We start from the raw sequence: 461,373 nt of genomic DNA on the forward strand, positions 1-461,373 counted from the left end.
AATTAAATTATATAATGTATAAGTTTAGTAAAAAGTTACTAGAATATAAAAGGTATATAAGTACTTTAGATATGAAAATGAATATTTTTTACATTAACTTATATATATATTGATTAACAAATGATAAAATATTTTATATAATTTAATTATAATAAATTATCAAAATAGGATATATTATAAATATAGTATTTTGAATTGAAGGAGGATTGTATATGAGTTTAGTTCCTATGGTAATTGAACAAACAAACAGAGGAGAAAGAAGTTACGATATATTCTCAAGACTTCTAAAAGATAGGATTATTATGCTGAATGGAGAGGTAAATGATGCTTCAGCTAGCTTAATTGTAGCCCAATTATTATTCCTTGAAAGTGAAGATCCTGATAAAGATATATATTTATACATAAATAGTCCAGGAGGATCAATTACATCCGGAATGGCTATATATGATACTATGCAGTATATAAAGTCTGATGTAGCAACTATATGTATTGGAATGGCAGCTTCAATGGGATCATTTCTTCTTTCATCAGGTGCAAAGGGTAAGAGATTTGCTCTACCTAACAGTGAAATAATGATTCATCAACCACTTGGTGGATTCCAAGGTCAAGCAACAGATATAGATATACATGCGAGAAGAATACTTAGGATTAAAGATGATCTAAATAGAATCCTAAGCGAGAATACAGGGAAACCATTAGAAAAGATTAAAGCTGATGTTGAAAGAGATTACTTTATGAGTGCTGATGAAGCAGCAGAATATGGATTAGTAGATAAAGTTATAAGAAAAAATGAAGAGGTGAAAAATAAAGAATAGTTTCTTTGTTTGACCTTAGTGAGGTGTAGTTAATGGCTAAATACGAAGATAAAAAGCAGTTAAGATGCTCCTTCTGTGGTAAGAATCAAGATCAGGTTAAAAGGCTGATTGCTGGACCAGGTGTATATATATGTGATGAATGTATCGAATTATGTTCTGAAATAATTGCAGATGAATTTGAGGAAAGCATCCAATTTGATTCAACTAGTTTACCAAAGCCAGTTGAAATAAAAGGCTATTTAGACCAATACGTTATTGGTCAAGAAGCTGCTAAAAAAGCACTATCAGTAGCAGTATATAACCATTACAAGAGGATAAATTCAAACGAAGCAGATGATGACATTGAATTGCAAAAAAGTAATATATTACTTTTAGGACCTACAGGATCAGGTAAAACATTGCTTGCTCAAACACTTGCAAAGTTTTTAAATGTTCCATTTGCTATAGCAGATGCAACTACATTAACTGAGGCAGGATATGTTGGAGAAGATGTAGAAAATATACTTTTAAAGCTTATTCAAAATGCTGATTATGATGTTGAAAGAGCCGAAAAAGGTATCATATACATCGATGAAGTTGATAAGATAGCAAGAAAGTCAGAGAATCCATCAATTACAAGAGATGTATCAGGTGAAGGTGTTCAACAGGCATTATTAAAGATACTTGAAGGGACAGTTGCTTCAGTTCCTCCACAAGGTGGAAGAAAACATCCTCATCAAGAATTCATTCAGATAAACACTAGTAATATTTTGTTTATTTGCGGTGGAGCATTTGATGGAATTGATAAGATTATAGAAAAAAGAACTAGCAAGAGTGCTATTGGATTTGGAGCTAATGTTCAATCTAAGGAACAAAAAGATATTGGTAAACTATTGAGAGATATAATGCCTGGAGATCTTTTGAAATTTGGTTTGATCCCAGAGTTTGTTGGTAGATTACCAATTGTGGTAACTTTAGAGTCATTGGATAGAAGTGCGTTAGTTAATATACTAACAACTCCAAAGAATGCGCTTGTAAAACAATATAAGAAGTTATTTGAACTTGATAACGTAGATTTAGAGTTCAATGATCAGGCCTTACAGGCAATAGCTGAAGAGGCTATAAAGAGAAATACAGGTGCTAGAGGACTTAGAGCTATAGTGGAAGAGATGATGACTAATATAATGTTTGATATCCCTTCACAAGATAATATAGTAAAGGTTACTGTAACAGAAGATTCTGTTAAAGATAAGAAGGAACCTCAGGTTACTCTTCTTGCAGAGGGAGAAACAAGACCTGTTTTAAAGACAAAAAAAGCTAAACCTAAAAAAGGTATAGAATCTGCATAAAAAGCTGACGACTTGTTCGTCAGCTTTTTTATCCTTAATGAATTTATATCTCAATCATATCTGTGGATAATTATGCGAACAGACTTAAGACATAGTATAAGTTAAAGAATAAAAAAAAGAATATGTCGCCTGCCAGAATTTCTTCACATACGTTCAGAAAAGGCAGATGCGTTAAAAAAGCTCGCTGAAGAAAATCGCTTCAACGAGCTTTTTTATATGATTATTCTATTTAAGTGCCAATGATAAAATAGCAAATATTAATAAATTATACACCTTATTACCATTATATGGGTTATATTCTATGTTTTATATGTACATAATACAAAAGAGAAAAAACTAGAAAGTATTAAGGTGGTGCATATAATGACAAATATACTTATTTTACTTCAAGTAGTGATGCTTGTGTTACTCTTCATATTTATGATAAACAATACTGGTAATCAAAGAAACAATAAAGTGGTCATAGATAAAGAAAATCATAAAGAATTAGATAAGTTAAATAAATTAAGAGAAATAAAACTTACTCAGCCATTAACAGAGAAGAGTAGACCGAAAAGTTTTGATGAGATAATAGGGCAGGAAAAGGGTATAAAAGCTTTAAAGGCAGCATTATGTGGTGCAAATCCACAGCACGTTATAATATATGGACCTCCTGGAGTTGGAAAGACAGCAGCGGCTAGATTGGTTTTAGAAGAAGCTAAGAAAAGTAAAAATTCACCTTTTAGAAATCTAGCTAAATTCGTAGAAATTGATGCAACTACTCTAAGATTTGATGAAAGAGGAATAGCTGATCCTTTAATTGGATCTGTTCATGATCCGATTTATCAAGGCGCTGGGACTTTAGGTATAGCAGGAATACCTCAACCCAAACCAGGTGCAGTTACAAAAGCACATGGAGGAGTTTTATTTATCGATGAAATTGGAGAGCTACATCCTATTCAATTAAATAAACTTTTAAAGGTGCTTGAGGATAGGAAAGTATTTTTAGATAGTGCTTACTATAGTTCAGAAGATCCTAATATGCCAACTTATATAAAGGAAGTTTTTGAAAAAGGTTTGCCAGCAGACTTTAGATTGATTGGGGCTACCACAAGAAATCCTGATGAGATAGTTCCAGCAATTAGATCAAGATGTGTTGAAATATTTTTTAGAGCTCTATTGCCCGATGAGATAAAACAAATAGCTGACAACGCTGTTAAAAAAGTAGGATTAAATATATGCGACAATGGGTTAGATATAGTTAGTAGGTATTGTTCTAATGGAAGAGAAGTGGTGAATTTAATTCAACTTTGCTCAGGGCTAGCCATTAATGATGGAAGAGAAGAAATTACTGAAGAGGATATAGAATGGGTAGTTGAGAATGGTCAGTACTCATTAAGGCCTGAGAAGATGATAGGGGCTAAGCCTAAGGTTGGGGTAGTTAACGGGTTGGCTGTTTATGGCGCAAATATGGGTACTATTATAGAAATAGAGGCAAGTGCTAAAAAAGTAATTGGAAGAAAAGGTTCCCTAAAAATTACTGGGATTATTGAAGAAGAAGAAATAACATCTTCTAATAGAAAAGTAAAAAGAAAAAGTACTGCATATTGTTCTGTTGAAAATGTTTTAACAGTTCTAAATAACAACTTTGATATAGAATGCGATAATTATGATATTCATATAAACTTCTTAGGTGGAGTACCAATTGACGGGCCATCAGCAGGTATAAGTATAGCAACAGCTGTATATAGTGCTATTAAAAATATTCCTGTAAATAATCATGTGGCTATGACAGGAGAGATTTCATTACAAGGCTTAGTAAAACCTATAGGTGGTGTCAATGCAAAGATTTCAGCAGCTCATAAGGCAGGGGCAAAGATAGCTGTTATACCAAGTGAAAATTATAGTCAGTCTTTTGATTCCCTGGAAGGAATAAAGGTAAAGCCTGTTGATAATATTGTGGAAGTAATAAACTTGGCATTGACTAATATATGTGATAAAATAAGTAATAATACCCCTACGGAGCAATCAGTAGAGGTCTTATCTGCAAGATCACTGAACAATTAATATAAGTGCTGCTGATATCAGCAGCACTTATTGTGTTAAAACTAATACTAATATTTATTGAAAAGTAACCATATTATGTGTATACTAAATAGGTCTAATTGATAAAATTAATTATGGAGGGGAGAAGCATGAATAGAGAAAAGAAAGTTCTTCCTTTAATTCCTCTTAGAGGAATAACCATTTTTCCGAATATGGTTATTCATTTTGATGTAGGTAGAGAGAAATCCATTGCTGCTTTAGAAGAAGCGATGTTAAATAATCAGCAAGTTTTCCTTGCGACTCAAAAGGATGCTAAGATTGAAGAACCAGTAAAAGAGGATATTTACGAAGTAGGAACACTTAGTACAATTAAACAACTTCTAAAATTACCAGGAGATACAATCAGGGTTTTAGTAGAAGGGACTAATAGAGGAAAGATACTTTCACTTACTAATGGTGAAGAGTTCTTTACTGTTGAAGCAGAAATATATATTGAAGACGAAGAACAAGAATTAAGCGAGAAAGTATCTTTAGAGCTTGAGGCTCTTACAAGATCGTTAAAAGATGATTTTTCTGATTACTTAAATTTATCTGGAAATACATCTGCAGATATAATACTTTCATTGGATGAAATTGAAAATTCATCAAGATTAGCTGACGTGGTTGCTTCATATTTATTATTGAAACAAGAAGTAAGACAAGAATTGCTAGAATCCTTTGATGTTAAAAAGAGATTAGAAAAGCTACTTGTAATAGTGAAAAATGAGATAGAAGTTTTGAAGATAGAAAAGAAAATTGGCTATAAAGTAAAGAAAAAGATGGATAAACTTCAAAAGGAATACTATCTTCGTGAGCAGATGAAGATTATACAAGAAGAGCTAGGGGAAGACGACGAAGATAGAAAAGAAATAGAGGCATATGAAAGCAAGATTAAAAAGCTGAAACTTCCTAAGGAAGCAAAGGAAAGAGCTCTTTATGAGTTGTCAAGATTAAAGTCTTCTGGTAGCTATTCATCTGAAGGAAATGTTATAAGAACTTATTTAGACTTGATACTAGAATTGCCTTGGAATAAGCAAACTAAAGATGCAGTTGATATAAAAAAAGCAAGAGAAATTCTACAGGAAGATCACTATGGGTTAGAAGATGTAAAAGAAAGAATAATAGAGTATCTTTCAGTTCGAAAGGTAAGTAATACATTAAAAGGACCTATAATTTGCTTAGTTGGACCTCCTGGAGTTGGTAAAACATCTATAGCAAGAAGTGTAGCAAGAGCACTTAACAGAAACTTTGTTAGAATGTCTTTAGGTGGAGTGAGAGATGAAGCTGAGATAAGAGGTCATAGAAGGACATATGTAGGAGCTATTCCTGGAAGAATAGTCAATGGCATGAAACAAGCTAAATCTATGAATCCGCTATTCTTGTTAGATGAAATTGATAAAATGGCAAATGATTATAAGGGTGATCCTGCAGATGCACTTTTAGAAGTTTTAGATGCTGAACAAAATTCTACATTCCGAGATAATTATTTAGAAATTGAGATGGATTTGTCAAATGTTATGTTTTTGACAACAGCCAACTCACTTGATACTATCCCTAGACCTCTACTTGATAGAATGGAAGTAATTGAAGTATCTGGTTATACTTATGAAGAAAAGTATCATATTGTAAAGAAATATTTGATACCTAAGCAATTAGAAGAGCATGGAATAAGGAATAATGAGATTAAAATATCAGATAACTCTATAAAGTGTATTATCGAAGGATATACAAGAGAATCTGGGGTTAGAAGTCTTGAGAGAAAAATAGGAAGTATTATAAGAAAAGCTATCAAAGAAATGATGGAGAAGGAAAAGGCTAGTGTTCTTGTTACTCCAGCAATAGTAGAAAAATACTTGGGACCAAAAGTATTCAACTATGACAAGGTTGATAAAGAAGATAAAGTTGGAGTTGTTACCGGAATGGCATGGACTGCATACGGTGGCGATACATTACCTGTAGAAGTTATGGTTATGGATGGCACTGGTAAATTAGAACTTACAGGACAGCTTGGAGATGTTATGAAGGAATCTGCAAGAGCTGGCTACACATATGTAAGGGCTAATGCTAAAAAGTTAAATATTAATGGAGATTTTTATAAATCTAAAGATATTCACATACACGTACCTGAAGGAGCAGTGCCTAAAGATGGTCCGTCTGCCGGTGTTACAATGATAACTGCTTTAGTTTCTGCACTTTCTGAAAAGAAGGTAAAGAGCAATGTTGCTATGACTGGTGAAATTACTCTTACAGGAAGAGTACTGCCTATTGGTGGGCTGAAAGAAAAGAGTTTAGCTGCATATAGAGCTGGTATAGATACGGTTATAGTACCTAAAGAAAATGAAAAAGACATTTCAAAGATACCTCAAAGTATAAAAGGAAAGTTAAATTTTATACTTGCGGAAAAAATTGATACAGTACTGGAAAATGCATTAGTTGGAGCTGATAATAATGAAGATTAAAACATCAGAATTTATTACGTCCGCAGTTAGAAGAGAACAATATCCTACAGATGAGAGAATAGAAGTTGCATTTGTTGGAAGATCTAACGTAGGTAAATCATCTATAATAAATTCAATTACAAACAGAAGAGGGCTAGCGAAAGTTAGTCAAACACCAGGAAAAACTAGATTAATAAATTTCTTTTTAATTAACAATGATTTTTATTTAGTAGACTTACCTGGTTATGGTTATGCAAAAGTATCAAAAAAGGAAAAAGCTTCTTGGGGTCAGATTATAGAAACTTACCTTAATTCAAGATTACAACTAAAGAGAGTGGTACTTTTAGTAGACTGTAGACATAAGCCTACTGGCGATGATATCATGATGTATGATTGGATTAAGCATTATGGTTATGATGTAGTAGTTATTGCTACAAAAAGTGATAAGTTATCTAATAATGATTTAAAGAAAAGTGAAAAAGTGATAAGAGACACTCTTAAATTGAAAGCTGATGAAAAGTTATACTACTTCTCATCACTAAATAAAAAAGGTAGAGATGAGCTTGTAGATTCAATTTTTGACGATATCGTACTAAGTGAAGTTAGTGAAGAAAAATAATTTAATATAATGTAAAAAACATCAAGTCTTACAGGACTTGGTGTTTTTTTATTCTACTTTATTTTAAGTTGCTATTCCATAGAAGATATAGGCATATTAAATAATTTAGATAATATATTCCTTTCCCCTTAATTTTATTCCACAAAGTAGTGTCAAATTCATCTTGAGAGAATAGTATATACTATAAACCAAATAAATCCATTTTAACAAAAAGGAGGAAGAGTTATGGAGTTGAATGAAATCCTAAATGGATTAACTGGCGGCAATGATTGTGATAATGATCGTGATGACTGCGGAATTGGAAACAGAGGTTTTGGAGGATCATGGATCTGGATAATATTCTTACTACTAATTTTCTGTGGCTGTGGTAATGGCTTCGGTGGATGTGGTGGAGGATATGGTGCTGGCGCTATAAACCCATGCTGCTGTGATGTAAAGAAGACTAAACATGGTTGCTGTAAGCAAACATGCTATTACCCACAATATAACCCATGTAACGTAGGTTACGGCGGTGGATATGGTGGATTCGGCGGTGGCGGATGTGGCTTTGGTGGCTACGGAAGCAACTGGCTATGGTTTATATTAATAATTCTATTCTTCGTATGCGGAGGATTTGGAAGAAGAAATAACTGCAGATGTAATGACAACAATGTATGTGTAAATGAATAAAAACTCAAGAAACAAAAGTATAAAAAAAGTATGATAGGAGGATTTAATTATGTCAAAGAGAAAAGAATGCTGCTGCAACGGAATGATGAACCCTTATGGCGGATATGGACCTGGAATGGGTGGATATGGTTCACAAGGAATAGGTGGATGTAGCCCATGTACAATAGCTATATTGCTTCTAATATTCCAATTTTCTGGACTATTATGCAGTAATAAAGGATTTTTATTAATACTATTGTTCTTATTGTGTGGATGCGGCGGTTTTGCTGGTAATAGAGGCGGAGCTGGATTCTTCCAACCAAGATGCTGCTAGAATTTTAAAGTAAATTTACAATGCTAGGGAAAGGAGAATTAAGATATGTGCAATAGTTGTTGCAACTATGGATATCCTATGATAAGTCCCCAGTATGGTTATTATCCTTATGGAAGAAGTGGAAGTTATGATAGATGTGGTTGGCTAATAGCTTTCATTATCTTATGGATTTCCGGAGTATTATGTAATAAAAATGGGTTTATACTATTCTTATTATTCTGGCTATGCAGCGGATTTGGTAAAGGCTGCAATACACCATACGGTGGCTATGGATATGGCTATCGCTAGAATATAGATTGGAGGGCTACATGCCCTCCAAAAAAATATATAAAACTTTTAATACATACCAGTAATTAAATGGAGGGAGTATAATGCCAAAGCATAGACATAGAGGCAGAAATGATGGTCCTGGCGGCATGAATAATATGGGGCCAATGGGTAATATGGGATCTATGGATAATATGGGGCCGATGGGCGCTATGGGCAATATGGGCAATATGGGACCATTAGGAAACATGGGACCTTTGGGAAGTATATTAGGTAGTATGATGGGTGGAAATATGGGTCAAATGGGTGGAAATATGAATCCATTAAGTTTTTTAACTGGTGGAGGATTACCATTTCCGTTCAATATGAATTCTCAGTCTTCTGATATGTTTAATAATTTTGATATTAATTCAATATCTTCACTATTTTCATCTATGGCTCCAGAGGGAGGATTTGATTTAAATAATCTTGGTGCTATGTTTAATTCTTTTACTGGAGCTAATAATAGTAATAATAATTCCAATAGCAATAATAATAGTGGTAATGATAGAAGGTCAGGAAAACATCATAATCACGGAGGAAATTATTCTGGAGGAGAAGATGGTAACATATCAATGTTGATGGCTATAAGGAGTTTTGTTGATCCAACTAGAGCAAGATTTATAGATAGAGTCATTGAAATGTATCAAGCAGGTGAAATAGATTATTAATATAATTATATATGTATAAAAATGTATAATGCGGTTAATAATAATAATGTAGTTAGGAGAAATCTCCTATAGCTAAATGAAGTTAGACTTCATTAAAGCTAAAACCCCCCATCCCCCTTTTGGGTCGCGAAAGCGACCCTTTTAATTTTTCTGTACTTTTATAGAATTTATGTTGAACTTAGGTCCTTCCTTCATTAAGTTTATTTTTATCTTTATTTGAGATGGATCTCCTATACCTTGTGCAATAACTTTTTTAAAATTTAAAGTCCACTGTAATTCAGTTGGTAAGCCTTGCTCGTCCCACTTTGAATCAGTAAAAAAAGCATCTTGAAATTCATATATATAGTTTTTCTTATCAAGCTTCCAAATTAGAGACATACTATCTTTATCAATGTCTGCAGTAAAAATATCGTAAGTGCTATCAAGTTCGCCAGAACTTTCTATGGTATCAATAAATAGCAATACATTTTGAAGACCTGGTATGTTTAAAGTTTCTGAACTTACTTTCTTAAAGGTATCTCTTATTAGAATATATTGAGATACGTTCATATCCTGACTTTTTAAATTCATTGAAATCAGTTTTGGAGTTTTATTATTTTTGGAGTCTAAAATTCCAAGCACATTGTTTGATCCAAAATAAACGTCTTTATATTCTCCGTTAACATATGAAAAAACATGTTGTATAGGCACTTTATCTTGAGAAGATTGCACTAAAATTTCAGGGATTTTATCTCTTGATAAATCTACAAGAGCAATATTCATAGGCCAAAAACTTGAGTACATTCCAACCGTACCAATCTTTTTATCAGGGTCTAAGAAAAGAGTCTTTCCAGATGAATGAACTTCTATATAGTATTTATTGTTTTTGGTAGATATATATAAAATATCATCTTTGCCATCACCATTTAAATCTTTCTTTATAGCTTTTTCGTTTGATACTAATGAATTAGTGGCGACAGCTTGTTCACTAATATCCTTCTTATTCTGACTTCTTAGCATATAAAATATTGAAATAAGTAGACCTATTAAAGTAATTAATAAGCATGAAACTAAACAATAATAAAATTTTTTGTTTATACGTGGTATTTTAGCATTCATTTTTATCACCTCGTTAAAATTATATGAAAGAATCATAGAATAAATTAATTTACACAAAATAATATTAAGTTATTTTAGGAGGTGTATTATGAAAAAAACAAAAAATCTAGTTTTTATAGTATTGTTAATCATACTAAATTGTAATTTGGTGTTTGGATGCTCAAAAGGAAAAGAGGAGCCAAAAGGAAAGTTAAGTATACTAATACAAAACAATGCTTCTCAAGATGTAGATGTGATAAATACTCTAATAGCCAATTATAAAAAGGCTCACTCTCAGATAGAAATAAAAATTGAAAATATGACAGAAAATGAGAAAATAGAGAAGGTGACAGTGGATAAACCTGATTATGATGTTTTAATATGTGAAAGAAATATGATGATTAGTATGGCGCGACAAGGATATTTATCTGATATATCAAGCAATGTAAGTAATAATAAGATGATTGATAAGTTTTATAGTATTGTATCCACATATGGAAGAATTGATGATAAATACTATGGAATTGGAGTAATGCCATAGTATTTGAACTTTATATATAACAGGCAACAGGCTGCCGGATATATTAAAAATTTAGATGAAATAGATTTGATATCTTTACTTAGGATGTCAAAGGAGAAGAATGTTAAAATTCCAATAGCATTACCTAAAGAGATGGATATATCACTAGCTGTTGCTTCAATAATTGCTGATAACATGATTAATGAAGCTGATTTAGAAAAAAACTTTGATATAGGTCAGGAGAAGTACAAAAAACTTAGCCAAATGCAAGAAGTATTTAAATTCATGAATACTTTGAATAGAGATTATGGTGTGAATGCTGATAAATTTTTATTAAGTGATAGCAGTATAGTTAAAAAGGTAGAGAGTGGAGAAGTTCCATTTGCACTAGTTACAACACTAAGTTCAAAGGAAATAGATGAAAGCAAAAACATTGCTATAGTTAATAATAATATAATTGATAATTCAAAAGTTAATCCACCAGTGATAATAGATCACTTAGTTTGTCAGTTACAGAATGCGAAAAATAAAGATGAAGTTGTTAGGTTTTTAGATTATTTATCAGATGATGAATCTTATAAAGCTTTAGGAAAAGAAGGTATTATTACAGGTAATAGAAGTGCTAATTCTGAGCTAAAAGGACTTCAATCCCAAATGATATGGCCTATATCGGTAGCTAATGAAAATAATATTGTATTTTATCATAATCTACCTTATAAAATGAAACCTCATATAGTAGAACAAACTAAGAATCTAATAAATGGAGCTTATAGTGGAAGCGAATGGCAAACCATAGTTGATAAGACTTATACAGAAAAAAAATAAAGCTACATACGTAGCTTTATTTTTCTTGACATTCCTGACAAATACCATAGAAATAAACTTTATTAGAAAGAACCTTGTATTTACTATGATTTTCAGCTTCCTTATTAAGGCCACCTAAATCTAATTGATCTAAATCATCAACCCTACCGCAATTTACACATTGGATATGTGGATGAGGGCTTGAAAAGGCATCGTATCTAAAGTTTCCTTCACCTACGTTAATTTCTTGAACCAATCCAACTTCAACTAGAGTCTTTAATGCCTTATATACTGTAGCTAAACTCATAGTAGGATAGTCCTCTTGTAAAGCCTTGTAAATAACTTCTGCAGAAGGATGTTCCTTAGTTCCTTTTAAATATTTATAGACAGCAATTCTCTGTGGTGTTAACTTTAATTTTTTTTCTCTGAAGATACTTGTTATATTATCCATCTTCACCATCCTCATAATTGTGATATTTATATTATATAATAATTATTATTACTCGTCAAATAATACTATATAATAAGCGCCTAAATACCAAAAAAAATTTTTGAAAAAGCTATTGTAATAATAAATAGTATCTGTTAAAATATAAACGAAGTTGTTAATTAATTAACAAATTTCAAAGTCCATGTTCATTTTCTATTTATCCTTAAGAACAGTTTTGCTGTTCTTTTATTTTTTGAAAAATTATAAGGTTTATATAAAAAATTCACTAAAGCAATCTCCTTTAGTGAATTTTTTGCGCATTGATATATTTAAAGTTTTTTATTAAACCTTCTAATGTAATAGGAAATTCCTACGGTTAAAGCATAGTCATATACTATAAATACAGCTTCAGATCCTAATATAAGTTGCCAAAGTGGAAACTTATTACTAATGTTAGTTAGTAATAAAACATTATAAAACGTATATATTACAAAGAAACATAAACTAAAGAATAAGATTTTTAGAATATACTCTACAACAATAATATTGATTCGTTCTACGAAGTATTTAATAAATCCGTAAGAACCAAAAAATATTATGTATGCAAATGCAATTGCTTTATTTACTAATAATAATGCTAAAATAGAAGATGCAATATACACAAGCACTGAGGAAGATATGGAAGTTGCCGTAATAGATATTGGAATTATTATTGAAGCTAGGGTAATAAAAGCTAATTTATTTGTAGGTAAAATTCCGGACAAATATAGAAAAATTATCGATAGGGCTACAAATAACCCTCCCTTTGCAATATGGCTTGCTTTCATATAAACTCCTTTTTATTAGCAGCAACCAATAAGGTCTCCGCCAAAACATTCACAAATTGAATCTAAGCACCATAACTGCAAGCAGCAATCAAGGGTATCTGTGTTTCTGGTTGTTCTATAGTAAGATTGTCTATAGGCGCTATTTCTTGACGATATTCTATTTAATGTATCTCTATATTCACCATTAGTAGGATCGAGGTTACAAGCTTGTTGAAGATAATTATAAGCTGAATCCATATGGCCTTTTTGAAGCATAACTATGCCGTAGAGATAATTCCATTCCGCATCACGCATTCTAATGTTATTTAGCTTATACTCTGCATCAGATATTCTTCCGGAAGCCAAGTCTCTGCGTATTTCAGCATAGTTGGTAGAACCACTATAAGAATTGTTGCTTCCAGAATAGCTGTTATTGTTATAGTTAGTATTTTTAGCATTCTTAATAAGATAATCATAAGCTTCATTTAATTCTCTCATTTTATCTTCTGCTAAATCTCTTAATGGATTATTTCCGTATTGATCTGGATGATATTTTTTAGCGAGCTCCCTATAGGCTTTTTTTATCTCGTCCTCTGAAGCCCCCTCTTTTATACCAAGTATTTCATAAGGATTATTCATAAAGTGTCCTCCTGCCAGTAGTATTATTAATTTCATACTTTTTAATTACTGAGTCATATTTTTCCATTAAACCTAATCCAAGAATGTTATCCAAGATTTCTTTATTCTTGGTTAAATCTAACTCCATAAGTGAATTATAGCATCGTGATGCATAGCTTAAAAGAGAAAACTCTGCTCTAGGCAATATACTTTCATAAAATTCATGAAAATTTAAGTTTTCATCATTAAGACAGCTGTTGAATACATTAAATTTTTTCTTTTTCATATCATCTTCAAGATCATCTAAAGCATCTATTAAATAAATCCATTTTCCAAGATTATAGCCTAATTCATATAAGGTATCTCTTAAATATGTAGAATCATTAATAAATCTTGAAGGAAATTTACGCATTAGTTCTCCAGTGAGATTGCCGAATGGATGAGCAATTTCATCCAATGTATACTTTGAGTAATTCTTTTCTTTTTCTGCTAAATTATTTAATTCTGAATTTATCAATTCATTGATAACCGAGTATTTTTTTGAAAATAGATTTTTACTGTTAACAAAGATTAGTGACATAATTTTAGCTTTTGTACTTTTATCATCATTAATATCATCTACTAATTTATAATAGAATAAAGCTACATTTATATGCGCAGCATAATCTAAGGCTGAAGTATTCTTTGCAATTATTTTTTTCTGGGTAGGATGAAGAGCACAGGTTATTCTCTTATAGTCAATTTCTTCTTCGATTAAAGAATTAAGTAATATAGAAAGAAAGGTCATGTCGTAATTAAGTGATAATCTAGGTATGTTGCCATAAATAGATTTTATAGAATGACATAAACCACAATAGTAGGATTTGAATCTTTCATAATCTTTTACCTTAAGCTCCAGCCTACATGGCACTACATATCCAAACAAATAAATACACTCCTTAGTTTTGAAATCAATATAGATAATTATAACAAAAAATAGTTAAGTTAATAGCTTTTTAAGGTAAATTTTATATAGATAAGGTAATTGTTATGTTTTTTTATTCTTTAGGAATTCATATCACAATCATATCTGTGGATAATTATGCGAACAGACTTAAGACACAATATAAGTTGAAGAATAAAAAATAAAACTTATTCGCCTGCCAGATTTTCCTCATATACATTCGGAAAGGCAGATGCGTTAAAAAGCTCACTGAAGAAGGTCGCTTCAGCGACTTTTTTGTTTGATAAATATTAAACAATTTACAGCATATTTGCCATAAAAATAAAAGCTCTAGGAAAACATCGGAAACTGTTATTGTAATTGATTTGTGGTAAATATATCAGGTTGTATAGAAGAATAAAAAGTAGAGCAAAATTATTCTTAGAAATTAATTATATATTAATAATAACTAAAATAACGAAGTTTTGGTAATATATTTAATTTATACTTGGTACAAAGTATAATTGTTTTTGATAAGTTACTTTTAACATATAATTAAATAAAGAATATCGTCAATTTCCTTTACTACAGTATATGAAAGTGGTAAACTTAACCTTAGTAGCGGAAGTCATATATTTTATTTTAAGGAGGTACTAAAATATGGCAAAGTATAAAATCGGTGATGAGTTACTTATCATTAATGATCCAAACGAAGAAAAAGATAAGCTTAAAGAACTAACTAAATTAAGTATAGATGGTGACTATGCTCAAATTTCTTGGGGATTAAGGGTTGTTAAGGTGGAATACGAAAAACCTTATACTACATTAACATATAGAAATGCAAATGGCGAATTAAACAAAGTATTTGCTGAGTGTCGTGATGTTGAAAACTTCGATCAAGAAAAAGTACTTGAAAAAGCATTACTTAAAGCATTCCAAAACGAAATCATAAACATAAGTGTTTCTAAAAATACTGTGCATCCAGAGTGCAGATATAATAGATAATATTCGCCTAAACAATAAACAGCGTAATTAATATAAATAAAGGGAAGATGTTATATTACATCTTCCCTTTATGATATTAATTATTCTAAAGAATTTGCAAATTAATGCGAAATAAGTAATAATTGTATATAGATAGCCAGTAAGTATGCTTTTTTAACTGGATATGAATAAGACAATTGTGTGGATATATAAAAGGGTAAAGGATATAACACCTTTACCTCGTAATTTTTAGTATATTTAATATAGAAGTATTCTTTAACAGTCCTTTGAAAATTATGTATCCTGCAATAGAAACTACTACAAACTCTCCAATTGCTACTGAACCGGAAGTAAGTATAAGTGGGTGAATCCATAACTTTGTTTCAGGAATAAATCCTAAATAAAATAGCTCTCCACCTACTAAAAGTCCATTTATAATTGTAGGCCATAAAGTGGCAACAAATAAGTTTTTTGTTCTGCTGATACAAAATACAGATAAAAATGTAGCGGTAGTTCCTATTATCCAGTCAATTGGGCCTAAGGGACTGGAGATGTTAGCTAAAAAGCATCCTAAAACTAAACCGGGTATGTATTTTTTGTCTATAAATGCCAGAAGAACCAAAACTTCTGAAAATCTAAATTGGAAAGGTCCATAACTTATATATGAAAGAGTAACTGTCATTACCACGTATATAGCAGTAATTACAGCGGTATAAGTTAAAAATTTAATATTGGATTTTGTACTCATTGAAATTCCTCCTTTTTTTTAGTGGGTACAAGGATAAAACACTAAAATCTAATGTATTATATCATAAATTTACAGTGAATAAAATAAATTTTCAAATTGACATAATTTTAACTACATAGAGAAATTAGAGGAGATTATATGGAAATATTTATAGCTAGACAACCGATATTTACTAGAAGCAAAAAAGTTTTTGGGTATGAACTACTCTATAGAAATAGTTACACTAATAAGTTTGAAAATATAGACGGTGATTTGGCGACTAGAGAACTTTTATCGAATACAGCTATAATCGAATTGAGTAGACTTACTGAAGGAAAAAAAGCTTTTATAAACTTTACTAAGAATACTTTACTTGATGAACTACCAAAACTTCTTCCAAAAGAAATAGTTATTGTAGAAATACTTGAGGATGTAGAATTCACAGAAGAAGTTATTAATGCATGTAAGAATTTGAAAGCTAAGGGGTATAAGATTGCAATAGATGATTTTAGCAATGAACAAGATATAAGTTCTTTAGTTGAAATTATAGATATTGTGAAAGTGGATTTTTTATTAACTACAGAAGAAGAACAAAGAGAAATATGTAAAAACTTAAAGAGATTAAATATTAAAGCATTGGCTGAAAAAGTGGAAACAATAGAGGATTTTGAGAAAGCTTTAAAGGTAGGATATGAACTTTTTCAAGGATATTTTTTTAGTAGACCAAAGATAATTACAGGTAAGCACAGTCCAATAGCTAAATCTAGTTTTATAGTGTTTATTAAAGAACTGAAAGAGAGTAATTCGGATTTTGAGAGTTTAGAAAGATTTATTAGAAGAGATCCCTCATTATGCTATAAATTAATCAAATATATTAATTCAGCACATTTCGGTATGCCTAACAAGATTAATTCTGTTAAACAAGCAATTACGTTACTCGGACCAAGAGAATTAGAAAAATGGGCTATACTAGTAAGTTTCAATATATTTACTAACCAAGATTATGAGGAATTATCTAAAAATGCAATGGTGAGAGCTCATTTTTGTGAAACTTTATGTAATGAAATTAATAGTAAAATGGGAGCATCAGCCTTTCTGGTAGGACTTTTCTCTTACTTAGATGTTATTTTTTCAACCGACATGAAAAATTTGATGGAAGAATTGCCTGTAGAAGAAGAAATAAAAAGAGCTCTTATAAAAAAAGATAATTTTCTTTATGAAATACTTAATGTGTGAATTAACTACGAAGCAATGAACGCAGATGAAATTATTAATTTTAATAAAAAACATAACATTGGGATTGAAACTTTGTCTAATATATATTTAGAATGCTTAGAATGGTTAAACATAATTACATAAAAAAGTTAACTAAGTGAAATTGTTAACAAATTGTTTCTTTATTTTTTTCTCAAATTAAAATATAATTACTCTATAGAAAAATGGCAAAGATTATCTTAAATGTTAAAGGGGGGATAATTATGGGTCAATGTCCTTTTTGGTCAAATTATAACCATTCAGTAGAGTGTGATCAAGAATGTCCTATGAAGAGTTCATCACAGGATAAAGATGAATGTGTTTTTAATACACATTTAACAGGAGCTTCGCTAAAAGAAGTGACGAGGATTACAGACTTTACAGAAGAAATTGAAGAGGATTACTTCATTAAAAAATTCAAAGCTTCTTCAAGCTACTAATACTTTTAAATATCAATTAAGGTTGAACATATTCAATTACACGATATATAATTGAAATTTAATTAAAGATGTGACCGTTTAACCAGTAAGTTATACTAAAAAACTTATTTATTGAAATGATTTTTTTAAAATTTAAGCTTTATAGTTAAGAGGAACATCTACACATGTTTAACATATATAAAAGGGCATTACTTAAGCTGGTGATAATTCTAAAAGTCTTCATAAGTTTTGGGGAAAGATTTGAGGAATTTAAAATTCAGTATGAAGTAATGCGTTTTTAATGTAAAGGAAGTAAAGAGTTTTAGGAAATTATAATAAAGTGAAATTTGGTAGTAACTAAATTTTTGTAGAAACAAAAAACAGTCTAGATTGAGTTAGACTGTTTTTTGGGGTAAGGTATTATTTATATTGATCAGTATATTTATGTAATAAGCTTTGTTTCAAGCTCCATAAATTACTTGATAAATCTACATAATAGGTATGTGGATTTTCAAATCTTAAAACCTCAGGCCAAAGTTTTTCTGTTTCTTCACTTGCAAAATCTTTTATTTCTAGAACAGAAGGGCTTTCATAAACTTGCTTTCCTTTGTCAAATACTTGAACCATCAAATCTTTAACATAGAAATTTGTAAGCTTCTTTCTCTTCCAGGTGTACACAGGATCAAATATTTCTAAACTACTGTCAGTATTTATTACTTCATTATTTAAAGCAATTAAGTCTGCAATGGCCATATCATTATCTTTATCAAAGATTCTATATATCTTTTTAAAACCAGGATTAGTTATCTTTTCTTCATTTTCACTTATCTTAATTTTTGGAATTATTTCATTATCATCTTCAATAGCTACAAGTTTATATACGCCACCGAAAACAGGTTCTGATTTAGCTGTTATAAGTCTCTCACCAACGCCAAAAGAATCTACTTTTGCTCCTTGTGAAATTACATCATTTATTATGTGCTCATCAAGTGAGTTGGATATTACAATCTTACAATCACTATAGCCAGCATTATCAAGCATTTTTCTACATTTTTTAGTAAGATAAGTTATATCTCCACTATCAATTCTTATTCCCTTAGGTCTAAGACCTTTTGGTTTTAGAACTTCATCAAAAACCTTAATAGCGTTAGGGATACCTGACTTTAATACATTGTAGGTATCTACTAAGAAAGTACAATTTTCTGGATAAACTTCTGCCCAAGCTTTAAAAGCTTCATATTCACTTGGATAAAGTTGAACCCAAGAATGTGCCATAGTTCCTGATGCTGGTATATCAAACATTTCCTCAGCTATAGTACAAGCGGTTGAAGCACAGCCTCCTATTACAGCTGCTCTTGCACCATAAATTGCACCATCATATCCTTGTGCTCTTCTAGATCCAAATTCCATAACTGTTCTACCTTGAGCAGCTCTACAAATTCTGTTTGCTTTTGTAGCAATTAGAGTCTGATGATTTATAGTAAGAAGTATCATAGTTTCAATAAACTGAGCTTGGATAACTGGACCACGTACAGTTACAAGAGGCTCATTAGGAAATACAGGGTTACCTTCTGGAACAGCCCATACATCACAACAAAACTCGAAGTTTTCAAGATAATCCAAAAACTCTTCTGCAAATATTTGTTTGCTTCTTAAGTAATCGATATCTTCCTTTGTGAATTTTAAATTGCTAAGATACTCTATAAGCTGTTCTACTCCAGCCATTATACAGTAGCCACCACCGTCCGGTACTCTTCTGAAAAACATATCGAAATAAGCGATTTTATCTTTTAATCCATCTCTTAGATATCCATTTCCCATAGTAAGTTCATAAAAATCTACAAGCATTGTTAAGTTTCTAGAACTTCTTACATCGAAGTTAATTTCTTTTGTCATAGCAAATCTCCTTTACATGAAATACCATAAGGATATTGTAACCTTATAAATAAATTATTACAATATACTTAGTAATTTTTAGACTTCATATGGGGAAATAGCCTAAGTTTTAATTAATATTGTCAATAATATAGATAAAAGAACCGAAACTTGTATAAGAAATTTTTAGCTACGGTAAGATTTTCAAAAGAATAAAGTGTTTCAATAATGGAAAACATATGTCGGTTTATCAAATTTAAAATAAATGTTATACTTTACTTATTTATGTGGATGAACCACTTCATAAATTAAGTTTATATTTTCAAATTCTGCTCTCAAAACCCAGAGGAGTTTTGAAAATAGATTTTGGATTGAAGTGTTTCATCTTGATATAGTTCTAGAAAGTAGGAAATAAGTTGGCTAATTTAGATGAATTTCAAGAGAAAGCAGTAAGATGTAATAGTAGAAATACCTTAGTTATTGCAGCGCCTGGCAGTGGCAAAACTATGGTTATAATAAATAGAATTAAGTACTTAATAGAAGAAAAAAAGGTAGATCCTAATAACATAGTAGTAATAACCTTTACTAGAGCTGCTGCTCTTAATATGAAAGAAAGATTCATGAAGCTATGTAATTTAAGGAATTATCCTTTCTTTGGTACCTTTCATGGATTATTCTATAAAATACTAAAAAGACATGAAAAAAATGTGGATCTAATCAATCCAGGTGATGGATATAGACTTATAAATAAAGTCTTGCTTGGTAAGCTTGATGAAGTTGGAGAAGAAAAAGTTAAAGAGGTACTAAATAATATATCAATTTTTAAAACCTCTAACACTTCGATGATGGAATTTGAGTCTTCCATAAGTAAGGATGTATTTATTGAATGTTATGAAGCATATGAAGAGTATAAAAAGCAGAGGAATCTTATGGATTTCGATGATCTGCAGCTAAGATGTATAGGGCTTTTTATGAGAGAGCCAAGGATCTTAAATGGATATAGAAATCTATTTAAATACATTTTGGTTGATGAATTTCAAGATTGTGATGAACTTCAGATAAGTCTTCTTAAACTTCTTAATGGACAAAATTCAGTGTTTGCGGTTGGAGATGAAGATCAATGCATTTATACGTTCAGAGGCTCTAGACCAGAATATATGGTGGAGTTTGATAAAAACTTTGAACAAGGTGAGAAATTTTACTTGAATTATAACTATAGAAGTACTAGCAATATTGTTGACTTATCTAAGAGTATTATAGCAAACAACAAAAATAGAAATAATAAAAAGATTCAATACTTTAGGAAAGAAAGCGGAAGACTTGAGGTTGTTATCCCATTTAATGAAAGTGAGCAAATAGAAGATATAATAAGCAAAGTAGAAGCTTCTAAGAATAAAGGGGATAGGTATAAGGATAATGCTGTTCTCTATAGAACTAATATGGAATCAAGAAGCATAATAGATGGATTAATAAGGCATAAGATTCCTTTTAAGCTTCTTGATAAAGAATATAACTTTTTCCACCACTTTATTTGTAAGGATATTTTGGCATATTTAAAGTTATCAATTGATCCTTGGGATATGGAAAGCTTCACAAGAGTGATAAATAAACCTTTTAGATATATATCTAAAGGAAGCTTGGAAAAGGTGAGTAGGTCTATAGTTAAGGAAAGTAATTTTAAAAAACTAATGGAACTGGAAGATATACATCCCTTCCAATTAAAGAAGTTGGACGAACTTCAAAGAGATATATCTAATCTAAATAAAATGACCTTAAGCAGTGCTATAGATTTTATATTATTTGAATTAGAATACTATAGTCATCTTAGAGAGTATAGTGATAAATTTAAGCAAAGTATAAGTGAGTTAGATGAAATAGTAGAGGAATTCAAAGAAATAAGCAGAGAATTTAAATCTATAATAACTCTCTTAGCGCATGTAGAGACTGTAGAAGAAAATATTAAAAATAGTATAAGAAAAAGTGAAGAGGATGCTGTAATACTAAGTACTATCCACGGCGTAAAAGGTATGGAGTTTAAAAACGTATATGTTATAGACGTTAATGAAGAAATAATTCCCCATAAGAACGCAGAAGAGGACGGCGAAGAGGAAAGAAGACTATTCTATGTAGGAGTTACAAGAGCTAAAGATAACCTATTTATTTACTCTCCAAAGATGCTAAGAGGAAAGTTCAAAGGTAGATCAAGATTCTTAGAGGAGATAGCTATTGATAAATATATTGTGAGAGAAGATTATGGATTTAAACCTGGAGATAGAGTGTTCCATAAGAGCTTTGGAAGTGGTACGGTTAAAGGAACTACCGAAGACAACATCGAGATTACCTTTGATGATGGAATGGTAAGAGGGTTCTCTATAAAGATATTGGTGGAAAATATGCTTATAAGTAAGATTGATAAGCAGTAAGTAATAAAATAATGCAAAATTTTATTGTATTTTGAAAGGTACTTCTAAAGAGAGGTGCCTTTTAACTTTTTTATGATGTGTTTGAGAACATTATTAAAATTAAGTGATTATTTAGGCGAACTTTTATTTCTTTAAAATCGTATACAATATTAGTAAATCTATACATAATCACTAGATTTATAACTTAAATAAATCAAATTTTTGAGGTGATTTTATTGAGTAAGAAGCAAATAGTTATTGTAAGTCTATTTACATTTTTAATTACATATCTTGCCTTATACCTTCAGTGGGCAGAATTTTACAAAGGCTATAGCTATGGTGGCTTCAATCTTTTTATTTCAATAATATTTTTAGTAGCGTGGTTACTGTTTAGTTTCTACTTTGGAAAAAGTAGACTAAAGAAATATATAAAATTTATAGTAGTATATTGGGGGATAAATATAGTTTCTGCCATAGCTATTTGGGCTTTTTATAATAATCAATTAATTCAGTCAGTGTTATTTCCTTTCTATATATGGTATGGAGGTCCACTATATGGACTTAGATACATTTTTCTTGCATCAGTTAGATTAAGTATAGATATACCTATTTTAATGGTGATAACATCGCCGTTAGGTTTATTATCATGTTTTACGGGGTATTGGTATGGTAATAAGAAAGCTAAGCTGAAAGAACATAAATCTCTTTAGTAATACTATACAATCAATGTTATCGCCGAATTTAGAGTAACTAAAGCACTTTTTACTATATATTTTTAATATGTATAGCTTTAAAAACTTAAGTCAGAATTAGATAATTTAAATTTGAGGGGAGAGATGTCTGTGAGGAAGGTAATAATTCCCGTAAGTATATTTGCAGTTGCAGTGCTCTTACTGATAGGTTTTACAGAAAAGCCTATATCAAACAATTCAGCTGATAAAGGTTCAATTGAAAAAAATACAATAGTAGAACTTAAGGCTGAAAGCTGCAAGGAATTTATTGAATACTTAAATAAAGCCGGGATTAAGATCAAAGCTATAACAAAAAGTAGCAGTATGCTTTTAAAGGGTGAAGAGACAGCAATAAATATTAATGGTGAATTTATTAATGTATATGAGTATAAAAATAGTGATCAGATGGCAGCGGATATAAAGACAATAAGAAGTGATGGGGCTATTGTAGGAAGTGCATTTGTTGATTGGGTGTCTATCCCTCATATCTATAAGAATGGAAACATAATTGTGATTTATGTAGGAGAGAATAAAGAAATTAAGGATACGATACAAAAATCAGTAGGAAATCAATTCGCTGGAGGATAGAATATAGCGCTAATCTATTTTCTATAAAATGTATGTGCTTATGAGTATTGTTGAAATTTGGTGGTTATGTAGACGGTGTTATAAAAATCATATTAATTTTTTGTGAAGGCTCATTAAAGCATGGGGTGACTATCCACTTAATTTAAACACGGTGCTTTAATAGAGTCCATAAAATAAATAATTAGTAAAATATACTTTAAAAATGCCACTTTCAACAAACTTTGCTATAAGTAAGCAAAAGTAAGCGTTGTTCACTTGACAAATTTATAATATAATTTTAATTAAGTATAGGCTCATGTTCAGTAGAATATGAGCCTTTAGATTTTAACGTAAGAGGGGTCAATATGATTATAGATAATATTGTTGAGCAGGATGTCATATTTTCTTTAGATATTGGGACAAGAACTATTAAAGCAACTGTGGGAATAGTTAAAGATAAAAAGTTTCATGTTGTATGTGAAAGATTTTTAGAACATGATGAAAGAGCCATGATAGATGGACAGATTCACGATATAAATTTAGTAGCAGCAGGGGTTAGTCAAGTAAAAAGAGAGCTAGAAGAAGAGCTAGGTTTTAAACTAAAAGAAGTTGCTATTGCTGCTGCTGGTAGATTCCTCAGAACTGTAGAGAGCAAAGGGGAAATGGACTTAAATGATGAAGAGATAACAAAAGACACCTTAAGAAGTCTTGAGATGACGGCAGTATTAAAGGCTGAAGAAGAAATAAATAAGACGACAGATGGTAAGTTATACTGCGTTGGATATAGCGTGAAAAATTATTATTTAAATGGCTATGTTATTTCGAATCTTTTAGGCCATAAGGGAGAGAATGTAGCTGTAGAGGTAATTTCAACTTTCTTACCTAGATCTGTAGTGGACAGTCTTTATTCTGTTATGAATAAGGTAAACTTAAATGTTGTAAATCTAACACTAGAGCCTATTGCAGCCATGGAAGCGGTAGTTCCTAAAAACTTAAGACTTCTAAACATAGCACTAGTGGATGTAGGAGCTGGGACATCAGATATAGCTATCTGTAATAAAGAAAGTGTAACTGCTTATGGCATGGTTCCTCAAGCAGGAGACGAAGTTACTGAAGCTATTGCCCAAGCATATCTTGTGGATTTTAATACAGCAGAAAGAATGAAGAAAGAATCTACAGAAAAAGAACAAGTAGCTTATACAGATATCATTGGCTTTGAAAATACTGTAAGTAGTGAAGAAATTTATAAATTAGCTGAGCCTATTGTTCAAAAAATAGCAGAAGAAGTTTCAAGAAAAATAATTGATTTAAATGGATCTAAGGCACCGAGTGCTGTATTTTTAGTTGGTGGTGGGGCTCATACTCCATATTTAAAGGAATTAATTAGTGAAAAGTTAAATATACCTATACAAAGGATTGGTATAAAGGGACGGGATGCTGTAACTGATTGTGTTTGTACCGATTTAACGCCAGGAAGTTCTGGAGTCACAGTACTTGGTATAGCGTTATTATCAATTAAAAGTCTAGGTCATAATTTCATTGATGTTACTTTAAATGACACGTTGATAAGTTTGTTTAACTCCCATAAGCATAACGTAATGGATGTTTTACTTCATGCTGATATAAATCCTAAGATTTTGATGGGGAAAAACGGGAAAAATATTAGGTTCACAATCAATGGGTCTAAAAGAATGGCCTTTGGACAGCTGGGAACTAATGCAAAGATAAGGTTAAATGGCGAAGATGCAACCTTAGAAGATTTAGTTATAGATGGAGATAAGATAACAATTGAGTATGCACAAGAAGGCAAGGACGCAGTACCTAAAGTTATAGATTATTTAACTGATTTGGAAGATATAACATGTTATTTTAATGATAAGCTTGTTACTGTAGAGCCTGTGATAGAAATAAATGGAGAGAAGGCAAGTATTGATGCTATCATAAAGAATAATGATGAAGTGAAGATTACATATCCAAGAACTTTAAAAGGAATTAAAAAATACATATTAAGCTTAGATGATGAAATAAATTTAAATGTAAACGGTGAATTGCAAAACGAGGCATATGAAATAAAAAATGGTGACAGAATATGTATAGTAGAAGAAAAAACTAATACTAATTCTGCTACTGAACAGTATAATAAACCAAAGGATTTAGGAATAACCATTAAGGTATTTGCAAATGGTGAATCTAAGGAACTTAAAGGCAAGAAAGAATATGTTTTTGTAGATATATTCAATTATATTGAGTTTGATTTGACAGCTGTAAAAGGCAGGCTTAATCTTCTATTAAATGGAGAAAGTGCAGCTTATACTGATAAGTTAAACGAAGGTGATAAAATAGAAGTATTTTGGGACTAAGGGGGCTAATGTATGAAGGTGGACTTTTTTAAGGAAGCTTTATCAATAAATGACGAGTTAGTAGCACTAAGAAGAGATTTTCATGAAAATCCTGAATTAGACTTTGAGGTTTTTAGGACTTCAAATAAAGTGAAGGAATTTTTAGATAAGGAAGGGATACCTTATAAATCTTATGCAGGTACAGGTGTATGCGGAATAATAGAAGGTACTGCAATTGAGGCAGAGGAAGGTGAAACTATAGCACTAAGAGGTGATATGGATGCACTTCCTATTCAAGATAAAAAGAGTTGCGAATATAGTTCTAAGGTTCCAGGTAAAATGCATGCTTGTGGGCATGATGCGCATACTACAATATTACTAGGAGCAGCTAAACTTTTAAATAAAAATAAGCATCTTTTAAAAGGAAAGGTAAAGCTTCTATTTGAACCAGCAGAAGAAACTACTGGCGGTTCAAGAGTTATGATAGCAGAAGGAGTTTTAGAAGAGCCTAAGGTGGATGCTGTACTTGGACTTCATGTAACAGAAGATCTAGAAGCTGGAAAGATAATGATTAAGAATGGAGTAGTTAACGCAGCATCAAATCCTTTTACCATAAAGATAAAAGGAAAAGGTGGTCATGGAGCGGCTCCAAACAATGCAGTTGATCCTATAGTTATTGCGGCACAAGTTGTATTAGCGCTTCAGACTATAGTGAGCAGAGAAATAACTCCTTTTAACCCAGCAGTACTTACTATAGGTAGTATCCAGGGCGGAACAGCACAAAATATTATTCCGGATGAGGTAGAGTTAAAAGGTATAATAAGAACTATGTCCTCTGAAGATAGAGAAAATACTAAGGTTAGATTAGAGGAGATAGTAAAGGGCATCTGCGCTGCCATGAGGGGAAGCTATGAAATAGATATTGAAGAGAGCTACCCATGTCTATATAATGATGACAACATGGTAGAGCTTGTAAGAAGTTCTGCAAAAGAAGCTATAGGTGAAGAAAATGTTGAGTTGCAACAGCTTCCAAGAATGTGGGTGGAAAGCTTTGCTTACTTTGCAAATGAGAGACCTGCAGCATTCTTTATGCTTGGAGCAGGAAATATTGAAAAAGGAATTACAGCACCTATTCATAATGCTAAATTTGATATAGATGAACAGTGCTTATCTATTGGAGTAGCTGTTCAATGTCAGTCAGTATTTAATTATTTGACAAGAGAATGAATTAATATTAAGCTAAACAATGGAAGAAACTTAATTAGGAGTTGATTATGTGAGAATAGAAATAGGAACAAATGAAGCAGGTCAAAGATTGGATAAATTTCTTAGAAAGCTTTTAAAGGATGTTCCACTAAGTGCTATATTTAGAGCACTAAGAAAAGGCGATGTTAAAGTCAATGGAAAAAAGGAGAAAGAGAAGTATTCACTTCAAGTTGGAGATTTAATAGAGATAAAATATATAGATTCCAAGAAGGATAAGACTGAAAAGTTCCAGTTAGTAGATCCGAAGTCTTTAAAGATAACTTATGAAGATGAAAATATGCTTTTGGTAGAAAAATGGCCAGGAGTGTTGGTGCATTCTGATAAAAAGGATGGAGAGCCAACTCTTAATGATTATGTTTTATCATATCTTCATAAAAAGGGAGATTATACTCCAGAAAAGGAACTTACCTTTACACCAGCTCCATGCAATAGACTAGACAGAAATACTTCTGGAATAGTGTTTTTTGGAAAGAACTTCGAATCTTTAAAGCTTCTTAATGAAATGATAAGAGAAAGAAAAATACAAAAGTACTATACTGCTCTAGTTAGAGGTAGAATCAAAGACGGTAAATATGAAGCATATATATCTAAGGATGATGAAAATAACACTGCAACAGTATATGATAAATATGTTCCAGATACTAAGGAAATAGCTATGGATGTTAAGACTATCCAAAGTAATGGTGCATATTCACTTATAGAATTAGAACTAATTACAGGTAGAAGTCATCAACTAAGAGCTCATTTAGCACATTTGAATAATCCTATTATAGGCGATCCTAAATACGGTGACAAAAAGCTAAATAATTTCTTTGAAAACAAATTTGGACTTAATTATCAATTTTTATATGCATATAAGGTTATATTTAGGGATGTACCAGAAAAGTTCAGCTATTTAAATAATAAAACTATAGCTGAAGGTCTTCCTCCTATGTTTAAAAAGGTGAAAAAGGACGTATTTAAATTTGTTATTTAGTTAGGGGTATATTATGAAAGAGCAATCAACCAGTAAAGGATTTGCCATACTTTCATTAGCAGGCATATTAGCAAAGCTTTTGTCTTTGCTATATGTACCTTTGCTTCAAGGGATAATTGGAACTGGAGGTTATGGTATATATCAAAAGACCTATGAGGTCTTTACCTTTCTTTATGCTGTATTAAATCTCGGAATGCAGACAGCAATAGCAAAATATATATCTGAGCTTTCAGCAGTTGAAAATCATAGAGATGCTCAGAGAACCTTTAGATTAGCAAGAACATTGTTACTTCTGTTTGGAACTGGAATTACACTTGTACTTATAGCCAGTGCTAAGTTTATAGCTCAAAAAAGTGGTAATCCAGACATATTTATAGGACTTATAACTTTAGCACCTGCTATAGCGTTAACATCTGTTTTATGTGCCTACAGAGGTTATTTTCAAGGAAGAAGGCTTATGGGGCCATTAGCTGTATCTCAAGTAGTCGAGCAGTTTATGAATGTGGCAGTAAGTTTGTTATTCGCATTTATTTTCGTAAAGTACGGAGTTGAAAAAGGAAGTGCAGGAGGAACCGTCGGAACTTCTTTAGGAGCTTTTATAGCAATAGTTTATCTAATTTACATAGCAGCAGTTGAGAGAATTGATAAGCAAGTAATTAATAAAGATAAGGATATCAAGAGAATAAGAACCAAAACAATAATAAAGAAGCTTGTGACCTATGGATTTCCGATAGCATTAAGCGCAGGTCTTCAAAATTTTGGAGCTTTGGTTGATATGTTTAATGTTACTGCGAGACTATCCTATGCGGGATTTACAAAAGATCAAGGGAATGTTCTATATGGAATCCTAGGATACTATAAAACCCTTTTATATGTTCCATTAACGATTATAACCGCATTAGCTACAGCAGTAATGCCAGCTATAGTTAGAGCATTAGTAGCTAAAGATAAGAAGAGCATGAAGGAAAGTATATTGTTTGCAATAAGAATAAGCTATGATATAGCAATTCCAGCGGCGTTTGGACTAGCTATTTTGAGTGCAGAGATATATAAAGTGCTTTTTGGTAAGACTACTGGATATGAGCTTATGGTATATGGATCAGTGGTGGTTATTTTTATGGCTATAGTTCAAATACAAAATACAATTCTACAAGCAGTAAATAAGTTTTATTTTGTAGTTGGTTCTTTGTGTGTAGGTATAGTATTAAAAATAGCATCTAACTATATTTTAATAGGATACAGAGACATTAATGTAAAAGGTGCAGTTGTTGGCGGAATTCTATGTTTCTTTGTACCGATGGTGTTGAATCATAGAAAGATGTGTAAAACTCTTAAGTTTAAATTTTCTTTACTTAAGGTAGCATCTAAGCCTATATTAAGTTCTCTAGCTATGACTGCAGTTATATTTGTTTTAAAAATATCTGTATTCGGAATAATGAACACTTATTTAGGTGAAGGAAGAATAGTTAATTCAATAATTTTATTTATTGCCATAGTATGTGGTGGAATTGTATATTTATATACAATGATATCCATAGGAGGAATAACAAAAGCCGAGATCGATTCTATGTCACCAAAAGTATCTAGATTACTACCAAGATTTTTAAAAAGACGTCTTAGATAGATTGATAAATAAGTAAAGGGATGAGGTTTTCCTCATCCCTTTACTTATCGTAATTTTTTATGAATTCTTTAATGTTTTTTTGAATATTATTTAAGATTTTCCTGATATTATCTTGGAAGTTTTTCCTTTATTAAATAACATATATACATACAGTTAATCGGAGCCAATTAAAACACGTAAATATTAAATCACTCTAACTTTAATTTTAAGGAAACAAATATAAAAAATGAGAAACATGAAACAATAAGCACTATATTTCTTATTATTAGATTTATACCTGATAAGAAAGGCATTAAAACTGTTAGAAGATAGAAAGTTAAAATACCAATTAATATATATATAATTACTTCTCCAAAAGATATATTTATATCAATAACTTTATTAACTTCGTATAGATTTAATATCAAACTTAAGGTTGAAACTATGAAAGCTGTTATTGCATAGCCATAAACATTAATAGATGGAATACCAGTGAGTACATATAAACATATAAGTTCTATTATCTCAGTGATTATAGAATTTCTTAATATGGCATTTTGTTTACTTAGTCCATTTAATATACCAAACATGGTAGCAGCTGTAAAAGAGATAGGCGTACAAAATCCTGCTATTTTTATATAGGAACCTAGATCATTTCTTTGAAAAAACATTTGACCTAAAGAGGTTGGTATTAAGGTACATACGATTGTTGTGCATATACCAAGTAGAAATACTAATCGTACAACTTGTCTTATTCTACGGGTGGCAGAATAATAGTCCTTTTTGTTCATAGATTGAGATAAATCAGGTATAATTAGCGTGTTTAATGATTGTATTATAATGAGAGGAAAAGTTACTATGGTTAAAGCCATTCCACCATATTTTCCTATCATAGACAGTGCAGTGCTATATTCAAAGCCTGCTTGCACAAGTCTTCTTGGTACAATTAGCGCTGACATTGTATAGAATATACTTGTTAAAAATCCAGTAATACAAAGAGGAACAGATACTACTAAAACATCAAATAATAATTGGGCTCGTCCTTCTTTTTTTGCTGGTATTACAGGTATTTTTCTAGTTATAGCTTTGTAATATATAAATAATAAAGCTAAGCTTTGGAACTCACCTATACATAAAGATATATAAGCAACTGTAACTAAAGAAGAAAGAGAGTTTACTCTAAAAAAATAAATCAAAAGAGCTATAACAAAAATCCTTATTCCCTTTTCTAATATGTCTATAAAGGCAGGCATAACTATTTTTGAACTGCCATAAAAATATCCTTTTAATATGTTAGATAATGCAATAAAAATCATTGCAGGACAAGTTACCTGTATTGCATTTATAGTTCTAGCATCCTTTACCCAATATCCACCTATAGCAGGTGCAGCTAAAAAAACTAATATTCCTATTATGCTTGCCCAGATTAAATTGAACATTGCAACTGTTCGTATAGTCTTGAATAGATTGCCGTAATCATTTTTAGATGAATATACTGCAGAAACCTTCGAAATAGCAGCAACAACCCCTGCAGTCATTAAGCAGATGAATAAATTGTAAATAGGCATAACTAAACCGTAAAGTCCCATCCCCTCTGGTCCTAATACCTTCGAAAGATAAATTGAAAATATAAATCCTAACATTCCAGTTGTTAGGTTGGCTGCAGTTAAAAGAATAGAATTCTTATAAAAACTATTTTGCTCCAATATAATCACTCCTCTAAGCCTCAATAATAAAAATTATTCAAAAAAGTGGACAAATATTCATTGCTTATCATTATTTGTACTAAGTAAAAATATATTTAGCATAGGAGCTTGGATAATGGAGGAATATATGAAGAAAATAATACTAATTGCTTTTAGTATAATTTTATCCCTTATAGGAGCAGCTCTTATCTTTAATAATGTAATGAAATCAGATATTACATGTTTAGATAGAGAGATAGGCATATCCATAAAGTTTAAGGGGATGAAAGATGCTAACTGTTTTACCTATGATAGTTTAAATAATATTTACTTAGGAACTGATAATGGAATAGAACTAATTAAGACAGATGGGAAAAGTGAAGATATAATAAAAGATAAAGATTTGAAGATTTCATCAATAATTTATGAAGATAAGAAGTTATATTATATAAGTGATAATAAGCTTATTGGTTATGATCTTGAAAGTAAGAAAAAAGATATATTAATAAGTAATCTTCCAAGAAATAATGATATAGGCAAATATAGTATTATAGCACGAGATAATACTATATTTATTTCAATAAGTGCGGCTACTAATTCAGGGGTAGTTAGTGATAAGAAGTCTATCCCGGATATTTCACCTATAGAACTTACTTTGAGAGGGATAAACTACGGACAAGATAATACAGGAAGTTTCTCTAGTTATGGAATTAAAACTAAAAATGGACAAGTGATAAAAGAAAGTGTTATTGGGAATGCATGCGTTATAAGCTATGATATAAAAAATAAAAAAATTCAATTGTTCTCATCCGGTATTAGAAATATTGAAGGATGGGACTATAATTCCGCTGGATCTCTAATGGCTATAGTTGGAGGAATTAAAAATAATGGACTAAGAGCAGTACTAGGGGATACTGATTATATTTATGAATTAAAAAAAGATATATGGTATGGATGGCCAGATTATAGCGGAGGTGACCCGTTAAATTCTCCTAAATTTACTGATGAAAATGGTAAATCAGTAAAGATGATTTTAAGCAAGTTGCCTATGCTAAACCCTCCAGCTCCGTTTTATGTTCATAGTAATGCTGGTTCAATATATGGTTTAGCAGTGGATCGTGCGGGAGCCATAAAAGAAAAAGATTCTATGTTTTTTTATGATAAACATGAAACTAGCCTTTATAATTTAGATAACAATGGATTAAACAAAAAAATATTGAAGTTTAATGATAATATTGAATTAAAAGATATAAAACTGGTTAAACAATCAATATATATATTGGATAAAAGAAATGGAATAATGTATGAGTTAAAAAAACAAGAGAAAAATTTAATAGGTGGATATAGAAATATAATGTTTTTTTCTCTTTGTGTAATAATATTAATAATGGTTCTAACTCTAACGAAAATTAAGAAATAACAGAAATAGCTTAAAATTAATTAGATTTTTTTACGTATAAAAGCGAGGAGAAAGTTATGGGGAAACGTATGGAAAAAACTTATGGAAAAATGGCCCGTAGAGTAATGGTAGCTGTAAATCCTATTAAGAAAGTAGCAATAAAAACCCACTGTGTGGTTCATAAATATATAAATATACAGGCAATAGAAATATTAAAAAATGATGGTTATGAAGATGCACATATGTTTTATAAGAAACATTTAAAACAGTTAAATGATGGAGTAACCTGGGCAGATCAAGATTTTAAAAGCACTAATCATTTTTTTCATTATGAACTGGAGAAAGGTTTGTATGGTTTTTCTAATGCATTGGTAGAATGTCAAAAATACTATGATGAATCAATAGATCTAATTAAAAATGGGGAAGAACATAAAGGACTGTTTTTTCTTGGAGCATCTGCACACTTAATTCAAGATATGACTGTCCCACACCATGTTAATAACAGACTTTTAAAGAGTCATAGAAAATTTGAACTTTGGATTATCGATAGGTTGTTTAAACACCATAATTTTGGAGTAAGTAGTGGTACAAAGAAATATAACAGTGTAGAAGAATTTATTAAAAATAATGCAAAATTTTCAAATGAAGTTCATAATAAATATTTAAATATTGAAGATACAGAGCAAAGATATTTTAAAGTCACTAGTGAAATACTAAAGGAAGCTCAGATCACTACAGCTGGGTATCTTTTATATTATTATGATAATATAATTGTAAGGTATGATAAGGAAAAAGATTTATAAAGATAATGTAAGTTAAAAGATAGAATTACTTAGTTGGAAAAGAATTCCGTGGTATAGAGGAATTCTTTTTTTTATGTAGAATAGTAAATAGTGTGCAAGACAATATTTACAAGGGAGTAATTTTATGGAATATATTTTGGATATGAGAGAAATAAGCCTTGACGGGGATTTATTGGATATAGGAAAAGAAAACTACGGGATAATATATAATTTGAAAAAGAATATGGAAGATGAGATTTCTGTGGATTATTTTGATGATAGAGAGATTTTAAGCGAAAAAGAAGCAATATTTTATGACGGAGCAGTACTTTTTTTTACTATGGGAAAGATATGGAGTAATAGCGGAAGACGTGAGATAATAAAACATATATGGAATCTAATTAAAGATGACGGATATCTCTATATATGGGATTATGATAAGAAGGCAAAAGAAATAGTAAACGCTAATATAAAAGTTTTACTTCCAGGGGATAAAACTAAAGAATTTAAGTATAGAGATATGAATCCAATAAATCAATTTAATGTAGAATTTATAAAAAAAGCTGCGGAAAGTTATTTTGAAATAGAAAAAGTTGATTTTTATGATAAAATTTACTTTGTAAAAGCAAAAAGAAGGGAAAGAACAAGTGATGAAAATATTATTAACAGGAGTAAATTCAAAATACATTCATAGCAATTTAGCTATAAGGTATTTGAAAGCATACACTGAGGATTTGCCATGTGAATGCAAGATTAGAGAATTTAGCATCAACGATAGGATAGAAATAATACTAGAACAAATCATATTAGAAAAAGCTGATGTAGTAGCATTTTCTTGTTATATTTGGAATATGGAGTATATAAATAAGCTTGCAAATCTTATAAAGTTAGTAGATAAAGATATAGAAATATTATATGGAGGACCTGAAGTTTCATATGATAGTGAAAATTTTCTAAAAGATTGTAACGGTGAGTATGTCATATCCGGTGAAGGTGAAGATAGCTTTAGAGAATTTGTAGAGTATAAACTGGGATTAAGAGAGATAGCTTCAATTAGAGGGCTTTATTATAAAAGAGAAGAAAAAGTAATATTTAATGGATTAAGACCTCAGATGAATATGAATGATCTAAGATTTCCATATAAAGAAGGGGATAAAGAAATACATAATAAAATAGTTTATTATGAAGCATCAAGAGGATGTCCTTTTAAATGCAAATACTGCTTATCCTCAACGGCTAATGGAGTTAGGTTTTTAGATATAGAAAGAGTAAAGAAAGAATTAAAGTTTTTCATTGATGAAAAAGTAAGATTAGTTAAATTCGTTGATAGAACCTTTAATTGTAATCATGATTTTGTTAAGGAAATATGGGAATTTTTAATAGAACAAGATACTAAAACAACCTTCCACTTCGAGATTTCAGCAGATCTTTTAAGAGATGACGAAATAAAACTTTTAAATAAAGCTCCTAAGGGAAGAATTCAATTAGAAGTTGGAGTACAAACAACTAATAATGAAGTACTAAATAATATTAATAGGTATGTTGGATTTGAAACAATAAAGGATAAAGTTGTAGGAATAGCCGAGGGCCACAATGTAAAACAGCATCTTGATTTGATTGCTGGACTTCCAGGTGAAGATTTTAATTCCTTTAAAAATTCTTTCAATGATGTACACTCCATAAGACCGGATGAAATACAACTTGGGTTCTTAAAGCTTCTTAAAGGATCTTCTATGAGAGATGAGGCGGAAAAGTGGGGGATTGTTTATGCTCCGTATGCCCCATATGAAATACTAAGTTCAAAAGATATAAGTTACGAAGAGCTTTTAGAATTAAAGAAGGTAGAAGAAATTGTTGATAAATATTATAATTCTCAAAAGTTTAATACCGTATTAAAATACTTTTTGAATAAGTTTGAAACTCCTTTTGACTTTTATTATGCAATGGGAAGTTATTTTCATGAAAGAGGATACTTTAATATAAATATAGGAAATACAGAATACTATAGAGTTTTTGTAGATTTTAATAATTATAAGTTTAATGGCGAGAATACTGAAGAATTAAAAGATATAATAAAATATGATTATTTAAAGTACAACAAAAAGAAGTGGTTACCTGAATTTTTAAATAGAGATATAACCAAGGAAGAAGAAAGAATCATAAAGGAAAAATTAAAAGATTCTTATGATTTTAAAAGATCTCATATAGAAAAATTTAATCTAGATATAATGCAATATATAGAAATGGGTAAATTGATTATGTCGCAAAATTACCTATTATTTGATTTAGATAATGAAGAGAATATAAAAGTTTTAAATAACATATTATAAAAAATAAAGTGCTGATAAAGCACTGTGCTAAAATTAATCAAAAAATAAAATTAAATATAACCGAAGTTTTGTAATTTTACATGGATATCCAATCATAAGATTAAGTTATTAATGGTTGGATATCTTTTTTTATTCTTTAGGAAATTCGCTTAAGCAAATTTTTATTTTTATAGTATTACTGGGTTAAGTAGAAGGTTGCAGCTGTATTTTAAATATTAATGAAAAATTTAAAAAATATATAACTCAAGTAGTAATGTATACAATATAAGACATAAGTAGTTAACGGTTGAAAAGTAACTGAAAAAATGGTACAATCTATATTAAAAGCGTTATTGAATACTGTATAAAGTATTAAGGTATAATTTGGTTTATGGAAAAGGGGTGATATTTTGGCTATAGAAATAGTGAATGAAATAAAAAATGCTGAAGCTAAGGCTGAAGGTATTATAAATAGTGCCAATTCTAAAAGTAAAGAAATGATTGATAATGCAATGACTTCTGGGCAGGAACAATATAATAATATAATAGAACAGAGTAAGTTAGATGCTGAGAAAATTCTAGAGAGGGCAACCGATGAGGCATTAAAAGATTCAGAACCAATTACAATAAGAGGCATTAATGAAATCCATATAATAAATAAATTAGATCAAGACAAAAGAGGAAGTGCAATAAAATTAATAATTGAGAGGATTGTGAATATTCATGGCAATAGTTAAAATGAATAAATTTACCCTACTCTCTTTTGAATCAGAGAAAGAGAAGCTTTTAAGCACACTTCAAAGCTTCCAAGGAGTTCAGTTCATTAATCTTCAAGAGGATGATGACTTTAATGAAGAGGTCGATCAAAAGAAGCTTTGGAAGGATGATGCAGGAGAAAAATATTCAACTTATGAAGATAATCTTATGAAGATTAAATTTTCTCTAGATTTTATTAATGAGTTTTCTCCTGAAAAAAAATCAATGCTTTCAATGCTAGATGATAAAAAAGAAATTTCCTTAAGAGATTTAGAAGAAAGTATAGAAAGTAACAATTGGAATGAAGTATATGAGGAGCTTAAATCAAAAGAACAAGCTTTAAATAAATTAAATAATGAAATGACAAAAATAGAGGGTGAGATTTCGGAGTTAAGTGGATGGAGAAACTTAGATGTTTCAACATCGGAACTTATGAAATTTAAATATTCCAGTGCAATTCTTGGAACATTAGCTAAACAGTATGAGAGTAGTGTGTTAACTGATTTAGAAAGAGAATTAAAATACTCATATGTAGAAATTATAAATAGGGACAATCAAGACTTGTACTTATTTATAGTTCTTCATCATAGTGAACTTAAAAATGCTGATGAAATACTAAAAAGATATGGATTCACTTCGTTTGATGTGGACATAGATAAAACCCCTCAGCATTGTATTGATGAAAGTGCTTCTAAAATATCTAAGCTTAAAGAAGAAAAGAATTCTATAAAGGCTTCCATAGAAAAGTATGGAACTGAGAGGGAAAAACTCATAGAGGCATATGAATATTTTACTAATTTAGTAACAAGACTTGAAGCTTCTAACAATTTTCTAAAAACTAAAAGTGTCATAGCAATGTGTGGATGGAATTTAGCAGAGAACAATAATGAACTTATAAGAGCAATTGAAGAAACTGTAGGTGAGAAATATTTTATAGAATTTGAAGAGGTAAAAGAAGAGGAAGGAGAAGAAGTTCCAATAAAGCTTAGAAATAATGGCTTTGCATCTTCCTTTGAAGGCGTAATAGAAATGTATAGCCTGCCTAAATATTCGGAAATAGATCCAACCCCTATATTATCTATATTTTACTTTATATTCTTTGGAATGATGCTTTCTGATGCTGGATATGGATTAGTTATAATTGCAGCAGCAGCTTTTGCTTTATATAAATCAAAAGATAAGGAAAAAAGAAAAAACTATAAGATGTTTTTGTTTGCAGGAATATCAACAGTTATATGGGGAGCAATTTACGGAGGGTGGTTTGGTGACTTACCGAGTTACTTTGGAGTGGTTCCACCAAAACTACTTGATAGCACAGGAAATATATCTCAGATATTTATTCTTTCTTTAGCTTTTGGAGTTGTCCACATATTTATTGGGCTTGGAATTAAAGGTTATATGTTTATAAAAGCAGGAAACATAAAGGATGCTATATATGATGTCCTTACTTGGTATGTTACCCTTATTGGAGCTTTCTTAGCTATATTAGGTGTAGGTGGAAAACTAGGAATAGTAATGTTGGTAGTAGGTCTAGTAGGACTGGTAGTGACTCAAGGCAGAACTGCTCCAACCATTGGGGGAAAGATAGGATGGGGCATATATGGAGTGTATGGAATAACTGGTTACTTAGGTGATATAGTTTCTTATTCTAGATTATTGGCATTAGGACTCGCCACAGGATTTATAGCTAATGCTTTAAATCTCATAATAAGTTTATTCCCTGCACCGTTTAAATATATTGCGGCACCCTTTCTTTTTATAGGATTACACACTTTTAATTTACTAATCAACGCACTTGGGTCATATGTACATGCTGCAAGACTTCAGTATCTAGAGTTTTTCAGTAAGTTTTATGAAGGCGGAGGAAAGAAGTTTACTCCATATAAGCTTTCAGATAAATATATAAAAATTACGAAATAATAGGAGGATATAAAATATGAATACATGGGTAGAGTTTTTTCAGTCAACAAATAATGGATTAATAATGGCACTATTAGGAGCTGCATTAGCAGTTGGATTATCTGGTATAGGTTCAGCTCAAGGGATAGGAACCGTTGGTCAAGCAGCTGCAGGGCTTATGACTGAAGAACCAGATAAGTTTGGTAAGACATTTATACTTGTGGCACTTCCAGGTACTCAAGGTCTTTACGGTTTTGTTATAGCTTTATTACTTTTTACAAAGATTGGAATTTTTGGCGGAAATGCACCAGATTTATCATTAGGTTTAAAATATTTTATGGCATGTCTTCCAGTTGCTATAGCAGGTTGGAGATCAGCTATATGGCAAGGTAAGGTTGCTGCTGCAGGAATTCAGATATTAGCAAAGAGACCTAATGATGTTATGAAAGGTGTTATCTATGCAGTTATGGTTGAAACTTATGCTGTATTAGGTTTCGTTGCATCACTATTCATGGTATTGTTCGTGAAATAATTCTGAATCAATATATAGTTTGGAGTGAAACGTAATGGCAAAGATTGATGGTTTGATAAATAAGATTATAGAAGATGCGGAGACTGAGAGCGAAAGTATTTTGAAAAAAGCTGAAGCTGAAAGTAATGCCATTATCAAGAAAAAAATTGATGAGGCAAAAGAAGTTGGAAGTAGTATTATAAAAAAAGCCAATATAGAAGCAAAACTTAAGAGAGAGAGAATTATTTCAAATACCACTTTAAAGGTTAGGAATGAGAAGCTTGCTGCTAAGCAAAAAGCTATGAGTGAGGTATTTAATGAAGCTTTCGATGAACTTTGCTCCATGAGTGAAAAAGATTTTTTGAATTACTTAAAAGCAACTATAATATCTCTAAAAATTGATGGAGATGAAGAAATTATACTTAATACCAAATATAGAGAGTTTGTTGATAGTACATTTATAAGTGAGATAAATAATGAACTAATATCTATGAACAAGCCAGGGAATTTAAGAATTAGTAGCAGAATAGGTGATTTTAAAGGTGGCTTTATATTAGAGAAGAATGGAATAGAGATAAATAATACTTTTGAAGCTTTAATAAATTCTTATAGAGATGAATTGGAATTTGAAGTAGCTGATATTTTATTTAACTAAGGAGGGTTTAATTATGGATGCTATGGATTTTACCCAGGTGATTCCAAGGCTCAGAGTTTTAGAGAACAGACTCCTTGATAAATCGAAATTTGATAGGATGATTGATTCATCTTCAGCAGAGGATGCTTTAAGGATTCTTCAAGAAACCGAATATATTAATGTTTCAAAGGAGATAAGCCATCCTAAAGAATATGAAGTTATATTAAGTAACGAGCTTAAGAGAGTATTTAATATGATCTACGATGCAGCACCTCATAAAGAAGTTGTTGATATTATGAGTATTAAATATGATTTTCATAATTTAAAAGTTCTTATAAAAGCTAAACTTTTAGAGAAGAACTTTGATGATATACTCATACCAGTTGGTACAATAGAACTAAAAAAACTAAAAAATGCAATTGAAGATAGTAATTATAGAGATCTTCCTAGTATATTTGGAAGAACCATAGAAACAGTATTGGAGGATTTTTCTAAGGAGAAAGATCCACAAAGGATTGATTTAATCTCTGATAAATATCAGTATAGGCATATGAACGAAATATCAGTAAATCTGGATAATTATTTTATTAAGAATTATGTCGATAAGCTAATAGATTTAAGTAATATGAGAACCTTGCTGAGAGTGAAAAAACAGAAAAAACAAAGAGAGTTTCTGAGCTGCACACTGTTGGATGGTGGGAAAATAGATAAAGACAAAATATTAGCATTATTAAATGATTCAATTGAAAATGTCTATGGAAAATTATCTTATACAGATTATGCGGGTGTATTAAAAATTGGTATAGAACAGTATGGAAAAACAGGGTCTTCAAGTGAGTTAGAAAAACTAAGTGACAACTTTATAATGAGATTCATGAAAGATGCAAAATATATTAGTTTTGGACCAGAGCCTATTATAGCTTATATATATGCTAAAGAAAATGAGATAAAAAATATTAGAATTATAATGGTTGGTAAATTAAATAATATGCCTTCGGAAGTTATAAGGGAAAGGCTGCGTGAAGGATATGTATAAAAAGATTGCAGTTGTAGGAGATAAGGATTCTGTACTTGCTTTTAAGGCTTTAGGCTTAGAAGTTTTTCCTGTATTTGAGCCAGAAGAAGCAAGGAAAACAATTGATAGATTAGCAATGAAGGAATATGGTGTAATATTCGTCACAGAGCATGTGGCTAAAGATATTCAAGAAACTATTGAAAGGTATAATAGACAGACGCTTCCTGCAGTAATACTAATTCCAAGCAACCAAGGTACTTTAAATATTGGAACTAAAAGAATAAGTGATAATGTAGAAAAAGCAGTAGGTGTTAACATTTTATAGGAAGGTAGGTTAGGATATTGAAGACCGGAAGAATAATAAAGGTTTCTGGACCTTTGGTAGTTGCTGATAGCATGGATGAAGCCAATCTTTACGATGTTGTTAAGGTTGGAGACAAGGGTCTAATTGGTGAGATTATTGAAATGAGAGGCGATAGAGCTTCTATACAGGTATATGAGGAAACAGCAGGAATAGGACCTGGAGATCCAGTATTGTCCACAGGAGAGCCACTTTCCGTAGAACTTGGACCAGGACTTATAGAGTCAATGTTCGATGGAATACAAAGACCCTTAGAAGCTTTTATGAAAGCTGCCAATAGCTCCTTTCTTGTAAAAGGAGTGGCTGTAAAATCTTTAGATAGAGAAAAATTGTGGGAATTCAAACCAGTTGCTAAAATAGGAGACAGAGTGGCAGTAGGAGATGTACTTGGCTTAGTTCAAGAAACTGCTGTAGTAGAGCAAAAAATATTAGTTCCTTATGGTGTTGAAGGGGTTATAAAAGATATTAAAACAGGTAGCTTTACGGTAGAAGATGTGGTGTGTACTGTAGAAACAAGTTTTGGTTTGAAAGATGTAGTTATGATGCAAAAGTGGCCTGTAAGAAAAGGTAGACCATACAGCAGAAAATTAAATCCCATAGAACCAATGGTTACAGGACAAAGAGTAATAGATACATTTTTTCCGGTGGCTAAGGGTGGCGCGGCAGCTGTTCCAGGGCCTTTTGGAGCAGGGAAGACAGTAGTGCAACATCAGATAGCGAAATGGGGAGATGCTGAAATAGTTGTATATGTTGGCTGTGGAGAGCGTGGTAATGAGATGACAGATGTTCTTAACGAGTTTCCAGAACTTAAGGATCCTAAGACTGGAGAAAGCTTGATGAAGAGAACAGTACTTATAGCAAATACATCAAACATGCCAGTTGCAGCAAGAGAAGCTTCAATTTATACAGGTATAACTATTGCAGAGTATTTTAGAGATATGGGGTACTCGGTTTCTATAATGGCGGATTCTACTTCAAGATGGGCAGAGGCCCTTAGAGAAATGTCAGGAAGACTTGAAGAAATGCCTGGTGATGAAGGATATCCGGCGTATCTAGGTTCAAGACTTGCTGATTACTATGAAAGAGCTGGTAAGGTAGTATGCCTTGGTTCTGAAGGAAGACAAGGCACAATAACTGCAATAGGAGCTGTGTCACCTCCAGGAGGAGATATATCAGAACCTGTATCTCAAGCAACTTTAAGAATAGTTAAAGTTTTTTGGGGATTAGATGCTCAGCTTGCTTATAGAAGACACTTCCCAGCTATAAACTGGTTGAATTCATATTCTTTATATGTTGATAGAATAGGTCAATGGATGGATGAAAATATTGCTAAAGATTGGTCTGACTTGAGAGTAGAAGCTATGGCTCTTCTGCAAGAGGAAGCAAATCTTGAAGAGATAGTAAGGCTTGTAGGTATTGATGCTCTTTCAGAGGGGGATAGGTTGAAACTGGAAGTTGCTAAATCCATTAGAGAAGATTACCTTCAACAAAATGCATTCCATGATGAAGATGCATATACCACACTAAGTAAGCAATATAAGATGCTGAAGCTTGTGTTAAGCTTTAGACATGAAGGGGAGAGAGCTTTAGAAAATGGTATCTATTTAGAGAAGATTTTAGAAATTCCTTCAAGAGAAAGAATAGCAAGAAGCAAATATATATCAGAAAAAGATTTAACAAGAATAGACGAGATATTTGGAGCGGTTAAAGCAGATATTGATAAGCTTATAGAAGAAGGAGGTGTATTAGATGCTTAAGGAGTACAGGACAGTAACTGAAGTTGTTGGACCTTTGATGATTGTAGATAATGTTGAGGGTGTAAAGTATGACGAACTTGTAGAGATAGAACTACATACTGGTGAAATTAGAAGAGGAAAAGTTCTTGAAGTTAATGGAAGTAAAGCTATGGTACAGCTATTTGAAGGCTCATCAGGTATAAATTTGAAAGGTACAAAGGCTAAGTTTTTAGGCAGACCTCTTGAGATTGGAGTATCTGAAGATATGTTAGGCAGAGTCTTCGATGGGATGGGAAGACCTAAGGATAATGGTCCTAAGATAATTCCAGAAAAAAGGTTAGATATAGCTGGAGAAGCTATTAACCCGGTAGCTAGAAATTATCCTTCAGAATTCATTCAAACAGGCATTTCAGCTATAGATGGTCTTAATACTTTAGTAAGAGGACAAAAACTTCCGGTTTTCTCAGGTTCAGGACTTCCACATGCAGAATTGGCGGCGCAGATAGCAAGGCAATCAAGAGTTTTAAATTCAGACTCTAAATTTGCAGTTGTTTTTGCAGCCATAGGAATAACTTTTGAAGAAGCTGAATTTTTTGTGGAGGAATTTACAAGTACTGGTGCGATAGATAGATCAGTACTATTTATGAACCTGGCATCTGACCCAGCTATAGAAAGAATAGCTACCCCAAGAATGGCCCTTACAACTGCTGAGTACCTAGCTTATGAAAAAGGAATGCATGTACTTGTAATTATGACAGATATAACAAATTACTGTGAGGCACTAAGAGAAGTTTCAGCAGCTAGAAAAGAAGTTCCGGGAAGAAGAGGGTATCCAGGATATCTTTATACAGATCTTTCAACTTTGTATGAGAGAGCAGGAAGACTTAAAGGAAAAGAAGGCTCAATCACTCAAATTCCTATACTTACAATGCCAGAGGATGATAAGACTCACCCAATTCCTGATCTTACAGGGTATATAACGGAAGGACAAATCATACTTTCAAGAGAGTTATATAAAAAAGGCGTAATGCCTCCTATAGATGTTCTTCCTTCGCTTTCAAGACTCAAGGATAAGGGAATAGGTAAAGGAAAAACAAGAGAGGATCATGCTGACACATTAAATCAGTTATTTTCTGCTTATGCACAAGGTAAACAGGCTAAAGAACTAGCAACAATATTAGGAGAATCAGCTTTGTCAGAAGCGGATAAGAAGTTTGCTAAATTTGCAGAAGCCTTTGAGAAAGAGTATGTATCGCAAGGTTTTACTACAAATAGAGTAATAGAAGAAACATTAAATCTTGGTTGGAAATTATTAAAGATACTTCCTAAATCTGAGCTTAAGAGGATAAGAGACGAGTATCTAGAAAAATATTTATCTTCAGGAGATGATGAGTAGTCAATGTCAAAACTTAATGTTAATCCAACCAGAATGGAGCTCACGAAGCTTAAGAAGAGACTTACCACAGCAACTAGAGGGCATAAGTTACTAAAGGATAAGCAAGATGAACTTATGAGACAATTTATAACTCTAGTGAAGCATAATAATGTTTTAAGGAAAGAAGTAGAAGAAGAGTTGCATGAATCTTTAAAAGATTTTGTAATGGCTAGAGCAGTTATGAGTTCAGAGTTTTTGGAAGAGGCAGTTGCATTTCCTAAGGAGAACATAACTGTAGACATCGATACTAAAAACATAATGAGTGTAAATGTCCCAGTAATGAATTTCAAAAGAAAACTAGAAGGTGATGAAGGAAGCATATTTCCATATGGATTTTCAAGCACTTCCTCTGAACTAGATGATTCTATATCTAAGTTATATAGTATACTTCCAAAGCTTCTTGAACTAGCGGAAGTTGAGAAGAGCTGCCAACTTATGGCATATGAAATTGAAAAGACTAGAAGAAGAGTCAATGCACTTGAATATATGACTATTCCTCAGCTTCAGGAAACTATAAAATATATAAGAATGAAGCTTGAGGAAAATGAGAGAAGTGCTCTAACTAGACTTATGAAGGTTAAGTCAATTATACAAGAAAGAAGTTAGAAAGGCTTCATAAGGAAATTAATATCAGTTAAGTTCATTAAATAAAGACCATGTGTATTAGGGGATGATTCTGCTATATATACATGGTTTATAATTTTGTTTTTATCATTAGACATAGTTTTAATAAATAAATAATAAAATATAGTATTTTAAATTGAAAATTCATCAAAAGGTATATAAATTCTTTAAGTACGGGCTTTGTGAAAATTTATTCAATTAATATAAATTTTATTTATCATTAAAATAAAAGCGATAGATATTGCGAAATTTAGTTGTTTATAATATATAATTAATATGATATAATACAAAAAAAGGTATTAGGAGAAGTGCTATGAGAGAAAAGTTTGTGGGAAGAATTTTATTGTTTATTATAGTATCAGTAATAGTTAGCACTTTTGTAGTTTTTTTGTGGACAAGTATATCTGATTATTCTTCTAGTTTGAAAAATAACGATAAGGATTTTGAGACATATATTGAAAAGACAGTTGGGTATGATATAGATATATTGACTACCATGGAACAAGATAATTATAAATACATTATGTTTACGAAAAAAGGGTCCAACGGTGCAAATATTTTTGCTTTTAAAAAATGGCATTTTAATAGATTTATTGATGCTGGCGCAATTTTTCATTCAAATGATTTAAAGCAAGACAAATCTAGCAAATCGCTATTTGGTGCTCTTAACATTATGGATGAAAAAAATAAACAAAAGTATGTAGTTTTCGGCATTAATTCCTCTGATATAGCGAAATATTATACAATAGATATAAATGAGAAGGAGTTCAAGAGAGAAATTACGGATGCCTATTTTATAGACGTTTTAGATTTCAATGAAATGAGTTCGTTAAAGCTAAGAAGTATAAAGTTTTATGGAAAACATGATGAAGATGTAACTGATAAAATGATAATTAAGGATGAAAATGGACAATAAACTGTAGAGGTGATATTAATGAAGGACAAAGTAAAGTTGAGCACTTTGGAGCAAATAAAGGCATACTCAGATCCATATAGATTAAGAATACTTACATTACTAAGAAATAATGGAGATGCAGCTACTGTTAAAGAAATTGCTGATCAATTAGGCGAAGTGCCAGCGAAGGTACACTATCATATTAAAAAACTTGAGAAAGCTGGAATTGTTGAACTTATAAGAACTAAAGAAGTCAAGGGTATAATAGCAAAATACTACTATTTAACTGCAGATAGATTTGAAATTGTTGGAGAGAATATAAGCGAACAAGCAAAACAGATTTATAAATCAGAAGTTTTAAATTTAGTTAGTGACTATTATCAAAATTCTAGAAATGATGTTATTGAAGCCTTAAACTCTAGAATAGAAGATCACAATGAAGGAAATATATCATTAACTTCAAGAACCTTATATTTAACTAAAGAGGAATTTGAGGAATTAAATAGTTTAACTAGAGAAATGTTTGCTAAATATGAGGTGAAGAAAAAAGATGCCATACCATGTCATGCTTTTTCAGTGTTATGTAAGACCAATCCGGATGATAAATAAATCATTTACATAAACTTAACAATCACTACACTAATCCAAACATATTATATAGGGATACTATATATTTTTGGAGGCAGATTCAATGAGGATTGTTATAGATATAGATATAGTAAATCATGCAGAGATATTAGAGAAACATAAAGGTGGTTTTGCAAGTCTTTTAGCTAATAGCAGCTTTGTTAAGGAGCAAGTTGAACATGAAATTAGAAAAGAAATATTAAATAAGTTGACTAAAGCTTTAAAAGATGGATTGTCAGAAAACGGTGTAAAAGCAAGGATAAGAATAAATTAAAATGGGGGGCTCTAATGAGACCCTTTAATTTTTACATATATACAATATTCTCTGTTATTCTTTTGTTATCTTTGTGTGATAAATTAATGATATATTCTAAACATAAATGTCATTTATTAATACTTTAAATACAAAAGAAAAGGACGTTATTTTCTAGAGTTTTATAGGTATCTAAGATTTTTAAAAAATTTACATTTGTTTCACAACAAAAAGATTGAAGATAACATTATTTTGATACATAATTGTAATATTATTGAAAAAGATATGTTTATATGTAATTTTTCTTTGAATGTCCTTGAGAATATTATATAATATATGCTGTGCCCTAGGATAAAAGGAGAGATTTTAATGTTTAATTATATTTTAGGTATTGTAGTATCATCATTAGTGGCAATACTAATAACTCCATCACTAATGAAAATAGCTGAAAAAATAGAGTTTACTGATAAACCTACGGAGAGAAAAAAACATGATAAACCTATACCTATAATTGGTGGGATAGTTATGTTTATTGGTTTTTTTATAGGTTATTTCTTATTAGTGAGAAATGATAGAACTCAAAGTCTATATTTATTTGCTTCATCTATAATGATTTTATTAATAGGATTATTAGATGATTATTTTAAAACAAAAGGCAAAGAGTTTATGATATTTCCAAGAGTATTAGTACAAATATTAGCAGCAAGTTTAATCTATAAATCAGGTATTGTATTTAATGGAATTACAGATCCATTCAACGGCAGTTATATAGAGTTGCCTGTTGTATTAAAATACTTACTTACTATTACTTGGATATTTGGGGTTACTACAGTTATTAATTGGTCTGATGGAATGGATGGCTTAGCAGGTGGAATATCAACCATTTCAGCTACAACTCTGTTTGTAGTAGCGCTTGCAAAAGGGCAAACTGATTCAGCACTTATGTCAATAATCCTTGTAGGTGCAGTATTAGGATTCCTTAAGTACAATCGACACCCTGCGAGAATATTTATGGGAGATTCAGGTGCGAATTTTTTAGGATTTACATTAGCTATAATAGCTTTAGATGGAGCCTTTAAACAAGCTACAGTTATGTCTATATTCATCCCGTTTTTAGCGTTAGGTGTACCTATATTTGATAACTTATTTGTGATATTTAAGAGATTTAGTGAAGGTAAACCTGTATATCAAGCAGATAGAAGTCAAATACATTATAGGCTTGAGCAAAAAGGAATGAATACAAGGCAGGTAGTCTCCTATATATGTTTAATAAGTACCTGTTTAAGCCTTATTTCTATATTAATACTATTACTTAGATTATAAAAACTTAGTTTATAGTTAAGTTTTAAAATAGATTTAGGAGTAGAGCGCTATAAAGTTAACTAAAATAATATACTATATTATTAGTTAAAATAATAATTTGAAAATAATAATTAAAATTTAATTGATAATTATTAATAATATAGTATATAATATGATATTATATACATATAATGCTAAATAAATTGCAATTTAAATAATTGAATAAAACATCTTATCAAGAGTGGTGGAGGGACTGGCCCTGTGAAACCCGGCAACCTTATACAGGTTATATATAACTTAACTTATAGCGATTATGTAGTGCGATAAGTGATATAAGTTGAATTTTATTATTAACCGAGCATATAAAGGTGCTAAATCCTGCAGTTTTTACTGGAAGATAGGATATGCTTTGTGGTTTAGACCTAGAGGTATATCCTCTAGGTTTTTTTATTGTATAGGAAAGTATAAAAAAGAAGAATTTGTTTTTAAATTAAAGGAGGACTTACTATGCTAATTAAGGATTTATTTAAACAGAAGAGGATGGTTTTTTCTTTCGAAATATTTCCTCCAAAGCTTACTTCACCAATAGAGACGGTTTATAATACAATAGAAGAATTAGCCGTTTTAAACCCAGACTATATAAGTGTTACTTATGGTGCTGGTGGAAGTGTAAATAACAACAGAACTTGTGAATTAAGTTCTTTAGTAAAAAATAAATATGGAATAGAAGCATTAGCTCATCTTACATGTATTAACTCAAGCGAAGATAAAATAAATAGGATTGTTGACAATTTAAATAAAAATAACATCAAGAATATCTTAGCTTTAAGAGGAGATGTGAATGGAGAAGAAAATGGAAGTGATAGATATAACTATGCTTTTGAACTTATCAAGCATTTAAGAGAAAAAGGTAATTTATGTCTAGGAGCAGCTTGCTACCCTGAAGGACATGTACAAAGTGATAATTTAGATAATGATATATTGTATCTGAAAAACAAGGTAGATGCAGGAGCTGATTTTTTAGTATCGCAACTGTTTTTTGATAATAATTTGTATTATAACTTTCTTGATAAGGTAGCTAGCCAAAATATAAACGTACCAATTCAGGCAGGTATAATGCCTGTGACAAATAAGAAACAAATTGAGAGGATAGCATCACTTTCAGGTGCACATCTTCCACAAAAGTTTGTGAAGATAATGGATAAATACGAACATAATAAAGAAGCGCTTAGAGATGCAGGTATAGCTTATGCAGTGGAGCAGATTGTTGACTTGGTATCTTCTGGAGTAAGTGGAATACACCTCTATACGATGAATAATCCATACGTTGCAAAAAAGATAACAACTAGCATTGAATCACTAATTAATCACATAAATGAAGAAGCTATTTAAAGGAAACGGACTGTAAAAGCACTGAATTTTGCATAAGGTATTAACCATCTGATGATCTACTTCATAATCACTTAATTTAAACAATATTTTTAAACATAACCAAAGTAAATAATGTTTAGAAAGAATTTCAATGAATATGAATACTTAATGATCAACACACTATAGTTGTATCCTTAAAAATATTTATATATAAAATAATGGCTGTGTTTAGCACTGACTTGAAATTAAGGTGTTCTTAAAAAGTATCCTTTTTAAGAACCTTATTTCAAACGATGATAAATAAAGCCTTAATAATAAGGAGGTAGCTATGGGAATAAGTGAAAAAGACCATGCATATGAAGTTGCTAAAAAAATGATTATAGATGGAGAATCATGGGATAAGATAATGGAAGAAACAAAACTGAGATTAAAAGATTTAAAAAGGATCCAAAAGGAAGAAATAACTCCACATTTCTAAATTATCAAGTAGTTAAGTTTAGCTCTAAGCTGAATTTAACTACTTTTTAATTTAGGTAGCTGTTAAAGTGCCCTGTTGGAATTAAGTGCTTATCCGTCCGAAAACTTTTAAATTTATGAATCAATTATTAAATGAACTAGTAAAAGATAACCTATGTAAAATATTGGTTAAAATGTATGATTATGTTACGATGTAAAGATAAATCAATTTAGTATGCGATTAAAATTTTTGGTTTTAAAGACTTTAAGAAAAAGTTAAGAATTTATTAACTATAATCTTAAGTTTTAGCATTTATTATTATGATATAAGATTTACAGGGAGGATTAATATTATGAAAAGTAAAATTAAAGCATTTTTTCTTTCTTTTATACCTGGACTTGGGCACATATACTTAGGAGAAAATAATAGAGGATTGATATTCTTAGGAGGTTTCTTATCCTATATATTCACAGTAGGTTTCTTAAATCATTCATATGATATTATAGGGGGATATTCAAGAGTATTTGAAGCAGCAATACCTGCATTATGGATATTTAATGTGCTGGATTGTGTAATCAATGCAGAAAAAATAAACAAAGGAATGATAAACTTAGCGGATGATAAAAGTACTGAAGATGAAAGAAAGTTAATTTCATTCATGCTTTCTGTTATACCAGGATTAGGTCAGCTTTACTTAGGCGAGAAAGAAAAAGGACAAAAATTATTATCGCTCTTTTTGATTGTATATATAGTATCTTCATTAGTAAATATAGATATTCTAAGGCTAGGAGTGCCAGCAATAATAATCTATTCTATATTAGATTTAATGAATGTAAAAGGAATAAGAGATACAACAGAAATAAACTTTTCAGGAAAGTGGTTTGATAACTGGGTTAAACTCCTTGGCGTAGTGTTTATAGCAGCAGGTGTTATAGCATTAGCAAACAGATTTTTAGGTGAATTTGTAGATAATAGAGTTTTCTATATGATTAAAGATTATACAAAGGTTATATTATCTTCAGTGATTCTAATTGGATTTGGTATCAAAATGCTTTTTATGGGAAAGCCCAAGGAAATTAATGGGGAGGACTAGTAATGAAACAATGGAAGATAGGTAGACTATCTGCAGGGGTTGGTCTAATATTACTTGGTACATTGCTCATAATTGCAAGAATACAGAACTTATACTATTTTGAAATTATAGAAAAGTGGTGGCCAGTTTTAATAATATGCTTAGGAATTGAGCTTGTAGTAGGAGCATTCTTAGCAGGAAATCCTAAACTTAGTGTGACGGTAGATGGTAAAAGTGTCTTTATTGCTATAATTATAGTTGTTTTTGTTTTTATAAGCAGTGGGATAAGCTTTGCTGCAAAAAATGGAATTTCAATCTTTAACGGAAATGGCATATCTATAAATGCTTTTAGCAATGAAAAGATAGTATCAAATAAGATGGAATTCCAATCGAAAAAATCTTTGACATTAGAAAACAAGCAAGGAAAGATTTCTATTGATAAGAGTGATAATGATAAGATCGAAATTGAAGCAAATATTTCTATTGGCTACAATAATGAAGCTGTTATAAGTGATTTACAAAAACAAGCGATAGAATTTACAGATGGAGAAAATCTTGTAGTAAAAACAAACTACAACCAAAACAAACAAGATGGTGCAGTCAAGAAAATAGATTATATAATAAAATTACCTAGCTCTGTAAAGTATGATATCAAAAGTTCTTATGGAGATGTTGTAGTTTCCAATATTTCTAGTGATGGAAAGGTTGACCAGTCAAGTGGAAGCACTAATATCAGTAATATTAAAGGCAACATCGAAGTAAATAATAAGTATGGATCGGTGAAGATTGATACTTTAGAGGGTAATTTAATTGTAAGTTGTAATAATGGAGAACTTAATGTACTTAATGTAAAAGGAAAGGTTATAAGCTCAAATGCTTATGGATCAACAAGTATAGAAAATATAAGTGAAGATTTAGAATTTAAAGGTTCAAATGGAGCGTTTACTGAAAAAAATATTAGTGGATTCTCAAAAATATCAAGTAAGTATGGAGATGTAAATATAATTAATCCATTAAAAGGTGCAAATGTAGAGGCTAATAATGGTACTATAAAACTAGAAAGCAATAAACCTATAGAAGGTGATGTTACTATATATAATGCCTTCGGAAATATAAATAGTAGAATTATAAAGGAACAATCAGCTAAAATTAAGTGTACTACAAAGAGTGGATCTATAACTAATAATTTTGGATTATCTAGTGATAATAAAAATATTTTAGAAGGCGAAGTAAATGGCGGTAAGTTTCTTTTCATGATGGAAACAAAAAATGGTTCTATAAATATAAACTAGCAAATAAAAAACTTGGTGATTTCTTGGAATCTATAAATTTTAGTTGAAGTAATTAGGCTTAGTATGTAATAATGTTTTTAGATAGATTTTGAAAGGAGTTACCTTAATGCCAGTAAGAAAGATAGTTCAGTTAGGTGATGAGCATTTAAAGAAAATATCAGCACCTATTAAAGAAATAAATGCAGAAACATTAGCAATAGTAAAAGATTTAAAGGATACATTATATTCTGTAGATGGTGTTGGACTTGCTGCACCTCAAATTGCAGTCAATAAAAGAATTGTATTTATTGACCTACGAGATGGCTCAGAACCAATAGTATTAATTAATCCGGAGATAACATTTAAAGAAGGCAAAGAAGAAGGATACGAAGGATGTCTAAGTTATGTTGGATATGAAGGATTAGTTGAAAGACCTAAAAAAGTTAAGGTTAAAGCACTTAATGAAAAAGGTCTAGCTGTAGAGTACGAAGCTACAGGGCTTTTAGCAAGATGTTTTTGCCATGAGATAGACCACTTGGATGGAATTATGTACGTTGATCAAGCCATTGAAATGTACGAGTTGGTTGACGAAGAAGAATAAAGTAAAAATAAATTTTATTTGCATGCTGGATTTTACTCATATAAATTCGTGAATGCAGATACGCAAAAAAAAGTCGCTGAAGATCGTTTCAGCGACTTTTTTATACCTAAAATTTATTTTCTGATGTTTTATTCAAAAATAGTTGAGCTAGATTTTTATTGTCTTCAACTATAGTTTCTATTATTCTTTTGCTAGCAGGATCAAGATTATGATTATCTTCAATAAATCTATCACCCATAGTAAACCCAGTTTTACAGGCTTTATAAGCTTCTGAAATCACTTCTTCATCAGAATTTACAGTAAGATTCTTTAATTTTTCATATATTTCGCTCAATTTACCAGTAATGCCCAGACCCTCTTTTGGGACGCCTCCAAGTTGTTCTATTCTTTCTCTTAAAATATTACTATGGCTTAAATAGGTTGCTTGAACTTGTAAAAAGCATTGTTTTAGGCTATTGTCATTGGCTTTATGTTGTAAATTTTCAAAGGCTTCTATTCCCATTTGAATACCTTTTAGAAAACGGTTTAATTCTAATACTATTTCTTTTGATGGAGCTTCAACTGACACAGAAATCACCTCCTATAAAGTAAAATATTTAGAATTTGTTTATATTTTAGTTTTAGCAAAAAAAATGTATTTATGCCTTTGATTTAAGGAATACTCTAGTTAATAATATAAGTTTAAAAGATATTATGAGAAAGTTTGTTTAGAAATAAACAAACTATTTACTAGTGTAACTTATTATTGTATACTAGTGTATATACATTGAAAAGGGGAGACTTATAATGAATAAAACAAAAAATTTAACTTATATTTCAGTACTTATAGCTTTAGCAATCATAATACCAATTACTTTTGGATTTGCAACGGTTAACATACCGCCTTTTACAGCTACTATAGCATCTCATGTTCCTATGTTTTTAAGTATGTTTGTATCACCTTTTGCTGCTGTAGCAGTTGGGTTAGGTAATGCAATAGGATTTTTTATAGCAGGAAAACCTATATGGGTAGTATTAAGAGCATTGATGCATGTATTTGTAGGACTTGCAGGTGCATATATGATTAAGAAAGGTGTTTCGTATGGCAAGACAGTAGTATTCACATCTCCTATACATGGAATACTAGAGGCCTTAGTAATTATGCCTTTTCCACAATTCAAATTTCAATATTTGGTGGTAACTGTACTTGTTGGAACAATAATTCATCACTTTATAGATGGTACAATAACATATGTCTTAGTAGAAGCTATATCTAAGGCTACTAGAAGAGATTTCAGAAAGGTTTTGTCTTCAACTTCTAGATAAAAAAATATGAAGTTATTTTTAAGTTTGAAGTGTTTTATTTTTGAGACAGATATTATATTTAATATAAAAGGTCGCCAATTAAGGCGGCCTTTTATATATTTAGAAGTAAATCTAGATATACTAAGAAATTATTGAGTTGAACTAACTATAGTATCTAAATAATGAGTTATACTATCTTGCCATGAAGGCATTTTTATACTAAAACAGTTATATAAAAGACAAGTATTCATTGCAGTAAATTTAGGTCTAGGAGCAATGTTTGTAATAGCTGCTGTAGATAGAGGTAGAACATTCTTCTGTATATTAAAATAATCGAAGGCATATTTTATAACCTCTTGCTTTGAGGTATATCCTTCGTTTACGCAATTATATACTCCATAAAAATCAGAAGTTATAATTTGAGACACTGAATTACACAAGTCCTCTATATATGTTGGATTTATAATAGCATCTGAAATTAAAAATATAGGAGCATTTGCTTGAGATAATGCTTTCTTTATATAGCAATCATTTCCTCCAAAACACCAAGAAGTTCTAATTATAAAATACTTGCTACATATGGTACGAATAAGTTTTTCAGCAGCAAGTTTAGATTTTCCGTATATATTTATTGGAATGCATTTATCAGTTTCAAAGTATGGAGAATGTTTTTCGCCACCATATACATAAGCAGATGAAATGTAAACAATAGGAATGGATAAATTATTACATGCATAGGCTACATTTAGTGTTCCAAGTGTATTTACAGTATAGGATTCAGTTTCATGGCTTTCGCAGAAATCTATATCAGACAATCCGGCAGCTTGTATAACTATATCTGGTGAAGATGACTTGATAGTTTGCAAAACTGAATTTTTATCAGTTATGTCCAAATCATTTTTGTCTAAAGGTATGATTTCATGTTGGTTTTTTAGATAGTTGGATAGGTAATTCCCGATATTACCGTTTGAACCTAAGACCATTATTTTCATAAACTCACCTCATTACATTGGTTTAATTATTGTAATAGTAAATATATTTATTTTGTAGGATAATTAAATTGCTTAGTTAGATCCTATTTGGAACTGGTCTATCTATAGATGAACCACTTCATAATTAAACTTATATTTTCAAATTCTCCTCTCAGAACCCAAAGGAGTTTTGGAAATAGTTTTCGGATTGAAGTGCTTTATCTTTATAGTTACTTAAATCATACTTGTACAAAATATGAATTTACATTAAATTATATGAAATATAATATAAGTTTATTGACAACAATTGTATAAAATTAATATAATTTTTATTTAAAGATATAGGAACATTTAATAAAGGTTAAACATATTGATTTAATACTATTTACTGGTAAAATTATAGTTGCTGTTTATGTATACTAAAGGCGGTGGGATTATGATAAAAGAAGAACAATTAAGTTATGAAAAGGAACACTTAAAAGAGACTAAGCAGTGGCTTGAAGATGCTGCTTATACACAAGGTAATGAAGAACAAAAGCTTTTAGATAAAATAGGGAAATTAAAAAAAGCATCCAAAGGAAAGTACAACGAGGAACTAGAGACTGAAGAAAAAATATATAATATTGTTCACAAGAATCTTGAAAGATACAGAGAATCTATTGAGCAACCATACTTTGCTAGGATTGATTTTAGAGAGTATAGGAAGAAGGAAGAAGTTTTTTATATAGGAAAATTTGGGCTAGGAGATATGACTAAGGGAGAAGAGTTAGTCATTGATTGGAGAGCTCCCATAGCAGATTTATATTATAGTGGGACACAAGGAGATGCATATTATAGAGCGCCTATTGGGGTAGTTCAAGGGGAACTTTCATTAAAACGAAAATTTCTCTTTGATCAAGGAGATATAAAAGATATTTTCGATGAGGGAATAAATGAAATAATATTAAAAAGTGCAATAGATGATAGCGGTGAAAATGCATTAATTGATGAATTCTTAAAAATAAATCTAGAACAAAGCACTGGACGAAAGCTAAAAGAAGTAGTTGCAACAATACAAAAAGAACAAAATGAAATTATAAGGGCTGAAAAGAATGCACCAATAATAGTGCAAGGATCAGCAGGGTCGGGTAAGACTACTGTGGCGCTCCATAGGCTTGCTTATTTACTTTACAGATATAAGGAAAAGTTAGATGGTCAAGACATTTTAGTGATAGCTCCTAATAAGCTTTTTTTAGATTATATATCTGAAGTTTTACCGACTCTTGGAGTTGGTGAAGTAAAGCAAAAGACTTTTGAGGAATTTGCTATAGATTACTTAAAATTAAAAGGGAAATTATATTCAAAGGATAAAAAGCTTCAGAATGTGTTAGAAAATGAAGACTCTGAAGAGGTTAAATATATAACTAATTCTAGTAAAATAAAGGGATCTATGGTATTTAAGTCTATTATGGATAGATTTCTTCTTATATTAGAAAGAGAGTCTTCAAATATGGAAAATATAACGATTCAAGGTTTTACAATCTTTGAAAAAACAGAAATAAAGAGGCTATATGTACAGGATATGAAACATATGCCTATTAATAAAAGAAAAGATGAGATAAAGAGATATTTTTCCTTAAAGTTGAATGAAAAACTAATGAAGGTTATTGAAAAAATAGACTTTCAGTATGAATACCAAATTTCAAGAATAAAAAAGCAAATGGATGATTGTCCTGAGAGAAGGCAAAAGCTAATAGAGATATATGATGAAAGAGATTCCTTTAAAAATAAGATAAGAACAGAAGGTAAAAATGAGTTTGATGCTTATTTTGATAACTGGAAAGGTATTGATACTAAGAATTTATACAAGAGGTTATTTAAAGAAGAAGAACTCTTTGATGAATTAACAGATGGAGTCATACCTAAAAAACTTTGGAGCTATATAGTTGAAACATTAGAAAATGATGATGTACAAGGAGTTATTGATAGTGATGATATCGCTCCACTACTATACTTAAAGCTTATGGTGGAGGGCGTTCCTGACGACAAGAAATATAAACATATAGTTATAGATGAAGCTCAAGATTATTCGCCGTTGCAGATGTGCGTAGCATCTATGTTAGCTTTAGGTAACTCTATGACAATAGTAGGAGATTTAGGACAGGGAATATACTATTATAAAGGAATTGATCAGTGGGAGAAGCTTATTGATGATGTATTTAGAGGTGAATGTACCTACATACCTTTAACTCAAAGCTATAGATCAACCATAGAAATAATAGAATTTGCAAATAAGGTATTAAAGAAACAAAAAAATAATCTTAAGCCTGCAACCCCTGTGCTAAGGCATGGAGAAGAACCTAAAATTATAAAATATGAAAATAACAATGATTTTGCAAAGGAAACAGATGCAATTGTAGATAAAGTTATAGGTAGTGGCAAGAATAGCGTGGCTATAATAGGAAGGACCTTTGATGAATGCAAGAAAATAAGAGATATAATGAAGAAGAATTCTATTTATGATTGGACACTCATAAAAGAAGCAGATAAAAATATAAAATTAGATAAAATAATAATACCTTCCTATTTAACTAAAGGATTGGAATTTGACTGTTCTATAGTGTTTAATTGTAATGATCAAATATATAGTGATAACGAGCTTGATAAGAAGCTATTATATGTTGTTTTGACAAGAGCCCTTCACTATCAGTACGTTTTTTATAATGGCAGTATTAGTAACCTACTTAGTTAGGATTTATATATTTTTTGTTAAAGTCTATTGAAAAAGAAAAGCAAATGTAAATGTAAGTTTATAATTAGCTTTAATAAATTAAATATAAAAAAAACTCCCCTAGGCCTTATATGTCCAACATGTATTAAAATGATTTGGAATTGGTGCATTTTTAATAGGGGAGTTTTAATAGTGTAATTATAAAGTATATAACTAAATGTGGTAATATAATACGAGTTTTTAGTAACAAGAATATAGCTGTATATCATTTGGATAAGTGTGGATGAGATTGTAAAATACAAGCTTCTATGGTACAATTTATGTGGTTTTTATTTTATTACAGTTATGGAGGTAGTACAATGAGCGTAGAAAATATTAGAGATAATATATATTGGATCGGTGTTAAAGACGCGGCATTAAGAGTATTCGATATTATAATGGAAACAAAAAAAGGTACAACCTATAACTCATATCTTATAAATGATGATAAGATAGCTGTAGTTGATAGTGTTAAGAACGGATTTTATGATGAATTTAAAGAAAATATAACTAATATAATAGGTGGGAAAGCTGTAGATTATATAATAGTTCAGCATACAGAATTAGATCATAGCGGATCAATCATAAGACTTATGGAAGATTATCCAAATGCTAAAATAGTTGGTTCAAGAGCTGCAATAAATTATCTTAAAAATATTGTTAATAAGCCTTTTGAAGCTATTGAAGCTAAGGAAGATTTAAATTTGGGTAACACTACTTTAAAATTTATATCAGCTCCTAATCTTCACTGGCCAGATACGATATTTACTTATGTAGAGGAAAAAGCTCTTTTATTCACCTGTGATTTCACTGGATGTCATTATTGCCCTGAAGGAGCATTAACTGATAATTTTTCAGATGATTACTTTGAAGAAATGAAATACTATTTTGAAGTAATAATGGGACCATTTAAAAAATTCGTAAAACAAGCACTAACAAAAATAGATGGTCTTAACATAGAGATAATTGCTCCTAGTCATGGACCGTTACACGTAGCAGATGCAAAAAAATACTTGGATCTTTACGATAAATGGGCTACAGTGGAGACTGTTGAAAAGAATATTCAAGTGTTTTACATATCAGCTTATGGAAACACAGAAGCTATAGCTAAGTATGTTTCAGAAAAGATAGGAGAAAAGGGTATAAAGGTTGAGGTTCATGAAATAACTTCAATGCCTATAGAAAAAGCTGCTGAACTTATAGATAATAGCTCTGCTTTTCTTATAGGATCTCCTACAATAAATCAAGATGCTGTTAAGCCATCATGGGATTTGTTATCATTGGTTAACCCAATAATAAACAGATCAAAACCAGCTGCGGCTTTTGGTTCTTTTGGATGGAGTGGAGAAGGTGTGCCAATGCTGACTGAAAGGCTTAAAAGCTTAAAATTAAAGACTATAGACGGACTTAAGGTGAATTTTGTACCTTCTGAAGCAGACTTTAAGAATGCAGATGAGTTTGTTGAAAACTTCATGAGCTTAGTTTAAAAAATAAAAGAACACTATCAAATCTATAGTGTTCTTTTACTGTCTTAAAAAAAGTCTATTTTTAGAATAGATGTATTAATTTATGGAATTATAATACATATAAACACTTAGAAGAAAACTTTATTTAAAATTTATAATATATGAGGAGATTTTTTTATGAGTAATTTAGAAGATAAGGAAATAATGTCTTTTAGAGATGAGGATGGAAATAAGGTAGATTTTGAAGCTGTTGCTAGGATATATTTAGAGGAACAGGAGTACTTGATACTTTCACCGCTTGAAGAAGATGCAGATGAGGAAGATGCATTTATATTTAGAGTAGATGAAGTAGAGGGTAAAGAAGAATATAACCTTGTAGAGGATGATAAAGAATTTGAAGCTGTAAAAAAAGAATATAAGAAATTATTGTATTAATTAATGGAGGGGAAATAATGAAAAAATCAGAAATTATTAAGTTTTTAAGCGAAAATGAATTAGTGGATATTCAAGAAATCGAGTATAAGGAAGGTCTTGTATTAAGATTCTTCTATGATTTCGATAGTGATGAATTGAGCGCGGCTAAGGCTTACTCTAATGAAGAGAGTGATCATGAGGAAGAAAGTGAAGAGTGGTATTCAGAATTCTTTTTACCTTATTTGAGTGATATAGCTCTAGATAACGTAAGTGATGTAATTGATGAAGCGAATGAAGAATTTGAGGTTCAAGCTCAGTTTGTTTCTTATGATATTGATCCTTCCAATTACAATTACAATGAATTTATAGCTGTATTCTTCGAAGAAGATAAAGATTTGGATATAGATGATGTTATGGATGAATTAGGTCTATAGAAATTCGATTTTAAAGTTTATATGTAAGAAATAAAGTTCATACCCTATAAAGCCTCTTTAGTTAATTTCTAAAGAGGCTTTTTAGTGTCCTAAAAATTTATAGTACATATTTTAAACCCCGACAATATTAAGCTATATTTTTATAAAGTCCTCTCAGCCTCTTCTTTCCTAAGCGGCTCTTCCCTAGATACTTTTTTAGTAGATATTTTTGTTGTTTAACTATTAGCTTGTCCAAATTTTCGCTTAGTTTTATTACCAAAATATTAGTAGGTGATAAAAAATTAAGAATAAAGTTTAGTAAGATTTTTCTCCTGATAATTTTTTTTTCCAATCTGTAAGAATACATAAGCTTATCCTCCAATCCAATCAAAATTATTAACTTATTAGTAGCGTAATATTATTATAACAAATTTTGTATTTTTGTAAAAAAGATTTATAAGTCAAATTGTTACAATTAACGCTATAAAATCTTAACAAAATACTGCAAAACGCATAAAGCAACAAGTGGCAATTTATGTAAAAGTCTGCAAATGTAGAATTTTACATAAATGTAATAAAATGAGATTGTAGAATTTCGTCTAAAGATTTGTTGTTGATAAATGGTTTATAGAAAGGTAAAATAAAAACTAGACACATAATTAATTTTTTATCATGGTTAATCGAACCCTTATCGTGTTAAATACCTGTTAAATTTTTTGATTATGAATTATTGAACTTAAGAAGGAGAATTTTAATGAACATTGAGGAACTAATTGAAAGAATTAATTTTTTATATAAGAAGAGTAAAGAAGAGGGGTTAAATGAACAAGAAAAAGAAGAGCAGCAAGAATTAAGAAGAGATTATATAGAAAGAGTAAAAAGTAATTTTAGAGCACAATTAAATACAATTGAACCTAAAAATTTAAAGAAATAATGAAGGATGATATTTTATGGGTATTGTAACCGTTGAAAAATTAGTTAAAGATTTTGATTTTGAAGTACTAGTAGAAGGTGAAAAGAATATTCCTATAACAGTAAGTGACATAAATAGACCTGGTTTACAACTTGCAGGATTTTATAATTATTTCGCTCCAGAAAGAATACAAGTTATTGGGAAAGCCGAATGGAGCTTTTTAGATGATATGGGAGTTGACCTTAGAAAAAAAAGAGTTAATAAGTTTTTTAGTTTCGATGTAAGTTGTCTTGTAATTACAAGAAGTTTAGATCCTCATGAAGAGCTTATAAAGGCTGCTCAAAAGAACAAAACATGGGTTTTGAGAACTGAAATGATGACAACAAAGTTTATGAGTAAGACTACTATATATTTAGCAGATAAAATGGCTCCTGAAACTAGACTTCATGGAGTGTTAGTTGATGTATATGGTATAGGAATTTTAATTACAGGTGAAAGTGGAATTGGTAAGAGTGAAACTGCTCTTGAACTTATAAAAAGGGGACATAGACTTGTCACTGATGATGCAGTTGATATAAAGGAAATAGATGAAGATTTAATAGGAACATCACCTCATATTACTTTCGGAATGTTAGAGGTTAGAGGTATGGGAATAATTGATGTGTCTGCGCTTTATGGATTAAGTTCTGTACTAGCATCGAAGGAGATAAAGCTTGCTATCCATTTAGAACATTGGAGAGATGACGGAGATTACGACAGACTAGGAATTAATGCTGAATTTGTTGATATCTTAGGAGTTAACATAAGAAGAATGAGAGTACCTATAAGACCAGGTAGAAATATTGCTGTAATAATTGAGGCAGCAGCAGCAAATTATAGATATAATCTTATGTCAGACACAACTCCAGTTGACATAATTGAAAACAGAATGAATAAAACAGAAGAGTAGTTCACATAAGTTTTTTATTTCATGTACATAATAAATAGAGCATTAAAAAAAGGTGATATTTATGATTGTATATGATATTTGTGATAATTTAGCTGTAGTGGACCAATGGGAACTAGAAAGATCTTATTATTGGATCTGTTGTGATCAAAAGGAAATTCATAAACTTGAAGTTATATTCTCTGCAGAAACTATTGAAGAGTGCCAAAATTTTAGACAATATCCTAGGATAGATTATTATAAAAACTATTCTTTTATGGTTTTTAATGCACTTGACAATGAGGAGTTAGAGATAATTCCTAGAGAGATTGATATATACCTAGGTAAAAGTTTTATTGTTACTGTTTACAAAAATGAAGTGAAACTTATATCTAACCTAATGGAAGATATTGAGAAGGATAAAAATTGTTTTATATTAAAAGAAAATTGTAAACCTTACATAATCTTATATTATATTCTAGATAGACTTATAATTAATAATTATAATATTATTGCAGATTTAGAGACAGAAGCTGATAGAATAGAACTAGATATATTAAAATCTCCTAAATCAAAACATATAAATAAACTTGTATCGTTAAGAAGAGAGAGTTATAAATTAAGAAAGCTTCTTAACCCTCTTAGATATATAGGGGATGCTTTGTTACTTAATGAGAATAATGTAATAGAGCATGATCATATGTATTTATTTAAGAATTTAAACGATAAGATAGAAAAGTTATTAGCTTCCATGGAGAGTCTAGCTCAAGATCTTGCTATGGTAAGAGAAGCGTATGAAGCTGAGATAGGTATCAGGACAAATGAACTTATGAAAGCTTTTACTATAATAACTGCTGTGTTTCTTCCTTTACAGCTTATAACTGCCATTTTTGGAATGAGTTTTGAACATATTCCTTTTAAAAATGATAGATTTGCCTTTGAGGGATTGATTGGTACCATGGCATTTTTAGTGGTAATTTTAATGGCTATATTCAAGGGGAAAAAAATACTTTAGTGTTTTATATTTTAAGATGAGTTTATAATATTATTATTTAACAATATTATGTAACTATTATTGGTATATAAGGAGGGCAAATATGACTAAGAAGGCATTGACTAGGGAAATCCCTAATGCTTGGGATAAATATTCTGATGAGGATATTAAAAAAGTATTTGAAGTAAGCGATAGATATAAACAATTTATGTCAGCTTGCAAGACTGAAAGAGAGTGCGTAGATGAATTTGTAAGAATGGCTGAGGAAAAAGGCTATAAGGATTTAAAGGAAATTATAAGAAATGGAGAGACTCTAAAGGCTGGAGATAAAGTTTATGCAAATAATATGGGCAAAACTTTAGCTATGTTTGTTATAGGAAAACAATCGTTTGAAAAAGGTCTTACGATTCTAGGAGCACATGTAGATTCACCGAGATTGGACATAAAACAAAATCCACTATATGAGGACTCTGAATTAGCTCTTTTAGAAACCCATTATTATGGTGGAGTAAAGAAATATCAGTGGGTAGCTATTCCTCTTGCTATACACGGTGTGGTTGTGAAAAAAGATGGTACTGTTGTAAATGTAGTAATAGGGGAAGATGATAACGATCCTGTAGTTGGAGTTTCTGATTTACTTATACACTTGTCAGCTGACCAGTTAGGTAAGAAGGGGGACAAGGTTGTAGAAGGAGAAGATTTAAATCTTTTAGTTGGAAGTAGACCTATAAAAGATAAAGATGCAAAAGAAAAAGTAAAGGAAAATATACTTGTTATATTGAATGAAAAGTATGATATAACAGAAGAAGATTTTGTTTCAGCAGAGTTAGAAATAGTACCTGCAGGTAAGGCAAGGGATTATGGACTTGATAGAAGTATGGTAATGGCATATGGACATGATGATAGGATATGTGCATTTACTTCTTTTGAAGCAATAGCAAAGATAGATGAAACAGAGAAAACTTGTGTTGCATTGTTTGTTGATAAAGAAGAAATAGGTAGTGTAGGTGCTACTGGCATGCATTCAAAGTTTTTTGAAAATATAGTTGCTGAAGTTATGGATAGAACAGGAGAATATAGTGAGCTTAAGCTTAGAAGATGTTTAACTAATTCAAAGATGCTTTCTTCTGATGTTAGTGCAGCTTTTGATCCGAACTATCCATCTGTAATGGAAAAGAAAAATGCTGCTTTCTTTGGAAAGGGAATAGTATTTAATAAGTACACAGGCTCAAGAGGTAAGGGTGGTTGTAACGATGCCAACCCAGAATTTATAGCAGAGATAAGATCTATAATGGATAAGCATAATGTTGCTTGGCAAACTGCTGAATTAGGAAAGGTGGACCAAGGTGGTGGTGGTACCATTGCGTATATACTTGCAGAGTACAATATGGAAGTAATCGACTGTGGTATTGCACTTCAAAATATGCATGCTCCATGGGAAGTTGCATCCAAGGCTGATATATATGAAGCAGTTAGAGGTTATGAAGCTTTCTTAATAGAAGCGTAGTTAATAAATTTGAGATTATTATAAAAATAGAGGGTTAGGCTGAGGCTTGATCCTCTATTTTAGTTTCTTAAGTATTAGATTTATTGGAAAATCATAGAGTTCCTAATTCATCTATTAAGTTATGCATGCATCATAATCTCCAGAAGCCGCGATTATCAAACATGTATAACTTAAGTTTTCGTAATGAAATCCTTTATATATGAATCAGCCCAAAGTAAGATTTAACTAAGTAATTTAGTGGTTAATAAAATTAGTAAATAAATTTTGTAGATTATAACTAGGTATCTATAGTAATACAATTAGAGTATAAGAAATTTTATTTATCCTAAGAAGTAAAGTAAGTAGTTAATATGGTTAAAATAGCATATTTATGAACAAAAAAGTTTTTTGAGAATATAATAAAATAAACTAATGAGGGAGGAATAATTATGGACAAGTCAAGATTTAGAAATTACGGACTATGGGTTTCAATAGCAGCATTAATTCCTATGGTTTTGCAGGGTTTTGGATTAGATATACTTCCTTCAAATTATAAGGATATTATAAATGCACTCCTAACAATACTTGTAATGGCCGGAATATTAAACGACCCAACTACAACTGCAAAATGGTTTTTGGATGATAAAGGGAAGACTGAAGGATCTACAACAGAAGAAAAATATGATAAAATTACTGAGGCAACTATATCCAGAGAAAACAATGAAATTAAGTAAAGTACTATTAGAGTAAATAAAAAGAGATTCTTTGAAAAAAGAATCTCTTTCTAAAGGGATAAGTAAACCTAAGATTTTTTGTTGAATAGAGAAGTATAAAGTTTTTAAGCTACTATAGCTTATATATTTCATTTAGTTTGAAAAGTTTCTATAAACAGCCATGAACTTATTAAAATCATCTTCGTCTATAGACATATCACCTATATCACCATGCTTAGTATCTCCTTCGGCTATTCCATGAAAATCAGAGCCACAGGTGAAAATAAGGTTGTTATTTCTACAAAGACTTACCAAGTAATCTTGATCTTTTTTAAAGTTCATAAAATATACTGCTTCCAAACCATCAAATCCAAGTTTCAATAAGTCCTCAGGAGAATTTTTCTTAAGAAGTATTGGGTGAGCAAGTATCACTACTGCATTATATTTTTTTAATAATGCAATTCCTTCTTCCACAGTAATGATTTTATTTGGTACATATGCAGGACAATTATTTCCAATAATGTTATCAAATATATATTCCCAACTATAATTATATCCAGCTTCAATTATGCTTTGGGCAATATGAGGTCGCGCTACTACACCTTCCCCTTTTTCTAATACCTTTTCATAATCAAGTTCTATATTAAAATGGAGTTTTAATTTATCCACTATACTTTTAGCCCTAGCTACTCTGGAGGTTTTAAGATCTTTTAGAAAGTTTTGTAAGCTTTCAGCTTTATAAGAGTCATCTCTAAAATAACCTAATACATGAACACTTTCTTTATTATTACATGATAGCTCAATGCCAGGAATCAGCTTAATGCCACAAAGCTTAGCTGCCTCTAGAGCTTCATCTATTCCTTCGGTATTATCATGGTCAGTTATGGCCAAATATTCAATTCCTTTTGATTTTGCTCTCATTACTACTTCAGTTGGTGACATCTTGCCATCAGAAGAAGTTGTATGACAATGAAATTCTGCTTTTATATTCAAAAGAGTATCATTCCTTTCAATACTATATATTTTTCGGTGTTTTTTGATATAATGATTTTAACATACATTACTATAGAGTTCCTAGATTAACTTTTAATTTATTCATGTCTCATAATTATCAGATATAATGATTATCTAAAAGGTATAAGTTAGGGTCTAATAAAATTTATTATATAAAACGCAAATAGGTATATAATTATAGATGTACCAGTTTGAACCGAAATCTATTTTCAAAACTCTTCTGTGTTCTGAGAAGAGAATTTGAAGATATAAATTTAAGTATGAAGTAGTTCATCTATAAATAAACCAGTTCCAAACAAAACATATAGTTGATAATCTTATTAACATTATTAGTTAATATAAGTATCCTAGTTTTGTTATATAGAACTGGATTATCTATACATATAAGCATATAGACTTATGAAATATAATACATAGGTGTAGAATACAGGAGGCAATACATGGTAGATGGTGATAAAATAAGGAAAGCAGCAAAACTAATAATTGAAGCTATAGGTGAAGATGTAAATAGAGAAGGTTTAATAGAAACTCCTGATAGGATAGCTAGGATGTATGAGGAAATATTTTCAGGTATAGGAGAAGATGCAGAAAAATATCTTTCTAAGCAATTTACTATAGAAAGAAATGATTTAGTGCTAGAAAAAGATATAAGCTTTTATTCTATGTGTGAACATCATTTTTTACCTTTTTACGGGAAAGTGCATATAGCATACATACCAGATGGTAAAGTTACTGGGCTATCTAAATTGGCTAGAACGGTTGATGTATACTCTAAGAAGCCTCAATTACAGGAGAGACTTACGGAAGAAATTGCAGATGCTATTATGAAATACTTAAATGCTAAAGGAGTAATGGTTATTATAGAGGCTGAACATATGTGTATGGCTATGAGGGGAATAAAAAAGCTAGGTAGTATTACTGTTACTACAACCTGTAGAGGTGAATTCATTAATAGTAATCTTAAAAATGAAGTACTTAGTCTTATAAAATTGTAGGTTGGTTAAATATAGTTGTATATTATTAAGAAATTATGGTGATTAGATGGAGAGAGTTAATTATATATTAAACAGTCCTAAGTATAAAGCATATCTCTCGCAAATTGAAGCTTGTGAGGCTGATAGAATATACTGTAAACATGATTTAAAGCATTTTCTAGATGTTGCAAGGATAGCTTATATCATGGTGCTAGAAGAGCATATACAAATCTCAAAGGAAGTAGTATATGCTACAGCTATATTACATGACATAGGGAGATTTAAGCAATATGAGGATGGGACACCTCATAATGAGGCATCTTATGACATTGCTAAAGCTTTATTGAAGGAAGCAAACTTTGATGAAGTAGAAAGTGATAAGGTACTTAATGCTATTTTAAATCATAGAAATGATAAACAGAGTGGTTTTGATTATATATTATACAAAAGCGATAAAATTTCAAGGGATTGCTATGCATGCAAGGCAACGCTTACTTGTAATTGGAATGAAGAAAAAAGAAATTATAATATAAAATATTAATTTTTTACTTAGAGGTGGTAATGATGTACATAGGAAATAAGGAATTTATTATTGGCGATAGAACCTATATAATGGGGATTCTTAATTTGACACCAGATTCATTTTCAGATGGGGGGAAATTCAACTGTTCTCAAAATGCAATCAATCATGCTGAAGTTATGATAGCTGAAGGAGTAGATATAATTGATATAGGTGGAGAGTCAACAAGGCCTAATCACGAAGCTGTTGATGAAAAGGAAGAATTACAGAGAGTTATTCCAATTATTAAAGCTATTAGAGAAAAGTTTGAGATACCTATATCCATAGATACATATAAAGGAAAAGTTGCGGAAGAAGCTATAAAGGCTGGCGCTAATTTAATAAATGATGTTTGGGGATTTAAAAAGGATAAATATATTGCAGAAGTAGCCGCAAAATATGATGTGCCTTGCTGCCTTATGCACAACAGAGAAAATACTGACTACGGTGATATAATAGAGGATATGATAGAGGATTTTAGAGAATCTATTGATATAGCGCTATCTGCTGGTGTAAAAAAAGAAAATATAATACTAGATCCAGGCATAGGTTTTGCTAAAAACCATGAGCAAAATTTATATGTAATGAATAACTTAGAAAAGTTTAATTGTTTGGGATATCCTTTGCTTTTAGGTACTTCTAGAAAATCACTTATAGGAAATACCTTAAACTTACCGGTGGATGAAAGGGTTGAAGGTACTGTGGCTACGACTGTAATAGGTGTAATGAAAGGATATGATTTTGTAAGAGTTCATGATGTAAAAGAAAATAAAAGAGCAGCGATGATGACTGATGCAATCGTGAGAAATAGATAAACTTAGGAGGATAAATAGATTGGATAAGCTTTATATAGAAAACCTGGAGTTGTTTGCACATCATGGTGTATTTGGTGAGGAAAAATCCTTAGGTCAAAAATTTATAATATCACTAGAACTTTTCTTCAATTCAAGAGAAGCCGCAATTACGGGAGATTTAACTAAATCAGTACACTATGGAGAACTGTGTCATAAGCTTGAAAAGGAGTTTCAAAGGGAAAGCTATGATTTAATAGAAACAGCTGCAGAAAAAACTGCAGAATTTATCTTGAGAGAATATACGGTATTGGAAGCTGTTAAAGTTACAATAAAGAAGCCATGGGCACCTATAGGCAAACACCTAGACTATGCAGCTATTGAAATATATAGAAAATGGAACAAGGCGTTTATAGCATTAGGTTCTAATAAGGGTGATAAAAACTCTAACCTATTAACTGCTATAGACATTATAAGCAAATCAGGACATACTAAAGTAAATAAGGTGTCTAATTTTATTACAACGGAACCTTGGGGATATGAAAATCAGGAAAAATTCTTAAATGGTGCTGCTGAAATATCAACTATACTGTCACCAAGAGAATTAATTGATTATTTGTTACAAGTAGAAAGTGAGCTAAAGAGGGAAAGAATTATAAAATGGGGACCTAGGACCATTGATTTGGATGTTTTAATTTATGACGATGTAATCTCTTCAGATGAGCATATAGTAATTCCCCACCCAAGAATGCATGAAAGGTTATTTGTAATAGAACCGCTAGCGGAAATTGCACCTTACGAATTTCACCCAATACTTAGAAAAAGAATATATGAGATAAAAGAGCAATTACTTAGCAATTTGAAATAAGAAATTTCTATTCTTAATTTCAAGTTATTAAACAAATATATAGATTTTCTAATCATAGATAGTGTATCCAAAAGCTAATTGTTTTGGATACACTTATTTATTTTAAATTAATACTGAAATTACTTGTTAAAAACATATTTGCAGAAAGAATCTAACCTGTATGCCAATGGAATGTTATCCATACTAAGATAATCTTCTTCAAAAACACCATCCCAAGGAAAAACGGAAACCACATTTTCATCATATACATTAATAACGTACTTATCATCTGATATCTTTATAAAAAGCTTGTATTTTGGTTTTTCTGGAAGATTAGCAGGCTTCTTTATGAAGTTATCATTCTTTAATGATTTTATGAAATCTATTAAAACTTTATCATCTTCCTCTTTTGCCGGTAGTTCCTTATAGACATCTGTGTCAAAGGCAGAAATCTCAAACTTATTGTTACTTATAAGCTTGTACAATTCTTCTGTATAGTAATGGTTGGATGGTTTCTTTTTTAAGTTTATGTACTGAGAGTCAGAACATCCTATAAAGGTTAATGAAATAATTAATATAAGAGTTAAGGAAAGAAGTTTTTTCATGAGACCTCCATAAACATATTATTACTTTAAAATAATATGTAACTAGACACGTTCATAGAACATTTAATTGAAATTTGAATAATATATATAGATACAAATTTTTAGTAAGGTCTTTTACATAGTGCTAGATAAGGAGGAAAGCATATTGAAGTATGGGCTTGATATAGAAAACAAAGTTGTTTCTTCATATGTGAATGAAAGGTTGATAAAAAATAGACATTCAGTTGTAAATTTTCAGGAAGATAGTAATAAGTTATTTGGAGAAATTTTATTTAGAAAAGCTTTATTGGCAAATCAAACTAGAGTAGATTTGTATATAAATATTGAAAACAAACAGACTGAAGTTGATTTAGTAGATATATATGTGAGCAAAAGTGAGGGGATATTAAATTCTTTAGTACAGCTTAGAGATAAAATGAAAAGTATTGGTTTTGATGAAGTTAATATTAGGGATGGGTCAAGTTTATATCTATGCAAAAAAATAAAAGCACCCTCAGTAATCATTAGAATTAAATCACATACTATAGATATTGGTACTGAAGAATATGCTAAAGAATTGTCAGATTGGCTAATTAACATATTTAGTGAAAAGTTATAAATCCAAAAATGGCTCAGATTACTTACAGAATAGTTTAAGTGTATTTTGTAATTTCCAAAAGCATTGAAAGTTTATCAAGTGCATCAGTAAATTACTACTTAAATTTAAACTAAAGGAATCTGAGCTAGTGTTTTATATGTTAATTAATAATAAATTGTTACTTAAATATTAGACATAAATATATCTTTTTTTTAATATTATAGATTGAATTAATTTAATCTAGAAGGGGTAATATGCTTACTATTGCAACAGTTGGACCTAAAGTCAAAACTCAGCAAGAGATAAAAAGGTTGATTGAGGAAGGGGCAAATGGGATAAGAATCAATTTTTCGCATTGTGATTACGAAAATGTTAAAGATATCATTAGATACATAAAAGATAATTTTCAAACAATAAATATTATAGGAGATATACAGGGACATAAAATAAGAGTAGGTAGATGTTTTAGAGAAGTAAGAAAAACTGCAAAAGGTGAAATAGTATACTTTTGTTCAGAAGATAGATATGAAGAAATTCTTAAGGCTTGGAATGGACGAAAAGAAGTTTTGATTCCTTTAACTATAAAAGAACAGGATTTATTAGATTCTCAAATGAAAACTGTATTTATGAAAGATGGAAGTATGGAATATACAGTGATAGGTAGAAAAGATTCAATGCTACAGTGCAGAGTTGTTTGTGGTGGTATAGTTAGAGCAGAAAAAGGATGCAACCTTCCAGGACTCAATAGACAAACTAGAGATATTAGTGACAAGGATTTGAAGGATATTAAATTTTGCATAGAGAATAAAGTTGATACTATATTATATTCATATATTTACGATGAAAAGGATATAGTAAAATTCAAAAGTGCTATAAGTAAGATAAATATGGAAAAAGGTTATGAACCTAGGTTATGGGCAAAGATTGAAACTGAAAAAGCTGTAAACAATATAAAAGCTATATCAGAAAAGGTGGATGGAGTGGTACTTGGGAGGGGGGATTTGCTCCCAGAAACCAATATATATAAGATGGCATTATACCAGCATAATTTTATAAGAGCTATGAAAAACAGTGATAAAGATGTTATAATTGCAACTCATGTATTAGATTCATTGAAAGAAAATTATAAACCAACAGTAAATGAAATGAATGATATATTCTATTGCATAGGAGGGGGAGTAAGTGGTTTCATGCTTACAGGCGAAACTTCAGTGGGGAGAAATCCTGTGAATGCAGTTATAGTCTTAAAAAAGGCAATAGATTTTTATACAAAAATATTCAAAAAAAGTTAAGTGAGTATTCTTGGGTTCAGTTTGTAGACTGATAATTTTATAATGGAATTCATATTTTTAAGGTTAACTACATTTAATTATAGAAATTGCATGGAAGTTTAATCATAATGTAAGAGAAAACAAGATGAGGAGTATTAATTCATCTTGTTTTTTTCTTATATATAGTACAAAAAACTAAGTTGATAATTCTGCTATTTATCAATGATAATTTTAGTTATTAATTTAGAGTTTATTTTGAAGTAGCGTGGTTTTAAAGGGTTCCATTACGAAAACTTAAGTTATACATGTTTGATAATTGCGGCTTCTGGGGATTATCAGGCATGTATAACTTAATAGTTGAAGTTGGAACCCTATAGCAAGTTTTTTGTACAATAAGAATGGTAGTAGTATAATATAGTAAATTGAATGATAAGTTTATCAGTAGTTAAAAATAAAATTATAATGAATTTATCGCCTGCCAGATTTTTTGCGTATTTTCGGAAAGGCAAAGGCGAAAAAAATGTATTGGCGATTTTTTTGGAAAGGATAAAAATGAAGGTAAGAACAGGTGAAAAGGCCTTAGCATCATTAGTTATTATGCTTATAGGTTTTATAATTACACTATTTTCAAGTAATAGCTCCATAATGATATTGTTGCAAAATGGATTTGAAGCAGGATTAGTTGGAGGCCTGGCAGATTGGTTTGCTGTATCAGCACTTTTCCGTCATCCTCTTAGAATACCAATTCCACATACAGCTCTTTTACCAAGAAATAGAGAAAGAATAACCACTTCTCTAGTTTCAATAGTTGAAAATGATTTGTTGAATAAAGAAAGTGTGATCAATAGAATCAGCAAAATCGGTTTTACAAAAAAAATATTAGAAATGTGTAGTGATTACGTATATTCAAGTCAAGTGAAATTAGCAATAGTGGATGTTGCTAATAGGATTAAGAATTCAATATCTATAACTGAAATGGCAATATATTTTAATACCACAATAAGTGAATACATAAATTCCATAGATACAAAAAATGTGTTAGAAGAGCTGATAAACCAAGTTATCAAGAATAATTATGATGATAAGATTTTAGATGTTTTAATTGATAATGTTGAAGAGGTAATTAAGAGAGATGATGTAAAGAAAGAAATTGCAACTACCTCTGTCAGTGCAGCAAAGAAAATCTCTAAAAAGGGTATGCTTCAATTTACGCTTAATACAGTTACTGGCATTATTGGTGAGGATAAAATCGGCGATAAAGTCCAAGAGTTTATACTGCTCATGTTAAAGGAGTTAAAATTAAAAGATAACCCAAGCAGAATAATGGTGATAAATTCTATCCGTGATAATATTATAAAGATTAGTGAAGATAATAGTGTTATTGAAAAGTTAAATGAATATAAAAATGATATAAGCAAAAACGATAAAATTAATGATTTTTCTTTAAAGATATTACAAAGCTTAGAAGCTAAAATATTAAATTTTATAAATGATGATGTAGTTGTGGAGGAAAAAATATTACCAGTCATAGATAAGTTAATTAAGGATATGTCAAAAGAAGATGAGCTTGTGGAGAAAATTGATCAATATATACGTTCACAAATATCTGGATATATTAATAAAAATCATGAAAAGATAGGCGTTTTAGTTAAAGAGAATATAGAAAAGCTTGACACTGAAACTCTTATAGATTTGATTGAAGACAAGGTAGGCGACGATCTACAATGGATAAGAATAAATGGAGCTGTTTGTGGATTTTTAATTGGGTTAGTATTAGGTGGTATTAAATTGATAGTTAGGTGAAGACTCTGTTAAAGCATCTCCTGTATAACCAATTAATTTCAACAATATTCTTAAACATAGAGTAATATATAAGTATAAAGAATTACAGGATACTACCGATAAAAAATACAATGAGATATGATAAATACTATACTTAAATATAGCCTAAAATTTAAAGTTGAGTTACAAATGAAAGGGGAGCTACAGTGAGTAATAATTTACCGATTATTGGAGTTGTATTGAAAGATGGGCATGTAGAAAGTTATGACTATATGACAGCTGTAAAAAACGATTTTCATCATACTTTTATAATGTCTTCGAAAGATAAAAATGAACTTGATTATGATAGTGCTCTGAGGTTCGTTAAGCTGGATGGTGAAGGGTTTTATACTTTAGAAGGTGAGCCGGCCCTTGATCCTCACACTGTTGGAAAGAAGCAGATTAGTATATTTGCAGCTCATTGTATAGAGAATGGTGTTGATCCAAAAACAAGAGTGAAAATAAAAGATCACAAGTTGGAAACTTATTATGAGGGTAAATTTATTGGTGCTTTAAAAGATTTTTTAAAGGAAATATAAGTTTAAGAAACTATCCAAGATAAATTAGAAATTATTTTGGATAGTTATTTTTTTATTCTTTAGGAATTTATAACTCAATTATATCTGCGGATAAATATGAGTAACGACTTAAAAAATAATGTAATTTAAAGAATCTAATATATTTTACATAGAGTTAACTTAAACAGCAATATTATTAATAATACTGTGCTATATTTTAACTAAATTCATACGGTTTTCCATATAGGATTAGTTAATAAACATAAGAGGAGATTAAAATATGATAAATGGATTAGTTGATATTTCAAATTATAGTGAGGTGGCTGAATTGAAAAGTATACTTGATAGTAAAAATATTTCTACAGTTTATCAACCTATCGTTTCACTTTTAGATGCTACAATTATAGGCTATGAAGCTTTGAGTAGGGGGCCTATAAGCTCGCCACTACAAAATCCAGATAAACTATTTAAGTCTGCTCAAACTTACAACAAAACCTGGGAATTAGAGCAACTATGTAGGATAAAGGCTATAGAAAGAGCGACAAATCTTGATAAAGATAAATATCTGTTTATAAACGTAGACCCTCATATTTTTAAGGATGAAAAGTTTAAAAGAGGCTTTACAAAGGAATTTTTAGCAGAGCATAATATGTCGCCTGATTGTATAGTTTTTGAAATAACCGAGAAGACCTGTATTGAAGATTATAAGGGATTTAGGCAAGCACTTGATAATTATGTGGATCAAGGATATAAAATTGCAATTGATGATACGGGTTCAGGCTACTCAGGACTTAAGATGCTAAATGAAACCAAGCCTCATTATATTAAAATAGATATGGATTTAATAAGAGATATAAATAAAGACTCTTTTAAGCAATCTTTATTAGAATGTTTTGTAAAACTTTCAGAGTCTACTAATATGAAACTTATAGCCGAAGGAATAGAAACAGAAGAGGAATTAAAGACTCTAATAAGCTTAGGGGTATATGCAGGACAAGGATACTTTATTAGTAGGCCAGCAGGTACATTTTTAGATATACCTGGTTCAGTAAAAGAATTAATTATAAGATTCAATAAATTAAAAGAAAATATGTATAATAATTATACTTCTAATAATGTTGGTGAAATTGTAGTCAATGATAAAACCTTTAGTGCTACAACTCAATGTAAAGAAATCAAAGAGTATTTTGATTTTAACGATATTGCAGGAGCATGCATAGTAGAGAATGAAAAGCCTATTGGACTCATAATGAAACATACTTTGGACTCTGCTCTTGCTACTCAATTTGGCGTAGCAGTTTTTACAAAACGACCTATATCCCTAGTGATGGATGAAAACCCACTAATAATAGATTATCATACACCAGTTAATGAAGTTTCAAGAATGGCTATGTCTAGAAAGACAAAAAATATCTATGATTATATCATTGTAACGAATAATGATAAATATTGTGGGGTAGTCTCTATAAAAAACTTACTTAATTATAATACGATGCTGGAATGTAATTATGCTAGACAGCTTAATCCACTAACAGAGCTTCCTGGTAATATGGTTATACAAAACACTATAAACAATATCCTTAAAACAGAGCGTACATATTGTATCCTTTATTTTGATTTAGACAATTTTAAAGTTTACAATGATACATACGGATTTGAAAATGGAGATAGAATTATCAAATATACTGCGCAGCTAATAAACACTGAAATAAAATCGCTTTTTCCTTATAACGGATTCGTGGGACATATAGGAGGAGATGATTTTGTTAGTATATTGGAGAATCCAATTGAAGAATGCAGGAATCTATGCAGCAAGGTAATAGAGAAGTTTAACCAAGGTATCTTAAATTTTTTTAATGAAAATGATAGAAATAATAAATTTATTGAAGCTGTAGATAGAAGGGGTAACAAAGAAAAACTTCCGATAACCTCTCTTTCCATAGCAGGTGTATATGGTAAATTCGTTAGTTATTCTAATCCTGAGGATGTTGCGCTATGTGTTGCTGCGATAAAGAAGGAAGCTAAAAAAATTCATGGTAGCTGCTATCTAATAGATGATGTTAAGTGATAATATTGAAACAGCGATTTTTTCATAAATAAAAAAACACACTTAGGTAAAGTGTGTTTTTTTGGTGCCGATGGAGGGATTCGAACCCTCATGGTTTCCCGCTCGATTTTGAGTCGAGTGCGTCTGCCGTTCCGCCACATCGGCAAGCAACATGATTATATTATCATAAAAAAAAGTATAATGCAATACTTTTTTTTGTACTATGAATAAAAATTGGAAGCTATAAATCATTTAATTCTAATAGCTCGCTCATATAGCATCTCCCGCATAACCAATTAATTTAAAGAATATTTAAAAATATATTTAAGATTAATTTGGTATATTATTCAAATAAAAACCTTAGATTTACTATTTTAAAACTTAATGGATATGGTTATTGATAAAAGTAGGATAGTGATATATTTATAAATCAAAGATAAGATGGTTGTAAATACTTAGTTTGCTTAGGGGAAAGAGACTAATAATCGAAATTTGTGGAAAAAATTTTAGAAATATATTGTTACTGAGGAGGAGTTTTGCTAGAATATATGTGGGTAGCAAAATTTATCCCAGTGGGATTGATTTTAACCCGCTGGTGAAATGCCTTGGTCTTTTTTATTAATGCCCAGTTTTAAAAGGCCATTACATGAGGCTTAAATTTTGAGGTAGCTTATTAATTATTTTTTATATGTGGACGAGCTATGGAGTTAGGTATTACTAAGAGTTAATTTGATTTCTAAGTCAATATGAAGTTAGATTAATTTTAAAATGGTGTCTTAATATCCGTACGTTTATCTAGATACAGGCTACAACAAGCGTTTGAAAATCTTTATTAATATTAAGGAGGAGAAAACAAAATGATGTATTCAAAAGAAGTTGAAGAAATGTGTGTAGTTGCAAAAGGCCCTAATCATGGAGCAGCTCCAATTCCTGTAGAAGGAAGATGGGTACAAGCAAAAGAAGTTACTGATATATCAGCATTAACTCACGGAGTAGGCTGGTGTGCACCTCAACAAGGAGCTTGTAAATTAACTTTAAATGTTAAGGATGGTATAATCCAAGAAGCTTTAGTTGAAACAATAGGATGTTCAGGTATGACTCACTCAGCTGCTATGGCATCTGAAATATTACCTGGAAAGACTATATTAGAAGCATTAAACACAGATTTAGTTTGTGATGCTATAAATACAGCTATGAGAGAATTATTCCTTCAAATAGTTTACGGAAGATCACAAAGTGCTTTCTCAGAAGGCGGACTTCCAATAGGTGCAGGTCTTGAAGACCTAGGAAAAGGACTTAGAAGCCAAGTTGGTACTATGTACGGAACATTAGCTAAGGGTCCAAGATACCTTGAAATGGCTGAAGGTTATGTTACTAATGTAGCTTTAGATGAAGCTGGAGAAATAATCGGATACAAGTTTGTTAACCTAGGAAAAATGATGGAAGCTATAGCTAAGGGTAAAGATGCTCAAGAAGCTTTAGAAGGTGCAACAGGACAATACGGAAGATTCGATGACGCTGCTAAAGTAATTGACCCAAGACATGCATAATTAAGTGGATGAAGGAGGATAAAGAAATGGCATTATTTGAAAGTTATGAAAGAAGAATAGGACAAATAACACCTGTATTAGAAAAGTACGGTATAAAATCATTGGAAGAAGCTAGACAACTTTGTGTTGATTTAGGATTCGATCCATATACTATAGTAAGAGAAACTCAACCAATAGCATTTGAAAACGCTGGATGGGCATATGTATTAGGTGCTGCTATAGCTGTTAAATCAAACTGCACAAAAGCTGCTGATGCTTCAAAAGCAATCGGTGAAGGTTTACAAGCATTCTGTATCCCAGGATCAGTTGCTGATGACAGAAAAGTTGGTCTAGGACATGGTAACCTAGGATCAATGCTTTTAAGCGAAGAAACTAAATGTTTTGCTTTCCTTGCAGGACATGAATCATTTGCTGCTGCAGAAGGTGCTATAAAGATAGCTGAAAAAGCTAACAAAGTAAGAAAAGAGCCATTAAGAGTTATACTTAACGGTCTTGGAAAAGATGCAGCTCAAATAATATCAAGAATCAATGGATTCACATATGTTCAAACTAAGTTTGACTACTACACTGGAGAATTAGCAATAGTTAAAGAAGTTGCTTATTCAAAGGGACCAAGAGCTAAGGTTAGATGCTACGGTGCAGATGACGTTAGAGAAGGTGTTGCAATAATGCACAAAGAAGGCGTTGACGTATCAATAACTGGTAACTCAACTAACCCTACAAGATTCCAACATCCAGTTGCTGGAACATACAAGAAAGAAATGATTGATCTAGGAAAGAAATACTTCTCAGTTGCATCAGGTGGTGGTACTGGAAGAACTCTTCACCCAGACAACATGGCAGCAGGTCCAGCTTCATACGGTATGACAGATACTATGGGAAGAATGCACTCAGATGCACAATTCGCAGGATCATCATCAGTTCCAGCTCACGTTGAAATGATGGGTCTTATCGGAATGGGTAATAACCCAATGGTTGGAGCAACAGTTGCAGTAGCAGTTGCTATTGAAGAAGCTTTAACAAAGTAATCAATTTAAATTAGTATATAAGGTCTCACGGCTTACGTAAGGGGTTTGTCGTGGGGCTTTTTTTACTATCCGATACCTAATAGAGAACAACCAAAGGTCAAATTCATCTTATCTATCATTGATCAAGAGCTTCATATTGGTATATTATTTGCGTTGGTAAATATTTAAATGTTATCTGTTAGATTCAAAACAAACCGCACTTTTTTATTAAGTACGGTTTTCTTATAATGCATAACTAAATTTAACTAGTCAATTTTCGCTTGTTGATAATACTTAATATATTTGGGTTATTTGTCAGAACTCTTGGTACTTTAATTTGATTTTTTGATATCCCTTTATTAAATAGAACTTCCTTTATTGAATTAAAAGTGTTAGAAGATACAAGAACTACTTTTATCATACCTAACTTATGAGAGGCTCTAGCTCTATCATAGGCTAAGTTTGCTTTTCTGAGTTGTGAGTCTAAGGTTTGTTCTATCACTTTGATATTATGTTCAGATAAATTGTTTTTAAATTCAAAATAAAAGATATATCTTCCAGGAGTAATTGAATTGTCAGGGAAGGTTGTATAGTCAACTACATTCAACTGTAGTTCTTTTACTGTAGCATTTATAGCACTGGTTAAATGCTCTTCATTGGTCTTTTCAGCTACCATGTTGAGAACTTGATTTTTTCTATACAAAAATTCTATCTCAGGACAGTTGTTATAAAAGCCTACTACCTTAATTACATCACCAATTCTATATCTATAAAGCCCTTGGTAATTAGTGACTATCACTTCATACTTTTTACCTATTAGTATCTCATCGATACAAAGTGTGTTGGTATCATTTTCTTTGTATTCTTTAATGGGGATAAACTCGTAAAATACAGTATCAGGGATAATTACATATCTAACTTTACCTACATACGGATTAATACCAATCATAGCTTCTGTAGCAGCATAGGCCGGAGTGTAAATTGGAAGTGAATCGGTATAATGATTTACCTTGTCATCATATATGGAGAAGTTTGCGCCAGTTACTGTAATAATATAGATTAAGCTAGGCCATATCCTTCTAACTATTCCGTTAAAACCTTTATTAAACTCTAGTTCTAGCTTATCTGCTCTTACAGAGTTCGGCTTAATTAATTTATTTAAATATGTTCTAGTATTTTCATCTGTTTTAAGATTTGCACTTATACGTCCTTTTCTTATATCGCTCACTAGGGCTTGCCAGTTACTTTCTAAAACTCTAAATAGATCAAGCACATTGGATATAAAAACCCCGCTAATATACATAAGATTAACTTCGTATAATGCAAAAAGTAGGTGAAGATATAAGGCAGCTTCTTTATCTTTTATTTTCATTACCTCTATTGGTGAAGTATATAAGTAAGGCAATATTCGTTTTATACTATTCATACCACCGGAGGTTGCAGAACAGATTGGAATACCTGCTTCAGTATAAGTAGTCATAACAATGTCCGCTATCATTAATCCTTTACCATAACTCCAGCTGTTTTTGAAGTTATCATAACAAATTTTGTTTGTAAGTAGTGCCATGTACTTAGAAGCTGATTTTCTGCTGCTTTTAGTAGAAGGGATAAGTTTTTGCTTTCCTGTGGTTCCAGAGGTATGACCAAAGTATTCCACGTTTTCGCTAGTTAAAACATTTGATTCGCCTTTGGACATCCGGTTTATATAATTTTCGTAATAACTATATTCTGTTAGTGGAACTTGAGTTTTAAAATCTTCTATAGATTTAATTTCTTTAAATTTAAACTTTGTGCCTATTTCGCTTTTGTGATTTCTTCTTAAGATTTTAAAAAGTACTTTTTCATTTACAGCTTTACAAGTTTTAGTATCCTTATCAAACTTTCTTTTTACAACAGATCCTCCTTCTATAGTGATTTTATATAACGCGGTACTTATAATGCTCAAGATGACACGCTCCCGAAGTATTTTTCATAATTAGTATATGAAAAAGTATAGTTGTTGATATAAAGAAAGAGAAATATATTGCTTAGATTTTATAGTATCTAACAATGTATTTCTCTTTTCTAATTATTCTAGATGAAATACTTCATATTTAAATTTATATTTTAAAATTCTCCTCTAAACCCAGAGGAGTTTTGAAAATAGATCTAGGATTAAAATGTTTCATCTTTATTTATCTAAAAGCTCATCAATATGAACAGGAGTATATCCATCATTCTTAAGAGTTTTTACAATTCTTTGTAGTGGCGAGTCTGGATTGTAATTTATGTTTAGCTTATTATCATTTGTTTCAAAATTAATATAGTCTATTTCTGTAGAGGGGTGGTAATAAAAGCTTTTAAGTATATTAGGGTTGTCTTCATTAAAGTTATCTATAATGCGCTGCGTATCAATAGCAGTATCTGATATACGGCCTAATGGAGTTGGAACAAATAAATGACGATCCTCAGTTTTATATATGTTATCTTTTTTTGAATAATCATAATGTTCATATAGAAACTGAAAATATTCGCCAATTATTTTCTTTTGCTCAGTAGTGGCTCTATAATGAGGACTTTCATAATACGAAATAGGAATATTTAAAGCACTTGCTGTGTCTATTCCTTTTTCTATAACTGCTCGAGTCTCAGCTTCAGTGCTATTTACGTCCTTTGACATATCTTCGCCGGTTCCACTTGCAATGTTACCAGATTGGTGAGTATAGCCGTGTAGACCGATTTCTCCACCTTTATTAAGCATATAATCTAGTACATTCACAAAACCAGCATTTATTATATTGTCTTTTGTGAGCAAATCATTATCAAAGTTAGCTGAAGGAACTACGAATCTAGGCATCCATGAGACGTGAAACTTCATTCCATTGGAATAAAGTAAATTTGTCATGATTTTTATTTTTGTTTGATTTTTATCTACAATATTTGAATAGCCACAACCGAAATCTTCAAATCTCATTAGAGAGGTTTTGTAATTATACAGTATTGAAGATTTTTTAGGAGCTTCAACGTTATCTTGAATAAGATTAATTTTTTTATTTTCAAAATTGAATACAGCAATTAAATCAAAAAGCTCTTCTATATCTGATATTGAGATATAGAAGGTATTATTATAATTAATTAAGTTACCTCTAAGAGATCCTTTTTTAGAATTTTTTTCATAAGAGTCTTCAGTCAAAAAAATTTTATTACTTTTATTAGATATAAATAGTGAGCCTCTTGAGTTATCTACAGTATAATTCAATTTTTTTGAAACAACATTAAGTGGTATATAATATCTTTGGGATTTAAGTATCATAGGCACATCAGGTATGCTTGTCCCATCTAAGATGCTTAAACTTACACCATTAATTTCTGATATAGGTCTGTCAGAAAATTTGATTTTTGGAGTATAAGAACGCTTGAAATTGTTTTTTGTAAGTAAAATCGAATAATCAGTCTTGTTGGTATTAGTTCTAAAAAAATTAAAATAAGAAAGGATATTATATGAGATTAATAGGGTTAAGATTAACGATAAAAAAGAAAAAATCAGCGTTTTTGAATTCCATGGCATGTGTTTTTCGCTCCTTTATTATATGTATAAATCATTTATAAAGATGTACCACTTCAATCCGAAATCTATTTTTAAAACTCTCACGGGTTCTGGTGAGAGAATTTAAAAATACTAAGTTTCAAAATAATAAGTTTCAAAATGAAGTGGGACATCCATAAATATGTTAAGAGGATTGTACCATTATTTTGAATAGAATAACTTAAAGAAAAGTTAAATTTATGTTACAAATTTAATAGTAGTATAAATATAAGACACAAGTGTTATTTTAAGGTTTTATTTCAATGATTAAAAGTTTATGGTGAAGAAGTTTTGAAAAAGTAATCAATTTAAATCGGTATATAAGGTCTCACGGCTTACGTAATGGGGTTGCAGTGGGGCTTTTTTATGTTCTTTTTTGGAAGTTTTAGTATTTATAACTTTAGTATTTATAACTTTAGTACTTGTAAAATTAAACGATAATATAATTAGATATTTGTATAATTTTATAAGATAAAGCTAGAATGGAGGAAATGTAAACGCACATTTGACATAAAATCTATAATTTAGTGAAAATATTTAAACTATAGGTTCTATGGAAAAAATAATTATTTTTTAAAATAATCATAATTATGGAGGGTTAAAATGAAATTTAAAAAAGCAAGCATAAATAGCATTCGTAGTAAATTAATTGTTAGTTTAATATCAGTTTGTATAATTCCATTACTTATAACAAGCTTTTTTTCATACAATAAATCAAAATCAATCCTTAACAACAAATTAAATCTTACAAGTACTCAAACTCTTACTGAGATAAATAATGGACTAATGGATTATTTTCATGGGCTTTCTGACATAACTTCTATGACTGCAAAAAATCCGCCTATTACAAATATAGATAATGAGAATAATTTAGGACTAGTATCAGAAATATTAAAAAATGTTAAAGAGAGTGACAATGATATTCTTGACTCATATTATGGAACTGCTTCTGGAAAGTTTGTAATATATCCTAATGTAAAGATGCCAGATGGATATGACGCAACTACAAGACCTTGGTATAAGCAAGCGATAGAAGCTAAAGGAAAAGTTGTTGTAACTCCACCATACAAAGATGCAGCAACAGGGAGTATGGTTGTTGGTATTGCACAAACAGTAGAGAAGGATGGAAAAGTAGTAGGTGTACTTGGTATTGATTGTACATTATCTACACTTGCAGACAGAATAGCAACAAAGAAAATAGGAAATTCAGGATATGTATTTATTGCTGATACAGCAGGTAATATTTTAGCTCACCCAAACAGAAGTCTTATTAATACAGATGCAGCTGCAAAACAATCTTTCTGGGATAAAGCAAAATCTGAGGATAGTGGATTTGTAAATTATACATTCAATGGTGTGGATAAGTTTGGAGTATTTCAGACAAATAGACTAACTGGATGGAAATTGGTAGCTACGTTGGATCAAAGTGAACTAACTACTGACACAAAATCAATTCTGGTAAATACTTCAATAATAATAGGCATAATGTTTTTAATTACGGTAGCACTATCCCTAGTGTTAAGTAGAGGACTTTCAATGAATGTTAAAAAGTTAAAAGAAGTGTTTGCAAAGGCTTCACAAGGAGATTTATCCACTTTTGTAGAGGTTAAATCAAAAGATGAACTTGGAGAACTTGCAAGAGATTACAATGCTATGATAAAAAATATTGGTGTACTATTAGACAGTGCTAAGAAAACATCAAATAGAGTTTTAGATACAACTTCAAATCTCTCAAGTATGGCAGAGGAAACCACTGCTTCAATGTCACAAGTAGCCTTAGCTGTTTCTGAAATATCTCAAGGAGCTAATGACTTAGCAGAGAATTCACAAGAGACTGCAACTGGTGTTGGACAGCTGTCTGACAGATTGGACGATATTGCTGTAATAACTAATGACATGAATAATGTATCAAAAAATACTGAAGTTTTAAGTAAGCAAGGAATAGATACAGTAAATATACTTATCAACAAAAATAGTGAGACTATGCAAGCTTCAAAGAAGGTTTCTGAGATAGTAATTGATATGGATACGAGCGTGAAAGAGATTAGTACTATATCAGATGCTATAAATGCAATAACTGAGCAAACAAACTTACTTTCATTAAATGCTTCAATTGAAGCAGCAAGAGCAGGGGAAGCAGGAAAAGGATTTGCTGTGGTTGCAGATGAAATCAGGAAGCTTGCAGAACAATCTAAAGGTTCTACAGAACAAATTAAATCAATAATTGAAAACATAAAAGAAAAAGCTACAACAGCAGTACAAGCTATGGATGACACCAAGAAGATTAGTTCAGAGCAGAATGAGGCTGTAGCAAAAACAGAGCAAATATTTACTGATATATTACTTGCAATAAAAACTCTAACAGATAAGGTTCAAAATGTTAAGAAGTCAGTAGAGAATATGCAAGTACAAAAGCAAGTATTAGTTACTCAAGTAGAAAATACTTCGGCTGTCTCAGAGGAAACAGCGTCTTCAACAGAAGAGGTAACTGCTTCAACAGAAGAAGTTACTGCTACAATGGAAAAGTTTACTCAGCATACAACTGAGTTACAAGATTTAGCTGAAAGGCTAAAAGATGAAATAGATAAGTTTAAAATGTAATATGTAGGTTATAGTAAAAGAGCTTAACACAATAAAGTTTAAGCTCTTTTTCATATTAACGTATAAAATTAGTAACTGCTCTTTGATCTTCTTTTTCAGGGATATTTATGCCAGCGTCCTTACCAGCTTGTATGCATTTTAGAAGCCAAGCCATGTTCTTACCTAAAGTTCTCATGGTTTGCATTCCTTCTAAATCTTGTTTTACTTCTTCAGGAGTGTTACCATGAACCATGTTCCAATATTGAGAAGATACAACAGGCATATTAGCAATTGTAAAGTATTTATTTAATTGCTCAAAAGCAGCAGTTGAACCTCCACGTCTGCAGCTAACCACTGCAGCTCCTGGTTTGTATTGGAATCCGTCACCAGCATAGAAGAATCTATCTAGGAAAGCTGTTATTTGCCCAGATGCAGCTGCATAATGGACTGGAGAACCAAATATAAAGCCATCGGCATCTTTAGCTTTTTCTAGGGCGATATTTACAGTATCATCATTAAATACACATTTTCCATCAGTATTATAGCATCCACCGCATGCCATACATCCACGAATAGGTTTATTTCCTACGTGAAAAATTTCTGTTTCAATGTTTGCTTTATTTAACTCTTTGGCAACTTCGCTTAATGCAGTAAAAGTACATCCTTGGGCTTTAGGGCTTCCATTAATAAGTAATACCTTCATTTTTACACCTCTTTAATATTATAAATGACTCGTAGATATCCACGTTAGATAATAACTACTATATATAAATAGATGGATGAAATTTTTAAATCTAAAGGCTTATCTACTTTATACTACTAATAATATACAATAACAAAAGTATAAAATAAATAACTTACTTTAAAGTAAAATACTAACTTAAAGTAGAGTTAGTGTTTTTAAAAAGTGTAGTACAACTAAAAGCATTCTTAAATGTTAGTATCTTAAGGTAGCATTTTTACTGACTTCCGTGCATAAGTTAGTTTTGAGTATTAATGGTTTGGAGGAATTGTTTGATGGGAGTTAAAGATTTATTTAAGAATATTTTTAGATCAAAAGAGCGAAGTAATAATACAAGAAGCAGTTATAATAATGATAATAAGTTTAGGAGTGGTGAAATTGTTTATAGTCCTCTAGAAGGGGAGGTAAGGAAGCTAAGTGAAGTAAATGATCCTACATTCGGACAGGAACTTATGGGCAAAGGTATGGCTATAGAGCCAACAAGAGGAAGAGTTGTAGCACCGGTTGATGGTGAAATAGTGGCTATTTTCAATACTAAGCATGCACTGGCTTTAAAAAGTAAAGATGGAGTTGAAGTTTTGATACATGTTGGTATTGATACAGTAAATCTTGAAGGGAGATACTTTAAAGCTCACGTAGATCAAGGCTTTGATGTAAAAGCAGGAGAGTTATTAGTTGAATTTGATATAGAAAAAATTAGGAATGAAGGCTATGATGTGATAACGTCTGTAGTAATCACGAATACAGATGATTATAAAGAAATTAGAGGAACAGAGGCTGAAAAAGTAAAGGAGACAGAGCCATTTATTCAGGTTATAAGATAAGAATAGTTATAGATGAACCACTTCGTAATAAAGTTTATATTTTTAAATTCTCTCACCAGAACCCGTGAGAGTTTTAAAATAGATTTCTAATCGAAGTGTTTCATCTTTAAAGCTATATACTAAAATATTATTTCATATAGTTTAAACCATTTTAAATCAGGAATATTAAGTCCAAGATCAACAGTACCGACGTATTTGAAATCGCTTTTTTCATATAACGCTATTGCAGGAGCATTTTTTATAGAAACATCAAGGCGGATAGTCTTAAATCCATTCTTTATACAAAATTCTTTAGAAAAATCTATTAGCTTTTGTCCTATTCCATTTTTCATATATTTTGGATTAACCACAAAAGTATGTATTACAACAACTTCCTCATCTTTTGCGTCAATTCCCCAATTAACTCCTCTATATGCATCTTCTTGCAAGTGATTAAGTATAATAGAACCTGCTATTTTATTATCTATTTTTAATACAAATAAATTATTCTTTCTAATTCCATTTACTGCTGTTTCTCTAACAGGATATATGCCCTTCTTCCAACCGGGATAATTGGTTGTGGTTTCCAAATAATCATTAAGATTATCGTACAATTCTTCTAATTCATTGATATCTTTTATTGTTGCTTTCGATATCAAGTAACCATTAGAACGTATACTATTAAATATGTTATTGTCATTACTATTAAAATTCATTAAGTTCACTCCTTCGACAATATTTCCTAGGAAATTATGTACATATTATACCATATATGATAAATTGAGGATGTGTTAAACGTTTCAGCGATTGCTATTTTTTCTTTTTGATCAGTGAGTGATTATAACTAAATAAAAGTACAAAAGAACAAATTAGGTATACTCCAGCGAATATTGTTTCTAGGTTTGTACTTATCTTATTAGTCAAAGGTGTTTGAAATAGTATCGCAGGTACTATAAAAGCAACCACTAGATAGTTGTACGGTTTTTTTATGGAAATATAGTTTTTTAGAACTAAAAGTGCTATTAGTAAAAATGCTGAAGCTGTGATTATTTGCTTAATGTTCATATTTAATAACCTCGAAATGTTATTGTATTTGCTTATTTATTCATACAATTATACATAATTTATATATTGGTTTCAAATGTTTTCATAATTCATAATAAATTAAGGAACAAAAGTATTAAAATTGAGATAATATATAACAAGATATTGTGTATTGAGGAGAATAGAACTTATGATTAAAGCTGATTCTAAGGTTATTAACATTAATAAAAAATTTAATGATATTTGTAAAATAAGCTTTAGAGAAAGTGACATAATTCTAGATTGTAGAGCGAAGTCATCTAACATATTTATAAAGGTATTATCAGAAAAAGAAATAGGTGTATTTGGAGATTATTATGTATATATTTTTTATGTGCAGAATTTAGATATAAATAAAAAAATATATAAGATTAAAAAAATAGAGAGAACTTTTTCTGAGGTGATTGAAGGTAAATTTAATGGAACTATTGATTCAGAATCATTAAGCTGTACATTATATTTTCAGTGTGAGGCTCTAAAAAACATGAGAGAAGAAAATGGGTCAATTTATGAAATAACTATTTCAGGAAAACTTGATATCTCATATTCATTAAGTAAAGAAAATGAAGTATATAAAAAAAGAACAAATGAAAGTGTATTTTCAACATTAAAATCAACGAAATCTGAAGTTTGGCATCGTAAATTAGATAAGAAATTTTCTGTGCTTGAGATAATGGAAATGGATGAAAAGACTTTAAAAGAAAGATTTAATAGAAATAATATATGAATGCTATTCCAGAACTTATGAGACTTTTATTTTAAATTTATATATCTAATAATTATAAAAGTGCAATTGGATGAAATCCAACTGCACTTTCTATTATTAACGTATTTTATTAAAAATTTAGTATGGTTTACATTCTTTTTTGTGTTCTTCTATAGTTACAGGTACATGCTCCATTCTTGTAACCTTAAGATCTATTCTAACAATAAGCTTTTCAAGAAGTCTGTTATAGGTTACTGCCCAATCAGGAGCTCCTACTGCTACTGGATTAGGGTCTAATAACTCTTCCTTTGAACCTTCTACAAATGCCTTTAATATTTCAACATTATCTGTTTCTTTTATAGGTTCTTTTGCTTCAACTTCTACAAAAGTAGCAAATGGGAATCTTGTTGTAAACTGATATACTGGACCATTAACAGTTTCGCAAGTAAAATCTTCAATAGTTTTATAAAGAACATTTTTATCTATAAAACCATCTATGATTACCTTTGCCCACCATTTTCCATCACATTTTTGTTCTTGGTGCATTATTCTTGGTACTAATTCGGTATTTGTTATAACTACTTCTGTATCAACTTTTACTATACGGAAAACTGGAGGACTTGGTGGAGATATAATGCTTTCTTTAACAACTAATTCTTGAGTATCACCAAAGCCAACGATTACTGGGACCTGAAGAATTTTTTTGTACTCCATTGGATAGTAAGATTCTTTCTTTTCACATTGCTGATAAGGTGCTTTGCCGTAGGTTGGCATTTGTTTATATGCTAAAAATCTATTGTTCATAGTTTAATACTCCTTTAATATATTATTAATTAACGACATGTAAAGAAAATATAAATTTTTTATTGGTATGTCGTTAATCTTTTTCATTTGTTTTATAATATATTATATTGTCGTTATGATGAAAATGTTACTTGTTTTTTTGATTAACAATGAGTAGCTCAGATAAATTTACAGTACATAGTTTTATTAATGTTGTGAGTTTTAGAAATAGATATTTGAGTAGGAAATACTTCTAAATTTGAAAGGTGAGAAGATAGTATGGAGTTTATTGTTAATTTGTTAATTAGATCTTTGGTTGAAACTTTATATCTAACAGGGATGATAATATTTTTTGGATTGATTTTGGGTTTGCTTAGAAATAATTCCATTAAGAATATTTATAAGAGCTTAGGATTTAATGCTGTCATGGTTACTGGATTTATAGGAGTACCTATACATGAGCTGAGTCATGCCATTTTAGCTCTAATATTTGGACATAATATAAGGGATATAAAGTTATTTCAAAAGCCAGACAATAATGGTGTAATGGGGTATGTCGATCATAGTTATAATCCTAATAGTATATATCAGCAAGTTGGTAACTTCTTTATAGGAGTTGCACCAATATTTGGTGGAGTTATAACTATAATTACGGTTATGTATTTTGCAATACCAAATACGTATAATAAATTTATAGATATATTATTTAACTCACTTCATATAACTAGGATTGGAAAGATTACTATAGAAGGATTACTAACATCATATGGTCATTTAGTGAAGAGTATTTTTTCAGGAGAAAATTTTAGAAACCCATATTTTTATATATTCCTATTTGTTGCTATATGCATATCTTCACATATATCTTTAAGTATTGCGGATATTAAAGGGGCATCAAGAGGTTTAATTGTTCTTTTTCTTTTCCTGGTGATATTAAATGCTTTTGGCTTATCTATAGAATTTATGGATAAGGCTATACTAAAATATAATATCTTAATAACAGGGATGCTTATTGTAGCATTAATACTTTCCGCAATAACCTATATTATAAGTTTAGGTTTACTTGTAGTAAAAAAATTATAGTGCAGATTTGAAGCAAGGAATGATTTAAATCTATGCTGTTGAAGGGATGAATACAATAAAAATATTTACATATTCAATAATAAAAATTATATGTTTTGGTGTGAGATGCACATTATGGAGAAACTTAAGGGTTGCTCCATAATGTGTTTTTTGCTTTTTCATTAGCTATAATTTTAACTCAGTGCTTAAATATAGCTTAATTTTTAGTTTTAGTAGAAACAACAAAAAGTCTTGTAATAATAATTAAGTATATGAGGAGTTGTATCAGTACATATCAACAGGGTAAGAATATAAATGTTTAGTCACTGGAAGAGTATCCCAAATCTTAATAAAAGCTTAAGATTTAATGAATAAAACTTAATATTACACAAAAGACAAAAAATGTATGGTAGTATATGGCGGTAGGTATTTTTTGAATGGAGGTAAAACATGAAGATATTTTTAAAGTATGTTGTAAAAAGCATGATAGAAAAGAAAGCAAGGTTTTTACTATTACTCTTAGCAATAATTTTAAGTACTGCGCTTTTTGTAGGGAGCATGGGAGCAGTGGAATCTGCAATTGAAAGTTTTGTAAAGCCTCAGCTTGAACAACTAGAAAATAAAGACTTATATATATCTTCTAAAACTGGAGAAAGCACTTTTTCTCTAGAGAATATAAATGAAAAAGGTGTTAAGAATTTAGTGCCAGAACTGAACGTAACTGTGGTGTATGATAGCGATGATTTACAAGCACTTAATCTTAGTGGAAGAGAAGAAAAGTATATTGATAAAAGTATATTGCTTACGAATAAGGAACTTAATGATTTTGATGGAGAAAAGTGCATAATCTCAAAAAGAATTAGTGATAAATTTAAACTTAATGTTGGAGATAATCTAAAGATAATTTTAAATGGTGAAAAGATTTCCTTGAAAGTATATGCAATAGCAACTAATGAAGGTGCTTTCTACGTGGATAGTAAGGATTCGTTCCAAATTATTGTTCCATATAAATTCATATCTAAAAAGCTTGATGTAGAAGGGAAATATAATTCCATAATAGCCAATAAATCAAAAGATTCAATAAAAGATTCTGTGAAAGAGTTTAATGATTCTAATACAAAGTTTTCTGCAAAAGAACTTTTTGATGAAGAGCAAGTAAAATCTCAGTTGTCTCAAATTACTAGTATGTTTTATATGATGCTGGCAATAGTGGTTTTCATGAGTGCCATTATAATATATAGTTCATTTAAGCTCACAGTAACTGAAAGAATGCCTATAATAGGTACATTCTTAAGCCAAGGTGCTACGAGAGGAACCATAAGAAGAATTCTTTATCTTGAAAGTTTGGTATATGGTATTCTTGGCGGAATTATAGGAAACGCTGCAGGTGTAGGTATCTTATATATTATAAATTATTTTATTTCTCCACTTAGAGAGTATGGAATAATTGATAAGCCTAATATTAATGTTAAATATTTAGCGTTTGGTATGATATTTTCAGTACTGTTGTCAGTACTATCAGCTGCATTACCGGTAATTAAAACGAGAAAATTAGAAGTTAAGAATGTTATTTTGAATAATCCAAGTACTGTAAATGACATTGGGTATGGTAAGTTTATATTTGGGCTTGTGATTCTTATTGTAGTTATAATATTAAATTCAATTAATAGCAAATTTGTTGTAAATATTAGTCCTATTTTAATGATTACAGCAGTTGCAGCGGCAATGCTTGTATTTCCGAAGCTTATAGATTTTCTATCTAGGGTCATATATATAGTACTAAGAAAAATTAATGGTTCTATGGCACTTTCTTTTAATAACATGAGAACTTCAAAGGTTCTGCTTGGAAATGTTAATCTTATGATATTAGCTATTGTATCTATAATTACTATAAACTCATTAAGTGTAAATGTTAAAGTCTTAGTGAGTGGAATATATGAAAAATTGAATTATAGTATAGAAATAAATGGTTCAGGTACTGGGGTTGCCGGTAATTTAGATAAAATAAAAGAAGTAGCACTTAAAACTGATGGGGTTAATAAGGAATCAATCCAATTTATGTACTATGCTAATGGAAATATAAATGACAATGTGTTTTCAGTAATGGCTGTTGAACCTGACAAATATACTGATTACGATCATTATATAAATTGGGAAGAAAAGAATAACAAATATATTTATGATAAATTTAAATCTGGAGCTAGCGATGAAGTAATACTAACAAGAAAAGTTTCGGAAAAAACTAAATTATCTGTAGGGGATTCCTTTGATATGAAGCTTAGAAACACAACTAAAGCTTATAAAGTTGTAGGAATTGTTGATGGAAAAATGCTGAATAACGGTGTATTCATATTAATGAACTACAAAGGACTTCCAAAGGAATATTATGATTCAGCCTCATACTCAGTTTATTTTAATACTTCAAAGAACTCCAAAGATATAAAGGAAAGTATAAATAGAGAAGTCAAGGGCCTAGGTGGGCAAGTAAGGACTTTCGAAGAAACTAGAGATAGAAATATAGAACAAAATGATCAGGTTATGACTATATTAAGTATATTCTCCTATATGGCAGTTGTTATAGGTTGCTTTGGAATACTTAACAACATAGGAATTAGTTTTATTCAAAGAAAGAAGGATATGGCGGTTTTAAGCTCTGTTGGTATGACTAAGGGTCAAAGAGGTGTGATGATCTTAGTGGAATCAATACTTTCGGTTATATGGGCGGTGGTAATAGTAACTCCGCTTGCGTATCTTACTTCATCACTAATGTCAAAGATAACTGATAAAATAGGACTACCACTAGATATTAAGTTTAATATTTCTTATATACCTATAGTACTTAGCGTTTCTTTAATTTTAGTGTTTTTAGCAACATTACCAGTGCTGTTTAAAAGCAGAAAACTGTCTATTATAGATGAATTAAAATATGAGTAAAATATTATTAGGAGGAATTATATGAGATCGATTGAGGTTTTTGATTTAAATAAAAGTTTTAAAGTTGGAAAAGATGAGATTGAAGTACTGAAGGATATTAACTTCTCCGTAGAAAAAGGTGAGTTTTTATCTATAATGGGACCATCAGGATGTGGAAAATCCACTTTATTATACTTACTTGGTGGATTAGATAAGCCTACCAGTGGAGTGGTAAACATAAATGGAAGAGACTTAAGCTCATTAAGTGAAAAGCAAAAGAGCATTATGAAAAGAAGAGAGGTAGGTTTTGTGTTCCAGTTTTATAATCTTGTTCCTAACCTAACTGTAGAAGACAATATATTATTGCCTATAATACTTGATGGAAAACCGTTAAAGAAGTATGAGGAAAAACTTAAAAGAATTCTAGATACAATAGAGATGAGCCATAAAAGAAAGGTTACCCCAAGAGAACTCTCAGGCGGGCAGCAGCAAAGAGTAGCTATAGCTAGAGCTTTGGTGTTTGAACCAGATATAATTTTAGCAGATGAACCTATTGGTAACTTAGATTCGAAGACTGGAACAGACATAATGAAGCTGTTCCAAAATATTAATAAAAACCTAAGTAAAACTATAATACAAGTCACTCATTCAGAAGAGGCAGCCTACTATGGAACCTCAATACTAAGGCTAAAAGATGGAGAGATTCAGGCAAAGGAAGGAGTTGCTTCTTAGAATGATAACTTATTGGTATTTGTAAACAAAACTTAAAAGTGTAGTTGAATTCATACCTTTCTCTACGTAATGGGTATCACTAAAATAAGAACTACAAAAATAATTACTATGTATGAACAAATAGATAACTTGAAAATACAATAAAATGTAAGTACTTTTATTGAGGTAGATTGAATGTTTTTTGGATTACTTAATATGATGAATAACATAAATGAAAATAAGGTTGAGCTAAAGATGTTAGATCTAGATGATAAATATGTAGTAGTTGGCAAAATTTTAGGGGTTCAGAGGAATAATATAAACTTAAACTATGAAAATGATTATTTAACTATAACGGTAAGAGTTAATAAAGTTAATAGCAGAAGGGGATACGGCAGCTTTTATATGGTTCAAACTGTAAATGATATTCGAAAGAATTTTTATGTGCCAAATGTGGATTCCAAAAGTATAACTGGTAAGTTTGAAAATGGAAATCTGATCATTAGTTTACCTAAAAATATCCTCAGTATTAAAAATAAAGTTATAGTTGAGGTGGAAGAATACCATGAGCAAGAAAAACTTGAATAACTTTTAAGCTTCAGCACAATTCATTTTTCGAAATTAGTGGAAATAGGTCTATTTATCTTATTATCTTATATATTCGTAATATGCAACTGGAGTAGCAAGAGAAGAGCGACCGAAAGACAAGTTAGAAAAGAACAAAATATTAGACCTAAAATAGAGTATTGCTATTATTGTGGAATTGAGTTAGAGGATAATAATACTACTTGTAGTCGCTGTAAAAACAAGTTGGATTTGTAAATTGAATCCAATTTGTTTTTTTATGAGAACTGTAAGATTGAAGTGCGATAAAAATTTTTCATATGGTCTGCTGTTTGTTATAATTAAAGAGTTACTTATAATATCAAGTAAACCTTGAATTAGATTTACTTAGGAGCATTCAAGGAGGAGACAGTATGCTTAAATTAATACCTTTCTTAAAAAACTATAAGAAAAATGTATTCTTAGGACAATTTTTTAAACTTTTAGAAGCTATATTTGAATTGATGATTCCAACGATAATGGCATTGGTAATCGATAATGGTGTGAAGAATAGAGATGTAAACTATATTCTTAAGATGGGAGCACTTATGTTTTTAATAGCTACATTGGGAGTAATGTTTGCTTTTACTTGTCAGTATTTCGCTTCCATTGCATCTCAAGGCTTTGGAACTGTAGTAAGAAATGCCATCTTTAAACATATAGGGACATTCTCACATTCGGAGATTGATAGTTTTGGAACAGCCTCATTAATAAATAGGACAACCAATGATGTAAACCAATTACAGGTAGCAGTAGCTATGTGGATTCGTTTGGTTGTTAGGGCACCCTTTCTATGCATTGGAGGCATAGTGATGGCTATGCTATTAGATTTAAAATTATCAATAGTAATACTTATCATACTTCCTGTATTTGTATTAGTTTTATTTTTGGTAATGAGGAAATCTATTCCACTATATAAAAAGGTACAAGGAAAACTTGATAGACTGGCAGTGATACTGAGAGAGAATCTTTCAGGTGTTAGAGTTGTTAGAGCCTTTGATAAGGTTGAGTATGAAAAAGACAGATTTAAAACTTCTAATAGAGATTTGTCTGATACTGCTGTGAGAGTAGGTAGTATTGCAGCCTTAATGAATCCAGCAACTTCGATAATAATGAATTTTGCTATTATAGCTATAATATGGTTTGGAGGATTTCGTGTAAATATAGGTGGAATGACCCAAGGGCAGGTTATTGCTTATATAAATTATGTTATACAGATATTTTCTGCCTTAGTAGTAGTGGCTAATCTAGTAGTTACCTTCACAAAAGCGGCAGCTTCAGCTGCACGTGTTAATGAAATCTTTGATACTAAAGGTTCGATAATAGATCCAGAAATTTCTTTAGGTTCAAAAGAAATGGACGAAAGCAATCTAAGCAGTGATGCAATAGAATTTGAAAATGTGTCATTTACCTATAAAGGATCAAAGGAATATGCACTAAAAGATATCTCCTTTAAGTTAAGTAGAGGGCAAACATTTGGGATAATAGGGGCTACTGGATCAGGAAAAAGTACACTTATAAACCTTATACCTAGATTTTATGATGCGGATGATGGTTGTATAAAAGTAAATGGTATTAAAGTGGAAAATTATAACCAAGTAAAGCTTAGAGAGAAAATAGGTGTAGTTCCACAGAAGGCTGTAGTATTTTCAGGAAGCATAAAGGAAAATCTAAAATGGGGTCTTGAGACTGCCTCTGATGAGGAAATAAAAAAAGCAGCAAAGATAGCACAAGCTGCAGAATTCATCGAAAAACTTGAGTTTAAGTATGATACTAAAATTTCTCAAGGTGGAACTAATCTTTCTGGAGGGCAGAAGCAAAGGCTTACAATTGCAAGAGCTTTAGTAAAGAAACCGCAGATTCTTATTTTAGATGATAGTTCAAGTGCATTGGATTATGCAACTGATGCTCAACTTAGAAAAGAACTTAAAGATAATACCGAAAGCATGACTTTAGTTATGGTTTCTCAAAGAGTCAATGCAGTAAAAGATGCTGATTTAATTTTGGTTTTAGATGATGGTGAACAAGTTGGATTGGGCACACATAAAGAACTTATAGAAACCTGTGAAGTTTATAAAGAAATTTGCCTCTCTCAGGTTGAGAAGTAGGAGGTCATGTCAATGAAAAATGGAACAATAATAAGAATACTCAGATATGTAAAGAAATATAGAATTCAATTAATTCTTGTTATAGTTTTTGCGCTAACAAGTAATATCCTTTCGATTGTGGCACCTTTTTTCACTGGTAAAGCTATAGACTATATGGTTAAGAAAGGACAGGTAAATTTTTCTGCTATATTAAAGATAGTAGCGTTTCTTTCAATAATATATGGCTTAAGTGCAGTGCTTCAGTGGTTTTTATCTATTTTTACTAATGTAATATCAAATAGAACTGTTAAAGATATAAGAGACGAGTTGTTTGAAAAACTAAATACCATGCCACTTAAGTACTATGATAGTAAAGCTAATGGAGATATAATAAGCAGATTTACTAATGATATAGATGCAATTTCTGAGGGGCTACTACAAGGTATAACTCAGCTGTTTTCTGGAATCATAACCTTTGTTGGTTCATTAATATTTATGCTTGATTTAAGTCCAGTTATAACTTTAGTGGTAGTTGTGATTACGCCGTTATGTTTCTTATTGTCTTCATTTATTGCAAAAAACTCTAAAAAGATGTTTAAAGAACAGTCAAAGACTCTTGGAGAGTTAAATGGATATATAGAAGAGATAATTGGTAATCAAAAAATAGTTAAAGCTTTTAATTATGAAGAAAGATCAGAGGAAGCTTTTAAAGAAATCAATGGAAGATTATACGAATGTGGTAGAAGAGCTCAGTTTTTTTCTTCTTTAACTAATCCAGGTACAAGATATATAAACAATATTACTTATATTCTTTCAGGAATAATAGGAGCGATTGTTTCTGTAGCTGGAGGACTTTCAATAGGTAAGATTTCAAGTTTCTTAATTTATTCAAATCAATTTGCAAAACCTATTAATGATATAACAAGTATAGCAACCCAGCTACAGTCTGCTATAGCTTCAGCAGAGAGGGTATTTGCTATATTAGATGAACAGGGTGAGCCGTCAGAACAAAATAAACAGTCTAGAAACGAAGCGGTAGAAGGAAAAGTAGAATTTGAAAATGTAAGCTTTTCTTATAAAAAGGATAGACCCTTGATTGAAGGGTTGACCATGAATATAAATCCTGGCAGTACAGTAGCTATAGTTGGACCAACCGGTGCTGGCAAAACTACCTTAGTGAATTTACTTATGAGATTTTATGAAATTGATAAAGGTAAAATATTAATAGATGGACACGATATTAAGGAGGTAACAAAGGAAAGTGTAAGAAGTTCCTTCGGTATGGTACTTCAAGAAAGTTGGCTTTTTGCTGGAACTATAAGAGAAAATATAGCCTATGGAAAAGCTGATGCAACAGATGAAGCAATAGTAAATGCCTCAAAAGCTGCTTATGCACATAGCTTTATAAAGAGACTTCCAGAGGGATATGATACATTGATAACCGAAGATGGAGCTAATCTTTCTCAAGGGCAAAGGCAGTTATTAACTATAGCTAGAGTAATGCTTATGAATCCGTCTATGCTTATTCTAGATGAAGCAACAAGTAGTATTGATACCTTGACAGAGGCTAGAATACAAAAAGCTTTCCTATCACTTATGAAGGGAAGAACAAGTTTTGTTATAGCACATAGACTTTCTACCATAAGAGAAGCAGATTTAATACTGGTGATGAACAATGGAAAGATAATAGAACAAGGAAATCATGATGAGCTTCTTATGAAAAATGGTTTCTATGCAAAGCTATATAATAGTCAGTATGCAGTGGCTAATTAGAATGTGATTTATAATTTATGGTATTAAAGAAACTTCTCAAACTTGAAAAAAATCAAGGAAGAGAAGTTTTTATTCTTTAGGAAATTATATCTCAATTATATCTGTGGATAATTATGAGAACAGAATTAAGACATAATATAAGTTAAAGAATGAAAAAAGAATAATATGTCGCCTGCCAGATTTTCCTCATATACATTCGGAAAGGCAGATGCGCAAAAAAATGTGTAAGATTTTTTTAGCCTAAACCTGGATGTTTCAATGTTTTTTATAAGTTTAGATAACGTTGATATTAAACTTTTTAATAGCCTCATAGATTTTAGAGGATGGTTTTTCTTCAGTAATGATATAATCAATATCGTCTAAATCAGCAAATTTATAGGTGCCATCTATATTGAATTTTTCATTTTCAATTAGTATATAAACAGTTCTAGCAGAAGACATTATTGCTTTTTTTGTATTGCCTTCCTCTAGGTCAAAATTGCTTATGGTTCTATCAGAAAGATTTATGCCGCAACTACCCATGAAAGCTTTATTTACTCTATATCTTCTTATGCTTTCTATAGCTTCAGAACCAATTATACCACCAAGACTCTTATTATAAGTCCCACCTATACAAATTATATTGACATTAGAGGAATCATTGAAAACAGAGGTTATCTCTACCATGTTAGTTATAACTGTAAACTTTTTTGTACTACTTGCAATAAGCTCAGCAAGCACAAAATTAATGCTTGATACATCTAAAAATATAGTGTCATTTTCCTCAATTAAGTCAAAAGCTTTTTCTGCGATAATTCTTTTAGATTCCAAGTTCTTAATCAATCTATTTGAGATACTGGTGCTTTCAGCAATGTTTCTTTTAAGAATAGCACCACCATAAGTTCTTTTAATAGCTCCATCTTTTTCTAATTTTTGAAGATCCTTTCTTATCATACCTTCAGTAACATTAAATCTAATACTTAGATCTTTAACTAATACCTTACCATCTTTTGATAGCAAGTCTAATATTTCATTTAAACGTTCTTCTGCAAACATAAGTTTTACTCCTCTATATAAATAATCAATTTTATTGTTTGTTATCATTTATTATCTTAAGCACTAGTTATATTATAGCCTAAAATTATTAATAAGTAAGCCTGTTTTAAAATCATGGGCTAAGGTAATGTAGTATTAATACAACAAAGGCATATTTTCTAGACAATTTAGTGTTTGATTGAAATGATAAGAAGTGATAAAGTTTGAAGGCTCTATTGATAAATTTGAGATTTTATCAATAAAGCCTTATAGGAAGGATTACTATAGATGGTGTAAATCATTTATTGAAACCATTCTAGGTTCAAGTTTATCATTAAAAGTAATTTCGTTTATAGATGTATTCCCTAGATTAAACTTGTGATACATATTCATCTTCCATTCAAAAAGTCCTATAAGAGCGGCTTTTATTATGCCTCCATGAGCAACTATTACAATTCTTGAACCTTTATGTTCCTCAACAATTTTTAATATAGCCTTTTGGGCTCTATCACTTGCTGCTTTGATAGATTGTTCACCACCACAAATAGGACCTATAAGCTCATCTTGTCGCCATCTTAAGAATTCTTCAGAGTAGGTTTCTTTTATTTCAGAGATAGTTAGTCCTTCCCAATCTCCAAAGTTTATTTCTCTTAAATTAAATTCTTCAACTGGTTTTATAGTTGTATCTTCACAAATTGTGTCAGCAGTTTTTTTTGCTCTGCTAAGTGGACTAGTATATACATAATCAAAAGACTCTTTTAATCTATCTTTTAACTTTCTTGCTTGATTAAATCCATTATCTGAAAGCTCTATATCGATGCAACCCTGAAACCTTCCTTCAGTGTTCCACTTTGTTTCTCCATGTCTTACTAAATACAAAGTAGTTTTCATTTTTACCCCCGAAATTATTGTTATAAAAATTATTCTCCTGCTCAAATTTCCTCTAGCATTAAATATAAATTTATATTATACGTAGACAATTTATAAGTCAATATTGTTATTACACTGCTACAATACAAATAATGAATAGAAGACCATAAATTCAAAAACATAAAAATATAAAAATATTTAATTAAATAATTATATGGATATATAGGAAATATGCGCTTTCGCTGTATAAAGCACTGGGAAAATGATATATAAGGCAAGAGTTTATTGACCTTAAAGCATTTACGATACAAGTTTTTATAATTGATGCGTAAATACTTGAACAAAAAGACTGACAATACTTACTGAAAGCCAAACAATAAGGCCTAGCAAGATAGGTTTAAATCCACTGCTTATCATTTTCTTAAAGTCAGATTTAAGTCCTACAGCAGATAGGGCCATTACTATCAAAAATTTTCCAATACTATTTATATGTTGTATAGTGTACTCAGAAAAAAAACCTAAAGTATTGAGTAGTGAGGCAGCTAAGAACCATAATATAAACCACGGAAATATTTTTGACATATTTAAATTTACTGAATTACCAACACTGGTGGTTTTCTTTTTCTGTACAGACATTATAATAGAAAATATTATTGATATAGGGATTATAATTGTAGTTCTTGTAAGTTTAACTATGGTAGCATATTCTCCAGCTATGTTACTGAAGACATATCCTGCAGCAACAACTGATGAAGTATCATTAATTGCGGTACCTGCCCATAGTCCAAAGGCTCTATTTGAAAGCTTAAGTATATGACCTAAAGTTGGAAATATAAGTACTGCTAGTATATTAAACAAAAATATTGTGGAGATCGAGTAGGAGATTTCACTATCATCTGCATCAATAATTGGGGAGATTGAAGCAATGGCTGAACCTCCGCAGATGGCAGTACCAACAGCTATAAGAGATTTTAATTTCCAAGGTATATTTAAAAGATTGCCAAAAATAAAAGCTGTAACAAAAGCGGTTAGTAAAGTGAAAAACATAACATAAACAGATTCTTTCCCTGTATACCAAACCTGCTTTAAACTCAGTCCAGCCCCTAGAATTACAATGGACCACTGTAATATTATCTTTGATGTAAAATCTATTCCTTCCGAGTATTTTATAGGTGTCTTAAAAACATTGTTTATAATTATACCTATGACAATTCCAAATACAGCACCGCCTATTACAGGGAATTTATAACCTAAAATATTAGCAACTAAAGCTATGATAAAGGAAAAAACAATTCCTTGTAAGTTCTTCTTTAACCAACTCATAATGTGATACTCCTTTTTTATATTAGTATAAGTGAAGATTATTTTAGTAAATATATGCATATATTAGCGTCAACTTTATTGACACATCTTTAATATAGTATCATCGTAAAGAAAAATCCAATTAGAAGTTTTTATATTACTATAAGTAAAACTTATGTGATATTATTTTGTATAAGCAAGTATTATATTTGGAGGTAGATATGATTGATGTAAGATTAAAAACCTTTATGACTGTTGCAGAACTCAAAAACTTTACAAGGGCCTCTGAAGCTTTAAATATAACGCAGCCTGCTGTATCTCAGCATATAAGGTTTTTAGAAGAGGAATATGATGTAAAGCTATTTACCAGAGATGGAAAAGAAGTTAGATTGACTGAAGAAGGAGAGATATTATATAAGCATTCGAAAGAAATACAGCTTCACTATAAGGCTCTTGAAGTGGAACTTAAAAATAAAAACGCTATCAATAGGACTTATAATATAGGTGCCAGTATGACAATTGGAGGATATATACTTCCTGCCATTCTAGGAAAATATAAAAAAGTACATACCAATACTAAGCTATTTCTTCAGGTTAGTAATACAAATAACATACTGGAAAGGTTATATAAAGGAGACATTGATCTTGCAATTGTTGAAGGCGATTTTGATAGAAATAAATTTATACATAAAAAGCTTAAGGATGACGAACTTGTATTAGCTGTTTCAATAGAACATCAATTTGCCAAAAGAAAAGAAGTTGATATAAAAGAAGTGCTAGAAGGAGAGTTGATACTGAGGGAAAAGGGCTCGGGAACTAGGAATATATTTGAAAAAAGGTTGATTGAATTAAATATTATAAATAGTGAATTATCAGGCTATATGGAGATAGGAAGCATCAGTGCGATAAAATCTTTAATCAATGCAAATCTGGGATATTCAGTAATATCTAAAGAAACTATTTTAAACGAAATAAAATCAGGTGATATAAAGGTAGTGCCCATTAAAGGGTTTAAGATTTATAGAGAGTTTAACTTTGTTTATATAAAAGACCATCTAGAAGATTTTATTGAAGAATTTTTTGGATTTTACAAAAGTGTAAAATAGAAGCATATAGGTAATCTTTAATTGAGACTTAAGTAATGCTGCTGATGAATTTATATTTTTAGTTTTTAGAAATATATGAATGGATATTTAAGTTGGTAATCACATAATAAAAGGAGAGGGAAAATGAGAATAACTAAAAAAGAGGCTGCGCGGTTTATTTTAAATCATCAAAAGCTGCTTCCATCAAGAGAGCTCAAAGGAAAGAATGGAATAATGGAGTTTATAAATCTAGTCGGAGCCATTCAGTTTGATCCACTAGATGTGGCTGGATACAATTCTAATCTTGTGTTGCAGTCAAGAATAAAGAACTTTAAAGCTAGCATGCTCTATGAACTGCTGTACGAAGATAGAAAGCTTATTGATGGTTGGGATAAAAATATGTGCATTTTTAGCACTGAAGATTGGCCGTATTTTAAAAGGTATAGAGAAGAATGGTTCGAAAGATTTTCTAATAGGGATGTTGAAATAGATAAAATTTTAGAGTTTATAAGAAGGGATATTAGAGAAAAGGGACCACTTTCATCAAAAGATTTAGAATTTGATACAAAAGTAGATTGGGCATGGGCACCAACAAGGGCATCAAGAGCTGCGCTTGAGAGTATGTATTTCTGGGGAGAACTTATAGTTCATCATAAGTTACGCACAAGAAGATTCTATGATTTTGCAGATAAATATATTGAGAAAGAAATACTTGAAAAAGTTGATCCTAATAAAAACTTAACAGAATATTTTAAATGGGCAATTAAAAGAAGAATAGGTGCAATAGGGCTTTTATGGAATAAGCCTAGCGATGCATGGCTTGGTATACATTGGATGAAGAGTGACGATAGAAAGACAGCCTTTCAAGAATTAATAGATGGTGGGGAGGTGCTGCCAATTGAAGTCGAAGATATTGAACATATACTCTATATAAGAAAAGATGACATTAAAGCTCTTTACAAGACATTAAGTAGTTCAAAAGTACCGAGTAAAGCTTCATTTATAGCTCCGCTGGATAATCTGATGTGGGATAGAAAATTAATAAAAGAAATATTTGAGTTTCAATATACATGGGAGGTATATAAACCTAAAGAAATAAGAGAGTATGGGTATTATGTGCTGCCAGTATTATATAAAGATAAGTTTATAGCAAGGTTTGAACCTAAATATAATAAAAAAAGTAAAACTTTAGAGATAATAAATTGGTGGTGGGAAGAGAATATAACTTTAACTAAAGCTATGGAAAATGCTTTAGTGAAATGTTTTAGTGACTTTATGGAATATCTTGGTGCAGAATATATCGAGGTAAATGGAATAGATGTGCTTGAGAAACTAGTGTTTAACACAAATCTAGTAAACAAGAAGCTGCCTTAAATAGGGCAGCTCTTTTTAATTAACGTTTATTTTATAGTTTTTTAGGTTTCAACAAAAATATCAAAAACACGAAAAACGGTATTATAACGTAATTAGCTAAGTTTATATAAACATAATAGTCTAACAGTTTAAAAAGATTAAATAGATTCCTGCTGCATAAGTAGGCTGTAATATATAAAGCTATGCTTATTGCTATAAGTACAGAAGTTCTATTTAGTTTATAGTGTTCAAAAATTTTCATTAGTACTTGAAGAGTTACTACTAATTTGATAAACCAGCCTCCAACTATCTGAAGCATGACAAACAATTCGCCTGCTTCTAAAAAGCCAAAGTGACGTATAAGTTGAGTTTGAACAAGTTTTGGATAGGACATAGAATTAAATACGTCTATTTCAAAAGTTGATAGATTTCCAAGCATTGAAAAGATTTGCATCTGAATTACGAAAATTATTCCTAGTGTTCCCCAAAGGCGTATATTTTTCGTATCTTTAATATCATAAAATAGGGGGAAGATTATTGCTACACTGGCATATGCGCCTACAAGTTTAATGGTTGAAATTAAAAGCTTTAAATTGAAACCATATTCAAGTATAGGAAGTAATCTTATGTATTCTTTATATTTTGCAGTCATAATAGCTAATATTACACCTGAAATGCTTATAAAAAAGATACCTATAAGCACAGAAATGAGTACTGCGTTGTATCCTCTCTTAACTACATATGCTGCGGCAGGAATAGTAAGGAGTAACAGCTGCCAGGTTCTTGTATAAATTAAGAAGTTAACATTCATTGCACTAGCTTCTACACTTGCACATTCCGTAAGCGTTAAGAACAAATTTAATACAAAAAGTCCTATGAAAATAGACCCTAAAAATTTTCCTAAGGAACTTGTGTAAATCTCAATGAAATTGTAACAACATTTTCTTTTATAGACGAAGAGAATAAATGAAAAATATAGCAATATAAAAGCTGAAGCTAATATTAAGCAAATCCAAGTATCGCGTCCACTTAGTTTAGTAAATATAGTTGGATAAGTCTTTATTGAAACAACAGTGAGTGATGCAATTAGAAAAAATAAGTGTTTTGACGATATTTTACCCATGATATCTCCTTTAAATGATATTTGTACATTATGCTTAATGACTATAATAAAGCTAAAAATATTCAGTTTTGTTAAATCGTTATATATACAGGTAATAACGATGATGTTGTAGATAAAGGTTACGATAAGTAACAAAAGATACTTGTCTGCATATATATTCAATTATTGACACAATCTATATTATAAAATCATTAATAGAGAAAAAGGTGTTGATAATGTATAAGGAAAACTTAAAATATATAAAAGATAAGCTAAAAGATAACTTTGATATACAATACAGAGAGGTATTTTGTAAGAATGGATTAGTAACAATAATTTTCTCTGAAAATATCTCAGATAATATGTTCATAAGTGAATATATAATAAAGCCAGTAATGAGCACAAATATTGAGTGTTCGGATATAAATACTGTTAAGACAAAGATCTTACAAACAAATAATGTTTCTGATACAAATAGCTTGGATGATGCATTGATTCACATATTGTCTGGAGATGTAATTATATTATTTGAGTGTCTAGAGGGAATGATATATTGTGATGCTAAGAAAACTGTTCAAAGAGCGGTGGATAAACCTTTAAATGACCCTGTTATTAAAGGGTCTCAAGAAGGTTTCAACGAGTCTTTAAATATGAATATTGGACTAATAAGAAAGAGGATTCGCAATACAAAGCTTAAAATATTATATTTTGAGGTTGGAAAGGAATCAAATACTTCTGTAGCAATGGCATATATAGAGGGGAAAGCAGAAGGTTCTCTGGTAAATACGATTAAAGAAAAAATAAGTAATTTAAATGTACAGTTTATATTAGATACAAATTATATTGAAGAGGAATTAAAGAATAAAGGTACTGAATTAGATACAATTGGTTACACAGAAAAGCCAGATATTGTTGTTTCAAGACTTTTTGAAGGAAGAGTGGCAGTCTTAGTGGATGGGTGTCCAACTGCATTAACTGCTCCTTGCTTCTTTATTGAGTATTTTCAGGCTCCAGATGATTATTATTTAAATAAAAATGTAGTAGATGTTTTAAGGATATTTAGAATTATGTCTTTTTTAATTACAATAACATTGCCAGCATTTTATGTAGCGCTTTTTACTCATCATTTTTCACTTATACCTCCAACATTTGTATTTAAGATATCTGAGGCAAGAGCAGGAGTTCCTTTTCCAACTATTGTGGAGGTCATTATAATATTATTTTTCTTTGAACTAGCAAGAGAGGCTGGAAAAAGATTGCCTTCTAATATTGGTCAACCACTTAGTATAGTATCTGCTTTAATCTTAGGTGATGCAGCAATTGGTGCAGGGCTAGCATCTCAAGGAACTATAATAATTATGGGGGTATATGCTATAACTTCATATATTAATCCTAAAATTCTTACTGTAACGCCGATTTGGAGTATGATCAATGTAATAATGTGTGGGCTGTTTGGATTACATGGCTTTTATATATTTTTTATTGTTGTTATTGCGCATATTGGATCTCTAGATAGTTGTGGATATAAATATTTTTGGCCATTTGGAACTGTTCACAGCTATAGCTTTAAGCATAAGGACTATTTGACAAGAGGAAGACTTAGCAATATATCAGATAGTATATTTAGGAGAAAAGAAAAATGAAAAAATTTATTTTAGTACTTATAGTAATATTTTGTTTCCTTGTAGGAGTTCCTACAAACTATAAGGATTTAGATAAAATGCTTCTTGTAACTTCAATAATAATTGATGTTGATGATGAAGGTACATATAATATATTTGTTGAAGGGTTCGCTCCAACAACAAGTACGTCAGGGATAAAGCAAGAAGGACAAAGAACAATAATAAACGTAAAAGAAAAAGATACTTCTGAAATCATTAACAGAATAAGTTCCCAGAGTAATCTAACAATAAATTATACTCACAATAGAGTTATTTTGTTTACTAAGAAGGCCGCTGCCGAGGGAATAGATGATATTATGGATTTGTTTGTAAGCGCTGAAGAATTTGTTATAAGAAATTATGTTGGGATTTGGGATTCAAATCCAGAAACAATAGATGATATAAAATTGAATGGTGAAAAGTTTTTTGGCCTTTATTTAGTAGCTCAATTAAACAATGCTCACACTATGGCCAGTAATAATTTTAATACTACCATAAGAAGATTATACAATGATAGTTCAATAGGCAGTAAGATTACTGTATTGCCTGTTATAAGAACTAAAAGAACAAATGCTGGTGATAGCCTAGAAATAAAATGTAATTCTATACTTAAGGATTTTAAGTATGTGGGAGAAATAGCAAGTAAGGATGTTGTAACTACCAATATGATGATGAATGAAGCAAAATCAGCAGCAATCAGTGCGAGAAATCCTGATAGTACTAATAACACTGTAGGACTTAGAATGACTAAATGTAAAGCTAAAACATATTATGATTATAAAGATGGTGTATTTATAATAAAAAAACATTTGAAGGTTCATGCAATTTATAGAGGTACTCAAGGAAAAATAAAGCTTACTGATGAGAATATACAACAAATACAAAAAGATGCCGAAGCAAATATAAACTTTAGTTGTTATAAGATTTTTAATGAATATAAGGAGAAAAATGTAGATTTGATAAAAGCCCAAGAAAATTTTTATAGAAGATTTCCTGCAGAGAGTAAGAAAAACAATAATATCTTAAAGAATACTATGCTACAAGTAGAAACAAATGTGATAATTGATTTTGCCAGTGATCCTAAAAATATAACTTTTTAAAAATAGATATGGAAATCGAAGGGCATTTAACTTTTATATAATGAATAAATTAATAAAATGATAAAAAATATATAAAACTATTGAAAGTTAGTTATTTTACTTGTATAATTAATAAAAATTGCATCGCTAAAGATATTGATAAGAAAGAGTACATTAAGTAATTTCTTAAAGAGAGCTATGGATGGTGGAAGCATAGCAGAAAAACTTTATGGAAGCAGTCTTTGAATCTCTTGCTGAGAAATAAGATTATTTTTAGTCTTAAGTAGGCAAAGACGTGACCTCACGTTATAGAGGAGAGGAATTAAAGATTTCTAGGATTAAGTTTGATTAGTCATTAAAGGATTATTGTTTAAAATAGTCTGTGCAGTATGGTAATTAACCTTTAACTAAGAATATTATGTTCCTACTAAGAGAGTGCTTAGGCACTAATTAGGGTGGTACCGCGAATATACTCCTTCGTCCCTTTCCAGGGATTGAGGAGTTTTTTTATTTACCCAAATTGTACACAAGAGTTAAAGTTGATTTGGGAGTAAGAAAACAATATTTAATTAAATTATATTTTGGGGAGGTTTTATATATGGATGAAATATTAGAAATCTTAGAAAAAAACAGTAAATACACTGAAGAGGAAATAGCGGTGATGACGGGAAGACCACTGGAAGAAGTTAAGCAAACAATAAAGAAATATGAAGATGACAGTGTAATTGTTGGATATACAACTTTAATAAATTGGGAAAAGACTAATAAAGATAGTGTTACAGCTCTAATTGAAGTAAGAGTTACACCTCAAAGAGGAGAAGGCTTTGATAAGGTTGCTGAAAGGATATATAAGTTTCCAGAAGTAAAGGCTTGCTATCTTATGTCAGGTGGATTTGATTTAACTGTTATAGTAGAAGGTAAGAGTCTTAAAGAAGTTTCGCTTTTTGTATCTGAAAAGCTTGCTGTTCAAGAAAATGTATTAAGTACAGCTACTCATTTTGTATTAAAAAAATATAAGGATAATGGAACCATATTTGAAGAAAAGACTAGGGATGATAGGGAGGATATATTTATATGATGCTTGAAGATATGATTAAATCAAATGTAAGAAATATGCCTCCTTCTGGTATAAGAAAGTATTTCGATCTAATAAATGAAATGGATGATGTTATATCCTTAGGTGTTGGAGAACCAGATTTTGTGACACCTTGGAATATAAGAGAAGCAGGTATATATTCACTAGAAAAAGGTCATACACATTACTCATCAAATGCAGGTTTTTTAGAACTTAGAGAAGAAATATCAGCTTACCTAGATAGAAAGTATTGCTTAAAATATGATCCTAAAGATCAAATAATTGTAACAGTAGGTGGAAGTGAAGGCATCGATATAGCGCTTAGAGCTTTAGTTGGACCAGGAGATGAAGTTATTATTCCTGAACCAAGCTTTGTAGCATATAAAGGATGTACTACTTTTACAGGGGCGACTCCAGTAGTTATAAATTTAAGAGCAGAAGATCAATTCAAGCTTACTGTTGAACTTTTAGAAGAAGCAATTACTGAAAAGACTAAGGTTCTAATAGTTCCTTTTCCAAACAATCCAACGGGCGCTATTATGACAAGAGAAGAGCTTGAACCTATAGTGAAGTTCCTAGAAGATAAAGACATAATAATATTATCTGATGAGATATATTCAGAATTATCTTATGGGGAAAAACATGTTTCAATAGCAAGCTTTCCTGAAATAAAAGATAAAACTTTAGTTATAAATGGATTTTCTAAGGCTTTTGCGATGACTGGTTGGAGACTTGGATATGTTTGTGGTCATCCAGTTTTAATAGAAGCGATGAAGAAGATACATCAATATGCAATAATGAGTTCGCCTACAACAGCTCAATATGGGGCAATCGAAGGACTCAGAAATTGTGACGATGATGTTCAAGAAATGGTAAGAGAGTACAATAGAAGAAGAAGAGTTATGCTAAATGCATTCAATGAAATGGGGCTTGAATGTTTTGAACCACTAGGTGCTTTTTATGTATTTCCATGTATCAAATCTACTGGACTTTCATCAGATGAATTCTGTGAAAAACTACTTTTAGAAGAAAAGATTCTCGTGGTGCCGGGAAATGCCTTTGGCGATTGTGGTGCAGGCTTTATAAGAGCATGTTATGCAACTTCAATGGATGAGATAATGGAAGCTATGAAGAGAATAAAGAGATTTGTTTCTAGGATTAAAGAAACGAAATAAAAATAAAACCATATGTCTTAAGTTAACTTAAGACATATGGTTTTTATCTTTATTGGTATATAAAAGCTAATAATTTAGCAGATGGTACAAGAAGAAGTTGACCGAGTAAAGTGCCAAGAAGCTTTGTTCCTATTAGCATTATAACTAGAGCCTTTACATCACCATATTCTCTTTTTCCCCTATAAGCTTCGTCAGTAATTATAGCTGATTTTGGATCAATAAATAATGTTAGAAGTATGGAGGCAATACCATTTATAAGACCTGAAGATTGAACAATAGCATTGGCTTTACCTGGTACCATAAAAGAAGCATAATTAGCAGCAAGTACACCTACTGTATATACTCCAGTTATTAAAGCATTTAGTAGGAGGAGTCTCTTAGGTATATTTTTATATCTGAGATTTTTGATCATGGACTTCTTAGGCTTAATGGTGTTTTTAGCTATCCTTTTTATATTGCTGATACTGAGCGATTGAATAACTAAACTTGGTACAGAACCAGTAACTTCGAGTTTTTTCATACCAATCTCAAATAGCTTTAAGAAGGTAGGGATTAATATAATAGCAAGAATAGTACCGCCCGAAGCTGCTAGTATTACTCCTCTGATATTATTAATTGGATCATATTTACTTCTTACACTATCATCAATGATATGTCCGATTAGCGGACCTTGAAAGGTGTTAGCTGTTCGGGAAATTAATACAATTAAGTTAAATAAAGAAGTTGATAGAGCGAAGTTTCCACTCTTCACTGAATTTAGTCTTACTGAATATGATAACGTATCAATAAAGTGAATTATTAATGTTGCAACTATTAAGATGATGTATTTATTGAGCATAAAAAGCTACTCCTTAAACTATTCTAATATGTTAAATCAAAGAAAAATCAGTTGTTGCATGGAGTTGTTTAGTGTTTTTTAGCTTACACTATTTACAAATTATATCATAGTGTAAAAAGATGTATTCAAGCGCTTAGTATTATTTACAATATATTAACTGTTTGGTAAGATTTGATTATTTTTATTTTCTTTATTTACAAAAAATTCATTTGGATTTAATCGAAGATAATATGGAAAGTTTTTATATAATAGTATCAAATTACATATTAAAAAATAAAATATACTACAAAGCTTTTTATAAGGAGTTATGAAAGTATGATTAAGCTTGGTAGCACTGGAGAAGAGGTAACTATACTACAAGAAAATCTTATAGCTTTGGGCTATAATCTAGGTACTTCAGGTGCAGATGGCGATTTTGGAAAGGCTACTTATAATGCTGTCTTGCAGTTTCAAAAGGATTATGAACTGATAGTAGACGGAGTTGTAGGAGTTAATACAGAATATGCAATAGATAAAGCTATATTAAATCATAACACTAAATACAGTGATAAATCACAGTTTGGTGATTTGCAAATATACGTAACTGGCCAACAGTTAAGAGAGATAGGATGGAAGAACGTTACAGATTCCATGGTAGAGGACTTAAATAGATGTTTAGGCAGATATGAGATTACTACGTTACAAAGAATAAGGCACTTTATAACTCAATGTAGTTATGAGTCTGGTTTGGGGTTATATACCAAAGAGATAGGAAGTGGATTAGCCTATGAGTATAGAGCAAGTCTAGGTAATCGATATGCTGGTGATGGGCCAAAGTACAAAGGCGCAGGTTATATTCAGCTTACTGGTTTTGATAACTATAAGAGATTTTCAGAGGATATTAATGACCCTAGAGTTATGGAAGGCGTAGACTATGTAGCTCAAAATTATCCATGGACAAGTGCAGGATTCTGGTGGTATTCAAATTATATGAATGAACTTTGCGATAAAGGAGCTACAGTAGAAGAGATAACTGTAAGAGTAAACGGAGGCTATAACGGAATAGAACAAAGAAAGTTATATTATAAGCTTTGTTCTGCAGTTATTAAATAAAGCAGATTAAATAAACAGCTGACTAAGACTACTTTTTATCTTAGATCTTAGTCAGTTGACTTTTACTAAAATAAGATGGTTGATAAAAGTTAAAAGAAAACTTTAAGACATTTACTAATATTGCTAAGGAGACAATTATTGGTATAATTATGATTACCGAGGTTGTATTTTTGGGTTAAACAAATAATAATTATAAGGAGAATATTCAAAAGATGAAATTGAAAAATGAAATCTTTTGATATGGAGGATATGAGCGAATTTAAATTTATAAGTGGTGGAGTAGAATTACTAGATTTAGTAAGACCTTTATGGCAGATGCTGAATGAATATCATAAGGAAAAGTCCAAGGATTTTGAAGAACAATACATAAGTTTTACATTTGAGGAAAGAAAGAAAAAACTAATGGTTTCGAAACTTATGCATATAGATATTATTGCTGATTCCAGTAATAAACATATTGCATATTGCATAAGTACGATAGACAGTGAATTAGTAGGAGAAATTGATTCTTTGTTTATAAAACAAGAGGCTAGAAAATTAGGCTTAGGTGATGAACTTTTAAAGAAATCTTTAAGTTGGATGGAAAGCAATAAGGTAAGGAAGAAGATTATTACTGTTGCGGCAGGAAATGAAGATGTAATTAACTTTTATAATAAATACGGATTTAAGAAAAGAAGAATTATTTTAGAATATGTTAAGGAATAAAAAACAAGGTGAATTTTAGAATAAGTTTAGTTCTGATTCACCTTGTTTTTTTTATTACAAAATTTCTAGAAACTTATTTTATTATCCTTGGAAGTTACGTTAAAACTTTATTTACATATGTTAAAGTATTAATAATTGAGTACAATATCATATGTTTGTAAATTTAAAAGTTATCTCTTAGTTTAAAAAGTCACATTTATCTTAAATGTAATAAACTCATTATAGAGAAGAAGTGGAATACACTTCCAGCTATCACAAAAAGGTGCCATATAGCATGATTGTACTTTATCGAGTCCTTTATGAAGAAGAACGCTCCCACGGTATATGATACCCCGCCTAAAACTAAAAATAGAAAACCGTAAAATGGCATAGACATGTAAAGTGGTTTTATAGCAAACATGATAAGCCATCCCATAACAACGTACAGAACAGTAGAAAGCACCTCACGTTTTCCGGTATAAAATGCCTTAAGGGTTATTCCTAACACAGTACAGCCCCATACAATACCGAAAATTGTCCAGCCTACAACCCCTCTTAATGCAGTAAGACAGAATGGGGTATAGCTTCCTGCTATTAGAATGAATATTGACATATGGTCAAACTTTCTAAATAGTCTCTTTACATTTTTTCCTGGTAAGCTATGATATAAGGTTGACTCTAGATATAATATGACTAAGGTTGAACCATAAATTGAATAGCTAACTACATGCCATACAGTTCCGTATATTGCTGCAAAAACAACAGCAATTACTAAAGCAGCTATTGCTAAAGCTGTTCCAATTCCGTGAGTTACAGAATTCATTATTTCTTCTTTTTTGGTGTAAAAGTTATCTTCCATAATTACTCCTTTATTTGAGATGATTGATAAAGATGAAACACTTCAATCCGAAATCAATTTTCAAAACTCCTCTGGGTTCTGAGAGGCGAATTTGAAAATATAAGTTTAATTATGAAGTGGTTCATCTAAAGATGAAACACTTCAATCCGAAATCAATTTTCAAAACTCCGCTGGGTTCTGAGAGGCGAATTTGAAAATATAAGTTTAATTATGAAGTGGTTCATCTAAAGATGAAACACTTCAATCCGAAATCAATTTTCAAAACTCCGCTGGGTTCTAAGAGGAGAATTTGAAAATATAAGTTTAATTATGAAGTGGTTCATCTAAAGATGAAACACTTCAATCCGAAATCAATTTTCAAAACTCCGCTGGGTTCTAAGAGGAGAATTTGAAAATATAAATTTAATTATGAAATGGTTCATCTATATGTTAAAAACTTTATAAGCTATAATATTCACTAAATAAATAAATTGATAATAATATAAATTAAAGATAAATCACTTAAATGAATAGTTGTTACAGGATACATATTATATCAATAATACAATTTTACCCCAATTCTATAATTTATATTTCAAAATTTTAATTATTTTTTATCATATTTCATATTAAAGCAATATATTTATTGAAACTTATATATTAAAATTATATCACAAAATATATATAAATATTAATTTTGAAATGGGAATAATAATTTTATAGTAATTTTTTAATAACTTTATTTGATTTAATATACCATTATAATGTATTATAGAGGTGGTAAAAATTTTATATTATAAGTGAAATAGTAGAATCTTATCCTATTTAAATATTTTTTACTGGTAATATACTAATAAAATCCGGTATATAAAATCTATATAGGTTTAAAATAAGAATATCTCACTAAAGAGGGGTGCTAGAATGAAAACATTTCAATCGCTAATTAATGAAACTTTAGAAGCTGAAGATTTAGAAGAATTGGAAGCAGCTGCAGATTTGTTCCAGTTTGGTATAGAGAAAGGTTACTATAATAGAAGACAGGTTGACGAATTTAATAATGCTTACTGGAGTGTAAAAAATAGATATTTAGCATATGAAATTGCTCAAAAGGTTAAAGCAAATAAGCTAGATATAATAACAATAGTTTCTAATGCTCCTGCTGAAATAAAGGAAAACAAGAATGAACTTCTTAATTACGTAAATGGACGTATGAAAGCATTAAAAGGAAAAATAAGCGGAATAAAATAATTTATAGATGTACCAACTTTATTATTTTTTATAATAATTAGAGTCTATTGATATAAAACAATAGTTTTAGTTATTATAAACGAACTAAGTGGTACATCTATTTTTATTTTATAGAACATTGCAAAGTTTTAGTACTAGCTAAAACTAGTAATTACGAAATCATAAAGCTCCTCATTGACAATGACCCTAATTCTATCCCTTCATACAAAAAGCTTACTTTCTCATCATCTTCTTTGAGAGCTGCTATATATAGCAGTGGAAGATAATGTTCATCAGTTGGTAGCGATAACTTTTCTATAAGACCCTGATTTTTATAATTTATAAGAGCATCATGATCATTATCAGTTAATGCTTTTGCTATATAGCCATCAAATTCTATAGCCCAATCAAAAGGGTTAGCATCAGAATCAAATTTAATTTTTCTTAAATTGTGAACTATGTTTCCACTTCCTAAAATTAAGAAACCTTGATCCCTAAGTTTTTTTAGCTTTAATCCCAATTTATAATGCTCTTCTGGAGTGAAGTTGTGATTTAAACTTAATTGAAAGGCTGGAATATCCGCGTTAGGATATAAATGCTTTAAAATAGCCCAAGCGCCATGGTCTAATCCCCACTGATTAGTAGACTTAACTCCGAAATTTTTTAAGCTTTCATAGGCAATTTGCGCGTAATCCTTCACCCCAGTAGGTTTGTATTCTAATTGATAAAGTTCGTCTGGAAACCCATAAAAATCATATATTTGTCTAGGTTCATCCTGTACATCTATATAACTTCCATCAGTAAGCCAATGTGCTGATATTACTAATATAGCTTTTGGTTTTTCAATTGTTTCACCAAGTTTTTTTAGCATTTCAGTATAATCGTTATTTTCTATAGCATTCATAGGACTTCCATGTCCTATAAAAAGAGCTGGTAATCTTTTATTCATAAATATATCTCCAATCTAATTGTTATTTTAAATTAGTTAGTTACTTTTTTATATATAATATAATTATCTGATGAAAATTGCAACACTTTTAAAAAAAATAATTTGTTAACAAGTGAAGTTTATGTATATCGTTATAATTATAATTATATTTATAGATAAAAGAAATTATTAGGTAGGGTTAGAATGGTAGTAACATTTAATTTTCTGAGTTTAGAGATACATATGGCAAAAAACAAAACTTATTCTAAGAGGAAAATGTGAAAAAACTCGTTGAACAAGATTCATATGTCCTCTATATAGACAGTTTTATTATTTTAACTGTCTATTATAAAGGGAGCATATCCTTGTTTCAGCGAGTTTTTTATTATGAAAATAAACTATATGGACTATCTATCGTTTTTAACCTTTTGCTCATATCTCCAATACATAACTATTGCTACTATTGTAAAGAAAACTGGTCCGCCAATCATCCAAAGAGTAGATGACCAATCACCGTTTGTAGCAGGTTCTATTATTGTAAAGAAGTTAGCAAATCCAACTGTGAAAGTAACTAATATTGTGGCTATTAATGCAGTTGTATTGCTTTTGAAAACTTCAAAAGGCTTATTAATTTCAGTTTTCTTCTTAAATGAGGCGAAAGCCCCTGATATAAATAAGTATGGTAGAGTCATAGCTACATTTGTCATTAGTACAAGCTTAGTAAAGAATTTTGCTGCGCCTTCTCCTCCGAAAGATACTAATAAAACGAAGACAATAACTATAACACATTGAACCCACATTGCATTTTTAGGTATACCATTTTCAACCTTACTCATTTTTCCAGGCCATAATTTTGCTGGGGTTCCTTCAATGATTTGTTTTAGTGGAGCATATGATAATGTGAAGAATGCACCAGTTAAAGCAAGGAACATAGAGAATCCAACAAATCTAGCAACCCAAGCACCTAATTGTAGTGAAGCTGCTTCGCTTAAATGGAAGCCAAGACCTAACTGATAACCTAAGTTTTTCATAACAACATAAGCTACATTTCCCATATGAACGCCTTTTACTGAAAGAACATCTTGCCAATTTGTAAAGATTCCACATAAGAATATTCCTAAAGAATAACCAATAGCGATGATTATAGCTGCAATTGTTATACCTTTAGGGAAAGTAACCTCAGCATTTTCAGTTTCATCAACTAATCCTCCAACTACCTCAATACCACCATATGCAAATATTGCAAATACTAAGAATGATAATATAGATATAGATGATTGATATGAAGGATTTGGAGATGCGAAGAATGCAGAACCAGATTTAACAGATTCAGCTACATGTCCTCCGTTAACAATTAGAACTATAACAGCTCCTATAAGTAATACTATATTTAATAGAGCTACCGCAGTTCCTCCAATTGAAGTTATCTTAGTTATTTTTTCTAGTCCTTTTGAAGCTGTAAAGGTAACTACTAAAATCCATGCTACTCCCATTAATCCTAGGGTTTGAGTAGAGTTAAGTCCAAGTATTGACCAAGTGGCTGTAGTATCTTTACCGAAAATCATGTTTGAAAGTGGAATCCAAATTACCGAACAGATGTTAACCATCCAAACAACGTAAGAAGCATACCACATGAAGGTTCCTATAAAAGCGTATCTTGGACCAACTGATTTCTCCATCCAAGAATATATTCCACCTTTTTCACTTTTGAATGCAGCGCCATACTCTGCCATCATAAAAGCGAATGGTATAAAGAAAGCTATTGCAGATACTATGTACCAAGGAATTGCACTATACCCCATAAGATAAAAAGATCTTGGCATATTTGCAAAGCCAAAAACTGATGTGAAAATCATTAATACTAATGATACCAATGTTAATTTTTTCTTTTTATTAGTTTCCATTTTTCTCCCTCCGTGAAACATTTAAAATAAGTATTATTTTTGAATAAACTGATTTTAAAGATAATGATTCATATTTTTATATATTGCACATAACATTATATATCGTCATGTAACAAAATCAATAACTAGAACAACTGATTAAATGCTTATTAAGTTACAATAAAATTACTAAAGATTTAACAAGGAAATAATAAAAGTAATATTGTATTAAATAATTACATTATTTTTAGCAAAAGACATAAATTTTATTAAATAAATAGAAAAAACTTAAAAAAAACTATTTACAAAATAAGGGTGCTTCACTATAATAAATTCATAAAGTATTAAATCGATGAGTAAGAGTAGTAAGCGTATAGAAAGAATTACAGAGAGCTGCGGTGGTGAAATGCAGTATTTGGATATAAGCTGAATGGACTTACGAGAGGGAACCGAAAATTATAGTAGGTGACACGTGTTCTCACGTTACAGGGATAGGATATTATTATGTATCTGATTAAGAGATTACTTTTAATTAAGTAAATTGAGGTGGCACCGCGATTATATCGTCCTCTATATGCATTTATTTGCATGTAGAGGACTTTTTGTTTTCTTAATACTTGTTAAATCAGTCGTTCTGCACATCTATATAGCAGTTGTCCAGTCAATATATGGATGTACCACTTCGTAATAAAATATATTATTTTTAAATTCTCTCACCAGAAGCCGTGAGAGTTTTAAAAATAGATTTCGGTTCGAAGTGGTACATCTATATTAATTCCTTGATAAAGATATCTTTAATAATTAAAAAAGTGATTTACAACTGAATATGGTTAAAGGGGTACAAGAGTTAAATTCAATTAATCTTATACCTTTAATAAGTATTACTAAAAATAGTTTTTTGAATATTCAGAAAAAAGCTGTGCTTAATTTTAAGAGTGAGGTGATTAATATTTTTAATTATACAAAAAATCAGTTCGATTATCTTAGAGAGAGAGGATATTCCATAGATCTAAATCTAAAATTTCATGGTGATGAAACTACACCAATTTCTATATTTTATTCCTTAAGAAGAGAGAAGATGTTCCTTCTGGAGAGTTCGATTTTTGATGAGGAAAAAGGAAGATATAGCTTTATAGGAATTGAGCCATATGCTGAGATTAGCAGCAAAGGATTAGAAACTAAAATTTTAGAAAAAGGGATCACTACAAGGATTAATGGTAGAATACTAGACCAAGTGCAGAGATTCATTGAGAAAGTAAATTATAAGAATGAGAGTACAATACCATTCCAGGGTGGTGCAGTAGGCTATGTAGGATACGATGTTATAAAACAATATGAGTGCATATCGAATTCGAATAATGATCCTTTAGGTCTTCCAGAAGCTTATCTAATGTTCTACAAAAAGTTCGTAGTTTATGACCACTATGATAAAACAGTTTCAATCCATCAAATAGTTTTAAATAACGAAAAAATAAATTACGATGAAGCAGAAAATAACCTGTTACAGATGAAAGAAAGAATATGTTCTTATAACAAAACTAATGCAATTGAAGCTGAAGCTTCTAACAAAGAAATAAGTTCAAACACTTCAAAAGAAGAGTTTGTAAAGATGGTAAGTGACGCAAAAAAATATATAGAAAATGGAGATGCTTTTCAGATAGTTGTTTCGCAGAGATTTAGCTGCAATTTTAATGAAGACCCATTTAAGATATATAGAAAATTACGAAGTAAGAACCCTTCGCCTTATATGTTTTTTATAGATTACGATAGCTTTCAAATAGTAGGGTCATCTCCGGAAAGTCTAGTCACAGTAAAGGGAGAGGTGGTTACCACTATGCCCATAGCTGGAACTAGGAAGAGAGGAGCTAATATACATGAGGATGAAAAAATAAGAGAAGACCTTCTTAAAGATGAAAAAGAAGTGGCAGAGCATTTGATGCTAGTGGACTTGGCAAGAAATGACATAGGTAGAATAAGCAAGATTGGAACTGTTAAAGTGGAAAGGCTTATGGATATTGAGATGTATTCAAAGATTATGCACATTGTTTCGAAGGTCACAGGAATATTGAAGGATGATAATAAAGCATTTGATGCCTTGAAGTTTTGTTTACCGGCAGGAACTTTATCAGGAGCACCTAAAATAAGGGCTATGGAGATAATAGAAGAGCTTGAAAAAGAAAAAAGAACAGTTTATGCAGGTGCAATAGGATATTTTTCTTTCAACGGAGATATGGACACCTGTATAGCAATTAGAACAGTGGTGCTAAAAGACGGAAAAGGATATGTTCAAGCTGGTGCAGGGATAGTTTATGATTCTATTCCAGAACTAGAATACGAAGAAAGCTACAATAAAGCACTTGGTGTTTTGGAGGTTATAAAATGATTATTTTAATTGATAATTATGATTCCTTTACGTATAACGTTTATCAGTATTTAAGTGAACTTGGTGAAGAGGTTGAAGTTTACAGAAACGATAAGATAACATCGGATGACATAAAGCGGCTGTCTCCAGAGGCTATTATAATTTCTCCTGGTCCAGGTTATCCAAAGGATGCAGGAAACTCTTTAGATATAATAAGTGGAAATTATAAGAATACACCTATATTAGGCATTTGCCTGGGACATCAAAGCATAGGACAGGTTTTCGGAGGAACAATTATTAAAGCAAAAAAAGTAATGCATGGAAAAAGTTCGGAAATTTATCATGAAAACAATGATTTGTTTAAAGACATACAATGTCCAACTAAGGTTATGAGGTATCATTCATTGGTTATAGATAAGGCGTCACTTAGTAAAGAATTAAAAGTTATAGCTACTTCTATTGATGATGAAGAAATAATGGCAGTAAAGCATGTTAAATATCCTGTTTATGGTATACAGTTTCATCCAGAATCCATTTTCACACCTATGGGGAAAAAACTTCTGGCAAACTTTATTGAAATAAAAAATAGTTTAAGGAGGGAAGTAGTATGAAATCAAATTTTCAAGCTGCTCTTAAGAAGGTCACTTTAAATGAACAATTGACTATGGAAGAAGCTTTTGACGCTAACAAATATATATTAAGTGGAGATGCAGAAGAAAGTGAAATCGGAGCTTTTCTTGCAGCACTAAAAACAAAGGGGGAAAAGCCACAAGAAATAGCAGGTATGGCTAAAGCAATGAGAGAACTTTCTAGCATAGATTTTGATTTTAAGGATTCCTTCGATAATTGCGGCACCGGAGGGGATTTTTCTAATAGCTTTAATATCAGTACAACTTCAGCTTTTATATTAGCTGGAGCAGGTGTAAGGGTTGCTAAACATGGAAATAGATCGATTTCTAGTAAATGTGGTAGCGCAGATCTTCTTTCAGAGCTAGGAGTAAAGATAGAACTATCAAAAGAAAATGTAAAACGACTTATGGAGGAAGTTGGTATAGCATTTTTATATGCACCGGCAATGCACCCAAGAATGAAATATGTTATGAAAGTAAGACGAGCACTTGGAATCCCAACAGTTTATAACATACTCGGACCTCTGACAAATCCTCTAAATCCAAACAATCAACTTATAGGTGTATATAAGAAAGATTTAGTTAAGGACCTTTGTGAAGCATTAAAATTGCTTGGAAAGAGTAGGGCTTTAGTGATAAATGGTGATAATAGACTGGATGAAGGAACTTTAGATGGAGACAATTATTGTGCATTTTTGGCTGATGGACATGTGAAAGAAATGGTTATTAATAGCAGTAGCTTCGGTTTGGATACAGTAAGTTTAGACAAGTTAACCGGTGGAGATGCAAAAGAAAACAGTAAGATAACCATGTCTATATTAAATGGTGAAAAAAATTATTATAGAGAGGCTGTGGTTTTTAATTCTGCTCTTGGACTAATGGCTAGTGGAGTCTGTAACGATATTGCTTTAGGAATTGAGATGGCAAAAGAAGTAATAGATTCGGGGAAAGCAAAAGAAAAGCTTGAAAAGCTTATAAAGGAGAGTAACAGAATATGAAAAATTTTTTAGAAGAAATACTTCGTGTAAAAGAGCTTGAAGTTGAAACTTTGAAGCTTCAGTACAAGGATTGTGATTTTCCTGAAAGAAAGCGAGCTTTTCATTCATTTATAGAGGAATTAAAAAATAGTGATGATTTTAAAGTCATAAGTGAGATTAAAAAAGCCTCACCCTCAAAAGGGGACTTAAATACTCTGCTTAATCCAAAGCTTAGAGCCTTAGAGTATGTAGAAGCTGGGGCAGATTGTATCTCGGTTCTGACAGAAAGACATTTTTTTAAGGGAAATGAGCAGGACATCGTTGATGTAGGGGAAGCTGTAGATATCCCTATACTTAGGAAGGATTTTATAATAGATTCAGTGCAATTACAGCAAAGCTTAAGTATTGGCGCTGACTTAGTTCTCTTAATTGCTGCTATAAATTCAAAGGAAAAACTTAAAGAATTATATCATGAGGCTGTGAAGCTTGGTCTTGAACCTTTAGTTGAAATTCATGATGAAGAAGATTTAGATAAGATTCTAGAACTAAAGCCTAAGCTCATTGGAATTAATAATAGAAATTTAAAAAGTTTTAAAGTTGATATAAATACAACTATAACATTAAAAACAAAAATGGATTTCCCTGAAAGCTATGTGATTTCAGAAAGTGGCTTTGATTGCATAGAAAAAATAAACAAGGTTAAGGCATATGGAATAAGAGGAATTCTCGTTGGAGAAGCCTTTGTTACCTCAAGTAATTTCAAGGAATTGTTAACAAGTTTTAAAGGAGGTGGAGATTAGTATGTCAACATTAATAAAAGTGTGTGGAATAAGAGACTTAAAAACTGCTAGATTTTGTAGTGAATTAGGCGCAGATGCTTTAGGATTTGTCTTTTGTAAAAGCATTAGAAAGATAACGCCTGAGGATGCAAAGGGCATAATTACTTCACTTCCTAAAAATATCTTGAAGATAGGTGTTTTTATGGATAATACCATAGAAGAGGTGCGACAAATCAGAGATTTCTGCGGCTTAGATGTGGTTCAGTTACATGGGGAAGAGGATATAGATTATTGTAAACAAATTAAATCTCCATTTATAAAAGCTTTTAAGTCAAACGAAAATGATTTTGATAGGATGAAGAAATATGATTGTTTTGGGTATCTAGTAGATTCACCAAAAGACTTTACTGGAGATATGATAGGAAAGATTTTTGATTGGAATGTAATAAATTATGTGCCTGAGGATATAAGAAAGCGAATTATACTGGCTGGTGGACTGAACCCATCAAATGTGGTTGAAGGAATCAAAGCTGTAACACCTTTTATGGTGGATGTTAGTAGCGGAGTTGAAACAAATAGAGTAAAAGATTTAGATAAGATTGAAGCGTTTATAAGGAAGGTGAGAGATTTTGAAGGAAATTAAAGATTATGTTATGCCAGATATAAGAGGACACTTTGGACCATATGGTGGGAGATTTATCCCTGAAACCCTTATGAATTCAGTAATTGAATTAGAAGAAGCTTATTTAAGATATAAAGATGATGAGGAATTCAAAAAAGAAGTTGAGTACTATTTAAAAGATTATGTAGGAAGAGAAACACCATTATATTTTGCAAAAAATCTTACAGATTACTGTGGTGGAGCAAAAATTTACTTAAAAAGAGAAGATTTAAATCATACTGGTGCACATAAGATTAACAATACTATAGGACAAGTGATACTGGCAAAAAGGATGGGAAAGAAAAAGGTTGTTGCAGAGACTGGTGCTGGACAGCATGGTGTTGCAACTGCTACTGCGGCAGCACTGTTTGGCCTTGAATGTAAAATTTTTATGGGAGAAGAAGATATCGAGAGACAAAAACTTAATGTTTTTAGAATGAAGATGCTCGGTGCGGAGGTAATACCAGCAAAAAGTGGTACTAAGACATTAAAGGATGCAGTGAACGAAGCACTCAAGTACTGGGTTAGTAATGTATTTGATACTCATTACGTAATGGGATCGGTACTTGGTCCGCATCCTTTCCCAATGATAGTTAGGGATTTTCAAAGTGTTATTGGAAATGAAACTAAAAAACAAATTATAGACATAGAGGGGAAACTACCAGATGCAGTTGTTGCGTGTGTTGGTGGAGGAAGCAACTCTATGGGAATCTTCTATCCTTTCATAAAGGATCAATCTGTAGAACTTATAGGAGTTGAGGCTGCTGGAGAAGGAGTTGAAACTGAAAGACATGCTGCCACTATAACAAAAGGGGAAGTAGGAGTACTTCACGGAAGTATGATGTATATTCTTCAAAATAGGAGTGGTCAAATACAAGAAGCATATTCAATATCTGCTGGTCTAGACTATCCTGGAGTTGGTCCAGAACATTGCTACCTTAAAGATATTGAAAGAGCAAAATATTCTTATATTGATGACAATGAGGCTTTAGAAGGCTTTAAACTTCTAACAAAGTTAGAAGGAATAATTCCTGCTATGGAAAGCGCCCATGCTATAGCTCATACCGTTAAGGTTGCCAAAGATTATGGAAAGGACAAAGTTATTGTAGTTTGCTTATCTGGTAGAGGAGATAAAGATGTTGAAAGAGTAAGTGAGATTTTGGGGGTGAACCTAGTTGATTAGAGAAGTAATAGATAAGCTTATAGAAGAAAATAAAAAAGCTTTTGTGCCCTATATAATGTGTGGAGATAAGTCTATTGATTATACTAAGAAAACCATAGTGAAGTTAGCTGAGATAGGTGCGGCTGCCATAGAGATTGGAGTTCCTTTTTCTGATGCAGTAGCTGATGGGGATAGGATACAAGAAGCTGGCAACAGGGCTATTGCAAATGGAGTGAATTTAAAAGTAATTTTTAATATGATAAAGGAGGTTAGAGAGGAGACTTCAGTTCCACTAATCATAATGACTTATCTTAATCCAATAATAAATTATGGTATTGAGAACTTCTTTAGGGATATGGAAGAAGTAAAGGTTGATGGAATTATAATTCCTGATCTTCCTTTAGAAGAATTTGATTTTGTACTTCCCAATATAGAGGGGAAAAATATAAGCTTAATACCGCTATGTGCTATAACTAGTGGTGAAGATAGAATAGAAAAGCTTTCTTCAGCAGGAAGCGGATTTTTGTACGCAGTTACTGTAGCAGGGGTAACTGGTGCTAGAAAAAGTTTTAACGATGATACTATGAGATTCCTAAAGCAAGCAAAAGAAGTATCAAAGCTTCCTGTGCTAGCTGGTTTTGGCATATCTACTCCTGAGCAAACAAAACAAATCTCTGAATTTTGTGATGGAGTTGTAATTGGAAGCAAGGTTATGGAATTAGTTAATGCTGAGGATTACAAAAGTATCGAAAAAATTGTAGCAGCCTTAGGCTGATTTATGCATATGGATGTACCACTTCGAAATAAAGTTCATATTTTCAAATTTTCCTCTCAGACCATAGAAGAGTTTTGAAAATGTATTTCAGTTCGAACTGGTACATCTTTAAATATATAGCGTATAATAAAAAATATATTAAAAATTTTCTAAAAATATAGGTTGAAAATGTTTTCTGAGGTTGACAAATAGAAAATAAAGGATTATGCTTTTATAAATTGATAGATTAAAATTCCGATGGAGGTAATTATGAATAGCAAAATTAGAGAAAGATTAGAACAAGTAAATAGCTTTTTTTACTTTTTTAGCTGGGGTTATTTTTATAACGCTGGTTACTTGTTCTGCAATCGAATAAAAGTTTCTCTAATGAGTTAGCTTAATAAATCCAATGTTGGAAATATTATAAATCGGTAAAAAATAAGGCTCATTAGGTTGAGCCTTATTTTTTTTACTCTTTATCAATTACAAATTATCAAAATTTTAGATAACTCAGATGTTTTATTAGATTTACAATTTTTAATTATAAAAGTGAAAAGTAAGTTTTAAATGTGCTAAAAGATTCTAAGTTTCTGACTTAGAGATTTTATATATAATTAATTTTGAAAGGGGCTATATATTATGATTATTATTTTAAAACACAAAACACCAAAAGAAGAGGTACAAAAATTGATGGGTGAGATTGAAAAACTTGGGGTTAATGTTCACTTATCAGAAGGATCAGAAAAGAGCATCATAGGACTTATAGGAGATACTACAAAGATTGATCCTAGAAAAATAGAAGCTAATAGAAATGTGGAGAAAGTTATGCACGTACAGGAACCTTACAAAAAAGCAAATAGACTATTCCATCCAGAAGATACAGTAATAAAGATCGGGGATGCAGAAATAGGTGGAAAAAATATATGTTTAATCGCAGGACCATGTTCTGTAGAGACAGAAGATCAAATAACTGAAATAGCTAAGAATGTGAAAGAAACTGGTGCGAAAATGCTAAGGGGCGGTGCTTTCAAACCAAGAACATCACCATACAGCTTCCAAGGACTTGGAATGGATGGATTGGATTTATTACAAGTAGCAAGAAAAAACACAGGACTTCCAATAGTAACTGAAATAATGTCAACAAGCCAGCTTGATAGATTTGCAAGAGATGTAGATGTAATACAAGTTGGAGCAAGAAATATGCAGAACTTCGACTTATTGAAAGAACTTGGAAAATTAGATAAACCGATATTATTAAAAAGAGGATTATCAGCTACTATAGAAGAGCTTCTTATGTCAGCTGAATATATAATGGCTGGAGGAAATGAAAAAGTTATATTATGCGAAAGAGGCATAAGAACTTTTGAAACCTACACAAGAAATACTTTAGATTTAAGTGCAATTCCAGCAATAAAGAAATTAAGTCATCTACCAGTAATAGTGGATCCAAGTCATGCTGCAGGAATGTGGTGGATGGTTGAACCTCTATCAAAGGCTGCTGTTGCAGTAGGTGCGGATGGTTTAATAATAGAAGTTCATAATGATCCTGCTAATGCATTATGTGACGGACAACAATCAATTAAGCCAGAAGTATTCGAAAACTTAGTAAAGGATCTTAGAAATATAGCAACTGCTGTGGGTAGAGAAATAAAATAGAAAGCTTTTAAGGGAGATCACTATGAATTTAACAGTTAATTTAACCAATAATTCATATGAAATAGTAATAGAAAAAGGTATTCTAGCTAAAGCTGGAGAACAGATTAGTAAAGTGTTCAAAGGGAGAAAAATTGTAGTTATAACCGATGAAAATGTATTTAAGTATTATGGAGAATCACTAAAGAAATCCTTAGAACACAGCAGTTTTTCAGTTGAAAATATAGTGCTTGAACCAGGTGAAAAAACAAAGGGATTTTCAAGTCTTTTAGGAATTTATAATAAGCTTTCTGATCTTAGTATAACAAGAAGTGATCTTATAATTGCATTAGGTGGAGGAGTAATAGGGGATTTGGCAGGCTTTGTAGCCTCCACCTACCTTAGAGGAATTGAATTTGTTCAAATTCCTACATCACTTTTAGCTCAAGTTGATTCTTCAGTAGGTGGTAAAGTTGCAGTTGATTTGGAAAGTGGAAAGAACTTAGTAGGAAACTTTTATCACCCGTTACAAGTACTCATAGATCCTACAGTGTTAAATACATTGTCAGATAAGTTTTTCTATGATGGTCTAGCTGAGGTTATAAAATATGGAGCAATTAGAGATGAAAATTTATTTTCAGAGCTTCTAGAATTTAAAGATAAGGCTGAGCTTTTAGAACACATAGAAGAGATAATCTATAGATGTGTTGATATAAAAAGGGATTTTGTTGAAAGAGACGAGAAGGATAAAGGGGACAGAATGCTTTTAAACTTCGGTCATACTTTAGGGCATGCTATAGAGAAATATTTTGATTTTGATGTTTATACTCATGGTGAAGCAGTGGCTATAGGGATGTATTATATATGTAAGCTCGGCGAGAATAAAGGCTTGACAAAGGTAGGTACTTCAAAAATGATAAAGGATATCTTAGTAAAGTATAATATTCCATGGAAAGTGGATAACCTAAAGATTGGTGATTTACTATCTACAATAAACCGTGATAAGAAAAATTTAAATGGTAGCTTAAATATAATTTTATTAGATGTGATTGGTAAAAGTAAGATTCATAAAACAACTTTAAATATATTTGAAGACTTAGACTTGGAGGAAAGATGATGAATAAGATACAGATAAAACCCAAGCCAATAAGTGGGAATATAAACATTCCGCCATCTAAGAGCATGGCTCATAGAGCTATAATATGTGCGGCTTTAAGTAAAGAAGAAAGTTTAATTACTAATGTTGATTTTTCAGATGACATAGTGGCAACTTTAAGTGCTATAGAAAAGCTAGGGGCTAAGTTTGAAAAAGGCGACAATTGGGTGAAAGTTAAAGGGGGAGAGCTTGAAGCCGAAACAGGTGCCATAATTGACTGTAATGAATCAGGCTCTACTTTAAGATTTATTGTACCGATATTCCTTATAAAAGAAAATAATATAACTTTTGTAGGTAAAGGTAATCTAGGAAAAAGGCCGCTTAAGCCTTATTATGAGATATTTGATGAACAAGGGATAAAGTGGAGTAATAAAGAAGGAGAACTTTGCTTATCTGTAAAAGGAGAACTGGAAAGTGGTGAGTTCTATATTAAAGGTGATATAAGCTCTCAATTTATTAGTGGATTGCTATTCACTCTCCCTCTTCTAAAAGGAACTTCAAGGATTATTATTACAACAAAATTAGAGTCAAAAGGATATATTGATTTAACTTTAGAGATGATGAAAAGATTCGGCATAGAAATTATAAATAATGATTATAAAGAATTTATAATAGAAGGAAATCAATCGTATAAAGCTACAAATTATGAAGTTGAAGGCGATTTCTCTCAAGCTGCCTTTTATCTCGTTGCTAGTTCACTCGGAAATTCAGTGGAGCTTTCTAAGTTAAATCTCCAAAGTCTTCAAGGAGATAAAGAAGTATTAGATATACTTAGCAGAATGGGAGCTAATATAAATGCTTCAGATAAAAAGGTTTCTTTGTCAGTTGAAAAGTTAGTTGGGACTACAATAGATGCAGCACAATGTCCTGATATAATTCCTGTAATAACAGTAGCTGCAGCTTTGGCTAAAGGAACTACTAGGATAATTAATGCAGGTCGATTAAGGATAAAAGAATGTGATAGATTAAGTGCTATATCTTCTGAATTAAATAAATTAGGGGCTAAAGTAGAAGAAGGTACTGATTATATGGTAATTGAAGGCGTAGAAAAGCTTACGGGAGGAGAAGTTAGTTCTTTCAAAGATCATCGAATTGCGATGAGCCTAGCAATAGCTGCAACTAGATGTGAAAAGCCAGTTATAATTGAAGATCCAGAATGCGTAAGAAAGTCATACCCAGGTTTTTGGAAGGATTATAAAGCTTTAGGGGGCGAAATAGATGAGTGGAGTATGGGGTAATAATATAAATATATCCATCTTTGGAGAATCTCATGGAGGAGCTATTGGTATTAATATCAGTGGGCTTCCTGTTGGAAAAGATATAGATGAAGAAGAAATTTATAAAGATATGAAAAGAAGAGCTCCAGGTAATAGTAATTTAACTACAGCAAGAAAAGAAGAAGATAAGGTTGAAATACTAAGTGGTATATTCAATGGAAAAACCACTGGAGCACCTCTATGTGGAATAATAAGAAATAATGATACCAGATCTAAAGACTATAGCAAGCTAAAAAGTGTAATGAGACCAAGCCATTCTGATTATCCAGCCTCAATAAAATATAAAGGTTTCAATGATTATAGAGGTGGAGGACACTTCTCAGGTAGAATAACTGCACCTTTAGTATTTGCAGGAGCTATAGCAAAATCCATTTTAAAAGAAAAAGGTATAAATATAGGAGCTCATATAAAATCAATTGCAGATATTGAGGATATAGAGTTTAATCCTTTAAATATTGAGAGCAGCATTTTAGAGTCGATTAAAGAAAAAGATCTTCCTATAATAGATGATAATAAAAAAGCACTTATGGAGCATAGGATTCTATCAGCGAAAATGGAAGGGGATTCCGTTGGAGGGATAGTACAATGCGCTATAACAGGAGTAAATGTAGGAGTTGGTGATCCGTTCTTCGATTCAGTTGAAAGTACAATTGCTCATCTTGCCTTTTCGGTACCTGCTGTTAAAGGAATTGAGTTTGGAAAAGGTTTTGATCTTACAAAACTTAAAGGTTCTGAAGCAAATGATTCATACTATTATGAAGGTGAAAAAGTTGCTACGAAGACTAATAATAACGGTGGGATTTTAGGAGGGCTAACTAATGGAATGCCTATATTATTTAATGTTGCAATAAAGCCAACCGCTTCTATAATAAAATACCAAGATACAGTAGATATTGAAAATAAAGAAGATACTAAGTTGCAGATTGAAGGAAGACATGATCCATGTATAGTGCCTAGAGCTGTAGTGGTTATAGAAGCTATTGCAGCACTAGCACTACTTGACCTTATGGAAGGAGAATTTTAATGGGTGATATTGAGCAGTATAGAAAATCCATAGATGATATAGATAAGAAGATAATAGAACTATTTCAAGAACGTATGGAAGTTGTAACTAAGGTAGCAAGATATAAGAAAGAGAATAATCTTCCTATATATAATGGAAATAGAGAAGACCAAGTAATTGAGAAAAATGTTTCTCGTATTGAAGATGATTCTTTAAAGCCTTTTGCAAGAGAGTTTATATTATCAATGATGGATATAAGTAAAAAATATCAGTCAGTTGAACTTTCTAAAGGTGAGGCAAGTAGCAGCTATATTAATGAAGAAAAACCTTTTTATAAAGAAAAAGATTTAAGACTAGGATATCAAGGGGTAAATGGATCTTACTCAGAAGAGGCTCTTTTAAGTTTCTTTGGAGATAAGCATAAGACATCAAACTATGAAAGGTTTGAAGATGTATTTGAGGCTTTGAATAAGAACGAGATTGATTTTGGAGTACTTCCAATTGAAAATTCATCTACTGGAGCAGTTAAGGAAGTATATGATCTTTTAAGAAAATATGGATTCTTTATAGTTGCTGAGAAGTGTATAAAAATAGAACACCATCTTTTAGGGATAGAAGGTGCAAAGGAAGAAGATCTAAGAGAGATATATTCACATCCTCAAGGCTTTGAGCAATGCAGTGTGTACCTAAATAATCTTAAGGATGTAAAGTCTATACCTTATTTTAATACTGCAATAAGTGCAGAACATGTAAGTAAAGAAGGTATAAAAGAAAAGGGAGCAATAGCATCTAAAAGAGCAGCAGATATCTTTAATCTTTCTGTAATTAAAGAAGGGATAAGTAATGAAGAAGATAACTTTACAAGATTTATTATTGTTGGAAAGAATATAATAAACAATTCTTCAAACAATAAAATATCAGTGGTTTTTGCAGTGGAAAATAAGGCAGGAGCGCTTTTTAATGCACTAAAATGGTTCTCAGTAAATAATCTTAATATGATTAAAATAGAATCTAGACCTATAGCAAAGGAACCGTGGAAGTATTTCTTTTATATAGATTTTGAAGGGAATATAAAAGATATAGTAGTAAAAGATTTATTAGAATCCTTTGAAAAAAGCAGTTCGTATTTCAAACTTTTAGGAGTATATAGAAGGGAATTAGACGTCTGTAATTAAGAGTCTATGGTGTGGGGAAATGAATGCATATGGTTTAATTGGGGAAAAACTATCACATAGTCTTTCTCCTCAAATTCATAGAAAAGTATTTGAAAAACTTAATTTAAACGCTAGCTTTTCCTTATATGAGATAAGGCAGAAAAATATAAGTATGACTGTAGAATCTTTAAAAGTTCTAGGTATTAACGGTGTTAATGTAACAATACCGTATAAAGAGATACTTATGGAGCAGTTAGATTATATTTCAGAAGAAGCTAGGAATATAGGGGCTATTAATACCATAAAAATAGAAGAAGATAGAACAATAGGATATAACACTGATTATTTTGGTTTTGGAGAGTTACTGCTAAGAAATGACGTGGATGTGAAGGATAAAGTTGTCGCAGTACTTGGAACTGGTGGAGCTTCTAAGGCAGTGGTTCAGTATATAACAGATCAAAAAGCGAAGAATATATATTTAGTTTCAAGGGATAAAATTTTAGCAGCTGGAAAATATCCTAATAATAATTGTATAAGCTATTCTGAGCTTGAGGAGAGAAATGATATAGATATCATAGTAAATACAACTCCAGTTGGTATGTTTCCTAAGGTTGGATATTCACCTATAAAGGATGAAGTAATTGAAAAGTGCAATACGGTTGTAGATATAGTATATAATCCTTTAGAAACGGAGTTGTTAAAAAGAGCTCAAAGCTTAGGAAAGAAAACTGTTGATGGACTATACATGCTTATAGCTCAAGGAATTAAGGCAGAAGAAATATGGCTTGATAAAAAGTTATCCTATGAAATAGGTGATGAACTTTATAAAGAGTTAAGTGAGATTCTAAATCAAGACAAGCATAAATAAATTTATTATAGAATAAATATCTTAATTTAAATTCGAACATCGGGGGATGAAGATGAATATAACTATAGTGGGGCTAGGTGTTATAGGCGGTTCTTTTGCAAAGGCTTTAAAGCCGTTTGAGGAACATGAAGTATATGGTATAGATAGTGATATATCTACATTAAATAAGGCTGAAAACCTTGGTATAATAAAAAAAGGATATTTAGAAGGGAAAGAACCTTTAGAAATATCTGATTTAGTTATTTTATGTATATATCCAATGTCTGTACTAAAATTTATCGAAAGCAATAAGCAGTATTTTAAAAAGGGAGCAATCATTACTGATGCTACTGGAGTTAAAGGAATAATGGTAGATGATATACTAGACTCTGTTGGAGAGAATGTAGATTTTGTATTTGGTCATCCCATGGCAGGGAGAGAGAAAAGGGGAATTGATTTTGCATCAGCAGAGGTGTTTAAAGGGGCTAATTATATATTAACACCTCACCATAATAATAAAGCTGAGAATCTTAAAATTGTTGAAGACTTAGTTTATTCTATAGGATTTTCTAACGTAAAGAAAGTAAATCCTTATGAACATGATAAGATAGTTGCATATACTTCTCAGCTTCCGCACGCTATGGCAGTAGCATTAGTAAACAGTGATGATGATAAATATCCAACTGGTGAACTTATTGGTGATAGTTACAGAGATCTTACTAGGATAGCTAATATAAATGAAGAATTATGGAGTGAACTTTTTTTATCAAATAGAGAGAATTTAATAAGCACCATTGAAGTTTTTCAAGTAAAACTTGAGGATATAAAAAAATCCTTGGTCAATAATGATAAAGAGAAACTTATAGAAATATTTAAAGAATCTTCAAGGAGAAGAGAAAAACTTTAGAATGGTGGTGTAATATGCGTAAGTTCCTAGTGATATTAACAATTATACTTGTTATCTTAATAGCTTTTATAGGCGGATACTATGTTGGTGGAGGAAAATTGTATTTAGATAAGTTTTTCTCGAGAAATAATCCAACTGATATAAATAATGGATCTAGTGATAATGGTTCAAATATCAATAAACCTATAGAGGAAAAAGATCCTATTAAGGAAAAATTAAAATCTTTAACCTTGGATGAAAAAATAGGTCAGCTTACAATTGTAGGTATTGAAGGTACTGAGATAAATGATAATACTAAGGAACTTATACAAAATTACCATGTTGGCGGAGTAATCTTTTTTAAAGAAAATATAAGTAGTAAAAACCAAGCATTGACTTTGGGTCAATCATTAAAAAATATAAATGGAACAGGTATACCTCTATTCTTAGGAGTAGACGAAGAAGGTGGCAGGGTTTCAAGAATGCCTGCTGAATACAAAAAGCTCCCTAGTAGTGGAACTATAGGTAAAAAGAATAATGAGGAACTGTCAAAAAAAGTTGGGGGAATTTTAGGAGAAGAAGTTAGTTCAGTAGGATTTAATCTGGATTTTGCACCAGTATTAGATATAAATAGTAACCCTAAAAACCCTATTATAGGTGATAGATCTTTTGGAAATAATTCTGAGTTAGTGTCAAAACTCGGAGTTGCTACAATGAAAGGAATTCAGTCTAAAAACATAATATCAGCAGTTAAGCACTTTCCAGGTCATGGAGACACTTCAGTGGATTCTCACAAAGGGCTACCAACAGTAAATAATGATATAAATAGATTGAGAAGTTTTGAACTTATACCTTTTAAAGAAGCAATAGATAATGGAGCTGACATGGTTATGGTTGCACATATCTTATTGCCAAACATTGATAAGACATATCCAGCATCTCTCTCAAAAGTAGTAATATCAGATTTACTTAGAAAAGAACTTGGATTTAATGGAGTTATAATAACTGATGACATGACCATGGGAGCAATAACATTAAACTATGATATAAATAAAGCTGCGGTAACCTCTCTAAAAGCCGGAAGCGACATAGTCCTTGTGTGCCATGATTACAATAAAGAAAAAACTGTTATTGAATCAATAAAGACTGCAGTTAATAATAAAGAAATAACAGAACAGCAAATTGATGAAAAGGTATATAGGATATTAAAGCTAAAGGATAAGTATAAAATAGGCGAAGAAAAGCAAGAGCAGTATAACATACAAGATATAAATAATAAGATTATATCGGTTTTGAAATAAGTATAATATGAAAAATAGCCTTTGAGGAATTCAAAGGCTATTTTTCATATATTTCTAATGGAAGATTGTCTGGATCTTCGAAGAAAGTAAAACGTTTGTTAGTGAATTCATCAATTCTTATAGGTTCTGTAACTACACCTTTCTCCTTTAATTCAAGAACTGCCTCGTCGATATTATCTACCTCGAAAGATAGATGTCTCAAGCCTCTTGCTTCAGGATAACTAGGTCTTGGTGGACAATTTGGAAAAGAAAAAAGCTCGATTTGGTATACTCCATTGACATTGAGATCAAGCTTATATGAATCTCTTTCTTTTCTATACACTTCTCTTTCTATAGTAAATCCAAGCTTATTAACATAAAAATCTTTAGATTTTTCATAGTCTGAGCAGATTATTGCTATATGATGAACAGAATTAATTTTCATAATATCTAGGACTCCTTTAATGATGTTTTTTTACCTCAATATATTATATAACAAATCAATGTAAATACAAAATAAAGGTGAAGCTCTTAATCCAAAATCTATTTTTAAAACTCCTTATGGCTCTCAGAGGGAAATCTGGAAATATAAATTTAAGTAGAAGTAGTTTATCTATTTAGATGAATAGATAATTGTAGGTGCTATAAAAAGTTAAAGCGGGTGCCTTTGTATTTATAAACATAAGGTTATAATGTTTATAAAATGATAAATTTAATTAAATTATGTTGATAAAATATGCTGAGATGCATATAATAGTATTGAGGTGATAATATGGAAAAGGATTACTTGTTTGATTATGAATTGGAAGAAATAGAGAAAGGATATTTTTATGACGATAGAAAAAAGCACTTTAAATGCTTGATTTGTGGAGATATCTTTGAAAAAGGAAGAATCTATAAGATTAATGAAGAATTCTATGAGGCAGAAAAATGCTGTGAGATGCATATTGAAGAAGCACATGGTGATATGTTTGATTTTCTTATAGAAAGAAACAAGAAGATAACAGGGTTAAGTGAGAATATGAGAGATTTTATAAAGCTTACTTATCAAGGGCTAAGTGATAAAGAAATCGGAGCAAGTATGGGGTTATCTTTATCTACAGTTAGGAGTTATAGATTTAAATTAAAAGAAAAAGAACTTCAAGCAAAGTCTCTTCTTGCAATCTTGGACCTTGTGAAGAATAATTCAAAGGAGGATGAAGAAATGGATGGTTCTAAACTTGTTAATGCACATCTTTCAGCAACTACTTTAGATGAAAGATATAATATAAGTGAACAAGAGAGAAATGATATAAGAAAAAATTATTTTGATGAAAACGGTGCTTTAAAGGTTTTTCCTTCTAAAGAGAAGAAAAAGCTAGCAATACTTTCTGAGATAATAACTAATTTTTCAAGAGATAAGAAATATACAGAAAAAGAAGTTAATAGAGTACTAATGAGAATATTTGATGATTATGCAACACTTAGAAGATACCTTATAGAATATGGTTTCTTTGATAGAACAAAGGATTGTAGCTATTACTGGATTAAAGAATAAGGTTGTATTTAAATACTGTGGTGTAACTAAGGTTTCACCACATCTGACATTTCAAAGAAAGTAACAAAGAATTAATACTAAAAAGCACTGCAATAATTTTAATTATCGCAGTGCTTTTTTACAGTAAATGAAAATATAAAATTTTTATGCTGATTAAACCTAGTTATTTCAACGCATTCAGAAGCTATTTATGGCGATACAGTAAAAAATAAAATCAATTAAAAAGCCCAGTTGCCATTCTTAAACACTTGAATTTCTTCACCTTCGTGAGTAGTTCCAACTATTTCAAGATCTTCAGTTCCGACCATAAAGTCTATATGAGTTATAGACTGATTAGCACCTTTCTTTTCTAGATCTTCTTCACTAAGGTTTTCTCCATCTTTTATGCATATAGGATATGAAGCTCCGATTGCAAGGTGGCAGGATGCATTTTCATCATATAAAGTGTTAAAGAATATTATACCTGAATTAGATATTGGTGAATCAAAAGGTACAAGAGCAACCTCTCCTAAGTAGTGAGAACCTTCATCTGTTTCAACTATATTCTTTAAAGTGTCATAACCTTTTTCGGCAGTGAAATCAACGATTCTTCCATCCTTGAAGGTAATAGAGAAGTCATCTATTAGATTTCCGCCATAGTTAAGAGGTTTTGAACTATATACTATACCATTTACTCCTGTTTTCTTTGGAAGAGTGAATACTTCCTCAGTAGGCATATTTGCTATAAATTCAACACCATCAGCAGTGTAGTCAGCGCCTCCAGCCCAGATATGACCTTCTGGAAGCTCAATTGTTAAATCAGTACCTTTTTCATTTTTATAATGTAGAGATTTAAAGTTTTTAGAGTTAAGGAAATTCATTTTTTCACTTAGGGTATTTTTATGAATATCCCAAGCTGCTACTGGATCTTCACTATCAACTCTAACTACTTTAAAGATTTCATTCCATAATAGTTCAACAGCTTCTTCAGGTGTGCTGTTTGGGAACACCTTAGTAGCCCAGCCTGTAGTTGGAATTGAAACCACAGCCCAAGAGTTTTTATTGCTCATGAGTCTTTCACTAAATTCCTTTAAAGCTAATTGAGAAGTTTTTTGAAATCTTGCAATTCTTTTAGGATCAACATCTTTTAAAAGTTCAGGATCTGCAGCTGATATACTTAAAAAAGCAGCTCCTTCTTTTGCTGATGAAAGTCTAGAATCAACCATCCACTTTGGAATCGTATCGAATACTTCTTCAGGAGCCTTTAAATATTTGATCTTTGTACAGATTTCATCATTCCATTGAACGATAACGTCCTTAGCACCAGCTTCGTAAGCAACTTCTGTAGCTAATCTAGTAAAAGGAGCACACTCAATTGGAGAAGTAATAACTAAAAGCTGTCCCTTTTGTATGTTAACACCAGTTTTTACTGCAAGCTCAGCGTATTTTCTTAAAAAATCTTCTTTCATTTTGACACCTCTCTTGTAAAAAATTCTTTATATAGAATTTTACCAAATCATAGCAATAATTAAAATGTTTTTTTATTCTTTACAAATTTATACCTCAATTATATCTGTAAATAATTATGCAAACAGACTTAAGACATAATATAAGTTAAAGAATAAAAAAGAATAATGTATCGTCTGCCAAAATTTCTTCACATACGTTCAAGAAAGGCAGATGCGCAAAAAATAACCGAAGAAAGTCGCTTCAGCGATTTTTTACCATATAAAGCAGCTAAAGATGAATTAATTTAATTTTTATGAGAAAAATCAATATATATGGTTTTATTTGACCTTATATGGATGTACCGCTTCATTATAACCACAATTTATGGGCATTTACTTTAAAATGCTTACTTATTGGTTATACATGGTTGGAAAGAAATACTGTTTATATTATAATGTATAAAGAGATAAAGAACTTACATTTTGTTAATTATTTTGTAAGAATATACTTATAGCTTTTAGTCAATAAAATTATTATAGGAATTATGAGTATTATATATACATTTAAAAATATAAGGTGAGAAAATTTCTACCATAGTTTTGTACTTTTAAAAGAAGAATTTGGAGGATTAATTTTATGAAACGTTTATTGATATTGGACGGTAATAGTTTACTTAATAGAGCATTTTATGCAATTCCTCTTTTATCTACAAATGAAGGCATATATACAAATGCAGTTTATGGATTTACAAATATGCTTATTAAGATGAGAGAAGATTTTAAACCAGACTACATAGTATCTACTTTTGATAGGAAGGCACCGACCTTTAGACATGTAGAATACCAAGATTATAAGGCTGGAAGAAAGAAAATGCCTCCAGAGCTTGCAGCACAGTTTCCGATAGTTAAAGAAATGCTTAACCTATTTAGCATAAGTATTTATGAAATGGATGGTTATGAAGCAGATGATTTAATCGGAAGTTTGGCTAAGTTTGCAGAAAAGAATGAGATAGAAGTTTATATAGTAACTGGAGATAAAGATGCTCTTCAGCTTGCGTCAGATAATATAAATGTAGTAATAACTAAAAAGGGAATTACTGAGAGAGAAATATACACAAGAACTAGAATGATAGAAGAGATGGGGGTTACTCCAACTCAGTTTATTGATGTTAAGGGCCTTATGGGAGATCAGTCAGATAATATACCAGGTGTTCCAGGTATAGGTGAAAAGACTGCATTTAAGCTTATCCAAACCTACGGTAGTGTTGAGAGTGTATTAGAAAATGTAGAAGAGATAAGTGGTAAAAAGGTTAAAGAAAACCTAATACAGTACAGTGAACAGGCAATATTCTCAAAGAGATTGGCTACTATAAATACTGAAGTTCCAATCGAATTTGATTTAGATGAGATAAGATCTAATGAAAACTATGATAAAGAAGGTCTTAGAAAGTTATTCTTTAAACTACAAATGAAAACTCTGCTTGATAAGTTGCCAGAAGCTGCAATTGAAGACGGAGATTCGGTAGATACAGATATCGAATTTGAGAGCATAACTAATAATGATCAGTTAAAGTTGGCTTTAGAAGCTTTAGAGAAAGAAGTTTACTTCACTTTTAATTTAGATGGAATAAGTAAGTATTCGTTGATTAACATAAAGAGCATATTTATATCAGATGGAAACAAAAATTATGAGATAGTTTTTGAAGGTATTAATAATGAAGAGGGAATAAGCATTATAAGAAAATTCTTTGAAGATGATAATGTTAAGAAAATAAGCCATGACGTAAAGAATTTCTTAACTGCTCTTAGAAAGCTAGATATAGAAATGAAGGGGCTTGTATTTGATACTGCCCTAGCTGCTTACTTAATTGATTCATCAAAAGGTACTTATCCACTTTTAACTTTAGTGAATGAGTATGTAGGAGAAGACCCTAAAGGTGATGATACTGTAATGAATATGAAGCTATGTTTTCATATGAAAAAGCTATATTCATATCTTAAGACTAAAATTGAAGAAGCAGGCATGGAAAAATTATTATATGAAGTTGAGCTTCCATTAACCTTAGTACTTTCTTCTATGGAAGAGTATGGTTTTAAGGTTAACTCTAAAATACTAGATGAACTATCAGTGAAGTTTAAAAATGAAATAGAAGAAAGTCAAAAGACTATATATGAACTTGCAGATGAAGAATTTAATATAAATTCACCTAAGCAATTAGGAAAGATTTTATTTGAAAAGCTTGATTTACCAGTGGTTAAAAAGACTAAGACTGGATATTCAACAAACGCAGAGGTGCTAGAAAAGTTATCCGATAAACACCCTATAATAGATAAGATAACTTACTTTAGACAGTTAACAAAGATATACTCAACATATATAGAAGGTTTAAAGGCAGTTATTGATGAGGATGGATGTATACATTCTAACTTTAATCAAACCGTAACTACAACTGGAAGACTTTCATCCACAGAACCTAATCTTCAAAATATACCTATAAAATATGAGATGGGTAGAGAGATTAGAAAAGTATTTATTCCTAGAGAAAAAGATGATGTGATACTTTCAGCCGATTATTCTCAAATTGAACTTAGAGTTTTAGCTCATATTGCAAATGATGAGAATATGATCGATGCCTTCAAACATGATATAGATATTCATACAAAAACAGCTTCGGAAGTATTTAAAACTCCGTTAGATGAAGTTACAAAACTAATGAGGAGCAGAGCTAAGGCTGTTAATTTTGGAATAGTGTACGGTATAAGTGATTTTAGTCTTTCACAAGATCTCCATATAACAAAAAAAGAAGCTAAAGAATATATGGATATATACTTTGAAAGATATCCAAAGATCAGAGAGTTTATGGATAACATAGTTAAAGAAGCAGGAAAAGATGGATATGTTACAACTATATTAAATAGAAGAAGGTTTATACCTGAGATAACTGCTTCTAACAAGATAGTAAAATCCTTAGGTGAGAGATTGGCTATGAATGCACCTATTCAAGGAAGTGCTGCAGATATAATAAAGATGGCTATGGTAAGTGTATATAATACATTAAAAGAGAAAAAGATGAAAAGTAAATTAATACTTCAGGTACACGACGAACTTATTATAAACGTAGTGCCAGAAGAGCTAGAGCAAATAAAAACAATTATTAAAGAAGAGATGGAAAGTGCAGTAAGTCTTAATGTTCCACTTGAAGTTGATATTAATATAGGTGAAAGTTGGTATGATGCTAAATAAAGGAGGAAATTATGATTAAGGTTGGGTTAACTGGGGGAATTGGTACTGGTAAGAGTACAGTTTCTAAGATACTTCTAGAATCAGGTTTTTGCATTATAGATGCTGATCAAATTGCAAAGGATGTACTTTCAAAATATCCAGAAATACTTATAAAGGTAAGAGATGACTTTGGAGATGGATTTTTTGATTGGAGAGGTGAATTTAGAAGGAAAGAGTTTGGCAATCATATATTCAGATTTCCTAAGCAAAGAATCAAATATGAAAATATAATAATGCCTTATATCATAAAAGAGATAAATGATTCATTTGATGCATACAATAAGAAAGGTGCTGGAATTGTGATTTTAGATGCTCCAACATTAATCGAAAACAACATGCATGAAGAGATGGACTTTGTTATATTAGTTTGGTCTGATAGTAACGCACAGCTTTCAAGATTAAAGCTTAGAGATAAATTGAGTCAGAGTGAAGCTTTGAATAGGATAAATGCACAATTACCTTTAGATAGAAAAAAGGAATATGCAAATTTTATAATAGATAATAGCACCAGCTTGATAAAGACTAAAGAACAAGTAGATGATATGATAGAAATATTAAACCTTTATAAGTAAAATATAAGTGAATAGAATCAATTTTTGTGGTGATATTAAGCCCTAATATGTTTAGGAGAATGTTATGAAATTAAGAAAATACATTGTATTTTTTGTTGTTATAGCCATAATACTATTGGGCTTTAGATGGTGTGTTTATAATTTAATGTATCCATATAAATATAAAGATGTTATTAAGAAGTACAGTGTAGAATATAACTTGGATCCATTATTAGTATTGTCTGTTATAAAGGCAGAAAGTAATTTTAATACAAATGCACACTCATTTAAAGATGCACATGGACTTATGCAAGTAACTGACAGTACAGCTAAGTGGGCTGCAAAAGAAATGAATATTACTTATTCTGATCCTTCACAGTTACTAGATCCTCAGTACAATATAAATATGGGGTCGTGGTATCTAAGAAATTTAAGAGATGAATTTCAGGATATGGATTTAGTAATTGCGGCTTACAATGGAGGACGTGGAAATGTAAATAAGTGGCTCAATGATAGTAGATACTCAAATGATGGAAAGTCATTGAAATATATACCCTTTAAGGAAACAGATAAATACTTAAAGAAAGTTAAAGTAAATTATAATATTTACAAATTTTTATATAATTAATATTTAAAATAGACCACTTTATCTATAAGTTAAGTTTAAGAAATTAAATAAAATTTCTTAGAGATAGCTTAAGAATAAAGTGGTATAAATTTGCGGTTATTTAACTTATCAAATGAGGAGAAAGTGATGAAAAAGAAGATACTACTAATTATTCTGATTGTTTTTATAATTATTGGAACAACCGCGGTAATCAATATTAGATACTTGGTTCCAATAAAGCTTAATAAACAATGGTCAACTCCCAAAATTACTAAAGAGGAAGAATTAACGCTAAACTTCCTTAATAATAAAATGACTGATTCTAAAAATGGTATATATACTAATTACATAGATCAACCAAGTTCCAAGGATATTACAAAAGGACACGCAGTGCTTTCTGAATCAGAAGGGCTAATTATGTTGTATGCTGTAGAGCAAGGTGATAAGGAGCTGTTTGATAAACATTGCAATATAGTGATGAAGCAAATGCTTCTTAAAAGTAATTCTGTTGCATGGAGAATAGATCAAGGAACTCTAGCAGAAACATCAGCCACTATAGATGATTTTAGAATAATAAAAGCTTTAATATATGGGTATGATCGATGGAAAGAATTTGATTATAGAAAATATGCAATAAAGATATCCGATTCAATCTTAAAGAACAATATAACCACTAATGTTCCTGTTGATTTTAAAGATAGTTATGGAAAAAGCAAATCAGTTACTATATGTTATCTTGATGTAAATACCATGGGGATACTTAAAAGTATAGATAGAAGATGGATGGATAAATATAATGAGTCTAGACAGCTTATAGGTAAAGCATATATATCAAATACTTTACCATTATATAAAAATACCTATGATGTTAACAAAAAAGGATTTGTAGAACAAAAAGATGCCGATACACTTTTATCACTTATAACTTCCTTATATCTTAAGCAAGATGGAGGAGACATAACAACCACTGTTAATTGGGTAAAAGAAAGATTAGTTACAGATGGTGCTCTATATGCTATGTATGATATAAACACAGGAAAGCCGTCTACAGACATCAGATCAACGGCTATATATTCTGTTGCGGCTATGATCGCAAAGCAGTCAGGAGACACAGAATTGTATAATCTTCTTATTAAAAAACTGTTAGAATTCCAAGTAGTAGATAAGAATAATGAGATTTATGGTGCTTTTGGTAATGCTGAAACAAAGGAAGTATACTCATTTGATAATTTAAATGCAGTTTTAGCTATGCAGAAGTAATTTGGTACATATTTAGCAACTTATAAAACAACCTGATAGATGTCTTCTTTCTCTATCAGGTTGTTCTACTTAATCAATACTTAGCATTTTTCTATTGACGAGTAAAAAAATCAGTAGTAAAATTGTACTTGTCAGCTAAAAAAGCTGAAGACCCTCTATTGTTATACAAAATATGCGAGAGTGGCGGAATGGCAGACGCGCACGTTTGAGGGGCGTGTGGGAGACCGTACGGGTTCAAGTCCCGTCTTTCGCACCAAATTTTATACGTTAAACCAAGATAAATCAAGGAAATCGTACGATTAATAACATCGCACGATTTTTTTGCGTTTTTATCGTAAACGTGTGGGGGATTATATCAAATACATAATGGTCACCTATAGATATACCAGTTCCAAATTAAATTTATTTATTAAGTGAAATACCATTAATAGTTAAAATAATTTTTGGTATGTTTTTCAATCTTGGAAATGGGATATCTATATGTTAAAAAGAACCAAATTTGCAGTGATTTCCTGTAACGTTATTTTACCAATTAAATATAATATATTAAACCTCACTTTCAAGTAAATATTAAATAATAATTAATAACTCTTATTCTATTACGTTAATAAACACTCCTCTTTAAAAGAGGAGTGTTTTAAATTTATCTATCTTTATTTACTGATAGTTATGAATTAATTATAATGTATGGGATTGGTTGGATAAGCTTCCAATGATATTTCAGTTTAATTAATAAATATTCGCAAATAATACTAATACTTAAACAAATCAATTACAAAGGAGGAATACAAAATGTCAAATAGAAGTAATAGAGTATTAGTACCTGAAGCAAAGGAAGCATTAAATAAATTTAAAATGGAATCTTCTAGAGAAGTTGGAGTTAGCTTAAAAGAAGGTTACAATGGAGATTTAACAAGCAGAGAAGCTGGATCTGTAGGCGGACAGATGGTTAAGAAAATGATAGAATCTTACGAAAAAAATCTATAGAAAACAGTAGTATATAAGAGGGGAGATATTAATATCTACCCCTTTTAATTTTTTCTAACTAGGGAAATAAGAAATGCAAAGTGGAAATTTTGTGGGATATAAAGTTTTACCAAGATTTACATGATTAATACCTTATTAAATACAGAAAATAAGTAAGAAATAAATTAAATGGGAGGTATTAACATGAGAAAACTTTCAGAAGCAGAAGTTATGTCGTTAACATCATTATTAACATTGGAAAGAGACGGATTGGCTGTATCAAGAGCTGTACAAAGCTTTATAAATGATGATGAAATAAAGAAACAAGCAGAAGCTGGAATATTGGCAGCAGAAGGCAGAATAAAAGGAATACAACAATTTATAAATGAAAACCAAATAATAAGATAAGGAGAGGTGACCTGAGATGATATCAACTATTTTAGAAGGAATAGGTAAGAAAGATACAGTTATGAATGATGAAGTTATAGTTAGTAATATGTTAGCAGGTGCAAAGGGTGCTGCTAATGCATATCTTAATGCTACATTGGCAAGTCCTACACCAGAATTAAGAGCGATGTATGCATCAAGTCTAAGCCAAGTTCTTAATGGGCATGCAGCAATTTCAGAATTAGCTGTTAAACGTGGATGGGAACAACCATATGCACCAACAACTGAACAGCTCTCTGATGCTTTTAAAAAATCAGAAGACGTTATTGATAGAGATTAGAAATAGATACTTTTATTAATGAATAGACCTATTAAGTTATAGGAGTTATATCTATGCTAAAAAGCATAAGTCTTTTCATTAAAATAAAGTGATTGACATCTCTGAAATTAGAGTTTAAAATATAATTTCGGTAGTAAAGTTACTAATAACACTGTTATTAGTGCAATAAATTAGTTCATATAAACTTGATAAATTTACTATTGAAATTTATTTTCATATAGTTTATAATTCAGTTATAGAGAACAGGATATTAAAAATATCCATAAAAATTGTATAATAATTCATATGTTCTGGGATATGCGTCAAGCTCTTATTTTGAACCTACATTACAACAAAGGGAGTTCAAGATTTAATTGTGGATATGTACCTTTCTGTGAGTCCCTTAGATGGCATTTTAGGCGATTGATATAATTGTGAGGACACCCACCTATCGAGAGATAGGTGTCAAAATTAGGGCAACGGTATTTTGGAGTAACTTTATGAATTTTAAGGAGAAGTAGTAATGCTTCTCTTTTTTATTGTCTAGAAAAGTATGAATTTTTTAGTTATCTAAACCTGGATATTTCAATAGCTTTAGAAGTTTTTTGTGGCTATATAGTAAAAAATAAATCTTGTTGACTATCAGATTTTTCTCATATACATTCGGAAAGGTAGATGCGCAAAGAGACCCACTGAAGAAGGTCATTTCAGCGACTTTTTTTATGTTTAAATGTATAAATATACCATTGCAGTGAAGACATGTGGTTAAACTTTCGATATAAAATTAGTTATAAAGTTATCTATAAATATTTAATAAACATGAGGTTTTATATTGGGGTAACGGGAAGTTGACATTGGAAAATAAATGAAATATACTTTAAATATGTAATATATTAACATATTAATCTGCAGGTGTGCTGGAATTGGCAGACAGGCGCGTCTCAGAAGCGCGTGTAATTTTACGTACGGGTTCAAGTCCCGTCATCTGCACCAGGGGAAATATAGATTAATTATAAAAAGCTAGTATTACAATTTTTATTGTATGCTGGCTTTTTTATTTATACATAAAGTAGTATTTTCTGTGCTTTTGTTTTAATTGTTATCAGTAGAAACTGTATAGAAGATAAATCATTTCATTCTTTAAACTCAAAATAAAGCATATTATGAAGTTGTTCATCTGTATATAATAAATATTTACCCGTAAACGTAATTAAAACTATCCAAAAAGGAATATTTAATGATATAGAAACGTATAAATTAGTAAAATTCATCATAGGATGTGAGTTGTTTGGCCAGAAATATTGACTATAGCGTTGAGTTTACTGATGAGATAGAAAGTGAATTTAAGAATGCAGAATTTTTAGGGGAAGGGCATAATGGGATAGTATATAGCTTGCCTGGTAACAAGATAATAAAGATATTTAGAGAAAAAAAGGTTTGCGATGAGGAGACTGATATATTATTAAAAGTAAAGGGGTCGAAGTTTTTTCCTGTTATACATAATTGTGGAGAATTATATATAGTAAGAGACTATGTTGGTGGAGAAAGGTTGGATAAGTATATCAAGGATAACGGGCTTAACAAGGAAATATGTAAGTCATTACTCAATATGACTAACGAATTTATAAAGCTTGGTTTTTCTAGGATAGATATAAGATGCAAGGATATTTATGTACAAGAAGACATGTCAGTGGTTATAATTGATCCTAAAAATAATTATACAAAAAAAGTAAACTATCCTCGCCATTTAATGAAAGGACTCTTTAATTTAGATGCATTAGAAGTTTTTTTTGAAAATATAAGTCAGTTAGATAGGGAAAAATATATATTGTGGAAATATAAGATGGGTAAGTATATAAAACTAGGTATAAAGTAAGTTATAATATATAGATAGAACAGTTCCAAATAACATATAACTAATTAATTTAGTTTTCATTTATAGTTAATAGAATTATAAATGAATTTCTTAGAGTAGAACTGGGGTATCTATAAGTAGGATAAATTATATTTAAAGTAGGTAGTTATATGGATTACATAAACTTAGCAGAGAAAGCATATAGCCAAGGGCAACTTTTGAAGGCCTTAAATCACTATATGGAAGCCAGTAGACAAGAAAATTATTCTAATATAGAAGTGTTGATTAATATCGGATTAATATATGATGAGCTAGGCTTGCGGGATCAGGCTATAGAGACATATGAAGATATAATAAAAAAGGATAAATTAGAAGAAAGAGCTTACTATGGTCTAGGTGTTATCTATGATGATAGAGAACAATATGATAAAGCTATTTCATATTATAAAAAAGCTCTAGAAATTAATCCTTTATATGGAAAAGCCTGTTTTTTCTTAGCAAATGCATATGATAGCTTGGGAGATAAGGAAAGTACAATAGAATATTATCTAAGATTTATAGAAATAAACCCATACGACTTCTGGGGATATACAAACTTAGGATCAACTTATGAGGAGTTAGGAAAATATGATTTGGCATTCAAAATGTTTAGTAAGGCTTTAGAACTAGATAGGCAGAATTATTTGGCTTTATTTAATATGGGAGTAATCTATACAAGACTCAACATAATTGATAAAGCAGAAAATTATTATAGAAGGTCTATTAAGATAAACAGAGAATACCCTTACGGATATTTAAACCTAGCCATACTTTATAAGGATAGAAATGATATTGAATTAGGTATAGATGTCTTATCAAAAGGAATTGAAAGCAATAAAGAATGCGAGTTTCTTTATTATAATAGAAGCTGTTTTTTATCACGTCTAAATAGAATAGATGAAGCTGCTAGAGATTTGATAAAAGCAGTAGAGCTTTACCCAGGGTTTATCAAATATATAAATGAAGATGATGAACTTGAAGTTACGAGGAATAGCAAATTATATAAGGATTTTTATGTCACAAGATAAAATATATATCTTGTGTCTTTTTTTGATTTGTTTTGTGTTAAAATAGAAATTATATTCCTATTTTGTCATAATTAATATAAAATAATTCTGTAGGAGGTTATATTATGAATGAAAATAAATGGCAGTTAGATTTTCTATATTTAAACCACGAAAAGATTCTAAAAACCATACTTGTATTTGGCGTACTATTTGTTCTTTTCTTTATTTCTTTTAATATAAACTCTAGCATAGTAATATATCTAATAAATATAATAATTATAATGATATGTTTTGAACTTATGATAATTTTATATACAACTACTAAATTGGCAGATTCTAGGTTTTTACTATTCTCTTACGTTATATTCTTTATAATAGGATTGTTAAACGTTATGAATATAACTTTGCAAATATCTAGTGGTAGCAATGTTCAACAATATTACAATATTGTACTGCAGAATATGGACATATGTAGCTTGGCGGAAAGTATCTATATACATCTTGCTGTTAATACGATAGATAAGAAATACAGTTATAGAAAGCTTATATGGATTCATGTATTTTCACTACTTGTAATAATATCAATCTTTTATATGTTGAGTACAATTGGAATCTTTAGAAATAGTATTGAGTACATAACTCAGGGGATAGGTATATTAATCTTGATAGAGCCTATGTTGAAGCTTAGAAAATTTAGTTATAAGAACAATAATGAATTCAACTTCTTTATTATTTATGTGTATACTATAGGCTTTTCCTTTATTTTGCATTTATTGTATTTAGTTTTGGATGTGCAGATTCTTTTCTTCTTATTTAATATAATTAGATTAGGAGCATACTTAATTATGGGGGCTGGCTTATTAGATAAGTTTTTAGAAAAGCCTTATAAAACTATATTTAATGATATTTATTGGCACAATATGCAATTAGAAGAATTTAATAAAAGAATTTATTTAAAAAATATGACTATGGCAAAGATAAGAGAAAGTATTGAAAGAAGAGAAAATGATTATAAAAAGCTTTTTGATGGAATGCCATTGCCAATGGTGATTATTAATAATTCTACTAATAGAATAATGTTTGCAAACAATCAATTTATAAAAATGTTCAATATTGTGCATTTGAAGGATATTATAAACAAAAGTATAAAATCTATTGTGTATAAAAACGAAAGCACTGTTGTCTATAAAGATGATTGTATAAATTATGATGGTATTAGTGAGATTAATGGAGAAGTGGCATATTTTGAAATAAGGCAATTTTATATAAATAATAATGAAGATGAGTCAATTTTAATATTAAGTAATGTGACAGAAAAGATAAAATTTGAAAATATGAAAGAAAGTATTAACCAAAAGAGATTGGAAGAGAAGATGAGAAGGACTTTTCTCTCAACTATCTCCCATGATTTGAAAACTCCAATAAATGTAATATATAGTGCAACACAGCTTTATAAATATTTATTAGAAAATGATGATTTTGAAATGATAAGAAAATATAATCTTATAAATAAAGATAATTGCATGACTCTTATTAGGTTGGCTAACAACATAATTGATACATCAAAGATAGATTTTGATTATTTAAAGCCTCAAATGTCAAGATATAATATTGTGGATATAATAGAAGAAACAATACAACATCTGGTAGAATATGCGCGAGATAAAAATCTTGAACTTATTTTTGATACAGAAGAAGAAGAGATTTTTGTACTTTGTGATAGAAACTTCATAGAAAGAATCATATTAAATCTAATATCAAATTCAATAAAATATTCTGACGAAGGTGAAATAAATGTATATCTAAGATGTGATGAACTTTTAGTAGCCATTGAAGTTTCGGATCAAGGGAGAGGAATTAGCAGTGAGTATATGAAGAGTGCTTTTGGAAAATTCAATTCTAAAGACCGAAGTAAAATAACTACAAATCAAAGCTCTGGACTGGGGTTATATGTAGTAAAGAATTTAGTGGAATTGCAAGGTGGACAAGTTTCTATTGAAAGTGGCAAGAGTAAAGGAACAAAAGTTGTAATAAAGTTTACGAGGGAGTTAGTTTAAGATGAATGATAATTCTATTATAAAATCTAAAAATATTGTGCTTAAACTGTTTATTCCTTTACTTTTGATTATAATACTGGTATACGAAAAGAATCGGGATTATATGTTCTTTCATCAATTTGTTGAAATACTATGTACAACTTTTGGAGCTTCACTTACTATGATGTCTATAAATAGATTTAATTTAAGAAGACATAATCTATTTACTTATATAGGTTTAGGTTTTTCTGTTATATGTATAGCGAATTTAGTACATATATTATCGTTTAATGACGGCAAAAAGTATGAGCAAGTATTAAACTTTACTTTGCCAATGTGGCTTATCACTAGTTGGTTAGAACATTTAGTTATAATTTTATCCCTATATTTTAATAAGAAAGCTATAGGTTATCTTAAAGCAGTTACAATATTTTTCGCAGGTGGTGTAGCTATTTTTGCTTCGCTTTTAATGATTTATTACTATACAAAATCGAATTCAATTGCATATCGTAGATTTATTTTTATAAATTTAAACTGGGGGATTATTATACTCATATTTATATTTGTATTTATAGCAGTACTGGGAAGTACTAGTATAAGTAATGATAGTAAAAAATATATTCTTGTATACCTCTCTCTTGTGATTATATATGAGAGTATAGCTAAGGTGACTTTTACAAGCTATGATAATATTAATTATAATATAATTTTAACAGTGCATATTTTGAAATATTTAGCCTATTACACTCTTTTTGAAGGTATAAGCAAATTCCTCATACAAGGAACCTACAGTGAAATGTACGAGGAACTTAAGCAAATGGAAAAAGATCAAAAACATTATAGTAGCATACTACAAAAGAGAATGAATTTAGAAATTGAACTTCAGAAAATGATGGAAATGAGTAAAAGCAAATATAATATACTAATTAACTCTATACCAGATTCCATATTGATTTTTGAATACGAAAAAATTAATTTTATAAATTCGTCTGCAAAAAAACTATTAGAATTTATTTGTGGCGATTACAAGAAAATCGAGAAGCTTAAGCTTGGTGAATTTATTGATTATATAGGTTCTTTAAGCAGCACATATACGGCACTTGAGAAAAACAGTATGAATTTTTCTATTGATATTGATGGTAGTATAAGGTTATACGACATATCTACTGAGTGTATTAATAATAAGATATGTGTTGTTTTAATCAGAGATGTTACTGATATAGGAAAAATTAAAAATTTGAAAAGTGAGTTGGAAGGGTATATAAAAGATGACGAAATAAAAAGACAATTTTACACAAATATATCCCACGAATTAAGAACTCCTATAAATGTTATTTTTTCTGCGTTACAGTTAAATGATCTATACCTCTTAGAAAAAAACAAAAGTGGATTGAGTAAAAATGGAGAAAATATAAAAAGAAATTGTCTTAGACTTATAAGAACTATAAATAATTTTATTGATACAAATAAGCTATCAGAAGGATATTTAACTCCAGATATGAAGATATATAACATAGTAGATTTGGTGGAAGACGTAGCACAATCTACAATAGGATATATAGAAAAGTTTAATATGAAACTTACCTTTGATGTAGATGAAGAAGAAATATATGTTAAATGTGACAAGGAATTAATTGAAAGAGTTATATTGAATCTACTTTCTAATAATGTAAAGTATGGAAAACCTGGTGGATTTATTTTCGTCTCAATAACTTGTGACAGCGATTTTGTGGATATATGTATACTTAATGATTCAGATTCAATATCTGAAGAAGAACAGGATTATATATTCGATAAATTCTCTAAAAATCAATATTCACTTAATAGTAGAAAAGAAGGCAGTGGGTTAGGTCTTTTTATATCTAAAGCATTAATAGAGCTACAAGAAGGTGAAATCAAATTAAATTCATTTAATTATGGAAATAGATTCGATATAAAATTTAAGAGAACAAAAGATTATAGAGGGGATTATATAGAATATAAAAATGCTAATATAAATGAGTTAAAAGAGAAGGTAGATATTGAGTTTTCAGATATATATATTTGATTACCTTAGACATTATAAACTCTTGATATTATGTTAAGAAAATTATCTCTATGTGTACTTTTTAGAACTAAAATTTATATTTCAAAAGCCTTCTCTTATAAGAAAGAGGAGGCTTTTAAAATAGTTTTTGAATTTTAATGTTACATTTTTACTCAACAAAAGAAGAATTGAAATTTATGGAATAGTTTGGCGATAATTTTCATAGTATAAAAAAACGAAACAAGGGGGATGTAATGAGTTTTTTAAAAGTAAATAATAAATTTAATATTGGTGATCTAATAATAAGTATTCTAATTTCACTTGGAGGAGGGGTAATGATAGGTTTTTTTACTAATGATGCGGACAAACAGTATGTAAATCTTAATAAACCAATATTTTCACCGCCAAGTTGGGTTTTTCCACTAGTGTGGGCTGTGCTGTATATTCTTATAGGAATTGCTGCGTATAGAATATACGAGCTAAGAAAGCAAGGGAAGAATACAAAAAATGCACTAGTTTATTATTATATCCAATTAATACTAAATTTTTTGTGGCCCATAATATTTTTCAAACTAAAATTGTATGGCGTAGCTTTTATTGAATTAGTAGTGTTAATAATTTTTATATTTATTACTATTATAAAGTTTTTTAAAGTAGATAAAGTTGCAGGTTTTCTTATGTTGCCTTACATACTTTGGTGTTTATATGCAAGTATACTAAATTTGTTTGTGTGGATAATGAATGAGATGTAAAAATATAATAAACATATAAGAAAAATGATAATTCAATAATATATCACCGCTTTCACATATGAAATTTATTGTAAAAAAAGCAAAAAAATAAAAAAATAATAAAAGTTTCTATAAAGATAGTTGTTTTATTTGAGAAGATATGGTATATATTATATATGAATTAAAAAATTGTTAATACTTTCTAAATAATTTAAATATTTGATGAATAATATTTGAAAATATTAATTGTACAACCTTTGATGTTGTGAAAATCTGTTTTCAGATTATATATATAAAGTAAAAGGGGGTGAATCTATTCTAGTGCGCAAAAATGTGTGCTAAGAATAGGAATTTAATGAAGAGAAAGTCGATCGCTTTATTAAGCACAATCCTAGCTGGAGCAATAGTTCTAACTGGATGTGGTACAAAGAAAGATGATACTAAGCAGGCTAATGATGCTGCTAAAACTGTTAAGGCAAACGAGGTAAAGAAAGCTACTGATACTAGTAAGCTTCCACAAGTTGCTAAAGACAGAAAGGATACACTTATAGTTGGTGGTACTGCACCAAAAGGAAAATTCAATCCTTTATATGCAGATTCAACTTATGACCAATATATTGTATCTTTAATATTTGAATCATTGATATCAAATGATGCACAAGGTAATCCAACTCCTGCATTAGCAAAAGAGTGGAAAATTTCTGATGATGGAAAGACTTACACATTTACATTAGTAGATGGAGCTAAATTCTCAGATGGTACAGAAGTTACTGCTGATGACGTTGCATTCACTTATACTTCTTTCTGTGATCCTAAGTATGATGGACCAAGAGTTGATGCTGTAGAAAAGCTTCAAGGTTACAAAGAATATAAAGAAGGCTCAGCAACTTCAGTATCAGGTATAAAGGTAATAGATAAGAAAACTATTTCCTTCACTTTAACAGAAGTAAAGGGTCCTGGAATATATGATTTCGGTTATGGTATATTACCAAAGGCTGTTTACAACTTTGAAAAAGGTAATATCCAAAAAATTAAGGATAGCTTTAATAAACCAGTAGGTGCTGGTCCATACAAATTTGTAGAATTTAAGCAAGGTGAATCTGTAAGCCTTGAAAAGAATGATGGCTTCTATAAAGGTGCTCCTAAGATTGCTAAGATAATCTACAAGGTTACAAACGATAAGACAAATGTTCAAGAATTATCTGCTGGACAGGTTGATATAAACCAAGTAACAGCTAATGCTAACACTGTAAAGATGGTTCAAGCTGCTGGATTCTTAGATCAACAGATATTCTCTGCTAACAGCTATTCATATATAGGATTAAATACAAGATTACCTATGTTTAGTGATAAGAAGGTACGTCAAGCTCTTATGTATGGTTTAAGAAGAGATGAATTCGTTAATTCTTATTATCAAGGATATGCAAGTGTTGCAAATACACACAATGCACCAACATCATGGGTTGAACCAACAGGCATAAATGATTACAAGTATGATGTAGACAAGGCTAATAAGTTATTAGACGAAGCTGGTTGGAAGATGAATGATAGTACAAAGATAAGAGAAAAAGATGGAAAGCCATTTGAAATACATTGGTTAGCTACATCTGACAATAAGATGATGGAATCACTTATTCCAATAGTTAAAGAAGACTGGAAGAAACTTGGTATTAATGTTATAACTGATATGTTAGACTTTAACACAGTTGTTGAAAAAGTTTATGACAAGCAAGATTTCCAAATGTATGCAATGAGCTGGTCACTTTCAACAGATCCAGATCCATCAGGTATATTCTCTAAATCACAAGATGCACTAGGTGGAAACAACTCAGTTGGTTGGCATCCAGACAAATCAGAAGAATTACTTAAAAAAGGTATGGGAACTACTAAGTTAGATGAAAGAAAAGCTGCTTATCAAGAATGGGCTAAACTTATAAATGATGAAGTTCCATATTTATTTATATCAAATCCTAAATGGGTTTGGGCTGTAAGTTCAAGAGTTAAAGGTATGGAAATATCAGCATTCAGAGATTGGACTTATGACATCTATAAAGTAGAATTGACAGATCCTACTGCTAAGTAATAAACGAAGAGGAGCAAATGCTCCTCTTTTTTTACTGTATATGAAATTATAAAATTTTTAAGGTATCTAAACCTAGATATTTCAATGCTTTTATAAGTTTTTTATGGCTATACAGTAAAAAATAAAACTAATTCACCTGTAAGTTTCCTCATATACATTCTGAAAAGCAGATGCGTCAAAAAAACTCACTGAAGAAGGGCGCTTCAGCGACTTTTTTACTGCTTAAAGCAAATTAATTATTTTAACGTTTAATTATTTTTAATATATGTTAAAATAATAATATAAGCTTTACAAAATTTTCTATAAGGAGTTGGTAATATGCTAATAAAAAATGGCAAGATTTTCACCATGAACGGACAAGCTTTGGAATGTGGAAGCATTCTCATAAAGGATGGAAAAATAGTAGAGGTTGCAGAAAATATAGATGTATTAGAAGAAGAAGTTATTGATGCTAAAGGTGGTTATGTAATACCAGGTATGATTGATGCGCACACTCATATTGGAGGAGAAGAAGAAAATATGGGTTTCGAAGGTCGTGACATCAACGAAATGACTGATCCGATAACTCCTCATCTAAGAGCTTTAGATGGTGTAAACCCAGTAGATGGAGCTTTTAGAAAAGCAGTTAAAGCCGGAGTAACTTCTGTTCTTACTGGACCAGGAAGCGCTAACGTAATAGGTGGACAGTTTTTAGCTATGAAAACTCATGGTAATTGTATCGATGAAATGATACTTAAAGAACCAGTAGCTATGAAGATTGCTTTTGGAGAAAACCCTAAGAGAGTGTATAACTCAAAAGGGAAAGCTCCTATGACAAGGATGGCTACAGCTGCTTTACTTAGACAGACTCTAACTGAAACCAAAAATTATATTGGAAAGAAGAAGAAGGCTGAAGAAAAAGGAGACTTTTTTGAAATAAATTTAAAATATGAGGCATTAGTACCTGTAATAGAAGGAAAGATTCCTCTTAAGGCGCATGCTCACAGAGCTGATGACATACTAACGGCTCTAAGAATCGCAAAGGAATTTAATGTTCCAATAACTTTGGACCATTGTACAGAAGGCCATTTGATAATTGATCAAATTAAGAATTCAGGGGTTTCTGCATTGGTTGGTCCAACCATGACTTTTAGTACAAAGATAGAATTGACAAATAAAAGTTTTAAGACACCTGTAGAGCTTATAAAGGCAGGTGTAAAAGTAGCTATTATAACTGATCACCCAGTTATTCAAATAGAACACTTACCTCTTTGTGCTGCATTTGCGATGAAAGCAGGTTTAACCTTTGAGGAAGCTTTAAGTACAATTACTATAAATGCTGCAGAAATAGCAGGTATAGCCGATAGAGTTGGTAGTTTAGAACCTGGTAAAGATGCAGATATAGTTATATTAGATGGAAGTCCTTTCGAAGTTGCTACAACAACTTTATATACAATAGTAGATGGTAAGGTTGTTTTTAGTAAATATGAATAAAGGTTTAATTTATAGTTAAAATAGTATATAATTAATATAGCTTCTCTTAAGTGGGAGGCTATATTTTTTGTTTTTTAAGAAGCTGTAATTTTTAAATTGGCAAATATAAATTTTTAATGTTTATATAAAATACTTAGTAGAACATTAAACTTCCTAAAAAAACATAGGTTGTTTTCTTAGAAAGGATTTTGATTATGGGAAAAGCTTTATTCGTTACAGAAAAACCATCTGTAGCAATGGAATTTATAAAATTACTCAAAGTTAATGGAAGAAAAGGTGACGGATATGTAGAAGGCCAGGAGTCTATCTTTACTTGGTGTGTTGGACATATGGTTACAATGTGTTATCCAGAAGCATATGATATTAGATTTAAAAGATGGAATCTAGGGGAACTACCATTTTTGCCAAAGGAATATAAGTATGACGTTATACCTAATGTAAAGAAGCAATTTGATACTGTATCTTCACTTCTAAATAGAGATGATGTTGATGTAGTTTATGTATGTACGGACTCTGGAAGAGAAGGGGAATACATATATAGATTGGTTGACCAAATGGCTGGTGCACCTAGAAAAATAAAAAAAAGAGTATGGATAGATTCACAAACTGAGGAAGAGATAAGAAGAGGAATTAAAGAGGCGAAACCCCTTGAAGAATATGATTCTCTAGCGGCTTCTGCATATCTTAGAGCTAAGGAAGATTTTCTCTTAGGAATAAATTTTTCAAGATTACTTACTTTAATGTATGGTAGAAAGATTTCAGAGGTTTTATCGGAAGAAAGAGTAGTAATTGCAGTAGGAAGAGTAATGAGTTGTGTTTTAGGTATAGTAGTAAATCGTGAAAGAGAAATAAGAAATTTTACTAAAACCAGTTTTTATAAAGTAAGTGTAGATCTTGCGAAAGAAGAAAAAAGTTTTGATGCAGAGTGGAAAGCAGTAGAGGGTTCCAAATATTATGAATCGCCACTTTTGTATAATGATAGCGGATTCAAAGCTAGAAATACTGCAGAAGAACTTGTAGAAATGCTAAAGCCAGCAGATTTAGCTTTGATTGATGAAGTTAAGAAGACTAAAGAGACGAAATATGCACCACTTTTATTTAACTTAGCAGAACTACAAAATGAATGTACGAAAAAATTTAAGATAAGTCCAGATGAAACTCTAGGAGTAGTTCAAAAGTTATATGAAAAGAAGATGCTTACATATCCTAGAACAGACGCAAGAGTTATATCATCAGCAGTAGCTAAAGAAATATCAAAGACAATAAATAAGCTTACTAAGTTTGCTTATAATCCTGGTATTGCAGAAAATGCTACTAAGATAATGAAGAACAATTGGACTAAAGATATAGCAAAAAGTAAATATGTCGATGATTCAAAGATAACAGATCACTACGCAATTATCCCTACAGGTGAAGGTGAAGGAGCTATTAGAACTCTAGGAAAGCTTGAGCGTGAGATATATGAACTAGTAGTTATCAGATTTTTAAGCATATTTTTTCCTCCGGCAAAATATTCTAAAGTTTCTATTACCGCGGATATATTAGGGGAAAAGTTTTTTAAGAGTATTAAGGTTTGCATAGAAAAAGGATACTTAGAAATATTGAAAAGTGATAACAAGGAAGAAGAAGAAAGTTCCTTTGTTTGGATTAATGAATTAAGGAAGGGCAGCAAGCTTAAAATTGGCCAGTTTTCTATAAAAGAAGGAGAAACAAGCCCGCCAAAGAGATATACTTCTGGTTCTATGATAATAGCCATGGAAAACGCTGGTAAGTTAATAGAAGATGATGAATTAAGAGAGCAGATAAAAGGTTCTGGTATTGGGACTTCAGCCACTAGAGCAGAGATAATAAAGAAACTCATAAATATTAATTATCTTATGGTAAATTCTAAGACTCAAATACTTACACCGACAATAAAAGGTGAGATGATATATGAAGTTATAAGCTCATCTATACCATCGTTGCTTAATCCAACACTTACTGCAAGTTGGGAAAAAGGATTGAAAATGGTATATGAAAAAGAGATTGAACCATCTAATTTTATGGGTAAGTTAGAAGATTATACAAAGAATAATATATTTAGAGTAAAGAAACAAAGCAATATAAATCTAATATATAAAAAACTGATGGATGTTAAAAATACATATGGTTTAACAGAAACTAAATAAAGTAAATAAATCCTATGATAAATTCAAAGTAATTCTATTTTAAATAGAAGCATTGAAGATATCATAGGATTTATATTTTTAAGTAAAGGAATTTAAAGTTTTGGCGATGTTAATTTCAACAATACTCTTAAAAATAGCCAAAGTTTTATATAATTAACTACTTATGAAAATGCAATATGCCGCTAAGAATATTATAGATAAATGGTGCTAGGAAAACTGTCATGAGTCCTGCAAGTCCAATGGAAAGTGAGCTCATGGCGCCTTCGGTTTCTCCGATTTCTAGTGCCTTAGAGGTTCCAACTGCATGAGAGGCAGTACCTAAGGAAACACCAACTGCAACCTTGTGCTTTATTCCAAATATCTTACATATCAATGGGCCTATCATAGCACCAATTATACCTGTAATAACAATAGCGACTACTGTGATAGGTACAATTCCATGAAGTTCATTGCTTATTTCCATGCCGATAGGTGTTGTGACAGCCTTAGGAGCTAAGGATTTTATTATCACTGGATCTAGTTTGAAAGCATAAGATAATAAAATTATGCTTATTATTCCAACAGTACTTCCTACAAATATACCTATGAATATAGGAAGACCATAAGCTTTAAGAAGCTTGATTTGTTTATAAAGAGGTACAGCTAAAATTACTGTAGCTGGTCCTAAAAACATATTTATAAATTGTCCACCTTGATTATAAGTTTTAAAATCAATCTTAAAAAGTAGTAAAAATCCAATTACTAAAGCAATAGCAATTAAAAGTGGGTTAAATAAAGGGAATTTTGTTCGTTTGTATAAAAGTAAACCTATTTCAAAAGCTATAAGAGATAAAACTATACCAAATAGAGCATTGCTAGTAAATATATTCATGATTGCACTCCTTAATTAGTTTTCATAATTTTTGTCACAAGCTGGATTACGAAACCAGTAACAGCTATCATAATTATTGTACTTAGTATACAAACAATCAATATTCTTCCCCAAGAGCTTTTTAGAACATCCATTGAAGTGAGTAAACCTACTCCAGCTGGAATGAAGAAAAAAGACAAGTGATCTAGAAAAAAGTTAGATATGGTTTCTATGTATGAAAGTTTAATGACTTTTGTTAATAGTAAAACTAATAATAAGAGCATTCCAATTATATTGCCAGGGATCGGAAGATTAAAGGTTTTAGAAATAAATTCCCCTATAAAAAATATTACTAGAATTATAAGTAGTTCTCTAAATAATTTCAAAGATTACACCTCCTTAAACACACTATTATAATTTAGCATTTTTTTTGAGGAAGGTAAACCGCGGAATGTGACTTAATAGTAGATAGTAAACAATTTCATTTGCCGTTAAAGATAACTATAGATACAATTTGGATACTTACTCTTGAATACTTTGAAAATCAAGTTAATAATGAAAAAAAGACAAGAAAGCTTGTCTTTTAATAAACTTAAGAAATTTCTTCAAGTTTTTGTTTGATTGTTTCTTTGTTTAAGTTACTTAAGAAGGATTCTTCAAGTGAAAAAGCTTTATTTAATAATTCAGTGGCTGCTTCTATATTTCCTTCTTCAGCGAGAATTAAACCGGAATAGTAATAAGGCTCTGAGAAATTAACGTAATCATCTATTAAAGGAGTAAACAATTCTTTAGCTTTTTCAAAGTTGCCAAGTTTATAATATATTTCACCTAAATTTGCTTTTACAATTGAACTGTTACTATATGTAATTAATGCCGCTTCATTAAATTCTAATGCCTTGTTCAAATCACCTTTATTGATTAGAAAGTACCCAAGAGTCTCAAAAATCGTAGAGGCTTTATGTACTTTTGATAGATCCTGAAGAGTTTTTATAGCAGAATCAACATCATTCTTTTTCCAATAAATTAACGCTTCTGCCATCTTAATATTCTGTAAATCTTTTTCTTTAAATTGTCTCTCGGAGATTATTTTTACAAAGATCCTGTCTGCTTCACTTACATCCCCATGTTTCAGTTCTAAAAAGACATAGTTAGCAATTATTTTTGCTTTTGATACCTTTGATAATGCTGCTTTCTTATACCAATCTATAGCATTTGCATATTGGTAATTACGGTAAGCTCTATTTGCCATAAAAGCAGCTAACATATCGCGGTTTGTGATGCCTTTGTATATGATATAGATCCAAAACAAAATACTTCCAATTGCAGGATTTACAAAAAACATAATTCCTAATATTAAAACTATTAAGATTAAATCCTTAGGAAAATTTTTGCTGACTTTTTCACCCATGATAATTCCCCCATAAAAATAGTAATATGATAATTATACTATTTTTATGGGGGAATATAAACAATCAATACTTAACTCTAACAATATTTTCTATTATTGAAACAATTTTATACATGATATAAGCAATGACTGAAAGTATTATTATACTCATCATGACCATATCTAATTGAGAGATTTGACCACCGTATACTATTAGGAATCCCAAACCATCCTTAGCAACCAAGAATTCTCCCATGATAACACCTACCCAAGAAAGACCTACATTTATTTTTAAAGCAGATATCATTGTTGGAATAGATGCAGGCATTATTAAATGAGTTAACATTTGGATTTTATTTGCACCAAAAGTTTTCATTAACTTTATCTTTTCTTCATCCACTTCCTGGAAGCCGGAAAAAACACTCATTATTGTTACAACTATTGAAATAAGGAGTGCTATTACTATGATAGCTGTAATTCCATTTCCTACCCAGAATATTATTATAGGGGCAAGGGCTACCTTAGGCAATGCATTAAGAACTACAAGATAAGGTTCCATTACCTTTGAAGCAAAATCACTCCACCATAACGCAATAGCTATAATGGTACCAAGAACTGTGCCTAAAACAAAACCTAAAATAGTTTCGTAGCATGTAACAAATATATGCTTTATAAGAGTACCTTCACCGTAAAATTGCATTATTGATTTTACAACTCTAGATGGGGTCGAAGTTAGGAATGGATCGATCCATTTTAAATCCCCTGCAATCTCCCATAGAGCTAAGAAGACTACTAAAACTAATGCTCGAACAAATGCAAGCTTTATTTTAGCTAATCTTATTTTTTTAAGGTATAATTCATGCTCTTGTTCTTTATTCATCATTTAGATCTAACTCCTTCCATGTAATATTGAAATACTCTCTAAATTGCGGCTCATCACGCCTTTGAAGAGGAGTAAGATTCTCGTTAAAGTCAAGAAATAGTTCTCTCTTTACCACAGAAGGTCTTTTTGATAGTATGACTATTTTTGAAGAGGTAGATATTGCTTCTGAAATATCGTGAGTAACCATTATTGCAGTTTTATTTTCTTTCTTTATTATTTGAAAAATTTCATCGCATACCTTTAATCTTGTTTGGTAATCTAATGCAGAAAATGGTTCATCCAGTAGTAAAATTTCTGGTTCTAAGGCAAGCGTTCTAATCAGCGCAGCTCTTTGTCTCATGCCGCCAGAAAGTTGACTTGGATAGCTTTTTTTGAATTTAGATAGACCATACTGGGATAACAATAAATCAACTTTTTCAATATTTTCTTTAGTAAGCAACTTTTTTATCTTTAAACCAAGAGTAACATTATCCCAAAGTGTAAGCCATTCGAATAAGTTATCTTTTTGAAACATATACCCAACCATGTCTTGATTTGAATCAGAGCTAGTACCATTGAACAATATTTCTCCAGAAGAGGGCTTTAGTAAACCAGAAATTATATTAAGAAGAGTTGATTTACCGCAGCCAGAAGGACCAATAACACTTACAAAGTCACCTTTTTCTATATCGATATTTATATTATTTAGTGCTTCTATAACTGATTCAGGAGTATGAAAATTCATATAGATATTTTTTATCTCAAGAAGTGCCATATTTTCACCACCTATTAAAAATTTGTCACGGATATACTGATGTATTCTTCATGGTTTTATATCTTTTTAACACTTCTCGTGAAGATCAGAAGTTATATAAAAGATATAAAAGTGAAGTAATATACATCTCGAAGCATAAAATATCCGTGACAATAAAAATTAAATACTATTTAGATAAATCTTTTAATGCTTTTTCTCCAAAGGAGTTGTCAATTATCTTATCGAATGCAGGTCTTGAAGGAACTAAACTAGCTTGATAAGACTGAATTATATCTAAAAGTCTAGTATAGTCTTCTTCTTTCATTGTAGGAACTTTTGCAAAAGCATCAATAGATCTGTAATTTTTAACAACGTTAGTTAGTATATCTTGATCTGTTCCAGGGAAGAAGGATATGATTGATTTTGCAACATCAGCGTCGCTATTCTTTTGTACCCATTGCTGACCTTTTACTATTGCACGGGTAAATTTTTCTATTATATCCGGATTCTTTTCTATATATGATTTAGTTGCGTAGAAGCAAGTATAAGGTAATGTTCCAGCTGATGCTCCAACAGAGGCAACTATACTACCAGCTTTTTCTTTTTCAAGCATAGAACCTGTAGGCTCGAAAAGAGCAACATAATCGCCGGTTCCACCTTTGAAAGCACCACCAGTTGCAGTGTAAGCAATATTAGTTACAACATTAACATCTTTACCAGGTTGAAGACCATGATTTCTTAAAACATACTCTAAAGCCATTTCAGGAACACCACCAGGACGACCGCCTATAATAGTTTTACCCTTCACAGATTCCCAAGTGAAGTTTTTGTCTTCAGTTCTTCCAACTAAGAAGGAACCATCTTTTTGAGTCAATTGAGCAAATACAATTGGGTAGTCCTCTCTCTTTTGATTATAGATGTATACAACTTGTTCAGGTCCACTGAAACCTATATCAACGCTTTTAGATAATACTTGCTGCATAGTCTTGTCTGCAACCTGTGCAGAAATACAAACAGCAGAAACCCAGTGATTTCAAGGGCTTCTGCCGTTTGTGAGTTAATGCTAGTATGCAATGTAAATTTTTGGTGCATATTTTGCTAGATCTTAAATTATAGCACTACATATTAGAGCAAGCCCAACCATCAAATTCAACCTAAGAGTTGGACCTACCAAGCCTGTTACATAAATAAGTGATATTGAATATTAATAAGTAATTGTTTGCGACAAAAAATGATAAATTTTTACTTCATTTTACTAGAAAAAGTAGAACTGAAAATGTTTGTAAATCATATAATATCCTGACTTGGTCAAATATGTAAGATGAAAAGGGGAGAAAAATAGAAGGATGAATACTAGAGAAGGTTATCATTACAACGATTGTTACGAGAAAAAACATCATTGTGAATGTCCTACTGGTCCTACAGGTCCACAAGGTCCTCCAGGGCCGAAAGGATGCCCAGGAGTTCCAGGCAGAAGAGGACCACAAGGATGTAGGGGACCAGCCGGACCAACAGGTGCAACAGGACCAGCTGGAGGGCCTACTGGGCCTACTGGACCAAGAGGGCCAAGAGGATTTATGGGACCAACGGGAGCAACAGGACCACAAGGACCAACAGGGCCAGCTGGAGGACCTTCAGGAGCAACAGGACCAACAGGACCAACAGGACCTTCAGGAGCAACCGGGCCTTCAGGAGCAACCGGGCCTTCAGGAGCAACCGGGCCTTCAGGAGCAACTGGACCAGCTGGAGATTGCTGTTGCAAAAACGCTGTGAAATATGCATTAGACACAATTCTTGCTGCAAATCCAGCACAAGATATATCATTAGTTTCATTTAATACAACTCAGACAGGGACAATTGCTGGATTTCAGGCAAATGGTGAGGTAGTAAATATTATTGATACTAATAGTGGTGATACAGTATACGTATCGTTGTGTAACGTAGTATTTATCACATTCCCAATAGCGCCAGTAACAACACCTCCATCCCCATATGATTGTACTACTCCAGGATGTTGCTGCAATGTGGATCTTGATACAGCAATAAGAAGTATTACAGGACCATTACCAGCTAATGTACAGTTAAATATTCATGTTGTAGATAATACAGCTAGTGCTTATCAAACTACAACCGTATATGGAATATGCAATGGTATACTTTGGGTTAAATTTAAAAATACTGTTAAAGGAAATAGTTATGGAGCTATTCCTCTATGCTCGATTTTTAGTGTATTTTAATGAGGACAAATAATTTTTTCAATGAAAGAGATTATTAAAACTGAAGGCATAAATCCTGTAGTTTCGTGGGTTTATGCCTTTATTTATAGTATATTCTTTTAATCAAAATAAGCCCAAGCATCGATTTTAACTCTTTACCCTAGATTTTTTAGAGGTTATAAAAGATATTACTATAGAAAATTGCGAGTATGAAATACCTTCTAAAATTGAATAGTAAATACCAGTAATATGAGATTCACTTGCTCCTCCAAGGACACCCACGAACACTATAGAGGATAAAAAGATAGCTGTGATTCTTCGTGCATTACTTTTATCAAGCCAAGAGTCGAATTTTAGTTTTGAGCAAATGAAGTATAATATGCATGTAAAAGTGGTAATTGAAATTAGTGAGGTAAGTGTATGATTCATATTCATCCTCCTTTAATTTGTATCTCTAATGCTATAAAGCTTTAAATAGAGTTATATTCTATCTTCTAAACAATACAAGGTTAATGTATCTGAAGATTTAGTGCTCATTAAAATAAGTAGATATGAAGCACCTTCCTCTATTAATTTATATCTTAGTGTTGTATTATCATTTACAATCAAATCCGTTATTTCATTTATGGCTTTCTTGTCATCTATTGACTTAGCTAGAGGTTTAAATTTATCAAGCGCTAAACTATCAAAAGACGAAAAGTTAAAATTCTTATTTATCTCATCTAAATGATCCTTGGTATAATTTAATTTAGTAAGCTTTACTCCATCACCATGAAATCCACCAGTTTTGTCTGACAGTACAGTTGCTTCCTTTGTATTAGGTAGACTAGCACTCCAGTTGATATTAATTAATGTTACCGGATCTAATAATTTGTTAAACCTGCTTACCATTGATTTTACGATTAGAAATGATGAAATAATCACTATAGAAATTATAGCGGTTAAAGTTATAAGTATCTTTTTTCTTTTAATATTCATATAAGCCTCCGCTGATATTTGATTGTGATATTTATAGTAAATAAAATATTATAATATTAATGGTTTTTTACATAAGTTCTTAACAAAAAAGGAGAAAGTAATAATATAAAAATGAGCCATAAAATAGCTAGAATTGAGTAAAATTGTGGACTTAATACTTTTAGTATTTGATTTCTTAGAAATAATGGAAAGCATGCGCCTAGAACGATTGTTAGACGGTAGGGTGCTATTATATAATACTCAGTTTTACATTTATCACATTTTATATTTCTAAAACCGCTCATTATTGATATAAATACTTTTAGCCAGCCAATTTTATTTCCGCATTTTTCACATTTTTTTATAAGCATAGGTAAAATCTCCTTGGTTTATAAAATAATTTAAAGGGAGTTATTTCTTTACATGGTATCTAGCAATGAAGGGAGTTGTAAGTATTAATACTAAAATATACGTTATTATAATAAGTAAAGCGTACAGTAGTGTATTAGTTGGTATGTGCTTTATCATAGGCATAATAGGGAGACCAATAAGTATTGCGATAAATATACGAGAAGTCATGTTAATGTAATGTTTTGTATTACAGTGGTCACATTTTATTGATTTGCTATAGCCTTCAATCCAAACTGATTTAAGGACACTTTTCCAACTAAACTCTTTAGAGCAGTTTTTACATTTCTGAATAAACATTAACTAAAATCTCCTTACCTATCTTATATTTTTTGGCTTTTTTAATGAGTCAATATCTCCACTTTGTATCGCAGCTATGTTAGCTTGAATCTTTTCATAGCTCCAGTCCCACCATTTTAGATTAAGAAGATCCTCTATAATTGAATGCTCAAATCGTTTTCTTATAACTTTTGCGGGCACACCTCCAACAATAGAGTAGGGAGGTACATCTTTAGTAACTAATGCTCTTGTACCAATAATAGCTCCGTCACCAATATGGACTCCAGGCATAATCACTGCTTCAAAGCCGATCCAAACATCATTTCCTATTACAATGTCGCCTTTGTTGTCCCATGCTTCCGTTACATTTAAACTATTATCCCATTCTTCAGAGAAAACAGGGAAGGTATAGGTGGATAATGAGCTTAGAGTATGGTTTGCACCATTCATAATGAATTTAGTGCCAAAAGCTATAGAGCAAAACTTACCTATGATTAATTTGTCATTATTTACTGGATAGTGATATAGGACATTTTGTTTTTCAAAATTCCGAGGATCATTGAAATCATGATAAAAAGTAAAGTCTCCAACTATAATGTTAGGATTAGAAATTACATTTTTTAGGTAACAGATAGTATCATCATAAGTTCTTGGATAAATTTTATCTGGATTAGGTAGGTTATTGACTTGAAAGTCTGAAGTATTCATTAATTCTCACCCTCAATTATAATTTTATTATCTTATAAATGGTTCTTTGATAGCAGCATTCAATAATTCAGAATAGGCTTTTACTTTACGAAAGGTATTGCCCATCATTTCATGCTTTCTGTAGTCTCTTATTTTTTCTAAATCAAATTCTGCTATAAATACATCTTCTGTTTCTGCATCCGCAAGAAGAATTGTATTATCAATAGGTATGCCATTTTTATCCCAAGTTATTGGACTAAAAGCACAGGAGCAGCCTGCATTTTTTCTTGGTGGGTTTGACATCGCAACACCAACCATATTTTCATAAGCCCTAGTGGATAATGCCTGAATTCTTGGCTTCATGGATTCGCAATCATTTGGAACTAGTATTAATTCTGCCCCTTTAAGCATAAGTATTCTTGCACTTTCAGGATATTCTCTATCGTAGCATATCATTACCCCAAGCTTGACTCCTTCGAATTCACACACCTTAAACTCATCACCCGATTCCAACATTCGTTCATCAGCAAAGTCACAGGTATGTACTTTACTGTATTTCATTATTATTTCGCCATTTCTATTTATAACGAATGCAGAGTTTTGAGGCTTTTTTACCCCTTTAGTGTAGGCGGTAATTACAATACCTATATTTAGGAGTTTAGCAGCTTTACAAAATGTTTGTATGTGGTCACTGTTTTCATCAATAGCTAAGTTATTCCATTCTTTAAACTCTGTAGTTTTCATAATTTCTTTAGTAGTAAGCTTTTTATGTACCTTAGGAAACTCATATCCAGTAATCCAGCATTCAGGAAATAAAACAAGATCAGCCCCAAGCTCCTTTGCTTTTTTTACTGCGCTTAGACCTTTATTTGTATTTAAGGTCATGTTATAAGGATCGCGAGTTTCTTGTACAATTGCAATTCTAAATATTTTAGTCATGTTTTAGCCCCCAATATAGCAAATATTTTTGTCAAATAAATCTTATATGATTTATTAGTAGCAACTATAGTGAATTATAGTAAACTACTAAATCAGATTCTAATTTTTTAATTTCACTTAACTTGTGTATAGATAGCCAAGTACATAGTAGTAAAAAGAAAAGCACAAACACCAAAAGTGAGTTTCTTTGAACTTTACTTAAATTTAATTGTTTATCATATATAACTGCAATCATAAAGGCTGTGATTATTATGAAGATAAAACCAGTAAATATAGATGTTATTTTCATACTCTTAATTAGTACAATATTCCTTTGAAAATCAAGAAGAGTTTCTTCATTGGTTTTATTCACTTGTATATTCTTTTTAGTCTCTTTTTCAGATAAAGAAATATCATAGACTGGATGTTTAATGCCTGATTCCCCAACAAAGTCGAGCTTAAAATAGTGGTTCCCAGTTTTTATTATGGTTGCATCACCTTCTCTGGTTTCAAGATGGAGCAAAGAAAAACCATAAGCAAAAAAAGCAATTGCAATAATAATAATTGATACGAATGATTTAATTTTAAATTTATTCATTTTTTCTCCTTAGCAATATTTATAATGTCATTTTTGTTATACATTTAATTAAGGCATAGTGGTTAGATATTATTTTTAAGTCGAGAAAATCATAGTTTAATGGTAAGTTTATTGATTATGAGTTGTTTGTAAGATTACTAAGTTGGTATAGTATTAAAGTATAACTGAATAATCATAATACTAATGAGATGATTAATAATAACTTAATAATTGTATTTAATTATAAAAATATCACCAATAAAATGGTTAAATAGTTGATATTTTGTTAATAAGACTATTTTAATATCGCATATGCAATAATAGCAACAATAATATTTGGAACACCAACAATAAATAAGAAATTTGTTATTTGATCTCGTATAGAATTGTTTTCTTTTGTGTCAAAGATAGGATAGTTCTTATATCTTTCACTGCTGAATGCTGTTCCGTTAGAAAATCCACTAAAAGCTCCATTTAACAAACCTGCGATTGCTAAAGAGCCCAAGCCAGTCATACCGCAGATATCTACGATTAGATACCAATCCTTCTGAAGATAACCAATAACAATCCCAACGCAGATAAACAAGAGACTCACAATTAATGACTTACGCATTTTAACGCCCCCAATAACGTAACTTATTTGTAATATTTTACCTTTGGATATAAGTACATTATATATAAAATGATGAAGATTGTACATGAAAATGTTACTTATAATATAAAAGTGATTAAAAAAACAAGAAATAATTAATATTTTTATATTTACTAGAAGCAGAATTTTAAATACATATGCTATAATTTTATATAAGATTTTTGTGAAGGAAGGGTATCTATGAATGTTATTTATTCTAAGTACAATATATAGAAGTTGTAGTAATTATAGTACCTTATAAAAATAATTGCAGAAGAAGAAGGAGAATTTAAATGGAATTTCGTAGAACAGTTGAAGCAGATATAAGCAGCATAATGAATATTATAAGACAAGCACAAGCTTACTTTAATGAAAATGGAATAGATCAATGGCAGAATGGCTATCCAAATGAAGAGGTAATAAAAAACGATATTATAAATGAACACAGCTATGTACTTTTAAAGGATAATGTTATAGTTGGTACTTCGGCTATATCTTTCGATGGAGAGAAAACCTATGATGAGATTTATGAAGGACAATGGTTAAGTAACGAGGCTTTTGCTGTGATACATAGAATAGCAGTGGATAATAAATATAAGGGACTCGGGCTTTCTTCTATCATAATTAAAAATGTGGAGGAGCTTTGCTTTAGTAGAGGAGTTAATAGTATTAAAGTAGATACACATGTAGAGAATTTATCTATGCAAAGATTACTCAAGAAGAATGGATTTCAGTATTGTGGAATAATTTATTTAGAAGATAAAAACAAAAGAGTTGCTTTTGAAAAGGTGATATAATTACTTTGTAAAGATATGGTATATATTGATAGGTGATTTAATAATACTAATGTGTATCTTATTTAAAATATTGGGACAAGATAGTTTTTTAGTTGGTTAAGAGGGGAGATATTTATGAGAAAGAGAGACATTTTTGCTGTAGCTGCTACAGCATTTTCAATGGGAGTTGTTTTTGGATTTTTAATTTCACCAGCGAAGAACGGGTTTGGCAACAATACCTGGAATACTACAAATACCACTAATAATTATGGTGGAGCTATGGTACAGAAGGTTAAAAATAAGACTAGTAAGTGATGAACGTATGAAGCTTTCAGAATTTAATGGAGGAATTGGTTTATGAAGGGTAGAGTAATTAAATGGGTATCTCTATCAATATTTTTTATTCTAATTTTAATTGTATCAATCAGGATGGGCATGACTTATTACCTGAATACTAACACAACCCTAATAAGATATGAAAAAGGAAAAAAGGCAGATGACATTTCTTATGGAGAGAATTATTCAATCATGGCAAATCTTGATGTAATAAATAAAGGTAAGAAAATAGGCTATGTAGCTGGTGAAGGGAATAAGAATATATATGATATTTATGAAATTAAAGGGCTGGATAGTAGCGAATGGGTAGCAGTAAATGATTCGGACGAACCGGGTGGAAGAGGAACTTGGGTCTGTAAGAAAGATTCAGTAAAGCTTCCTAAAATATCTGATTATGGTGTCAATGAAATAGAAATACTGCAACAAGATGGATATTATACAATAAAAACAATCAAGAATAGTGAAGATATTAATAAAATAATTGATGTAATTACAAGTAGTGGAGATGAAACAAAAATAGCTGGTCCTTTTGATGGAAGATCCTATTTATTGTATTTTAAATCACCACAATTTAAAGGAATTGCGTATAGAGGATACCTTACTATAACTAAGAATGGAAAATATTATGCTCGTTTAGCAGGATACAATTACATCGAAGTAACAAATGAATTTAAGAAATATATATAATAAAATTGATTTTTTAGTTATTTAGAATTACTGGTATACTAAGCTAATTTGTCTAAAATGGATTGTTTTGATTAGAAGCTATTATTGAAAATCGTATTACTTTAAAGAGTGATACGATTTTTTTATTTAACTTATAAAAAAATCACAGGACATGAGTAAAGTTTTTAACTTTTGTCCTGTGAATCCCAAAATTCTTAGGAGGTATTGGGATGTGTTACTAAGATTATTGGCTGTTTTTTTATTGTATATACAAAATTTATGAATTACTAGAAATAATTATGGGTGGTGGTTTGATACGAATCGAAGTAACTTGTGAAATTTGCCATACGAACAATGCTCTTTGAAAACTGGATAATGCAGTGTAGAGAATAATATTAAAAGCTACAAATAGTTATATGTACATGGAATAACTTGGTTATAAATGGTATAATTACAAGTGATTTATGGTGTAAAGGTAGGGGAAGTATAATGGAGAAAAATAAACTTATTAAATTTATTTTCATATATATACTAAGTTTAATTATAGGCAATTTGATAATCTACACAGTAGATAGGATGGGTATTAGTAGAGGACTATCAGGGTGGACCCTGTGGAATTATTTAGTCTTTAACGCAGTAATTATATTTATTAGCTACTTGTCCTATCGTTTCATACCTAATAATCAAAAAAGATAAGTTTAATTTATTAAATATTATTCTTATAAGACGACTTAACTAATAGTTCATATTTCCATAATAATTTATAAAGGAGAAATAGAAATGAAAAAAAGGACAAAGTCTATTTCAATTGTCTTTCCAATCGTACTTTTAATAATGGCATATTATATATTTTTTATGCGAATTGATAAATATACTTATAATAGGGATACAAATACAATAGAAAAGGACGGCATTGAATATGTTCGTTCTAATAGTTTACCAAGTGAATTTCTTGATAAAGAAAATAAAACAATTGGCAAAATAAAAGGTAGTGACTCCGAATCTGCTGAAAGATGGGTAATAAAAATAAAAGATATCGATGAACATGAAATGTTTCTTGTAACCGGTATAATGAATCAGGAATTATTTATTAGAGCAGATAAGGTTGCGGAATTTAACAAAACTTTACTGAAGTAATAATAAAACGTAAAATTTTTAGCGAGAAAGATTTTCTGAAATGAGGGAGATACTTGAAAAAGATAAAACTTATTTTAATAGGATTTATACTAGTAAGTATTTCGTTTGCGATTTTTGCATACGTAAAACAGAAGAATAATAATGATGTACAGATTAGGTTAGCTGATTATAAGTTTAGGGAGAGTTTATCTTTAGCTAGTAATGGTTTTGCAGTTGATTATAGCAAAATGAATGACGATACTAAGGTATATTACTACATACAGACATCTTCTAATCTCTATACAGCTATAAATATCATTGATATGACCTCATATAAAGATGTAAAAAATAGAAATGCATTAGGAGAAGCTATATATAACTTATATTTATGCATGACACACGATTATTCAAGAAAAGAGATTCTTAAAGATAATAATATGTCAAGTATCTTTAATTGTCTAGCAAAAATATCTAATGATCCTGAAGATGAAGAAGACTGTAAGAGGATTTCTAGGCTTGCAGGTGATTTATATTTTAACAATAATAAGTAGGTTAGAATATGAAAAAAAGACGACGTAACTTGCGAAATTTGAAATACGAATAATGTTCTTTGAAAATTGAATAATGAAGTGTAGAGAATAATATAAAACCTTTAAGTATCTATATAGCACATGGAACAACTTGGTTAAAACTGGTATAATTACAAGTGATTAAGTCGAGATATTAAATAAGAGTGAACTGAAAAGAATTAATATTTTATGTAGGAGGTTATAGAATGAGTTGTAAAATGTGTGAAAAGCAAAAAAATATTAAAGATGACCCATATTTTATTATGGAACTTGAAACAGGATATGTAATTTTAGGATGGTTTCAGAGGTTTAAGGGCTATACCGTTTTCAATTGTAAAGAGCATGGTCCTGAATTACACAACTTAGAACATTCTTTTAAAATAAAACATCTTGAAGAAATGTCTATAGTAGCAGAGGCTATTTCTAATATATTTAAGCCTGATAAGATGAACTATGAACTACTTGGAAATGGATGTCCTCATATTCATTGGCATCTATATCCAAGAGTAAAAGGTGATACTCCTATAGTTAGTTCGGTATATCAATTGTCAAATGAGGAGTTGTTTGATGAATCTACAAGACCTAATGAGGAGCAGAGAGAAGAATTGAAAGAAAAGATTAAAAATGAAATTGTGCGTCTACTTCTAAAATAAGCATTAAGCGAAGTAATTATGTGATGAGTAATATTCTTATTTAACGTCATGTAAATAAAAAACGAGTACTTAATTAAAAAACTGTATTATTCATAATTGAGTTTTGCAGTGTTTTTACGTCGTAATTCAAGAAAATAGACCATTAACTATAAAAATAATAAGCATAGTTTGAAAAAACTATGCCTAAATACTTAATGATTGGTTTGCCCCAACAAGATTGATGGTTAGAATTTCGTTATCCCAAGTGATACTTTCAATTACTTCTTTAATAACAGATCTCTTAATTTCTATATCATCAATATAGTCAAAGAACTGCTTTATAGTTTTAATATTGGAGGTTATATTTCCTACCTTTTCGTTTATATCTTCAGTAGACATTTGACTTAAAGTTATTTCACTTAGTTTTTTTTCAATAGATATATTTTCATTCTTAACTGTCTTTATTTCGTTCTCTATTAGCTTTAGAGTTTCCAGATCCTCTAGTAATGCAAGTTTTCTTACTAAGCCTTGTATAACTTTGTTATTAGCAGATAGAGTCTTCTTTAAGCTTGAAGCTTCATTTTGAAGCTCAAGTTTAGTGGTTTCTGAATTTTCATCATTTGAGTATAGATTAACTATACTTTTGGTGTCTATATTTTTTAAAGCTGTTATTATAGCTTCTTCAGCAGCATAGGCATTTAGCATCTTAGTGGAGCATCGATTACTAGCTCTATTCCTAAGTTCACACCTATAATATCTTTCAAGTTTATTCGTTCTCTTATTTAGGTTACTCCAGGTAGACATACTACTACCGCAGTTACCACACTTAACTAATCCAGATAGTAAAAAGTGTTTACTTGTATTGGAACGTACTGCTGGATTGCTTGCATTGTCATTTAAAATTTCCTGACATTTTATCCACTGTTTAGAGGGAATGATACCTGGATGTAATGCAGCTGATACAATCCATTCTTCAACTGATTTATCTTTCTTACCACCTTCACGTTTGTTATAAACCATAAGGCCGTATTCTCCAGTGAAATCATTACATAGAGTAGCTCCTAGGTTATTAAAATAGTTATACATATTTTCATCTGCAAAAGTGTATACAGGATTATTTAATATTTGAAGTACTGTATTTCTTGAGAAATCTCCACCATTTTTTCCTTTAACATTATTAGAGCAAAGATATCTTGAAACTGTAGATGTACTTTTCTTCTCTAAATATAAAGAAAATATGGTCTTAACTATATTAATTTCTTCTTCTACAACTTCAAGTTTATACATTTTCTTAATGTTTTCTTTTCCAACATACTCAACTGGAACTGATTTAAAACCAAGTGGGGGAGTGCCGCCAAGCCATCTTCCAGTCTTAGCAAGCTCAAGCATATTGTCTTTGATTCTTTCCGCAATAGTTTCTCTTTCAAGCTGTGCAAATACTGAAGAGATGTATACCATAGCTCTACCCATAGGGCTTGACGTATCAAATTGTTCTCTGATACTTACAAACTCAATTTTATTTTTCTGAAGCATCTCTAGAGTAGTAGAAAAATCAGCTACATTACGAGAGATTCTATCAAGTCTATAGCAAATAAGATAATCAAAACGCTTTTTCTTTGCATCGCTTAGAAGCCTTTGAAATTCAGGTCTGTTTATATTTCCACCAGAGAATCCTTCATCTTCGTATATTAGAAAATTAGTAATTCCTAGATTATTACCATACTGTTTGCATAATTCAATTTGGTTTTCGATAGATTCACCTTTTTCGGAGAGTCTACTTTTTCTACTATATATTGCAGCTATCATAAAGTCCCTCCAACTAATTGCTATCTTGTAAATAAAGCGTCTTCTGAAAATTATATCTAACTGAAATAATGAAAATTTCCTAGGTAATATTTGAATAAGCATTAAATAGCTATAAAGGAGAAATTCGTAAATATAATTGGATGTAAATATGTATATTCTATAAAAATGATGAGCTAAGTATGTAAATGTAACCTATAATTTTATGCCTCATAAAATGAAGTAGGAGGGATAAATATGGGGCGATTAAGAACAAATATTAAAGTGCAAATAAATTATCCTACAACAGAAGAAGGCATAAAACAGCTTGAAGAAGCTAAAGCAAGGGCTGTCATAAAAGCACTAAGATCTAAACATAGTGAAGAAGAGATAAGGCTTGCAATAAATGTACTTAAGAGAGAGCTAAACGGTGAAGATACACATAAATAAGATAAATAGGCAAGAGAAATAAAATGATTAATTAACATAATTTTATTTTTCTTGCCTTTCTGTACACGTTGATTCTGCTCCTTGACCTGTAGATAAATCTATATCAAGGCCTTCTTCTTTGAAGAAACCTTGATTTATTGCAGCATACATTGGTGCATAGAATACAGAACGAGCTACTTCATTTAGTTTTACCTTCACCAGTTGTTTTTCTCCTGAAGGAGTTGGTGTAGTAGATTGGGTTTTACCGCAACTAATAGCTGTTACGGATAGAGCTGCCACTAAAGCTGTTACTAAAAAGGTTCTAATTTTTTTAATTTTCATCATTTTACCTCCTAAAACTTTTTTCTAAGAACTCGGACTCAAAAAACTCTAGTATATCTGTACCAGAGCAATCATCCTTATATGTTATATAACTTTGTAAGTGAAAATAACAGTTTTATAGTTTATAATATGTAAATGATATGTTAAATGTTAATTAATATGGTATATTTTGCTAAAGGGTTTATTTTAGAAGTGAAATTATGAAATTGGTAATTTAATACTCCTTTTATGACCAATATTCAATAAGGAGTGTAAATAAAGAAAATTTACAAGTTATTTATTGAATTCATAAAAATGCAATGATATATTGATTAATGTGAATAGTAATAATATGGATTTAAAGGAGTGAATGTAATGATAACTTGGAAAGATGAGTATACGGTTGGTGTTGAGTTAATTGATAGTCAGCATAAAAGACTTCTTGAGATAGCTAACGATGTTTATGAATTGACTAAAAACAGCTTCATAACTGATAAGTACGATAGAATTGTAGAAGTTATAGAAGAATTAAAGGATTATACGATTTTTCATTTTAAATCAGAAGAAGAATATATGCTTAGTATAGGATATAAAAAGTTCCTATCACATAAGGTTGAACATGATGATTTTGTAAACAAAGTAAATGGACTAGATCTAAATAAGATTGATGAAAGTCAGCAAAAACACTTATTAGAGATATTAGAATTTATAGTTCAGTGGATCGATGAACACATATTGCAGAAGGACAAGTTAATAACTGCATAATTACATATATAATATGTTTAAAAGCCAATCAAGATGAAGATATTTTGATTAGGCTTTTATTTTTTAATGTCGCTTCACCGATTTTTTCATAGGAATAGAATAAATGTACTAATAAAAGAAAAAGATAAGCCTAGAAAATAACATTGGTTATAAAAAATAAAAGATACTTAAAATGGATAATCAGTAAAAAAGATAATTACTTTCCACCACTCCTCTAATATAATAAATCGCAAATGGCGCAAAATACTATTACGATAACCAAACAAGTAATTAACAGTTAGTAGTTAGAAGTTTTCTAATAAGCTAAAGAGTTAATTATGAAAATGGTATATCGAATAAATACTTTATTTTAAAGGAGGAATTCGTCATGGCAAGTAACAGAAATAGAGTTTTAGTTCCAGAAGCAAAGGAAGCATTAAGCAAATTCAAATTTGAAACTGCAAGAGAACTTGGAGTTGACTTAAAGCAAGGCTACAATGGAGACTTAACTTCAAGAGAAAATGGGTCAGTAGGCGGATACATGGTTAAGAAAATGATCGAAAGCTATGAAAATGGCCTAAAGTAATAAACATATAAAGGCTCTGCATTTATGCAGGGTCTTTTTTTACTGTAAAGAAAAATACAAAATTTTAGCTCACTTAAGCATTTACTCAAGTGAGCATATATATTTAGGGATGTAAGTGGTATATCTTTATATTGTTATACTAAACTTTGAATTATACTGTTTATTGTAGATACGAAAATAATCATTAAATGCTATAAGAATTTATTTGAAAGTTTTAGCATTGTTGTTGTAGTACTTGATTTGCAGAATCAATATCTTGCTTAATTTGCTCTTGTGGTGTTCCGTAAGCATTATACCAACCTTTAGTTATTAACATATCTGATAGTTTAAAGTGGCTTGCTATACAACCATTAAGTTGTGTAGTTAATAACTGTCTAACTTCTGGATTAGTTGTTTCTGGAATTACCTTTGCAAGCATTCCTATATCAGTTTTAGACATTGCTAACATATCTAAAGCTATATCTTTTTCAGATAAGTTGCTTTGATCTTGATTTGCATTTTGATTATTACTATTTGTTCCACTTTCATCTGGTCCTAATACTGAATCTATCCAAGACATTTTACTTCACCTCACACGTTTTGTATTTTACTTACAGTGGCTTGAATATCATTTACGCTAGCTTTCTTTGTGTTTAATGTTGTCTGCATGAATTGTTTTAGTTCTTCATCTTGAACCATACCAATAGTAGCATTTAGTTTTTTTACACCAAGAACTCCTGTGTTTAATAGTTCGTGAAGCTCTAGGGTTTCATGAGGAGTAAATTTAGTTACATCATTCATTATAATCACCTCCAAAGATATTATCTTATTAAACACAGTTAGGTATGCAAATAATCATTAAATTTTTGTAGTAAAATGAAGGGAAGAGTTTTAAATAAAGATGTGAATTGGCCTGATACAAACATAGTAATCTTTACATATAGACTAACCATGTTTATAATATTAATAAAAAATAGAAAAGGATATAGATAAAATATGATAAAAGCCGTACTCTTCGATCTAGATGGAACTTTACTTGATACTAATGAGCTAATAATAAGTTCTTTTAAACATGTATTTGAAAATATACTAAAGATTCAGGTAAGCGAGACTGAAATTACAAAGTACTTTGGTATGCCATTAAATAGCTCTTTTAAAGATTATACAGATAGCAGAACCGACGAATTGGTAGTTGCCTATAGAGCATATAATGAAGAACGTCATGACACTATGTGCTATGCCTTTGATGGTGTAAAAGTACTTTTGGACAAACTGAAAGATATGGGAATAAAGATAGGAATAGTTACTTCAAAGAGAAAATTATTGGCTGAAAGAGGAATGAAAATAGCAGGAATATTAGAGTATATGGATGTTATAATAACTCCAGAATGTACTGAAAATCATAAGCCACATGGCGAACCAGCTTTAAAAGCTTGTAGCGAACTAAATGTACTTCCAAGCGAAGCTATTATGGTTGGAGATTCTCATTTTGATATTATGTGTGGAAAAAGTGCTGGTTGTCAAACCTGTGCAGTAGAATATACAGCTCTTCCAATTGAAATACTAGCTAATCAACAACCAGACTATTTTATTAAGACACCTGAGCAATTAGTGGATATCGTTAAAAATATCAATGTTGCTTAAACATAAAAAAAATAGGATTTTATCCTATTTTTTTCTTTTCTTTTTTTGAACGGAGTAACCGAACTTACCTATTGGTTTGCTTGGAAGAGGGTAATATTCTCCGTGGCAATATGAAATGAGATTAGCATCTTCAAAATGGATTTTGCCTCCATCATCTAATAAATCAGAATTTACTAATGAACCAACAACCTCAGCAATAAACATATGGTGAGAGCCTAATTCTATGATGTCTTTAACCTTACATTCAATATTAACTGGACATTCTTCTATATGAGGCGTTTCTATGTTTTCACCATCACCAAGTGTAAATCCCATTTCTTTAACTTTATCTATTTGTCTCCCAGATCTGACACCGCAGAAATCAACTTTTTTGGTAAGATTTGAAGAAGGCAAATTCACTACAAATTCCATAGATTCCTTTATATATTCGTAAGACAATCTTTCAGGTCTAATTGAAATTGAAAGCATTGGTGGTCTTGTGCATACCGTAGCAGTCCAACCTACTGTAAACACATTAACTTTTCCTTCTTTATTTTTTGAAGTTATTAGTACTGCTGGTACTGGATTTAATATAGCACTACCTTTAAATTTTACTTTTTTCATCTAAATGCTCCTGATTCTAAATATTATATTTTTTACAATAAATATTTCATAAATAGTGGTTTATCTTCTATATAATTTACTTTACACTTATACCACTTTTCTTAGATATTTTCAATAATATTTGAAGTATTATATAGAAAAAAACTATCTGAAATGTAACTCGATACATTTAGATAGTCTTAATTAATTCATATTTAGTATTATTATTGAAATTTAGATGTTGTTACCGGAGAGACTTATATGAGCAAACAATTAGAATTAAATGATTTTCGGAGATGAAGTAGCGTTAAAAAACTGTATTGTCCGAACGTAGTGAGTTATACAGTTTTAGCTACGCAATTGTAGAAAATCATATTAATTCTTTGTGAAGCTCATCAAGTATCGGAGGTAGCGACATCTAAATTTCACAGTAGTAATTTAATTAAAATATATTTTTATTTCTTCTACGTTTTCTTTTTAATCTATTTACTATAGATATAACAAGACCTAATAAAATCAATACGATTATTACAGCAGCCGCTATACCAAAGTATAAACCTAAGCTAGATTTAACTAATTCAGAAGTTGATATATTTGCTTTTACTGCATAGTCTTTACTAAAGTTTCTTTCAGCAACAGTAAGTTTAACTGATGAATTATCTTTAGCTAAGCTCCAAGCATCAACATTTGAAAGCTTAACATTTTCAGTAACTTCTTTTTTGTTTATTTCATTATCATAATAAGTAACATCTTCTTGTAATACAAGAGGTACTTGAATTGTCTTAGTAGGACCAAAAAACTTAAGTGGTTTGTAGCTTACATCTACCTTTTTAATCTCACTACCGGCTTTAAGAAGTGTAGACTTCTTAGCAGCAAAGCTATAATCCATGATTTTATTCATATCATTAAATACAGTTTGATCCTGTGCATCATAATAAGATTTAAGAACAACTCCTACTATTTTACGGCCATCTCTTTCATATATAGTAGCAAGACATCTACCAGATTGTGAAGTATAGCCAGTCTTTCCTCCAACATTACCATTCTTACCTAGTTCTTTATTTCTGTTTTCTAAGTTAATAACAGTACTGTTGCTTATTTTAATTGAAGATTTATCTGTAGTCATAACTTCTTCAACCCATGGTTGTTTGTATGCTTCACGTGCTATAACTGATAAATCATAAGCAGTTGTATAGTGATCTGGATCGTGTAATCCATTCGGGTTAGCAAAGTGAGTGTTTTTTAGATTTAACTCTTTTGCTTTATCGTTCATCATATCTACAAATTTATGATAGTCACCGTTTCCTAAGAAATCTGCTATCATGTAAGCTGAATCATTAGCAGAGTACATAAGTAGAGCTTTCATAACATCTTCAGCAGTCATTGTGTCATTTACAGTCATTGGCTTAAAGTTCACGTTTAATGAATATTCAGGCTGCTTTTTTGCATCTTCATTATATGGTATTTCATCTGACTTTTTTGCTTTTTCACTAAAAAGCAAAGCAGTCATCATTTTTGTTGTACTAGCAGGGTATCTTTTTGTATCACCATTCTTATAATAGATTATCTCCCCGGTATTATAATCGATGGTTATTGCGGATTCACCTACAATAGTTGGAAGTTTTGAAGTTGTATTTTCCGCAGCTTTTGCAGTAAGTGGTGAAAACATGCTGATGGAAAATGCTAGTAAAAGTGAAGTAATTAATCCTTTGCGTTTCAAATCTCATCTCTCCTGTTTTTAGGGGTATATCAAACTGATAGTTTATATATGCGCGAAAACATTTGAAACCTTATTTAAAATTAGCTGCTCAGCAAAGTCTTTATACCTTTAAGTATTGGCCATAAGGTGCAAAGTTCTAAGTAACTATTATGTAAATTGGTGTCAATAATATTTTTGTACATGTATAAACTAAGTTAGAAAATATAACCCTTGTAATATTTTTTTATAACATTTCAAGTATAACATTAATAGTTTATAATAACAATTAAGATAAAGTTACATTTATGGCAGATAGGAGGGGGTTTTATGAGTTTTCATAACCTTAAACAACTATTTTCTACACATAAGGAAAAACCCTTAGGAACTTATAAAGAAAGCTCAGTTCTTATACCTATGTATGAGGAAAATAATGAAATGTTTTTTATATTTGAAAAAAGAGCTCTTACACTCAGAAGTCAACCTGGTGATATATGTTTTCCAGGAGGAAGGGTGGAGCCAGGAGAGGATAGAAGGGAAACCGCAATTAGAGAAACTATAGAAGAATTAAACATAAAAGAAGAGGACATAGATTACTTTGGACCGATGGACTTTTTTATTTCTCCCTATGGAGCTATTATTTATCCTTTTGTTGCACAACTTAAGGTATTTCCGAAGAATCCTAGTACTGATGAAGTTGATCATATATTTAAAGTTCCTATAAAGTTTTTTCTAGAAAATGAGCCTTTAAGGCATGAAATTGCAGTAGTGCCTAAAATAAGTGAAGACTTTCCTTATCATTTAATAAATGGAGGGAAAAACTATAATTTTGCTAAAGGAAAGATGGAACAGTATTTTTACAAATATGAGGATTATGTCATTTGGGGATTTACAGCAAGAATAATAAAAGAATTTGTAGACTTTATCAGAGCAGATAAAGCTCAAGAGTAATACCCCAGTTAGTCCATTAAAAACAATTATAAAACTCGCAAAGCTGATTAAAATTTCAGTCTTGCGAGTCTTGTATGCTTAAACAAATTTCTACCTACTAATACCTTTTCCAGAGTCTGAAATATCGATTAATTCCTCAGGATAGGGTTCTAGAAAGCTCTGGTCTAAAAGGTATTGATTACTGAATCTTATAGCGTGTGATTTCACTACATTAATAGGAACGCTTAAAGGTATTTTTCCTAATCTATATTTGTCTATGATTGAAAGCATAAATTCTTTTTCTTTAGAATTTAGATACTCGCTAAAATATCCTAATGCATGCATTAATACATTTATATTTGATGTATACCTTGGAGTTTTTGAGAGAAGTTTTAATAACCCAATATTATAGGAATCAATCAGCTCATCTATATTTAATAAATCGTGGTTTGCAACTATTCTACCAAGTTTTTTTAGTTCAGTTTGATTATAGGACATGAAAAGAAGCTTATGCCTGCTATGATATTTTACCAATGATGATAAATCTTTATGAGCTTTCACCTCTGAAAATTCTGCTAGGGTAAATATACTAGAGAGAAAGTGATTACGAATTGAGAAATTCTTTAATCTACCATCTTCTTCAATAGGGAGGTAATTAAATTTATTCTGTATAAGTCCTCCAAATATCCCCTTTCCTTTTGAACTGGATGCTCCTTTTTCGGTGCCGTTATATATTTTAACATCTCTAGTACCACATGATGGTGAACGGCTTTTTAAAAGAAAGCCATCTACTCCATTAAGGTCATTGATAAAGCTTTCAGAGAATTTTATCATATCCTCTGTATATTCCTTTTGTGTGGAATATTCAATTAGTTTAATATCACCATTACTACTAATTAATCGTATTACCTCTCTAGGGGTTGGAAGTCCTATGGCGCTTTCAGGACATACCTCTTTGAAATCTATAAATGGTTGAAGTCTTATATATAAATCAAAGGTAGATGCTTCGCCGTTATATCTACAGGGAGTGGTACCAAGACATTTGCTTACAACTATTCTAGGTTTTGACCATTTAAACATATATTTGCCTCCATTTAATTTATCTACAGTATATTTTAATCTTTAAGTATAAATATATACGAATGATTTTAGGAGAATTGTGGCGATAAACATGATTGATTATATAGGTGGTATTAAAAATAAATTAGTAACTAAATTTTGTAGAGTAGAACTTGAGTATCTATATATCAAGATAAAGTAGCAAAATTTAACTGAAATATTATATTGAATGGCGGATAAACTAATTTCAGATATAAAGAGTAGAATTTAGATATTAATTCTTATAAAGGAGGTAATAAATATGGGGAATCAGGGGTGAACATTACAAAGAAGAGTTTGATAACAGTATTACTTTTTGTTATTGTATTTTGTAAAACAGTATTGGCTGTTCCATTGAATAATAAAATAATTAATTGTGATAGTGATGAGTGTTATATGAATCACGATGATAAAAAAGTTGTTTTTTTAACCTTTGATGACGGACCAGGACGTTTAAGCAGTAAGAGAATTTTAAGTATACTTAAGCAAAAAAATGTTAAGGCAAGTTTCTTTATGGTTGGTGAAAATATAAAGAATGATACTGTTGAAGTTGTTGAAGGTTTATATGAAAATGGCATGGATATATATCCACATTGTTACGATCATCATTATAACTCTCTTTATAAAAGTGAAGATAGCTATTTTGAAGATTTCAATAAATACATAAATAGTACTAAAGGACTAATATTTAAAAATAAAAGGTTTTTTGTAAGAATGCCAGGTGGATCACTTAATACATATTGCAGCCAAGGTACATTAAAGAATATAAAAAGCAGGTTGGAAAAAAGTAATATTGATTATATAGATTGGAATGTTAGCATAGGAGATGCAGTAGGATCAAATATAAAAAAGGAGCAACTTGTTGATAATATAAAAAAGCAAGGTGACATTTATAGAGTTGCAGTGGTTCTTATGCATGATGCAGATTATAAAAGTTCAACTATCGATGCGTTACCAGAAATAATTGACTTTTATAAAGGGAAAGGTTATAGATTTAAATTGTTAAGTGAAATGACATCTCAAGAATATGAATATCTAAAGAAAGTAAGAGTTATAAATAAAAAATAATCAGTTTTCACTGATTATTTTTTATTTTGTATAAATTTATCTAGTTTATGTCTTAACTATTTTTATTTAATCTGCTTAGAATTGCATTTTTTGCATTGTATTCTAAAGAATCATCTAAGGCGTCTAAGGCAATTTCACCATATCTTATATCTAAGGCTGTTTTTATCATTCTATCGGCAAATTCAGGATTCTTCGATAATAGAGAACCATGAAAGTATGAGCCATAAGTATTTTTATAAATACAACCTTCGTTACCGTCTTCGCCGTTATTACCATAACCATGTAGGCATTTACCTAAAGGTTTGTGATTGTTTATATAAGTACGTCCAGAATGGTTTTCAAAACCAACATAGGTTTCACCAAACTCTTCATTGAAAATTGCAGTATTACCTATAAATCTTGTGTTTCCAGGTTCCGTATATATATCTAGAATTCCTAACCCTTCAAGTTTTTCGCCCTCAGGGGTAGTGTAATACTTTCCTAATAGCTGGTATCCACCACAAATAGCAATAAAAACTTTTCCACTCTCTATATACTTTTGGATAGCATCTTTTTTTGTATTAATAAGGTCATCAGATACTATAGATTGTTCATAATCTTGACCACCACCAAAAAACACAATATCATATTTATCTTCTTCGAATGGGTCATTAATAGAAACATTAATGATGTTAGTTTTAATACCTCTACTTTCTGCTCTATGCTTAAGTATAAGTATGTTTCCCATATCTCCATAGACGTTTAATAGATCAGGATATAAATGGCATATATTTAATTCCATAGTATCACCTCTTACCATAATTTTTTTATATAACCTTTAGAATGCAGATATTTTCTATAATTTATCATAGCTGTATAGGTTGCAAGAATATATATCTTTTCACCACTACAATCTTTGATATATTCAGTTATGTTTGAGAACTCAGCACTAATTTTAAATCTGTCAGTTGGAATACCAGCTGTTTTTAGTCTAACTGCCATATCATACATTCTTTCACCTGATATAAGAATATCCTTTAAATCTAATGCTGCAAGTTTTTCGAAATTTACATCCCATATCCAAGATACGTCTCTACCATCCGCATAATTATCATTTAAGAAAAATGCTACTGATAGACTATCTTTGCTAAGACAAAGGGTGTCAATAGCTTGATTGTAACCTGCTGGGTTTTTAACTAAAATTATCTTAACTTCCTTACCATCAACATTAATAACTTCTTGGCGTCCAAAACTGGATTCTTGTTTGTTTAAGGAAGTATTTATTGTTTTATCATCAATTCCAAGTTCTTTTGTTATTGCGTATGCACAAAGAGCATTGTAAATATTATACACTCCAGATTGTGTTACATTGAACTCGTGATTATTAAATTCAACTAAAGAGTTGTCTGATGTTATATCAAGTACACTTGTAAGGGTGTATTTCAATTCTGGTCTCTTATAGCCACAGCTTGGGCAATAAAAATCTCCAAGATGATTATAGGATACAAAATTGTATTCATAGTTTGTTTTACAAAACTTGCAGAATTTTGCATCTGAATTAATATCTATAACTTTTTCGTTGGTAGGGGATAAACCAAAACCAAAATAAGTTATAGGGTTTGGAACTTTTAAATCTCCGAGTAGTGACTCGTCACCATTTAATATTAGTTTTGTATTTGGAACAAGAGTGACACCTTCCATTATTTTTGAGAGTGTAGTGTACACTTCTCCATAACGATCTAGCTGATCTCTAAATAAATTAGTTATTGTTATAGACCAAGGAGTTAAATGTTTGGTTATAAATTTTAGATTAGCTTCGTCAACTTCAATTACTGCATATCGTTCCTTTGAACTGCCAAATTTATAGTTATCTATAAAACATGAAGTAATTCCAGGTAACATATTTGCACCTGTACTATTTGTTATTACGTCATATCCAGCTTCTTTTATAATGTTGTAGATCATACTAGTGGTAGTTGTCTTCCCGTTAGTTCCAGTGATCATGATGATTTTATAATTATTTGTTATAGTCTTGAGTATGGAACTATCAAATTTTAAAGCTATCTTGCCAGGAAAATTACTGCCACCTTTAAATAATTTCTTTGAAAAGAATAATGTTATTTTTGCTGCTATTATACTAATTAAAGATTTAATTTTAATTTAAGACACCACCTTTATAATTAATTATATACTTATGAAATGATTAGTAATCAATATAGTTGAATTTTTCACTAATCTTAAATGGAATGTTATAAGATCTATCATTTAAATCTTTTATTACAGAATCTTTTTTCTCGTAGTCAGTTATTATAAGTTTTATACCTATAGATACTGAATAGTTCTTATAAAATATAAAAGAAAATTGAGGGATATAGTTGATTTCTGTATTATTACAATTATTGACAAAGACAGTCTTGTTTATAAGTTTAAATTTATATTTGTCATAGCTGCTTGTTAGGACTAAGTTTGCTCCAGTTTTTGAAAGAACCTTTATATATTCATCATTCAATGGCTTTGAAGAATCAACATAAATTACAACAGGTAAATTATTTTTTTTCAAGTCTTCAACTGCATTCATCATCTTATTAAAATTATCAGTGGACTCATTGTCAACGTCGATATAGATAAAGTTAATTCTTTTACCCTGATAATTTGCTTGAAAATATGATTTAGATGAACAAAGATTAACTCCAAGCTTAGAGAAGGTATCAAACTGAGTATCCTTTGCAAAAATCAAGTTTATGTCTTTATCATTTACGAATTTTCTTAAGAAATCCATATCTACATCATCAGACTTATCTAAATATCCAAAAGTCAGATCGCTAGTTGATAAAAGCGTAGACACAAGTTGAAGGTTTTTTGTCATTGGAACCGGAGTTAAATATATTTCACTAACCTCTTCGCCATTTTTATCTTTTTTATATTCAATTTTATTAGCAGTACTATTAAACAAAATACTATTCAGTGTTAAGCTTATATTTGGTACATAGAAGTATACTATGATTCCAATAACAGCAAAAAGTAAGAATAGTAATATTAAATCAACAAATCTTTTTCTGGAAAAGTGCATTTTAATCACAACCTACCCTATAAACTAAAATATAGTATATCACAATATCAATTTTGCACCAATATATATAAGTGCTAATTGAGTTTATTCAATTTAAATAAATGATGAAAGTAGATTTTTTTTAGTGTTTTTGCTAGAATAAGAAGAGAATTTAAAATTTGGAGGAATTATGAGTAAGTTTACTGAATCCCTAAAAAATATTTTTGACAACGTTTTAGCTGGTTTAAGAAAGTTAGACTTAAGTTTTATTAAAAAGTTTTATAAAAATAAATTAGTTCCAATGTTATCAAGTATAAGAAAAATAGATTTAAAGAATTTAAATTTTAAAGATAGAAAAGTTAAGATAGCAGCAATAATAATAGCAGCTGTAGTGGTTATCGCTGTACCAACTACATATTATTTTTATAGACAAGCCCAAGATCAAACGGTAAAAATAGCTACAAATAAAGCAGAACAGTATTTTTATAAAAATGAATATGATAAAGCAATAGAAGAATATAACAAACTTAATGAAAAGGAAACTTGGCCTCTTTGGGATGTAAAGATAGCTGAGATTTATTCGGTTGAAGGAAATGTTGAAAAATCAAGAGAGTTACTTAAAAACTCGTTAGATAAAAGAACCAAGTACATAGAAAAGAATGGCGAAAAAAAGAAAGACTTTAAAGAAAAAGATGAATATCTTCTTAATTACATAGTTTTTACTGATTTTATGAACAAAGATTTTGATGAGGCTTTAAAACAAGGCGAACTAGCGTTATCAAAATATAAAGATTATAAGCCTTTAATAAAAACTATGTTTTCCACCTACATGTCGAACAATAAGGTTGATAAAGCAAATGCTTTAGTTGATACTTATCCAGTAGATGAAAAGTCTGCTTATGATATGGCTGACTATTCAAGAATGAAAATCCTTGTTGATAAATGGGATGATGGATTTAAATATCTTGAAAAGGCTTGGAATCTAGATAAAGATGAATACAAGGTGTATGATGTTCTTGCGCAGATTTCATCATATAATAGAGATGCATTACTAGAAAAGCTACTAGCATTAAAAGAAAAAAATAATGATAATGTAGCATACAATATGTGGCTAGCTAAGGTATATTCTATGACTAATGAGACCGCAGATGATTCTATAAAGTATTTAGATTCATTGAAGGACAAGGATACTGGTAAAATAGTAGTTAAACTAATAAGAGCTTCAGCTCTTCAAAATACAAATAAAACTAAGGAAGCTGATGAGCTTCTTGATAAAGTTATTGAAAGTAACAAAGAAGACTACAGAGTTTATCACACAGCTGCGTGGTACTATCTAGATAAAGGGGATTATAAAAAGGCTCTAGAATACTGTAACAACAGCATACTTAAGAATAAGGATTACCCTGATAATTATGGATTCTTAATGCCAGAAATTCTAAAGAAAATGAATAAAAATAAAGAGGCTGAACCATTCTTTAGAACTGCGTTACTAAAAGAACCATATAATTACAACATACTTTTAAATATTGCTAATTACTATTGGTATACAGAACAAGACTTAAATAAAGCATACGAGTTCTTCTATAAAGCATCATTAATCAAACCTAATGATAGTGAAATAGTTTATAATATGGCTATTATCAAGCTTAAACAAGATAAAAAGGATGATTGTGTAGAATTACTAAAAAAATCAATTGCATTAAACGAATCTGAACCAAAATATCATAGAACCCTTGGCACTATATATTTAGGAGATAATAAGAATTCAGATGCTATAAAAGAGATAAGATTTGCATATGCGGCAGATAAAAATGACATTCTTACTTTAAACAATGCTGGATGTTTCTATATTTCTATAAACGGAGATCTTGAAAGAGGTATGGTTAATTTGAAGGCTGCTTATACTGGAATATTGCAGTCAACTGATGAATATACTAAAAAAACAATTACTGAAAATTATGAGAAAGCGAAGAAAGTTTATGATGCGTATAATAAGGAAGATGGCTCTAGTATAAAGGTTCCAGACTTTACATTGTTTTATTAAGCTAATATGCAGTCGTAGCAGGACAAGGAAATCTTTGTTTCGAAACTTGTATATACAAAACTAGAACTTTGAAATATTATATTATATCATTAATTTATTAAGTACTACAAAGGAGGAATACATTATGTATCCAATTATTTTTGACAATATCTATTATGATAAGATATGGGGAGGAAGAGATTTCGAACTTTTTAGAGATAATCTTCCAGAAGGAGAAATAGGTGAAAGCTGGGATGTAGCATGTCATCCAAATGGAACAGGTGTAGTTTCCAATGGTGAATATAAAGGAACTTCGTTTAAGGAACTTATTGGAAGATTAGGAAGCGAATTAGTTGGTACTAAAATCGATAAGAATAGATTTCCTCTTTTAGTTAAACTTATAAATGCGAAGGATAAACTTTCTGTGCAAGTTCATCCAGATGATGAATATGGTTTAAGAGTAGAAGGGGATTTAGGAAAGACTGAATGCTGGTATGTACTTGAAGCTTTCGAAGGAGCCAATTTAGTTGTAGGAACTAAAAATTGTACAAAAGAACAATTTGTTAATGCAATTAACACTGGAAACTTTGATGAATATTTAAATAAGATTGAAGTTAAGAAAGGTGACTTTTTCTTTGTTAAAAGCGGATTAGTTCATGCTATTGGAGAAGGCGTAGTAATAGCTGAAATACAACAAAATAGTGATACAACTTATAGAGTTTATGATTATAATAGAGGAAGAGAAATTCATGTAGAAAAAGCTTTAGAGGTTATTGACTTCAGCTTAAAGGGTGAAAACAGTAACGGATTAAAAGTAGACTTAGATGGATTTTCTAAGACTTACTTAGCTCTTTGCGATTATTTTACTATAATAAAATATGATGTTGAGAAAGCAGTTAAAGAATTAAGCGATGCTGAAAGATTCTACATATTTACTTGTGTAGAAGGTAAAGGTACTATTAAATACTCAGCTGGTGAAGTTTCTGTTAAAAAAGGTGATAGCGTATTTATTCCAGCAAATCTTGGAGAGTATGAAATTTCGGGAAGTATTTCACTATTAAAGAGCTTTGTACCAGATGTTGCAAAAGTAGAGGCTGAAATACTAGAAATAGTTAAAAAATAAAAATACTAAGGTTTATATTTATCGATTCCAGGAGTAAAGAAGTGATAGGGCTTAAACTTCAAGTTTTGGTCTTATATCTTCATTAATCTTGGAATCTTTTATTTATAAAAGATGAGAGTTCACAATAATGTAAACTAAATTTAATTAATTTTTAATGGACAAAATAACTGCCAAATTTTATAATTAAGTGGTATGTCAAATAACAAGTGAAAGAGAGTGAGCATATGGCGTTAGATTTTATATTTATTTTAAAGGCGATAATAATTGGTATAGTAGAAGGAATAACTGAATTCATTCCAGTTTCATCTACTGGGCATATGATAATAGTTGGTGATTTAATTGGCTTTAGGGGAACAGAATTTACTAATATGTTTGAAATAGTAATACAATTAGGCGCAATACTAGCTATAGTAGTTTTATATTGGAATAAGATATGGACGATGATAAAATCCTTTTTCAAGTTTGAGAAAAAAGGAATTAAGTTCTGGTTAGTAATAATTGTTGGTACAATTCCTGCTTTAGTATTAGGTGTATTATTTAACGATATGATAGATAAATATTTATTCAGCTCTAAAACTGTTGCGATAGGCTTTATAGTTGGGGGTATTTTCTTAATAGTAGCTGAAAATAGCTTTAGAAAGAAAGCTAAAAGAGCAAGATCTGTTAAGGATATTGATGAAATTAGTTATGGTCAAGCTATACAAGTAGGTCTTTTTCAATGTTTAGCAATGTGGCCAGGAATGTCAAGAAGTGCATCTACAATAATTGGAGGATGGATTTCTGGTTTAAATACTGCAGTTGCTGCAGAATTTTCGTTCTTTTTAGCAATTCCTATAATGATGGGAGCATCTACTCTTAAGTTAGTAAAGTTTAATTATTCAACCCTTAATTCATCTGAGGTAGTTGCATTAGTGGCAGGTTTTGTAGTGGCATTTATAGTTGCATTAATTGTAGTTGATGGATTTATAGCTTTCTTAAAGAAGAAGCCAATGAGAGTTTTTGCAGTTTATAGATTATTTGCAGGACTTATATTAATAGCTTTAATATTAGCAAAAATAATAAAATAAGAACATATAACATAAAAGTTGAGTACATAAGAAAAATTGATATGTACTCAATTTTTTTTCATTCTTTCTAATTAATATTTGAATTAATAGACATAATAAAGAGAATAATAACATAAAAAGAATGGAGTGAGGATATGTCTACAGCAGCAGAAAGAATTAAAGTTATACTTGATAGGAAAAAATGGAGTAAGAATGATTTAGATGTATCATGGGTGCAGCTAAGTAAATTGCTTTTAATTAAAAATCAACTTATTGTTATAATTAAAGGAAACACTTTAGATGAACCAGTTTGGGCAAAGATTGAAAATTTTAAAGAAATGAATGATGAACTCATATTTTATTATGATGGTGAATATGAGACAGTACTAACAGAGGATGAATATGAGGAATACAAAGAATGTATAGGAAAAGAAGAGTGGGAAGCTCTATTTTCAATAGATAGTTTGAAAAAGCTTACAGATATGAATTTAATTGATGATAAAGGCTTCTATTTACAGATGCATGGAAATATGAGCAATACAGAGAATACAGAAGGTATACAAAAATATGAGGAAGTATATAAAGAATTGAGCATGAAATAAATTAAATTTTGAGAATATTTTATAAAATTTTTAATATTAAAAAAATATACTTTTCACAAAGATTTTAATGTGATATCATTAAATAGAAATTAATGTACACATTTACACAAAAATATATAAAAGAATGAACATTCGGGTAGAGGGGGATATGAGATGGCAGAAAAAGTAAAAAAAATCGCATTATTAACTGGTGGAGGAGATTGCCCAGGGCTAAACGCAGTGATAAGGGCAGTTACTAGAACTGCTATATTACAGTATGGTTATGAGGTTTATGGTTACAAGTTTGGATATAGAGGTCTTTATAACAATGATATAGTTCCTCTAACACTTGAGTCAGTATCTGGAATTCTTCACAGAGGAGGTACTATTTTATATAGTTCAAACAAAGATAATCTATTTGATTATCAAGTTGAAGAAGATGGAAAGATTGTGAAAAAAGATGTGTCTGATGTTGGAGTTGAAAACTTAAAAAAAGAAGGCATAGATACATTAGTAGTAATCGGTGGTGATGGAACTCTTACATCTGCAAGAGATTTTGCAAGAAAAGGTGTTAATGTTATAGGTGTTCCAAAAACAATTGATAATGATTTAGAAGCTACAGATGTAACTTTCGGGTTTAACACTGCAATAGAAATTGCAACTGAAGCTCTTGATAGATTGCATACTACTGCTGAATCACATCATAGAATAATGCTTTTAGAAGTAATGGGAAGAAATGCAGGTTGGATAGCTTTAGAATCAGGAATTGCTGGTTCTGCTGATGTTATATTGATACCTGAGATTCCATATGATATTAATAAAATAGTAGATAAAATAAGACAAAGAGAAGCTGAAGGTAAACCATTCTCAATAATCGTAGTAGCAGAAGGTGCTAAACCATTAAATGGTGAAGTAGTTGTTTCTAAAGTAGTTGCTGATTCACCAGATCCAATAAGACTTGGTGGAATTGCAAATAAATTAGCAATAGACTTAGAGAATTTAATAAAAAATCATGAAGTAAGAAGTACTGTTCTTGGTCATATACAAAGAGGTGGAAATACTTCTACTTACGATAGAATATTATCAACTAGATATGGTGCAGCTGCTGTTGAATTGATTAATGAAGGAAAGTTCGGAAATATGGTTTGCTTAAAAGGTGATACTATTTCTTATGAAAGCTTAGAGAATGTTATTGGAAAGACTAAGGATGTAAATCCAGACGGAGAACTAGTAACTGTTGCTAAAAAAATAGGAATTTCCTTTGGAGATTAATATCAAAAGCACTAATTCATATGAATTAGTGCTTTTATAAAGCTTAAAATAGAAATAATAAGAATATTTATAAAATACTTCTAAATATTCTGAAAATATGCTATAATTAGTATAGACATCAAACATAGAAAGCTGGAGGGTATTATGAAGGAGATAAAAAAATATTTAGAGACAAGGATCGGAACATATGGATTTTTCTTCGAGGATTTGGTGAGTGGTTATACTTATGGGTACAATGAAAACGTTAAAATGACAGCAGCAGGATGTATGAAGCTTCCAATTGCTATAGCTTTAATTAAAGAAGTTGAGCTTGAGAAACTTAACTTTTTGGATAAAATAAAGATAGAAAAGCAAGATAAAGTTTATGGTACTGGAATTATTCATGAATTTAATGATAGAGACTATACTGTGTTTGAACTTTTAGTTGCAATGTTGATACAAAGCGATAATACTGCAGCAAATAAGATAATTGATATCATTGGAATGGACAGAATAAATGAAATTTTAAAAGAGATGAACTTGAAGAATACGGAATTAAATAGAAAAACTACTGATGAGAGACACAAACATTCTGATGTTGAAAATATGACTAGTGCATATGACTTATGTCTTTTATGGAAACATCTTTACAAAGCTACTTACTTAAATAAAGAAAATAGCACAATGCTTGTAGATATCTTGAGAAGACAGCAAATAAAAAATAAATTAGCGCTTTATATTCCAGAAGATTTGAAATATGATATCTCAAGTAAAACTGGAGATAAGAGTGGTGTTGAAAATGATACTGAGCTTATAGAATTAAGCAAAGGTAGTTTTGCATTCTCAGTATTGTCTATGGATATTCCAAACAGTGTTTACGGAACAATAACTCTTGCTAAATGTGGTAAGATGATGTGGGATAATTTAATGAATAATTGGCATTGAGCCTCAAGCTCTTGATAACTCCTAGGTTTCTAGGAGTTATAATTTTGCAAAAATATAAGTATATAAAACAGAAAAATCAGTAGATCAACTTATAACTGTTGATTTACTGATTTTTTATTGTGAATAAAGATGTACCATTTCAATCTGAAAATATAAGTTTTATTATGAAGTGGTACATCTATAATATTGTAGTTGGAAATTTTAAATATGCGTAAGCTCATTAAAGCATCTGATGGATGACCACTTAATTTCAACAAGGGGCTTTAACAGCACCAAGTTTTTATGAATAGTATAAATTATTTTGAGATTTTAGTATCTTCAACACCTTCAAATGCATTTATATACATCTCTTTAATTTCACTTATTAGTGGATATCTTGGATTTGCACCAGTGCATTGATCATCGAAGGCTTGTTCACACATATCATCTAAAGTTCTGTAGAAGGATCCTTCTGATACTCCAGTCTCTTTAATTGACATTGGAATATTAATCTTTAATTTTAAATCGTCTATTGCATCAATTAATAATTGTAGTTTTTCATTTTCAGTATTTCCGCCAAGCTTTACATGATCCGCTATATTAGCATATCTGCTTTTTATATTTGGATATTTATATTGAGGGAAGCCAGCCTGTTTTTTAGGATTATCAACAGCGTTGAATTTTATTACTTCATTAATTAGTAAAGCATTTGCTATACCGTGAGGTATGTGATGTTCTGCTCCAAGTTTATGAGCCATTGAATGACAAACTCCTAAGAATGCATTAGCAAAAGCCATACCAGCCATTGTGGAAGCATGAGCCATCTTCTCTCTGGCTTTTATATTTGTTGTGCCTTCATTGTACGCAGCTGGTAGGTACTTGAATATTAATCTAATTGCTTCTAAAGCTAGTCCGTTTGTATATTCTGATGCTTGGATAGAGGTATAAGCTTCGATAGCATGAGTTAATGCATCTATTCCTGAAGCTGCAGTTAGACCTCTAGGCATATTCATCATAAGCTCTGCATCTATTATTGCCATATCAGGAGTTAGTTCATAATCAGCAAGAGGATATTTTATACCAGATTTCTCATCAGTAATAACGGCAAATGGAGTAACCTCAGAGCCTGTACCAGCTGAAGTTGCTATAGCCACCATCATTGCTTTTGTTCCTAACTTAGGGAAAGGGCATATTCTTTTTCTTATATCCATAAATCTCATAGCAACATCTTCAAATTTTATCTCAGGATGTTCGTATAAAACTCTCATTATCTTTGCGGCATCCATTGGAGAACCACCGCCAAGGGCAATTACTACATCAGGTTCATAATTTAACATTTCTTTTGAGCCCTTTATTGCGGTAGAAAGGGTAGGGTCAGGTTCTACTTCAGTAAATACCTTATAGTCTATTCCGATTTCTGAAAGAACAGAGGTAACTTTATCTGTGTATCCAAGGTCATTTAGTACTTTATCAGTAACGATAAATGCTTTTTTCTTATTCATATCCTTAAGCTCTCTTATTGCAAAAGGTAAAGAACCGTATTTAAAATATATTTTTTGAGGAACCTTAAACCAAAGCATGTTTTCTCTCCTTTCAGCTACGTTCTTTATATTAAGCAGATGCTTAGGGCCTATATTGTCTGACACAGAATTCCCACCCCAAGGACCACAACCTAAGGTTAATGATGGAGTTAATCTAAAGTTAAACACATCTCCCATAGCTCCATGAGTAGCTGGTACATTTATTAATGTTCTTACTGTCTTCATAGCGGTAGTAAATCTATCAACTTTTTCTTTCTGTGTTAAAGTATCAATATATAGTATTGAGGTATGTCCAAGGCCTCCTTGTTCAATAAGGAATTCTGCTTTTTCAACTGCTTCATCAAAAGTTTTTACTTTGTATAAGGCAAGAACAGGTGAAAGCTTCTCGTGTGCAAAAGGTTCAGAGAAATCCACTATTTCTGTTTCTGCAACTAGAACTCTTGTATTCTCAGGAACCTTGATATCTGCAAGTTCAGCTATTTTTATAGCTGATTGTCCCACTATATTAGGATTTATATTGCCATTAACTAAAAGTATTTTTCTTAACTTTTCAGCTTCTGAGGTTTTTAAGACGTAACCACCGCGATCTTCAAATTCGGTTTTTACCTTATCATATATTGAATCAAGAACTAAAACAGATTGTTCCGAAGCACATATAACACCGTTATCAAAGGATTTAGATAAAAGAATTGAACTGACTGCCATTTTTATATGAGCACTTTCATCTATAATTGCAGGAGTGTTACCGGCTCCAACACCTATAGCAGGTTTTCCTGATGAATAAGCAGCCTTTACCATAGCAGGACCACCAGTAGCTAATATCATATCTGCTTCTCTCATTATGGTTTGGGAAAGTTCGATACTAGGTTCATCTATCCAGCCGATTATACCTTCTGGAGCACCAGCTTTAATAGCTGCATCTAAAACAATTCGTGCAGCTTCAATATTGGCATTTTTTGCTCTAGGATGTGGAGAAAATATTATTCCATTTCTAGTTTTTAAAGCAATTAAAGCTTTAAAAATTGCAGTAGAAGTAGGGTTTGTAGTTGGGATGACAGCAGCTATTACTCCAATTGGTGCGGCAATTCTTTTAAAACCAGCAGCTTCATCGTACTCAATAACGCCACAAGTCTTTTCGTCTTTGTATTTGTTGTAAATATATTCAGCGGCGAAATGATTTTTCATTACTTTATCTTCAAGGATTCCCATTCCGCTTTCATTAACAGCCATTTTGGCTAATTTAATTCTTGCATTGTTTGCAGCGATAGCTGCACTTCTAAATATCTCGTCTACTTTTTCTTGGGAGTAAGTGGCAAATACTTTTTGTGCTTTTCTTACCTCGTCGAGTTTTTTTAATAGATCTTCATTGTTTACAACCTTCATTATAGATCCCCTCTTTCAAAAAAGTTTGTTAAAAGTTTAATTATTATGTTAATAATATAACAAAGTTTTTTATAAGGCAAGTAAAATTTTTAGAAAATTCAAGAAAAATATTTTATTGATATCGGAATATTTAGTGATAATCACTGAAAATATAATTAAAAAATAGAAAAAACACCAATTCAAAATAAAAGTGGATGAAATAAGTTGAGTTTACAGAAAAAACATTGTCAAACAATTAACTATATGTTGGATTATAATGTATTGGCACAGTTATTGCTTAAATTATAATATGGCATAAATTGTTCATTGCATAATTAGTTTCTTATTATTCCAAATTTATTAAACCAAGATTGAACTAAAATAATAACTAAATGTGCCGGTTTGTTGATAAAATTATATTACATATTTTTAAAATCAAAACTAGAGATGAGGTGTGATAAAATTTACTATTCTTTATATAGAAATATTGGGAGGAGTAATTTATGGATAAATTGATTGAGATCATTAAAACTGAGGATAAAAAGAATCCATATACTGATCAAGAACTTAGTGAAATGCTATCTATGCCAAGAGCAAAAATTCTTACTGAAAGAAATAAACAAAATATTCCAGATTCAAGGGATAGAAGAAAAGATATTTTATTGAAGGATTTAAAAGAAATTTTAAAAATACATCCTAATGTATCTGAGAGAAAATTAACTGAATTAATGATTGAAAGAGGGTATGAAATTTCTAGAAATATAATATCTAGAGTTATGAAAGATCATGTTGAAGAATTGGTGCAAAACGAAAAAGAGATAATAAATGCTGGTGAGTTTATTGAAAAACAAACTAATAGAAGAGATGGTTGCTTCAATAAATTAATAGGTGTTAATGGAAGTCTTAAAAACAAGATTGATTTAGCTAAGGCTGCAATACTATACCCTCCTCACGGACTTCACACACTTATTTATGGCGGCACAGGGGTAGGGAAAAGTGAACTTGCAGAATGTATGTATGAATTTGCCATACATAGCAAGGTAAAGCCTAAAGATGCACCTTTAGTGATATTTAACTGTGCAGATTATGCTGAGAATGCTAATTTACTTATATCTCAATTATTTGGTGTAGTAAAAGGAGCCTATACTGGAGCTAATGTGGATAGGGAGGGGCTAGTTGATAAAGCCAATGGCGGCATATTATTTTTAGATGAAATACACAGACTCCCGCCTGAAGGGCAAGAGATATTATTTTATCTTATAGATAAAGGTAAATATAGAAGGCTTGGAGAAACAAATACCGAAAGAAACGTAAACGTTTTGATACTAGGAGCTACTACAGAAAATCCAGAATCTAACTTGCTACTAACCTTTAGAAGAAGAATTCCAATGCTGATTGAATTGCCTAAATTAAATGATAGACCTCTTTCAGAGAGACTAGAAATAATAATTATGTTTTTAATAAGAGAGGCAAATAGAATAAATAAAAACCTTTTAGTTTCTAAAGATGTGTTAATGAGTTTAATGCTATATAACTGTCAAGGTAACATCGGGCAATTAAAAAGTGATATTCAAGTAATATGTGCAAAAAGCTATGTAAAATATATGTCACAAAATACTGATGAAGTATTAATAGATATGGAGGATTTGAGTAACTTTATTAAAAGTCCATTCCTAAAAGGAGGGGCTATTAATAAGACATTAATGAACTTAGTCACAGATGACATGTATATAGACATAAAGAATATGGAGAACTATAAGAATCAAATAAATGAATATGTAAATGAAAATGAGATATATCAATATATAGAAAATGAGTTCCAAAAACTTGAGAAGCAAGGATTGAAGGTTGAAGAAATTGATGATATTCTTCATAGAAAAGTTGAAGATAAACTTGGAAAGATTATGGATCACAAAGATATAGCCAAGTTATTGAACATCAATGAGCTTAAAACTATTGTTATGCCAGAAGTTATAGATATTACAGAAGGAATACTGGAATTAGTTAGAGGGAAATACAAGGTAATTAATAAAAGCTTCTTTATTGCATTAGCCATACACATTAATTTTACTATTGAAAGAATTCTTACTGGTAAGAAAATTATTAAATCTAATATACACAAAAATAGAGATAAACTAACTCAAGAATTTGAAATAGCTGAAAAAATAAGAAGAATGATTGAGAAGGCTACAAAACTAAAAATACCAGAAGATGAATCGGGGTATATAGCTCTTTATATAAAGAAATTCTGCTCTGATGAACTAATTTTAGAACCAAAGGTAAAAGTGATAATAATTACTCATGGTCATGTTGCAGAGGGAATGGCTGAAGTTGCAAATAAATTGCTTGGAGTAGATGATGCCATTGGAATTGAAATAGAACTAGATGAATCACCAGAAGAGGCACTGGAAAGAACTATAAGGGTTGTAAAACAGGTTGATGAAGGAAGAGGATGTCTATTACTTGTAGATATGGGGTCTTTAGGGGGATTCGCATCCGCAGTTGAAAAAGTTACTGAAATTAAAACAAAAACTATTGGAAGAGTAGATACACTTCTAGCTTTAGAAGCAGTAAGAAAAGCCTCAATAGAAGGTGCAAGTTTAGAAAATATTGTTGAAGAATTAAACCAATCTAAAATGTATAATGGAACATTTAAGGACGAAGCCTCAAATGCTAATTTTTTAAAGAGCAGGAAAAAGGCATTGGTAACTGTTTGCCTCACTGGACATGGAAATGCATTAAATATCAAAAAGTTTTTACAAAATCATTTAAAAAGAAAGGACTTAGGGGTAGAAATATTTCCTATAGGGTTTATTGACAAACATGATGTGGAAGAGGAAATAAGTAAAATTTCATTAGAATATGAAATTTTAGCTGTTTGTGGAACTATTAATCCTAAGCTAGGAAAAGTACCATTCATATCATATGAAAGTCTAATCAATGGACAAGGTATAACAAGATTAGAGAAGTTGATGGATATATTTATTGAGGTTGATAAAGAGGAAGAAGTTAAAAAAGGGAGATTAGAAGATCTTATAAAAGAAGAGTTAATATATCTTGAAATGGATGCATTATCAAAAGAAGATGTTTTAGATAAAATGTCCCAAGAACTTGAAGATAATGGTTATGTAAATGAGAAATTTGCATTAAGTGTTTACAAAAGAGAAGCAATGGGAAGTGGAATATTTAATAACAAAGTAGCAATACCACATGGATTGCCTGAGAATGTTGTAAAACCCATAATTTCCATAGCTAAACTAAAAAATCCAATACAATGGGATAATGATGTAATGGTAGATTTAGTTTTTATGTTGGCACTTAAAGAAAATAATAGAGAAGAGATTAAAAAATTATTTTCGATGATAAGAGATGAAAACCTTTTAAAAGAGCTGTGTTTAAAGAAATCGAATACAGATATAAAGAAAATGTTTTCATAAGAGCAAAATGTGCCAAAAACTTGGCATGGGGATTGCTATATAATATTGTGACTGGAATTGGAAAGGAGAATTTAAATGGAGATAAGCAATTATATTAAGAAAGAATTAATAAAACTAAATTTACCATGTAAAAGTAGAAATGAATTGTTTCAAATTATGCACCAGGAAGCTTATAAGTATGGATATGTAAAGGAAGATTTCTTGCAAGGGTTATTGTCTAGAGAAGAAGTTTTCCCAACTGGAATAAAATTATCTAATTACAGTGTAGCCATTCCTCATACTGAAGCAGAGTATGTTAATAATCAGTTTATATCAGTAGTTGTTCCAGAAAAACCAATTAGATTTAAACAAATGGATGATGAGACGATGGAGACAGAGGTAAGTTTGATTTTCATGTTGGGATTAAATAAACCACATAGTCAATTGGAAGCATTAAAAGAGTTAATGACATTAATTCAAAAGGAGGATGTGATAAGGGAAATTATATCAGCGAAGAATGAAAATGAAGTAATGGATTTGTTAGATGATATTTGTTGTTAGAAAATTTATAAAATAAAATTTTAGGAGGAAATAAATATGAAAAAACGTATATTAGTGGCTTGCGGTGCAGGTATTGCAACTTCAACGGTGGTTTGTGACAGAGTGGAAAATTTAGTTAAAGACAATGGTATAGATGCAGAAATAACTCAATGTAAGATAGCTGAAGTAGTATCGTTACAAGACCAGGCAGATTTAATAGTTTCAACTACAATCTTACCAACAACTTATAAGATACCAGCTATTAAAGCAACAGCATATATAACTGGAATTGGTACAGAAAAGCTTGATCGACAAATATTGGATCTTTTAAAGTAAAATGCTTTAAATCTGTCTTTTTATATAAAAAGTAAAAAGACAGTTTAAATAAAAATAAAATCTAATTTATGGGGGTATGTATAATGGATAAACTTATGGGAATTGTTCAGTACATCTTAGGAATTGGACCAACGGCAATATTGCCAATCGCAATCTTAATAATCGGATTAATATTTGGAACTGGTTTCAAAAAAGCATTTAAATCTGGAATAATAATTGGTATTGGTTTTGTAGGTATAAATCTAGTGGCAGGTCTTTTAACAGGTACATTAGGTCCTGTAGCACAAGCTATGGTTGCAAGATTTGGTTTGAATCTAACTGTAATAGACGCTGGATGGCCAGCAGCAGCAGCAGCAGCTTGGGCTTCACCAGTAGCAGCTATATTAATCCCAATATGTTTGATAGTTAACCTAATAATGATATTCTTCAAACTTACAAACACTCTTGATATTGATATCTGGAATTATTGGCACTTTGTTGCAGCAGGAGCTACTGGATATATAGTAACTGGCAGCTGGTGGTTTGCAATACTTTGTGCAGTATTATATGAAATCATTGTTTTAATTGTAGCAGACAAAACTGCTCCTATGGTTAAAAACTTCTACGACCTTGATGGTATATCACTTCCAACTGGATCAACCGCAGCTTTTGCACCTTTAGGATATTTAATAGGAAATGTAGTTGAGAGAATACCTGGAATTAGTAAATTACACGCAGATCCTCAATCAATTCAAAAAAGATTTGGTATATTTGGAGAACCTATGATGATGGGTTTAATACTAGGATGTGTACTTGGAGCACTTGCTGGACAAGATCCTGGAACTATATTTAAAACAGGTATATCAATGGCCGGTGTAATGCTTTTAATGCCAAGAATGGTAAAGATATTAATGGAAGGTTTAATTCCTATATCAGAAGCAGTTAAAAAGATGCTTCAAACAAAATATGCAGGAAGAGAATTATATATTGGTATAGATGCAGCTGTATCAGTTGGACATCCATCAGTTATGGCAACAGCATTAATTCTAGTTCCAATTACATTATTCTTAGCAGTAATATTACCAGGAAACAAAGTATTACCTTTCGGAGATTTAGCAACTATACCTTTCTACATGGCATTTATAGTTGGATTTAGAAAAGGAAATATCGTTCACTCTGTAATCACTGGAACTATATTAATAGCTATATCATTATTTATGGCTACAAACTTTGCTGATGTTCATACATCAATGATGGCAAATGCAAACTTCCATATGCCAAATGGTGCAACTCAAATTTCAAGCTTAGATATGGGTGGTAACTTATTTAACTGGTTAATATTAAAATTTGCTGAATTAGCTAAAGCTTTATTCTAAAAATTTAAATATATAAAATAATTAAGGTAAGAGGAGGAAATTATGAAGGCAGCAGTATTGCACTCAGTAGGAGATATAAGGTATGAAAATATCGAAATAAAGCCTTATGGAGATGATGAAGTTAAGATAAAGGTTAAGGCAGCAGGGATATGTGGATCAGATCCTCCAAGAGCACTAAAGAAATGGAAATATCCTGTACCAGCTATATTAGGACATGAATTTTCAGGTTATATAGTTGAAGTAGGTAAGAATGTTAAAGGTTTTAAAGTTGGGGACAGAGTTGTTGCAGTTCCATTAGAACCATGTCATCAATGTGAGTATTGTAAAAAAGGACAATTTTCACTTTGTGAGAGTTACGATATGTTAGGGGCCACTTCTTTTGGAGGATTTGCAGAATATGCAAATGTAAAAGCAACTAATGTGTTAAAGATAGATGATATTGATTATGAAGAAGCTGCTATGATTGAACCTTTGGCAGTAGCACTACATGGGGTGTTAAATATAAATCCTCAACTTGGAGACACAGTAGCTGTTCTAGGAGCAGGAACTATCGGACAACTTACAATTCAATGGCTTAAAGTATCTGGAGTTGAAAAAATTATTGCAGTAGATATATCAGATAAGAAAATATCTGAGGCTATGAGTTTAGGTGCAGATATTGGAATAAACGCTTTAAAAGAAAATCCAGTAGAAAAGATAATGGAATTGACTAATGGATTTGGAGTAGATATCTGTATAGAGTGCGCAGGTTCAAAAATTACTCAAGAACAATGCTTACTAGTTACTAAGAAAAAAGGAAAAATAGGTTATCAGGGCATAGGACATGCAGGAATTGAATTATCAGAAGTTGCATTTGAAGGTATATTTAGAAAAGAATTGAATATTCAAGGTTTTTGGAATTCATATTCGGCACCATTTCCAGGGCAAGAATGGTTCAAGAGCATTGAGTATGTAAAGCAAAAAAAGATTAAATTAAAACAACTTATATCACATAGATTTTCTCTAGAAGATACAGCTAAAGCTTTTGAAATGATCGGAGAAAGAAAAGAAGAATATAACAAAATAATGATAGTTCAAGACTAGAGGGGGGATTTATAAGTGAAAGCATTAACAAAGACTAAACCAGGATATGACAACATGGAGTTATTGGACATAGTTGAACCCGTAGCCGAAAAAAACTTAGTGAAAATAAAGGTTGAGTTTAGCGGAATATGTGGTTCGGATCTTCATTCCTTTAAGGGAGAGTATGCCAATATAAAAACCCCAGTGGTTTTAGGTCATGAATTTTCTGGTGTAGTAGTAGAAATAGGATCTGAAGTAAAAAAAGTTAAAGTTGGAGATAGGGTTACAAGTGAAACAACTTTTGAAACTTGTGGAGAGTGTGATTACTGTAAAAGTAAAGACTACAACTTATGTCCATCAAGAAGAGGTATAGGGACTCAAGTAAATGGTAGCTTTGCTGAGTATTTAATATCTCGAGAAGAAAGTGTTCACGTATTACCAGAAGAAGTATCCTCGCTTTCAGCAGCTTTAACAGAACCTCTTGCTTGTTGTGTACATGCTGCCTTGGAAAAGACAACAGTGGTTAAAGATGATGTAGTTCTAGTTTTTGGCCCAGGACCAATAGGATTACTAGTAAGCCAAGTGGCAAAATCTCAAGGAGCTTATGTAATTCTTGCAGGAGTAACAAAGGATAAGGAAAGAATGAATTTGGCTACTGAACTTGGAATCGACAGAGTAGTGGATATACTACAAGAAGATTTAGAAAAAGTAGTCATGGAAAAAACAAATAATTATGGAGTTAATAAGGCATTTGACTGTTCAGGTGTAATCCATGCGGTTAATCAAGGATTGAAGCTTGTAAAGAAAAAAGGTGACTTTGTTCAAATCGGTATATTTGCTAAAAGCATGAATGAAATGAATCAAGAAGTCATAGTTCAAAGAGAAATAAACTATATAGGTTGTAGATCACAAAAACCAAGCTCATGGGTAACTTCATTAGAATTACTAAAAAATAAAAAAGTTGATACAGAAAAGCTTGTAACTAAGATAGTTCCACTTGATGACTGGAGAGATGGAATCGATGCAGCAATGCAGGGAACTGAAATAAAAGTAGTTATTAGATCTTAATTTGTAGAAGGAAGTGTTGTTATGAATGCAGATTTATTGAAGGTACATTCAGAAAAAATAAGAGAAAAAATATTAGTGATGATAACAGAAGCTCAGTCAGGACATCCAGGTGGATCACTATCTATAGCTGACATACTTACAGTTTTGTATTTTGAGCAAATGAATATAAATCTTGAGGATTTAAGAGATCCAGATAGAGACAGATTTGTTTTAGCAAAAGGGCATGCAGCACCTGCACTATACGCAACTCTAATGGAAAAAGGCATAGTATCTGAGGAATGGCTTGGTAAGTTAAGACAAATACATTCAATACTACAAGGACATCCAGATATGAAAGCAATTCCTGGAATAGATATGTCAACTGGATCACTGGGTCAAGGACTATCAGCAGCAAATGGAATGGCTTTAGCTGGAAGAGTTAAGAATAAAGATTACAGAGTTTACACAATTTTAGGTGATGGAGAATGCCAAGAAGGACAAGTTTGGGAAGCAGCAATGGCGGCAGCTCATTATAAATTAGACAATTTAACTGCTTTTCTTGATTTTAATGGTCTACAAATCGATGGTAAAAATTCAGAAGTTATGAACATCAATCCAATTGATGAGAAGTTTAAAGCATTTGGATGGAATGTAATATGTATAGATGGACATGATTTTGAACAAATAAATAATGCCGTTGAAGAAGCTAAAACTGTTAAGGGAAAACCAACAATGATTATCGCTAAAACTCATAAAGGAAAAGGCGTATCATTTATGGAAGATAATGCAGGATGGCATGGAGTAGCACCAAGTAGAGAAGAACTAAATGCAGCATTGAAGGAAATCAAGGGAGGTAATTAATATGAAAATGGCTACTAGAGAAGCATACGGTCAAGCTATATCAGAACTTGGAAAAGTTAATGAAAATATAGTAGTACTAGATGCTGATTTATCTAAATCCACTAAAAGTGCAGATTTTAAAAAGGTTGCACCAGAGAGATTTTTTAATATGGGAATAGCTGAAGCGAACATGGTAGGTACTGCAGCAGGACTTTCTACTTGTGGACTTATACCATTTGCATCAACTTTTGCGATGTTTGCAGCTGGAAGAGCTTTTGAACAAATCAGAAATTCTGTTGCTTATCCTAAATTAAATGTAAAGATAGTTGCAAGCCATGCAGGTATAACTGTTGGAGAAGATGGAGCCTCTCACCAAGCTATAGAAGATTTATCTCTAATGAGAAGTATTCCTGGTATGGTAGTAATTAACCCTAGTGATGGAGAAGAAACTAAACAAGCTATAAAAGCTGCTGCAGAATATTATGGGCCAGTATATATAAGAGTAGGTAGAATGGCTGTAGAAGATATACATCCAAATGGTTGTGACTTTAAGATCGGTAAGGGAGAGTTACTTAGATCAGGAAGCAAAGCAACTATAATTGCTACTGGTATAACTGTTGAAATGGCTTTGGAAGTAAGTAAAGAATTAGCTATAGATGGTATAGATGTTTCAGTTATTAACATGGCAACATTGAAGCCAATTGATAAGGAACTAATCATATCTGAGGCTAAAAAGACAGGAAAGATAATAACTATAGAAGAACATAGCATAATAGGTGGACTTGGTTCAGCTGTATGTGAAGTTGTTAGTGAAGAAAATCTTGCTTCTGTGAAAAGATTAGGAATGAAAGACACTTTTGGACAGTCAGGAAAACCAAAAGATTTAATGGAATTCTATGGATTGACAAAAGAACACTTAAAGGAAGAAGTTGTAGCAACAATCTTAGGTTAATAAAAATAATAAATTAAAAGTGGGGGAGTAAGTTATGGAAGCAATAATTTCACCATCATTGTTGTCAGCCAATCCATGTAATTATGGAGAAGATTTTAAGATTTTTAATAATAAAGATATAAAATCAATACACATAGACATTATGGATGGTCATTATGTTCCGAATCTATCCTTTGGAATAGACCAAGTGGCAGCACTGAGAAAACTAACAGATATTGAATTTGATGTTCACTTGATGGTAACAGAACCAGATAAGTTTGTAGAAGCATTAGTGGAAGCTGGAGCAAACAGCATTACAATACATGCTGAGGTAGCACTACATCTGTATAAAAGCATACATTACTTAAAAAGCTTTGGTATAAAAGCAGGAGTAGCGATTAATCCGGCAACACCAATAGGTTGCTTAGAGCACATTTATCCAATAGCAAATAGAATATTAATAATGTCAGTAGAGCCAGGTTTCGGAGGACAATCATTTATACCATTCACCTTGGAAAAGATAAAAGCGCTTAATGAAATCAAGAAGAGAAATAATTATGACTTTACGATTCAGGTAGATGGGGGCATTACACTTGGCAATATTAAAGAGGTTATTGATTGTGGAGCTAGAGACATAGTCATAGGATCATCACTATTTAAACAAGATTTAGCTGAAAACATAGACTTGTTTAACAAGGTAATTAATGAAATTAAAAACATCCCATAGCCCCCACAGTGTTAATAAAAAAGTAGGAGAATATTGCGAGTATTCTCCTATTCTTTTATAAATTATACTACGAGACTAATGGATTTACAATAATGAAGAATTTAGCAAATATTGAAAGGTTGATATAGATATGAAAATTGCCATAGGTTGTGATCACGGAGGATTAAAACTAAAGAATAAAATAAGACAGTATTTGTTGGGAAAAAATATTGAGGTTCAAGATTTTGGGGCGTTTAGCGAAGTCAGTGTGGACTATCCTGAATACTGTATTAAGGTTTCTAAAGCTGTATTAGAAAAAGAATGTGAACTTGGTATATTGTGCTGCGGAACAGGAATTGGAATGTCAATAGCAGCAAATAAATTCAATGGGATTAGAGCTGCAGTAGTAAGTGACACTTTTTCAGCTAGAGCTACTAAGGAGCACAATAATACAAATATATTATGTCTAGGGGAAAGAGTAATAGGAGAAGGTCTAGCTCTTGACATAGTTGATACTTGGATTAACGCTGAATTTTTAGGTGGTAGACATAGCAATAGATTAGCTATGGTTGAGAATATTGAACGTGGAGAGGTATAAAGATGAAACACTTCAATCCGAAATCTATTTTCAAACCCCCTCTGGTTTCTGAGAGAAGAATTTGAAAATATGCATTTGATTATGAAGTGGTTCACCAAAATTCATACTAATAAAGTAATATTATTTGAAAAATTATATATATTTAACAAGGTATAGTGAGTTAACAAAAGTTATTCAAACATAAGATATTATCTATGTTTGAAATTAAACGCTAATATATTTAAGTAGCTAGGGGGAATTTTTATGATCGAAAAATTAAAGAAGCTTCAAAACGGCACAGATATAAGAGGAATAGCTATTGAAAATTCAGAGCATAGCGTAAATTTTACACCTAGAGTAGCAAGATTTATAGGACATGGATTCTTTAATTGGTTAAGAAATAAAAATACTGATAATAAGAAAATTAATATAGCTGTAGGAATAGATTCTAGACTATCGGGGCCTTCCATAAAGGAAGAGGTAATAGACTTGCTAATAAACGTTGGGTGTGATGTTTACGATTGTGGGATGTGTACCACTCCTGCTATGTTTATGACTACAATACATGAAAGCTATAAATGTGATGGAGCTATAATGATTACTGCAAGTCATCTACCTTACTATTATAATGGACTTAAATTTTTTACTCCACAGGGTGGATGTGAAAAAGAGGATGTAAGAGAAATCTTGAATACTGCTTGTGAAACAGAGCTTGTTTATACTGCAAAAGGAAGTTTAAATAAGATAGATTTTATAGAAGAATACTCAAATATTCTAGTAAATAAGATAAGAAATGAAGTTAATTCACAAACTAATTATAACGAACCGTTACAAGGACTAAAGATAATTGTAGATGCAGGAAATGGTGCAGGCGGTTTTTTTGCAAACAAAGTGCTTAAAAGATTAGGAGCAGACACTGAAGGAAGTCAATTTTTAAATCCTGATGGAATGTTTCCGAACCATATTCCGAATCCAGAAAATAAAGAAGCGATGAAATCAATTAGAGATGCTGTGATAAAATCAAGAGCAGATTTAGGTATAATATTTGATACTGATGTAGACAGAGCTGCAATAGTTAGCAGTGATGGGACTGAGATAAACAGAAACTCATTGATAGCACTGATTTCAGCCATAGTTCTAGAAGAACATCCGAGATCCATAATAGTTACAGATTCAGTAACTTCTAATGGACTTAGAGATTTTATTACAGACCTAGGTGGAAGGCATCATAGATTTAAAAGAGGATATAGAAATGTTATAAATGAATCCAAGAGAATAAACGAAGAAGGGTTAGACAGTCAGCTTGCTATTGAGACTTCAGGACATGCTGCTTTAAAGGAAAATTACTTTTTAGATGATGGAGCTTATCTTATAGCTAAAATATTGATTAAGATGGCAAAGCTAAAAGAACAGGGAAAGAAGATAGAGAGTTTAATAAAAAATCTAAAAAAACCTTTAGAAAGCACGGAAGTTAGAGTTAAAATAAAAACTGAAGAGTTTAGCAGCTATGGAAGTCAAGTTATTAGTGGTCTAAGAAATTATGTATCTAATATTCCAGGATGGAGTATTGAGGATAAAAACTATGAGGGAATAAAAATCAATTGTGATAAAGCTAACGGTGATGGATGGCTGTTATTAAGAATGTCGTTGCATGAACCAGTGTTACCTATAAATATAGAATCAGATTCTAAAGGCGGTACTAGCAACATATTAAAGGTATTAACATCATTCCTTAAGAAATACGAAGAGTTGGATCTATCAGAAATTGAGCGTATAATAAAAAAGGATAAGGATCTTATATTATCATAAGGCTATCAGAATTATAGATTTTCTAACTCAACTATTAATTTACACATGACATATAATCACCAGAAGCCGTGAGTATCAAGCATGTATAAATTAAGTATATACTTCCTGAATATTCTACAAAGTTATCAAGTACCCTGCAAGATAACAGAAAGTTAAATTACGGAGGTGTAGGTAATGAAATTAGCTGCGTCAATAATGTGTGGAAATCAATTGAATTTAGATAGCGAATTGAAGGCATTAGAAGAAGCAAAAGTAGACTTATTACACTGCGATGTGATGGATGGCGTTTTTGTTAATAATCTAGCCATGGGACCATATGTGTTGGAAGCTATTAAAAATGGCACTAATATTCCTTTGGACATACATCTTGCTACCCTAAATCCAGAAAAATATATAAAGATGTATTCTTACTTAAAGCCAGAATATATGTCCTTTCATATAGAGGCAAGCAGTAATGTAGAAAGAGATATATATTTATTAAGAGAACAGGGGATTAAACCAGTACTCGCAATAAGTCCAGAAACTCCTATTGAAAATATTGAAAAGTACCTGCTAGAGGTAGAAATGATTTTAGCTATGACTGTGAATCCAGGTTTTGCTGGTCAAAAATTTAGATATGAAGTAATAGAGAAAATAGTTAGAATTAATAAATCACTTAAAGATAAGCCTGGGAGACCAATGATAGAAGTTGATGGATGTATCAATAAAACTACTATGGAAGCTTTGAGGGAGCAAGAAGTGGATGTTTTTGTCTTAGGAACTTCAGCTTTGTTTAAAAACGATGGACAAACATATAAGAAAAAGATAAAGGACATAAGAGAATCTTATAGTAATTACTTTAAAGTTAATCTGAAATGATGGATGTTAAATTATAAAAGTTATCATAAAGTTAGTTTACCTACAATAGACTAAATTTTATCTTAAATATATATTTTATTGTAAAAATATATAATAAAAATCCTTTGTAATTCATTAAATACATGAATTACAAAGGATTTTTTGCTTTTTTACAGTATGCGGATGATGCTGTCCATAATGCAGGTATACTATGAGAAAAGTGATTATTTAATTTCAACGAGATGCTTAATTTTCAGTAACACATTCTTTTAATATAAATATAATGATTAAGTAAATTTAAATCATTAATTTATAAGGAGAATCTACATGAAAACTCTTAAAAGGATCAGTATTATATTTTTGACCCTCATGCTTTCAGTTGTAGCTTTAATATCTTGCGGTGGACCAAAAACAACTCCAGAAGACAGTGCGAAGATAATTTTAGATGTAGTGATAAAAGATGATAAGAGTAATATTGATAAGGTAGGTATAACTGAAAAAGAATATACAGGCATTAGAGATGCTTTTGAAAATGGATTGATGAAGGGGATTTCATCTTCAGGAGTGGATGAAAACATATTAACTAACGAAGTAAAAGATAAGTTTAAAAGCGATATACTTACAGGTCTAAAGAAAGTAAAATATGAGGTAAAGAAAATATCTGAAGATAAAGATACTGCAAAGATAGAAGTGAAATTAAATGGATTTGATATGGAAAAGATAGCAAAAACAGCTGAAGATGAGCTTAAAAAGGAGTATGTAGCTAATCCATCTATGACTGAGAAAGATATCTACCAAGAATCCTTTAAAATTGTTGGTGGAAAAATTGCTGATGGTGTTCTTGTTGAAAATCCAAAGACTATGACTTTGACCTTTACTAAAGAAAACAATGTATGGATGCCAAAGGAAAGCGAATTAGTTGACTTGATGTCAGCAATAGTAAATTAACTATAAATTTATACTAGAAGTTGACAGCGAATATAATACATGATATCCTATGTTTAACAATTAACCTTTAACTTGATCCAGAGAGATCAATAAGGAAGTTATATTAATGCTAAAATGAAGATAAACCAAGCAGAGTTATAAGTATAACCTAGTATTTTATGATACTTTATATAACATAAAACATTTAGGGTTTATCTGTGTGCTACCGTAGCGATATTATGCCTTCCTTTATAGGAAGGCTTTTTTACTGCCTAGGAAATGCTAAGATTTTCAAGATAGCTAAACCTAATTATTTAACCAATTTAGCTAGTTTTTTAAATCGGACAGTAAAAAAGATAATCGCCTGCCATAATTTCTATACTATATTTTGAAAAGGCAGATGGGCAAAATAATATTAGCGTTCTATATAGTTTTCCTTCTTTAAATTAACACCGAGATGTTAAAAAGGAGAGATGAATATGTTAAAAGGCAGAAGTCTAATAGATCCTATGGATCTATCTAAAGAAGAATTAGAAGAAATATTTAAATTAGCAAGTGATATAATGTCATGTCCAGAAGAATTTTCTAAGGTTTGCGATGGCAAACTACTGGCAACTCTTTTCTATGAACCAAGTACTAGGACAAGATTCAGTTTCGAAGCTGCAATGATGAGACTGGGTGGTAAAGTAATTGGATTTTCAGAACCTAATTCAAGTTCTGTTTCTAAAGGTGAATGTCTTGCAGACACAATAAGAACTGTGGGCTGCTATTCAGATATAATTGCAATCAGACATCCAAAGGAAGGCTCAGCAAAGGTAGCGTCTATATACTCCGAAGTTCCAGTTATCAACGCTGGAGATGGAGGTCATCAACACCCTACACAAACCTTAACTGATTTACTAACTATTAAAGAACTTAAGGGTACCTTTAACAATATGACTATAGGTATATGTGGTGATTTAAAGTTTGGTAGAACAGTACATTCCTTACTAAAAGCCATGTCAAGATATGATAATAATAGATATATCTTAATTTCTCCAAGTGAATTAAAAATTCCTGATTATATAAGAGAAGAAGTATTAAACAAAAACAATATTGAGTTTATTGAAGTTGAAACTTTAGAGAACTCAATGGAACAACTTGATATACTCTACATGACTAGGGTACAAAAAGAGAGATTCTTTAACGAAGCAGAATATCTAAGACTTAGAGATAGCTATATTTTAGATAAAGAAAAATTAAAAAAGGCGAAAAAGGATCTTATGATAATGCATCCGCTACCTAGAGTAAATGAGATTGACTATTCTATAGATGAAGATGAAAGAGCGTGTTATTTTAAACAAGCTAAATTCGGAATGTATGCAAGAATGGCGCTTATTGCCAAGCTTTTGGGGGTGAGATAATGCTTCAGGTTACTAGTATAAAAAAAGGTATTGTTATAGATCACATCACAGCTGGAATGGGAAACAGCATATATAAATATCTAAACTTAGACAGTGCAGACTACTCTGTAGCGCTTATAAAAAACGTTGAGAGTAAGAAATTAGGTAAAAAAGATATCATAAAGATAGATAATGTAATAGACATTAACTATGAGATATTAGGGCTTATATCCCCTTCAATTTCAATAAACATTGTTGAAGGTGAAAGTATAGTAAAAAAGCTTAAACCAAAACTTCCAAGTGAAGTTGAAAATTTAATAAAGTGTAAGAATCCAAGATGTATTACTACTGTAGAGGAGTATATCCCTCAAAAATTCATACTGACCAACAGAGAAAAAGGTACGTATAGATGTTGTTATTGTGATGAAGAGCATAAACTAACGATTAGACTGGAGGAATAGATCATGGATTTACTGATAAAGAACGCCAATATTATAGATGCAAGTCATAGTTTTTATGGTGACATATATATAAAGAACGGAAAAATTGAAGAAATATCTAGTAATATAAGTGATAAAAAGTGTGAGGTTGTAGATGCTGAAGGACTTACTGTTATGCCTGCGTTTGTTGATATGCATGCCCATTTTAGGGAACCAGGTTTCACTTATAAAGAAGATTTATACACTGGATCAAGAACAGCTGCAAAAGGTGGATATACCACAGTTAATTTAATGGCTAATACAAACCCTATTTGTAGCTCAAAGGAAGTTCTAGATTATGTCTATAAGAAGAATAATGAAGCTGGTTTAATAGATGTTCATCAATGTGTGTCTATAACAAAGAATTTTGATGGACAAACAATAACGCACTTAGAAGAATTCTCTGATGAAGTAAAAGCAATATCCGATGACGGTAAGGGAGTTTCGGATTCTAGAATTATGATGGAAGCTATGAAGAAAGCTAAGGAAATGGATTGGCTTGTAATATCTCATGCTGAAAGTCATGAATTTTCCGATATAGATATGAGGCTTGCAGAAAATATGATGACTTGGAGAGATGTTAGTCTTGCAAAGTATACTGGAGCTAAGCTTCATATGGCCCATGTAAGTACAAAAGAGGCTATGAAATATGTAATAGACGCAAAGTGTGATGGAACAAAGGTTACATGTGAAGTTACCCCGCATCATATAGCATTAAGTGATGATGTTTCAAATTACAGAGTTAATCCCCCAATAAGACCAATAGAAGACGTAAGTTTCCTAGTTAAGGCAATCGAACATGGAGATGTAGATGTAATAGGTACTGATCATGCACCTCATTCATATGAGGACAAAGAAAAAGGTGCACCAGGACTTATAGGACTGGAGACAGCATTCCCTATATGTTACACCAAACTTGTAAAGGAAAAATATATAAATTTAAATAAGCTTAGCGAGATGATGAGCTCAAAGCCAGCTGAGCTTTTGAAGTTAAATAAAGGAAAGATTTGCCCGGGATATGAAGGGGATTTAGTGATACTCGATTTAGAGAAGAAGTTTAAAGTTAAGGAAGAGTATATACTTTCAAAAAGTAAAAACACTCCTTTTATAGGGTGGGAACTTTGTGGGGTAGTTGAGAAGACAATAAAAGCTGGAAAGATAATTTTTGATAGGCAGGGGGAAGATATAAATGAGTAATCAAATAATTGATAAATTATATGAAAAGGTAGAAAAAAATGGGGTAGTATGTGTTGGTTTAGATACTGATATAAGTTACATCCCGCAAGAGCTGCTAAGTAAGTTTGTAAATATAGAGGATGCTATCTTTGAATATAATAGAAGAATAATTGATGCAACTTATGATGTAGTAGCGTGCTTTAAACTACAAATTGCCTATTATGAAGCTTTGGGGATGAGTGGACTTAGAGCATACAGTAAAACCTTAAAATATCTTAGAGATAGAGATTTACTTGTAATTGCAGATATAAAAAGAGGTGATATAGCTGCAACTGCAAAGATGTATGCAAAGGCACATTTTACAGGAGAATTTGAGAGTGATTTCATAACATTAAATCCATATATGGGGATGGATAGTATAGAACCGTATTTACCATATCTAGAAAAGCATAATAAGGGAATCTTTGCACTAGTTAAGACCTCAAACAGTGGATCAGGTGATATACAAGACTGCATAATAGAAGGTAAAGATGAAGTTTATGAACATGTAGGAAGTATGATAGAAAACTTAGGTAAAGATTACATAGGGGCTAGTGGTTACAGTTCTCTTGGAGTTGTAGTTGGATGTACTCATAGGGAACAAGCAAAGAAGCTTAGAAAAAGCCTTGCATCATCATACTTCTTAATACCTGGATACGGTGCTCAAGGTGGAAAAGCAGAAGATGTTGCTCTTTCACTAAGAAGTGGCAATGGTGGTGTAGTAAATTCCTCAAGAAAGATATTACTTGCATATAAAGAAGAAGAAAATTTCATCAACTTTGAGGATAGCTCAAGGAAAGAAGCTATAAGGATGAGAGACGATATAAAGAGAGCAGTGCTTGAATTGGAGGCTAAAAATGAAGGCTAACTATAAAAAAGTTAAGATAATAGATAATGTAAACTTGGTAAGTAACATTTATAAGATCTCCTTAGCTTGTGATGATGATATAGTCTCTGGTCAATTTTATATGCTAAAGCCTAAGAAATCGCTCCTAGGTAGGCCAATATCGATATGCGAAAAAAGAGATGGTGTTATATCATTCTTATATGCAGTAGTAGGAAAAGGTACTGAAGAATTTAAAGAACTTAAAAGGGATGAATTTATAGATGTAATTGGTCCATTGGGGAACGGATTCGATGAAAATAAGCAGTATGGAAGAGTTGCATTAGTTGCTGGAGGCATAGGAATAGCTCCAATGCTTCAGCTCTCAAAGGTTATAAAGGATAAAGGAGTTTCAAAAAAGTTAGACTTATATGCAGGTTTCAGGGATGAGATTTACTTAATTGAAGAATTAAATGATTTTGTAGATGAAGTGTTCATAGCTACTGATAAAGGAACATATGGACATAAAGGCTTTGTAACAGAGATTATAGATTACTCAAAGTATGATACCATATTATGCTGTGGACCAGAGGTAATGATGAAGAAGGTAATTGATGGAGCAAAAGCAAATAATGTAGAGATATATGCATCTATGGAAAAACATATGGCTTGTGGTGTGGGAGCATGTCTTGTATGTACCTGCAAAACAAAAGAAGGTAATAAAAGAACTTGTAAAGATGGCCCTGTATTTAATGGTCACGATCTAGAACTTTAGGAGGATGAAGCTATGCTAAAAGTAAATATAAATGGGATAGATTTTAAAAATCCAATTATTGCTGCTTCAGGCACATATGGTTTTGGAGAAGAATATGGAGATTTCTATGATGTAGGAATTTTAGGTGGTATAAGTTCAAAAGGCCTAACATTAAATAGCAGACAAGGTAATGATGGAATAAGAGTATTTGAAACAGAAGCTGGTATGATGAATAGTGTGGGCTTACAAAACCCAGGAGTAGATGCATTTATAACCGAAGTTTTACCTAAGATGAGACTTTTGAATACAAATATAATAGCTAATTTAGGTGGCAGTACTGTTGAAGATTATGAAATAGGCGCTGAAAAACTTGATAGAACGGATATAGACATGATTGAACTTAATATATCATGTCCAAATGTTAAATCTGGAGGTATGGCTTTTGGTATTAAAGCAGATGTGGCATACGATGTTGTATCTAAAGTAAGAAAGGTTACAAAGAAGCCACTGATGGTCAAGCTATCACCAAATGCAGAAGATATTGTTGAAATGGCTATAAGTTGTGCAAAAGCTGGAGCTGATTCTTTATCATTAATAAATACTGTAAAGGGTATGGCCATAGATATAAAGAAAAGAAAACCAGTATTTAATAATACTTTTGCAGGACTTTCAGGCCCAGCCATAAAACCAATTGCACTAAGAATGGTGTATGAAGTTTCTAAAGTGGTGGATATACCTGTAGTTGGATTAGGTGGAATAATGAATGCCAACGATGCTATAGAATTCCTAATGGCAGGAGCTAAGGCGGTGCAAATAGGAACGGTGAATTTTGTGAATCCAACAGCGGCACCAGAAATAATAGAAGGAATAGAGAAATTCTTAAGAGATCAAGGAATAAAGGACATCAATGAGATAATAGGAATCATCTAAAGTTTAATATATACTGAAATTAAGTTGTCATGTATCCGATGCTTTAATGAGCTTACGCAAAGAATTAATATGATTTTGTCATATTCCATGGCTAAAACTGTAAACTCACTACGTTCGAACAGTACAGTTTATTAACGCCATTCCATCTGAAAAAATCATTTAATTCTAATAGCTCGCTCATAGAGCATCTCCTTCATAACAACTTAATTTCAAAATACTCTTAAAAATACTCTCAAATATAATGAAAACAAATGGTTTTGAAGTTAAAATATTCAATAAAAAGGAGATAAGAAATTATGGTTTTAGAAATATTAAAAGAAGTTGAAGCATTACTAGAAGGACATTTTTTACTATCATCAGGAAAACATTCTAATAGATATTGTCAATGTGCAAAACTGCTACAACATCCTGATAAAGCAGAAAAGGTATTAAGTGTTGTTGCAGAGCAACTTTCAAATATTGATTTTGATTTAGTTGTAGGACCAGCTATGGGTGGTGTAATAGTAGCGTACGAATTAGGCAGACAAATGAAGAAACCAGCAATTTTCACAGAAAGAGAAAATGGGGAAATGACACTAAGAAGAGGATTTTCTATAAAGCCTGGACAAAAAGTTATTATAACAGAAGATGTGGTTACAACAGGTAAATCCTTTAAGGAAGCTGCAAAGGTTATAGAAAGTTTTGGCGGTGAAGTAGTAGCGGTGGTATGTATAGTTGACAGAACTACAGCAAAAGTAACTGATTATCCAATGTTTAGTGCAATAAAGTTAGATATTGAATCCTACGAAAAAGATGAATGTCCATTATGTAAGGAAAACATACCATATATAAAGCCTGGGAGCAGAAATATAAAATAATTATGAAAGTGGTTCCAACTGAGGATACGATTTTTAAAATAAAATGTATCCTCTTTCTCTTGCAATATTTGATTTAATAATTTATTATTTAAAGTGTAAATACGAACTTTATTGTTAAATTAGCGAAAAATGTTTGTGCCAAAAAAATAATTTTTACAATAATTTTGAGGTTATTATAAAATATATCGTTAAAAAATAAACAAAGCATTAAGAGTTATATGATCTGTTCAATATAAAATATGAGATATAATTTTTAAATTATCATGTATATAACTTAAAATTAAATAAAATAATAAAAAAAGCAAATGAAAATATGTTTCAAGTGAAATAATATCTTAACAAATGTATACTAATATGGTATAATATTTTTACAAAATCAAATACATATATTATGATATAAATAGAACTTTTAATGTAGCAATAAAGCTACAGCAAGGAGGATTTTCATGTATAAACAATGGGATGATTTTAAAGCAGGTACATGGCAGGAAAAGATTGACGTAAGAAACTTTATTCAAAAGAACTATACATTATATGAAGGAGATAAAAGCTTTTTAGCTGCTCCAACAGATAAAACAAAAAAGGTTTGGGAAATCTCAAGTAATCTTATAGTTGAAGAAATTAAAAAAGGTATTATAGATGTAGCAACTGATAGAGTTTCAGGCATAGATAACTATGAACCAGGATATATAGATAAAGATAACGAAGTAATCGTTGGATTACAAACAGATGAACCACTTAAGAGAATAGTAAATCCATTTGGTGGATTTAGAATGGTAGAACAATCTTTAGAGGCATATGGTTATGAGTTAGATAAAGATATAACAGAAAATTTCCCTAAGTATAGAAAGACTCACAATCAAGGCGTTTTTGATGCATATAGCGACGAAACAAGAGCTGCTAGATCTGCAGGACTTTTAACTGGACTTCCTGATGCTTACGGAAGAGGTAGAATAATTGGTGACTATAGAAGAGTTGCACTTTATGGTATTGATTATTTAATAGAAGAAAAGAAGAAGGATCTTAAAGAACTAAAAGGCGACTTCTTAGACGAGTTAATAAGAAAAAGAGAAGAAGTTTCAGAACAAATAAGAGCACTTAAGGATATTAAGTCAATGGCAGCTAGATATGGTGTTGATTTATCAGTGCCTTCAGCAAATGCAAAAGAAGCAGTTCAAGCTGTTTATTTAGGATACTTAGCAGCAATTAAAGAAAACAACGGAGCTGCAATGTCACTTGGAAGAACTAGTACTTTCTTAGATATCTATATAGAAAGAGACTTAAAAAATGGTGTAATAACTGAAGAAGAGGCTCAAGAAATTATAGATCAATTTATTATCAAACTAAGACTAGTAAGACACTTAAGAACTCCAGAATATAATGAATTATTTGCAGGAGACCCAACTTGGGTTACTGAATCAATAGGTGGTGTTGGAGTTAATGGTAAGCCATTAGTTACGAAGAACTCCTTTAGATACCTTCATACATTAATCAATCTTGGAACTTCTCCAGAACCAAACTTAACTATACTTTGGTCAGAAAAGCTTCCTGAAAACTTTAAGAAATATTGTGCTGAAATGTCAATACTTACAGATTCGATTCAATATGAAAATGATGATGTAATGAGACCTATATACGGAGATGACTATGCTATAGCTTGCTGTGTTTCTGCAATGAAGGTTGGAAAGCAAATGCAATTCTTCGGAGCTAGATGTAACTTAGCTAAGGCACTTCTATATGCAATAAATGGTGGTGTTGATGAAAAGAAGGGAACTGTAGTTATAAAGGGACTTAAGCCTATAACTGATGAAGTACTTGACTTCGAAACAGTTAAAGAAAACTACAATAAGGTTCTAGAATATGTTGCGAAATTGTATGTTGATACAATGAACGTAATTCATTATATGCATGATAAGTATGCTTATGAAGCTGGACAAATGGCTTTACATGATACTGAAGTTGGAAGACTTATGGCGTTTGGAATAGCAGGTTTATCAGTTGCTGTAGACTCATTAAGTGCTATTAAATATGCTAAGGTTAAACCTATAAGAGAAAATGGTATAGCTATTGACTTTGATATAGAAGGTGATTTCCCTAAATACGGAAATGATGATGATAAGGTAGATGATTTAGCTGTTCAACTAGTTGAAAAGTTCTCTACTGAACTTAAGAGACATCCATTATATAGAAATGCTAAACATACATTATCTGTACTTACTATAACTTCAAATGTAGTTTATGGTAAGAAGACAGGAGCTACACCTGATGGAAGAAAAGCTGGAGAAGCTTTTGCACCAGGAGCAAATCCAATGCATGGTAGAGATGCAAATGGAGCGCTAGCATCATTAAACTCAGTAGCTAAGATTCCATATACTCCATATTGTGAAGATGGTGTATCAAATACATTCTCAATAGTACCAGATGCATTAGGAAAAGAAGCTGATTTAAGAGTAGAAAACCTCGTGTCAGTAATGGATGGATATTTCTCACAAGGAGCACATCACTTAAATGTTAATGTGTTTAATAGAGAAACTCTAGTAGATGCTATGGAACACCCAGAAAAATACCCAACTCTAACAATTAGAGTATCAGGATATGCTGTTAACTTTAACAGATTAACAAGAAACCAACAATTAGAAGTTATAAGCAGAACATTCCACGAAAGTTTATAGTATAATTAAAGGAAGCTCAATAGAGCTTCCTTTATTAAAAATAATTGATAGTTTTTTGACAAGTCATTTCATGTGTGGGTTAAGTTTAAGTAATTTTAGATAAATACCCAAAGGTATCATGAAAGAGAGGAGAATGAGTATGATAAAAGGAACAATTCATTCAATAGAATCAATGGGGCTTGTAGATGGACCTGGAATAAGAGTAGTAGTCTTTTTTCAGGGGTGTAAACTAAGATGTGCTTACTGTCATAACCCAGACACATGGGCTGAAAAAGGCGGTGGAACTGAAATAAGCGCTGAAGAACTGATTAAAAAAATACTAAGGTTTAAGCCGTATTTTTCAAAATCAGGAGGCGGAGTGACTTTCTCAGGTGGTGAGCCACTATTACAACCAGAATTTTTAATAGAGTGTTTAAGGTTATGTAAGGAAAATGGAATACATACGGCGTTAGATACAGCTGGATATGGACTAGGAAATTATGAAGAAATATTAAACTATGTTGATTTGATATTATTTGATGTAAAACATATTAAGAAAGAAAAGTATAAGGAATTAACATTATCTAACATAGATGAATCCTTGAAATTTTTAGAAGTGGCACAAAGATTAGAAAAGAAAATGTGGATAAGACATGTTGTGGTGCCTGGTATAACTGATAGTGAAGAACATCTAGAGGAACTTTCTAAATATATAATGAATATTAGGAACGTAGAAAAGGTAGAATTACTTCCTTATCATGTATTAGGGGTAAACAAGTATGAAATAATGAATATTAATTATAGGCTAAAGGATGTAAAGCCTATGAATAAAGAATATACAAAAAAGTGGCAAGACAAGATAAATGAAAGTCTAAAAAAGCGTCAAGGTAGCTAAGCCTTGGCGTTTTTAGTTTGGGCTAACTTTTTAGTTACATTTAAACTATATAAAAAATGAAAAAAGTAGAATATGTCTCATGTAAGATTCTTCACTGCGCTTAAGAAAATGCAGATTCGCAAAAAAAATCACTGAAGAAAGTCACTTCAGCGATTTTTTTCTTTAGTAATTATTATTCAACTACTGAAAATTGATCCTTGCCAACTCCACATAGAGGACATAACCAGTCTTCTGGAATATCTTCAAAAGAAGTTCCAGGAGCTACTCCATTGTCTTCATCACCTATAGCTGGATCATAAACATAACCACATACATCACAAACATAACTTTTCATCTAAAATTACCTCCTAAATTTATATAAAGTGTGTTATTAACAAATAATAATTATTAATTAATTCAATATTATTATATCATATGAAAACAATAAATCAAGTATATTTTTTCATAATTAGCAGAATTTATACTATAATAATAGTAATGGAGGGAGGCTTAGTAATGAAAAAATTTTTACTCAATACTATTATAATATGCGTTTTTTTGTTTTTTATAACATGCATTTTAACCTTTGCTACTGAACTAAGTGTGAAATCACAACTTAAGGCTAGTAATAAGGTGGAATACAAGGTATCTGATAATAAAGTACAGGTTCCTAATTCTTCGGAAAGGGCAATAGCGAATTACCAGTTCTCAAAAGTTTTTTTAGTAGTAAGATTAATTATAACATTCTTAATACCAGCCTTGTTTATTTATTTAGGTGCAATAAGGCTGGCTAATGAATTTAAAGGAAATGAATTTCTTAGACTTATTAAATTAACTTCACTTTATTTGTTTTTTGATTTGTTTTTATCTATTCCGTTATCATTCTTTAGTTCATTTTATAGATTGAAACTCATAGGTATATCAAACTCAACATTTTCTTTGTGGGGAGAAAACTATATTAAAAGCTTTGCTTTAAATTTTATTATAACAGTTGTATTTGTAATAATTCCTTATATTATATTTATAAAGTTTAAACGCTGGTATATAGTCCTAGGGCTTCTTACAGTGCCTGTAGGTTTTGTAGGTAGTATTTTAGCACCTGTGTTTATAGACCCCTTATTTAACGATTTTAAGCCTATACAGAACGTCCAGGTAAAGCAGGAGATATTATCCTTGGCTAAAAAGGCTAATATTGGTGATGTCACCATATTAGAAGTGGATAAGAGCAAAGAGACTAAAGCATTAAATGCCTATATGTCTGGTATATTCAATACTAAGAGAATAGTTATATGGGATAATACATTGAATCAATTAAGTTCAGAAGAAATTCAATCAGTAGTTGCACATGAAATAGGCCATTATAAGCTTAATCATATTCCTAAATCCATAGCCCTATCAGGAATTCTCTCAATAATATTACTAGGTCTTACAGATTTAATTTCGAAAAGAATAGTGATGAAAGTAGGATTTTTCAAAAATAACATAGTAAATTATAAATCATTAGCTGCAGTACCTATTTTAATACTTATTTTCACTATATTGTCAACTTTGTCCGATCCGCTAACAAATTGGTATTCTAGAAAAATTGAAATGGATGCAGATAAGTTTGCAATTGAGTTAACTCATGATAATCTAACTAACGCAAAGTTAGAAGCTAGATTTATGGAAACTAATTTATCTATGAATGATGTGAATCCACTTTATAAGTTTTGGGTTTATGATCATCCAACGCCTAAGGAAAGAATTGAGATGAGTAATGATTATAAGCCTTGGGAGACGGGGGATTATAGATTCGATAAGATAATAAATGAAAAATAAAAAATGAAAAAAAGGTTGTCTTAAAATAAATTCTTCATGAAAGAGTTATTTTAGACAACCATTACCTATTTATTAATCATTTTACTAAAGTAGCCAGCTGGAATATGTTTTTGTTTTATACCTTCAATAACAGCAAGATAAGTGGCTGCAGTATCAAAACGTGCATCATGATAATTTCCGCTTCCTTCAAAAAGATTATCCGCAGTTTGTGCGATCTTTTCTTTTGTAATATTAAGAAACTTTATTAGCTCTTCTAATTTAGGGTTCTTGTATTCACCATTAGGTCTTAATAATTTGCATACATTTTTGTAATAATTCATAGTACAAAAAGTATTTTTTGGTTCCCAGTCTTCTCCCATTCCAAACAATTCATGCTTCAAAAACTTGATATCAAAGGATACGTTATGACCTATAACAAAATCTGCTGTTACAAAGTCTTCGTAAAATTCTTCAACTAAGTCTTCAAAATACAATCCATTACTTAAATCATATAATTTTTCCATTGAGAAGCCATGAACCTCTTCTGCTGCAGGGTCCATTTGGTCTACTGTAAAGAAAAAGTTCTTACCTACTGTTGTTTGTGGTTTCACAGAGGAGTCAACCACTATGTAACTTAATTGGCATATACTGCCTGGTCTTATACTAGTTGTTTCAGTATCAAAAAATAAGAGTTTCATTTCATTCCTCCTAATAGCATCGTATGAAAATTCAATGAGTATTTAAACATACACATTAATGATTATGTAAAAATATTAAGTGAACAATATACTCAAAAAATTAATTACTAACTCTTTACTTATAAATAACATAATAACATAATATAATAAAAAGTTTTATATGAAAAGTTTTATCAGTGAAATAGCAAAGTTAAAAATGAAAAAATCTCGGATAAGAATCCGAGATTAAAGATTTTCAGCTATAACTTGAAGCATCTTAAGGCAATTTTTTAGTGTTGTATCCTCAACATCTAGTTTTGGATTAAACTCTACAAAATCCATTGAACGAACCTTTCTAGTTAATAGCACTGATTTTGTAATTGAAGTAACTTCATCAAACGATAACCCTTCGCTTACAGGAGTACCAGTACCAGGAACTAAAGATGAGTCTAAACAATCTATATCAAAGCTTAAATGAAAATTATTTACTTTAGAAGAGTCTAAAGCATCATAGAATTCTCTTATAACCCTATCTGTTCCTTTATCTTTTATAGCTTTAGTAGTCCATACATTTAGTCCAAGTTCCTCAATAAGGTCTAACTCACCCTTATCTAAGTCTCTTGCTCCAAGTATGAATATATTTGAGGGTTTAACTTTTCTTCCTTCAAAATATATATCTACAAGATCTTTATAACCTAGTCCCATTGAAGCAGCTAGTGGCATACCATGTACATTTCCGCTTGGTGAAGTTGTGTCAGTGTTTATATCACCGTGAGCATCTATCCATATTACGCCGAAATCATCACCATGAAATTTTGCTGATCCAGCAACTGAACCAAGCCCTAGTGAGTGATCACCACCTACTGTAAAGGGAAAACAATCAGATGTTAATGAATTATATACAACGTGAGCCAAATTAGTATTCACTTCTGTTATTGGAGATAAATACTTCATTACGCTATGGTTAGTATATTTATCTTTTTCATCAACTGTCTCGACATATAAATTTCCTAAATCATAAATTTTGTGTTTACCATCTACACTAAGGACTGTTTTTAATTCGTTATCTCTTAAGGCATTTGGTCCAAATTCTACGCCTGGTCTATCACATCCATAGAAAAGAGGAACACCTATCAAATTAATGTTCATATGAAGCACCTCCAATAATCTTTTGTTAGCCAAAAAAGATTATATATTATATTCCTGCAAAATATAAGTATTTTTGAAAAAAAAATAAAAAAATTGTTATTTTAGATTTTGTTATAAAAATATATGTTAAAAAATTATCATTATATCTTGATAATTATTTTCAAATGATATAAAATATTATTATACAATAGTATATTAAATACAACAAAAAAAGATACTAATTAATATATAGTTTTAAGTATAAAAAGTATTTTATACCAGTAAGAAAAACCATAAACAGTTTATATTTCTATCATTGTAATAATAAAGAATATAGGTCAAAAAGGAGGACGAGGTAAATGTTAAAAGATAAAGCAAGTAAAATATCAATTATAGGAGCAGGCTTTGTTGGTTCCACTACAGCATATGCATTAATGCTAGAAGGGTTAGCATCAGAAATTGTTATAGTAGATATAAATAAAGATAAAGCTGAAGCAGAGGCTATGGATTTAGCACATGGAGCAGCTTTTGTAAAAGCTGTTAATGTAATGGCAGGAGAGTATTCAGATACAGAAAATTCAGATATAGTTATAATTACTGCAGGAATAGGACAAAAGCCTGGAGAAACTAGACTAGATATTATAAATAAGAACTTGGCAGTGTTTAAACAAATAGTTCCTGAAATTGTAAGGTATAGTCCTAATGCAATCTTACTAGTTGTATCAAATCCAGTGGATATATTAACTTATATAACATATAAGTTATCAGGGCTACCAGAAAATAGAGTAATTGGTTCTGGAACAGTATTAGATACATCTAGGTTTAAATCAATGCTCAGCGATCATTTTGAAATTGATGCGAGAAACATTCACACATATATTATAGGCGAACATGGGGATTCAGAAATTGCAGCTTGGAGTCTAACTAATATAGCTGGAATGAGTGCAGAGGATTATTGCCAGAAAACTTGTGAGAGATGTGATGGAAACTTTAAGTTCACTATACCAGAAAAAGTTAAGAATGCAGCATATGATATAATCAACAAAAAAGGGTATACAAATTATGCAGTAGCTCTTGCAATAAGAAGAATTGTAGAAGCTATTCTTAGAGATGAAAATTCAATTCTTACAGTTTCATCTTTATTTAGAGGCCAGTATGATATAGAGGATGTCTATTTAGCTATACCAACTATAGTAAATAGAGATGGTGCTAAGAAGATATTAGAAGTGCCATTATCTGAAGAAGAGAAAAATAAATTAACTGAATCAGCAGAAATATTAAAATCTCACTTAAAAGATGCGAAACTTCAATAAATTTAAATATAATTCATATTTAAATTGCCACTTTATCTAAATTTAAGTTCATAAACCATCCAAAATAAGATTTGGGAAGGTTTATGAACAATATTTTAGATGGAGGTGGCAATTTTTTTATTATTTTTAAAATTATGAAAAAAATAATGAAAGCAATAAGCAAGTAGAGGCTAGTTTACATATAAATATATAAATTAACCTAAATTTCATATTCTTATATTTTTTCGTATGATTTTGGATATACTAATTTGGAATCCTTTATGAAAAATAAAATATATTAACAAATATATACTTTAAAAAAGTAGGCAGCAATAAATTTGAACGATGTTTTAAACAACTTTATCTAAAATGCGAAAATAAAATAAGCTTAGGGTGATGGTGATGCAAAAAAGAGCAAGAAGTTTATTAAAGTTTGTTGCAATAATAATGTTATTATTGATTATATTTTGTTCTTTGGGATATTGGTACCTAAGAAATACTATATATTCAAATGATGAGATCAAGTTTACAGAGGAAAATATCGAGGAAAAAGTTCAAGTAAGTCAGTACTTTAATCATGCATTTCAAGGAATTAATCCCATAACAGGGAGTATTCCGAGTAGTGAAGTAAAAGAGAATGCAAATAGGGAAATATATAAAGAACAAGAGGGGGTAACCAATATACTCTTGCTAGGAACTGATGGGAGAACGTTAAATGAAAATTCAAGATCAGACTCTATAATAATTGCAACCTTAGACAACAATCACAAGAAGATAAAATACACATCCATAATGAGAGATACTTATGTACAAATAAAAGGGCATGGAGAAGATAAAATAAACAGCGCTTTTGCATATGGAGGTGTTAAATTATTAACTGATACAATTTATAGGAATTTTAATATGAAAATAGATAAATATATACTTGTGAATTTTTGGGGGTTTGAAGATATAGTAAATGAATTAGGCGGTATAGATGTTAGCATAAAAGAATATGAAATTAAAGAGATAAATAAATATATAGGTGAGGTAGATGAGGTCAAATCACCTGAAATTACTCATGCAGGAATGCAGCATCTAGATGGACAACAAGCATTAGCCTATTCCAGAATACGAAAAGTAGGAAATGGAAGTTATGAAAGAACTCAAAGACAAAGGACAGTAATGACTGAAGTTGGTAAAAAGATAATGAATATTAATCCAATACAATATCCTAATATGTTAAAAGCAATACTTCCATATATAAAAACCAACGTTGAACCAATACAACTCATGAATTATGCTTATACTGCATACTCAATGGGGAGCGTAGAATTCGAAGGGTTGCAGCTTCCTGCAAATGAATTGTGCGAAGGTAAGATCTATAGAGGGTCATGGGTACTATTAATTGATAAAGAACAAAATGCAAAGATGTTGAACGACTTTATTTTTAAAGATAAAAAATACGATCCTAAAAATTTTGACAGAAAACAGGTTCAATCGATAATGAATGATTACTCAAGCAGAGAGTAAAAAATAAGATATAGGAAGAATCCTATATCGAAATATAAAGTAAAAATAAAGTTAAGAGGGCAAATTAAATTCCGTTCAAATAATATATATTCTACATATTATTAAAAATTCCTCCTTTTATATGATAAAACATATAGCAAAATTAAATAAAATTAAATAAACTAATAATTCTTACATCTATATATTAATAAATAATAATTAATAATTATATTAAATTTGCTAAACTAAGTTGCAATTATTGAACATATACATTTATAAAGGTACATTTAAAAGTTTAAGCAGAATATTATTAATATAAACGCTTCAGATACAAATGTATTACAGTTTAATTTTAGTATAGTGACTTATCTATAAATACTTTTATGAAGCGAATCTATATAAGGGGGTTGTTAGTTTGAAAAAAACTTATGTACTTGATACCAACGTTTTATTGTACTCACCAGGGGCTGTGTTAACCTTCGAGGATAATGATGTAGTCATTCCAGAAGTTGTATTAGAAGAACTGGATAATTTGAAGAAGACAAATAATGATTTGGGATTAAATGCAAGGCATGCTGCAAGGCTATTGGATAAATTGAGGAAAGAAGGTAACTTAAGTGAAGGCATTCAATTGCCAGGTGGGGGCAGTTTAAGAGTTGAATCAAATCACTATGGAACTAAAATACCTCCAAGCTGGGATATTGTGAAGGCTGATAACAGAATAATACAAGTATGCATAGCACTTAAAGAAAGTGGAGAGGACGTTCATTTAATAACAAAAGATATATTTGAAAGAATTAAGGCAGATACAGTAGGAATTGAAGTTGATGATTTTCATGAAGAAGTTGTTCCAGAACAAGATAACCAATATACTGGTAGAATTGAAGTTTATGCTACTCAAGAAGTAATTGAGAAATTCTATAAGGAAAAGCAATTAAAGCCAAGTGAGTTATCAGTATATGATAATAGCAACCAGACATATGTAGAGCCGAAATTAGAAATAAATCAATTTTTGATTTTACACTGTGCAGACAATAACAAGCAAACTGCATTAGGTAGATTTGATGGTCAGGTGATAGTGCCACTTATCTATAAAGATTGTAAATCCTTTGGGCTCTCAGCAAGAAATGTTGGACAAAAGTTCATGATGGAATGCCTATGGACAGATGCGTCCAAAGCACCATTAGCAATAATTAAAGGACCTGCTGGAACTGCTAAAACTCTATTTTCTTTAGCAACCGGACTCCAAAAAATATTAGAAGAGCAAAATAGTCAGTTTAGAAGGATATTGGTATGTAGACCTAATGTTACAATGGATGAAGAAATAGGGTATTTACCAGGCTCTGAGCAGGAAAAAATCGCTCCTTTTATGAGGCCAATTTTTGATAATTTGGAGATTTTAATAGATTCAGATGAAAATGAAAGATATAGAAATGAAAAAGAATTAAATGATAAGATAATGGAATTGTTTGATAGAAAGATTATAACTACTGAAGCAGTTGCTTATCTGAGAGGAAGATCAATAGTTAAAAATTGGGTTATAATTGATGAAGCACAAAATCTTACCCCAAAACAGGTAAAGGCAATTATAACTAGAGTTGGTGAAGGAACAAAGTTAATATTAATCGGTGATCCGGATCAAATAGATCAACCGTTCTTAGATTCTAGATCAAATGGGTTATGTTATGCTTCAGAAAAGATGAAGGGAAGTAAACTTTGTTATCAAGTAACTTTGAAGTATGATGAATGTGAAAGAAGCGCCATTGCTTTTGAGGGAGCAAAAAGATTGTAAAAAAAATATAAACTCAATTGAATTATAATTTCATTACAGATATAATAAAGCAGGTGGACGATATTGTTTACCTGCTTTATTATATAACCATTAAAGAACTAATGACTATGGAATATATTTTTGATAAAATTAAATTAAACCATAGATAAAATTAAGAGGTGTATGGTCGAATGAATGAAAATAACGCTACAAAGAAAAAAACATCTATTATAAAAAAAATAATTTTTTTATATACCTTTATTTTTACCATGTCTGTAGCAATATCAGTATCTATAATTTCAATTAATAAGTCGCAAAAGAATACTCAAGTAATGACTAATAAAGAAAGCATACCTAGCCAGAATAGTACGAAAAACATTTCTATAAACAATGGAAGTGATACAAATGATATTAAACAAAACGAAGATTCTAGTGATGACGGAAAGGTTAAGCTAACAAATGAATTAGTGAATAAAATATCATCAGAAGATTACAGACTTCTTTTGGTAAATAAAGATTATCCTTTAGATGATACATATAAACCAGATAACTTGGTGATTCCCAAGGTGAAAATGATGGGTTCTGTTGCAAATGAAAATAGAAAGTTGAAAAAAGAAGCTGCGGAAGCTTTAGAGAATTTATTTAGTGATGCAAAGAAGGAAAAAATTAATTTAACATTTGTATCAGGTTATAGAAGCTTTGAAAGTCAAGCCAGTGTTTATGAAAGAAAAGTGAAAAGTGACGGCGCTACAGCAGCTAGTAAATATGTTGCTAAACAAGGTTCAAGTGAACATCAGACGGGGCTTGCCGTGGATATAAATTCTTCACCTTACTATGATTTAGCTGAAGATTTTGAAAAAACTAAAGAGGGAAAATGGATAGCAGAAAATGCTTTTAAATATGGATTTGTTATTAGATATCTAAAAGGTAAGAGTGACATAACTGGATATAATTATGAACCATGGCATTTGAGATATGTTGGGCAAGAGAATGCTAAATATATGTATGAAAATAATTTGTGTCTTGAAGAATATGTAGAGAAACTTGCGGCAGAAAAAAGAAATTAAGTCATTAACAGCTGGAGGAATAAATAATGAAAGAAAATAAAGAAAAGAAGAGAAATCTTTTCAATAAAATAAGTTTAAATTTATTTAATTTTATTTTTGCAAACATTATTATTGGATTAGTTATTGCTATACCAATGGTCTTTTATGGTCCATTTAAAAACATAAAGGAGTTAGTAGTAACTTCTGCAATGACTACACTTAATCATCAATATTTAGCCACCTTATTCTTAAATCAAACAGAGATACAGAGTATTATGGCAAGCAATACAATTGATGATAGTAAGAATTCAAATTTGAATGAGATTAGGGTTAATAATTCTGTAACCGATGATAATCAAGGTGACAAAGGAATAGAAGTGAAAGAGATAAAAGGAAATTCTTTTAATGGACAGTTGTTAATAGTAAATGATGCAAAGAGAATTCAGCTTGGACTTACTGATAATCTTGGACGTTTTGGAATGAAACTTGACGATATAGTGAAAAAAGAAAATGCAGTAGCTGGAATAAATGCAGGTGGATTTCAAGACGAAAATGGACAAGGTAACGGTGGAGTTCCAACTGGGTTAGTGGTTAAGGATGGAAAGATTGTTTTTGATGATAAATTAGAGGAGAAAGTATCTCTTATTGGATTCAATAAAGATGGTATTATGGTTATTGGTAAGTATAGTAGAAGTGATATAACAAGATTAAATATTAAGGATGCAGTTTCATTTAGCCCTTTTTTAGTAATTAATGGAGAGGGCGTTATTAAAAGTGGAAATGGTGGTTGGGGAATTGCTCCGAGAACAGCCATTGGACAAAGAAAAGATGGAACCGTACTAATGCTAGTTATAGATGGTAGACAAATTGGAAGTTTAGGGGCAACTCTGAAGGATGTACAAAATATAATGCTTGAGAATGGTGCTTATAATGCTGCAAACTTAGATGGAGGCTCTTCCACAACCATGGTGGTTGACGGTAAGATAATTAATAATCCTTCTAGTAAAGATGGGGTTAGATTTATTCCAACTTCATTCATCATCAAATAGGGGGAGATTTTTATGGCTAAATATATAAAGAATTTAGGTTTATATTTTATAATAGCAGTTATTCTTCAAGTTGGAGTTTTGTATTACGTTAATAATTTTTACTTAAGTGGCTTTAGTAGCAATAACGAAGATAAGTCAGCTGTAGCGGTAAATAATACAAATGCAACAAGTTCAAAATCTAATGATAAAAACGACAGTTCCGTTTCTGGAAAGGATGAAGCTGATACTACTATTAAATTTGAAGTTCCTGAAGAGTCTACTGAAATAGAACTTTCAAAGGAAAATGACAAGGTTGCATATATTAAAGATTCCGTTCTTCAGATAGCAGGAAAAACAGAAAATAATACTGTGGATCTTCAAGATCTTAAACTTGTGAAATATCAGTGGTTAGATGAAGGTAATTTGGTTATTGCAGCCTCAAAAGATAACAGTACAAAGGTATCTTTTTATAAATACAATATATCAACTAAGGAAAAAGAGCTTTTGGCTTCAATTCAGCTTAAAGACAAAAAGTCTTCAATTGATAGTATAATTAGCTCTCCACTTAAAGATTTGATATTTGTTAAAGTGGCTTTAAGTAATGGCGGTAGTGAATTATATAAATTGAATGTAAGAAATGAATTTGAAAAAATAGCGTTAAGAGAAAGTAAAATTCAAGATGTTTACTTAATTCCACATGAAGATAAATTAATATATAATTCATCTTTAAGTAGTAATGTATATGTTACATATTTGGAGCAAAAGTTATCTTTAACACAAAAAGGATTTACTAGAATACTTGGAGTAGATAAATCAGAAAATGTATATGTAGGGATAGTGAATGATGGTAATATAAGTAAGATATATTACGGTTCAATAAGCGAAAAAACTTCTACATGGAAACAAATATCTTTAAATAATATTGAGAAAACAGAAGATTTAATAGTTGTAGAAAATTCTATCTATAAGCTTAACAGTGCGGAAAATAAATTAGAAGATCTAAATGGGACAACTAGTATTAGCTTTAAAGGTAAGTTCTTAAAGATTTGTAATGGAAAAGTTTTAAGTATGGAAAATGGAAATGTATATATAAATTAACAACATGTTATAAAATACACCACCTGATAATGAGTTATTGGGTGGTGTATTCATCATTGTAATCAAAATATAGATAGACCAGTTCAAAATAAAATCTACCTAATAAATATGAAGTAGTTTATCTATAGTAGAAAAGTTTAAACATTGAAGTGACCTATACATATGTGCTATAATTGCAAAATGTAATAGTATTTTGATCCGATTGAAACTTAATATAAAAAATTGTGTACAGTAGAATTTCATATAAAAAGCAGCTGTTTTAGAAATTTTAAGAATAGGAGAAAAGTATGAGAGACAAAATATTAGAATTAATTTTAATTATTCCTGCAATACTAATAGGGTTTACTTTTCATGAATATGCTCATGCAAAGGTTGCAGACATGCTTGGAGATAAGACGCCAAGATTTCAGGGGAGACTTACTCTTAACCCTTTAGCACACATAGATCCGATAGGATTTATCATGATATTAATAATGAAGTTTGGGTGGGCTAAGCCTGTACAAATAAATAGAAGAGCTTTTAAAAATGGCTATAAAGATGATTTGAAGGTAACAATAGCTGGACCATTAGCAAATTTGTTAATAGCTATCATATTTTCAGTTATATTTGGATTAGCCTATAAGTTTTATTTTATAAATAACTATACTGATATAACAAATATAATAGTTCAAATATTAAATTTAATAATCATTATAAATGTAAACTTATTTGTATTTAACCTATTACCTTTACCTGGACTTGATGGTTTTGGAATCCTTCAAGATTTATTTCCTTCAGCTTTCGGTAGAATAGCAGATTCTTTATATAGGTATCAATTTATAATATTTGCTTTGATAGCTTTTGGCGGAGCAAGGTTCTTAGATAAACCAACTGGAATTATATTAGATCTTTGCTCGAAAATAGTTACAGGTATTATTTCATAATCATTTAGGAGGAAAATATGAGACTTAGGAAAAAATGGTGGGCAAGACCAGAATTAGAAGAGGCGAAAAATGTTGTTACGAATCCATCTGAATTTAAAGGAAGATGGAGTGAAGCATTTGGTGATAGTAATCCAGTGCATTTAGAATTAGGATGTGGTAGAGGTAAGTTTATAAGTGAAAAAGCTGCTGCAAATCCTGGTATAAATCATGTTGCTATAGATTTAAAGGATGAAGTGTTAATATACGCACTTAGAAAGGTAAATGAAGCTGAGGTTCCAAATGTAAGGCTTATACCTATGAATATATCGTTTATTGGAGATGTATTTGATAAAGACGAAATAAGTAAGATTTATATAAACTTTTGCAATCCATGGCCTAAAGAAAGGCATAAGAAGAGAAGACTTACGCATACAAGCTTTTTAAAGATATATAAAACTTTTCTTAAGCCCAATAGTGAGATTTGGTTTAAAACAGATGATGTTGGGCTTTTTGAAGAATCACAAGAATACTTTAAAGAGAGTGGTTTTACACTAGAATACCTAACCTATGATTTGCATAATGACGAGTTCAAAGAAAATATAATGACTGAATACGAAGCAAAGTTTACTTCTTTAGGGATGAAGACAATGTTTTTAATTGCAAGGCTTAATTCTTAAGATGTTGGAGACTATCATATTTAAAATATATGGTAGTCTCTATTTTTATTCTTTAGGAATTCATATCACAATCATATCTATGGATAATTATGTGAACGGACTTAAGACATAATATAAGTTAAAGAATAAAAAAGAAGAATATGTAGCCTGCCAGATTTTCCTCATATACATTCAAGTTGTTAGTAAATGTTTATATAGGTTCCGTTACGGAAACTTAGATTATACATGTTCGAAAATCATGCACCTATACCCTGTAGACATGTATAAATTAATAATTGAAGTTGGACCTCTATGTATGATACATAAAAAGTGTAAGAAAAATTAATAATATAATAAAATAAGTAAATACATTATATAAATAACAACAAATAAGATGAATTACTGATGAAGCTTGGATTATAAGTTTTTACATAATGGCAAATAAAGTTTAAAGTGTGGTTTTATAGAATGGTGAATAAATTAAGCTAAGATCAATAATAAGTTTGGTATTTATATAAGTTATATAAGTTATATAAAGGAGTGATAAATGTGAGTGAAAATTTAACAAGAACCATAGTAGGGGTTGTTAAAGATAGTAATGATGAAATAGAAGCGTATAAGCTTGATAGTGGAGAAATAGTAGAGAAAGAACAAGCAATTAGCCTAGCTAAAGAAGGAAAAATAAGTGGAGTGCAGGTCTCGACTTCTCGTAAAGGAGAAAAGTATCTTAGAAGTTATCCTGATGGCACAAAAAATAATAACTTAGATAATTTACCTGAAATTGAATAATAATGATTTAAAATGCCCACAAAGTTTATGAATGAATAAGAAAACTTTGTGGGCATTTATATAGGTCTTACAAGAACCTAAAAAGTATTTTTAAAATATTAAAACAAAACAATTACTTGTTTTGTTTTAATACAATCAATTTTCTTTTATATATTTCGTAAAATTTATTTCCGGATCTCATTGCTTGGCCAATTTCTAAGATAAGTTCAGATTCTGATTTCAAAAGTAGTGTGATGGCATCATCATTAATTGTCACATCAAAATCATTTACGGCACCTTCTAAGCTTCTATCAAGGCCCTCAGCAATTCTGAGTAGTATTCCAATACTTTCTACAGCTTCTATATCCAATCTATTGATGATACTTGTGAATTTTATAAAAGGAAGCTGATAATTATTGTTTCTGTGCATAGATGCAACTAATGAACTCATTAAAATCTCCCTATGTGAAAGACCGCTTATGGCAGAATTAAGTATAATATAAAACGAATGTATATGATGGTCGTAATACCTTATGCTAATACCACAATCATGAAGCAGGGAAGATGTCTTTATTATATTGTTGTATTCGTCACCGAGCTTGTGAATTGGTTTTAACTCTTCAAAAAGTTTTTTTGTAATGCTGTAGACCTTTTGGGCATGTTTTTTATTTATATTAAGAGTTTCAATTATGCCTTCAATACTATAGTCAAGTATGTCATTCCAAGCAGTTTTGTAGTTATTATTAAGATATTCCTGAACTATACCCTCTCTAAGACCTCGTCCACAAATTTTGATGTTTTTTATTGAAAGTAAATCTACCAATTGATTTAAAAGAATAAGCCCGCCAAATATTACATCGGCTCTGTCAACAGATAAGCCTTCTACCTTACTTCGTCCTTTTAGGTTTTTGCATTTTAAGAGATTATATATCTGACAGATATCATAATCATCAAATGAATAATTATGTAATGTTCCTATAGGATATCTTTTTGTATGCTTTTGTATTTTGGCAATATTCCTTATAGTGCCTCCAATTCCTATTATACTTTCAAACTCTGTTTCAAAAAGCCAAGGTATATTTTTAATAGTATCTTGTACAAATTTATTTGCTGCTAAAGTGTTATTATAAGTAATTACATCGGTAAGCTCATAGTCATTTGAAATGTTTATACAACCCAAAGGTATAGTTATTTTTTTTATTATCTCATTATTTCTTATCCAAGCTAAATGTGTGTGATTACCACTTATATCTACCATTAGAGCATTATTATAGTACAGACTATTTTTTATACTTAAATGATTATAATATATTTCTTCATCAAAGTTTAAAATTCTTATATCTAACGATAAATCCTTTTTTATTTTATCTCTAAGAATCTTTTTGTTAGTAGCACATCTTAATGCTTCTGTTGCAACTAAGATTATCTCAGAAGCACCTGATTCGATGCATAGAGATTTAAAAGCTTTTAATGTTGCTAAAGTCTTTTCAATCTTCTCTACTGAAATAGATGAGGTTTTAGAAATATCTTCTCCAAGTCTTATAGTTTCTTTTATTTCATCAATTATCTTAAAGTATCCTGTATCTTCAACTTGTGCAAGCATCACTCGTACTGAATTAGAGCCAAGGTCAATTACCCCAAATCTTTTCATAGACAAATCTCCTTATTGTAACATATAATAAAATAGTATATAAAAAACTAAAAGTTTTCAACTGCTTTTGAATTATTATTATGAAATATTATTTTTAAACTATTTTCAAAAATAAACGAGTTTTAAGTGGAGATTTTTGAAATAAAAATTCTATATTGACAAAAAAAAATTTTTTTGGATATAATATAAATAATTAAATAATTAAAATCTAAGAAAAGAAGAGTACTTTATTTGAGTCTTAAAGCGAACAGGGGATGGTGTAAGCCCTGTAAGATAAGATTAAAGGAAGAGAGCCTTGGAGATGCTGCTTGAAAATAAAAGTAGGGCATGCCGCAATATGCGTTAAATATATGAGTGGGTTTTTAAAAACCAATAGAAGTGGTACCGCGGATATAAGTTCGTCTCTAAAAAAAAGAGATGAGCTTTTTTTATTCTTTATGAAACTATAAAATTTTCAGATTAGTTAAAACCAGGACTTCAATGTTTTTGAAAGCTTTTAAGGGTTTACAGTAAGAAAGTTCAATTTATGATACTGAAAGTTTTATCCCCATAGGGTAGAAAAGTAGACGAGCAAATTGTGGTAGTTGAATACGAAATAAAATCAACGGCTATTGGCCTTAGGATTTTTATATAACACATACAGGAGGAGATACTATGGATTACAAAAAACTTACAGCTGAAAGATTAAAAGAGCATTTAGAAATAGATGTAAATACATTAGAAGGATTAATTGAAGTACCACCAAGACCTGAGATGGGGGATTTTGCGTTTCCATGTTTTCAGTTAGCTAAGACTTTAAAGAAAGCTCCAAATATAATTGCAGCAGAACTAAAGGATAAGATAAATGCAGAAGGATATGAGAAGATAGAGAACTTAGGACCATATGTAAACTTCTTTGTAGACAAAGGAACTTTTACAAAAAATACTGTAAGCAAGATATTGGAGGAAAAAGAGTGTTATGGTTCATCAACAATAGGTGATAGTCAAAATATAATAGTGGAATACTCATCACCAAATATTGCAAAGCCATTCCACGTTGGCCATCTTTCTACTACAGTAATAGGTAATTCTTTATACAAAATGTTTTCTTTCGAGGGATATGATGTTGAAAGAATAAACCATTTAGGCGATTGGGGAACACAATTCGGAAAACTTATATCTGCTTATAAGAAATGGGTTGATGAAGAGGCATTAGAGAAACATCCAATTGCAGAGCTATTAAGAATATATGTAAAATTCCACGATGAAGCAGAGAAGGATCCATCATTAGAAGATGAAGGAAGAATGTACTTTAAAAAGCTTGAAGATGGTGATAGTGAAGCAGTTGCTCTTTGGGAGAGATTTAGAAACCTATCGTTGAAAGAGTTTAATAAAATATATGAAATTTTAAATGTAGATTTTGACTCTTGGGCTGGAGAAAGTTTCTATAATGATAAAATGGATAGCATAGTAAAAGAACTTGAAGAAAAAGGTTTATTAGTTGAAAGCAACGGAGCTAAGGTTGTTATGTTAGATGAGTATAACATGCCTCCTTGTATTGTATTAAAGTCAGATGGAGCATCTATATACGCAACTAGAGACCTTGCGGCTGCAATGTATAGAAAGAAAACTTATGATTTCTCAAAGGCTATATATGTAGTAGGAAAGGACCAATCGCTACATTTTAATCAAGTATTTAAGGTGTTAGAACTAGCAGGTCATGATTGGGCTAAAAATTGTGTGCATGTACCATTTGGTATAGTGAGATTTGCAGAGAAAAAATTATCTACTAGAAAAGGTGATGTAATACTTTTAGATGAATTATTGTCAGAAGCTGTTTCAAAGACTTTGGAAGTAATAAATGAGAAAAACCCAACGCTAGAGGATAAAGAAGTAGTAGCTCAAAAAGTAGGTATAGGCGCAGTTGTATTTACTTATTTAAGAAATAGTAGAGAAAGAGATATAGTGTTTGATTGGAAAGAGATTCTTAACTTTGAAGGTGAAACAGGTCCTTATGTTCAATATACTTATGCAAGAGCTAAGAGTATATTAAGAAAAGTAGGAGAGGTAACTGAAGAAAGTGATTTCTCAAAGCTACAGTCAAAGGAAGAATTTGAACTTGTAAAAACTTTAGATGGATTCCAAAATAGTATATTATATGCAATTGAAAAACTTGAGCCATCAGTTGTAACTAGATATGTAATTGATGTGGCAAAAGCTTTCAATAAGTTCTATAACGCACATTCTGTTGCAAATGTGGATGATGTGAAATTAAAGAGTGCAAGAATAAAACTAGTAGAAGCAACCTGCCAGGTAATAAAAAATGGCCTAGGATTGATAGGCATAGAAACAGTTGAGAAGATGTAGAGATGGAGCTTGTAACAACTCAAAGTGTATTGAATGTTAATAGAGATTTGTATAATAAATATGATTTCAACAATATAGCTTTTATTGATATAGAGGCAACTGGCTTTGATAAAATAAATAATAAGGTTTTTGCTGTTTCAGTAGGTAAGTTTAAAGATCAAACATTTGCAAATGACATTCTATTTTGTGAGCACAATGAAGAGAAACAGTTATTAGAAAAGTTTTTGAAATTAATCAAAGGCAAAACCATATGGTGTACATTCAATGGGTTGGCATTCGATGAACCGTTTATATTTCAAAGACTTTTGATTAACGGATTTAAAACTCCGATTATAGATAAGCACATAGATTTCTATAGGGAGATATCTCCCTATAGAAATTCATTGAATTTAGATGGATATTCATTGAAAGACATGGAAAAGTATCTAGGTATTCAAAGAGAAGATAGCTTCAATGGAAAGGAATGCAGAGATGCATATTTTGAATATTTAAGTACTGGAGATGAAGCTATAAAAAATAAGATAATTCTTCATAATCAAGAAGATGTATCGAATCTACCTCTATTGTTTCTAATTCTGCAGGATATAGACGAAAGAGGCTTAAAAAGAGATGATATGCTTTCAAAGAATCAGAAGCAATATATTAAGTACTTGATCAGAAAAAAGGGAATATCTTTTGACAAGTCTGTATTGTTAAATATGCCTAAGAAAGTAGCATCAAGAATAATTTATGAGTTAATACAAAATAAAGTAAATACAAATAAGATAGAAGAGATTCTAGAAAATAGAAAAAGTGAGCATCTATGATGCTCACTTTTTTACTGTAATTGTGCTGATCTTTGACTCATATTTTGGACAATGGGTTGCTGAACAACTGCTGTTGCTGCTGCAATTACATTCTCCTTTAGCTGAACTTTTTACATTCTTAAATAATATAAAACCAGCTAATGCTACAATTATAAGAGTTATTAGTATTTCCATATAAACACCTTCTTTAAAATATTAATTTACCGATAGTAAATACTACAAATGCTCCTACCCAAGCAAGTACAAATTGATAACTTGCTGAGAAAACTGCCATTTTTGTACCATATTCTTTTTTCATAGTACCTAAAGCTGTAACACATGAAGTGTAAAGTAATACGAATACCATAAATCCTAATGCACTTACTGTAGTAAAAGTTGAAGCTATCGCTGCATCTAAGTTACCGCCGTATATAACAGTCATAGTAGAAACTACAGTCTCTTTGGCTAAAATACCAGTTAATAGTGAAACTGAAGCTTGCCAGTTTCCAAAGCCTAAAGGTGCAAAGATTGGGGCTAAGAAATTACCTATATTAAATAAGAAACTTTGGTTTATATCATTAACTTTACCTGAGAAGTTAAAGCTTTGTAAAAGCCATATTAAAACTGTCATTGCAAATATGATCGTTCCAGCCTTTGCTAAGAAGCCTTTACCTTTGTCCCAAGTGTTTTTCATAACTGTTCTAAATTCAGGGATTTTATATTCTGGTAATTCAATTATAAAAGGTTCTTCATCTTTTTTGAATAAAGTATTTTTAAACAGCATACCAACAAGGAATGCTACTACGATACCTAGGAAATATAAACCGCCTACAACTAGTCCTGCTTTTGATCCAAAGAAAAGTGGAGCAAATACTGCATATATTGGTAGTCTTGCATTACAACTCATAAGTGGTATCAATAAAGCTGTAAGTTTTCTGTCTTTTTCGCTTTCAAGTGTTCTTGCTGACATTATTGCAGGAACGTTACATCCAAATCCCATAAGCATTGGAATGAATGCTTTACCCGAAAGTCCAGCCTTTCTCATAAGGCTATCCATTATGAATGCTGATCTTGCCATATATCCGCTATCTTCTAACGCTGAAACACATAAAAATAATGCCATAATTATAGGTAAGAATGTCATTATTCCACCAACACCAGCAACTATTCCATCAACGATTAATGATTGGAACCAAGGTGCTGTTCCTGACAACAGATTTGATAAGAAAGGAATTATATTATTATTTAAAATTCCATCCAATAAATCTGCAAGGGGTTGACCTACCCAAGCGAAAGTAAATTGAAACATAAATATCATAATTGCGATAAAAATTGGATATGCTAAAAATGGATTAAGTACTATTCTATCTATTTTATCAGTAAAAGAAAGATTTCCTCTTCCGTTCTTCATTCTTGAAGAATCAATAATTCCGTCTATAAAAGTATAAGCATCTTTTTCAGAATTGAAATAATAGTCATTATCATCTATAGTTAGGGGTAATTCATTGTTGACTAACATATTTTTTACATGATCAATACCTTTTTTCTTAGAAGCAACCATTGGAATGACCTTAACCTTAAGTTTTTCTTCTAAGGCTTTATAGTCTATTTTAAAACCTTTCTTTTCAGCAACATCAACCATATTTAGTAAGACAACTATTGGTTTTTTAAATTGTTTAAGTTGAAGTGTCAAATATAGATTTCTATCTAAGTTTGAAGCGTCAACTATATTGATTATTAAATCAACATTTTCATTTTCTAAAAAAGATTTTGATACTTTTTCTTCATTTGAAAATGTGTCCATGGCATAAATTCCAGGTAAATCTACAATTTTTATGTTATTAAGCTTACCTTCTTTTTTTTCCACTGTTACACCAGGCCAGTTTCCTACGTATTGATTTGAGCCAGTAAGTGCATTGAAAAGAGTAGTTTTACCCACATTTGGGTTTCCTAATAGTGCTACTGTAGTCATCAATAATCCTCCTTTTAAACATTAATTACTTCTTTAATAGTATGTTTTTTGCATCATTTTTTCTTATTGCTATGTTAAAACCTCTTAAATTTATTATTAGTGGATCGCCTAAAGGAGCTATTCTCTTAAGAGTTACTTCAGTCCCTTCAATACAACCTAGCGCTAGTAATCTTTTAACTAATTTATCATCATCACCAGAAATCTTGTCCACAACACCAACTTGACCTGGTCTTAAATCGTAAACGCACATTCTTTCCACCTCACATTGAAAATCATTCTCAAGAAAATAATACCACCCTGTTAATAAAAAGTCAAGGTAATACATGAAATAATAATATTTTTAAAATAAAGAATATTGAGAAAATAGTTTGTTGCTACAATTAAATCGGCGAATAAGATAATAATATATGTAGTAGAAATAAAGGATAAAGAAAGCGATTGTTTATAAATAAGGATTATTGATAAAGAATGATTGTTAAAATATAAACATAACTTTACTTTGCCATAAGTTTCAATATATAATAGAATGCAAAATTATGCAAAATACTAATAATTGAACAATAATACACAGGAGGGATAATATGAAGAGGATAGCAGCGTTTTTTGATATTGACGGAACACTATATAGAGAAGGTTTAATAACAGAAATGTTCAAGAAAATGATAAAATATGAAATAATAGAGTCAGAAAAATGGTATAATGAAGTTAGGCCTGAATTTTTGAAATGGGATAAAAGACAGGGGGACTATGATGGTTACTTACTCAAGATGATTGATATATATCTTGAAGCAATAAAAGGTCTCTACAAACATCAAATAGAATTTATTGCAAAAAAGGTAATTGAGCAGAAAGGTGAAAGACTATATACATTTTCAAGAGATAGAATTAAGTGGCACAAGGAACAAGGACATATGCTTATAACTATTTCAGGTAGTCCAGAAGAATTGGTTAAAGAAATGTCTTTAAAACACGGATTTGATGATTATGAAGGTGCAAAATATTTGTTGGATAGTAAAGGAAGATATACTGGAGATGTGATGCCTATGTGGGATCATAAAAGCAAAATGGACGCTATAAACTGTTTTGTAAATAAATATGATATAGATCTAGATAATAGTTTTGCCTATGGTGACACTGCAGGAGATTTCACAATGTTGAGCCTTGTAAAAAATCCGTATTGCATAAATCCTACAAGAGAATTGCTAAATAAAATACAGAATGATAAGGAGGTTAAAGAGAAAATAAATATAATAGTTGAAAGAAAAGATCTTATATATAGTTTAAAACCTGACAGATTTGAAATTCTATAAGGAAAGAGTGATAAAGTGATAATAAAGGAGCGAGATGTACCCGTAGGGGAAATTGATGATAGTTTCATCATCAAAGTCAATGATGAAGAGTATGATTGCTCTAAATCAATTTTCTTTGATTTAGAGCACTATGTTTATAAGAAACCTAAATGTGTTGGTGTTTTTGGTGCCTGCATATATGATAAGGAAAAAGCAGAGCTTTTAGTTACTCAATATATGATTGAAAATAAGTATGAAATTAGAGATATACTTATTTTAGCTCAAAAGTATTTTATAAAGGCTTACGAAGAAGGGAAAAGATACATAGTTACTTTTTCTGGAAATAATGATTTTACTGTGATTAATTATCTATTTAATCAATATGGAGTTGAGTTTAAGTTTGATGATTATTTTGTTTCGGTAGATCTTCAAAAAGAGTATGAAAAGCTCATAAAAATGGGAATAGGTCTTAAAGCCTTAGAAAAGAAGTTTGATATAGTTAGGGAAGGAGAGCTGATGAGTGGTTCAAACCTAGCTAAAACCTTCCACAAGGTTATAAAGGACAAAGATTATATACTGAGAATGCCAAAGGAAAAGGTTGATAAAATATTACAATATAATGAGCAAGACGTGGTCAATCTCTTTCATATATGTATGAATTGGAACAAATACATAAAAGTTGATGAGGGAGATAATAACAGCACCTGTATTAATGAATAATACAGGTGCTGTTATTTTATATTATGTTTTATTTTACGTTAATGTTATTTCCATCGGAAGTAATTACTATTGTACCAGATAGATCAGTTCTATATACTTTTACTTTTGCATCCTCAAGAGTTTTTAGAGTTTCTTTGTGGGGATGACCGTAATCATTACCCTTTCCACATGATATTACAGCTACTGAAGGAGAAACCTTAGAAAGAAAATCCTTTCCAGTAGAACTACTGCTGCCATGATGACCTACCTTTAGAACATCTGCTTTAATATCATATTTCTTTTGAAGGACTTCGGTTTCTTCTAATTTTTCAGCATCTCCAGTGAAAAGAAAAGAATTCTTTCCATAAGTAACTTTGATAATTGGCGAATAGTTATTAAGATCATCGTATTTTGAGCTGTTTGGGGAGAAAACTTCTACCTTTGTATTTTCTCCTAAATCTATATCGCCTCCCATTCCAGGTTTTAGAACATTAATATTCATGTTTTTGTCTTTTAAAGCAAGCAACATATTTTGAAAAGTCTTAGTTGTATTTGTGACTTTAGGTGCATAAAACTTACCGATATCATAAGTCTTTATAATATTAGTCATACCACCAATATGATCTTCATGTGGATGAGTGGCTACAACATAATCTAATCTTTTGATATTTATTTTCTTTAAGTAAGACAATAACTTATCCTCATTTTCTTTAGGACCAGCATCTATAAGGAAATTTTTTTCCTTAGTCTGGATTAAAATTGAATCGCCTTGCCCTACATCTATATAATGAACTACAAGCTTTCCTGAGATCGAAGTATTGGGAGTATTTGAAGTTATAGTATCCTTTTTTAAATTAGAACATCCGACTATAAAAAGGGACAGTAATAGAATTAGTATAAGAGGTAATTTAAATAGTTTTTTCATGATAATCCTTTCAATTAAAAAGTTAATATAGTGTGTTGTGCATAAATATATATTATAATAAAAGCAACCACAACAAAAATAGTGTATTATCAAGTTAGCTAAATGTAAAGGTAAATTACTGAAATCTTGCTTTAAATAATTCATCCAAGTATAATAATATATGCAAGATATAACAAAAAAGTTTGAGGTGTAATATAGTGAAAATTTATTTTTTGATGATTTGGTATGGTTTGTACATGATTTTAGAATTCTTTAGAGGTGGAGTTATATTTGTTCTTAAGAAAGTTGGAGGAGAAAAAGCCGCAGATAGATATGTAAGAAATAAGTATGTAGCATGGGCGAAGTTTAGTATCAATATATTAAATCATAAAGTTGATTCGGTGGGAGTGGAAAATATCCCAGAAGGACCATGCGTATTTGTAATGAACCATCAGAGTTTATTCGACATTCCAGCTTTGGTATTAAATGCAGATAGACTAATAGGGTTTATTGCTAAGAAGGAATTACTAAAGGTTCCTATATTAGGACAATGGCTTAAGGCTGTACATAGTGTACCTATTGATAGAGAAAATGTAAGAGAAGCTATAAATGTCATAAACAAAGGTGTTGAAAATCTTCAAAATGGGTATTCAATGGCTATTTTCCCAGAGGGAACAAGAGCAAAAGATGGTAAGCTTAAGGAGTTTAAAAAAGGAAGCTTGAAGCTTGCTACAAAAGCTAATGTTCCAATTGTACCTGTAACAATAGATGGGTCATATAAAGGATTTGAGGAAAATAATAAATTTAAGAGTACTAATATCACGATAATATTTGATGAGCCAATATATCCAGATAAACTTACTAAAGAAGAGCAAAGAGAACTTGCAACAATTATACATGATAAAATAGAAGCGAATTTAAAAAAGATAAGACTAGAGGCTTAAAATACAGGCACTGAATAGATTTATGGGTTTAATTAACAATCTATTCAGTGTTTTTTTCTTATTATAAAAGCAAATATTATAATGGTGGGATTTTGATTGGAAATTGAAAGTATTTTTAATAAAAAGCTATTTGCAATTAATAAAATTTCAAAAATCAATTTAGAAACACGTTAAAATACTACTAAATAATAACATCTTAAGTGTAAAATGAATATTCTAATATGAAAGAAAATGAAAAAAGGTGTTGGTTAAATTGCATAAGTTGTGGTATAATCGAGATAAGGTTTATATATTTATTATGAATATGCAATTTATAAAAAAAAATCATGCATGAGGGGGCCGAAAATGCGTAAAGAATTTTCAATGAGCAATGATAAGGTAACAATTAATTTTACAGAGAAATATTGCAGTAATTATGAAAGCTTATTGCAAAGCTATGGATTTAAGAGAGTGCTAGATACGTTTTTAAAGAAAGCTAAGGTGAGAAACTCCCATAGTTATAAATTACTTGCACAAAAATTGGGGACTACAGACACAAGAGAAATCAGAAAAGCTCTAGTAAGAACATTTCAATTATTAACTATAATGAGTGCGGATGAAATAATATCTTACAATGAAGATGTTGAAAAAATAATTGAAGATAGAGAAGGCTTTTTTGCTATAATTGAAGACATCTATTCTTTCTGGAGAAGATTAGAGAGATATACTATTATTCATAATAATAGAATCAGGGATGGAATTGCATCAGTTAGCTTTTTAGATGCTAATTCTCAATTTTCAATGCTTATATTGAATTTTTATAGAACTATAGAAAAAAATGTAATCGGAACTATGCCAAATATATTTAGACAACTACCTGCAGGTGGAAACGCATGTATTCTTATAAATAATCCTATATGGACAGTGCCAGAGGAATATAAGGTTTTAGAAGAGGTTCCATTTATTGAAACAATAGCGTTAGAAACTCCATTTATAACATATCCTAAGAAAAATACAAGAGATGGTATGTTTGCTGAAGTTTACGAAAATCCTTTAGTTAATGGGAAGATAGATAAAGATAATTGGTTCTGTTATCCAGCAAAAATTGGAGAACTTTTAGCTTTTGTTTACTTCCACAGAGATTTCATGGAGCACGGTATAACTCTAAGTAACCTATTTGAGCTTGCAAGAGAAGATGAATATAAAGGAAGAAAACCTGATATTGTATATACTTTTGGTGTGGAAGAAGATACTGAAGAGCTTAAAACAGTTTTCTACGAAGATAAAAAGAATGATATAATGTATGGTTATGTTAACCATAATGAAAATATAGATTATTTTGGATATATGAAAAAGATGTGTTTAACTTTACACAATCTTATAATGATAAAAAGAGGATATTTGCCTATACATGGTGCAATGGTAAATATAGTTCTTAAGAATGGCAAGAACGCTAATGTTGTAATAATAGGTGATAGTGGAGCAGGTAAGTCAGAAAGCTTAGAAGCATTCAGAGCCTTAAGTGAAGATCACGTAAGTGAAATGACTGTAGTTTTTGATGATATGGGGTCATTTAAGCTAAAAGATGAAGGTATTTATGGATACGGAACTGAAGTAGGTGCTTTTGTTAGACTTGACGATTTAGATCAAGGATATGCATTTAAAGAGATTGATAGAAGTATATTTATGAATCCTGACAAGATAAATGCAAGACTTGTTATGCCGGTTTCAACTTATAAAGAGATTATAAAAGGCTATAAAGTAGATATTTTACTTTATGCCAACAATTATGAAAGAGTTGAGCAAGGCGGAAATGCAATTGAGTTATTTGAGTCTCCTGCAAAAGCTATCGATGTATTTAAGGCTGGAGCAAGAATGGCCAAAGGCACAACTACTGAAACAGGATTGGTTACATCATATTTCGCGAACCCATTTGGGCCAGCACAAAAGCAAGCTGAAACTGATATACTAATCGATCAATACTTTAACAGAAGTTTTGAAGATGGTATAAAGGTTGGACAAATAAAGACTTGTTTAGCAGTGTCAGGGCTTGAAAAAAATGGACCTAAGACTGCAGCACTTGAATTGTTTGAGCTTATAAAATCACTTTAATTTTAAAGTGCAGAAATAAAGGTATACCAGTATTAATACTGATATACCTTTATTTTATTAAATCTTTTAATGATGAAATTTTTTCTTTTAATTCCGTTATGATAGAATCAAAATAGGTTGATTTCATATTAGGGAAAGCTTTTATAAGACGTTTATGATTAAAATTAATTTTTGAGAGGTTTTTATTGTAACTGTCAATCAAATCTTTAAATCCCTCTTCCATATCTTGAGCAGTTCCAATTGCTTTTTCTTTAGTTACAGATATTATATATGAATATCTTCTTTTTAATTCTCCACTTATAAATGTTAATTTAGATAGAATTATATTAAGTTGGATTAATGAACTAATTGTTAATATCAAGTCGATTATAAAGTAGCTAATAAGAACGTAAAAAATATAAATACCTATATTTAAAGGTAAGATATTTACAAAGATAAAGAAAATAGGATGAATTATTTTTACAATTGCAACTGCAGCAACTCCCCAGGCTAATGAAAAATGAAGACAGATTCTGCCATGTAAGTTAAATGGGTCTTCGGTATAGTCCCACCATTTGGATTTAAATATCTTTTCTAATAGGTATCCGGTAACATACTCTATTATTGATGTTAATAATGTAGATAATATATATAATGCAATTAAGTTATCTTTATAATGATCAAGAAAAACAATAATTGATACAAATCCTAGTCCGTATATTGGACAGAAAGGACCATATAAAAAACCTCTGTTTACAAAGTAGCCTCTATTTGTATAAGCATAAGCAACCTCGATACACCAACCTAAAAAAGAGTAAATAGCAAAGAAAAAAACTATTTCATACACTGAAAATCCATTTAGTATTTGTATAAGCATAATTCACCTCCATTTGAAAATTTTAGACATTTACTATTTATTATATACTAAAATTATAAATATTGATTTAATAAAATGTAAATATTATATAGTACATAAGAAAGTAGGGACAATATTATAAGAATTATGCATCTTAAGAAGTATTAAAATATTTATTTAAGTACTCTATTTTGTAGTGTAAAGTACTGTGTGAAGATTAGAAGGGATATATTAGCACTGTAGAAAAGTCGATATGTTTTCCAGTTATTAGACTTACAATAATTATTTAATAACCTATTGCTATATTAAATTTGATTGTTAGTTTGGATGGTGTTTAAGGCAGGTACATTTTAGTACATATTTATGCATAATAAATCCCCTTATAAAATAAGGGGATTTATTATTAATTATTCACAGTTATTATTAGTATTATTTGTGCTAGTGTATCTATCTTTTGCAAAAAATGAAATAGCATAAAGTCCAGCAATACCAACAAGGGCATAAATAACTCTACTTATAGCTGTCATATTACCAAATAGAGCAGCTACTAAATCAAATTGGAAGAAGCCAATTAGCCCCCAGTTTATTGCACCAATTATAACTAAAACTAGCGCTATTATATCTAGAGTTTTCATTTAAATCACTCCTTTACTTACTTTTCTCTTATATTTTTTCCGAAAAAAAATAAATTATGTAGTAATAAAAAAGAAGTTTAATGGAAAATAAAAAGCTTTAATAGCGCATGCGTTTTAAGGCTGTTACGTATACTTATCCATAGATCTAATTGAATCATAATTTTCTAAACAATGAAAAAAAGAGCTAATTAGCTCTTTAAAGTTGTATGTTACGATCTATAGGTTGTGATAATGATATAAATGTGTCTGTTCTTTCAATTCCTGTAACTGTATTTATTTTATTCATTAATATATCCTGAAGGTCAGAAATACTCTTACAAATTACTTTTGCAAATACAGAATAGTTTCCTGTAATAAGGTGAAGTTCAACGACTTCTTTAATTTTAGATAATTCATCAAATACCGAAGAAAAAGATGATGTCTTATCTACATAAATACCTACATAGCAACAAACGTCATAACCCAGTTTTGGAAGATTTAAAAGAATCCTTGTCCCAGTTATTATTCCTAGGTCTTCCATCTTCTTCATTCTAACGTGAATAGTTCCACCACTAACATGACACATTCTTGCTATTTCTAAATAAGGAGTTCTACAATCTTTAATTAAAATATCTAATATTTGTAAATCTAATTCATCCAAATTAACATTTTGCATAAGCAAAAATTCACCTCTTCTATGTTTTATATCCTATTATTGTAAGTATCTATATACTCAATTTATATTTTATCAAAAAAAGTATTTTAATTCTACTAAAAAGTTAAAATAATACTGTACTATTTTTTATAATCATCATTTTCTTCATAATTAATGTAAAATAATTGCATAATCTTGATTATAGAAGAAATTGATGTAAATATTAATTTAATAATTAAGTTTTTAATAAAGAAGATTTGAATACATAATATATATGAAACATGTACAAGTTAAACTTATTCTATTGAAAATGTTTAGATTTTCGTCTAATATAGATTATAGGGTGTTAATTTTGCTAGATTAGAGGAGTGGTAGTATGGAACTTGCAAAAAGTATTGGATTTCTTTTGTTATTTGCAGTAGTAGTTTTAGCTATATTTAATTTTTTGAAGATATTTGTTTTAAGTAAAATAAATATCAATAAGTGGATAGTTTTGGGTATTGCAATTGTAGCATTTCTTTTACCTATTGTATTAAGAATACAAAGTACTATAGCAAGTACAGTGTCTTCAGGCTTATTTGTAATATTATTATTATGGTTCATGGAGATACACCAAGGTACTTCAAAGAAAAAACAAGAAAACAAAGTTACTATAAGACCTAAAGCTAAACCTAATAGGGTTAAGAATATGAATAAAGATAAAAAATAAAAAAACTCCATCAGGAGTTTTTTATTTTTATAAATATAGGAGAACTGATAGCTTCTCTATTATTTTTTTGAATTAGCTTAATTACGTACCATCTCTCTCTCTCAGAAGCAGGAAACGAAATTGAGTATTTTAAATTATGAAGAGAGATTTCTTTTAGAGTCTTAAGTATCCTACCTCCTGAGGTTATTATTTGAACTTCTTCGATAATGTTAACTCTATCTTCAGCGTGAATATAGAAGTGTAACTTGTTATTTTTTTCAGTAATAAGTTCTTCGCCCATAAAGGAACTATTGATTGTAAAGTAGAATTTTAATGTTCTAGATTCACTTGAAAAACATCTTCTATTTCTGAGGGAACTTATTATAGAAGTTTTATCTAATTTGTTCACTAATACTCCTGTAAGATTTTCAGTGTCACCAAAGTTCAATTGGTGATTATCCTGAGCATTTACTGCCCCGAGCATCCAACCTTTATCAAGCATTGAGAAATATCTTTTTGAATATCTATGATATTTATTTGGATAGGAGCCATTTCCTACTTCTATTGTATTAATAAACTTATTTAAAAAAGGGCTAAAAGGTATCTGTTCTACGATACTTCCAGGATGATTAATTGATATATAAGAATTTCCATTGGCAATCATCCAGAGCATTAAATTGTTAAAGTTTCTAATAACTCCTGAAAAGCATGATGATGAATTAACTATATTTAGGTGGCCCCAAGGGTTAGAACTTGCCTCAAAACCAACTATTCCAACGAAGTCTTCGTTTTTTTTATTAAATCTATCCAATGTTCTCTTTAATTCATCCCATTTTGAGTTATGCTCTTTATGTGAATTACTTGAGAAATAGCGATTATGATCAGTTATTATCAAAAAGTCTAGCCTATTCTTTTTTGCGTATTCTAATGCTTCTAAGGCTGAACATTTTCCTGTTGATATATTAGTGTGGCAGTGAGGTATTCCATATAATATTTTAATATTTTTTGGATCAAATTTTTGTAAATCCTCTGATCTATGTTTCTTATGTTTACTCAAATTATGACTCCTATAAATTGCTTTATTATATAATATTATTATTTCTTGTTTTTATTAACCTCTAATTACATATAAATAATAAATTTTATTAGAAATCACAAATATATTTTTTTATTTAAATTAAATTTAGTTTTATAAAATATGGCTATAAAACATTTACTATGGTAAAATAATAGTCATGCATAGGAGGCGATATAAAATGGAGTATTCATTTGATAAAGTTTATCCAAAAGTACACGATGAAGCTTTTATTGCAGATAATGTAGATATAATAGGTAAAGTAGATATACATAAGGACGTAAGTGTTTGGTTTGGCACAGTTATACGAGGAGATATTAATAGTATAAGTATAGATGAGAGGTCAAATATTCAAGATAATAGTACTGTGCATGTGGATACTAATAATCCAGTGGTAATTGGAAAAAATGTTACTATAGGTCATAATTCAATTATACATGGTTGCACCATAGGTAATAATGTTTTGATTGGAATGGGGTCAATAGTACTAAATGGAGCAACTATTGGAGAAAATACAATAATAGGGGCAGGTAGCATAGTAACAGAAAATAAAAATATACCTTCAGGTGTCCTATGTTTTGGTTCTCCTGCGAAAGTTATAAGGGAGCTTTCACAAGAGGAAATTAGGAATATAGGTGCGTCTGCTGAGAGATATATAAAACTTTCAAAAAAATATAAGTAAAGTACGGAGGAAGTATGATTAAATTAGGTGATTTTAACAATCTAGAGGTTGTAAGAGAAAGTTCAGTTGGATATTATCTAAGTGGGACTGATGATGGTATATTATTACCATATGGAAATACTCTAGATAGAAAGCTTACAGTAGGTGAAGAGGTTCATGCTTTTATATATAGAGATTCTAGAGATAGGCTTATTGCCACTCTTAAGACACCTCTAGCAACTATTCATACAGTTGCATATCTAGAAGTAAAATCTATAACTGAATTAGGTGCATTTATTGACTTTGGTCTTGAAAGAGACATATTTGTACCTATAAGGGAACAGAAATATAAGCTAGAAGTAGGAAAGAAATATTTATTCTACATATATGAAGATAAAACGAAGAGATTAGCTGCAACAACTGATATTGATAGAGCACTTGATATATGGGAAGATGTTACCTTGGGCGAAGAAACAACTGGTATTGTATATGGATATCAGACAAATGGTTCTCTTATGGTAGCTGTAAATGGTCTATGCAGAGGTGTGATTCTTAATAATGAATATTTCTCTGATGTAAGGCCTGGCGATGAAATAAAGGCAAGGGTAAAGAAGATATATGAAGATGGAAAAGTTGGCCTAACACCTAGAAAACAAAAGCTTGAGGAAAGAAGTGTGCTTCAAGAAAAGATATTACAATATCTTAAAGATAACGGTGGGTTCATGAAATATAACGATAAGTCTTCACCAGATGTTATAAAAGAAGTTTTTAATTCAAGCAAAAATTACTTTAAGATGGCATTGGGTGGGCTTATGAGAGAAGGAATTATAAGTCAAGACGCAAATGGAACAAAGTTAATTGATAAATAGATAGCTAAGGCTATCTATTTTTTCTTTAATTAAAATCACGTTTATTAGTATATGCATAAGCGATGCTTATTATAAGTGGATACAAGAGTATATGAAAATATAAATTAATTGATAAACTAGTGTATCTATAGAAGTTATATGAACCATACTAATGTCAAAGGAAAAAAGGAGGTTCATACATATGAAAAAATTTGGGAAAAGAATTATCGCAATTATGATTTTATTTCTATTTACTACATGTTTCAATGCATTTGGAATAGAGAATCTTTCAAATGTTACAAGAGTTCAGGTATTAAGTACTGGGCAAAGTGATGTAATATTGATACTTAGTAAAGAATTTAATATTCTTATTGATACTGGAGTTGAAGATTATAGTTCCAAGCTTATAGCACATTTAAAAAGTGAATCAGTTGATAAATTGGATTATGTTATACTTACACATTATCATAATGATCATTTTGGAGGGCTAGAAGCTGTATTAAAATCTGTAAAAGTAGCACACTTGATGCTTCCAGAATTCTGCGTAAATAAAAATGAAAAAGAGAAAGTTATGAAAGTTGTAGAATCCTCCAAGGTTAAATATGAATATGTAAAGGCTGGATGGTATCTAGAACATAATGACATACATCTTAAAGCCCTTACACCAACAAAACCAAGCAAGGTTCTAGAGAACAATAATTCAATGGTGCTCTTAGGGGAAATAGCTGATTTAAGGTATTTATTTATGGCAGATGCTGAAAGAGATTTAGAAAAGCAAGTTATGAAAAACAACGATATTAAGGATATAGATGTTTTAAAAGTTGCTCATCATGGAATTGGTAGTGGAACGTATAAAGATTTTGTAAGAAAGGTTAAGCCAAGCGTAGCAATAATAACTTCTAATGGTGAAGAAAGTCCTAATAGTGAGGTAGTGAAGAACCTAACAGATATTAAATGCAATGTCTTTAGAACAGATCAATATGGAGATATAATGGTTTTAAGTGAAAAAGATGATGCTGGAGTTGTTCACTTAGAAGTATATTCGAGAAAAAATTAGAGTGTAGATTAAAAAGTTTGTAGCTATCATTCCAAAAAGTAAGCAGGTTTATAGGCTATAGAATTTTCTTTATTACAACTTAATAAAAAATAAAAACCACTGTAGAGTTTTTTAGCAAAATCATCTACAGTGTTTTTTTTATTATATTTCTTTGTTCCTTAAAATTATCTTGAGCAATTCATTTATAACCAATGGTACTAGAGATAGTAATATTACAAATCCCCAATCTTTAAGGGTAAGGGAATATACTTTAAATAATTCTGCTATAGGTGTTATTGTTATAACAGAGGCTTGAAGAATAATTCCAATTATTATAGCTATAATCAAGAATCTATTAGAAAATAGACCGATTTGGAAGATGGATTTTCTATCATTCCTGATTGAAAGTGCATAAAATAATTGTGAAACACTAAGCACTACAAAAGCCATGGTTCTAGCATGTGGAACTGAATTGGGATATAGGTACTCACCTACTCTAAAAGCCACTAATGTCAATGCTCCTATTAGTATTCCGTTAAGTGGTAGCATTAACTTTGTGCTTCCGCCAAAGATACTCTCCTTTGGATTTCTTGGAGGAAGATCCATAACTCCTTTATCACCAGGGTCAACACCTAACGCTAAAGCAGGTAAGCTATCAGTTATTAGATTTACCCAAAGTAAATGTATTGGTAGTAGAGGTGAATCCCAGTTTAGCAATATAGCTACAAATAAAGTTATTATTTCACCAAGGTTGCAAGAAAGTAAAAAAACTATGGATTTTTTTATATTACTAAAAATGTTTCTTCCTTCTTCTACGGCAGAGACTATTGTCGTAAAGTTATCATCCGTCAACACCATGTCAGCAGCACCTTTTGCTACGTCAGTACCAGTTATCCCCATAGCTACACCAATATCAGCAGCTTTTAACGAGGGAGCATCATTTACTCCATCCCCAGTCATTGAAACAATGTTGCCATGTGATTTAAAAGCTTTAACTATTTTTACTTTATGTTCAGGAGATACTCTTGCGAACACTCTTAGATCTCTTACTTTATTACTGAAGTCTTCATCATTTAATTTATCGATATCTTCACCAGAAATTGATTGATTTAAACTATCTGCAATTCCAAGTTCTTTAGCGATGGCAAAAGCTGTATTTTTATAATCGCCAGTAATCATAACTGGTGTAATTCCAGCATTTTTGCATAATGAGATAGAGTCTTTAACTTCTAATCTTGGAGGATCAATCATTCCAACCATTCCTATAAAGATTAGATCTTTTTCTATTTCATCTAATCCAATATGTGGTGGAGCGTCAATATCTTTATATGCCCCGGCTAGAACTCTAAGTGCGTCGTCAGACATTAAATCTACAGCTTTTAGAATATCTTTTTTCATATTTTCAGTCAAATCTAGGATTTGCCCATTAAGCATAAGCTTAGTAGAAATTTTTAAAATGCTGTCAATAGCACCTTTAGTAAAGACTTTATATTTTTGTCCATATGAATTAACTGTTGACATAAGCTTTCTATCTGAGTCAAAAGGAACTTCGTCAATCCTTTTATGCTCAGCATTTATAATATCCTTAGTAATATCATATTTAAAACCAGCTTCTAATAGAGCAATTTCTGTAGGATCACCCGTTTTTGAGCTTTCTGAATATGTAGCATCATTGCAGAGCATCATGCATTCAATTAATAGCTTGTTAGTTTCAAGGTTGAAATCTAAATCTTCAATATGAAGTAGCTTATCATTCGCATAAAATTTAGTTACAGTCATTTTATTCTGGGTAAGAGTACCTGTTTTGTCCGAACATATTATATTAACTGATCCAAGGGTTTCAACTGCAGGAAGCTTTCTTATAATGGCGTTCTCTTTAATCATTCTTTGAACACCCATAGCTAAAACAATTGCTACTATTGCAGGAAGTCCTTCTGGTATAGCTGCAACAGCTAAGCTAATTGAGGTAAGTAGCATTTCAAAAACATCTCTTTTTTGGAACATAGAAACTATAAAAATGAAAAAGCATATTCCAATAGAGCCTATGCCTAAATACTTGCCTAACTGTTCAAGCTTTTTTTGAAGTGGAGTTGAATCTTCAACCTCTTCATCAAGCATTTTTGCTATTTTACCTATTTCAGTATCCATACCAGTACCGACAACAACACCAATACCTCTTCCGTAAGTAGCTAGAGTAGACATAAATACCATGTTGTGTTGATCTCCAACACCTACTTTTCCTTCGATTATTACATTTGCATCTTTATCTGCAGGTACAGATTCACCCGTAAAAGCAGACTCTTCCATCTTAAGGTTTGCGCTTTCAATTAATCTTAAGTCCGCAGGTATATATCTGCCTGCATCTATTATAACTATATCCCCTGGAACAACTTCTTCAGATGGAATCTCTGTTAATTCTCCATTTCTTTTTACAACAGCCTTTGGAGTAGAAAGCTCTTTTAAAGCTTCTAAAGCTTTTTCAGCTTTAGATTCCTGAACAACTCCAACAATAGCATTTACAAGTATTACAATAATGATTATTATAGCATCGCTGATTTCGCCCATTATTCCTGATATCAATGCAGCGGCTAAAAGTATATAAATCATAAAGTCAGCTAACTGTGCGAGGAATAGCTGAAATATGCTTTTTTTCTTTTTACTGGCTAATTTATTCTCACCATACTTTTCGATTCTCTTTTTAGCTTCTTCAGTAGATAAGCCTATAGATTCATCTACGTTCAGATCTTTTAATACCTCGGAAGTATTTTTCGTATACCACATAGAATATATCACCTCATTATACAGTATAAAATAACCTTAATTAAGACATCTAATATAAGTATATCACATATTGAATATTATGAAATAATTGCCATGAAAAAACAATTCGACATGATATACCATAAACTTAGTTGTTACTTTAATTATATTTTGATATAATAATACACATTAATATTAGTAATTAGTAAAATAAATATGCAAGTAGTATATAGATTTTAAAACTTTCCTTGTTTGACAGGAAAACGGTTAATAATAAATTGGGTTGAGAAGATGCGGAAAAAAATCACTGAAGAAAGTTGCTTCAGCGATTTTTTAAAAGTACTTAAAGATATAAAAATTGATAAGTAGGTGGGATTTTATGGAGATATCAAGAGTAGGTAGAAAAACTGCTGTCCAAAGTGAAGAAAGAAAGAAAATAGATAGTAAAAAGGATTTTTCGCAGAGTTTTAATAAGGAAAGACAAAAAAAATCTGAAGAGCAGTTAAAAGATTTGATGGATGATATAAAGAAAAAGGGTAATAGACTTGTAATTACTAAAAGCTATGCAGATGTTAGAGCCTATAAAAATCAAATTAAAGAGTACTTAAAGTCAGTACTAGAGTATATGTACAATGTAAAAAAAGATATAAGTTTCTGGCAGACTCAGTATTTTATAACAGTTGATACAATAGATGCAAAGCTACAGGAAATTACTGACGCTCTTTTATCTGAAGAAAAAGATAATATTTCTATTGCATCTACTGTAGATGAAATTCAAGGACTTATGGTAGATATTTACAAATAGAAGTAGCTATTTAAAATTAAAAAAAGTGTTCTTTAAATATACAATAGGAAAGCTACTATAGGTAAAGTGCAAAATTGCTTGCTTATATAGAAAGAACTTTCAAAACTTATTGTATGTTAAATAAGAATACCTGTGAAATATCACAGGTATTCTTATTTTTTACTTTACAAGGAAATATATAATTTTAATATTTTAACCAGCTACTTACAGAGGCATCCGATGGCATTCTCCAATCGCCTCTTGGAGAAAGACTAATTGTACCAACCTTAGGACCATCAGGTAAAGCAGATCTTTTAAATTGTTGAGAGAAGAATCTGTTCAAGAATTTATCTAGCCATTTTCTAATGGTGGTTTCATCATATAGATCCTTAAAAGCAGTTTTAGCAAGGAACATTATTCTTTCAGGTGAAGAACCATGTCTTATAAAATGATATAAGAAGAAATCGTGAAGTTCATAAGGACCAACAATATCTTCAGTTTTTTGTGCTATATCACCATTCTCATCTTTTGGTAGAAGTTCAGGACTTACTGGTGTATCTAATATATCATACAAAGTATCAGAAGCATTTTTATTTACTTCGTATTTAGCTACGTAATCAACTAAGTATCTAACCAAGGTTTTAGGTATAGAACAGTTTACAGAATACATTGACATATGATCTCCGTTATAAGTGCACCAACCAAGTGCAAGCTCCGAAAGATCCCCTGTTCCTACAAGTATACCACCTTCTTTATTTGCTAAATCCATAAGAATTTGAGTTCTTTCTCTTGCCTGAACATTTTCATAAGTGATATCATGGATATTTTTATCATGACCGATATCTTCAAAATGTTGAAGAGCAGCATTTACTATATTTATTTCTCTAAGATCGCAGCCGAGTTCAGTACATAGGGTAAGAGCATTGTTGTAAGTTCTGTCGGTAGTGCCGAAGCCAGGCATTGTTATTGTTATTATATTTTTTCTAGGCAGTTTTAGCATATCAAAGGTTTTAACTGCGACTAAAAGTGCAAGGGTAGAGTCAAGCCCACCAGAAATTCCTATAACGACTTTATTTAGGGTAGTATGTTCTAATCTCTTAGCTAAAGCTGATGCTTGAATGTTAAATATCTCTTTGCATCTATCTTTTCTTTGTACTTCAGAGGAAGGAACAAAAGGATGCTTATCAATAAATCTATTGAAATCAGTAACATCGATATTGTCAAAAGCAAACTCAATATTTCTAAATTCAAAGGTATTAAGTCTTGCAGTATCTCTGAAGCTTACATTTTTCAATCTTTCCGAATTTAATTTATATAAGTCTATTATTGACGAAATAACTTCATTATCTCTTTGAAAACGCTCATTTTCATTTAGTTTAGAGCCGTTTTCTGCAATTAGCATATGACCACTAAAGAGTAAATCGGTGGTTGATTCATGTACACCAGCAGAACTATATATATAGGAACTCATGCATCTAGCACTTTGGTCAGAAACTAGAGATTTTCTATAATCGCTTTTAGATACAAGTTCATTTGAGGCTGAAAGATTGCCTATTATATTAGCACCTGCTATGGATAAATAAGAACTTGGTGGAACCACAGTCCACAAATCCTCGCATACTTCGAATCCAAAGCGTGCATCTTCGTAACTAAAAATAAGATCTGTTCCAAAGGGAACAGCTTTTTGAAAAGGTAGATCAATGTTCTTGTCTTTAAGTCCAATTCCCTCTGTAAACCATCTTTTTTCATAAAACTCCGTATAGTTAGGGATATAACTTTTTGGTACTATACCAAGAACTTTGCCTTCAAATATAATAAAAGCACAGTTGTAGAGACAATTATTATATATAAGTGGATTGCCTATAGCTATGAGCATATCTTTTCCCATAGTATATTCGCATATAGCTTCTACACCATTGATAGATTCTTTTATTAATCTAGACTGTGAAAATAAATCGCCACATGTATAGGCTGTAACAGCAAGTTCAGGGAAAACTAAAGCTTTAACTTCTTGTTTTAAGCCTTCATCTATGCATTTTTTTATATTTTCAACATTATATTTTATATCTGCTACTTTTATTTTAGGGCAGGCAGCCCCTACTTTTATAAATTCCATATAATCAACTCCATCCTATTAAACAATCTGAAAGGTTACATAAAGATGAAATGGCTTCAATATGAAAACATAAGTTTAAATATGAAGTAATTCATCCATATTAATGTTAATTGTAAATACAAATAAAATCAATATTTACGAAAATAAATTACAATATTAAACGGCATGTTTCATTTATGAATGGATATTTTTAAACTGAAATATATTGACATAAAATTTAAAAAGTGATATATAAAAAATAGGGGTTAGCACTCACTAAGTATGAGTGCTAACAGTGTACTTCTTGTTGGCTTAGTATAAACAAATAAGAAGATGTTTATTAGGTATATTGCTTTTTAGGAATTAAGAGATAAAGTAAATAAGTTTTTAGATGGCAGTTACCTTGTACATGAAATAAAGCTAGGCTCACACATATATATGCCTGGTTTCAATTGCGAAAGGAGAGGTTTTATAATGGAAACAAAACAATTTAAAGCAGAATCCAAGAGACTTTTGGATCTTATGATTAACTCAATCTATACTCACAGAGAGATATTTTTAAGAGAGCTTATATCAAATGCTAGTGATGCTATTGATAAGATTTACTACAAAGCACTAACAGACGAATCTATATCTTTTGAAAAAGATGACTACTTTATTAAGGTTAGCGTTGATAAAGAGAGCAGAACTGTAAAGATATCTGATACAGGTATAGGAATGACTAAAGAAGACCTTGATGATAATCTAGGGGTTATTGCAAAAAGTGGTTCATTGAAGTTTAAAAAAGAAAATGAAATAAAAGATGGATATGATATAATAGGACAATTTGGTGTTGGATTTTATTCTGCATTTTTAGTAGCTGATACTGTTACCGTTATTAGTAAAGCTTTTGGTAGTACAGAAGCATATAAATGGGAATCCAAAGGAGTAGAAGGCTACACAATTGAACCTTGTGAAAAGGCTACTGTAGGAACAGATATAATCCTTAAGATAAAGGATAATACAGAAGATGAGAGCTTTGATGAATACTTAGAAGAATATAGACTAAAGTCCATAATCAAGAAGTACTCTGACTTTATTAGATATCCAATTAAGATGGATGTTACTGAAAGTAAGCTTAAAGAAGGCAGTGAAAGTGAGTACGAAAGCTATACTGAAGAAAAAACTATTAATAGTATGGTTCCAATTTGGAGAAAAAATAAATCAGAATTAAAAGAAGAAGATTATAACAATTTCTATTCAGAAAAGCATTTTGGTTTTGATAAGCCTTTAAAGCATGTTCATATAAGTGTTGATGGTGCTATTAGCTACAACGCAATATTATTTATACCAGAAAGAACACCATATGATTTCTATACTAAGGAATACGAAAAAGGTTTAGAATTATATTCAAGTGGTGTTATGATAATGGATAAGTGTGGAGATTTACTTCCAGACTATTTTGGTTTTGTAAAAGGAATAGTTGATTCAGAAGATTTGTCCTTAAATATATCAAGAGAAATATTGCAGCATGACAGACAACTTAAGCTTATTGCAAAGAACATAAAGAACAAGATAAAGAGCGAACTTGAAACTATGCTCAAGAATGATAGAGAGAAGTACGAAAAATTCTATGAAGCTTTTGGAAAACAATTGAAGTACGGTCTATATAGTGAATATGGCAGCAATAAAGATGTTCTTCAAGACTTAATAATGTTCTATTCTTCAAAGGAAAAGAAGATGGTTACACTTGCTGAGTATGTAGATAGAATGGCAGAAAGTCAAAAGTATATTTACTATGCTTCAGGGGAATCAAATGAGAGAATAGAAAAACTTCCTCAAACTGAGCTTTTACTTGACAAAGGATATGAAATACTATACTTTACTGATGAAGTAGATGAATTTGCTATAAAGATGTTGATGTCTTATAAAGAAAAAGAATTCAGATCAGTATCAAGCAATGATCTTGGAATTGAAGATGATGACAACAAAGAAACTTCAAAGGAAGAAGAAAAAGAAAACAAGGATATCTTTGAAGGAATGAAGTCTATATTATCTGGAAAAGTTAAAGAAGTTAGAGCTTCAAAGAGATTAAAGAATCATCCAGTATGCCTTGCAAACGATGGTGAGCTTTCAATTGAAATGGAAAAAATACTTAATGCAATGCCAAACAATCAAGGAGTAAAGGCTGATAAGGTTTTAGAGATAAATGTAAATCATGACGTATTCAAATCACTTAAGTCTGCTTATGAAGCTGACAAAGATAAGTTTAATTTGTATACAGATATATTATATAATCAGGCTCTACTTATAGAAGGTCTATCAATTGGAGATCCTGTAGAATTTACAAATAATATTTGCAAAATAATGAAATAATAATAAAGCCATCCTCACTATAGCTCTATAGGGGATGGCTCTATTATTTTAGATCTAGGTGCTGTTAAGGCAAAGTGTTGAAATTAAGTGGTTATTCATTCGATGCTTTAATGAGTTTAATTTCAACGGTACTTCTTAACTTACACCGAAAATTCATTAAAAGGAGTAGAAGATGAGTGGTAGTATAGATTTGTTTACATGTGAGGGATATCATTGTAGCGTATATGTTCCCGAGCAATATATTGAAAGTGAATCAAGCTTTCCAGTTGTATATGTAAATGGTGTAAATGATATAAGAGAAATAGTTGGTGCTATAGAGCCATATTTCTATAAAGATTGTCCTCCATTTATTCTAGTAAATATCCAGCCTAAAAACTGGAATGATGATTACACTCCTTGGGCAGCAAAAGGCATAGCTAGGGATGGAGAAGACTTTGGGGGTAAAGCTGATAATTATATTGAGACTCTTTTATATAAAATAAAACCATATATTGATACTAACTACAGAACTAAGTCTGATTACAAAAACAATGTATTACTTGGATATTCTCTTGGAGGTCTTTTATCTTTATATGCACTTTATAGTTGTGCATGTTTCGGTAAAGTAGGAAGCCTTTCAGGATCATTATGGTATGAAGAGTGGATAGAATATATGAGTTTAAATAATCCTTATAATAAAGATGCTAAAGTTTATTTATCTCTTGGAATAAAAGAAAGTAAAAGCAGAAACCCACGTATGGCTAATGTAGGAGTTTGTACTGAAAAAGCATTCGAAATGCTACAAAAGCAACTTAGCAGTGAAGAGAATGTTAAATTAGAGTGGAATAATGGAGGACATTTTACAGAAATAACTGAAAGATTTATAAAGGCAATTTTATGGCTTGTGAAAGATTTATAATAGATATAATCTTATGAATCCATAGTTAAAATATTAAAAACATTCAAAAGACTATCTTATTAAATGTAAAATATATACAAAATAAGCAAGTGTAATGGTATAATGATTTTGAGGATAACTGATTTATGAAGATTAAAATTACGGAGTTTAAGACAATAAGTAAGTAATAATGAATCATATTTTAGTTGTTAAATTTAATGATGGATGGGTATTATGAAAAAAAGAGATGTTATAGGTCTATTAGTCATTATTATATTAATATTAACAATTTTACTTGGGATAAAACTTTTTAAAAGTAGTTCAATTGTAGTCTATAAAACTGACATAATAGCTGATGACATAAGAATTAATAATCTTACATTAGTATCATTTGAGGATAAGTTATATGTTCAAGATGGATATATACTGAAGCTTACAAAGGAAGGAAGTAAAGTAGACTCTTTGAATGTTGATGTTGAAGTAGCAGGGAAAAGTGTTATAGGCTTTGTTTATGGAGACATATTTAAGAAATATAATGAGAGTGTTACAGATACTTTTAATGTTATTGAAGATGTTAAAATATCTAAAGATTCTAAAATGACAGTTAAGATAAGATATACAATAGATGGAAAAGAAAAAGAGTACAAAGATGCAATTAAGATGAGCTCAATTATGAAGTTTGATGAAAAGAATCCAAATGCAGTGAGAAAGTAATAAAATATAGATAAATTTAGATGTATAAAAAAAGCATTATCCAACTTAGGATGGTGCTTTTATTCATAATAATAGTTGTTGTTTGGAAGAGACGAGTAAAATGCTATAGATAATCTTCTGCAATTAGACGGAGAAGAATTTGTGATATACCTTGCTGCAGTTGGAAAAAAGAAAGAGGTTTAAATAAAATCATAAAACTGTAACTTAAATCACAGAAAACAATTTTTATAAATGTTACTATGGATATAATAAGTTATTATATAACGATGTATGTTTTATGAAAGGATGGTACATTATGAGTTACGATATAAAAGAATTAGATATTAATGAAGGAACATTAATAGGAGATATTGCTAAAAAATATCCGTCTATAAGAGAATTCTTAATTGAACTATCACCTAAATTTGAAAAGTTAAAAAATCCAATATTGTTTAAAGCTATGTCATCAAAGGCAACAATAGCACTTGTTAGTGAAAAAAGTGGATTTGAAGTTGAAGATTTGATTAATATGATAAAGAAGCATATTGAAGACAAAAATATATAAAGAAGATAGCGTGTATTCATTAGAGCGGAGAGCTTTGAATCTACGAACTAAATTGTGTGAGATTTTAAATATATGCTTATATAAAAAATAAAAATAGTGTCAGACTTAAAAGATGATATTGTCTAGATTAAAAATAATAAGTAATTGAAAAACACCTTGTAGGATAGAAAAACTATTATACAAGGTGTTTTTATTATTAATATTGGTTACGATAAATATCATTAGAAATTTACATATATAGAATTTTTTAATCTCTTTATATCGCTTATAGGTGGGAGTCCAAACATTCTTGAGTATTCACGACTAAATTGGGAAGGACTTTCATAACCTACTTGAAATGCTGCATCTGCAGCTTCTAAGGTTTCTGAAAGCAATAACCTTCGCGCTTCTTGTAATCTGACTTGTTTTTGATATTGAAGAGGGCTCATTGCAGTAACTTTTTTAAAATGATGATGCAATGATGATGGACTCATATTTATAGTTTTTGCCAGTTCCTCAATACTCAAGGATTTTGAAAAATCTTTGTTAATTAAGTTTATAGCACTTGAAATTGCTTGAGCATGGCTTCCAATCATAGCAAATTGTTTTACCACATCCCCCTGATCATCTTGTAAAATTCTATAAAGAATTTCTCTAATAAATAAAGGGGCAAGAACTGGAATATCTGCTGGTGTTTCTAATAGACTAACAAGTCTTAGAAGAGCATCTAGTAAGGATAGACTAGTCTTATTTACAATCAGTCCACGAGGGGGATTCTGTTTTGTCATAGTTGCTTGTTTAGTTTCCTTTATTATATCAAGAATTTGATCACTACTAAAGCCAAGTCTTAAGCTTAAATATGGGGCATCAGATGAAGCTTCAATGATCTGACCAGTAATAGGCAAGTGGACAGAAGCAACTAAATAGGAATTTTTATCATATCTATAACCTTCAGAACCTAGTATAACCATTTTTGCCCCTTGTACTATCACACATAAGGACGGTGTATAAATCGAATGTAAAAGTTCTGATTTCTCCGTGGAACGGATAAAGTCTAGTGACGGTATTGAGGAAGATTGAAGTCCTTCTTTATCAGTAAAACGTTCTATGAGATTAGCTAATTGTTTTAGTTTATCTTCAAACAATTCATTTAATTTGTTTAGCTTTTCATTCTCCATAGTGAACTCTCCTTTAGATTATGTAAAGATTATAGTTCTTTTTGGAGGATTAGGCAATGATTAAACGTAAATAGGCTACCTGCGAAGGCTTCTCATATATTACAATTAAGTTAAGAAATTATAGTGTCTAAACTCAGATGTAGCTATAGATGAAACATGCAAAGAATTAACGTGATTTTGGGCAGAATAAATTAATGCAAGAAAGGATGGATATATGATGAAAGAATTAAATGGAAAAGTAGCAATTATTACTGGGGCATCAAGAGGTATAGGTAGTTCTATTGCAAAACAATTAGCTGGGGCAGGAGCTAAGGTAGTAGTTAATTATTCAAATAGTCCTGAAAAAGCAGCTGAGGTGGTAAATGAAATTAAAAAGAATGGTGGAGAAGCTATTGAAATACAAGCTGATATAAGCAAAGTAAGTGATGTAGAAAACTTGTTTACAGAGACCATTGAAGCTTTTGGAAAAGTAGATATATTAATCAATAATGCTGGGGTAATACTATATAAATTACTTTCTGATGTTACAGAAGCAGACTTTGATAGGCTCTTTGATATAAATGTAAAGGGAACTTACTTTGCATGTCAGCAGGCAATGAAGTTAATGGAGAATAACGGTAGGATAGTCAATTTCTCAACATCTGTAGTAGGAAGTATGCTTCCAACCTATAGTGTGTATGCAGCTACAAAAGGCGCGGTTGAGCAGATAACTCGCCAATTGGCTAAAGAATTTGGAGCTAAGGGAATAACAATAAATACAGTTGCACCTGGGCCTGTTAATACCGATCTATTTAATGTAGGAAAAACAGAACAGCAAATAGATGCAATGAAAAAGGCTAATGCTTTTGGACGACTTGGTGAAACTGAAGATATAGCAAATGTTATTGAATTTTTAGTAAGTGATAAGGCTCAATGGGTTACAGGGCAGACTCTTAGAGTTAATGGTGGATTTGTATAATATTGATTTTGGAATTAGTGAAGATGAATTACTTTGAATCGTAACTAATTTTTAAATTTACATGATTTGTTTTTGGAGAACTCTAATAAAACGTGTATATAGTGGTGCTGAATATCAAAAATTGTTAATTAATAATGAACAAATCTATATTGACATATATGGTGTCCTGTTGTACACTGTTTATATAATTTAATAAGGCCTCACTTTAACTTAGTGAGGTAGAGGCGCGGTGTTTAATAGTTCTTAGAGGAGTTTGAGAGTACTATGATTCTAAGAAGAAGGAAATGTCGCCGAAGTTTATAATACTTCTCAGTATTATTTGCTGGGTCTGCAGTTAAGAACTGCAGGACTGTCTCAATAAACATCCCGGTTTATTGAGTTGTGCTATCTCATTTGGGAAAAAGAAGGGGTATTAGGCTAATTTTGTGTATTAGGACCTGAGCTCATCTCAGGTCTTTTTTTATTACAATCAGATATGTAAGAATTGCAATATATGGATGAATCTACATATTATTGAGCTTAATAACTTTATAAGTCTAAAAGGTTGTATGTAATGAGAACTTATTAATGAATTAAACAATGTCTTAAAAATAGGACAAGTAGCATAATACAAATTTAAATTTAATAAAAAGGGGATAATTAAACATGAAAAAGAAATTAGCGTTATTAATAGCAATGACAATATCAGCTACAGTACTTTTAGCAGGTTGTGGAACAAAGGCAAATGCTGACAAGAGTTCAGCTTCTAACGGAACTTTTAAGATAGGTCTTGAAGCTGGATATGCACCATTTAACTGGACTCAAAAAGATGATTCAAATGGAGCAGTAAAAATAGATGGAAGCTCAGAGTATGCAGGTGGATACGATATAGAAATAGCTAAAAAGATAGCTAAAGATTTAGGTAAGGATTTAGTTGTAGTAAAAACTGAATGGGATGGTCTTGTACCAGCATTAACTTCAGGTAAAATTGATGCAATCATAGCAGGTATGTCACCTACTGCAGAACGTAAGAAGACTATAGATTTTTCTGATAACTACTACAAATCAAACTTAGTTATGGTAGTTAAAAAGGGTGGTAAGTATGAAAATGCTACATCAATACAAGATTTCAAAGGAGCAAAAGTAACTGCTCAATTAAATACATTCCACTATTCAGTAATAGATCAAATTCAAGGTGTTCAAAAACAACCAGCTATGGATAACTTCCCAGCAATGAGAGTTGCCCTTGAATCAGGTATAATTGATGGTTATGTTTCAGAACGTCCAGAAGGCGTAAGTGCTGAAACTGCAAATTCAAAGTACAAAATGGTTGAATTCAAAACTGGATTTACTACATCTGATGATGATACAGCAATAGCTGTAGGTGTTGCAAAGGGTAGTGATTTAACTTCAAAGATTAATAAAACATTAGCAGGTATCTCAGAAGAACAAAGAAAGACAATAATGGATACAGCTATAAAAAATCAACCAGCAGCAAAATAGTAATGTTACAAGTATGCTAGAGCTACCAAATATAAGATTTGGAAGATAGCTTTGAAAAAAATCGTCAATGAAGGTTATAAAAACAGTTTTTTATTAGAAACCGAATGTATTTAAGGATGTGCCGCTTCTTTTTAAACTTTTTAGAACATTCCTAAGTTGTGAGGAAAAGACTTGAAAAGTGTTGTTAACTATGAAGCAGTATATCTGTACCACATTCGGTTTCATTATTGAAGGAGGAAAAAAATGAGTTTTGATTGGGTTGTAAAAATTGTTTCAGAAAACTGGCAGATGTTCCTTAGAGGAGCTGGCACTACTCTGTTAGTTGCACTGACTGGTACTATTATAGGGTTTGTAATAGGTTTATTAGTAGGAGTTATAAGAACTGTACCAATGCCTGAGAAGGGTATTAAAAGATATTTCCTTAAGCTCGTAAATGCACTATTATTTGTTTATATAGAAGTATTCCGTGGAACTCCGATGATCGTACAGGCTATGGTAATTTACTATGGTACAGCTTTGGCATTTAATTTGAATATGGATAGACTTTTTGCAGCAGTACTTATAGTATCTATAAACACTGGTGCTTATATGTCAGAAATTATTCGTGGTGGTATTGTTTCGATAGATAAAGGACAATTTGAAGCAGCAGATGCTATAGGAATGAAGCATTTTCAAGTTATGACTAATGTTATATTACCACAAGCTATACGTAATATATTACCAGCAACAGGTAATGAGTTCGTAATCAACATAAAGGATACTTCGGTACTTAACGTAATTTCAGTAACTGAATTATACTTCCAAACAAAATCTGTTGCCGGAAATAATTTTAGATACTTTGAATCATTCTTTGTTGCATGTATACTTTATTTTATAATGACTTTTACAGTAACAAGAATATTGAGATTAATTGAAAGAAAATTAGATGGACCAGATAACTACATTATGTATGCAAATCAAATGCAGGTAGAAACACCTGAAGATATAGCTAGAAAAAATAAAGAAGTTAATATGTATTAAACGAAGGAGGGAATAGTATGGAAAATGTAATTGATATTAAACATTTAAGTAAATCTTTTGGAACTCATGAAGTGCTTAAGGACATAGACTTTTCAGTAAAAAAGGGAGAAGTTGTATGTATAATAGGATCATCAGGATCAGGAAAATCTACCCTTCTACGTTGTGTTAATCTACTTGAAAAGCCAACTGGTGGAGAAATCATATATAAAGGTGAAAACATCCTCGATGATAAACACGATATTTATGCTTATCGTACAAAACTAGGTATGGTATTCCAATCATTTAATCTTTTCAATAATCACAATGTTTTAAGCAATTGTGTTGTTGGACAAGTAAAGGTGCTAAAACGTTCAAAGGCCGAAGCAGAGGAAGTTGCAAGAAAGTATTTGAAGGTTGTAGGCATGGAACAATATATTAATGCTAAACCAAAGCAATTATCAGGTGGACAAAGGCAGCGTGTAGCTATAGCTAGAGCACTTTCAATGGAACCAGATGTAATGTTATTTGATGAACCAACTTCAGCACTTGATCCAGAAATGGTAGGAGAAGTTCTTAAGGTTATGAAGGAACTTGCTGAAAGTGGACTAACAATGCTTATAGTAACTCATGAAATGGGCTTTGCTGAAGAAGTATCTGATCGCGTAGTGTTTATGGATAAAGGAGTTATTGCAGAAGAAGGAACTCCAGAGCAAATATTTAAGAATCCAACTCAAGAGCGTACTAGAGAGTTCTTAAAGCGTACATTAAAATAATAAAATTTAAGCCTTTTAAAGAGCAGTAAATTAAAATATTTACTGCTCTTTTATTTATGTAATTTTAATATTATATTAGAATATATAAAACTGATATTGAAAGGAAGTTATCATATGAAAGAAGTGACTGCAGCTATTATCGTAAAGGATAATTTGATTTTGATAGCTCAAAGGGGAAAAGATGAAAAAGAAGAAGGAATGTGGGAATTCCCCGGAGGGAAGATAGAAATAGGTGAGACAGAGGAGCAGTGCTTAAAGCGAGAAATAAAAGAAGAGCTTGATATTGAGATTGAAGTGGGTGATTTCTTAGGTGAAAGCATATATGATTATTCCCATGGACAGATAAAACTTCTTGCATATTTCGCCCAATTTATAAGTGGGGAGATAAAGCTCTCAGTTCATAGTTTAATAAAATGGGTGACTATTCAGGAGATAGACAAATTCAATTTTGCACCTGCGGATATACCTCTGGTTAAAAAGCTTAAGAGTTGTTATAAATAAGTTTAGCAAATATAAAAAAGAAGCTTATGTGAAGATTTTAAATAATCACATAAACTCCTTCTTCAGTCTTGAAAGCTATTTATTGGGAGTATCCATTAGCCCAATAAATAGAGGTAATTTTGTATCATTATCGATTACGGCATAAACAAAGGGACGATTAAAATTGATGAAGGTAGTCAAAGCTTGTTTTGATATATCAACTTTGGTAATAGATGAAGCTTCTGTACCATTTTCATCTACTCTTAAATAAGTGTTTTGTGCAATTTCACTAACAAATAGACTATCTTTATTAGTTGATATTTTATTGAGATTTGCTTGGGTTGGATCAAAAAGCTCTTTTATACCTAATGCTGATAATTCGTTTTTAATTGATTTACCAAATTGTATTTCAAACTTTGGAAGTGAGACATAAAGTTCTTGGGATGTTAATGAGCTTATCTTGTTAGCAAAACTATCTTTATTAAGACTTGAAATATAATCTCTTATATTAGTCTGTTCATTTGGCATCATTGCTATGAAGCTTAGATTTCCATTAGCATACGGGAGAGATATTATTTGCTCCGAACTATTAGATAAACTTTTAATGTTATCCTCTTGACTCATAAAATCAGTAGTAATACTTACGTGATCACTTGTGGTAAAGTTTGATTTATGAGTATTATTTTTAGGGAAAGGCTTTTGCCAATTGGCGTTAAAGTAGATACTGGATAATATTATCATTACATCGTCTTTATCTATTCTTTCAATTATGTTACCGATTTTATTATTTGTTACCTTTTTACCCCAAGCATTTATATGATTCTTTGCATTTTCAGCTTGCAGATTTAACTCATATGCATCTGTGTTATAAAAGTTCTTGTTGATATTTAGGAAATCTTTATTTACATCGAAGCCATTATCAAACCATATGGAATTTGAAATACTTAAGGTGGTCTTATTTTTCTTACTAGGAAGTCGTGAAACTAAGGTTTTATAATATATATTTAGCTCATCACTACTTAAGCCATATTTTGAAAGTGCTTTTAAAAGCTCATCCTTTGTATTCCCGTCAGCTCCGTTTAAAACACTTCCTAAGGCTAGATACAAAGATGTAGGAGAATAAACAGCATTTTTTTGTTTCGTAAGTTCTTTAAACATTGATATAGAAAATTCTGAAGTTGAATCTAAAAACTCCTTAGAAAGATTATCTTTTAAGGTTATGTTTTCAGAACCAATACCTTGCATTAAATCTTTTGCTTTTACTGAATTATTAAAAGGCCCCTTAATAACAGTAATACCAACAATAAATATTATTAGGACAAAAGAAGTAAAAGCAAAAATAAAAAAAGTTTTTCTGGAGAATAAATTTCTTGAAGTATGCTCTTTGTCTAAGGTCTGTTTTATCATATCCATAGTTTTATTCTTTAACTTATCATTCAGTTGTATATTGTCTAGATCTTTTTTAAATTTCTTACTCATAAAACTCATCCCTCTCTAATTTGTTTTTAAGCTTTTCACGAGCTCTCTTGAGTTGAGTACGAATCGTAGCTTCATTAACTTTTAATATATTAGATATTTCCGAGATAGAATAACCTTCATAATAATACATGTAAATTACTATCTTATATTTATGTTCTAAACTAAATACAGCCTCAAATACTTCGCTAAGCTCAATGCCTTCAGTAACAGAATCAATGTCATTAATAGAAACAGTATTTTTGTTCCAATAGCTTTTTAAAAAATCTTTGCAAGTATTTGCAGTAACTTTAATAAACCAAGCGCGTTCATGTTCTTGATTTTTAAAGTAGGGTTTTTTCTCAATAAGTTTTAAAAATACTTTTTGAAATACATCTTCAATATCTGCATTTTCCTTCAAATATAATCTACATATTTTATAAACTGTATTTCCATGAGTTTCTATTTTTTTGCAATAGTAGTCACTATCATATTGGGATATAGTATGCATACCTTAACCCCCTTTCAATATATAAACGATTGATATCTGTAAAAAGTTTCGGTTAATGGAATAAATTTGTATATACTTAGCTTAATCGATTTTTTATATTAGTCAATATATAGGGATGTATGAGTTTCAAAATGTACTGTAATTATATATAAATTTGTAAAAATAATTCATCATATATCATTGTATAAGTTTTATTTAGCGTTTGGTAAAATATATTACATAAAGTTAAACTGAATATAGTGTAAATAAATCATGTGTTTTAAGCTTTTTATGAAAGGGTTGATGGATTATGGGAATTACATTTAATGAAGATAATAAAGTTTTTCACTTACAAGCTAAGGATACAAGTTATATTATGCAAATTGTAAAAGATGGATATCTTGCTCACCTATATTGGGGGAAAAAAATCAGAAATGTAAATGAAAAAGATATGTTAGTTTATAGAGGAAGAACTTCTTTTTCAGCTAATCCAGATGATAAAGATAAGATATTCTCATTGGATACACTTCCTCAAGAGTATCCAGCCTATGGAAATACAGATTTTCGTACTCCTGCTTATCAACTTCAGCTAGAAAACGGTTCAACTATAACTGATTTAAGGTATGAATCATATACAATTTCTAAAGGTAAACCAAAACTTAATGGTTTACCAGCAACTTATGTTGAAGCTGAAGATGAAGCAGAAACTTTAGAAATAGTATTGATTGACAGCTTGATTGGTTTAAGAGTACATCTATTATATACTGTGTTTGAAAAATATAATGTTATCACAAGAAGTGCGCGATTTGTAAATGAAGGGAATTGTAACTTAAAGCTCCTACGTGGATTAAGTATGAGTTTAGATTTTATGAGAGATGATTTTGATTTCTTACATCTAAATGGATCCTGGGCTAGAGAAAGGCATATTATAAGAGAAAAGCTAACTCCAGGTATGCACACAATTGAAAGTAGAAGAGGAGCAAGTAGTCATGAGCATAATCCATTTATTGCAATAATAAGCCAAGATTGCACAGAAGAAAAAGGTGAGGCTTATGGCTTGAGTTTGGTGTACAGTGGCAATTTCTTGGCTCAGGCTGAAATAAATATGTATAAATCCACAAGAGTTTCATTAGGTATAAATCCATTTGACTTCTCATGGTTATTAGAACCAGGACAAGATTTTCAAACACCTGAGGTAGTAATGGTATATTCATCTGAGGGGCTTGGCGCAATGTCTAGAACTTATCATAAGTTATACAGGACAAGACTCTGCAGAGGAAGATATAGAGATAAGACAAGACCAATATTAATAAATAATTGGGAAGCAACCTATTTTGATTTCGATGCAGAAAAGCTCATAAATATAGCAAAAGAGGCAAAGAAGCTTGGTATTGAACTTTTTGTACTGGATGATGGATGGTTCGGAAAAAGGAATAGTGATGATTGCTCTTTAGGTGATTGGGTAGTAGATAAGAATAAATTGCCTGATGGGCTGAAAAGTTTAGGAGATAGAATAAATGATTTAAATATGAAATTTGGGCTGTGGTTTGAACCAGAAATGGTTTCACCTGACAGTGATTTATATAGAGCTCACCCAGATTGGTGTTTACATGTACCTGAAAGGACTCGTTCTACTGCAAGAACTCAATTAATATTAGATTTATCAAGAGAGGACGTTTGTGACTATATTGCAAAAGCCATTTCACAGGTATTAAGCAGTGCTCCTATTAGTTATGTAAAGTGGGATATGAATAGAAATATGACAGAAGTAGGATCAAAACTTCTTTCAGCAGATAGACAAAGAGAAACTGCTCATAGATATATTTTGGGATTATATAAAATTATGGATAAGTTAACTGATGAGTTTGAAGATGTTCTTTTTGAGGGTTGCTCAGGTGGTGGTGGTCGTTTTGATCCAGGTATACTTTATTATATGCCTCAAATATGGACTAGTGATGATTCAGATGCAGTAGAACGATTAAAAATCCAATATGGAACTAGTATTTTATATCCTGCTAGTACTATGGGTGCTCATGTTTCAGCTGTTCCGAACCACCAAGTCGGAAGAAATACGCCTCTTAAGATGAGAGGAGATGTAGCTATGTCAGGTAATTTTGGATATGAGTTAGATCTTACTAAATTCACAGAGAAGGAAAAGAAAGAAGTTAAAGAACAAGTAATGCAGTATAAAGAATTAAGAGCTTTGATTCAATTCGGTGATATGTTCAGATTGGTAAGTCCATTTGAAGGTAAGGGAAATGAAACTGCTTGGATGTATGTGTCGGAGGATAAGAATGAAGCAATGGTTGCCTATTTTAGAATCCTTGCCGAGGCTGATGCGCCTGTAAGAAAACTTAGACTTATTGGATTAGATCCAGATAAAGATTATCTTGTAAGTGAATGTGAAGGGATTTTTGGAGGAGATGAGTTAATGTATTCAGGCATTACAATACCATTTTTATTTGGAGATTATCAAAGTGTTGTTTGGAAGATTAAATCAAAGTAAAACTTAAATTAGAGACTATGGGGATTATAGTGATTTGTAACATATAGAGCGTTTGAAGCCTTGTTATATAAAAGTAAAAGTTACAGATTTTCTTTAAATGTATCAGAAAAAACTTGAAAAATAATTAAATAATGAGATAATTAAGTGCAAACAACTTGAATTTTTTAGATGTTTGCACTTAATTATTATAAAGAACTTAGTTTTAATCTCGATAATAAGAGTACTATAAATAGGCTTTATGCTTGAAGAAAATATATATTTAATCACCCAAATCTAATTTACTGATTGACTTAAATACTTATTTCCTTAAAAGTTTAGGCTTCATCTATAAGTGTACAACTTCGATTATAGATTTATTAAGAAAGCTGTTACGATTTCAAGAAGATGGTTTTGAAAATGTAAATTCAAGTAGGAAGTGGTTGAGCTATAGAAGCTATAAGACTATAAAGTATCATAAAGATTGGAAGTGATTTTGATATATGGATAAGGATATAACGATAGATTTTATTGAGAATAATTTAAATATATTTCAGAAGCTATATGATGTTATAAGGGTGGTAGATCCAATTACAAAGAGGGTGCTGTTATATAATGGGAATACATTAATTGAAAAAGGTAGTTCCTGTTTTAATAAAATTGGTAAAGAAGCTATTTGCGAAAACTGTATATCTATTAGAGCATTAAAGGATAAAAAAACCTATATGAAGATTGAAAGTGTGGATAATAAATCTTATCTGATTACAGTGTTACCAATTGAAGTCGACAACAAAACATTAATAGTAGAGCTTATTAAGGATGCTACAGACAGCCTCTTTTATGGTCATAGTTTAGATGGTAAAGGCTGTAAGGTTAGCAATATAATAAATGATCTGAAGCTTATGACTATAAGGGATTCATTAACTGACATAGGAAATAGAAGATTTATTGATGAAACATTACCAATAGACATGAAAGTATGTTTTAAGAAGGACGAACCTATTTCAATAATAATGGTTGATGTGGACTACTTTAAGAGTATTAATGATAGATTTGGACATACCACTGGAGATTTTGTCTTGAAGGAATTAGCTGGATGCTTAAAACAATGCATAAGAAATAAGAAAGATTGGATCGGAAGATACGGAGGAGAAGAATTTTTAGTGTGTATACCAGGGGCTGACGAAAAAGCTGCATTGGTTATAGCTGAAAGAATGCATGAGCGTATAGCAAAAAAGAAGTTTATTTATAATAATGAAGATATAAAAATAACTGCTTCCTTTGGAATATGCTCAACTTCAAATAAGGAAATAACAGTGGAAGAATTTTTAAATTTAGCTGATAAAAAGTTATATGAAGCTAAAAACGCTGGAAGAAATAGAATTGTATTTTAATATATAGGAGAGAGATCTTTATTTGATGATTTCTCTCCTATTATTCGTTACATTTGTTTTACCATTTCATGTATATTATGTACCATATATGGTGCGTCCATTTTATCGCAAACCATTTCTATGAAGCATAGTTTTTCTTTGCATTGAATTTCCGCTTGTTTAATCGCCTCATCTAGATCTCTATTTGTATAAACTTTTGTGGTATAAGAATTTCCTCCATAAGATTCAACGAGCTTTGTGTAGTCCCAATTTGGTATATCATTATAATGAGTCTTATTAGGTTTATTGAGATAAGCTTCTATAGTATAAAAGTTATTATTAATTAGGAAAATTATCGGTTTGCAGTTATTGTGTAACATAGAACTTATCTCTTGTGTAGTCAATTGATGAGATCCATCTCCTGTAAATAAAATCACACGCTTATCTTTAGCCGCAACAGATGCTCCGAAGGCAGCAGGAGTTGCGTATCCAATACTTCCCCAACCACTTTGATTTATATATATTACTCCTTTTGGTAGTCTTAACTGAGATATTCCATATGCAAATGTTCCTGTTTCAGCAATCAGAATATCATCCTCTTTGATAAATTCTTGTATTCTAGGATAATAAAAGTTAGATGAAATCTTATTCTCTAAGCTTGCGACGCTACTGGTATAAGGAAAATGTACATTAGGCTTTGGTGTTGATTTCTTTTTTGCAATCTTCAAAAGTTCATTTAGTGAGTCGGTTATTAGGATATTTTCATATACAGACATTCCCACTTTAACATATGTAGGTTGAATTTCTATTATATTTAGTGGATTTAAATTGGCGCTAAAGGAACCGGTATTGTAGTCAGACCAAATGGCACCTATAGTAATGAGACAGTCAGAACTTTCTACTATCTTTTGAACTTCATTGCTTCCCCAATTTCCTGCATATAAACCTATATAATTAGGGTGGCTTTCATTAAAAGAGCTTTTACCCATCATCATTGTAGCCACAGGTATATCCATTTTATCAACTAGTTGTTCTACCTTGCTCTGTAGACCATATCTTAATACTAAGATATCGGGAATTATAATAGGATTTTTGCACTTTGTAAGCATTAAGTTTATATGATCAATAGCTGATTTTAGAGATTTTTCTTCGGTTGATTTTTCAGCTGTAACAAATTCTCTTGTAGTAACTTTCTGTTCTGCTACGTCTATAGCAATAAGTAGATATACAGGTCTTTTTGTATCTTTTGCAATACTAATAGCTTTAGGTATTTCTATTTCGGCATTTTCTCTTGTAATAACTGCAGTATATGCAGTTATGTTTTCATAAATTTTTATAAATGCATCGTAATAGCCATCGAGTAGAGTATGATGCATTTTTTTATGCTCTAGTTGAACCGTTGTTTTAGGAGCACCTACTATATGAATAACTGGCACGTTTTCACTGTAAGAACCTGCAATTGCATTACATGCACTTAGCTCACCTACACCAAAGGTTGTAATAATAGCGCCCATTCCTTTTACTCTTGCATAACCATCAGCAGCATAGCCTGAATTTAATTCATTACAGCAATTTATGAAATTAATATTTTTATAGTGTTCTAATGTATCCAGCAGTGAAAAGTTATAATCTCCAGGTACTCCAAAGATTTCAGTTATTCCTTCTTTATATAAACAATCATATAAATATTCACTTACAGTTGGTTCATTTGTAGAAAAAGTTTTTTGTTGTTGAAGCATAAATACATACCTCCTAGATTAGATAAATTACGTTTTAAAACCTTGTTTAATAATATTTTTAAACATAAATATTAATTAATATTTTAACCAAGGTTATAAACCTTATGCCAAGGTTATTGACAAGAAAGGCAAAGCTACTTTATGTATAACATACTAAGTTTGGAAACCTAAAAAAGAAAAAAATGCATTAGTTGTAGATTTACTTTTATTGTTTCCTATAGTTAGGCTAAACAATAGTTTTAAAAATATGACAAATATGTTATAATTACTCCGGTAAAAATTAGTGAAATATCTAAATAAAATAGTTAAAAGAAAAAGCAAATTTAAGGCGGGTTATTTATTGTGAAGTATTTAGATTATTAGAATTAGTTACTAAATAAAAGGAAGTGAATGAATGAAGTTTATGAAGAAAAATTTATTAAAGAGTATATTTTTAATCCTAGTTTGTATTATTGGACTCTTAGCAATTTATGTTTTAACTACTCATAATGCAATTGGATTACTTAATAATAAAATGCTAGCATTGAGAAATGATAATGGTTCAATATTTATGAAATATTTTCTCTTGTGTACAAGTGCTTTTTTCTGTATCACAATTTTTTGTTATTATATTTTTATTCAGAAAAATATTAGATTAAAAATAAAGAATGAAAAGAAAGCGGTTATAGTATTAATTGTTCTTGGATTGATAGTGAGAATTATATTGGCTCTGCTAGTACATGGATATCCAGATGATATTATTTGTTTTAAGGTTTGGGCAACCTCGGTAGCTAAAAACTTGCCAGGGTTTTATATTAGTCCACAAGCTGCTGACTATCCACCACTATATTTATATCTGTTATTTATAATAGGAAAGTTAGGAAGTCTTGGCATAACAGGTAGATATTTTGTATTACTACTTAAATTACCTGCAATTATTGCTGATATGATCACCGCATATATTATATATAGATTAGCAAGAAGAAGAATTTCCGTGGAAATAAGCATGTTACTGGTGGTATTTTTTGTGTTTAATCCAGCAATACTCACCAATTCATCGTTGTGGGGGCAAGTTGATTCTTTATTTGCATTATTTATTGTTGCTGGAATGTATTTTATGATTGAAGAAAAATTAGAATTAGCTTCTGTAATGCTTGCTTTTTCAGTACTTATGAAACCGCAAGGGATTATATTTTTACCAGTGTTGTTTTTTGAACTTGTAAGAAGAAAGAAGCTCAAAAACTTTTTCAAATCAGCAGGAATAGCTTTAGTGGTTGCATTATTGGTTGTTATGCCGTTTAATGCAAATAGAAATATATTGTGGATAGTAGAACTTTATAAAAAGACAGTGGCAGAGTATCCATATGCAACAATGAATGCTTACAATCTTTTTTATTTATTTAAAGCAAATTATGTAGATAACTCTTTAAGTTTCTTATTTTTAAATTATCACACTTGGGGAATGATTTTTATTGTATTAACCACTTTGTTTTCTTGGTACATTTATGTAAAAGGTAATAATGCTAAGTTTGGTTTCTTATGTGCTTTGATTCAGATTTCTGGAGTATATACATTGTCAGTAGGGATGCATGACAGATATCTGTTTCCAGCGGTAATTTTAGCAATTTTATCTTACATATATTTAAAGGATAGAAGGCTACTGGTTTTAGCTATTGGGTTTAGTTTTACAGTGTATTTAAATACACATGTGGTTCTATTTAAATCTTTAGGTGGAAATATAAATCCTCTTACAGATTACCGCATAGGTATGGTAGTATCATTTATAAATGTGCTTTTACTTATATACTTGATTATAGTTTCCATAAGTAATTTAATAAGTGATAAAGCAAGTTAATAAAATATTTATTGGAGTGGCACATCCAAATCTGCATAAAAGTAGAAAGTACATGCAATGTATTTTCTGCTTTTTCAAATTTAAACAATGTATACAGCATATTTAGCAAACATAATAGCGTATATTTAAACAAAATAGAAATATTTATAGCAAAATACACGCTGTTGTAATGGAGGTTAATATGTATACATTTTCTGAACTTATTTCAAAGGGAATTGAAATCTTTTTTATCAATTTAGTTCTTTCTGGTGATAATGTAGGGGTAATAGCACTTGCAATAAAAGATTTACCACCAAAGAAGGCCAAGCTTGCCAATATTATGGGAGTATGGGTAGCGCTTTTTCTTAGAATATTTTTTGTTGGAATTATTGGCTTTTTATATACTTTAGAGTGGCTTCATATCAATATAATAGGAGCGATATTGCTTTTATATATTACTTATAATATGATTCAAGACCAAGGTAAAAGTGGTTACGGAAAGAAGGGACAAACAGGTGGCTTTTTTAAAGCACTTATATCTATAACTGTGGCAGATATAAGTATGAGCCTGGATAATGTACTAGCCATAGTTTCTATTGCAATGACTGATACTGAAAGGATAACAGGTCAACAGATGGGACTAGTGATATTTGGTTTAATGATATGTATGCCTATTATATTTTGGGGAAGTGAATTTATAGCGGAGATGATGGTAAGGTTTCCTGTAATTATATATATGTGTGCAGCCTTACTAGTTTATACTGCAGTGAAAATGATTTTTGACGATAAATTAGTGTCAAGTGTCATAAATAGTATAAATCCAGCGCTTGGTTTAATTTTTTCAATTTTATGTGCATTAGCAGTATTGGTTTATGGTATCGAAAATCTCTAGGAAAGAATATGATAAGAATTACATAAATTGAAGATAGGATGGATGAATGTGGGAGAACTAAGGAGTATATTGAAACTTATAAATTTTTCTGAAAAACTAAAGTATGAATTAAGGCATAGCTATTTATCTAATGGAAGGCAGGAGAGTGTTGCTGAGCACAGTTGGAGGCTTTCTCTCATGGCTATAATGATAGAGAAATATCTTACTAAGCCTATAGATATAGAAAAACTTTTAAAGATGACCATAATACATGACCTTGTAGAAGCAGAAGTTGGAGATGTTCCTACTTTTGATACTATGAACAATGAGCTAAAAAAGAATATGAAACATAAAAGTGAAATCATGGCCATTGAAAAAATAAGAGATATGCTTGGTAATACATTAGGTAATGATATATATGATTTATGGATGGAGTTTGAAGAGAAAGAAACTTATGAAGCGAAGGTTGCTAACGGATTGGACAAGTTAGAGGCACAAATACAGCATAACGAAGCGGATTTATCTACATGGATAGATATAGAATTTAAGATGTGTTATATGCTTGATAAACATGTTGAATTTGAACCGGCCTTAATGGAGCTAAAAAAGTTGGTATTAGAACAAGCAGAACAGAAACTTATGAAGGCTGATATAGATCTTAATTCTTTAAGAAGTTGATGGGGGTATTTCACACAAACAAAACATATTTATTACATAAGTACAATACAATGCTAGGTTATTATATAAATATGATAAGTTTTAATTTTTACCCCCTAAAAATTAAATTTAAAAATGTATATAATGTGGAAAAGTGTATATAATACTAATGACCGATATGGTCATTACGTAGGATCTTGCTGCCGAATGGCAGCTTTTTTTTCGTCTTATTATAAAGATGTATAAGTCAAATTTGTGTAAAAATTAATTTTAAATTGTATATCAATGGTATATAATATTGAATTAGGGTATATTAAGTCAGTTATAATATTTTTTAAAAATAAATTTATTATGAAGTGCTTATCTGTTCAGAAGAATAGATATACCATTTCCATGATTTAAAAATATACCAACAATCATTTTAAGTATTAATGGTATTTTACTTGATAAATGGATTTTATTTAGAATTGGTATATCTGTATACTATGGAAGGTGATATGTATGGATAGCGCAACAATTGTTAAAGCAGTGATAATAATACTTTTAGGCAGTGCCTATATATGGACAAATTCAAAGAGGTACAAGGATTAAAGATAGGAAGGGAACATCATATGAAGAATTTTTGGTGCGATGTGTACTTAGATAAGATAAAGAACAATGTAGATAGAATAAAAGAATTGACTAATAACAAGAAGATAATAGCAGTTGTAAAAGGAAATGCCTATGGATTAGGAATTGAAGGAGTAACTGAATATTTAGATCAATTTGTTGATTTTTTTGCAGTTGGAGATTTAGAAGAGGCTAAGAGAGTTAGGAGTCAAAAAGAAATTCTACTGTTATCCCCGCTGGTAACGTTAACTGATTTCAATACAGATATGGATAATATAATTTTTACAATAGATAACGAAGCTATGTTGGATAAACTTTCGCCTGAAGTAAATATAAAGGTTCATTTATATATTGATAGTGGAATGAATAGAATGGGAATAAGTCCAGATAGAATTGATAGTGTAATTGAAAAAATAAAAAATGAATTTAAAAATATAAACATAGATGGGATATATACTCACTTACATAATGGAAGCAATGTAAAGTACACAAAAAATCAAATTAATCTATTCAAAGCGACAGTTGAGAAATACGTAGGTGTGATACCACATATACATTGCTTAAATTCAATCTGTACCTTAAACAGTGAATATAGAGAGCTTGCTGAGTTTACCAATACTGTTAGAAGTGGAAATATTTTGTACGGATATGATGGGCTAAACCAAGGCTTTAAAAAAGCATATGGATTTTATGCAAAACCAGTTAATACTCACTTTGTAAAAAAGGGAGGATATGTTGGATACGGCTGTAAATATAAAGCTAAAAAAGATATGCAGGTTGGTGTACTAGGCTTTGGGAACATAGAGCATTTTGGCTTTAATAAGGCAGTGAAGCATAATGTGTTTTATGATATATTAAAGGCTATTTACAATCATGTTAAGTTTAGACCAGTTATCTTTTCAGGGAATATAGGGGTAAGAGTTCTTGGCACAGCTAACATGAATACTACACTGATATCAATGGATGACATAAACATAGAAAGCATTCTTAGAGTTGATATATCTCCTATACTTGCAGATTCATCTGTGGAGAAAAATTACATAACGAATTAGTTGTTCAGCATAATAAGTTATTATTCGTGATATGACGAATAATAACTTATTTTTTTCTTTTATCATTGACAAAGTATGGAGCAAGTGTTATTTTATTTTTATAAAGGCGAATAATTTTACAACTATTTAAAATATAATTCGTAATCAAGGGCGATTACTTTCCTAAGTGTGCCCTTAGGATTTTTTTATTCTTTAGGGAATTATAATTCAATTGAATCTGTGGATAAGTTAAAGAATAAAATCTGAATATTTGTGTTTTGGGAGGAAATCATGATTAGAACTTTGTATGTAGAAAAAAGACAAGGCTTTGATATCGAAGCAAACGCACTACTAGAGGACTTCAAAACAAATTTAGGAATAAACACTATCAAAGAGGTACGTTTAATAAACAAATATTCTTTCAACGAAATTGAAAGTGAAGTTTATGAAAAGGCAAAGGCTATAATCTTTTCTGAACCTATGGTGGATAAAGTTTATGAAGACCAATTTCCTATTTCAGAAGGAGAAGCTGTTTTTGCAGTAGAATACCTTCCAGGCCAATATGATCAAAGAGCAGACTCAGCTGAACAATGCTTTCAGATTCTTACAGCAGGGGATAAACTTGAAATAAAGTCATCAAAGGTTGTATGTATTAGTGGCGATATAAGTGAAGATGAACTAACAAAGATAAAACAATATTACATAAATCCTGTTGACTCAAGAGAGGTAGATCCTCTATCTAAAGAGTTATTCTCATCCTATGAAATTCCAAGCGAAGTTAAAAATATAGATGATTTTATAAATATGAATGAAGAACAGTTAAGCGATCTTCATAAAGAATTAGGCTTAGCCATGACAATAGAAGATTTAATATTAATAAAAGAATATTTCTCAGAAGAAAGAAGAAATCCAAGTATTACTGAGATAAAGGTTATAGATACTTATTGGTCAGATCATTGTAGACACACAACTTTCTTGACTTCAATAGAAAGTGTTGAAATAGAAGAAAGTATCTATTCAAGTCCGATCATTAAAAGTTTTAACAGATATAAAGAAGCAAGAGAGCTTTTATATAAGAATAAAAATAAAGATATGACTTTAATGGATATAGCTGTAATAGCAATGAAAGAACTTAGAAGTAAAGGAATGCTTGAAGATCTAGATATTTCAGATGAAATAAATGCATGTTCCATAAAAGTAAAGGTTGAAACAGAAAAGGGTACTGAAGATTACCTAGTAATGTTCAAGAATGAAACCCACAATCATCCTACTGAAATAGAACCCTTTGGTGGGGCAGCTACATGTCTTGGTGGGGCAATTAGAGACCCGCTATCTGGCAGAACTTATGTATATCAAGCCATGAGAGTTACCGGAAGCGGAGATCCTACAGTTTCTATAGAAAATACGCTAAAAGGAAAATTACCTCAAAGAAAGATAACTTTAGGGGCAGCACACGGATATAGTTCCTATGGAAATCAAATAGGACTTGCTACTGGACAGGTTAATGAAATATATGATGCTGGATATGTTGCTAAGAGAATGGAAATTGGTGCAGTAATAGCAGCAGCACCACTTAAAAATGTAAGAAGAGAAGAACCTGTAAAGGGAGATATAATAATTCTTCTTGGTGGAAGAACGGGAAGAGATGGTTGCGGTGGAGCAACTGGATCGTCAAAGGAACATACAGTTGAATCAATAGAACAATGCGGAGCAGAAGTGCAGAAGGGAAATGCACCAACTGAAAGAAAGTTACAAAGACTTTTTAGAAATCCTAAGGTCTCAACTATGATAAAAAGATGTAATGATTTTGGTGCTGGTGGGGTTTCTGTAGCAATTGGAGAACTATGTAGAGGTCTTGATATTAACTTAGATCTAGTTCCTAAAAAGTATGAAGGTCTTGATGGAACCGAACTAGCTATTTCAGAATCACAGGAAAGAATGGCGGTAGTTGTTTCAAAAGAAGATGGACAAAAGTTTGTTGAACTAGCTCTTGAAGAAAATTTAGAAGCAACTATTGTTGCTGAAGTTACTGATCTTGAAAGAATGAGAATGTTTTGGAATGGTAAAAAGATTGTAGATTTATCAAGAGCCTTCTTAGATACAAATGGAGCGAAGCAAAGTACTGACGCTATATTAAAGGCACCTAAGTCAGAAGAAAATGTATTTAACGAAGAAAATAATGCAAGCTTAAGAGAACAATGGATAGAAACTTTAAAGAGCTTAAATGTTGCATCACAAAAAGGCTTAGTTGAAAGATTTGACTCAACAATAGGTGCAGGCACTATACTAATGCCTTTTGGAGGAAAATATCAGCTTACTCCTGCTGAAGGAATGTCAGCTAAGATACCTGTAGTTAATGGAGAAGCTGAAGAAGCAACTATTATGAGCTTTGGATTTAACCCGAAGATTGCGAGATGGAGTCCATACCATAGTGCTTATAACGCAGTGGTAGAATCGGTAGCTAAGATAGTTGCATGCGGTGGTAAAAGCAAAAAGATTTGGTTAACTTTCCAAGAGTACTTCGAAAAGCTTGGTAAAAATCCTGAAAGATGGGGAAAACCACTTGCAGCACTACTTGGAGCATATCAAGCTCAGATAGATTTAGGGATAGCAGCAATAGGTGGAAAAGATAGTATGTCTGGAAGTTTTGGAGAAATGGATGTACCACCTACTTTAGTATCCTTTGCTGTAGCGGTTGAGAAAGCTAAAAATATAATCTCACCTGAGTTTAAGTCAGTAGATTCTCAAGTGATCTACGTAAGCGTAAGTAGAGATGAAAGTGAACTTATTAATATAGAAGAATTTAAGAAAAATGTAGAAGTAATTGAAAGATTAATCGAAGAGAAAAAAGTTATATCAGCATATTCCTTAAAAAATGGGGGCATTTGTGAAGGAATATCTAAAATGTGTTTCGGAAACAAAATTGGGGTTAGGCTTTCAGCATTAAGCAAAGAAGAACTTTTCAATATTAACTATGGAACATTTATACTTGAAGTTCCATGTGGAGTAGATGTTGTAAGTGAATTCAAAGGGGCTAGTTACAAGATTATTGGTGAAACAATAGAAGAAGCAGCTATTAAAGTTTTAGATGAAAGCTTTGATATTGATGAACTTATACTACAGTGGGAAAGAAAATTAAGTAAAGTGTTTAAGATTAAGACTAAAGAAGAAAGTGAAAAGGTAACTTCTATCCTATATGAAAATAGCTATAAAAAGTCACCTGCAATTAAAACTGCAAAACCAAGAGTATTAATACCTGTATTCCCAGGTACAAACTGTGAATATGATTGTACAAGAGCTTTCGAAAAAGAAGGTGCTGAAGTAAAACAATTAGTTCTAAAGAACCTTACAAAAGAAAGTCTTCTTGATTCTTTAGTACAGATGGAAAAAGAGATACAAAATAGTCAAATTATAATGCTTCCTGGAGGTTTTAGTGCTGGTGATGAACCTGATGGATCAGCAAAATTCATTGCTACAGTGTTTAGAAATGAAAGAATAAGTAATGCTGTGATGGATCTTCTGAAAAATAGAGATGGGCTTATGTTAGGGATTTGTAATGGCTTCCAAGCATTAGTGAAGCTTGGGCTGCTTCCATACGGAGAGATAGTTGATATGGAAGAGGATATGGCTACATTAACTTTTAACACCATGGGAAGACATATGAGTTCAATAGTAAATACTAAGGTAGTTTCAAAGCTATCACCATGGTTTAATGAAGTTAATTTAGGAGATATACATGCTGTTCCGATATCTCATGGTGAAGGAAGATTTGTTGCGCCACAAGAGCTTTTAACAGTGCTTCAATCAAAGGGACAAATAGCGACTCAATATGTGGATATGAATGGAGAGGCTACACTTAATATGCCATACAATCCAAATGGGTCAATGCTTGCTATAGAAGGTATAACAAGTCCTGATGGAAGAATACTTGGTAAGATGGGACATTCAGAAAGAATAGGTGACAACTTGTATAAAAACATTATTGGTGAGTTTGACCAAAAACTCTTCAAATCTGGTGTGAATTACTTTAAATAATATTGAAATTAATTATAAAATAATCTTAATTAATTCGGAGGTATAAGATGAAAGTAGCAATTTTCTTTGGTTCAAAATCAGATACTGATGTAATGAAGGGAGCGGCTAATGCTCTTAAGGAATTTGGCGTGGAATATAAGGCTTTTGTATTATCTGCTCATAGAGTTCCTGAAAAGCTTATGGAAACTCTACATGAAATAGATGAACAAGGTTTTGAAGTAATCATTGCTGGTGCTGGACTTGCAGCACACTTGCCAGGAGTTATAGCATCACATACAACAATGCCTGTAATAGGAGTACCTGTAAACGCAGCAATAAATGGGTTAGATGCTTTATATTCAATAGTTCAAATGCCTAAATCAATACCAGTAGCAACAGTTGGTATAAACAACAGTTATAATGCTGGTATGCTTGCAGTACAGATGCTTTCATTAAAATATCCAGAGCTTAAAGAAAAGCTAATAAATTTCCGTAAAGATATGAAAGAAAAATTCATAAAAGAAAATGGAGAAGGAGTGGAACTATAATGGAAAAAAGAGAAATGATGTATGAAGGAAAAGCAAAGAAAATATATGCAACTGATAAGGCAGATGAGGTAATAGTTTATTATAAGGATGATGCAACAGCATTTAACGGAGAAAAGAAAGGTCAAATAGAAGACAAGGGTGTTTTAAATAACGCAATTACTTCAGTGCTTTTTGAACTTCTTGCGAAAGAAGGAGTTAAAACTCACTTTATAGAAAAGTTAAGTGAAAGAGAACAACTTTGCAAAAAGGTTGAAATAGTACCTCTTGAAGTTATAGTGAGAAATGTAGCAGCTGGAAGTATGGCAAAGAGATTAGGACTTGAAGAAGGTTTCCCACTTAAGACTACAGTTTTTGAAATCTGCTTAAAGGATGATTCATTAGGAGATCCACTAATAAATGATTATCATGCAGTAGGAATAGGAGCAGCTACTTTTGAAGAATTAAAAGCAATGTATGAAATAACTGCAAAGGTTAATGAAGTACTAAAGGCATTTTTCTTAAAGCAGAACATAAAGCTAATAGATTTCAAAATAGAGTTTGGAAGATTTAACGGAGAAATAATACTAGCTGATGAAATATCACCAGACACTTGCAGATTCTGGGATGCAACTACTAATGAAAAGTTAGACAAAGATAGATTTAGAAGAGATCTTGGAAATGTTAAAGATGCATATGTAGAAATACTTAATAGAATTAACCAGTAATTATTAGTGAAAGGAATCTGATTATGAGAATAGAGCCAATTGAAGATAAGTTTAAAGAAGAATGTGGAGTATTTGGAGTATTTTCCAAGAACAACTTAGATGTAGCAAGAATCACATACTATGGACTTTATGCATTACAACACAGAGGACAAGAAAGTGCGGGTATTGCAGTTTCTGATGGTGATAATATAAAACTTCATAAGGACTTAGGTCTTATAACTGAAGCTTTTAAAGAAAGGCACCTAGAGGAATTAAAGGGACATATGGCAATTGGACACGTTAGATATTCAACAACAGGATCTACTAATGTGGAAAATGCACAACCACTTTTAAGCTCATATAAGCTTGGCTCTATTGCCATAGCACATAATGGAAATCTAGTTAATGCAGATGTGCTTAGAGAACTTCTAGAAGATTCTGGACACGTATTTCATACCTCGATAGACTCGGAAGTAATTATAAGCTTAATAGCTAGAGGAGCAAAAAGAGGAATAGAAAGAGCTATAGCTGATGCTGTTCAAACCATAAAAGGTTCCTTTGCATTAGTTATGATGACTAAGGATAAACTTATAGGGGTTAGAGACTCCAATGGAATAAGACCTTTATGTATAGGAAAAATTGACGATAGCTATATTTTAGCTTCTGAAAGCTGTGCTTTAGACACAGTTGGGGCTGAATTTGTAAGAGATGTAAAACCAGGTGAAATTGTAATAATAGATGAACATGGTATAGAAAGCGTAAGATATTCAGAACAAACTCAGTGCGAGACTTGTGTGTTTGAATATATATATTTTGCAAGACCTGATAGTACAATAGACGGTATAAATGTTCATCAATCAAGAATTAAAGTGGGAGAAATGCTATTCAAAGAGTCTCCAGTTGAGGCTGATATTGTAATAGGTGTTCCAGATTCGGGAATCTCCGCTGCAATTGGATATTCAAGGGCTTCTGGTATTCCTTATGAAACAGGTTTTGTGAAGAATAAATACGTTGGAAGAACCTTCATAACACCAAATCAAGAGATGAGAGAAAGAGCGGTATCAGTAAAGCTTAATCCTTTAAAAGTAAATGTAGAGGGTAAAAGAGTAATTCTTATTGATGATTCAATAGTTAGAGGAACAACCTCAAGGCATCTTGTTGAAGCTCTTAGGAAAGCAGGAGCTACAGAGGTTCACTTTAGAGTTGCATCACCAGTAGTAAAATTTCCATGTTATTTTGGAATAGACATATCTTATAGAAAAGAATTAATTGGTTCAGATAGAACAGTTGAACAAATAAATGAGGTAATTGGTGCAGATTCCCTATCTTATATTTCTTTAGAAGGGTTATTAAAGTGCTTTGGAGAAAAGAAAGGTTACTGTTTAGGCTGCTTTAATGGAATTTATCCGGTTTCAACACCAATAGAAACAGCAAAAGATCATCTTGAAAGGTAGTGAAGAAATGTTAACATACAAACAAGCAGGAGTAGATATTGAAGAGGGATATAAATCTGTTAAACTCATAAAAGAATATGCAAGCAGAACTTTATCAAAATATGTTTTAAATGGACTTGGAAGCTTTGCAGGAATGGTAGAACTTCCTGAAGGTTATAAAAAACCTGTACTAGTTTCTGGAACAGATGGAGTTGGTACAAAGCTTGATATAGCTTTTAAGACAAAAAAATATGATACTGTAGGAATAGACTGCGTTGCTATGTGCGTAAATGATATATTATGTCATGGTGCAAAGCCACTATTTTTCCTAGATTATATAGCTTGCGGTAAGCTTGAAGCTGAAGTAGCTTCAGATTTAGTAAAAGGTGTATCCGATGGTTGTCTTCAAGGTGATTGTTCCTTAGTTGGTGGCGAAACAGCAGAAATGCCTGGCTTCTATAAAGAAGGAGAATACGATGTAGCAGGATTTGCAGTAGGAATTGTAGATAAAGATAAGATAATCAACGGAAGCACTATAGAAGAGGGAAATGTCCTAATAGGTTTAGCATCTTCAGGAATACATTCCAATGGATTCTCTTTAGTAAGAAAAATATTTACTGATTTAAATGAAGAATTTGATGGAAAGCCAGTATGGGAAACTTTAATTGAGCCTACAAAGATATATGTAAAACCGGTAATGAATGTTTTAGAAAGTTACGATATAAAGGGAATGGCACATATAACTGGTGGAGGTTTTATAGAAAATGTTCCAAGAATGTTTGGGGACAGAGAACTTACTGCAGTTATCAATAAGGATAGCTATCCACTTCCTAACATTTTTCAGGAAATAATAAATAGAGGTGTTGAAAAAGACCATATGTACAATACCTTCAACATGGGAATAGGTTTCGTATTAGCAGTAGATAAACAAGATAAGGATGCTGTACTTGAGTTATTGATATCTCAAGGTGAAAGAGCTTATGAGATTGGATATGTTAAGAACGGAGGTACAGGAATTTGTTTAGAATAGCAGTATTAGTTTCAGGTGGAGGAAGTAATCTTGGTTCTATAATCGATAGTATTGAGAAGGGATACTTAAACTGCTCCATTGAGGCTGTTATCTCTGATAAAAAAGATGCTTTTGCATTAACAAGAGCAAAAGAAAAAAATATCCCAGCGTATGTAGTAGATAAGAAGGAATTTGGATCTGAATCTTCGAATAAGATATTAGAGCTTTTAAGAGATAAGGTAGATTTAGTTGTGCTTGCAGGATACTTATCCATCTTAAATGGAGAGCTACTAAGATATTTTAAAGACAGGATAATAAATATCCATCCTTCTCTTATTCCAGCATTTTCAGGAGCTGGAATGTATGGGATAAAAGTTCATCAGGCTGCTATTAAAAAAGGAGTTAGATTTTCAGGCTGCACAGTACATTTTGTAAATGAAGAGGTTGATGGGGGAGAGATACTTCTTCAAGAGGTGGTTAAAGTTCATGAAGAGGATGAACCAAAAACACTTCAAGAGAGAATTCTTGTAAAAGAGCATGAGATTTTACCTAAAGCTATAAAGCTTATAAGTGAAGGAAAAGTTATAATAAAAGATGGAAAAACTTTTATTACTGAATAGTTCCAATCCTAAGGAGGTTTTTTAATGATAAAAAGAGCTTTGTTAAGCGTATATGATAAAAGTGGCATACTTGATTTTGCTAAGTTTCTTGTTAGTAAGGATGTAGAGTTAATATCCTCTGGCGGTACTTACAAATATCTTCTAGAAAATGGTGTAGCTGTTAAGGAAATAGCTGAGATTACAAAAGCGCCTGAGATGCTTGATGGAAGAGTTAAGACCCTTCATCCAGTGATTCATGGAGGAATTTTAGCTATAAGAGACAACGCAGAACATATGAACACTATAAAAGAAAGAGGAATAGATACTATAGATTTAGTAGTTGTTAACTTATATCCTTTCTTTGAAAAAGTAAAAGAAGATTTGAGCTTTGAAGAAAAGGTTGAATTTATAGATATCGGTGGTCCTACAATGCTTAGAGCAGCAGCTAAAAACTTTAAAGATGTTGTAGTTATAAGCAATATAGAGGATTATAGCAAGGTTCAAGAAGAAATTGAGCAAAGTGAAGATGTAAGTCTAAAAACAAGAAAAGTTCTTGCAGGTAAAGTGTTTAATCTTATGAGCGCTTATGATGGAGCTATAAGTAACTTTTTACTTGAAGGAGAAGAAGAATATCCAGAATACCTTTCAATTTCCTACAAGAAAAAACAAGAATTAAGATATGGTGAAAATCCTCATCAAAGTGCTGCTTACTACTCAAATAATGAAGTAGATGGTGCTATGAATACCTTTGAAGTACTTAATGGAAAAGAACTTTCTTATAACAACTTAAAAGATCTTGATATAGCTTGGAAGGTTGTTAATGAATTTGATGAAATAGTTACATGTGGATTAAAGCACAATACTCCATGTGGAGTAGCTATTGGAGAAACTGTATATGATAGCTATGTAAAAGCTTATGAGTGTGATCCTACTTCAATCTTTGGCGGAATAGTAGCTGTAAATAGAAAACTAGATAAAGCTACAGCAGAAGAAATGAGTAAGATATTCTTAGAAGTAGTAGCTGCACCAGAATTTGACGAAGAGGCTTTAGAAGTTTTAAGAAAAAAGAAAAATCTAAGAGTGATCAAGGTAAACTCTGCTCCAAAGGCAAAGAATTACATGGTTACAGTAGATGGCGGAATATTAGTACAAGAAGAAGATAAGAAACTTATAGAAGAACTAAAAGTAGTGACTGAAAATACTCCTTCAGAAACAGAAATGAAGGATATGATTTTTGGTATGAAAGTAGTAAAATATGTTAAATCAAATGCAATTGTTGTAATAAATGATGGAAAAGCAGTGGGAATCGGTGGAGGTCAAGTTAATAGAATATGGCCTACAATAGATGCTTTAAAGAGAGGAACAGGAGCTACAGTTCTTGCGTCTGATGCTTTCTTCCCATTCGGAGATGTTGTAGAAGAAGCTTCTAAATATGATATAAAAGCAATTATTCAACCAGGTGGATCTGTTAGAGATCAAGAATCCATAGATCAGTGCAATAAACATGGTATAAGCATGGTATTCACTGGAATAAGACATTTCAAACACTAATATAGATGGAGTGATTATTTATGAAGCTTTTACTAATTGGAGGCGGAGGCAGAGAACATGCAATAGCATGGAAACTTGCAAAAAGCCCAAAGGTTGAAAAGATATATGTGGCACCTGGTAATGGTGGAACAGCACTAGAAGATAAATGTGAGAATATAGGGTTAGAAACTTACGAAGAAATGGCTAAGTTTGTAAAAGAAAATAACATCGATTTGACTGTGGTAGGACCAGAAGAACCATTAACAAAGGGTATAGTAGATTTATTTAAGAAGGAAAACTTAAAGATATTTGGACCAGAGCAAAAAGCTGCAATGCTTGAAGGCAGCAAAAGTTTTTCCAAGGATTTTATGAGAAAATATAATATAAAAACTGCTGCATATGAAGTTTTTTATGATAGTGAGAAAGCCGTAGAATACTTAAAAAGTGCTGAATATCCTATAGTAATAAAAGCAGACGGGTTAGCAGCAGGAAAAGGTGTAAGTATCTGTGAAGACTTTAAACAAGCAGAAGATACTATAAAAGACTTTATGGTGCAAGATAAGTTTAAAGGAGCAGGTAAAAAGATAGTTATTGAAGAGTTTTTACAAGGTGTTGAAGCTTCAATATTATCAATAACTGATGGTAAGACTATAATTCCTTTTATATCGGCAAAAGATCATAAACAGATTTTTGACGGAGGAGTAGGTCCTAATACTGGTGGTATGGGAGTAATAGCGCCTAATCCTTATGTTACGGATGAAGTTTTTGAAGACTTTGAGAAAAATATAATGGAGCCAACTCTTACAGGAATAAGAGAAGAAGGCTTTGATTATAAAGGAATAATATTTTTTGGAGTAATGATTACTGAAAAAGGATGTTATCTGCTTGAATACAATGTAAGAATGGGAGATCCTGAAACTCAATCAGTACTTTCTTTAATGGAAAGTGATCTTTTGGAGCTAATAGAATTTTCTCTTGAAGAAAAATTAAATGCTGCAGAGGTTAGATGGAAAAATGGAGCTTGCTGCAATGTAGTTTTGGCTTCAAAAGGATATCCAGAAGCCTTTGAAAAAGGCTTTAAGATAGAGATAGATCCTTCAGTAAAGGAAAATGTGTTCATTGCTGGTGGAGTTATTAAAGATGAAGTTTTAGTAACTTCAGGTGGAAGAGTACTTTCAGTAGTTGGAGTAGGGGATACAATTGAAGCTGCTAGAGAAAAAGCATACTCTAATATAGATTCAGTAACTTTTGAAGGAAGATATTTTAGAAAAGATATAGGGGTAATATCTTAATAAATATTTAATTCTAATAGCTCGCTCATATAGCGTCTCCTGTATAACCAATTAATTTCAATGATTAACTTAAACATATCCTAAATTTTATTACGAAGTGATACATCTATATAGATAAAGGACTGTCAAAATGAAAGTATATTCTTTGGCAGTCTTTTTTCCATAATATAAAATATTTTGTTTATATATTTGATGAATAATAAATTAGATACTCCAATATATTTGTAGAGATGAGAAGTATTGAACTGGAGAATTTAATTTATTGGAGGATATATAACAATGTTAGATTTAAAACAAGATACAACAATCAGTGGAAATAAAGATAAATATACCATAAATACTCATAAGTTAATAATTTTGATATTATCAGTTATAGCTATAATATCTTTAATAATAATTTTTAAATACATAATTGCAAACAATCCTACGCTTGGAATAAAAGTATTAACCTTTTTTATTATTGTGATAGCGGTTGATGCTTTGATTTTATATAAGTTTATTCACAATAAGCTACAACAAATTAATGTAAAACTTGCTAAACTTGAAGAAGAAAATATTAAACTAAAAGAAGAAGTTTTGGTGGACAAACTTACTGGAGCTTTCAATAGGAGAAAGCTTCATGAGATAATTGAAGTTGAACTTGAGAGATGCAATAGATATAATATTCCATTAGCAATGATAATTTTTGATATTGATGATTTTAAGAAAATTAACGATAAATATGGTCATAGTAGAGGAGACTTAATTTTAAAGAATATAACAAAAGTTATAACTTCCAAATTAAGAAAAACCGATTTTTTTATCCGTTGGGGAGGAGAAGAATTTGTTATCCTTGCTCCAGAAACTAATCTTGAAGGTGCTTTGATATTAGGCGAAAAGGTAAGGAAATTAGTTTCAGAAAATATATATGTTGAACTTGAGAGGGTAACTGTAAGTGTTGGAGCATCAGAATATAAAAAAGAACTAACATATAAAGAATTTTTTGACAAGGCGGATAAGGCACTTTATATAGCAAAGAATAGTGGAAAGAACAATGTTAAATATGTAAATTAAAATATAAATTTTACAATGAAGTGATACATTATAAGAGGATTTTTATTTGTTTTGTAGAAATATTAATTGTGAAAAAGCATTATTATTTAGTTGTTCAATGAAATTTGGATAGGTTACATAGAACATTTAAAGTATTTATCCATTTAGTTGAGACTTTAATGAGTTTTGTAAAGATTTTATATGATTTTCGTTAAGTCATAGTTTCAAGGAGAGGTTTATAATGAGGAGGAATTTCGAACAAAAACTGGATTATAGCCAAATAAAGGATATAGACTTTAGGGTTTCCTTTATAAATACAGAAGAATTTAATGGTTATGTTCACTTAGCATCAATTCACAAGGTGAGTGAGGCCATTTTTAGAAGTGTAGATGACAAAAAAATAAAAATAATGGATAATGGATATAAGTGGCTTCAGATAACTCCATTAAATGCAAATTATAATCTCATAACTATACTTGACGATAAAGCTGAAATACTTCAGTGGGAATTTCACATAATAGATAATAATGAAGTTGAAGGTAAAACAAGTTTGATGTTTGAAGATCTTATATTAAGTTTACTTGTTTTTCCTGATGGCCTTAAAAAAGTGCTCGGTGAAGAAGAAATTAAGAAAGCTTTATATGATAATGATATTAATCTGTGCCAGTATGATAAAGCTTATAGGGAGATAAAAATATTAGAACAAATTGTATCTATAGACAAATTGATAACTTTAAGTAGAGGTATGCTAAAAAGGATTTTAGGAGATTGTAACTGTAAAAAGCAGCTTAGCTGTGAAGCCTAAAATAAACATATAATATCTTGGAGGTGTCCATGTTTAATAATTCGTTTTTCAAAGATACTAATGGAAAAGACAATTATAGAGATGAGAATAGTTACACCTATATAAAGAAAGCAACTTTTAAAATACTAAAGGTGAATTCTATATATGATAGCGAAGAAGATCAGTATATGACTTTAGCAACCTGTATGAATGAAAAATATGAAATTGAAACAGTTAATATTGAAGGATTTACTATAGAGTATACTGTTTCAGCACTTGAAGGGGCTTATATTGAAATTGATATATTTGAAGACGAAAATGAAGAATATTATAAAGGAAGAATCTACAATCAATAACGCAGCAATAAACGAAATTTTGGGGACTAGGGGGTAAACATTATGAAATTATTCTTAATGGGAAAACAAAGCACTGATAAGGAGAACCCTCTAAACAAGGCTCTTATCAGTGAGATAAAAAAAGGAAAAGGTAGAATTGCATATATACCATCTTCCTCTGAAAAAAGTATTGAGTACTACAAGGAGATTTCTGAGTTTTATAATCAGCTTGGATATGGTGACATACTGTATTTTGATCTTGCAGCGCAGTACAATCCTGCTTTAATAACAAAGCTTCTAAATTCAGATGTTATATACTTATCAGGGGAAAATACTTATAAGTTCTTACTTCTTTTAAGAAAGAGAAAGCTTACAGAAGCTCTAAAAGAGTTTGCGAAGAGAAATGGAATAATTGTTGGAGTAGGCGGGGGCAGCATACTTTTAACACAAGATATTTCTTTATCATCTCTAATTTATGAAAATTCTTATGAAGCTCTTCAAACAAGAGGTTTTTCATTAACTAAGTTTGAAGTTTTACCTCATTGGCAGGAAAATAAGGTGTTACTACCTAAGCTTATAGATTATACAATAAACACTGATAAAAACATTTTTGCTTTTAATGATGGATATGGTGTGTCTTTATTAGGGGATAAAGTTGAATTTTATGGAGATATAATAAATATAAAGAATGGATCTGTTTCAGTATATAAAGGTAACTACAAAGTGTTTTAATTACATAAATAGGAGGACAAAAGATGTCAGTTGATTTTATAACAAACCTTGAAAAGGGAATGGAAAAATTACATAAAAGAGGAGCTTTTCTTACTGTAAAATCAGGAGAAAAGGTTAATACAATGACTATAAGTTGGGGAAGCATAGGTTTTATATGGGGAAAGCCAACTTTAACAGCCTTAGTTAGAAAATCAAGATTTACTCACGAACTAATAGAAAATGCAGATAGTTTTACCATAAGCATACCTTACGGAGATGAAATGAAAGCTGCACTAGGAATATGCGGAACTAAATCAGGTAGAGATATAGACAAAGTAGCTGAAGCAGGAATTAAGTTTGTACCTTCAAATGAAGTCTCAAGTCCTGTAGTTGATGGCTGTAATATGTATTATGAATGTAAGATAGTTTACAAGCAGGATATGGATGAAAGTCTTTTAAGTCCAGAAGTTAAAGAAAGGTCATACGCAAAAGGCGACTATCACACCATGTATTATGGAGAAATAGTTTCTTGCTACGAAAAATAAAATTAGAAAAATGTAAAGATAACTTATCACATTGGTGTTGTGGTAAGTTATTTTATTTTGATAAGGTTTTTGCTTAGCTAAAATTTAGTTTTAAGTAATTGAGATAATATGTATAACTAAAGATGAACCACTTCTATCCGAAATGGTTCATTTATATAGAAATATTAAAGGAGCTCTGCCGTATTTTAGTAAATTAGTAATTGAAAATACCAGTGAAAAAGTCCTATAATTGAAGGGCAAGTATTTCACTACGTTTAGATAATGAAGTTTCGGATAATTATTTTATTATAAAATATAACAATTAAAGAATATAACAATTTTAAAATTTAAAATAATAAAAATATAAGAATGCAAGAATTTAAAAAGTTATAAGTTTATAGGAGAAATGCGGGTTTGAAGGAAATTGGAGTTATTTATTCAATTTTTATAGGCTATGTTTAATTTTAAAACCGTGCTTTAAAAGCCCCCTTTTATAAACAAATGTAAGTAGGATGTGAGTATTGTGTATAGACCATTGGCGGATAGAATAAGACCAGCGACTTTAGAAGAGGTAGTTGGACAACAACATATTTTAGGAAAAGGTAAGATACTAAATAGAATAGTAGAAGGTGGAACAATATCAAATATGATTTTTTATGGGCCACCAGGAGTAGGCAAGACTACTGTTGCAAATATAATTGCAGCAAAAGCAAAGAAGAAGTTTTATAAGCTAAACGCAACAAATGCTTCTATAAAAGATATACAACAAATAATAGAAGGGCTTGATAGTTTCGAGGGGCTTAATGGTGTAGTTCTGTATTTAGATGAGATTCAAAACTTCAACAAGAAGCAACAGCAATCTTTACTAGAATTTATAGAAGACGGTAGGATAACTCTTATTTCAAGTACTACAGAGAATCCATACCACTACATATTTAAAGCGATAATAAGTAGATCTACTGTATTTGAGTTTAAAACAATGCAGGATAGCGATGTTATAAAAGCATTAGTTAGAGCTGTAGATATATTAAAGGAAGATCATAAGAATACTACCATAGAAGTTGATGACAAAGCTTTGAATTACTTTGCAGCATCATCAAATGGAGATGTAAGAAAGGCTATAAATGGCTTAGAGGTAGCTATAAACTCAACTAATCCTAATGCTGAAGGTGTTATATTAATAGATGAAGAAGTAGCGAGAGATTGTACTCAAAGCAAGGTGTTTAATTACGACATGTCAGGAGACAGTCACTATGATATCTTAAGTGCTTTTCAAAAATCCATTAGAGGTAGTGATGCAGATGCTGCAGTTCATTATTTAGCAAGACTAGTTAAAGCAGGTGATATTCAATCAATCTGTAGGAGGCTTATGGTGATAGCATCTGAAGATATTGGGCTGGCATATCCAAATGCAGCTATGATAGTTAAGGCATGTGTTGATTCAGCTAATATGCTAGGCTTTCCAGAAGCACGGATTCCACTAGCACAAGCAACTTTAGTTTTAGCTACAGCTCCAAAATCAAACTCTGTAGTATGTGCTATTGATGCTGCACTGCAAGATATAGAACAGGTGAACATTGGAGATATACCAGTTCATCTAAAGGATGCTCATTATAGTGGAGCAAAGGCTTTAGGCAGAGGAATAGAATACAAGTATCCTCATAACTATGAAAATAATTATATTAAGCAGCAGTACCTTCCAGACAATTTAAAAAGCAGAAATTACTACGTGCCAGGAAAGAATAAGAATGAGAAGGTTATTTTTGATTATTGGAAGAAGGTAAAGGAATAGCTAAATATAATAGAATAAATATAGTTTAATAGGATAAGATAGGAAAGTTAATAAATTTGATAATTTATACTTAAAGGATTGATAGAATTATCAATCCTTTAAGTATTTATAGCTAAATTGATAAAAAAGTATACTAAGTATTGATTAGTAAGTAGTATTTACTAAAAACAAAGGAAAATTGTTCTTTTTTAATTGTTGACAGTTTAAGTCGGATTTGCTATTATATGAAATGGAAAGTTTAGTGTTTTACTCAACATTAAGGGGTGATAGTATGAAGTTGTCAACCAAAGGACGTTATGGAGTAAAGGCTATGGTTGACTTAGCCATTAATTATGGCGAAGCACCCGTATCCATTAAGACCATTTCCGAAAGACAAAGCATTTCTGAATATTATTTAGAACAGCTTTTTAGTCCTTTGCGAAAGGCGAAGCTAATCAAGAGTATTAGAGGAGCTCAAGGTGGCTACGTTTTAAACAAAGAACCTAAAGATATAACTGTTGCAGATATAATGGACGTATTGGAAGGTCCTATAGAAATCGCGGAATGTGTAGATGGAACAGCTTGTGACAATGTAGATTGTTGTGCTACAACGCTGTTATGGAAAAAAATAAAAAATAGTATTGATGACGTAATGGAATCAGTGACTTTACAGGATATAGTTAATGATTACAATGGCATAAAAGCCAGACAAAGCAGCATCAAAATAGCTGAAAAATAGCTGATAGGAGTGAAGGTTAATGAATAAAGTTGTGTATATGGACTATGCAGCTACTACTTATGTTAAACCAGAAGTTTTAGAAGAGATGATGCCTTATTTTACTGAAAAGTTTGGCAATCCTTCATCATTCTATAGTATATCAAGGGATACTAAGATGGCTATAGATCTAGGTAGAGATAGAGTAGCTAAAGCCCTAGGTTGTGAATCAAGTGAAGTTTACTTTACTGGTGGTGGCTCAGAAGCAGATAACTGGGCACTAAAAGGTATCGCTTTTGCCCATAAGAAAAAAGGAAACCACATTATAACTACAAAGATAGAACATCATGCAGTACTTCATGCTTGTGAATATCTTGAAAAACATGGTTTTGAAGTTACATATCTAGATGTAGATAGTGAAGGTTTCATAAACCTAGAAGATTTAAAGAATGCAATAACTGATAAAACTATATTAGTTTCTATCATGTTTGCAAACAATGAGATAGGTACAATTCAACCAATAAAAGAGATTGGACAGATTTGTAAGGAAAGAAAAGTATTATTCCACACTGATGCTGTTCAGGCTGTTGGTAATGTTCATATAAATGTTAAAGAATTAAATATAGATTTATTATCTTTAGCTGGTCATAAGATATATGGTCCTAAGGGAATAGGTGTTCTTTATATAAGAAAAGGTGTTAGAATAGACAATCTTGTTCACGGTGGTGGTCAAGAAAGAGCAAGAAGAGCAGGAACTGAGAATGTACCTGCAATAGTTGGTCTTGGAAAAGCAATTGAGCTTGCAACTTCAAGTATTGATGAACATGCTGAGAGACTTGAAAAGTTAAGAGATAAGTTAATAGATGGATTATTACAAGTTCCATATTCAAGACTTAACGGACCAAGAGGAAAGAACAGATTAGCAGGTAATGCTAATATTATATTTGAATTCATCGAAGGTGAATCAATACTATTAATGTTAGATTTTGAAGGGGTTTGCGCATCTTCAGGAAGTGCTTGTACTTCAGGATCGCTTGATCCTTCACATGTACTTTTAGCAATAGGATGTAAGCATGAAATTGCTCACGGTTCTCTAAGATTATCATTAGGAGACGGGACTACTGAAGAAGATGTAGATTATGTAATAAATGCAGTACCACCAATTATACAAAGATTAAGAGATATGTCACCATTATGGGAAGACCATCTAAAGAAGGGAGCAAAATAATTATGATGTACAGTGAAAAGGTAATGGATCATTTTAGAAATCCAAGAAATGTAGGAGAAATAGTTGATGCAAACGGCGTAGGAGAAGTTGGAAACGCTAAGTGCGGAGACATAATGAAGATATATTTAAAGGTTGAAGATAATGTAATAAGCGATGTTAAGTTCAAAACTTATGGATGTGGTTCTGCTATAGCATCATCAAGCATGGCTACAGAATTAATAATGGGAAAAACTCTTGAAGAAGCTTGGACATTAACTAACAAAGCAGTTGCAGAAGCTCTTGATGGACTTCCACCAGTAAAGATGCACTGTTCAGTATTAGCTGAAGAAGCTATACATAAGGCAATTAATGACTACAGAATAAGTCAAGGATTAGAAGCATGGGATTATGAAGAACATGATGACATCCACGACCAAGTTCATGGAGAATAATTAATATATGAAGAAAAAAGTAGTAGTAGGTATGAGCGGCGGAGTTGATAGCTCCGTTGCTGCTTATCTTTTAAAAGAACAAGGCTATGATGTTATAGGTGTGACTATGCAGATATGGCAAGAAGATAAGGAGTTTGAGGAAAGAGAAGGCGGATGCTGTTCACTTTCTGCTGTTGATGATGCTAGAAGAGTAGCTGACAGAATAGGTATACCTTTTTATGTATTAAACTTTAGAGATTCTTTCAAAGAAAAGGTAATTGATTACTTTGTAGATGAGTACATAGAAGGAAAAACTCCTAACCCATGTATAGCTTGCAACAAATACCTAAAGTTTGATGAACTTTTAATGAAAGCTAGAGCTATAGGTGCAGAATATGTTGCAACTGGCCATTATGCAACTGTAACTAATGAAAATGGAAGGTATGTGCTAAGAAGATCAGAAGATGATAGAAAAGATCAGACTTATGCATTATATAATCTAACTCAAGAACAGCTTTCTCATACTTTGATGCCTTGTGGTGAATACACAAAGGATCGAATAAGAGAAATAGCCAAAGAAATAGGTCTTGCTGTTCATAACAAGAAAGACAGTGAAGAAATATGTTTTATTCCTGATAATGACCATGGTAGTTACATAAAACTTGCAAAACCTGAAAAGGTTAAGCAAGGAAACTTTGTAGACAAAAATGGCAATGTTTTAGGTAAACATAAAGGTATTGTATACTACACTATTGGTCAAAGAAAAGGCTTAGGTTTAGCACTTGGAAGACCAGTATTTGTTACAGATATAAATCCTTTAAGAAATGAAGTTGTAATAGGGCCAGAAGAAGATATTTTTAAGACTGACCTTATAGCAAAAGACTTAAACTTTATAACTCTTGATAATTTGGATAAAGAGATAAAGGTAAAGGCAAAGATAAGATATTCTGCAAAAGCTTCAGATGCAACTATTAGACCATTAGAAGATGGTAGGGTTGTTGTATCCTTTAAAGAAAAGCAAAGAGCAATAACTAAGGGTCAATCAGTAGTTTTCTATGATGAAGACTTAGTTGTTGGTGGCGGAATAATAGAGAAAATAATTTAAAGCTGCTTTATTAGGGTTTCTGCACTGAAACCCTATAAGTGGCTTTTTTCTTATAACTAAAAAAATAATGCAATATCAATTTGAAGTAAATAAGAAAATACTAAATAGAAGGAGATAGAATTATGAATGAGGTTATAAATTTACTAAAAGCCCACAAGTCTGTAAGAAAGTATAAAGATATGGAAATAGAACAAGAGAAAATAGTCAGTATAATTGAGGCTGCTCAAAGCGCATCTACTTCAAGCTTCATACAAGCATATACTATTATAAGTATTGAAGATAAAGAAAAGAGAGCAAAGATTGCAAAACTTGGAGGAGACCAAAAGTATATTGAAGAATGTCCTCTATTTTTAGTGTTTTGTGCAGATTTAAACCGTCATAAGATTGCTTGTGAGATGAATGGTGCAGAGATGAAAGAGGGTTATACAGAAAGTTTTATAATAGCTACTGTTGATACAGCCTTAGCAGCACAAAATGCTATGGTTGCCGCTGAGTCCCTTGGCCTTGGTGGTGTTTATATAGGAGGTATAAGAAATAACCCTGATGAAATATCAGAGCTACTGGACATACCTACAAATGTTTATCCTCTTTTAGGAATGTGTCTTGGATATCCAGATGAAGATAATGATATAAAGGAGAGACTTCCAATGGAAGTTGTGTTTAAAAAGGATAGTTATACAACTGAAGGAGATACAGAAAAATTACAACAATATGATGATAGAATAAAGAGTTATTATTTGGATAGAACTAAAGGAATGAGGGCTGATACTTGGACTGGTATGATGGCAAGAATGATGAGTCATATTCCAAGACCTCATATGAAAGCATTCTTAGAAAGACATGGATTTTTTATGAAATAACATATAGGAAAAATATTTGAACTGTGAAAGGTATGATTGTAAATCATACCTTAAATTCCCTAGATTAAATATTGATTAAATTCATCACATTAGCGTGCTAATGTGGTATAATGTTGACTTGAAGTAATAATGTATTATTTTCTATCATAAAACATCAGTTAATTTATAGTGGAAAAAATATTTAGGAGGAACTGAGGATGAAGAAGATTAGCCAAAAGATAACAGTGTTGGTTATATTGAGCCTATTTTTAACGGCGACTTGTATCGGTTATATTAGTATTTATAAAAGTAGTAATTCCATACAAAACCTTGAAAAGCAAAAGTTATTATCTTTAGCATCAAGTAATGGAAATGAATTTAATACTACCACAAGAAGAATTGAGTCTGTAGTGGATTTACTGGCAGCTGAAACTGCAAATAGTATTGATGTAGATAAAGCAAAAAATGATCCCACTTATATGGAGAAATATCAAGAGAATTTTAGACAGATTCTCAAGAGCTATGATAAGTTAGTCGATGGGATGGCCGGAGTTTATGTGAATTTTGACCCGTCATTAACAAATAGGGCTTATGACAGCGCTTATGGACCTGAAGGACCAGGGCAGCCGTTTACAATAAAGGAGAATAAATACAACGTAGCAGATTACAAGGATAATAACGAGGACATGTCGTGGTACTATGGTCCAATTAAAAGCAATAAACCAATGTGGATTGATCCCTACGTAGATAGTAAGTCGAAAATATCAATGATTTCATATGTTGTACCTATTAAAAAAGGAGATACACTTATAGGTGTTGCCGGAATGGATGTTAGTTTTGAGAGTCTTAAGAAGCTAATAACATCTATAAAAGTTTACAATAGCGGGTATGCTTTTTTGCTAAATAAAGATTTTAATTATATAGTGGACAAGTCATACGAATCTGATAAGTCCTTAGATAAGATTGAAAATGGAAAATATGTAGAACTTGCCAAGGAAATAGCAGGTACAGATCTGGGAGTAATTCAAGATCAATATCTAGGAGAAAAAGTGTTTTTAGCTCATTATAAATTAGCTAATGGACAATATATGGTAGTAACTGTTAGAGCATCTGAAGTATTTAAATCTACAACGGATTTAACAATGTTTCTTATTATAACACTTGTAGTATGTCTACTACTTGCTTCAATAATTGCTCTATTAGTAAGCAGAAAGATTACGAAGCCAATAACAACTTCTACTACTTTTATTGATAAAACAGCAATGTTTGATTTGTCTGATGGAGATCAAGATAAATATATAGAAGATATTTTATCACTTAAGGATGAAACAGGTACAATGGCAAGAGCAATTGTTAAGTTAAGATCAGAATTAAAGAACATTATAATGCAATTAATGAATAATTCTGGTGAAGTTCTCGATCATTCACAAAAACTTTCTATGTCTTCTGAGGAAACAGTTGAATCGATTAATGCAATTAATCAAGCTATTTTTGAGGTTGCAACTGGATCAGGAGAGCAAGCAAAAAATTCACAGGAAGCTGTTCTTAAACTTACTAACCTTGCAAATGAAGTAGATAGGGTAGTTCAGAATGCGGAACTAGTTATTAGGGATTCATATGAAATGAGTAATGTTAATAAAAAAGGCATTCAATCCATTGGGGTTATATTCGAAAAAATTAATGCCAACCAAGAAGCAACTGATAAGATAGCTAATAATATAAATTCATTAGCTGATCAATCAAAATTGATTGGAGATATAATAAATACAATTCACAATATTGCAGAACAAACTAATTTACTTGCCTTAAATGCCGCAATTGAAGCAGCAAGAGCAGGTGAACATGGTAAGGGCTTTGCAGTAGTAGCTGATGAAGTAAGGAAGTTATCGGATGAAACTTCAAGTGCAACAATGGAAATTGCAGAAATAATAAAAAAAATACAGCAAGAAATTAGCAATGGTAAAATAAATATGGACAATGGCAAGGTTGTAATAAATGATGCCCATAAATCCATAACAGAATCAGAAATTGCTTTTAAGCAAATCGAAAATGCCATTGAAAAAACTATTGAAAAGATAGAAGACTTAAATAATAGTATAAAAATAATAGATGAAAATAAGGATTTAGTTCTTGCATCAGTTGAAGGGATTTCAAGTATTACTGAAGAGTTAGCAGCATCAACTGAGGAATTGTCAAGCAGTATGGAATCTCAACTATCTAATACAAAAGATATTGCGGAAAGCTCCGAAGAGTTAAAGGATATTTCAATAAATTTAAATTCAATAATCACTAAATTTAAAATATAGCTATATAAATAAAACCCTATTTTTTGTGATGATGGGGTTTTATTTTGCATTTATTAAAATCTACTAAGGTAATAAGATGATATTTTGGTATTTTTGTGAGTAAAAACATAAATATATTGCTTTAAGGGTTATAATAATGAATTATAGAATTATTATGTTAAGGAATATTGTTAAAAAATAATTTTTACCTATCACATAAAGTTCACACAATTTATCTAAAATGTTTTTAATGTTCTATGATAGAATAAGTACATAAGATAACTAAACTATGAAAGATAAGTAAATTGAGGTGAGATTAATGGATAAGACATTGTATCTAGTAGAAGATGAAAAGAGTTTAAATCTTTTACTAGAAAAATATTTGAAAAGAGAAGGATACGCAGTTACTACCTTTTCGGATGGATTATCTGCTATGGAAAGAATAAAAGATAAACCAGATGTATGGATACTAGACATAATGCTTCCAGATATTGATGGTTATGAGTTGATAAAATCTATAAAAGCTAATGATAAGACTACTCCGGTTATATTTATGTCTGCTAGAAATGAAGAACTTGATAGGGTTGTTGGGCTTGAAATGGGAAGTGATGATTACCTTTCAAAACCTTTCTTACCAAGAGAATTAGTAATAAGAACTAATAGATTAATTGAAAGAGTGTACGGCAAGGAAAGCACTGATGTACAAGATGTATTTTTGAAGATTGGTGAATATAAGATAAGCAAAAGACAAAGGACTGTATTCTTAGAAGATGAGGAAATTCAGCTTACTAACAAAGAATTTGAATTATTAGTGTATTTAGTTGAAAATAAAAATGCACTTCTATCAAGAGATCAAATTCTTGATCATGTATGGGGAGACGACTATTTTGGATCAGATAGAGTTGTTGATGATACTATAAGAAGACTTAGAAGAAAGGTTTTAAGCTTAAGTATAGAAACCATATATGGCTGTGGTTATAAATTGGTATACAAATCATGAAAAATTTTAAACTAAAATTAAACTCATTTAACAAGTTTAAGTTTAAATCTTTAACTATGAGAATATGGACCACCTTTACCGCATTCATTTTAATAATAATCTTTAGCATCTCTTTAGTATATATTTTTGCCTATAGGAGAACCAGAGAAAATGCAGTAATTGCAGATTTGAAGATTGCTCATGATATGGTATTAAATAAAAGTATACCTGAAGGGCTAGGACGTTTCGGAAACTTAAAAGGAAGTAAGCATTTTTTAGTGGCAGCAGATGATAATTGGAAGATTGTTCTTGATTCCGGTGGATATCCGAAAATAACATCTCCTAACAGCAATAACTATAACAACAACAATAACAAGAATGAGGCTCCGGATCCGTCTTTAATGCCAATGATGCCCAACCAGAGTGAAATACCTCCAGCTTATAAGAATGATAAAGATGTTATACATGAAATAGTTAATTTTATAACTGGTGATAATGGATTTGGGAAAGATTACAACGATCAAGACGTTAAAAAGTGGATGACTAATTTTATATCAGGTAATAAGATTTCTGAAAAAGTATTTAAGGAATATTATAAGGGTAGAAAATATTTTATAATAGTAAGTTCTAAAGAAAGTGCAAGTGGGGAAAAACAATACTTAGTTTCTTATGCTCCAAGTATGGAAGATAATTCTTTATTATATACTGTAGTATCTATAGGTGTTGCATTTATAATAATAGGATTCTTTACTGCAAAACTTATAGCTAACTATCTTTCTAAACCACTTAAGCAGCTTGAGGAATATACGAAGAGGATATCCCATAAGGATTGGACAGAGCCAATCGAAGTTAAGACGGAAGATGAAATAGGAAGATTAGTAACCTCTATGAACACAATGCAGACGGAACTTCAAAAGATTGATAGAGAAGAAAAGCTTTTCCTTCAAAGTATTTCTCATGATTTAAAAACACCTGTTATGGTTATTATGAGTCATGCTGATGCGATAATTGATGGAGTTTACATAGACTCTGTTGAGAAGACAGCTGAAATAATAAGAGATGAGGCTATAAGTCTTGAGAAGAAGATTAAACAAATGCTTTATTTGAATACTTTAGATTATGTGATGAATAACACAAATGAAGAAACAGAAATAAACCTTCAAAGAATGATGCTTCATATAATAAATAGATTTGAAGTAATAAAGAGTGAAATTGATTGGAATTTAGATTTAAATGAACTTAACATATATGGAAACGTAGAAAAAATACAGGTTGCAATTGAAAATATTTTAGATAATGGATTAAGGTATGCTAAGGAGCAGATAAAAGTTAGTTTAAAGAGAGAAGGAAATCTTGCTGTTTTAGAAATATATAATGATGGCCCAAATATTGATAAGCTTCACATGGATCGTATTTTTGATAATTTATATAAGGATAAGACAGGAAATTTTGGTCTTGGATTAGCTATTTCTAAGAAGATAATTAATTTTTATCATGGAGAAATATCAGCCGTAAACAGGAATGAAGGAGTAAGCTTCATTATTAAATTTCCATTAGCAAATGAAGATTCTATGTAGAAAGTATATTACAGTGTTGTGAAATTATGTGAAATTTATTTATTAGGTTTCTATAAGGTAGTATAAATAATTGCTGCTAAAGTCTTAATGTAAAAACAAGTTAGCATACGATAAAAGCTTTAGTTGTGCCGATACAGCAATATTAAGTAAATTTAACAATAAATATTAAAGGTAGCCTATATCAGTATTTAGAAGTACATATAGGTTACTTTTTAGTTTATCACATAATTTTCACACAATTCCTTGATAATACTTCGGTAATTTACATCTATAATTCATATATAAAGAGTCAAGGAACTAATAATTTAATGTGTAATTAAGGGATTGAAATCATTAATCATATTTATAGGAGGATTAAGATGAAAAGTAAAGTAATCAAAGGAATAGTTGCAGGAATAATTGTCATAGCTGTAGGGGTGGGAGGATATTTTGCATATAACACCTTCTTTGCAAAGAAAACTGTAGCTTCAGCTGTGCAATATTATACTGTTTCCGCTAGAAAAATGAATCTTAATGTTACAGTACAAGGTACTGGTACTGCCTATGCAGCAGTGACAAAACAAGTGACTGCAAATAATACTGGAACGATAAAGGATTTAAACGTCAAAGTAGGAGACACTGTAACTGCAGGACAAAAGTTATTTGTATCTGATAGTGATACACTAAGAAAAGCAGTAACTACTGCACAGAATAACCTAGCTAAGCAAAATCTTACTTTAACCAGTGATGAAAGCGCTACAAAAGTTGATGATAATAAGGTTGCAATGGATAAACTAAATATTTCTGATGCTCAAAGTCAACTAAACGATGCATATACAAACCTTAATAATATGACAGTAAAAGCTCCTATTGGAGGGATTGTTACAGCAGTTAATGCTTCAAACGGTGATAGTAGTCAATCAGGTGGTTCTGGATCTGGCTCAAGTTCAGGATCTGCTTCAAGTTCTAGTTCATCTAGTTCATCCGGTGGTATATTAACAATAGTTGATATGAGTTCAATTAAGATTAAGTTATCAGTAGATGAGCTTGATATCGAGAAGGTAAAAGCTGGACAAACAGCTACTGTAAAGTTCGATGCAATAAAGGACAAGTCATTTGAGGGAACTGTTGAAACAGTTGCAGCTGTAGGAACTACTTCAAATAATGTTACTACTTATGATGTTGTGGTTGGAATAAAAGACCCAACAGGAATTAAGCTTGGAATGAATGGAAATGTAACTATATCAGTTGAAAGCAAACAAGATGCATTAGTAATACCTGCAGAAGCATTAGTTGATAATAACGGACAAAAGTTTGTAAGAGTTGAAAGTACTAGCACTGCAACTAGTGGACAAAGCAACAGCAACAATAGTACAAGCAATTCAAATCAACAATCTCAAGGAACTAACACTCAAAATTCTAATAGTAATGGTAATTCCACTAACGGAAAAAATTCAAATGGTGGATATGGTCAAAGAAATTCACAAGGATACGGAAATGGAAGTAATGGAACAAGAGGTATGTCAACTACTGCAAGCAGTGGAAGATTAATAGCAGTTAAAACAGGAATGGAAACAGAAAACTATGTTGAGATTACTGACGGAGTTACAGAAGGAGAAAAAGTTCTAGTTCAATTACCACAAACAACAACTACAACAAACAATAATAGAAGTGGTCAAAATTCAGGCTTTGGAGGCTTCGGTGGCAACATGGGAGGCTTCGGTGGCAACGCAGGAGGCGGACAAGGATATCAAAGAAATAATAATGGCAGTAGTAGTGGTGGTAGAAACTAGTATAAATAAGTGAGGTATTCAATTTATGGAAGAGAATTTAAATAAAGAGATAATAAAAATGACCGGGATAGAAAAGGTATATAAAATGGGCAGTAATACCTTCAAGGCTCTTAGTAATGTAAATTTAACTATTTCAAAGGGAGAATACGTAGCTATAGTAGGACCATCTGGTGCAGGAAAGTCTACTCTTATGAATTTAATAGGATGTTTAGATCAACCTACCTCTGGAGAATACATTTTAGACGGATTGGATACAAAATGCAATGATAATAAGCTGGCAGAAATAAGAAACAAGAAAATCGGCTTTATTTTTCAAAATTATAATCTTCTTCCTAAGTTAAATATATATGAAAATGTTGAATTGCCACTATTATATCTAGGATATCCAAACGGAAAAACAAAAGAAAAAGTAAGAGAAGCCATTGAAAAGGTTGGTCTTACAAGTCATTTAAAACACAAGCCATCTGAGCTTTCTGGAGGACAAATGCAAAGAGTTGCAATTGCTAGAGCATTAGTTACAGAACCACAGATGATTCTTGCTGATGAACCTACTGGAGCTCTTGATAGCAAAACTGGAAAAGAAGTACTTAAGATGTTAACTGATCTTAATAATGAAGGTAATACCATTGTCATGATTACCCATGATAAAGAAATCGCAGCACATGCAAAGAGAATTATAACAGTTATGGATGGAATGATAACCTCTGATACGCTCAATGATAGTGAGGTGAGAGCATGAAACTAACAAAGCTTATAAAGATTGCTTTGACTTCAGTTTGGCAAAATAAGATTAGATCCTTTCTTACAATGCTGGGGATAATAATAGGTATCTCTTCAGTTATTATACTGGTAGGAATGGGACAAGGAACCCAAAAGCAAGTAAGTGATCAAATAGAAAAACTAGGAACTAATCTTATAACTGTAAGTATAACAGGTAATAGAACGCCAACAATTTCAGAAATCGAATTGGCTGATTTAAAGACTAAACCTGGAATAAAGGAGATTGCTCCTCAGATTTCAAGCAGTGTAAATGTAAAGAATGGCGATGTCTCAAGCACAACCTCACTTGAAGGGTCAACTCCCAATTATGCTGAAATAAGAAAACTTTCAGTTAGTGCAGGTAGATTTATAGAACAAAGAGATATTGATAATAGGTATAATGTTCTTGTAATAGGAAGCGAAACTGCTCAGACTCTTTTCAGTACTACAAATGTTGTTGGTAAGACTATGTATGTGAATGGTATTGAGTTTACAATAGTAGGAGTGCTACAATCTGAAGGAACCTCTGCAGCTGGTTCTAGTGATGATAGAATAATAGTTCCATTAACAACTGGTGAAAGATTATTAAAGAGTGCAAATCCAAAGACTTTCTATATAGAAGCAGAAAGTAAGGAAAAAGTTGACACAGCTATGGCATACTTGCAATTGTTCTTAAACAAAAAATATAAGTTAAATAGCTCAACAAGCAACAGTAATACTACAAGAAATTACTACAGAATTATGAACCAAACAAGTATATTAGATACTGCAAACTCAACAAATAAGAGTTTAACTACAATGCTTGCTGGAATAGCAGCAATATCTCTTGTAGTTGGTGGTATTGGTATCATGAACATAATGCTTGTATCAGTAATTGAAAGAACTAGAGAAATTGGTACTAGAAAAGCTATTGGTGCTAAAAGAAGGACAATACTTCTACAATTCCTTATCGAAGCAGCAAGTGTAAGTGGATTCGGTGGAATACTAGGGGTACTTGTAGGGTATTTAGGTGGTTATGTTGCGGAAAGATTCTTCTCAACTACAGTGTTGATTTCTAATAATATTGTAATTGCTGCATTTGTTTTTTCATTAGCAGTAGGTATAATATTCGGAATTTACCCAGCAAGTAAAGCATCTAAGTTAAATCCAATTGAAGCTTTAAGATTTGAATAATAATATGAGGAGCAAGTTGCAAAATGCATAGAAGCTCTTTATAAAAACAAAAGCCATGCATGATAAAGAAAATAAAATTCTTTATATGCATGGCTTTTATTCATGACATTTTATAAATATCCTGTATGTAACAGTCACTTTTTATATTTGAAATAAATGAGAGTTGTGTTACTATTATATAGTAAGTGAAAATTGTATATTTGATAATAGGATTATTTTAAATTTGTATTTGAAGAAAGAAGGCAAGCACAATGATAAAAGTTGTAGCAAAACACTACGTATTTTCAGACAAGATTGAAGAAGTAATAGAGTTATCTAAAGAATTAGTGGCAGCCACAGTAAAAGAAGAAGGTTGCATAAGTTATGGGATGTATCAAGACGTGAAGGATAGTACAATACTTACAATGCTTGAAGAATGGGAAAGTGTAGAGGCTTTGAAGAAACATAGTGAATCAGAACATTTCAAAACTTTGGTGCCTAAAATGGCAAGGTTTATGGAAAAGCCAACTGAGATGAATGTCTATAGTAAGGTAATTTAATAGAAATGAATCCTATATAATAAGAAACAACCTAAAGTTATGCTTTCATAATTTTAGGTTGTTTCAATATATTTTGATAAAATCTCTTCTAAATTTTTGTTGCGTATAGAAAACATGCTCCCATTATAACTAAGTTGAAAGATGTCACCTCCACAATATTCAAAATAACGTTTGGAGCTATTACTGTACGTTATTTCTATAGAAATACTATCATCAAGCATCCCTTGCCAATTGCTTTTATAAAAAGTAGAGTTAGACAAAGTCAGCATAAAATTATCTTTATCTTTTCCGATAAACTCTATCTCCCTTCCATTAAGACCTCCAGTATAAAAGCTGACCTTCGAAATTTCATCACTTTTAAACTCTTTCTTTTTTTGAGTCCACTGAATTCTAGCTACAGTATTATGGGCTAAATCTGAATTCCATAGTATGACTGCTAAAATAGAAAAGAGAAATATTAATATAATGAATTTAGATGTAAACTTATTTGATTTCATAAAACACTCCTTAGTAATTATCTCATTTTGTTTACTTAAAGTGATTTAACATTAATCGCTAAATGATTGCAGTTCTTTTAGTGTTTTTTCAGTTTCAGAAAGGACAATAGGAAGTAGTTTTTGAGAAATATTGTAGTTTAACAAGAGTTTTGCTTCAGCTAATCTATTTGTTTGAATATAGATTCTTGCTAAATATAGATTTGAGGATGCTATCAAATGATTGTTTGCAATAGCTTGTACTTTCGATTTTTCAAAAAGTTCTTCACTTTCAGATAAGTTTCCTTTTAAATATTCTAATAATCCTTTTGTATTTAACAATGAGGCAGTGTAATGAATGTTTTTTAGAGTTTTATTTATAAAACGTTCACCAGTAGAAAATGTTTTAAGTGCAGCTTTAAGATTTCCTAATTCGCAGTAATAAAAAGTAAGGTTGTTATAGTATAATCCTTTAATTGTTGAAGAGGCGTCTTTCACATTTAGGTTTAGCATGTAATCAATAGCTTTTTGATATTGTCCATTAGAACTATATCCTAGAGGTAGGTTTAGGGCCCAATATAGCTTAATTGACTTGTTTTTTGTCTTATTAATTATAACTTGAGTCTCGTTAATATACCTTTCTAAATCAAAATCTTCATTTAATGATTTTATTAGCCTTCTCATCTCTTTTGAAGATTTCCTAAAACTTAAAATTATATAAGTTATTCTAGATATGGTTAAAAGAACTATAAAAAGTATTGATATAGTTTTAAGTATATCAATATGTTCTTCGGCTGCAAATGCAAAAACTATTCCAATTATGAGGCCGATTCCTAAACCAATTAGTATAGAGATTATAATTTTTTTGAAAAATGCTTTCAGATTCATAAATTCCCCCCTCTTATGTTGTTGTAATTTACCACCTTAATTATAAAACATAGAGTTATATCCTTCAATTATAATATATAGTTAAGTATTACTTAGATTAGTATTTATAAGCACTTTATATATTTAACGTATTTAGTCCTCAATGTTCCAGAAATATTTGTAGAAATAGTTATGAGAAATTACTTATTGTGATATAATTTCCATTAGTTGGGTTGAAAAAATACATATGCAAAATAATTAATAGTAGAAAAGGAAAATGTTAAATTAGAAACTGCAAAAAGCATTGATGAGTTTAACAGTAATATTATGAAGGATAAAAGGGGCAATAAGTATGAAAAAAGTAATAATATATTTTTCTATATTATGTTTAGCTTTAGTAAGTTTGGTAGGATGTAAAAGTGGTAAGGAAAGTACCACTTTTGTATCTAGTGGGGTTGTAGCAACTAGTATAAAGGAAAGTGGGACATGCAATGTTAGTGTAGAGCCTAAGATAGAATTACTTCAAGTGGTTCAGTATCTAGCTGGGGATCAAAGTATAAAAAGAGAAAAATTAAGTTATGACTATGAAAGTTATAGTGAAGATATCAAAGTATATTTTTCTAAATATGATAAAGAACCTGTTGTAAATCTGTATAAAAAAATGATGATGAATGGATTTTCATTCAGTACACCTCCAAGTGTTATGTTGTATGTGGATGACAACCTAAATCGCATACAAGGTCTGGATATACCTAATGAATATAATTCTGACGCAGGTAATGAAGAAAATATAATAAAATTCTACAAACTGTTAGCTGAGTTTAGAAAGAAAACTAAATTTGATGAATTTTATATACAGCATAAAGCTTATTATACAGGCTTAGTTTCAAAGGTTAAAGAAAAGCTAGATAAGTCTGGATGTATAGATAAAATAATTAAGTATTATGGATATAAGCAAAACAGCTATAATTTTATAATTGAATCACTATCAGTAGGTGGGTATGCAGCAAGAGTACCTTCGCAAAACGGAAAGTTTGATTTGTATGATTTTATGGTAATACCTAATAATGATGAAGAGTTTTTTCAAATGATAGTTCATGAATTTGGACATAGTTATGTAAATCCTTTAACTGAAAAGAATATAAACGAAATAAATCGGTATGATAATCTATTTACTCCAATAAAACAAGCAATGGCTAATCAGCAGTATGGACAATGGCAATACTGTGTAAATGAGCATATCGTAAGATCAGTAGCATATAGAAATTTATATTTTTACTTTGGAAAAAATGCAAGTGAGTACTATATAAACCTAGACACTTCTAAGAATTTCATTTACATAAATGCAATTACTGAGAAACTAAAAGAATATGAAAATAACAGAGATAAATATACTACTTTTGATGACTTTTACCCAAAACTAATTGAAGTTTTTAAGGAGTTATCAGAGAAACAAAAAGGCTAATGCTATGCATGAAAGATTGACAATACAGGTCAAGTAAGGGGGACTAATTCCATGATATCCTTATTTCAGGAGGTGAGAGCATGGAAAGTTTGGAAAAGAAAAATGCTGTTGCTCGTATGGTAAATTATATTGAAGAACATATTAATGAACCAATTACATTAAATATGCTGGCAAAAGAAGCTCAATATTCAGTTTGGTATTCTGCTCGAATATTTAAAGAAATCATTGGTAAGTCGCCTTTTGATTATATCAGAGTGGCTAGATTGTCAAAGGCCGCATTAAAGTTAAGAGACAAAGAAAATAGAATTACTGATGTGGCATTTGATTTTGTATTTGATTCTCATGAAGGGTTTACAAGAGCTTTTTCTAAACAGTTCGGAATTACTCCAAGTAATTACTGCAATAAGCAACCATTAATAAAGTTCTTTATACCAAACAATATCCGTGGGAACTACCTTAAATTTGAAAGAGGGGTGAATATAATGTCTGAAAATCAAAGTGCAAATACTGTTTTTGTTCAAGTAGTTGACCGTCCAGAGAGAAAGGTAATACTAAAGAGAGGTATTAAAGCTACTCACTATTTTGAGTATTGTGAAGAAGTAGGTTGTGAAGTGTGGGATGTACTTTGTGGAATAAAAGAGGCTTTGTATGAACCTATTGGAATGTGGCTACCTAAGAGTTTGCAGAAGGTTAGTACTTCAGAATATTGCCAGGGAGTTGAAGTGCCAATTACGTATTCAGGTGAAATACCAGAAGGATTCGATTTGATAGAACTACAACCATGTAAAATGATGGTTTTTCAAGGAAATCCTTATGATGATGAAAATTTTGGTGAAGAAATAGGTAAGCTGTGGGATACAATGAAAAAATATGACCCTAAGGTATATGGCTTTCAATGGGCTGACGAAGAGACACCAAGATTTCAGCTTGCACCAATGGGCTATAGGGGTTATATAGAAGCACGTCCAGTTAGACAATTAAATCTATAATAAGTTTGAAGCTCTATATTTTGTGAATATAGGGCTTTTTGTCTTAGTAAGATTAATAAGTGTCCAAAATAGATGAACCACTTCATAATTAAACTTGTATTTTCAAATTCTCCTCTCAGAACCCAGAGGAGTTTTGAAAATAGATTTCAGATTGAAGTGTTTCATCTTTGTAAAAAGCAATTTGATGTTAAGCTTTAATTACATAAAAGTCGCTATGATCATGATATAATTAAAATAAACGGATATGTATTTAATTTAAATTAGAGTTATAAAATGGAGGACATATATGAAAGATGTATGTTTAGTACTACCGAGCAAAGATTATGAAAAGAGCTTCCAAGAATATGCGATTTCTTATAAAAATACAGAGGACAACTACTATTTTGAAAAATATAAGCACGCAATAGAAAATTTTCACGAGTATTTAGAAGGATTGTATAAGCTTTCTGAAGGTATAGGCGTACCTGAGGATTCGGTTAGAACTACAAATTATTGGCTAGTAGATAATAATAATGTTGTTGGGGTAGTTAGATTGAGACATGAGGAAATAAAGGGAGCAGGACATATAGGATATGATATATCCCCTTGTTATAGAAAAAAAGGTTACGGTTCAGAAATATTAAGACAAGCCATTGAAAAGGCAAGAGAAATAGGAATAGAAGAGCCAATAGTCACTTGTAATATAAATAATTTGGGATCAAAAAAAATTATAGAGAAGAATAATGGATTATTACTCGGGATAGTTATTGATGAAGAAGAAAATGAAGAGTTATATGAATATAAAATTTTATCAAGAAAAGTATGATTCCAAGATTATAAAAACCGGAGGAATAGTTGTTACTGGAGCAGTAGAACAACTTAAAGCATTGAGCAATAATCCACATATAAAAGCAAGTACTTTTGGAGTAATAGCAGATAAATACTAATTCCATAAATCTAAAAAAATATACCAAAATCTGAAGAATGGTGTATTTTAAAATTATTTCTAGAGAGTATCATTAAATATGGGTAGCTTTAAGTCTAAAACTATTTTTAAAACACTGCAGATTTTTAATAGTGTATTAAAATATAAATTTAAGTATGAAGGGGTCATATATAGAATATTAGATTTAACAGGAGGATGATTTATGGGAAGTTATATAGAGAAAGCTTCGAAGGAATTATTTGAATACTTGCCACCTTTAACTAAGAAAGCGGATTTTGATGAGTTTTGGCAAGATACAATTAGTATTGCAAAGTCAGTGCCTATGAACATAGAAATGGAGTTATACGATTATCCTAGTCCTTATGTAGAGGTATACTCAATATCTTATAATGGATTTGATGATACTAGAATTCATGGATGGTATATGATTCCAAGAATAGATAAGGATAAAGATAAAAAATATCCATGCCTTATACACTATCATGGATTTACATGGAATAGAGGCAAACCTGCAGACTTCATTCAGTGGATACTAATGGGCGTAGCTGTCATATCTATTGATTGTAGAGATCAAAGTGGTTTAACAGGAAATTCTGCAAAGTACTCAAGCGGATATACTACCAATTTGAACTGTAAAGGTATATTAAATAAAAGTGAGTACTATTATAGAGCTGTTTATATGGATTGCTTGAAAGCTATAGATTTTGCTTGTGAACAAAGAAATGTTGATAGTACTAGAATAATTATAGAGGGAGGGAGCCAGGGTGGGGCTCTAGGAATGGCAGTATGTGCTTTAGATGAAAGACCATATATGGCAATGGTTGATGTGCCAAGCAATAGCAATATAGAAATAAGAGTGGAAAATGCTTTTGGTTCTTTTGCTAGTGTAACTGAGTATTTAAAGCTATATCCAGATAAGGTAGATGAAGCCCTAGATACCTTAAGTTATTTTGATACTATGAATATGGCTGATAAAATAAAGTGCAAGGTCTTGGCATCTGTAGGGCTTAAGGATACCACTTGCCCAGCTAAATTATACTTTGCTACCTATAATAGAATAACTAGTGATAAACAGATAGAGATATACCCTTTTAATGGGCATGAAGGTGGAAGAGAATTTCATAACGAAATAAAACTTAGATTTTTAAGAGATAACTTAAAAAACTAAAGAAATAGAAAATATTGAATTTAAGCATGTTGGTTAGTGATAATTAGCATGCTTTTTGGTCGTTATATAATCATTAAGTTTTGAAAATAAATGCAGTAAATATAAATATAATTTTAAGTAGTTTTATAAACTACGTATTGACTATTTTAAATTACATGATACAATGTTTATATAAAATAAGTTTATTTAATAAAGGAGAAACCTTATGTTAAATATAGATATTCTTCAAGATTTATATAAAAAAAATAAGAAATGCGGACTTGGAACTGGAATTCAAATAGTTACTGCTGAAGATGGAAGTTGGAATGTATTTATAGATTTGTTTAATACAGACTATGAAGGTAAAATCTTTGATCCAGTAGATATACATAAAAGTTCAAATAACTGGGTACGATGTTTTAAAGAAAATCAAATATTTAAAGGGTTTGGTGGAACTGAGAACTTAGAGGATATATTAGAAATATTCAATAAATGGCTTAATAATAGAGAAGCTCAAATATCAAAGCTTGCACAACAGTATTAAAGTTGAACCGAAAATATAAGTTTATTAAGAAGTGTCACATCCATAGTAGGATAATAAGATTTCTAATTTTAAGAGGTGAGTTTTATGGAATATAAAGAAAATTATAGTGTGGTTGTATATGGAGATTCTATAACCAGAGGAGTAGTATACGATTGTGATAAGTCAAGATATACAAATATAAAAGACTGTTTTGTAAACCTAGTTAGCAGCAGTATAAATGGTACTGTTTATAATGCTGGTAGGTTTGGAAACACAATAAAAAGGGGAATAAATAAAATATATAGTGATGTGATAAAAAAATCACCGGATATAGTTCTTATAGAATTTGGTGGAAATGATTGTGACTTTAATTGGAAGGACGTAGCTGAAAATCCAAATGTAGAACATGAGCCTAACACAGATATACCAACTTTTAAGAATATATTATTGAATATGATTGAAACAGTAAAGAATTCAGGAGCAACTCCAATCTTGATGACATTACCACCACTAGATTCTGAAAAGTATTTTAAATGGATTACTAGAGAAGACAAAAATTTTGAATGTAACATATTAAAGTGGCTTGGAAATGAAGATAGAATCTATAAATGGCATAGTCTATATAATGATACCATAAAAGAAGTAGCAGAAAAGACTATGACTACTATAATTGATGTAAGATCTGAATTTCTTAAATATATGGATTATAGCAGGTTTTTATGTATTGATGGAATACATCCAAATGAAGAAGGCCATAGCATAATAGCTCAGACTATTTTAAAGTTTGTAAGAGAAAAATATGGTTATATACTTCAAGGAAACTAAATAGATTTGCTTTAAGTACAAAAACAGCTTAAATTACTTAAGGGTAATTTAAGCTATTTTTTACTGTGGAGAAAAATATAAAATTTTAACAGTTACTAAAGAAAAACTTGGAATATATTAACTTTTTAATTTTACATGACTTTTGATAATATTACATATGTTGGTTTAATAGAAAAAATAAGCCAGCACTGTTGATGGACTACTGTCCCTATAGTACAAATAAATATTTATACCAAAGGGGGAGAGTAATGAAGGTTATTGTATGCGAAGTTAATAAAAAACCATATATTTATGAAATGGAGCAAATAGAAATATTGAATACCTTAATGGATGGGTACATGAAAATGTTTTTCAATGAAGATTCTTTTGCTGCTATATGTAAAAGAGAGAGTATTTCTAATTTGGAACCTAATAATAGACTCAATATAAATAATGATTTTATTTTGGTTGGTATTCAATACGGTAAAATAGTATCATTGTATGATGAACAAATTGATTATATCATCAATACAATTTTAAAAGATACGATTTAATGAGATTGATTTACTTGCATGAGGTTTTGCTGTGAATTGAAATAAATGAGTTAATATCAAGAGAATATAGGGAGAAAGTATTAGTATAAGGAAAATATTTTCAAAATTCAAAAAATGAATATTAGTAGTCCATTAACTTTTAATTTATGAAATAATTTGTTGAGTTATGGATGTGCAACTTCACAATGAAATTTATATTTTCAAATTCTCCATTCATACCCAGTGGAGTTTTTTTAAAAATTTTAGATTGAAGTGGTACATATTTGGCACTTAGTATTGATAAAGAGTAAGTTGAATACATATTTAAAGATAAACATTTTAAGACTAATTTATCAAAATAAAAATTTTTAGAATGATAGTAATAGTTTCATAAACTCATAAATATGATAAAATATAATAGTTAGATATCTAACTATTAGAGGTCTAACTATTATATTTTTGTTTGGAGGAATACAGGTGAATAGATTAGTAAGAGACTTAGAGGCTGTGAAATTACATAAATTGATTATTAAATTATCTAAGATTCATAGAAAAAAAGCTCATGAAGCTTTTCAAAGTATTGGATTAACTGAAGGGCAACCAAAGATATTGGATTATCTTTATCTTAATGATGGCTGTATTCAAAGAGAGATTGCAAGTAGCTGCAATATTGAGCCTGCAACTGTAACTAGCCTTTTGACTAATATGGAGAAGGCTGGGCTTATTCATAGGAAGCAGAATGCTAATGATAAAAGAATATTAAATGTTTTTTTAACTGAAGAAGGTAGAGTAAAGCAAAAGGAAGTAAGAAACGTGTTTGAAAATCTAGATAAAATATGTGTTTCAGGTTTTTCAACACAAGATATATTAGATGCGGAAAGGATACTAATTCAATTACATGATAATTTGCTAAAAGGAGATAAGAAATAATGAGAAAGCTTTTGAAGTTTTTAGAAGGCAAAGCAATTTTATGGGCAGTAATAGCGCCAATTGCAATGCTATTAGAAGTAACTATGGATCTTACACAACCTAAACTAATGGCAGACATTATAGATATTGGTGTAGCTAACGGTAATCTTTCTTATGTTTTTAACGTTGGAGCAAAGATGTTACTAGTGGCTTTAATTGGGCTGGTTGGTGGCAGTGCGTGTTCAATTTTTGCATCAATGGCAGCTATGAGTATGGGGGAGAAGGTTAGACAAGGGCTTTTTGACAAAATACAAAACTTATCTTTTCTAGAAATCGATAAATTTAAGACTTCTTCTCTTATTACAAGACTAACTAATGATGTTACTCAGATTCAAAACATGATGCTAATGGCCTTAAGGATGATGGTTCGTGCGCCACTTATGTGTATTGGTGGTATCGTGATGTCGGTAGCCCTTAGCGTAAAATTATCATTTATATTTTTAGGGGCTGTGCCAGTTTTGTTGGTCTCAGTTATAGTTATTGTGAAAAAGTCTTTTCCACTATTTTTAGCAGTCCAACAAAGGATTGATAAGATAAATGTAGTAATGCGTGAAAACATATTAGGAGTTCGTGTAATTAAAGCCTTTAATATGGAGGAAAAACAGTGCCAAAGATTTGATGAGGTTAATGATGATTTAATGGACAAGAGTGTTAAAGCTCAGAACATGAATATTATATTATGGCCTATAGTAACCTTTGTAATGAATGTTAGTATAATTTGCATTTTATGGTTTGGCGGAAATATGGTTTTTAAAAGATCGATTGAGATAGGAAAAATAATGGCTTTTATAAATTATCTTATTCAGATTATGAACTCTCTCATGATGGTAATAATGGGAGTCTTAAGCTTTTCTAGAGCTACGGCATCTGCGGAAAGAATAAATGAAGTATTAGAAACCGATTCTTCAATTAAGGAAAAAGCCAATTCTAAAGCAATAAAAAACTTTGATATAGAATTTAAAAATGTATGGTTTAAATACAGTAATAATAGTGAATATGTTCTTAGAAATATCAGCTTTAAAGTTTTAGAAGGAGAAAAGATAGGTATAATAGGAGCCACAGGTGCAGGTAAAAGTTCTCTTATAAGCCTTATACCAAGATTATATGATGCCACTTCTGGGGAGGTTTTAATTGGCGGTGTAAATGTAAGAGAATTAAGAATGAAGGATTTAAGAGAAAAGATTGGTGTTGTGCTTCAAGAAAGTATACTTTTTTCAGGAACTATTGAAGATAATTTAAGGTTTGGTACTGCAGAGTGTGATTTTAGTATGATGGAGAGTGCTTCTAAGGATGCACAAGCAAGTGAGTTTATTACTGCTAAGGAGAACGGGTATAAAAGTGTAGTAGAGCAAAGAGGCAAAAATTTATCCGGTGGACAGAAACAAAGACTTTCTATAGCAAGAACATTGATAAAAAATCCTAATATTTTAATAATGGATGATTCATCTAGTGCCTTAGATATGTCAACTGAAGCAAAGCTACAAAAAGCATTAAATAGAAGAATGGAAAAAAGTACTGTGTTAATCATAGCTCAAAGAATTTCGGCAGTAATGGATTCAGATAAGATTCTTGTTATTGATAATGGAGAAATATCAGCAATGGGAACTCATAAAGAACTTTTAAATATCAGTGAGATATATAGAAGTATTGCTATTTCACAGCTTGGAGAGGAGGTAGTATCAAATGTCTAGTCATAAAGAATTATCAGTAGCTAGACCAGGGGGACCAGGTCACATGAATAGGTTTAATAAAAAGTCTGAAAAACTAAGAGATCCACTAGGTACTGTAAAAAGAATTTTATCATACTTAAGTGATAAGAAAAAAATTATGGTGGTTGTTTTTATACTTTGTATTATAACTACTTTGATAACTATTACTGGAACAAGGCTTAATGGATATACGGTAGATAATTTTATAGAAAAAGGTGATATGCAAGGACTTTTAAAGATTTGTATAATTCTAGCTTTTATCTATATTGTTGGTATAGCTTCAACATATGTTCAAAATCGAATTATGGTAAACATAGCTCAAAAGACTTCGGCTGATATACGAAAAGATTTATTTAAAACAATGCAGAACTTACCTTTAAAGTATTTTGATTCTCATTCTAGCGGAGATTTGATGAGTAGACTCACCAACGATGTGGACAACATAAATACTACTCTTTCTCAAAATATAACTCAGTTGTTTTCCGGTGTGATTAATATATTAGGGATGCTAATAGCTATGATTGTCTTAAGTCCAATACTGACCTTGATTGGACTTTTGACCACTCCGTTAATGTTTGTTATGACAAAACTAGTAGTAGGTAAAACACAGCCCTTTTTTATAACTCAGCAAAAGGAATTAGGTAATTTAAATGGATATATTGAAGAGATGGTTTCGGGCCAGAAAGCAATTTTACTTTTTTCTAAAGAAGAGCATGTAAAAGAGGAGTTTTCTAAAATAAATAAAAGACTTACTAAAAGTGCTATATTTGCTCAGGGACTATCTGGGATTATGGGGCCAGTAAATAATTTTGTAAATAATTTAACATATTTAGTTGTGGCAGTAAGTGGTGGATATCTTATGCTTCATGGGGCTTATATTACTGTGGGTATTGTGCTAACGTTCATCCTATATATGAGGAATTTTACAAGGCCTATCAATGAAATTTTAAACATATTCAATAGTATTCAATCTGCATTAGCAGGAGCTGAGAGGATATTTGAAGTGTTAGATGAAAAGCCGGAAATAGACTTAAAGGATGCTAAGCGAATAGAGTCTATTGAAGGTGAAGTTGATTTAAAAGATGTTCATTTCTCATACAATAAGGAAAAAACTATACTAAGAGGTATTAATATAACAGCTAAGAAAGGGGAGACAATAGCTATTGTAGGACCTACAGGTTCAGGTAAAACCACTATTATTAATTTATTAAACAAGTTTTATGATATAGACAGTGGTGAGATAGCTATAGATAAAATGAATATTGAAGATATAAGGAGAGAAAGTCTTAGAAAAACAATATCAATAGTACTTCAGGATACTTTTCTTTTTTCAGATACAGTAAGGGAGAATATAAGATATGGAAGAATAACTGCAACAGATAGTGAAGTTGAGAATGCGGCAAAGCTTGCAAACGCAGATTTGTTCATAAAACAATTACCTGAAGGTTATGATACAGTTTTATCAGACAACGGAAGTAATTTATCTCAAGGACAAAGACAGTTGCTTGCAATTGCAAGAGCAGTACTTGCTAAGTCATCTATTCTTATTTTAGATGAAGCAACATCATCTATAGATACCCGTACTGAGGTTCATATTCAGGAGGCCATGTTAAAGCTTATGGAGGGAAAGACAACTTTTGTTATTGCTCATAGATTAAGTACAATTAGAAATGCTGATAAGATAGTTGTTGTAAAAGATGGAGAAATCATCGAAAGTGGACATCATGAAGAGCTTATAGATAATAGAGGTTTTTATTATAATCTCTACAACAGTCAGTTTAATACGGGGATGAGTATATAGAATCTTCTACAGAATCTATTTTGGAAATATAATTTTTGATGCCGGTTGGTACTTATGCGATTAGTTTCATAATTATGGTATTATTTTGATTGTTTTGGTAAATACTACTCTTAAATATTTAAGGGTGATGAATATGCAAAGAATTAAAGACTTCGAATATATGAATGCATATAATATACAAGGTAAAAAACTAGGTTCAATAAAAGAAATATATATTGACTTTTTCAATGGAAAACTTAAAGGATTTGAAGTAAATAGAAGGGGGCTAAAAAAAGAAAACTTCATAGATATACAAGATATAATAACGCTAAATAAAAGTTTGATATTTGATAAATTCAGTAAGGCGCAAGGCCTCCCTTTTTGCAAGATAAAAAGTATGGATGTAGTAGACAAATGTGGAGAGATAGTAGGAGTAGTTGAGGATATAGTTATTGATCCATCAGATTATACCATTAAGGGACTAATAATATCCTCTGGTTTTATAAACAAACTAATAAAAGGGAAGAATATAGTGCTGCTAAGTCAAATCATACTAGGAGAAAAGTTTATTTTGTATTATGGAAGCTATAATGTGCTATTAAAATCAATGCCACATAGCTTTACAAAAGGAGATTGCTATGAAGAAACCTAGTAAAAAAATTATAATTAATTTGATATTAGCGGCAGTGATCCTAATAGTTGTGGTTCTATATATTAAATTAAGGATTATAAGGGAAGTTATCTTTATTATCATTTTTTCCTTCATTGTTTCCTATACATTAAAACCTCTTTTAATGTATAGCATGGAAAAGACCAAGATAAATAAGAAGCTTGGTGCAGGCTTAATTATTTTAGCTGTATTCAGCTTTGTTGTGATTACAATAGTAGGTGTAATTCCTTCACTTTTTAAGGAAGGTGCAAATATAGAGACTATAATGAATTCTGTTGAGAGGTTAGTAAACTGGGTTAATTCGAAAGTACATATGAATCAATATGGAATTTTTGATACTCTAAGTGTGCAAATTAACGAAAGATTAAATGTAGCATTAAGCAATTTTTCTGAGAAGGCTTTTGATAGCCTAGTAGATTTTAGTGAAAATTTGCTTTCGCTTGCAGTTGTTCCTGTTGTAAGTTACTATTTTTTGGCTGAAGGCAATGTGATCGAAAATAAGCTTTTACTATTAGTTCCAATGAAAAAAAGATCTATTATTAAAAGAATAATAAGTGATATCGACAAGGCTTTAGGTAGATATATATTTAGTCAGTTTGTATTATGTATTATAATTGGAGTACTTACTTTTTTTGTGCTAATATGCTTGAAAATACAGTTTCCTATTCTGTTATCAATTTTTAATGCAGTGGTAAACATAATACCGTACTTTGGACCATTGATAGGTGCGATACCTGCTATTTTAGTAGCTTTAATTCAGTCACCAACCAAAGCTATATATGCTACCATATTGCTTTTTATAATACAACAGGTTGAAGGAAACTTGATTTCCCCTCAAATAACAGCTTCAAGTATAAAGATGCATCCACTATTAATAATAATACTTTTACTTATAGGCGAAAAAATTGGTGGATTTTTTGGAATGATTTTAGCAATACCTATAGGAGTTATAATCAAAGTTATTTATGAAGATATTGATTATCATATGTATTAGATATAGATTTCGATGGTTTTACGAATCTTTATTTGGATAGATTCTAATATGAAGTAGTTTATCTGTAAATAGACATTGATAAAGATATGCATACTCCTGAATAATCAACATTATTACAATATAAACCACAAATTGAGCATATTTTTAAGTAAATATTGACAGAGATAAAACATTATCATATAATTTGCCTATAAAGTTAATAACGGTGTGATGACAAGAATAAGTAGATAAATTATGACTACAAAGAGAAGAAGTGGTTGGTGAAAACTTCTTAGCATAGTTATTGAAAGCTATCTTAGAGCACTTTTCTTAAGAGATGTATTTATTAAGTACATAATTAGGGTGGTACCGCGGAAGTATAGCTTTCGTCCCTTGCTGGGATGAGGGCTTTTTTTTTATTCTTTGGAAATTATAATATATAAATCTTTGGAAAACTATATTTTATTATAAGGGAAAAATGATTTATAAAAACAAAAGAATAAAAAGAGAAATCTATCGCCTGCCAGATTTTCCTCATATGTATTCGGAAAGGCAGATGCGCAAAAAAAACCACTGAAGAAAATCGCTTCAGCGACTTTTTATTAATATCTTAAAATATTTGTATATATAAGAATGGAGGAAATAATATGAAATACATGGGAGCAAACGAATTAAGAGATGCATATCTAAAGTTTTTTGAAAGTAAAGATCATCTAGTAATGCCATCATTCTCGTTAGTACCAAAGAATGATAAGAGCTTACTTTTAATAAATGCTGGTATGGCGCCTTTAAAACCATATTTTACTGGAGTTGAAGAACCACCAAGAAAGAGAGTTGCTACTTGTCAAAAGTGTATAAGAACTGGCGATATAGAAAATGTAGGAAAGACTTCAAGACATGGTACTTTCTTTGAAATGCTTGGAAACTTTTCATTTGGAGATTATTTTAAGAACGAGATAATTCCATGGGCATGGGAATTTATAACTGAAACTCTTTCTATACCTAAAGATAAATTATATGTGACTATATATCTAGAAGATGATGAAGCTTTCGATATATGGACTTCTAAAACGGATGTAGATCCAAGTAGAATATTTAGACTAGGTAAAGACGATAACTTCTGGGAAATAGGAGTTGGACCATGTGGACCATGTACAGAAATCCACTTTGACAGAGGTGATGGGAAGATTACTTCTGTAGAAGAATTTGTAAAGGCAGCAGATGAAGATAGAGTAGTAGAATTCTGGAATCTAGTTTTCACACAATTTGATAAAGATGAAGAGGGAAATTATAACAGATTAGCTAAGCCTAATATAGATACAGGTATGGGGCTTGAGAGAATTACTACTATTATGCAAGGTGTAGATAATATTTTTGAGATTGATACCGTTAAAAATATATTAGGAACTGTAAGCAAAATAGCAAATGTAGAATATAAATCAGATGACAATAAAGATGTTTCTTTAAGAATAATAACTGATCACGTAAAAGGTGTAACTATGCTGATATGTGATGGAGTTCAACCTTCAAATGAAGGAAGAGGTTATGTGTTAAGAAGACTTCTAAGAAGAGCTGCTAGACATGGAAGGTTACTAGGAATCAAAGAGCTGTTCTTAACTAAAATAGTTGATTCAGTTGTTGAAAATTATTCAAGTGGTTATCCTGAACTTTTAGAGAAAGCTCAGTATATAAAGAAAGTAGTTCTATTAGAAGAAGAAAGATTTAATGAAACTATAGACAGTGGTATGGATATACTTAAAGGATATATAAATGAACTTGAAGCTGCTAAAGGAGAAGTCCTTTCAGGAGAAAAAGTATTCAAATTATATGATACTTATGGATTTCCATTAGAGTTAACTGAAGAAATACTTGAAGAAAAGGGCATGAAGGTAGATCTTGAAGGCTTTAACAGGGAAATGAAGGAACAAAGAGAGAGAGCAAGAGCTGCAAGAGGAACTACAAGCTACATGGGCAGTGATGAGATTCCTGTAAATAAAATAGAAGCAACTCTAAGCACAAACTTCGATGGTTATGGAACAATAAAACATCAAGGAACAGTACTATTACTTTCAGATTCTACAGAATTTAGAGAAGAGTTATCAGAAGGTGAAGAAGGTTTCTTAGTTGTTGATAACACACCATTCTATGCTGAAATGGGTGGCCAGGTAGGAGATACTGGAATAATAACAGGAGAAGGATTTAAAGCAGAAGTTTTAGATTGTAAGAAGAATCCTGGTGGAAAGATTTATCATGTTATAAAAGTTACTTTTGGTACTGTTAAGGTTAACGATACTGTAAGTCTTGAAGTTGATAATAACAGAAGAAACAGTATATGCAAAAACCATACAGCTACTCATATGCTTCATGAAGCGTTAAGAGAAGTACTTGGTGAACATGTAAACCAATCTGGATCATATGTAGACAGCGAAAGACTTAGATTTGACTTTACTCATTTCTCAGCATTATCAGCTGAAGAGTTATATAAAGTTGAAACTATGGTAAATGAAAAAATAATGGAAGCATACTCTGTTTGTACAGATGTGATGACTATAGATCAAGCAAAAAACAGTGGAGCTATGGCTCTATTTGATGATAAATATAGTGATGAAGTTAGAGTAGTATCTATAGGTGATTTCTCAAAAGAACTTTGTGGAGGTACTCACGTAAGTAATTCAGGACAAATTGGATTATTTAAAGTAGTTTCTGAAACTGGTGTTGCAGCAGGAATAAGAAGAATAGAAGCGTTAACTGGCTTTAATGCAATAAAACACTTTGAAAGTAAAAGTGAAATCATAAGAGAAGTTACTTCAACACTAAAATGTAATGAAAAAGATATTTTAAGAAAATTACATTCACAAACTGTTGATTTAAAAGAAAAGGAAAAAGAAATACAAGAGCTTAAGCTTAAAATGGTTCAAGGTTCTGAAAATGATATTCTAGCTAGTGCTAAAGAAATTAAAGGTGTAAAAGTTGTGGCTTCAACTGTTGAAGGCCTTGATGGAAATGCGTTAAGAGATTTAGCTGATAAAATAAGAAATAAAGTTGGTAATGGAGTAGTGGTTTTAGGAAGTGCTGCTGACGGAAAAGTAAACCTAGTAGCTATGGCAACTAGAGATGCTATAGAAAAAGGAATACATTGTGGTAAGATTATAAAAGAAGTAGCAACAATCGCTGGCGGCGGCGGTGGCGGAAGACCAGATATGGCTCAAGCTGGAGGTAAGAATCCAGAAAAGCTAAACGAGGCATTAGCGAAAGTAAATGAGTTAGTAGAATTATTGGTAAAATAGTGTACATTTCCATAAATATCATTTATAATTATATTAAACATAAAACAGAATAAACAATTGTTAGTAGGTTAATACTAATTTATATGATATTTAAATAATTTTTTCATGTGAACCAGTAAGGGGGTGAAGCTGCCACTTTAAGCAGCGAACTTATGGCAAATAATTTAGATCATACAATGCAATTTGACTTTACAAAGAATAAAAAAGACTTGACAAAGGCTATCTTGAATGAGGTTTATAATTCTTTAAAGGAAAAAGGTTACAACCCTGTAAATCAACTTGTAGGTTATTTAATTTCAGGAGACCCTACTTACATCACAAATTATAATGGTGCAAGGGCTTTGGTAAGAAAACTTGAAAGAGATGAAATTCTTGAAGAGGTAATAAAATCTTATCTAGAGATAAAATAGAGGGTGCCCATTTGGGTACCCTTTAATGTTATAAAATATAATAAAATTTATTTTTTGCTTTTACTTTGGGTATAATTGAATTTTTTTTCATTAAGAAGGTTATTATTTAACTTATAGGGAAAATTAATATTTAATTAAGGATACTTTTTAAAATTATATTAAAATACCTGTAACATATAAAACCATAAATAATTAATGTATCTTCTTTAATAAGATGAATTTTATTTACACAATATATGGGTAGTAATTTGATTCATATATTTAAGTAAAACGTATAAATAAGTATTGCTAATAGACCCTATAGGAGAAAACGATGCGTATAATAGGATTAGATTTTGGACAAAAAACTATTGGGGTGGCAGTATCAGATCCCTTAGGATTTACTGCTCAAGGAATCACAACGATTAGAAGAAAAAACTTCAGATATGATCTCGAAGAAGTGAAGAAAATCTTTGATGAGTACAATGCAGAGCTCATTGTTATAGGACTTCCTAAAAATATGAATGGAACAATTGGTCCTTCAGGTGAAATGGCTCAAGACTTTGGAAAACGACTTGTTGAATTATTCAACCCTAAAATTGAATTTTGGGATGAGAGACTTACTACTGTTGCGGCTCATCGTGCAATGCTAGAAGCGGATTTATCAAGAAATAAAAGAAAAAAGATAGTTGATAAGATTGCAGCCACATTTATACTTCAAGGTTATCTGGATAGATTGGCAAAGCAATAATTGACTTTCATTATCAATAAAATTAAAATACAATATAAAAGGAGTGTTTTTTAATGGAAAATAATATTGATACAATAGTATTGCTAGATGAAGATGGAATTGAAACTGAATTTGAGGTTATTACAAAACTTGATATTGAAGACAATGAATACGTAATCGTAGTTCCAGTAGATGGATCAGAAGATGATGCGATTGCGTTAAAAATCGTTACAGATGAAGAGGGAAATGATGCTTTGATAACAGTAGAAGATGAGGAAGAATTTGCAATGGTTGCAGAAGCATATGAAACTCTTTTTGCTGATGACTTAAATTAATAAAGAGAGGTTTTAGCATGTCACAGGTATCATCAAAAGACTATAATCAATTGAAAGAAGATTTGAAAAAGAAAGGCTACAAATTGACTCCGCAAAGAAGAGCAATTGTAGATACTATTCTATTAAATAAAGGCAAGCACCTTACAGCTGAAGAAATTTATGATGAAGTGAAAGTAGGTTGCCCTGAGATAGGATTAGCGACTGTATATAGAACTATTTTACTTTTAGAAGAGATGGGGATAATATATAGACTTGATTTAAATGATGGAAGTGCAAGGTACGAAATGGCTCATGATGATGAGCATCATAGACACCATCATTTAGTTTGCAATAACTGTGGTAAGGTAATTGAAGTTGAAGCGGATTTACTTGATGATTTAGAAGAACTAATTGAAAAAAAATGCGACTTCAAGATAATGGATCACAGCGTGAAATTTTATGGCTTATGCAGCGAATGTGTTGGTAAAGACATATAAAGCTTTATAATAAAAAATTAAATAAATCTAAAGGAGGGGACATATGAAGCGTGAAAAACTAAAGGCGAAAATCATTCCTTTAGGTGGCACAAATGAAATTGGAAAAAACATGACTGCCATTGAGTTTAAAGATGATATAATCGTCATAGACAGCGGATTAAAATTTCCAGAAGAAGATATGTTCGGAATAGATATCGTAATTCCAGACATAACGTATTTACTAAAGAATAAAGACAAAGTTAAGGGTATATTCCTAACACACGGACATGAAGACCACATCGGTGCGTTGCCTTATGTGCTTAAGCAACTTAACATACCTATATACGGAACAAAGTTAACATTAGGTATAGTTGAAAGCAAATTAAAGGAACACGGTCTTCTAAGTACTACAGAACGTATTGTAGTAAAGCCAAAGGACGTTATCAAACTTGATTCGGTTTCAGTTGAATTTATTAAGACAAATCACAGTATAGCGGATTCGGTAGCTATAGCAATTCATACTCCAATGGGAGTCATATTGCATACTGGTGACTTTAAGATCGACTATACACCAATCGATGGAGAAGTAATTGATTTAGCTAGATTCGCAGAACTTGGTAAGAAAGGTGTACTTGCGCTGATGGCTGATAGTACCAATGTTGAAAGACCTGGATATACTATGTCTGAGAGCATTGTAGGAGATAACTTCTTAAAAATGTTTGCAAAGGCAAAAGGAAGAATATTAGTTGCAACTTTTGCGTCTAATATCCATAGAATTCAACAAATAATAACTGCAGCTCAAGAGAATGAGAGAAAAGTAGCAGTTTCGGGAAGAAGCATGGAAAACATTGTTCAAGTTGCTATTGAGCTTGGATATTTACAAATCGATAAAGAGGTTTTAATAACTCTAGATAATATAAATAAGTATCCAAATGATAAACTTGTAATAATAACTACCGGAAGTCAGGGAGAGCCAATGTCAGCTTTAGCTAGAATGGCTTCATCTGAACACAAAAAGATTAATATAGTAGAAGGAGATTTGGTTGTAATATCAGCTACTCCTATACCTGGAAACGAAAAATTTGTGTCGAGAATAGTAAATCAACTATTTAAAAAAGGTGCTGAGGTAATATATGAATCTGTTGCAGGTGTTCACGTTTCTGGTCATGCATGTCAAGAAGAACTAAAACTTATGCATACATTAACAAAGCCTAGATACTTTATACCTGTTCACGGAGAATATAGACATCTAAAGCAGCACGGTGAACTTGCTGTTAAGCTCGGATTACCACCTAAGAATTTCTTGATACCTGAAAATGGAGATGTTATTGAAATTACTAGAGATAACCTAAGAAAAAATGGAACAGTAATTTCAGGAAACGTTTTTGTTGATGGATTAGGTGTAGGCGATGTAGGTAATATAGTACTTAGAGATAGAAAACATTTATCTCAAGATGGTATACTTACCGTGGTTGTTACTATCGAAAGAGAAAGTGGCAATGTAATTGCAGGACCTGATATAATATCAAGAGGTTTCGTTTATGTAAGAGAATCAGAAGACTTAATGGATCAGGCTAAGGAAATTGTTAAATCGGTACTTAGACAATGTGAAGAGAATAAAGTTTCTGATTGGGCTACAATGAAGTCAAACATGAAAAATGAATTAAGAGTTTTCTTATATGAGAAAACTAAGAGAAAACCTATGATATTACCAATAATAATGGAAATATAATACTGGGGGAAGTAGTATGACAAATATATATGATAAAGCTCATGATTTTGCAAACGTACTTAAGGATTTACCTGAAGTAGTTGCATATAGAGAAGCTTCAAAAAAAATATCTGAAAGTCCAGAACTAAAAAAAATAGTTGAGGATTTTAGAAGGATTCAAATAGAGGCTTATAATGAGCAATTTCAAACTGGAACTGTAAGTGATGCAACAAAGGAGAAAATGCAAAAAGTTGGAAGCGTTGCGATGATTAATCCTTCTGTAGCTGTATACCTTCAAAGTGAAGCTCAATTTGCAGTTATATGGGAAGACTTGTTAAAAATATTTAACGATGCAATCGGTGTGGATATAATTACACCAAATTCCTAGTATTTTAGTTGACTTTTGTAGAAAGTAATATTAGAATTAAAATGTTGAAATTGGATACAACGGTATCCAATTTTATTTTGTGGTTAAAACCAATGGAGGATAAATATGGAATTAATAACAAGAAATGATATAAGAAACATAGCAATAATTGCTCACGTTGACCATGGTAAAACTACTTTAGTTGATGCGCTATTAAGACAAAGTAATATATTCAGAGCAAATGAAAAAGTAGAAGAAAGAGTAATGGACTCCAATGACCTAGAAAAGGAAAGAGGAATAACTATACTTTCAAAGAATACAGCAGTTACATACAATGACATTAAGATAAATATAATAGATACTCCAGGACATGCTGACTTCGGTGGAGAAGTTGAGAGAGTTCTTAAGATGGTTGATAGCGTTCTTTTAGTTGTAGACTCTTATGAAGGACCTATGCCTCAGACTAAATTCGTTTTAAAGAAGGCTTTAGAACTTGGATTGGATCCAATAGTTGTAATCAATAAAATCGATAGAGCAGATGCTAGACCTACTGATGTTATTGATGAAGTTTTTGAATTGTTCTTAGAGCTTGGAGCAACTGATAAACAGTTAGATTTCCCAATAGTTTATGCTTCAGCTAGAGAAGGTTTTGCAAAGATGGAAGTTGAAGATGAAAGCTCAAACATGGAACCTTTATTCAACACTATAATAGAGCATGTTGAACCACCAAAGGGATACATAGATGCTCCTCTTCAAATGCTTGTTACTACAATAGATTCAAGTGAATATGTTGGTAAGATAGTAATAGGTAAAGTTGTTCGTGGTAGAGTATCAAAGAATCAAAATATTGCTGTTGTAAGAAAAGATGGATCTACATCAAATTACAAGGTGTCAAGTCTTTATACATATAATGGACTAAAGAGAGAAGAAGCAAATGAAGCTGCACTTGGAGATATAATAGCTTTAAGTGGTATAGTTGATGTAAATATTGGAGAGACTATAGCAGACGCTCAAAATCCAGAGGCACTACCATTTGTTGATATAGACGAGCCTACATTAAATATGAACTTCATGGTAAATGACTCACCATTTGCAGGACGTGAAGGTGATTTCGTTACTTCAAGACATTTAAGAGATAGACTTATGAAAGAACTTGAAACAAATGTAAGTTTAAGAGTAAATGAACTTTCTCCTGACCGTTTTGAAGTTAGTGGAAGAGGAGAACTACATCTTTCAATACTTATAGAAACAATGAGAAGAGAAGGATATGAATTCCAAGTTTCTAAGCCAAATGTTATATTTAAAGAAGAACATGGAAAGAAAGTAGAACCTATTGAGTACTTAACTATAGATGTTCCAGAAGAATTTATGGGACCTGTTATGGAAAAACTAGGACCTAGAAAAGCTGAAATGGTTAATATGACTTCAGCTGTAAATGGGTACACAAGATTAGAATTCTTAATACCTGCTAGAGGTCTTATAGGATTCAGAAGTGAATTCATGACAGATACTAAAGGTAATGGTATAATGAACCACGTATTTGAAGGCTACGATAAATACAGAGGTGATATTCCTGGAAGAAGCAGAGGATCACTTGTTGCTTTTGAAGCTGGTGATGCAATAGCTTATGGATTATTCAATGCTCAAGAAAGAGGTACTCTATTCATAGAACCAGGTACTGAAGTTTATTCAGGAATGGTATGCGGTGAGTGTTCAAGAGCGGAAGATATAGAAGTTAATGTTTGTAAGAGAAAACATCAATCTAATACAAGAGCTTCTGGTTCTGATGATTCATTAAGATTAACTCCAGCAAAGAAACTTTCACTAGAAGAATGTCTAGAATTTATAAATTCTGACGAGCTTGTAGAAGTTACCCCTAAAAACATTAGAATGAGAAAGAGATTATTAGATTCTAATGAAAGAAAGAGAGCTGCAAGAAAGTAATTTGCTTGTTGGCATAAAAATAGTATAATTAAGTAAATAGCCTAGTAGGCTATTTACTTTTGTATATAAAGGGTTTTAAGCACCATAGATAAAGATATAATTATTGTACATATTAATTTTTAGTATAACTTTTGTAGTAGGTTATACGGTTTAAAAGTAGGGGGATTTTATGAGAAACTTTAAAAAGCCTTTAATTTTTATTTCTTCCTTTATATTAATAGTTCTTATTGCTATAACATTTTTCTACATAAAATATTTAAGAGCTATAAATGACCCTCTCCAAGGAAAGGGAAGTACAGTAAATGTAGTTGTAAAAGAAGGAGAAAGTCTATACGACGTTCTAGATCATTTAAATAGTGATAAGTCACTAAAGAGTTTATATGCAGCAAAATACTATATAAAGAAAAACAACTTAGGTGGAGAGATTCAGCCAGGTACATATGACATTTTAATAGGAACTTCTCTTGACAAAATTATTAGTTTGCTAAAAGAAGGTGGACATAACATTAAAATAACAATTCCTGAAGGGTTGAATGTGGAGGAAATTGCAGCAAAGGTTGAGAAAAGTGGTCTTGTCACTAAAGACGAATTTTTAGCTGCAGTAAAAAAATATCCATTACCTAAGTATGTAAAAGAAAATAAAGATAAAAGATATGAGCTTGAAGGATATTTATTCCCAGACACATATTTTTTCAAGAAGAGCGATAAGTCTGATGACATAATAATGGCAATGATTGCCAGATTCCAGCAAGTGATGAGTGAAGTTCAAAAGGAAACTAATAAATCAATATCAGATTCTGATTATGAGGACATAATAAATAAGGCTTCAATGATTGAAAAAGAAGCTAGAGTGGATTCTGATAGACCTTTAATATCTTCAGTTATTGATAATAGATTAAAAAAGAATATGCCTCTTCAATTAGATGCAACAATATTATATGCTATAGGACAACATAAAGATGTAGTAACCCTTAAGGATTTAGAAGTTAAGTCTCCTTATAATACGTATAAAAGTAAAGGATTACCAGTAGGCCCAATCTGTAATCCAGGAAAGCAATCAATCTTAGCTGCGGTTAAACCGGAAGATACTAACTTCTTATACTACTTACTGAAGAAAAATAATGAGCACTATTTTACTGCTGATTATAATGATTTTTTAAAGATGAAGAAAGAATTAGGATATTAATTATAACCAAATTAGTTGGAGGAAATTATGAGTGGAATTACACATGACTACATGGAGGAATATCTTAGAGGTCTAATTGGAGACAGCGAAGGTGAACTATATGAGTTAGAAAAGTATGCAGAAGAAAATTCAGTCCCAATAGTACAAAAAGAAGCAGGTAAGTTTTTAGAGTTTATGGTTTCTATGAAAAAACCTAAAAAAATATTAGAACTAGGAACTGCTATTGGGTACTCTGCCATCCTTATGAGTAAAGCTGCTAATGGAAATGCAAGTATAACATCAATAGAACGTGATGAAAATATGGTATCTATTGCAGAGAGTAATATTTCAAAGTATAATTTTAGTGATAAAATTAAAGTTGTTAAAGGTGATTGTCTAGAAATATTAGAAGGTTTAGATGATAAGTTTGATCTGATTTTTATGGATGCTGGTAAAGGGCACTATAATCATTTTTTACCTCATTGTCTAAGACTGTTAGCTGAAGATGGAATCATAATATCAGACAATGTTCTTTTTAGAGGAATGGTTGCTTCTAATGACTTGGTTATAAGAAGAAAAATAACGATAGTTAAAAGAATGAGAAAATATCTTGAAGAGATATCCAAAGATAAGAATTTAATCACAACTATTATTCCTATGGGGGATGGAATAGCTGTGACAAAGAGGAGGTAAAAATAATGAGAAAACCAGAAATATTAGCTCCAGCAGGGAGTCTTGAAAAATTAAAAACTGCTATTGATTTTGGAGCAGATGCTGTATATATAGGTGGAAGTAAGCTGAATCTAAGAGCTTTTGCTGATAATTTTACAAATGAACAAATAAGTGAAGGGGTAAAATATGCTCATGAAAGAGGAAAGAAAGTTTATGTAACAATGAATGTCTTCCCTCATAATGGTGATTTAGTAGGAATAGAGGAATATTTAAGAAATCTAAGAGATTTAGAAATTGATGCTATAATCGTTGCTGACCTTGCAATATTTGCTACAGCGAGAGAAGTAGTTCCTGATATGGAAATTCATATAAGTACCCAAGCTAACAATGTAAACTGGAGATCAGCAAAGTTCTGGTATGATCAAGGCGCAAAGAGAGTTGTACTTGCAAGAGAACTTTCTATAAAAGAAATAGAAGATATAACTTCCAAAATACCAGAAGATTGTGATATAGAGGCTTTTGTTCATGGATCAATGTGTATGTCTTATTCAGGAAGATGCTTAATTTCAAATTATATGACAGGAAGAGATTCTAATAGAGGTGCTTGTGCTCAACCATGTAGATACAAATATTATCTGGTTGAAGAAAAAAGACCTGGAGAATATTTCCCTGTATTTGAAGATGAAAAAGGTACATATATATTAAACTCTAAGGATTTGTGCATGATAGAACATATACCTGAGCTTGTAAAGAGTGGGATTTACTCCTTCAAGATAGAAGGAAGAATGAAGAGTTCTTATTATGTTGCAGCAGTGGTTAAAGCTTATAGGCAAGCTCTTGATGCATATTGGGCAGATCCTGAAAATTATGAATTTAAAAAGGAATGGCTTGATACTGTTGTTAAGGTTAGTCATAGAAGTTATCACACAGGATTCTATTTTGGTGAGAAGAACAAGCAAGTATACGAAACTTCTTCATATGTAAGAGATTATGATATTGTTGGTGTAGTTAAGAGTTACGATAAAGAAACTAAGCTTGCAACGATAGAGCAAAAAAACAGAGTTTTTGAAGGTGATGTAGTTGAAGTTTTAAGACCTGAAGGCGATTCGTTTGAGGTAAGTTTATCAGACATGAAGGATCATTTAGGAAATAAGATTGAGGTTGCTCCAAGGGCGCAAATGATATTTACTATAAGTTCAGAAACAGAGCTTAGAGAAAATGATATGCTTATAAAGAGTAAGGGGGACAACTAATGTCAAAACCGATTTTGATAGGAATTACCGGAGGAACTGGTTCGGGGAAAAGTACTATTGCTAAAGAAATATATAACAAGTTTGATCAAACTTGTATTGCAATGATAGAACAAGACTCATATTATAAGGATCAAAGTTATCTTTCTATGGAAGATAGACAAAAAACTAACTATGATCATCCGGATGCTTTTGATAATTCTTTATTAGTTGAACATTTAAAAGCTTTAGTAGAAGGAAAGAGTATAGAGAAACCTAAATATGATTTCTCAATTCACAATAGAGTATCGGAAACTACTACTGTGGACTCAAAAGATATAATAATTGTCGAAGGAATATTAGTTTTAGAAGATAGTAGAATAAGAGATCTTTTAGACATTAAAATATATGTAGATACTGATTCGGATGTTAGGATAATACGTAGATTACAAAGGGATATAACTGAAAGAAAGAGAACAGTGGAATCAGTTATAAACCAATATCTAAGTGTAGTAAGACCTATGCATTTACAATTTACTGAACCTACAAAAAGATATGCTGACCTGATAATTCCAGAAGGTGGACATAATAAGGTAGCAATAGATATAATGGTAGCAAAAATTAAGCAAATTCTACTTGAATAGAATTTTCAAACAATAACATGAATAAAACACCCCTCTAAAGGCTAGAATTCAGCAAGAGGGGTGTTTTTATGTTAACGAAGAAAAGATTTATTATAATAGCTGATTTTGTAATAGCTTCATTTATTGTATTGATATTTAGATTGTTCTATGTAGGCAATGAATATAATCCTAGTGCTATAGAAAAAGAATATAGTCATAATGTACAAGTAGATACTACAGCCGATAACAAATATGCATTGGTTGACGATAACAATAAAGACTTGCTTTCGTATAATAAAAAATATGTTGTAGTTATAGATGCTATGGTTTTTAAATTAAATAGTACTGAAAATAATCTAAGAAATCTATTGGCATTAAGTTATATTATGAAAAATGAAGTGAAGGATTTCTCGTATAAAGATATTTTAAAGACTACTGGAAAGATATATTATACTGTGAGTGAAGATAGTTACAATAAGATAAAAGAGCTTAAAACCATGAAGGGGCTTTATTGGTATACATCATCTAATGTGAATAGAACTGAAGCCTGGAAGATTGAGAATATACTTTCAGATGTAAACAAAACTGATGGAAAAGAATTAAAAGATGATGGAACTTTAGAACATTTAATATATGATTATACAAAGAATAATAAAATTCCATCAGTATATAATCAATTGAATAGTGATGGAACTTATTCTTTAAAGGATTATGCAGCACCTACATCCAATGTAAATGTGAAGCTTACGTTAGATAAAAACTGGCAAGACAGCATAAGAACTGTTTTGAATAGTGATAAGTACAAGAATGTTCCTAATATTGGTATTGCTCTTATAGAAGCTAAAACTGGCAAGGTGAAGGCTTTAGCTCAAAAGGATGAGTCGCAACCAAATATAACTATTGGAATACAGAATCAAAGTTTTGAGCCAGGATCAACCTTTAAGATCATAACAGAAGAGGCGGCTTATAATTACGGAGATTTAAGTAAAGATAATACTTTTCTATGCGATGGAAGGTATTGTTTTAAGGATGGTAAGAATTACGCACACGGAACCCTTAGCGCTCATGATGCTTTTCTAGAATCTTGTAATACTGTTTTTAGAAAAATTGGTTTTAAAGTAGGTTTTATACCTCTAGTAGATATGGCAAAAAAGCAAGGATTATTTTCTAAGGTACTTAATCTTCAATATGAAGGAAAAGGTGTTGAGCCCAAAGAAGAAAATGGTATAGGTAATGTTTCAATGGGTCAAACTCTGAATGTAACTCCACTTCAAATGGCTGCTGTTGTTGCAACTGCAGCAAATAATGGAACTTACAATAAGCCATATATCATAGATGAATTTGTTCAAAATGATGGAACAGTTGTTAAAAAGTTCACACCAGATGGTCAACAAGTAATTAAACCTGAGATAGCGAAAACTGTTTTAGATGATATGAGAGGCGTAGTAACTGAAACAAAAGGTACTGGATATAATGCAAGGATAGATGGAATAGAAACCGGTGGTAAAACGGGTACTGCTGAAGGTGAAAACTCTAAAAACCACGGATGGTTTGCAGGCTATTTTAAATTAAACGGTGACTACTATTCATTGGTGGTTATGGTTCCATATATCAATCAAAATAGTAGCATAGGTAAGAATGGTAATGCAACTGCGGCTCCTGTGTTCAAAGATATTGTTTTAAGCTTAGCTCAGAAAGATAAACAAAAGAGCAATTAATGTTATAATAAGATTATCAAAACACTAAGAAACTCGCTTAGTGTTTTTCTTTTCTTTTGTTTACAATTTTATACATTGATGATTACGGTGCTTACGGTGTAAAATTTAGATGAAAGGAATTTTTATTTAGTTTAAATATAAATAGAACATAAATTCCATTGATAACTTATATATAAAACAAAGGATAACTTTTCAGTTGATTTTTAAGGAGTAGATTTTTTATGAGAAAAGAATATATTGATTTCTCAACAGGTATACCGGTTAGTGTGGATTTTGTAACTGTAGAGGAATATCCGCTTCATTGGCATAATTATATTGAAATACTATACGTAGTTAAGGGAAGCGTATTTGTAAACATAAATGCAGGAACTTATGAACTTATAGAAAATGAAATAGAGATAATTAATGTTGATGAAGCACACCGTATTTTTTCAAAGGATAAAGATAATAAAGTACTTATATTTCACATAGATCCTTACTTTTTTGAAAAATATTATAATGATATAAAAAATATGTTTTTCTACACAAATTCAAGTGAAGAAGGTGCACAGGAAAACGAAGACTATGATGAACTTAGGACTTTTTTAAGTATAGTGCTTTGTGAGTTAGTTCAAAGAAGTGACAACTATGATGAAGAAATAGAAAATACATTAGTAGAACTTTTATATCATCTTATAAACAATTTTCACTATCTCATGCATGAACAGGAAGAGCTTAGAGAAAATGATGAGCAGTTAGATAGGTATCATAGAATATCTAAATATATCTATAATAATTATAATAACAATATAACCTTACAGGATATTGCTGATAAAGAGTTTTTGAGTACTCACTATCTGTCTCATGAGATAAAGTATTCAACAGGATATAGCTTTACTGAACTCATTAATCTGACAAGAGTAGAGGAATCTGTTAAGCTTTTGTTGGATACTGATAAGCCTATCTCTGAGATATCTGAAGAAGTTGGATTTTCACATACGAGATACTATAACAAAAACTTTAAGTTTTATTATAAAACCACACCTTTAAATTATAGAAAAAAATATAAGGTGGACGAAGAAACCTTAGAAAAAAGTAAAAAGATAAAATATTATGATTTAAAAGATGCAATAGACTTCGTTATGTATTATCTTGAAGATTATGATAGATTTAATTTTGAGGACAAGATAAACAAGATTAATATAGATGTTAGTGAGGAAATTGGTCCTTTTGAAAAAAGTTTTAAAGATATAATAAATGTAGGGAATGCCTTTGAATTACTGTTAGAAGATAATAAAGATATTTTAGAGGAAATTCAATATGAAATCGGATTTGAATATGCAAGGCTTCTAAATGTATTTTCTTCAGATATGGGAATATTTCCAAAGGTTAAGTTTTATAATTGGAGCAGAACAGAAACAGTATTAGAATATCTAGATACAATAGGTATTAAACCTTTAATAGTGCTGGATGATAAGGATGTAACTCAGGAAGAATTCTTAGATGTATTGAAATCATTTTTTGATTTCTTCTCTAAGCTTGAGGGATTAAATATTAATGACTTTGTGTTCCAATTTACCCAAAACACATTGGACGACAATATAAAAGAAGCTAGAGTAATCATAGAAGAATTTGAACTTCAAATAATTGAAGATAAATTTAATGATGAGTTAAGTGTAGACCCGATTTATGATACTTCATATATGCTGCCTTTTATAATCCAAAATCAGTTGAATAAGGATAGTAAACAAAATGCTCTTAGAGCCTTTGATGTTTTAGACAATCAACCTTATTTAACCAATGAAGTTTTTTTTGGGTATCCAGGTATGGTAAATGATAAAGGTATAAGAAAAGCCTCTTTTTACTCATACTATCTTTTGAATAAGCTAGGTGATACTATAGTGGCAAAAGATAATGGGTATATAGTTACAAAAAAAGAAGGAGAATATCAAATACTTCTATATAGCTATAATGAAGAAATAATAAACCTCATTCAATTGAAGAAATATTCAAAGCTTAGAGGCTTAAAGAATTCCACAGAAAAGAAATTTTCATTAAATATTATGAAAATCCCAACTTCAGCTAGAGTTACATCCTATCTTATAGATGAAGAAGTGGGATCATCATATAATTATTGGCTTGATATGGGAAAGCCAGTACGATTAAATAAAGAAGAAAAAGAAATACTTTTAAAGGCATCTTTTCCGAAAGTAGAGTTTAAATTTGCTAAAAAAAGTGCTGTTTTGAACTTACAAGCTAAGTTAGAAGGCTATGGAGCAGTGTTAATAATAATAAAAGAAGTACAAAAACACCTTAAGTAAGGTGTTTTTCTGCTTTTTATAGAAATATATGATTTTTTTATAAAACCATAAAAGTACCTTTTAGTAAGCAGTTAAGTGAGTTAAAGATTTTCTTTAATTAGATTATAATTCTAGTATAGAGAAAAAGAGGTGAATCCATTGGGATAAATGATAAAATCTATAATGATGGAAAAGTAAGCAAGGTACTTCTAAAATTTGCAATACCAGCGATTATATCACTTTTAGTATTAGAATTATATAATATGGTTGATACTGTATTCGTAGGTAGGTATGTGGGAGCTGATGCCATAGGAGGGCTTACAATAGCTTTTCCAATACAAAGGCTTATGATAGCTATAGGAATGTTAATATCTATAGGAGCTTCAACTTCTGTATCAAGATATCTAGGTGAGAAAAATATTGAGCATTTAAAGCAAACTATTATTAATGCCATTATGTTAACGATTGTATCTCTTACAGTAGTGATTCTTATAATATTTTTATTTAAGAAAAGCATAATAACTGCACTAGGAGCCAGTGTAAATACCTTTAGCTTCGCAGAACAATATATAACTATAATATTAATAGGTGGAATCTTTCAGTGTCTTTCAACTGTAATTTGCTATATGATGAATGCTCTTGGAAACACAAGAGTAACTCTGTACTCTAATATCATTGGATCTATTTTCAATATCGCAATAAACTATATTTTAGTGGTATTAATGAATTATGGTGTAAGAGGTGCAGCAATAGCAACAGTTGTCTCGCAAATACTTGCTTTTATCTTTGCTATAAGTAGATTTAGGATTGTAAAAAAGAATTTTGAAATAAGTTTTTCGTTTAAATATATTAGAACTGTGATAGAAAAAGAATTTGTATTTAATATAATTACAATAGGATTTTCTACTTTTATAATCGAGATATCTGATGCGGTTGTTTCGGTTATTCTTAACAATATACTAGTATCTCATGGAGGAGATAGTGCGATTATAATAGTTGGGGTAATAACTAAGGTTTCTATGTTTATGTTTATTACTATAATAGGAATAAGTTCATCAATGCAGCCAATAGTAGCCTATAACTATGGTCGTAGAAACTATACAAAAATGAAGGAAGCTTTAAAGATAGCTATAATAGCTGTGTCAGGAGCTTCAATGACGTTCTGGATTATATTAATGACTTTCTCGAACTCAATTATTGGTTTCTTCTTAAGAGATGCGGAAATATTAAAGAATGCAGTACTTGCTTTTAGAATATGTATATCAATAATACCGGTAATAGGAATTTACTATATATGTATATATTATTATCAAGCAATAGATGAAGCAAAGACATCATTTTTACTTTCGATATATAGACAACTAGTTATTTTTATACCTGTATCAATATTATTTGTTCAATTGTTTGGGATAGTAGGCGCTTGGATTGCTTATCCTGTATCAGATATTATTTCTGCTATTACATCTATACACTTTATTAAGCAAGCAACAGGAGAAAGTGATAAGCATCTATTTGCTACTAATAATGTCATCATAAATTTAAAAAAGTAGTATTAAGAATTATTATAAAAACCTAAAGAAACAAGTTGATTTTGAAGCTTGTTTCTTTTTTGTTGCAACGAGAGAATTATTATTTCATGGGTTTATAGGAATAAATAAGAGAGTGGGGTATTCTCTGGAAATAAGTCGCTTCAGCGATTTTTTCATTTAGAACTAATTAATTAATTATTCATAAAACAAAATATTATATCTAATAGGAAACAAGTACATACTTCCCTCATACTATATTAATAAGCACTAATAGGAGGAGCATCTGTGTTTATTTTTAGTTATTTCATTGATGTGATTGGCAACATAGTTCTATTGTCTGGTTATATTACCGGTAATAGTACATTTCCACAACCACTAGATGAAAAAGAAGAGGAAATGTATATCGCGAAGTTAAAGAGCGGAGATTCTAATGCAAAAAACATATTAGTCGAAAGAAATTTAAGGCTTGTTGCACACATTGTAAAAAAATATTCTTTTCAAAATAAAGATTTAGATGATCTAATTTCTATTGGAACAGTAGGACTCATAAAGGCAATTGATTCTTACGATTCTTCTAAGGGAACTAGACTTGCTACCTATGCAGCGAGATGTATCGAAAATGAGATCTTAATGCTTTTTAGGAATAACAAAAAAGTAAAAGGAGAAGTATTCCTACAAGACCCAATTGGAGTTGACAAGGAAGGTAATGAGATATGCCTAATAGATGTCTTAAGTAGTGAAAATGATTCAGTTTTAGAAACTGTAGAAAGCAATTTGCAAATTAGATCACTTTATAATAAGATGAATTCTATTCTCTCAATAAGAGAAAAGGAAATAATTGAGATGAGGTATGGTCTCATTGATGGGCACTCAAAAACTCAAAGGGAAATTGCAGCATTGTTAGGAATATCGAGGTCTTATGTTTCAAGAATTGAAAAGAAAGCTCTTAAAAAACTATTTAAAGAACTCAATAGTAAAAGGTAGGTATTTGGCTAAATTCTTCTTGAGAGTAGGGGAGTTTAGCCAATTTTATCGAATAAAGTTATAAATAAAAATAATTTAATGTTTTTTTATTTATATATTTTGCTTTATTTTAATTAAATTTGTATAATTGTAGATAGATATACTTTGAAATGACATGAGGAGGATAACCAGTGATAACATTAAAGGAATTACTTTCAAGAACAATCGAAGAAGGCGCCTCTGACCTTCATCTTACAGTAGGTATTCCACCAACTATAAGAGTTAATGGTAATTTAGTAAAGATAGGACAAAATAAACTAATGCCATCGGATACAGAAGCTTTTGCAAAAGAAATACTAGAAGATAGCTTTGGAAAATATGATGAAGCAGGAGAGTTTGATACTTCATATTCTATTGCAGGACTTGGTCGTTTTAGGGTAAATGTATTTAAGCAAAGAAATAGTCATGCTCTTGCGATAAGAGTTATAGCATTAAAGATTCCAACTTTGAATGAATTGGGCCATCCAGCTATACTCAAAGAACTATGCCAAAGAAAAAGAGGCTTAGTTTTAGTTACAGGTCCAACTGGTAGTGGTAAAAGTACAACACTAGCAGCAATGATAAATGAGATAAATCAAACTAGAGAAGCACATGTAATAACTTTGGAAGATCCAATTGAATTCTTACATAAACATAATAAATGTATTATAAATCAAAGAGAAATAGGTAAAGATAGTAGATCATATGACAATGCTTTAAGAGCAATACTTAGAGAGGATCCAGATGTTATACTAGTAGGTGAAATGAGAGATCTTGAAACAATAGCTATTGCGATTACTGCGGCTGAAACAGGGCATCTAGTTCTTTCAACATTACATACTATTGGCGCTGCTAAAACCATTGATAGAATAGTAGATGTTTTTCCTCCTCATCAACAGCAACAAATAAGAATACAGCTGTCTGCTGTACTTCAAGGAATTGTTTCTCAACAGCTCGTTCCTACTAATCAAGGCGGAAGAACTTCAGCTTTGGAGACAATGGTTACTACCCCTGCAATACAAAACCTTATAAGAGAAGGAAAAACTCATCAAATTGAGTCTTCTGTGCAAACTGGTGGCAAGTATGGAATGAAAACAATGGATATGAATCTTGCTGAGTTGTATAGAAGAGGCGTTATCAGTGAAGAGACAGCTTTGAGTTTTTCTGTTGATAGAGAAATGGTAAGCAGATTAATGATGATGTAATAAAGGCAACTCCTTGGAGTTGCCTTAAAAATTTTCATTAAATTACCTAAAGATTATATTAAAAGGAAATAAAAAAAAGTTTTTCGGAAATGATAAATTTATGGTCTTATATATGTTGATGATTAGTAAGACATATAGTCAAGAAATTTTATGCAATAATTATCCGTGTTTGTTGCATAATTATACGATATTGATTTTATAAGTTTAATAATTAGATCTCTTTTCATGATAAATCCTCCTTTAAGATTGTATTAATATTTTAACTAATACAACTTAGCCGAAGGATTCATCATATCTGTGAAATAGAGAGTTTTTAAATCCCTTTTCACAAGTTCATAACATATTAAAACCTCCTTGCCGAATCTTCTAATAATATTATATCATAAAAGTGTATAAATATAAAGTGTTGTGAATGCTGATAAAGTAGCTATATAAGCAATTAATGCCAATATATAGTAAATAACGTATAATTTCATAGATTAATATTCAATATAATGATAGTTGCTTCATTGTGCAAAATATTAATGAAGTTTATTTATTATGGCGGAAAATTATTATAATAAGAGTTTGCAAAAAATTTACAAATTGTAAAAAATATATTTATAGACTAAACAGTTTTACAATTAAATAAATAAGTGGCTTGTTATAAGCAGTAAATGACAAAGTAGATAATTTGTGAGATTTGTTAAAAAATATGGTGAGGTTTATGTTAAGCTTAAAAAGAAATAAATTTGAAAAGTACATATAGTATTTAAAGTTATTTTATGCTAAAATAACTATGAACTAGGGGGGAATATTAATGAATGTAATAAAAAGTTCGTTTGAGGTATTTTTAGGAATTTTTTCAAATGTAGTATTTATATTAACAATGTATTATATGGTGCTCTCATTATTTGGTATAATAAAATTAAAAAAGAAAGATAATATAAAACCCCAAAAAACTTTTGCATTAATTGTTGCAGCACATAACGAAGAAACTGTAATCGGAGATATAATACAAAGTCTTAATGGAATTAATTATCCTAGAGAAATGTATGATGTTTTTGTAATAGCGGATAACTGTACTGATAAAACTGCTGAAAAAGCAAAGAAACTTGGGGCAAAGGTCTACGAAAGATTTGATAAAGAAAAAAGAGGAAAAGGTTACGCACTTGAATGGATGTTTGATCATATATTCAAAATGAATAAAAGATATGATGCAGTAGCAGTATTTGATGCGGATAATCTAATATCTAAAAATTTCTTAACTGAGATGAATAAGATGTTATTAAAGGGATTCAAAGTTGTTCAAGGTTTTTTAGATAGTAAAAATCCTAAAGATACTTGGATAACAGGATGTTACTCTATATCCTTTTGGACTTCAAATAGAATGTTTCAGCTTTCAAGAAGCAACTTAGGTCTTTCCAATCAATTGGGCGGAACCGGTTTTTGCATAGAGACAGATACTTTAAAAACTTTAGGTTGGGGAGCGACTTGTTTAACTGAAGACTTAGAATTTACTTGTAAGCTTGTTCTAAATGGACACAAGGTTGGTTGGGCACATGAAGCTGTAGTTTACGATGAGAAACCTTTAACTTTAGCTCAATCATGGGCACAAAGAAAGAGATGGATGCAGGGGTTTGCAGATGTTTCTTCAAGATACTTTTGGAAGTTAATGAAAAGAGCAATAAAGGAACGTAGCTTTGTAGCTTTTGATTGTGCATTATATAGCATACAGCCTATAGTTATTATACTTTTAGCTGTTGCGACGATAATAAACATAGTTCCAAATATATTGAATTTTTCTGGTAAAGCTATAGAATTATTTAACAATATTAACTCTGTAAATACAAGCTTGCAATCTATTTTGATAACATTAGGTGCATTGCTAATTATATTAATTCAATTTATATACACACCATTCTTATTAATACTTGATGGAAAGCTTTCACCAAAAATATTTTTATACTATTTCATTTATCCTATATTTAGTATAACTTGGCTTCCTATTTGTATCCAAGGAATAGCTAATAAAAATAATAAAGAGTGGTCACACACAGTTCATACAAGAAGTATAAATATAACTGATTTAGAAAAAGCAAATTAAACTCTGCGAAAGCAGAGTTTTTTCTGTATATAAAACATGAAATTTTTATGTTAGCTAAAACTGGATATTTAAATGGTTTTACAAGTTTTTTTGGCTAAATAGTAACAAAATAAAACTTATTAGCCTGCCAAGTTTTCCGCATATGCATTTGCAAGACAGATGCGAAAAAAATACGTAGAAGAAGTCATTTCAGTGAACTTTTATATCCATATTAATTTGGAAAAATGAGAATTGTGTTATTTTGGTATAAATTACTATTATTTTTTTTGTGAGATAAAAAGGAAAATATATATTTGTGTTGAATAAATAAATATAACCTATACTAAGGAGGGAAGACGGAAGATAAATGCAAAGGACAATCGTAGGTATTGATATTGGAAATAATAACATAAGTGCAAGTGTCGCTAAAGTCAGTGAAAATGATTTTGAAGTTATATGTAGTGTTTATACTCCATCAAAAGGATTATCAAAGGGTAAGATTATAAATTTAAATGATTTGACCGTGAGTTTGAAACAATGCGTTGATGAAATAAAGAAGCAATCAAATATTAATTTTACTTCGGCATTTATAGGAATAAGTTCCTCTGATACTAGGCTTGTAAAAAGTAAAGGAGTAGCTTTAAGCACTAAATTGAACTTAATTACGCCTTCAGAGATTAAGGAGGCAATTTCAGATGCTGAAAACATAGAGCTTGCATCCGATGAAGTAATAATTGATGCATTTACAGAATCCTTTTGTATAGATGATAGTACAATAGTAGAAGATCCTTTAGCTATGAAAGCCTCAAAGCTCCAAGCAAACTGTTCAGTTATTGTTGGAAAGAGAGATATAGTAAATAGTTATAGGAATGCCTTGAGACTATCAGGTATAAACATTGAAGGTATATATATTAATGACTTAGAGTTAAGAAAAATAATTTTAAATGAAAAAACAATTAAAGAAAATGTCCTTATAGTTGATGCTGGTGCAGAGATAATAGAGCTTGCATTATATAAAAATAATGAATTGGAATATTCATCTAGCTTACCAGTTGGTGGACAAAATGTGACAAAGGACATTTCTATCTGCTTAGAAATACCTGAAGAGCATGCTGAACAAGTGAAACAAAATTATAGTGAAAATTATAAAACTTTATATAGAGAACATAGCATTGGTACACTTAAAGCTGAGTCCTTAGAAATTGATATAAAGTTATTTAAAGACGTTGTTGAATCTAGAATTGAAGAAATTGTTACATTAATTCAAAAAGATATAAAGGAATCAGGGTATTTGAACGAAATTAGTAATATATACATTTTTGGAAATGGCTTAGCTATGTTTCAAGATGTAAAATACTTTTTTGAAGATAAAATGCGAAAAAGAACAATTATTGTGACAAAAAATCAGCTTGAATTACAAAATTCTTGTATAATTAATTCAATTGGTATTGTTAAAGATGCCTATGATAGGTTAAAATTAATCTATGAGGATTCATATGACAATGAAAGCAATATAAACCATGATAATGAAATTAATAATAAAAAAAAGAAAAGTGGACTTATTCGTAATTTTAAAAGATTAATCGACGATTTTTTCTAAAGGAGGAATTATTTTGTTAGACTTTGATGTTGATATGCAGGAATTTGCAAATATAAAGGTAGTTGGCTGTGGCGGTGGCGGAAGCAACGCTGTTAATAGAATGATTGTTGAAGGCTTGAAGAATGTTGAGTTTATTACAATAAATACAGATAAACAAGCACTTATGTTATCTCATGCTAATCAAAAGATACAAATTGGTGAAAAGTTAACTAAGGGATTAGGTGCAGGTGCTAACCCTGATATAGGTAAAAAGGCCGCTGAAGAAAGCAAAGATGAAATATCAGAAGCTATAAAAGGAGCAGACATGGTGTTCATCACTGCAGGTATGGGTGGTGGAACTGGTACAGGAGCTGCACCAGTAGTAGCTGAAATTGCTAAATCAATGGGTATACTTACAGTTGGTGTAGTAACAAAGCCGTTTCCTTTTGAAGGAAGAAGAAGAATGAAGCATGCTGAAATGGGTATTGAAAACCTTAAGCAAAGAGTTGATACTCTTGTTACAATTCCTAATGAAAGATTGCTTACAATGGTAGATAAGAAAACTACATTGCTAGATTCTTTTAAATTAGCTGATGATGTTTTAAGACAAGGTGTACAAGGTATATCTGACTTAATTACAATTCCAGGTCTAGTTAATCTTGACTTTGCTGACGTTAGAGCTGTAATGGTGGACAAAGGTCTTGCACATATGGGTGTTGGTAACGGAAGTGGAGACAATAGAGCACAAGAAGCTGCTAAGCAAGCTATATCATCACCACTACTAGAAACTTCAATTGTAGGAGCAACAGGTGTATTATTAAATGTAACAGGTGGAGCAGATTTAGGTCTTTTAGAAATAAATGAAGCTGCTGAAATTGTTCAAGAAGCTGCAGATCCAGATGCAAACATCATCTTTGGAGCTGTAATTGATGAGAACTTAAAGGATGAAATAAGAATTACTGTAATAGCTACAGGATTTGAAAAAATAGCTAGAGATGTAGAGCCTCCTAAGGAAGAAATTGCGACAGAACCAACAGCTGCTAAAGAAGAAGCTGCGGCTACTACTGCAAGCAATCAAGGTTTCGGAGATGAATTAGACATACCGGCTTTTTTGAGAAGAACAAAAAGATAGTAATTTAAGTATTTAAATTATACGTAAATGATTAATGTAGATATTTAAAAATAAGACATGTGAAAGCATGTCTTATTTTTTTGCTTTACTAAGGTATAGATCCCCAATTCTATTTAATAAAACCGATAGACAATTTTGCTGATTACTGATAATAAACCAATTATTGACTATATGTTTTACTTGCAACGGGTTTATATATAGATGTACCACTTTGTAATAAAACTTATTATTTTTAAATTCTCTCACCAGAACCCGTGAGAGTTTTAAAAATAGGTTTCGGTTCTAAGTGTTTCATCTTCATTCTAAAATTCTATCTAGAAGCATATCAATATTTAGAAGAATATATGACAAATAGTAGAACTTGAAAGAATTGTGGAAATAATTGTAAAATATGACCATATAAAAAAATTTCATAGTTATTACATTATGACAAAATTTTAGACTACTTAGTTTTATAATGTTTTTGAGGAGTGAGTTTATGAAGGTATATGTAGATGTAATTCTTTTTGAAAATTTTATAATTAATCTCTTTCTAATAACGATAACATTACAAACAGTACGAATAAAGTTTTCATTTGTCAGAGCTTCCTTGGGAAGTATCTTAGGCGCCTTCTACACACTGTTATATTTTTTTCCAAGTCTAAGTGTGATGGTCTCTCTTCCAGTTAAGTTAATTATTCCTATGATTATGATTTATATAACTTTAGGAAAGGTTAATTTTTTAGTTTTAATTAAAAGCACAGGAATCTTTTTGTTATGGTCCATCCTGCTTTGTGGTTTTATTTTTGCATTTTCATTGATGAATAATCCATATGATTTGTTTTCGGCATTTACTCTTAAAAATATCTATTTAAAGTATATGCTACTAGCATTAATGATTATTTATGTTTTTGCTTATAGAACCATAATTTTTATAAGAGATAGAAAATCTTTAACAGATTTCTTTTATGAAATTGAATTCTCAGATAATTCTAAGAACTTCAGAGTTAAAGCATTTTTAGATTCGGGAAATGAGTTAACTGAACCAGCTACAACCTTGCCAGTGATATTAATAAATAAAAATTATTTGGAAGGATTTAGTAGAGAAGGTAAGGGAGCTTTAATTGTACCATACAAAGTAATAAATGGTGGAAAAGGTAGTTTGGAAGGGTTTAGAATGAATCAAATAAAATTATATAAAGATGATAAATTGATATCCACTAAAGATGCAGTCATATGTTTATGCAAGGACCAGTTCAGCCCATATGATGATTATGGTGCACTATTATCTAGAGGAGTATTATAGAGGGGTGTTATTTACATGATAAGTATTAGCGTTTTAATCAACAGAATATTAACAAAAATGAAGTTGTTTGCAAAAAATATATATTACGTTGGAGGTAATGACGCACTTCCGCCACCTTTAACAAAAGAAGAAGAAGAGAACCTAGTTCTTAAGCTTATAGGTGGTGATGATACAATAAGGAGTATACTCATTGAGAGAAATCTTAGATTGGTAGTATATATTGCAAGGAAGTTTGAGAATACTGGAGTAGGTGTAGAAGACTTAATTTCTGTGGGGACAATAGGTTTAATTAAAGCTGTTAATACCTTTAATCCAGAAAAAAAGATAAAGCTAGCTACATATGCATCTAGATGCATTGAAAATGAAATACTTATGTATTTGAGACGAAACAGTAAAGTGAAAGCAGAAATATCCTTCTATGAACCATTAAATATTGATTGGGACGGAAATGAACTTCTGCTGTCAGATATTTTAGGAACTGATAACGACATAGTTTATAATTTGATTGAAGATGAAGTAGATAAGCAATTGCTGTTCATGGCAATGAAGAATTTGAGTGAGAGAGAGAAGGAAATAGTAAAATTAAGATTTGGTTTATATGGTGCAAGAGAAAAAACTCAAAAAGAGGTAGCTGATATGCTTGGAATATCGCAGTCTTATATTTCAAGATTAGAAAAGAAAATAATTAAAAGATTGAAAAAAGAAATTAATAGAATGGTTTAAGTAGAAAAATGAAATTGTCAAGTACTTTATAAATAATTATAAATTTTTAAAATCGTATAAAAATGGCTCCCATAGGAAATAATTTTTAATGCAGTAGTATCTATTACTTATAAGGGGTTGATTACACATGATAATCAATAAAGTAGAAATATGCGGAGTCAATACCTCTAAACTTCCTGTTTTGAGGGAAAAAGAAATGAAAGCATTACTTCTTCAAATGAAGGATGGAAAGCAGGGAGCTAGAGAAATATTTATTAATGGTAATTTAAGATTGGTGTTAAGCGTTATTCAAAGATTTAATAATAGAGGCGAAAATGTAGATGATCTATTTCAAGTAGGTTGTATTGGTTTAATGAAGGCTATAGATAACTTTGATTTATCTCAGAATGTTAAATTCTCTACTTATGCAGTTCCAATGATAATAGGAGAAATAAGACGTTATCTAAGAGATAACAATGCCATAAGGGTAAGCAGGTCATTAAGAGATATTGCATATAGAGCTTTACTTGTTAGAGATAAATTAGTAAATGATAATAATAAAGAACCTACTATTTCACAGATAGCTAAAGAATTAAAAATACCAAGGGAAGAAGTTGTCTTTGCGTTAGATGCAATACAAGACCCAGTATCGTTATTTGAACCAATCTACCATGATGGAGGAGATGCAATCTACGTGATGGATCAAATATCGGATAGTAAGAATCAAGATGATAATTGGCTTGAAAATATTTCTATAAAAGAAGCTATGAAAAAATTAAATGATAGAGAAAAACTTATACTTACTCTTAGATTCTTTAATGGTAGAACACAGATGGAGGTAGCTGACGAAATTGGTATATCACAAGCTCAGGTATCAAGGCTGGAGAAGACTGCATTAAAGCATATGAGAAAGTATGTTTAGAGCTCATTTGAGCTCTATTTTTTACTGTAAATGAAAGCACGAAATTTTAAAATAGTGTGACTTTGATATTTAATTATTTTTAGAAGAAAAAGGATATCATTTTATACCATTTTCTATCATATATTTTTATATGGAGGGATGTTAGATGGAATTGAGTATGCATTCATTAAATAATCTAAGAGTCATGGAGGTAGTCGATATAAACCTAGGTGCAAAACTTGGCTATATTAGAGATTTAAAGATTGATTGTGATGAAAGTAAAATAGTATCGATATTGATACCTGTCCAGAAAAGTAACTGGTTCGGAAAAATGGACATGCTTGAAATACCTTGGGAAGATGTAGTAAAAATTGGTGTAGATGTTATATTGGTTAATAGTAAGGAAAAAACTGTATCAGATATGTAGCAAAAATAGTAATAAGTGTGTATAATAAATATATTATAGATAATCACTTATATGCTAATGAAGGATTTTGGAGTTAGCTTTAGGTTAGCTTATTCAATAAAATTAAGTTAAGGAAGTTGCATTAATGAAAGGGCGTGAATAGCTTGAGATGTCCATACTGCTCATACGAAGAAAGTAAGGTTGTTGATTCCAGGTCGACTGAGGATTATACAGCCATAAGACGAAGAAGAGAGTGCTTAAAATGTGGTAAGAGATACACTACTTATGAGAAGGTTGAAGACATACCAACTTTGGTTATAAAGAAAGATTCTACTAGAGAGAATTTTAATAAAGAGAAATTAATCAATGGGTTAATAAAAGCATGTCAAAAAAGACCAGTTTCTAGAAGACAAATAGAGGATATTGCTGATGATATTGAAAAGACTATAAGTAATAAGATGCTTACAGAAGTTAGCACTGATTACATAGGTGAAATGGTAATGGATAGATTAAAGAATATTGATGAAGTATCTTACGTAAGGTTTGCATCAGTGTATAGACAATTTAAAGACATAAATACTTTTATGGAAGAAATTAAAAATTTGATGGGATTATCAGAAGAACTACATAAAAAGTAGTTCTTTTATTTCTGTTTAGGAGAGTATAACATTACCTAGGAAATAAGATTAGTTGTTAAATCTTAGTTAAAGATAGTTAAAATAAATTTGCTTTTATTTGCTTTATGTAATGATAATGTTAAAATTATAAGTGAAAAGAGTGAGAAAATTTATTAATTTACCTAAAATGTAAAGGAAGTTAATTTATGAAAGAAAAAATGTTAAATGATTTTCAGATTTTAACCTATGAAGATCCACTAGTTGAATTAGGGGTCACAACGGCTTTAAATGATGCAAATTTTAAGTTTGATACTGAAGAAGGAAAGAATAATTTAATAAAACTTAAAGATGATTTGCAAGTTAAGAAAATTTGTTATTTAAAGCAAATCCACAGTGATAAGATCATCATAGCGAATGATGATGTTGTGTTAGATGGTCAAGTTGAAGGGGATTCACTTATTACTTCTAGTGTAGACACTATTATTGGTGTATTTACAGCGGATTGTGTTCCTGTTTTAATATGGGACAGCAATAAAAAGGTGATTGCAGCAGTACATAGTGGGTGGAAGGGTACTTTTGACAGTATTGTAAAAAAGACAATAGAAGTTATGATTAAAGATTTTAATTGTGAAAGCAGTTCTATTAAAGTTTTTATAGGACCACATATAAGGCAGTGCTGTTATGAAGTAAGTGAAGAGCTTATAGATAAGTTTAAGAAAAACAACCTGTATAAAGAAGAAGATATCAATAATGGAAGGTTTTTAAATCTTGAAAAATGTATTGAGGTGCAACTAAAGTATTTAGGTATAAATGAAGATAATATAATTAAGAGTGGTTCTTGTACTTTATGTGAAAAAAATATAAAGCTACATTCTTACAGAAAAGATGGGGAGCATTCAGGAAGAATGTTTACTTACATCTATTTTAAATAATGGAGGAACATTATGGCTGATGAAAAAATTCTTATAGTAGACGATGAAGAACATATCGTTGAACTTATGAAATTTAATTTAGAAAATGCAGGATTCAAAATAATAACAGCGTACAATGGAATTGATGCTATAAAGCTTGCTAAATCAGAGCATCCTCGTTTAGTATTGTTAGATCTTATGTTACCAGGGCTAGATGGATTTGATGTTTGCAAAGAAATAAGAAAGGATTCCTTGACTGCTAATATTCCAATCATCATGACTACTGCAAAAGGTGAAGAGCTTGATAAGATTTTGGGACTTGAGTTAGGAGCAGATGATTATATTACAAAGCCTTTCTCCATAAGAGAACTTGTGGCAAGAGTAAAGGCTGTACTTAGAAGAACTGTAAGTACTCCATCCTTTGAAAAGTCCTTGAATATTGGAAATCTTACAATTGATTTCTTAAAGCATGATGTGCTTAGGAATGGTGAAAAAGTAGAGTTAACATTAAAAGAATTTGAACTTTTAGAGACCTTGGTTCAAAATAGAGGAAAGGTTCTTACTAGAGATATGCTTTTAGACAAGATTTGGGGATACGAGTATATTGGAGAAACAAGAACTGTAGATGTTCATATAAGACATCTAAGGAAAAAAATTGAGGATGATGATAAAAATCCTAGATTCATAGAAACAATAAGAGGAATTGGATATAGATTTTCAAGCGGAGAATAATTTATGAAGAAAAAAATAATGTTTTCGGTAATTATTACAATAATATTTTCATTAGTTGTAGTAACGTCTTCTTTTATTGCAATATCTAATTATCAGTATCTAGAGAACTCTAAAGCAAACTTGAAGCATTATAATGATTTACTTGCAACTTTAATACTTGCAAATGAGCCTGACAAGATAGCTAAATTAAATCAAGTAAAAGCTCTTGACAGGGAGATAAGATTTACGTATATAAGCAAAACAGGAGTTGTAGAATTTGATACAGATAAGCGTCTGGAGGATCTTGATAACCATCTTACAAGGGTTGAGATAGCTCAAGCTATAAAAAGTGGTGAAGGATCAAGTGTACGATATAGCAAAAGCTTAAATAAAAATTTAGTATATTATGCAACTAAACTACAAGATGGCAGCATTGTGAGAACTTCAATACCCTTAGATAATGTAAAAATATTTCAAGACACTAACATTAAATACTATTTGATAACTTTGGTATTCGTATTAGTTTTATCTGTAGTTCTTTCTCTAAAGCTAACTAGATTTATAGTTGATCCCGTGAAAGAATTGGAGATTATTACAGCAAGAATAGCAAGAGGAGAATTAGATGGTAGAGTTAGAGTTAGTTCTGTTGATGAACTTGGAAGTCTAGGAATGACCTTTAATGAAATGGCAGATAAGCTTGAAGTAACTATGGATGAATTAATTGACAAACAAAATAGACTAGAAGCGATTTTAAAAAGTATGGATAGTGGAGTTATTGCAGTTGATAGAAGTCATAAGGTAATAATGATAAATCCTTATGCTGAAAAGATATTCGGCATAGACAAAGATATAATCGGAGAAACTCTTATGGATCATATAAGGGATTTTGAATTGGATAATGTTTTTGAGACTTCTGATGCATATAAAGAGATAAAAATAATCTGGCCAGAAGAAAGAGAATTAAGGATAAGAACTGCAGAAATTATCAATGGTAGAGAGCACATTGGTACTGTTGCAGTTGTTCAGGATATAACTGATATAAAGAAGCTTGAAAATATGAGATCGCAATTTGTTGCTAATGTGTCTCATGAACTTAAAACTCCACTTACATCTATAAAAGGATTCGCTGAAACTTTAAAATATGTAGATGATGAAGAAAATAGACAAAAGTTTTTAAATATAATAAATGAAGAAGCAGAGAGATTAACAAGGCTTATAAATGACATATTATCCTTATCCAATATAGAACAAAATATAGAATGTACAAGAATGAACTTTAGTGGAGATAGAATAATAGAAGATGTTTATACCTTAATGAAAATTGAAGCTGAAAAGAAGAAGATAAAACTGTCTGCGGATTTGAATAATACACTTTCATTAGTGGGGGACCCAGATAAGTTTAAACAGATGATGATAAACCTTATTGATAATGCTGTGAAGTATTCTGAAGAAGGTGACTCGGTTTTAATAACTTCAAATAATAAAAATGGTATTATAACTTATACTGTAGAAGACACAGGAATTGGTATACCTAAGAAGGACGTGGCAAGAGTATTTGAAAGATTCTATAGAGTTGATAAAGCAAGGTCAAGAGCTAAAGGTGGAACTGGCTTAGGACTTGCGATAGTTAAACATATAGTTAAAACCTTTAATGGAAATATTGATGTTCAGAGTCAACTTGGAGTAGGGACTAAATTCATCATAAAGATCAAGGGTGTAAAAGAATAAAGAAAAATCATAGAGACTAAAGGATTATGAGATAATCATAATTCTTTGGTCTTTTTTTACTGTATAGGAAATTATAAAATTTTCAAGTTAGATAAACCTAGATATTTCAATGCTTTTAGAAGCTCTTTATGGCTACACAGTAAAAAATAAAACTTATTAGCCTGCCAAATTTACCTATAGTTAACAGAGGTTCACCTAGGCTTAATATTGGTTAATCTTCGCTTAATAATTTTTATGTAAAATATACATTGGAAACGAAATTTTCAACAATAAGAGAAGATAAGCATTATAAAAATGCCTGAAGGGGAGTTATTTGGATGAAAAAAAGGAAGATATCAATAAAAATTGTAACAACAATTAGTCTTTTCCTTATAGTGTTTACGGTTATTACAAACTATTCTATTTATGCTGTTGCAAATAATAAGATAATGAACTCAAACTATAACAACATGAATATTATAACCAGCGAAATAGGGAACAGTTTTAAATCCTCGATAGCATATCAAATAGAAAACTTGAAAAGTATAGGTAAGGAAAATGTTTTAGCAGAATACTATGAAAGCAATCTAAGCGAAGAAAAACAAAAAAGTCTGAATGAAAGACTAAAAAAGGTTTCTACAAGTTATGATGAAGCAATTTTTGTGACTGATAAAAAAGGTGTAATTAAAGCAAGTTCTAATGATCAATATATGAGCTTAGATCTTTCATCAAAAGAATATTTTAAAGCTACGCAAGCAGGAAAAGAAGCAGTTGGATCTGTGGAAAGCTCAATTATAACTGGCAAGTTTATAGTGTACTTCTTAGTTCCAGTAGAAGATCAGAACGGAACAATAGTTGGGGCAGTAGGAAAGGTTCTTGATAGCAGTTATTTCTCTGAAAGATTTAATTCTTTTAAATTTCTTAATACTGGATTTGTTTTTATGGTGGATAGTTCTAATAAAATTGTATATCACCCAGATATGCACAAGATTAATAAACCTATATCCATAAAAGAGATTGCAAGCCTAATTAAAAACCCTCAATATTTGGCTAAGGCAAATAGCAATATAGAATCATATGAAGAGAATGGAAAATCAATGGTGGCTGAAACACTTACTATACCTGAACTTAAAATGATGGTTGTACTTGCTGCAAATAAGGCAGAGATTCTTGAAGCTTCTACATACATAGGAAGAGTATTGATTATATTTGGAATTGTAGAACAAATAATATTAATTCCTTTAATAATTATTATGATAAATTCAGTACTTAAACCTCTTAAAAATCTCACTAATAGTACAAGAAAAATATCTGAGGGCGATCTTACTGTTTTAAGCAATGTTAATAGTAAAGATGAATTGGGAGATTTATCAAATAACTTTGATCAGATGATTGGAAATATAAGAGTTCTAATAAATGAGATAAAAGGTTCTGCAAATGATTTACTTAATATAAATGAGTGCTTTTCAGCGGTCCAAGAAGATAATCATGAAGGTATGACTTTTATAAAGGAGTCATCCAAGGTTATGGTTGAGGAAACTAGGAATATTGATGAAGCAATAAAATGGTGTATCGAAGGTTTTGAGAGATATGAAGAAAAGTTAAACGAAATTAATATGAAATCAGAAAAGATGTACAAGCATGCAAGTTCTATTAGAACAGTTAATAGCGAAGGAATGAATTCTATATATGAATTAAGAGATATAGGAAACAATGCAGGTATAAACTTTAATGCCATAGATCAAAGTATAAAAAAACTTATAACAAACTTGAATAGCATAAATACTATAGCTCAAGGTGTAACAAATATTTCAACACAGACAAATATATTATCACTTAATGCTTCTATTGAAGCTGCTAGAGCAGGTGAGTTTGGAAAGAGTTTTTCTGTTGTAGCAGAAGAAATTGGAAAGCTCTCAAAGTCTATTGAAGGAGAAATGAAATCAATTAATAGTTTGATTAAGGTAATAAATAGCAATATTGATGAAACTTCAGAAAGTATGGAAGAACTAAATAACTTCTTTAATATGCAAACAGATGTATTAAATATAAGCGTAGACAAATTTAACACTATTATAAAGAGCACAGACAAGATTATTGGCTATATACAAGACGTTAATACCAATATAACTGGAATTAACAAGGATAAGAATGAAATGAATAAAAGATTATCAGATGTTAACACTACATTTGAGGAATTTAACAAAAGTATTGAAGAGGTTTCAGTTTCTGTTAATAAACAATGGGAAGATTCAGCGATGTTAGATGAAGTTAAAAACTCTATGAATCAAACTGTCTATAAGCTTCAGAGCTCAATTTCAAACTTTAAGGTAGAGTAAAAGATGTTCATAAAATTTATACACTTTGTTAAATAAAATTTACATTACTATATTATTACTTAACAAACAGCTAATACTTACTTAACTTAAGAATAATATAATTTATTATGTAAGGTAGATAAATAATAAAACAGTAAATAAAATTTGGAGGTTATCAAATATGAATAAAAGAAGTTTAAAATTCGGTGTAATCGCACTAGCATTAACTATGGCAACTGGAATTTTCGCAGGATGTGCTTCAAAGAGTGATGATAAAACTGCTACTGATTCAGGAAAGCAAGCAGCAGTTGCTGGATCAATAACAATATCAGGATCAACAGCTTTAAAGCCACTAATAGATAAAGCAAGTGAAGATTTTCAAGCTAAGAATAAAGATGCACAAATAAATTCACAAGGTGGAGGAAGTGGAACTGGGCTTACACAAGTTTTACAAGGTGCAGTTGAAATTGGAGATTCAGATGTTCCAGCTGCTGATAAATTAAAACCAGAAGAAGCATCACAATTAGTAGATCATCAAGTTGTTGCTTTAGGATTTGCAGTAACAGTAAGTAAGGATGTTCCAGTAACTAACTTAACTAAAGCTCAAATAGCTGATATATTCTCAGGAAAAGTTACAAACTGGAAGGCTATCGATGGAAAAACTGATTTACCTATAACTGTTGTTCACAGACCAGCTTCTTCAGGAACAAGAGCAACTTTCATGAAAACAGTTTTAGATGGTAAGAAAGATGTTGAAAATGACAAGATTGGTGTAGTACAAGATGCTAATGGTTCAGTTAAGACTGCATTAGAAAGCACAAAAGGTTCAATAAGCTACGTAGCTCTTTCATACTTACTAGACGCAGATGCTAAAAAATCATTAGTACCAGTATCAATTGAAGGCGTACAACCAACAAAAGAAAACATAACTACAGGAAAATATATATTCTGGTCATGGGAACATATGTATACAAAAGGTGAAGCTAAAGATCTTGCTAAAGCATTCATAGATTATATAACAAGTGCTGATAACAAGAAGGCAGTTGAAGATTTAGGATTTATCTCAGTTGGAGATATGAAGGTTAAATAGTTTATAAATTAGCTTTTAAGGCTGGCTTACGCCAGTCTTAAGGTGTTTGAAGATGTATTGAAAGTGCTAAGACTCCTATGAATTAACAGTAGGAAATTAGTAAATAAAGTTCGTTCTAATAAACATAATGATATATTTCAAATCGTTATATATGATGATACTCAACAATAAATATTATGAGGGAAGAGTTATGGAAAAAAGAAGTTTTTGGCAAAAATTAAAATCTGAATATATTGGCAAAGGTTTTGCAGTGTTTTGTGGACTTTTAATAGTGGTATTGACTCTATCCATTATATTTTTTATAGCGTCAAAAGGATTAAGTTTGTTCACAAAAGATAGATATTCTATATTTAAATTCTTATTTAGTACAGAATGGACACCAAATGCAGATTCACCTCAATTTGGTGCTCTAACTTTAATAGCAGGATCAACAGCAGTTGCTATAGGTTCAGTAATAGTGAGCACACCAATTGCTATATCTCTTGCAATTTTTATGAATATGATATCTACAAAGTATGGTAAAAGAGTTCTTCAGCCAGCTTTAGAACTTTTCGTTGGTATACCATCTGTTGTATATGGGTGGATTGGCTTAAGTGTACTTGTACCAATAATAAGAAATAACTTTCATGGTGACGGATCAAGTCTTTTAGCAGGTATTTTGGTGTTAAGTGTAATGATTCTTCCAACCATTGCATCACTTTCATCTGATGCCATAAGGACTATACCTAATGATTATATCGAAGCAGCTTATGGATTGGGATCAACAAGATGGCAAACCATATACAAAGTTGTTGTTCCAGCTGCAAAAAGCGGAGTTCTTACTGCGGTAGTACTTGGTCTTGCTAGAGCTTTTGGTGAAGCTCTTGCAGTTCAAATGGTTATCGGAAATACATTAAAGCTTCCAACAAATCTTCTTCAATCAACAACTACGCTTACAAGCGTACTTACAATGGATATGGCAAATACAGCTTTTGGATCTGAGTGGAATAATGCTTTATGGTCATTAGCTTTAATGCTTTTAATAATATCCTTTATATTTATAGTTATAGTTAGAAAAATAGGAAGAAGAGGTGAAGCATAATGAAGGCAAAAACTGCAGATAAAATAGCTACTTCAATACTTTATATAATCTCTGTATCAATTGTTTTGCTTTTAATATCCTTCTTAGGTTATATTTTATATAAGGGTGCCGGAATGATAAGTTTCAATTTCCTATTCGGTCAGCCTAAAAATGGAGCAGCAGGCGGTGGCATTGGACCACAGCTATTTAACTCCTTTTACATGTTAATAGTATCTCTTATAATTACCGTTCCTATTGGACTAGGTGCTGGTATTTATCTTTCAGAATATGCAGGGCAAGGAAGATTCGTTAATTTCTTAAGACTATGTATAGAGACGATGTCTTCACTTCCTTCGATTGTTGTTGGACTTTTTGGTCTTTTAGTATTTGTTACTCTCGCAGGATGGAAGTATTCTGTTTTAGCTGGTGCTTTATCAGTTAGTATATTAAACCTCCCATCTATGACAAGAGTAAGTGAAAATGCAATAAGAGAAGCGTCAAAAAAAGTAAAAGAGGCAAGTGTTGGGCTGGGGGCAACAAGATTTCAAACTATAAGAAAGATAACTCTTCCTTATGCTATGCCGCAAATACTAACCGGAATCATATTAGCAGCAGGAAGAATTTTTGGTGAAGCAGCAGCTTTCTTATATACAGCAGGCATGAGTGCACCTTTATTTAAATTTGGTAGATTTTCGCTTTTTGGTATGAGTTCTGCTGATAAGATGTCTGCATATGACGTATTCAGACCTGCAGAAACATTAGCAGTTCATATATGGAAACTTAAATCAGAAGGTTCAGTGCCAGATGCTACTCAAATTGCAAATGGTGCTTCAGCAGTTTTAATAATAATGGTGCTTTTATTTAATATAATTTCAAGATTAGTAGGTAATGCACTTTATAAGTCTTATAGTGGTAAGTAGGAGGATATAACATGTCAATAATTTCAACGAATAATTTAAATTTATATTATGGAAATAATCATGCACTTAAGGGCATAAGCCTTGATATAGAACCAAATACAGTAACTGCACTTATTGGACCTTCTGGTTGCGGTAAGTCAACTTTCTTAAGAACCTTGAATAGGATGAATGATCTTATAGATTCTGTTAGAATAGAAGGAGATGTATTCTTCGAAGGCAGAAATATTTATAATGATTTTGATGAAATTGAACTTAGAAAGAGGGTAGGAATGGTTTTCCAAAGACCAAACCCATTCCCAATGTCAATCTATGATAATATAGCCTATGGACCAAGAATTCATGGGATAAAGAATAAAGCTAAGTTAGATGAAATAATTGAGAAAAGTCTTAGAGGAGCTGCTCTATGGGATGAGGTTAAGGATAGATTAAAGAAAAGTGCTTTAGGGCTTTCAGGTGGTCAACAACAAAGACTTTGTATAGCAAGAACTCTTGCAGTAGAACCAGAAGTTCTTTTAATGGATGAACCAACTTCTGCACTTGATCCTATCTCAACGAATAAAATAGAAGAACTAATGGATACACTAAAAAAGACATATACTGTTATAATCGTAACTCATAATATGCAGCAGGCAGGAAGAATTGCGGATAATACAGCGTTTTTCTTAACAGGAGAAGTTGTAGAATACGGAAAAACAGATGATATATTCTATAAGCCAAGAGATAAGAGAACAGAAGATTATATAACAGGTAGATTCGGTTAAAATTACTTTATGAGGTGATATAAATGACAAGAACATCTTTCGATTATGGTTTACAGCTTTTACATGATGACTTAGTAAAAATGGGAAGCATTGTAGAAAAACAAATACATGGTTCAGTTGAATCTTTAGTGAATCAGGATGTGGAATTAGCTGAGAGAATAATAAAAGGCGACGATTTAGTAGATGATCTTCAAAGAGAAATTGAAGACAAGTGTATAAAGTTAATTGGTAGGGAGCAGCCTCTAGCAAAAGATTTGAGAAATATCTTTACAACTACTAAGATAGTTACAGATCTTGAAAGAATGGCTGACCATGCAGTTGATATAGCAAAGATAACAAGAAGACTTAAAGATGAAAAGTATATTAAAAAGCTAATAGATATACCAAAGATAGCCACAGTCGTACAAGAAATGATTAAGCTTTCTATAGATGCTTATATAGAAGGAGATTCTGATAAAGCTTATGAGATTTGTAAGATGGATGATGAAGTAGATGCTGTGTATAAGAAAGTATTTACTGAACTTCTAGCATATATGAACTCTCATCACGAAACAGTGACTCAAGCAAGTCAATTGTTATTCGTATGCAAATACTTAGAAAGAATAGCAGATCATGTTACTAATATATGTGAATGGACTATCTATCTAGTTACTGGAAACTTTGTTGACCTTAATGAATAATTAAGTAAGATTTATAAGTCATTAATCAAAGAGCAATGTCAAATTATTTATAATGTGTGCACTTTTTAAATGTATAAATTAGTAGCTTAATTTTAATTTATGTAGTTAACAACTTAACTATGGTGAATAGGGTATTTAATAAATATATCTTTATTAAATATAAAAATAGCTTGGAATCCTTGGGGATATTCGAGCTATTTTTTACTGTAAAGAAAAGTGTAATATTTTTATGTCGATTAAACCTATATATTTTAATGCTTTCAGAAGCTTTTTATGGCTATACAGTAAAAAATAAAATTTATGCGCCTGCCAAATTTTCCTCATATTCATTCGGAAAGGCAGATGCGCAAAAAAGTTCACTGAAGAAGAGCCCTTCAGCGACTTTTTTACTGTAAAGAAAAGTGTAATATTTTTTATATAGTATATAACTTACTATAAAAATGGACAAAATTTATAGTGAATACGATTTTTATCCTATAAATATTAGATATTTAGAGTCACATGAAACTGTGCATAAAGCGTTAATTGTTGACTACTAAGGGCTAATAGGGTATATTACATATTGAAGTATTTTTCAGGAGTGAAAAAAATGAAAAACAAAATTGCGAAGATTCTTCCTGGCGGAATAGCAGAAGAATTAGGAATTGAAGTTGGAGATTATTTAATTTCTATAAATGAAACAGAAGTAAATGACGTTATAGACTATAAGTTTTTGATGGCAGAGGAATACTTAGATGTAGAAGTAGAAAAACCAGACGGTGAAGTTTGGGTTTATGAGATAGAGAAAGAATATGATGAAGACTTAGGAGTAGAGTTTGAGGCTTCTATAATGGATAAGGCAATAAGCTGTTCCAATAAATGCATATTCTGTTTTATAGATCAATTACCTACGGGTATGAGAGATACTTTATATTTTAAAGATGATGACTCAAGACTTTCTTTTCTTCAGGGTAACTTTGTAACCTTAACAAATATGAAGGACTGTGACATAGATAGAATAATAAGATACAGAATAAGTCCTATTAATGTATCAGTACATACAACAAATCCAGATCTTAGAGTTAAGATGTTAAATAACAGATTTGCAGGTAATGTTTATGACAGGCTTAAGAGACTAGCAGAGGCTGGTATAGAAATGAATGCTCAAATAGTAGTTGTACCAGGTGTTAACAATGGAGAAGAGCTTCAAAGGACAGTTTTAGACTTATATAAGCTGCACCCTTCTATTCAAAATATAGCTGCAGTTCCAATAGGCATAACTAAACATAGAGAAGGACTTGCAAAATTAGATATTTTTGATGGTGACAGTGCAAGAAAAGAAATTGAGCTGGTAGAGAAGCTACAAGAGAAGTTCATGAAAGAAATAGGTTCACCTTTTGTGAGACTATCTGACGAGTTTTATGTTTTAAGTAATTATGACATACCTGATGAAGATTTCTATGATGGATATCATCAGATAGAAGATGGTGTAGGCGTTATAAGAATGCTTAGAAATACCATCGAAAGAGATATATCAGAACTAAAAGACGATATAAAGGGCCATTTCGCTATTGCTACAGGTGTTTCTGCCTATGATGAAGTAAAAAAAGTAGCAGATAGCATTATGAATAAAAACAATAATATAAAAATTGATGTTTATAAAGTAATAAATCATTTCTTTGGAGAAACTATTACAGTAAATGGACTTTTAACTGGTAAAGATATTATAAATCAGCTAAAAGAAAACCTTGAAGCACCATACCTTATAATGGCTGATAACATGTTCAGAAAAGGGTATGAGTTAGGTGATTCTAAGGATAAGATAATGCTTGATGATCTAAAGATAAAAGATGTTGAAGAGCAGCTAGATGTGAAAGTCATTGTATGTGATTACACTGGAGAAGACTTGATACAAATTATAAACACATATTGTGAGGAGGAATAAACATGGGAAAACCAATAGTTGCTATAGTTGGACGTCCAAATGTAGGAAAATCTACATTGTTTAATAAATTGGCAGGAAAAAGAATATCTATAGTACAGGATACACCAGGAGTTACTAGAGATAGAGTTTATGCAGAGGCTGAGTGGTTAAACTACAAATTTACTATGATAGATACAGGTGGTATTGAGCCAGAAAGTGAAGATATTATAGTAAAACAAATGAGAAGACAGGCACAAATAGCTATTGAAACTGCAGATGTTATAGTGTTTATCGTTGATGGTAAGGAAGGACTTACAGCAGCAGATAAAGAAGTTTCTCAAATGCTTAGAAAGAGTAAAAAACCTGTTGTACTTGTTGTAAATAAGATAGATAACTTAAAAGATGAAGCTAATGCTTATGAGTTCTATAATTTAGGTATAGGTGATCCTATAACAATATCAGCAACTCAAGGTCTTGCACTAGGAGATATGCTTGACAGAGTAGTAGAACACTTCAAAGAACTTGGAACTGATGACGAAGAAGATGAATATGTAAGAATAGCTATGGTTGGTAAACCAAACGTAGGTAAGTCATCACTTATCAATAAGCTTTTAGGTGAAGATAGAGTAATAGTAAGTGATGTTCCAGGTACTACTAGAGATTCTATAGATAGTTACCTTGAAACAGATGAAGGTAAGTTTATACTTATAGATACTGCTGGTCTTAGAAGAAAAAGTAAGGTTAAAGAAGAAATTGAAAAGTATAGTGTAATAAGAACTTACGCTTCAATTGAAAGAGCAGATGTAGTTATACTTATGCTTGATGCTCAAGAAGGTGTTACTGATCAAGATGAAAAAATTATAGGTTTTGCTCATGAAATGAATAAAGCTATAATGGTTATAGTAAATAAGTGGGATTTGATTGAAAAAGACGATAAGACAATGAATACTTATCTAAAAGATCTTCAATCAAACTTAAAGTTCTTATCCTACTCACCTTTCTTATTCATATCAGCATTAACTGGTCAAAGAGTACATAAGGTGCTAGAGATGGCTAAGGGCTGTTATGATAACTACTCAAAGAGAATATCAACTGGTATACTTAATGAGGTTATAAATAAAGCGGTACTTATGAAAGAACCACCAGTAGTTGGACTTAAGAGACTTAAGATATACTATGCAACTCAAGTTGCAAACAAACCACCTAAATTTATATTCTTTGTAAATGACAGCAATGCTTTACATTTTTCTTACGGAAGATATCTTGAAAATCAGCTAAGAGAAAGCTTTGATTTTAAAGGAACAGGATTAGAAATAGAGTATAGAGAAAGGAAGGAATAAAAGTATGAATAAGGTGACTTTTTTAGGAGGAGGAAGCTTTGGAACAGCTTTATCAATTCTTCTAGCCAAAAAGGGTGTAACGGTGTCTATTTGGGACAGAGATAAAGAGGTTGTTGATGAGATAAACAACAAAAGAACAAATGATAGATACATTAAGGAGTTGCACATTCCTGAAAATGTCACTGCCTATTACGATTTAGAGGAAGCACTTAAGGATACAGGATGCTTAGTGCTTGCAGTACCTTCCCATGTAATAAGAAATGCTTGCAAATCACTTAAAGGAAAACTTCCAGAGGATATAGTGGTTGTAAGTATAGCTAAAGGGATTGAGGAAGGTACTGATTTAAGATTATCAGAAGTAATAGAGCAGGAGCTTAATAATCCAATAGTAGTTTTATCTGGACCTTCTCACGCAGAAGAAGTTGCCTTACAATACCCAACTACTTTAGTTGCAAGTTCTAAAGATATGTCAGCTGCTGAAAAAGTTCAGGATTTATTTATGGCTCCTCATCTTAGAATATATACCAATGATGATCTTGTTGGTGTGGAAATAGGTGGGGCAGTGAAAAATATTATAGCTTTAGCAGCTGGAGTTTGTGATGGTATAGGTTACGGAGATAACGCTAAAGCGGCGCTTATGACTAGAGGTATGATGGAGATAAGCAAAATAGGTTTTAAACTTGGCGGAAAGATGGAAACTTTCTTCGGACTGACAGGGATGGGCGATCTTATTGTAACTTGTACAAGTATGCACTCTAGAAATAGAAGGGCTGGAATACTAATTGGTCAAGGTAAGAGCCTTGCTGAAGCAGAAAAAGAAGTAGGAATGGTTGTTGAAGGAGTTAAAGCCTGCAGAGCTTTCTACGAATTAAAAGAAAAACTTGATGTTGATATGCCAATTACTGATATTCTTCACAGAATACTTTTTGATGGGTTAAGCCCAAATGAAGCAGTTAGTGGACTTATGGAAAGAGATAAGAAATCAGAAAAATATCAGTAATTTATATTGATAATTTAAAGACTTGCATTTAACCTAGGCTACAGATAGTGATATTTGTAGGTGTAATCAGGAGGTTGAGGCAAGTCTTTTTATTTTTTGAAAGTGTTAATTTATAAATTCAATTATGCCTAGTACTATAAGTAATATTCCGGATACTAGTGGAGCGTATTTTCCCAGAAGCTTTCCTATTACATTGCTACCTAATGCTTGCCCAAACATTATAGTAACAATACTTAGTATGAAGGTTAAGACAGTTGTTAAAGGGATACTTACACCTGTTATACTAGCTGCTATGCCTGTACCTAAATTATTAAAGGTTAACCCTAGAGCAACAAGAAAAGATTCTTTGGTACTTATGTCACCAGATTTATCGGTATCAGACTTTTCTGCATACTCTACCATGTCTTTAATATCTTTTAAAGCCAAATCTTTTATATTAACATTATTTAAAAATTTTCTTATACTTTGAATGACGAAGTATACGCCTAAAAATACTATTATTATGGCACCCAATTTATTTGCTACAGAATTAGATAGGAATTTTGAAATGAATAATCCTACGAACATGGATAAAAAAGTTCCTGTAGTGGTAATACCAGCTATTACAAGATTATTAAAAAGACATATCTTAATTTTTTTTAAGCCATAAGCCATCCCAATTACTAGGTTATCTAGATTTGAAGATAGGCTAAAAAGTAGGGCGGATAGAAAAAATATCATGGATTCTCTCCTTTTTAACTATGTGTAAATTAAATATTAAAAAATGTTTTGTGAATTGTTTTACACCTTAATATATGGAACATAAATATATATTGTGAATACAGATTATAGATCTGTTAAATTTCGGATTGAAGTAGATTGAACTATATAGTTATTAATTATATAATCAAGTAAGAGGATAAATTGGTAAAAGGTTACTTGAAAGGAAGAAGATATGGAGTTTTTATATGATTTTTTATACTGTATTGTATCGGCCATTATATCATCAATTGTATTTTATATAATATTTAGTGCATTAGATGAAAGTATATTGCAAGCGTTTAAACCAATTAAAAAAATAGTAAATAAGATAAAAAAAAGGGCATTTATAAAAAGTATTAGTTTTTTAATCACAATATTTCTAGCTGTTTCAATAAAAGATTTCTTTAACTTAGGTGATGTGGGATTTGGAATCATAATAGGATTTTTTATTAGTTTGACTGATATGATTTTTAGCACTGGACTTGCAGCACCTAAAAAAGATAAGGAATTTAAGATTAGGAAGATTAAAAAATAAGTTTTAGTATAAGAGAGAATAAAATAGATTATAAGTATAAAGACCATGCATAATATATAGGAAATATTCCTTGATATGCATGGCCTTTACTTTTAAATATGGGCTAAAAGTTTTCTGTTTTTTTCTTCATTAAGCAATAGTATTAATATTTATTTATATTTCGAAGTATGTAAATGCTCAAGTTTTACTTATTCCTCGTTATCATCAAAGGTTGCAGTAGTTTTTGAAGACCAGCTTTTATCTTTATGAAACTCTGGTATTAATGAATCGCTTCCATCACCTTCAATGTCTGAAGATTCAACAGTTAAGTTTGAAGAAGTCGATAAGCCAAAGGAGCCAGTTGTTGATGGAGAAGTAAGTACTTTATCATGTTCACTTGATTTTGTTCTTTTCATAAAACCACCTCCAAGTTTAGTATGTTCATTTCGTACTTTATTATTAAAGATAAAGCTCTCACGACTTTGGATGAGAGAACTTGAAAGGGCACATATATGTAAGGAAAAGTATAATGTTTATAGTGTTATCCTTAAAATTTAAAATAAGTACATTCTTACTAAAATAAGATATAGATATACTAGTTTTAAAAAATGCATTATTTGAATTAGTTGGTATTAATTATTAAAAACACTATTAGTATGCTTTTATAATAATGGAAATGGGATATCTATATTAAGTTTTTGTAATAGAACTCTAAAAATTAGATCTATCATAAAATTAAATTAAATAACAATAATATTATCTGTAAATGAATGATTTTATGGTATATTGTGTATATAAAATATCTTTTGATGGTTGAACAATACATTTAAAATATTAACATTGGGGTGTAGGCTATGGATATAAGTTTAATGACTATTGAAGATTATGATAAAGTATATAAACTTTGGACAAATACTTCAGGTATGGGAATGAGGAGTCTTGATGATTCCCTGCAAGGAATTGATAAATTTATAAGGAGGAATCCTACAACTAATTTTATTGCAAAGCTAGAAAATGAAGTTGTAGGAGTAATATTATGTGGTCATGATGGAAGACGGGGATATATTTATCATACTGGAGTAGACTGTGAATATCGAGGTCAAGGAATTGGAAAAGCTTTAGTTAGAGCTGTTCTTGGAGCTCTAAGGAAAGAAGAAATAAATAAAGTTGCACTTGTTGCTTTTGCTTCCAATGATATAGGAAATAGATTTTGGGAATCAATTGGTTTCAAAGAAAGAGAGGATTTAGTATATAGAAATTTAAGCATTAATCACAATAATAATTAAAATAAGTATAATTATAGAGCAAAACACTCTAACCAGTATGTTTTGCTCTACTTAATAAAAAGCCTACAGCGGAAAATAAAAGATTTCTTATCTCTACTGATGCGGCTCCAACTTGGTTTACATTTAACCAATGTGCAATTATCGATGTTATAAGGCAAATTAAAGCTACTAAAATAGCTATTTGAGTTTGAATATTTATATTTTCAATATTTGAGTTTTCAGATAACTGAGATCCAAATATAAAACCAAAGATGCTTGACATCACGGATCTTATAGCAATGGCATTTGGGCTTGTTTGAGATGTATCAAGAAATACAGTCAGAACTGTTTCTATTAGTGCAATCATACCTATGGTAATAAGTGCTTTTGTAGCTAAATTGGTATTCTTATAGAATTTTAAAAATTTAGTAAATAGGCTTTTCATAGTAAGTCACCTCACTATGTATATTATGTCGAATTATATAAAGAGGTTAAAAAGATACGGTGAAATTTAGTTATATGACAATAAAAATCATCTTAAATTAATGTGATTAATGTACTACTTTGCAGGTTTAGCTGTGGAGTATAAAGCTAAAAATATTAATATTTTATATATGATTATAGTAATTAGAACTAGTCTTATTTTTCAGAAAGGGTGTAAAGATGAGGAAAGAAAAAATATTGACAATGAGATTATTAAGAGATAAGTATGGAGTTTGTAGACTAGATAAAAATGAGATTATACCTAGTTGGGCTCAAAATGGAGAGTTCTTTTCTATAACAAAAACAGCTGATGAGCTGTCTATTGTGTGCGACGAAGACAATATTCCTGATAATATAAAGTGTGAAAAAGATTGGAATATTTTAAAGATTGAAGGACCGTTAGATTTTTCTTTGATTGGTATACTTTCATCAATCAGTTCAATATTAGCAGACAAAGGAATTAGTATTTTTGCTGTTTCCACTTATGATACAGATTATATACTAATCAAGAATAAGGATATTGATAAAGCAGTGAAATCATTGATTGAAGAAAGATACGAAATATTAGGTTATTAGGATTGTAGAAATATATAAACAAAAGGAGATAAAGCAATGAGCTACATAGTTGATGTACTATTATTTGATGATTTTGAAACTTTGGATGTATTTGGACCTGTTGAAATACTTGGTAAACTTCCTGATATATTTAAGTTGAATTTCATATCTATAGATGGAGAGGTCATTGAAAGCTCTCAAAGAGTAAGAATTGAGAGTAATTTATATAAAGAAGAGAAAGACGTAGAAAGAATTTTAATTGTACCAGGTGGTAATGGAACGAGAGAAAATGTTAGTGACGAAAGTTTTATTAGCTTTATTAGAGAGCTGCATAATCGTGCTAAATATACGCTTAGTATTTGTACTGGTTCGGCTTTACTTGCAAAAGCAGGAATATTAGATAATAAAAGAGCAACTACAAATAAAAAGGCATATAAGTGGGTAACAGAGCAAGGTGAAAAAGTTCTATGGGTTGAAGAAGCAAGATGGGTACAGGACGGAAAGCTATATACTTCTTCCGGAGTATCTGCCGGTATGGATATGACTTTAGGATTTATTGAAGATATTTTGGGGAAAGCAAAGGCATTGGAGACTAGCCAAAGAATAGAGTATATTTGGAACGAGGATAGCACCTATGATCCATTTTATAAGTTATATGAGTAATTGGAAAAGTCCCTGAATATGCAAAGTCATTAAGTGGACAGCTACATGAAACTACTTTTTATTATAAAGAGTTATAAAGAGTTAATATAAACATAATATTTCTTAAAAAATTATTATTTCTATATCAGTTTAATATTAAATGTAAGGGATAGAAAAAATATATGAAAGAAGTTAAATTTGCAGTTTTTACCGATTTGCATTACGACCATATTCATGATGGACAAAGAAGGTTGAAAAATTTTATAGCTGATATACAAGAAAAAGATATAGATTTTATCGTCAACCTTGGAGATTTTTGCAAAGCTACAAAAAATAATAACTCACTGCTAGACATACTTAATAGTACTGGAAGACCATATTATAACCTCATTGGTAATCATGATTCAGATTCATGTGATAGAGAAGAAGTGCTTAGATTCTTTGGGATGAAAGATAGCTACTATTCCTTTAAGTATGGTGATATAAAATTTATTGCTTTAGATACTTGTTTCATACAGTATGATAGAGAGTATGTACCATATTGTAAAAAGAATTATGATTCTTCCGCTGGAATTTATCCTGTATTACCGGAGGAGGAGCTCAATTGGCTAAAGAAAGAGCTTAAAGAAGAATGCCCTTACTTTGTTATCCTTTCTCATCATAGTTTTGAAAATGAATTCATGAAAAGAGGAGTTCATAACCGTAATGAAGTGCAACAGTTAATCAATGATATAAATAAAACTGAAAAAAGAGTACTAATGTGTTTAAATGGGCATGATCATGCAGACTCTATAAGAAAGATTGGAGATACATATTATTTTGCAGTAAATGCAATGTCATATATTTGGTTTGGACCACAGTACGAGCATTTTACTTATTCTGAGGATATACATGAAAGATACCCGTTTATTAAGGACTTAGTACTTTATGAAGAAGGGCTATATACTATTGTAACTATATTACCAGATGGAAATATTAAGATAGATGGTATGGAAGGGTGTTTTCAGACAGTATCACCAAAAGAACTTGGTATAGAAGGTGATTGGAATGGACGCGCTATAACAGCTAGAATATCTTCATTGAATACTGATAATAACAAGTAGCTACAAGATAATATTAATAGAAAATAGACTAATAATAAAAGTGAGCATAATTGAAAGTTAAACTATATAAAAATATTAAACAATAAGGGAGAAATAGAATGAAAGTTTCATTATTACAGCCTAAAATCGAAAAAGGTAATATTAGAAATAATATTGCACACATACAAGAGTTAATTGATAAGAGTAGAGGGGAGTTATTGGTTTTACCAGAGTATGCTTTTACAGGTTCATTGGTCTCAGAAAGTAATGTTGATGTAGATAAGTGGATAATTGAAGGAGATGTAGCAAAGAAAAACTTAAAAATACCTGAAGGAAAGATATTGCTAACTAATTCTTTAGTAAGAATAAACGAAGAAGTTTATAACTGTTGTGAATTCTTACCTGAAGATAAAAAACAAATTAAGGTTTTCCCAGATTCAACAGAGGAAATGCAAGGAATAAAAGCTGGGAAAGAACATGAAACTTTTCAAATGTTTAATAAGAAATTTAAGGTGTTCATTTGTATGGATCTAAAGCATTGGAAATCTATAGAAACAAAGGATTTAGACTTTGTATTGTTTATTTATCATTTCACTAATGAGAATTATGAAAAGAGAATCATGGAGCTAAAGGAATTTGTAAGTGAGAGAAAAATGCCAGTGTTAGCTAGCAGTATAGTATCAGATAAAAATAATGGTTTTAGTACTTATATAAATGAAAGTACGATTATATCTATTCCTGAGCTAGAAGGAATATTAGAAATTGAGCTATAGAAGCTATGAAAAGTGAGATTAAACTATGAGAATAATTGATTTAACCCATACAATTTCAGAACGAATGCCAGTATATCCCGGTACAGAGGAACCTAAATTAGAAATTGCAAATACATATGATAAAAGCGGTTTTAAAGAAACCTTATTAACTATGTTCTCTCATACAGGAACTCATATGGATGCACCAGCTCATATATTTGATAAAAAAACTACTTTAGATTCATTTCCTGCTGAACAATTTGTAGGAAAAGCATTAGTAATTGATTGCAGTGATTTAAAGGAAGGTGAGAAAATCACTATTGAATATATTGAAAATGTAATAGAAAAGGCTGATGAAGCAGAGTTTATTTTGTTTAGAACAGGATGGGATGAATTTTGGGGTACAGATGCTTATTTCGGAGAGTACCCTTATATCACAGAAGAGGTTGCAGACTATCTGATACAAAGTAAGAAGAAGGGTGTGGGCTTAGATGTAATAGGTATAGACCCTATTGCAGATGAAAACTTAACCTTACACAAAAAGCTTTTTGCTGAAACTGAAATAGTTGTTATTGAAAATTTGACTAATCTAAAGAAAGTTGGTAACGACTTGTTTACTCTATGTGCACTTCCTCTAAAATATGAGAATGCTGATGGAGCGCCAATTAGAGCGATTGCAATTTTAGAAGACAAGTAATATAAAGAAGGTAAAGGGAGATCTGAAAAAGGTCTCCCTTTGATAATATATTGGAATCCAGTAATAAGTACACGTGGGTTATTATAACTTATATACCATATTATTGAAATTAATGTGCTTATTATGTATAATAAGTTGAAGTGCAGGTATAGAGAGTAAGGAGATCCTTATATGGAAATAAAGTTTGAAATAGCTAATATTGAAGATGCTGAAGTATTGGTTGAGGTTAGAAATCTAAGTTTTTTTTCAGACTATATAAAATATGGTGAATGTCCAGGATACAATATATCAATAGAAAGTATGACTAATACACTACTCAATACTAAAATAAAATCATACAAAATATTTAGTGATGAAAAAGTCGTAGGTAATATAAGCGTTAGAGAAAATAATGATAATACTTGTTATATTGGTTGCCTTTGTGTAATACCTAGTTATGAAAATAGAGGAATAGGACAACATGCCATAAGGTTTGTTGAAAAAGAATTTTCCAATGTAACTGTATGGAGTTTAGAAACACCAGCAGATAAAGAGCGAAATCATTATTTCTATAAAAAGCTTGGATATAACATTGTTGATGAATATATGAGCGGTTCAGTTAAGGTAGTGTTGTTTGAAAAGAAGCTACTCTGTAAATAAAGTAATACTATTATTTATAGGTTTATCAATTTAAATAAGGAGAGAGGTATGAAGAAAAAAATATTATTAATAGCATCAATCCTATTAATCATAATAGCAGCAGTAATTTTGTTTATCGGTATAGGAGAAGGTAACAATTCAGCAAGAGTTATAGCACTTGTTTTAATATTGGTTGCAAATGTATTAAATATTTTTAGAAATGCTGATAGGTGGAAACAAGGAAGATAAATTCAACTGGCCCTATGTTCGAGAGTTTCTGATGATGGAGTAAAGACTAGTGAATAAATTATTTTAAAGAACATAAGGAGATGTATGTATGAACCTAATAAAGAAAGATAAGTTAGCTTTTATAATTATAATTGTGGTAGCTTTAGCATCTTCTTTTACTGGGTGCTACCATAAAGAAAAAAGTACAGTAAAAGCAATTTATTTATCACCTAAAGAAGGCGGACAGCTTACCAAAGAAGATCTTGATAAGTATCCAGAGGTTCTGCGTGTAACTAGTCAAAAGGAAATGAAAGCTTTAGTTACTAAAAACACAGCGATTTGGATAGATAAAGATTCTGTAAATTTAGTTGACTCAGATTGGCTTAGTGAACAAGCTAAGAATAAATTTCCTATTGTACTTGTTGGATATAACGACCCTATATACTCTTTTAGAGATAAATTATCATGTTTTAACATCAAAGGTCCTTACATTGACTGGAGCAAACAAAAATTAGAGCCTGGGTTTAGCGTTGGAATGTTTAAAGAGCAAACAGCTGAAGAAAGTTCCGTATTTTTGAAGAAGTATGACATGGTTCCAGACACAAAACAAATACTATCAATAACGAATATTCTGCTTGATGGCAAGTTACCACAATAGAATTTAGATTTATGATCTTAAAGACTTAATGAAATTTTTTGTAAGAATGCATATGATAAGAATACTTTTATATCATAGCAAGTTATAAGTTTGATAAGCTTTAAGCTAATTCTATAAAACACCGTACTAGAAATAGTTACGGTGTTTTACTTATAACTAGAAAATAAAGGTGCAAAGAAGTTAGTAATAAAATGTTTTTTTTCAGAAATAGAAAAGAGTATGCAAGTTTTGAAACGATAATTGATTAATATAAGGTGGTATGCTAGTCTTATTACATAAACTTTTAAAAGTTTGCGTAATAAGTTTGGAGAGTGGGGACAACCAATGAAAAATCGTTATAGTTTAAGTTTTAAAGCCTTCTATTTTATATATTTAGGAGCTGTTGGAACCTTCATGCCTTATGTAAATGTATATTTAGAAAAAAGTGTGGGATTAAATGGTTCTCAGATTGGATTAATTGCCGCATTAAGTTCAGTAGTTGGATTTACTGTAATTCCTATCTGGGGAGTAGTTGGAGATAAAACTAAAAGATATAATGCTTTATTAAGAGTATCTCTTGCTGGGGCTTTAGTGATGGTTGCTTTATATCATAAAGCAGCAACATATCCAATGATAGTATTCTGTGCAATTGGTTTAGAAACAATGCGATTAGGTACTATACCTATGTCGGATACTGTAACTACTAAGTACTGTCACGAAAGTGGTGACAATTATGGAGCTATTAGAGCTATGGGGTCACTAGGATATATGCTAGCAAGTATGGTAGTTGGGTTTTTAGCAGATAAATTTGGATTAGATGGGCCTATTTTCGCTAGTTATGCTTTCTTATTAGCTATAGCTATTCCAATTAGTTTTACTTTCCCTAAAAAAGGCAATGAGGAAGAGCGAGAAGAAGATACGCTGCAAAAAAGTAGCTTTAGGGAACTATTGACCAATAGAAATTACATATTTATTTTGTGCATTGCTATTCTTACAACAGTAGTAGTAGATTCTGCAATGAGTTATGCTGGAAATCATCTGGTATCTACTTTACACGGTACCAAATCATTAATTAGTTGGATGACTTTTATAACAGTGCTGCCAGAAGTATTATTCTTAATGGTTGCTATTAAGTTTATTAATAAAATAGGTTTCAAGAAGTATTATATTTTGGTTGTTATTTCAATGATAGTGAGATTTGGAGTTTATTCATTTTCTAATAATCAATATGCATTCTTGGCAGTAAGTATTGTTCATTGTTTAGGTGTTGCGATGGTTACAGTGGGAAACTTGACTTATATTAGGAATTCAGTTAATTCGGCAGTTTTAGGTACTGCAATTACTTTGTTCAATGCAGCCATGTCTATTGGAAGAGCTATATTTGGATATGCATTTGGAATTGTATACCAATATGGCAATAGTTACATGATTTATATGCTTGGAACATTAGCTTTTGTAGCTGCTTTAATTATGTTAATTAGGACAAACCATTTTGATAAAATGGATGTAAAAAATGGACATATATTTTAAAGTTATTAGTTTTTTAGATTTGGGAGAATGAAATGAGTGAACTTTCTGGAAGGCCTAATATTCTAAAGAGATTAAATAGTGACATAATCAAAAATGCTTTGAAAAACTTAGAATCTGCAACTAAGGCAGAATTAGTACAAGAGACAGGGATAAGTCTTACTACTGTTGGAGTTATACTGAGTAAGCTTATAGAAGAGGGCGAGGTTCAAAATCAAGGTTACGATGAGTCGAGCGGAGGTAGAAGGGCTGAAAGATACACTCTTAATCTTAATTATTCTCTGGCAGTTGCTTTATGTGTTGAGAATAAATACTTAGATTATGCAGTAGGTAATTCAGCTGGAGAACTATTAGAAGAAGGACGAGTAGAAATCACTGAAACTAAACAAATTAATGCAGTGGAAGATGTTTTGAATAGCTTAATAGATAAGTTTGATTCAATAAAATGTATTGGTATTGGAGTGCCTGCAGCAGTAGCCAATGGACGCCTTTTTACAGGGACAAAATTAGAAGAATGGCATAACTTTAATGTCCAGGATTATCTTGAAAAGAAATATAATATTCCAGTCATTATGGAAAATGATCTTAATGCAATAGCAGTTGGTTTTGCTAATAATCATCTTAAAGAAGATGGAGTTTCTTCATCTAAATTTTTAAATATGATTTATATCAACTTTATGACTACTGGTATCGGGTCAGGTATTATAGCTAATGGAATGCTAATTAGAGGATTTTCAAATTATGCTGGTGAAATATCTTTTCTTCAACTTGGCAATGGAGATACCTTTGCTTCTACAGTTACGAAAGAGCACACAAATGATGAATATGCAAATGCAATAGCAATAGCCATAGGAAACCTAAGCTGTATAGTAAATCCAGAGTATGTTGTAATAGGTGGAGACGCATTTGAAGAGTATAATTTAGATTTAATAAATGAATATTGTTCTAGGTATATTCCACAGAATGTTAGACCTAAAATCATACACGCAGAAGACTATAGAGAGGATTATATTTCTGGAATAATGCACCTTACTATAGAAGAAATGAATTCAGGGATTAGACTAGTGACAACAAAAAGATTATAACTTGCTTTCAATTTTTTGAAACTTCAAAGCAAAAGATTAGAGCGATAGGTTTGATAGTTATTTTTAAATATATTCAAGTAAGTAATATATAGGAGATATAGAATGATTGAATTTAATTATGAAAATGATGATGGAAATTATGAGGATGATGACAAGGATCACGAAAAAAATATAATTATGCTTCAATTATTGCAAGATACTCAGTTTATACTAGAAATGCTAATAAAAAAGATCACTATAGTTGAAGCTAAGCTTGAAGTCAAGCAAAGCTATAGTGATGATGAATTACTAAGGTCACTAATGATACTATATAATAAAAGAAAGAGTAAATTTACTGATTTAATAAATAATGAAAAGTAGATATTTAAAATCAATAGGAATTGAATCTAAACTAGTAAGTGCTATATGTAGTACAAGTATAATTAAATGGTATATAATCTAAAATCTCTTTGATGTTAGGTGAGATTTTTATATGGAGGAAAAATGAGCGAGAAGAAAATAGGAAAAGTTACTTTATATCTAATGAGACACGGACAAACTATTTTAAACAAGGCTGAAAGAGTGCAAGGTTGGTGTGATGGAGTACTTACAAAAGAAGGAACAGAAGTTGCTGTAAATGTTGGACTTGGGGTAAGTGATATTAAATTTAAGGCAGTTTATAGCAGTGACCTAGGTAGAGCTACAAAAACTGCAAAGATTGTAATCAAGGAAAACAGAGCCAGTGATACTTTAGAATTAAGAGAAGTGGAAGGATTAAGAGAAGTATACTTCGGAAAGTTTGAAGGAGAACTTGAACGAGTTAAGTTCAATGCTATTCTTAATTACCTTAATGTAAGTTCCTTTGAAGAAGCAATAGAAAAATATGATTTTCAAAAGGAGTATGTAAATTCCATTGCTGCTTTAGATGAAACAAAGGAAGCAGAAGATCATGACACAGCATTAAAAAGAATTATGGAAGCTTTAAAAGAGATATGCCTACAAAATTCTAGTGATAGTGATGAAAATGTGCTTGTAGTATCTCATGGAGGGATAATTAGACTAGTTATAAGTTATTTGGATAATAGCTTTGATTTAAGACATATGGAAAATTCAAGTATATCAAAGATAGTATACAAAGATGGGAATTTTACAGTTGAATCTGTAAATGATACTAGCTATTGTGAAAAAGGTAAAGCTATGAAGCGTGTAATTAGCTAATCACAAATATGTTATAAGCATTCTTTTATATTGAAAGATATAAAAGAATGCTTTATTTATACTAATAAATCAAACTCTTATACAATAACTTGCCTCTTTCTATGGAAACAATCACAGCTTAAGCTAAAGAATTTATTAAATATCATTAAGGTGGTTGATAATAACTCATAAAGTGGTATAATTCATATATATCTTAGTGACGAGGTAACTTTATGAGAGCGGAATTACTGAACAGTATACAAGTATTCCTTATTCTAATATTCTTTATAGGTTTTATTGCCTATACTATTAGAGAAGCAAGAAATTGTATAAAAAGATTTAAATATAATTACATAAAGAAGACATATTCAAAAGCTCTAGATTTTTCTAGGTTTATGATAAAAGAAAGCTATTTTTCCTATGAAAAATATGACATTTGGCGGTATTGTGAGCTTTTTTAGATGAAGTGATGTATCTTAATATACTTTACTAATTAGGAGGAAAATTATGAACATCATTTCAAATCTATTAAATTCGATACTTGGTTATTTCTTTAATATAACAGGGGATTTTGGTATAGCTATAATACTCCTTACATTAGCGGTGAGGGTAGTGTTAATACCATTATCTTTTAGACAGAAGTTTGGAATGCAGGAACAGCAAAAACTTGCAAAAGGGCTAGAGGAAATAAAAGAAAAATATAAGGATAATAAAGTAAAATTAGAAAGTGAAACACAAAAATATTATCAGGAAAATTCAAAAAGTATTTTAGGATGTTTAACGAGCTTTCTTCAACTACCTATATTTTTTGCATTATACAATGTGATATTAAAGATGCCAATGAGCACGGCAACTATGCTCGTTCCTTGGGTAGCAAGTTTAAAAATGGCAGATAATTTCTTCATTATACCTACTGCCTATGTAATATCAGTGTTAATTCCAAACTTACTACCTTATGTACCATTTCTAAGCATAACAACTCAGGCTAAAATTAGTAAGACTAATATATTAGTATCCAGTATAATGAGTGCAATAATAACTTTTAAAGCTCCTATTGCACTTGGACTATATCTAATAACTACGAGTTTATTTTCTGCTATAGAAGAAATAATCTTTAGGATTTATGTAAGAAGAAGAGAACTTGTTGCTTAAAAATCTAATTATTAATATATAAAACTTTTAACATCTCACTATTCAAAATCATTAGTGAGATGTTTTGTTTTTTACTTTGAAAAAAATATAAGCATTAGTTTAAAACCAGAGCAAGTTTCATTATTTTGTAAAGCCTTTAACAGAAAAGTATATTTTGTATGATATAATGTTAGGGTGAAAAATTTATTACACTTTTTTTATATGAGGTAAATGAGTATGTTATATATAGATAAAGACAAATTTAATAAGGAGCTAAAAGCTGATTGTAAAAACTGTTTCGGCTTGTGCTGTATAGCTTTGTACTTTTCAGCTTCAGATGGTTTTCCAACCAACAAAGAGGCAGGTAAGCCTTGCATAAATTTAAAGGAGGATTTTACCTGTTCTGTTCATACGAGTCTTATAGGTAAGGGACTTAAAGGCTGTACTGCATATGAATGCTTTGGTGCAGGTCAAAAGATAGCTCAAGTAACTTATGATGGAGAAGACTGGCGTAAAGTACCTGAAGTTTCCAAGCAAATGTTCGAAGCTTTTCTAGTAATGAGACAGCTTCATGAAATGTTATGGTATCTAACTGAAGCTTTTAATATTCATAATGAGAGTCAAATAAAACAAGAAATAGGATTATTAATTAATAGAACAGAGGAGATTACGCTTCTGGATGCTGAAGAACTTTTAAAACTTGATGTAGAAGCTCATAGAAATAAGGTTAATATGTTTCTTAGAAATACCAGTGAGATGGTGCGTAATAATGCTAAAAATGTAGGGAAATATAGCGGTAAAAAGAGAAGGCCAAGTGCTAAAAGGTTTGACTATTTCGGTACTGATATGAGGAACATGGATCTTAAAGGTGCAGATCTGAGAGGTACATGTCTAATTGCTGCAAATCTTAAAGGTGTTGACTTGAGTGGAGCAGATTTAATAGGAGCAGACCTAAGAGACGCTGATCTTTGCGGCTCAAATCTTGGAGATGCAATATTTCTTAATCAAGCGCAAATAAATGCAGCAAAGGGAGATGTTAGTACAACACTTCCATTGAGGGTAGTACGTCCAAGTCATTGGATTAAGTAATTAAAAAAAGATTTAAAATGAACTTTTTATTTAAGAGCACTTTATATTTACAATTTTAAGGCAGTTTAAAACATCGTAAAATTTAAAAGTTAGGATTTTACGATGTTGTTATTTTTATAATCTATTATATTAAAGTTAGTCTGTAGCATCGGATTGCTTACAAGCTTCATCTAGGTGAGGGTAATATTTAACAGACCAAGATTCAATTTCTTTAATAATTTTAGTTAAATCTTTTCCTTTGTCAGTAAGGAAATACTCAACCTTTGGAGGGATTTCTGCATAAACCTTCTTATCTACTAAATCTTCAACTTCCAATTCCTTAAGCTTTTCATTTAGTACCTTCTGACTTATGCCTTTAGTAATCCGTTGAAGTTCTAAAAATCTTTTAGGCTCATCGTATAAATGACAAAGCAAAACAGCTTTCCACTTACCTCTAATAAAATCCATAGCAAAATCTAATAAGCAAACATATTTTTTGCCATTATAACTAATCATTCAATTACCTACTTTCAACCTTTTGATTCAATTTGCTAAAAATACAATTATTAAAAAATTTTAATTTCAATAATACTAAACAGGATCAAGTTCGATTAAATACTAATTAGAATTACAGTATATATTAAGCAAGCTCATAATTGCAAATCCAGTGATAAAAATATATGTAGTCTGATAATAGTATAAAATTTAGTTCTCCTTAAAACATAGAGAACATCATAAATCTTACTAAAAAGTAAGTCATCTAACTAAAAAGTGCGTACTTGTGCCTTAATTTACTGAACCATATAATAAGCACATGATTTTAAATTAAAGTGTGTGGAGGTATTAAGTATGAAAGTTGTAGCTTTTAATGGGAGTCCAAAAAAAAATGGGAATACTTATGAGGCAATTAAGGCAGTGGCTGCTGAATTAGAAAAGGAAAATATAGAGGTAGAAATTATTCATGTTGGTAATAAGACAATTCGTGGATGTATGGATTGTGGTGGATGCAGCAGGAATATGAATGAAAGATGTGTAATGCAGAATGATGAAGTCAATGACTGGATTCAAAAAATGAAGGAAGCTGATGGGATTATTTTAGGATCACCTGTACATTATGCTGCTATACCAGGAACTATGAAGTCATTTCTAGATAGAGCATTTTACGTTACGTCCATTAATAATGGAATGCTTAGACATAAGGTTGGTGCAAGTGTTGTGGCTGTAAGAAGAGCTGGAGGAGTTCCTGTGTTCAATCAGTTAAATAATTATTTAAATTATTCTGAAATGTTAATGCCTACATCTAATTATTGGAATGTAGTCAATGGAACAGCACCTGGAGAAGCACTACAAGATGAAGAGGGAATGCAAATTATGAGTGTATTAGGTAAAAATATGGCATGGTTATTAAAGCTTGTTAAGGCAGGGGCAGGTACCGTAGAAGAAAATAAAAGAGAAGATAAAATATATACTAATTTTATAAGATAAGTATTTTTGTAGAATATTTTCATTTTTCTTTAGATTAACTAGAAACTTATTCTGGAAAAAGTACTACAGTGATATAATTCAAAGTAGTATAAAAGTTAGGAGTGAGGAAATAGTGAGAGAAAATGAAAAATTGAAGATACAAAAATTATGTGATATAGAAAATTTAAAAGTTCATGGAAGGACCACTGGATGTATTTCACCTCTTACATTATTCTGGACAGGTAGTGCTATTGAATTGAACGCAAAAGGTACAGAACTTTGGATTGAAGTAGAGGTTGACTATGATGTCTGTGAACCTTGGATTAGTATAGTTATTAATTCAGTTCCTGTAAGTAGACAAATGCTAGTAGCGGGAAGATATTGGATTTGCATATTTAGAGGAATGAATAAAGATGTCATAAAAAATATTAAGGTAGTGAAAGATGTACAGGCTATGAGCGAAGATCCAGAATGTTTAATGCAAATACATGCAGTAAAGTTTGATGGAGAGTTCTTTCCAGTAGAAGAAAAACAATATAAGATTGAATTTATAGGAGATAGCATAACCTCTGGTGAAGGAGCAATAGGAAGTAAAGCTGAAGATGATTGGATTCCTATGTGGTTTAGCGCCATAGATAATTATTGCAATCTTACATCAGAAGCTATAAATGCAGATTATAGGATTATTTCTCAAAGTGGTTGGGGAGTATATACAAGCTGGGATAATAATCCTTATTACAATATACCTAAATATTATAGTAAGGTATGCGGATTGCTTACTGGGGGGGAAAACGAAAGTTTAGGGGCATTTAAAGAAAATGATTTTGATTCCTGGCAACCAGATGTTGTAGTGGTTAATCTTGGGACAAATGATTCAGGAGCATTCAATAATCCAGAATGGAAAGATGAAATAAGTGGTAAGACTCATAAGCAACGATTGAATGAAGATGGTACTTATAATAGAGAAGATTTACAAGCCTTTGAGGAGGCAGTTTATAATTTTCTAGTTCAGATTAGAAAATATAATAAGAAAGCTCAAATTATATGGGCATATGGAATGCTTGGTATACCTATGATGCCAGCTATCTATCGAGCTGTAGACATCTATGTTAAAGCAACAAAAGATAACAAGGTAACTGTATTCCAACTTCCAAACACCACAGAAGAAACAGTTGGCGCAAGGAATCACCCTGGCTTGTTATCTCATAAAAAAGCAGCAATAGAACTAAGTGGATATATAAAAGAGTTGTTGAAATAACATTAGTATAAAGACAAAAACTTTGATTGATAGCTTATATAAATAAGTTTTTAGTGTAGATAATATAAGAATTCTCATAATAATGAGGGTTCTTATTTACTGTATAGGAAAGTTTGAAATTTTTTATTAGCTAAACCTAGTAATATCAAGGGTTTAGAACAGCTGTTTAGGGTTAACAGTAAAAAAAAAATCATATCCGCGTGCCAGATTTTCCTCATATACATTCTGAAAGGCAGATGCGTTAAAAAGGCTCACTGAAGAAGGTCGCTTCAGCGACTTTTTTATTGTAAAGAAAGGCATCAGGTTTCTATGAATGTTAAAGCTACATACTTAAATGGTTTTAGAAATCCTTTGGCTATTCAATAAAAAATAAAAATTATGCGCCTGTAAGGTTTCTAATGTATATCCTTAAAGGAAGATGAATAAAAAAGTGAGCTTTATAGGTTGTTACAAAAAGCAGTTACATATATTGACAACTAAGTAAAAGCAAACTACAATGAAAAAGTAGCGATGAACCGGCTGTTTACATCTTTTTATGCAATCGGTTGCATTTTATTGTGAGTAATAAATAAAAATATTTGTGACTAAGTAATAAGCACTAGCAATATTAAGAAACTAATAATATTTAATAAATATGTGCTTCAATATAAGTTGTTAAAGAACAATAAGGTTAGTAGAGTTATCTTTATATGTTGAAGCTAGGAGGTTAATACATGATCGTATTAGAGAATGTTTGTAAAGAATTTAAAACAGTAAAGAAGCAAGAAGGGCTTAAGGGAGCATTTAAAGGATTATTCTCAAGAGATTATACTTTGAAAAAGGCAGTTGACAACATGACCTTCACAATAAATAAAGGTGAGATAGTAGGTTATATAGGCGCTAATGGTGCAGGTAAGTCTACCACAATAAAGATGATGACTGGAATACTTACACCCTCCAGCGGCAAAGTCACTGTAGATGGTATAGTGCCATATGAAAATAGGACAGAAAATGCAAAGAAAATAGGAGTAGTTTTTGGACAAAGAACTCAGCTTTGGTGGGACTTAGCCTTAAGAGAAACCTTCACCGTGTTGAAAGAAATATATGAAGTTTCAAATGAGGATTTTGAGTATAGGATGAAGTTTTTGGACGACGTATTGGGACTTGGCGAATTCATGGCAACACCTGTAAGAAGTCTTTCCTTAGGTCAAAGAATGAGGGCCGATCTTGCAGCATCACTTCTTCATAACCCTAAAATATTATATCTAGATGAACCAACCATTGGACTTGATGTAATGGTCAAGGAAAAAGTAAGAAAAGCCATTAAGGAAATAAATAAAGAATTTGGCACAACCGTTATATTAACTACTCATGATCTAAATGATATTGAAGAACTTTGTAACAGAATAATAATTATAGATAATGGTAAGAAAATCTATGATGGAAGCATTGAAGCAATAAAGAGTACCTTTGGGTACATGAGTCAAGTAGAGATTAAAGTAAAAAGTACTGAAGTGTTTAAAAGTTTTGACATTAATAAGTCACTAAATTTCTCAAAGGAAGACTTATTTATAGAAGAAGGGGATGGCTCAGTAATAGTAACCTTTAACAAAAATAAAATCCCTGTATCAGATATAATATATGTAATTATGAAAGAGTGCCCAGTAATAGATGTATCAATCAAAGAAACAAGCATAGAGGAGATAATTAAGAAGATATATAGGAATGAGGTGAGCGTTTAATGAAAAGGTTAGCAAAAGTCTATATGCCTTTCTTAAAATGTTCTATTCAAAGATTTGTAGCCTATAGAGCAAATGTGTACATGTTCATATTAGGAAATATAATAGCGACCTTTGTAGTTTATTATCTTTGGAAAGCTATCTTTGCTAATTCTCCTCAAGGAGTTATGTATGGTTTTACAGCTGCTGAGATGGCTTTATATGTATTTATGAGTAGGATAACAGCTGGAATATTAGATAATAATGCAACTTATTTTGTAGGAGGAGAAGTTAGGGACGGATCCATAGCTATGTCGTTAATCAAGCCTATAAATTTCATGGGAAGAGTGCTTTTTCAATGCTTTGGAGGAACAGCAGCTTTTCTAATATTTGCAGCTGTACCTTTATGGGTAATATTGTTGATTGTGAGATATATAACTATTGGAGAGCTTCCACCGGATATAATGACTTTAGGATTATATTTAATTAGTTGCATATTAGCATATTTTGTTCTCTTTTTCTTTAACTATTGCGTTGGGTTACTGGCCTTTACTTTTACAAATCTGTGGGGTATCTCTCAAATACAAGCAGCAGTTATTGAATTTTGCTCAGGGTCTCTAATACCATTAGTGTTTTTTCCACACTGGTTTCAGAATGTATTGAAGTTTGTACCTTTTTCATCGATGAATTATACTCCCATAATGATATATCTAGGAAAGATAAAAGGCTATGAAATCCTAAGTAGTTTATTAGTTCAAGTGGTTTGGATAGTTCTACTTGCTCTCTTAAGCACTTTCATGTGGAATAGATCAATGAAGAAACTAACCATACTTGGAGGTTGATGTTATGAGATATGTTAAGCTTTATAAAAAGTTTTTAATCCAATATTTAAAGAGCCTAATGGAATATAAAGTGGATTTTTTCTTTGGGTTGTTCGGATTTTTCTTAATCCAAGCCTCTGGTATAGCTTTTATTAACCTAGTATTTAACAATATCCCAACCCTGAATGGGTGGAGTTATTATGATATGTTATTTATCTACGGATTTGCACAGTTACCTAGAGGGATAGATCATTTAATTATGGATAACATTTGGATTTTTGCAAGAGATATGGTGATTCAAGGAACATTTGATAGATATTTAGTAAGACCGATAAACCCATTTTTTCAAATGATATCTGAGAGATTTCAACCTGATGCCTTTGGAGAAATTATTGTAGGAATAGTGATTTTAGCTATTTCAGTACCTAAGATAAATATCTCTATATCTATATTGAATATACTAATTTTCATAATATTAGTATTTGCTGGATCGGTAATCTATACCTCCATAAAGTTGTTTTTTGCATCCTTTGCTTTTTGGATTAAAAATTCTATAAACCTTGTTTTTATGGTTTATAACATCAGTACTTTTGCAAAATATCCAATAAGTATTTATCCAAGGGCAATAAGTATTGTAGTTCAGTTTATTGTTCCTTTTGCTTTTACCGCATTTGTTCCTGCAGAATATATGTTAGGTAAGGTCAGTTTTGTTTATGGAGTAGGAGGAACCATACTTTGTGCAGGCGTGGCCTGGATACTTGCATATGGACTCTGGAATCGAGGAATTAAGAGTTATGAGAGTTCAGGAAGTTAGTCTATAGATAAGCCTGTTCCAAATAAAATCTCTAAATAAGATATAATGCCTATACTTTTAAAATCCCTCTTAGTTATAAGGGGGATTTTTGAAAATCCAAAATAAAAATAAAAAATATGTTGAAATTATGGAAAATTATAATTATAATCTACATGTAGACCAGTCACCATAATAAATTTGAAAGGTGTAAATTTAATAAGCTTATGGGAATTAATACAAATGCAAAAGCTAAATTTATAGAGACGTCATGTAGACTTTTTGAAATAAAAGGATATCATGCAACTGGATTAAATGAAATACTTAAGGAAAGCGGAGCTCCAAAAGGTTCTTTCTATTATCATTTTCCAAATGGAAAAGAAGAGCTTGCTTTAGAATCAATTAAATTTGCACGTGATAAGATAACTAAGAACTTAAAAAAATCCTTAGATAGATTCAATAACCCAATTGAAGGTATTACAGCTAATATCATAGGTTTAGCTGAAATATTAGAAAACGAGAAGAAGCTAAGAGATATGTCAATAAGTTTATTAGCTTTAGAAATCTATGATACAAGTGAAATTTTACGTGAAGCCTGTGAACAAACCTTTTCTTCTATAGAAGATATATATTTTGAGAAACTTACAGAGTATGGTGTAGATAAAGATAGAGCTAAAGAAATAGCAACGCTTATTTTATCATTGACAGAAGGAGCTATAATCCTTAGTTTAACTAGAAAAAATGGTGAAGCTTTGAGAACAGCAGCTAAGCAAATTAAAACACTAATAAAAGTATAAAAGTTTATTAAGAGTTATCTAAAGATTACACTTAAATACAAAATATCTTTAGATACTCTATTTTTATGAGTCTTAATTATGTAGACTGGTCTAATGAATGGAGGAGAATTAATGGAAGCAAAAAACAAAGTTAATACTGCAAAAAAGGTGAATTCAACAGCAATCATAGCAGTACTAGTACTAAGTGCATTTATTGCAACATTTAATGAAACTATATTAAATGTTGCGTTATCGGGAATCATGAAAGAAATGGGAGTTAATGCAGGAACAGTTCAGTGGATAATTACAGCATATATGATAGTTACATCTGTAATGGTGCCTGTTACTGCTTTTCTAATACAAAGCTTTAAGACTAAAAACTTATTTTTAAGTGCATTAGGGCTATTGCTTGTAGGAACTATATTAGCAGTATTTTCTAAATCTTTTAGTATGCTATTAATATCAAGGATGATTCAAGCATCTGGAACAGGAATGATGATTCCAATTATGATGAATACAGTATTATTAGTGGCGCCAAAAGAGAAAATTGGGGCATCAATGGCTATATGTGTTTCAGCCATATCACTTGGGCCTGCGTTTGGACCAACAGTATCAGGAATAATATTACAGTACTTTAGTTGGCATGTTTTATTTATTACTTTAATTCCAGTCATAATGTTAGTTATGATTGCTGGAAGCCTAATCTTAGTAAATATTGCGGAGCTTACAAATCCAAAGTTAGATATTATATCAGTCATGTTATCTACTTTAGGCCTTGGGGCTATAATATATGGAATAAGCAGTATTAGTGGTAGTGATATTAAAATTGCTTTAGCAAGCTTCATACTGGGACTTATTGCAACTACAATTTTCGTAAAGCGACAACTTATTCTAGACGAGCCTATGCTTAATCTATCCCCGTTTAAGTATCCTAAGTTTGTAATAGGTGTATTATTAGTTATGGTGTCTATGATGGTTATGTTCACTATGAATGTAATGTTACCCATGTATTTAGAAGGATCTCTTGGAAAAACAAGTTTTGTTGCAGCTCTTTCACTATTACCAGCTGTAATCTTTAACGGAATAGCAACGCCAATAGGTGGGAAATTATATGATAAGATTGGTGTGAAGCGTTTAGTACCTATGGGGATAGCTATAATAGCTATATTTACACTTATGCTATCTTTTTCTACTGACGAAACATCATTGGTTAGAGTTGTAATAACATATATATGTTTGTGCATAGGAGTAGGTTTCACTATGTCACCTTCTCAAACACATTCCTTAAATCAATTGCCTAAGAAATATTATCCTGATGGAGTTGCAATAGTGAATACACTTCAGCAAGTTTCAGCTGCCATTGGATCTTCACTTTTCATTGGAATAATGTCAGCAGTTCAAGTTAAGACTTTAGCCTTAGGCAATGGGACAAATGAAGCGGCAGTGGCAAAAGGTTTTTCAACTGCAGCTTTAGTAGCCTTTGGTATTGTAATAGCAGGTCTTGTTTTATCCGTTTCTTTTGGAGAAACTAAGAAAAAAGCTCAAGAAGAAATAAAAGCTGCATAATATGGATATGCATGGTAAAATATTTTTAGCATATTTGAAAGGAAGTGTCTTTATGTTTAATAGAAAGAGCAGTGTATTAAGGGTGGTTTTTGAATAACACGCCTGAGATACTTTTAAATATTATCGCCTTGCGTGTTATTCTTTTATCACCTTTATTTGGTTAAAGAAAATAAGAATAACATATTAAAGGAGAGTATTAAATAAATGAGAAATTTTATAAAAACTGAAAGCTATTATAAAAGGTATGGAAAGTTTTTTGAAGAAAACAAAATGCTTGGACCAAATGCAATGTGGTTAATAGAGATTCTTTGTGAAAAGATGGATTTAAAACCTGATATGCGTGTATTAGATATGGGTTGCGGAATGGGATTAACTTCAATATTTCTTGCTAAGGAATTTGGGGTAACTGTATTTGCAAATGATCTATGGATAAATCCAACTGATAATTATCATCGTTTTGTGGAGATGGGGGTAGAAGATAAAGTATTCCCAATTCGAGCAGAGGCTCATTCGTTGCCTTATGCTGAAGAATATTTTGATGCTGCTATTAGTATTGATGCATACCACTATTTTGGAACTGATGAAATTTATTTTCCTAATTATTATTCAAAGTTAGTAAAGAAAGGTGGGCAATTTGGAATTGTGAGCCCTGGGCTTACAAGAGAATTCACAAATGGTCTACCTGAGAAAATGAAAGAGTTTTGGGAACCAGATATGTATTGTTTCCACAGTGCTAGCTGGTGGAAGGAATTATGGAGTAAGACTGGTATTGTTGATGTGACTTATGCAGAGACAATAGAAGATGGAAAAGAGTTATGGAGATCCACTGCTGATTTTGATCTTCATGATGCTGATATAGAAAATTATCTAACACTTATAGCAATGACTGCAATTAAAAAATAAAACAAATAAGAGTTGGGGCATATGAAATCGATAATTCATGTGTACCAACTTTTTTCGTTTTATTGCAACCGCATATTGTAACATTTACACAATATGGTAATATAAGATTATTATAAATATTTTCTGTTTAAAAGAGTTGTATTGTAATTTTCGAAGTAAGTGAGAGTTTGAGATTTTAATATTATATATTAGGGTTTTATCCTATGAGTATAAAGTCAAAGGAGGGAATTGAAATGCTTAAAAAAGCTATTATGAATAATTATAAAAGTATAGTAGAAGCAATTAAAAGGGTTGACTATAGATCTTTAAGTAATGAGGAATTATTAAGTAGGTCAAAAAAGTTAAGGGAGCTAGCGTCTAACGGAAAGATAGCTAGTGAACTTCTTGTAGATGGTTTTGCACTAGTGAAAGAGGCTGTAAAAAGAACTTTAGGTCTTGACGTTTATGATGTGCAGTTACTAGCAGCTGTAGCACTTAGCGAAAGAAAGTTAATTGAAATGCAGACAGGTGAAGGAAAAACACTTACAGCTGTGTTTCCAGCATATCTACTGAGTATTTTAAAAAAAGGGGTACATATACTTACCTTCAATGACTATTTAGCAAAGAGAGATGCCCTTTGGATGAAACCAATATATGAAGCATTAGGAGTAACCGTTGGATTTATTCAAGAAAATATGAGTGTAAATGAAAAGAAGGAAGCTTATGCTTGTGACATAACATATGTTACGGCAAAGGAAGCAGGGTTTGACTATCTTAGGGATTCCATTTGCTACAGTAAAGAAGATTTAATACATAGACCTTTTTACTTCGCAATTATAGATGAAGCTGATTCAATATTAATAGATGAAGCAAGAGTTCCACTTGTAATAGCTTCTAGTTCAGATGAAAAAGAGTTAAATCTTAGAAAAGTTAGAGAAGCTGTAGCAACATTAAATCCTTCATATGATTACACTACTGATGAGTATTCGATAAATGTGTATTTAACAGATAGTGGTATAGATCATATTGAGGAGTATCTTGGATGTGGAAACCTGTATGCTGAAGAAAACTTCGATTTATTAAGAAAAGTAAATAGTGCTCTTTATGCTGATGTGCTTTTAGAGAAGGATATAGATTATATTGTAAGAGATGGCAAGATTGAAATGGTAGATGAGTTTACAGGGCGAGTTGCAAAGAACAGGCATTGGCCGGATGGACTTCAAGGGGCATTAGAAACTAAGGAAAACTTAGATGTGCAGTCAAAAGGGAGAATTATAACGCAAATAACTCTGCAACATTTTATTGGGTTGTATGAAGGTGTAGCTGGTATGACAGGAACTGCTGTTGATGCAGAATATGAGCTATATGATGTTTATGGCATGGAGATTGCAGTAATACCATCTAATCGTAAATCTATCAGAAAAGATCTACCAAATTATGTGTTTACACATAAGGAAGCAAAATACAAAGCATTGGTTATGGAAATAAAAAAAGTACATTTGACTGGTCAACCTATCCTAATAGGAACTAGCAGTGTAAAAGAGTCTTCAGATTTAGCAGATAAACTATTAAGTAGTGGAGTTAACTGCCAAGTACTAAATGCCAAAAATGATGAGTTAGAGGCGAAGATAATTGAAAGAGCAGGGGTTTTGGGAGCTGTTACTGTTTCAACTAATATGGCTGGACGAGGAATTGATATATTACTTGGTGGTCCTGAAGGAGTAGAAAGAGAAAAAATTAAAGAGTTAGGTGGCCTATACGTTATTGGAATAAATCTTCATGAGAGTCTGCGAATTGATAAACAGTTAAAAGGAAGATCTGGGAGACAAGGTGATCCAGGGATAACAAGATTCTTTGTAAGTCTTGAAGATGATCTTATTGTAAAGTATGGAATACAGAATATTATTCCAGAAAGAAGAATGCCAAAACAAATGAATGAGCCATTATCAAAGCCTATATTCAACTATAAAATAAACCAAGTGCAGAGGATTGTTCAAGGAAAGAACTCCGATTTAAGACGAGAATTATATAAGTTCTCCTTTATATTAAACGATCAAAGACAATGCATGTACAATAACCGTATAGAAATAATTAATGGTGAATTTAACGATGAGATTTTGCATAAAGATTTTTCAATCTTATACGAGAAGTTAAAACTAAAATATACTTATTCTGAGATTGAACAATTTAAAAGAAATCTAAGATTATTTCATATTGATAAAGGCTGGGCAGATTATCTTGATAAAATCGCTAATCTTAAAGAAGGAATTCATCTTAATATCTTAGGTGGTAAAAATCCATTAACAGTGTTTAATTTAACTTTAGTGGAAGAGTTTGAAGTGCTACAGCAGGAAATAGAAGAGTCTATAAAGAATGATTATATAAAACTTCAAAATTCAGAAATTACCTTTGAAGAAATTAATGAGAGGAATAAACCGCCGCTTTCTACTTGGACGTATTTTGTGAATGATAACTCCCTTGATGGCATTCTGGGAATCGGGATGTTAGCAATAGTTGCAGTGGTGGAAGTGGGGAAACTATTAGGTAACAAAAGTTTAAAGAAACATTTTTCTGCATTGATGTTTGATATAGAAGGAGTGTATTATAAGCTTTTTAATAAAGATATATAATAAATTAAACTAATAACTGTAAAAAATGCTTTGATTTTGATAAAGTGGGGAATGTTATATGAGGACTCTAAAAAGGGTTACTATTTTAATAGTAGTACTTGTATTCGTAGGTGGATACTTATATATTCATGCAACACCAGAAAGATTAATTAGGAGCAATTTATTCTTTAACGGATATTTTACTACAGCATTTACTACAGATGTTTATAAGGCAAATATAGATTCACACTATGGTCAGTTCTATGCCTGTAAGAATCCTGCCATCGGGCCAGACCATTATGCTTTTATTAAGAAAAATGGACTTTGGTATATAAACTGGAATGGAACTGGTGGGGGCTAAAAATCAGTACACAATCTTCTTATATTACAAACCGAGGCAACTCTATAAAATAAATTTAAAAATTGGAAGAAGTAAATACTTTCATGATTAGGAGACTTGAAGTGGAGCTTAAGAATATAATTGGTATAGGAAACACTGCTACTGTATATGAATGGGAAGATGATAAAGTCCTTAAACTTTTTCATAAAGGATATTCTAAGTATGCTATAGAAAGAGAATTTCATAATGCAAAGTCTATAGAAAACATGAGTTTTGAAAAACCAAAGGCTTATGAAATCATAGATTTTGAAGAGCAGTTAGGCATTGTATATGATAAAGCAGAGGGTGAATCACTTCTACATTGGGTTTTAAAGACCGGAGATGTGAAGCAGTGTGCAATAACTATGGCAAGGCTGCATAAGAAAATGGGGCAAAATAATATTAGTGATGTACCTAACTACAAAGATTTTTTAAGAGAAGAAATATTAGATATATCTTCATCAAAAACAATAGAGCAGCAAAAAGCTTTGAGGATATTAGACATCCTTCCAGAAGGGAATGCATTTTGTCATGGAGACTTCCATCCAGATAATATACTAATATCAGGTGATCGTGCGGTTGTTATAGATTTTATGAATGTATGTCATGGAGACTTTTTGTATGATGTAGCAAGAACAGTATTTTTAGTGGAATACACACCTGTTCCAACTGATGCTGAGAATAGAGAACAGCTTCTAGAATTCAAAAAAGCTTTAGCGGATTTATATTTAAATGAAATGGAAGTTACAAGAGAAATGATACAGGATTATTTATTAGTGATTATTGAAGCAAGAAAGGGAGAATGTCCAAACGGATAAAAATTTGATTGGAAGAGGAACTAATATATGAAGATAAGCGAATACTTACTTATTATAATTTTTATAATAAACGGACTTTTGGCTATAATTAAAGGAAGATACTTAGGGAAAAATGGTACTTATAATGTAGTAAAGAGTAAATATCCTGATGGAACAGAAAGACAATGGGCTATATTTGATGGAGTTTTATGGATTATAACCGGGGTATTATTTTACTATATAGGGTTCTTTGCACTTCTAGTTCTAATTATTTTGTACTACATTGGAAAGAACATTTTGGCAAACTATATATTTGTAAACAAATAATTAGATGATTTACAAAAACAAAAAGAAGTTAAGAAGAGTGACGATTATGCTTTCTTAGCTTCTTTCTTATAGAATTTAAATATTTTATTTGTATTTAAGCAAAGAGGAGGAATATAGCTAATTAAACAAGTAGGCTAAAAAGTTTATAAGATAATCCGGAACCGCTTAGAAATAACTCTTTGCTTTTAAACATGGAGCTTTGGCAGCAACTATATTAAAGGAGATGAAAGTTTTTATGAATAGCTATGATATTTTAGGGAAGATGGTTACAGTTACAGTTGATAGGCCACTAGGCACGTATCATCCTAGACACAAAAGTATTTACTATACCGTAAACTATGGGTATGTAGAAGGAATCATTGCTGGCGATGGGGCAGACCAGGATGCTTATATATTAGGGGTTGACGAACCAGTAAAGAGTTTTACTGGAAAAGTAATAGCAGTAGTGCATAGATTAGATGATGTGGAAGATAAGTGGATTGTAGTTCCTGAGGATATTATTTTAAAAGAAGAAGATATTAAGAATGCAGTGAATTTCCAGGAACAGTTTTTCACTACAAAGTATTTTTGTTTGTACAAGTAAGAGAAGTGTAAATCTTAACTATTATACTTAAAGTTTTATTATAGTATTTACATGTAAAATGTAGACTTATCATGAAGCTTAATAAAAGAGTTCTTATAGAAGGGAGGGGCTATGATGGATTTTTTGCTTTTAATTTTCAGTGTGTTTATTTTTTTAGTAATTTGTAGTGCGGTTCACGAGTTAGGGCATATACTTGTGGGGTTAAAGTCAGGATTCAAGTTTTATCTACTTATAGTTGGTCCTTTTGGATTAAGGCGAAAGGAAGATGATAAGGTACAGTTCTTTATTGAGAAAGATCCTTTGCTCTGGGGAGGAGTAGGGGCAACTATGCCTCAGAGAGAAGATATAGCTAATTTTAAAAAGTTTGGATATGTACTTTTAGGTGGACCAATATTCTCTATAACGATTGGAACGATATTTTTACCTCTAGGAATTACTATAAATAATATATATCTTTCACTTTTTGGTGCTATGTCTTTAGGTATGGGAGTTTCCTGTTTGATTCCTGCTAGAAACGGCGCTTTCTATACTGATGGCGGAAGATGGTTAAGGATGCATAAGGATGCAGAGACTAGAGAAGTTGAGCTTGCTATATGGAATCTAAATCAATATGCTATTGTACATGGTAACTATAAAGAAGCAAGTTTTGATGACATCGTTGCACTAATAAATGATAAAGACTTAAGAGCTAATTACTTAGGTCATTACTATGCTTATAATTTCTATAAAGACAATGATGATTCTGAAAATATGGAAATGGAAAAATTAGAATTAGAGAATTTAAAAGGGCAAGTTCCTAAGCAAGTAGTAAAAATGTTTTCTATAAAATAGTCTCGACATTTATTTAAGAATGACCATTTTATCGAAAGTGAAAAGTCTACTTAAAGTAATTTCTTCTCAAAACAAATTGCATTAGGATTATTTATATATTTGCCGTAGTTTGGAATCTGAATATAACCTCTCTTTTTATAGAAAGATACTGCAGCTCTGTTTATTACTCTAGTCTCAAGCCATAGGGTTGAATAACCTAGTTTTAATGCTTCAGATTCTAGAGTTAGAAGAATTTTCGTTCCAACACCTTTTGTTTTAGCTTTAGCAAACATTCTTTTAACTTCAGCTATATTAGCATCAATAGGGCGTATAGCACCGCAGCCTAATGGTTCTTCGCCTTCGCCATATGCAATTAGAAACAAAGAACGTGGGACACAGACATCTTTTGGATCAAAAGAATTTTTCCCACTGTCACCTGTTATTGATTCTAACGTTTTTGATAACTCATCCATTAAGAGAATAGCGTCTGGGTCTGTAGGAGTTTTTTTAATAATTTTCATTATTCATCCCTCTGTTCATATAAGAAATAAATCACTTAATATAGTATAAGTGAATTCATTGTTAATATTAGTAATTATCATAATCTCTATAAATTATAACATAGTTGGATTATAGAGTACTAACTTCATTTATTATTTTATGAATACTAAAAGGTATGAAAAAAGAATCTTAAATAGTTGTTTGTGGAAATATGGACTTTGCTTTTTCTGAACCAAGCATAGATTATTGGATACAAGAATGCAGCGCAGCCACGGAAAATATTCTATTAGCTGCAGCTGGTTTAGGGCTAGGTTCTATATGGATTGGCCTTTATCCTTTGCCAAGTAAGATCAAACCTGTTCGTAAGATTCTAAACATACCAGAACATGTTATTCCTCTAGGGGCTGTTTATGTGGGTTACGCTGGAGAGATAAAGGAGCCAAGAACTCAATATAATGAAAAAGTAGTATATTGGCAGCAGTACGACCCAGCAAGAAAACATAGAGCAAGACATAAAAATATGAAAAAGTTATAAAAAAATATTTTTAATTATTTCATTATAAAAAGATGTATTTATACACTCCTGTGAATATATTTGAAATATGAGATGAGTGGGGTTTTCTCACTTTCAAAAATACTAATATATATTCTAAAATCAGAAAAAATTATGTATATTTTCCGAATTATTTAAATATATATGTAGTGTTAATAATATATATAGGAGGGTATATCTTGGACAGCTTTAATATATATAAGGATATAGCTGAAAGAACCCAAGGTGACATTTACGTTGGTGTTGTTGGGCCTGTAAGAACTGGTAAGTCTACATTTATTAAAAGATTCATGGATCTTATGGTAATACCAAAGATAGAAAATTCATATAAAAAAGAAAGGGCTAAGGATGAGCTGCCACAATCAGGATCAGGCAAAAGTATTCATACTACTGAACCTAAATTCATACCTAATGAAGCTATAGAAATCTCTTTAGATGAAGGCTTAAAATTCAAGGTAAGAATGGTTGATTGTGTTGGTTATATTGTAAAAGGAGCCTTAGGCTATATGGAGGGTGAGCAAGCAAAGATGGTTACCACTCCATGGTTTGATTATGAAATTCCTTTTGAAGATGCTGCTGAAATCGGTACAAGAAAGGTAATTACAGATCATTCAACTATCGGTTTAGTTATAACAACAGACGGCAGTATAACAGGAATACCTAGAGAAGATTATGTTGATGCTGAGGAAAGAGTAATTCAAGAATTAAAAACAATAGATAAGCCTTTCATAATTGTACTTAATACAACTAAAGTAAATGCACCTGAAACAAAGGAACTTAAGGTTCAACTTGAAGCAAAGTACAGTGTTCCAGTGCAGGTTATGGATGTATTATCCATGAAGGAAGAAGACATAACCAAATTATTCAAAAAAGTACTTAAGGAATTCCCAGTGAAGGAAGTAAACATAGATATGCCAGAATGGATAGAAAAATTAGATCCATCTCACTGGTTAAAAGAGAATTTCTTAAACATAGTTAAGGATATGTGTAAAAACATATTTAAAGTTAGAGACATAAAGACTTGCTTGGATGGATATAGAGAAGAAGATTTCATGGGACTTACTGATATTGATGAGATGAACCTAGGCGATGGTACAGCAAGAATAAAGCTAAATCCAAAGCAAGGCATTTTCTATAAAATACTTAGTGAATTATGTGGCAATGATATATCATCAGAAAGCGAACTTATGACTTTAATGAAAGAACTTAATGAAGCTAAGGTTGAATATGATAAGGTTTCAGATGCTTTGAAGGAAGTAAAAGAAACTGGTTATGGACTTGTAGCCCCTCAGCTAACAGAAATGAAGTTTGAAGATCCAGAGTTTGTAAAGCAAGGTGGAAAGTATGTGGTTAAGCTAAAAGCCAGCGCTCCAAGCTTGCATTTCATAAAGGCAGATATCGAAACAGAGATATCACCAATAATGGGTACAGAAAAAGAAACAGAAGAGCTATTTAAATCTCTTCTAGAACAGTTCGAAAGTGATCCAACAAAACTATGGCAGAGTAATATGTTCGGTAAATCCCTAGAAGTTCTTGTAAAAGAAGGACTACAGAACAAGCTCTACAAGATGCCAGAGGACGTACAAGTTAAGATCCAAAAGACCCTTCAAAAGATAATAAATGAAGGTAACGGTGGACTTATCTGCATAATTCTATAGAACATTAGTTGAAAAGTATAACCAATTACATTATATATTTTAATGTAATTGGTTATTTTTATTTTCTAAAAACTTTTTTTAATAAAGTTCTTTTGTAATTTTTTAGCTTAGAAATATCATGATTTTCTGCATACAATCCCATTAGTATTAAGGATAATCCAGCACCTACACATAATCCTTCAATAAAATCAGGTAGTAAATTAAAATGACTTGAGATTAACCAAATTCCATTTATGAGTAGCCCAACACATAGATAATTGTTTAGTTTTCTCATGTATTTCACCTCCATAAAAAGATTATATATAATTTATAGTTTTGATACTATTATATTGAAAAAATTAATGTGGTTTTAAGCTTAAAAGCTTATTTGATTATTCACCTTGGGCAAGCCTCAAAGGATTTAGCACATTCATATGACAATCTTTGTGATATTGAAAATATTTTTAAACTGAGGTAGTATAGTTCTTAAATTAGCATATTAGGAAAGGAACAGTATTTAGTGGCTCGAATAGATATAGCACACTTTTTTACTAGGACACTATATGAAGATAAAACACATTAAAGGGAGTACTTTTTGTATTGATACTGGAAGAACTTATCTTCCATTTTATAAGATAAATGATGAAGAAATAATTATGTTAGACTCTGGTTTAGCAAAAGGTGAGAGACGAGAAATAGAGAAGCTTCTTGTAGATAATAATTTTAAGATAGCTGCTATAATATGCACTCATGCACATGTAGATCATATAGGAAATAATACATATTTTAAGAAAAAATATAACTGTATTATTGCAATGCCAGCATATGAAGCTATGCTTTGCAGCTCTATTGTGAATTTAAAAGGATATTATAGTATGCTAACTTTAACTGAAATTAGAGAACAGTTTGGACACATGGTTTGTGAAACTGATGTTATGATTTCTTATAATCAAAGTTTTATAGAAGTCTGTGGAATTAAGTTTGATATTTTTCATACTCCAGGACATAGTGCTGCTCATATTTGCATTACAACTCCAGATGAAGTCTGTTATTTAGGGGATGCTTTAGTAGGTTATGAAACTATGAGGGAAGCAAAGCTTCCTTATGCTTATATAGTAAGTGAAGATTTAAAAAGTAAGGATAAGCTGTATACCTTAAAATGCAGTAAATACATTGTAGCTCATAAAGGCATCTACAACGATATTACAGAACTTATAGGAGCTAACATAGAATTTTACAAAGCTATAGCTTTAAAAGTATATGAAGTGATAGAAGATGGTATGACCATGGATCTTGTTAGGTCAGCTGTTACTAAAAGCTTCAACTTAAGAATAAATACTATGGCTAGATATGGTTTAATAGAAAGACTTTTAAGACCATATGTTGAATATTTAAGCGAAATAGGAAGTATAAGTTTGCAGATAGAAGAGGGAATAATCAAATATTCGAAATTTTAACAAAAGCATAATAGTTGCTTTTAATTTAATTTGATAAAATATTTATTGTAAATCTATTTTTTATTTACAGCAATTTTGAAACATACGTGATATAATTATCTATATTTGTAAATAATAATTGTTAAAAGAGGAGAAGGTATAATGTTTAATTGGAAACCTGAATTTGAACTTGGTATGGAAAAAATAGACAATGAACACAAGAAATTATTTGAAATAGCTAATAAAGGCTATGAGCTTTTAGTCAATGATTTTTATGTGGACAAGTATGATAGAATAATGGAGATAATAGTAGAATTAAGAGACTATGCCCAGTTTCACTTTTCTGCTGAAGAAGAATATCTTGCAAGTATAGGTTATAAGAAATTATTTACTCATAAGATTGAACATGATTCCTTTATTCAAAAGGTAAGTAATGTTAATCTAAATGATGTTGATTCTAATCAAGATAAGTATGTTCAAGATCTTTTAGACTTCATAGTTATATGGATTAAAGAGCACATAATGGAAAAAGATAGAGAATACGTAAACGCAAAATAGTACATATGTCTACAATTATTATAGTTAAATAAATAACCAATTGCTCCATAATAGATAGAGTGATTGGTTATTTTTATTTGAAGTCTAAGCATTAAAGAAGTACATGGTTATTAAGGAAAGAAGTTACAAAGGAGTTGAAGTATCCTTTGGAATGAAAGTAAATAAAGTATTTTATAAATGGAGTGAGCTAGACTGAATAAATTCAATCTAGCTCGGTTTTGTGAAAAAAATTTTAAAACATTATTATTATATAATTAATTTAATGGAAAATCAAGGGTTTAATGTTAAAGTTTAAGAGAAGCTAAAGAAAGTATTTCATACTGGTCTTTTTAAGTTCTCTAGTGCTATATAAAATTTTGTAATCTTTAACTCCTAGATCATTAGAAATTTTCTCAATAATTTTATTGCAGCTTTCTTTATCTTTTCCGTGTACCATTGAATAAAGATTATAATCCCAAGAATCACAAGGCTTTCTTTCATAGCAATGACTTATTTCAGAAAAAGACGCCATATATTTTCCAGCTTCATCTAAATTTTTATCATCAATCTTCCAAACAACCATTGCATTAGCATTAAAGCCTGCTTTCCTATGATAGAGTATGGCTCCAACTCTTTTTAGTATACCTGCTTCATTATAAGTTTTAATTTTACTTATAAGGTCATCTTCATTCATATTAAGTTCATCAGCTATTTCTTTAAATGGAGTAGCTGATATTGAAATATTCTCCTGCAATTTTCTTATTATTTTTTTATCAAAATTATCAATCATCTTTGCCATCTCCCTGAAGGTTCAAAGCTACTTTAATTTTAAATAATTTAACTGATGGCAAACTTATTATATCTCTTAACTCAGTTTTCACTTGTATGTCCTGTAGAATAGTATTTAAACTTTCATGAGAATCAGTTATTATCGTAAACCACATGTTGTAATCATCTTCTCTAATGTAATTATGAGTTACTTCATTATACTGATTTATTAACGAAGCAACCTCTTCAATTTTATTTTCTGGAACCTTAGCGGCACAAAGGGTGCTTGTATAACCGATTTTTTTCGAACTAAAGATACCTCCTATTCTTCTTATAATACCTTCACTTTTTAATCTGTTTACTCTTTTTATAACTTCATTTTCTGTAAGTGATAACTGTTGCCCTAGTATTTTAAAAGGTCTTCTATCTATTGGAATTTCATTTTGCATTAGATTAAGTAAATTTTCATCTATTACATCCATAAAAATACTCCTTTAGAAATGGTATAGTATATTACAGAGCTTAATAGTTCTAATGGCTGATCATGCAGATTTTATCATCTGACATATAATCTCCATTGTGATAATATGCAGATCTTGCCCTGCAACCACCACAATTTTTTTTTGCCGAGCAGCTGTTGCAGTGACCATTATATTTTTGGTCTCTTAGCCTATTAAAAAGTTGACTATTTCTCCAAATTTCACTGAAATCACTTTCCCTAACATTGCCTGCTATCTCATTTAAATAAGCGCAAGCCTGAACATCGCCTTTAGGATTAATTATGCAATAATCTATTCCAGCAATGCAGCCTCGTTTAAACCTGCTATTAATGCCTAAGTTTTCTGCAATCCTAACAAATTGCGGAGCACAAGTTGGTTTTATTTCTATATTAACTTCACTTTGTTTTTTCATTATTGAAGTCAACAGCTTTTCGTATTCTTTTGGACTTAATAACTCGTCTTCTATATTTTTTCCTCTTCCTGTAGGAACAAGAAAGAAAATGTGATGTGCTGCAGCGCCCATGTCCACTGAAAAATCAGTTAAGCTGATAATTTCATCTTTGTTCCAATCCATAACCGTTGTGTGAAGTTGAAATCTAATGCCAAGATCTCTACAGTTTTTCATTGCATTGACGGTATCACTATAAGCAGTATCATTTCCTCTAAAAAGATTGTGTTTATTTGGATCTAAGCTATCAAGACTTATACCTATTGCAGAAATTCCGGATTCTTTTAATCTTTGAGCCATTTCTTTCGATATAAGTGTGCCATTTGTTCCAAGTACAGATCTTAGTCCAGCTCTAGAGGCATAATTTATGAGTTCAAAGATGTCATTCCTCATTAAGGGTTCTCCACCAGAAAATATCATAATTTTAAAATTTGCTTTTACAATTTGATCGATAAGTCTTTTGGCTTCTTCTGTATTTAATTCACCTTCTACTTCTTTGCCTGAATTCCTATAACAATGACTACATTTTAAATTACATCTGTTTGTTGTATTCCAGGATATTATCATTTATTTTTACACACCTTTTTATAATTTTTTACTTGTTATTCAGTTGAATTTTGATGTATAGGGTTCCATTACGGAAACTTAATTTATACTTGTTCGAAAATCGCGGCATCTGGGGATTTTCGGGCATGTATTAATTAATAGTTGAAGTTGGAACCCTATATAGGGTTCCATTACGGAAACTTAATTTATACTTGTTTGAAAATCACGCACCTATAACTTTTAGCATGTATAAATTAATGGTTGAAGTTAGAACAGTATAAAGATTTAACTAAAATAAAGCTTAGTAGGATATTTAACCATAAAATTTTGAGACCATAAGACTTTATATATAACTATTTAAATATAAAAGTAGTTATATAGTTTTATATTTATGTTGATATACTGCCATATCGAGGCTGTAGTAGCTCCTCATCAGTGAGATAACAAGCAGGGTCTTCAGCCCAAAAATCATTATGTATTGCTTCAGCTCTGGTTCTAAAGTTTCCATTACATACACTTAACCAGCTACAGTTTGAGCATCTACCTTTTAATAAAGATTTTCTATTTCTAAGACCATTTAATATTTCGTTATTAGAGTTTTTCCAAATTGCTCCGAAACTTTCTTCTTTAACATTTCCTAAAGTATATTGCCAAGTAAATTGATCTGGATGAACATCTCCATAAAAATCAACATTAGCGAAAGCCATTCCTGATCTATTTCCTCCATTAGTTTTTAAAAGCCTTAATATGTTTTCAGCTTTATTATCACATTTGTTTATTGAGCTTAAGCATGCATAAACTGCATCTGCATGATTATCTACTGTGAGTATCTCAACACTAGGGCCAAACTCTATAGCTTTATTTATGATTAAATCCAAAACTTGCCTAGTTTCTTCCTTAGTAATATCTTCTTCAATCATTTTATTTCCTCTACCTGAGTAAACTAAATGATAAAAGCAGACCCTAGGGATTTTTTCTTCTTTTATTAATTCAAATATATCCTCTAACTCTTTATAATTATTTTTATTTATAGTAAATCTAAGACCAACCTTTTGACCAACCTCAATACAGTTTCTTATACCTTGAAGAGCGCTATCAAAAGAACCCTTAACCCCTCTAAATTTATCATGATTTGATCCAATTCCATCAAGACTTACGCCAACATACCCAAGATTTATTTTCTTTAAAGCAGTGCAAGTATTTTTGTCTAAAAGTGTTCCATTTGTAGAGATGGTACTCCTGATTTTTCTTTCATTTGCATATGCTAATAAATCCAAGATGTTTTCTCTCATTAATGGTTCTCCACCAGAAAACAACAAGGCGGGTACCTTAAACTCCTCTAAATCATCAATGAATTTTTTTGCTTCAGATAACGTAAGTTCACCATTATATTTTTTGCTATCTGAACTTGCATAACAATGCTTACACTTCAAATTACAAGTTTTTGTACAATTCCAAGCAACTACGGGACCTCTTCCAGGGCTTACCCCGTATTTTTCTAATGAAGCCCCTTCTACATATCTTAAGCTATCCCCATAATTGGTAGAATCGCATAATAGTTTGGTTATACTTATCATATTTAATCAGTGTCCTCTCTTAACATTAAAGGTGAAAATTCGATACAGCGCTTTAACTGTGTATAAATATTTTATATTAGGAATATAATGCCATGCTTTTTTGTTTTATTATGCATAAGTTCTACGGATTTTATACTTGAAAGTGTGAGAGTTATTCTACATGTTCCGTAACTTTTTTAAACTTCTATCGTATGAGGTTATATAGAATAAATCAGATGCATATCCTTATTATGGTACGTGTGTGTTAAAAGAGGAGTTGAGTAGTTATGTTTAAAAATAAAAAAATAAAATTGATAGCAGTACTGTTTATAATTTTAAATCTACTGATAACATATTTTTGGATTTTTAATTGGACAATCTTAGACAATACTTTGGGGTACATCTTATGGGTGGGAGATATTATAATCTCTATAATATTAACTATTGTTCAGAAAAGAAATGAGTTTAAAATATTGTATATATTATTGCTTATTACAACAATTGCCGTAATACTACTTCTCCTAGCAGCTGTATTTATAATATTTACTGTGAGTAGTATGGGGTAGAGGTTTTAAATTGAAATAAATTTTATAAATAAGTATAGGTGTATTATTTATCTTTACTTCTATAATACGTTAAAACATAAAGATATACTTTGAAATAAATAACACTTAGTGTAATCATAAAAAGTGAGCAGAAACAGAAGTCTCGCTCACCGTTTGTAAATTAAACTTTTTTATATCTTACATGGTCTACATCTTCATTTATAACAACAATGTTTTTATAAACGCCTTCTTCAACTTCCTTATTAAAAATAGCTCCATCTTGTGCATGTTCATTTTTGGGTAAAGTGGCGGATACCACATCTCTGAATTCAAAATGCTCACCTTCAGCTATTCCATTAAGTTTTTCCATGTCTACATGACTTTTTTCCATAACCATAACCTCCAGAATAATTCAAATTACTTATTTTTATATTTTCCATGTTGAATCTATATATTCATTATTATTTCCGCTGAAGTTGTAGTTTACGAAAGGTAAATTGTGAATTTATGGTATAATAAGTTGTATTTCAAAAGGATGATTTAATCTATACCTGTGAGAAAATCACGCACCTATATTCTGGGCTTTATAAATTAATACTTGAGCTAGGAACTCTATAGTGCCTAATATTTAAATTACTATCAAAATATTTAGTTAAAAGGGTGGATGAGGATAATGAAATTTGATGTTACAGAGCTATTTTGGATAAGAGAATTAGAAGAAAAGTCAGTGAATCAGGATAAAATAGTTATGATTACTGAGCCAGGTACTGATTTATGGCAGAGGACTTATTATGGATTTAGAAATGATAATGCGCCTGCTTTAGTTATGGAGACTGATGAGAAGTTTTTTTCTTTTTGTGTTATGACAGAATTTGAAAGCAAGCATCGTTTTGATCAGTGTGGCATAGTGCTTTATCAAAATAGTGATAATTGGCTTAAAGCATCTGTTGAATACGAAAATGATGAATATCAGAGACTTGGCAGTGTGGTTACTAATCACGGATATTCAGATTGGGCTACAACTGACATTTCAGCTGATATTAAATCTATATACTATAGATTAAGCCGTCGTGAAAGCGATTTTTGCATAGAATACTCTTATGATGGAGTAGATTATAAACAAATGAGAATTTGCCACCTTTTTGAAGGTGCAGATAATATAAGATTTGGTGTATATGCCTGTAGTCCAGAAAAATCTTCTTTTAAGGCCACCTTTACTAAAATGGAGATAACTGAATGCAAGTGGCTTGAACATAAATGATAAATGTTAAATATATTTCTGAAAGTTTCTAAGTCTCAAAAAAGTTTAGTTGAAATGCCAATGTATAGGGATTTTAATAAGGTATACACTATAAAGTGAAATTTATTAGTATAAAAACTTAAATATAATAGTTTAGGTATATGTACTTGCACTTTTATAGGTATAAATTAAGAAGTTAAAAATTTTCTATATATTTAGGAGGTGTTGTAAATGAAAGTTGCTATTATGGGAGCTGGAATGTCAGGACTTTCTTGCGCTATAACATTAGAAAAGCATGGAATTACACCAACAATTTTTGAAAGCCGGAGTAAGGTAGGAGATAGATTTATTAACTCTGAGGCTATGTTTAGCATTTTAAATAGACCAGTTAAAGATTCACTAGAATATATTTCGGAAAATTACAATATAAACTTAGAACCTTTAGATCGTGTCAAAAAGTTAACCATTCATTCTAAAAATGAAATAGGGAACATTGAAGGGAAGATTGGATATACAAATATAAGAGGCAGGCATAACAATTCATATGAGAGTCAATTAGCTAGACAAATACGATCTAAAATTATTTTTAACTCAAACTATGATTATCCGTATTTGTGCAAACACTTCGATTCAGTGGTATTAGCTACAGGGGATGGACAATATGCAGCAGATATCGGAAATTATAAGTGTGATTTAACTGTAACGATAAAAGGTGCTACTGTTGAAGGTAACTTTGTAACTAGTAACCCGCATGTATGGTTCAACTATGATATTATACCTAAAGGTTATATTTGGGTTATACCATTTTCAGAAAAAGAAGGTAATATAGTTATTGCCTATCCAGATTATCCTGACAACATAAAATTAGATATAGAAGTAATGTGGGAAAAAGCTTATAGCTTAGTAAGTAAGGATTTAAAACAAAGCTTTAAGATTACAGATAAATTTGAAATCACTAGATATATGATGGGAATATGTAATAAAGCCAAAATAGACAATACATATTTTGCAGGGAATTGTTTTGGTACCATATCTCCTGGACTTGGGTTTGGCCAATTTGCGGCTATCTTAACTGGTGTATATGCAGCTTACGACATTTGTAATATAGGAGTTTATGAGCAATTAACTAAACCATTATTCGAAAACTACAATCACTCCATGACGCTTAGAAGATTTTTGGAGAATCAAACTAATGAACAAATGGATGGATATATTAAAAATTTAGATAATAAATTCATTGATTATATAATCGATAACGTATGTAGCAATGAAAACAGCATTGATTTAATGAAATTATCGACACCTATTATGAGGTTATGGAATAATTATAAAGAACATAGCCATAGTAGGTAATGTTATATGAATAGTATCAGTAAATTTAAGATGGTATGTATTGGTAAAATAAAGCCTATAGCTAAGGCTCTCTTTTTACTTAGCAAATGGCTTTATTATTTTGCAATAAACTAGGAAAGTATATAATTCTTATGTTAGCTAAAGTTAGTAAATTCAATTCATTTAAATTAAGAAGTGCTTCATATTTAGTTTTTAATTAATACAATGAAAAATGAATCTGGTTGGTATGGTAGATTTTTCTTAGGTGCATTCCGAAATAGGAATGTGTAAAAACTTTAATAGGATATCGACACAGAAAATGGTATATAATATAAGTATTAAATGTCGGCGAGATATTAGATTAGTAAGTGTTAAGGATAAATATGTTTGATGGACAATCTGTGTACAATTGTATATATCTAAGATGTAATTTTATAAGAACTATATCTTAATTTATTACAATGAATTTATAAAAGTTAAGACGTGGAGGAATGAAAAATGCAGTATATAACTGGACTACTTGATCATTATGGATATATAGTTTTGCTAATTGCATTGACATTAGAATTAATTGCATTTCCACTTCCTGGTGAGCTTCTTATGACATATTGTGGATTTCTAGTAAATCAGCAAAAATTAAATTGGTTCTTTAGTATTGCAGTTGCATCAACTGGAACAATTATTGGTGTAACAATTTCTTATTTTATCGGAAGTAGATTAGGTGTTCGCTTTTTTAGACGATATGGTCATTATATACATCTTGGACCAAAGGGATTAGAAAAAACTTCAGTATGGTTTAATAAGTATGGAAATAGGTTGCTAATTATATCATATTTCATACCAGGTGTTAGACATATTACAGGATACTTTTCCGGTATAACTGAAATTTCATATAAGAAGTTTGCTTTGAATTCTTACATAGGAGCTATATTATGGACTACAACATTCATTTCTTTAGGTAAGCTTTTAGGTACTAAGTGGGAAAAGTATCATAAGCTAATTACCCAATATTTAATCATAGGCGGAGTTATTATATCTTTAATTATAGTCGTTATTTATTTGTATAGGAGCCACAAGCAACAGATTATTGAAGCTACTATAAGAATACTTAGAAAGGCTATGAGAACATTCAATTCCTTCGGTAAGATTAAAGTTGCAATGTTTAGTGTTTCTGTTGCCTTTGTCACTTTCTTTGCTCTTCTAATAGGTGTCATTGAAGATTTTTTAGCTAATGAATTCAATCAATTTGATATAATTGTAAGTTATCTTATGAAGATAATCTTTACTGATAATTGGAGATTCTTGATGAATGTGTTTTATTATCTAACTTCTTTAAAGACATTAATATTTGTTGTTGTTTGCATGATTATATTCATCATAATGAAAGGTATAGATAAGTTTCTCGAAATTAGGTTCGTATTTTTTACTATTTTAGGTGGAGAGGCTTTACAAACTCTATTAAGACTTGCTTTTAAACGTATGGGACCACTTGGTGTATTATTTTCAGGAAATATTAAATATACATTTCCTAGTGAGCAATCTTTAATGGCTATAGTTACATATGGCTTTGTATGTTTCCTCATATTACGCCATACGAAGATTACTTGGCTTAGAATATCATCTGTAGTTATAACTATAGTAATCTGTTTCCTTGGTGGTATAAGTGTTTTATTTTATCAAGTTCAATATCCAAGTGATATTTATGCTGGATATGTTTTTGGTGGAGTATGGCTAACCTTGAATATTATATTATTAGAGTGTTATCGTATATTACCTAAGATTTAATAAGAAATTGCAGCTATACTGATAAGGTATGTTACTTATTTGTCTTTTAAATTTCACTTCTAGAACCCACAGAAATTCTGAAAATAGATTTCGACTAGAAGTGGTACGCCTATGGATAAACTCCTTCATATTAGAATTTTTCAAATAAAGATTCGTAGAATCATCGAAATATTTATTTTGAGTTTAAGGATCAAGTAGGTTATCTGTTTAGAGGAATAGATATTAAATATCAGGGGAATAGTATAAAAGCACTATGAATATTATGTTCATGGTGCCTTTAAAGTTTGGCTAATAACAATAATTAGGTAAAAACACTCCCAGGTGTATCAATTAGTGAAATATTTAGGAATATGGAGATATATTAAAAAAGTGTATAATTAAATTCTTCTCAGGGCATATTACTTATTATTGAGCATCAATAGATGTGATATCATAGTCTATGTCGCTGTAACACGGTTCGACAAAACAACACAAGATTTTAAAACGAAATTTAAATTAAATTTAAAAAAGTTTTAAAAAATGTGTTGACAAAGAAATCTTACAGTGGTAAGATATAAAAGCTGTCAGAAAAACAGCAAAACAACTTGGTCTTTGAAAATTAAACAGAGAAGATAAACAAAGTCTAAAATTAGACTTAAACTAAACCAGCAATTCTTTTGAAAAAAGACTTACTAAGTAAGTAAGCTATGATTAAACTTTAAATTGAGAGTTTGATCCTGGCTCAGGACGAACGCTGGCGGCGTGCCTAACACATGCAAGTCGAGCGGAGAAAGTTCTTCGGAACTTTCTTAGCGGCGGACGGGTGAGTAACACGTGGGTAACCTGCCTTATAGAGGGGGATAGCCTTCCGAAAGGAAGATTAATACCGCATAACATTTTCGTTTCGCATGAAATGAAAATCAAAGGAGCAATCCGCTATAAGATGGACCCGCGGCGCATTAGCTAGTTGGTGAGGTAATGGCTCACCAAGGCGACGATGCGTAGCCGACCTGAGAGGGTGATCGGCCACATTGGAACTGAGATACGGTCCAGACTCCTACGGGAGGCAGCAGTGGGGAATATTGCACAATGGGGGAAACCCTGATGCAGCAACGCCGCGTGAGTGATGAAGGCCTTCGGGTTGTAAAGCTCTGTCTTTGGGGACGATAATGACGGTACCCAAGGAGGAAGCCACGGCTAACTACGTGCCAGCAGCCGCGGTAATACGTAGGTGGCAAGCGTTGTCCGGATTTACTGGGCGTAAAGGGAGCGTAGGTGGATATTTAAGTGGGATGTGAAATACCTGAGCTTAACTTGGGTGCTGCATTCCAAACTGGATATCTAGAGTGCAGGAGAGGAAAGTGGAATTCCTAGTGTAGCGGTGAAATGCGTAGAGATTAGGAAGAACACCAGTGGCGAAGGCGACTTTCTGGACTGTAACTGACACTGAGGCTCGAAAGCGTGGGGAGCAAACAGGATTAGATACCCTGGTAGTCCACGCCGTAAACGATGGATACTAGGTGTGGGGGTTTCAACACCTCCGTGCCGCCGTTAACACAATAAGTATCCCGCCTGGGGAGTACGGTCGCAAGATTAAAACTCAAAGGAATTGACGGGGGCCCGCACAAGCAGCGGAGCATGTGGTTTAATTCGAAGCAACGCGAAGAACCTTACCTAGACTTGACATCTCCTGAATTACCCTTAACCGGGGAAGTCGGTACCTTTGGTACCGACAGGAAGACAGGTGGTGCATGGTTGTCGTCAGCTCGTGTCGTGAGATGTTGGGTTAAGTCCCGCAACGAGCGCAACCCTTATTGTTAGTTGCTACCATTTAGTTGAGCACTCTAGCGAGACTGCCCGGGTTAACCGGGAGGAAGGTGGGGATGACGTCAAATCATCATGCCCCTTATGTCTAGGGCTACACACGTGCTACAATGGCAAGTACAAAGAGACGCAAGACCGTGAGGTGGAGCAAATCTCAAAAACTTGTCCCAGTTCGGATTGTAGGCTGAAACTCGCCTACATGAAGCCGGAGTTGCTAGTAATCGCGAATCAGCATGTCGCGGTGAATACGTTCCCGGGCCTTGTACACACCGCCCGTCACACCATGAGAGTTGGCAATACCCGAAGTCTGTGAGCTAACCCGTAAGGGAGGCAGCAGCCGAAGGTAGGGTCAGCGATTGGGGTGAAGTCGTAACAAGGTAGCCGTAGGAGAACCTGCGGCTGGATCACCTCCTTTCTATGGAGAAATTATTAAGTACTGATGCATTTCAGGCTTAATATATACGAATTCTGGTTAGAATCTCTCTCTGTTTAATTTTGAGATACCAAGTATCTCAGATTGTTCTTTGAAAATTGCACATAAGTTAAAGTAAAGATATTTACTATTCTTTGTAATAAATTGACTGATAAGAATGCACGCTAGTATTCAAGTCAGTAGACTGGTTTGTTCAAAAACAAATTATGAAATGTACTTTTCTAAGTGCAGAACCGTAATTTGCGGAGCAAATTAGGAGTGGCATTAGAACCAAGTAGTACGAGGAAGCGACCGAACGAGCAGCAGAGCTTGTTTCAAACAAGTGAGCAGCGCAGTGACGAAGCTGACGAAGTAATACGCCGGTTATAATGACACGACATTAGGTCAAGCTACAAAGGGCGCATGGTGAATGCCTTGGCATCAAGAGCCGAAGAAGGACGTGACAAGCTGCGATAAGCTTTGGGTAGGCGCAAATAGCCTGTGATCCAAAGATCTCCGAATGAGGAAACTCACGTAGGTAACCCTACGTATCCTATAGTGAATACATAGCTATAGGAGGGTAAACCTAGGGAACTGAAACATCTAAGTACCTAGAGGAAGAGAAAGAAAAATCGATTCCGTCAGTAGCGGCGAGCGAAATCGGAAGAGCCCAAACCAAAGATTTATCTTTGGGGTTGCGGACAGAACATAACATTGGTGGCTATTGTAATTGAAGATATCTGGAAAGATACACCGTAGAAGGTAATAGTCCTGTAAGTGAAACAAGAAGACCATAGTTCTGCTCCAGAGTACCACGAGACACGTGAAACCTTGTGGGAAGCAGGGAGGACCACCTCCCAAGGCTAAATACTACTTGATGACCGATAGTGAAGAAGTACCGTGAGGGAAAGGTGAAAAGAACCCCGGGAGGGGAGTGAAATAGAACCTGAAACCGTGTGCCTACAACCGATCATAGCACCATATGTGTGTGATGATGTGCTTTTTGTAGAACGAGCCAACGAGTTACGGTATGTAGCGAGGTTAAGTACTTAAGGTACGGAGCCGAAGGGAAACCGAGTCTGAATAGGGCGACTAGTTGCATGCCGTAGACCCGAAACCGGGTGACCTATCCATGGCCAGGTTGAAGCGAAGGTAAAACTTCGTGGAGGACCGAACCACGTTGGTGTTGAAAAACCATGGGATGAGCTGTGGATAGCGGAGAAATTCCAATCGAACTCGGAGATAGCTGGTTCTCCCCGAAATAGCTTTAGGGCTAGCGTCGGATATGACTAATGGAGGTAGAGCACTGAATGGGCTAGGGGGCATATCGCTTACCGAACCTTATCAAACTCCGAATGCCATATAGTATTAGTCCGGCAGTCAGACTGCGAATGATAAGATCCGTAGTCAAAAGGGAAACAGCCCAGATCGTCAGCTAAGGTCCCAAAGTATAAGTTAAGTGGAAAAGGATGTGGGATTTCTAAGACAACTAGGATGTTGGCTTAGAAGCAGCCACTCATTAAAAGAGTGCGTAATAGCTCACTAGTCGAGAGATCCTGCGCCGAAGATGTTCGGGGCTCAAACTTATCACCGAAGCTACGGCTAGCAGATTTATCTGCTGGGGTAGGGGAGCGTCGTAATCGGGCTGAAGTCGTACCGTAAGGAGCGGTGGACTGATTACGAGTGAGTATGTTGGCATCAGTAGCGAGAACTAGGTGAGAATCCTAGTGGCCGAAAACCTAAGGTTTCCTCAGGAAGGCTCGTCCGCTGAGGGTTAGTCGGGACCTAAGCCGAGGCCGAAAGGCGTAGGTGATGGACAATCGGTTGATATTCCGATACTACTGCAAATCGTTATTACCGATGGAGTGACGCAGGAAGATAGAGTGTGCTAGCTATTGGATGCTAGTCTAAGCACTTAGGTATACAGGTAGGCAAATCCGCCTGTATTAGCTGAGGTGTGATGGGGAAGGCCTTTTAGGCTGAAGTACTTGATTCTACGCTGCCAAGAAAAGCTTCTAGGGAGAAATGTAGTACCCGTACCGCAAACCGACACAGGTAGGTGAGGAGAGAATCCTAAGGCCGGCGGAAGAATTACAGTTAAGGAACTCGGCAAATTGACCCCGTAACTTCGGGAGAAGGGGTGCCTACGAGAGTAGGTCGCAGAGAATAGGCCCAAGCAACTGTTTAGCAAAAACACAGGTCTCTGCTAAAGCGAAAGCTGATGTATAGGGGCTGACGCCTGCCCGGTGCTGGAAGGTTAAGGGGAATCGTTAGCGGTAACGCGAAGCGGTGAACTTAAGCCCCAGTAAACGGCGGCCGTAACTATAACGGTCCTAAGGTAGCGAAATTCCTTGTCAGGTAAGTTCTGACCCGCACGAATGGCGTAATGACTTGGGCACTGTCTCAACTGTAAATCCGGCGAAGTTGTAGTGCAAGTGAAGATGCTTGCTACCCGCGATTGGACGGAAAGACCCCGTAGAGCTTTACTGTAGCTTAGCATTGAGTTTCGGTATTGTCTGTACAGGATAGGTGGGAGACTTGGAAGCATCCTCGTTAGGGGATGTGGAGTCGTCCTTGGGATACCACCCTGACAGTACTGGGATTCTAACCGGGCACCATGAAGCTGGTGACGGGACATTGTTAGGTGGGCAGTTTGACTGGGGCGGTCGCCTCCAAAAAAGTAACGGAGGCGCCCAAAGGTTCCCTCAGAACGGTCGGAAATCGTTCGTAGAGTGCAAAGGCAGAAGGGAGCCTGACTGCGACACCCACAAGTGGAGCAGGGACGAAAGTCGGGCTTAGTGATCCGGTGGTACCTCGTGGGAGGGCCATCGCTCAACGGATAAAAGCTACCTCGGGGATAACAGGCTGATCTCCCCCAAGAGTCCACATCGACGGGGAGGTTTGGCACCTCGATGTCGGCTCGTCGCATCCTGGGGCTGAAGTAGGTCCCAAGGGTTGGGCTGTTCGCCCATTAAAGCGGCACGCGAGCTGGGTTCAGAACGTCGTGAGACAGTTCGGTCCCTATCCGTCGCGGGCGTAGGAAATTTGAGAGGAGCTGTCCTTAGTACGAGAGGACCGGGATGGACTGACCTCTGGTGCACCAGTTGTTCCGCCAGGAGCATAGCTGGGTAGCTACGTCGGGAAGGGATAAACGCTGAAAGCATCTAAGCGTGAAGCCCACCTCAAGATTAGATTTCCCATAGCGTAAGCTAGTAAGACCCCTCGAAGAACACGAGGTTGATAGGTCGGAGGTGTAAGCATGGTAACATGTTCAGCTGACCGATACTAATAGGTCGAGGGCTTGACCAATACAAGTTATTACAAAGTAAACTTAAGTGCAATTTTGAAAGAATAATCTTTCAAAGATCTAGTAATGATGCGTCTAAGGGTTACACCCGTACCCATACCGAACACGAAGGTTAAGACTTAGACGGCTGATGGTACTGCATGGGCGACTGTGTGGGAGAGTAGGTGGTTGCTAGGTAATCAGTATCTTACGATACATAAAAGACTTCACAAATGTGAAGTCTTTTTTATTGCATAAAAAATTATAAAATTTACAAACTGGCTACGCAATGTAAAGATTTTAAGCTAAAGTAGCAAACATATTTAAATTGGTTACTAAAGTAAAAGATAAAGACATTTAAACTAAAACTATTTTTAAAATTCTACTGTATTCTGATGTAGATACTTAAAAATAGTTTTAAGATGTTAACTAATACGAAGTTATAAAGTATAACAGTAAAAAATAAAACTTACCAGCCTTAGTAGAGTGAAAAAGGGCCCACTTCTATAGGTAGAGGGATTATAGAAGTGGTGTTTAATTTCGGTTCTTAAGATAACTCAAAGAATTTTTTATACACTTAAGAACCAATTAAAATAAAATATATAATTCTTGGGAGTACATAACCGTAGATCGTATATAAGAGTTAGAATAAAAGCATTATTTTATAAAAGCTTTTTATACTACTGTGATGATACGATCCTCATAGATATATACGGAAAAGATTTTATGTTTAAAGGGGTCAGATTGATAATATTTTAAAAACTATAAAAGTATAGTGAATTTTAAGCTTGAGAAATTATTATAGTAAATACAAAATAATATTTTTTATGAAAATTAAGGATATATACCCATGATTTATGCATTGAAAAGGGAGTAAATCAAGGTATATACTGTAAAAAAGTTTGCAGTTGCACACATTATGGAAAATATATATTGGTACTTCCATAAATTTTGCAGTAAATCTAACTAAAGAGGAATTGTATTACAAGTTTAAGGGGGAAGTTTTGATGGGATTTTTTACGAAGACTAGAGATATAGGAATAGATTTGGGAACATCAAATACACTATTATACGTAAAAGGAAAAGGTATTTTATTAGTTGAGCCTTCAGTGGTAGCTATAAATAAAAAAAGTAGACAAGTGTTAGCAGTGGGGGTAGATGCTAAAAACATGATAGGAAGAACCCCAGAAGGTATAGAAGCTGTTCGACCGTTAAAGGACGGTACAATTGCGGATTTTGATTTGACTCAAAAAATGCTGAAAAAGTTTATTGAAAAAGTTAATGATAAAAGAGCTCTTAAAAGTTCTAGAATCACTATTTCTCATCCTTCAGGAGTTACTGAAGTAGAAAAGAGAGCTATCAATGAGGCAATAAGCCAGGTTGGAGCTCGTAAAATTATGTTAGTGGAAGAAGCAGTAGCTGCAGCTATAGGATCTGGACTTCCTGTAGATGAACCAATTGGAAGCATGATTATTGACATAGGTGCTGGAACTACTGAGGTGGCAGTTGTATCACTTCAAGGGATTGTTACAAGTAAAACCCTAAGAGTTGCAGGAGATGAACTAGATGAGACAATTATTGATTATGTAAAGAGAGAATTCAATCTGATGATAGGAGAAAGAACTGCAGAAAATATTAAGATTGAGTTAGGCTGTGTATATGCAAGAAGTGGTGAAGAAGAAAAGAGTATGGAAGTAAGAGGAAGAGATCTGGTAACAGGTCTGCCAAAATCTATTATAGTTGCAGATAGCCAAATACGAGAAGCCCTGAAAAATCCGATTAATTTGATAATTGATGCAATTAAAGCTGCTATTGAAGAAACTCCGCCAGAGCTTGCCGCAGATATAATGGACAATGGTATAATGCTTTCAGGTGGTGGGGCTCTTTTAAAAGGGTTAAGTGAATTAATACAAAGTGAAACACATATACATGTACATATTGCAGAAAACCCACTTGAATGTGTAGTTCGTGGTGCGGGAAAATGCTTAGACATGATAGACAAGATTTAATCTAAGTAATGATTTATTTGTTGAATTGCTTTTTTTGAAGATAGTAGTCTAAATTTTTAAATATAGTATTATGGATATGGAATAGATAGTGTAATATAAGCACTAATTCCATATCTTTTTTTATATACTATAATAATTAAACAGAGATTACTAAGTTAGTGTAGTTGGTAGAATATACTTATATCATATGAGAATATATGTTTGTATAATAGAAGTATAGATTATGTGAAGGAGTGTAGGGTTTTGAGAGTACAAGAGATAAAGTTGGATAATAACCAAAGAAGGTATTTACTGGTTGATGATAAAGGGTTGCCAATAATACCAGTAGCAAAATATTTGAAGTATATAGATAATAGCGAAAAGAGCTTTAATACTCAAAAGACCTACTGCTACTCCTTAAAACTATATTTTGAATACTTACAAGAAATAAATGTGGATTACAGAAATGTTAATTTAAATATACTATCTGATTTTGTGGGTTGGCTTAGAAACCCATATGAGAGTAATAAGGTGTTTAATATAAAACCAACTAAAGCAAAGAGAACTGAAAAAACAGTTAATTTAACAATAACAGTTGTTACTAACTTTTATGATTATTTATATAGGACAGAAGAAATAAACAATGATATGGTTGATAAACTTATGAAACAAGTATTTACAGGCGGTCATACACACTTTAAAGACTTCTTATACCATGTAAATAAAGACAAGCCTTCAAGTAAGAATATATTAAAAATTAAAGAACCAAGGCGTAAAATTAAAGTTCTTACAAAAGAAGAAATGCAAAAGGTCTACAATGCTACAACTAATATCAGAGATGAATTTTTAATAAAATTGTTGTTTGAAACTGGACTCCGAATCGGCGAAGCCTTATCTTTGTTTATAGAGGATATTATAGTTGACCATAGTAAAGGTCATAGGATTAAGTTAGTTGATAGAGGGGAACTTCCTAATGGAGCGAGATTGAAAACAGGAGAAAGAGAGATACATATATCACAAGAGTTAATAGACTTGTTTGATGACTATGCTTACGATATTTTAGATGAATTAGAGATAGATACCAACTTTGTATTTGTAAAACTAAGAGGTGAAAATAAAGGTCAGCCTTTAGAATATTCAGATGTTAGTGACTTATTTAAAAGACTTAAAAAGAAAACTGGTATAGACGTTCATGCTCATCTTTTAAGACATACTCATGCAACCATATATTATCAAGCCACAAAGGATATAAAGCAAGTACAAGAGCGTTTAGGACACTCACAGATACAAACTACTATGAATATGTATTTACACCCTTCTGATGAAGATATAAGGGCAAATTGGGAAATAGCGCAACCATCATTTCAAATAAGTAAGGGAGATACTAATGACTAATAATATAGTGAACATTTTTACACATGATACAACAATTGAGCCTAAAGATAAAATAACTGAAACCCTATCTAAATATACTGAAAAAACAGTTAATAAAGATAAATCAATAACATATACAGAAATATCAACAACCTATTTTTTAGAAAATGATAAATGGCATATAGATTTCTTTAGTGAGGTAGGACAATTTAAGAAACAAGTTGAAAGCTATAAGTATTCAAACAAGAATATCTCTTTCCCATTTAATAATAAGAATGTAAATAAGGAAATGAAGTTTATAGTATATAATAAGCTATTCTCTGATGAGTGGGGATTACAACCAAGCTTATTAAGTCAAAATCAATTTATAAAACGATTATCACAATTTATAAATGATAAGTATCCTAATATAAATTCATTCAAAGAATTAGATTTAGAAAAATCAAACATTCAATGGTTAGATTGGTTAAATAGTAAAAATATAAAAACTATCTCGACCTCAAAGTCGCTTGATAAGAATTATAAATGCAAAACCCCTACTGCTAATTTTTTAGAAGTTATAATAACTTACTTTATTACTTTAACTGATGAACGAGAAGAATGGGGAAAAGATAAATGGGACGTTAGAAATTTACAACAATATGGAATAACTTATGTACAATCAAGTAAATTATATTATATAAACTTTGGCAAAATAAAAAATTTAAAAATAAAAGAAGAAGTAAAAAAATATATAAATCAAAGATTAATAATTAACAATAAGTTTTCTTGGAACACAGCACTAAATTATTTAAAAGTAATACCACATTTTATTAATTATATATGTACATTAGAACCTAATTGGAATGACTTAAAAGGTTTAGAAAGACGACATATACTGCAATATATAGAATGGTTAAATATTTATGCTAAAGAAAATTTAACTAAGAAAAATGCTAACCCTAAGCTATACATATCATGGTCATTGCACGTACTTCAAAAGTTTTTATTAGATATTCAAATAAGAGAATACGGTATTGCTCCAATAAAAAATATTAGAACCTTAATATTTCCAGAAGACAAACCTAAAGTATCTAAAAAATCAAATGACCAAATAGATTATGTCCCAGATTTTGTATTGGAACAACTGTTTGATAATATAAATAACCTTCATAAAGAAGTTATTCCAGTAGTTTATATCATGTTTAAAACTGGACTTAGGATATCAGATGTTTTAGGTTTAAAACAAGACTGTTTAGTCAAACTAAATAATAAGTTTTGGATTGAAGCAGATATTGAAAAGACTTATGTAGAAGGTCATAGAATACCTATTGATGATGAACTTGCTAATATGTTAGCAGTATTGGTTGATACTGCCAGAAAATATAGTAATGAAGATAATAACCCAGAAAATTATATATTTGTTCGATACAAAGGTTCTCGAAAAGGCAAGCCTTATAGTCAAGAATGGATTCGAGACAATCTTAATTTATTAGCAATGGATTGCAATATAACTGATGAAATTGGAAGTAGATATCACTTTAAAAATCACTCTTTTAGACATACTTATGCTATAAAAATGCTGAATGGTGGTGCTGATATACTAACAGTTCAGGAATTACTGGCTCACGCTTCGCCTGAAATGACTATGAGATATGCTAAGTTGCTTGATGATACTAAAAGAAAAGTGTTTGATAAAGCAGTTAATCAAGGAATATTTAGTTTTGATGAAGGTGATAAATTAAGAGAAGAAAATGATGGTGAAATACCATCTGACATTATAGATATGCTATATACAAACCACAAGTTAAATGCCCTTGACACGCCTTATGGGACTTGTATGCAAAGAAAAAACGGCAAATGTAGCTTTGCAAAACAACCACCTTGCTTAACTTGTAATAACGGAAATCCTTGCAAAGATTTATGTGTTGGGGCATTTGAAGGAGATACTACTAAGTATGAGATACTAATAAACTCTACTAAAACAATGATTGAAAATGCCAAAATATATAACAGAACTGAAATGGTAAGTGAAAATGAAGAATTGCTTCAATTGTATGAAGATATTTACTCTAAAATATCACAAGGAAGTATGATTTACAGTAGATTAGATAAGTTAAAAAAGACGGTGGACTAAGTGAGCAAATATAACCGTTTAGAGCATTTAAAGGAGTTGCATGGCAAACGTAAGGCTCTAACTCAAGAAAAGGTTGATAAAGCAATTCAAAGGCTTATAAAAGCTCGAAAAACTATTAACTTTAATAGTGTTGCAAGTGAAAGTGGAGTTACTAAAAAAACACTATACGATAATAAAGAGATTAGAGAACGTATAGAAAATCTTAGACATCAGCAATCGCAAGTGCCTACTCCATCACAAGTTAAAAGAGAAATGGATGATAATAATAAGGACGCTATTATAGCAAGCTTGAAAAGAAAAATCAAAAGACTCGAAGAAGAAAACAAAGAACTTAAAGAGCAGCTTAAAATTAACTACGCAGATATTTACAATCAATTATAATATTATGAAATTTATGGTATAATAAAGCGAATAATCACATCGTAATTGTAAAAATGGCGAAGGATAACAGAGACAACAAAAAAACTGATGTACACATTTAAGTTTGGCATAAAAGAGTCAACAAATTATATTAAAGGAGTGCTCCTTATGAAAACAAAATATATGGGAAAAATTTCTCTGTTTTTATTTCTCTTTGGATTTATTGGATTAGTTATCTCTGCAATTTGGGGAAACCCAGTTGGAAAGACTATGGCAACAATGAATATTAACAACTTTGTCAAAGAGAATACTAACGGGATGGAGCTCAAATTAGGTAACTTGCATTATAACCTTGAAAATTCAGGATATGACGTATCCATGCTTGATAAAAATACTGGAACCATGTATCTTGCTACAGTCGATGAGCTGGGTGTAAAATATCAAGACATGCTGCCCAATTACGTATATCCAAAGCGTATAATCAGATACCCTTCGTCAGTATTCTTTATTTCTGTTGGGATAATAGGGATATTTATAGGATTACTATGCTATTTTAACAGTACATTATTGAGAATGAGAAAATCAAGATTTAGGTAGAAGGCTTTATCATCGATAGTTCTTATTATTCTTAGATTACGAAAAAAGTCCAACAAATAAACTTGTTGGACTTTATAACATAACATAATACACATGTATATTATGTTATAAATATTATTTTTTATAAGTTTTTATAAAGTTACTCTTGATAAAAATTTAGACTACTATCTTTACTATCTATGAAAGTATAAAGTTTTTGAATTACCTAAACCTGCATATTTCAATGGATTTAAAAGGTCTTTATTGATATATAGTAAAAAATGAATCTTACTTGCTTGCCAAATTTTTTGTATATACATTCGGAAAAATAGATGCGCAAAAAAAGCTTACTTCAGAGATTTTTTATGTAAAAAATAATAACAGCATATAGTTAAATTAAATTATTCTTATAGAGTTATGAAAAAGTAAGCTTGGACAAAATTGCCATTGATGCAGTAAATATGATAAAATACTCACGGGGATGCACTAATTTATTAAAAGTTTGTGGGGGGATTAATATAAAGAAGTTATATAAAAATATTTTGTTAGTGGTTTTACTGCTTTGTATTTCGGTATCATTTTACTTTATTCAAATTTTTATATTTCATGACCAAAGAGACACTGGATTTTACCTATTACAAGATTTGGCCTTTGTACCACTGCAGGTTATTATTGTTACGGTATTGATTGACCAGATTGTTAAAACTAAAGAAAAACAGAACAACCTTAAAAAGATAAGTGTGGTAATAGGTGCATTTTTCACTGAAACAGGAGTAAAAGCCATAAGCAATATGGCATGTTTTAATTCGAATTTTAAGGAAATTAGTGAAAAGCTTAGGATTGGAAATGGATGGTCAGATAAGGATTTTCAAAAAATAGTAAAAGACTTCAAAGAGACTGAGATTATAATTGATAGTAAATCAGGAGATTTAAATGAACTAAAAGAGTTTATATTCAGTAATAAGCAAAACATACTTTCTATGTTTGAGAATCAAACTCTTCTAGAGCATAATTCCTTTACTGATATGCTGTGGGCCTTATATCATATCTACGATGAACTTTCGTACAGAGAAGATCTTAATAATATTCCTAATGAAGATTTAGTGCATCTGTCAGGAGATATTAAAAGATGTTATAAGCAGATGATAGTTGAGTGGATATACTATATGAGTCACTTAAAAAGAGAATACCCATTCTTATATTCTTTGGCTGTTAGGAAGAATCCATTTACAAAACAAGTAGTATTGAATAAAAACTAAAGTATACAGGCAGTCCAAACTTCAGTTTAAAGTGGACTGCCTGTTTTAAATGGTGAAAGCATAAATTTATTAGTATTATATTAAATTATATTAAGACATCTTCCTTAATTAGCTCATAGTCAATGCTAGACTGAAATACTCCAAGTTGATTTTTAAAGGAATTAATTCTCGTAGCAATCCTTTTAAATCCCAGCTTTTCGTACACATGCTGAGCTCTTGTATTATTAATATTTGTATCTAGAATAATTTTTTCAACCTTTAAATCATCAAATAAATATACTATTAGCATTTTTAAAGCTTTAGTGCCATAGCCTTTTTCTTGATAAGTAAAGTCACATATTTTAATTCCTATTTCTGCAACCTTATCTTTTATAGCATAGTTCATTTCACCAACACATTTATTATCAATCTCAATTATTAGCCTTCTTGCAGAGTCAGTTTCATTTCTTATGCTATCCATTAATTTATCTGAATCCGTATAAATACCGTTTGGAAATCCTGCATGAGCCATTACCTCACCGTCGGCCCACCATTTACAAAGTGTTTGTACATCTGATATAGTTGCATGTCTTATTATTATCTCTTTACTACTTAAATACATTAAAATATTCCTCCAATTAATTTTCGGAGGGCTAGAGTATAGTTCCCCTCCTGATTATATATACCATAGTTGAACTGTTAAACTTCATATGAAATCACTCCTTTGAAATTAATTATAAAACAGCAAATCTTAAGGATTAGAGAGTACCTAATTTGCTTGCTTTGTAAGTGTTTATTAAGTTATTATATAACAAATGATTGTGCAACTTCAAATATTTTACATATAAATTAAGGTTATCTTAAGTAGAATATTATATTTTGAAATAGCGCAATATCTTTGTTAAGTAAATTATATAATGAACAATATAGCATATGAAAATGGAATGCTATATTGGAAGGAGAGATATAATATGAGAAAAGCATTTATATTTGGAATAGCTTCTTCGCTATTTTTTGCATCTGCTTTTATATTTAATCAGCAAATGAGTGTTTCAGGTGGGAGCTGGGTTTGGAGTTCTTCTCTCAGATATATTTTTATGCTGCCAATGCTTACGCTGATAATGCTTGTGCAAAATCAACTGACTCCTGTGATAAAAGATATATCAAGAAGACCTGGCAAGTGGATGTTATGGAGTACGATAGGGTTCGGTGTGTTTTATGCTCCTTTAACTTTTGCGTCAGAGTATGGTGCTTCATGGCTTGTAGCGGGAACATGGCAAATTACAATAATTGCAGGTGCACTTTTGACTCCGATGTTTTATAAAAAAGTACAAACTGAAGATGGGGTTATCAAAGTAAGAAACAAGATTCCTAGAAAATCCTTGATAATGTCTTCTATAATTTTAATAGGTATATTTTTAATGCAGTTTCAACATGCAAAAAGTATATCGGTATCAAAGGCTTTAATTGGAACTATACCTGTAATCATAGGTGCCTTTGCTTACCCACTTGGAAATCGAAAGATGATAGAAGTTAGCAATAATCAGTTCAGTACTCTTCAAAGAATATTTGGTATGACACTGTGTAGTATGCCATTTTGGATAGTCCTCGCAACATGTGGCTTGTTTAATGTTGGTTTTCCAAGTGAAGGACAAGTTGTTCAATCCTTAATAGTAGCAGTGTTTTCGGGAATTATAGCAACAACATTATTTTTCAAGGCAACTGATATGGTAAGTGAGAATCCACATAAATTAGCAGTTGTAGAATCAACTCAATCTGGAGAAGTAATATTTACCCTATTAGGAGGTATATTTTTATTTCACGATAAAATACCAACAACTACTGATTTGATAGGAATAGCTTTAGTAGTTATTGGTATGATTTTGAATAGCCTTGTTGAATCATAGACATGTAGGTAAATTAAATCTAATTATAACTGCCATCTTGATTGATAAAATTATTAGTAATATCATTATCTTGTGAATCTTTAAATATTGTTACTGGATATATAACGTTGGTGTAAGTATATAAAAAGTATTCTTGTTTTGATATGTCTTGTGTAATCCAATGAGCTTTATCAGTTTTTTCAACACTTAAATTGCTAGCTTGAAGGTTTTTGTTATATCCATAAAATACAAGGAATTTGTCATCTGTAGATCCATCAATAAAATGACAGGTAACTCCATTAAGTGAAGTGCTATTTCCCTGAGCTGCTCCATAAGTTGGTTTGTAAAAAAGTCCGTTGAATTTTTCTTCAAAACATTGCAGATAAAGTTCATCCTTTTTATTTTGCGATGTACTGAAAATAATCTTATACTTTTTCCCATTGTATTGATATTCAGTATCTACTCTTGTTGTCATTGCTTTCCCATATGACTTCTCAATATATGACTTAGCATTTGTGTGCCATACTAGTTTACTGTTAAAATAAGATATAACCGCAATTATAAGGATTAAAAAAGCCAAAAATAAAACTTTTTGTGCTTTTTTTATTTTTTTTAAAATATCCATTATCGGTGTATTCTCCTTTATAAGTTTTTGATTTCTAAATTTATCACTATATAATCGCATTCTTGAAGACTTTCATAAACAAGTTACACGCCTTTATAATCATAGATATAATTTATGCAACAAGCTGAAGCCTATTTTTTCTCTAGCATATAATAGTCATCATATATCATGAATTTACGGCCTAGTGGGTAATATCCCTGATTTGTTAATGCTAAAATTCTTTCACTGGCAGCTGGAATGGCTTTTGTAAGAATTGCTTTAACATCAAAAGCATCAAAAAAGTTATTGTTTGCAATCTGTAATATATCGCTAATTATTGGTTCAGTTTCATAGTGGCTTTGTAAATCTATTCGCAAAAGACCATAATGATTAAATTCATCGTCTGCAATTCTATGAAACATTTCAATAGTTCCAAGCTTTTCATTAGTATCATTTAAAATTATTGTCCATCTTATAAAATACTTGTGAATATATGAAAAGTTCCAAAATTCAATTGCTTGTCTCATTCTTTCCTTAGTTGTATAGTGAAAATTATCCCCATTACAATTATCAGAATTAAAGAAAGGTACTGCTTTTTCGTCAGAATAGCAGTTTAATAAACCTTCTGTATCTTCTAATTTTGTTTGCCTTAGTGAAATAAAACTACCTTTATATATTGGACAATTGGTGTATATATTTTGTAATGTCATAAAAATTTACTCCTTTTACGTATTTGCTTAAGCTTTTAAAGCAAGTCTATATTTTTAGTCAATTATTTTAGAATGTTAATGTGTTTTCTCAATTTGCTTTATAGCATTAATAATCCTTTATTTATATATTTTTTGTAAATATAATTTCTAAAGGCTCATTTTCTAGTAATAAGCTTCCTGCATCTTTATAGCCTAGTTTTCTATAAAAATGCTGAGCTAGTTCATTTGATAAAGTAGAGGTCATAACTAATTCATAGCCTTTAGCTTTCATTTCAACTTCCCAAAAACGAACTAAAGCTGTTCCAAACCCTTTACCTCTATAGGCTTCATCAATATAAAGCATATTCATAAAGGGAGTGTTGTCCCAAAAGTAATTGAATCTTAACCATCCAAGTATTTTATTTTCTTTATCTTTTACTAACAAAATCTCCTTAGATTTAATTTTCATCTCTATTAGTTCATTAGAAACATGTTTATCATTGACAATAATATATTGAATTTCTGCCTCATTTGCATAGTCTATATTAATCATTTATTATCACATCCTTTATAAAAATATTCTGGGCTAATGGTTTTTATATAGATATATTAGTTCCGAACAAATTGTATTAATTAAATAATTATCAATAAAAGTTGAAATAATTATTAGTACACTTTTTAATAATGAAACGGAATATATATAATATTGGATAAGTTATTATGAAGTAAGTGGTATTTTACGCAGAAGAAATAAACTAATTTATTTCTTCATAAGAAGTTCTTCTTCATAATTCATAGAACTATATAAACTTTTTAACTTCTCAACAACTTTATTATCTACAGGTGTGTAACATAACTCAGTGGTTTCAGTACCGCTATTTTTGTATACATAGATTTGATTTTTAGAAAAAACTATTGAGCGTATAGAATTGTTAGATTGCTCTTCGTTGTCCATAAAGCCAATAATAAAATCAGCTTTTTTCTCCTTCTGATTCACTGATACACAATCTATTGTTTTTAGGTATTCAGCTATTTTGGTTATATCATCTGACCTAATAACCATTTTACTTCTACCTGATTCTTTTTGAGCACTGGTGATTGTCATGTTATCAAATTCTACTCTTTTAGTTGAGCTAACTTGGATGTCGCTAAATGGTTTTAAAGTTTCTTTATTTATAGGTTTAGAACATCCAGTAACTAATAACATAGCTAAAGAAAAAAGAACAAAAATAAAAGATTTTAAGTTCAAAATATCATCCCCATTTTTTTTATTAACAAATATTTTACAATAATTCTAAATCATTTCCATAAAGGCTTCAAGTATATTCCAGTTACAAATTATACAAAGTCATACCAGTTAACACTAAAAGCAATCTTCAAAACTCATCTATGTTTTAAAGTTTCGACAGTCTAATAGTAAGCCGTTAAAAAAACTCATTTTTTCCAGTGAGAGAATATATAAATTTTAAGTTTAATAACTAAAATAATATAAACGGACATAAAATTTTTTCTATTGAGTTCCTGACGCAACTATTAAGTTATGCATGTTTGATAATCCCCAGATGCCACGATTATCAAACATGCATAACGTAAGTTTTCGTAATGGAACCCTTTAGTAATAAGCGATATAAAACTAATAAATATACAATATGTGGAATGAAATGTTATAATCTGTATATGGTAAGTTTATGAATTTGAAAAGTCATATTATTAATAGGGGATAATGTTATGAGTGAAACTTTATGGAATGAGAAGCTTGATTTCTTAAAAGCAATTCGAACTGGATGGTGTAATGCTGACTATATTGAGTTTTTGGTAGAGAAGGTTTGGAAGATAAATAAGCCGGTTAATATATTAGACTTTGGATGTGGATTTGGTTATGTTGGATTATTATTACTTCCAATATTGCCTAAAGGAAGTACATATACAGGAATTGATTTTAGCGAGATCCTTTTAACTGAAGCAGAAAATATTTTTGATGGATCAGGTTATTCTACAAGATTTATTAAAGCAAATCTTAGTGAGTATAGACCTATAGAAATGTACGATATTGTAATTTCACAGGCTGTTTTAAGACATATTCCAGGTGCAAAAGATATTTTGGAGAAAATGATACAATCAGTTGTCAAAGATGGATTAGTGATATGTATGGAAGGAGATCTGGAGATAGAAAAAGCAGGTCAGTATTTTGAAGGTTTCGATTATACAGAACTGGATATTCCCAGGTTACATAGAAAAATGTTTAAAAAAGAACTATCAGATGGGGGAAGGGATTATAGATTTGGCATAAAAATACCTGTTTTGATGCAGCAGCTTGGTCTAAGAGATGTTGGAGTTAGAATGAATGACTGTGTAAAATTTATAAATCCATTTGGTGATAAAGATGAACATGAGAAAAAGTATAATGCCATAGTTAAAGCTTGGGGATGGGATGAAAAAATATCAAATCACGAAAAGTTAAATCTCATAAATACATTTATACAAAGAGGATTAAGTGAAGAAGAGGCAGGGAAATTTGTGGATGGACAAATTAAGATTAGCAATTATGCAAGAGAGCATAAAGACAGTGCTTTTATAATTCAGGCACCATGTATATTGATTTCTTATGGTAGAAAGTAAATTTTTGTAGAAATGTGTTATAAGAAAAGAAAACTTAATTATCTGTTTTTAATTTAAATAAATCAATTCAGGAGGTCAAATTATATGAGAAATATGGGGAAATTAAGAAATATCCTTTAGTTTAAGATAATTAAAGGAGGAATATAAAATATGAATATTAACAAAGAAGTAATGGAGCAGGAAGCTCGAAGTTTTTTATCAGTGTTATTTATATTACCAGAAGTGGAAAAGGTTCAAATAAAGGATGTATTTATTTTATCTATGGATGATAACCGAAATATCAAAAAGGGCTTAGAGCAATGTTATCATGATAAATATAGTGATGTAGATATAAATGTTTATTTAAGACTACACCCTAATGATTATTATGATGAAACTCCAATCTATAAGAAGTATTTTTCCAGATTAGATATTCAAGATAGAATATTTGGCATCATATTTCAAAAAAGAGTTGAAGATAAAGAAGGAATGCGTATATGTCTTAATAACGGTATACGAATTGACTTTTCCTGTTTTTGCAGGTGTGATGAAACTGCTAAGCTATTGAAATATACACAAACATCCATTGAGGATAATGGAAAGTTATCATGCAAATATGATTTTGAAAAAGCAGATTGGTTTTGGTTTGTCGCAGTGCAAGCTTTAGGTAAATTGATGAGGAAGGACTATTTAATCTCCTCACATTTAGCTCATATGCTTATTATGGAAGGTCTAGTAACTCAAATGATTATTAGAGACAACCAGTATAATACGAACTTTCATAGATATGGATATTCAGAGAAGCTAGAGTATTTAAAAGTAGAAACGACATATATAAATGAGTTTAAAATCCATAATGATGAAACCTATAATCATATTGCTGAACTTTTATATGAAGCAGTATTTAGTTATGATGAATTAGAAATTAAGTTCGACACTAGTTATGTCAGTAGACTTAAGCTATTTATGGAAATTTGGAGTGAATATATAAAATAATGTGTAAAAAGGAGGTGGCTCTTATGATGAAGAACCTAATTTTTATAAATGGAACCATGGGAGTAGGAAAGACGACAACAAGTAAGATTCTGCAAAAGTTGTTACCTAAATCTATTTTTCTTGATGGTGATTGGTGCTGGGATATGTCACCTTTTATTGTCACAGAGGAAACTAAGAAGATGGTTATTGATAATATAACCTATATGTTAAATAATTTTATTGCATGCTCTGAGTATGAAAATATTATCTTTTGCTGGGTTATGCATGAACAAAGCATTATTGATGAAATATTATCAAGATTAGATACAAGGGATTGTAAGGAGTATAAGTTCTCAATAATATGTTCAGAGGAAGCACTAATAGCAAGAATTAAAGAAGATATAAAGCAGGGGATACGTAGAGAAGATGTTATTGAGAGAACTGTGCCAAGATTGCAGTGCTATCATAATATGGATACTGAAAAGATAGATGTTAGCAATATTTCAGCAAAAGAGGCAGCAGAGATAATATATAATAAGATTACCATTTAGTAATAAAATAAGTAACTTAATGATAGATCAAATTAGTTATTATGGGGAGAATCATGAAAAAGGTTATTGCTATAATCACCATTATTATAGTTTTGTTTGCAGGTTTTTATATTTATAAAATAAAGAGTTTTGAAAATCAAAGGCCTGAAAAAATTACTAACGCTAAAGCCGCAATGGAAAAGTATTTATCGGAAAAGGGTATTAAAAATGGAGATTATGATTTATTTGTTGATTATCGTTTAGACAGTAAAATGCTTGGTTATGGGGGATATGTGATTAAGGTTACCTTTAAAGACGAGCCTTCAGTGACATATGTATATGATTATTCTGGCGAGAAAAAAATATCTTCTAGATCAATGGTAGATAACTCTAATCCAGATAATAAAAGTTTCAAGCATGAAAATTAGCTTAAATAATGTAAGAAAAAACTAAATAATATTGATTGGAGTGAGGGGGATTTTAAATATTAAGAAAAAACCAGTTTATCTTTTGCTATGCATTATCCTAATAGTACTAATAGCTTATAATGTAAGGCAGCCTCAATCTATAAAGACCAAGCCTTATGATGGAAGAAATTTAAGCATTGGAATAATAGGAGAAATACCAAAGGTTCGTGAAAAACAAGTTAAGTTCACAAAAATTCAGTTCTCTGATTTAGAAAAAGAGCAGTTTGATTCTAATTATGATGCAATCTTTATAACTAAAGAAAACTTGTCTGAGGCAGCACAAGCAAAATATGCTTCGATATATAAAAAATCTAACATTCCATTCTTTTTTATCCAGACTAAAAAGAGCTTTCCACCATTTACCCTTGAAGAACTATCATATGAGGATGCAGCAGATTCAAAAGATCTAACATATGCTACGGGCATATTAAGTAATGGAGATAATATAACAGCTTGGAGATATGGATTATACAACGATATTGAAAATGAAGATAATATTAAAGTAGTTTTTACAAATATTTTTCAGACAATATCTGAGAAGGTAGAGGCAAAGTAAAGTTAAGATACGCAAAAAAAGTCGCTGAAGTAGGATCACTTCAGCGACTTTTTATAACACAAAATAGTCCTGCTTTACGACGTAAAAACACCGCAAAACTCAATTTTGAATAATGCAGTGTTTCAAGTAATTCTTCTTTTTTTTTATGTGACGTTAAATATGAAGATTGTGAGTTAAAAATATCAAGTTCTTTCAAAAAATTTTAATATAAAAATAATAATTTGAAATAATATTGTGAGTATAACTCCTGTAGACAGAACTACTGCGTACTTTAGCAAGGGTGTTTCTTTAACAAGTTTACCTTCATATTTAGCACTTTTTAAAGCCGATAAAAGCAACACAAAACCTACTATTGCTATGAATATGGAACATATTCCACCTAATATAGAAATGTTTTTTAATAAGTGATACCAATTCATTATTAATCCCTCTTATACGTTCATAATTGATATAGCCTTTTGTTTCGTAATAAATTACTACTGCGAACTTTCATTATACTTATAATAACATTATCTTAAAAACACACGAATTAACCCCGATATTGCAGTTATTGATATTCCTAATACCTCTAATTTTTGATTTTTGATAAGGTTTAACATTATATTTTCAGGAACGATTTCCGTTTCATCCATTTGATCTAATTTTTTTGATATTTTCCGTATTTCTATGAATGAAACTAACATTAAAATTAGGCCTAACACAGTAGCAATAAAAGTAATGATTATCCATTTATTCATGATATTTTCATTCCTCCTTTGTTGCATTATCTTTTAAATACTTATGCCACTCTGACTTAATTACTTGTAATTATACCACCTATAACCAAGTTATTCCATGTGATATATAGCTATTTGAAAGTTTTAATATCATTCTATAAACTGCATTATTCAATTCTCAAAGAACACTCTTTGTATTTTTGTTTTATCAGTTAAGTAGTATTAGCTTCATATTTCGTTTTAAATCTTTATTATATCTATATACATGAAAGCATGAAATAAAGATGAAACGTGTAGTGCTTGTAGAAAATCATTGTTTTTAAGACTTTTGATTACTTCATCCAAGGGTTTTAATACAACTCTTATTTGCTCTGTTTCATCTAGATTAATATCTTTAGTTAACTCAACGTCCAAAGCGAGAAAACAATAAGTAAGGTTATTATGATTTGCAGGATTAGCTGACATAGTACATGTATGAATAAACTCTGCACCTGTATAACCTGTTTCCTCAGCCAATTCTCTCTTAATTGTTTCAAGAGGAGATTTATCTGAAAGTTCCATTCCACCTGATGGTAGTTCTAAAAGTGTCTTTTGACATCCATGACGATATTGTTCCACTAAAACAACTTCTTTCTGTTTAGTTATTGCTACAACATTTACCCATGTTGGATATTCATATACGTAATATGGAGTAACAATCTTACCATTTGGCATTTTACATGTATCAGCCCTTAAAGAAATCCATTTATCCTTAATGATATGTTTAGATTCTAATAATTGCCAGTTAAAGTTTTGCATATATACAACTCTCCATTACATTTTAATTATTCAATAATATTTTACTATTATCACTTTTCTACTTATAATTATTTAGCTAAAAGCTAATTAATTCCATGTAAGCTGAGATTAATGGTAATCTATATATGAACTTTAACCTAGAGTTTACTTGGAAGCTAATAAAGGATTCATATATCGAAACTTAATTTATACTTGTTCGAAAATCACGCACCTATGAATTTTAGCATGTATAAATTAATAGGTGAGCTAGGAACCCTATAAATAAAAACTGCCAGCAAAATTATGCTGGCAGTTTCTATTTAGGGTTTATATATTTTTAATAGTGAGCATATTATTAACTCAGCTAGTTTTAAGGGCTAAATTTACTTGTGATATTAATCTAAGTTAGCAGCAACTTCGTCTTTAACAGTTACGCCATTCTTTTCAAGTTCAGCTATCTTCTCAGCAAATTGAGGTAAATGCTTCTTGTGAGCGATTAATAATTCATCTAATACACGCTTAGCAGTTGCACCACCAGGGATTTGTGGATTTAAGATGAAGGCTTGTAATGCAAGTCCATAATCACCAGTTACAGCAGCTTCACATACACAAAGCTCCATATTCTTCATAAGTTGTAACCAACCACGTTGTGCTGGTTCTAATGGTCCAAATGCTATTGGAAGAGCACCTTTACCTGAAATATAAGCAGAAACTTCAACTACGCAGTCAGCTGGTAGATCAGGAACAGCTCCATTATTTTTAGTTGAAACAACGATATGAGCTTTCTTATCAGCATAGATAGAAAGTATTGTTTCACAAGCTGCATCTGAGTAGTGTGTACCACCACGTTTAGTCAATTGTTCTGGTTTGTAGTTTAAGTTAGGGTCTTTATATAATTCAAAAAGTTCAGCTTCAGTTTGTTTAACTTGTTGTCCACGAGTTCCAACGCCGTTAAATTCTTCTATGCCATGCTTTAACATTTCTTCTTGTAAGTAATAGTATCTATGATATCCACATGGTATTAAATTCATTTGTTCTAATTGTTCTCTGATAAATGGAACATCATGAATGTTTGCAGGGATACCTGAATCATTGCTGTACATCTTATCAATTATTTGAGCAGTAACATCATTTCCATTCTTGTCACTTACTTTATGCCAGTGGAAGTGGTTTAGACCTGCAAATTGATATGTTAAATCTTCTAATTTTACGCCAAGCATTTCTGGTTCTTTCATCATAGCACCAACTGGCACGTTGCAAAGTCCAATAACCTTGTCCCATTTTCCGTATCTTACAACAGCTTCAGTTACCATACCGCTTGGATTTGTGAAGTTAACAAGCCATGCGTTAGGGCATAATTCTTTCATATCTTTAACTATGTCAAGTATTATAGGAATTGTTCTGAAAGCTTTAAATATACCTCCAGCACCATTTGTTTCTTGTCCTAACATTCCATAAGAGAAAGGGATTCTTTCATCCTTTATACGTGCATTTAGTAATCCAACTCTAAATTGAGTAGTAACGAAATCTGCATCCTTTAATGCTTGTCTTCTATCTAAAGTTAAGTGCACTTTAACATCATATGGTGAAGCATCCCACATACGTTGTGCCATAGCACCAACTATTTCTAACTTTTCTTTACCTGCTTCAATATCAACTAACCAGATTTCTCTGATTGGGAGTTCTTCATATCTCTTTATAAAACCTTCCATTAATTCTGGAGTATAGCTGCTACCTCCACCGATTGTTACGATTTTAACTGGTTTCTTTTCCATCTCAATACCTCCTCAACTAATCTACTTAAACAATAAACAATAATCAAAAGCATTTCAACATTGTTTCAATTCGTGAAACGATTTTCAGATTAAGAAAACGATAGAGGTTATATATTGGTGAAGATTGCTGTTTACGATAATTAGCTGATAGTTGGATTTATTATGTATTGTATCAATGAAGGATAGGGTAAAAAAGAAAAAGCTAGAGAAGTTATCTCAATATAATATAATTGATATATGAATGCTTTTTTTGCGTATTTATACAATAAAGAAAACCTATAAATTTTTTAATTTATAGGCTTTTTTTATGTACACGCTCAAAATATTTTAGAGGTATTAAGTTTGCATAACACTGTAATATCATTGATGAGCTCAATTCATATTTGTTAGGTAATGAGATTATGTGATCTACAAATGATGGTGGTACTTTTACCATAGAAGTAGTTATCATATATATCTTTGGTTTATTCTTTTTATCAAAAAATCCATCTCTTTGAAATAATCTAGAAAAATACGTGCCTGAGGCTGAAAATATAATAATTAAGTTTTCTTTGGTTGCAGCTTCAATAAACTGCTTCTGGTCTATGTAAGGCATTCGTGTATATACCATCTTACCATTTGAAAATAAGTCATGCTGAAGAGATACGGCTATATTTCCAGACTGCATATGGCCAAAGGCAGCAACCTTATCGTATTTAATCAAGTCTTCTACTAGCTCATTCAAGACTTTTGAATTAAGAGATTCTTTAACTAGCTGAAGAGCTTTTATTGTTTCATCTATAAACTGAGTTGTACTATTTTCTAAACTAGCAATAGGATAATATTTGTCTATTACATCAGTTCTTCTATTCTGACAAATAAACTTAAACTCATAAAAGTTGTCAACACCGATCTGTTTGCAAAATCTACTTACAGTAGCCTTAGAAACATTGCAGTTTTTTGCAATAGTGGACATCGAAAAATCTTCTAGGCTATTTATATTTAATAGAAGGTAATTAGCAATTTTAAAATTTACTGAATCTTCATCTAATGTGTTTATTACATTTAATAATAAGATAATAATACTAGGCATTTATCTGCACCCCCATATATATGTTACCATATTCTTGTTGAAAAGTAAGTAAAGTATTAATACGTGCATTTAAAGAATATAAGGTTCAATTAAGTTATTAGAAAGTAATTCCTTAACATAAGTATGAGTTTTTAAGATATCTTTCTTAGAAATAAATTTAAATTGTATTATCAATGAAATAGAAATATAGGTAAACTAACTCATATTAGAATTTATCCAAATAAAGATTCGTAGAATCATCTAAATCTTTATTTAGAGTTTAATGTACTTAACATTATTATTAAATCTAAAAAATAACTTTTATTGGAGAATTCATGTAGAGGTTAAGTAACTTTTGTTTCAAAAATGTACAGTCATTTACATCTACGTCTTAAAAAAATAGATTATTTGGGGAAAACACTTCCAAGTGTATCAATTAGTGAAATACTTAGAAATATGGAGAAATATTAAAAAAATGCATAATTAAATTGTTCTCAGGGCATATTACTTATTATTGAGTATCAATAGATGTGATATCATAGTCTATGTCGCTGTAACACAGTTCGACAAAACAACACAAGATTTTAAAACGAAATTTAAATTAAATTTAAAAAAGTTTTAAAAAATGTGTTGACAAAGAAATCTTACAGTGGTAAGATATAAAAGCTGTCAGAAAAACAGCAAAACAACTTGGTCTTTGAAAATTAAACAGAGAAGATAAACAAAGTCTAAAATTAGACTTAAACTAAACCAGCAATTCTTTTGAAAAAAGACTTACTAAGTAAGTAAGCTATGATTAAACTTTAAATTGAGAGTTTGATCCTGGCTCAGGACGAACGCTGGCGGCGTGCCTAACACATGCAAGTCGAGCGGAGAAAGTTCTTCGGAACTTTCTTAGCGGCGGACGGGTGAGTAACACGTGGGTAACCTGCCTTATAGAGGGGGATAGCCTTCCGAAAGGAAGATTAATACCGCATAACATTTTCGTTTCGCATGAAATGAAAATCAAAGGAGCAATCCGCTATAAGATGGACCCGCGGCGCATTAGCTAGTTGGTGAGGTAATGGCTCACCAAGGCGACGATGCGTAGCCGACCTGAGAGGGTGATCGGCCACATTGGAACTGAGATACGGTCCAGACTCCTACGGGAGGCAGCAGTGGGGAATATTGCACAATGGGGGAAACCCTGATGCAGCAACGCCGCGTGAGTGATGAAGGCCTTCGGGTTGTAAAGCTCTGTCTTTGGGGACGATAATGACGGTACCCAAGGAGGAAGCCACGGCTAACTACGTGCCAGCAGCCGCGGTAATACGTAGGTGGCAAGCGTTGTCCGGATTTACTGGGCGTAAAGGGAGCGTAGGTGGATATTTAAGTGGGATGTGAAATACCTGAGCTTAACTTGGGTGCTGCATTCCAAACTGGATATCTAGAGTGCAGGAGAGGAAAGTGGAATTCCTAGTGTAGCGGTGAAATGCGTAGAGATTAGGAAGAACACCAGTGGCGAAGGCGACTTTCTGGACTGTAACTGACACTGAGGCTCGAAAGCGTGGGGAGCAAACAGGATTAGATACCCTGGTAGTCCACGCCGTAAACGATGGATACTAGGTGTGGGGGTTTCAACACCTCCGTGCCGCCGTTAACACAATAAGTATCCCGCCTGGGGAGTACGGTCGCAAGATTAAAACTCAAAGGAATTGACGGGGGCCCGCACAAGCAGCGGAGCATGTGGTTTAATTCGAAGCAACGCGAAGAACCTTACCTAGACTTGACATCTCCTGAATTACCCTTAACCGGGGAAGTCGGTACCTTTGGTACCGACAGGAAGACAGGTGGTGCATGGTTGTCGTCAGCTCGTGTCGTGAGATGTTGGGTTAAGTCCCGCAACGAGCGCAACCCTTATTGTTAGTTGCTACCATTTAGTTGAGCACTCTAGCGAGACTGCCCGGGTTAACCGGGAGGAAGGTGGGGATGACGTCAAATCATCATGCCCCTTATGTCTAGGGCTACACACGTGCTACAATGGCAAGTACAAAGAGACGCAAGACCGTGAGGTGGAGCAAATCTCAAAAACTTGTCCCAGTTCGGATTGTAGGCTGAAACTCGCCTACATGAAGCCGGAGTTGCTAGTAATCGCGAATCAGCATGTCGCGGTGAATACGTTCCCGGGCCTTGTACACACCGCCCGTCACACCATGAGAGTTGGCAATACCCGAAGTCTGTGAGCTAACCCGTAAGGGAGGCAGCAGCCGAAGGTAGGGTCAGCGATTGGGGTGAAGTCGTAACAAGGTAGCCGTAGGAGAACCTGCGGCTGGATCACCTCCTTTCTATGGAGAAATTATTAAGTACTGATGCATTTCAGGCTTAATATATACGAATTCTGGTTAGAATCTCTCTCTGTTTAATTTTGAGATACCAAGTATCTCAGATTGTTCTTTGAAAATTGCACATAAGTTAAAGTAAAGATATTTACTATTCTTTGTAATAAATTGACTGATAAGAATGCACGCTAGTATTCAAGTCAGTAGACTGGTTTGTTCAAAAACAAATTATGAAATGTACTTTTCTAAGTGCAGAACCGTAATTTGCGGAGCAAATTAGGAGTGGCATTAGAACCAAGTAGTACGAGGAAGCGACCGAACGAGCAGCAGAGCTTGTTTCAAACAAGTGAGCAGCGCAGTGACGAAGCTGACGAAGTAATACGCCGGTTATAATGACACGACATTAGGTCAAGCTACAAAGGGCGCATGGTGAATGCCTTGGCATCAAGAGCCGAAGAAGGACGTGACAAGCTGCGATAAGCTTTGGGTAGGCGCAAATAGCCTGTGATCCAAAGATCTCCGAATGAGGAAACTCACGTAGGTAACCCTACGTATCCTATAGTGAATACATAGCTATAGGAGGGTAAACCTAGGGAACTGAAACATCTAAGTACCTAGAGGAAGAGAAAGAAAAATCGATTCCGTCAGTAGCGGCGAGCGAAATCGGAAGAGCCCAAACCAAAGATTTATCTTTGGGGTTGCGGACAGAACATAACATTGGTGGCTATTGTAATTGAAGATATCTGGAAAGATACACCGTAGAAGGTAATAGTCCTGTAAGTGAAACAAGAAGACCATAGTTCTGCTCCAGAGTACCACGAGACACGTGAAACCTTGTGGGAAGCAGGGAGGACCACCTCCCAAGGCTAAATACTACTTGATGACCGATAGTGAAGAAGTACCGTGAGGGAAAGGTGAAAAGAACCCCGGGAGGGGAGTGAAATAGAACCTGAAACCGTGTGCCTACAACCGATCATAGCACCATATGTGTGTGATGATGTGCTTTTTGTAGAACGAGCCAACGAGTTACGGTATGTAGCGAGGTTAAGTACTTAAGGTACGGAGCCGAAGGGAAACCGAGTCTGAATAGGGCGACTAGTTGCATGCCGTAGACCCGAAACCGGGTGACCTATCCATGGCCAGGTTGAAGCGAAGGTAAAACTTCGTGGAGGACCGAACCACGTTGGTGTTGAAAAACCATGGGATGAGCTGTGGATAGCGGAGAAATTCCAATCGAACTCGGAGATAGCTGGTTCTCCCCGAAATAGCTTTAGGGCTAGCGTCGGATATGACTAATGGAGGTAGAGCACTGAATGGGCTAGGGGGCATATCGCTTACCGAACCTTATCAAACTCCGAATGCCATATAGTATTAGTCCGGCAGTCAGACTGCGAATGATAAGATCCGTAGTCAAAAGGGAAACAGCCCAGATCGTCAGCTAAGGTCCCAAAGTATAAGTTAAGTGGAAAAGGATGTGGGATTTCTAAGACAACTAGGATGTTGGCTTAGAAGCAGCCACTCATTAAAAGAGTGCGTAATAGCTCACTAGTCGAGAGATCCTGCGCCGAAGATGTTCGGGGCTCAAACTTATCACCGAAGCTACGGCTAGCAGATTTATCTGCTGGGGTAGGGGAGCGTCGTAATCGGGCTGAAGTCGTACCGTAAGGAGCGGTGGACTGATTACGAGTGAGTATGTTGGCATCAGTAGCGAGAACTAGGTGAGAATCCTAGTGGCCGAAAACCTAAGGTTTCCTCAGGAAGGCTCGTCCGCTGAGGGTTAGTCGGGACCTAAGCCGAGGCCGAAAGGCGTAGGTGATGGACAATCGGTTGATATTCCGATACTACTGCAAATCGTTATTACCGATGGAGTGACGCAGGAAGATAGAGTGTGCTAGCTATTGGATGCTAGTCTAAGCACTTAGGTATACAGGTAGGCAAATCCGCCTGTATTAGCTGAGGTGTGATGGGGAAGGCCTTTTAGGCTGAAGTACTTGATTCTACGCTGCCAAGAAAAGCTTCTAGGGAGAAATGTAGTACCCGTACCGCAAACCGACACAGGTAGGTGAGGAGAGAATCCTAAGGCCGGCGGAAGAATTACAGTTAAGGAACTCGGCAAATTGACCCCGTAACTTCGGGAGAAGGGGTGCCTACGAGAGTAGGTCGCAGAGAATAGGCCCAAGCAACTGTTTAGCAAAAACACAGGTCTCTGCTAAAGCGAAAGCTGATGTATAGGGGCTGACGCCTGCCCGGTGCTGGAAGGTTAAGGGGAATCGTTAGCGGTAACGCGAAGCGGTGAACTTAAGCCCCAGTAAACGGCGGCCGTAACTATAACGGTCCTAAGGTAGCGAAATTCCTTGTCAGGTAAGTTCTGACCCGCACGAATGGCGTAATGACTTGGGCACTGTCTCAACTGTAAATCCGGCGAAGTTGTAGTGCAAGTGAAGATGCTTGCTACCCGCGATTGGACGGAAAGACCCCGTAGAGCTTTACTGTAGCTTAGCATTGAGTTTCGGTATTGTCTGTACAGGATAGGTGGGAGACTTGGAAGCATCCTCGTTAGGGGATGTGGAGTCGTCCTTGGGATACCACCCTGACAGTACTGGGATTCTAACCGGGCACCATGAAGCTGGTGACGGGACATTGTTAGGTGGGCAGTTTGACTGGGGCGGTCGCCTCCAAAAAAGTAACGGAGGCGCCCAAAGGTTCCCTCAGAACGGTCGGAAATCGTTCGTAGAGTGCAAAGGCAGAAGGGAGCCTGACTGCGACACCCACAAGTGGAGCAGGGACGAAAGTCGGGCTTAGTGATCCGGTGGTACCTCGTGGGAGGGCCATCGCTCAACGGATAAAAGCTACCTCGGGGATAACAGGCTGATCTCCCCCAAGAGTCCACATCGACGGGGAGGTTTGGCACCTCGATGTCGGCTCGTCGCATCCTGGGGCTGAAGTAGGTCCCAAGGGTTGGGCTGTTCGCCCATTAAAGCGGCACGCGAGCTGGGTTCAGAACGTCGTGAGACAGTTCGGTCCCTATCCGTCGCGGGCGTAGGAAATTTGAGAGGAGCTGTCCTTAGTACGAGAGGACCGGGATGGACTGACCTCTGGTGCACCAGTTGTTCCGCCAGGAGCATAGCTGGGTAGCTACGTCGGGAAGGGATAAACGCTGAAAGCATCTAAGCGTGAAGCCCACCTCAAGATTAGATTTCCCATAGCGTAAGCTAGTAAGACCCCTCGAAGAACACGAGGTTGATAGGTCGGAGGTGTAAGCATGGTAACATGTTCAGCTGACCGATACTAATAGGTCGAGGGCTTGACCAATACAAGTTATTACAAAGTAAACTTAAGTGCAATTTTGAAAGAATAATCTTTCAAGATCTAGTAATGATGCGTCTAAGGGTTACACCCGTACCCATACCGAACACGAAGGTTAAGACTTAGACGGCTGATGGTACTGCATGGGCGACTGTGTGGGAGAGTAGGTGGTTGCTAGGTAACTAGTATCTGACGATACGAAAAAGACTTCACAAATGTGAAGTCTTTTTTTATTGTTTTTCTTAAAAACTTGAAAATTATTATGAGAAAAAGTTTATATAGTCTTTCTCTAAATCAATTCCATCTGATTTAAGTAAGTCTTTTGCAAGATAATATCCACTGGCAGTAACACCTGCAACGCCAAAACCAGGAAATACCCATTGACCAACTAGAAACAAATGTGGAACTTTAGTTTTTTGCCTCATAAATTTACCATAATTTTTAGAGTCGATTGCCCATCCCATGAAGGAGCCATTTTTACTATAGGTGAATCGTTCAAATGTAATCGGTGTTGATAACTCTGCTAATTCTATACTGTCTTTGAAGTTATTACCCATCACTAAACTTAGCCTATGCAAAATTGTTTCAGTTACTTCAGCTTTTAATTTGTAATATTCTTCTACTCTCTCTCGTTTGGAGGAAGTTTTCCAACAGCCTTGGTATTCGTAAGGAATTGGAAACAGTGCAACTACAGCTCTATTTGTATCATCTGTTTTTTGTGGGTAGACAATCATTTCGATTGGACAATTTTCAGGTGTGAAAGATTTGTAATCATCTTTATAATTGCTGCTGGTTAAAAAAGAAAATTTACTTGTATTTTCAAAATCATAGTTTTTGTTTATAGATAAAAATAATGCGCAAGCACTAGGAAATATCTCTTTATTTCTAATCTCATATTTAAGCTTATCCTTCTTTATGAAATTACTAGGAAGCAATTCGTAAGTAAAATGAGGGGAAGCATTGCTGATAATATCTCTTGCATAATAACATTCTCCGTTTTTAGTTTTAACACCAATTGCTACATCTTTTTCTATAAGTATTTCTGTCACTTCTGTGTTCAGCTTTAAAATTCCTCCATTTGCCTTAAAACTATTAACGGAAGCATTTGGTATAGCCTGCATACCATCTTTAGGATAGCTTCCTTTTCCAATCACGCTCCAACGGTAAACATATGCCATATATACCATAGGAAAAAGTCCCTGAGAATATATTAAAGAGTTGATTATAGGGTTTTTAGTTAATTCTTTTAGCACATCATTTCCATTTTTTAGACCATACTTCATAAAGGTTGGTTTTTTAGTGTAATTATGAATACCAAACTTTATAAGTTCAAATAGATTCATTTCATAGGGAGGTTTAGGTGCTTCAGTTCCAGAAAACATTTCTTTAGAGATTTTTTCATTTACCTCAAAAATCCGGTTAATGTCTTCCTTATCATTTGGGAAAGCATTTAGAAAATCTTCTTTTAATGAGTCATGGTGGAAGTTGTATCTCTTTCCATCAATAAAACAACTGATATCTCCTGAATTCTTTTGAGTTTCAATAGAAGTTCCCCAAAATTCTAAAAATTGGGGTATTGCCTGTCCTTCATTCAGTTCATATAAGCTTTCGATACCAAGATCAAATTGAACTCCTTTTCGTTTAAAAGAAGTAATCAATCCACCAGGAATATTATGTTTTTCAATAATAAGAACTTTCTTATTATATTTAGCTAAAAAATTTCCGGCACTCAAGCCACCCATTCCCGCTCCAATAATAATATAATCAAATGTATTAATAGCTCACACCCCCTAACACTCATGTATATTTAACCTTACATGCTTAATTTTATGATTATACTTTTGATAAAATTCTTAATTAGCCTTATCCAAGATATGGTTTAGGATATTGGAGAATATTATAATGCAATTGTAATTTTATTACAATGTTTTGTGTTATAAAAATGTAGTAGGTATTAGATGTAAAGAGTAAATAAAGATATATATTTTAAATCCATAGTATTGGTATCAATTTAGTAAAATTTTAATATTATAGTACTGAACAATTGATGGAGGTATCCAATTTAATGGAAGGAAAGTGGAAGACTCTAGTGGTAATATTGGTTGGTTCCTTTATGACTACCTTGGATATTAATATAGTTAATGTAGCATTACCAAAGATGGCATCCTCATTGTCAGTAGATTTAGGGACAATACAGTGGGTAGTAACCAGCTATCTTTTAGTTATTTCAACTCTAGTACTTATGTTTGGAAGACTTGCTGATATGAAAGGCAAGAAAAATATATATCAAAATGGATTTCTTATATTTTCACTGGGATCACTGTTATGTGTTTTTTCAAAAACAATGATTTTTTTAATTGTTGCTAGAATGATACAAGGCCTGGGCGCTGCTATGATGATGGCTTGCAACTTTGGTATTATTACAATGGTGTTTCCACTTAAAGAAAGAGGAAGGGCAACAGGAATTTTAGGAACTGTAGTTGCAATAGGAACCATGACTGGACCTCCACTAGGTGGATTTCTTGTTGGAACCTTTAACTGGCAGTCAATATTCTTAATCAACATCCCAATCGGTGTAATTGCATATCTAGCTGGTGTAAGATATGTGCCAAAGGAAGAGATTAAGATTAATGAACAAATCTTTGATTTTAAAGGTATGATCACTTTTGTAGTTACAGTAGCAGCACTTTTTCTATCACTTTTAAATGGTGAAGCCTTTGGGTGGAGTAGTTTGCCAATAGTTTCAGGATTTATAATATGTGTGTTAAGTTTTGCGGCTTTTTGCTATATAGAAATAAATACAAAGGTCCCGATGCTAGATTTTACTCTTTTTAAAAATAATCTTTTTAGCGCAGGAATATTTTGTGCTTTTATTTCCTACTGTGTAATCTATTTTACAAATATAATACAGCCATTTTATCTTCAGCATATATTAAACTTTTCTCCTCAAAAAGCAGGTATTATAATGATGGTCTATCCAGTAACTGCAGCTGTAATGGCGCCACTAAGCGGAATTCTATGTGATAAAATAGGTTATAAAATTCCCACATTTATAGGACTTGCATTTACTTGTGTTGGAATATTTACAATGTCCTTTTTACGATTAGACTCCTCTTATTTTGCTATAATGGTAAGTATGACCATACTAGGTTGTGGTTATGGGCTATTTCAATCTCCAAATAATGCAGGGGTTATGTCTTCAGTTCCTAAAGATAAACTTGGTATATCAGGAAGTATGAACTCACTTATAAGAAACTTAGGGATGACAAGTGGGATATCTATTTCAGTAGCTATATTCTATAGTCATATGAGCTCAAAGCTTGGAAGTCATGTATCAGCTCTTTCTTCTGGTAATCCTGAGCTTTTTATAGGTTCAATGAGTTTCACCTATAAGACTGGAGCAATAATTGCAATAGCAGGTATTGTAGTTGCACTTTTGAGGCTTGTGAAGACACCTGATATAAGTGAATAGAAATAAAACTTTTGAAATTATAAGTAAGTTAAGTTATTATAATCAGAAAAATACTAATATATAAGTATAAAAATAAAGCACATCCTTTATGGTTAACTGATAGTTAAGAATTAGGAAAAGTATGTTATATTGATACTAGTTTATCGATATATGGTATAATTATCCTTATACAAACTACAGTATAGTGTAAAGGATGAGTTTTATGAAAAACAGAAATCATTTAGAGGTACCAGAGAAATATTGGGCCAAGCAAAATTTATGTTGGTATTTCCACGAAATAATTGTGAGCATATTAGATAACTGTATAACTAATAATAAAATGGAAACTGAAGTTGTATTTAAAAGTGAAGAAGATGCTGAGAAGTTTCAGAAATCAGATGATAAAATATTATGGCTATATAAAAATAGGTATATTGAAGAAGCAAAAAATTTAGTTGGGAAGAATTTCTTTAATGCAATTTTAAGAGAAATGTGTGAATTTATATGTGAATCTATTAATGCTCTTGAAAAAGGAAAAATATCAGTAGCTTTATCGTTGCAGAGAAAGGCTTTTGGTGATAATCTTCTGTATCTAGAATGGTTATTAGGGGAAGAAGAAAAGTTCCTTCAATTAGTTGCAAATAAAAGATTTGATAAATATGCGGTGGAAAATATTTCTACACGCAGTAAGATCGACATAATGAGAGATGCAATTAAGAAATTAGATAATCAAGCGTTTTTTAGTGAAATAAATGTACAAACATATTACGATATGAGATATCATATTAATTCTGATTACAGTTTACAAAGAATTTGGGATAAGGTAAATATCCTTAGTACCGATGGTCATTTTAAGAAAAGTACTGAGTTGAATTTTGTATTTTCAGATGAAGACAATAAGATAGAGTATATTGATTATTACTATAAGAAAGTGCTTATATTACTATATTATACTTATAATGTAGTAATAAAGTTATATGAAAGGTTTATTCGTAAGCTAAGCCAGTCAACTAAGGCATACAATTACTCTTTAATTTCTTACAAGTTTACTAAAGAGTTTGGTAATACTAAATCAGAAAGCATCTTTAAAGGTGAGCTTTCAGTATTTCTAAGTTTTATATGTGATAATTGTAAGTCAATTAAGCAAATAGATGTTAATAGTGAAGATTTTCATAACTTTGAAAATGGCAGTGGATTCTATTGTGATAAATGTGGTGAATATATAAATACTTCTAGATATATATTTTTAGAAGATTATTAATAAAAGTAAATTGTAAAAGACTTCAAAAGACTTGAAGTCTTTTTTGTTTTCTAAAAAAAGTAAAAATTAAATGCTAGTCAAAGCTAAAAGTTTTAATAGATTTGTTAACATATTTTTATTTTGCTAGATTTCAATGGGAACTTATACAGCTTTAAAAGAAATTTAAGCAACAACTTTAATATTATTATAAAAAATCTGTACCATTTAAATAAAAAAAATTGCTCTTGAGGACTCGTGAATTAATATGTCATATAAAAATAGTTGAAAAATGTAAAAAAGATGTAATACAATAGTTTGTATAAATGGTTACATTTATAAGGGAAAAAATAAAAGGAGTAACTAATTTAGTAAAGGGGGAGAAAATATGAGGCTGAAAATTAGCAAAAACATAAGAAAAGTTGTTAAAAACACATTAGTATTACTTGTATTGGTCACATTTGTACTTAGTAATTGCGCTACTTCTATAGCATACGCTGATACCAGTAGTGAGGATGGAGCAACCCAGCAATATTCATCTTACAATACTAATGAAGCGCCAAAGGATATCAACTTAAATGATTCAAAGGTTAGGGTGAGAAGTTTTATGCAGAGTAATGTTGCTGCTGCTGCGGATGTACTTCTTATACAATCAACTAGACCTTGGAATACTGATACAAATGAAGTAGTACTTAATAAACTTCAGATGGCATACACAAAGGTTGACATTGATACAGCTAAGAATCTAGATTTTAAGAATTATAAATTAATAATAGTTGCAAACGATCAAAATGACCAATTTTATAGAGGTCTATCGAATATTAGAACTAAACTAGAGCAATATGTAATTTCAGGTGGATCCTTGCTATATGGAGTGTGTGATGGAGGATGGGCAATTGGATATAGTGATTTGCTGATTCCTGGTGATGTAAGGTTATTGCCAACTGCCTATAGAAATAATAATTATATAGGGGACCCTACACATCCAGTAGTAACTGGAGCTCTCACTAAGGGCCAACCATTAAAAGATTCAGACTTATATTCTAACTACGCAAGCCACAGAATTTTTGATAAAAGTTCGCTACCATATGACACAAAGATAATATTAAATGCCAGCAATAATAGTGAGCCTACTTTAATAGAATACCCAATAGGAGATGGTAAGGTTATTGCTTCAACTCTTACTTGGGAGCACAACTATGTCTATCACACTGGTAATGATGGTTATGGGACTTTTTCGTTGAAGGCCTATGATGATTTAATATCATATGCATATTTGCAATCAATATTTAAAAATATTACAAGTGTACAATCCTTAGGAACTAGTGATATAGATTCAGGTATTTCTCAAGCAGTAGGTGACCCAGTAAATGTAGTTACAGGAAACTATATATATAAATACGAGGATTTAAAGATTGAGGGTTTAAATGCGCTAAGCTTTACAAGGGTATATAACTCTTTTGGTAATGATAAAGGTGTTTTAGGAAATAAGTGGGTAAGTAATTATTCTGTAAAGTTGAAAAAGGTAAGTAGTAGAAGATATAGAATTACATTTGAAGATGGACATACAGAAGATTTTATTTATGGTGATGATAATAAGTGGTTTTCATCAAAGGATTATAAAGTTATAGAAGTGAAAGATGAAAATAAGTTTTTCATAGAAAACAAATTTGGAGTTTCCTATTTATTCGATGAAAATGGAAACTTAATATCTAAAACAGATGAACATGGAAAAACTTTAAGCTTTAAATATGAAAACAGCAAGCTAATAACTGTAACTAATGGCGTAAATACTTTAAGTTTTGCATATAAGGATGATAATTTAAGCGAAATAACTGATAATGCAGATAGAAAAGTATTGTTTACTTATGAAAATGGCAATTTGGTTAAGTCAACTGATGTTAATGGACAAGCATATCAGTATAAATATGATGATAAAAATAGGATGGTTAGTATAACTAATCCTTTAGGAATTACTACAATAACTAATACTTATGATGATAATAATAGAATAATTAAGCAAGTGTATGCTGATGGAAGTACCAATGAATACGTATATGATGACAATCAAACTCAGTTTAAAGAGAAGAATGGTCAAATAGTTTTATATAAGAAGGATTCCCAAGGAAGAATCAATGAAAGAGTCTACAAAAGAGGCAGTGAGTACACAACCTTTAATGACAAGAATCAAGTAATTTCTTTTAAAGACAAGCAAGGAAATACTTATAAATATGAGTATGATGATAAAGGAAATATCTCAAAAGAGATTGATCCTTTAGGGCAAGTTAATGAATTTGTATATAATGAAAACAATAAGATTGAGCAAATGAAAAGGCCTGACGGAAGCGTTTATAAGTATAGCTATGATGAAAAAGGAAATGTAATTTCTGCTGAAGATCCGTTAAGTAGAGTTATTAAGATGGAATATAACGATAAAGGACAGGTTGTTAAAAATGTTCTACCTAATGGAGTTACTTATTCCTATGAATATGATGATAATGGCAATAAGATAGCTGAAGTAGATGGTGATGGCAACAAGACAACCTACACATATGACAATTTAAATAGAGTAAGTTCAGTAGTGGATGCAAACGGTAATAAGACAGAATATCAATATGACAATAGTGGCAAGGTGACTAAGATAAGCTATACTGACGGCTCAGCTAAAGAGTATTTATATGATAGCAACGGTAACCTAGTAAGTGAAGTAAATGAAAATGGTGATAAAACATCATATTCATATAACGCTATGGGGAAATTGCAAGAGCAAGTTGACCCTGAAGGTGCAGCTACTAAGTATAACTACGATCCAATGGGTAATATAAATAACATTATAAAAGCAGATGGTAGTTCAAAATCATTTGTATATAATGATTTAAATAAATTACAAGAGTCTACAGATGAGGAAAATAACAAATTAACTTATGAATACGATAGTAATGGAAATGTAATTTCAGTTACTGATAAGAATTCAAATGTAACTAAATACTCCTATGATGCCCTTAATAGAGTCACTAGTGTTATAGATGCAAAGGGTAATGAGACAAAATATGAATACAGATATGATGGAAAAATCTCTAAGGTTATTGATGCGAAAAATGGAGAGATTTTATATTCATACGATTCAGTTGGACAGCTCATATCTATTAAAAATCAAATTGGTGCAGAGAAAAAGATTGAATATAATTTGAATGGGTTACCAGTAAAGATAACTGACTTCAATGGGACTGAAACAAAATATGAGTACAATAACATCGATAAAGTATCAAAGGTAATAAATGCAGATGGTTCAATAGAAGAGCTACAATATGATGCTAACGGAAATCTATTAACAGACAAAAATGCAAAGGGCGATACTATAAAATATATCTATGACAGCAGAAATAGATTGATAGAAGTGGATAACGCTCTTGGATCAAAAAAGAAGTATGAATACTATAACGATGGAAAAGTAAAAACTTTGATTGATGAGAAGGGCAACCGTACTTCTTATAAATATGATGGAAATGGAAAGATAAAAGAAGTTATTGATGCAAACGGAAATTCTACAAAGTATCAATATGATAATGTTGGAAACTTGATTCAAACAAATCAAAATAAAGGACTTTCTGCTAAAGATACTGACAATCTTAAGGAAATAGTTAATAAATATAAATATGACAAGAGAGGGCTATTAATTGAAGAACTTAATCCATTAAATCAAGTTACTTCTTATAGCTATGATAAAAACGGTAAATTAATATCAAAGACTAATAATGATGGTACTAATGTAAAATATGAATTTGATGCTTTGAATAATCTTACCTCAGAAATTTATTCAGATGGTAAGACTGTCAGCTATGAATATAATAACCTAGGCCAATTGGTTAAGATGAAGGATTGGAATGGAGAAACTAATTATACTTTAGATCCTTTAGGTAGAATAGTTAAGACAATCGATCCAAAAGGTAAGGAAATTTCATATGATTGGAACAATGCAGATAAGTTAAATTCGTTGAAATACTCTGATGGAACAAGTGTAAACTACCAATATGATGTAATGAATAGACTTACAAAGGTTACTGATTCGCAAAACAAAGAAACACAATATAAATATGATGCAGTAGGAAATGTAATAGAAGAGGCATTACCAAATGGAATAAGTACAACTAATGTATATGATCCTTTAAATAGAGTTACTAACTCAAAATCAATAGATCCTAAGAGCAAGTTAGTTGAACAGTTTTCTTACACATATGATGAAGTAGGAAATAAACTATCAGAAATTAAAGAAGGAAAGAATATATTAGGCTTCAATGGCTATAACGAAGGTGAAACTAAGTACAAGTACGATAACTTAAACCAATTGATTGAAGTAGATAATCCAGATAAAACTTCTGAAAAATATATTTATGATACATTAGGAAATAGGGTAAAGAAAGAAAATTATATTGTTGGAAAATATGTTAGTTCCATAGACTACAAATATGATGAAGCTAATAAGATTACAGAACTAAGCGGTAGTGTAAAAGGAATATTAGAGAATCAATCAAATAATCCAATCCAATTTTCCTATGATGGTAGAGGAAACTTAGTCGATATTAAGGCTTCTAATTTGAGCTTACAATCAAACAAATTTGATGTTAGCAATAAGTTACAAAGTACAAAAAATGCTTTAGGTGTAACTACAAGCTATACTTACGACGGTGCTGGAAGAAAATTAGGAAGTAAGGAAGAAGCACCTAACTTATTAGGAAAATTGAAAAATATGCTTGGGGATGACTTTAAGGTAAATAGCAATAACCAAAGTTGCGTGACTAACGAAGAAAGTTATACCATAGATTATTCTTCACCAGTAAATAGGGTTTTAGAAACTTATAATACTAATAATTCAAGCAAATTTACCTATGGTATTGATCTAATAAGCGAAAGTAATAAGAATAACAATAATTCTGATATTACAAATAGCTTTTTCCTACAAGATGCAATGGGCAGTACAACTAGAGTGCTAGATGATAAAGGAAAAACTAAGGCTGCATATGATTATGATGCCTTTGGTAACATCCAACTTAATTCAAATTCTTTAATTAATATTTTTACAGGAAAAGACTTCTATGGATATGCAGGATATCAAAATGATGCTAATGGACTTTTATTTGCACAAGCAAGATACTACATGCCAATCATAGGAAGATTTATTAGTGAGGATACTTACAAAGGAACTATCTCTAAAACATCTACTTTAAATCGTTATGTATATGGACTTAATAATCCATTAAAGTATATTGATCCAACTGGACATATTCCAGAGTCTACAAATCCACTTGATGATTTATATGATAATCCATGTCTAAGTGGAGCAGGGGCTTTAGGGGGATATAATGGTATAGATCCTTCTAATTTTGAGATGGGAAGAGAGGTTCACAGAATAGTTGAAAGCTACTTCTTAACACAGAGTCCTATGAATAGATCTGTTGAAGTAACTATTCCAAGTGGTGTATATATCAATGCCAGTGGTACTGGAAGAGCTGATATGATTCAGTATAATGGGTATAGTACTGAAGTATTTGAGCTAAAGCATATTTCATCTTTCACAAGTGTAGAATATAATTTAATGGCCAATAATCAAATTAATGCATATATAAATGGTCTCATGGATAACGGTGCGGTTAATCCAATGAGGGGGACTAGCTGGAATCCAAGTGGCGTTACTTTGCCATATACACTAGATCCTAGTAAGGAAATTGTGCTCTTTACTAACTATTTTACGGAACCAGGCTTAGTATATTATTATTTGAGAAATAAAACTCCGGAGCCAGAGCCAAGCACCCAAACAGAGGAAGAGCCTGCAACAGAGGATAACAAGGATTATGGAGCTTTGGCAAGAACAGGACTTGTTATTGCTGGTGGAGCATTAATTGTTGGTACATTGGTAGAAGATGTGCTAACTGGTGGCGCAGGTGCAGCTGATGACGTACCTTCTCTAGGCTTTGGATGGGGCTTGATAACAAAAGCTTTTGCATGGTAATATTAAGTAAAAAAACAGTAACGAGGTAAATTTGATATGTTATTAAAAAATATTAAGAATATAATATCTCCATTTTTAAAACAGTATGGATACGACTATAAGACAAGCAATTTACAAGGCGTATACCAATATGAAAAAGAAGAAGAGGGTGTGACTAAATATATAGTTGTAGATAAGGTGAGAATAGGAAATACCTTAAGGCTTCTTTTTAGAACATCTTTAATGACTCCAATGAGAGATTATCAGCTTTACCTTATAGATGAGAAATTCAAAAATAAATATTTCTGGAACTATAATAGCGAAAGTGAACTTCAAGATATTCTTAAAGAATTTTGTGAACACATAAAAAATTATGGTTTGGAAACCCTAGAAATTTTATCAAAGAAATATTTAAAGCCAGATAAATCGGTGTTTGATGCTTTATCAATAGAAACAAAATCTAAATCAGGAAGCTTTGCCAAAAAGTTTGATTTAGTTTTTGAAAATCCTAAAGAACAATTAGACAAACTTATAAAAATAATAGAAGCTGAAAAAGTTAAATCCTCCGAACCTAGCGGTAATTTTATAATTGATGCAGCAGCTTATTATGGTGAGCTAATCATTAATAATCTAGGTGGAAGCTGGCAGCTTGATAACTATAAGGGTGAAGACTATATAGTTTCACGAGTTGGAGGAAAGAATATTGATGTATCACCAATTGATGATATAAATGAATATTGGTTCAAAGGAACACTGTATTGTCATGATTTGAAGGTAGTTTATGAATCTATAGAGAGTACAGTTAGAAATCCTGAAATGCAGTAAAACTATATAATAAGTAGGCATACATTAATTGCAAAGTGTAACGATGTAAAAAGGTATTAATATCAGTCAGTAGCATTTTATTTCTAATAGGAATGATGTTACTGACTGTTTTTTATATAGAACAGTTAAAAAAATCAGCAGTTTTATATGAAAAATTATTATAAAAAAGCCAATGCTCAACGAGCTATAGTTTTTTTACGAAGGTATAAGATTTTTATATCGAGTAAATCTAGATATTTCAATGCTTTATAATTAAATTTTCACACAGAGAAGGCATAAAAATCATTTGTTATTAAATCGTCCACGGGAATATTGTTATTTGTAATGTGAAGAAGGTTGCTTAGTTGTAGAAATGGAATGTTCAGCTTTTTGTGCTGTAGCAGAATATAGGAATGTTGTATTTGGACAGATGATATACGGAGGTGATGATATCAGCTGCGAAGAATGGGATGGGAGAAGTGAAGTTGACAGAAAGTTTGTAAGAGAAGCTTTGTTTTGGTTTTCCGTTGAAGCATGTCTTGAGTTATAATTAAAGGGTTTCTGTATGAAAACTTAATTTATAGATGAAAATAAAATACCATTTAACAAAATGGTATTTTATTTTTTGTCATACTCACTGCCTAAATCCATGAGACCTTTAACAAAAATACGGTTATGTTCCTTATCATCCTTAAATTCACTTACCCAAAATGGCCATATATAGTCAGTTAAAGTCCTCTTTTTATATATAGCAATACCTATTGCTTTTCCAACATTTTTCTCATCAAAAGAAGAGAGTGAATCATTACGAATATAAACATTGTTCTTATAAGTTATTGTATTATCAGTCATTTTATATTGTGGTAAACAGAACCTAGTATAGATGAACCATGCTGGAATATATAAGAACATTAGAATAATGACAATTAAAAAGATCTTTTTAAATTTCATTGTATTCCTCCAGATATATAAAATTAAAGTGGGACAATAATTTGCAATATTTAATTAGAATAAAGATATTGTCAACAAGTGATAATACAAGAAAAGAATGTACCAATAAAATACGCTTTCTTACTTTGAATTTTTTCTATATTTATTTCTAAACACTATAAATTGAGTTATACATGCTAGAAACACTGTAATACCACACAAAAGCAATGTAATAGCGCTACCTATTGGCTTTCCATGAGTAATTGAAAATTTCAAGTTCATTATAGCAATAATAAGTCCTAGCAAAGAAATAATAACTGAAGCTCCAGAAATGATTAGAGTTATTTTGGAATTCTTTTGAGTATCTTTTATTTCAAACCCCTCCTATAAATAAGTTTTTTTAAATATGTAATATTAGATAACAATTGTTTAAAATACATCTATGCTTTTCGTTCATATTGCTTAAACTACCTCCACTTTATAAAACATATAGTTCATAATCTTATTACGTTTATTATTTAGTAGAATTATATATTAGTTTCATTTGATAGAACTGGACTTTCTATTCCGAAGAAATGATAAACTACTTCAATCATTAAACTCCAAATAAAGATATGGAACTTGCTAAAAAGTTTCTTAAAGTATCATTCAAACCATATTTTTGAATAATTTATTTTTCACTTAATAATTCTAACGCTTCATTAGCCATAGTTAAGATATTTTCTTGAATATTATCAGCATTTCTCCCTCTAAAATTGAACACCAAATATCCCGTTATAAAATATAAAGTTTCATTAATATAATTATACACTATATAGTTACAGAAATACGAAAAATTTACATAATTTATGCATAAATTACTCCTCTAATACTAAAATCTTTTAATTTTGTATCAATATGAGAGATATGAGTTTGTACTAATAAATTTTGCTTTTTACAGTAACTTTCTTCTTATAGCGCAATATATAACTATATAAATATTTATATAGTTATATATTTATATAGTTATAGCAAATATGCGGGGTTACACATGATAATATAAAAAATTCATTTTTTTAAACTGGAATATTCTTGTTTAATTCAGTACAATGTTTATAAGCAAGCGATAGAGGGAGATTTTATTATGAGAAGAAAATGGACAAAGGAAGAGATTAAAGACTATAGAGAGCTACATGGTTCTTTATTTTATTTCAACACAGAAGACTCAAATTTTTTTATACCAAAAGCATATGGATATGGGTGGACTATGAATTGGGCTAACCCAATCTCTTGGATTATAGTTGCATTGGTAATTATAATGATAGTAGTACGTAAATTCCGATAATAAGTTGAAGCGGTTTATATTAATTTAAAGATTATCTGTTTTACATAAAATTATCTGGAGACTAGTGAGTAGTAGGGAGTGAAAAATTTTTCTGTTGAAAAAGGAAAATATGTGAGAGGAATAAAATGAAAACTAAGAAGAGAAGAAGAGTTAAAAGAAGGAATAAAGTTAGAATTATTCGTCAAAAAGTTGGCGTTGATAATATAGTTCAACTTTATAATATCTTCGGAATAATAATTGGCTTATGGGCACTCTTTTATCCTAATCCATTTAGACTTGTAATCAGTCTAAGTATGCTAGCTGCTTCAATAGGATTTATAATTTTATTCATATATAAGTCAGTGGAATTTCTTGTGCAAGATGGTTCAAGTCCGTTTGTAGGGTTGACTATTGCTCTAAATTCAATGGCTATTTTTATGTCAACAACTTTTGGAAGTAATACAATTTATTCTGCTCTTTTGTGGATATATTTTGCCCTGTCTTGTTTTATTCTAACTACGATAATGATATTTCTCAAGAAAATTAAATTAAGAAACATTGACGCACTATTTTTTATAATTTTTTCAATACCAGCATATTGTATGGGAACTATTTTAAATGTTAATTTTTTATACGATTATTCTGAACCTTCATTTTATACCACAACAATAATAGGAAAAGATATTTATGAAAGTGGAGAAAAGCTTCATGTAGTGGTACACAGAGTTGGAGTATCACCGTGGGGACCTATAAAGAGTAAAAATACAGTAGTGGTACCGGATAAGGTTTACTACGAAGTTTCTGACAACGAAATAGTATATGTATGCTTAAAGAAAGGACTATTAGGCATTAATTGGTACTATCTTGATATATAAAATGCTCATAAGTAGCTGCAACTAAACTCTTTAATAAAATTGAATATGATGGGGTTTAACGACATGAAGCTATGCTGACAAAACTAAGCAATTTAAATTGATTAATTTGATATAGAAAATCCTTATGAAGAGGGGAACCTAGGAAGGTTGCCCTTAAAGCATTAATAATGAAAATATAACGTCTAGTCATCGGACTAATTTTTAATTTACAAAAAGATGAAAAAATATTCTAAGTAATGTGACTATATTCTGTTTTTATTCGTGTTATAGGTGAAAGGAGTGAGGATTTTGCAGAATCCATCTAAACAGTTAACTGATAATTTCTCACAAAAGTATAAACTTTATAGCGATATGCTATTTAAAATTTGCATGATTTATCTTGGAAATAAAGAGGATGCAGAAGAAGCTGTTCAGGAGTCCTTCTTAAAGTTAATATACAAAAGTCCACAGTTTAATAATAACGAACATGAAAAAGCCTGGCTGATTAGAGTGACTATCAATATATGCAAAGATATTTTGAGAAGTATATGGCGTAAACGAGTTATAAATCTTGAGGATATTGAAAGATATTATGATAGTTCAAAGGAAATAGAAATAATGGAGGAGATCATACGATTACCTTCTAAATATAAGGATGTTATTTATCTCTATTACTTCGAAGACTACTCAATTAAAGATATATCAAGGATACTTAATATCAGTGAGTCAGCAGTTAAAATGAGATTAAAACGGGGACGTGACGCCTTAAAAATAGAGTTGGAAGGAGAAGAGTTATGAATAGACATGACATTAAAAGTGCTATTGGAAAGCTAATGCCAGACAACGAAATGGAACAAAAAGTTTTAGATAAAATATCAAAAGGCCAAAATAATAAATTCTCAATTAAAAGAATAGCAGCAATTGCAGCAAGTGCCATAATGGTTGTTGCTATTGGAATAGTTGCTAAAAATCTCGCAGCTATAAAAGTAACAAAAAACCATAATACTATAAGTTCTGGAGATGGCATATATATACCGAAAATGAAATTAGAAAAAAATGCAGGAAAAAACGCTAAAATGGTAGCACTCATCGTTTATCAAGGAAAAATATATACTCATTCAAGCACCAAGATAACTCCTGAAAATGCTGAAAAATTAATTGATAAAAAGATTGGAACAACTAAGGAAAGCTTAGATGAGTGGAGTAGCCAGAAGGATTATGCAGTTGAGCTTGCATCAACAATTGGAATTGCAGATGTTTACACTGTTAAAAATTACGATAAAAACTTTAGAATCATGACATATGGTAAACAAGAAGGAGTCATCTATGCAGAGTTTTATGAATGCTTTAGTGGTATTACTGTAAAAAACGGAGAAGATGTTTTTGGTAAATTAAAAATAGAGAATAATATCAGCTCTGCCAGAATGCAAAGGTTCGAAAGCTGGAATAACAACAAGCAGGAATATAAGGAACTTAAGAATTTAGACACGTTAAATAGCTTTGTGAAGGAATTGAAAAATTCTACTCCATATGAACAAGAAAGTGTAACAGATCTTTTTACTAAAGGAGGAGAAGAAAATCAGAAGTTTATATATTTGACTTTAAAGGATGGTAGTGAGGTTGAACTAAGGCTTTTCAAAGATGGGTATGTATTTTATAATAGTTCTTATATTTTCTTCAAAATTGAGGATAAAGTCTTTCAAAAACTTTGGAATGAATTAGAGTAGTATAATAGATAACTTTTTATAGTTATAAAGATAAAGTTATAGAGGACACTCCTTTTTCAGGAGTGTCCTTTTAAGTTTAGGCTTTGTTAAAGAACAGCGTTGATAATTAAGTAGACTTATATTTTTATATCTGTTCATCCATAGTAATGTTGATATTTAAACAAAAATAAAAGAATCTACGCATAAAATGGTAAGCATAAATACTAAAAAGTATATCCAGGACATATTTATGAGATTAAATAATTTTATAGGATTTTGTCTTTCATGAGCTACTAGTGTATACACTATCGTAAAGAAGCCAATACCAAATAAGCCTTCAAAAATGACACCATATTGAAATGGGGACAGCACACGATTTACAGCACAAAGTATAAATCCTAAAGTAATGCTAATAATTATATTTTTTAATATTTTTAGCACAAAATCTAATGTATCCATAAGTACTCCTCCTAAATCTTATTTATAAATTATCAACTAAATCTTTTTATTAAAGCAGTTAATTAAAAAAAATTAATATACATTCTAATCAATCTTGAAGTAATCATTAAGCATATCCGTTTTACTAGAATACAGTTCTTCGGAGAGATATCCAATCTCTTTCAATTCTTTTAACGCATTTGAATAATTTTCATACTGCTTGTAGTTTTTATTTTTTAGCTCATTCTTTTGATAAAACTCTATTATTTCTTCCAGCTCAGAATCACTAAGCACGTCTATATCACGTAACTTAACAAAATCATCACTTTCTTCAATTGGATCACCTTGTTTATCAACTAAGGGATTAATTGCTAATCTAACAGCTGCAAAAATTATAAGAAAGAGCATAGCAGCCCAAAGTAAAAGTGTATTCATATTATCCATGTTATATCCCCCTAGGAAAATCATAATTAGGCTCTTTTTTCAACAAATAATGCAAGAATAAAGTAGCCACAGCTAACTTATATAATCCACTCCTAGCATTTTGCTTAAAGTGTTAAGCTCAATTTTATAGTTCTCTGCTAAACCTTGTATGTTTTCTCTTAATACATCATCAGCATAATGTAAGTTGGTAAATACCATTTAATCACCTCAAATTAGTTGTAGTTTATAAATTAAAAAGTCTACGGTTAATAAAATTTATTATAACATTTTTTACATAATATGTATTACAAAACAATGACTGGTTACTACTCTTAAGAGTTAAAAAGCAGAAAATTCTTAAAAGTTTCTTACGTTTTGCGAAATATCAACATGATTGTAAAATAATTGGATATAATGAAGGAAGTTTCACAAATACAGCATTTTATTTAAATCTGTATGCAATGAAAGATGCTTATATTGAGAATTAGAAAAAGTCGGATTTTAAATTGCTATTAATAAAATTTTTGGAGGGGTAAGATGAAGTATGTAGTTATGGGCTTTGACCAAGCGAAATTGATTAATTTTGGCCTTGATATGAAAGATGCGGTTATACTACGATATTTTATTGATTTTAAAGGTACAAATAGAATGAGGACAGAAATCATAGATGACGAAGTCTATTATTGGGTTAAGTATGAAGGAATTTTTCAAGAATATCCTATTTTAAATCTTAACAATGAAGATAGTATTTATAGAAGATTAAGAAAGCTTGTGAAAGCAAATATACTGAAGCATAAGACAATAAAAAGTTGTGGAACTTATTCCTATTACACCTTGGGAGAAAATTATATTGATTTAATATCAGGCTATGAAAAAGAAACTGATAATGAAGAAAAAGATAACGAAAATAATTCTAATAATGAAGCAAATAATCTAGATAATTCTAAAACCCATTCGGATGAAAACATGTCTATTGACGGATGTAAATCCTTAGAGGCTACGGATAATTATCCTACTGCTACAGGATGTAAATCCGGAACAAATAATCCTTCTACTATTAATCCTTATATTAAAAATAATAAATATATAAAAACAGATAAAGAAAATATAGAATACAAGGATATTAATAAAAAGATAATTGATTATCTAAATTTAAAAGCTAATACAAACTATAAACCTAATACTAATTTAACTATTAAAAATATAAAAGCTAGATTTAAAGAAGGTTTTACGCTAGAAGATTTTTATAAGGTTATTGATAATAAGTTTTTAGATTGGAAGAGTACTGCTATGGAAAAATTCCTAAGACCTGAAACCTTATTTGGAAATAAGTTTGAAGGGTATCTCAATGAAAATAGAGCTACAAGGAAAGAGAAAGTTATTACTTCAATGCTTGAAAGTACAGGAACAGCTAATGCTGGAATGTATAAACTGCTAGATTAGGAGGAAGAGTTATGGATTTATTAAAAGCTATGCCAAGCTCTAAAGAAGCGGAACAAGCAGTACTTGGATGCTTATTAGATAATGGAAGTATGGAGGATTTGATTGGAGTTTTAGATAAAAATGACTTCTATGTACCAAGTCATAAAAATATATTTGTCTGTCTTTCTGAAATGTATAAGAAGGACAAGGGTATAGATATAATAACTGTTATAAATTACTTAAAAGCAAGAGATATGCTGTCCTCCGTTGGAGGTGCAAGCTACCTGGTTCAGCTTAAAGGTGGAGTAATAAATCAAAGCTTTCTAAGTCATTATGCTGAAATAGTTAAAGAAAAGTCATCTAAAAGAAAACTTATATTATCAGCACAAGAAATGCTAAAGGAAGCCTATGAGGACAAGAATGATGTAAAAGATATAATTATAAGAGCAGAGGAATCCATGTTCAAGATAACCAGCAATAAAAACAAGGATTTTACAACTATAGGTGAATGCATGGAAATTGCATTGAAAAATATTGAAAAAA

Annotated in this window: 426 protein-coding genes, 3 tRNA genes, 6 rRNA genes, 1 other RNA gene, 2 riboswitches and 4 other annotated features (1 of these 442 running past the window's edge); of the genes, 336 read left to right on the plus strand and 100 right to left on the minus strand. The window is 31.1% G+C overall.

Annotation, left to right across the window (positions count from 1 at the left end):
• The first annotated feature begins 212 nt into the window (after window positions 1-212).
• The 9 genes from clpP to bsdtw1_RS05050 all read left to right on the plus strand — a co-directional run bounded on the left by clpP (window position 213) and on the right by bsdtw1_RS05050 (window position 9,223).
• Entirely contained in the window at window positions 213-815 is a 603-nt protein-coding gene (gene clpP / locus bsdtw1_RS05010) for an ATP-dependent Clp endopeptidase proteolytic subunit ClpP (protein WP_183276509.1), read from the plus strand.
• 32 nt (window positions 816-847) lie between these two features.
• Window positions 848-2,143, plus strand: a complete 1,296-nt coding sequence (gene clpX, locus bsdtw1_RS05015; protein ID WP_183276510.1) for an ATP-dependent Clp protease ATP-binding subunit ClpX — start codon at window positions 848-850, stop codon at window positions 2,141-2,143.
• Window positions 2,144-2,506: 363 nt separating this feature from the next.
• A complete protein-coding gene (lonB, locus tag bsdtw1_RS05020; protein ID WP_183276511.1) occupies window positions 2,507-4,189 on the plus strand; it encodes an ATP-dependent protease LonB in 1,683 nt (560 codons plus the stop codon).
• A gap of 128 nt (window positions 4,190-4,317) precedes the next feature.
• Window positions 4,318-6,666, plus strand: a complete 2,349-nt coding sequence (lon, locus tag bsdtw1_RS05025; RefSeq protein WP_183276512.1) for an endopeptidase La — start codon at window positions 4,318-4,320, stop codon at window positions 6,664-6,666.
• Window positions 6,656-7,264: a ribosome biogenesis GTP-binding protein YihA/YsxC gene (yihA, locus tag bsdtw1_RS05030; RefSeq protein WP_183276513.1), complete on the plus strand. Its 609-nt coding sequence runs from the start codon at window positions 6,656-6,658 to the stop codon at window positions 7,262-7,264. Before lon ends, yihA begins: the two co-directional genes overlap by 11 nt.
• A 225-nt stretch (window positions 7,265-7,489) precedes the next feature.
• Complete coding sequence (locus tag bsdtw1_RS05035; RefSeq protein WP_183276514.1) at window positions 7,490-7,933, plus strand: hypothetical protein; 444 nt, start codon at window positions 7,490-7,492, stop codon at window positions 7,931-7,933.
• Between the two features lie 49 nt (window positions 7,934-7,982).
• Complete coding sequence (locus bsdtw1_RS05040; protein ID WP_183276515.1) at window positions 7,983-8,246, plus strand: hypothetical protein; 264 nt, start codon at window positions 7,983-7,985, stop codon at window positions 8,244-8,246.
• A gap of 45 nt (window positions 8,247-8,291) precedes the next feature.
• Window positions 8,292-8,534 (plus strand): hypothetical protein, encoded by a 243-nt coding sequence (locus bsdtw1_RS05045; protein ID WP_183276516.1) that lies wholly within the window; start codon window positions 8,292-8,294, stop codon window positions 8,532-8,534.
• 83 nt (window positions 8,535-8,617) lie between these two features.
• Window positions 8,618-9,223, plus strand: coding sequence for a hypothetical protein (locus tag bsdtw1_RS05050; RefSeq protein ID WP_183276517.1), 606 nt, complete (start codon window positions 8,618-8,620; stop codon window positions 9,221-9,223).
• Between the two features lie 141 nt (window positions 9,224-9,364).
• On the opposite strand, the gene bsdtw1_RS05055 is transcribed toward bsdtw1_RS05050, so the two are convergent.
• The gene (locus bsdtw1_RS05055; protein ID WP_183276518.1) at window positions 9,365-10,321 is read right to left on the minus strand and encodes an FG-GAP repeat domain-containing protein; all 957 of its coding nucleotides are present in this window, start codon (window positions 10,319-10,321) and stop codon (window positions 9,365-9,367) included.
• An 88-nt stretch (window positions 10,322-10,409) separates the two neighbouring features.
• Here bsdtw1_RS05055 and bsdtw1_RS05060 point away from each other — a divergent pair, with 88 nt between their 5' ends.
• Window positions 10,410-10,841 (plus strand): extracellular solute-binding protein, encoded by a 432-nt coding sequence (locus bsdtw1_RS05060; RefSeq protein ID WP_183276519.1) that lies wholly within the window; start codon window positions 10,410-10,412, stop codon window positions 10,839-10,841.
• A 3-nt stretch (window positions 10,842-10,844) separates the two neighbouring features.
• Window positions 10,845-11,645, plus strand: a complete 801-nt coding sequence (locus bsdtw1_RS05065; RefSeq protein WP_183276520.1) for a hypothetical protein — start codon at window positions 10,845-10,847, stop codon at window positions 11,643-11,645.
• A 16-nt stretch (window positions 11,646-11,661) separates the two neighbouring features.
• Here bsdtw1_RS05065 and perR read toward each other — a convergent pair whose 3' ends face one another.
• Window positions 11,662-12,075 (minus strand): transcriptional regulator PerR, encoded by a 414-nt coding sequence (gene perR / locus bsdtw1_RS05070; protein WP_183276521.1) that lies wholly within the window; start codon window positions 12,073-12,075, stop codon window positions 11,662-11,664.
• 576 nt (window positions 12,076-12,651) lie between these two features.
• Here perR and bsdtw1_RS05075 point away from each other — a divergent pair.
• The gene (locus tag bsdtw1_RS05075; RefSeq protein WP_183276522.1) at window positions 12,652-12,885 is read left to right on the plus strand and encodes a hypothetical protein; all 234 of its coding nucleotides are present in this window, start codon (window positions 12,652-12,654) and stop codon (window positions 12,883-12,885) included.
• 11 nt (window positions 12,886-12,896) lie between these two features.
• Here the strand turns inward: bsdtw1_RS05075 and bsdtw1_RS05080 are convergent, their stop codons facing one another.
• On the minus strand, window positions 12,897-13,499 hold the full coding sequence (locus bsdtw1_RS05080; RefSeq protein WP_183276523.1) for a J domain-containing protein: 603 nt from the start codon (window positions 13,497-13,499) through the stop codon (window positions 12,897-12,899).
• On the minus strand, window positions 13,492-14,403 hold the full coding sequence (locus tag bsdtw1_RS05085; RefSeq protein WP_183276524.1) for a DUF5685 family protein: 912 nt from the start codon (window positions 14,401-14,403) through the stop codon (window positions 13,492-13,494). Before bsdtw1_RS05085 ends, bsdtw1_RS05080 begins: the two co-directional genes overlap by 8 nt.
• A 657-nt stretch (window positions 14,404-15,060) precedes the next feature.
• Between bsdtw1_RS05085 and bsdtw1_RS05090 the strand changes: the two genes are divergently transcribed.
• A complete protein-coding gene (locus bsdtw1_RS05090; RefSeq protein WP_183276525.1) occupies window positions 15,061-15,405 on the plus strand; it encodes a hypothetical protein in 345 nt (114 codons plus the stop codon).
• Between the two features lie 214 nt (window positions 15,406-15,619).
• Here bsdtw1_RS05090 and bsdtw1_RS05095 read toward each other — a convergent pair whose 3' ends face one another.
• On the minus strand, window positions 15,620-16,132 hold the full coding sequence (locus bsdtw1_RS05095; RefSeq protein WP_183276526.1) for a QueT transporter family protein: 513 nt from the start codon (window positions 16,130-16,132) through the stop codon (window positions 15,620-15,622).
• A 138-nt stretch (window positions 16,133-16,270) separates the two neighbouring features.
• Between bsdtw1_RS05095 and bsdtw1_RS05100 the strand changes: the two genes are divergently transcribed.
• Both bsdtw1_RS05100 and bsdtw1_RS05105 read left to right on the plus strand, forming a co-directional pair.
• Entirely contained in the window at window positions 16,271-17,347 is a 1,077-nt protein-coding gene (locus tag bsdtw1_RS05100) for an EAL and HDOD domain-containing protein (protein WP_183276527.1), read from the plus strand.
• A 242-nt stretch (window positions 17,348-17,589) separates the two neighbouring features.
• Window positions 17,590-17,805 carry a hypothetical protein gene (locus bsdtw1_RS05105; protein ID WP_183276528.1) on the plus strand — a complete coding sequence of 72 codons (216 nt, stop codon included), beginning with the start codon at window positions 17,590-17,592 and terminating at the stop codon, window positions 17,803-17,805.
• 399 nt (window positions 17,806-18,204) lie between these two features.
• Here bsdtw1_RS05105 and bsdtw1_RS05110 read toward each other — a convergent pair whose 3' ends face one another.
• Window positions 18,205-19,680: a nicotinate phosphoribosyltransferase gene (locus bsdtw1_RS05110; protein WP_183276529.1), complete on the minus strand. Its 1,476-nt coding sequence runs from the start codon at window positions 19,678-19,680 to the stop codon at window positions 18,205-18,207.
• A gap of 395 nt (window positions 19,681-20,075) precedes the next feature.
• Between bsdtw1_RS05110 and bsdtw1_RS05115 the strand changes: the two genes are divergently transcribed.
• The 7 genes from bsdtw1_RS05115 (at window position 20,076) to bsdtw1_RS05145 (ending at window position 29,564) form a co-directional block, all read left to right on the plus strand.
• Window positions 20,076-22,082: an ATP-dependent helicase gene (locus bsdtw1_RS05115; RefSeq protein WP_183276530.1), complete on the plus strand. Its 2,007-nt coding sequence runs from the start codon at window positions 20,076-20,078 to the stop codon at window positions 22,080-22,082.
• Window positions 22,083-22,297: 215 nt separating this feature from the next.
• Window positions 22,298-22,771 carry a hypothetical protein gene (locus tag bsdtw1_RS05120; RefSeq protein ID WP_183276531.1) on the plus strand — a complete coding sequence of 158 codons (474 nt, stop codon included), beginning with the start codon at window positions 22,298-22,300 and terminating at the stop codon, window positions 22,769-22,771.
• 132 nt (window positions 22,772-22,903) lie between these two features.
• A complete protein-coding gene (locus bsdtw1_RS05125) occupies window positions 22,904-23,380 on the plus strand; it encodes a hypothetical protein (RefSeq protein ID WP_183276532.1) in 477 nt (158 codons plus the stop codon).
• A gap of 344 nt (window positions 23,381-23,724) precedes the next feature.
• The gene (locus bsdtw1_RS05130; RefSeq protein ID WP_183276533.1) at window positions 23,725-25,719 is read left to right on the plus strand and encodes a cell division protein FtsA; all 1,995 of its coding nucleotides are present in this window, start codon (window positions 23,725-23,727) and stop codon (window positions 25,717-25,719) included.
• Window positions 25,720-25,731: 12 nt separating this feature from the next.
• On the plus strand, window positions 25,732-26,925 hold the full coding sequence (locus bsdtw1_RS05135; RefSeq protein ID WP_183276534.1) for a M20 metallopeptidase family protein: 1,194 nt from the start codon (window positions 25,732-25,734) through the stop codon (window positions 26,923-26,925).
• 49 nt (window positions 26,926-26,974) lie between these two features.
• A complete protein-coding gene (locus tag bsdtw1_RS05140) occupies window positions 26,975-27,940 on the plus strand; it encodes an RluA family pseudouridine synthase (RefSeq protein ID WP_183276535.1) in 966 nt (321 codons plus the stop codon).
• A 13-nt stretch (window positions 27,941-27,953) separates the two neighbouring features.
• On the plus strand, window positions 27,954-29,564 hold the full coding sequence (locus tag bsdtw1_RS05145) for a putative polysaccharide biosynthesis protein (RefSeq protein ID WP_183276536.1): 1,611 nt from the start codon (window positions 27,954-27,956) through the stop codon (window positions 29,562-29,564).
• 188 nt (window positions 29,565-29,752) lie between these two features.
• Here bsdtw1_RS05145 and spoVB read toward each other — a convergent pair whose 3' ends face one another.
• Entirely contained in the window at window positions 29,753-31,249 is a 1,497-nt protein-coding gene (gene spoVB, locus bsdtw1_RS05150; protein WP_183276537.1) for a stage V sporulation protein B, read from the minus strand.
• A gap of 127 nt (window positions 31,250-31,376) precedes the next feature.
• On the opposite strand from spoVB, the gene bsdtw1_RS05155 reads away from it, so the two are divergent.
• The 22 genes from bsdtw1_RS05155 (at window position 31,377) to def (ending at window position 52,538) form a co-directional block, all read left to right on the plus strand.
• Window positions 31,377-32,648, plus strand: coding sequence for a PQQ-dependent sugar dehydrogenase family protein (locus bsdtw1_RS05155; protein WP_183276538.1), 1,272 nt, complete (start codon window positions 31,377-31,379; stop codon window positions 32,646-32,648).
• A gap of 56 nt (window positions 32,649-32,704) precedes the next feature.
• Complete coding sequence (locus bsdtw1_RS05160; protein WP_183276539.1) at window positions 32,705-33,430, plus strand: zinc dependent phospholipase C family protein; 726 nt, start codon at window positions 32,705-32,707, stop codon at window positions 33,428-33,430.
• Window positions 33,431-33,554: 124 nt separating this feature from the next.
• On the plus strand, window positions 33,555-34,103 hold the full coding sequence (locus tag bsdtw1_RS05165) for a hypothetical protein (protein ID WP_183276540.1): 549 nt from the start codon (window positions 33,555-33,557) through the stop codon (window positions 34,101-34,103).
• The gene (locus tag bsdtw1_RS05170) at window positions 34,060-35,739 is read left to right on the plus strand and encodes a B12-binding domain-containing radical SAM protein (protein WP_183276541.1); all 1,680 of its coding nucleotides are present in this window, start codon (window positions 34,060-34,062) and stop codon (window positions 35,737-35,739) included. Before bsdtw1_RS05165 ends, bsdtw1_RS05170 begins: the two co-directional genes overlap by 44 nt.
• A 389-nt stretch (window positions 35,740-36,128) precedes the next feature.
• Window positions 36,129-36,455, plus strand: a complete 327-nt coding sequence (locus tag bsdtw1_RS05175; RefSeq protein WP_183276542.1) for an ATP synthase subunit B family protein — start codon at window positions 36,129-36,131, stop codon at window positions 36,453-36,455.
• Window positions 36,442-38,394 (plus strand): V-type ATP synthase subunit I, encoded by a 1,953-nt coding sequence (locus bsdtw1_RS05180; RefSeq protein WP_183276543.1) that lies wholly within the window; start codon window positions 36,442-36,444, stop codon window positions 38,392-38,394. The genes bsdtw1_RS05175 and bsdtw1_RS05180 overlap by 14 nt, the downstream gene beginning before the upstream one ends.
• A 16-nt stretch (window positions 38,395-38,410) precedes the next feature.
• Window positions 38,411-38,905, plus strand: a complete 495-nt coding sequence (locus bsdtw1_RS05185) for a V-type ATP synthase subunit K (RefSeq protein WP_183276544.1) — start codon at window positions 38,411-38,413, stop codon at window positions 38,903-38,905.
• A gap of 34 nt (window positions 38,906-38,939) precedes the next feature.
• Window positions 38,940-39,539 carry a V-type ATP synthase subunit E gene (locus bsdtw1_RS05190; protein WP_183276545.1) on the plus strand — a complete coding sequence of 200 codons (600 nt, stop codon included), beginning with the start codon at window positions 38,940-38,942 and terminating at the stop codon, window positions 39,537-39,539.
• Between the two features lie 13 nt (window positions 39,540-39,552).
• Window positions 39,553-40,554: a V-type ATP synthase subunit C gene (locus tag bsdtw1_RS05195; protein ID WP_183276546.1), complete on the plus strand. Its 1,002-nt coding sequence runs from the start codon at window positions 39,553-39,555 to the stop codon at window positions 40,552-40,554.
• Complete coding sequence (locus bsdtw1_RS05200) at window positions 40,547-40,858, plus strand: V-type ATP synthase subunit F (RefSeq protein ID WP_183279736.1); 312 nt, start codon at window positions 40,547-40,549, stop codon at window positions 40,856-40,858. Before bsdtw1_RS05195 ends, bsdtw1_RS05200 begins: the two co-directional genes overlap by 8 nt.
• 17 nt (window positions 40,859-40,875) lie before the next feature.
• A complete protein-coding gene (locus tag bsdtw1_RS05205) occupies window positions 40,876-42,651 on the plus strand; it encodes a V-type ATP synthase subunit A (RefSeq protein ID WP_183276547.1) in 1,776 nt (591 codons plus the stop codon).
• Entirely contained in the window at window positions 42,644-44,026 is a 1,383-nt protein-coding gene (locus tag bsdtw1_RS05210; RefSeq protein ID WP_183276548.1) for a V-type ATP synthase subunit B, read from the plus strand. The genes bsdtw1_RS05205 and bsdtw1_RS05210 overlap by 8 nt, the downstream gene beginning before the upstream one ends.
• 3 nt (window positions 44,027-44,029) lie before the next feature.
• Window positions 44,030-44,671, plus strand: coding sequence for a V-type ATP synthase subunit D (locus bsdtw1_RS05215; protein WP_183276549.1), 642 nt, complete (start codon window positions 44,030-44,032; stop codon window positions 44,669-44,671).
• A 331-nt stretch (window positions 44,672-45,002) separates the two neighbouring features.
• Complete coding sequence (locus tag bsdtw1_RS05220) at window positions 45,003-45,605, plus strand: glycoside hydrolase family protein (RefSeq protein ID WP_183276550.1); 603 nt, start codon at window positions 45,003-45,005, stop codon at window positions 45,603-45,605.
• Between the two features lie 18 nt (window positions 45,606-45,623).
• The gene (locus bsdtw1_RS05225; protein WP_183276551.1) at window positions 45,624-46,193 is read left to right on the plus strand and encodes an ArsR/SmtB family transcription factor; all 570 of its coding nucleotides are present in this window, start codon (window positions 45,624-45,626) and stop codon (window positions 46,191-46,193) included.
• A gap of 82 nt (window positions 46,194-46,275) precedes the next feature.
• Window positions 46,276-46,485 (plus strand): hypothetical protein, encoded by a 210-nt coding sequence (locus bsdtw1_RS05230; protein WP_183276552.1) that lies wholly within the window; start codon window positions 46,276-46,278, stop codon window positions 46,483-46,485.
• Between the two features lie 348 nt (window positions 46,486-46,833).
• Window positions 46,834-47,787, plus strand: a complete 954-nt coding sequence (locus bsdtw1_RS05235) for an MraY family glycosyltransferase (protein WP_183276553.1) — start codon at window positions 46,834-46,836, stop codon at window positions 47,785-47,787.
• A gap of 208 nt (window positions 47,788-47,995) precedes the next feature.
• Window positions 47,996-48,170, plus strand: a riboswitch (SAM riboswitch).
• A gap of 103 nt (window positions 48,171-48,273) precedes the next feature.
• Complete coding sequence (gene metF, locus bsdtw1_RS05240; RefSeq protein ID WP_183276554.1) at window positions 48,274-49,158, plus strand: methylenetetrahydrofolate reductase [NAD(P)H]; 885 nt, start codon at window positions 48,274-48,276, stop codon at window positions 49,156-49,158.
• 307 nt (window positions 49,159-49,465) lie between these two features.
• Window positions 49,466-49,615, plus strand: coding sequence for a hypothetical protein (locus bsdtw1_RS05245; protein WP_183276555.1), 150 nt, complete (start codon window positions 49,466-49,468; stop codon window positions 49,613-49,615).
• Window positions 49,616-49,946: 331 nt separating this feature from the next.
• Complete coding sequence (locus bsdtw1_RS05250) at window positions 49,947-50,687, plus strand: hypothetical protein (RefSeq protein ID WP_183276556.1); 741 nt, start codon at window positions 49,947-49,949, stop codon at window positions 50,685-50,687.
• A 2-nt stretch (window positions 50,688-50,689) separates the two neighbouring features.
• Window positions 50,690-51,958 (plus strand): DUF4097 family beta strand repeat-containing protein, encoded by a 1,269-nt coding sequence (locus tag bsdtw1_RS05255; RefSeq protein ID WP_183276557.1) that lies wholly within the window; start codon window positions 50,690-50,692, stop codon window positions 51,956-51,958.
• 106 nt (window positions 51,959-52,064) lie between these two features.
• Window positions 52,065-52,538, plus strand: coding sequence for a peptide deformylase (gene def / locus bsdtw1_RS05260; RefSeq protein ID WP_183276558.1), 474 nt, complete (start codon window positions 52,065-52,067; stop codon window positions 52,536-52,538).
• Between the two features lie 106 nt (window positions 52,539-52,644).
• Here def and bsdtw1_RS05265 read toward each other — a convergent pair whose 3' ends face one another.
• Window positions 52,645-53,106 carry a DUF2383 domain-containing protein gene (locus tag bsdtw1_RS05265; RefSeq protein WP_183276559.1) on the minus strand — a complete coding sequence of 154 codons (462 nt, stop codon included), beginning with the start codon at window positions 53,104-53,106 and terminating at the stop codon, window positions 52,645-52,647.
• Between the two features lie 218 nt (window positions 53,107-53,324).
• Here bsdtw1_RS05265 and bsdtw1_RS05270 point away from each other — a divergent pair, with 218 nt between their 5' ends.
• Window positions 53,325-53,843, plus strand: a complete 519-nt coding sequence (locus bsdtw1_RS05270; protein WP_371874658.1) for an ECF transporter S component — start codon at window positions 53,325-53,327, stop codon at window positions 53,841-53,843.
• 128 nt (window positions 53,844-53,971) lie between these two features.
• On the opposite strand, the gene bsdtw1_RS05275 is transcribed toward bsdtw1_RS05270, so the two are convergent.
• Window positions 53,972-54,814 carry an SDR family oxidoreductase gene (locus bsdtw1_RS05275; protein WP_183276560.1) on the minus strand — a complete coding sequence of 281 codons (843 nt, stop codon included), beginning with the start codon at window positions 54,812-54,814 and terminating at the stop codon, window positions 53,972-53,974.
• A gap of 415 nt (window positions 54,815-55,229) precedes the next feature.
• On the opposite strand from bsdtw1_RS05275, the gene helD reads away from it, so the two are divergent.
• The 4 genes from helD (at window position 55,230) to bsdtw1_RS05295 (ending at window position 59,856) form a co-directional block, all read left to right on the plus strand.
• Entirely contained in the window at window positions 55,230-57,524 is a 2,295-nt protein-coding gene (gene helD, locus bsdtw1_RS05280; RefSeq protein ID WP_183276561.1) for an RNA polymerase recycling motor HelD, read from the plus strand.
• Window positions 57,525-57,862: 338 nt separating this feature from the next.
• Window positions 57,863-59,029, plus strand: coding sequence for an FprA family A-type flavoprotein (locus tag bsdtw1_RS05285; RefSeq protein ID WP_183276562.1), 1,167 nt, complete (start codon window positions 57,863-57,865; stop codon window positions 59,027-59,029).
• A gap of 156 nt (window positions 59,030-59,185) precedes the next feature.
• Window positions 59,186-59,443 (plus strand): DUF1292 domain-containing protein, encoded by a 258-nt coding sequence (locus bsdtw1_RS05290; RefSeq protein WP_183276563.1) that lies wholly within the window; start codon window positions 59,186-59,188, stop codon window positions 59,441-59,443.
• Window positions 59,444-59,460: 17 nt separating this feature from the next.
• On the plus strand, window positions 59,461-59,856 hold the full coding sequence (locus bsdtw1_RS05295; protein ID WP_183276564.1) for a hypothetical protein: 396 nt from the start codon (window positions 59,461-59,463) through the stop codon (window positions 59,854-59,856).
• A gap of 127 nt (window positions 59,857-59,983) precedes the next feature.
• Here the strand turns inward: bsdtw1_RS05295 and bsdtw1_RS05300 are convergent, their stop codons facing one another.
• Complete coding sequence (locus bsdtw1_RS05300) at window positions 59,984-60,202, minus strand: hypothetical protein (protein WP_183276565.1); 219 nt, start codon at window positions 60,200-60,202, stop codon at window positions 59,984-59,986.
• A 387-nt stretch (window positions 60,203-60,589) separates the two neighbouring features.
• Here bsdtw1_RS05300 and bsdtw1_RS05305 point away from each other — a divergent pair, with 387 nt between their 5' ends.
• The 5 genes from bsdtw1_RS05305 to bsdtw1_RS05325 all read left to right on the plus strand — a co-directional run bounded on the left by bsdtw1_RS05305 (window position 60,590) and on the right by bsdtw1_RS05325 (window position 64,887).
• Window positions 60,590-60,769: a DUF896 domain-containing protein gene (locus tag bsdtw1_RS05305; protein WP_183276566.1), complete on the plus strand. Its 180-nt coding sequence runs from the start codon at window positions 60,590-60,592 to the stop codon at window positions 60,767-60,769.
• 16 nt (window positions 60,770-60,785) lie between these two features.
• A complete protein-coding gene (gene hprK, locus bsdtw1_RS05310; protein WP_183276567.1) occupies window positions 60,786-61,697 on the plus strand; it encodes an HPr(Ser) kinase/phosphatase in 912 nt (303 codons plus the stop codon).
• Between the two features lie 61 nt (window positions 61,698-61,758).
• Window positions 61,759-62,688 carry a magnesium transporter CorA family protein gene (locus bsdtw1_RS05315; RefSeq protein ID WP_183276568.1) on the plus strand — a complete coding sequence of 310 codons (930 nt, stop codon included), beginning with the start codon at window positions 61,759-61,761 and terminating at the stop codon, window positions 62,686-62,688.
• Window positions 62,689-62,770: 82 nt separating this feature from the next.
• On the plus strand, window positions 62,771-64,174 hold the full coding sequence (locus tag bsdtw1_RS05320) for an aminopeptidase (RefSeq protein WP_183276569.1): 1,404 nt from the start codon (window positions 62,771-62,773) through the stop codon (window positions 64,172-64,174).
• Between the two features lie 428 nt (window positions 64,175-64,602).
• Window positions 64,603-64,887, plus strand: a complete 285-nt coding sequence (locus tag bsdtw1_RS05325; protein ID WP_183276570.1) for a phage holin — start codon at window positions 64,603-64,605, stop codon at window positions 64,885-64,887.
• A gap of 132 nt (window positions 64,888-65,019) precedes the next feature.
• Here bsdtw1_RS05325 and bsdtw1_RS05330 read toward each other — a convergent pair whose 3' ends face one another.
• Window positions 65,020-65,859 carry a PHP domain-containing protein gene (locus bsdtw1_RS05330; RefSeq protein WP_183276571.1) on the minus strand — a complete coding sequence of 280 codons (840 nt, stop codon included), beginning with the start codon at window positions 65,857-65,859 and terminating at the stop codon, window positions 65,020-65,022.
• A gap of 461 nt (window positions 65,860-66,320) precedes the next feature.
• Between bsdtw1_RS05330 and folE the strand changes: the two genes are divergently transcribed.
• Genes folE through folK form a run of 4 tightly spaced genes read left to right on the plus strand, consistent with a single transcriptional unit; the run spans window position 66,321 to window position 69,072 of the window.
• Window positions 66,321-66,875, plus strand: a complete 555-nt coding sequence (folE, locus tag bsdtw1_RS05335) for a GTP cyclohydrolase I FolE (RefSeq protein ID WP_183276572.1) — start codon at window positions 66,321-66,323, stop codon at window positions 66,873-66,875.
• A gap of 46 nt (window positions 66,876-66,921) precedes the next feature.
• Window positions 66,922-67,395: an HD domain-containing protein gene (locus bsdtw1_RS05340; protein WP_183276573.1), complete on the plus strand. Its 474-nt coding sequence runs from the start codon at window positions 66,922-66,924 to the stop codon at window positions 67,393-67,395.
• A 23-nt stretch (window positions 67,396-67,418) separates the two neighbouring features.
• Window positions 67,419-68,228, plus strand: a complete 810-nt coding sequence (folP, locus tag bsdtw1_RS05345; RefSeq protein WP_183276574.1) for a dihydropteroate synthase — start codon at window positions 67,419-67,421, stop codon at window positions 68,226-68,228.
• 19 nt (window positions 68,229-68,247) lie between these two features.
• Window positions 68,248-69,072, plus strand: a complete 825-nt coding sequence (gene folK, locus bsdtw1_RS05350; protein ID WP_183276575.1) for a 2-amino-4-hydroxy-6-hydroxymethyldihydropteridine diphosphokinase — start codon at window positions 68,248-68,250, stop codon at window positions 69,070-69,072.
• 119 nt (window positions 69,073-69,191) lie between these two features.
• On the opposite strand, the gene bsdtw1_RS05355 is transcribed toward folK, so the two are convergent.
• Window positions 69,192-69,656: a DUF4883 family protein gene (locus bsdtw1_RS05355; RefSeq protein ID WP_183276576.1), complete on the minus strand. Its 465-nt coding sequence runs from the start codon at window positions 69,654-69,656 to the stop codon at window positions 69,192-69,194.
• A gap of 145 nt (window positions 69,657-69,801) precedes the next feature.
• Here bsdtw1_RS05355 and bsdtw1_RS05360 point away from each other — a divergent pair, with 145 nt between their 5' ends.
• The 5 genes from bsdtw1_RS05360 to bsdtw1_RS05380 all read left to right on the plus strand — a co-directional run bounded on the left by bsdtw1_RS05360 (window position 69,802) and on the right by bsdtw1_RS05380 (window position 75,911).
• Window positions 69,802-70,254, plus strand: coding sequence for a hypothetical protein (locus bsdtw1_RS05360; RefSeq protein ID WP_183276577.1), 453 nt, complete (start codon window positions 69,802-69,804; stop codon window positions 70,252-70,254).
• 233 nt (window positions 70,255-70,487) lie between these two features.
• The gene (locus bsdtw1_RS05365; protein ID WP_183276578.1) at window positions 70,488-71,525 is read left to right on the plus strand and encodes a pyruvate kinase; all 1,038 of its coding nucleotides are present in this window, start codon (window positions 70,488-70,490) and stop codon (window positions 71,523-71,525) included.
• A gap of 531 nt (window positions 71,526-72,056) precedes the next feature.
• Window positions 72,057-73,307 carry a DUF445 domain-containing protein gene (locus bsdtw1_RS05370; RefSeq protein WP_183276579.1) on the plus strand — a complete coding sequence of 417 codons (1,251 nt, stop codon included), beginning with the start codon at window positions 72,057-72,059 and terminating at the stop codon, window positions 73,305-73,307.
• A 185-nt stretch (window positions 73,308-73,492) separates the two neighbouring features.
• A complete protein-coding gene (locus bsdtw1_RS05375) occupies window positions 73,493-73,864 on the plus strand; it encodes a hypothetical protein (RefSeq protein ID WP_183276580.1) in 372 nt (123 codons plus the stop codon).
• A gap of 259 nt (window positions 73,865-74,123) precedes the next feature.
• On the plus strand, window positions 74,124-75,911 hold the full coding sequence (locus bsdtw1_RS05380; RefSeq protein ID WP_183276581.1) for a GGDEF domain-containing protein: 1,788 nt from the start codon (window positions 74,124-74,126) through the stop codon (window positions 75,909-75,911).
• Window positions 75,912-75,973: 62 nt separating this feature from the next.
• On the opposite strand, the gene bsdtw1_RS05385 is transcribed toward bsdtw1_RS05380, so the two are convergent.
• Window positions 75,974-76,055 (minus strand) — tRNA-Leu (locus tag bsdtw1_RS05385).
• 692 nt (window positions 76,056-76,747) lie between these two features.
• Between bsdtw1_RS05385 and bsdtw1_RS05390 the strand changes: the two genes are divergently transcribed.
• The gene (locus bsdtw1_RS05390) at window positions 76,748-77,440 is read left to right on the plus strand and encodes an iron-sulfur cluster assembly scaffold protein (protein WP_183276582.1); all 693 of its coding nucleotides are present in this window, start codon (window positions 76,748-76,750) and stop codon (window positions 77,438-77,440) included.
• Between the two features lie 26 nt (window positions 77,441-77,466).
• Window positions 77,467-78,468: a GGGtGRT protein gene (locus bsdtw1_RS05395; RefSeq protein WP_183276583.1), complete on the plus strand. Its 1,002-nt coding sequence runs from the start codon at window positions 77,467-77,469 to the stop codon at window positions 78,466-78,468.
• 241 nt (window positions 78,469-78,709) lie between these two features.
• Here the strand turns inward: bsdtw1_RS05395 and bsdtw1_RS05400 are convergent, their stop codons facing one another.
• Window positions 78,710-80,392, minus strand: a complete 1,683-nt coding sequence (locus bsdtw1_RS05400) for a GH3 auxin-responsive promoter family protein (protein ID WP_183276584.1) — start codon at window positions 80,390-80,392, stop codon at window positions 78,710-78,712.
• A 225-nt stretch (window positions 80,393-80,617) separates the two neighbouring features.
• On the minus strand, window positions 80,618-81,994 hold the full coding sequence (locus bsdtw1_RS05405) for a DUF2334 domain-containing protein (RefSeq protein ID WP_183276585.1): 1,377 nt from the start codon (window positions 81,992-81,994) through the stop codon (window positions 80,618-80,620).
• Window positions 81,995-82,615: 621 nt separating this feature from the next.
• On the opposite strand from bsdtw1_RS05405, the gene bsdtw1_RS05410 reads away from it, so the two are divergent.
• Window positions 82,616-84,613, plus strand: coding sequence for a methyl-accepting chemotaxis protein (locus bsdtw1_RS05410; RefSeq protein ID WP_183276586.1), 1,998 nt, complete (start codon window positions 82,616-82,618; stop codon window positions 84,611-84,613).
• A 55-nt stretch (window positions 84,614-84,668) separates the two neighbouring features.
• Here bsdtw1_RS05410 and bsdtw1_RS05415 read toward each other — a convergent pair whose 3' ends face one another.
• Window positions 84,669-85,295 (minus strand): flavodoxin family protein, encoded by a 627-nt coding sequence (locus bsdtw1_RS05415; protein ID WP_183276587.1) that lies wholly within the window; start codon window positions 85,293-85,295, stop codon window positions 84,669-84,671.
• Window positions 85,296-85,609: 314 nt separating this feature from the next.
• Here bsdtw1_RS05415 and bsdtw1_RS05420 point away from each other — a divergent pair, with 314 nt between their 5' ends.
• Entirely contained in the window at window positions 85,610-86,158 is a 549-nt protein-coding gene (locus tag bsdtw1_RS05420; protein WP_183276588.1) for a PTS sugar transporter subunit IIA, read from the plus strand.
• 119 nt (window positions 86,159-86,277) lie between these two features.
• Here the strand turns inward: bsdtw1_RS05420 and bsdtw1_RS05425 are convergent, their stop codons facing one another.
• Together bsdtw1_RS05425 and bsdtw1_RS05430 are read right to left on the minus strand one after the other, a co-directional pair.
• On the minus strand, window positions 86,278-86,853 hold the full coding sequence (locus bsdtw1_RS05425) for a GNAT family N-acetyltransferase (RefSeq protein ID WP_183276589.1): 576 nt from the start codon (window positions 86,851-86,853) through the stop codon (window positions 86,278-86,280).
• 94 nt (window positions 86,854-86,947) lie between these two features.
• Window positions 86,948-87,202, minus strand: a complete 255-nt coding sequence (locus bsdtw1_RS05430; protein ID WP_183276590.1) for a hypothetical protein — start codon at window positions 87,200-87,202, stop codon at window positions 86,948-86,950.
• A gap of 169 nt (window positions 87,203-87,371) precedes the next feature.
• On the opposite strand from bsdtw1_RS05430, the gene bsdtw1_RS05435 reads away from it, so the two are divergent.
• On the plus strand, window positions 87,372-87,947 hold the full coding sequence (locus bsdtw1_RS05435) for a hypothetical protein (protein WP_183276591.1): 576 nt from the start codon (window positions 87,372-87,374) through the stop codon (window positions 87,945-87,947).
• 117 nt (window positions 87,948-88,064) lie between these two features.
• On the opposite strand, the gene bsdtw1_RS05440 is transcribed toward bsdtw1_RS05435, so the two are convergent.
• Complete coding sequence (locus tag bsdtw1_RS05440) at window positions 88,065-88,730, minus strand: DUF3794 domain-containing protein (protein ID WP_183276592.1); 666 nt, start codon at window positions 88,728-88,730, stop codon at window positions 88,065-88,067.
• 258 nt (window positions 88,731-88,988) lie between these two features.
• Between bsdtw1_RS05440 and bsdtw1_RS05445 the strand changes: the two genes are divergently transcribed.
• The 6 genes from bsdtw1_RS05445 to bsdtw1_RS05470 all read left to right on the plus strand — a co-directional run bounded on the left by bsdtw1_RS05445 (window position 88,989) and on the right by bsdtw1_RS05470 (window position 97,858).
• Window positions 88,989-89,792 carry a hypothetical protein gene (locus bsdtw1_RS05445; RefSeq protein ID WP_183276593.1) on the plus strand — a complete coding sequence of 268 codons (804 nt, stop codon included), beginning with the start codon at window positions 88,989-88,991 and terminating at the stop codon, window positions 89,790-89,792.
• Between the two features lie 429 nt (window positions 89,793-90,221).
• Complete coding sequence (locus bsdtw1_RS05450; protein ID WP_183276594.1) at window positions 90,222-92,705, plus strand: ABC transporter permease; 2,484 nt, start codon at window positions 90,222-90,224, stop codon at window positions 92,703-92,705.
• A gap of 21 nt (window positions 92,706-92,726) precedes the next feature.
• On the plus strand, window positions 92,727-93,416 hold the full coding sequence (locus bsdtw1_RS05455) for an ABC transporter ATP-binding protein (protein WP_183276595.1): 690 nt from the start codon (window positions 92,727-92,729) through the stop codon (window positions 93,414-93,416).
• Between the two features lie 174 nt (window positions 93,417-93,590).
• Window positions 93,591-93,983, plus strand: coding sequence for an Hsp20 family protein (locus bsdtw1_RS05460; protein WP_183276596.1), 393 nt, complete (start codon window positions 93,591-93,593; stop codon window positions 93,981-93,983).
• 389 nt (window positions 93,984-94,372) lie between these two features.
• Window positions 94,373-96,106, plus strand: coding sequence for an ABC transporter ATP-binding protein (locus bsdtw1_RS05465; protein WP_183276597.1), 1,734 nt, complete (start codon window positions 94,373-94,375; stop codon window positions 96,104-96,106).
• Between the two features lie 12 nt (window positions 96,107-96,118).
• The gene (locus bsdtw1_RS05470; RefSeq protein WP_183276598.1) at window positions 96,119-97,858 is read left to right on the plus strand and encodes an ABC transporter ATP-binding protein; all 1,740 of its coding nucleotides are present in this window, start codon (window positions 96,119-96,121) and stop codon (window positions 97,856-97,858) included.
• 273 nt (window positions 97,859-98,131) lie between these two features.
• Here bsdtw1_RS05470 and bsdtw1_RS05475 read toward each other — a convergent pair whose 3' ends face one another.
• From bsdtw1_RS05475 to bsdtw1_RS05485, 3 genes are all read right to left on the minus strand, one after another.
• A complete protein-coding gene (locus bsdtw1_RS05475; RefSeq protein ID WP_183276599.1) occupies window positions 98,132-98,893 on the minus strand; it encodes a DeoR/GlpR family DNA-binding transcription regulator in 762 nt (253 codons plus the stop codon).
• Between the two features lie 261 nt (window positions 98,894-99,154).
• Entirely contained in the window at window positions 99,155-99,763 is a 609-nt protein-coding gene (locus bsdtw1_RS05480; RefSeq protein WP_183276600.1) for a histidine phosphatase family protein, read from the minus strand.
• Window positions 99,764-100,057: 294 nt separating this feature from the next.
• Window positions 100,058-101,065, minus strand: a complete 1,008-nt coding sequence (locus tag bsdtw1_RS05485) for a YeiH family protein (protein WP_183276601.1) — start codon at window positions 101,063-101,065, stop codon at window positions 100,058-100,060.
• Window positions 101,066-101,265: 200 nt separating this feature from the next.
• On the opposite strand from bsdtw1_RS05485, the gene bsdtw1_RS05490 reads away from it, so the two are divergent.
• Window positions 101,266-102,150, plus strand: coding sequence for a LysR family transcriptional regulator (locus bsdtw1_RS05490; RefSeq protein ID WP_183276602.1), 885 nt, complete (start codon window positions 101,266-101,268; stop codon window positions 102,148-102,150).
• A gap of 123 nt (window positions 102,151-102,273) precedes the next feature.
• The gene (locus tag bsdtw1_RS05495; RefSeq protein WP_183276603.1) at window positions 102,274-103,503 is read left to right on the plus strand and encodes a winged helix-turn-helix domain-containing protein; all 1,230 of its coding nucleotides are present in this window, start codon (window positions 102,274-102,276) and stop codon (window positions 103,501-103,503) included.
• 31 nt (window positions 103,504-103,534) lie between these two features.
• Here bsdtw1_RS05495 and bsdtw1_RS05500 read toward each other — a convergent pair whose 3' ends face one another.
• Window positions 103,535-104,605 (minus strand): GerAB/ArcD/ProY family transporter, encoded by a 1,071-nt coding sequence (locus bsdtw1_RS05500; RefSeq protein ID WP_183276604.1) that lies wholly within the window; start codon window positions 104,603-104,605, stop codon window positions 103,535-103,537.
• A gap of 215 nt (window positions 104,606-104,820) precedes the next feature.
• Here bsdtw1_RS05500 and bsdtw1_RS05505 point away from each other — a divergent pair, with 215 nt between their 5' ends.
• The 4 genes from bsdtw1_RS05505 to bsdtw1_RS05520 all read left to right on the plus strand — a co-directional run bounded on the left by bsdtw1_RS05505 (window position 104,821) and on the right by bsdtw1_RS05520 (window position 109,574).
• On the plus strand, window positions 104,821-106,227 hold the full coding sequence (locus bsdtw1_RS05505; protein ID WP_183276605.1) for a spore germination protein: 1,407 nt from the start codon (window positions 104,821-104,823) through the stop codon (window positions 106,225-106,227).
• Window positions 106,224-107,345, plus strand: a complete 1,122-nt coding sequence (locus bsdtw1_RS05510; RefSeq protein ID WP_183276606.1) for a Ger(x)C family spore germination protein — start codon at window positions 106,224-106,226, stop codon at window positions 107,343-107,345. Before bsdtw1_RS05505 ends, bsdtw1_RS05510 begins: the two co-directional genes overlap by 4 nt.
• 126 nt (window positions 107,346-107,471) lie before the next feature.
• Window positions 107,472-107,812 (plus strand) — a binding site (T-box leader).
• Window positions 107,813-107,922: 110 nt separating this feature from the next.
• Window positions 107,923-108,402 carry an Lrp/AsnC family transcriptional regulator gene (locus bsdtw1_RS05515; RefSeq protein ID WP_183276607.1) on the plus strand — a complete coding sequence of 160 codons (480 nt, stop codon included), beginning with the start codon at window positions 107,923-107,925 and terminating at the stop codon, window positions 108,400-108,402.
• Window positions 108,399-109,574: an aminotransferase class I/II-fold pyridoxal phosphate-dependent enzyme gene (locus bsdtw1_RS05520; protein ID WP_183276608.1), complete on the plus strand. Its 1,176-nt coding sequence runs from the start codon at window positions 108,399-108,401 to the stop codon at window positions 109,572-109,574. Before bsdtw1_RS05515 ends, bsdtw1_RS05520 begins: the two co-directional genes overlap by 4 nt.
• Before the next feature lie 49 nt (window positions 109,575-109,623).
• Here the strand turns inward: bsdtw1_RS05520 and bsdtw1_RS05525 are convergent, their stop codons facing one another.
• Window positions 109,624-110,412 carry a lipid II flippase Amj family protein gene (locus bsdtw1_RS05525; RefSeq protein WP_183276609.1) on the minus strand — a complete coding sequence of 263 codons (789 nt, stop codon included), beginning with the start codon at window positions 110,410-110,412 and terminating at the stop codon, window positions 109,624-109,626.
• A 315-nt stretch (window positions 110,413-110,727) separates the two neighbouring features.
• Here bsdtw1_RS05525 and bsdtw1_RS05530 point away from each other — a divergent pair, with 315 nt between their 5' ends.
• Window positions 110,728-111,504, plus strand: a complete 777-nt coding sequence (locus tag bsdtw1_RS05530) for a peptidoglycan-binding protein (RefSeq protein WP_183276610.1) — start codon at window positions 110,728-110,730, stop codon at window positions 111,502-111,504.
• 249 nt (window positions 111,505-111,753) lie between these two features.
• Window positions 111,754-112,209, plus strand: coding sequence for a GNAT family N-acetyltransferase (locus bsdtw1_RS05535; protein ID WP_183276611.1), 456 nt, complete (start codon window positions 111,754-111,756; stop codon window positions 112,207-112,209).
• A gap of 196 nt (window positions 112,210-112,405) precedes the next feature.
• Here bsdtw1_RS05535 and trhA read toward each other — a convergent pair whose 3' ends face one another.
• Window positions 112,406-113,047, minus strand: a complete 642-nt coding sequence (gene trhA / locus bsdtw1_RS05540) for a PAQR family membrane homeostasis protein TrhA (RefSeq protein WP_183276612.1) — start codon at window positions 113,045-113,047, stop codon at window positions 112,406-112,408.
• A gap of 900 nt (window positions 113,048-113,947) precedes the next feature.
• Between trhA and bsdtw1_RS05545 the strand changes: the two genes are divergently transcribed.
• Window positions 113,948-114,274, plus strand: coding sequence for a hypothetical protein (locus bsdtw1_RS05545; RefSeq protein WP_183276613.1), 327 nt, complete (start codon window positions 113,948-113,950; stop codon window positions 114,272-114,274).
• A 151-nt stretch (window positions 114,275-114,425) separates the two neighbouring features.
• Here the strand turns inward: bsdtw1_RS05545 and ygiD are convergent, their stop codons facing one another.
• Both ygiD and yjeM read right to left on the minus strand, forming a co-directional pair.
• Window positions 114,426-115,202, minus strand: coding sequence for a 4,5-DOPA-extradiol-dioxygenase (gene ygiD / locus bsdtw1_RS05550; protein WP_183276614.1), 777 nt, complete (start codon window positions 115,200-115,202; stop codon window positions 114,426-114,428).
• Window positions 115,203-115,588: 386 nt separating this feature from the next.
• Window positions 115,589-117,085, minus strand: a complete 1,497-nt coding sequence (gene yjeM, locus bsdtw1_RS05555) for a glutamate/gamma-aminobutyrate family transporter YjeM (RefSeq protein ID WP_183276615.1) — start codon at window positions 117,083-117,085, stop codon at window positions 115,589-115,591.
• A gap of 322 nt (window positions 117,086-117,407) precedes the next feature.
• Window positions 117,408-117,638: a binding site (T-box leader), on the plus strand.
• A 252-nt stretch (window positions 117,639-117,890) separates the two neighbouring features.
• Here yjeM and trpE point away from each other — a divergent pair.
• The 15 genes from trpE (at window position 117,891) to nagZ (ending at window position 133,644) form a co-directional block, all read left to right on the plus strand.
• The gene (gene trpE / locus bsdtw1_RS05560) at window positions 117,891-119,447 is read left to right on the plus strand and encodes an anthranilate synthase component I (protein WP_183276616.1); all 1,557 of its coding nucleotides are present in this window, start codon (window positions 117,891-117,893) and stop codon (window positions 119,445-119,447) included.
• The gene (locus bsdtw1_RS05565; RefSeq protein WP_183276617.1) at window positions 119,444-120,037 is read left to right on the plus strand and encodes an anthranilate synthase component II; all 594 of its coding nucleotides are present in this window, start codon (window positions 119,444-119,446) and stop codon (window positions 120,035-120,037) included. Before trpE ends, bsdtw1_RS05565 begins: the two co-directional genes overlap by 4 nt.
• On the plus strand, window positions 120,034-121,053 hold the full coding sequence (trpD, locus tag bsdtw1_RS05570) for an anthranilate phosphoribosyltransferase (RefSeq protein WP_183276618.1): 1,020 nt from the start codon (window positions 120,034-120,036) through the stop codon (window positions 121,051-121,053). Before bsdtw1_RS05565 ends, trpD begins: the two co-directional genes overlap by 4 nt.
• Window positions 121,050-121,832, plus strand: a complete 783-nt coding sequence (trpC, locus tag bsdtw1_RS05575; protein WP_183276619.1) for an indole-3-glycerol phosphate synthase TrpC — start codon at window positions 121,050-121,052, stop codon at window positions 121,830-121,832. The genes trpD and trpC overlap by 4 nt, the downstream gene beginning before the upstream one ends.
• A gap of 1 nt (window position 121,833) precedes the next feature.
• Entirely contained in the window at window positions 121,834-122,454 is a 621-nt protein-coding gene (locus tag bsdtw1_RS05580) for a phosphoribosylanthranilate isomerase (protein WP_183276620.1), read from the plus strand.
• A 19-nt stretch (window positions 122,455-122,473) separates the two neighbouring features.
• Window positions 122,474-123,655 (plus strand): tryptophan synthase subunit beta, encoded by a 1,182-nt coding sequence (gene trpB, locus bsdtw1_RS05585; protein ID WP_210285747.1) that lies wholly within the window; start codon window positions 122,474-122,476, stop codon window positions 123,653-123,655.
• Window positions 123,648-124,409, plus strand: coding sequence for a tryptophan synthase subunit alpha (gene trpA, locus bsdtw1_RS05590; RefSeq protein ID WP_205245270.1), 762 nt, complete (start codon window positions 123,648-123,650; stop codon window positions 124,407-124,409). Before trpB ends, trpA begins: the two co-directional genes overlap by 8 nt.
• A gap of 618 nt (window positions 124,410-125,027) precedes the next feature.
• A complete protein-coding gene (aroF, locus tag bsdtw1_RS05595; protein ID WP_183276621.1) occupies window positions 125,028-126,044 on the plus strand; it encodes a 3-deoxy-7-phosphoheptulonate synthase in 1,017 nt (338 codons plus the stop codon).
• Between the two features lie 22 nt (window positions 126,045-126,066).
• Complete coding sequence (gene aroB / locus bsdtw1_RS05600; protein WP_183276622.1) at window positions 126,067-127,137, plus strand: 3-dehydroquinate synthase; 1,071 nt, start codon at window positions 126,067-126,069, stop codon at window positions 127,135-127,137.
• Entirely contained in the window at window positions 127,137-128,414 is a 1,278-nt protein-coding gene (gene aroA / locus bsdtw1_RS05605) for a 3-phosphoshikimate 1-carboxyvinyltransferase (RefSeq protein WP_183276623.1), read from the plus strand. The genes aroB and aroA overlap by 1 nt, the downstream gene beginning before the upstream one ends.
• Complete coding sequence (gene aroC / locus bsdtw1_RS05610; protein WP_183276624.1) at window positions 128,395-129,477, plus strand: chorismate synthase; 1,083 nt, start codon at window positions 128,395-128,397, stop codon at window positions 129,475-129,477. Before aroA ends, aroC begins: the two co-directional genes overlap by 20 nt.
• A complete protein-coding gene (locus tag bsdtw1_RS05615) occupies window positions 129,477-130,631 on the plus strand; it encodes a chorismate mutase (RefSeq protein ID WP_183276625.1) in 1,155 nt (384 codons plus the stop codon). Before aroC ends, bsdtw1_RS05615 begins: the two co-directional genes overlap by 1 nt.
• Before the next feature lie 19 nt (window positions 130,632-130,650).
• Window positions 130,651-131,478, plus strand: coding sequence for a shikimate dehydrogenase (gene aroE / locus bsdtw1_RS05620; protein WP_183276626.1), 828 nt, complete (start codon window positions 130,651-130,653; stop codon window positions 131,476-131,478).
• Window positions 131,479-131,530: 52 nt separating this feature from the next.
• On the plus strand, window positions 131,531-132,364 hold the full coding sequence (locus bsdtw1_RS05625) for a prephenate dehydrogenase (protein ID WP_183276627.1): 834 nt from the start codon (window positions 131,531-131,533) through the stop codon (window positions 132,362-132,364).
• A gap of 14 nt (window positions 132,365-132,378) precedes the next feature.
• Window positions 132,379-133,644, plus strand: a complete 1,266-nt coding sequence (gene nagZ, locus bsdtw1_RS05630) for a beta-N-acetylhexosaminidase (RefSeq protein WP_183276628.1) — start codon at window positions 132,379-132,381, stop codon at window positions 133,642-133,644.
• Between the two features lie 37 nt (window positions 133,645-133,681).
• On the opposite strand, the gene gloA2 is transcribed toward nagZ, so the two are convergent.
• On the minus strand, window positions 133,682-134,068 hold the full coding sequence (gene gloA2 / locus bsdtw1_RS05635; RefSeq protein ID WP_183276629.1) for an SMU1112c/YaeR family gloxylase I-like metalloprotein: 387 nt from the start codon (window positions 134,066-134,068) through the stop codon (window positions 133,682-133,684).
• 327 nt (window positions 134,069-134,395) lie between these two features.
• On the opposite strand from gloA2, the gene bsdtw1_RS05640 reads away from it, so the two are divergent.
• Window positions 134,396-135,160: a DUF2087 domain-containing protein gene (locus bsdtw1_RS05640; RefSeq protein WP_183276630.1), complete on the plus strand. Its 765-nt coding sequence runs from the start codon at window positions 134,396-134,398 to the stop codon at window positions 135,158-135,160.
• 218 nt (window positions 135,161-135,378) lie between these two features.
• Here the strand turns inward: bsdtw1_RS05640 and bsdtw1_RS05645 are convergent, their stop codons facing one another.
• Window positions 135,379-136,608, minus strand: a complete 1,230-nt coding sequence (locus bsdtw1_RS05645) for an aminopeptidase (protein WP_183276631.1) — start codon at window positions 136,606-136,608, stop codon at window positions 135,379-135,381.
• Between the two features lie 616 nt (window positions 136,609-137,224).
• Between bsdtw1_RS05645 and polA the strand changes: the two genes are divergently transcribed.
• From polA to bsdtw1_RS05735, 18 genes are all read left to right on the plus strand, one after another.
• Window positions 137,225-139,831, plus strand: coding sequence for a DNA polymerase I (polA, locus tag bsdtw1_RS05650; protein ID WP_183276632.1), 2,607 nt, complete (start codon window positions 137,225-137,227; stop codon window positions 139,829-139,831).
• Window positions 139,832-139,842: 11 nt separating this feature from the next.
• A complete protein-coding gene (gene coaE / locus bsdtw1_RS05655; RefSeq protein WP_183276633.1) occupies window positions 139,843-140,442 on the plus strand; it encodes a dephospho-CoA kinase in 600 nt (199 codons plus the stop codon).
• Between the two features lie 64 nt (window positions 140,443-140,506).
• Window positions 140,507-141,049, plus strand: a complete 543-nt coding sequence (locus bsdtw1_RS05660) for a lytic transglycosylase domain-containing protein (protein WP_183276634.1) — start codon at window positions 140,507-140,509, stop codon at window positions 141,047-141,049.
• Between the two features lie 126 nt (window positions 141,050-141,175).
• Window positions 141,176-142,288, plus strand: a complete 1,113-nt coding sequence (locus bsdtw1_RS05665) for a glycosyl hydrolase family 8 (protein ID WP_183276635.1) — start codon at window positions 141,176-141,178, stop codon at window positions 142,286-142,288.
• Window positions 142,289-142,462: 174 nt separating this feature from the next.
• Window positions 142,463-142,544, plus strand: a tRNA-Leu gene (locus bsdtw1_RS05670).
• Between the two features lie 536 nt (window positions 142,545-143,080).
• The gene (locus bsdtw1_RS05675; RefSeq protein WP_183276636.1) at window positions 143,081-143,275 is read left to right on the plus strand and encodes an alpha/beta-type small acid-soluble spore protein; all 195 of its coding nucleotides are present in this window, start codon (window positions 143,081-143,083) and stop codon (window positions 143,273-143,275) included.
• Window positions 143,276-143,458: 183 nt separating this feature from the next.
• Window positions 143,459-143,662, plus strand: a complete 204-nt coding sequence (locus bsdtw1_RS05680; protein WP_183276637.1) for a hypothetical protein — start codon at window positions 143,459-143,461, stop codon at window positions 143,660-143,662.
• 16 nt (window positions 143,663-143,678) lie between these two features.
• Window positions 143,679-143,981 (plus strand): spore coat protein, encoded by a 303-nt coding sequence (locus bsdtw1_RS05685; protein WP_308463788.1) that lies wholly within the window; start codon window positions 143,679-143,681, stop codon window positions 143,979-143,981.
• Window positions 143,982-144,265: 284 nt separating this feature from the next.
• Window positions 144,266-144,458: non-coding RNA, 6S RNA (gene ssrS / locus bsdtw1_RS05690), on the plus strand.
• A 410-nt stretch (window positions 144,459-144,868) separates the two neighbouring features.
• A tRNA-Leu gene (locus bsdtw1_RS05695) sits at window positions 144,869-144,953 on the plus strand.
• Between the two features lie 295 nt (window positions 144,954-145,248).
• The gene (locus tag bsdtw1_RS05700) at window positions 145,249-145,836 is read left to right on the plus strand and encodes a protein kinase family protein (RefSeq protein WP_183276638.1); all 588 of its coding nucleotides are present in this window, start codon (window positions 145,249-145,251) and stop codon (window positions 145,834-145,836) included.
• 149 nt (window positions 145,837-145,985) lie between these two features.
• A complete protein-coding gene (locus tag bsdtw1_RS05705; protein WP_183276639.1) occupies window positions 145,986-146,882 on the plus strand; it encodes a tetratricopeptide repeat protein in 897 nt (298 codons plus the stop codon).
• Window positions 146,883-146,986: 104 nt separating this feature from the next.
• On the plus strand, window positions 146,987-148,918 hold the full coding sequence (locus tag bsdtw1_RS05710; protein ID WP_183276640.1) for a sensor histidine kinase: 1,932 nt from the start codon (window positions 146,987-146,989) through the stop codon (window positions 148,916-148,918).
• Window position 148,919: 1 nt separating this feature from the next.
• Window positions 148,920-150,944 (plus strand): sensor histidine kinase, encoded by a 2,025-nt coding sequence (locus bsdtw1_RS05715; RefSeq protein ID WP_183276641.1) that lies wholly within the window; start codon window positions 148,920-148,922, stop codon window positions 150,942-150,944.
• A gap of 233 nt (window positions 150,945-151,177) precedes the next feature.
• Window positions 151,178-151,675, plus strand: coding sequence for a TspO/MBR family protein (locus bsdtw1_RS05720; protein WP_183276642.1), 498 nt, complete (start codon window positions 151,178-151,180; stop codon window positions 151,673-151,675).
• Between the two features lie 334 nt (window positions 151,676-152,009).
• On the plus strand, window positions 152,010-153,737 hold the full coding sequence (locus tag bsdtw1_RS05725) for an ABC transporter substrate-binding protein (protein ID WP_183276643.1): 1,728 nt from the start codon (window positions 152,010-152,012) through the stop codon (window positions 153,735-153,737).
• Window positions 153,738-154,055: 318 nt separating this feature from the next.
• Window positions 154,056-155,210 (plus strand): amidohydrolase, encoded by a 1,155-nt coding sequence (locus bsdtw1_RS05730; RefSeq protein ID WP_183276644.1) that lies wholly within the window; start codon window positions 154,056-154,058, stop codon window positions 155,208-155,210.
• Window positions 155,211-155,404: 194 nt separating this feature from the next.
• Window positions 155,405-157,378: a DNA topoisomerase gene (locus bsdtw1_RS05735; protein WP_183276645.1), complete on the plus strand. Its 1,974-nt coding sequence runs from the start codon at window positions 155,405-155,407 to the stop codon at window positions 157,376-157,378.
• Between the two features lie 157 nt (window positions 157,379-157,535).
• Here the strand turns inward: bsdtw1_RS05735 and bsdtw1_RS05740 are convergent, their stop codons facing one another.
• The 6 genes from bsdtw1_RS05740 to bsdtw1_RS05765 all read right to left on the minus strand — a co-directional run bounded on the left by bsdtw1_RS05740 (window position 157,536) and on the right by bsdtw1_RS05765 (window position 162,213).
• Window positions 157,536-158,249 (minus strand): LrgB family protein, encoded by a 714-nt coding sequence (locus bsdtw1_RS05740; RefSeq protein ID WP_183276646.1) that lies wholly within the window; start codon window positions 158,247-158,249, stop codon window positions 157,536-157,538.
• 11 nt (window positions 158,250-158,260) lie between these two features.
• Window positions 158,261-158,614, minus strand: coding sequence for a CidA/LrgA family protein (locus tag bsdtw1_RS05745; protein ID WP_183276647.1), 354 nt, complete (start codon window positions 158,612-158,614; stop codon window positions 158,261-158,263).
• A 206-nt stretch (window positions 158,615-158,820) separates the two neighbouring features.
• Window positions 158,821-159,636, minus strand: a complete 816-nt coding sequence (locus bsdtw1_RS05750) for a tetratricopeptide repeat protein (protein ID WP_183276648.1) — start codon at window positions 159,634-159,636, stop codon at window positions 158,821-158,823.
• Between the two features lie 64 nt (window positions 159,637-159,700).
• Window positions 159,701-160,498 (minus strand): ABC transporter permease, encoded by a 798-nt coding sequence (locus bsdtw1_RS05755; protein ID WP_183276649.1) that lies wholly within the window; start codon window positions 160,496-160,498, stop codon window positions 159,701-159,703.
• Window positions 160,488-161,252, minus strand: coding sequence for an ABC transporter ATP-binding protein (locus tag bsdtw1_RS05760; protein WP_183276650.1), 765 nt, complete (start codon window positions 161,250-161,252; stop codon window positions 160,488-160,490). Before bsdtw1_RS05760 ends, bsdtw1_RS05755 begins: the two co-directional genes overlap by 11 nt.
• 166 nt (window positions 161,253-161,418) lie before the next feature.
• On the minus strand, window positions 161,419-162,213 hold the full coding sequence (locus tag bsdtw1_RS05765) for an ABC transporter substrate-binding protein (protein WP_183276651.1): 795 nt from the start codon (window positions 162,211-162,213) through the stop codon (window positions 161,419-161,421).
• A gap of 364 nt (window positions 162,214-162,577) precedes the next feature.
• Between bsdtw1_RS05765 and bsdtw1_RS23590 the strand changes: the two genes are divergently transcribed.
• Window positions 162,578-163,468: a collagen-like domain-containing protein gene (locus bsdtw1_RS23590; protein WP_280514124.1), complete on the plus strand. Its 891-nt coding sequence runs from the start codon at window positions 162,578-162,580 to the stop codon at window positions 163,466-163,468.
• A 126-nt stretch (window positions 163,469-163,594) separates the two neighbouring features.
• On the opposite strand, the gene bsdtw1_RS05775 is transcribed toward bsdtw1_RS23590, so the two are convergent.
• The 8 genes from bsdtw1_RS05775 to bsdtw1_RS05810 all read right to left on the minus strand — a co-directional run bounded on the left by bsdtw1_RS05775 (window position 163,595) and on the right by bsdtw1_RS05810 (window position 167,886).
• On the minus strand, window positions 163,595-163,876 hold the full coding sequence (locus bsdtw1_RS05775) for a hypothetical protein (RefSeq protein ID WP_183276652.1): 282 nt from the start codon (window positions 163,874-163,876) through the stop codon (window positions 163,595-163,597).
• Window positions 163,877-163,927: 51 nt separating this feature from the next.
• Entirely contained in the window at window positions 163,928-164,425 is a 498-nt protein-coding gene (locus bsdtw1_RS05780) for a hypothetical protein (protein WP_183276653.1), read from the minus strand.
• 56 nt (window positions 164,426-164,481) lie between these two features.
• The gene (locus bsdtw1_RS23715) at window positions 164,482-164,775 is read right to left on the minus strand and encodes a TIGR04104 family putative zinc finger protein (RefSeq protein ID WP_183276654.1); all 294 of its coding nucleotides are present in this window, start codon (window positions 164,773-164,775) and stop codon (window positions 164,482-164,484) included.
• Between the two features lie 40 nt (window positions 164,776-164,815).
• Entirely contained in the window at window positions 164,816-165,112 is a 297-nt protein-coding gene (locus bsdtw1_RS23720) for a TIGR04104 family putative zinc finger protein (protein ID WP_183276655.1), read from the minus strand.
• 18 nt (window positions 165,113-165,130) lie between these two features.
• Window positions 165,131-165,799 carry a CatB-related O-acetyltransferase gene (locus bsdtw1_RS05795; RefSeq protein ID WP_183276656.1) on the minus strand — a complete coding sequence of 223 codons (669 nt, stop codon included), beginning with the start codon at window positions 165,797-165,799 and terminating at the stop codon, window positions 165,131-165,133.
• 27 nt (window positions 165,800-165,826) lie between these two features.
• Window positions 165,827-166,717 (minus strand): carbon-nitrogen hydrolase family protein, encoded by an 891-nt coding sequence (locus bsdtw1_RS05800; RefSeq protein WP_183276657.1) that lies wholly within the window; start codon window positions 166,715-166,717, stop codon window positions 165,827-165,829.
• A 64-nt stretch (window positions 166,718-166,781) separates the two neighbouring features.
• Window positions 166,782-167,294 carry a hypothetical protein gene (locus tag bsdtw1_RS05805; RefSeq protein ID WP_183276658.1) on the minus strand — a complete coding sequence of 171 codons (513 nt, stop codon included), beginning with the start codon at window positions 167,292-167,294 and terminating at the stop codon, window positions 166,782-166,784.
• A gap of 274 nt (window positions 167,295-167,568) precedes the next feature.
• Window positions 167,569-167,886 (minus strand): DUF5316 family protein, encoded by a 318-nt coding sequence (locus bsdtw1_RS05810; RefSeq protein WP_183276659.1) that lies wholly within the window; start codon window positions 167,884-167,886, stop codon window positions 167,569-167,571.
• 311 nt (window positions 167,887-168,197) lie between these two features.
• Here bsdtw1_RS05810 and bsdtw1_RS05815 point away from each other — a divergent pair, with 311 nt between their 5' ends.
• The 6 genes from bsdtw1_RS05815 to bsdtw1_RS05840 all read left to right on the plus strand — a co-directional run bounded on the left by bsdtw1_RS05815 (window position 168,198) and on the right by bsdtw1_RS05840 (window position 172,020).
• Entirely contained in the window at window positions 168,198-168,701 is a 504-nt protein-coding gene (locus bsdtw1_RS05815; protein ID WP_183276660.1) for a GNAT family N-acetyltransferase, read from the plus strand.
• 114 nt (window positions 168,702-168,815) lie between these two features.
• Entirely contained in the window at window positions 168,816-168,995 is a 180-nt protein-coding gene (locus bsdtw1_RS05820) for a hypothetical protein (protein ID WP_183276661.1), read from the plus strand.
• A gap of 42 nt (window positions 168,996-169,037) precedes the next feature.
• The gene (locus tag bsdtw1_RS05825) at window positions 169,038-169,703 is read left to right on the plus strand and encodes a hypothetical protein (protein ID WP_183276662.1); all 666 of its coding nucleotides are present in this window, start codon (window positions 169,038-169,040) and stop codon (window positions 169,701-169,703) included.
• A 759-nt stretch (window positions 169,704-170,462) separates the two neighbouring features.
• Entirely contained in the window at window positions 170,463-170,819 is a 357-nt protein-coding gene (locus bsdtw1_RS05830) for a hypothetical protein (protein WP_183276663.1), read from the plus strand.
• Window positions 170,820-170,872: 53 nt separating this feature from the next.
• Complete coding sequence (locus tag bsdtw1_RS05835; protein WP_183276664.1) at window positions 170,873-171,349, plus strand: hypothetical protein; 477 nt, start codon at window positions 170,873-170,875, stop codon at window positions 171,347-171,349.
• A gap of 224 nt (window positions 171,350-171,573) precedes the next feature.
• A complete protein-coding gene (locus bsdtw1_RS05840; protein WP_183276665.1) occupies window positions 171,574-172,020 on the plus strand; it encodes an HIT family protein in 447 nt (148 codons plus the stop codon).
• A gap of 183 nt (window positions 172,021-172,203) precedes the next feature.
• Here the strand turns inward: bsdtw1_RS05840 and bsdtw1_RS05845 are convergent, their stop codons facing one another.
• On the minus strand, window positions 172,204-173,805 hold the full coding sequence (locus bsdtw1_RS05845; protein ID WP_183276666.1) for a recombinase family protein: 1,602 nt from the start codon (window positions 173,803-173,805) through the stop codon (window positions 172,204-172,206).
• A gap of 234 nt (window positions 173,806-174,039) precedes the next feature.
• On the opposite strand from bsdtw1_RS05845, the gene bsdtw1_RS05850 reads away from it, so the two are divergent.
• The gene (locus bsdtw1_RS05850; RefSeq protein ID WP_183276667.1) at window positions 174,040-174,231 is read left to right on the plus strand and encodes a hypothetical protein; all 192 of its coding nucleotides are present in this window, start codon (window positions 174,040-174,042) and stop codon (window positions 174,229-174,231) included.
• A gap of 42 nt (window positions 174,232-174,273) precedes the next feature.
• On the opposite strand, the gene bsdtw1_RS05855 is transcribed toward bsdtw1_RS05850, so the two are convergent.
• Complete coding sequence (locus tag bsdtw1_RS05855) at window positions 174,274-174,552, minus strand: ABC transporter substrate-binding protein (RefSeq protein WP_183276668.1); 279 nt, start codon at window positions 174,550-174,552, stop codon at window positions 174,274-174,276.
• 354 nt (window positions 174,553-174,906) lie between these two features.
• Here bsdtw1_RS05855 and bsdtw1_RS05860 point away from each other — a divergent pair, with 354 nt between their 5' ends.
• A complete protein-coding gene (locus bsdtw1_RS05860; protein ID WP_183276669.1) occupies window positions 174,907-175,296 on the plus strand; it encodes a bacteriohemerythrin in 390 nt (129 codons plus the stop codon).
• A 367-nt stretch (window positions 175,297-175,663) separates the two neighbouring features.
• The gene (locus tag bsdtw1_RS05865; RefSeq protein WP_183276670.1) at window positions 175,664-175,861 is read left to right on the plus strand and encodes an alpha/beta-type small acid-soluble spore protein; all 198 of its coding nucleotides are present in this window, start codon (window positions 175,664-175,666) and stop codon (window positions 175,859-175,861) included.
• A 214-nt stretch (window positions 175,862-176,075) separates the two neighbouring features.
• Here the strand turns inward: bsdtw1_RS05865 and bsdtw1_RS05870 are convergent, their stop codons facing one another.
• Window positions 176,076-176,420, minus strand: coding sequence for a spore coat protein (locus bsdtw1_RS05870; RefSeq protein WP_183276671.1), 345 nt, complete (start codon window positions 176,418-176,420; stop codon window positions 176,076-176,078).
• A gap of 11 nt (window positions 176,421-176,431) precedes the next feature.
• Window positions 176,432-176,641, minus strand: coding sequence for a hypothetical protein (locus bsdtw1_RS05875; protein ID WP_183276672.1), 210 nt, complete (start codon window positions 176,639-176,641; stop codon window positions 176,432-176,434).
• A gap of 195 nt (window positions 176,642-176,836) precedes the next feature.
• Between bsdtw1_RS05875 and ppaX the strand changes: the two genes are divergently transcribed.
• Window positions 176,837-177,484 (plus strand): pyrophosphatase PpaX, encoded by a 648-nt coding sequence (ppaX, locus tag bsdtw1_RS05880; protein WP_183276673.1) that lies wholly within the window; start codon window positions 176,837-176,839, stop codon window positions 177,482-177,484.
• Window positions 177,485-177,508: 24 nt separating this feature from the next.
• On the opposite strand, the gene bsdtw1_RS05885 is transcribed toward ppaX, so the two are convergent.
• Window positions 177,509-178,087 (minus strand): flavin reductase family protein, encoded by a 579-nt coding sequence (locus tag bsdtw1_RS05885; RefSeq protein ID WP_183276674.1) that lies wholly within the window; start codon window positions 178,085-178,087, stop codon window positions 177,509-177,511.
• Window positions 178,088-178,508: 421 nt separating this feature from the next.
• Window positions 178,509-179,786 (minus strand): D-alanyl-D-alanine carboxypeptidase family protein, encoded by a 1,278-nt coding sequence (locus tag bsdtw1_RS05890; protein ID WP_244638109.1) that lies wholly within the window; start codon window positions 179,784-179,786, stop codon window positions 178,509-178,511.
• Between the two features lie 306 nt (window positions 179,787-180,092).
• Here bsdtw1_RS05890 and bsdtw1_RS05895 point away from each other — a divergent pair, with 306 nt between their 5' ends.
• A complete protein-coding gene (locus bsdtw1_RS05895; protein WP_183276675.1) occupies window positions 180,093-180,713 on the plus strand; it encodes an NUDIX hydrolase in 621 nt (206 codons plus the stop codon).
• 90 nt (window positions 180,714-180,803) lie between these two features.
• Here the strand turns inward: bsdtw1_RS05895 and bsdtw1_RS05900 are convergent, their stop codons facing one another.
• Complete coding sequence (locus bsdtw1_RS05900) at window positions 180,804-181,772, minus strand: YbgA family protein (RefSeq protein WP_183276676.1); 969 nt, start codon at window positions 181,770-181,772, stop codon at window positions 180,804-180,806.
• 294 nt (window positions 181,773-182,066) lie between these two features.
• Here bsdtw1_RS05900 and bsdtw1_RS05905 point away from each other — a divergent pair, with 294 nt between their 5' ends.
• Window positions 182,067-182,858: a polysaccharide deacetylase family protein gene (locus bsdtw1_RS05905; protein ID WP_183276677.1), complete on the plus strand. Its 792-nt coding sequence runs from the start codon at window positions 182,067-182,069 to the stop codon at window positions 182,856-182,858.
• Window positions 182,859-182,910: 52 nt separating this feature from the next.
• On the opposite strand, the gene bsdtw1_RS05910 is transcribed toward bsdtw1_RS05905, so the two are convergent.
• Genes bsdtw1_RS05910 through bsdtw1_RS05920 form a run of 3 tightly spaced genes read right to left on the minus strand, consistent with a single transcriptional unit; the run spans window position 182,911 to window position 185,907 of the window.
• Window positions 182,911-183,639 carry a type 1 glutamine amidotransferase gene (locus bsdtw1_RS05910; protein WP_183276678.1) on the minus strand — a complete coding sequence of 243 codons (729 nt, stop codon included), beginning with the start codon at window positions 183,637-183,639 and terminating at the stop codon, window positions 182,911-182,913.
• Window positions 183,640-183,650: 11 nt separating this feature from the next.
• Window positions 183,651-184,997 carry a Mur ligase family protein gene (locus bsdtw1_RS05915; RefSeq protein ID WP_244638215.1) on the minus strand — a complete coding sequence of 449 codons (1,347 nt, stop codon included), beginning with the start codon at window positions 184,995-184,997 and terminating at the stop codon, window positions 183,651-183,653.
• Window positions 184,998-185,040: 43 nt separating this feature from the next.
• Window positions 185,041-185,907 (minus strand): hypothetical protein, encoded by an 867-nt coding sequence (locus bsdtw1_RS05920; RefSeq protein ID WP_183276679.1) that lies wholly within the window; start codon window positions 185,905-185,907, stop codon window positions 185,041-185,043.
• A gap of 169 nt (window positions 185,908-186,076) precedes the next feature.
• Here bsdtw1_RS05920 and bsdtw1_RS05925 point away from each other — a divergent pair, with 169 nt between their 5' ends.
• From bsdtw1_RS05925 to bsdtw1_RS05950, 6 genes are all read left to right on the plus strand, one after another.
• Entirely contained in the window at window positions 186,077-187,930 is a 1,854-nt protein-coding gene (locus bsdtw1_RS05925) for a tetratricopeptide repeat protein (protein ID WP_183276680.1), read from the plus strand.
• 124 nt (window positions 187,931-188,054) lie between these two features.
• Window positions 188,055-189,032: a mannose-6-phosphate isomerase, class I gene (manA, locus tag bsdtw1_RS05930; protein ID WP_183276681.1), complete on the plus strand. Its 978-nt coding sequence runs from the start codon at window positions 188,055-188,057 to the stop codon at window positions 189,030-189,032.
• A gap of 224 nt (window positions 189,033-189,256) precedes the next feature.
• Window positions 189,257-190,099 (plus strand): undecaprenyl-diphosphate phosphatase, encoded by an 843-nt coding sequence (locus tag bsdtw1_RS05935; RefSeq protein ID WP_183276682.1) that lies wholly within the window; start codon window positions 189,257-189,259, stop codon window positions 190,097-190,099.
• Window positions 190,100-190,233: 134 nt separating this feature from the next.
• Entirely contained in the window at window positions 190,234-190,680 is a 447-nt protein-coding gene (locus tag bsdtw1_RS05940; RefSeq protein ID WP_183276683.1) for a hypothetical protein, read from the plus strand.
• Between the two features lie 153 nt (window positions 190,681-190,833).
• Entirely contained in the window at window positions 190,834-191,931 is a 1,098-nt protein-coding gene (locus tag bsdtw1_RS05945) for a 6-phosphofructokinase (RefSeq protein WP_183276684.1), read from the plus strand.
• A gap of 144 nt (window positions 191,932-192,075) precedes the next feature.
• Window positions 192,076-192,855 carry a serine hydrolase gene (locus bsdtw1_RS05950; protein WP_183276685.1) on the plus strand — a complete coding sequence of 260 codons (780 nt, stop codon included), beginning with the start codon at window positions 192,076-192,078 and terminating at the stop codon, window positions 192,853-192,855.
• Between the two features lie 296 nt (window positions 192,856-193,151).
• Here bsdtw1_RS05950 and adhE read toward each other — a convergent pair whose 3' ends face one another.
• Complete coding sequence (gene adhE / locus bsdtw1_RS05955; protein WP_183276686.1) at window positions 193,152-195,758, minus strand: bifunctional acetaldehyde-CoA/alcohol dehydrogenase; 2,607 nt, start codon at window positions 195,756-195,758, stop codon at window positions 193,152-193,154.
• A 482-nt stretch (window positions 195,759-196,240) separates the two neighbouring features.
• On the opposite strand from adhE, the gene bsdtw1_RS05960 reads away from it, so the two are divergent.
• The 22 genes from bsdtw1_RS05960 to pflA all read left to right on the plus strand — a co-directional run bounded on the left by bsdtw1_RS05960 (window position 196,241) and on the right by pflA (window position 220,106).
• Window positions 196,241-199,174, plus strand: coding sequence for a sigma 54-interacting transcriptional regulator (locus tag bsdtw1_RS05960; protein WP_183276687.1), 2,934 nt, complete (start codon window positions 196,241-196,243; stop codon window positions 199,172-199,174).
• Window positions 199,175-199,249: 75 nt separating this feature from the next.
• Window positions 199,250-199,714 carry a PTS sugar transporter subunit IIA gene (locus bsdtw1_RS05965; protein ID WP_183276688.1) on the plus strand — a complete coding sequence of 155 codons (465 nt, stop codon included), beginning with the start codon at window positions 199,250-199,252 and terminating at the stop codon, window positions 199,712-199,714.
• 36 nt (window positions 199,715-199,750) lie between these two features.
• Window positions 199,751-200,029, plus strand: a complete 279-nt coding sequence (locus bsdtw1_RS05970; protein ID WP_183276689.1) for a PTS sugar transporter subunit IIB — start codon at window positions 199,751-199,753, stop codon at window positions 200,027-200,029.
• A gap of 83 nt (window positions 200,030-200,112) precedes the next feature.
• Complete coding sequence (locus bsdtw1_RS05975) at window positions 200,113-201,384, plus strand: PTS galactitol transporter subunit IIC (protein WP_183276690.1); 1,272 nt, start codon at window positions 200,113-200,115, stop codon at window positions 201,382-201,384.
• A gap of 42 nt (window positions 201,385-201,426) precedes the next feature.
• The gene (locus bsdtw1_RS05980; RefSeq protein ID WP_183276691.1) at window positions 201,427-202,467 is read left to right on the plus strand and encodes a galactitol-1-phosphate 5-dehydrogenase; all 1,041 of its coding nucleotides are present in this window, start codon (window positions 201,427-201,429) and stop codon (window positions 202,465-202,467) included.
• Between the two features lie 15 nt (window positions 202,468-202,482).
• A complete protein-coding gene (locus bsdtw1_RS05985; protein WP_183276692.1) occupies window positions 202,483-203,514 on the plus strand; it encodes a zinc-binding dehydrogenase in 1,032 nt (343 codons plus the stop codon).
• A 21-nt stretch (window positions 203,515-203,535) separates the two neighbouring features.
• Complete coding sequence (locus bsdtw1_RS05990) at window positions 203,536-204,354, plus strand: transketolase (protein WP_183276693.1); 819 nt, start codon at window positions 203,536-203,538, stop codon at window positions 204,352-204,354.
• On the plus strand, window positions 204,350-205,285 hold the full coding sequence (locus bsdtw1_RS05995; protein ID WP_205245302.1) for a transketolase family protein: 936 nt from the start codon (window positions 204,350-204,352) through the stop codon (window positions 205,283-205,285). Before bsdtw1_RS05990 ends, bsdtw1_RS05995 begins: the two co-directional genes overlap by 5 nt.
• Before the next feature lie 34 nt (window positions 205,286-205,319).
• Entirely contained in the window at window positions 205,320-205,991 is a 672-nt protein-coding gene (gene rpe / locus bsdtw1_RS06000) for a ribulose-phosphate 3-epimerase (protein WP_183276695.1), read from the plus strand.
• Between the two features lie 130 nt (window positions 205,992-206,121).
• Window positions 206,122-206,568 carry a ribose 5-phosphate isomerase B gene (gene rpiB, locus bsdtw1_RS06005; protein ID WP_183276696.1) on the plus strand — a complete coding sequence of 149 codons (447 nt, stop codon included), beginning with the start codon at window positions 206,122-206,124 and terminating at the stop codon, window positions 206,566-206,568.
• A 243-nt stretch (window positions 206,569-206,811) separates the two neighbouring features.
• Window positions 206,812-208,356, plus strand: a complete 1,545-nt coding sequence (locus bsdtw1_RS06010; RefSeq protein ID WP_183276697.1) for a phosphohexomutase domain-containing protein — start codon at window positions 206,812-206,814, stop codon at window positions 208,354-208,356.
• A 174-nt stretch (window positions 208,357-208,530) separates the two neighbouring features.
• A complete protein-coding gene (locus tag bsdtw1_RS06015) occupies window positions 208,531-209,214 on the plus strand; it encodes a ribulose-phosphate 3-epimerase (protein WP_183276698.1) in 684 nt (227 codons plus the stop codon).
• Between the two features lie 306 nt (window positions 209,215-209,520).
• Window positions 209,521-210,141, plus strand: coding sequence for a DUF5105 domain-containing protein (locus tag bsdtw1_RS06020; RefSeq protein ID WP_183276699.1), 621 nt, complete (start codon window positions 209,521-209,523; stop codon window positions 210,139-210,141).
• Window positions 210,142-210,599: 458 nt separating this feature from the next.
• Complete coding sequence (gene pyrB, locus bsdtw1_RS06025) at window positions 210,600-211,523, plus strand: aspartate carbamoyltransferase (protein WP_183276700.1); 924 nt, start codon at window positions 210,600-210,602, stop codon at window positions 211,521-211,523.
• Window positions 211,523-211,963, plus strand: a complete 441-nt coding sequence (locus bsdtw1_RS06030) for an aspartate carbamoyltransferase regulatory subunit (RefSeq protein ID WP_183276701.1) — start codon at window positions 211,523-211,525, stop codon at window positions 211,961-211,963. The genes pyrB and bsdtw1_RS06030 overlap by 1 nt, the downstream gene beginning before the upstream one ends.
• Before the next feature lie 3 nt (window positions 211,964-211,966).
• Window positions 211,967-213,178 (plus strand): dihydroorotase, encoded by a 1,212-nt coding sequence (locus bsdtw1_RS06035; protein WP_183276702.1) that lies wholly within the window; start codon window positions 211,967-211,969, stop codon window positions 213,176-213,178.
• Window positions 213,171-214,064 (plus strand): orotidine-5'-phosphate decarboxylase, encoded by an 894-nt coding sequence (pyrF, locus tag bsdtw1_RS06040; RefSeq protein ID WP_183276703.1) that lies wholly within the window; start codon window positions 213,171-213,173, stop codon window positions 214,062-214,064. The genes bsdtw1_RS06035 and pyrF overlap by 8 nt, the downstream gene beginning before the upstream one ends.
• Complete coding sequence (locus bsdtw1_RS06045) at window positions 214,054-214,794, plus strand: dihydroorotate dehydrogenase electron transfer subunit (RefSeq protein ID WP_183276704.1); 741 nt, start codon at window positions 214,054-214,056, stop codon at window positions 214,792-214,794. Before pyrF ends, bsdtw1_RS06045 begins: the two co-directional genes overlap by 11 nt.
• Before the next feature lie 12 nt (window positions 214,795-214,806).
• On the plus strand, window positions 214,807-215,703 hold the full coding sequence (locus bsdtw1_RS06050; RefSeq protein WP_183276705.1) for a dihydroorotate dehydrogenase: 897 nt from the start codon (window positions 214,807-214,809) through the stop codon (window positions 215,701-215,703).
• A gap of 296 nt (window positions 215,704-215,999) precedes the next feature.
• Window positions 216,000-216,560 carry an orotate phosphoribosyltransferase gene (gene pyrE, locus bsdtw1_RS06055; RefSeq protein ID WP_183276706.1) on the plus strand — a complete coding sequence of 187 codons (561 nt, stop codon included), beginning with the start codon at window positions 216,000-216,002 and terminating at the stop codon, window positions 216,558-216,560.
• 446 nt (window positions 216,561-217,006) lie between these two features.
• On the plus strand, window positions 217,007-219,232 hold the full coding sequence (pflB, locus tag bsdtw1_RS06060) for a formate C-acetyltransferase (protein ID WP_183276707.1): 2,226 nt from the start codon (window positions 217,007-217,009) through the stop codon (window positions 219,230-219,232).
• Window positions 219,233-219,371: 139 nt separating this feature from the next.
• The gene (pflA, locus tag bsdtw1_RS06065) at window positions 219,372-220,106 is read left to right on the plus strand and encodes a pyruvate formate-lyase-activating protein (RefSeq protein ID WP_183276708.1); all 735 of its coding nucleotides are present in this window, start codon (window positions 219,372-219,374) and stop codon (window positions 220,104-220,106) included.
• A 172-nt stretch (window positions 220,107-220,278) separates the two neighbouring features.
• Here the strand turns inward: pflA and rd are convergent, their stop codons facing one another.
• Window positions 220,279-220,440, minus strand: a complete 162-nt coding sequence (gene rd, locus bsdtw1_RS06070) for a rubredoxin (RefSeq protein WP_183276709.1) — start codon at window positions 220,438-220,440, stop codon at window positions 220,279-220,281.
• A 161-nt stretch (window positions 220,441-220,601) separates the two neighbouring features.
• Here rd and bsdtw1_RS06075 point away from each other — a divergent pair, with 161 nt between their 5' ends.
• Window positions 220,602-221,903: a M48 family metallopeptidase gene (locus bsdtw1_RS06075; protein ID WP_183276710.1), complete on the plus strand. Its 1,302-nt coding sequence runs from the start codon at window positions 220,602-220,604 to the stop codon at window positions 221,901-221,903.
• Window positions 221,904-221,968: 65 nt separating this feature from the next.
• Here the strand turns inward: bsdtw1_RS06075 and bsdtw1_RS06080 are convergent, their stop codons facing one another.
• Complete coding sequence (locus tag bsdtw1_RS06080; RefSeq protein WP_183276711.1) at window positions 221,969-222,580, minus strand: 3'-5' exonuclease; 612 nt, start codon at window positions 222,578-222,580, stop codon at window positions 221,969-221,971.
• Window positions 222,581-222,805: 225 nt separating this feature from the next.
• Entirely contained in the window at window positions 222,806-223,708 is a 903-nt protein-coding gene (gene rocF, locus bsdtw1_RS06085; protein ID WP_183276712.1) for an arginase, read from the minus strand.
• Window positions 223,709-224,046: 338 nt separating this feature from the next.
• Between rocF and bsdtw1_RS06090 the strand changes: the two genes are divergently transcribed.
• From bsdtw1_RS06090 to bsdtw1_RS06130, 9 genes are all read left to right on the plus strand, one after another.
• The gene (locus bsdtw1_RS06090; RefSeq protein WP_183276713.1) at window positions 224,047-225,000 is read left to right on the plus strand and encodes an L-lactate dehydrogenase; all 954 of its coding nucleotides are present in this window, start codon (window positions 224,047-224,049) and stop codon (window positions 224,998-225,000) included.
• Between the two features lie 381 nt (window positions 225,001-225,381).
• Entirely contained in the window at window positions 225,382-226,491 is a 1,110-nt protein-coding gene (locus tag bsdtw1_RS06095; RefSeq protein WP_183276714.1) for an LCP family protein, read from the plus strand.
• A 394-nt stretch (window positions 226,492-226,885) separates the two neighbouring features.
• Window positions 226,886-228,262, plus strand: a complete 1,377-nt coding sequence (locus tag bsdtw1_RS06100; RefSeq protein WP_183276715.1) for a PhoH family protein — start codon at window positions 226,886-226,888, stop codon at window positions 228,260-228,262.
• A gap of 170 nt (window positions 228,263-228,432) precedes the next feature.
• On the plus strand, window positions 228,433-229,308 hold the full coding sequence (locus bsdtw1_RS06105) for a M15 family metallopeptidase (RefSeq protein WP_183276716.1): 876 nt from the start codon (window positions 228,433-228,435) through the stop codon (window positions 229,306-229,308).
• Between the two features lie 26 nt (window positions 229,309-229,334).
• Window positions 229,335-230,336 (plus strand): phosphodiester glycosidase family protein, encoded by a 1,002-nt coding sequence (locus bsdtw1_RS06110; protein ID WP_183276717.1) that lies wholly within the window; start codon window positions 229,335-229,337, stop codon window positions 230,334-230,336.
• Between the two features lie 12 nt (window positions 230,337-230,348).
• The gene (locus tag bsdtw1_RS06115; RefSeq protein WP_183276718.1) at window positions 230,349-231,413 is read left to right on the plus strand and encodes a hypothetical protein; all 1,065 of its coding nucleotides are present in this window, start codon (window positions 230,349-230,351) and stop codon (window positions 231,411-231,413) included.
• Window positions 231,414-231,700: 287 nt separating this feature from the next.
• A complete protein-coding gene (locus tag bsdtw1_RS06120) occupies window positions 231,701-232,336 on the plus strand; it encodes a site-2 protease family protein (protein WP_183276719.1) in 636 nt (211 codons plus the stop codon).
• Window positions 232,337-232,353: 17 nt separating this feature from the next.
• A complete protein-coding gene (gene trmB, locus bsdtw1_RS06125; RefSeq protein ID WP_183276720.1) occupies window positions 232,354-232,992 on the plus strand; it encodes a tRNA (guanosine(46)-N7)-methyltransferase TrmB in 639 nt (212 codons plus the stop codon).
• A 528-nt stretch (window positions 232,993-233,520) separates the two neighbouring features.
• Window positions 233,521-233,760 carry a DUF3892 domain-containing protein gene (locus bsdtw1_RS06130; protein WP_244638110.1) on the plus strand — a complete coding sequence of 80 codons (240 nt, stop codon included), beginning with the start codon at window positions 233,521-233,523 and terminating at the stop codon, window positions 233,758-233,760.
• A 112-nt stretch (window positions 233,761-233,872) separates the two neighbouring features.
• On the opposite strand, the gene bsdtw1_RS06135 is transcribed toward bsdtw1_RS06130, so the two are convergent.
• A complete protein-coding gene (locus tag bsdtw1_RS06135; RefSeq protein WP_183276721.1) occupies window positions 233,873-235,390 on the minus strand; it encodes a Ppx/GppA phosphatase family protein in 1,518 nt (505 codons plus the stop codon).
• A 201-nt stretch (window positions 235,391-235,591) separates the two neighbouring features.
• Window positions 235,592-235,799: a binding site (T-box leader), on the plus strand.
• Between the two features lie 245 nt (window positions 235,800-236,044).
• Between bsdtw1_RS06135 and argS the strand changes: the two genes are divergently transcribed.
• Together argS and bsdtw1_RS06145 are read left to right on the plus strand one after the other, a co-directional pair.
• Complete coding sequence (gene argS / locus bsdtw1_RS06140) at window positions 236,045-237,736, plus strand: arginine--tRNA ligase (RefSeq protein ID WP_183276722.1); 1,692 nt, start codon at window positions 236,045-236,047, stop codon at window positions 237,734-237,736.
• 2 nt (window positions 237,737-237,738) lie between these two features.
• Window positions 237,739-238,542 (plus strand): ribonuclease H-like domain-containing protein, encoded by an 804-nt coding sequence (locus bsdtw1_RS06145; RefSeq protein WP_183276723.1) that lies wholly within the window; start codon window positions 237,739-237,741, stop codon window positions 238,540-238,542.
• Between the two features lie 3 nt (window positions 238,543-238,545).
• On the opposite strand, the gene bsdtw1_RS06150 is transcribed toward bsdtw1_RS06145, so the two are convergent.
• The 3 genes from bsdtw1_RS06150 to bsdtw1_RS06160 are packed head-to-tail and all read right to left on the minus strand — an operon-like array spanning window position 238,546 to window position 240,743.
• Window positions 238,546-238,716 (minus strand): FeoB-associated Cys-rich membrane protein, encoded by a 171-nt coding sequence (locus tag bsdtw1_RS06150; RefSeq protein ID WP_183276724.1) that lies wholly within the window; start codon window positions 238,714-238,716, stop codon window positions 238,546-238,548.
• Window positions 238,717-238,729: 13 nt separating this feature from the next.
• On the minus strand, window positions 238,730-240,493 hold the full coding sequence (feoB, locus tag bsdtw1_RS06155) for a ferrous iron transport protein B (RefSeq protein ID WP_183276725.1): 1,764 nt from the start codon (window positions 240,491-240,493) through the stop codon (window positions 238,730-238,732).
• 25 nt (window positions 240,494-240,518) lie between these two features.
• The gene (locus bsdtw1_RS06160) at window positions 240,519-240,743 is read right to left on the minus strand and encodes a FeoA family protein (protein WP_183276726.1); all 225 of its coding nucleotides are present in this window, start codon (window positions 240,741-240,743) and stop codon (window positions 240,519-240,521) included.
• Between the two features lie 331 nt (window positions 240,744-241,074).
• Between bsdtw1_RS06160 and bsdtw1_RS06165 the strand changes: the two genes are divergently transcribed.
• On the plus strand, window positions 241,075-241,803 hold the full coding sequence (locus tag bsdtw1_RS06165) for an HAD-IB family hydrolase (protein WP_183276727.1): 729 nt from the start codon (window positions 241,075-241,077) through the stop codon (window positions 241,801-241,803).
• 15 nt (window positions 241,804-241,818) lie between these two features.
• Window positions 241,819-242,502 carry a ribonuclease H-like domain-containing protein gene (locus bsdtw1_RS06170; RefSeq protein ID WP_183276728.1) on the plus strand — a complete coding sequence of 228 codons (684 nt, stop codon included), beginning with the start codon at window positions 241,819-241,821 and terminating at the stop codon, window positions 242,500-242,502.
• 28 nt (window positions 242,503-242,530) lie between these two features.
• Here bsdtw1_RS06170 and bsdtw1_RS06175 read toward each other — a convergent pair whose 3' ends face one another.
• Window positions 242,531-243,406 (minus strand): ComEC/Rec2 family competence protein, encoded by an 876-nt coding sequence (locus bsdtw1_RS06175; RefSeq protein ID WP_183276729.1) that lies wholly within the window; start codon window positions 243,404-243,406, stop codon window positions 242,531-242,533.
• A gap of 197 nt (window positions 243,407-243,603) precedes the next feature.
• Here bsdtw1_RS06175 and bsdtw1_RS06180 point away from each other — a divergent pair, with 197 nt between their 5' ends.
• Together bsdtw1_RS06180 and bsdtw1_RS06185 are read left to right on the plus strand one after the other, a co-directional pair.
• Window positions 243,604-244,329, plus strand: a complete 726-nt coding sequence (locus tag bsdtw1_RS06180) for a lysophospholipid acyltransferase family protein (RefSeq protein WP_183276730.1) — start codon at window positions 243,604-243,606, stop codon at window positions 244,327-244,329.
• A gap of 345 nt (window positions 244,330-244,674) precedes the next feature.
• Window positions 244,675-246,420 (plus strand): phosphoenolpyruvate carboxykinase (ATP), encoded by a 1,746-nt coding sequence (locus bsdtw1_RS06185; RefSeq protein WP_183276731.1) that lies wholly within the window; start codon window positions 244,675-244,677, stop codon window positions 246,418-246,420.
• 49 nt (window positions 246,421-246,469) lie between these two features.
• Here bsdtw1_RS06185 and bsdtw1_RS06190 read toward each other — a convergent pair whose 3' ends face one another.
• The 3 genes from bsdtw1_RS06190 to bsdtw1_RS06200 all read right to left on the minus strand — a co-directional run bounded on the left by bsdtw1_RS06190 (window position 246,470) and on the right by bsdtw1_RS06200 (window position 248,545).
• Window positions 246,470-247,276, minus strand: a complete 807-nt coding sequence (locus tag bsdtw1_RS06190; protein ID WP_244638111.1) for a putative ABC transporter permease — start codon at window positions 247,274-247,276, stop codon at window positions 246,470-246,472.
• Window positions 247,277-247,662: 386 nt separating this feature from the next.
• The gene (locus bsdtw1_RS06195; RefSeq protein WP_183276732.1) at window positions 247,663-247,890 is read right to left on the minus strand and encodes a DUF378 domain-containing protein; all 228 of its coding nucleotides are present in this window, start codon (window positions 247,888-247,890) and stop codon (window positions 247,663-247,665) included.
• Between the two features lie 196 nt (window positions 247,891-248,086).
• Complete coding sequence (locus tag bsdtw1_RS06200) at window positions 248,087-248,545, minus strand: Lrp/AsnC ligand binding domain-containing protein (protein WP_183276733.1); 459 nt, start codon at window positions 248,543-248,545, stop codon at window positions 248,087-248,089.
• Between the two features lie 355 nt (window positions 248,546-248,900).
• Here bsdtw1_RS06200 and bsdtw1_RS06205 point away from each other — a divergent pair, with 355 nt between their 5' ends.
• A complete protein-coding gene (locus bsdtw1_RS06205; protein WP_183276734.1) occupies window positions 248,901-249,233 on the plus strand; it encodes a hypothetical protein in 333 nt (110 codons plus the stop codon).
• A gap of 10 nt (window positions 249,234-249,243) precedes the next feature.
• Here bsdtw1_RS06205 and bsdtw1_RS06210 read toward each other — a convergent pair whose 3' ends face one another.
• Window positions 249,244-250,269 (minus strand): CehA/McbA family metallohydrolase, encoded by a 1,026-nt coding sequence (locus bsdtw1_RS06210; protein ID WP_183276735.1) that lies wholly within the window; start codon window positions 250,267-250,269, stop codon window positions 249,244-249,246.
• Between the two features lie 199 nt (window positions 250,270-250,468).
• On the opposite strand from bsdtw1_RS06210, the gene bsdtw1_RS06215 reads away from it, so the two are divergent.
• The 3 genes from bsdtw1_RS06215 to bsdtw1_RS06225 all read left to right on the plus strand — a co-directional run bounded on the left by bsdtw1_RS06215 (window position 250,469) and on the right by bsdtw1_RS06225 (window position 252,853).
• Window positions 250,469-250,969, plus strand: a complete 501-nt coding sequence (locus bsdtw1_RS06215) for a gamma carbonic anhydrase family protein (RefSeq protein ID WP_183276736.1) — start codon at window positions 250,469-250,471, stop codon at window positions 250,967-250,969.
• Window positions 250,970-250,983: 14 nt separating this feature from the next.
• Window positions 250,984-251,817, plus strand: coding sequence for a CvfB family protein (locus tag bsdtw1_RS06220; protein ID WP_183276737.1), 834 nt, complete (start codon window positions 250,984-250,986; stop codon window positions 251,815-251,817).
• A gap of 181 nt (window positions 251,818-251,998) precedes the next feature.
• Complete coding sequence (locus bsdtw1_RS06225; protein WP_183276738.1) at window positions 251,999-252,853, plus strand: ComEC/Rec2 family competence protein; 855 nt, start codon at window positions 251,999-252,001, stop codon at window positions 252,851-252,853.
• A 141-nt stretch (window positions 252,854-252,994) separates the two neighbouring features.
• Here the strand turns inward: bsdtw1_RS06225 and bsdtw1_RS06230 are convergent, their stop codons facing one another.
• The gene (locus tag bsdtw1_RS06230; RefSeq protein ID WP_183276739.1) at window positions 252,995-255,613 is read right to left on the minus strand and encodes a calcium-translocating P-type ATPase, PMCA-type; all 2,619 of its coding nucleotides are present in this window, start codon (window positions 255,611-255,613) and stop codon (window positions 252,995-252,997) included.
• A 358-nt stretch (window positions 255,614-255,971) separates the two neighbouring features.
• On the opposite strand from bsdtw1_RS06230, the gene bsdtw1_RS06235 reads away from it, so the two are divergent.
• Complete coding sequence (locus tag bsdtw1_RS06235; protein WP_183276740.1) at window positions 255,972-256,397, plus strand: YaaR family protein; 426 nt, start codon at window positions 255,972-255,974, stop codon at window positions 256,395-256,397.
• A gap of 184 nt (window positions 256,398-256,581) precedes the next feature.
• Here bsdtw1_RS06235 and bsdtw1_RS06240 read toward each other — a convergent pair whose 3' ends face one another.
• Entirely contained in the window at window positions 256,582-258,492 is a 1,911-nt protein-coding gene (locus bsdtw1_RS06240) for an NAD(+) synthase (RefSeq protein ID WP_183276741.1), read from the minus strand.
• Window positions 258,493-258,945: 453 nt separating this feature from the next.
• Here bsdtw1_RS06240 and htpG point away from each other — a divergent pair, with 453 nt between their 5' ends.
• The 4 genes from htpG to bsdtw1_RS06260 all read left to right on the plus strand — a co-directional run bounded on the left by htpG (window position 258,946) and on the right by bsdtw1_RS06260 (window position 262,961).
• Window positions 258,946-260,826: a molecular chaperone HtpG gene (gene htpG / locus bsdtw1_RS06245; RefSeq protein ID WP_183276742.1), complete on the plus strand. Its 1,881-nt coding sequence runs from the start codon at window positions 258,946-258,948 to the stop codon at window positions 260,824-260,826.
• 172 nt (window positions 260,827-260,998) lie between these two features.
• Complete coding sequence (locus bsdtw1_RS06250) at window positions 260,999-261,724, plus strand: alpha/beta hydrolase (RefSeq protein ID WP_183276743.1); 726 nt, start codon at window positions 260,999-261,001, stop codon at window positions 261,722-261,724.
• Between the two features lie 213 nt (window positions 261,725-261,937).
• Window positions 261,938-262,417, plus strand: coding sequence for a hypothetical protein (locus bsdtw1_RS06255; protein ID WP_183276744.1), 480 nt, complete (start codon window positions 261,938-261,940; stop codon window positions 262,415-262,417).
• Between the two features lie 295 nt (window positions 262,418-262,712).
• Complete coding sequence (locus tag bsdtw1_RS06260; RefSeq protein ID WP_183276745.1) at window positions 262,713-262,961, plus strand: DUF1858 domain-containing protein; 249 nt, start codon at window positions 262,713-262,715, stop codon at window positions 262,959-262,961.
• 221 nt (window positions 262,962-263,182) lie between these two features.
• Here bsdtw1_RS06260 and bsdtw1_RS06265 read toward each other — a convergent pair whose 3' ends face one another.
• A complete protein-coding gene (locus tag bsdtw1_RS06265) occupies window positions 263,183-264,118 on the minus strand; it encodes an AraC family transcriptional regulator (protein ID WP_183276746.1) in 936 nt (311 codons plus the stop codon).
• Between the two features lie 214 nt (window positions 264,119-264,332).
• On the opposite strand from bsdtw1_RS06265, the gene bsdtw1_RS06270 reads away from it, so the two are divergent.
• The 5 genes from bsdtw1_RS06270 to bsdtw1_RS06290 all read left to right on the plus strand — a co-directional run bounded on the left by bsdtw1_RS06270 (window position 264,333) and on the right by bsdtw1_RS06290 (window position 268,831).
• Window positions 264,333-265,076: an SDR family oxidoreductase gene (locus bsdtw1_RS06270; RefSeq protein ID WP_244638112.1), complete on the plus strand. Its 744-nt coding sequence runs from the start codon at window positions 264,333-264,335 to the stop codon at window positions 265,074-265,076.
• Window positions 265,077-265,287: 211 nt separating this feature from the next.
• Window positions 265,288-265,471, plus strand: a riboswitch (Lysine riboswitch).
• 250 nt (window positions 265,472-265,721) lie between these two features.
• The gene (locus bsdtw1_RS06275; RefSeq protein ID WP_183276747.1) at window positions 265,722-266,558 is read left to right on the plus strand and encodes a transporter substrate-binding domain-containing protein; all 837 of its coding nucleotides are present in this window, start codon (window positions 265,722-265,724) and stop codon (window positions 266,556-266,558) included.
• Between the two features lie 243 nt (window positions 266,559-266,801).
• Window positions 266,802-267,578: an amino acid ABC transporter permease gene (locus bsdtw1_RS06280; protein WP_183276748.1), complete on the plus strand. Its 777-nt coding sequence runs from the start codon at window positions 266,802-266,804 to the stop codon at window positions 267,576-267,578.
• A 17-nt stretch (window positions 267,579-267,595) separates the two neighbouring features.
• Window positions 267,596-268,330 (plus strand): amino acid ABC transporter ATP-binding protein, encoded by a 735-nt coding sequence (locus tag bsdtw1_RS06285; RefSeq protein ID WP_183276749.1) that lies wholly within the window; start codon window positions 267,596-267,598, stop codon window positions 268,328-268,330.
• Between the two features lie 114 nt (window positions 268,331-268,444).
• On the plus strand, window positions 268,445-268,831 hold the full coding sequence (locus tag bsdtw1_RS06290; RefSeq protein WP_183276750.1) for a (deoxy)nucleoside triphosphate pyrophosphohydrolase: 387 nt from the start codon (window positions 268,445-268,447) through the stop codon (window positions 268,829-268,831).
• A gap of 75 nt (window positions 268,832-268,906) precedes the next feature.
• Here the strand turns inward: bsdtw1_RS06290 and bsdtw1_RS06295 are convergent, their stop codons facing one another.
• Both bsdtw1_RS06295 and bsdtw1_RS06300 read right to left on the minus strand, forming a co-directional pair.
• Window positions 268,907-270,289 carry a serpin family protein gene (locus tag bsdtw1_RS06295; RefSeq protein WP_183276751.1) on the minus strand — a complete coding sequence of 461 codons (1,383 nt, stop codon included), beginning with the start codon at window positions 270,287-270,289 and terminating at the stop codon, window positions 268,907-268,909.
• Window positions 270,282-270,776 carry an RNA polymerase sigma factor gene (locus bsdtw1_RS06300; protein ID WP_183276752.1) on the minus strand — a complete coding sequence of 165 codons (495 nt, stop codon included), beginning with the start codon at window positions 270,774-270,776 and terminating at the stop codon, window positions 270,282-270,284. The genes bsdtw1_RS06295 and bsdtw1_RS06300 overlap by 8 nt, the downstream gene beginning before the upstream one ends.
• 289 nt (window positions 270,777-271,065) lie before the next feature.
• Between bsdtw1_RS06300 and bsdtw1_RS06305 the strand changes: the two genes are divergently transcribed.
• Window positions 271,066-273,261: an alpha-galactosidase gene (locus bsdtw1_RS06305; protein ID WP_183276753.1), complete on the plus strand. Its 2,196-nt coding sequence runs from the start codon at window positions 271,066-271,068 to the stop codon at window positions 273,259-273,261.
• A gap of 479 nt (window positions 273,262-273,740) precedes the next feature.
• Window positions 273,741-274,631 (plus strand): GGDEF domain-containing protein, encoded by an 891-nt coding sequence (locus bsdtw1_RS06310; RefSeq protein ID WP_183276754.1) that lies wholly within the window; start codon window positions 273,741-273,743, stop codon window positions 274,629-274,631.
• A 47-nt stretch (window positions 274,632-274,678) separates the two neighbouring features.
• Here bsdtw1_RS06310 and bsdtw1_RS06315 read toward each other — a convergent pair whose 3' ends face one another.
• Window positions 274,679-276,349, minus strand: coding sequence for an alpha-keto acid decarboxylase family protein (locus bsdtw1_RS06315; RefSeq protein ID WP_183276755.1), 1,671 nt, complete (start codon window positions 276,347-276,349; stop codon window positions 274,679-274,681).
• Between the two features lie 394 nt (window positions 276,350-276,743).
• Here bsdtw1_RS06315 and bsdtw1_RS06320 point away from each other — a divergent pair, with 394 nt between their 5' ends.
• The 30 genes from bsdtw1_RS06320 (at window position 276,744) to bsdtw1_RS06465 (ending at window position 310,976) form a co-directional block, all read left to right on the plus strand.
• Entirely contained in the window at window positions 276,744-278,183 is a 1,440-nt protein-coding gene (locus tag bsdtw1_RS06320; RefSeq protein WP_183276756.1) for an MptA/MptB family glycosyltransferase, read from the plus strand.
• A 181-nt stretch (window positions 278,184-278,364) separates the two neighbouring features.
• Window positions 278,365-279,054 (plus strand): YjbE family putative metal transport protein, encoded by a 690-nt coding sequence (locus bsdtw1_RS06325; RefSeq protein WP_183276757.1) that lies wholly within the window; start codon window positions 278,365-278,367, stop codon window positions 279,052-279,054.
• A 48-nt stretch (window positions 279,055-279,102) separates the two neighbouring features.
• A complete protein-coding gene (locus tag bsdtw1_RS06330; protein WP_205245271.1) occupies window positions 279,103-279,711 on the plus strand; it encodes an HD domain-containing protein in 609 nt (202 codons plus the stop codon).
• A 539-nt stretch (window positions 279,712-280,250) separates the two neighbouring features.
• Window positions 280,251-281,351, plus strand: coding sequence for an alanine racemase (locus bsdtw1_RS06335; protein ID WP_244638113.1), 1,101 nt, complete (start codon window positions 280,251-280,253; stop codon window positions 281,349-281,351).
• A gap of 270 nt (window positions 281,352-281,621) precedes the next feature.
• Window positions 281,622-285,365, plus strand: a complete 3,744-nt coding sequence (locus tag bsdtw1_RS06340; RefSeq protein WP_183276758.1) for a phosphoribosylformylglycinamidine synthase — start codon at window positions 281,622-281,624, stop codon at window positions 285,363-285,365.
• A gap of 47 nt (window positions 285,366-285,412) precedes the next feature.
• Entirely contained in the window at window positions 285,413-285,892 is a 480-nt protein-coding gene (gene purE, locus bsdtw1_RS06345; RefSeq protein WP_128214549.1) for a 5-(carboxyamino)imidazole ribonucleotide mutase, read from the plus strand.
• Window positions 285,892-286,596 (plus strand): phosphoribosylaminoimidazolesuccinocarboxamide synthase, encoded by a 705-nt coding sequence (gene purC / locus bsdtw1_RS06350; protein WP_183276759.1) that lies wholly within the window; start codon window positions 285,892-285,894, stop codon window positions 286,594-286,596. Before purE ends, purC begins: the two co-directional genes overlap by 1 nt.
• A gap of 23 nt (window positions 286,597-286,619) precedes the next feature.
• On the plus strand, window positions 286,620-288,029 hold the full coding sequence (purF, locus tag bsdtw1_RS06355) for an amidophosphoribosyltransferase (protein ID WP_183276760.1): 1,410 nt from the start codon (window positions 286,620-286,622) through the stop codon (window positions 288,027-288,029).
• Between the two features lie 7 nt (window positions 288,030-288,036).
• A complete protein-coding gene (gene purM / locus bsdtw1_RS06360) occupies window positions 288,037-289,038 on the plus strand; it encodes a phosphoribosylformylglycinamidine cyclo-ligase (protein WP_183276761.1) in 1,002 nt (333 codons plus the stop codon).
• A complete protein-coding gene (purN, locus tag bsdtw1_RS06365; protein ID WP_183276762.1) occupies window positions 289,026-289,637 on the plus strand; it encodes a phosphoribosylglycinamide formyltransferase in 612 nt (203 codons plus the stop codon). Before purM ends, purN begins: the two co-directional genes overlap by 13 nt.
• Window positions 289,638-289,661: 24 nt before the next feature.
• Window positions 289,662-291,167, plus strand: coding sequence for a bifunctional phosphoribosylaminoimidazolecarboxamide formyltransferase/IMP cyclohydrolase (gene purH, locus bsdtw1_RS06370; RefSeq protein ID WP_183276763.1), 1,506 nt, complete (start codon window positions 289,662-289,664; stop codon window positions 291,165-291,167).
• A gap of 20 nt (window positions 291,168-291,187) precedes the next feature.
• Window positions 291,188-292,438: a phosphoribosylamine--glycine ligase gene (gene purD / locus bsdtw1_RS06375; protein ID WP_183276764.1), complete on the plus strand. Its 1,251-nt coding sequence runs from the start codon at window positions 291,188-291,190 to the stop codon at window positions 292,436-292,438.
• Between the two features lie 279 nt (window positions 292,439-292,717).
• On the plus strand, window positions 292,718-293,491 hold the full coding sequence (locus bsdtw1_RS06380; RefSeq protein WP_183276765.1) for a GGDEF domain-containing protein: 774 nt from the start codon (window positions 292,718-292,720) through the stop codon (window positions 293,489-293,491).
• A 220-nt stretch (window positions 293,492-293,711) separates the two neighbouring features.
• Window positions 293,712-294,275 (plus strand): DUF402 domain-containing protein, encoded by a 564-nt coding sequence (locus tag bsdtw1_RS06385; RefSeq protein WP_183276766.1) that lies wholly within the window; start codon window positions 293,712-293,714, stop codon window positions 294,273-294,275.
• Window positions 294,276-294,304: 29 nt separating this feature from the next.
• Window positions 294,305-294,610, plus strand: coding sequence for a hypothetical protein (locus bsdtw1_RS06390; protein ID WP_183276767.1), 306 nt, complete (start codon window positions 294,305-294,307; stop codon window positions 294,608-294,610).
• Between the two features lie 42 nt (window positions 294,611-294,652).
• Window positions 294,653-295,321, plus strand: coding sequence for a Type 1 glutamine amidotransferase-like domain-containing protein (locus bsdtw1_RS06395; protein WP_183276768.1), 669 nt, complete (start codon window positions 294,653-294,655; stop codon window positions 295,319-295,321).
• Window positions 295,322-295,344: 23 nt separating this feature from the next.
• Complete coding sequence (locus bsdtw1_RS06400) at window positions 295,345-295,845, plus strand: flavin reductase family protein (RefSeq protein WP_183276769.1); 501 nt, start codon at window positions 295,345-295,347, stop codon at window positions 295,843-295,845.
• 499 nt (window positions 295,846-296,344) lie between these two features.
• Window positions 296,345-297,616, plus strand: a complete 1,272-nt coding sequence (locus tag bsdtw1_RS06405; protein WP_205245303.1) for a replication-associated recombination protein A — start codon at window positions 296,345-296,347, stop codon at window positions 297,614-297,616.
• 271 nt (window positions 297,617-297,887) lie between these two features.
• Window positions 297,888-298,334, plus strand: coding sequence for an RrF2 family transcriptional regulator (locus tag bsdtw1_RS06410; RefSeq protein WP_183276771.1), 447 nt, complete (start codon window positions 297,888-297,890; stop codon window positions 298,332-298,334).
• A 19-nt stretch (window positions 298,335-298,353) separates the two neighbouring features.
• Complete coding sequence (gene nifS, locus bsdtw1_RS06415) at window positions 298,354-299,538, plus strand: cysteine desulfurase NifS (RefSeq protein ID WP_183276772.1); 1,185 nt, start codon at window positions 298,354-298,356, stop codon at window positions 299,536-299,538.
• A gap of 2 nt (window positions 299,539-299,540) precedes the next feature.
• The gene (nifU, locus tag bsdtw1_RS06420) at window positions 299,541-299,969 is read left to right on the plus strand and encodes a Fe-S cluster assembly scaffold protein NifU (RefSeq protein WP_183276773.1); all 429 of its coding nucleotides are present in this window, start codon (window positions 299,541-299,543) and stop codon (window positions 299,967-299,969) included.
• 7 nt (window positions 299,970-299,976) lie between these two features.
• Window positions 299,977-301,053: a tRNA 2-thiouridine(34) synthase MnmA gene (gene mnmA / locus bsdtw1_RS06425; RefSeq protein WP_183276774.1), complete on the plus strand. Its 1,077-nt coding sequence runs from the start codon at window positions 299,977-299,979 to the stop codon at window positions 301,051-301,053.
• A 122-nt stretch (window positions 301,054-301,175) separates the two neighbouring features.
• Complete coding sequence (nfsA, locus tag bsdtw1_RS06430) at window positions 301,176-301,913, plus strand: oxygen-insensitive NADPH nitroreductase (RefSeq protein WP_183276775.1); 738 nt, start codon at window positions 301,176-301,178, stop codon at window positions 301,911-301,913.
• 197 nt (window positions 301,914-302,110) lie between these two features.
• Window positions 302,111-304,198 (plus strand): methyl-accepting chemotaxis protein, encoded by a 2,088-nt coding sequence (locus tag bsdtw1_RS06435; protein WP_183276776.1) that lies wholly within the window; start codon window positions 302,111-302,113, stop codon window positions 304,196-304,198.
• A 298-nt stretch (window positions 304,199-304,496) separates the two neighbouring features.
• Window positions 304,497-305,177 carry a response regulator transcription factor gene (locus bsdtw1_RS06440; protein ID WP_183276777.1) on the plus strand — a complete coding sequence of 227 codons (681 nt, stop codon included), beginning with the start codon at window positions 304,497-304,499 and terminating at the stop codon, window positions 305,175-305,177.
• On the plus strand, window positions 305,174-306,733 hold the full coding sequence (locus bsdtw1_RS06445; protein ID WP_244638114.1) for a sensor histidine kinase: 1,560 nt from the start codon (window positions 305,174-305,176) through the stop codon (window positions 306,731-306,733). The genes bsdtw1_RS06440 and bsdtw1_RS06445 overlap by 4 nt, the downstream gene beginning before the upstream one ends.
• 359 nt (window positions 306,734-307,092) lie before the next feature.
• Window positions 307,093-308,505: an efflux RND transporter periplasmic adaptor subunit gene (locus bsdtw1_RS06450; protein WP_183276778.1), complete on the plus strand. Its 1,413-nt coding sequence runs from the start codon at window positions 307,093-307,095 to the stop codon at window positions 308,503-308,505.
• Between the two features lie 25 nt (window positions 308,506-308,530).
• Window positions 308,531-309,244 (plus strand): ABC transporter ATP-binding protein, encoded by a 714-nt coding sequence (locus tag bsdtw1_RS06455; RefSeq protein ID WP_280514126.1) that lies wholly within the window; start codon window positions 308,531-308,533, stop codon window positions 309,242-309,244.
• On the plus strand, window positions 309,241-310,437 hold the full coding sequence (locus bsdtw1_RS06460) for an ABC transporter permease (protein ID WP_183276779.1): 1,197 nt from the start codon (window positions 309,241-309,243) through the stop codon (window positions 310,435-310,437). Before bsdtw1_RS06455 ends, bsdtw1_RS06460 begins: the two co-directional genes overlap by 4 nt.
• Window positions 310,438-310,688: 251 nt before the next feature.
• A complete protein-coding gene (locus tag bsdtw1_RS06465; protein WP_183276780.1) occupies window positions 310,689-310,976 on the plus strand; it encodes a putative quinol monooxygenase in 288 nt (95 codons plus the stop codon).
• Window positions 310,977-311,029: 53 nt separating this feature from the next.
• On the opposite strand, the gene bsdtw1_RS06470 is transcribed toward bsdtw1_RS06465, so the two are convergent.
• Both bsdtw1_RS06470 and bsdtw1_RS06475 read right to left on the minus strand, forming a co-directional pair.
• The gene (locus bsdtw1_RS06470; RefSeq protein WP_183276781.1) at window positions 311,030-311,473 is read right to left on the minus strand and encodes a hypothetical protein; all 444 of its coding nucleotides are present in this window, start codon (window positions 311,471-311,473) and stop codon (window positions 311,030-311,032) included.
• 51 nt (window positions 311,474-311,524) lie between these two features.
• Window positions 311,525-312,337, minus strand: coding sequence for a tetratricopeptide repeat protein (locus bsdtw1_RS06475; protein WP_183276782.1), 813 nt, complete (start codon window positions 312,335-312,337; stop codon window positions 311,525-311,527).
• 331 nt (window positions 312,338-312,668) lie between these two features.
• Between bsdtw1_RS06475 and bsdtw1_RS06480 the strand changes: the two genes are divergently transcribed.
• From bsdtw1_RS06480 to bsdtw1_RS06725, 50 genes are all read left to right on the plus strand, one after another.
• Window positions 312,669-313,781: a DUF4932 domain-containing protein gene (locus tag bsdtw1_RS06480; protein WP_183276783.1), complete on the plus strand. Its 1,113-nt coding sequence runs from the start codon at window positions 312,669-312,671 to the stop codon at window positions 313,779-313,781.
• An 80-nt stretch (window positions 313,782-313,861) separates the two neighbouring features.
• Window positions 313,862-314,770 (plus strand): helix-turn-helix domain-containing protein, encoded by a 909-nt coding sequence (locus tag bsdtw1_RS06485; RefSeq protein ID WP_183276784.1) that lies wholly within the window; start codon window positions 313,862-313,864, stop codon window positions 314,768-314,770.
• A gap of 286 nt (window positions 314,771-315,056) precedes the next feature.
• The gene (locus tag bsdtw1_RS06490; RefSeq protein WP_183276785.1) at window positions 315,057-315,575 is read left to right on the plus strand and encodes a GNAT family N-acetyltransferase; all 519 of its coding nucleotides are present in this window, start codon (window positions 315,057-315,059) and stop codon (window positions 315,573-315,575) included.
• Window positions 315,544-315,696 carry an anti sigma factor C-terminal domain-containing protein gene (locus tag bsdtw1_RS06495; protein WP_244638115.1) on the plus strand — a complete coding sequence of 51 codons (153 nt, stop codon included), beginning with the start codon at window positions 315,544-315,546 and terminating at the stop codon, window positions 315,694-315,696. Before bsdtw1_RS06490 ends, bsdtw1_RS06495 begins: the two co-directional genes overlap by 32 nt.
• 201 nt (window positions 315,697-315,897) lie before the next feature.
• On the plus strand, window positions 315,898-316,863 hold the full coding sequence (locus tag bsdtw1_RS06500) for an acetylxylan esterase (protein ID WP_183276787.1): 966 nt from the start codon (window positions 315,898-315,900) through the stop codon (window positions 316,861-316,863).
• 205 nt (window positions 316,864-317,068) lie between these two features.
• Entirely contained in the window at window positions 317,069-317,386 is a 318-nt protein-coding gene (locus tag bsdtw1_RS06505; RefSeq protein ID WP_183276788.1) for an Imm53 family immunity protein, read from the plus strand.
• Window positions 317,387-317,470: 84 nt separating this feature from the next.
• Window positions 317,471-318,190, plus strand: a complete 720-nt coding sequence (locus bsdtw1_RS06510) for an SGNH/GDSL hydrolase family protein (RefSeq protein ID WP_183276789.1) — start codon at window positions 317,471-317,473, stop codon at window positions 318,188-318,190.
• A gap of 248 nt (window positions 318,191-318,438) precedes the next feature.
• Window positions 318,439-318,723: a DUF3846 domain-containing protein gene (locus bsdtw1_RS06515; protein WP_183276790.1), complete on the plus strand. Its 285-nt coding sequence runs from the start codon at window positions 318,439-318,441 to the stop codon at window positions 318,721-318,723.
• A gap of 456 nt (window positions 318,724-319,179) precedes the next feature.
• Window positions 319,180-319,632, plus strand: a complete 453-nt coding sequence (locus bsdtw1_RS06520; RefSeq protein ID WP_244638116.1) for a MarR family winged helix-turn-helix transcriptional regulator — start codon at window positions 319,180-319,182, stop codon at window positions 319,630-319,632.
• Window positions 319,632-321,362, plus strand: a complete 1,731-nt coding sequence (locus tag bsdtw1_RS06525) for an ABC transporter ATP-binding protein (RefSeq protein ID WP_183276791.1) — start codon at window positions 319,632-319,634, stop codon at window positions 321,360-321,362. Before bsdtw1_RS06520 ends, bsdtw1_RS06525 begins: the two co-directional genes overlap by 1 nt.
• On the plus strand, window positions 321,355-323,181 hold the full coding sequence (locus tag bsdtw1_RS06530; protein ID WP_183276792.1) for an ABC transporter ATP-binding protein: 1,827 nt from the start codon (window positions 321,355-321,357) through the stop codon (window positions 323,179-323,181). Before bsdtw1_RS06525 ends, bsdtw1_RS06530 begins: the two co-directional genes overlap by 8 nt.
• A 133-nt stretch (window positions 323,182-323,314) precedes the next feature.
• The gene (locus bsdtw1_RS06535) at window positions 323,315-323,812 is read left to right on the plus strand and encodes a PRC-barrel domain-containing protein (protein WP_183276793.1); all 498 of its coding nucleotides are present in this window, start codon (window positions 323,315-323,317) and stop codon (window positions 323,810-323,812) included.
• Complete coding sequence (locus bsdtw1_RS06540; protein ID WP_183276794.1) at window positions 323,799-324,824, plus strand: AI-2E family transporter; 1,026 nt, start codon at window positions 323,799-323,801, stop codon at window positions 324,822-324,824. The genes bsdtw1_RS06535 and bsdtw1_RS06540 overlap by 14 nt, the downstream gene beginning before the upstream one ends.
• Before the next feature lie 201 nt (window positions 324,825-325,025).
• Window positions 325,026-325,200, plus strand: a binding site (T-box leader).
• A gap of 250 nt (window positions 325,201-325,450) precedes the next feature.
• Window positions 325,451-328,090 (plus strand): alanine--tRNA ligase, encoded by a 2,640-nt coding sequence (alaS, locus tag bsdtw1_RS06545; protein ID WP_183276795.1) that lies wholly within the window; start codon window positions 325,451-325,453, stop codon window positions 328,088-328,090.
• 152 nt (window positions 328,091-328,242) lie between these two features.
• Window positions 328,243-328,500: an IreB family regulatory phosphoprotein gene (locus bsdtw1_RS06550; protein ID WP_183276796.1), complete on the plus strand. Its 258-nt coding sequence runs from the start codon at window positions 328,243-328,245 to the stop codon at window positions 328,498-328,500.
• A 313-nt stretch (window positions 328,501-328,813) separates the two neighbouring features.
• The gene (gene ruvX / locus bsdtw1_RS06555; RefSeq protein WP_183276797.1) at window positions 328,814-329,230 is read left to right on the plus strand and encodes a Holliday junction resolvase RuvX; all 417 of its coding nucleotides are present in this window, start codon (window positions 328,814-328,816) and stop codon (window positions 329,228-329,230) included.
• 53 nt (window positions 329,231-329,283) lie between these two features.
• On the plus strand, window positions 329,284-329,544 hold the full coding sequence (locus bsdtw1_RS06560; RefSeq protein WP_183276798.1) for a DUF1292 domain-containing protein: 261 nt from the start codon (window positions 329,284-329,286) through the stop codon (window positions 329,542-329,544).
• Between the two features lie 17 nt (window positions 329,545-329,561).
• Window positions 329,562-330,020 carry a Fur family transcriptional regulator gene (locus bsdtw1_RS06565; protein ID WP_183276799.1) on the plus strand — a complete coding sequence of 153 codons (459 nt, stop codon included), beginning with the start codon at window positions 329,562-329,564 and terminating at the stop codon, window positions 330,018-330,020.
• 43 nt (window positions 330,021-330,063) lie between these two features.
• On the plus strand, window positions 330,064-331,731 hold the full coding sequence (locus tag bsdtw1_RS06570) for a ribonuclease J (RefSeq protein ID WP_183276800.1): 1,668 nt from the start codon (window positions 330,064-330,066) through the stop codon (window positions 331,729-331,731).
• 16 nt (window positions 331,732-331,747) lie between these two features.
• Window positions 331,748-332,098 (plus strand): YlbF family regulator, encoded by a 351-nt coding sequence (locus tag bsdtw1_RS06575; RefSeq protein ID WP_183276801.1) that lies wholly within the window; start codon window positions 331,748-331,750, stop codon window positions 332,096-332,098.
• A 105-nt stretch (window positions 332,099-332,203) separates the two neighbouring features.
• Window positions 332,204-334,021 (plus strand): translational GTPase TypA, encoded by a 1,818-nt coding sequence (gene typA / locus bsdtw1_RS06580; protein WP_183276802.1) that lies wholly within the window; start codon window positions 332,204-332,206, stop codon window positions 334,019-334,021.
• Between the two features lie 169 nt (window positions 334,022-334,190).
• The gene (gene mltG, locus bsdtw1_RS06585; RefSeq protein ID WP_183276803.1) at window positions 334,191-335,207 is read left to right on the plus strand and encodes an endolytic transglycosylase MltG; all 1,017 of its coding nucleotides are present in this window, start codon (window positions 334,191-334,193) and stop codon (window positions 335,205-335,207) included.
• A 27-nt stretch (window positions 335,208-335,234) separates the two neighbouring features.
• A complete protein-coding gene (locus bsdtw1_RS06590) occupies window positions 335,235-335,879 on the plus strand; it encodes an O-methyltransferase (protein ID WP_183276804.1) in 645 nt (214 codons plus the stop codon).
• A 5-nt stretch (window positions 335,880-335,884) separates the two neighbouring features.
• Window positions 335,885-337,111 (plus strand): peptidase U32 family protein, encoded by a 1,227-nt coding sequence (locus bsdtw1_RS06595; protein ID WP_183276805.1) that lies wholly within the window; start codon window positions 335,885-335,887, stop codon window positions 337,109-337,111.
• Window positions 337,111-337,731, plus strand: a complete 621-nt coding sequence (udk, locus tag bsdtw1_RS06600) for a uridine kinase (RefSeq protein ID WP_183276806.1) — start codon at window positions 337,111-337,113, stop codon at window positions 337,729-337,731. The genes bsdtw1_RS06595 and udk overlap by 1 nt, the downstream gene beginning before the upstream one ends.
• Before the next feature lie 68 nt (window positions 337,732-337,799).
• Entirely contained in the window at window positions 337,800-339,428 is a 1,629-nt protein-coding gene (locus tag bsdtw1_RS06605; protein ID WP_183276807.1) for a penicillin-binding transpeptidase domain-containing protein, read from the plus strand.
• A 221-nt stretch (window positions 339,429-339,649) separates the two neighbouring features.
• The gene (locus bsdtw1_RS06610) at window positions 339,650-341,728 is read left to right on the plus strand and encodes a helix-turn-helix domain-containing protein (RefSeq protein ID WP_183276808.1); all 2,079 of its coding nucleotides are present in this window, start codon (window positions 339,650-339,652) and stop codon (window positions 341,726-341,728) included.
• Window positions 341,729-341,883: 155 nt separating this feature from the next.
• A complete protein-coding gene (locus tag bsdtw1_RS06615; protein ID WP_308463802.1) occupies window positions 341,884-343,257 on the plus strand; it encodes an MATE family efflux transporter in 1,374 nt (457 codons plus the stop codon).
• A 264-nt stretch (window positions 343,258-343,521) separates the two neighbouring features.
• A complete protein-coding gene (gene sigK, locus bsdtw1_RS06620; RefSeq protein WP_183276809.1) occupies window positions 343,522-344,220 on the plus strand; it encodes an RNA polymerase sporulation sigma factor SigK in 699 nt (232 codons plus the stop codon).
• A gap of 170 nt (window positions 344,221-344,390) precedes the next feature.
• Complete coding sequence (locus bsdtw1_RS06625) at window positions 344,391-345,443, plus strand: type IV pilus twitching motility protein PilT (protein ID WP_183276810.1); 1,053 nt, start codon at window positions 344,391-344,393, stop codon at window positions 345,441-345,443.
• 799 nt (window positions 345,444-346,242) lie between these two features.
• Window positions 346,243-347,529, plus strand: coding sequence for a glycosyltransferase family 2 protein (locus tag bsdtw1_RS06630; protein WP_183276811.1), 1,287 nt, complete (start codon window positions 346,243-346,245; stop codon window positions 347,527-347,529).
• Window positions 347,530-347,875: 346 nt separating this feature from the next.
• Window positions 347,876-349,108, plus strand: coding sequence for a cell division protein FtsA (gene ftsA / locus bsdtw1_RS06635; protein ID WP_183276812.1), 1,233 nt, complete (start codon window positions 347,876-347,878; stop codon window positions 349,106-349,108).
• 13 nt (window positions 349,109-349,121) lie between these two features.
• Complete coding sequence (gene ftsZ / locus bsdtw1_RS06640; protein WP_183276813.1) at window positions 349,122-350,219, plus strand: cell division protein FtsZ; 1,098 nt, start codon at window positions 349,122-349,124, stop codon at window positions 350,217-350,219.
• Window positions 350,220-350,697: 478 nt separating this feature from the next.
• Entirely contained in the window at window positions 350,698-351,504 is an 807-nt protein-coding gene (locus bsdtw1_RS06645) for a sigma-E processing peptidase SpoIIGA (RefSeq protein ID WP_183276814.1), read from the plus strand.
• Window positions 351,505-351,519: 15 nt separating this feature from the next.
• Window positions 351,520-352,227 carry an RNA polymerase sporulation sigma factor SigE gene (gene sigE / locus bsdtw1_RS06650; protein ID WP_183276815.1) on the plus strand — a complete coding sequence of 236 codons (708 nt, stop codon included), beginning with the start codon at window positions 351,520-351,522 and terminating at the stop codon, window positions 352,225-352,227.
• Window positions 352,228-352,354: 127 nt separating this feature from the next.
• Complete coding sequence (gene sigG / locus bsdtw1_RS06655; RefSeq protein WP_183276816.1) at window positions 352,355-353,128, plus strand: RNA polymerase sporulation sigma factor SigG; 774 nt, start codon at window positions 352,355-352,357, stop codon at window positions 353,126-353,128.
• A gap of 145 nt (window positions 353,129-353,273) precedes the next feature.
• A complete protein-coding gene (locus bsdtw1_RS06660; protein WP_183276817.1) occupies window positions 353,274-353,534 on the plus strand; it encodes a YlmC/YmxH family sporulation protein in 261 nt (86 codons plus the stop codon).
• A gap of 143 nt (window positions 353,535-353,677) precedes the next feature.
• Complete coding sequence (gene nrdR, locus bsdtw1_RS06665; RefSeq protein WP_128216053.1) at window positions 353,678-354,151, plus strand: transcriptional regulator NrdR; 474 nt, start codon at window positions 353,678-353,680, stop codon at window positions 354,149-354,151.
• A 185-nt stretch (window positions 354,152-354,336) separates the two neighbouring features.
• Window positions 354,337-355,062, plus strand: a complete 726-nt coding sequence (gene pgeF, locus bsdtw1_RS06670; protein WP_183276818.1) for a peptidoglycan editing factor PgeF — start codon at window positions 354,337-354,339, stop codon at window positions 355,060-355,062.
• 12 nt (window positions 355,063-355,074) lie between these two features.
• Window positions 355,075-355,773, plus strand: a complete 699-nt coding sequence (locus bsdtw1_RS06675; protein WP_183276819.1) for a winged helix-turn-helix domain-containing protein — start codon at window positions 355,075-355,077, stop codon at window positions 355,771-355,773.
• 3 nt (window positions 355,774-355,776) lie between these two features.
• Window positions 355,777-357,480, plus strand: coding sequence for a two-component system histidine kinase PnpS (gene pnpS, locus bsdtw1_RS06680; protein WP_183276820.1), 1,704 nt, complete (start codon window positions 355,777-355,779; stop codon window positions 357,478-357,480).
• A 317-nt stretch (window positions 357,481-357,797) separates the two neighbouring features.
• Complete coding sequence (locus tag bsdtw1_RS06685) at window positions 357,798-359,798, plus strand: methyl-accepting chemotaxis protein (protein ID WP_183276821.1); 2,001 nt, start codon at window positions 357,798-357,800, stop codon at window positions 359,796-359,798.
• Window positions 359,799-359,958: 160 nt separating this feature from the next.
• Complete coding sequence (locus bsdtw1_RS06690) at window positions 359,959-360,867, plus strand: phosphate ABC transporter substrate-binding protein (protein WP_183276822.1); 909 nt, start codon at window positions 359,959-359,961, stop codon at window positions 360,865-360,867.
• A gap of 190 nt (window positions 360,868-361,057) precedes the next feature.
• A complete protein-coding gene (pstC, locus tag bsdtw1_RS06695; RefSeq protein ID WP_183276823.1) occupies window positions 361,058-361,948 on the plus strand; it encodes a phosphate ABC transporter permease subunit PstC in 891 nt (296 codons plus the stop codon).
• On the plus strand, window positions 361,948-362,847 hold the full coding sequence (pstA, locus tag bsdtw1_RS06700; protein WP_183276824.1) for a phosphate ABC transporter permease PstA: 900 nt from the start codon (window positions 361,948-361,950) through the stop codon (window positions 362,845-362,847). Before pstC ends, pstA begins: the two co-directional genes overlap by 1 nt.
• Window positions 362,848-362,858: 11 nt before the next feature.
• Window positions 362,859-363,608, plus strand: a complete 750-nt coding sequence (gene pstB / locus bsdtw1_RS06705; RefSeq protein ID WP_183276825.1) for a phosphate ABC transporter ATP-binding protein PstB — start codon at window positions 362,859-362,861, stop codon at window positions 363,606-363,608.
• Between the two features lie 23 nt (window positions 363,609-363,631).
• Window positions 363,632-364,288, plus strand: coding sequence for a phosphate signaling complex protein PhoU (gene phoU / locus bsdtw1_RS06710; RefSeq protein ID WP_183276826.1), 657 nt, complete (start codon window positions 363,632-363,634; stop codon window positions 364,286-364,288).
• Between the two features lie 589 nt (window positions 364,289-364,877).
• Window positions 364,878-366,212 carry a DUF512 domain-containing protein gene (locus bsdtw1_RS06715; RefSeq protein WP_183276827.1) on the plus strand — a complete coding sequence of 445 codons (1,335 nt, stop codon included), beginning with the start codon at window positions 364,878-364,880 and terminating at the stop codon, window positions 366,210-366,212.
• Between the two features lie 2 nt (window positions 366,213-366,214).
• Window positions 366,215-367,531 carry a ribosome biogenesis GTPase Der gene (gene der / locus bsdtw1_RS06720; RefSeq protein WP_183276828.1) on the plus strand — a complete coding sequence of 439 codons (1,317 nt, stop codon included), beginning with the start codon at window positions 366,215-366,217 and terminating at the stop codon, window positions 367,529-367,531.
• Window positions 367,532-367,535: 4 nt separating this feature from the next.
• On the plus strand, window positions 367,536-368,531 hold the full coding sequence (locus tag bsdtw1_RS06725) for an NAD(P)H-dependent glycerol-3-phosphate dehydrogenase (RefSeq protein WP_183276829.1): 996 nt from the start codon (window positions 367,536-367,538) through the stop codon (window positions 368,529-368,531).
• Window positions 368,532-368,636: 105 nt separating this feature from the next.
• Here the strand turns inward: bsdtw1_RS06725 and ytaF are convergent, their stop codons facing one another.
• Complete coding sequence (ytaF, locus tag bsdtw1_RS06730) at window positions 368,637-369,251, minus strand: sporulation membrane protein YtaF (protein WP_183276830.1); 615 nt, start codon at window positions 369,249-369,251, stop codon at window positions 368,637-368,639.
• 214 nt (window positions 369,252-369,465) lie between these two features.
• Here ytaF and bsdtw1_RS06735 point away from each other — a divergent pair, with 214 nt between their 5' ends.
• Window positions 369,466-369,807, plus strand: a complete 342-nt coding sequence (locus bsdtw1_RS06735; protein ID WP_183276831.1) for a hypothetical protein — start codon at window positions 369,466-369,468, stop codon at window positions 369,805-369,807.
• Between the two features lie 188 nt (window positions 369,808-369,995).
• Here bsdtw1_RS06735 and bsdtw1_RS06740 read toward each other — a convergent pair whose 3' ends face one another.
• Window positions 369,996-370,202 carry a hypothetical protein gene (locus bsdtw1_RS06740; protein ID WP_183276832.1) on the minus strand — a complete coding sequence of 69 codons (207 nt, stop codon included), beginning with the start codon at window positions 370,200-370,202 and terminating at the stop codon, window positions 369,996-369,998.
• Between the two features lie 438 nt (window positions 370,203-370,640).
• On the opposite strand from bsdtw1_RS06740, the gene bsdtw1_RS06745 reads away from it, so the two are divergent.
• Complete coding sequence (locus tag bsdtw1_RS06745; protein WP_183276833.1) at window positions 370,641-371,072, plus strand: GNAT family N-acetyltransferase; 432 nt, start codon at window positions 370,641-370,643, stop codon at window positions 371,070-371,072.
• Window positions 371,073-371,100: 28 nt separating this feature from the next.
• Here the strand turns inward: bsdtw1_RS06745 and bsdtw1_RS06750 are convergent, their stop codons facing one another.
• Entirely contained in the window at window positions 371,101-371,496 is a 396-nt protein-coding gene (locus bsdtw1_RS06750; protein WP_183276834.1) for a hypothetical protein, read from the minus strand.
• Between the two features lie 218 nt (window positions 371,497-371,714).
• On the opposite strand from bsdtw1_RS06750, the gene bsdtw1_RS06755 reads away from it, so the two are divergent.
• The 14 genes from bsdtw1_RS06755 to bsdtw1_RS06820 all read left to right on the plus strand — a co-directional run bounded on the left by bsdtw1_RS06755 (window position 371,715) and on the right by bsdtw1_RS06820 (window position 382,753).
• Window positions 371,715-372,110 carry an ACT domain-containing protein gene (locus bsdtw1_RS06755; RefSeq protein ID WP_183276835.1) on the plus strand — a complete coding sequence of 132 codons (396 nt, stop codon included), beginning with the start codon at window positions 371,715-371,717 and terminating at the stop codon, window positions 372,108-372,110.
• Between the two features lie 36 nt (window positions 372,111-372,146).
• Entirely contained in the window at window positions 372,147-372,752 is a 606-nt protein-coding gene (locus bsdtw1_RS06760) for a DJ-1/PfpI family protein (protein WP_183276836.1), read from the plus strand.
• 161 nt (window positions 372,753-372,913) lie between these two features.
• Window positions 372,914-373,834, plus strand: a complete 921-nt coding sequence (locus bsdtw1_RS06765; RefSeq protein ID WP_183276837.1) for a metallophosphoesterase family protein — start codon at window positions 372,914-372,916, stop codon at window positions 373,832-373,834.
• 98 nt (window positions 373,835-373,932) lie between these two features.
• On the plus strand, window positions 373,933-374,586 hold the full coding sequence (locus bsdtw1_RS06770; protein WP_183276838.1) for a carbon-nitrogen hydrolase family protein: 654 nt from the start codon (window positions 373,933-373,935) through the stop codon (window positions 374,584-374,586).
• Between the two features lie 25 nt (window positions 374,587-374,611).
• Complete coding sequence (locus bsdtw1_RS06775; RefSeq protein ID WP_183276839.1) at window positions 374,612-375,262, plus strand: cyclase family protein; 651 nt, start codon at window positions 374,612-374,614, stop codon at window positions 375,260-375,262.
• Between the two features lie 171 nt (window positions 375,263-375,433).
• The gene (locus tag bsdtw1_RS06780) at window positions 375,434-375,901 is read left to right on the plus strand and encodes a GNAT family N-acetyltransferase (protein WP_183276840.1); all 468 of its coding nucleotides are present in this window, start codon (window positions 375,434-375,436) and stop codon (window positions 375,899-375,901) included.
• Window positions 375,902-375,949: 48 nt separating this feature from the next.
• Window positions 375,950-376,129 (plus strand): hypothetical protein, encoded by a 180-nt coding sequence (locus tag bsdtw1_RS06785; protein WP_183276841.1) that lies wholly within the window; start codon window positions 375,950-375,952, stop codon window positions 376,127-376,129.
• Window positions 376,130-376,217: 88 nt separating this feature from the next.
• The gene (locus tag bsdtw1_RS06790) at window positions 376,218-376,766 is read left to right on the plus strand and encodes a hypothetical protein (RefSeq protein ID WP_183276842.1); all 549 of its coding nucleotides are present in this window, start codon (window positions 376,218-376,220) and stop codon (window positions 376,764-376,766) included.
• A 324-nt stretch (window positions 376,767-377,090) separates the two neighbouring features.
• On the plus strand, window positions 377,091-378,275 hold the full coding sequence (locus bsdtw1_RS06795; RefSeq protein ID WP_183276843.1) for an MFS transporter: 1,185 nt from the start codon (window positions 377,091-377,093) through the stop codon (window positions 378,273-378,275).
• Between the two features lie 32 nt (window positions 378,276-378,307).
• On the plus strand, window positions 378,308-379,357 hold the full coding sequence (locus bsdtw1_RS06800; protein WP_183276844.1) for an ROK family protein: 1,050 nt from the start codon (window positions 378,308-378,310) through the stop codon (window positions 379,355-379,357).
• A gap of 102 nt (window positions 379,358-379,459) precedes the next feature.
• Window positions 379,460-379,717 carry a hypothetical protein gene (locus tag bsdtw1_RS06805; protein ID WP_183276845.1) on the plus strand — a complete coding sequence of 86 codons (258 nt, stop codon included), beginning with the start codon at window positions 379,460-379,462 and terminating at the stop codon, window positions 379,715-379,717.
• 123 nt (window positions 379,718-379,840) lie between these two features.
• Window positions 379,841-380,554, plus strand: coding sequence for a histidine phosphatase family protein (locus bsdtw1_RS06810; protein WP_183276846.1), 714 nt, complete (start codon window positions 379,841-379,843; stop codon window positions 380,552-380,554).
• A gap of 486 nt (window positions 380,555-381,040) precedes the next feature.
• Window positions 381,041-381,685 carry a YidC/Oxa1 family membrane protein insertase gene (locus tag bsdtw1_RS06815; protein WP_183276847.1) on the plus strand — a complete coding sequence of 215 codons (645 nt, stop codon included), beginning with the start codon at window positions 381,041-381,043 and terminating at the stop codon, window positions 381,683-381,685.
• Window positions 381,686-381,901: 216 nt separating this feature from the next.
• The gene (locus bsdtw1_RS06820) at window positions 381,902-382,753 is read left to right on the plus strand and encodes a pentapeptide repeat-containing protein (protein ID WP_183276848.1); all 852 of its coding nucleotides are present in this window, start codon (window positions 381,902-381,904) and stop codon (window positions 382,751-382,753) included.
• 135 nt (window positions 382,754-382,888) lie between these two features.
• Here the strand turns inward: bsdtw1_RS06820 and bsdtw1_RS06825 are convergent, their stop codons facing one another.
• Complete coding sequence (locus tag bsdtw1_RS06825) at window positions 382,889-383,248, minus strand: winged helix-turn-helix transcriptional regulator (protein ID WP_183276849.1); 360 nt, start codon at window positions 383,246-383,248, stop codon at window positions 382,889-382,891.
• Window positions 383,249-383,581: 333 nt separating this feature from the next.
• On the opposite strand from bsdtw1_RS06825, the gene bsdtw1_RS06830 reads away from it, so the two are divergent.
• From bsdtw1_RS06830 to bsdtw1_RS06895, 14 genes are all read left to right on the plus strand, one after another.
• Window positions 383,582-384,217 carry a flavodoxin family protein gene (locus bsdtw1_RS06830; RefSeq protein WP_183276850.1) on the plus strand — a complete coding sequence of 212 codons (636 nt, stop codon included), beginning with the start codon at window positions 383,582-383,584 and terminating at the stop codon, window positions 384,215-384,217.
• A gap of 112 nt (window positions 384,218-384,329) precedes the next feature.
• The gene (locus tag bsdtw1_RS06835; protein WP_183276851.1) at window positions 384,330-385,454 is read left to right on the plus strand and encodes an SGNH/GDSL hydrolase family protein; all 1,125 of its coding nucleotides are present in this window, start codon (window positions 384,330-384,332) and stop codon (window positions 385,452-385,454) included.
• Window positions 385,455-386,167: 713 nt separating this feature from the next.
• Window positions 386,168-387,175 (plus strand): ABC transporter ATP-binding protein, encoded by a 1,008-nt coding sequence (locus tag bsdtw1_RS06840; RefSeq protein WP_183276852.1) that lies wholly within the window; start codon window positions 386,168-386,170, stop codon window positions 387,173-387,175.
• The gene (locus tag bsdtw1_RS06845; RefSeq protein ID WP_183276853.1) at window positions 387,175-387,993 is read left to right on the plus strand and encodes an ABC transporter permease; all 819 of its coding nucleotides are present in this window, start codon (window positions 387,175-387,177) and stop codon (window positions 387,991-387,993) included. The genes bsdtw1_RS06840 and bsdtw1_RS06845 overlap by 1 nt, the downstream gene beginning before the upstream one ends.
• 4 nt (window positions 387,994-387,997) lie before the next feature.
• Window positions 387,998-388,786: an ABC transporter permease gene (locus bsdtw1_RS06850; RefSeq protein WP_183276854.1), complete on the plus strand. Its 789-nt coding sequence runs from the start codon at window positions 387,998-388,000 to the stop codon at window positions 388,784-388,786.
• Between the two features lie 203 nt (window positions 388,787-388,989).
• On the plus strand, window positions 388,990-389,559 hold the full coding sequence (locus bsdtw1_RS06855) for a TetR/AcrR family transcriptional regulator (protein ID WP_183276855.1): 570 nt from the start codon (window positions 388,990-388,992) through the stop codon (window positions 389,557-389,559).
• Window positions 389,560-389,670: 111 nt separating this feature from the next.
• Window positions 389,671-391,104: a DHA2 family efflux MFS transporter permease subunit gene (locus bsdtw1_RS06860; protein ID WP_183276856.1), complete on the plus strand. Its 1,434-nt coding sequence runs from the start codon at window positions 389,671-389,673 to the stop codon at window positions 391,102-391,104.
• A 204-nt stretch (window positions 391,105-391,308) separates the two neighbouring features.
• Entirely contained in the window at window positions 391,309-392,007 is a 699-nt protein-coding gene (locus tag bsdtw1_RS06865) for an SAM-dependent methyltransferase (RefSeq protein WP_205245272.1), read from the plus strand.
• A 233-nt stretch (window positions 392,008-392,240) separates the two neighbouring features.
• Entirely contained in the window at window positions 392,241-394,616 is a 2,376-nt protein-coding gene (locus bsdtw1_RS06870) for a preprotein translocase subunit SecA (protein WP_183276857.1), read from the plus strand.
• A gap of 58 nt (window positions 394,617-394,674) precedes the next feature.
• The gene (locus tag bsdtw1_RS06875) at window positions 394,675-394,956 is read left to right on the plus strand and encodes a YjcN family protein (RefSeq protein WP_183276858.1); all 282 of its coding nucleotides are present in this window, start codon (window positions 394,675-394,677) and stop codon (window positions 394,954-394,956) included.
• Between the two features lie 101 nt (window positions 394,957-395,057).
• Window positions 395,058-395,792: an aminoglycoside phosphotransferase family protein gene (locus bsdtw1_RS06880; protein WP_183276859.1), complete on the plus strand. Its 735-nt coding sequence runs from the start codon at window positions 395,058-395,060 to the stop codon at window positions 395,790-395,792.
• 27 nt (window positions 395,793-395,819) lie between these two features.
• Window positions 395,820-396,098 carry a hypothetical protein gene (locus bsdtw1_RS06885; RefSeq protein WP_183276860.1) on the plus strand — a complete coding sequence of 93 codons (279 nt, stop codon included), beginning with the start codon at window positions 395,820-395,822 and terminating at the stop codon, window positions 396,096-396,098.
• A gap of 235 nt (window positions 396,099-396,333) precedes the next feature.
• Window positions 396,334-396,681 (plus strand): inorganic pyrophosphatase, encoded by a 348-nt coding sequence (locus bsdtw1_RS06890; protein ID WP_183276861.1) that lies wholly within the window; start codon window positions 396,334-396,336, stop codon window positions 396,679-396,681.
• Window positions 396,682-396,795: 114 nt separating this feature from the next.
• Entirely contained in the window at window positions 396,796-397,512 is a 717-nt protein-coding gene (locus bsdtw1_RS06895; RefSeq protein WP_183276862.1) for a site-2 protease family protein, read from the plus strand.
• Between the two features lie 50 nt (window positions 397,513-397,562).
• Here the strand turns inward: bsdtw1_RS06895 and bsdtw1_RS06900 are convergent, their stop codons facing one another.
• Window positions 397,563-398,012 (minus strand): GNAT family N-acetyltransferase, encoded by a 450-nt coding sequence (locus bsdtw1_RS06900; RefSeq protein WP_183276863.1) that lies wholly within the window; start codon window positions 398,010-398,012, stop codon window positions 397,563-397,565.
• Window positions 398,013-398,203: 191 nt separating this feature from the next.
• On the opposite strand from bsdtw1_RS06900, the gene bsdtw1_RS06905 reads away from it, so the two are divergent.
• Together bsdtw1_RS06905 and spoIVA are read left to right on the plus strand one after the other, a co-directional pair.
• Entirely contained in the window at window positions 398,204-398,527 is a 324-nt protein-coding gene (locus tag bsdtw1_RS06905) for a nitroreductase family protein (protein ID WP_183276864.1), read from the plus strand.
• Between the two features lie 197 nt (window positions 398,528-398,724).
• Window positions 398,725-400,203, plus strand: a complete 1,479-nt coding sequence (spoIVA, locus tag bsdtw1_RS06910; protein WP_183276865.1) for a stage IV sporulation protein A — start codon at window positions 398,725-398,727, stop codon at window positions 400,201-400,203.
• A gap of 58 nt (window positions 400,204-400,261) precedes the next feature.
• On the opposite strand, the gene bsdtw1_RS06915 is transcribed toward spoIVA, so the two are convergent.
• A complete protein-coding gene (locus bsdtw1_RS06915; RefSeq protein WP_183276866.1) occupies window positions 400,262-400,477 on the minus strand; it encodes a hypothetical protein in 216 nt (71 codons plus the stop codon).
• 268 nt (window positions 400,478-400,745) lie between these two features.
• Between bsdtw1_RS06915 and bsdtw1_RS06920 the strand changes: the two genes are divergently transcribed.
• Window positions 400,746-401,639, plus strand: coding sequence for an MBL fold metallo-hydrolase (locus tag bsdtw1_RS06920; RefSeq protein WP_183276867.1), 894 nt, complete (start codon window positions 400,746-400,748; stop codon window positions 401,637-401,639).
• Window positions 401,640-401,780: 141 nt separating this feature from the next.
• Window positions 401,781-402,176, plus strand: a complete 396-nt coding sequence (locus bsdtw1_RS06925) for a bacteriohemerythrin (RefSeq protein WP_183276868.1) — start codon at window positions 401,781-401,783, stop codon at window positions 402,174-402,176.
• A 301-nt stretch (window positions 402,177-402,477) separates the two neighbouring features.
• On the opposite strand, the gene ahbB is transcribed toward bsdtw1_RS06925, so the two are convergent.
• The 5 genes from ahbB to bsdtw1_RS06950 form a co-directional block, all read right to left on the minus strand.
• Window positions 402,478-402,945 carry a siroheme decarboxylase subunit beta gene (ahbB, locus tag bsdtw1_RS06930; protein ID WP_183276869.1) on the minus strand — a complete coding sequence of 156 codons (468 nt, stop codon included), beginning with the start codon at window positions 402,943-402,945 and terminating at the stop codon, window positions 402,478-402,480.
• Window positions 402,938-403,405 carry a siroheme decarboxylase subunit alpha gene (ahbA, locus tag bsdtw1_RS06935; RefSeq protein ID WP_183276870.1) on the minus strand — a complete coding sequence of 156 codons (468 nt, stop codon included), beginning with the start codon at window positions 403,403-403,405 and terminating at the stop codon, window positions 402,938-402,940. The genes ahbB and ahbA overlap by 8 nt, the downstream gene beginning before the upstream one ends.
• Window positions 403,406-403,454: 49 nt before the next feature.
• Window positions 403,455-404,438, minus strand: coding sequence for a putative heme d1 biosynthesis radical SAM protein NirJ2 (gene nirJ2 / locus bsdtw1_RS06940; RefSeq protein ID WP_183276871.1), 984 nt, complete (start codon window positions 404,436-404,438; stop codon window positions 403,455-403,457).
• A gap of 368 nt (window positions 404,439-404,806) precedes the next feature.
• Window positions 404,807-405,994, minus strand: a complete 1,188-nt coding sequence (gene nirJ1 / locus bsdtw1_RS06945; RefSeq protein WP_183276872.1) for a putative heme d1 biosynthesis radical SAM protein NirJ1 — start codon at window positions 405,992-405,994, stop codon at window positions 404,807-404,809.
• 705 nt (window positions 405,995-406,699) lie between these two features.
• Window positions 406,700-406,909: a hypothetical protein gene (locus bsdtw1_RS06950; RefSeq protein ID WP_183276873.1), complete on the minus strand. Its 210-nt coding sequence runs from the start codon at window positions 406,907-406,909 to the stop codon at window positions 406,700-406,702.
• A 282-nt stretch (window positions 406,910-407,191) separates the two neighbouring features.
• Between bsdtw1_RS06950 and bsdtw1_RS06955 the strand changes: the two genes are divergently transcribed.
• From bsdtw1_RS06955 to bsdtw1_RS07010, 12 genes are all read left to right on the plus strand, one after another.
• Entirely contained in the window at window positions 407,192-407,779 is a 588-nt protein-coding gene (locus bsdtw1_RS06955) for a DUF1349 domain-containing protein (protein WP_183276874.1), read from the plus strand.
• Between the two features lie 210 nt (window positions 407,780-407,989).
• A complete protein-coding gene (locus tag bsdtw1_RS06960) occupies window positions 407,990-409,111 on the plus strand; it encodes an NAD(P)/FAD-dependent oxidoreductase (protein WP_183276875.1) in 1,122 nt (373 codons plus the stop codon).
• 477 nt (window positions 409,112-409,588) lie between these two features.
• Window positions 409,589-410,875, plus strand: coding sequence for a VTT domain-containing protein (locus bsdtw1_RS06965; protein WP_183276876.1), 1,287 nt, complete (start codon window positions 409,589-409,591; stop codon window positions 410,873-410,875).
• 698 nt (window positions 410,876-411,573) lie between these two features.
• A 16S ribosomal RNA gene (locus bsdtw1_RS06970) occupies window positions 411,574-413,093 on the plus strand.
• A 400-nt stretch (window positions 413,094-413,493) separates the two neighbouring features.
• A 23S ribosomal RNA gene (locus bsdtw1_RS06975) occupies window positions 413,494-416,399 on the plus strand.
• Window positions 416,400-416,456: 57 nt separating this feature from the next.
• A 5S ribosomal RNA gene (rrf, locus tag bsdtw1_RS06980) occupies window positions 416,457-416,574 on the plus strand.
• The 16S, 23S and 5S rRNA genes sit together here, the layout of an rRNA operon.
• A gap of 809 nt (window positions 416,575-417,383) precedes the next feature.
• The gene (locus tag bsdtw1_RS06985; protein WP_183276877.1) at window positions 417,384-418,385 is read left to right on the plus strand and encodes a rod shape-determining protein; all 1,002 of its coding nucleotides are present in this window, start codon (window positions 417,384-417,386) and stop codon (window positions 418,383-418,385) included.
• 243 nt (window positions 418,386-418,628) lie between these two features.
• Complete coding sequence (locus bsdtw1_RS06990; protein ID WP_183276878.1) at window positions 418,629-419,759, plus strand: tyrosine-type recombinase/integrase; 1,131 nt, start codon at window positions 418,629-418,631, stop codon at window positions 419,757-419,759.
• Window positions 419,752-421,854, plus strand: a complete 2,103-nt coding sequence (locus tag bsdtw1_RS06995) for a tyrosine-type recombinase/integrase (RefSeq protein ID WP_183276879.1) — start codon at window positions 419,752-419,754, stop codon at window positions 421,852-421,854. Before bsdtw1_RS06990 ends, bsdtw1_RS06995 begins: the two co-directional genes overlap by 8 nt.
• Complete coding sequence (locus bsdtw1_RS07000) at window positions 421,855-422,235, plus strand: DUF6262 family protein (protein ID WP_183276880.1); 381 nt, start codon at window positions 421,855-421,857, stop codon at window positions 422,233-422,235.
• 147 nt (window positions 422,236-422,382) lie between these two features.
• The gene (locus bsdtw1_RS07005) at window positions 422,383-422,811 is read left to right on the plus strand and encodes a YfjL-like protein (protein WP_183276881.1); all 429 of its coding nucleotides are present in this window, start codon (window positions 422,383-422,385) and stop codon (window positions 422,809-422,811) included.
• A 410-nt stretch (window positions 422,812-423,221) separates the two neighbouring features.
• Complete coding sequence (locus bsdtw1_RS07010; RefSeq protein ID WP_183276882.1) at window positions 423,222-424,049, plus strand: MJ1433 family protein; 828 nt, start codon at window positions 423,222-423,224, stop codon at window positions 424,047-424,049.
• 85 nt (window positions 424,050-424,134) lie between these two features.
• Here the strand turns inward: bsdtw1_RS07010 and bsdtw1_RS07015 are convergent, their stop codons facing one another.
• Window positions 424,135-424,650 carry a GNAT family N-acetyltransferase gene (locus bsdtw1_RS07015; RefSeq protein ID WP_183276883.1) on the minus strand — a complete coding sequence of 172 codons (516 nt, stop codon included), beginning with the start codon at window positions 424,648-424,650 and terminating at the stop codon, window positions 424,135-424,137.
• Between the two features lie 349 nt (window positions 424,651-424,999).
• Between bsdtw1_RS07015 and bsdtw1_RS07020 the strand changes: the two genes are divergently transcribed.
• On the plus strand, window positions 425,000-425,935 hold the full coding sequence (locus bsdtw1_RS07020; protein WP_183276884.1) for a DMT family transporter: 936 nt from the start codon (window positions 425,000-425,002) through the stop codon (window positions 425,933-425,935).
• A gap of 19 nt (window positions 425,936-425,954) precedes the next feature.
• Here bsdtw1_RS07020 and bsdtw1_RS07025 read toward each other — a convergent pair whose 3' ends face one another.
• From bsdtw1_RS07025 to bsdtw1_RS07040, 4 genes are all read right to left on the minus strand, one after another.
• Window positions 425,955-426,539, minus strand: a complete 585-nt coding sequence (locus tag bsdtw1_RS07025; protein ID WP_183276885.1) for a hypothetical protein — start codon at window positions 426,537-426,539, stop codon at window positions 425,955-425,957.
• A 131-nt stretch (window positions 426,540-426,670) separates the two neighbouring features.
• Window positions 426,671-427,228 carry a GNAT family N-acetyltransferase gene (locus tag bsdtw1_RS07030; RefSeq protein ID WP_183276886.1) on the minus strand — a complete coding sequence of 186 codons (558 nt, stop codon included), beginning with the start codon at window positions 427,226-427,228 and terminating at the stop codon, window positions 426,671-426,673.
• Between the two features lie 121 nt (window positions 427,229-427,349).
• On the minus strand, window positions 427,350-427,760 hold the full coding sequence (locus bsdtw1_RS07035) for a GNAT family N-acetyltransferase (RefSeq protein ID WP_244638118.1): 411 nt from the start codon (window positions 427,758-427,760) through the stop codon (window positions 427,350-427,352).
• A gap of 207 nt (window positions 427,761-427,967) precedes the next feature.
• Window positions 427,968-428,456: a hypothetical protein gene (locus bsdtw1_RS07040; RefSeq protein ID WP_183276887.1), complete on the minus strand. Its 489-nt coding sequence runs from the start codon at window positions 428,454-428,456 to the stop codon at window positions 427,968-427,970.
• Between the two features lie 479 nt (window positions 428,457-428,935).
• Between bsdtw1_RS07040 and bsdtw1_RS07045 the strand changes: the two genes are divergently transcribed.
• The 5 genes from bsdtw1_RS07045 (at window position 428,936) to bsdtw1_RS07065 (ending at window position 432,333) form a co-directional block, all read left to right on the plus strand.
• The gene (locus tag bsdtw1_RS07045; RefSeq protein WP_183276888.1) at window positions 428,936-429,826 is read left to right on the plus strand and encodes a class I SAM-dependent methyltransferase; all 891 of its coding nucleotides are present in this window, start codon (window positions 428,936-428,938) and stop codon (window positions 429,824-429,826) included.
• Between the two features lie 150 nt (window positions 429,827-429,976).
• Complete coding sequence (locus tag bsdtw1_RS07050; protein WP_183276889.1) at window positions 429,977-430,801, plus strand: hypothetical protein; 825 nt, start codon at window positions 429,977-429,979, stop codon at window positions 430,799-430,801.
• A gap of 26 nt (window positions 430,802-430,827) precedes the next feature.
• Window positions 430,828-431,331: an ATP-binding protein gene (locus bsdtw1_RS07055; protein ID WP_183279753.1), complete on the plus strand. Its 504-nt coding sequence runs from the start codon at window positions 430,828-430,830 to the stop codon at window positions 431,329-431,331.
• Window positions 431,332-431,384: 53 nt separating this feature from the next.
• Window positions 431,385-431,738 carry a DUF3139 domain-containing protein gene (locus tag bsdtw1_RS07060; protein WP_183276890.1) on the plus strand — a complete coding sequence of 118 codons (354 nt, stop codon included), beginning with the start codon at window positions 431,385-431,387 and terminating at the stop codon, window positions 431,736-431,738.
• Window positions 431,739-431,820: 82 nt separating this feature from the next.
• Window positions 431,821-432,333, plus strand: coding sequence for a transcription elongation factor GreAB (locus tag bsdtw1_RS07065; protein ID WP_183276891.1), 513 nt, complete (start codon window positions 431,821-431,823; stop codon window positions 432,331-432,333).
• A 182-nt stretch (window positions 432,334-432,515) separates the two neighbouring features.
• On the opposite strand, the gene bsdtw1_RS07070 is transcribed toward bsdtw1_RS07065, so the two are convergent.
• The 5 genes from bsdtw1_RS07070 to bsdtw1_RS07090 form a co-directional block, all read right to left on the minus strand.
• Window positions 432,516-432,752: a hypothetical protein gene (locus bsdtw1_RS07070; protein WP_183276892.1), complete on the minus strand. Its 237-nt coding sequence runs from the start codon at window positions 432,750-432,752 to the stop codon at window positions 432,516-432,518.
• Window positions 432,753-432,842: 90 nt separating this feature from the next.
• Entirely contained in the window at window positions 432,843-433,070 is a 228-nt protein-coding gene (locus tag bsdtw1_RS07075; RefSeq protein WP_183276893.1) for a hypothetical protein, read from the minus strand.
• Window positions 433,071-433,289: 219 nt separating this feature from the next.
• Window positions 433,290-433,847 carry an NUDIX hydrolase gene (locus bsdtw1_RS07080; protein WP_183276894.1) on the minus strand — a complete coding sequence of 186 codons (558 nt, stop codon included), beginning with the start codon at window positions 433,845-433,847 and terminating at the stop codon, window positions 433,290-433,292.
• A gap of 374 nt (window positions 433,848-434,221) precedes the next feature.
• On the minus strand, window positions 434,222-435,601 hold the full coding sequence (locus tag bsdtw1_RS07085; RefSeq protein WP_183276895.1) for a 6-phospho-beta-glucosidase: 1,380 nt from the start codon (window positions 435,599-435,601) through the stop codon (window positions 434,222-434,224).
• Between the two features lie 292 nt (window positions 435,602-435,893).
• Window positions 435,894-436,673, minus strand: a complete 780-nt coding sequence (locus bsdtw1_RS07090) for a MurR/RpiR family transcriptional regulator (protein ID WP_183276896.1) — start codon at window positions 436,671-436,673, stop codon at window positions 435,894-435,896.
• 783 nt (window positions 436,674-437,456) lie between these two features.
• Between bsdtw1_RS07090 and bsdtw1_RS07095 the strand changes: the two genes are divergently transcribed.
• The 3 genes from bsdtw1_RS07095 (at window position 437,457) to rrf (bsdtw1_RS07105) (ending at window position 442,456) form a co-directional block, all read left to right on the plus strand.
• Window positions 437,457-438,976: ribosomal RNA gene (locus bsdtw1_RS07095) — 16S ribosomal RNA — on the plus strand.
• 400 nt (window positions 438,977-439,376) lie between these two features.
• A 23S ribosomal RNA gene (locus bsdtw1_RS07100) occupies window positions 439,377-442,282 on the plus strand.
• Between the two features lie 56 nt (window positions 442,283-442,338).
• Window positions 442,339-442,456, plus strand: a 5S ribosomal RNA gene (rrf, locus tag bsdtw1_RS07105).
• A gap of 80 nt (window positions 442,457-442,536) precedes the next feature.
• Here the strand turns inward: rrf (bsdtw1_RS07105) and bsdtw1_RS07110 are convergent.
• Window positions 442,537-444,054 carry a phytoene desaturase family protein gene (locus bsdtw1_RS07110; protein ID WP_308463803.1) on the minus strand — a complete coding sequence of 506 codons (1,518 nt, stop codon included), beginning with the start codon at window positions 444,052-444,054 and terminating at the stop codon, window positions 442,537-442,539.
• 287 nt (window positions 444,055-444,341) lie between these two features.
• On the opposite strand from bsdtw1_RS07110, the gene bsdtw1_RS07115 reads away from it, so the two are divergent.
• The 5 genes from bsdtw1_RS07115 (at window position 444,342) to bsdtw1_RS07135 (ending at window position 454,304) form a co-directional block, all read left to right on the plus strand.
• Window positions 444,342-445,748: an MFS transporter gene (locus bsdtw1_RS07115; RefSeq protein WP_244638119.1), complete on the plus strand. Its 1,407-nt coding sequence runs from the start codon at window positions 444,342-444,344 to the stop codon at window positions 445,746-445,748.
• 202 nt (window positions 445,749-445,950) lie between these two features.
• Window positions 445,951-446,988 (plus strand): hypothetical protein, encoded by a 1,038-nt coding sequence (locus tag bsdtw1_RS07120; RefSeq protein WP_183276899.1) that lies wholly within the window; start codon window positions 445,951-445,953, stop codon window positions 446,986-446,988.
• 364 nt (window positions 446,989-447,352) lie between these two features.
• Window positions 447,353-452,971, plus strand: a complete 5,619-nt coding sequence (locus tag bsdtw1_RS07125; RefSeq protein ID WP_183276900.1) for a DUF6531 domain-containing protein — start codon at window positions 447,353-447,355, stop codon at window positions 452,969-452,971.
• 36 nt (window positions 452,972-453,007) lie between these two features.
• Window positions 453,008-453,775 (plus strand): hypothetical protein, encoded by a 768-nt coding sequence (locus bsdtw1_RS07130; protein WP_183276901.1) that lies wholly within the window; start codon window positions 453,008-453,010, stop codon window positions 453,773-453,775.
• Between the two features lie 352 nt (window positions 453,776-454,127).
• Window positions 454,128-454,304: a nucleoside phosphorylase-I family protein gene (locus tag bsdtw1_RS07135; RefSeq protein ID WP_183276902.1), complete on the plus strand. Its 177-nt coding sequence runs from the start codon at window positions 454,128-454,130 to the stop codon at window positions 454,302-454,304.
• 68 nt (window positions 454,305-454,372) lie between these two features.
• On the opposite strand, the gene bsdtw1_RS07140 is transcribed toward bsdtw1_RS07135, so the two are convergent.
• The gene (locus tag bsdtw1_RS07140; RefSeq protein WP_183276903.1) at window positions 454,373-454,705 is read right to left on the minus strand and encodes a hypothetical protein; all 333 of its coding nucleotides are present in this window, start codon (window positions 454,703-454,705) and stop codon (window positions 454,373-454,375) included.
• Window positions 454,706-455,807: 1,102 nt separating this feature from the next.
• Between bsdtw1_RS07140 and bsdtw1_RS07145 the strand changes: the two genes are divergently transcribed.
• The 4 genes from bsdtw1_RS07145 to bsdtw1_RS07160 all read left to right on the plus strand — a co-directional run bounded on the left by bsdtw1_RS07145 (window position 455,808) and on the right by bsdtw1_RS07160 (window position 458,568).
• Window positions 455,808-456,008 carry a DUF5808 domain-containing protein gene (locus bsdtw1_RS07145; protein ID WP_183276904.1) on the plus strand — a complete coding sequence of 67 codons (201 nt, stop codon included), beginning with the start codon at window positions 455,808-455,810 and terminating at the stop codon, window positions 456,006-456,008.
• Between the two features lie 125 nt (window positions 456,009-456,133).
• Window positions 456,134-456,862 carry a hypothetical protein gene (locus tag bsdtw1_RS07150; protein WP_183276905.1) on the plus strand — a complete coding sequence of 243 codons (729 nt, stop codon included), beginning with the start codon at window positions 456,134-456,136 and terminating at the stop codon, window positions 456,860-456,862.
• A gap of 288 nt (window positions 456,863-457,150) precedes the next feature.
• Complete coding sequence (locus bsdtw1_RS07155; RefSeq protein ID WP_244638120.1) at window positions 457,151-457,639, plus strand: RNA polymerase sigma factor; 489 nt, start codon at window positions 457,151-457,153, stop codon at window positions 457,637-457,639.
• Complete coding sequence (locus tag bsdtw1_RS07160; RefSeq protein WP_183279887.1) at window positions 457,636-458,568, plus strand: hypothetical protein; 933 nt, start codon at window positions 457,636-457,638, stop codon at window positions 458,566-458,568. Before bsdtw1_RS07155 ends, bsdtw1_RS07160 begins: the two co-directional genes overlap by 4 nt.
• Before the next feature lie 156 nt (window positions 458,569-458,724).
• Here bsdtw1_RS07160 and bsdtw1_RS07165 read toward each other — a convergent pair whose 3' ends face one another.
• The 3 genes from bsdtw1_RS07165 to bsdtw1_RS23595 all read right to left on the minus strand — a co-directional run bounded on the left by bsdtw1_RS07165 (window position 458,725) and on the right by bsdtw1_RS23595 (window position 459,627).
• Window positions 458,725-459,006 (minus strand): hypothetical protein, encoded by a 282-nt coding sequence (locus tag bsdtw1_RS07165; protein WP_183276906.1) that lies wholly within the window; start codon window positions 459,004-459,006, stop codon window positions 458,725-458,727.
• A gap of 84 nt (window positions 459,007-459,090) precedes the next feature.
• A complete protein-coding gene (locus tag bsdtw1_RS07170) occupies window positions 459,091-459,429 on the minus strand; it encodes a hypothetical protein (protein ID WP_183276907.1) in 339 nt (112 codons plus the stop codon).
• A gap of 72 nt (window positions 459,430-459,501) precedes the next feature.
• Entirely contained in the window at window positions 459,502-459,627 is a 126-nt protein-coding gene (locus tag bsdtw1_RS23595) for an HTH domain-containing protein (RefSeq protein ID WP_280514129.1), read from the minus strand.
• 318 nt (window positions 459,628-459,945) lie between these two features.
• Here bsdtw1_RS23595 and bsdtw1_RS23435 point away from each other — a divergent pair, with 318 nt between their 5' ends.
• Together bsdtw1_RS23435 and dnaB are read left to right on the plus strand one after the other, a co-directional pair.
• Entirely contained in the window at window positions 459,946-460,851 is a 906-nt protein-coding gene (locus bsdtw1_RS23435; protein ID WP_244638121.1) for a conserved phage C-terminal domain-containing protein, read from the plus strand.
• A gap of 11 nt (window positions 460,852-460,862) precedes the next feature.
• Window positions 460,863-461,373, plus strand: the beginning of a protein-coding gene (gene dnaB / locus bsdtw1_RS07180) for a replicative DNA helicase (RefSeq protein ID WP_183276908.1). The gene runs 851 nt beyond the window's last position; only the first 511 of its 1,362 coding nucleotides appear in the window; the start codon lies at window positions 460,863-460,865; the stop codon falls past the right edge of the window.

The sequence above is a fragment of the Clostridium fungisolvens genome, assembly GCF_014193895.1.
GTDB lineage: Bacteria > Bacillota > Clostridia > Clostridiales > Clostridiaceae > Clostridium_AR > Clostridium_AR fungisolvens.

Excerpts from the sequence above, each read along its gene's own strand:
- bsdtw1_RS06690 (WP_183276822.1), top strand. The coding sequence starts at position 359,959 with ATGAATAAAAGAAGTTTAAAATTCGGTGTAATCGCACTAGCATTAACT.
- trpD (WP_183276618.1), top strand. The coding sequence starts at position 120,034 with ATGAAATCAAATTTTCAAGCTGCTCTTAAGAAGGTCACTTTAAATGAA.
- bsdtw1_RS07135 (WP_183276902.1), top strand. The coding sequence starts at position 454,128 with ATGGAATGTTCAGCTTTTTGTGCTGTAGCAGAATATAGGAATGTTGTA.
- bsdtw1_RS07035 (WP_244638118.1), bottom strand. The coding sequence starts at position 427,760 with ATGATTAATATAGACTATGCAAATGAGGCAGAAATTCAATATATTATT.
- bsdtw1_RS05860 (WP_183276669.1), top strand. The coding sequence starts at position 174,907 with ATGATAACTTGGAAAGATGAGTATACGGTTGGTGTTGAGTTAATTGAT.
- bsdtw1_RS06410 (WP_183276771.1), top strand. The coding sequence starts at position 297,888 with ATGAAGTTGTCAACCAAAGGACGTTATGGAGTAAAGGCTATGGTTGAC.
- rpiB (WP_183276696.1), top strand. The coding sequence starts at position 206,122 with ATGAAAATTGCCATAGGTTGTGATCACGGAGGATTAAAACTAAAGAAT.
- bsdtw1_RS06675 (WP_183276819.1), top strand. The coding sequence starts at position 355,075 with ATGGCTGATGAAAAAATTCTTATAGTAGACGATGAAGAACATATCGTT.
- bsdtw1_RS05825 (WP_183276662.1), top strand. The coding sequence starts at position 169,038 with ATGAAGGGTAGAGTAATTAAATGGGTATCTCTATCAATATTTTTTATT.
- bsdtw1_RS05300 (WP_183276565.1), bottom strand. The coding sequence starts at position 60,202 with ATGTATTCTTACAGATTGGAAAAAAAAATTATCAGGAGAAAAATCTTA.
- bsdtw1_RS06630 (WP_183276811.1), top strand. The coding sequence starts at position 346,243 with ATGAATGTAATAAAAAGTTCGTTTGAGGTATTTTTAGGAATTTTTTCA.
- bsdtw1_RS05965 (WP_183276688.1), top strand. The coding sequence starts at position 199,250 with ATGGAGATAAGCAATTATATTAAGAAAGAATTAATAAAACTAAATTTA.
- bsdtw1_RS06475 (WP_183276782.1), bottom strand. The coding sequence starts at position 312,337 with ATGAATCTGAAAGCATTTTTCAAAAAAATTATAATCTCTATACTAATT.
- bsdtw1_RS06230 (WP_183276739.1), bottom strand. The coding sequence starts at position 255,613 with ATGTGGTATACGAAAAATACTTCCGAGGTATTAAAAGATCTGAACGTA.
- bsdtw1_RS06225 (WP_183276738.1), top strand. The coding sequence starts at position 251,999 with ATGAAAAAATTTGGGAAAAGAATTATCGCAATTATGATTTTATTTCTA.
- bsdtw1_RS06805 (WP_183276845.1), top strand. The coding sequence starts at position 379,460 with ATGATTGAATTTAATTATGAAAATGATGATGGAAATTATGAGGATGAT.
- bsdtw1_RS05480 (WP_183276600.1), bottom strand. The coding sequence starts at position 99,763 with ATGAAAACTACTTTGTATTTAGTAAGACATGGAGAAACAAAGTGGAAC.
- pflA (WP_183276708.1), top strand. The coding sequence starts at position 219,372 with ATGATAAAAGGAACAATTCATTCAATAGAATCAATGGGGCTTGTAGAT.
- bsdtw1_RS06740 (WP_183276832.1), bottom strand. The coding sequence starts at position 370,202 with ATGAAAAGAACAAAATCAAGTGAACATGATAAAGTACTTACTTCTCCA.
- bsdtw1_RS07115 (WP_244638119.1), top strand. The coding sequence starts at position 444,342 with ATGGAAGGAAAGTGGAAGACTCTAGTGGTAATATTGGTTGGTTCCTTT.
- bsdtw1_RS05370 (WP_183276579.1), top strand. The coding sequence starts at position 72,057 with ATGAAGGTAAGAACAGGTGAAAAGGCCTTAGCATCATTAGTTATTATG.
- bsdtw1_RS05505 (WP_183276605.1), top strand. The coding sequence starts at position 104,821 with ATGTATAAGGAAAACTTAAAATATATAAAAGATAAGCTAAAAGATAAC.
- nirJ1 (WP_183276872.1), bottom strand. The coding sequence starts at position 405,994 with ATGATAAGTATAACCAAACTATTATGCGATTCTACCAATTATGGGGAT.
- pgeF (WP_183276818.1), top strand. The coding sequence starts at position 354,337 with ATGAAAGAAAAAATGTTAAATGATTTTCAGATTTTAACCTATGAAGAT.
- bsdtw1_RS05435 (WP_183276591.1), top strand. The coding sequence starts at position 87,372 with ATGATTAAAGCTGATTCTAAGGTTATTAACATTAATAAAAAATTTAAT.
- bsdtw1_RS06950 (WP_183276873.1), bottom strand. The coding sequence starts at position 406,909 with ATGGAAAAAAGTCATGTAGACATGGAAAAACTTAATGGAATAGCTGAA.
- bsdtw1_RS05520 (WP_183276608.1), top strand. The coding sequence starts at position 108,399 with ATGATGCTTGAAGATATGATTAAATCAAATGTAAGAAATATGCCTCCT.
- bsdtw1_RS05910 (WP_183276678.1), bottom strand. The coding sequence starts at position 183,639 with ATGGAATTAAATATATGCCATTTATATCCTGATCTATTAAACGTCTAT.
- bsdtw1_RS05305 (WP_183276566.1), top strand. The coding sequence starts at position 60,590 with ATGAACATTGAGGAACTAATTGAAAGAATTAATTTTTTATATAAGAAG.
- aroC (WP_183276624.1), top strand. The coding sequence starts at position 128,395 with ATGAGTGGAGTATGGGGTAATAATATAAATATATCCATCTTTGGAGAA.
- bsdtw1_RS05055 (WP_183276518.1), bottom strand. The coding sequence starts at position 10,321 with ATGAATGCTAAAATACCACGTATAAACAAAAAATTTTATTATTGTTTA.
- bsdtw1_RS05665 (WP_183276635.1), top strand. The coding sequence starts at position 141,176 with ATGAAAAAGAAGATACTACTAATTATTCTGATTGTTTTTATAATTATT.
- bsdtw1_RS06440 (WP_183276777.1), top strand. The coding sequence starts at position 304,497 with ATGGATAAGACATTGTATCTAGTAGAAGATGAAAAGAGTTTAAATCTT.
- bsdtw1_RS06495 (WP_244638115.1), top strand. The coding sequence starts at position 315,544 with ATGAATATAAAATTTTATCAAGAAAAGTATGATTCCAAGATTATAAAA.
- aroB (WP_183276622.1), top strand. The coding sequence starts at position 126,067 with ATGAATTTAACAGTTAATTTAACCAATAATTCATATGAAATAGTAATA.
- bsdtw1_RS06960 (WP_183276875.1), top strand. The coding sequence starts at position 407,990 with ATGAAAGTTGCTATTATGGGAGCTGGAATGTCAGGACTTTCTTGCGCT.
- bsdtw1_RS06235 (WP_183276740.1), top strand. The coding sequence starts at position 255,972 with ATGGAGATATCAAGAGTAGGTAGAAAAACTGCTGTCCAAAGTGAAGAA.
- bsdtw1_RS23590 (WP_280514124.1), top strand. The coding sequence starts at position 162,578 with ATGAATACTAGAGAAGGTTATCATTACAACGATTGTTACGAGAAAAAA.
- helD (WP_183276561.1), top strand. The coding sequence starts at position 55,230 with ATGATAAAAGAAGAACAATTAAGTTATGAAAAGGAACACTTAAAAGAG.
- bsdtw1_RS06205 (WP_183276734.1), top strand. The coding sequence starts at position 248,901 with ATGGAACTTGCAAAAAGTATTGGATTTCTTTTGTTATTTGCAGTAGTA.
- bsdtw1_RS05220 (WP_183276550.1), top strand. The coding sequence starts at position 45,003 with ATGAGAGAAAAGTTTGTGGGAAGAATTTTATTGTTTATTATAGTATCA.
- bsdtw1_RS07020 (WP_183276884.1), top strand. The coding sequence starts at position 425,000 with ATGAGAAAAGCATTTATATTTGGAATAGCTTCTTCGCTATTTTTTGCA.
- ftsA (WP_183276812.1), top strand. The coding sequence starts at position 347,876 with ATGCAAAGGACAATCGTAGGTATTGATATTGGAAATAATAACATAAGT.
- bsdtw1_RS05940 (WP_183276683.1), top strand. The coding sequence starts at position 190,234 with ATGTCTACAGCAGCAGAAAGAATTAAAGTTATACTTGATAGGAAAAAA.
- bsdtw1_RS05040 (WP_183276515.1), top strand. The coding sequence starts at position 7,983 with ATGTCAAAGAGAAAAGAATGCTGCTGCAACGGAATGATGAACCCTTAT.
- bsdtw1_RS07015 (WP_183276883.1), bottom strand. The coding sequence starts at position 424,650 with ATGTATTTAAGTAGTAAAGAGATAATAATAAGACATGCAACTATATCA.
- bsdtw1_RS05990 (WP_183276693.1), top strand. The coding sequence starts at position 203,536 with ATGAATGCAGATTTATTGAAGGTACATTCAGAAAAAATAAGAGAAAAA.
- bsdtw1_RS05750 (WP_183276648.1), bottom strand. The coding sequence starts at position 159,636 with ATGGGTGAAAAAGTCAGCAAAAATTTTCCTAAGGATTTAATCTTAATA.
- bsdtw1_RS06955 (WP_183276874.1), top strand. The coding sequence starts at position 407,192 with ATGAAATTTGATGTTACAGAGCTATTTTGGATAAGAGAATTAGAAGAA.
- bsdtw1_RS07075 (WP_183276893.1), bottom strand. The coding sequence starts at position 433,070 with ATGAATAAATGGATAATCATTACTTTTATTGCTACTGTGTTAGGCCTA.
- bsdtw1_RS07150 (WP_183276905.1), top strand. The coding sequence starts at position 456,134 with ATGAAAACTAAGAAGAGAAGAAGAGTTAAAAGAAGGAATAAAGTTAGA.
- bsdtw1_RS05740 (WP_183276646.1), bottom strand. The coding sequence starts at position 158,249 with ATGAATATATTTACTAGCAATGCTCTATTTGGTATAGTTTTATCTCTT.
- bsdtw1_RS06190 (WP_244638111.1), bottom strand. The coding sequence starts at position 247,276 with ATGCTTATACAAATACTAAATGGATTTTCAGTGTATGAAATAGTTTTT.
- htpG (WP_183276742.1), top strand. The coding sequence starts at position 258,946 with ATGGAAACAAAACAATTTAAAGCAGAATCCAAGAGACTTTTGGATCTT.
- bsdtw1_RS07145 (WP_183276904.1), top strand. The coding sequence starts at position 455,808 with ATGAGAAGAAAATGGACAAAGGAAGAGATTAAAGACTATAGAGAGCTA.
- bsdtw1_RS06490 (WP_183276785.1), top strand. The coding sequence starts at position 315,057 with ATGAAAGATGTATGTTTAGTACTACCGAGCAAAGATTATGAAAAGAGC.
- purC (WP_183276759.1), top strand. The coding sequence starts at position 285,892 with ATGGAAAAAAGAGAAATGATGTATGAAGGAAAAGCAAAGAAAATATAT.
- bsdtw1_RS05530 (WP_183276610.1), top strand. The coding sequence starts at position 110,728 with ATGATTAAGCTTGGTAGCACTGGAGAAGAGGTAACTATACTACAAGAA.
- bsdtw1_RS06725 (WP_183276829.1), top strand. The coding sequence starts at position 367,536 with ATGAATAAGGTGACTTTTTTAGGAGGAGGAAGCTTTGGAACAGCTTTA.
- bsdtw1_RS05080 (WP_183276523.1), bottom strand. The coding sequence starts at position 13,499 with ATGAATAATCCTTATGAAATACTTGGTATAAAAGAGGGGGCTTCAGAG.
- nifU (WP_183276773.1), top strand. The coding sequence starts at position 299,541 with ATGATGTACAGTGAAAAGGTAATGGATCATTTTAGAAATCCAAGAAAT.
- bsdtw1_RS05675 (WP_183276636.1), top strand. The coding sequence starts at position 143,081 with ATGTCAAATAGAAGTAATAGAGTATTAGTACCTGAAGCAAAGGAAGCA.
- ahbA (WP_183276870.1), bottom strand. The coding sequence starts at position 403,405 with ATGGATGTAATAGATGAAAATTTACTTAATCTAATGCAAAATGAAATT.
- bsdtw1_RS06450 (WP_183276778.1), top strand. The coding sequence starts at position 307,093 with ATGAAAAGTAAAGTAATCAAAGGAATAGTTGCAGGAATAATTGTCATA.
- bsdtw1_RS05820 (WP_183276661.1), top strand. The coding sequence starts at position 168,816 with ATGAGAAAGAGAGACATTTTTGCTGTAGCTGCTACAGCATTTTCAATG.
- bsdtw1_RS06115 (WP_183276718.1), top strand. The coding sequence starts at position 230,349 with ATGGCTAAATATATAAAGAATTTAGGTTTATATTTTATAATAGCAGTT.
- bsdtw1_RS05060 (WP_183276519.1), top strand. The coding sequence starts at position 10,410 with ATGAAAAAAACAAAAAATCTAGTTTTTATAGTATTGTTAATCATACTA.
- bsdtw1_RS06465 (WP_183276780.1), top strand. The coding sequence starts at position 310,689 with ATGATAAAAGTTGTAGCAAAACACTACGTATTTTCAGACAAGATTGAA.
- bsdtw1_RS23720 (WP_183276655.1), bottom strand. The coding sequence starts at position 165,112 with ATGTTTATTCAGAAATGTAAAAACTGCTCTAAAGAGTTTAGTTGGAAA.
- bsdtw1_RS05275 (WP_183276560.1), bottom strand. The coding sequence starts at position 54,814 with ATGAAAATAATGGTCTTAGGTTCAAACGGTAATATCGGGAATTACCTA.
- alaS (WP_183276795.1), top strand. The coding sequence starts at position 325,451 with ATGAAATACATGGGAGCAAACGAATTAAGAGATGCATATCTAAAGTTT.
- bsdtw1_RS06295 (WP_183276751.1), bottom strand. The coding sequence starts at position 270,289 with ATGAGTAAGAAATTTAAAAAAGATCTAGACAATATACAACTGAATGAT.
- bsdtw1_RS06535 (WP_183276793.1), top strand. The coding sequence starts at position 323,315 with ATGCAAAGAATTAAAGACTTCGAATATATGAATGCATATAATATACAA.
- bsdtw1_RS06300 (WP_183276752.1), bottom strand. The coding sequence starts at position 270,776 with ATGCATACTATATCCCAATATGATAGTGACTACTATTGCAAAAAAATA.
- bsdtw1_RS05285 (WP_183276562.1), top strand. The coding sequence starts at position 57,863 with ATGAGCGTAGAAAATATTAGAGATAATATATATTGGATCGGTGTTAAA.
- ytaF (WP_183276830.1), bottom strand. The coding sequence starts at position 369,251 with ATGATATTTTTTCTATCCGCCCTACTTTTTAGCCTATCTTCAAATCTA.
- bsdtw1_RS05760 (WP_183276650.1), bottom strand. The coding sequence starts at position 161,252 with ATGGCACTTCTTGAGATAAAAAATATCTATATGAATTTTCATACTCCT.
- adhE (WP_183276686.1), bottom strand. The coding sequence starts at position 195,758 with ATGAAGGTTGTAAACAATGAAGATCTATTAAAAAAACTCGACGAGGTA.
- bsdtw1_RS06290 (WP_183276750.1), top strand. The coding sequence starts at position 268,445 with ATGAAAGAAGTGACTGCAGCTATTATCGTAAAGGATAATTTGATTTTG.
- purD (WP_183276764.1), top strand. The coding sequence starts at position 291,188 with ATGAAGCTTTTACTAATTGGAGGCGGAGGCAGAGAACATGCAATAGCA.
- bsdtw1_RS06715 (WP_183276827.1), top strand. The coding sequence starts at position 364,878 with ATGAAAAACAAAATTGCGAAGATTCTTCCTGGCGGAATAGCAGAAGAA.
- bsdtw1_RS05215 (WP_183276549.1), top strand. The coding sequence starts at position 44,030 with ATGTCAAAACTTAATGTTAATCCAACCAGAATGGAGCTCACGAAGCTT.
- bsdtw1_RS06185 (WP_183276731.1), top strand. The coding sequence starts at position 244,675 with ATGCGTAAAGAATTTTCAATGAGCAATGATAAGGTAACAATTAATTTT.
- bsdtw1_RS07140 (WP_183276903.1), bottom strand. The coding sequence starts at position 454,705 with ATGAAATTTAAAAAGATCTTTTTAATTGTCATTATTCTAATGTTCTTA.
- bsdtw1_RS07025 (WP_183276885.1), bottom strand. The coding sequence starts at position 426,539 with ATGGATATTTTAAAAAAAATAAAAAAAGCACAAAAAGTTTTATTTTTG.
- bsdtw1_RS05660 (WP_183276634.1), top strand. The coding sequence starts at position 140,507 with ATGAAATTAAGAAAATACATTGTATTTTTTGTTGTTATAGCCATAATA.
- bsdtw1_RS05100 (WP_183276527.1), top strand. The coding sequence starts at position 16,271 with ATGGAAATATTTATAGCTAGACAACCGATATTTACTAGAAGCAAAAAA.
- bsdtw1_RS06280 (WP_183276748.1), top strand. The coding sequence starts at position 266,802 with ATGAGTTTTGATTGGGTTGTAAAAATTGTTTCAGAAAACTGGCAGATG.
- trmB (WP_183276720.1), top strand. The coding sequence starts at position 232,354 with ATGAGACTTAGGAAAAAATGGTGGGCAAGACCAGAATTAGAAGAGGCG.
- bsdtw1_RS06485 (WP_183276784.1), top strand. The coding sequence starts at position 313,862 with ATGGAAAGTTTGGAAAAGAAAAATGCTGTTGCTCGTATGGTAAATTAT.
- bsdtw1_RS06795 (WP_183276843.1), top strand. The coding sequence starts at position 377,091 with ATGAAAAATCGTTATAGTTTAAGTTTTAAAGCCTTCTATTTTATATAT.
- pstB (WP_183276825.1), top strand. The coding sequence starts at position 362,859 with ATGTCAATAATTTCAACGAATAATTTAAATTTATATTATGGAAATAAT.
- bsdtw1_RS06530 (WP_183276792.1), top strand. The coding sequence starts at position 321,355 with ATGTCTAGTCATAAAGAATTATCAGTAGCTAGACCAGGGGGACCAGGT.
- bsdtw1_RS06775 (WP_183276839.1), top strand. The coding sequence starts at position 374,612 with ATGAGAATAATTGATTTAACCCATACAATTTCAGAACGAATGCCAGTA.
- bsdtw1_RS05160 (WP_183276539.1), top strand. The coding sequence starts at position 32,705 with ATGGGGAAACGTATGGAAAAAACTTATGGAAAAATGGCCCGTAGAGTA.
- bsdtw1_RS05735 (WP_183276645.1), top strand. The coding sequence starts at position 155,405 with ATGGGAAAAGCTTTATTCGTTACAGAAAAACCATCTGTAGCAATGGAA.
- bsdtw1_RS05255 (WP_183276557.1), top strand. The coding sequence starts at position 50,690 with ATGAAACAATGGAAGATAGGTAGACTATCTGCAGGGGTTGGTCTAATA.
- bsdtw1_RS05380 (WP_183276581.1), top strand. The coding sequence starts at position 74,124 with ATGATAAATGGATTAGTTGATATTTCAAATTATAGTGAGGTGGCTGAA.
- bsdtw1_RS05035 (WP_183276514.1), top strand. The coding sequence starts at position 7,490 with ATGGAGTTGAATGAAATCCTAAATGGATTAACTGGCGGCAATGATTGT.
- bsdtw1_RS06790 (WP_183276842.1), top strand. The coding sequence starts at position 376,218 with ATGAACCTAATAAAGAAAGATAAGTTAGCTTTTATAATTATAATTGTG.
- ppaX (WP_183276673.1), top strand. The coding sequence starts at position 176,837 with ATGATAAAAGCCGTACTCTTCGATCTAGATGGAACTTTACTTGATACT.
- bsdtw1_RS05795 (WP_183276656.1), bottom strand. The coding sequence starts at position 165,799 with ATGAATACTTCAGACTTTCAAGTCAATAACCTACCTAATCCAGATAAA.
- bsdtw1_RS06785 (WP_183276841.1), top strand. The coding sequence starts at position 375,950 with ATGAAGAAAAAAATATTATTAATAGCATCAATCCTATTAATCATAATA.
- bsdtw1_RS06220 (WP_183276737.1), top strand. The coding sequence starts at position 250,984 with ATGATTAAATTAGGTGATTTTAACAATCTAGAGGTTGTAAGAGAAAGT.
- bsdtw1_RS06445 (WP_244638114.1), top strand. The coding sequence starts at position 305,174 with ATGAAAAATTTTAAACTAAAATTAAACTCATTTAACAAGTTTAAGTTT.
- bsdtw1_RS05780 (WP_183276653.1), bottom strand. The coding sequence starts at position 164,425 with ATGAATATTAAAAGAAAAAAGATACTTATAACTTTAACCGCTATAATT.
- bsdtw1_RS05850 (WP_183276667.1), top strand. The coding sequence starts at position 174,040 with ATGGGGCGATTAAGAACAAATATTAAAGTGCAAATAAATTATCCTACA.
- bsdtw1_RS07085 (WP_183276895.1), bottom strand. The coding sequence starts at position 435,601 with ATGGAAAAGAAACCAGTTAAAATCGTAACAATCGGTGGAGGTAGCAGC.
- bsdtw1_RS06150 (WP_183276724.1), bottom strand. The coding sequence starts at position 238,716 with ATGGAAATACTAATAACTCTTATAATTGTAGCATTAGCTGGTTTTATA.
- bsdtw1_RS06380 (WP_183276765.1), top strand. The coding sequence starts at position 292,718 with ATGTTAGATTTAAAACAAGATACAACAATCAGTGGAAATAAAGATAAA.
- bsdtw1_RS06750 (WP_183276834.1), bottom strand. The coding sequence starts at position 371,496 with ATGAAAAGCCTATTTACTAAATTTTTAAAATTCTATAAGAATACCAAT.
- bsdtw1_RS06760 (WP_183276836.1), top strand. The coding sequence starts at position 372,147 with ATGAGCTACATAGTTGATGTACTATTATTTGATGATTTTGAAACTTTG.
- bsdtw1_RS05875 (WP_183276672.1), bottom strand. The coding sequence starts at position 176,641 with ATGAATGATGTAACTAAATTTACTCCTCATGAAACCCTAGAGCTTCAC.
- gloA2 (WP_183276629.1), bottom strand. The coding sequence starts at position 134,068 with ATGAAAATTAATTCTGTTCATCATATAGCAATAATCTGCTCAGACTAT.
- bsdtw1_RS05355 (WP_183276576.1), bottom strand. The coding sequence starts at position 69,656 with ATGAAAAAACTTCTTTCCTTAACTCTTATATTAATTATTTCATTAACC.
- bsdtw1_RS06215 (WP_183276736.1), top strand. The coding sequence starts at position 250,469 with ATGGAGTATTCATTTGATAAAGTTTATCCAAAAGTACACGATGAAGCT.
- nfsA (WP_183276775.1), top strand. The coding sequence starts at position 301,176 with ATGAATGAGGTTATAAATTTACTAAAAGCCCACAAGTCTGTAAGAAAG.
- bsdtw1_RS06595 (WP_183276805.1), top strand. The coding sequence starts at position 335,885 with ATGAGAAAACCAGAAATATTAGCTCCAGCAGGGAGTCTTGAAAAATTA.
- bsdtw1_RS05235 (WP_183276553.1), top strand. The coding sequence starts at position 46,834 with ATGTTTAATTATATTTTAGGTATTGTAGTATCATCATTAGTGGCAATA.
- bsdtw1_RS07090 (WP_183276896.1), bottom strand. The coding sequence starts at position 436,673 with ATGCCTAGTATTATTATCTTATTATTAAATGTAATAAACACATTAGAT.
- bsdtw1_RS05430 (WP_183276590.1), bottom strand. The coding sequence starts at position 87,202 with ATGAACATTAAGCAAATAATCACAGCTTCAGCATTTTTACTAATAGCA.
- hprK (WP_183276567.1), top strand. The coding sequence starts at position 60,786 with ATGGGTATTGTAACCGTTGAAAAATTAGTTAAAGATTTTGATTTTGAA.
- bsdtw1_RS06265 (WP_183276746.1), bottom strand. The coding sequence starts at position 264,118 with ATGGAGAATGAAAAGCTAAACAAATTAAATGAATTGTTTGAAGATAAA.
- bsdtw1_RS06895 (WP_183276862.1), top strand. The coding sequence starts at position 396,796 with ATGGATTTTTTGCTTTTAATTTTCAGTGTGTTTATTTTTTTAGTAATT.
- bsdtw1_RS06400 (WP_183276769.1), top strand. The coding sequence starts at position 295,345 with ATGTCAGTTGATTTTATAACAAACCTTGAAAAGGGAATGGAAAAATTA.
- bsdtw1_RS05095 (WP_183276526.1), bottom strand. The coding sequence starts at position 16,132 with ATGAGTACAAAATCCAATATTAAATTTTTAACTTATACCGCTGTAATT.
- bsdtw1_RS06500 (WP_183276787.1), top strand. The coding sequence starts at position 315,898 with ATGGGAAGTTATATAGAGAAAGCTTCGAAGGAATTATTTGAATACTTG.
- lon (WP_183276512.1), top strand. The coding sequence starts at position 4,318 with ATGAATAGAGAAAAGAAAGTTCTTCCTTTAATTCCTCTTAGAGGAATA.
- bsdtw1_RS05815 (WP_183276660.1), top strand. The coding sequence starts at position 168,198 with ATGGAATTTCGTAGAACAGTTGAAGCAGATATAAGCAGCATAATGAAT.
- purF (WP_183276760.1), top strand. The coding sequence starts at position 286,620 with ATGAGAATAGAGCCAATTGAAGATAAGTTTAAAGAAGAATGTGGAGTA.
- bsdtw1_RS05445 (WP_183276593.1), top strand. The coding sequence starts at position 88,989 with ATGGAGTTTATTGTTAATTTGTTAATTAGATCTTTGGTTGAAACTTTA.
- bsdtw1_RS05845 (WP_183276666.1), bottom strand. The coding sequence starts at position 173,805 with ATGATAGCTGCAATATATAGTAGAAAAAGTAGACTCTCCGAAAAAGGT.
- aroA (WP_183276623.1), top strand. The coding sequence starts at position 127,137 with ATGAATAAGATACAGATAAAACCCAAGCCAATAAGTGGGAATATAAAC.
- bsdtw1_RS05870 (WP_183276671.1), bottom strand. The coding sequence starts at position 176,420 with ATGTCTTGGATAGATTCAGTATTAGGACCAGATGAAAGTGGAACAAAT.
- bsdtw1_RS05500 (WP_183276604.1), bottom strand. The coding sequence starts at position 104,605 with ATGGGTAAAATATCGTCAAAACACTTATTTTTTCTAATTGCATCACTC.
- bsdtw1_RS05185 (WP_183276544.1), top strand. The coding sequence starts at position 38,411 with ATGAATACATGGGTAGAGTTTTTTCAGTCAACAAATAATGGATTAATA.
- bsdtw1_RS06885 (WP_183276860.1), top strand. The coding sequence starts at position 395,820 with ATGAAGATAAGCGAATACTTACTTATTATAATTTTTATAATAAACGGA.
- bsdtw1_RS06845 (WP_183276853.1), top strand. The coding sequence starts at position 387,175 with ATGAAAAGGTTAGCAAAAGTCTATATGCCTTTCTTAAAATGTTCTATT.
- ygiD (WP_183276614.1), bottom strand. The coding sequence starts at position 115,202 with ATGAATAAAAGATTACCAGCTCTTTTTATAGGACATGGAAGTCCTATG.
- bsdtw1_RS06315 (WP_183276755.1), bottom strand. The coding sequence starts at position 276,349 with ATGCTTCAACAACAAAAAACTTTTTCTACAAATGAACCAACTGTAAGT.
- bsdtw1_RS05155 (WP_183276538.1), top strand. The coding sequence starts at position 31,377 with ATGAAGAAAATAATACTAATTGCTTTTAGTATAATTTTATCCCTTATA.
- bsdtw1_RS05645 (WP_183276631.1), bottom strand. The coding sequence starts at position 136,608 with ATGAAAGAAGATTTTTTAAGAAAATACGCTGAGCTTGCAGTAAAAACT.
- nifS (WP_183276772.1), top strand. The coding sequence starts at position 298,354 with ATGAATAAAGTTGTGTATATGGACTATGCAGCTACTACTTATGTTAAA.
- bsdtw1_RS05210 (WP_183276548.1), top strand. The coding sequence starts at position 42,644 with ATGCTTAAGGAGTACAGGACAGTAACTGAAGTTGTTGGACCTTTGATG.
- bsdtw1_RS06095 (WP_183276714.1), top strand. The coding sequence starts at position 225,382 with ATGCAAAAAAGAGCAAGAAGTTTATTAAAGTTTGTTGCAATAATAATG.
- bsdtw1_RS06515 (WP_183276790.1), top strand. The coding sequence starts at position 318,439 with ATGAAGGTTATTGTATGCGAAGTTAATAAAAAACCATATATTTATGAA.
- bsdtw1_RS05395 (WP_183276583.1), top strand. The coding sequence starts at position 77,467 with ATGGCATTATTTGAAAGTTATGAAAGAAGAATAGGACAAATAACACCT.
- bsdtw1_RS05245 (WP_183276555.1), top strand. The coding sequence starts at position 49,466 with ATGGGAATAAGTGAAAAAGACCATGCATATGAAGTTGCTAAAAAAATG.
- bsdtw1_RS06660 (WP_183276817.1), top strand. The coding sequence starts at position 353,274 with ATGGAATTGAGTATGCATTCATTAAATAATCTAAGAGTCATGGAGGTA.
- rocF (WP_183276712.1), bottom strand. The coding sequence starts at position 223,708 with ATGAACATTAATTTGATAGGTGTTCCTCTTTTCTATGGATGTGATAGA.
- bsdtw1_RS07120 (WP_183276899.1), top strand. The coding sequence starts at position 445,951 with ATGAAAAACAGAAATCATTTAGAGGTACCAGAGAAATATTGGGCCAAG.
- ruvX (WP_183276797.1), top strand. The coding sequence starts at position 328,814 with ATGCGTATAATAGGATTAGATTTTGGACAAAAAACTATTGGGGTGGCA.
- bsdtw1_RS05105 (WP_183276528.1), top strand. The coding sequence starts at position 17,590 with ATGGGTCAATGTCCTTTTTGGTCAAATTATAACCATTCAGTAGAGTGT.
- udk (WP_183276806.1), top strand. The coding sequence starts at position 337,111 with ATGTCAAAACCGATTTTGATAGGAATTACCGGAGGAACTGGTTCGGGG.
- bsdtw1_RS05615 (WP_183276625.1), top strand. The coding sequence starts at position 129,477 with ATGGGTGATATTGAGCAGTATAGAAAATCCATAGATGATATAGATAAG.
- bsdtw1_RS06965 (WP_183276876.1), top strand. The coding sequence starts at position 409,589 with ATGCAGTATATAACTGGACTACTTGATCATTATGGATATATAGTTTTG.
- bsdtw1_RS05180 (WP_183276543.1), top strand. The coding sequence starts at position 36,442 with ATGGCAATAGTTAAAATGAATAAATTTACCCTACTCTCTTTTGAATCA.
- bsdtw1_RS06735 (WP_183276831.1), top strand. The coding sequence starts at position 369,466 with ATGGAGTTTTTATATGATTTTTTATACTGTATTGTATCGGCCATTATA.
- bsdtw1_RS07030 (WP_183276886.1), bottom strand. The coding sequence starts at position 427,228 with ATGACATTACAAAATATATACACCAATTGTCCAATATATAAAGGTAGT.
- bsdtw1_RS06685 (WP_183276821.1), top strand. The coding sequence starts at position 357,798 with ATGAAAAAAAGGAAGATATCAATAAAAATTGTAACAACAATTAGTCTT.
- bsdtw1_RS06810 (WP_183276846.1), top strand. The coding sequence starts at position 379,841 with ATGAGCGAGAAGAAAATAGGAAAAGTTACTTTATATCTAATGAGACAC.
- bsdtw1_RS05465 (WP_183276597.1), top strand. The coding sequence starts at position 94,373 with ATGCTTAAATTAATACCTTTCTTAAAAAACTATAAGAAAAATGTATTC.
- pyrE (WP_183276706.1), top strand. The coding sequence starts at position 216,000 with ATGGTTTTAGAAATATTAAAAGAAGTTGAAGCATTACTAGAAGGACAT.
- bsdtw1_RS07070 (WP_183276892.1), bottom strand. The coding sequence starts at position 432,752 with ATGAATTGGTATCACTTATTAAAAAACATTTCTATATTAGGTGGAATA.
- bsdtw1_RS06860 (WP_183276856.1), top strand. The coding sequence starts at position 389,671 with ATGGAAGCAAAAAACAAAGTTAATACTGCAAAAAAGGTGAATTCAACA.
- bsdtw1_RS06120 (WP_183276719.1), top strand. The coding sequence starts at position 231,701 with ATGAGAGACAAAATATTAGAATTAATTTTAATTATTCCTGCAATACTA.
- bsdtw1_RS05075 (WP_183276522.1), top strand. The coding sequence starts at position 12,652 with ATGTATGCAAATGCAATTGCTTTATTTACTAATAATAATGCTAAAATA.
- bsdtw1_RS06010 (WP_183276697.1), top strand. The coding sequence starts at position 206,812 with ATGATCGAAAAATTAAAGAAGCTTCAAAACGGCACAGATATAAGAGGA.
- bsdtw1_RS06550 (WP_183276796.1), top strand. The coding sequence starts at position 328,243 with ATGGCAAATAATTTAGATCATACAATGCAATTTGACTTTACAAAGAAT.
- bsdtw1_RS06900 (WP_183276863.1), bottom strand. The coding sequence starts at position 398,012 with ATGAAAATTATTAAAAAAACTCCTACAGACCCAGACGCTATTCTCTTA.
- bsdtw1_RS06020 (WP_183276699.1), top strand. The coding sequence starts at position 209,521 with ATGAAAACTCTTAAAAGGATCAGTATTATATTTTTGACCCTCATGCTT.
- bsdtw1_RS06135 (WP_183276721.1), bottom strand. The coding sequence starts at position 235,390 with ATGAAAAGATTTGGGGTAATTGACCTTGGCTCTAATTCAGTACGAGTG.
- mnmA (WP_183276774.1), top strand. The coding sequence starts at position 299,977 with ATGAAGAAAAAAGTAGTAGTAGGTATGAGCGGCGGAGTTGATAGCTCC.
- bsdtw1_RS06320 (WP_183276756.1), top strand. The coding sequence starts at position 276,744 with ATGAAGTTTATGAAGAAAAATTTATTAAAGAGTATATTTTTAATCCTA.
- bsdtw1_RS05510 (WP_183276606.1), top strand. The coding sequence starts at position 106,224 with ATGAAAAAATTTATTTTAGTACTTATAGTAATATTTTGTTTCCTTGTA.
- bsdtw1_RS06195 (WP_183276732.1), bottom strand. The coding sequence starts at position 247,890 with ATGAAAACTCTAGATATAATAGCGCTAGTTTTAGTTATAATTGGTGCA.
- purM (WP_183276761.1), top strand. The coding sequence starts at position 288,037 with ATGTTAACATACAAACAAGCAGGAGTAGATATTGAAGAGGGATATAAA.
- bsdtw1_RS06570 (WP_183276800.1), top strand. The coding sequence starts at position 330,064 with ATGAAGCGTGAAAAACTAAAGGCGAAAATCATTCCTTTAGGTGGCACA.
- bsdtw1_RS05130 (WP_183276533.1), top strand. The coding sequence starts at position 23,725 with ATGATTATAGATAATATTGTTGAGCAGGATGTCATATTTTCTTTAGAT.
- bsdtw1_RS05440 (WP_183276592.1), bottom strand. The coding sequence starts at position 88,730 with ATGAACAATAGATTTTTAGCATATAAACAAATGCCAACCTACGGCAAA.
- bsdtw1_RS06645 (WP_183276814.1), top strand. The coding sequence starts at position 350,698 with ATGAAGGTATATGTAGATGTAATTCTTTTTGAAAATTTTATAATTAAT.
- pflB (WP_183276707.1), top strand. The coding sequence starts at position 217,007 with ATGTATAAACAATGGGATGATTTTAAAGCAGGTACATGGCAGGAAAAG.
- bsdtw1_RS05920 (WP_183276679.1), bottom strand. The coding sequence starts at position 185,907 with ATGCACTTTTCCAGAAAAAGATTTGTTGATTTAATATTACTATTCTTA.
- bsdtw1_RS06165 (WP_183276727.1), top strand. The coding sequence starts at position 241,075 with ATGAAGAGGATAGCAGCGTTTTTTGATATTGACGGAACACTATATAGA.
- bsdtw1_RS05640 (WP_183276630.1), top strand. The coding sequence starts at position 134,396 with ATGGAAAAGGATTACTTGTTTGATTATGAATTGGAAGAAATAGAGAAA.
- bsdtw1_RS05715 (WP_183276641.1), top strand. The coding sequence starts at position 148,920 with ATGAATGATAATTCTATTATAAAATCTAAAAATATTGTGCTTAAACTG.
- yihA (WP_183276513.1), top strand. The coding sequence starts at position 6,656 with ATGAAGATTAAAACATCAGAATTTATTACGTCCGCAGTTAGAAGAGAA.
- bsdtw1_RS05365 (WP_183276578.1), top strand. The coding sequence starts at position 70,488 with ATGCTTACTATTGCAACAGTTGGACCTAAAGTCAAAACTCAGCAAGAG.
- bsdtw1_RS05415 (WP_183276587.1), bottom strand. The coding sequence starts at position 85,295 with ATGAAGGTATTACTTATTAATGGAAGCCCTAAAGCCCAAGGATGTACT.
- bsdtw1_RS05135 (WP_183276534.1), top strand. The coding sequence starts at position 25,732 with ATGAAGGTGGACTTTTTTAAGGAAGCTTTATCAATAAATGACGAGTTA.
- bsdtw1_RS07130 (WP_183276901.1), top strand. The coding sequence starts at position 453,008 with ATGTTATTAAAAAATATTAAGAATATAATATCTCCATTTTTAAAACAG.
- bsdtw1_RS06325 (WP_183276757.1), top strand. The coding sequence starts at position 278,365 with ATGTATACATTTTCTGAACTTATTTCAAAGGGAATTGAAATCTTTTTT.
- ahbB (WP_183276869.1), bottom strand. The coding sequence starts at position 402,945 with ATGATTGATAATTTTGATAAAAAAATAATAAGAAAATTGCAGGAGAAT.
- bsdtw1_RS05290 (WP_183276563.1), top strand. The coding sequence starts at position 59,186 with ATGAGTAATTTAGAAGATAAGGAAATAATGTCTTTTAGAGATGAGGAT.
- bsdtw1_RS06260 (WP_183276745.1), top strand. The coding sequence starts at position 262,713 with ATGAGTTACGATATAAAAGAATTAGATATTAATGAAGGAACATTAATA.
- bsdtw1_RS05320 (WP_183276569.1), top strand. The coding sequence starts at position 62,771 with ATGACTAAGAAGGCATTGACTAGGGAAATCCCTAATGCTTGGGATAAA.
- bsdtw1_RS05090 (WP_183276525.1), top strand. The coding sequence starts at position 15,061 with ATGGCAAAGTATAAAATCGGTGATGAGTTACTTATCATTAATGATCCA.
- bsdtw1_RS06780 (WP_183276840.1), top strand. The coding sequence starts at position 375,434 with ATGGAAATAAAGTTTGAAATAGCTAATATTGAAGATGCTGAAGTATTG.
- folP (WP_183276574.1), top strand. The coding sequence starts at position 67,419 with ATGTACATAGGAAATAAGGAATTTATTATTGGCGATAGAACCTATATA.
- bsdtw1_RS05295 (WP_183276564.1), top strand. The coding sequence starts at position 59,461 with ATGAAAAAATCAGAAATTATTAAGTTTTTAAGCGAAAATGAATTAGTG.
- bsdtw1_RS06240 (WP_183276741.1), bottom strand. The coding sequence starts at position 258,492 with ATGGAATTTATAAAAGTAGGGGCTGCCTGCCCTAAAATAAAAGTAGCA.
- pnpS (WP_183276820.1), top strand. The coding sequence starts at position 355,777 with ATGAAGAAAAAAATAATGTTTTCGGTAATTATTACAATAATATTTTCA.
- bsdtw1_RS05420 (WP_183276588.1), top strand. The coding sequence starts at position 85,610 with ATGGGAGTTAAAGATTTATTTAAGAATATTTTTAGATCAAAAGAGCGA.
- bsdtw1_RS05775 (WP_183276652.1), bottom strand. The coding sequence starts at position 163,876 with ATGAATCATACACTTACCTCACTAATTTCAATTACCACTTTTACATGC.
- bsdtw1_RS05325 (WP_183276570.1), top strand. The coding sequence starts at position 64,603 with ATGGACAAGTCAAGATTTAGAAATTACGGACTATGGGTTTCAATAGCA.
- coaE (WP_183276633.1), top strand. The coding sequence starts at position 139,843 with ATGATTAAGGTTGGGTTAACTGGGGGAATTGGTACTGGTAAGAGTACA.
- bsdtw1_RS06875 (WP_183276858.1), top strand. The coding sequence starts at position 394,675 with ATGAGGACTCTAAAAAGGGTTACTATTTTAATAGTAGTACTTGTATTC.
- bsdtw1_RS07125 (WP_183276900.1), top strand. The coding sequence starts at position 447,353 with ATGAGGCTGAAAATTAGCAAAAACATAAGAAAAGTTGTTAAAAACACA.
- bsdtw1_RS05450 (WP_183276594.1), top strand. The coding sequence starts at position 90,222 with ATGAAGATATTTTTAAAGTATGTTGTAAAAAGCATGATAGAAAAGAAA.
- bsdtw1_RS05515 (WP_183276607.1), top strand. The coding sequence starts at position 107,923 with ATGGATGAAATATTAGAAATCTTAGAAAAAAACAGTAAATACACTGAA.
- argS (WP_183276722.1), top strand. The coding sequence starts at position 236,045 with ATGGATTACAAAAAACTTACAGCTGAAAGATTAAAAGAGCATTTAGAA.
- bsdtw1_RS06865 (WP_205245272.1), top strand. The coding sequence starts at position 391,309 with ATGAGAAATTTTATAAAAACTGAAAGCTATTATAAAAGGTATGGAAAG.
- aroE (WP_183276626.1), top strand. The coding sequence starts at position 130,651 with ATGAATGCATATGGTTTAATTGGGGAAAAACTATCACATAGTCTTTCT.
- feoB (WP_183276725.1), bottom strand. The coding sequence starts at position 240,493 with ATGACTACAGTAGCACTATTAGGAAACCCAAATGTGGGTAAAACTACT.
- sigE (WP_183276815.1), top strand. The coding sequence starts at position 351,520 with ATGATAAGTATTAGCGTTTTAATCAACAGAATATTAACAAAAATGAAG.
- bsdtw1_RS05475 (WP_183276599.1), bottom strand. The coding sequence starts at position 98,893 with ATGTTTGCAGAAGAACGTTTAAATGAAATATTAGACTTGCTATCAAAA.
- bsdtw1_RS05975 (WP_183276690.1), top strand. The coding sequence starts at position 200,113 with ATGGATAAACTTATGGGAATTGTTCAGTACATCTTAGGAATTGGACCA.
- clpX (WP_183276510.1), top strand. The coding sequence starts at position 848 with ATGGCTAAATACGAAGATAAAAAGCAGTTAAGATGCTCCTTCTGTGGT.
- bsdtw1_RS05485 (WP_183276601.1), bottom strand. The coding sequence starts at position 101,065 with ATGAGTTGGTTAAAGAAGAACTTACAAGGAATTGTTTTTTCCTTTATC.
- bsdtw1_RS05855 (WP_183276668.1), bottom strand. The coding sequence starts at position 174,552 with ATGAAAATTAAAAAAATTAGAACCTTTTTAGTAACAGCTTTAGTGGCA.
- bsdtw1_RS05840 (WP_183276665.1), top strand. The coding sequence starts at position 171,574 with ATGAGTTGTAAAATGTGTGAAAAGCAAAAAAATATTAAAGATGACCCA.
- bsdtw1_RS05925 (WP_183276680.1), top strand. The coding sequence starts at position 186,077 with ATGAGTAAGTTTACTGAATCCCTAAAAAATATTTTTGACAACGTTTTA.
- bsdtw1_RS06145 (WP_183276723.1), top strand. The coding sequence starts at position 237,739 with ATGGAGCTTGTAACAACTCAAAGTGTATTGAATGTTAATAGAGATTTG.
- bsdtw1_RS05535 (WP_183276611.1), top strand. The coding sequence starts at position 111,754 with ATGAGCGAATTTAAATTTATAAGTGGTGGAGTAGAATTACTAGATTTA.
- bsdtw1_RS06105 (WP_183276716.1), top strand. The coding sequence starts at position 228,433 with ATGAATGAAAATAACGCTACAAAGAAAAAAACATCTATTATAAAAAAA.
- typA (WP_183276802.1), top strand. The coding sequence starts at position 332,204 with ATGGAATTAATAACAAGAAATGATATAAGAAACATAGCAATAATTGCT.
- purE (WP_128214549.1), top strand. The coding sequence starts at position 285,413 with ATGAAAGTAGCAATTTTCTTTGGTTCAAAATCAGATACTGATGTAATG.
- bsdtw1_RS05315 (WP_183276568.1), top strand. The coding sequence starts at position 61,759 with ATGATTGTATATGATATTTGTGATAATTTAGCTGTAGTGGACCAATGG.
- sigG (WP_183276816.1), top strand. The coding sequence starts at position 352,355 with ATGATAATCAATAAAGTAGAAATATGCGGAGTCAATACCTCTAAACTT.
- bsdtw1_RS06820 (WP_183276848.1), top strand. The coding sequence starts at position 381,902 with ATGTTATATATAGATAAAGACAAATTTAATAAGGAGCTAAAAGCTGAT.
- bsdtw1_RS06255 (WP_183276744.1), top strand. The coding sequence starts at position 261,938 with ATGAAAAAAAGAGATGTTATAGGTCTATTAGTCATTATTATATTAATA.
- bsdtw1_RS06510 (WP_183276789.1), top strand. The coding sequence starts at position 317,471 with ATGGAATATAAAGAAAATTATAGTGTGGTTGTATATGGAGATTCTATA.
- bsdtw1_RS06850 (WP_183276854.1), top strand. The coding sequence starts at position 387,998 with ATGAGATATGTTAAGCTTTATAAAAAGTTTTTAATCCAATATTTAAAG.
- bsdtw1_RS05495 (WP_183276603.1), top strand. The coding sequence starts at position 102,274 with ATGAGAATAACTAAAAAAGAGGCTGCGCGGTTTATTTTAAATCATCAA.
- bsdtw1_RS05145 (WP_183276536.1), top strand. The coding sequence starts at position 27,954 with ATGAAAGAGCAATCAACCAGTAAAGGATTTGCCATACTTTCATTAGCA.
- bsdtw1_RS06815 (WP_183276847.1), top strand. The coding sequence starts at position 381,041 with ATGAACATCATTTCAAATCTATTAAATTCGATACTTGGTTATTTCTTT.
- bsdtw1_RS05525 (WP_183276609.1), bottom strand. The coding sequence starts at position 110,412 with ATGCTCAATAAATACATCATCTTAATAGTTGCAACATTAATAATTCAC.
- bsdtw1_RS05425 (WP_183276589.1), bottom strand. The coding sequence starts at position 86,853 with ATGAATTTTAATAGTAATGACAATAACATATTTAATAGTATACGTTCT.
- bsdtw1_RS05800 (WP_183276657.1), bottom strand. The coding sequence starts at position 166,717 with ATGACTAAAATATTTAGAATTGCAATTGTACAAGAAACTCGCGATCCT.
- bsdtw1_RS06160 (WP_183276726.1), bottom strand. The coding sequence starts at position 240,743 with ATGTGCGTTTACGATTTAAGACCAGGTCAAGTTGGTGTTGTGGACAAG.
- bsdtw1_RS06985 (WP_183276877.1), top strand. The coding sequence starts at position 417,384 with ATGGGATTTTTTACGAAGACTAGAGATATAGGAATAGATTTGGGAACA.
- bsdtw1_RS06995 (WP_183276879.1), top strand. The coding sequence starts at position 419,752 with ATGACTAATAATATAGTGAACATTTTTACACATGATACAACAATTGAG.
- metF (WP_183276554.1), top strand. The coding sequence starts at position 48,274 with ATGCTAATTAAGGATTTATTTAAACAGAAGAGGATGGTTTTTTCTTTC.
- bsdtw1_RS05110 (WP_183276529.1), bottom strand. The coding sequence starts at position 19,680 with ATGACAAAAGAAATTAACTTCGATGTAAGAAGTTCTAGAAACTTAACA.
- def (WP_183276558.1), top strand. The coding sequence starts at position 52,065 with ATGCCAGTAAGAAAGATAGTTCAGTTAGGTGATGAGCATTTAAAGAAA.
- bsdtw1_RS06560 (WP_183276798.1), top strand. The coding sequence starts at position 329,284 with ATGGAAAATAATATTGATACAATAGTATTGCTAGATGAAGATGGAATT.
- bsdtw1_RS05805 (WP_183276658.1), bottom strand. The coding sequence starts at position 167,294 with ATGAATAAATTTAAAATTAAATCATTCGTATCAATTATTATTATTGCA.
- bsdtw1_RS06395 (WP_183276768.1), top strand. The coding sequence starts at position 294,653 with ATGAAATTATTCTTAATGGGAAAACAAAGCACTGATAAGGAGAACCCT.
- bsdtw1_RS05410 (WP_183276586.1), top strand. The coding sequence starts at position 82,616 with ATGAAATTTAAAAAAGCAAGCATAAATAGCATTCGTAGTAAATTAATT.
- bsdtw1_RS05225 (WP_183276551.1), top strand. The coding sequence starts at position 45,624 with ATGAAGGACAAAGTAAAGTTGAGCACTTTGGAGCAAATAAAGGCATAC.
- bsdtw1_RS05490 (WP_183276602.1), top strand. The coding sequence starts at position 101,266 with ATGATTGATGTAAGATTAAAAACCTTTATGACTGTTGCAGAACTCAAA.
- bsdtw1_RS07060 (WP_183276890.1), top strand. The coding sequence starts at position 431,385 with ATGAAAAAGGTTATTGCTATAATCACCATTATTATAGTTTTGTTTGCA.
- bsdtw1_RS06890 (WP_183276861.1), top strand. The coding sequence starts at position 396,334 with ATGAATAGCTATGATATTTTAGGGAAGATGGTTACAGTTACAGTTGAT.
- bsdtw1_RS06905 (WP_183276864.1), top strand. The coding sequence starts at position 398,204 with ATGGACTTTGCTTTTTCTGAACCAAGCATAGATTATTGGATACAAGAA.
- bsdtw1_RS06825 (WP_183276849.1), bottom strand. The coding sequence starts at position 383,248 with ATGATTAGTTATAATGGCAAAAAATATGTTTGCTTATTAGATTTTGCT.
- bsdtw1_RS05165 (WP_183276540.1), top strand. The coding sequence starts at position 33,555 with ATGGAATATATTTTGGATATGAGAGAAATAAGCCTTGACGGGGATTTA.
- bsdtw1_RS06755 (WP_183276835.1), top strand. The coding sequence starts at position 371,715 with ATGAGGAAAGAAAAAATATTGACAATGAGATTATTAAGAGATAAGTAT.
- bsdtw1_RS05250 (WP_183276556.1), top strand. The coding sequence starts at position 49,947 with ATGAAAAGTAAAATTAAAGCATTTTTTCTTTCTTTTATACCTGGACTT.
- bsdtw1_RS06565 (WP_183276799.1), top strand. The coding sequence starts at position 329,562 with ATGTCACAGGTATCATCAAAAGACTATAATCAATTGAAAGAAGATTTG.
- bsdtw1_RS06455 (WP_280514126.1), top strand. The coding sequence starts at position 308,531 with ATGGAAGAGAATTTAAATAAAGAGATAATAAAAATGACCGGGATAGAA.
- bsdtw1_RS05960 (WP_183276687.1), top strand. The coding sequence starts at position 196,241 with ATGGATAAATTGATTGAGATCATTAAAACTGAGGATAAAAAGAATCCA.
- bsdtw1_RS23435 (WP_244638121.1), top strand. The coding sequence starts at position 459,946 with ATGAAGTATGTAGTTATGGGCTTTGACCAAGCGAAATTGATTAATTTT.
- bsdtw1_RS06275 (WP_183276747.1), top strand. The coding sequence starts at position 265,722 with ATGAAAAAGAAATTAGCGTTATTAATAGCAATGACAATATCAGCTACA.
- bsdtw1_RS05050 (WP_183276517.1), top strand. The coding sequence starts at position 8,618 with ATGCCAAAGCATAGACATAGAGGCAGAAATGATGGTCCTGGCGGCATG.
- bsdtw1_RS06340 (WP_183276758.1), top strand. The coding sequence starts at position 281,622 with ATGATTAGAACTTTGTATGTAGAAAAAAGACAAGGCTTTGATATCGAA.
- rpe (WP_183276695.1), top strand. The coding sequence starts at position 205,320 with ATGGAAGCAATAATTTCACCATCATTGTTGTCAGCCAATCCATGTAAT.
- bsdtw1_RS05545 (WP_183276613.1), top strand. The coding sequence starts at position 113,948 with ATGAAAACATTTCAATCGCTAATTAATGAAACTTTAGAAGCTGAAGAT.
- der (WP_183276828.1), top strand. The coding sequence starts at position 366,215 with ATGGGAAAACCAATAGTTGCTATAGTTGGACGTCCAAATGTAGGAAAA.
- bsdtw1_RS05200 (WP_183279736.1), top strand. The coding sequence starts at position 40,547 with ATGTATAAAAAGATTGCAGTTGTAGGAGATAAGGATTCTGTACTTGCT.
- bsdtw1_RS23715 (WP_183276654.1), bottom strand. The coding sequence starts at position 164,775 with ATGCTTATAAAAAAATGTGAAAAATGCGGAAATAAAATTGGCTGGCTA.
- bsdtw1_RS05230 (WP_183276552.1), top strand. The coding sequence starts at position 46,276 with ATGAGGATTGTTATAGATATAGATATAGTAAATCATGCAGAGATATTA.
- bsdtw1_RS05810 (WP_183276659.1), bottom strand. The coding sequence starts at position 167,886 with ATGCGTAAGTCATTAATTGTGAGTCTCTTGTTTATCTGCGTTGGGATT.
- bsdtw1_RS23595 (WP_280514129.1), bottom strand. The coding sequence starts at position 459,627 with ATGGTATTTACCAACTTACATTATGCTGATGATGTATTAAGAGAAAAC.
- bsdtw1_RS06075 (WP_183276710.1), top strand. The coding sequence starts at position 220,602 with ATGAAAAAATTTTTACTCAATACTATTATAATATGCGTTTTTTTGTTT.
- phoU (WP_183276826.1), top strand. The coding sequence starts at position 363,632 with ATGACAAGAACATCTTTCGATTATGGTTTACAGCTTTTACATGATGAC.
- rd (WP_183276709.1), bottom strand. The coding sequence starts at position 220,440 with ATGAAAAGTTATGTTTGTGATGTATGTGGTTATGTTTATGATCCAGCT.
- bsdtw1_RS06610 (WP_183276808.1), top strand. The coding sequence starts at position 339,650 with ATGAGAAAAGAATATATTGATTTCTCAACAGGTATACCGGTTAGTGTG.
- bsdtw1_RS05390 (WP_183276582.1), top strand. The coding sequence starts at position 76,748 with ATGATGTATTCAAAAGAAGTTGAAGAAATGTGTGTAGTTGCAAAAGGC.
- bsdtw1_RS05705 (WP_183276639.1), top strand. The coding sequence starts at position 145,986 with ATGGATTACATAAACTTAGCAGAGAAAGCATATAGCCAAGGGCAACTT.
- bsdtw1_RS06575 (WP_183276801.1), top strand. The coding sequence starts at position 331,748 with ATGACAAATATATATGATAAAGCTCATGATTTTGCAAACGTACTTAAG.
- bsdtw1_RS05830 (WP_183276663.1), top strand. The coding sequence starts at position 170,463 with ATGAAAAAAAGGACAAAGTCTATTTCAATTGTCTTTCCAATCGTACTT.
- bsdtw1_RS07045 (WP_183276888.1), top strand. The coding sequence starts at position 428,936 with ATGAGTGAAACTTTATGGAATGAGAAGCTTGATTTCTTAAAAGCAATT.
- bsdtw1_RS07055 (WP_183279753.1), top strand. The coding sequence starts at position 430,828 with ATGAAGAACCTAATTTTTATAAATGGAACCATGGGAGTAGGAAAGACG.
- bsdtw1_RS07160 (WP_183279887.1), top strand. The coding sequence starts at position 457,636 with ATGAATAGACATGACATTAAAAGTGCTATTGGAAAGCTAATGCCAGAC.
- bsdtw1_RS05935 (WP_183276682.1), top strand. The coding sequence starts at position 189,257 with ATGGCGTTAGATTTTATATTTATTTTAAAGGCGATAATAATTGGTATA.
- bsdtw1_RS05725 (WP_183276643.1), top strand. The coding sequence starts at position 152,010 with ATGAAGAGAAAGTCGATCGCTTTATTAAGCACAATCCTAGCTGGAGCA.
- pyrB (WP_183276700.1), top strand. The coding sequence starts at position 210,600 with ATGTTAAAAGGCAGAAGTCTAATAGATCCTATGGATCTATCTAAAGAA.
- bsdtw1_RS05195 (WP_183276546.1), top strand. The coding sequence starts at position 39,553 with ATGGATGCTATGGATTTTACCCAGGTGATTCCAAGGCTCAGAGTTTTA.
- bsdtw1_RS05405 (WP_183276585.1), bottom strand. The coding sequence starts at position 81,994 with ATGCCATGGAATTCAAAAACGCTGATTTTTTCTTTTTTATCGTTAATC.
- trpE (WP_183276616.1), top strand. The coding sequence starts at position 117,891 with ATGGTTAAAGGGGTACAAGAGTTAAATTCAATTAATCTTATACCTTTA.
- folE (WP_183276572.1), top strand. The coding sequence starts at position 66,321 with ATGGTAGATGGTGATAAAATAAGGAAAGCAGCAAAACTAATAATTGAA.
- bsdtw1_RS06765 (WP_183276837.1), top strand. The coding sequence starts at position 372,914 with ATGAAAGAAGTTAAATTTGCAGTTTTTACCGATTTGCATTACGACCAT.
- bsdtw1_RS06435 (WP_183276776.1), top strand. The coding sequence starts at position 302,111 with ATGAAGAAGATTAGCCAAAAGATAACAGTGTTGGTTATATTGAGCCTA.
- bsdtw1_RS07170 (WP_183276907.1), bottom strand. The coding sequence starts at position 459,429 with ATGGATAATATGAATACACTTTTACTTTGGGCTGCTATGCTCTTTCTT.
- trhA (WP_183276612.1), bottom strand. The coding sequence starts at position 113,047 with ATGGAAGATAACTTTTACACCAAAAAAGAAGAAATAATGAATTCTGTA.
- bsdtw1_RS06770 (WP_183276838.1), top strand. The coding sequence starts at position 373,933 with ATGAAAGTTTCATTATTACAGCCTAAAATCGAAAAAGGTAATATTAGA.
- pstA (WP_183276824.1), top strand. The coding sequence starts at position 361,948 with ATGAAGGCAAAAACTGCAGATAAAATAGCTACTTCAATACTTTATATA.
- bsdtw1_RS07080 (WP_183276894.1), bottom strand. The coding sequence starts at position 433,847 with ATGCAAAACTTTAACTGGCAATTATTAGAATCTAAACATATCATTAAG.
- perR (WP_183276521.1), bottom strand. The coding sequence starts at position 12,075 with ATGGATAATATAACAAGTATCTTCAGAGAAAAAAAATTAAAGTTAACA.
- yjeM (WP_183276615.1), bottom strand. The coding sequence starts at position 117,085 with ATGGAAACTAATAAAAAGAAAAAATTAACATTGGTATCATTAGTATTA.
- bsdtw1_RS05710 (WP_183276640.1), top strand. The coding sequence starts at position 146,987 with ATGAATGAAAATAAATGGCAGTTAGATTTTCTATATTTAAACCACGAA.
- nagZ (WP_183276628.1), top strand. The coding sequence starts at position 132,379 with ATGCGTAAGTTCCTAGTGATATTAACAATTATACTTGTTATCTTAATA.
- bsdtw1_RS06925 (WP_183276868.1), top strand. The coding sequence starts at position 401,781 with ATGTTTAATTGGAAACCTGAATTTGAACTTGGTATGGAAAAAATAGAC.
- bsdtw1_RS06175 (WP_183276729.1), bottom strand. The coding sequence starts at position 243,406 with ATGAAAAAACTATTTAAATTACCTCTTATACTAATTCTATTACTGTCC.
- bsdtw1_RS06285 (WP_183276749.1), top strand. The coding sequence starts at position 267,596 with ATGGAAAATGTAATTGATATTAAACATTTAAGTAAATCTTTTGGAACT.
- bsdtw1_RS06830 (WP_183276850.1), top strand. The coding sequence starts at position 383,582 with ATGAAAGTTGTAGCTTTTAATGGGAGTCCAAAAAAAAATGGGAATACT.
- pstC (WP_183276823.1), top strand. The coding sequence starts at position 361,058 with ATGGAAAAAAGAAGTTTTTGGCAAAAATTAAAATCTGAATATATTGGC.
- bsdtw1_RS06540 (WP_183276794.1), top strand. The coding sequence starts at position 323,799 with ATGAAGAAACCTAGTAAAAAAATTATAATTAATTTGATATTAGCGGCA.
- bsdtw1_RS06035 (WP_183276702.1), top strand. The coding sequence starts at position 211,967 with ATGGATTTACTGATAAAGAACGCCAATATTATAGATGCAAGTCATAGT.
- bsdtw1_RS06920 (WP_183276867.1), top strand. The coding sequence starts at position 400,746 with ATGAAGATAAAACACATTAAAGGGAGTACTTTTTGTATTGATACTGGA.
- bsdtw1_RS06590 (WP_183276804.1), top strand. The coding sequence starts at position 335,235 with ATGAGTGGAATTACACATGACTACATGGAGGAATATCTTAGAGGTCTA.
- bsdtw1_RS06605 (WP_183276807.1), top strand. The coding sequence starts at position 337,800 with ATGTTAACGAAGAAAAGATTTATTATAATAGCTGATTTTGTAATAGCT.
- bsdtw1_RS05720 (WP_183276642.1), top strand. The coding sequence starts at position 151,178 with ATGAGTTTTTTAAAAGTAAATAATAAATTTAATATTGGTGATCTAATA.
- bsdtw1_RS06480 (WP_183276783.1), top strand. The coding sequence starts at position 312,669 with ATGAAAAAAGTAATAATATATTTTTCTATATTATGTTTAGCTTTAGTA.
- bsdtw1_RS06870 (WP_183276857.1), top strand. The coding sequence starts at position 392,241 with ATGCTTAAAAAAGCTATTATGAATAATTATAAAAGTATAGTAGAAGCA.
- bsdtw1_RS07165 (WP_183276906.1), bottom strand. The coding sequence starts at position 459,006 with ATGGATACATTAGATTTTGTGCTAAAAATATTAAAAAATATAATTATT.
- bsdtw1_RS06110 (WP_183276717.1), top strand. The coding sequence starts at position 229,335 with ATGAAAGAAAATAAAGAAAAGAAGAGAAATCTTTTCAATAAAATAAGT.
- clpP (WP_183276509.1), top strand. The coding sequence starts at position 213 with ATGAGTTTAGTTCCTATGGTAATTGAACAAACAAACAGAGGAGAAAGA.
- bsdtw1_RS07005 (WP_183276881.1), top strand. The coding sequence starts at position 422,383 with ATGAAAACAAAATATATGGGAAAAATTTCTCTGTTTTTATTTCTCTTT.
- bsdtw1_RS05625 (WP_183276627.1), top strand. The coding sequence starts at position 131,531 with ATGAATATAACTATAGTGGGGCTAGGTGTTATAGGCGGTTCTTTTGCA.
- bsdtw1_RS06090 (WP_183276713.1), top strand. The coding sequence starts at position 224,047 with ATGTTAAAAGATAAAGCAAGTAAAATATCAATTATAGGAGCAGGCTTT.
- trpC (WP_183276619.1), top strand. The coding sequence starts at position 121,050 with ATGAAAAATTTTTTAGAAGAAATACTTCGTGTAAAAGAGCTTGAAGTT.
- bsdtw1_RS05340 (WP_183276573.1), top strand. The coding sequence starts at position 66,922 with ATGGAGAGAGTTAATTATATATTAAACAGTCCTAAGTATAAAGCATAT.
- bsdtw1_RS05580 (WP_183276620.1), top strand. The coding sequence starts at position 121,834 with ATGTCAACATTAATAAAAGTGTGTGGAATAAGAGACTTAAAAACTGCT.
- bsdtw1_RS06460 (WP_183276779.1), top strand. The coding sequence starts at position 309,241 with ATGAAACTAACAAAGCTTATAAAGATTGCTTTGACTTCAGTTTGGCAA.
- bsdtw1_RS05895 (WP_183276675.1), top strand. The coding sequence starts at position 180,093 with ATGAGTTTTCATAACCTTAAACAACTATTTTCTACACATAAGGAAAAA.
- bsdtw1_RS06385 (WP_183276766.1), top strand. The coding sequence starts at position 293,712 with ATGAGGAGGAATTTCGAACAAAAACTGGATTATAGCCAAATAAAGGAT.
- bsdtw1_RS06050 (WP_183276705.1), top strand. The coding sequence starts at position 214,807 with ATGCTAAAAGTAAATATAAATGGGATAGATTTTAAAAATCCAATTATT.
- bsdtw1_RS06015 (WP_183276698.1), top strand. The coding sequence starts at position 208,531 with ATGAAATTAGCTGCGTCAATAATGTGTGGAAATCAATTGAATTTAGAT.
- bsdtw1_RS05565 (WP_183276617.1), top strand. The coding sequence starts at position 119,444 with ATGATTATTTTAATTGATAATTATGATTCCTTTACGTATAACGTTTAT.
- bsdtw1_RS05885 (WP_183276674.1), bottom strand. The coding sequence starts at position 178,087 with ATGAAAAAAGTAAAATTTAAAGGTAGTGCTATATTAAATCCAGTACCA.
- bsdtw1_RS06915 (WP_183276866.1), bottom strand. The coding sequence starts at position 400,477 with ATGAGAAAACTAAACAATTATCTATGTGTTGGGCTACTCATAAATGGA.
- bsdtw1_RS06270 (WP_244638112.1), top strand. The coding sequence starts at position 264,333 with ATGATGAAAGAATTAAATGGAAAAGTAGCAATTATTACTGGGGCATCA.
- bsdtw1_RS06800 (WP_183276844.1), top strand. The coding sequence starts at position 378,308 with ATGAGTGAACTTTCTGGAAGGCCTAATATTCTAAAGAGATTAAATAGT.
- bsdtw1_RS06045 (WP_183276704.1), top strand. The coding sequence starts at position 214,054 with ATGAAGGCTAACTATAAAAAAGTTAAGATAATAGATAATGTAAACTTG.
- bsdtw1_RS06200 (WP_183276733.1), bottom strand. The coding sequence starts at position 248,545 with ATGCAAAATGTTAATTTGGATGAATTAGATTTACAAATATTAGATATT.
- bsdtw1_RS05455 (WP_183276595.1), top strand. The coding sequence starts at position 92,727 with ATGAGATCGATTGAGGTTTTTGATTTAAATAAAAGTTTTAAAGTTGGA.
- bsdtw1_RS06030 (WP_183276701.1), top strand. The coding sequence starts at position 211,523 with ATGCTTCAGGTTACTAGTATAAAAAAAGGTATTGTTATAGATCACATC.
- bsdtw1_RS05470 (WP_183276598.1), top strand. The coding sequence starts at position 96,119 with ATGAAAAATGGAACAATAATAAGAATACTCAGATATGTAAAGAAATAT.
- bsdtw1_RS06855 (WP_183276855.1), top strand. The coding sequence starts at position 388,990 with ATGGGAATTAATACAAATGCAAAAGCTAAATTTATAGAGACGTCATGT.
- bsdtw1_RS05755 (WP_183276649.1), bottom strand. The coding sequence starts at position 160,498 with ATGATGAATAAAGAACAAGAGCATGAATTATACCTTAAAAAAATAAGA.
- bsdtw1_RS05900 (WP_183276676.1), bottom strand. The coding sequence starts at position 181,772 with ATGTTTAAATGGTCAAAACCTAGAATAGTTGTAAGCAAATGTCTTGGT.
- bsdtw1_RS05980 (WP_183276691.1), top strand. The coding sequence starts at position 201,427 with ATGAAGGCAGCAGTATTGCACTCAGTAGGAGATATAAGGTATGAAAAT.
- bsdtw1_RS06390 (WP_183276767.1), top strand. The coding sequence starts at position 294,305 with ATGTTTAATAATTCGTTTTTCAAAGATACTAATGGAAAAGACAATTAT.
- bsdtw1_RS06310 (WP_183276754.1), top strand. The coding sequence starts at position 273,741 with ATGGATAAGGATATAACGATAGATTTTATTGAGAATAATTTAAATATA.
- bsdtw1_RS05685 (WP_308463788.1), top strand. The coding sequence starts at position 143,679 with ATGATATCAACTATTTTAGAAGGAATAGGTAAGAAAGATACAGTTATG.
- bsdtw1_RS06080 (WP_183276711.1), bottom strand. The coding sequence starts at position 222,580 with ATGAAACTCTTATTTTTTGATACTGAAACAACTAGTATAAGACCAGGC.
- polA (WP_183276632.1), top strand. The coding sequence starts at position 137,225 with ATGAAACGTTTATTGATATTGGACGGTAATAGTTTACTTAATAGAGCA.
- bsdtw1_RS06470 (WP_183276781.1), bottom strand. The coding sequence starts at position 311,473 with ATGAAATCAAATAAGTTTACATCTAAATTCATTATATTAATATTTCTC.
- purH (WP_183276763.1), top strand. The coding sequence starts at position 289,662 with ATGATAAAAAGAGCTTTGTTAAGCGTATATGATAAAAGTGGCATACTT.
- bsdtw1_RS06250 (WP_183276743.1), top strand. The coding sequence starts at position 260,999 with ATGAGTGGTAGTATAGATTTGTTTACATGTGAGGGATATCATTGTAGC.
- bsdtw1_RS06840 (WP_183276852.1), top strand. The coding sequence starts at position 386,168 with ATGATCGTATTAGAGAATGTTTGTAAAGAATTTAAAACAGTAAAGAAG.
- bsdtw1_RS05170 (WP_183276541.1), top strand. The coding sequence starts at position 34,060 with ATGAAAATATTATTAACAGGAGTAAATTCAAAATACATTCATAGCAAT.
- bsdtw1_RS06745 (WP_183276833.1), top strand. The coding sequence starts at position 370,641 with ATGGATATAAGTTTAATGACTATTGAAGATTATGATAAAGTATATAAA.
- bsdtw1_RS05190 (WP_183276545.1), top strand. The coding sequence starts at position 38,940 with ATGGCAAAGATTGATGGTTTGATAAATAAGATTATAGAAGATGCGGAG.
- bsdtw1_RS05270 (WP_371874658.1), top strand. The coding sequence starts at position 53,325 with ATGAATAAAACAAAAAATTTAACTTATATTTCAGTACTTATAGCTTTA.
- mltG (WP_183276803.1), top strand. The coding sequence starts at position 334,191 with ATGAGAAACTTTAAAAAGCCTTTAATTTTTATTTCTTCCTTTATATTA.
- bsdtw1_RS06525 (WP_183276791.1), top strand. The coding sequence starts at position 319,632 with ATGAGAAAGCTTTTGAAGTTTTTAGAAGGCAAAGCAATTTTATGGGCA.
- lonB (WP_183276511.1), top strand. The coding sequence starts at position 2,507 with ATGACAAATATACTTATTTTACTTCAAGTAGTGATGCTTGTGTTACTC.
- bsdtw1_RS05460 (WP_183276596.1), top strand. The coding sequence starts at position 93,591 with ATGTTTTTTGGATTACTTAATATGATGAATAACATAAATGAAAATAAG.
- bsdtw1_RS05945 (WP_183276684.1), top strand. The coding sequence starts at position 190,834 with ATGGCAGAAAAAGTAAAAAAAATCGCATTATTAACTGGTGGAGGAGAT.
- bsdtw1_RS05045 (WP_183276516.1), top strand. The coding sequence starts at position 8,292 with ATGTGCAATAGTTGTTGCAACTATGGATATCCTATGATAAGTCCCCAG.
- bsdtw1_RS05765 (WP_183276651.1), bottom strand. The coding sequence starts at position 162,213 with ATGCAGCAAGTATTATCTAAAAGCGTTGATATAGGTTTCAGTGGACCT.
- nirJ2 (WP_183276871.1), bottom strand. The coding sequence starts at position 404,438 with ATGATAATATCCTGGAATACAACAAACAGATGTAATTTAAAATGTAGT.
- bsdtw1_RS07050 (WP_183276889.1), top strand. The coding sequence starts at position 429,977 with ATGAATATTAACAAAGAAGTAATGGAGCAGGAAGCTCGAAGTTTTTTA.
- bsdtw1_RS05730 (WP_183276644.1), top strand. The coding sequence starts at position 154,056 with ATGCTAATAAAAAATGGCAAGATTTTCACCATGAACGGACAAGCTTTG.
- manA (WP_183276681.1), top strand. The coding sequence starts at position 188,055 with ATGTATCCAATTATTTTTGACAATATCTATTATGATAAGATATGGGGA.
- bsdtw1_RS06305 (WP_183276753.1), top strand. The coding sequence starts at position 271,066 with ATGGGAATTACATTTAATGAAGATAATAAAGTTTTTCACTTACAAGCT.
- bsdtw1_RS05970 (WP_183276689.1), top strand. The coding sequence starts at position 199,751 with ATGAAAAAACGTATATTAGTGGCTTGCGGTGCAGGTATTGCAACTTCA.
- pyrF (WP_183276703.1), top strand. The coding sequence starts at position 213,171 with ATGAGTAATCAAATAATTGATAAATTATATGAAAAGGTAGAAAAAAAT.
- bsdtw1_RS05680 (WP_183276637.1), top strand. The coding sequence starts at position 143,459 with ATGAGAAAACTTTCAGAAGCAGAAGTTATGTCGTTAACATCATTATTA.
- bsdtw1_RS05950 (WP_183276685.1), top strand. The coding sequence starts at position 192,076 with ATGAAGGAGATAAAAAAATATTTAGAGACAAGGATCGGAACATATGGA.
- bsdtw1_RS05865 (WP_183276670.1), top strand. The coding sequence starts at position 175,664 with ATGGCAAGTAACAGAAATAGAGTTTTAGTTCCAGAAGCAAAGGAAGCA.
- bsdtw1_RS06335 (WP_244638113.1), top strand. The coding sequence starts at position 280,251 with ATGGACAAATTCAAAGAGGTACAAGGATTAAAGATAGGAAGGGAACAT.
- aroF (WP_183276621.1), top strand. The coding sequence starts at position 125,028 with ATGATTATTATTTTAAAACACAAAACACCAAAAGAAGAGGTACAAAAA.
- bsdtw1_RS06505 (WP_183276788.1), top strand. The coding sequence starts at position 317,069 with ATGTTAAATATAGATATTCTTCAAGATTTATATAAAAAAAATAAGAAA.